Origin of the sequence: Polycyclovorans algicola TG408 (assembly GCF_000711245.1) — a bacterium.
In the GTDB taxonomy this organism is placed as follows: Bacteria; Pseudomonadota; Gammaproteobacteria; order Nevskiales; family Nevskiaceae; genus Polycyclovorans; species Polycyclovorans algicola.
In genome coordinates this window covers 1-454018 of the sequence record NZ_JOMH01000001.1, presented here as the reverse complement: position 1 = coordinate 454018, position 454018 = coordinate 1, and the positions used below count along the sequence as shown (strand labels likewise).

428 protein-coding genes, 5 tRNA genes, 6 pseudogenes and 1 other annotated feature (1 of these 440 cut by a window edge) are annotated in these 454018 nt (G+C 64.5%); of the genes and pseudogenes, 282 read left to right on the top strand and 157 right to left on the bottom strand.

Annotated features, from left to right (window positions below):
• The 10 genes from U741_RS0102195 to U741_RS0102150 form a co-directional block, all read left to right on the top strand.
• Window positions 1–1892, top strand: partial view of a DEAD/DEAH box helicase gene (locus U741_RS0102195; RefSeq protein ID WP_029888860.1) — the 3' portion only. Its footprint begins 799 nt before the window's first position; the window shows 1892 of its 2691 coding nt (coding positions 800–2691); the start codon falls outside the window, past its left edge; it ends in the stop codon at window positions 1890–1892.
• A 302-nt stretch (window positions 1893–2194) separates the two neighbouring features.
• Window positions 2195–3604, top strand: coding sequence for a glutamate--ammonia ligase (gene glnA, locus U741_RS0102190; RefSeq protein ID WP_029888859.1), 1410 nt, complete (start codon window positions 2195–2197; stop codon window positions 3602–3604).
• Between the two features lie 284 nt (window positions 3605–3888).
• On the top strand, window positions 3889–4983 hold the full coding sequence (gene glnL / locus U741_RS0102185; RefSeq protein WP_029888858.1) for a nitrogen regulation protein NR(II): 1095 nt from the start codon (window positions 3889–3891) through the stop codon (window positions 4981–4983).
• Between the two features lie 224 nt (window positions 4984–5207).
• The gene (gene ntrC, locus U741_RS0102180) at window positions 5208–6683 is read left to right on the top strand and encodes a nitrogen regulation protein NR(I) (RefSeq protein ID WP_029888857.1); all 1476 of its coding nucleotides are present in this window, start codon (window positions 5208–5210) and stop codon (window positions 6681–6683) included.
• A 297-nt stretch (window positions 6684–6980) separates the two neighbouring features.
• Window positions 6981–7313 (top strand): ArsR/SmtB family transcription factor, encoded by a 333-nt coding sequence (locus U741_RS0102175; protein ID WP_152551463.1) that lies wholly within the window; start codon window positions 6981–6983, stop codon window positions 7311–7313.
• Window positions 7298–7783, top strand: a complete 486-nt coding sequence (locus tag U741_RS0102170; protein ID WP_029888855.1) for an arsenate reductase ArsC — start codon at window positions 7298–7300, stop codon at window positions 7781–7783. The genes U741_RS0102175 and U741_RS0102170 overlap by 16 nt, the downstream gene beginning before the upstream one ends.
• Window positions 7784–8030: 247 nt before the next feature.
• Window positions 8031–9227, top strand: a complete 1197-nt coding sequence (locus U741_RS0102165) for an MFS transporter (protein ID WP_052378407.1) — start codon at window positions 8031–8033, stop codon at window positions 9225–9227.
• Entirely contained in the window at window positions 9208–9948 is a 741-nt protein-coding gene (gene arsH / locus U741_RS0102160) for an arsenical resistance protein ArsH (protein ID WP_029888853.1), read from the top strand. Before U741_RS0102165 ends, arsH begins: the two co-directional genes overlap by 20 nt.
• Window positions 9945–10970 (top strand): ACR3 family arsenite efflux transporter, encoded by a 1026-nt coding sequence (gene arsB / locus U741_RS0102155; protein ID WP_029888852.1) that lies wholly within the window; start codon window positions 9945–9947, stop codon window positions 10968–10970. Before arsH ends, arsB begins: the two co-directional genes overlap by 4 nt.
• 18 nt (window positions 10971–10988) lie before the next feature.
• The gene (locus U741_RS0102150; RefSeq protein WP_029888851.1) at window positions 10989–11591 is read left to right on the top strand and encodes a methyltransferase domain-containing protein; all 603 of its coding nucleotides are present in this window, start codon (window positions 10989–10991) and stop codon (window positions 11589–11591) included.
• Between the two features lie 29 nt (window positions 11592–11620).
• Here the strand turns inward: U741_RS0102150 and U741_RS18800 are convergent.
• Both U741_RS18800 and U741_RS0102135 read right to left on the bottom strand, forming a co-directional pair.
• A protein-coding gene (locus U741_RS18800) for an IS5 family transposase (RefSeq protein ID WP_152551462.1) occupies window positions 11621–12384 on the bottom strand; the annotation gives its coding sequence in 2 pieces (ribosomal slippage) (window positions 11621–12012 and window positions 12012–12384; 765 coding nt in all).
• A gap of 89 nt (window positions 12385–12473) precedes the next feature.
• The gene (locus U741_RS0102135) at window positions 12474–13508 is read right to left on the bottom strand and encodes an IS630 family transposase (RefSeq protein ID WP_029888535.1); all 1035 of its coding nucleotides are present in this window, start codon (window positions 13506–13508) and stop codon (window positions 12474–12476) included.
• 138 nt (window positions 13509–13646) lie between these two features.
• Between U741_RS0102135 and U741_RS0102130 the strand changes: the two genes are divergently transcribed.
• Complete coding sequence (locus U741_RS0102130; RefSeq protein WP_152551678.1) at window positions 13647–14528, top strand: dienelactone hydrolase family protein; 882 nt, start codon at window positions 13647–13649, stop codon at window positions 14526–14528.
• Window positions 14529–14601: 73 nt separating this feature from the next.
• On the opposite strand, the gene U741_RS0102125 is transcribed toward U741_RS0102130, so the two are convergent.
• Complete coding sequence (locus U741_RS0102125) at window positions 14602–15423, bottom strand: MBL fold metallo-hydrolase (protein ID WP_029888847.1); 822 nt, start codon at window positions 15421–15423, stop codon at window positions 14602–14604.
• Between the two features lie 97 nt (window positions 15424–15520).
• Window positions 15521–16339 (bottom strand): helix-turn-helix domain-containing protein, encoded by an 819-nt coding sequence (locus tag U741_RS0102120; RefSeq protein WP_029888846.1) that lies wholly within the window; start codon window positions 16337–16339, stop codon window positions 15521–15523.
• Between the two features lie 123 nt (window positions 16340–16462).
• Here U741_RS0102120 and U741_RS0102115 point away from each other — a divergent pair, with 123 nt between their 5' ends.
• Together U741_RS0102115 and U741_RS0102110 are read left to right on the top strand one after the other, a co-directional pair.
• Window positions 16463–16780, top strand: a complete 318-nt coding sequence (locus tag U741_RS0102115; RefSeq protein WP_029888845.1) for a DUF2834 domain-containing protein — start codon at window positions 16463–16465, stop codon at window positions 16778–16780.
• A 4-nt stretch (window positions 16781–16784) separates the two neighbouring features.
• Window positions 16785–17042, top strand: coding sequence for a hypothetical protein (locus U741_RS0102110; protein WP_029888844.1), 258 nt, complete (start codon window positions 16785–16787; stop codon window positions 17040–17042).
• 59 nt (window positions 17043–17101) lie between these two features.
• On the opposite strand, the gene U741_RS0102105 is transcribed toward U741_RS0102110, so the two are convergent.
• Both U741_RS0102105 and pyk read right to left on the bottom strand, forming a co-directional pair.
• Window positions 17102–17830 carry a glycerophosphodiester phosphodiesterase gene (locus tag U741_RS0102105; protein WP_052378405.1) on the bottom strand — a complete coding sequence of 243 codons (729 nt, stop codon included), beginning with the start codon at window positions 17828–17830 and terminating at the stop codon, window positions 17102–17104.
• A gap of 1 nt (window position 17831) precedes the next feature.
• Window positions 17832–19265, bottom strand: a complete 1434-nt coding sequence (gene pyk, locus U741_RS0102100; RefSeq protein WP_029888842.1) for a pyruvate kinase — start codon at window positions 19263–19265, stop codon at window positions 17832–17834.
• A 113-nt stretch (window positions 19266–19378) separates the two neighbouring features.
• Here pyk and purT point away from each other — a divergent pair, with 113 nt between their 5' ends.
• Entirely contained in the window at window positions 19379–20575 is a 1197-nt protein-coding gene (purT, locus tag U741_RS0102095) for a formate-dependent phosphoribosylglycinamide formyltransferase (RefSeq protein WP_029888841.1), read from the top strand.
• A gap of 90 nt (window positions 20576–20665) precedes the next feature.
• Here purT and U741_RS19470 read toward each other — a convergent pair whose 3' ends face one another.
• Together U741_RS19470 and coq7 are read right to left on the bottom strand one after the other, a co-directional pair.
• The gene (locus U741_RS19470) at window positions 20666–21067 is read right to left on the bottom strand and encodes an anti-virulence regulator CigR family protein (protein ID WP_029888840.1); all 402 of its coding nucleotides are present in this window, start codon (window positions 21065–21067) and stop codon (window positions 20666–20668) included.
• Window positions 21068–21749: 682 nt separating this feature from the next.
• Window positions 21750–22388, bottom strand: coding sequence for a 2-polyprenyl-3-methyl-6-methoxy-1,4-benzoquinone monooxygenase (gene coq7 / locus U741_RS0102085; protein ID WP_029888839.1), 639 nt, complete (start codon window positions 22386–22388; stop codon window positions 21750–21752).
• A gap of 22 nt (window positions 22389–22410) precedes the next feature.
• Here coq7 and holA point away from each other — a divergent pair, with 22 nt between their 5' ends.
• Genes holA through tldD form a run of 10 tightly spaced genes read left to right on the top strand, consistent with a single transcriptional unit; the run spans window position 22411 to window position 34225 of the window.
• A complete protein-coding gene (gene holA, locus U741_RS0102080; RefSeq protein WP_029888838.1) occupies window positions 22411–23445 on the top strand; it encodes a DNA polymerase III subunit delta in 1035 nt (344 codons plus the stop codon).
• Window positions 23442–24737: a glutamate-5-semialdehyde dehydrogenase gene (locus U741_RS0102075; RefSeq protein WP_029888837.1), complete on the top strand. Its 1296-nt coding sequence runs from the start codon at window positions 23442–23444 to the stop codon at window positions 24735–24737. The genes holA and U741_RS0102075 overlap by 4 nt, the downstream gene beginning before the upstream one ends.
• Window positions 24738–24771: 34 nt before the next feature.
• A complete protein-coding gene (gene nadD / locus U741_RS0102070; protein WP_029888836.1) occupies window positions 24772–25380 on the top strand; it encodes a nicotinate (nicotinamide) nucleotide adenylyltransferase in 609 nt (202 codons plus the stop codon).
• Window positions 25358–25765 (top strand): ribosome silencing factor, encoded by a 408-nt coding sequence (rsfS, locus tag U741_RS0102065; protein WP_084154604.1) that lies wholly within the window; start codon window positions 25358–25360, stop codon window positions 25763–25765. Before nadD ends, rsfS begins: the two co-directional genes overlap by 23 nt.
• A 13-nt stretch (window positions 25766–25778) precedes the next feature.
• Entirely contained in the window at window positions 25779–26249 is a 471-nt protein-coding gene (gene rlmH / locus U741_RS0102060; protein ID WP_029888834.1) for a 23S rRNA (pseudouridine(1915)-N(3))-methyltransferase RlmH, read from the top strand.
• Between the two features lie 54 nt (window positions 26250–26303).
• Window positions 26304–26885: a Maf family protein gene (locus tag U741_RS0102055; RefSeq protein ID WP_029888833.1), complete on the top strand. Its 582-nt coding sequence runs from the start codon at window positions 26304–26306 to the stop codon at window positions 26883–26885.
• Complete coding sequence (gene rng, locus U741_RS0102050) at window positions 26882–28348, top strand: ribonuclease G (protein WP_029888832.1); 1467 nt, start codon at window positions 26882–26884, stop codon at window positions 28346–28348. The genes U741_RS0102055 and rng overlap by 4 nt, the downstream gene beginning before the upstream one ends.
• A 12-nt stretch (window positions 28349–28360) precedes the next feature.
• A complete protein-coding gene (locus tag U741_RS0102045) occupies window positions 28361–31939 on the top strand; it encodes a YhdP family phospholipid transporter (protein ID WP_029888831.1) in 3579 nt (1192 codons plus the stop codon).
• On the top strand, window positions 31936–32751 hold the full coding sequence (locus U741_RS0102040) for a carbon-nitrogen hydrolase family protein (RefSeq protein WP_029888830.1): 816 nt from the start codon (window positions 31936–31938) through the stop codon (window positions 32749–32751). Before U741_RS0102045 ends, U741_RS0102040 begins: the two co-directional genes overlap by 4 nt.
• Window positions 32752–32776: 25 nt before the next feature.
• On the top strand, window positions 32777–34225 hold the full coding sequence (gene tldD / locus U741_RS0102035) for a metalloprotease TldD (protein ID WP_029888829.1): 1449 nt from the start codon (window positions 32777–32779) through the stop codon (window positions 34223–34225).
• 6 nt (window positions 34226–34231) lie between these two features.
• On the opposite strand, the gene U741_RS0102030 is transcribed toward tldD, so the two are convergent.
• Together U741_RS0102030 and tesB are read right to left on the bottom strand one after the other, a co-directional pair.
• On the bottom strand, window positions 34232–35242 hold the full coding sequence (locus U741_RS0102030) for an alpha/beta fold hydrolase (protein ID WP_052378403.1): 1011 nt from the start codon (window positions 35240–35242) through the stop codon (window positions 34232–34234).
• A complete protein-coding gene (gene tesB / locus U741_RS0102025; protein ID WP_029888827.1) occupies window positions 35242–36135 on the bottom strand; it encodes an acyl-CoA thioesterase II in 894 nt (297 codons plus the stop codon). Before tesB ends, U741_RS0102030 begins: the two co-directional genes overlap by 1 nt.
• 64 nt (window positions 36136–36199) lie before the next feature.
• On the opposite strand from tesB, the gene U741_RS19125 reads away from it, so the two are divergent.
• Together U741_RS19125 and U741_RS0102015 are read left to right on the top strand one after the other, a co-directional pair.
• Window positions 36200–36466, top strand: a complete 267-nt coding sequence (locus U741_RS19125; RefSeq protein ID WP_029888826.1) for a hypothetical protein — start codon at window positions 36200–36202, stop codon at window positions 36464–36466.
• Entirely contained in the window at window positions 36463–37827 is a 1365-nt protein-coding gene (locus U741_RS0102015) for an NAD-dependent succinate-semialdehyde dehydrogenase (protein WP_029888825.1), read from the top strand. The genes U741_RS19125 and U741_RS0102015 overlap by 4 nt, the downstream gene beginning before the upstream one ends.
• Window positions 37828–37850: 23 nt before the next feature.
• Here U741_RS0102015 and U741_RS0102010 read toward each other — a convergent pair whose 3' ends face one another.
• Window positions 37851–38786: a methyltransferase domain-containing protein gene (locus U741_RS0102010; protein WP_029888824.1), complete on the bottom strand. Its 936-nt coding sequence runs from the start codon at window positions 38784–38786 to the stop codon at window positions 37851–37853.
• Window positions 38787–38823: 37 nt separating this feature from the next.
• On the opposite strand from U741_RS0102010, the gene U741_RS0102005 reads away from it, so the two are divergent.
• The 53 genes from U741_RS0102005 to U741_RS0101745 all read left to right on the top strand — a co-directional run bounded on the left by U741_RS0102005 (window position 38824) and on the right by U741_RS0101745 (window position 79440).
• Window positions 38824–39501, top strand: a complete 678-nt coding sequence (locus U741_RS0102005; protein ID WP_052378953.1) for an MOSC domain-containing protein — start codon at window positions 38824–38826, stop codon at window positions 39499–39501.
• Entirely contained in the window at window positions 39498–41948 is a 2451-nt protein-coding gene (gene hrpB / locus U741_RS0102000; RefSeq protein ID WP_235199873.1) for an ATP-dependent helicase HrpB, read from the top strand. The genes U741_RS0102005 and hrpB overlap by 4 nt, the downstream gene beginning before the upstream one ends.
• Window positions 41949–42029: 81 nt before the next feature.
• Window positions 42030–42115, top strand: a tRNA-Tyr gene (locus U741_RS0101995).
• Window positions 42116–42288: 173 nt separating this feature from the next.
• A tRNA-Gly gene (locus tag U741_RS0101990) sits at window positions 42289–42362 on the top strand.
• 23 nt (window positions 42363–42385) lie between these two features.
• Window positions 42386–42461 (top strand) — tRNA-Thr (locus U741_RS0101985).
• A gap of 360 nt (window positions 42462–42821) precedes the next feature.
• Entirely contained in the window at window positions 42822–44018 is a 1197-nt protein-coding gene (tuf, locus tag U741_RS0101980) for an elongation factor Tu (protein WP_029888810.1), read from the top strand.
• A gap of 92 nt (window positions 44019–44110) precedes the next feature.
• A tRNA-Trp gene (locus U741_RS0101975) sits at window positions 44111–44186 on the top strand.
• A 36-nt stretch (window positions 44187–44222) separates the two neighbouring features.
• Window positions 44223–44609, top strand: a complete 387-nt coding sequence (secE, locus tag U741_RS0101970) for a preprotein translocase subunit SecE (protein ID WP_029888821.1) — start codon at window positions 44223–44225, stop codon at window positions 44607–44609.
• 3 nt (window positions 44610–44612) lie between these two features.
• Complete coding sequence (gene nusG / locus U741_RS0101965; RefSeq protein ID WP_029888820.1) at window positions 44613–45146, top strand: transcription termination/antitermination protein NusG; 534 nt, start codon at window positions 44613–44615, stop codon at window positions 45144–45146.
• Window positions 45147–45354: 208 nt separating this feature from the next.
• On the top strand, window positions 45355–45783 hold the full coding sequence (gene rplK / locus U741_RS0101960; RefSeq protein WP_029888819.1) for a 50S ribosomal protein L11: 429 nt from the start codon (window positions 45355–45357) through the stop codon (window positions 45781–45783).
• 3 nt (window positions 45784–45786) lie between these two features.
• Window positions 45787–46482, top strand: a complete 696-nt coding sequence (gene rplA / locus U741_RS0101955) for a 50S ribosomal protein L1 (protein WP_029888818.1) — start codon at window positions 45787–45789, stop codon at window positions 46480–46482.
• A 226-nt stretch (window positions 46483–46708) separates the two neighbouring features.
• Window positions 46709–47230 carry a 50S ribosomal protein L10 gene (rplJ, locus tag U741_RS0101950; protein WP_029888817.1) on the top strand — a complete coding sequence of 174 codons (522 nt, stop codon included), beginning with the start codon at window positions 46709–46711 and terminating at the stop codon, window positions 47228–47230.
• Between the two features lie 60 nt (window positions 47231–47290).
• Entirely contained in the window at window positions 47291–47665 is a 375-nt protein-coding gene (gene rplL / locus U741_RS0101945; protein WP_029888816.1) for a 50S ribosomal protein L7/L12, read from the top strand.
• Window positions 47666–47830: 165 nt separating this feature from the next.
• Window positions 47831–51979, top strand: coding sequence for a DNA-directed RNA polymerase subunit beta (gene rpoB, locus U741_RS0101940; RefSeq protein WP_029888815.1), 4149 nt, complete (start codon window positions 47831–47833; stop codon window positions 51977–51979).
• Between the two features lie 52 nt (window positions 51980–52031).
• A complete protein-coding gene (gene rpoC / locus U741_RS0101935) occupies window positions 52032–56291 on the top strand; it encodes a DNA-directed RNA polymerase subunit beta' (protein WP_029888814.1) in 4260 nt (1419 codons plus the stop codon).
• Window positions 56292–56407: 116 nt separating this feature from the next.
• Window positions 56408–56812 carry a 30S ribosomal protein S12 gene (gene rpsL, locus U741_RS0101930; protein ID WP_029888813.1) on the top strand — a complete coding sequence of 135 codons (405 nt, stop codon included), beginning with the start codon at window positions 56408–56410 and terminating at the stop codon, window positions 56810–56812.
• A 60-nt stretch (window positions 56813–56872) separates the two neighbouring features.
• On the top strand, window positions 56873–57346 hold the full coding sequence (gene rpsG / locus U741_RS0101925) for a 30S ribosomal protein S7 (RefSeq protein WP_029888812.1): 474 nt from the start codon (window positions 56873–56875) through the stop codon (window positions 57344–57346).
• A gap of 86 nt (window positions 57347–57432) precedes the next feature.
• Window positions 57433–59529 carry an elongation factor G gene (gene fusA / locus U741_RS0101920; protein WP_029888811.1) on the top strand — a complete coding sequence of 699 codons (2097 nt, stop codon included), beginning with the start codon at window positions 57433–57435 and terminating at the stop codon, window positions 59527–59529.
• Between the two features lie 45 nt (window positions 59530–59574).
• Entirely contained in the window at window positions 59575–60771 is a 1197-nt protein-coding gene (gene tuf / locus U741_RS0101915) for an elongation factor Tu (protein ID WP_029888810.1), read from the top strand.
• An 87-nt stretch (window positions 60772–60858) separates the two neighbouring features.
• Window positions 60859–61176, top strand: a complete 318-nt coding sequence (rpsJ, locus tag U741_RS0101910) for a 30S ribosomal protein S10 (protein ID WP_029888809.1) — start codon at window positions 60859–60861, stop codon at window positions 61174–61176.
• Window positions 61177–61190: 14 nt separating this feature from the next.
• Window positions 61191–61829 carry a 50S ribosomal protein L3 gene (gene rplC, locus U741_RS0101905; protein ID WP_029888808.1) on the top strand — a complete coding sequence of 213 codons (639 nt, stop codon included), beginning with the start codon at window positions 61191–61193 and terminating at the stop codon, window positions 61827–61829.
• A 22-nt stretch (window positions 61830–61851) separates the two neighbouring features.
• A complete protein-coding gene (gene rplD, locus U741_RS0101900) occupies window positions 61852–62454 on the top strand; it encodes a 50S ribosomal protein L4 (protein ID WP_029888807.1) in 603 nt (200 codons plus the stop codon).
• Window positions 62451–62750, top strand: a complete 300-nt coding sequence (gene rplW / locus U741_RS0101895) for a 50S ribosomal protein L23 (RefSeq protein WP_029888806.1) — start codon at window positions 62451–62453, stop codon at window positions 62748–62750. The genes rplD and rplW overlap by 4 nt, the downstream gene beginning before the upstream one ends.
• 10 nt (window positions 62751–62760) lie before the next feature.
• Window positions 62761–63591, top strand: a complete 831-nt coding sequence (rplB, locus tag U741_RS0101890; RefSeq protein ID WP_029888805.1) for a 50S ribosomal protein L2 — start codon at window positions 62761–62763, stop codon at window positions 63589–63591.
• 9 nt (window positions 63592–63600) lie between these two features.
• Complete coding sequence (gene rpsS, locus U741_RS0101885; RefSeq protein WP_029888804.1) at window positions 63601–63873, top strand: 30S ribosomal protein S19; 273 nt, start codon at window positions 63601–63603, stop codon at window positions 63871–63873.
• 12 nt (window positions 63874–63885) lie between these two features.
• Window positions 63886–64218 (top strand): 50S ribosomal protein L22, encoded by a 333-nt coding sequence (rplV, locus tag U741_RS0101880; protein ID WP_029888803.1) that lies wholly within the window; start codon window positions 63886–63888, stop codon window positions 64216–64218.
• 3 nt (window positions 64219–64221) lie between these two features.
• Window positions 64222–64908 carry a 30S ribosomal protein S3 gene (gene rpsC, locus U741_RS0101875; RefSeq protein ID WP_029888802.1) on the top strand — a complete coding sequence of 229 codons (687 nt, stop codon included), beginning with the start codon at window positions 64222–64224 and terminating at the stop codon, window positions 64906–64908.
• An 18-nt stretch (window positions 64909–64926) separates the two neighbouring features.
• Window positions 64927–65340, top strand: coding sequence for a 50S ribosomal protein L16 (gene rplP, locus U741_RS0101870; RefSeq protein ID WP_029888801.1), 414 nt, complete (start codon window positions 64927–64929; stop codon window positions 65338–65340).
• Window positions 65341–65547, top strand: a complete 207-nt coding sequence (gene rpmC, locus U741_RS0101865) for a 50S ribosomal protein L29 (protein WP_029888800.1) — start codon at window positions 65341–65343, stop codon at window positions 65545–65547.
• The gene (gene rpsQ / locus U741_RS0101860; protein ID WP_029888799.1) at window positions 65544–65819 is read left to right on the top strand and encodes a 30S ribosomal protein S17; all 276 of its coding nucleotides are present in this window, start codon (window positions 65544–65546) and stop codon (window positions 65817–65819) included. Before rpmC ends, rpsQ begins: the two co-directional genes overlap by 4 nt.
• The gene (rplN, locus tag U741_RS0101855) at window positions 65816–66181 is read left to right on the top strand and encodes a 50S ribosomal protein L14 (RefSeq protein WP_029888798.1); all 366 of its coding nucleotides are present in this window, start codon (window positions 65816–65818) and stop codon (window positions 66179–66181) included. Before rpsQ ends, rplN begins: the two co-directional genes overlap by 4 nt.
• Window positions 66182–66191: 10 nt before the next feature.
• Window positions 66192–66518, top strand: a complete 327-nt coding sequence (rplX, locus tag U741_RS0101850) for a 50S ribosomal protein L24 (protein ID WP_029888797.1) — start codon at window positions 66192–66194, stop codon at window positions 66516–66518.
• A 9-nt stretch (window positions 66519–66527) separates the two neighbouring features.
• Window positions 66528–67064: a 50S ribosomal protein L5 gene (gene rplE, locus U741_RS0101845; protein ID WP_029888796.1), complete on the top strand. Its 537-nt coding sequence runs from the start codon at window positions 66528–66530 to the stop codon at window positions 67062–67064.
• Between the two features lie 12 nt (window positions 67065–67076).
• Window positions 67077–67382, top strand: a complete 306-nt coding sequence (rpsN, locus tag U741_RS0101840) for a 30S ribosomal protein S14 (RefSeq protein ID WP_029888795.1) — start codon at window positions 67077–67079, stop codon at window positions 67380–67382.
• 17 nt (window positions 67383–67399) lie between these two features.
• Entirely contained in the window at window positions 67400–67798 is a 399-nt protein-coding gene (gene rpsH, locus U741_RS0101835) for a 30S ribosomal protein S8 (RefSeq protein ID WP_029888794.1), read from the top strand.
• Between the two features lie 31 nt (window positions 67799–67829).
• A complete protein-coding gene (gene rplF / locus U741_RS0101830; protein ID WP_029888793.1) occupies window positions 67830–68360 on the top strand; it encodes a 50S ribosomal protein L6 in 531 nt (176 codons plus the stop codon).
• A 50-nt stretch (window positions 68361–68410) separates the two neighbouring features.
• The gene (gene rplR, locus U741_RS0101825; RefSeq protein WP_029888792.1) at window positions 68411–68761 is read left to right on the top strand and encodes a 50S ribosomal protein L18; all 351 of its coding nucleotides are present in this window, start codon (window positions 68411–68413) and stop codon (window positions 68759–68761) included.
• Between the two features lie 3 nt (window positions 68762–68764).
• Window positions 68765–69277, top strand: coding sequence for a 30S ribosomal protein S5 (gene rpsE / locus U741_RS0101820; protein WP_029888791.1), 513 nt, complete (start codon window positions 68765–68767; stop codon window positions 69275–69277).
• 9 nt (window positions 69278–69286) lie between these two features.
• Window positions 69287–69475: a 50S ribosomal protein L30 gene (rpmD, locus tag U741_RS0101815; protein WP_029888790.1), complete on the top strand. Its 189-nt coding sequence runs from the start codon at window positions 69287–69289 to the stop codon at window positions 69473–69475.
• Between the two features lie 2 nt (window positions 69476–69477).
• Window positions 69478–69912, top strand: coding sequence for a 50S ribosomal protein L15 (gene rplO, locus U741_RS0101810; RefSeq protein WP_029888789.1), 435 nt, complete (start codon window positions 69478–69480; stop codon window positions 69910–69912).
• Between the two features lie 27 nt (window positions 69913–69939).
• Window positions 69940–71280, top strand: a complete 1341-nt coding sequence (gene secY / locus U741_RS0101805) for a preprotein translocase subunit SecY (protein ID WP_029888788.1) — start codon at window positions 69940–69942, stop codon at window positions 71278–71280.
• A 62-nt stretch (window positions 71281–71342) separates the two neighbouring features.
• Complete coding sequence (gene rpmJ / locus U741_RS0101800) at window positions 71343–71456, top strand: 50S ribosomal protein L36 (RefSeq protein ID WP_029888787.1); 114 nt, start codon at window positions 71343–71345, stop codon at window positions 71454–71456.
• A gap of 94 nt (window positions 71457–71550) precedes the next feature.
• Window positions 71551–71907, top strand: coding sequence for a 30S ribosomal protein S13 (gene rpsM, locus U741_RS0101795; RefSeq protein ID WP_029888786.1), 357 nt, complete (start codon window positions 71551–71553; stop codon window positions 71905–71907).
• A gap of 29 nt (window positions 71908–71936) precedes the next feature.
• Window positions 71937–72332 (top strand): 30S ribosomal protein S11, encoded by a 396-nt coding sequence (rpsK, locus tag U741_RS0101790; protein WP_029888785.1) that lies wholly within the window; start codon window positions 71937–71939, stop codon window positions 72330–72332.
• Between the two features lie 18 nt (window positions 72333–72350).
• Window positions 72351–72971 carry a 30S ribosomal protein S4 gene (rpsD, locus tag U741_RS0101785; protein WP_029888784.1) on the top strand — a complete coding sequence of 207 codons (621 nt, stop codon included), beginning with the start codon at window positions 72351–72353 and terminating at the stop codon, window positions 72969–72971.
• Between the two features lie 29 nt (window positions 72972–73000).
• On the top strand, window positions 73001–73981 hold the full coding sequence (locus tag U741_RS0101780; protein ID WP_029888783.1) for a DNA-directed RNA polymerase subunit alpha: 981 nt from the start codon (window positions 73001–73003) through the stop codon (window positions 73979–73981).
• Window positions 73982–74012: 31 nt separating this feature from the next.
• Window positions 74013–74411 carry a 50S ribosomal protein L17 gene (rplQ, locus tag U741_RS0101775; RefSeq protein WP_029888782.1) on the top strand — a complete coding sequence of 133 codons (399 nt, stop codon included), beginning with the start codon at window positions 74013–74015 and terminating at the stop codon, window positions 74409–74411.
• A 175-nt stretch (window positions 74412–74586) separates the two neighbouring features.
• The gene (locus U741_RS0101770; protein WP_235200641.1) at window positions 74587–75318 is read left to right on the top strand and encodes a DUF3450 domain-containing protein; all 732 of its coding nucleotides are present in this window, start codon (window positions 74587–74589) and stop codon (window positions 75316–75318) included.
• The gene (locus tag U741_RS0101765) at window positions 75318–76697 is read left to right on the top strand and encodes a MotA/TolQ/ExbB proton channel family protein (RefSeq protein WP_029888780.1); all 1380 of its coding nucleotides are present in this window, start codon (window positions 75318–75320) and stop codon (window positions 76695–76697) included. Before U741_RS0101770 ends, U741_RS0101765 begins: the two co-directional genes overlap by 1 nt.
• The gene (locus U741_RS0101760) at window positions 76690–77214 is read left to right on the top strand and encodes a MotA/TolQ/ExbB proton channel family protein (protein WP_200872656.1); all 525 of its coding nucleotides are present in this window, start codon (window positions 76690–76692) and stop codon (window positions 77212–77214) included. The genes U741_RS0101765 and U741_RS0101760 overlap by 8 nt, the downstream gene beginning before the upstream one ends.
• Window positions 77214–77624, top strand: a complete 411-nt coding sequence (locus tag U741_RS0101755; protein WP_029888778.1) for an ExbD/TolR family protein — start codon at window positions 77214–77216, stop codon at window positions 77622–77624. Before U741_RS0101760 ends, U741_RS0101755 begins: the two co-directional genes overlap by 1 nt.
• Window positions 77621–78274, top strand: a complete 654-nt coding sequence (locus tag U741_RS0101750) for an energy transducer TonB (RefSeq protein WP_029888777.1) — start codon at window positions 77621–77623, stop codon at window positions 78272–78274. Before U741_RS0101755 ends, U741_RS0101750 begins: the two co-directional genes overlap by 4 nt.
• Complete coding sequence (locus U741_RS0101745; RefSeq protein WP_029888776.1) at window positions 78271–79440, top strand: tetratricopeptide repeat protein; 1170 nt, start codon at window positions 78271–78273, stop codon at window positions 79438–79440. The genes U741_RS0101750 and U741_RS0101745 overlap by 4 nt, the downstream gene beginning before the upstream one ends.
• Window positions 79441–79447: 7 nt before the next feature.
• On the opposite strand, the gene U741_RS0101740 is transcribed toward U741_RS0101745, so the two are convergent.
• Window positions 79448–80155 carry a TetR family transcriptional regulator gene (locus tag U741_RS0101740; protein ID WP_084154601.1) on the bottom strand — a complete coding sequence of 236 codons (708 nt, stop codon included), beginning with the start codon at window positions 80153–80155 and terminating at the stop codon, window positions 79448–79450.
• A gap of 126 nt (window positions 80156–80281) precedes the next feature.
• Here U741_RS0101740 and U741_RS0101735 point away from each other — a divergent pair, with 126 nt between their 5' ends.
• From U741_RS0101735 to U741_RS0101715, 5 genes are all read left to right on the top strand, one after another.
• Window positions 80282–81187 carry a metal-dependent hydrolase gene (locus U741_RS0101735; RefSeq protein WP_200872655.1) on the top strand — a complete coding sequence of 302 codons (906 nt, stop codon included), beginning with the start codon at window positions 80282–80284 and terminating at the stop codon, window positions 81185–81187.
• 139 nt (window positions 81188–81326) lie between these two features.
• Complete coding sequence (locus U741_RS0101730) at window positions 81327–82910, top strand: peptide ABC transporter substrate-binding protein (protein ID WP_235199871.1); 1584 nt, start codon at window positions 81327–81329, stop codon at window positions 82908–82910.
• Window positions 82910–83830: an oligopeptide ABC transporter permease OppB gene (oppB, locus tag U741_RS0101725; RefSeq protein ID WP_029888772.1), complete on the top strand. Its 921-nt coding sequence runs from the start codon at window positions 82910–82912 to the stop codon at window positions 83828–83830. The genes U741_RS0101730 and oppB overlap by 1 nt, the downstream gene beginning before the upstream one ends.
• Window positions 83827–84708: an ABC transporter permease subunit gene (locus U741_RS0101720; protein WP_029888771.1), complete on the top strand. Its 882-nt coding sequence runs from the start codon at window positions 83827–83829 to the stop codon at window positions 84706–84708. Before oppB ends, U741_RS0101720 begins: the two co-directional genes overlap by 4 nt.
• Complete coding sequence (locus tag U741_RS0101715) at window positions 84708–85670, top strand: ABC transporter ATP-binding protein (RefSeq protein ID WP_029888770.1); 963 nt, start codon at window positions 84708–84710, stop codon at window positions 85668–85670. Before U741_RS0101720 ends, U741_RS0101715 begins: the two co-directional genes overlap by 1 nt.
• 7 nt (window positions 85671–85677) lie before the next feature.
• Here the strand turns inward: U741_RS0101715 and U741_RS0101710 are convergent, their stop codons facing one another.
• Complete coding sequence (locus U741_RS0101710; RefSeq protein WP_029888769.1) at window positions 85678–86097, bottom strand: HIT domain-containing protein; 420 nt, start codon at window positions 86095–86097, stop codon at window positions 85678–85680.
• Between the two features lie 116 nt (window positions 86098–86213).
• Here U741_RS0101710 and U741_RS0101705 point away from each other — a divergent pair, with 116 nt between their 5' ends.
• The 8 genes and pseudogenes from U741_RS0101705 to mnhG all read left to right on the top strand — a co-directional run.
• Window positions 86214–86888, top strand: a complete 675-nt coding sequence (locus tag U741_RS0101705) for a Rossmann-fold NAD(P)-binding domain-containing protein (RefSeq protein WP_052378398.1) — start codon at window positions 86214–86216, stop codon at window positions 86886–86888.
• Window positions 86889–86937: 49 nt separating this feature from the next.
• Window positions 86938–89220, top strand: a complete 2283-nt coding sequence (mbhE, locus tag U741_RS0101700; RefSeq protein WP_029888767.1) for a hydrogen gas-evolving membrane-bound hydrogenase subunit E — start codon at window positions 86938–86940, stop codon at window positions 89218–89220.
• On the top strand, window positions 89217–89657 hold the full coding sequence (locus U741_RS0101695; protein WP_029888766.1) for a Na+/H+ antiporter subunit B: 441 nt from the start codon (window positions 89217–89219) through the stop codon (window positions 89655–89657). The genes mbhE and U741_RS0101695 overlap by 4 nt, the downstream gene beginning before the upstream one ends.
• A gap of 17 nt (window positions 89658–89674) precedes the next feature.
• A complete protein-coding gene (locus U741_RS0101690) occupies window positions 89675–90010 on the top strand; it encodes a Na+/H+ antiporter subunit C (RefSeq protein ID WP_029888765.1) in 336 nt (111 codons plus the stop codon).
• On the top strand, window positions 90007–91500 hold the full coding sequence (locus tag U741_RS0101685; protein WP_029888764.1) for a Na+/H+ antiporter subunit D: 1494 nt from the start codon (window positions 90007–90009) through the stop codon (window positions 91498–91500). The genes U741_RS0101690 and U741_RS0101685 overlap by 4 nt, the downstream gene beginning before the upstream one ends.
• Window positions 91497–91979 (top strand): Na+/H+ antiporter subunit E, encoded by a 483-nt coding sequence (locus U741_RS0101680; RefSeq protein WP_029888763.1) that lies wholly within the window; start codon window positions 91497–91499, stop codon window positions 91977–91979. Before U741_RS0101685 ends, U741_RS0101680 begins: the two co-directional genes overlap by 4 nt.
• Window positions 91976–92278, top strand: a complete 303-nt coding sequence (locus U741_RS0101675; protein WP_052378397.1) for an MrpF/PhaF family protein — start codon at window positions 91976–91978, stop codon at window positions 92276–92278. The genes U741_RS0101680 and U741_RS0101675 overlap by 4 nt, the downstream gene beginning before the upstream one ends.
• Window positions 92275–92541 (top strand): annotated as a pseudogene (gene mnhG / locus U741_RS19920) (monovalent cation/H(+) antiporter subunit G); the annotation flags it as partial. The gene U741_RS0101675 and the pseudogene mnhG, both read left to right, overlap by 4 nt.
• Here the strand turns inward: mnhG and U741_RS0101665 are convergent.
• From U741_RS0101665 to U741_RS0101655, 3 genes are all read right to left on the bottom strand, one after another.
• Window positions 92483–93490: a M14 family zinc carboxypeptidase gene (locus U741_RS0101665; protein WP_235199851.1), complete on the bottom strand. Its 1008-nt coding sequence runs from the start codon at window positions 93488–93490 to the stop codon at window positions 92483–92485. The pseudogene mnhG and the gene U741_RS0101665 overlap by 59 nt on opposite strands.
• A 21-nt stretch (window positions 93491–93511) precedes the next feature.
• Window positions 93512–94153 (bottom strand): thiol:disulfide interchange protein DsbA/DsbL, encoded by a 642-nt coding sequence (locus U741_RS0101660; protein ID WP_029888760.1) that lies wholly within the window; start codon window positions 94151–94153, stop codon window positions 93512–93514.
• A gap of 92 nt (window positions 94154–94245) precedes the next feature.
• Window positions 94246–94875 carry a c-type cytochrome gene (locus U741_RS0101655; RefSeq protein ID WP_029888759.1) on the bottom strand — a complete coding sequence of 210 codons (630 nt, stop codon included), beginning with the start codon at window positions 94873–94875 and terminating at the stop codon, window positions 94246–94248.
• Window positions 94876–94966: 91 nt separating this feature from the next.
• On the opposite strand from U741_RS0101655, the gene yihA reads away from it, so the two are divergent.
• Complete coding sequence (gene yihA / locus U741_RS0101650; RefSeq protein ID WP_029888758.1) at window positions 94967–95614, top strand: ribosome biogenesis GTP-binding protein YihA/YsxC; 648 nt, start codon at window positions 94967–94969, stop codon at window positions 95612–95614.
• A gap of 522 nt (window positions 95615–96136) precedes the next feature.
• Here yihA and polA read toward each other — a convergent pair.
• From polA to lptM, 3 genes are read right to left on the bottom strand one after another with little or no spacing between them, the layout of a single operon-like run.
• A complete protein-coding gene (gene polA / locus U741_RS0101640; RefSeq protein WP_029888757.1) occupies window positions 96137–98926 on the bottom strand; it encodes a DNA polymerase I in 2790 nt (929 codons plus the stop codon).
• Complete coding sequence (gene lysA, locus U741_RS0101635) at window positions 98923–100170, bottom strand: diaminopimelate decarboxylase (protein ID WP_029888756.1); 1248 nt, start codon at window positions 100168–100170, stop codon at window positions 98923–98925. The genes polA and lysA overlap by 4 nt, the downstream gene beginning before the upstream one ends.
• Complete coding sequence (gene lptM / locus U741_RS0101630) at window positions 100170–100382, bottom strand: LPS translocon maturation chaperone LptM (protein WP_029888755.1); 213 nt, start codon at window positions 100380–100382, stop codon at window positions 100170–100172. Before lptM ends, lysA begins: the two co-directional genes overlap by 1 nt.
• A 51-nt stretch (window positions 100383–100433) precedes the next feature.
• On the opposite strand from lptM, the gene U741_RS0101625 reads away from it, so the two are divergent.
• The gene (locus U741_RS0101625; RefSeq protein ID WP_029888754.1) at window positions 100434–101114 is read left to right on the top strand and encodes an alpha/beta hydrolase; all 681 of its coding nucleotides are present in this window, start codon (window positions 100434–100436) and stop codon (window positions 101112–101114) included.
• Window positions 101115–101174: 60 nt separating this feature from the next.
• On the top strand, window positions 101175–101384 hold the full coding sequence (locus tag U741_RS0101620; RefSeq protein WP_029888753.1) for a hypothetical protein: 210 nt from the start codon (window positions 101175–101177) through the stop codon (window positions 101382–101384).
• 47 nt (window positions 101385–101431) lie between these two features.
• Here the strand turns inward: U741_RS0101620 and U741_RS0101615 are convergent, their stop codons facing one another.
• The 3 genes from U741_RS0101615 to ttcA are packed head-to-tail and all read right to left on the bottom strand — an operon-like array spanning window position 101432 to window position 107408.
• Window positions 101432–104797, bottom strand: coding sequence for a translocation/assembly module TamB domain-containing protein (locus tag U741_RS0101615; protein WP_029888752.1), 3366 nt, complete (start codon window positions 104795–104797; stop codon window positions 101432–101434).
• Window positions 104794–106539 (bottom strand): autotransporter assembly complex protein TamA, encoded by a 1746-nt coding sequence (locus U741_RS0101610; RefSeq protein ID WP_029888751.1) that lies wholly within the window; start codon window positions 106537–106539, stop codon window positions 104794–104796. The genes U741_RS0101615 and U741_RS0101610 overlap by 4 nt, the downstream gene beginning before the upstream one ends.
• Complete coding sequence (gene ttcA, locus U741_RS0101605; protein WP_043110163.1) at window positions 106539–107408, bottom strand: tRNA 2-thiocytidine(32) synthetase TtcA; 870 nt, start codon at window positions 107406–107408, stop codon at window positions 106539–106541. Before ttcA ends, U741_RS0101610 begins: the two co-directional genes overlap by 1 nt.
• Before the next feature lie 143 nt (window positions 107409–107551).
• Between ttcA and U741_RS0101600 the strand changes: the two genes are divergently transcribed.
• A complete protein-coding gene (locus tag U741_RS0101600) occupies window positions 107552–107887 on the top strand; it encodes an arsenosugar biosynthesis-associated peroxidase-like protein (RefSeq protein ID WP_029888749.1) in 336 nt (111 codons plus the stop codon).
• Between the two features lie 73 nt (window positions 107888–107960).
• Complete coding sequence (locus U741_RS0101595; protein WP_029888748.1) at window positions 107961–108527, top strand: lipid-binding SYLF domain-containing protein; 567 nt, start codon at window positions 107961–107963, stop codon at window positions 108525–108527.
• Window positions 108528–108597: 70 nt separating this feature from the next.
• Here the strand turns inward: U741_RS0101595 and U741_RS0101590 are convergent, their stop codons facing one another.
• The gene (locus U741_RS0101590) at window positions 108598–109851 is read right to left on the bottom strand and encodes a benzoate/H(+) symporter BenE family transporter (RefSeq protein ID WP_029888747.1); all 1254 of its coding nucleotides are present in this window, start codon (window positions 109849–109851) and stop codon (window positions 108598–108600) included.
• Between the two features lie 333 nt (window positions 109852–110184).
• Between U741_RS0101590 and U741_RS0101585 the strand changes: the two genes are divergently transcribed.
• Both U741_RS0101585 and U741_RS0101580 read left to right on the top strand, forming a co-directional pair.
• Window positions 110185–110787: a DUF938 domain-containing protein gene (locus tag U741_RS0101585; protein WP_029888746.1), complete on the top strand. Its 603-nt coding sequence runs from the start codon at window positions 110185–110187 to the stop codon at window positions 110785–110787.
• The gene (locus U741_RS0101580) at window positions 110787–111176 is read left to right on the top strand and encodes a YchJ family protein (protein WP_029888745.1); all 390 of its coding nucleotides are present in this window, start codon (window positions 110787–110789) and stop codon (window positions 111174–111176) included. Before U741_RS0101585 ends, U741_RS0101580 begins: the two co-directional genes overlap by 1 nt.
• Window positions 111177–111295: 119 nt before the next feature.
• Here the strand turns inward: U741_RS0101580 and U741_RS0101575 are convergent, their stop codons facing one another.
• From U741_RS0101575 to dusB, 9 genes are all read right to left on the bottom strand, one after another.
• Entirely contained in the window at window positions 111296–112108 is an 813-nt protein-coding gene (locus tag U741_RS0101575) for an outer membrane lipoprotein-sorting protein (protein WP_084154599.1), read from the bottom strand.
• Window positions 112105–112311: a hypothetical protein gene (locus tag U741_RS0101570; RefSeq protein WP_029888743.1), complete on the bottom strand. Its 207-nt coding sequence runs from the start codon at window positions 112309–112311 to the stop codon at window positions 112105–112107. The genes U741_RS0101575 and U741_RS0101570 overlap by 4 nt, the downstream gene beginning before the upstream one ends.
• 19 nt (window positions 112312–112330) lie before the next feature.
• The gene (locus tag U741_RS0101565) at window positions 112331–113656 is read right to left on the bottom strand and encodes a DUF445 domain-containing protein (RefSeq protein ID WP_235199849.1); all 1326 of its coding nucleotides are present in this window, start codon (window positions 113654–113656) and stop codon (window positions 112331–112333) included.
• An 11-nt stretch (window positions 113657–113667) separates the two neighbouring features.
• Window positions 113668–114522 carry an Abi-alpha family protein gene (locus tag U741_RS18150; protein ID WP_052378396.1) on the bottom strand — a complete coding sequence of 285 codons (855 nt, stop codon included), beginning with the start codon at window positions 114520–114522 and terminating at the stop codon, window positions 113668–113670.
• Window positions 114523–114687: 165 nt separating this feature from the next.
• Window positions 114688–115587 (bottom strand): hypothetical protein, encoded by a 900-nt coding sequence (locus tag U741_RS0101555; RefSeq protein ID WP_152551460.1) that lies wholly within the window; start codon window positions 115585–115587, stop codon window positions 114688–114690.
• Window positions 115584–116330: a hypothetical protein gene (locus tag U741_RS0101550; RefSeq protein WP_029888739.1), complete on the bottom strand. Its 747-nt coding sequence runs from the start codon at window positions 116328–116330 to the stop codon at window positions 115584–115586. The genes U741_RS0101555 and U741_RS0101550 overlap by 4 nt, the downstream gene beginning before the upstream one ends.
• Entirely contained in the window at window positions 116327–117124 is a 798-nt protein-coding gene (locus U741_RS0101545; RefSeq protein WP_152551459.1) for a hypothetical protein, read from the bottom strand. The genes U741_RS0101550 and U741_RS0101545 overlap by 4 nt, the downstream gene beginning before the upstream one ends.
• Entirely contained in the window at window positions 117099–119372 is a 2274-nt protein-coding gene (locus U741_RS0101540; protein ID WP_161776096.1) for a DUF1302 domain-containing protein, read from the bottom strand. Before U741_RS0101540 ends, U741_RS0101545 begins: the two co-directional genes overlap by 26 nt.
• A gap of 213 nt (window positions 119373–119585) precedes the next feature.
• Window positions 119586–120578, bottom strand: a complete 993-nt coding sequence (gene dusB / locus U741_RS0101535; RefSeq protein ID WP_043110162.1) for a tRNA dihydrouridine synthase DusB — start codon at window positions 120576–120578, stop codon at window positions 119586–119588.
• Window positions 120579–120648: 70 nt separating this feature from the next.
• Here dusB and U741_RS0101530 point away from each other — a divergent pair, with 70 nt between their 5' ends.
• Complete coding sequence (locus U741_RS0101530) at window positions 120649–121227, top strand: glutathione peroxidase (protein ID WP_152551458.1); 579 nt, start codon at window positions 120649–120651, stop codon at window positions 121225–121227.
• 9 nt (window positions 121228–121236) lie between these two features.
• Here the strand turns inward: U741_RS0101530 and U741_RS0101525 are convergent, their stop codons facing one another.
• Both U741_RS0101525 and U741_RS0101520 read right to left on the bottom strand, forming a co-directional pair.
• Window positions 121237–121617 (bottom strand): DUF423 domain-containing protein, encoded by a 381-nt coding sequence (locus U741_RS0101525; protein ID WP_029888734.1) that lies wholly within the window; start codon window positions 121615–121617, stop codon window positions 121237–121239.
• On the bottom strand, window positions 121614–122069 hold the full coding sequence (locus U741_RS0101520) for a DUF1499 domain-containing protein (RefSeq protein WP_084154597.1): 456 nt from the start codon (window positions 122067–122069) through the stop codon (window positions 121614–121616). Before U741_RS0101520 ends, U741_RS0101525 begins: the two co-directional genes overlap by 4 nt.
• Window positions 122070–122214: 145 nt before the next feature.
• Here U741_RS0101520 and U741_RS0101515 point away from each other — a divergent pair, with 145 nt between their 5' ends.
• The gene (locus U741_RS0101515; protein ID WP_043110161.1) at window positions 122215–124290 is read left to right on the top strand and encodes a protein-disulfide reductase DsbD family protein; all 2076 of its coding nucleotides are present in this window, start codon (window positions 122215–122217) and stop codon (window positions 124288–124290) included.
• A 10-nt stretch (window positions 124291–124300) separates the two neighbouring features.
• Window positions 124301–124909 carry a redoxin domain-containing protein gene (locus U741_RS0101510; protein ID WP_029888731.1) on the top strand — a complete coding sequence of 203 codons (609 nt, stop codon included), beginning with the start codon at window positions 124301–124303 and terminating at the stop codon, window positions 124907–124909.
• A gap of 57 nt (window positions 124910–124966) precedes the next feature.
• On the opposite strand, the gene U741_RS0101505 is transcribed toward U741_RS0101510, so the two are convergent.
• The gene (locus U741_RS0101505; RefSeq protein ID WP_029888730.1) at window positions 124967–126115 is read right to left on the bottom strand and encodes an epoxide hydrolase family protein; all 1149 of its coding nucleotides are present in this window, start codon (window positions 126113–126115) and stop codon (window positions 124967–124969) included.
• Window positions 126116–126227: 112 nt separating this feature from the next.
• Here U741_RS0101505 and U741_RS0101500 point away from each other — a divergent pair, with 112 nt between their 5' ends.
• Window positions 126228–128564 (top strand): efflux RND transporter permease subunit, encoded by a 2337-nt coding sequence (locus tag U741_RS0101500; protein WP_052378393.1) that lies wholly within the window; start codon window positions 126228–126230, stop codon window positions 128562–128564.
• Between the two features lie 23 nt (window positions 128565–128587).
• Here U741_RS0101500 and U741_RS0101495 read toward each other — a convergent pair whose 3' ends face one another.
• Both U741_RS0101495 and U741_RS18145 read right to left on the bottom strand, forming a co-directional pair.
• Window positions 128588–128860, bottom strand: coding sequence for a response regulator transcription factor (locus U741_RS0101495; protein WP_029888728.1), 273 nt, complete (start codon window positions 128858–128860; stop codon window positions 128588–128590).
• An 87-nt stretch (window positions 128861–128947) separates the two neighbouring features.
• A complete protein-coding gene (locus U741_RS18145) occupies window positions 128948–129856 on the bottom strand; it encodes a LysR family transcriptional regulator (RefSeq protein WP_084154595.1) in 909 nt (302 codons plus the stop codon).
• A 292-nt stretch (window positions 129857–130148) separates the two neighbouring features.
• Between U741_RS18145 and U741_RS17535 the strand changes: the two genes are divergently transcribed.
• Window positions 130149–131462 (top strand): hypothetical protein, encoded by a 1314-nt coding sequence (locus U741_RS17535; protein WP_043110160.1) that lies wholly within the window; start codon window positions 130149–130151, stop codon window positions 131460–131462.
• Between the two features lie 8 nt (window positions 131463–131470).
• On the opposite strand, the gene U741_RS0101480 is transcribed toward U741_RS17535, so the two are convergent.
• The 7 genes from U741_RS0101480 to U741_RS0101450 form a co-directional block, all read right to left on the bottom strand.
• The gene (locus U741_RS0101480; RefSeq protein WP_084154594.1) at window positions 131471–134194 is read right to left on the bottom strand and encodes a S8 family serine peptidase; all 2724 of its coding nucleotides are present in this window, start codon (window positions 134192–134194) and stop codon (window positions 131471–131473) included.
• 94 nt (window positions 134195–134288) lie between these two features.
• Window positions 134289–136085, bottom strand: a complete 1797-nt coding sequence (locus U741_RS0101475; protein WP_161776094.1) for an ATP-binding protein — start codon at window positions 136083–136085, stop codon at window positions 134289–134291.
• Window positions 136086–136122: 37 nt separating this feature from the next.
• Window positions 136123–136713, bottom strand: a complete 591-nt coding sequence (locus U741_RS0101470; protein ID WP_161776092.1) for a response regulator transcription factor — start codon at window positions 136711–136713, stop codon at window positions 136123–136125.
• Between the two features lie 216 nt (window positions 136714–136929).
• Entirely contained in the window at window positions 136930–137490 is a 561-nt protein-coding gene (locus U741_RS18140) for an outer membrane beta-barrel protein (protein ID WP_052378391.1), read from the bottom strand.
• A 62-nt stretch (window positions 137491–137552) separates the two neighbouring features.
• Window positions 137553–138521: a hypothetical protein gene (locus U741_RS0101460; protein WP_029888721.1), complete on the bottom strand. Its 969-nt coding sequence runs from the start codon at window positions 138519–138521 to the stop codon at window positions 137553–137555.
• Window positions 138522–139025: 504 nt separating this feature from the next.
• Window positions 139026–140171: an MFS transporter gene (locus U741_RS0101455; protein WP_084154593.1), complete on the bottom strand. Its 1146-nt coding sequence runs from the start codon at window positions 140169–140171 to the stop codon at window positions 139026–139028.
• Between the two features lie 44 nt (window positions 140172–140215).
• Window positions 140216–141508: an adenylate/guanylate cyclase domain-containing protein gene (locus tag U741_RS0101450; RefSeq protein WP_052378390.1), complete on the bottom strand. Its 1293-nt coding sequence runs from the start codon at window positions 141506–141508 to the stop codon at window positions 140216–140218.
• Window positions 141509–141792: 284 nt separating this feature from the next.
• Between U741_RS0101450 and U741_RS0101445 the strand changes: the two genes are divergently transcribed.
• The 6 genes from U741_RS0101445 to U741_RS0101420 all read left to right on the top strand — a co-directional run bounded on the left by U741_RS0101445 (window position 141793) and on the right by U741_RS0101420 (window position 151273).
• Window positions 141793–142380 carry a type IV toxin-antitoxin system AbiEi family antitoxin domain-containing protein gene (locus U741_RS0101445; protein WP_235199847.1) on the top strand — a complete coding sequence of 196 codons (588 nt, stop codon included), beginning with the start codon at window positions 141793–141795 and terminating at the stop codon, window positions 142378–142380.
• A 19-nt stretch (window positions 142381–142399) separates the two neighbouring features.
• Window positions 142400–143347, top strand: coding sequence for a phospholipase A (locus tag U741_RS0101440; protein ID WP_052378389.1), 948 nt, complete (start codon window positions 142400–142402; stop codon window positions 143345–143347).
• 103 nt (window positions 143348–143450) lie between these two features.
• Window positions 143451–146258, top strand: coding sequence for a TonB-dependent receptor (locus U741_RS0101435; protein ID WP_029888716.1), 2808 nt, complete (start codon window positions 143451–143453; stop codon window positions 146256–146258).
• Window positions 146259–146282: 24 nt separating this feature from the next.
• Entirely contained in the window at window positions 146283–147401 is a 1119-nt protein-coding gene (locus U741_RS0101430; RefSeq protein ID WP_052378388.1) for an NHL repeat-containing protein, read from the top strand.
• Window positions 147402–147414: 13 nt separating this feature from the next.
• Entirely contained in the window at window positions 147415–148797 is a 1383-nt protein-coding gene (locus U741_RS0101425) for an alkaline phosphatase PhoX (protein WP_029888714.1), read from the top strand.
• 112 nt (window positions 148798–148909) lie between these two features.
• On the top strand, window positions 148910–151273 hold the full coding sequence (locus U741_RS0101420; protein ID WP_029888713.1) for a Tex family protein: 2364 nt from the start codon (window positions 148910–148912) through the stop codon (window positions 151271–151273).
• Between the two features lie 96 nt (window positions 151274–151369).
• Here U741_RS0101420 and pmbA read toward each other — a convergent pair whose 3' ends face one another.
• The 3 genes from pmbA to U741_RS0101405 are packed head-to-tail and all read right to left on the bottom strand — an operon-like array spanning window position 151370 to window position 154644.
• Window positions 151370–152704, bottom strand: coding sequence for a metalloprotease PmbA (pmbA, locus tag U741_RS0101415; RefSeq protein WP_029888712.1), 1335 nt, complete (start codon window positions 152702–152704; stop codon window positions 151370–151372).
• Window positions 152705–154075, bottom strand: a complete 1371-nt coding sequence (gene mpl / locus U741_RS0101410) for a UDP-N-acetylmuramate:L-alanyl-gamma-D-glutamyl-meso-diaminopimelate ligase (RefSeq protein WP_043110159.1) — start codon at window positions 154073–154075, stop codon at window positions 152705–152707.
• Entirely contained in the window at window positions 154075–154644 is a 570-nt protein-coding gene (locus U741_RS0101405) for a hypothetical protein (RefSeq protein WP_029888710.1), read from the bottom strand. The genes mpl and U741_RS0101405 overlap by 1 nt, the downstream gene beginning before the upstream one ends.
• 44 nt (window positions 154645–154688) lie before the next feature.
• Here U741_RS0101405 and rnd point away from each other — a divergent pair, with 44 nt between their 5' ends.
• Window positions 154689–155777, top strand: coding sequence for a ribonuclease D (gene rnd, locus U741_RS0101400; RefSeq protein ID WP_052378386.1), 1089 nt, complete (start codon window positions 154689–154691; stop codon window positions 155775–155777).
• Window positions 155778–155885: 108 nt separating this feature from the next.
• Here rnd and U741_RS0101395 read toward each other — a convergent pair whose 3' ends face one another.
• Window positions 155886–156452 (bottom strand): adenylate kinase, encoded by a 567-nt coding sequence (locus U741_RS0101395; protein ID WP_029888708.1) that lies wholly within the window; start codon window positions 156450–156452, stop codon window positions 155886–155888.
• Between the two features lie 228 nt (window positions 156453–156680).
• Here U741_RS0101395 and ppa point away from each other — a divergent pair, with 228 nt between their 5' ends.
• Window positions 156681–157211, top strand: coding sequence for an inorganic diphosphatase (gene ppa / locus U741_RS0101390; protein ID WP_029888707.1), 531 nt, complete (start codon window positions 156681–156683; stop codon window positions 157209–157211).
• A 78-nt stretch (window positions 157212–157289) separates the two neighbouring features.
• On the opposite strand, the gene U741_RS0101385 is transcribed toward ppa, so the two are convergent.
• Window positions 157290–158627 (bottom strand): DUF445 family protein, encoded by a 1338-nt coding sequence (locus U741_RS0101385; protein WP_052378385.1) that lies wholly within the window; start codon window positions 158625–158627, stop codon window positions 157290–157292.
• A 97-nt stretch (window positions 158628–158724) separates the two neighbouring features.
• Between U741_RS0101385 and U741_RS0101380 the strand changes: the two genes are divergently transcribed.
• Both U741_RS0101380 and U741_RS0101375 read left to right on the top strand, forming a co-directional pair.
• Complete coding sequence (locus tag U741_RS0101380; RefSeq protein ID WP_052378384.1) at window positions 158725–159078, top strand: DUF4870 family protein; 354 nt, start codon at window positions 158725–158727, stop codon at window positions 159076–159078.
• On the top strand, window positions 159078–159581 hold the full coding sequence (locus tag U741_RS0101375) for a hypothetical protein (RefSeq protein WP_029888704.1): 504 nt from the start codon (window positions 159078–159080) through the stop codon (window positions 159579–159581). The genes U741_RS0101380 and U741_RS0101375 overlap by 1 nt, the downstream gene beginning before the upstream one ends.
• A gap of 48 nt (window positions 159582–159629) precedes the next feature.
• On the opposite strand, the pseudogene U741_RS17530 reads toward U741_RS0101375, so the two are convergent.
• The 4 genes and pseudogenes from U741_RS17530 to U741_RS0101350 all read right to left on the bottom strand — a co-directional run bounded on the left by U741_RS17530 (window position 159630) and on the right by U741_RS0101350 (window position 163398).
• Window positions 159630–160489 (bottom strand): annotated as a pseudogene (locus U741_RS17530) (ROK family protein).
• Window positions 160490–160678: 189 nt separating this feature from the next.
• Window positions 160679–161536 carry an SAM-dependent methyltransferase gene (locus U741_RS0101365; protein WP_052378383.1) on the bottom strand — a complete coding sequence of 286 codons (858 nt, stop codon included), beginning with the start codon at window positions 161534–161536 and terminating at the stop codon, window positions 160679–160681.
• The gene (locus tag U741_RS0101360) at window positions 161533–162366 is read right to left on the bottom strand and encodes a glycine/sarcosine N-methyltransferase (RefSeq protein ID WP_029888702.1); all 834 of its coding nucleotides are present in this window, start codon (window positions 162364–162366) and stop codon (window positions 161533–161535) included. The genes U741_RS0101365 and U741_RS0101360 overlap by 4 nt, the downstream gene beginning before the upstream one ends.
• A gap of 276 nt (window positions 162367–162642) precedes the next feature.
• Window positions 162643–163398 (bottom strand): class II aldolase/adducin family protein, encoded by a 756-nt coding sequence (locus U741_RS0101350; protein WP_029888701.1) that lies wholly within the window; start codon window positions 163396–163398, stop codon window positions 162643–162645.
• Between the two features lie 107 nt (window positions 163399–163505).
• On the opposite strand from U741_RS0101350, the gene U741_RS0101345 reads away from it, so the two are divergent.
• Window positions 163506–164735, top strand: a complete 1230-nt coding sequence (locus tag U741_RS0101345) for an esterase/lipase family protein (protein ID WP_052378382.1) — start codon at window positions 163506–163508, stop codon at window positions 164733–164735.
• Window positions 164736–164942: 207 nt separating this feature from the next.
• Here the strand turns inward: U741_RS0101345 and U741_RS0101340 are convergent, their stop codons facing one another.
• The 4 genes from U741_RS0101340 to U741_RS0101325 form a co-directional block, all read right to left on the bottom strand.
• The gene (locus U741_RS0101340) at window positions 164943–166082 is read right to left on the bottom strand and encodes a hypothetical protein (RefSeq protein WP_029888699.1); all 1140 of its coding nucleotides are present in this window, start codon (window positions 166080–166082) and stop codon (window positions 164943–164945) included.
• Window positions 166083–166160: 78 nt separating this feature from the next.
• Window positions 166161–166595 carry a DUF3429 domain-containing protein gene (locus U741_RS0101335; RefSeq protein ID WP_052378381.1) on the bottom strand — a complete coding sequence of 145 codons (435 nt, stop codon included), beginning with the start codon at window positions 166593–166595 and terminating at the stop codon, window positions 166161–166163.
• A 25-nt stretch (window positions 166596–166620) separates the two neighbouring features.
• On the bottom strand, window positions 166621–167460 hold the full coding sequence (locus U741_RS0101330) for a mechanosensitive ion channel family protein (protein WP_029888697.1): 840 nt from the start codon (window positions 167458–167460) through the stop codon (window positions 166621–166623).
• A 6-nt stretch (window positions 167461–167466) separates the two neighbouring features.
• Window positions 167467–168555 carry a hypothetical protein gene (locus U741_RS0101325; protein WP_029888696.1) on the bottom strand — a complete coding sequence of 363 codons (1089 nt, stop codon included), beginning with the start codon at window positions 168553–168555 and terminating at the stop codon, window positions 167467–167469.
• 66 nt (window positions 168556–168621) lie between these two features.
• On the opposite strand from U741_RS0101325, the gene U741_RS0101320 reads away from it, so the two are divergent.
• From U741_RS0101320 to U741_RS0101305, 4 genes are all read left to right on the top strand, one after another.
• Window positions 168622–170466, top strand: coding sequence for an ATP-binding cassette domain-containing protein (locus U741_RS0101320; RefSeq protein WP_029888695.1), 1845 nt, complete (start codon window positions 168622–168624; stop codon window positions 170464–170466).
• 13 nt (window positions 170467–170479) lie between these two features.
• Window positions 170480–171685: a multidrug effflux MFS transporter gene (locus U741_RS0101315; protein ID WP_029888694.1), complete on the top strand. Its 1206-nt coding sequence runs from the start codon at window positions 170480–170482 to the stop codon at window positions 171683–171685.
• A gap of 67 nt (window positions 171686–171752) precedes the next feature.
• A complete protein-coding gene (locus tag U741_RS0101310; protein WP_029888693.1) occupies window positions 171753–172637 on the top strand; it encodes a fatty acid desaturase family protein in 885 nt (294 codons plus the stop codon).
• Window positions 172638–172939: 302 nt separating this feature from the next.
• Window positions 172940–173287 (top strand): hypothetical protein, encoded by a 348-nt coding sequence (locus U741_RS0101305; RefSeq protein ID WP_152551457.1) that lies wholly within the window; start codon window positions 172940–172942, stop codon window positions 173285–173287.
• A gap of 69 nt (window positions 173288–173356) precedes the next feature.
• Here the strand turns inward: U741_RS0101305 and U741_RS0101300 are convergent, their stop codons facing one another.
• The gene (locus tag U741_RS0101300) at window positions 173357–175009 is read right to left on the bottom strand and encodes an AMP-binding protein (RefSeq protein WP_029888691.1); all 1653 of its coding nucleotides are present in this window, start codon (window positions 175007–175009) and stop codon (window positions 173357–173359) included.
• Window positions 175010–175166: 157 nt separating this feature from the next.
• Here U741_RS0101300 and U741_RS0101295 point away from each other — a divergent pair, with 157 nt between their 5' ends.
• The 3 genes from U741_RS0101295 to U741_RS0101285 all read left to right on the top strand — a co-directional run bounded on the left by U741_RS0101295 (window position 175167) and on the right by U741_RS0101285 (window position 178318).
• The gene (locus tag U741_RS0101295; protein WP_152551456.1) at window positions 175167–176408 is read left to right on the top strand and encodes an OmpP1/FadL family transporter; all 1242 of its coding nucleotides are present in this window, start codon (window positions 175167–175169) and stop codon (window positions 176406–176408) included.
• A 99-nt stretch (window positions 176409–176507) separates the two neighbouring features.
• Complete coding sequence (locus U741_RS0101290) at window positions 176508–177323, top strand: enoyl-CoA hydratase-related protein (RefSeq protein WP_043110158.1); 816 nt, start codon at window positions 176508–176510, stop codon at window positions 177321–177323.
• Window positions 177324–177349: 26 nt separating this feature from the next.
• Window positions 177350–178318: an NAD(P)H-dependent flavin oxidoreductase gene (locus U741_RS0101285; protein WP_029888688.1), complete on the top strand. Its 969-nt coding sequence runs from the start codon at window positions 177350–177352 to the stop codon at window positions 178316–178318.
• 94 nt (window positions 178319–178412) lie between these two features.
• Here U741_RS0101285 and U741_RS18135 read toward each other — a convergent pair whose 3' ends face one another.
• The 3 genes from U741_RS18135 to U741_RS0101270 form a co-directional block, all read right to left on the bottom strand.
• Window positions 178413–178871, bottom strand: coding sequence for a DUF4864 domain-containing protein (locus tag U741_RS18135; protein ID WP_161776090.1), 459 nt, complete (start codon window positions 178869–178871; stop codon window positions 178413–178415).
• A gap of 66 nt (window positions 178872–178937) precedes the next feature.
• Window positions 178938–179393: a flavodoxin family protein gene (locus tag U741_RS0101275; protein WP_029888686.1), complete on the bottom strand. Its 456-nt coding sequence runs from the start codon at window positions 179391–179393 to the stop codon at window positions 178938–178940.
• 12 nt (window positions 179394–179405) lie between these two features.
• Window positions 179406–180200: an acyl-CoA thioesterase gene (locus U741_RS0101270; RefSeq protein ID WP_029888685.1), complete on the bottom strand. Its 795-nt coding sequence runs from the start codon at window positions 180198–180200 to the stop codon at window positions 179406–179408.
• Between the two features lie 184 nt (window positions 180201–180384).
• Between U741_RS0101270 and minC the strand changes: the two genes are divergently transcribed.
• The 7 genes from minC (at window position 180385) to U741_RS0101230 (ending at window position 185643) form a co-directional block, all read left to right on the top strand.
• Window positions 180385–181113: a septum site-determining protein MinC gene (minC, locus tag U741_RS0101265; protein WP_029888684.1), complete on the top strand. Its 729-nt coding sequence runs from the start codon at window positions 180385–180387 to the stop codon at window positions 181111–181113.
• Window positions 181114–181138: 25 nt separating this feature from the next.
• Window positions 181139–181951: a septum site-determining protein MinD gene (minD, locus tag U741_RS0101260; RefSeq protein ID WP_029888683.1), complete on the top strand. Its 813-nt coding sequence runs from the start codon at window positions 181139–181141 to the stop codon at window positions 181949–181951.
• Between the two features lie 3 nt (window positions 181952–181954).
• Window positions 181955–182224, top strand: coding sequence for a cell division topological specificity factor MinE (gene minE / locus U741_RS0101255; protein ID WP_029888682.1), 270 nt, complete (start codon window positions 181955–181957; stop codon window positions 182222–182224).
• Between the two features lie 74 nt (window positions 182225–182298).
• Window positions 182299–182931: an ABC transporter ATP-binding protein gene (locus U741_RS0101250; protein WP_029888681.1), complete on the top strand. Its 633-nt coding sequence runs from the start codon at window positions 182299–182301 to the stop codon at window positions 182929–182931.
• Window positions 182928–184190 (top strand): FtsX-like permease family protein, encoded by a 1263-nt coding sequence (locus U741_RS0101245; protein ID WP_029888680.1) that lies wholly within the window; start codon window positions 182928–182930, stop codon window positions 184188–184190. The genes U741_RS0101250 and U741_RS0101245 overlap by 4 nt, the downstream gene beginning before the upstream one ends.
• On the top strand, window positions 184187–185104 hold the full coding sequence (locus tag U741_RS0101240) for a DUF3299 domain-containing protein (protein WP_029888679.1): 918 nt from the start codon (window positions 184187–184189) through the stop codon (window positions 185102–185104). Before U741_RS0101245 ends, U741_RS0101240 begins: the two co-directional genes overlap by 4 nt.
• Before the next feature lie 80 nt (window positions 185105–185184).
• Window positions 185185–185643 (top strand): DUF4168 domain-containing protein, encoded by a 459-nt coding sequence (locus U741_RS0101230; RefSeq protein ID WP_152551453.1) that lies wholly within the window; start codon window positions 185185–185187, stop codon window positions 185641–185643.
• Window positions 185644–185688: 45 nt separating this feature from the next.
• Here the strand turns inward: U741_RS0101230 and U741_RS0101225 are convergent, their stop codons facing one another.
• Window positions 185689–187008 (bottom strand): YihY/virulence factor BrkB family protein, encoded by a 1320-nt coding sequence (locus U741_RS0101225; RefSeq protein ID WP_029888677.1) that lies wholly within the window; start codon window positions 187006–187008, stop codon window positions 185689–185691.
• Between the two features lie 50 nt (window positions 187009–187058).
• Between U741_RS0101225 and recQ the strand changes: the two genes are divergently transcribed.
• Both recQ and U741_RS0101215 read left to right on the top strand, forming a co-directional pair.
• On the top strand, window positions 187059–188903 hold the full coding sequence (gene recQ / locus U741_RS0101220; protein WP_029888676.1) for a DNA helicase RecQ: 1845 nt from the start codon (window positions 187059–187061) through the stop codon (window positions 188901–188903).
• A gap of 192 nt (window positions 188904–189095) precedes the next feature.
• Entirely contained in the window at window positions 189096–189614 is a 519-nt protein-coding gene (locus U741_RS0101215; protein ID WP_084154590.1) for a hypothetical protein, read from the top strand.
• 91 nt (window positions 189615–189705) lie between these two features.
• On the opposite strand, the gene U741_RS17520 is transcribed toward U741_RS0101215, so the two are convergent.
• Both U741_RS17520 and U741_RS0101205 read right to left on the bottom strand, forming a co-directional pair.
• The gene (locus U741_RS17520; RefSeq protein WP_043110156.1) at window positions 189706–190053 is read right to left on the bottom strand and encodes a DUF6489 family protein; all 348 of its coding nucleotides are present in this window, start codon (window positions 190051–190053) and stop codon (window positions 189706–189708) included.
• A 47-nt stretch (window positions 190054–190100) separates the two neighbouring features.
• A complete protein-coding gene (locus U741_RS0101205; protein ID WP_029888674.1) occupies window positions 190101–190991 on the bottom strand; it encodes a phosphoribosylaminoimidazolesuccinocarboxamide synthase in 891 nt (296 codons plus the stop codon).
• 111 nt (window positions 190992–191102) lie between these two features.
• On the opposite strand from U741_RS0101205, the gene rpe reads away from it, so the two are divergent.
• The 11 genes from rpe (at window position 191103) to U741_RS0101150 (ending at window position 198914) form a co-directional block, all read left to right on the top strand.
• Window positions 191103–191786 carry a ribulose-phosphate 3-epimerase gene (gene rpe, locus U741_RS0101200; protein ID WP_029888673.1) on the top strand — a complete coding sequence of 228 codons (684 nt, stop codon included), beginning with the start codon at window positions 191103–191105 and terminating at the stop codon, window positions 191784–191786.
• Between the two features lie 10 nt (window positions 191787–191796).
• Complete coding sequence (gene trpE, locus U741_RS0101195) at window positions 191797–193197, top strand: anthranilate synthase component I (protein WP_200872654.1); 1401 nt, start codon at window positions 191797–191799, stop codon at window positions 193195–193197.
• Window positions 193198–193250: 53 nt separating this feature from the next.
• The gene (locus U741_RS0101190; protein WP_029888671.1) at window positions 193251–193577 is read left to right on the top strand and encodes a type II toxin-antitoxin system TacA family antitoxin; all 327 of its coding nucleotides are present in this window, start codon (window positions 193251–193253) and stop codon (window positions 193575–193577) included.
• A complete protein-coding gene (locus U741_RS0101185) occupies window positions 193546–194019 on the top strand; it encodes a GNAT family N-acetyltransferase (protein WP_029888670.1) in 474 nt (157 codons plus the stop codon). Before U741_RS0101190 ends, U741_RS0101185 begins: the two co-directional genes overlap by 32 nt.
• A 121-nt stretch (window positions 194020–194140) precedes the next feature.
• The gene (locus U741_RS0101180) at window positions 194141–195109 is read left to right on the top strand and encodes a cyclase family protein (protein WP_029888669.1); all 969 of its coding nucleotides are present in this window, start codon (window positions 194141–194143) and stop codon (window positions 195107–195109) included.
• Between the two features lie 37 nt (window positions 195110–195146).
• The gene (locus U741_RS0101175) at window positions 195147–196313 is read left to right on the top strand and encodes a hydroxymethylglutaryl-CoA reductase (protein WP_029888668.1); all 1167 of its coding nucleotides are present in this window, start codon (window positions 195147–195149) and stop codon (window positions 196311–196313) included.
• Between the two features lie 55 nt (window positions 196314–196368).
• Complete coding sequence (locus U741_RS0101170) at window positions 196369–196599, top strand: RH3 domain-containing protein (RefSeq protein WP_029888667.1); 231 nt, start codon at window positions 196369–196371, stop codon at window positions 196597–196599.
• The gene (locus U741_RS0101165) at window positions 196586–196843 is read left to right on the top strand and encodes a type II toxin-antitoxin system RelE family toxin (RefSeq protein WP_029888666.1); all 258 of its coding nucleotides are present in this window, start codon (window positions 196586–196588) and stop codon (window positions 196841–196843) included. The genes U741_RS0101170 and U741_RS0101165 overlap by 14 nt, the downstream gene beginning before the upstream one ends.
• Window positions 196840–197562, top strand: coding sequence for a MerR family transcriptional regulator (locus tag U741_RS18130; RefSeq protein WP_029888665.1), 723 nt, complete (start codon window positions 196840–196842; stop codon window positions 197560–197562). The genes U741_RS0101165 and U741_RS18130 overlap by 4 nt, the downstream gene beginning before the upstream one ends.
• Window positions 197563–197637: 75 nt before the next feature.
• Window positions 197638–198051 (top strand): GFA family protein, encoded by a 414-nt coding sequence (locus tag U741_RS0101155; protein ID WP_029888664.1) that lies wholly within the window; start codon window positions 197638–197640, stop codon window positions 198049–198051.
• 53 nt (window positions 198052–198104) lie between these two features.
• Complete coding sequence (locus tag U741_RS0101150) at window positions 198105–198914, top strand: polysaccharide lyase (RefSeq protein ID WP_052378379.1); 810 nt, start codon at window positions 198105–198107, stop codon at window positions 198912–198914.
• A gap of 151 nt (window positions 198915–199065) precedes the next feature.
• Here U741_RS0101150 and U741_RS19830 read toward each other — a convergent pair whose 3' ends face one another.
• Window positions 199066–199461 (bottom strand): YMGG-like glycine zipper-containing protein, encoded by a 396-nt coding sequence (locus U741_RS19830; RefSeq protein WP_268844372.1) that lies wholly within the window; start codon window positions 199459–199461, stop codon window positions 199066–199068.
• 118 nt (window positions 199462–199579) lie between these two features.
• Window positions 199580–200710: a BaiN/RdsA family NAD(P)/FAD-dependent oxidoreductase gene (locus tag U741_RS0101140; RefSeq protein WP_052378378.1), complete on the bottom strand. Its 1131-nt coding sequence runs from the start codon at window positions 200708–200710 to the stop codon at window positions 199580–199582.
• Window positions 200711–200951: 241 nt separating this feature from the next.
• Between U741_RS0101140 and U741_RS18125 the strand changes: the two genes are divergently transcribed.
• The 4 genes from U741_RS18125 to djlA are packed head-to-tail and all read left to right on the top strand — an operon-like array spanning window position 200952 to window position 205024.
• Complete coding sequence (locus U741_RS18125; RefSeq protein ID WP_152551450.1) at window positions 200952–201476, top strand: TadE/TadG family type IV pilus assembly protein; 525 nt, start codon at window positions 200952–200954, stop codon at window positions 201474–201476.
• Window positions 201473–202003: a TadE family protein gene (locus U741_RS0101130; RefSeq protein WP_084154588.1), complete on the top strand. Its 531-nt coding sequence runs from the start codon at window positions 201473–201475 to the stop codon at window positions 202001–202003. The genes U741_RS18125 and U741_RS0101130 overlap by 4 nt, the downstream gene beginning before the upstream one ends.
• Window positions 202000–204228 (top strand): pilus assembly protein TadG-related protein, encoded by a 2229-nt coding sequence (locus U741_RS0101125; RefSeq protein WP_029888658.1) that lies wholly within the window; start codon window positions 202000–202002, stop codon window positions 204226–204228. The genes U741_RS0101130 and U741_RS0101125 overlap by 4 nt, the downstream gene beginning before the upstream one ends.
• Before the next feature lie 43 nt (window positions 204229–204271).
• A complete protein-coding gene (gene djlA, locus U741_RS0101120; RefSeq protein ID WP_029888657.1) occupies window positions 204272–205024 on the top strand; it encodes a co-chaperone DjlA in 753 nt (250 codons plus the stop codon).
• A 767-nt stretch (window positions 205025–205791) separates the two neighbouring features.
• Here the strand turns inward: djlA and mtnC are convergent.
• The 3 genes from mtnC to U741_RS0101105 are packed head-to-tail and all read right to left on the bottom strand — an operon-like array spanning window position 205792 to window position 207663.
• On the bottom strand, window positions 205792–206478 hold the full coding sequence (gene mtnC / locus U741_RS0101115) for an acireductone synthase (protein ID WP_029888656.1): 687 nt from the start codon (window positions 206476–206478) through the stop codon (window positions 205792–205794).
• Window positions 206479–207033: a 1,2-dihydroxy-3-keto-5-methylthiopentene dioxygenase gene (locus U741_RS0101110; RefSeq protein ID WP_029888655.1), complete on the bottom strand. Its 555-nt coding sequence runs from the start codon at window positions 207031–207033 to the stop codon at window positions 206479–206481.
• Window positions 207034–207036: 3 nt separating this feature from the next.
• Window positions 207037–207663, bottom strand: coding sequence for a methylthioribulose 1-phosphate dehydratase (locus U741_RS0101105; protein WP_084154587.1), 627 nt, complete (start codon window positions 207661–207663; stop codon window positions 207037–207039).
• A 137-nt stretch (window positions 207664–207800) separates the two neighbouring features.
• Between U741_RS0101105 and U741_RS0101100 the strand changes: the two genes are divergently transcribed.
• The 3 genes from U741_RS0101100 to U741_RS0101090 are packed head-to-tail and all read left to right on the top strand — an operon-like array spanning window position 207801 to window position 210071.
• On the top strand, window positions 207801–208517 hold the full coding sequence (locus U741_RS0101100) for a dienelactone hydrolase family protein (RefSeq protein ID WP_029888653.1): 717 nt from the start codon (window positions 207801–207803) through the stop codon (window positions 208515–208517).
• A gap of 28 nt (window positions 208518–208545) precedes the next feature.
• Window positions 208546–209460, top strand: coding sequence for a haloalkane dehalogenase (locus U741_RS0101095; protein WP_029888652.1), 915 nt, complete (start codon window positions 208546–208548; stop codon window positions 209458–209460).
• On the top strand, window positions 209445–210071 hold the full coding sequence (locus U741_RS0101090; RefSeq protein ID WP_029888651.1) for a TIGR04282 family arsenosugar biosynthesis glycosyltransferase: 627 nt from the start codon (window positions 209445–209447) through the stop codon (window positions 210069–210071). Before U741_RS0101095 ends, U741_RS0101090 begins: the two co-directional genes overlap by 16 nt.
• A 159-nt stretch (window positions 210072–210230) precedes the next feature.
• On the opposite strand, the gene U741_RS0101085 is transcribed toward U741_RS0101090, so the two are convergent.
• Genes U741_RS0101085 through U741_RS0101075 form a run of 3 tightly spaced genes read right to left on the bottom strand, consistent with a single transcriptional unit; the run spans window position 210231 to window position 212529 of the window.
• Window positions 210231–210866 (bottom strand): 1-acyl-sn-glycerol-3-phosphate acyltransferase, encoded by a 636-nt coding sequence (locus U741_RS0101085; protein ID WP_029888650.1) that lies wholly within the window; start codon window positions 210864–210866, stop codon window positions 210231–210233.
• Window positions 210866–211540 carry an N-acetylmuramate alpha-1-phosphate uridylyltransferase MurU gene (gene murU, locus U741_RS0101080; RefSeq protein WP_029888649.1) on the bottom strand — a complete coding sequence of 225 codons (675 nt, stop codon included), beginning with the start codon at window positions 211538–211540 and terminating at the stop codon, window positions 210866–210868. The genes U741_RS0101085 and murU overlap by 1 nt, the downstream gene beginning before the upstream one ends.
• Window positions 211537–212529, bottom strand: a complete 993-nt coding sequence (locus U741_RS0101075; protein ID WP_029888648.1) for an aminoglycoside phosphotransferase family protein — start codon at window positions 212527–212529, stop codon at window positions 211537–211539. The genes murU and U741_RS0101075 overlap by 4 nt, the downstream gene beginning before the upstream one ends.
• A 173-nt stretch (window positions 212530–212702) precedes the next feature.
• On the opposite strand from U741_RS0101075, the gene U741_RS17505 reads away from it, so the two are divergent.
• The 4 genes from U741_RS17505 (at window position 212703) to rsmA (ending at window position 218078) form a co-directional block, all read left to right on the top strand.
• Window positions 212703–214832: an LPS-assembly protein LptD gene (locus U741_RS17505; RefSeq protein WP_161776088.1), complete on the top strand. Its 2130-nt coding sequence runs from the start codon at window positions 212703–212705 to the stop codon at window positions 214830–214832.
• 122 nt (window positions 214833–214954) lie between these two features.
• Entirely contained in the window at window positions 214955–216292 is a 1338-nt protein-coding gene (locus tag U741_RS0101065; RefSeq protein ID WP_052378375.1) for a peptidylprolyl isomerase, read from the top strand.
• The gene (gene pdxA, locus U741_RS0101060) at window positions 216289–217302 is read left to right on the top strand and encodes a 4-hydroxythreonine-4-phosphate dehydrogenase PdxA (protein ID WP_029888645.1); all 1014 of its coding nucleotides are present in this window, start codon (window positions 216289–216291) and stop codon (window positions 217300–217302) included. The genes U741_RS0101065 and pdxA overlap by 4 nt, the downstream gene beginning before the upstream one ends.
• Window positions 217299–218078 carry a 16S rRNA (adenine(1518)-N(6)/adenine(1519)-N(6))-dimethyltransferase RsmA gene (rsmA, locus tag U741_RS0101055; protein WP_029888644.1) on the top strand — a complete coding sequence of 260 codons (780 nt, stop codon included), beginning with the start codon at window positions 217299–217301 and terminating at the stop codon, window positions 218076–218078. Before pdxA ends, rsmA begins: the two co-directional genes overlap by 4 nt.
• 58 nt (window positions 218079–218136) lie before the next feature.
• Here the strand turns inward: rsmA and U741_RS0101050 are convergent, their stop codons facing one another.
• The 13 genes from U741_RS0101050 to U741_RS0100990 form a co-directional block, all read right to left on the bottom strand.
• Complete coding sequence (locus U741_RS0101050) at window positions 218137–219882, bottom strand: PAS domain-containing protein (protein ID WP_029888643.1); 1746 nt, start codon at window positions 219880–219882, stop codon at window positions 218137–218139.
• An 11-nt stretch (window positions 219883–219893) separates the two neighbouring features.
• Window positions 219894–221780 (bottom strand): Tad domain-containing protein, encoded by a 1887-nt coding sequence (locus tag U741_RS0101045; protein WP_152551449.1) that lies wholly within the window; start codon window positions 221778–221780, stop codon window positions 219894–219896.
• A complete protein-coding gene (locus tag U741_RS0101040) occupies window positions 221764–222051 on the bottom strand; it encodes a DUF3613 domain-containing protein (RefSeq protein ID WP_084154586.1) in 288 nt (95 codons plus the stop codon). The genes U741_RS0101045 and U741_RS0101040 overlap by 17 nt, the downstream gene beginning before the upstream one ends.
• On the bottom strand, window positions 222048–222836 hold the full coding sequence (locus U741_RS18120; RefSeq protein ID WP_052378374.1) for a tetratricopeptide repeat protein: 789 nt from the start codon (window positions 222834–222836) through the stop codon (window positions 222048–222050). The genes U741_RS0101040 and U741_RS18120 overlap by 4 nt, the downstream gene beginning before the upstream one ends.
• Window positions 222823–223767 carry a type II secretion system F family protein gene (locus U741_RS0101030; RefSeq protein ID WP_029888639.1) on the bottom strand — a complete coding sequence of 315 codons (945 nt, stop codon included), beginning with the start codon at window positions 223765–223767 and terminating at the stop codon, window positions 222823–222825. The genes U741_RS18120 and U741_RS0101030 overlap by 14 nt, the downstream gene beginning before the upstream one ends.
• Window positions 223764–224705 (bottom strand): type II secretion system F family protein, encoded by a 942-nt coding sequence (locus U741_RS0101025; RefSeq protein ID WP_029888638.1) that lies wholly within the window; start codon window positions 224703–224705, stop codon window positions 223764–223766. Before U741_RS0101025 ends, U741_RS0101030 begins: the two co-directional genes overlap by 4 nt.
• Window positions 224702–225925 (bottom strand): TadA family conjugal transfer-associated ATPase, encoded by a 1224-nt coding sequence (locus U741_RS0101020; protein ID WP_029888637.1) that lies wholly within the window; start codon window positions 225923–225925, stop codon window positions 224702–224704. The genes U741_RS0101025 and U741_RS0101020 overlap by 4 nt, the downstream gene beginning before the upstream one ends.
• Window positions 225925–227139, bottom strand: a complete 1215-nt coding sequence (locus U741_RS0101015; RefSeq protein ID WP_029888636.1) for a CpaE/TadZ family protein — start codon at window positions 227137–227139, stop codon at window positions 225925–225927. Before U741_RS0101015 ends, U741_RS0101020 begins: the two co-directional genes overlap by 1 nt.
• A gap of 224 nt (window positions 227140–227363) precedes the next feature.
• Window positions 227364–228815, bottom strand: a complete 1452-nt coding sequence (locus U741_RS0101010) for a type II and III secretion system protein family protein (RefSeq protein ID WP_084154585.1) — start codon at window positions 228813–228815, stop codon at window positions 227364–227366.
• The gene (cpaB, locus tag U741_RS0101005; protein ID WP_029888634.1) at window positions 228812–229744 is read right to left on the bottom strand and encodes a Flp pilus assembly protein CpaB; all 933 of its coding nucleotides are present in this window, start codon (window positions 229742–229744) and stop codon (window positions 228812–228814) included. The genes U741_RS0101010 and cpaB overlap by 4 nt, the downstream gene beginning before the upstream one ends.
• Before the next feature lie 35 nt (window positions 229745–229779).
• A complete protein-coding gene (locus U741_RS0101000; protein WP_161776079.1) occupies window positions 229780–230244 on the bottom strand; it encodes a TadE/TadG family type IV pilus assembly protein in 465 nt (154 codons plus the stop codon).
• Window positions 230241–230672, bottom strand: coding sequence for a prepilin peptidase (locus U741_RS18115; protein WP_052378373.1), 432 nt, complete (start codon window positions 230670–230672; stop codon window positions 230241–230243). The genes U741_RS0101000 and U741_RS18115 overlap by 4 nt, the downstream gene beginning before the upstream one ends.
• A 206-nt stretch (window positions 230673–230878) precedes the next feature.
• Window positions 230879–231064, bottom strand: coding sequence for a Flp family type IVb pilin (locus tag U741_RS0100990; protein WP_029888631.1), 186 nt, complete (start codon window positions 231062–231064; stop codon window positions 230879–230881).
• Window positions 231065–231356: 292 nt separating this feature from the next.
• Here U741_RS0100990 and U741_RS0100985 point away from each other — a divergent pair, with 292 nt between their 5' ends.
• Complete coding sequence (locus tag U741_RS0100985; protein ID WP_029888630.1) at window positions 231357–232112, top strand: inositol monophosphatase family protein; 756 nt, start codon at window positions 231357–231359, stop codon at window positions 232110–232112.
• Between the two features lie 6 nt (window positions 232113–232118).
• On the opposite strand, the gene U741_RS0100980 is transcribed toward U741_RS0100985, so the two are convergent.
• Window positions 232119–232958 carry a symmetrical bis(5'-nucleosyl)-tetraphosphatase gene (locus U741_RS0100980; RefSeq protein ID WP_029888629.1) on the bottom strand — a complete coding sequence of 280 codons (840 nt, stop codon included), beginning with the start codon at window positions 232956–232958 and terminating at the stop codon, window positions 232119–232121.
• Window positions 232959–233195: 237 nt separating this feature from the next.
• Here U741_RS0100980 and U741_RS0100975 point away from each other — a divergent pair, with 237 nt between their 5' ends.
• The 17 genes from U741_RS0100975 to trpC all read left to right on the top strand — a co-directional run bounded on the left by U741_RS0100975 (window position 233196) and on the right by trpC (window position 251282).
• Window positions 233196–235580 (top strand): efflux RND transporter permease subunit, encoded by a 2385-nt coding sequence (locus U741_RS0100975; RefSeq protein WP_235199843.1) that lies wholly within the window; start codon window positions 233196–233198, stop codon window positions 235578–235580.
• A gap of 94 nt (window positions 235581–235674) precedes the next feature.
• Complete coding sequence (locus U741_RS0100970) at window positions 235675–237018, top strand: hypothetical protein (RefSeq protein WP_152551448.1); 1344 nt, start codon at window positions 235675–235677, stop codon at window positions 237016–237018.
• Window positions 237019–237029: 11 nt separating this feature from the next.
• On the top strand, window positions 237030–237779 hold the full coding sequence (locus U741_RS0100965) for a hypothetical protein (protein ID WP_152551447.1): 750 nt from the start codon (window positions 237030–237032) through the stop codon (window positions 237777–237779).
• Window positions 237779–238978: a hypothetical protein gene (locus tag U741_RS0100960; RefSeq protein WP_029888625.1), complete on the top strand. Its 1200-nt coding sequence runs from the start codon at window positions 237779–237781 to the stop codon at window positions 238976–238978. Before U741_RS0100965 ends, U741_RS0100960 begins: the two co-directional genes overlap by 1 nt.
• Before the next feature lie 8 nt (window positions 238979–238986).
• Window positions 238987–240558 (top strand): coiled-coil domain-containing protein, encoded by a 1572-nt coding sequence (locus U741_RS17490; RefSeq protein WP_152551446.1) that lies wholly within the window; start codon window positions 238987–238989, stop codon window positions 240556–240558.
• A complete protein-coding gene (locus U741_RS0100950; protein ID WP_029888623.1) occupies window positions 240555–242603 on the top strand; it encodes an SUMF1/EgtB/PvdO family nonheme iron enzyme in 2049 nt (682 codons plus the stop codon). Before U741_RS17490 ends, U741_RS0100950 begins: the two co-directional genes overlap by 4 nt.
• Window positions 242593–242790: a hypothetical protein gene (locus U741_RS0100945; RefSeq protein ID WP_029888622.1), complete on the top strand. Its 198-nt coding sequence runs from the start codon at window positions 242593–242595 to the stop codon at window positions 242788–242790. Before U741_RS0100950 ends, U741_RS0100945 begins: the two co-directional genes overlap by 11 nt.
• A 22-nt stretch (window positions 242791–242812) precedes the next feature.
• A complete protein-coding gene (locus U741_RS0100940; protein WP_029888621.1) occupies window positions 242813–243622 on the top strand; it encodes a MotA/TolQ/ExbB proton channel family protein in 810 nt (269 codons plus the stop codon).
• Window position 243623: 1 nt separating this feature from the next.
• Window positions 243624–244919: a hypothetical protein gene (locus U741_RS0100935; RefSeq protein ID WP_029888620.1), complete on the top strand. Its 1296-nt coding sequence runs from the start codon at window positions 243624–243626 to the stop codon at window positions 244917–244919.
• Window positions 244916–246001, top strand: a complete 1086-nt coding sequence (locus tag U741_RS0100930; protein ID WP_029888619.1) for a vWA domain-containing protein — start codon at window positions 244916–244918, stop codon at window positions 245999–246001. The genes U741_RS0100935 and U741_RS0100930 overlap by 4 nt, the downstream gene beginning before the upstream one ends.
• Window positions 245998–246993 (top strand): vWA domain-containing protein, encoded by a 996-nt coding sequence (locus U741_RS0100925; RefSeq protein ID WP_043110151.1) that lies wholly within the window; start codon window positions 245998–246000, stop codon window positions 246991–246993. Before U741_RS0100930 ends, U741_RS0100925 begins: the two co-directional genes overlap by 4 nt.
• Window positions 246994–247040: 47 nt before the next feature.
• Window positions 247041–247625 carry a hypothetical protein gene (locus U741_RS0100920; protein ID WP_152551445.1) on the top strand — a complete coding sequence of 195 codons (585 nt, stop codon included), beginning with the start codon at window positions 247041–247043 and terminating at the stop codon, window positions 247623–247625.
• Window positions 247626–247627: 2 nt separating this feature from the next.
• On the top strand, window positions 247628–248293 hold the full coding sequence (locus U741_RS0100915) for a hypothetical protein (protein WP_029888616.1): 666 nt from the start codon (window positions 247628–247630) through the stop codon (window positions 248291–248293).
• Between the two features lie 71 nt (window positions 248294–248364).
• Window positions 248365–248748 (top strand): VOC family protein, encoded by a 384-nt coding sequence (locus U741_RS0100910; protein ID WP_029888615.1) that lies wholly within the window; start codon window positions 248365–248367, stop codon window positions 248746–248748.
• A 107-nt stretch (window positions 248749–248855) separates the two neighbouring features.
• A complete protein-coding gene (locus U741_RS0100905) occupies window positions 248856–249440 on the top strand; it encodes an aminodeoxychorismate/anthranilate synthase component II (RefSeq protein ID WP_029888614.1) in 585 nt (194 codons plus the stop codon).
• Complete coding sequence (gene trpD / locus U741_RS0100900) at window positions 249437–250474, top strand: anthranilate phosphoribosyltransferase (protein WP_029888613.1); 1038 nt, start codon at window positions 249437–249439, stop codon at window positions 250472–250474. Before U741_RS0100905 ends, trpD begins: the two co-directional genes overlap by 4 nt.
• A gap of 7 nt (window positions 250475–250481) precedes the next feature.
• Window positions 250482–251282 (top strand): indole-3-glycerol phosphate synthase TrpC, encoded by an 801-nt coding sequence (gene trpC / locus U741_RS0100895; protein WP_029888612.1) that lies wholly within the window; start codon window positions 250482–250484, stop codon window positions 251280–251282.
• Here trpC and U741_RS0100890 read toward each other — a convergent pair whose 3' ends face one another.
• Window positions 251283–251912, bottom strand: coding sequence for a cyclic nucleotide-binding domain-containing protein (locus U741_RS0100890; RefSeq protein WP_052378371.1), 630 nt, complete (start codon window positions 251910–251912; stop codon window positions 251283–251285).
• A gap of 170 nt (window positions 251913–252082) precedes the next feature.
• On the opposite strand from U741_RS0100890, the gene U741_RS0100885 reads away from it, so the two are divergent.
• From U741_RS0100885 to U741_RS0100865, 5 genes are all read left to right on the top strand, one after another.
• Window positions 252083–252502 (top strand): OsmC family protein, encoded by a 420-nt coding sequence (locus U741_RS0100885; protein WP_029888610.1) that lies wholly within the window; start codon window positions 252083–252085, stop codon window positions 252500–252502.
• A 115-nt stretch (window positions 252503–252617) separates the two neighbouring features.
• Window positions 252618–253421 carry an adenosylmethionine decarboxylase gene (gene speD, locus U741_RS0100880; protein ID WP_029888609.1) on the top strand — a complete coding sequence of 268 codons (804 nt, stop codon included), beginning with the start codon at window positions 252618–252620 and terminating at the stop codon, window positions 253419–253421.
• 42 nt (window positions 253422–253463) lie between these two features.
• Window positions 253464–254843: a DUF2868 domain-containing protein gene (locus U741_RS0100875; protein ID WP_029888608.1), complete on the top strand. Its 1380-nt coding sequence runs from the start codon at window positions 253464–253466 to the stop codon at window positions 254841–254843.
• Window positions 254844–255219: 376 nt separating this feature from the next.
• Window positions 255220–256605 (top strand): GTPase/DUF3482 domain-containing protein, encoded by a 1386-nt coding sequence (locus tag U741_RS0100870; protein WP_052378370.1) that lies wholly within the window; start codon window positions 255220–255222, stop codon window positions 256603–256605.
• Window positions 256606–256698: 93 nt separating this feature from the next.
• On the top strand, window positions 256699–257085 hold the full coding sequence (locus U741_RS0100865; protein ID WP_161776078.1) for a BON domain-containing protein: 387 nt from the start codon (window positions 256699–256701) through the stop codon (window positions 257083–257085).
• A gap of 97 nt (window positions 257086–257182) precedes the next feature.
• Here the strand turns inward: U741_RS0100865 and U741_RS0100860 are convergent, their stop codons facing one another.
• The gene (locus U741_RS0100860) at window positions 257183–260515 is read right to left on the bottom strand and encodes a transglutaminase family protein (protein WP_029888605.1); all 3333 of its coding nucleotides are present in this window, start codon (window positions 260513–260515) and stop codon (window positions 257183–257185) included.
• A 156-nt stretch (window positions 260516–260671) separates the two neighbouring features.
• On the opposite strand from U741_RS0100860, the gene U741_RS0100855 reads away from it, so the two are divergent.
• From U741_RS0100855 to U741_RS0100835, 5 genes are all read left to right on the top strand, one after another.
• Window positions 260672–261391: an MliC family protein gene (locus U741_RS0100855; protein WP_029888604.1), complete on the top strand. Its 720-nt coding sequence runs from the start codon at window positions 260672–260674 to the stop codon at window positions 261389–261391.
• Complete coding sequence (locus U741_RS0100850; RefSeq protein WP_029888603.1) at window positions 261388–262284, top strand: alpha/beta fold hydrolase; 897 nt, start codon at window positions 261388–261390, stop codon at window positions 262282–262284. Before U741_RS0100855 ends, U741_RS0100850 begins: the two co-directional genes overlap by 4 nt.
• A 5-nt stretch (window positions 262285–262289) precedes the next feature.
• Window positions 262290–263768, top strand: coding sequence for a glycerol-3-phosphate dehydrogenase/oxidase (locus U741_RS0100845; RefSeq protein ID WP_084154582.1), 1479 nt, complete (start codon window positions 262290–262292; stop codon window positions 263766–263768).
• 261 nt (window positions 263769–264029) lie between these two features.
• Window positions 264030–266240 carry an alpha/beta fold hydrolase gene (locus tag U741_RS0100840; RefSeq protein ID WP_235199841.1) on the top strand — a complete coding sequence of 737 codons (2211 nt, stop codon included), beginning with the start codon at window positions 264030–264032 and terminating at the stop codon, window positions 266238–266240.
• Window positions 266241–266287: 47 nt separating this feature from the next.
• Entirely contained in the window at window positions 266288–268099 is a 1812-nt protein-coding gene (locus tag U741_RS0100835) for a DUF1302 domain-containing protein (protein WP_029888600.1), read from the top strand.
• 135 nt (window positions 268100–268234) lie between these two features.
• Here the strand turns inward: U741_RS0100835 and U741_RS0100830 are convergent.
• Window positions 268235–268311: transfer RNA gene (locus U741_RS0100830), tRNA-Ile, on the bottom strand.
• A 130-nt stretch (window positions 268312–268441) separates the two neighbouring features.
• Here U741_RS0100830 and U741_RS0100825 point away from each other — a divergent pair.
• Window positions 268442–269287 (top strand): SDR family NAD(P)-dependent oxidoreductase, encoded by an 846-nt coding sequence (locus U741_RS0100825; protein WP_029888599.1) that lies wholly within the window; start codon window positions 268442–268444, stop codon window positions 269285–269287.
• 14 nt (window positions 269288–269301) lie between these two features.
• On the opposite strand, the gene U741_RS0100820 is transcribed toward U741_RS0100825, so the two are convergent.
• From U741_RS0100820 to U741_RS0100810, 3 genes are all read right to left on the bottom strand, one after another.
• Entirely contained in the window at window positions 269302–270189 is an 888-nt protein-coding gene (locus U741_RS0100820; protein WP_052378367.1) for a MerR family transcriptional regulator, read from the bottom strand.
• A gap of 130 nt (window positions 270190–270319) precedes the next feature.
• Complete coding sequence (locus U741_RS0100815; protein WP_052378366.1) at window positions 270320–271054, bottom strand: M48 family metallopeptidase; 735 nt, start codon at window positions 271052–271054, stop codon at window positions 270320–270322.
• Between the two features lie 145 nt (window positions 271055–271199).
• Window positions 271200–272003, bottom strand: coding sequence for a ParB/RepB/Spo0J family partition protein (locus tag U741_RS0100810; RefSeq protein ID WP_052378365.1), 804 nt, complete (start codon window positions 272001–272003; stop codon window positions 271200–271202).
• A gap of 66 nt (window positions 272004–272069) precedes the next feature.
• Between U741_RS0100810 and folE the strand changes: the two genes are divergently transcribed.
• The 5 genes from folE to U741_RS0100785 all read left to right on the top strand — a co-directional run bounded on the left by folE (window position 272070) and on the right by U741_RS0100785 (window position 276059).
• A complete protein-coding gene (gene folE / locus U741_RS0100805) occupies window positions 272070–272618 on the top strand; it encodes a GTP cyclohydrolase I FolE (protein WP_029888595.1) in 549 nt (182 codons plus the stop codon).
• A 76-nt stretch (window positions 272619–272694) separates the two neighbouring features.
• Entirely contained in the window at window positions 272695–273678 is a 984-nt protein-coding gene (locus tag U741_RS0100800; protein ID WP_029888594.1) for an acyl-ACP desaturase, read from the top strand.
• 5 nt (window positions 273679–273683) lie between these two features.
• A complete protein-coding gene (locus tag U741_RS0100795) occupies window positions 273684–274517 on the top strand; it encodes an SDR family oxidoreductase (protein WP_029888593.1) in 834 nt (277 codons plus the stop codon).
• Window positions 274507–275229: a hypothetical protein gene (locus U741_RS0100790; protein ID WP_029888592.1), complete on the top strand. Its 723-nt coding sequence runs from the start codon at window positions 274507–274509 to the stop codon at window positions 275227–275229. The genes U741_RS0100795 and U741_RS0100790 overlap by 11 nt, the downstream gene beginning before the upstream one ends.
• A gap of 2 nt (window positions 275230–275231) precedes the next feature.
• Window positions 275232–276059: a DUF6279 family lipoprotein gene (locus U741_RS0100785; RefSeq protein WP_029888591.1), complete on the top strand. Its 828-nt coding sequence runs from the start codon at window positions 275232–275234 to the stop codon at window positions 276057–276059.
• Window positions 276060–276069: 10 nt separating this feature from the next.
• Here the strand turns inward: U741_RS0100785 and U741_RS0100780 are convergent, their stop codons facing one another.
• Both U741_RS0100780 and U741_RS0100775 read right to left on the bottom strand, forming a co-directional pair.
• Window positions 276070–276999 (bottom strand): peptidoglycan-binding domain-containing protein, encoded by a 930-nt coding sequence (locus tag U741_RS0100780; RefSeq protein ID WP_029888590.1) that lies wholly within the window; start codon window positions 276997–276999, stop codon window positions 276070–276072.
• Window positions 277000–277007: 8 nt separating this feature from the next.
• Window positions 277008–278003: a peptidoglycan-binding domain-containing protein gene (locus U741_RS0100775; protein ID WP_084154579.1), complete on the bottom strand. Its 996-nt coding sequence runs from the start codon at window positions 278001–278003 to the stop codon at window positions 277008–277010.
• A gap of 111 nt (window positions 278004–278114) precedes the next feature.
• On the opposite strand from U741_RS0100775, the gene U741_RS0100770 reads away from it, so the two are divergent.
• Entirely contained in the window at window positions 278115–279437 is a 1323-nt protein-coding gene (locus U741_RS0100770) for an MATE family efflux transporter (protein WP_029888588.1), read from the top strand.
• A gap of 68 nt (window positions 279438–279505) precedes the next feature.
• Entirely contained in the window at window positions 279506–280015 is a 510-nt protein-coding gene (locus tag U741_RS0100765) for a glycine zipper 2TM domain-containing protein (protein WP_052378364.1), read from the top strand.
• A 47-nt stretch (window positions 280016–280062) separates the two neighbouring features.
• Here the strand turns inward: U741_RS0100765 and U741_RS0100760 are convergent, their stop codons facing one another.
• Window positions 280063–281334, bottom strand: coding sequence for an MFS transporter (locus U741_RS0100760; protein ID WP_029888586.1), 1272 nt, complete (start codon window positions 281332–281334; stop codon window positions 280063–280065).
• The gene (locus tag U741_RS0100755; protein ID WP_029888585.1) at window positions 281331–282920 is read right to left on the bottom strand and encodes a peptide chain release factor 3; all 1590 of its coding nucleotides are present in this window, start codon (window positions 282918–282920) and stop codon (window positions 281331–281333) included. The genes U741_RS0100760 and U741_RS0100755 overlap by 4 nt, the downstream gene beginning before the upstream one ends.
• Window positions 282921–283046: 126 nt before the next feature.
• Here U741_RS0100755 and U741_RS0100750 point away from each other — a divergent pair, with 126 nt between their 5' ends.
• Together U741_RS0100750 and U741_RS19825 are read left to right on the top strand one after the other, a co-directional pair.
• A complete protein-coding gene (locus tag U741_RS0100750; RefSeq protein ID WP_029888584.1) occupies window positions 283047–283298 on the top strand; it encodes a type II toxin-antitoxin system Phd/YefM family antitoxin in 252 nt (83 codons plus the stop codon).
• A complete protein-coding gene (locus tag U741_RS19825) occupies window positions 283295–283417 on the top strand; it encodes a PIN domain-containing protein (RefSeq protein ID WP_161776075.1) in 123 nt (40 codons plus the stop codon). Before U741_RS0100750 ends, U741_RS19825 begins: the two co-directional genes overlap by 4 nt.
• A 95-nt stretch (window positions 283418–283512) precedes the next feature.
• Here the strand turns inward: U741_RS19825 and U741_RS17480 are convergent, their stop codons facing one another.
• The 5 genes from U741_RS17480 to U741_RS0100720 form a co-directional block, all read right to left on the bottom strand.
• A complete protein-coding gene (locus U741_RS17480; protein WP_043110150.1) occupies window positions 283513–284136 on the bottom strand; it encodes a hypothetical protein in 624 nt (207 codons plus the stop codon).
• Window positions 284137–284141: 5 nt separating this feature from the next.
• Window positions 284142–284375, bottom strand: a complete 234-nt coding sequence (locus U741_RS0100735) for a DUF2188 domain-containing protein (protein ID WP_029888582.1) — start codon at window positions 284373–284375, stop codon at window positions 284142–284144.
• Between the two features lie 123 nt (window positions 284376–284498).
• On the bottom strand, window positions 284499–284831 hold the full coding sequence (locus U741_RS0100730) for a DMT family transporter (protein ID WP_029888581.1): 333 nt from the start codon (window positions 284829–284831) through the stop codon (window positions 284499–284501).
• Window positions 284832–284865: 34 nt separating this feature from the next.
• Window positions 284866–285630 carry an ABC transporter permease gene (locus tag U741_RS0100725; protein ID WP_029888580.1) on the bottom strand — a complete coding sequence of 255 codons (765 nt, stop codon included), beginning with the start codon at window positions 285628–285630 and terminating at the stop codon, window positions 284866–284868.
• Window positions 285631–285698: 68 nt separating this feature from the next.
• A complete protein-coding gene (locus U741_RS0100720) occupies window positions 285699–286631 on the bottom strand; it encodes an ABC transporter ATP-binding protein (RefSeq protein WP_436239740.1) in 933 nt (310 codons plus the stop codon).
• A 96-nt stretch (window positions 286632–286727) separates the two neighbouring features.
• Between U741_RS0100720 and dinB the strand changes: the two genes are divergently transcribed.
• Together dinB and U741_RS0100710 are read left to right on the top strand one after the other, a co-directional pair.
• Window positions 286728–287813, top strand: coding sequence for a DNA polymerase IV (gene dinB / locus U741_RS0100715; protein ID WP_029888578.1), 1086 nt, complete (start codon window positions 286728–286730; stop codon window positions 287811–287813).
• Between the two features lie 103 nt (window positions 287814–287916).
• Complete coding sequence (locus U741_RS0100710; RefSeq protein WP_052378362.1) at window positions 287917–289263, top strand: adenylate/guanylate cyclase domain-containing protein; 1347 nt, start codon at window positions 287917–287919, stop codon at window positions 289261–289263.
• Window positions 289264–289302: 39 nt separating this feature from the next.
• Here U741_RS0100710 and U741_RS0100705 read toward each other — a convergent pair whose 3' ends face one another.
• The 10 genes and pseudogenes from U741_RS0100705 to U741_RS0100665 form a co-directional block, all read right to left on the bottom strand.
• Window positions 289303–289665, bottom strand: a complete 363-nt coding sequence (locus U741_RS0100705) for a DUF1428 domain-containing protein (protein WP_029888576.1) — start codon at window positions 289663–289665, stop codon at window positions 289303–289305.
• Window positions 289666–289689: 24 nt separating this feature from the next.
• On the bottom strand, window positions 289690–290049 hold the full coding sequence (locus U741_RS0100700) for a YciI family protein (RefSeq protein ID WP_029888575.1): 360 nt from the start codon (window positions 290047–290049) through the stop codon (window positions 289690–289692).
• Between the two features lie 10 nt (window positions 290050–290059).
• On the bottom strand, window positions 290060–290533 hold the full coding sequence (locus U741_RS0100695; protein ID WP_029888574.1) for a VOC family protein: 474 nt from the start codon (window positions 290531–290533) through the stop codon (window positions 290060–290062).
• A complete protein-coding gene (locus U741_RS19915; RefSeq protein ID WP_043110343.1) occupies window positions 290530–290970 on the bottom strand; it encodes a VOC family protein in 441 nt (146 codons plus the stop codon). The genes U741_RS0100695 and U741_RS19915 overlap by 4 nt, the downstream gene beginning before the upstream one ends.
• Window positions 290971–291111: 141 nt before the next feature.
• Window positions 291112–291396 (bottom strand): annotated as a pseudogene (locus tag U741_RS19910) (YciI family protein); the annotation flags it as partial.
• A gap of 117 nt (window positions 291397–291513) precedes the next feature.
• A complete protein-coding gene (locus tag U741_RS0100685) occupies window positions 291514–292749 on the bottom strand; it encodes an RNA polymerase sigma factor (RefSeq protein WP_029888572.1) in 1236 nt (411 codons plus the stop codon).
• Between the two features lie 18 nt (window positions 292750–292767).
• Window positions 292768–293118 carry a TraR/DksA family transcriptional regulator gene (locus U741_RS0100680; protein ID WP_029888571.1) on the bottom strand — a complete coding sequence of 117 codons (351 nt, stop codon included), beginning with the start codon at window positions 293116–293118 and terminating at the stop codon, window positions 292768–292770.
• Window positions 293119–293146: 28 nt separating this feature from the next.
• Window positions 293147–294670 carry a SulP family inorganic anion transporter gene (locus tag U741_RS0100675; RefSeq protein WP_029888570.1) on the bottom strand — a complete coding sequence of 508 codons (1524 nt, stop codon included), beginning with the start codon at window positions 294668–294670 and terminating at the stop codon, window positions 293147–293149.
• A 392-nt stretch (window positions 294671–295062) separates the two neighbouring features.
• Window positions 295063–295557, bottom strand: a complete 495-nt coding sequence (locus U741_RS0100670; RefSeq protein WP_152551442.1) for a hypothetical protein — start codon at window positions 295555–295557, stop codon at window positions 295063–295065.
• A gap of 149 nt (window positions 295558–295706) precedes the next feature.
• Window positions 295707–297053 (bottom strand): MFS transporter, encoded by a 1347-nt coding sequence (locus U741_RS0100665; RefSeq protein WP_043110149.1) that lies wholly within the window; start codon window positions 297051–297053, stop codon window positions 295707–295709.
• Window positions 297054–297317: 264 nt separating this feature from the next.
• On the opposite strand from U741_RS0100665, the gene U741_RS0100660 reads away from it, so the two are divergent.
• On the top strand, window positions 297318–298808 hold the full coding sequence (locus U741_RS0100660; protein ID WP_029888567.1) for a flavin-containing monooxygenase: 1491 nt from the start codon (window positions 297318–297320) through the stop codon (window positions 298806–298808).
• Between the two features lie 7 nt (window positions 298809–298815).
• Here the strand turns inward: U741_RS0100660 and U741_RS0100655 are convergent, their stop codons facing one another.
• From U741_RS0100655 to argH, 3 genes are read right to left on the bottom strand one after another with little or no spacing between them, the layout of a single operon-like run.
• Window positions 298816–300600, bottom strand: a complete 1785-nt coding sequence (locus tag U741_RS0100655; RefSeq protein ID WP_029888566.1) for a DUF255 domain-containing protein — start codon at window positions 300598–300600, stop codon at window positions 298816–298818.
• Between the two features lie 45 nt (window positions 300601–300645).
• Complete coding sequence (locus tag U741_RS0100650; protein ID WP_029888565.1) at window positions 300646–302076, bottom strand: hypothetical protein; 1431 nt, start codon at window positions 302074–302076, stop codon at window positions 300646–300648.
• Window positions 302076–303452, bottom strand: a complete 1377-nt coding sequence (gene argH, locus U741_RS0100645) for an argininosuccinate lyase (protein ID WP_029888564.1) — start codon at window positions 303450–303452, stop codon at window positions 302076–302078. Before argH ends, U741_RS0100650 begins: the two co-directional genes overlap by 1 nt.
• Before the next feature lie 108 nt (window positions 303453–303560).
• Between argH and U741_RS0100640 the strand changes: the two genes are divergently transcribed.
• Genes U741_RS0100640 through hemC form a run of 3 tightly spaced genes read left to right on the top strand, consistent with a single transcriptional unit; the run spans window position 303561 to window position 306389 of the window.
• A complete protein-coding gene (locus tag U741_RS0100640; RefSeq protein WP_029888563.1) occupies window positions 303561–304655 on the top strand; it encodes a sensor histidine kinase in 1095 nt (364 codons plus the stop codon).
• A gap of 31 nt (window positions 304656–304686) precedes the next feature.
• Window positions 304687–305430, top strand: a complete 744-nt coding sequence (locus U741_RS0100635) for a LytR/AlgR family response regulator transcription factor (protein WP_029888562.1) — start codon at window positions 304687–304689, stop codon at window positions 305428–305430.
• Window positions 305431–305465: 35 nt separating this feature from the next.
• Complete coding sequence (gene hemC / locus U741_RS0100630) at window positions 305466–306389, top strand: hydroxymethylbilane synthase (RefSeq protein ID WP_029888561.1); 924 nt, start codon at window positions 305466–305468, stop codon at window positions 306387–306389.
• Window positions 306390–306491: 102 nt separating this feature from the next.
• Here the strand turns inward: hemC and mnmG are convergent, their stop codons facing one another.
• Window positions 306492–308342: a tRNA uridine-5-carboxymethylaminomethyl(34) synthesis enzyme MnmG gene (gene mnmG, locus U741_RS0100625; RefSeq protein WP_029888560.1), complete on the bottom strand. Its 1851-nt coding sequence runs from the start codon at window positions 308340–308342 to the stop codon at window positions 306492–306494.
• Between the two features lie 26 nt (window positions 308343–308368).
• On the bottom strand, window positions 308369–308674 hold the full coding sequence (locus U741_RS0100620) for an Mpo1-like protein (protein WP_029888559.1): 306 nt from the start codon (window positions 308672–308674) through the stop codon (window positions 308369–308371).
• 471 nt (window positions 308675–309145) lie between these two features.
• On the opposite strand from U741_RS0100620, the gene U741_RS0100615 reads away from it, so the two are divergent.
• The 12 genes from U741_RS0100615 to U741_RS0100560 all read left to right on the top strand — a co-directional run bounded on the left by U741_RS0100615 (window position 309146) and on the right by U741_RS0100560 (window position 320743).
• Window positions 309146–310495, top strand: coding sequence for a Na(+)-translocating NADH-quinone reductase subunit A (locus U741_RS0100615; RefSeq protein WP_029888558.1), 1350 nt, complete (start codon window positions 309146–309148; stop codon window positions 310493–310495).
• 100 nt (window positions 310496–310595) lie between these two features.
• On the top strand, window positions 310596–311816 hold the full coding sequence (locus tag U741_RS0100610; protein ID WP_029888557.1) for an NADH:ubiquinone reductase (Na(+)-transporting) subunit B: 1221 nt from the start codon (window positions 310596–310598) through the stop codon (window positions 311814–311816).
• A gap of 30 nt (window positions 311817–311846) precedes the next feature.
• Window positions 311847–312626, top strand: a complete 780-nt coding sequence (locus tag U741_RS0100605) for a Na(+)-translocating NADH-quinone reductase subunit C (protein ID WP_029888556.1) — start codon at window positions 311847–311849, stop codon at window positions 312624–312626.
• Window positions 312619–313278 carry an NADH:ubiquinone reductase (Na(+)-transporting) subunit D gene (locus U741_RS0100600; RefSeq protein WP_029888555.1) on the top strand — a complete coding sequence of 220 codons (660 nt, stop codon included), beginning with the start codon at window positions 312619–312621 and terminating at the stop codon, window positions 313276–313278. Before U741_RS0100605 ends, U741_RS0100600 begins: the two co-directional genes overlap by 8 nt.
• Before the next feature lie 15 nt (window positions 313279–313293).
• Window positions 313294–313899 (top strand): NADH:ubiquinone reductase (Na(+)-transporting) subunit E, encoded by a 606-nt coding sequence (gene nqrE, locus U741_RS0100595; protein WP_029888554.1) that lies wholly within the window; start codon window positions 313294–313296, stop codon window positions 313897–313899.
• Window positions 313900–313932: 33 nt separating this feature from the next.
• Window positions 313933–315156: an NADH:ubiquinone reductase (Na(+)-transporting) subunit F gene (gene nqrF, locus U741_RS0100590; RefSeq protein ID WP_029888553.1), complete on the top strand. Its 1224-nt coding sequence runs from the start codon at window positions 313933–313935 to the stop codon at window positions 315154–315156.
• Window positions 315157–315598: 442 nt separating this feature from the next.
• On the top strand, window positions 315599–315793 hold the full coding sequence (gene nqrM / locus U741_RS0100585) for a (Na+)-NQR maturation NqrM (RefSeq protein ID WP_029888552.1): 195 nt from the start codon (window positions 315599–315601) through the stop codon (window positions 315791–315793).
• Between the two features lie 46 nt (window positions 315794–315839).
• On the top strand, window positions 315840–316265 hold the full coding sequence (locus U741_RS0100580; protein ID WP_029888551.1) for a CBS domain-containing protein: 426 nt from the start codon (window positions 315840–315842) through the stop codon (window positions 316263–316265).
• A 67-nt stretch (window positions 316266–316332) separates the two neighbouring features.
• On the top strand, window positions 316333–318144 hold the full coding sequence (locus tag U741_RS0100575) for an ABCB family ABC transporter ATP-binding protein/permease (RefSeq protein WP_052378360.1): 1812 nt from the start codon (window positions 316333–316335) through the stop codon (window positions 318142–318144).
• A gap of 68 nt (window positions 318145–318212) precedes the next feature.
• Entirely contained in the window at window positions 318213–319154 is a 942-nt protein-coding gene (locus U741_RS0100570) for an NAD-dependent epimerase/dehydratase family protein (protein WP_029888549.1), read from the top strand.
• Between the two features lie 55 nt (window positions 319155–319209).
• Entirely contained in the window at window positions 319210–319695 is a 486-nt protein-coding gene (locus U741_RS0100565) for a Dps family protein (RefSeq protein ID WP_029888548.1), read from the top strand.
• Between the two features lie 118 nt (window positions 319696–319813).
• A complete protein-coding gene (locus U741_RS0100560; RefSeq protein ID WP_235199839.1) occupies window positions 319814–320743 on the top strand; it encodes an ABC transporter ATP-binding protein in 930 nt (309 codons plus the stop codon).
• On the opposite strand, the gene U741_RS0100555 is transcribed toward U741_RS0100560, so the two are convergent.
• Both U741_RS0100555 and pdxH read right to left on the bottom strand, forming a co-directional pair.
• Window positions 320740–321528: a M48 family metallopeptidase gene (locus U741_RS0100555; protein ID WP_029888546.1), complete on the bottom strand. Its 789-nt coding sequence runs from the start codon at window positions 321526–321528 to the stop codon at window positions 320740–320742. The genes U741_RS0100560 and U741_RS0100555 overlap by 4 nt on opposite strands.
• 209 nt (window positions 321529–321737) lie before the next feature.
• Window positions 321738–322358: a pyridoxamine 5'-phosphate oxidase gene (pdxH, locus tag U741_RS0100550; protein WP_235199838.1), complete on the bottom strand. Its 621-nt coding sequence runs from the start codon at window positions 322356–322358 to the stop codon at window positions 321738–321740.
• 46 nt (window positions 322359–322404) lie between these two features.
• Here pdxH and U741_RS0100545 point away from each other — a divergent pair, with 46 nt between their 5' ends.
• Window positions 322405–323406 carry a YhdH/YhfP family quinone oxidoreductase gene (locus U741_RS0100545; RefSeq protein ID WP_029888544.1) on the top strand — a complete coding sequence of 334 codons (1002 nt, stop codon included), beginning with the start codon at window positions 322405–322407 and terminating at the stop codon, window positions 323404–323406.
• Window positions 323407–323472: 66 nt separating this feature from the next.
• Here U741_RS0100545 and U741_RS0100540 read toward each other — a convergent pair whose 3' ends face one another.
• Window positions 323473–324921, bottom strand: a complete 1449-nt coding sequence (locus U741_RS0100540) for an aldehyde dehydrogenase family protein (RefSeq protein ID WP_029888543.1) — start codon at window positions 324919–324921, stop codon at window positions 323473–323475.
• Window positions 324922–325036: 115 nt separating this feature from the next.
• Between U741_RS0100540 and U741_RS0100535 the strand changes: the two genes are divergently transcribed.
• A complete protein-coding gene (locus U741_RS0100535) occupies window positions 325037–326473 on the top strand; it encodes a WS/DGAT/MGAT family O-acyltransferase (protein ID WP_029888542.1) in 1437 nt (478 codons plus the stop codon).
• A 19-nt stretch (window positions 326474–326492) separates the two neighbouring features.
• On the opposite strand, the gene U741_RS0100530 is transcribed toward U741_RS0100535, so the two are convergent.
• Window positions 326493–327542 carry a ParM/StbA family protein gene (locus U741_RS0100530; protein ID WP_052378358.1) on the bottom strand — a complete coding sequence of 350 codons (1050 nt, stop codon included), beginning with the start codon at window positions 327540–327542 and terminating at the stop codon, window positions 326493–326495.
• Between the two features lie 100 nt (window positions 327543–327642).
• On the opposite strand from U741_RS0100530, the gene dapF reads away from it, so the two are divergent.
• Genes dapF through murA form a run of 5 tightly spaced genes read left to right on the top strand, consistent with a single transcriptional unit; the run spans window position 327643 to window position 331868 of the window.
• Window positions 327643–328470: a diaminopimelate epimerase gene (gene dapF / locus U741_RS0100525; RefSeq protein ID WP_029888540.1), complete on the top strand. Its 828-nt coding sequence runs from the start codon at window positions 327643–327645 to the stop codon at window positions 328468–328470.
• Complete coding sequence (locus U741_RS0100520; protein WP_043110148.1) at window positions 328467–329177, top strand: DUF484 family protein; 711 nt, start codon at window positions 328467–328469, stop codon at window positions 329175–329177. Before dapF ends, U741_RS0100520 begins: the two co-directional genes overlap by 4 nt.
• 1 nt (window position 329178) lies before the next feature.
• Entirely contained in the window at window positions 329179–330108 is a 930-nt protein-coding gene (locus tag U741_RS0100515) for a tyrosine-type recombinase/integrase (protein ID WP_029888538.1), read from the top strand.
• Window positions 330095–330595, top strand: coding sequence for a PIN domain-containing protein (locus U741_RS18110; protein ID WP_152551441.1), 501 nt, complete (start codon window positions 330095–330097; stop codon window positions 330593–330595). The genes U741_RS0100515 and U741_RS18110 overlap by 14 nt, the downstream gene beginning before the upstream one ends.
• Before the next feature lie 7 nt (window positions 330596–330602).
• Complete coding sequence (gene murA, locus U741_RS0100505; RefSeq protein ID WP_029888536.1) at window positions 330603–331868, top strand: UDP-N-acetylglucosamine 1-carboxyvinyltransferase; 1266 nt, start codon at window positions 330603–330605, stop codon at window positions 331866–331868.
• Window positions 331869–331902: 34 nt separating this feature from the next.
• Here the strand turns inward: murA and U741_RS0100500 are convergent, their stop codons facing one another.
• On the bottom strand, window positions 331903–332937 hold the full coding sequence (locus U741_RS0100500) for an IS630 family transposase (RefSeq protein ID WP_029888535.1): 1035 nt from the start codon (window positions 332935–332937) through the stop codon (window positions 331903–331905).
• 438 nt (window positions 332938–333375) lie between these two features.
• On the opposite strand from U741_RS0100500, the gene U741_RS0100495 reads away from it, so the two are divergent.
• Complete coding sequence (locus tag U741_RS0100495; protein ID WP_029888534.1) at window positions 333376–333798, top strand: globin family protein; 423 nt, start codon at window positions 333376–333378, stop codon at window positions 333796–333798.
• A 30-nt stretch (window positions 333799–333828) separates the two neighbouring features.
• On the opposite strand, the gene U741_RS0100490 is transcribed toward U741_RS0100495, so the two are convergent.
• Window positions 333829–334962 (bottom strand): glycoside hydrolase family 5 protein, encoded by a 1134-nt coding sequence (locus U741_RS0100490; RefSeq protein WP_161776073.1) that lies wholly within the window; start codon window positions 334960–334962, stop codon window positions 333829–333831.
• Window positions 334963–335046: 84 nt separating this feature from the next.
• Between U741_RS0100490 and U741_RS0100485 the strand changes: the two genes are divergently transcribed.
• The 34 genes from U741_RS0100485 (at window position 335047) to glmS (ending at window position 371173) form a co-directional block, all read left to right on the top strand.
• Entirely contained in the window at window positions 335047–335817 is a 771-nt protein-coding gene (locus tag U741_RS0100485; RefSeq protein ID WP_029888532.1) for an NYN domain-containing protein, read from the top strand.
• A 35-nt stretch (window positions 335818–335852) separates the two neighbouring features.
• Window positions 335853–336266, top strand: a complete 414-nt coding sequence (locus U741_RS0100480) for a GFA family protein (protein ID WP_029888531.1) — start codon at window positions 335853–335855, stop codon at window positions 336264–336266.
• A 98-nt stretch (window positions 336267–336364) separates the two neighbouring features.
• Window positions 336365–336994, top strand: a complete 630-nt coding sequence (hisG, locus tag U741_RS0100475) for an ATP phosphoribosyltransferase (protein WP_029888530.1) — start codon at window positions 336365–336367, stop codon at window positions 336992–336994.
• A complete protein-coding gene (gene hisD, locus U741_RS0100470; RefSeq protein WP_029888529.1) occupies window positions 336991–338292 on the top strand; it encodes a histidinol dehydrogenase in 1302 nt (433 codons plus the stop codon). Before hisG ends, hisD begins: the two co-directional genes overlap by 4 nt.
• 45 nt (window positions 338293–338337) lie before the next feature.
• Window positions 338338–339711, top strand: a complete 1374-nt coding sequence (locus tag U741_RS0100465; RefSeq protein WP_052378356.1) for a hypothetical protein — start codon at window positions 338338–338340, stop codon at window positions 339709–339711.
• Window positions 339711–340523 (top strand): 23S rRNA (adenine(2030)-N(6))-methyltransferase RlmJ, encoded by an 813-nt coding sequence (locus U741_RS0100460; protein WP_043110147.1) that lies wholly within the window; start codon window positions 339711–339713, stop codon window positions 340521–340523. The genes U741_RS0100465 and U741_RS0100460 overlap by 1 nt, the downstream gene beginning before the upstream one ends.
• Window positions 340520–341053 (top strand): NUDIX hydrolase, encoded by a 534-nt coding sequence (locus U741_RS0100455; protein WP_029888526.1) that lies wholly within the window; start codon window positions 340520–340522, stop codon window positions 341051–341053. Before U741_RS0100460 ends, U741_RS0100455 begins: the two co-directional genes overlap by 4 nt.
• A gap of 274 nt (window positions 341054–341327) precedes the next feature.
• Window positions 341328–343217 carry a phosphomethylpyrimidine synthase ThiC gene (thiC, locus tag U741_RS0100450; protein ID WP_029888525.1) on the top strand — a complete coding sequence of 630 codons (1890 nt, stop codon included), beginning with the start codon at window positions 341328–341330 and terminating at the stop codon, window positions 343215–343217.
• A gap of 31 nt (window positions 343218–343248) precedes the next feature.
• A complete protein-coding gene (locus U741_RS0100445) occupies window positions 343249–343608 on the top strand; it encodes a hypothetical protein (protein WP_029888524.1) in 360 nt (119 codons plus the stop codon).
• 56 nt (window positions 343609–343664) lie between these two features.
• Entirely contained in the window at window positions 343665–343916 is a 252-nt protein-coding gene (locus tag U741_RS0100440) for a type II toxin-antitoxin system Phd/YefM family antitoxin (protein ID WP_029888523.1), read from the top strand.
• The gene (locus U741_RS0100435; RefSeq protein ID WP_029888522.1) at window positions 343916–344320 is read left to right on the top strand and encodes a type II toxin-antitoxin system VapC family toxin; all 405 of its coding nucleotides are present in this window, start codon (window positions 343916–343918) and stop codon (window positions 344318–344320) included. Before U741_RS0100440 ends, U741_RS0100435 begins: the two co-directional genes overlap by 1 nt.
• Before the next feature lie 16 nt (window positions 344321–344336).
• Complete coding sequence (locus U741_RS0100430) at window positions 344337–345836, top strand: TIGR02677 family protein (protein WP_029888521.1); 1500 nt, start codon at window positions 344337–344339, stop codon at window positions 345834–345836.
• Window positions 345836–347086, top strand: a complete 1251-nt coding sequence (locus U741_RS0100425; RefSeq protein ID WP_029888520.1) for a TIGR02678 family protein — start codon at window positions 345836–345838, stop codon at window positions 347084–347086. The genes U741_RS0100430 and U741_RS0100425 overlap by 1 nt, the downstream gene beginning before the upstream one ends.
• A complete protein-coding gene (locus U741_RS0100420; RefSeq protein ID WP_029888519.1) occupies window positions 347083–351210 on the top strand; it encodes a TIGR02680 family protein in 4128 nt (1375 codons plus the stop codon). Before U741_RS0100425 ends, U741_RS0100420 begins: the two co-directional genes overlap by 4 nt.
• The gene (locus U741_RS0100415) at window positions 351207–352439 is read left to right on the top strand and encodes a TIGR02679 family protein (RefSeq protein WP_029888518.1); all 1233 of its coding nucleotides are present in this window, start codon (window positions 351207–351209) and stop codon (window positions 352437–352439) included. The genes U741_RS0100420 and U741_RS0100415 overlap by 4 nt, the downstream gene beginning before the upstream one ends.
• The gene (locus tag U741_RS0100410) at window positions 352436–353659 is read left to right on the top strand and encodes an Nramp family divalent metal transporter (RefSeq protein ID WP_200872650.1); all 1224 of its coding nucleotides are present in this window, start codon (window positions 352436–352438) and stop codon (window positions 353657–353659) included. Before U741_RS0100415 ends, U741_RS0100410 begins: the two co-directional genes overlap by 4 nt.
• Before the next feature lie 68 nt (window positions 353660–353727).
• Entirely contained in the window at window positions 353728–355461 is a 1734-nt protein-coding gene (locus tag U741_RS0100405) for a potassium/proton antiporter (protein WP_029888516.1), read from the top strand.
• Between the two features lie 15 nt (window positions 355462–355476).
• A complete protein-coding gene (gene arsC / locus U741_RS0100400; protein ID WP_029888515.1) occupies window positions 355477–355821 on the top strand; it encodes an arsenate reductase (glutaredoxin) in 345 nt (114 codons plus the stop codon).
• Window positions 355822–355846: 25 nt separating this feature from the next.
• Entirely contained in the window at window positions 355847–357367 is a 1521-nt protein-coding gene (locus tag U741_RS0100395) for a helicase HerA-like domain-containing protein (RefSeq protein ID WP_029888514.1), read from the top strand.
• A complete protein-coding gene (rsmG, locus tag U741_RS0100390; protein ID WP_029888513.1) occupies window positions 357364–358020 on the top strand; it encodes a 16S rRNA (guanine(527)-N(7))-methyltransferase RsmG in 657 nt (218 codons plus the stop codon). Before U741_RS0100395 ends, rsmG begins: the two co-directional genes overlap by 4 nt.
• A complete protein-coding gene (locus U741_RS0100385) occupies window positions 358017–358814 on the top strand; it encodes a ParA family protein (protein ID WP_029888512.1) in 798 nt (265 codons plus the stop codon). Before rsmG ends, U741_RS0100385 begins: the two co-directional genes overlap by 4 nt.
• The gene (locus tag U741_RS0100380; protein WP_029888511.1) at window positions 358811–359665 is read left to right on the top strand and encodes a ParB/RepB/Spo0J family partition protein; all 855 of its coding nucleotides are present in this window, start codon (window positions 358811–358813) and stop codon (window positions 359663–359665) included. The genes U741_RS0100385 and U741_RS0100380 overlap by 4 nt, the downstream gene beginning before the upstream one ends.
• Before the next feature lie 154 nt (window positions 359666–359819).
• On the top strand, window positions 359820–360164 hold the full coding sequence (locus U741_RS0100375; RefSeq protein WP_029888510.1) for an ATP synthase subunit I: 345 nt from the start codon (window positions 359820–359822) through the stop codon (window positions 360162–360164).
• A gap of 16 nt (window positions 360165–360180) precedes the next feature.
• A complete protein-coding gene (atpB, locus tag U741_RS0100370) occupies window positions 360181–361005 on the top strand; it encodes a F0F1 ATP synthase subunit A (protein WP_029888509.1) in 825 nt (274 codons plus the stop codon).
• A 61-nt stretch (window positions 361006–361066) separates the two neighbouring features.
• Entirely contained in the window at window positions 361067–361333 is a 267-nt protein-coding gene (atpE, locus tag U741_RS0100365; RefSeq protein ID WP_029888508.1) for a F0F1 ATP synthase subunit C, read from the top strand.
• A gap of 53 nt (window positions 361334–361386) precedes the next feature.
• Window positions 361387–361860, top strand: coding sequence for a F0F1 ATP synthase subunit B (locus U741_RS0100360; RefSeq protein ID WP_029888507.1), 474 nt, complete (start codon window positions 361387–361389; stop codon window positions 361858–361860).
• A 12-nt stretch (window positions 361861–361872) separates the two neighbouring features.
• Window positions 361873–362409: a F0F1 ATP synthase subunit delta gene (locus tag U741_RS0100355; RefSeq protein WP_029888506.1), complete on the top strand. Its 537-nt coding sequence runs from the start codon at window positions 361873–361875 to the stop codon at window positions 362407–362409.
• A 72-nt stretch (window positions 362410–362481) separates the two neighbouring features.
• Window positions 362482–364023 (top strand): F0F1 ATP synthase subunit alpha, encoded by a 1542-nt coding sequence (gene atpA, locus U741_RS0100350; RefSeq protein ID WP_029888505.1) that lies wholly within the window; start codon window positions 362482–362484, stop codon window positions 364021–364023.
• A gap of 47 nt (window positions 364024–364070) precedes the next feature.
• Entirely contained in the window at window positions 364071–364931 is an 861-nt protein-coding gene (atpG, locus tag U741_RS0100345; protein WP_029888504.1) for a F0F1 ATP synthase subunit gamma, read from the top strand.
• 96 nt (window positions 364932–365027) lie between these two features.
• Window positions 365028–366428, top strand: a complete 1401-nt coding sequence (gene atpD / locus U741_RS0100340; RefSeq protein WP_029888503.1) for a F0F1 ATP synthase subunit beta — start codon at window positions 365028–365030, stop codon at window positions 366426–366428.
• A gap of 55 nt (window positions 366429–366483) precedes the next feature.
• Complete coding sequence (locus U741_RS0100335) at window positions 366484–366900, top strand: F0F1 ATP synthase subunit epsilon (protein WP_029888502.1); 417 nt, start codon at window positions 366484–366486, stop codon at window positions 366898–366900.
• 93 nt (window positions 366901–366993) lie between these two features.
• Window positions 366994–368394 carry a bifunctional UDP-N-acetylglucosamine diphosphorylase/glucosamine-1-phosphate N-acetyltransferase GlmU gene (glmU, locus tag U741_RS0100330; protein ID WP_029888501.1) on the top strand — a complete coding sequence of 467 codons (1401 nt, stop codon included), beginning with the start codon at window positions 366994–366996 and terminating at the stop codon, window positions 368392–368394.
• Window positions 368391–369302, top strand: coding sequence for a mechanosensitive ion channel family protein (locus tag U741_RS0100325; protein WP_152551440.1), 912 nt, complete (start codon window positions 368391–368393; stop codon window positions 369300–369302). Before glmU ends, U741_RS0100325 begins: the two co-directional genes overlap by 4 nt.
• A gap of 38 nt (window positions 369303–369340) precedes the next feature.
• Window positions 369341–371173, top strand: coding sequence for a glutamine--fructose-6-phosphate transaminase (isomerizing) (glmS, locus tag U741_RS0100320; RefSeq protein ID WP_029888499.1), 1833 nt, complete (start codon window positions 369341–369343; stop codon window positions 371171–371173).
• A 31-nt stretch (window positions 371174–371204) separates the two neighbouring features.
• Here glmS and U741_RS17470 read toward each other — a convergent pair.
• The 8 genes and pseudogenes from U741_RS17470 to U741_RS19115 all read right to left on the bottom strand — a co-directional run bounded on the left by U741_RS17470 (window position 371205) and on the right by U741_RS19115 (window position 377496).
• Window positions 371205–372502 (bottom strand): annotated as a pseudogene (locus U741_RS17470) (IS5 family transposase).
• A gap of 269 nt (window positions 372503–372771) precedes the next feature.
• Entirely contained in the window at window positions 372772–373434 is a 663-nt protein-coding gene (locus U741_RS18105) for a glutathione S-transferase family protein (protein WP_084154572.1), read from the bottom strand.
• Between the two features lie 117 nt (window positions 373435–373551).
• Window positions 373552–374259, bottom strand: coding sequence for a hypothetical protein (locus tag U741_RS19120; protein WP_152551439.1), 708 nt, complete (start codon window positions 374257–374259; stop codon window positions 373552–373554).
• A 215-nt stretch (window positions 374260–374474) separates the two neighbouring features.
• Entirely contained in the window at window positions 374475–374807 is a 333-nt protein-coding gene (locus U741_RS17465) for a hypothetical protein (protein WP_043110146.1), read from the bottom strand.
• A gap of 111 nt (window positions 374808–374918) precedes the next feature.
• Window positions 374919–375437 carry a hypothetical protein gene (locus tag U741_RS0100300; protein WP_029888497.1) on the bottom strand — a complete coding sequence of 173 codons (519 nt, stop codon included), beginning with the start codon at window positions 375435–375437 and terminating at the stop codon, window positions 374919–374921.
• 147 nt (window positions 375438–375584) lie between these two features.
• Window positions 375585–375887 carry a putative quinol monooxygenase gene (locus U741_RS0100295; protein ID WP_029888496.1) on the bottom strand — a complete coding sequence of 101 codons (303 nt, stop codon included), beginning with the start codon at window positions 375885–375887 and terminating at the stop codon, window positions 375585–375587.
• Window positions 375888–376136: 249 nt separating this feature from the next.
• Window positions 376137–376469 (bottom strand): hypothetical protein, encoded by a 333-nt coding sequence (locus tag U741_RS17460; RefSeq protein WP_043110146.1) that lies wholly within the window; start codon window positions 376467–376469, stop codon window positions 376137–376139.
• A 124-nt stretch (window positions 376470–376593) separates the two neighbouring features.
• The gene (locus tag U741_RS19115; RefSeq protein WP_152551438.1) at window positions 376594–377496 is read right to left on the bottom strand and encodes a hypothetical protein; all 903 of its coding nucleotides are present in this window, start codon (window positions 377494–377496) and stop codon (window positions 376594–376596) included.
• Between the two features lie 123 nt (window positions 377497–377619).
• On the opposite strand from U741_RS19115, the gene U741_RS0100280 reads away from it, so the two are divergent.
• Window positions 377620–378600 carry an integron integrase gene (locus U741_RS0100280; RefSeq protein WP_029888494.1) on the top strand — a complete coding sequence of 327 codons (981 nt, stop codon included), beginning with the start codon at window positions 377620–377622 and terminating at the stop codon, window positions 378598–378600.
• Window positions 378601–378714: 114 nt separating this feature from the next.
• Here the strand turns inward: U741_RS0100280 and U741_RS0100275 are convergent, their stop codons facing one another.
• Both U741_RS0100275 and U741_RS0100270 read right to left on the bottom strand, forming a co-directional pair.
• Window positions 378715–380067 (bottom strand): hypothetical protein, encoded by a 1353-nt coding sequence (locus U741_RS0100275; protein WP_043110145.1) that lies wholly within the window; start codon window positions 380065–380067, stop codon window positions 378715–378717.
• 133 nt (window positions 380068–380200) lie between these two features.
• Complete coding sequence (locus tag U741_RS0100270; RefSeq protein ID WP_029888492.1) at window positions 380201–381037, bottom strand: Crp/Fnr family transcriptional regulator; 837 nt, start codon at window positions 381035–381037, stop codon at window positions 380201–380203.
• 278 nt (window positions 381038–381315) lie between these two features.
• Between U741_RS0100270 and U741_RS0100265 the strand changes: the two genes are divergently transcribed.
• Window positions 381316–381714, top strand: a complete 399-nt coding sequence (locus U741_RS0100265) for a hypothetical protein (RefSeq protein WP_152551437.1) — start codon at window positions 381316–381318, stop codon at window positions 381712–381714.
• Here U741_RS0100265 and U741_RS0100260 read toward each other — a convergent pair.
• Window positions 381678–382903 (bottom strand): IS3 family transposase gene (locus U741_RS0100260; RefSeq protein WP_152551436.1). Its coding sequence is split into 2 segments (ribosomal slippage): window positions 381678–382618 and window positions 382618–382903, totalling 1227 coding nucleotides; the frame shifts between segments, so codons are not numbered across the junction. The two genes, U741_RS0100265 and U741_RS0100260, sit on opposite strands and share 37 nt — an antisense overlap.
• Window positions 382509–382625, bottom strand: a sequence feature (AL1L pseudoknot). Its footprint overlaps the gene before it by 117 nt.
• A gap of 37 nt (window positions 382904–382940) precedes the next feature.
• Between U741_RS0100260 and U741_RS0100245 the strand changes: the two genes are divergently transcribed.
• The 3 genes from U741_RS0100245 (at window position 382941) to U741_RS0100235 (ending at window position 388524) form a co-directional block, all read left to right on the top strand.
• A complete protein-coding gene (locus tag U741_RS0100245; RefSeq protein ID WP_052378353.1) occupies window positions 382941–385151 on the top strand; it encodes a TonB-dependent receptor in 2211 nt (736 codons plus the stop codon).
• Between the two features lie 10 nt (window positions 385152–385161).
• Window positions 385162–386841 (top strand): carboxylesterase/lipase family protein, encoded by a 1680-nt coding sequence (locus U741_RS0100240; protein WP_052378352.1) that lies wholly within the window; start codon window positions 385162–385164, stop codon window positions 386839–386841.
• 72 nt (window positions 386842–386913) lie between these two features.
• Window positions 386914–388524, top strand: a complete 1611-nt coding sequence (locus tag U741_RS0100235) for a zinc-binding metallopeptidase family protein (protein WP_200872649.1) — start codon at window positions 386914–386916, stop codon at window positions 388522–388524.
• A gap of 20 nt (window positions 388525–388544) precedes the next feature.
• Here U741_RS0100235 and U741_RS0100230 read toward each other — a convergent pair whose 3' ends face one another.
• Entirely contained in the window at window positions 388545–389453 is a 909-nt protein-coding gene (locus tag U741_RS0100230; RefSeq protein ID WP_052378351.1) for a LysR family transcriptional regulator, read from the bottom strand.
• Window positions 389454–389542: 89 nt separating this feature from the next.
• On the opposite strand from U741_RS0100230, the gene U741_RS0100225 reads away from it, so the two are divergent.
• Window positions 389543–390214, top strand: coding sequence for an HD domain-containing protein (locus U741_RS0100225; RefSeq protein WP_052378350.1), 672 nt, complete (start codon window positions 389543–389545; stop codon window positions 390212–390214).
• A 1-nt stretch (window position 390215) separates the two neighbouring features.
• Here the strand turns inward: U741_RS0100225 and U741_RS0100220 are convergent, their stop codons facing one another.
• Window positions 390216–391133: a SphA family protein gene (locus U741_RS0100220; RefSeq protein WP_029888483.1), complete on the bottom strand. Its 918-nt coding sequence runs from the start codon at window positions 391131–391133 to the stop codon at window positions 390216–390218.
• A gap of 641 nt (window positions 391134–391774) precedes the next feature.
• Between U741_RS0100220 and U741_RS17455 the strand changes: the two genes are divergently transcribed.
• From U741_RS17455 to U741_RS0100190, 9 genes are all read left to right on the top strand, one after another.
• Entirely contained in the window at window positions 391775–392854 is a 1080-nt protein-coding gene (locus U741_RS17455; RefSeq protein WP_161776071.1) for an OmpA family protein, read from the top strand.
• A gap of 66 nt (window positions 392855–392920) precedes the next feature.
• Window positions 392921–393856, top strand: a complete 936-nt coding sequence (locus tag U741_RS0100210) for a hypothetical protein (RefSeq protein ID WP_152551435.1) — start codon at window positions 392921–392923, stop codon at window positions 393854–393856.
• A gap of 147 nt (window positions 393857–394003) precedes the next feature.
• Window positions 394004–395710 (top strand): vWA domain-containing protein, encoded by a 1707-nt coding sequence (locus U741_RS0100205; RefSeq protein ID WP_052378348.1) that lies wholly within the window; start codon window positions 394004–394006, stop codon window positions 395708–395710.
• Between the two features lie 7 nt (window positions 395711–395717).
• Complete coding sequence (locus U741_RS17450; protein ID WP_200872648.1) at window positions 395718–396167, top strand: sigma-70 family RNA polymerase sigma factor; 450 nt, start codon at window positions 395718–395720, stop codon at window positions 396165–396167.
• A complete protein-coding gene (locus U741_RS20060) occupies window positions 396149–396220 on the top strand; it encodes a hypothetical protein (protein WP_436240232.1) in 72 nt (23 codons plus the stop codon). Before U741_RS17450 ends, U741_RS20060 begins: the two co-directional genes overlap by 19 nt.
• Window positions 396213–397205: a hypothetical protein gene (locus U741_RS18100; RefSeq protein ID WP_052378347.1), complete on the top strand. Its 993-nt coding sequence runs from the start codon at window positions 396213–396215 to the stop codon at window positions 397203–397205. Before U741_RS20060 ends, U741_RS18100 begins: the two co-directional genes overlap by 8 nt.
• A gap of 290 nt (window positions 397206–397495) precedes the next feature.
• On the top strand, window positions 397496–398527 hold the full coding sequence (locus U741_RS19110; RefSeq protein ID WP_152551434.1) for a retron St85 family effector protein: 1032 nt from the start codon (window positions 397496–397498) through the stop codon (window positions 398525–398527).
• Window positions 398524–399453, top strand: a complete 930-nt coding sequence (locus tag U741_RS18785; RefSeq protein ID WP_084154570.1) for a retron St85 family RNA-directed DNA polymerase — start codon at window positions 398524–398526, stop codon at window positions 399451–399453. Before U741_RS19110 ends, U741_RS18785 begins: the two co-directional genes overlap by 4 nt.
• A 212-nt stretch (window positions 399454–399665) precedes the next feature.
• On the top strand, window positions 399666–401294 hold the full coding sequence (locus tag U741_RS0100190; protein ID WP_043110144.1) for an ABC-F family ATP-binding cassette domain-containing protein: 1629 nt from the start codon (window positions 399666–399668) through the stop codon (window positions 401292–401294).
• Window positions 401295–401326: 32 nt separating this feature from the next.
• Here U741_RS0100190 and U741_RS0100185 read toward each other — a convergent pair whose 3' ends face one another.
• The gene (locus U741_RS0100185; protein ID WP_029888477.1) at window positions 401327–402289 is read right to left on the bottom strand and encodes an IS110 family RNA-guided transposase; all 963 of its coding nucleotides are present in this window, start codon (window positions 402287–402289) and stop codon (window positions 401327–401329) included.
• Between the two features lie 612 nt (window positions 402290–402901).
• Here U741_RS0100185 and rsgA point away from each other — a divergent pair.
• Window positions 402902–403873 carry a ribosome small subunit-dependent GTPase A gene (rsgA, locus tag U741_RS0100180; protein WP_052378346.1) on the top strand — a complete coding sequence of 324 codons (972 nt, stop codon included), beginning with the start codon at window positions 402902–402904 and terminating at the stop codon, window positions 403871–403873.
• Window positions 403874–403901: 28 nt separating this feature from the next.
• Here the strand turns inward: rsgA and U741_RS0100175 are convergent, their stop codons facing one another.
• Window positions 403902–404312 carry a nuclear transport factor 2 family protein gene (locus U741_RS0100175; RefSeq protein ID WP_029888475.1) on the bottom strand — a complete coding sequence of 137 codons (411 nt, stop codon included), beginning with the start codon at window positions 404310–404312 and terminating at the stop codon, window positions 403902–403904.
• 194 nt (window positions 404313–404506) lie between these two features.
• Here U741_RS0100175 and U741_RS0100170 point away from each other — a divergent pair, with 194 nt between their 5' ends.
• On the top strand, window positions 404507–406480 hold the full coding sequence (locus U741_RS0100170; RefSeq protein ID WP_029888474.1) for an FAD-dependent oxidoreductase: 1974 nt from the start codon (window positions 404507–404509) through the stop codon (window positions 406478–406480).
• A 182-nt stretch (window positions 406481–406662) separates the two neighbouring features.
• Here the strand turns inward: U741_RS0100170 and U741_RS0100165 are convergent, their stop codons facing one another.
• Both U741_RS0100165 and U741_RS0100160 read right to left on the bottom strand, forming a co-directional pair.
• Window positions 406663–408432: an FAD-dependent monooxygenase gene (locus U741_RS0100165; protein ID WP_029888473.1), complete on the bottom strand. Its 1770-nt coding sequence runs from the start codon at window positions 408430–408432 to the stop codon at window positions 406663–406665.
• Window positions 408429–409304, bottom strand: a complete 876-nt coding sequence (locus tag U741_RS0100160; RefSeq protein WP_029888472.1) for a fumarylacetoacetate hydrolase family protein — start codon at window positions 409302–409304, stop codon at window positions 408429–408431. The genes U741_RS0100165 and U741_RS0100160 overlap by 4 nt, the downstream gene beginning before the upstream one ends.
• A 290-nt stretch (window positions 409305–409594) precedes the next feature.
• On the opposite strand from U741_RS0100160, the gene U741_RS0100155 reads away from it, so the two are divergent.
• On the top strand, window positions 409595–410632 hold the full coding sequence (locus U741_RS0100155) for an alpha/beta fold hydrolase (RefSeq protein WP_029888471.1): 1038 nt from the start codon (window positions 409595–409597) through the stop codon (window positions 410630–410632).
• 46 nt (window positions 410633–410678) lie between these two features.
• On the opposite strand, the gene U741_RS0100150 is transcribed toward U741_RS0100155, so the two are convergent.
• The 15 genes from U741_RS0100150 to U741_RS0100080 form a co-directional block, all read right to left on the bottom strand.
• Complete coding sequence (locus tag U741_RS0100150; protein WP_200872647.1) at window positions 410679–411686, bottom strand: zinc-dependent alcohol dehydrogenase family protein; 1008 nt, start codon at window positions 411684–411686, stop codon at window positions 410679–410681.
• 47 nt (window positions 411687–411733) lie between these two features.
• Window positions 411734–412441 carry a transglutaminase-like domain-containing protein gene (locus U741_RS0100145; protein WP_029888469.1) on the bottom strand — a complete coding sequence of 236 codons (708 nt, stop codon included), beginning with the start codon at window positions 412439–412441 and terminating at the stop codon, window positions 411734–411736.
• Between the two features lie 14 nt (window positions 412442–412455).
• The gene (locus tag U741_RS0100140; RefSeq protein ID WP_084154569.1) at window positions 412456–413121 is read right to left on the bottom strand and encodes a GDSL-type esterase/lipase family protein; all 666 of its coding nucleotides are present in this window, start codon (window positions 413119–413121) and stop codon (window positions 412456–412458) included.
• The gene (locus U741_RS0100135; protein WP_029888467.1) at window positions 413078–413989 is read right to left on the bottom strand and encodes a sulfotransferase; all 912 of its coding nucleotides are present in this window, start codon (window positions 413987–413989) and stop codon (window positions 413078–413080) included. Before U741_RS0100135 ends, U741_RS0100140 begins: the two co-directional genes overlap by 44 nt.
• Window positions 413986–415455, bottom strand: coding sequence for a hypothetical protein (locus U741_RS0100130; protein ID WP_029888466.1), 1470 nt, complete (start codon window positions 415453–415455; stop codon window positions 413986–413988). Before U741_RS0100130 ends, U741_RS0100135 begins: the two co-directional genes overlap by 4 nt.
• Window positions 415456–415600: 145 nt before the next feature.
• Window positions 415601–417892, bottom strand: coding sequence for an RND family efflux transporter (locus U741_RS0100125; RefSeq protein ID WP_029888465.1), 2292 nt, complete (start codon window positions 417890–417892; stop codon window positions 415601–415603).
• 16 nt (window positions 417893–417908) lie between these two features.
• The gene (locus U741_RS0100120; protein ID WP_029888464.1) at window positions 417909–419297 is read right to left on the bottom strand and encodes a TolC family protein; all 1389 of its coding nucleotides are present in this window, start codon (window positions 419295–419297) and stop codon (window positions 417909–417911) included.
• A 71-nt stretch (window positions 419298–419368) separates the two neighbouring features.
• Window positions 419369–420247: a CE1 family esterase gene (locus U741_RS0100115; RefSeq protein ID WP_052378344.1), complete on the bottom strand. Its 879-nt coding sequence runs from the start codon at window positions 420245–420247 to the stop codon at window positions 419369–419371.
• Window positions 420248–421111 (bottom strand): alpha/beta fold hydrolase, encoded by an 864-nt coding sequence (locus U741_RS18095; RefSeq protein ID WP_052378343.1) that lies wholly within the window; start codon window positions 421109–421111, stop codon window positions 420248–420250. It abuts the gene before it with no gap.
• 4 nt (window positions 421112–421115) lie between these two features.
• Window positions 421116–421400, bottom strand: coding sequence for an acyl carrier protein (locus tag U741_RS0100105; RefSeq protein ID WP_029888461.1), 285 nt, complete (start codon window positions 421398–421400; stop codon window positions 421116–421118).
• 23 nt (window positions 421401–421423) lie between these two features.
• A complete protein-coding gene (locus tag U741_RS0100100) occupies window positions 421424–422194 on the bottom strand; it encodes a CatB-related O-acetyltransferase (protein WP_029888460.1) in 771 nt (256 codons plus the stop codon).
• A gap of 11 nt (window positions 422195–422205) precedes the next feature.
• Window positions 422206–423804 (bottom strand): alkaline phosphatase family protein, encoded by a 1599-nt coding sequence (locus U741_RS0100095; protein WP_029888459.1) that lies wholly within the window; start codon window positions 423802–423804, stop codon window positions 422206–422208.
• Between the two features lie 28 nt (window positions 423805–423832).
• On the bottom strand, window positions 423833–428620 hold the full coding sequence (locus U741_RS0100090; RefSeq protein ID WP_043110143.1) for a type I polyketide synthase: 4788 nt from the start codon (window positions 428618–428620) through the stop codon (window positions 423833–423835).
• Window positions 428613–437264 carry a type I polyketide synthase gene (locus U741_RS18090; protein WP_029888457.1) on the bottom strand — a complete coding sequence of 2884 codons (8652 nt, stop codon included), beginning with the start codon at window positions 437262–437264 and terminating at the stop codon, window positions 428613–428615. Before U741_RS18090 ends, U741_RS0100090 begins: the two co-directional genes overlap by 8 nt.
• 17 nt (window positions 437265–437281) lie before the next feature.
• A complete protein-coding gene (locus U741_RS0100080) occupies window positions 437282–438097 on the bottom strand; it encodes a sulfatase-like hydrolase/transferase (protein WP_029888456.1) in 816 nt (271 codons plus the stop codon).
• Between the two features lie 548 nt (window positions 438098–438645).
• Between U741_RS0100080 and ahpC the strand changes: the two genes are divergently transcribed.
• Together ahpC and ahpF are read left to right on the top strand one after the other, a co-directional pair.
• On the top strand, window positions 438646–439209 hold the full coding sequence (gene ahpC / locus U741_RS0100075) for an alkyl hydroperoxide reductase subunit C (protein ID WP_029888455.1): 564 nt from the start codon (window positions 438646–438648) through the stop codon (window positions 439207–439209).
• 73 nt (window positions 439210–439282) lie between these two features.
• Window positions 439283–440866 carry an alkyl hydroperoxide reductase subunit F gene (ahpF, locus tag U741_RS0100070; protein WP_029888454.1) on the top strand — a complete coding sequence of 528 codons (1584 nt, stop codon included), beginning with the start codon at window positions 439283–439285 and terminating at the stop codon, window positions 440864–440866.
• A 13-nt stretch (window positions 440867–440879) separates the two neighbouring features.
• On the opposite strand, the gene U741_RS17440 is transcribed toward ahpF, so the two are convergent.
• Window positions 440880–442985, bottom strand: coding sequence for a putative bifunctional diguanylate cyclase/phosphodiesterase (locus U741_RS17440; protein WP_052378342.1), 2106 nt, complete (start codon window positions 442983–442985; stop codon window positions 440880–440882).
• Window positions 442986–443319: 334 nt separating this feature from the next.
• Here U741_RS17440 and U741_RS0100060 point away from each other — a divergent pair, with 334 nt between their 5' ends.
• From U741_RS0100060 to U741_RS0100035, 6 genes are read left to right on the top strand one after another with little or no spacing between them, the layout of a single operon-like run.
• A complete protein-coding gene (locus tag U741_RS0100060) occupies window positions 443320–445647 on the top strand; it encodes an NADP-dependent malic enzyme (protein ID WP_052378341.1) in 2328 nt (775 codons plus the stop codon).
• Window positions 445648–445692: 45 nt separating this feature from the next.
• Window positions 445693–445932 carry a type II toxin-antitoxin system Phd/YefM family antitoxin gene (locus tag U741_RS0100055; RefSeq protein ID WP_029888451.1) on the top strand — a complete coding sequence of 80 codons (240 nt, stop codon included), beginning with the start codon at window positions 445693–445695 and terminating at the stop codon, window positions 445930–445932.
• Complete coding sequence (locus U741_RS0100050; RefSeq protein WP_200872646.1) at window positions 445929–446327, top strand: type II toxin-antitoxin system VapC family toxin; 399 nt, start codon at window positions 445929–445931, stop codon at window positions 446325–446327. Before U741_RS0100055 ends, U741_RS0100050 begins: the two co-directional genes overlap by 4 nt.
• A gap of 10 nt (window positions 446328–446337) precedes the next feature.
• Window positions 446338–447240, top strand: a complete 903-nt coding sequence (locus U741_RS0100045) for an AEC family transporter (RefSeq protein ID WP_043110327.1) — start codon at window positions 446338–446340, stop codon at window positions 447238–447240.
• Entirely contained in the window at window positions 447237–449030 is a 1794-nt protein-coding gene (locus U741_RS0100040; protein ID WP_052378340.1) for an SLC13 family permease, read from the top strand. Before U741_RS0100045 ends, U741_RS0100040 begins: the two co-directional genes overlap by 4 nt.
• A gap of 8 nt (window positions 449031–449038) precedes the next feature.
• Window positions 449039–449851, top strand: coding sequence for a sulfite exporter TauE/SafE family protein (locus U741_RS0100035; RefSeq protein ID WP_029888447.1), 813 nt, complete (start codon window positions 449039–449041; stop codon window positions 449849–449851).
• 15 nt (window positions 449852–449866) lie between these two features.
• Here U741_RS0100035 and U741_RS0100030 read toward each other — a convergent pair whose 3' ends face one another.
• Complete coding sequence (locus tag U741_RS0100030; protein WP_052378339.1) at window positions 449867–450592, bottom strand: ComFC family protein; 726 nt, start codon at window positions 450590–450592, stop codon at window positions 449867–449869.
• Window positions 450593–450658: 66 nt separating this feature from the next.
• On the opposite strand from U741_RS0100030, the gene bioB reads away from it, so the two are divergent.
• The 5 genes and pseudogenes from bioB (at window position 450659) to U741_RS19465 (ending at window position 453546) form a co-directional block, all read left to right on the top strand.
• The gene (gene bioB / locus U741_RS0100025; RefSeq protein WP_029888445.1) at window positions 450659–451678 is read left to right on the top strand and encodes a biotin synthase BioB; all 1020 of its coding nucleotides are present in this window, start codon (window positions 450659–450661) and stop codon (window positions 451676–451678) included.
• Window positions 451671–452849 carry an 8-amino-7-oxononanoate synthase gene (bioF, locus tag U741_RS0100020; RefSeq protein ID WP_235199837.1) on the top strand — a complete coding sequence of 393 codons (1179 nt, stop codon included), beginning with the start codon at window positions 451671–451673 and terminating at the stop codon, window positions 452847–452849. The genes bioB and bioF overlap by 8 nt, the downstream gene beginning before the upstream one ends.
• Window positions 452846–453043: pseudogene (gene bioD, locus U741_RS19905) on the top strand (ATP-dependent dethiobiotin synthetase BioD); the annotation flags it as partial. The gene bioF and the pseudogene bioD (U741_RS19905), both read left to right, overlap by 4 nt.
• Window positions 452994–453290, top strand: a pseudogene (bioD, locus tag U741_RS19900) (ATP-dependent dethiobiotin synthetase BioD); the annotation flags it as partial. The pseudogenes bioD (U741_RS19905) and bioD (U741_RS19900), both read left to right, overlap by 50 nt.
• 97 nt (window positions 453291–453387) lie before the next feature.
• A complete protein-coding gene (locus U741_RS19465) occupies window positions 453388–453546 on the top strand; it encodes a hypothetical protein (protein WP_200872645.1) in 159 nt (52 codons plus the stop codon).
• Here the strand turns inward: U741_RS19465 and U741_RS17435 are convergent.
• Window positions 453543–454018: lipocalin family protein (locus U741_RS17435; protein WP_161776068.1), on the bottom strand; the 476-nt coding region annotated here is incomplete at its 5' end. The two genes, U741_RS19465 and U741_RS17435, sit on opposite strands and share 4 nt — an antisense overlap.

Sequence of the window (454018 nt, the reverse complement as noted above, 5' to 3'; positions counted from 1 at the left end):
CACGCAAGAATTTCAATCCGGCCGGCATGTCCACGGAGGAAATCGAACTTCTGAAGCTGAAAGACGGCGTGCGGTTGCATGAAAGCGTGAAGGTGGAGATGGAGACCTACGCGCGTGAAAGCGGCAATGTCATCGTCAAACCCTTTCTACTGGTGATCGCCCGTGACACGACCCATGCAGGATCACTGCTACAGCTGATTCAGTCCAAGGATTTCTTCGCAGGCCGTTACGAGGACAAGGTCATCCAGGTTGACTCGAGCAAGACCGGTGCTGACGAAGAGGAGATGATCCAACGCTTGTTGAAGGTGGAGCGCACCGACGAGCCGACTGAGATCGTGATCCACGTCAACATGCTGAAGGAAGGCTGGGACGTCACCAACCTCTACACCATCGTGCCGCTTCGGGCGGCCAACGCCCGCATCCTGATCGAGCAGTCCATCGGACGTGGCCTGCGCCTGCCCTATGGGAGGCGCACCGGCGTGACGGCGGTGGACCGGCTGAACATCGTGGCCCACGACAAGTTTCAGGAGATCATCGACGAGGCGCGGCGCGCGGACTCGCCCATCAGCATCAAGACGGTGGAGTTGGACCCGGATCGCCTGAAGCAGAAAACCGCCACGGTCGTTTCGCAATCGCAGTTGGCCACACGGCTGGGCTTCCAGCCCACGCAGATGACAGCGACCACGACCGTCGCTGGGCAGTCAGAAGCGCCTGCGTTTGCCAAAGCCGAGGAGCGCGAGATCTCGCAGCTTGCCTACAAGGCAATCCAGGCCCTTGGCAGTCAGCCATCGCTGGCCCCCACGGTCGAGCATCTGCGAAGGCCGGAGATACAGGCGGCCATCGTCAAGGCGGTTGAGGAGCAATACCGAACCCCGCAGTTAGAGCTGGAGGGCGTCACAGAAAAGCCGGACATCGCCGCGATCGTCGCGAGGACGGTGGGCTTGGTCGCCGACCAGACTATCGATATTCCCCGCATCCTCGTCGTGCCCAAGGGCGAGGTGAAATCAGGGTTTAAGCCCTTCACGCTCAAGCTGGACTCGATGAAGTATCCGGCCGTCTCAGTCGAGCTCTGGGTACAACATCTGCGCACGCAACAGCTGGAAGTCATCGCGCTCGGCGTGGGAGGCTTCGAAGAAGCACGCCTCGAAGACTACGTGGTCAGCGGCCTGGTCGACTTCAATGACGTGTCCTATGACGACCATGCGGACCTGCTTTACGACTTGGCGCGTCAAACCGTCGAGCACTTCAAGACTTACCTGTCCGAGGACGATGCTCGCAAGGTTTTGCATTGCTACCAGCGCGACATCGCCCGATTCGTCCACTCGCAGATGCAGGACAACCACTGGATGGACCCGTCGGTGGAATACGAAGTGAAGATCAGCAAGGGCTTCACCGAGCTCAAGTCCAGCGCCTATACCTATGCGGCTCACGAGCCACCTGCGGACTACCGAGTGGCACCCGCCGACAAGAGCAATATGGCGAGGTACGTGTTCGGCGGTTTCCAGCGATGCCTATATCCAGTGCAGAAGTTCGACTCGGACGCCGAGCGGAAGCTGGCCGTGATTCTTGATCGGGACGCACTGAAGTGGTTCCGTCCGGCGAAGGGCCAGTTCCAGATCTTCTACAAGAACGGCGCGGACCATCAGGAGTACCAGCCAGATTTTGTCGCGGAGACCGGCGACTGCATTTACATGCTGGAGCCCAAAGCCAAGAACGAACTGAGCGACACGGATGTGTTGGCCAAGAAGGAAGCTGCGGTGCGTTGGTGCGCCAACGCCTCACAGCACGCGGCGACCTACCAGGGGAAGCCTTGGCGCTACTCTTTGATCCCGCACAACGCCATTGCTGAAAACATGACCTTACAGGAGCTTGCTCGGAGTTATTGCGACTGATATCAGAGGTTTAGCCTCGAAATTTAGGAACGCGGTTCCGGATTTGCGAGGTCGAATCCGGAATTATGGCAGCCTCGATGGCCGCACCAATGCCGCGTGTCGCGCCCCCCTGATACGGCCGTGCCGCACGCTTATGGTGGTATGCCTGCGCCCCCAGGCTTTCGGCTACGATGCGCACGCACGCATTGCGGAATCGACGGCTGGGCGTGGTTTTTCAGCCTGGTTCTGGCATGGTTCGTGCTTCATTTTGGCGCACGGCCATCAGGCCAGAACGGTCATTCATCCCCCAATAGGAGAACCCCATGTCGGGTCAGGACGTAATCAGCACCATTAAAGAGAAAGGCATCAAGTACGTTGACTTTCGCTTCTGCGACACCAAGGGCAAAGAGCAGCATGTCACCGTGCCGGCGCACACGATTGATGACAGCGTGTTTACTGAAGGCAAGATGTTTGACGGGTCGTCGATTTCTGGCTGGAAGGGCATCAACGAGTCCGACATGATCCTGATGCCGGACACCGCCACCGCGTTCATTGACCCGTTCTTTGAAGACCCGACCCTGGTGCTGACCTGCGACGTGCTCGAGCCGTCCACCGGCCAGGGTTACGACCGCGACCCGCGCTCGCTGGCCAAGCGCGCCGAGGCGTACTTGAAGAGCACGGGTATTGCCGACACCGCTTACTTTGGTCCCGAGAACGAATTCTTCGTGTTCGACAGCGTTCGCTGGGGCACCGAGATGAAGGGCTGCTTCGTCGAGATCGACTCCGAAGAAGCCGCATGGAACAGCAGCAAGGTCTACGAGGCCGGCAACATGGGTCACCGCCCGACGGTCAAGGGAGGCTACTTCCCGGTGCCGCCGGTTGACCAACTGCACGACATTCGCGCCGCCATGTGCGACACGCTGGACGCCATCGGCGTGCCGGTTGAAGTGCATCACCACGAAGTCGCCAACGCGGGTCAGTGCGAAATCGGCGTCAAGTTCAACACCCTGACCTTGAAGGCCGACGAAGTTCTGAAGCTCAAGTATGTGGTCCAGAACGTTGCCCATCAGTTCGGCAAGACGGCGACCTTCATGCCCAAGCCGATCGTCGGCGACAACGGGTCCGGCATGCACGTCCACCAGTCACTCTCCAAGGACGGCAAAAACCTGTTCTCGGGTGACCAGTACGGCGGCCTGTCTGAAACCGCACTGTTCTACATCGGCGGCATCATCAAGCACGCGCAAGCCATCAACGCGTTCACCAACCCCGGCACCAACAGCTACAAGCGTCTGGTGCCCGGCTTTGAAGCGCCCGTGCTGCTGGCCTATTCGGCCCGTAACCGCTCGGCGTCGATTCGCATCCCGTTCATTGCCAACCCCAAGGGTCGCCGCATTGAAGTGCGCTTCCCCGACAGCCTGGCGAACCCCTACCTGGCCTTCACCGCGATGATGATGGCCGGTCTGGACGGCATTCAGAACAAGATTCACCCGGGTGGCCCGTCCGACAAGGACCTCTACCACCTGCCGCCGGAAGAGGACAAGAAGATCCCGCGTGTCTGCCACAGCCTCGACATGGCGTTGGAAGCACTCGACAAGGATCGTGACTTCCTCAAGGCCGGCGGCGTGTTCACCGACGACCTGATCGACGCCTACATCGACCTGAAGATGGGTGAAGTCACGCGCTTCCGCATGACCACGCACCCGCTCGAGTTCGACATGTACTACTCGATGTAACCCGGACGGCCCCGTTCGTGGTGAAAAACCCCGCGCGAGCGGGGTTTTTTGTGGGCGCATGCCGGCACAAATGCACCATAACGGTGCGAAAACACCAAGTCGCACCACAGTAGTGCGTTGTTTCGCAAAGGTCCTCTTGAATGACTGCGTGTCGTCCGAGGCGTAAACACATCTTTTACTGTTGCACCACGATGGTGCGTGTGAACCTGCGATCTGCCAAGCTGCTCACACAATCCGCCTGAGACGCCGACGATTTCTGGCGCGTCTTTTGCTTGAGCCGAATCATGTCGCTACTACCCCGCACCCGCCCGAAGCCGGAGGCCGTTCTGGACGGCCTGACGACGGCGGTTGTCGTGCTCGACGAGCGCCTGCAGGTCGTGGCCATCAACACCGCCAGCGAGGGCCTGCTGGGCATTTCGCGGTCGATGGTGTTTGGCAAGCCGCTGTGCGAAAGCATTCCGCATTTCGCGCCGCTCAAAGCGCGGCTGGCCGACGCCAACGACCGTGCCCTGGGCTTCATCGAGCGAGAACTCAGCCTGCGCCGCGCCGCTGAGCCGCCGGTCACGGTCGACTGCACCGTGACGCCGTTCAACCAGGGGCGCCAATCGTCAGGGTTGCTGATTGAGCTTCAGGCGCTGGACCGTCACCTGCGCATCTCGCGCGAGGAATGGCAGATGGCGCACCAGGAAGCCAGCCGCGAGCTGATTCGCGGCATGGCGCATGAAATCAAGAACCCCCTGGGCGGCATTCGCGGGGCTGCGCAACTGCTCGAAGTCGAGCTGCCTTCGCCCGAACACCGCGAGTACACGCAGGTCATCATTCGCGAGGCCGACCGGCTGCAGAACCTGGTCAACCGGCTGTTGGGCCCCAACCGTCTGCCGCAGAACAGTTGGCTCAATATTCACGAAGTCGTCGAGCATGTGCGCCAACTCGTCGGCGCCGAGTTGCCGACCGAGATCGAACTGCTGCGCGATTACGACCCGTCGATCCCCGACATGTACGGTGATCGCGAGCAGTTGATCCAGGTGCTGCTCAACATCGTCCGCAACGGCATGCAGGCCCTGCATGCCAGCGAGCACGGCGGGGTGATCACCCTGCGCACCCGTACCCAGCGGCAGGTGACCATTGGCGCAGTGCGTCACCGGCTGGTGATTCGCATCGATGTCGAAGACGACGGCCCCGGCGTGCCGGCCGAAATGATCGACCGCATTTTTTACCCCATGGTCACCTCAAGGCCGGAGGGATCAGGCCTGGGCCTGCCCATCGCCCATTACCTGGTGCGCCGTCACGAAGGGATGATCGAGTGCCGCTCGCAGCCCGGTGAAACCGTTTTTTCAATTTACCTGCCACTGGATGCTCAAGAGCCTGTCCATGGATAAGTCACGTCCGCGCCGGAGGACGTTTTCTCGCAGCACAAGGAAGGAGGAGCGTTATGTACTGCACGTGCATGAGTGACGAGGGACGCAGTGATGCGAGAAAACGGCCCCGCCCCTTTGGGTTGCTCCCTCGTCATTTGGAGCGACCAAATTCCCTCGGTCGCGTCTTGCCCGGCGAAAAATGGAACTGCCACGCGGGCGCGCCTCATCCACGGGCGGGCTCATAGATGAATGTCTGGGTGGTCGACGACGACGAATCAATCCGCTGGGTGCTGGAGCGCGCGTTGCGGCGCGATGGCCTCACGGTGCAGAGCTTTCCCGGTGCCGCCGAACTGCTCGACGCGCTGGACGAGCAACCGCCACCCGACGTACTGCTGTCCGACATTCGCATGCCGGGCGTTGACGGCTTGACCCTGATGCAGCGAGTGCACGCCCGCGAACCGCAGTTGCCGATCATCATCATGACCGCGCACTCCGACCTTGATGCCGCCGTGGCGGCTTACAAGGGTGGGGCTTTTGAATACCTGCCGAAACCCTTCGACATCGACGCGGTGGCGCCACTGATTCGCCGTGCCGCGCAGACCCGGCAGGCCGTCGACCCCGCCGTCAACGCACCGGATGCCGCGGGCGCGGCGATCATCGGCGAAGCCCCGGCCATGCAGGAGGTCTTCCGGGTTATTGGGCGCCTGTCGCACAGCCACATCACGGTGTTGATCACTGGCGAATCCGGTTCGGGAAAAGAGCTGGTGGCGCGCGCCCTGCACAACACCAGTCCGCGCGCGCAGCGGCCGTTCATTGCCATCAACACCGCGGCCATTCCCAAAGACCTGCTGGAGTCGGAATTTTTTGGCCACGAACGCGGCTCGTTCACGGGCGCCGCGACCCAGCGAAAAGGGCGCTTCGAGCAGGCCGACGGCGGCACCCTGTTCCTCGATGAAATTGGCGACATGCCGTCGGACCTTCAAACCCGGCTGTTGCGCGTGCTCTCCACCGGCGAGTTTTACCGCGTCGGCGGCATCGTGCCGATCAAGGTCGACGTGCGGGTCATCGCCGCCACCCACCAGAACCTCGAAACGCTGGTCGACGAAGGGCGCTTCCGCGAAGACTTGTATCACCGTCTCAACGTCATCCGTATCCGCATTCCGACCCTCGACGAGCGGCGCGAAGACATTCCGCTGCTGATGCGCCACTTTCTCAAGCGTGCCGCCGATGAGCTCAGCACCGACATCAAACGCTTGCAGCCCGATGTCATGACGCGCCTCACCGAGTACCACTGGCCAGGCAACGTGCGGCAACTGGAAAACGTCTGCCGCTGGTTGACGGTGATGGCGCCGGGTTCCGACGTGCACCTCAGCGATCTGCCGGTCGAGATCACCGCCGCTGCTGCGCCCAGTGTCGCCGCGCCGCCACCCTTGCCCGCGTCAGTGCCGCGCACCGGCACCGTCGACACGGCGCCCGCCGCGCCGCCGCTGGCCGTGCTTCCTGATGCGGATCATTGGGACACGCTGCTGCGGCAATGGGCCGAAGGTCAGCTTTCCTCGGGGCGCGATGAATTGATTGTCGAGGCCACCGACCGTCTCGAACGGGCCCTGATCGACGTCGCCCTGCAGGCCACGCGCGGCCAACGCCAGGAAGCGGCCAAGCGGTTGGGGTGGGGGCGCAACACCCTCACTCGCAAAATCAAGGAACTCAACATCGAGTGACCGCGCGGCCTGATCGGGGCACACCACGCGCGCCCCCGGCGCCCACTCGCTGATCCTCCGCATCCCACGCTTCGCGCGGGGCCCTGCTCGGTCTCGGGTCGGCCGCCGCAACACCCTCACTCGCAAAATCAAGGAACTCAACATCGAGTGACCGCGCGGCCTGATCAGGGTGCACTGCGCGCCCCTCCGGCGCCCACTCGCTGATCCTCCGCATCCCGCGCTGCTCGGCCGCCGACACTTGCCCATGTCGTGACATTGCCCTTGTATTGCGATGATAAATAATTCGATAATTGTCGAATGATAGAATCATCAAGCGCCGTCCAACAGCTTTCCGCCTTGGCGCAGGCCGCTCGGCTGGCGATTTTTCGCCGCCTGGTGGTGGCCGGGCCGGCCGGTTTGTGCCCCTCCGAATTGCAGGCCGAACTGGCGTTGACGCCGTCGGTGCTGTCGTTTCACCTCAAGGAACTCAAGACCGCCGGGCTGCTCACGGTGCGCCCGGATGGCCGTCATCTGTACTACGCCGCCGACTTTGCCGCCATGACCGGATTGATTGCCTACCTCACGGAGAACTGCTGCGCTGACAGCACCGCCGACGCCTGCTGCGAGACCGCCCCATGCGCCACGTCCTGATTCTGTGCACCGGCAATTCCGCCCGTTCCATTCTTGGCGAGGCGGTCATCAACCAGTTGGGCGCCGGGCGGCTGCAGGGGTACTCCGCAGGCTCGCAGCCCAGGGGTCAGCCGCATCCGCTGGCGCTGGAAACGCTGCGTGCGGCGGGGTGGCCGGTGGCAGGCTACCGCAGCAAATCCTGGGATGAATTTGTCGGACCGGACGCGCCGCCGCTTGATCTGGTGATCACCGTCTGCGACAGCGCCGCTGCCGAAGCCTGTCCGTACTTTCCGGGTCGTGCGGTAAAGGCACATTGGAGCCTGCCCGATCCCCCTGCCGCGGGCGACGAAGCCGCGCAGCGGGCGCGGTTTGCGGCGGTTTTCGAGGCGTTGCAGACGCGCGTGTCCGCGCTTTTGAAGCTGCCGGATGCTGCCTGGGATGCGCCCGATTTTGCCGCGCGGGTGCAGGCGATTCACGACGGGCTCGTTTAGTGGTGCGCGTTTGCCCGAATGGGTCTGATTTCAACGGGAGCTGGGTTACGCCCCTCGCCCGCTTGCGGGAGAGGGGCGAACGTATACGTTCGACGGGGAGAGGGCCGCGCGCAGCGCGGAAACCCGACCTTGTACCGGCTCGCGCCGGCCCTCTCCCGCCCCTTCGGGGCACCCTCTCCCACGTGTGGGAGAGGGATAAGCAAGCATCCCGTCGCCATGGGTTGCCGGGGCGGACGGTGCGCCCCGCATGACCCGGGCCATCACCGGCAAGCGGCTCACCATTGCCCTCGGCAGCGCGCAACTGCTGGCCTGGGGTTCCAGCTATTACCTGCTGGCGACTCTGGGCCGGCCCATGGCGCGGGGCTTTGGCATCGACCCGGCGTGGATCTACGGCAGCTTCTCCGTGGCCTTGTTGTTGGCGGCGGTGCTGGGGCCGTTGGTCGGTCGTTACATCGACCGCAACGGCGGCCGCCGGGTGTTGATTGGCTCCAACCTGTTCTTTGCCACGGCGCTGCTGTTCATGGCGGTCGCACCGACGCCGTGGCTGCTGATGCTGGGCTGGGTGTTGCTCGGCGCGGCCATGCCGTTCGGGCTGTATGACGCGGCGATGGCCACGATGGTGCGGTTGCGGGGCTTGCGCTCGCGCTCGGGCATTGTCGGTATCACGCTCATTGCCGGCTTCGCCAGTTCGGTGAGCTGGCCGGTGACAGCGTTTATCGAAAGCCACTTCAGTTGGCGCGTGGCCTGCGCCTTCTGGGCGGCACTGCACCTCACCGTCGGACTGGGCATTCACACCCGCTTTGTGCCGCGCTTCATCGCCGAGCCGCCGGTGCCACCGGACCCCGACGCGCCGCCGGTCATCGCGCCGCCCGGCACACCGCCTTCGGTGTTCGTGTTGCTGGTGGTGGCCTTCACGTCCAGCGGCTTCGTGTTTGCGGCGATGGCGACGCACATGCCGCAGATGCTCATCGAATCCGGTGTGCCTCCCGCGGCCGCCGTGGGCGCGGCCGCGCTGGTGGGTATTTCTGCCGTGGTGGGGCGACTCGCCGAAGCCGGGCTGCTGCGGCGCTTCCATCCGCTGGTATCAGGCTACGTGGCTTCTGGCCTGCACCCCTTGGGCGCCGGATTGCTGCTGATTCTGGGCGCCCCCTTCGCTGCGTTTTTCGCAGCCCTGCACGGCGCCGGCATCGGCCTGATGACCATCGTCAAGGGCACCCTGCCGCTGCAGTTGTTTGGCCCGCACGGCTTTGGCCGCCGTGCCGGATTGCTGGAGGCCCCGTCGCGCGTGGTGCAGGCCGCCACGCCGTTGTTGTTCGGGTTGGCGCTGGAGCGCCTGCACGGCGGTGCGCTGTGGATCACGTTTGCCGCCGGACTCCTCACCTTTGCCGCGCTGCTCGGCGCCGGTTATCTGTCGAAAAAATCCCATGCTCAGAACCCTGCCTGATCCTCACCATCTGCCCGCATTTGACGCGGCCTATGCCCACGCCGGCTTCGCGACCCACCTCGGTATCGACCCAGGCGATCCGCCGCGCATCCTCATGCTCTACGGTTCGCTGCGGGAGCGCTCGTTCTCGCGGCTATTGACCGAAGAGGCCGCCCGCCTGCTGATGCAATTCGGCTGCGAGGTGAAGATCTTCGACCCCAGCGGCCTGCCGCAACCCGACAGCCCCGAGGCCGTTGGGCATCCCGAAGTGGAAGAACTGCGCGCCCTGTCGCTGTGGTCCGAAGGCCAGGTCTGGTGCAGCCCGGAGCGCCATGGCGCGGTGACGGCGGTGCTCAAGAACCAGATCGACCACATTCCTCTGGCCATCGGCGCGGTGCGTCCCACCCAGGGGCGAACGCTGGCGGTGATGCAGGTCAGCGGCGGTTCGCAGAGCTTCAACGCGGTCAACACCCTGCGCCTGCTGGGCCGCTGGATGCGGATGATCACCATCCCCAACCAGTCGTCGGTGGCGATGGCCTACCGGGAGTTCGACGACGCCGGTCGCATGAAGCCCTCGGCCTATTACAAGCGCGTGGTCGATGTGATGGAAGAGCTGGTCAAGTTCACCCTGCTCACGCGGCACCACAGTGCGTATCTCACCGACCGCTACAGCGAGCGCTGCGAGACGGGGCACAAAGCCGAGGCGGCGCGACTGGCGCAGGACAGCGGCGCCATCGCATGAGCATCTTCGAGCGCTACCTGACCATCTGGGTCGCGGTGTGCATGCTCGTCGGGATTGCCCTGGGTGAGTTCTTTCCGGCGGCGTTCGCCACCCTCGGCGCTTGGGAAGTTGCGCAGGTCAATCTGCCGGTGGGCGTGCTGATCTGGCTGATGATCATCCCCATGCTGATGAAGGTGGACTTCTCGGCGCTGTCTGGCGCGCGCCGCCAATGGCGCGGTTTTTCCATCACCCTGCTGGTCAACTGGGCCTTCAAGCCCTTCCTCATGGCCGGGCTGGCGTGGCTGTTCGTGACCGTGATCTTTGCCGACTTGCTGCGGGCCGAACAGCACGGCAGCTACGTGGCCGGGCTGATTCTTCTGGCCGCCGCGCCGTGCACGGCGATGGTGTTCGTGTGGAGCCGCCTGGTAAAGGGCGACGCTAATTTCACGCTGACGCAGATCGCCCTCAACGACGCGATCATGGTGGTGCTGTTCGCGCCGCTGGTGGCGCTGCTGCTGGGCGTGACCGACGTGCCGGTGCCCTGGGAAACCCTGCTGCTGTCAGTGGTGGTGTACATCATCGTGCCGCTGGCCATCGCCCAGACCCTGCGCATGACGGCGCTGCGCAAGGGGCCGGCCGCCTTTGACCGCCTGCTGGCCAAACTGGGGCCGATGAGCATTGTTGCGCTGCTCGCCATGCTGGTGCTGCTGTTCGCCTTTCAGGGTGAGCAGATTCTTGCCCAGCCGCTGATCATCGCGCTGCTGGCGGTGCCGATTCTGATTCAGGGCGTGCTGACGGCGGCGGTGGGATATCTGGCGAACCGCGCGGCGGGTGAGGTGCACGACGTCGCCGGCCCCAGCTGCCTGATCGGCGCCAGCAATTTCTTCGAACTCGCCGTGGCCGTGGCCATCGCCCTGTTCGGCATCAACAGCGGCGCCGCGCTCGCCACCGTGGTTGGCGTGCTGGTGGAAGTGCCGGTGATGTTGGCGCTGGTGGCCATCGTCAATCGCAGCAAGGGGTGGTACGAGCGCCGCCCCGGATAATCCGCGCATGACCCCCACATGACGATGTACTCACCGCTGCACGAAGAACGCCTCGACACGGTGATGGCGGTGTTGCGGGCCGAGGGCGTGCGCAGCGTCGCCGACTTGGGCTGCGGCTCCGGCAACCTCATCGCCCGGCTGCTGGCCGAGCCGAGGCTTGAGCGCATCGTCGGCATGGATGCCTCCGGCATGGCCTTGCAGGTGGTGCGCAGTGAGGTTTTGAACGGGCGTATCGACCCGCGCTGCACGCTGATTCACGGCTCTTACACCGAGCCCGATGCCGGCGTGCGGGGTGTCGAAGCGGTGACGATGATCGAGACGATTGAACATCTTGACCCGCAGCGGCTGGGCCGCGTCGAGCAGACCGTGTTTGCGGGTTATGCGCCGCGCCTGGTGCTGCTGAGCACGCCGAATGCCGACTACAACCCGCGCTACGGACTGGCGCCCGGCAAATGGCGCGATGCCGATCACAAGTTCGAATGGGGACGCGCGCGGTTTCGCGACTGGGCACGGGGCATTGCCGGGCGCAACGGCTACGCGGTGCGCTTTCTCGGGATTGGCGAAGGCGATGCCGACCTGGGTGCGCCGACACAGATGGCGGTGTTCAGCCGCCCGGACTAAAGTTTCGGTCGTCTCCCTAGGCAGTGTCGTCACGAGATTGTGAGCCAAAGGACCATGCACCGAATCTGGGCAGCGGCGAGGAAAGAGGACAGGTTCTTGGCGTAACGCGTGGCGATGCCACGCCATTGCTTGAGATGCAAGAACGCATTCTCGACCAAGTGCCGCTGACGATACAGGTGCTTGTCGAATTCGCGTAGCACCTTGCGGTTCTTGCGCGGGGGGATTTCCGCCCGCATTCCTTGTGCTTGAGCCTGCTCAATGATTGTGTTGCTGTCATAACCCTTGTCAGCGATCAGGTGCTCGGCACTGAAGCCTTGGATCAGGGTTGAAGCTTCCACACAATCCGCTCGGGTAGCTTCTGTAGCAAGGATTCGGACCGGCATACCATGCGCATCCACGGCCAGATGTATCTTGGTGTTGAGCCCCCTTTTGTACGACCGATGCCTTGATTGCCCCCGCGAGCACCGGCCGCATGAGGGTGAACCTTGCAATGGCTGGCATCAATCATCAACCACTCGAAGTCAGGCTCGTCGATCAAGCGGTCGAGCAAGGCTTCCCACACGCCGCTATCGCGCCAGCGACAGAAGCGTCGATGCGTGTTTTTCCAATCGCCGTAGGCCGGAGGCAAGTCGCGCCAAGGAGCCCCCGTCCGCACAATCCACAGGACCGCATTGATGAACTGGCGATTGTTCTTGGCGACGCCGCCCCACTGCCCGGCTTGACCAGGCAGATGGGGTTCAAGCAACGCCCAGTCTCGATCCGAAAGATCGTGGCGACGAAAGGACTCCTTCATAAGATCGCTCGTTGTGGCCTTGAGGGGCGCTTATCATATCTCGTGACGACACAGCTTAGGGCCTGTTACTAACCTTCTCAAAAGAAATGTCACCCTGCCGCATATTTGCACTCGGGCTGTCGGAAGAATGATTTCACGAGTTCGGGTAGCCGCTGGATTCGTCGGAGCGCACCGATGGCAAGGCGCTTCATTTCATCTTTGCTCTGCACCAACTGGCGCGAGACCTGCCGTTTCACATGGGCCCAGACCTGTTCGTCGGGGTTCAATTGCGGCGAGTAGGGCGGCAAGAAGAAGAGCTTGAGCTGTCCATTCAGGCTGTCGACGTAGTTTTTGATCAGCTTTGCCTTGTGGATGGGGTGACCGTCGACCACCACGAAAACCGGCTGCTCGGCCCCGATCATCAACCGCTTCAGAAATTCCCGAAACACCTGCGAAGTCACTGAGCCCTCATGGACCATAAATCGGAAATCTCCGCGTGGACTCACCGCCGAGATCATGTTCAACGAGAAGCGTCGTCCGGTGACTTGCACCACCGGGGTCTGCCCACGCGGCGCCCAGGTGCTGCCGGTGTGGTAGTCCGACCGAATGCCGGACTCGTCGGCAAAGTAGATCGTCGCGCCCGCTGCACGCGCCTCGGCCCGGATGGCGGGGTAGGTTTCCTGTTCCCATTGATGCACCAACGCCGCATCCTGCTGCCAAGCCTGATACAACGGCTTCTGTGCACTGAAGCCCAGCAGCTTCATGATTCGGCTGACAGAGGCCAGCGACAGCTTCTTGCCAAACTCACGGCGAATCAGTTCGGCAATCAGCGACAGCGTCCAAAGGCCAAACTGAAAGCGGTACTGCAACGGCGAGTGATCCCGTACCGTCTGTGCGAGCCAGCGCATCTCGTCAGCACTGACCTTTGGTGGTCTGCCGGGGATGGGCTTGGCCAGCAGCGCGTTCTGCCCGCCATTGACAAAGTCAGCCAACCACCTGTGAACACTGCGAACGTTCACACCAAAAGCCGCAGCAACACTTGCCGCAGGCTGGCCTTCACGCATGGCCTTGATCGCCTGCTGTCGCATTACCTGCAATGAATGATGATCGATAGAACGACCATCCGATGAGCGCTTGCATTTCATGGCCGTATTGTCTCATATTATGACAATACTTTCTAAAAGGTTAGTAACAATTGGCGCAGCGATACGGCAATTGTTAACAGGCCCTAAGATTCGGGCATCTTATGGGCCCGATCAAAGGAGCATTCCCCCATGCGTGAGATGGACTACGGCCTGAAGCCGATCAATTTCAAGGACCCGCAGCCGGCCCAGCCGGGCTTTTCTCGGCGCGGCTTTATGGTCACCTCGCTGGCCAGCGGCTTTGCGTTGGCCTCGGGCGCGCTGCACGCCAAGGCCATCACCACCAGCGATGAAGGGCTGGTGGCGGGCGAGATCAAGATTCCGGTGAACGATGGCCATATTCCCGGCTATCGCGCCATGCCTGAAGGCGGCAAAGACCTTCCCGTACTGCTGGTGATTCAGGAAATCTTCGGTGTGCACGAGCACATCAAGGACCTGTGCCGACGCTTTGCCAAGCAGGGTTATTTCGCGATTGCGCCGGAGATGTTCGCGCGCCAGGGCGATGTCTCGAAGATGAGCGACATCAACCAGATTCTGTCCGACGTGGTGTCCAAGGTGCCGGACGCACAAGTCATGTCCGACATCGACGCCACCGTGACCTTTGCCAAGGCCAGCCGCAGCGTCAACACCGAGCGGCTGGGCATCGTCGGCTTCTGCTGGGGCGGCCGCACCGTGTGGCTGTACGCCGCCCACAACCCGGCGCTGAAAGCGGGCGTGGCCTATTACGGCCTGCTCGACGGCATGGCCCCGAGCGACATCAAGCCGCATGACCCCATCGATATTGCGGGCGACATCAAGGCGCCGGTGCTGGGCCTGTACTCGAGTATTGATGCCTACATTCCCATGGATCAAGTCGAAGAAATGCGCGGCGGCCTGGCGGCGAGCAAAACTGACTCCGAGATCGTCGTGTTTCCGGGCGCCGATCACGGCTTCAACGCCGATTACCGCCCGACTTATGACCGCGTGGCGGCGGAGTATGCCAACACCCTCGCACTGGATTGGCTGAAGGCGCGCGGGGTGTAATCCGCCGCGCGTGGGCCGGGAAAGGCGCTCATTCGGGCGCCTTTTTTGTTGCTGAGGGCGTGCCGTTGCCGGCTCACGCCGCGTGCGCCTGAAACTCGGCCAGATCGTGGGCGCAGAACACGTCCACCTCATCGCCGTGCTGTTCGACGAGTGACCGCAGCCGCGCCTGGTTGCGCAATCGCAGCAAAGCGTCACGCTGCACCAGCTTTTCGAACAGGCCGATCAGCGGCGGCATGGCGCTGCCGTCCAGCGTGGCCCGGTTGAAGTAGGCGTCTCCGGCGTGCAGCGTCCAGCGGCCATCAACCTTTACCGCCACCCCGCAATGACCCAGCGTGTGGCCGTGCAAGGGAATGAGCGCGATCTCGGCCGAAAGGCCGGGGATGATGCGCACGGCCTCGAAGCGAAACCACGCATCACCCTCCGCACGGTGCGTGACCCACTGCGGGCCATGTGCGATGTGGTGTTTGCACAGACGAATGCGATCCATGAACCCGCCGTGCTGCGCCATCGCCAGTTCCCGTTCCCAAACGTGCACCTGTGCGTGCGGAAAATCGGGCAGGCCGCCGGTGTGGTCGAGGTCGAGGTGGGTGGTCACCAGGTGCTTCACATCGCGCGGGTCGAACCCCAGGGCCCGCACTTGCGCCAGCGCCGTTTCGGCTGGGTCGCACTTGGGCTGGCCTAACAGCGTGAAGGCACGACCCAGGCGCTGGCTGGCCCGGGCCACATCGGCGGTACCCAAGCCGGTGTCGACCAGCACCAGTGCCTCGGGCGTCTCGATGAGCAGGCAATGGCAGGGCATCAGCGCGGCGGCCGTCCAGCCGCCGTTGCCATTGATGCCGCGCTGGCAGGCCGGGCACAACGAGCCGCAGTTGAGATGGTGCAGCCGAACAGTCATGGGTCGTCTCGCGCGGATGCCGGATGAGCAGAGACTTGCAGCATAGGCGGCGCGGGGTCTGCGACGGTGTGGCGCGGTGGCCGGTACGCCGCGTCGCTCAGGTGGCGGACAGTTGTTCCAGCAGCACCCGGCTGGCGTCGTCGGCGGGAAAGAACAGTTCCACCCGCAGTTCGTCGGTGGTCACGTCCAGCGGCGTGCCGAAGGTGGCGAGCATGGTGAACAGCCGCAAATCCTGCCCGAGCAGGCGAAGGTGAGTGGGCACCACGGGCGGCGTGACGGCGGCCAGATCAATCTGCCGATAGGCGCGCGGCAGGCCGGGATACGCCAGCACGGTGTCGAGCACCGGCTGAATCTCCGGGTGCTCAAGCGCTTCGCGCGCGGTGCGGGCCAGGATGGCGGGGGCCAGTACATCGAGGTTGACGATGTAGGGCCGGAGCCCTTCCGGGTGCAGGGTGAGCTTCAGGATGTTGCGCGGGCCATCACCGCAGACCGCCTGCCAGCGGGCTTCCGGATCACCCAGCACGCCCAGCAGTCGCTGCATGGGGGTGTTTTGGGTGATCAGGTTCCAGGCGCGGTCCACGACGATGGCGGGGTACGGCGACTGGTGATGCAGCAGCAGGTCCAGCGCGGCGCGAACCGGCGCCATGTCGTTGGCGTCGAGGGTGCGCTGCGGATAGAGGCCGACGAATCCCGCTGAGTGCAGCAGGCGGTTGCGCTCACGCATTGACAGATCCAGCGTGGTGGACAGTTGCACCACCATCTCGCGGCTGGGCCGCGCCTTGCCGGATTCCAGAAAACTCAGGTGGCGCTGCGACACCTCGGCCTGCAGCGACAACTCGAGCTGTGACAGCCGCCGGGTACGACGTACGTCGCGCAGCAACGCGCCGAATGAGGCGTGATCCGAAGCAATGTCCATGGCGCAAGTCTGCCACGCGCATCGGCCCCGGCCGATGACCTTAGAGGTAATTGAGACGCCTTCATTACAGGCCCAATCTGCGGGTCGTCGGCGCCTTGCCGGCGGCCTTTTGAGGAGCTTGTGATGACGATGCAAAGTTGGCTGTTGGCGGTCGTGATGGCCGCATTCGGCGCCCTGACCGGGCTGGCGCTGGTCGAGCATGGGTATTGGGGCATTTTCGAGTTTCACTTTCCGGCAAGTGCCGGCTGGCAGGTGCTCACCGATCTGGTGATTGTCTGCACGCTGGCGATGCTGTGGATGATTCACGACGCAAAAGCCAACGGCCGCACAGTGTGGCCTTACTTGCTGCTCACTCTCACTGGCGGCGCCTTCGGCCCGCTGCTGTATCTGTTTGTCGGCAGTCTGCGGCGCGCCCCCGCTGCGCAGTTGCAGCGGGGTTGAGGCCATGGCGGCGCTGAGTGTTTTGTTGATGATCGAGATCGGCGTTACCACCCTGTTCATGCAGGCGCTGGCGTCGCGACAGCGCCTGCGAGCAGCGACTTTGCTGATCGGCTTTGTTGTTGTGGCCGTGACGCTGTGGGCCGGCTGGCGTTCGGGCGTGCCGGCCAATGTGTCGCAGGGGGTGCCCAACGAGATGGTGGCCATGACCGCGCTGTTGGCGGTGACGCTGATGCTGGCGCCGCTGCTGGGCGGTCGCCGCTAGAAGCGGTCGACAGCTGAAGCGCCGTATCAGGTCGCGGGGGCGGGTATGCGCAGACGTCGCTACTGCATCGGTGCGGTGGCCACCGGGCGCAAAAAACGCTCGGGGTGGTCGGTGAAGATGCCGCTGACGCCCATGGTCGTCAGCCGCTGCGCGGCGTCCAGGGTGTTGACGGTGTAGGCCCATGCGGGCCGGCCGTCACGCGCAGCGGCGGCCACAAAGTCGGCATCGACAAACTCGTCCGCGAGGTGCACCTGCGCCGCGCCCAAGGTCGCCAGCTCGGCGGCGCCGGCCAGCGGCACGCCGCAGTAAAGCGCGGCAATCGGCACGTTCGGCTGCGCGCGCGCAAAGCGCTGCAACTCCGGCAGGTGAAACGACGAGACGATGAACTGCTCGGCGTCCCAACCCTGCGCCAGCCGCGCGGCGATCACCACCGCCACCGCCTCGGCGCAACCGCCCCAGGTCTTGAGTTCGATATTCACCCGCCCGCGACGGTCGATCAGGTCCAGCGTTTCATCCAGTGTCGGGACGCGTTCGCCTTGCCCGGCATCGAGGCGGCGCAACGTGTCGAACGATTGCGTGGCCGCCAGCCCGCGTCCGTTGGTGGTGCGTTCCAGGGTCAGGTCGTGCAACAGAAACAGCGCGCCATCGGGGTGCCGCTGCACGTCGAACTCGACACCATCGACGCCTAGCCGCAAGGCGGTCTCGATTCCCGCCAGCGTGTTCTCGGGTGCCAGCCCGCGTGCGCCCCGATGGCCGATGATGGTCAGCGGCGGTAGCGGCGCGCTCACCTCATTCGCCCAGTTCGCCAACGGTGACAATCTTCATGGTGTTGGTGCCGCCGGGGCCGTTGAAGTCGCCTTTGGTGACCAGCGCACGCTGGCCTTCGCGCAGCACGCCGCGGCTGACCAACACCTCGATGGCCTCACGCACCGGCTTGCCGGTGTCGAGGTTTGTCGGCGAAAACTCTACCGGCTCGATGCCGCGGCACACGGTCATGCGGGCGCGGGTGCTGGCGTTGCGGGTCAGCGCGTAAATCGGCGGCTGGCCGTGGCTGCGGCTCATTTGCAAAGCCGTCATGCCCGACTCGGTGAGCGCCACGATGGCATCAGCGTGCATCAGGCGCGCGGTGTACACGGTGGCCATGGCAATGGCCTCATCGGTGCGGCGGAAGTGCTGGCTGATACGGCCTAGAGAGCGCTCCGGCACATGCTGACGCTCGGCCGCGGCGCAGATTTTGACCATGTGCTCGACGGCGCGTACCGGATATTTGCCGGCGGCGGTTTCAGCCGAAAGCATCACCGCATCGGTGCCGTCCATGACCGCGTTAGCCACGTCCAACACCTCGGCGCGGGTGGGAATCGGGCTGGTGATCATCGACTCCATCATCTGCGTGGCGGTGATCACTGCGCGGTTGAGCTCGCGCGACAGGCTGATGATGCGTTTCTGCACGCCCGGCAGCTCGGCTTCGCCAATCTCCACGCCCAGGTCGCCGCGCGCCACCATGGCCACGTCGGAGGCTTCAATAATGGCGGCGAGGTTGTCCAGCGCTTCGGCGCGCTCAATCTTGGCGACGATCCACGCGTCGCCCCCGGCGGCCTTGAGCAGGCCGCGCGCCATGTGGATGTCTTCAGCGGTGCGCGGAAACGACACGGCCAAAAAGTCGGCAGACCACTGCGCCGCCAGACGAATGTTGGCGTGGTCCTCATCGGTCAGCGCAGGCGCCGACAGGCCGCCGCCGAGTTTGTTGATGCCCTTGCGGTTGGACAGCGTGCCGCCCTGGGTCACGGTGCAATCGACACGCGTGCCGGCCACCGCGTCGACGCGCAGTGCAATGGCGCCGTCGTTGAGCAACAGCGTGTCGCCGGGCTTCACGTCGCGCGGCAGCGCCGGGTAGGCGCAACCCACCTCACGCTCGTTGCCGGCATTGGCGGCCAGCGCGGTGTCGAGGGCGAAGGGCTGACCGTCTTGCAGGTCGACTGGGCCATTGGCAAAGCCTTCGACGCGAATCTTTGGCCCCTGCAGGTCGCAGAGAATGCCGACATCACGCCCGACCCGCAGGGCAATCTCGCGGGCATTGCGAATGCGCTCGGCGTGCTCGTCAGCCTTGCCGTGCGAGAAGTTGATTCGGAAGACGTCAACCCCTGCGCGAATCAGTCGTTCGACGACGCCTTGTGCGTCGGTGGCGGGCCCCATGGTGGCGACAATCTTGGTTTTTCGGTTCATGCGCTTCTTGCCCTGTGAGGCTCGTAGTGTAGGGCTTCGGCCATGACCGATTTGAGGTTTTGCCGACCGGATTCGCTACGATTCGGCCCCTTTGCTGCCACCAAGGCTGACCCATGATCACGCTCGGAACCCCGCTGACCGCCACCGCCACCCGCGTGCTGTTTCTCGGCAGCGGCGAGTTGGGCAAGGAAGTGGTGATTGAACTGCAGCGACTCGGCGTCGAAGTGATTGCCTGCGACCGCTACCCCAACGCCCCGGCCATGCAGGTGGCACACCGCAGCCATGTGTTTTCGATGCTTGATGGCGCGCGCTTGCGGGCCGTTGTCGAGGCCGAAAAGCCCGACCTGATCGTCCCCGAAATCGAGGCCATTCACACCCAGACCCTGCTGGCACTGGAGGCCGAGGGCTTCCACGTGATTCCCACTGCACGCGCGGCGCGACTGACGATGGACCGCGAAGGCATTCGCCGCCTGGCCGCCGAAGAATTGGGTGTGCCGACCTCGCCGTATCGCTTTGCCGACAACCTTGCTGACTTTGAACAGGCGGTGGCGGCGATCGGCATGCCCTGCGTGGTCAAACCGGTGATGTCGAGCTCCGGCAAGGGCCAGAGCACGATCAAAACCGAGGCGGATGTTCGCAAGGCCTGGGACTACGCCCAGAGCGGCGGCCGCACGGGCGCCGGTCGCGTGATTGTCGAAGGCTTTGTCGACTTCGACTACGAAATCACCCTGCTCACCGTGCGCCACGCCGGGCCGGACGGGCTGACCGTGACGAGTTTCTGCGCGCCCATCGGTCACCTGCAGATCGATGGCGACTACCGTGAATCGTGGCAGCCGCAGGCGATGAGCGACGCAGCCTTGACCAGCTCGCAGCGCATCGCCGAAGCGGTCACCGCCGCACTGGGCGGGCGCGGCCTGTTCGGTGTGGAGCTGTTCGTCAAGGGCGACGAGGTGATCTTCAGCGAAGTCTCGCCGCGCCCGCACGACACCGGGCTGGTCACGCTCATCTCGCAGGACCTGACCGAGTTCGCCCTGCATGCCCGCGCCATTCTCGGCCTGCCCATTCCCAACATCCGCGACCGAGGCCCGGCCGCCAGTGTCGCGCTGTTGATGGAGGGCGAAGTGGTCGGCCCGCGCTTCAGCGTGGCCCCGGAAGCCCTTGCCGAACTCGACACCGCCCTGCGCCTGTTCGGTAAACCCGAACTGCACGGCAAACGTCGCATGGGTGTTGCGCTGGCGCTGGCCGGCACGGTGGAGGCTGCGCGCGAGAAAGCGCGGCGGGTGGCGGCCGGGGTGCAGTTGTCGGTTTAAGCCGCCGTCATTTGTTGCTGCGAATCAGACCGTAGCATCGAGGGCAGACGCCTCACCGAGGCGGCTGATCTCGGCCCGTTTCGCGTCGATCTATTCCAGCACCCCGAGGAGCACGTCGACCACGACCTGCGTGGCGACCTCGACCAGAACCACGTCGGCACCGGCCACGCGCCAGTCGTAACCCTCATAGCGCGGCATCCGCGCCAGCAGCGGTTGTGGCGCCATTTTCTTGGCAATGCCCGGCGGCAGTGGTTTGCCACGTGCCAGGTTTTTACGGATGCCCGGCGGCAGGGCTTTCTGGCCGGTCAGCCGGTCTTCAATGGCCCATTCGCGCACTTGGCGAGTCGACGGCAAACGGAACTGCGGGGTTTCGGCACGCTGGGTGGCGGCTGGTCCGCGCCCCTCAGGTGGACCCTTCTGCGCCATGACGGTGCCGGACACGCCGCCCAGTACCAGGGCCGCAGCGATACAGAAGTTGGGGATGCGGTTCATGAGCGTGATCTCTAAAAAAGGGGGCAGACGATGCAGACTGTTCCCTCGCAGATGTCCAGGGGGTGAACGGTGTGCCGCCGAATCAAGATCCGGCGTCTTGATGACGGCTTACAGAACGCCGCAATCGATCATGGGGCAGTGCTGCTGCCATGGGAGGTCAGCAAGCTGCTCCAGCGGCGTTGCACGACGCGTCATCAATGGGCGCCCCTTTTGGACCGCGCTGGAACCGGATGGACCGATAAGCCACCGGGTGCGGCTGGACCATTGATGCGGCACCTGAACAGTTTCATTTTGCGGCCGCCGCGATCAATTTGGAGAACCCTTGCAATAAACCCCCATGCCGCATCAATAGTAAAAACAACGTTGATTTGTTACTGAATCGGCACGCGCAGGCTTCCCGAAACAATTTCGCTTCAATGTTCGGCGCAGGCAACCCGATCGCACTGTTTGCGTGCCGATTCAATAGGGCACTGGATGAAGTGGCCGGTGCACCCTGAGGGCCGGTGTGATGGCCCCCCAGCGGCTGATCCGTCATGAGATGACGGTGGCCCCGCCGCTGGGGAATCTCCGGTCATGCGGCATTGGCGTGCTCCGGCGCGCCTTCGGCCCCTGATGGGGCGGCCTGCTTGGCGCGCACGGCTGCGGCAAAGTCGGCGTATTTGGCCGTCAGTGGAAGGCCGCGTCAGTAGTGGTAGGCCAGTGCTTTCATCACCCCGGCGACGCGGTGCATGAGGCGTTTCACCGGTCGCGGCAGTTCGGTGCCACCGGCGGCCATGGCTTCGGCACCGTGGCGGGCTTCGTCGTCGCGCATCGCGGTGACCACGGCGCGGCTGCGCTGATCGGCGGCGGGCAGTTGTGTGAGGTGCTGGTCGAGGTGTGCCGCCACCTGATGCTCGGTTTCAGCAACAAAGCCAAGGCTCCAGCGGTCGCCCGCCAGGCCCGCCGCTGCGCCCATGGCAAACGAGCCGGCAAACCACAGCGGGCTGAGCCGGCTGGGCTGACTGCCGAGCTCGGCCAGGCGCTGCTCGCACCAGACCATGTGGTCACGTTCTTCGGCTGCCGCTTCGCGCAGGTGGCCGGCGACCTCAGGGGTGCGCGCCGTCAGCGCCTGGCCGTGGTAGAGCCCTTGCGCGGCGATCTCGCCGGCGTGGTTGACGCGCATCAGCCCCGCCGCGTGGCGTCGCGCGGGCGGTGGCAAGGCGTCTTCGGCCTGCATGCTGGCGGGGTAGCTGCGGCTTGCGGCAGCGCGAGACGTGCCACTGAGCGCCCGCGCCAGAGGCTGCAGAAACAGGTCGGTGGCGGTGGGGGATCGGAAGGCCATGTACTGATTATAGAATCGCCGCATGCCGCTGACACCTGACGCCCTCGCCGCCGCCCTGAAACGCCCTTTGCCGTCGCTGGTCGTGGTGGCCGGCGAAGAGGCCCTGCTGGTCATGGAAGCGGCCGACGCGGTGCGCGCCGCGGCCAAGGCGCAGGGTTTTGATGAACGCGAAATTTTCGAGGTCGACAAGGGTGGCGGCTGGAGCGACGCGCTGGGCGCAGCCAACAGCCTGTCGCTGTTCGTGCAGCGGCGGGTGATCGAGGTGCGCGTCAACGGCGCGCTGGGTGTTGAAGGCGCCAAGGCAGTCACTGACTGGCTGGTCAATCCGCCACCCGATTGCCTTCTGTTGGTGCTGCTCGGCGCGCTGGATGCGCGGGCGCGAAAGGCCAGTTGGTTCACCACCGTTGAGCGCGAGGCGCTGCTGGTGTACGCGTGGCCGGTGCGTCCCGACGGGTTTCACGACTGGGTGATGAAGCGTGCCCGTACCACCGGCGTGACCCTGACCGCCGACGCCTGCGAGGTGTTGGTCGAGCGCACCGAGGGCAATTTGCTGGCCTGCGCGCAGGATTTGCAGAAGCTTCGCCTGTTGGTGCCTGACGGCACGCCCATCGACGCCGCGACCTTGACCGGAGCGGTCGCCGACAACGCCCGCTTTGGCGTGTTTGACCTTGCTGACCGGCTGCTGGCCGGCGATGCCGAGGGCAGCGTGCGCAGCCTGCAGCGCCTGCGCGAAGAAGGCACGGCCGTGCAGGAGGTGCTGGGCGGCCTGTTGTGGGTGCTGCGCCAATGGGCCAAGGCGGCGCAGGCCTACGGCCGCACCCGCGACGCGGCTGCCGCGTGCGATCAGGCCGGGGTGCGGCGCGGCCAGCAGGCGGCTTATAGCGCGGCGATCACCCGCTCCGGGCCGGTGCAGCCAATGGGCTGGCTGCGCTGGGCGCTGCGCATCGATGCCGGGTCCAAGTCCACCGGGGGCGAACCGACCGCCTGGGCAGACTTGTTAACATTGGCGCTTGCGGCCAGTGGGGCCGCGCCACTGCGAAACCAACGCCGCACATGAGTGCCACCGCCCGTACCGATCGCCACGCCGTTTCTGATGACGCCTTAAAACGCCAGTTCACCGCATTGGGCAAGGCTGCCCGCGTGGCCAGCCGCGACATCGCGCGTGCCGAAACCGGCCAGAAGAACGCCGCGCTGTTTGCGCTGGCCGAGAACATCAAAGACGCGCGGGGCGACATCCTCGATGCCAACCGCGCCGACATGGACGCTGGCCGCAATGGCGGACTCGACGCCGCACTGCTGGACCGTCTGGCGCTGAACCCCGAGCGCGTCAGCGCCATGGCCGAAGGTGTGCGGCAAATCGCCGCGCTGCCCGATCCGGTGGGCGCCATCACCGACCTCAACATGCGGCCGTCGGGCATTCAGGTGGGACGCATGCGGGTTCCGCTGGGCGTGGTCGGCATCATTTACGAGTCGCGTCCCAACGTGACGGCCGACGCTGCGAGTCTGTGTCTGAAGTCGGGCAACGCGGCCATTCTGCGCGGTGGCTCAGAAGCGCTGCGCTCGAACCAGGCCATTGCCCGCTGCATTGACCGCGCGCTGGTCGATGCCGGACTGCCGCGCGCCACCGTGCAGGTGCTGGATGTGACCGACCGGCGCATGGTCGGGCTCATGGTCGGGCATCCGCAGTTCATCGACGTGATCGTGCCGCGCGGCGGCAAGGGGCTGGTCGCGGCCGTCAGTGACGGCGCCAAGGTGCCGGTGATCAAACATCTCGACGGTATCTGCCATTTGTATGTCGATGACCAGGCCGATCTTGAAAAGGCCATCGCCGTGGCGATCAACGCCAAGACCCAGCGTTACGGCACCTGCAACACGCTGGAAACCTTGCTGGTGCATGCCGCGATTGCCGACACGCTGCTCCCCGATCTGGCCGCGCGCTATCGCGAGGCGGGTGTGGAACTGCGTGGCTGCGAACGCACGCGCAAGGTGCTGCCTGAAATCAACGCGGCCACCGAGGCTGACTGGCAGACCGAATATCTGGCGCCGATTCTGTCGATCCGGCTGGTCGACGACCTTGATGCGGCGATGGATCACATTGCGACGTACAGCTCGGCGCACACCGAAAGCATCATCACCGAGAACCTGACGCGCGCCCGGCGCTTTCTGCGCGAGGTGGATTCCAGCTCGGTGATGGTCAACGCCTCGACCCGCTTTGCCGATGGCTATGAATACGGACTGGGCGCCGAAATCGGCATCAGCACCGACAAATTTCACGCCCGTGGCCCGGTGGGCCTTGAAGGCCTGACCTCGCAGAAATGGGTGGTGCTGGGAGACGGCCACGTCCGTTGAAGCCACCCGGCCGTCGTCGCGCCGCAGCAAGGCGATCGGCATTTTTGGCGGGGCGTTCTCACCGTTCCATAACGGGCACCTGCGTCTGGCGATCGAAGCGTTGGAGCGCCTGAAGCTTGATCAGGTGCGGCTGGTGCCGACCGCGCATCCGATGCACCGCGCCGAAGCGGCCATTCCGGCGCAGAAGCGCCTTGACTGGATTCGGCTGGCCATCGAGGGCGAGCGGCGCCTGGTGGCCGATGATTGCGAGGTGCGCCGCGAAGGGCCGTCCTACACGGTCGAAACGCTTAGCGAGTTGGCCGACAAGTTCCCCACCTCGCGGCGCGTGTTGTTGATTGGCGCCGACGCTTTCAGTCATTTCCATACCTGGCACCGCTGGCCGGTGATTCTCGATCTTGCCGACCTGGTGGTCGTCAAACGTCCGCGCAGTCGCCTCGTCGCGCCACCCGAAATTGCCGGTGCGCTCGACGGCCGTTACCAGACCCTCGACATTCCGCTGCTCGATATTTCGTCGACCCTGCTGCGTCACAAACTGCGCGCCGGGCTGTCGCTCCGCGGGCTGATGCCGCAGCCCATCCTCGACCGGCTGACCGCCGCCGACATTGCCGTACTGACCCATCATGAAAACACCAGCACTCACTAAACTCGTTGTCACCGCTCTCGAAGACCTTAAAGGTCAGGACATTCGCGTGCTCGACGTCAAGTCGCTCACGCCCATGACCGACACTATGGTGCTGTGCACCGGCACCTCGTCCCGACATGTGTCGGCGCTGGCGCACAACGTGCTCGACGAGGCCAAACTCAAAGGCGTTCGCCACCTGGGGCTCGAAGGCATGGACCAGGGCGAGTGGGCGCTGGTCGACCTCAACGGCGTGCTGGTGCACGTCATGCAGGCGCAGACGCGGGCCTTCTACCAACTCGAAAAGCTCTGGTCCATCGAAGACGGCGAAGCGCCGGTCGATGCGCCCGAGGCCCCCGAAAGCCTGCGTCGCGCCAGCACTCGCCGCACGCCCAAAGCCAGCGGCTAACGCCGGGCCGGGCGTGCGAATCCACCTGATCGCGGTTGGTCAGCGCATGCCCGACTGGGTGCAAACCGCCTTTGCCGACTACGCCAAACGCCTGCCTAACGAAGCGCGGTTGGTGCTGGTCGAGCAGCCGGTCGCGCATCGCGGCAAGAACGCCGACATTGATCGCCTGAAGGCGGCCGAGGGCGAGAAGATTCTCAAGGCCGTGCCCAAGGATGCCGAGATCATTGCGCTGGATGAACGCGGCAACCTGCACGACACCCTGGCCTGGTCCGATGCGCTGCTGCGCTGGCAGGGCAGCGGCCACGACGTGGCGATGATCATCGGCGGACCGGATGGTCTTGCGCCGGCCGTGCTCACCGCCGCGCATCAGCGCTGGTCACTCTCACCGCTGACCTTGCCGCATCCGCTGGTGCGGGTGGTCGTGGCCGAGCAGCTTTATCGCGCGTGGTCGGCGTCGGTGGGGCATCCCTACCACCGCGCCTGAGCACGGCGACCTTGTTTCCCGGCGCCTGGCGGCGGGACTGCTACATTTCAAATCATGAATGCCGCTTTCTACCTCGCCTCGCAATCCCCGCGCCGCCACGAATTGCTGACCCTGGCGAGCCTGCGATTCGAGCCCTTGTCGGTGTCGGTCGATGAAACGCCGCGCCCCCGCGAGGCCGGCTTGGACTACGTGCGCCGCGTGGTTGACGAAAAGCTGGACGCTGCCCTGAAGATCGCCCCTGATGAAATGCCGGTGCTGGTGGCCGACACCGAGGTGATCTTCAACGGCAGGGCGCTGGGTAAGCCGCGTGATGCCGCGCACGCCGAGAGGATACTGGAGCAGTTGTCGGGCGAAACGCACAGCGTCGTGACCCGGGTCGCGGTCGGCCTTGGCACGCGGCGGGACCATGTCGAGACGACCACCGACATCACCTTTGCACCGCTCACCTATGCGCAGATTCAGCGCTACTGCGCCAGCGGTGAGCCGCTGGGCAAGGCCGGCGCCTATGCGATTCAGGGTGCTGCGGCAGGCTTCGTGCTCAGGCTGTCGGGCAGTTTGACCGGGGTGATCGGTCTACCGGTGGCCGAGACCTTGGAACTGCTGTCACGTTTTGACGTAAAGCCGGTCGGCCCATGAGTTTCGAGATTCTGGTCAACAGCGGCGCGCAGGAAACCCGCGTCGCATTGGTTGAAAACGGTGCCGCCCAAGAAGTGCACGTGCAACGCGCCTCGCGCCATGGCCTGACCGGCAACATCTACATGGGCCGCGTGCAGCGCGTGCTGCCGGGCATGCAGGCGGCGTTCATCGAGATTGGTCTGGCACGTACCGCGTTTCTGCACATTGCCGACATGGTGCATCCGCAGCGCGACGAGGGCGAGCTGCCGCCGTTGCCGTCGATCACCCAGAAGCTTCACGAAGGGCAGTCGGTGCTGGTGCAGGTGCTCAAGGACCCGCTGGGCACCAAGGGCGCGCGCCTGACCACCTTGCTGTCGGTGCCGTCACGCTATCTGGTGCTGTTGCCGCATGAGCCCACCGTGGGCGTTTCGGCGCGGATTGAAGATGACGCCAGCCGCCTGCGCATGAAGGAGATGCTCGAATCATTGCGCGACGAACACGCCCCGGACTGCGGCCTGATCGCCCGGACCGCTGCCGAAACCGTGACACCCGCTGCGCTGGCGACCGACCTGCAGTTTCTGTCGCGGTTGTGGCGAGCCATCAGCCATCAGGCCAAGACCGCCGCGCCGGGCACGCTGGTGCACGGTGATCTGCCGTTGTCGATGCGCATCCTCCGTGATCTTCTGGGCACCGATGTCGAGCGTGTGCGCATCGACAGCGCCGAGGAATGCCGTCGCGTGAAGCAGTTCGCCCAGGTCTTCGTGCCCGATGCCGCCGACCGCATTGAGTGGTACCAGGGCGCGGCGCCCATCTTCGACCTTTACGGCGTCGAGGACGACATCAACCGCGCCCTGTCGCGCAAAGTGGAGCTGAAATCGGGCGGGCACCTGATCATCGACCAGACCGAGGCGATGACCACGGTGGACGTCAATACCGGCGGCTTCATCGGCACCCGCAACCTTGAGGAAACCATCCTTAAGACCAACCTCGATGCCAGCCAGGCCATCGCCCGGCAACTGCGGCTGCGCAACTTGGGCGGCATCATCATTGTCGACTTCATCGACATGCAAGCCGAAGACCATCGCGCGCAGGTGCTGCGCAGTCTGGAGCGCGCGCTGCAGCAGGACTCGGCGCGGACCCAGGTGTATCCGTTCTCACCGTTGGGCCTGATCGAGATGACCCGCAAACGCTCGCGCGAGAGCCTTGGGCACATTCTTTGCGAACCTTGTGAAGCCTGTAATGGCCGCGGCGAGGTCAAGTCGGTCGAAACCGTTTGTCATGAAGTGGTGCGTGAAGTGCAGCGCGCGGCGCGACAGTTCGAGGCCGACGCGTTTCTGGTGCTGGCGGCGCCCGAGATCGTGCAGCGCCTGCAAGACGAACCGGCGTTGGGCCTGCCCGACCTCGAAGCCCAGTTACGGCGACCGATTCGCGTCCATCCCGATTCCGACTATCAACGTGAAGCCTTCGATGTCATTCCGCAGTAGGCCGCGGCAGACGTGAGCGGCTGGCGCATCGCTGCCCGCTGGACATCGCTGACCTGGGGGTTGGCGATGGTCGCCGTCTTGGGCCTCGCGGCGGTCCTGGTCATGACCCGCGTCGCCGACGAGCTTCGAGGTCCGGTCGAAAACGCGGTGGAACAGGCGCTGGGCGTGCCCGTGAGCCTCGCCGACGTCGGGCTGGGCTGGGTTGGCCTGCAGCCGGTCGGCACCTTGCGCGGGCTGAAGATCCAGCCTGAGGCCGAGGGCGGCGAGTGGTTCAGTGCCGAAGCCCTGCACCTGCACCTGCGCTGGGGCGACCTGCTGCGGCGCCAATGGACCCCCTACCGTGTCACGGCCGTGGCAGCCAGGCTGCGGGATTCGCCGCAACTGCGTGACTGGATTTCAACCCGCGCCAAGGGCGGTAACGGCCAACCGCCGGCCGCCATACAGCTTGCGTTTCGCGACCTTGAGATTGACGGAGGGGATCGGCTGCCCGGCGCCATCCTGCTGCCGTCGGGTTGGCTCGACTGGTCGCCGGCCGAGGGCGCGCTCGAAGGCCAGACCAAGGCGCTGCTGAGTTGGGGCTCGTTCGACGCCACGCAACGTGAAGCGGCCGCGGAGCTGGACCTCAGCGGCCAATGGCGTGGTGGGCGCGGCAGCGTCGAGATCTTCGGCTTGGACACCGCGATCACCGACGCCCCCGCCCTGACCCTGACGATCGGCCGGGACGGCCCGCACTGGCAAGGCACCTTGGGTCCGGCCGATGATCAGGCTTGGGTGGTTTGGGGCGCCGATGATGAGAGTCTGTACGCCCGGGGTGAGCGGCTGCCCATCGACCTGCTGTTTCCGCTGATGCAGCGCCACGTTGATGCCATTGATAGCGATTGGTCGGCCACCGGCCAGCTTCGGGATCTGCGCGGCGACTGGCGGTGGGTGCCTGCCAGCCCGGGCGCGCCGCGTCTGAGCCTGCTGGCGCGACTGGAAGGCGTGACCCTGCGCAACGGCGAGACCGGCATCGAAGCCCTGCATGGCGACCTGGCACTGGATGAACTGGGCGGTTACTTCCTGCCCGGCGCGCCGAGCCCCGCCATTCGTCTGACCGGTTGGCAACAGCCCATGCGACTGGATCGCCTCAACGGCGAGTGGTTGTGGTCGCGACGGCCCGGTGGCGAATGGCAAGTCGCGGCGCCGGAGTTGGCGGTGGAAGCCGAAGGTGCACAGGCGATCGGACGGGTTCGCCTGGTCGCGGGCGGGGCGCTGGCCTCCCCAATGATGGACATCGATCTGCAGGTCAACGCCGAATCGCTGGCAGCCGCGCACCCTTATTGGCCGGGCAAATGGCCAGAGACGCTGCGCAATTGGCTCAGACGCGCAATCACCGGCGGCGAACTGGTGGATGCGCGCCTGCAGGTCGAGGGTGCAATGGCCGACTTTCCCTACGGCCGTCGGCCCACCGGGCGATGGCAGCTCGACCTGCCGGTACGCGGCGCCGGACTGGCGTTTTCACCTGACTGGCCGGCGCTGACCGACGCCGACGCCGACCTGCAGTTCAGCGGCAACAGCCTGCGGATCGCGTCCGCCGAGGCGACCTTCGGTCCGCTGGCCCAGGTGACGGGCAGCGCCGAAATCAAGGTCATGAACAACGATGCGCGGCTGGACATCACTGGCCAGACGCGCGACCAGGTGTCTGCGCTGCTGGACCTGATGAACCAGAGCCCGTTGCAGGATCGGTTTGCGCGGCTTGCCGAGGCCGTCGATGTCAGTGGCCCGGCCGTCGTCGACTTGAACCTTGAAATTCCCTTGGCACGCGTCAAGGAAACCCGCACCACGGGGCGCGTGGCGCTGGAAGCGGTGACGCTACAGGTGGCCGGGGTCGATACCCCGGTGACCGACGTCAGCGGCGTGCTCGATTTCAGCGGTCGCAGCCTGTCGGGTGATGCCTTCAGCGGGCGCTGGCATGGGGCCGAGATCAAGGGTGTGGTGGAGGGCGACGACGAAGGGCTGATCATCGACTTGCTGGGCAAGGCCCTGCCGGTGTCGGCACTCGAGCAATGGTTGCCGGCGCCGGTGTCCGAGCGTTTGGCTGGCGTCTTCGACGGATCCGCGCAGTTGGCGCTGCCGGCCGGCGGGGTGGCGGTTTTTTCGGCGCAAAGCACCCTTGAAGGGGTGGATGTGACCTTGCCGGCACCCCTGGAAAAAGCTGAATCAGAAGCCCGCCGCTTTGAAATCGAGTTGCCTCTGCCGGTCTCGGCCGCCGCACCGGCACGTTTCACCTGGGGCGGACGGTTTCTGGCCGGCGAGATCACTGATGAGCGCGTTGAGCTGCGATTGGGTGACCCGGCCGATGCACAGGTCAACTCGCTCGGCGAGGGCGCCGGTGTCTGGGTCGCCGCCGACCTGCCGAAAATCGAGGCGGCGCCGTGGCTGCGATGGTTGACGCGCTTCTCCGGGCAGGCGCCGCCGGTTGTCGAAAACGCGGAAGCGCTGGCCCGGCGCGCCGTGCGATTCGCCGGCGCCGAAGTTCAGGTGGCGGGCCTCACCGCCGGTGTCTGGTCGGTGGCCGAGCAGCGGGCCTCGATTCGCCGCGACGGCGAGGGTTGGCAGGGCATGCTCAGTGGTGCGGCGCAGGGCAGGGTGCAGGCCAGCGACCGTGGCGGACTGTTGCAACTGTCGTCGATGGCGCTGCGCCTGGACCTGCCCGACGACCCCGACTGGCAAGCGGCCGCCGAGCCGTTGCCGCCACTGCCCGAGCACGATCGCGGGGACTACGAGGGCGGTAGCTGGGCGGGGCAGATTGATGCCCTGACGCTCAATGATCTCAACCTGGGCACCGCCGCACTCACCGCCGAGTTGCCGGTGCGTGGGCAAATGCGGCTGGACATGGCGCTGAGCGGTGACGGTGCACTCAGTGGCGCCGGCGATTTCAGGGCCGATGGCAGCTTGCGCAGCAGTCGCGGCCGGTTCGAGAGCCGGATGCCGGAGCCGATGATGGCTGCGCTGGGCCTCGAGGCGCCGATGGAGGCCGACGAAGCCGGCGTGGCATGGGACCTTGCGTGGCCGGCAACGGGTACGCGGCTGGCGATTCCCACCGCCGAGGGCGATTTGCAGGTCTGGGCGCGGGAGGGCCAGTTGCGTGCCGTGGACCCCGGTGCCGGACGGTTGTTGGGACTGTTCAGCTTTTACCAGTTGCCCCGGCGCTTGCTGTTCGACTTTCGCGATGTGACCGATGCCGGACTGCACTTCAACGACCTTGATGCTGACCTGCGCTTGGAATACGGCCGTGTGGTCACCGATGACCTGACCTTGCGCGGCTCGTCGGTCCGGATGTCGGTCAAGGGTGAAACGCATTTGCTTACCCGACAACTCGACCAGCGCGTCACCGTTTATCCTGACTATTCCAGCGGTGTGAGTATCGGGGCGGCACTGTTGGGCGGTCCGGCGGTCGGTTTGTTGGCGCTGATGGCGCAGACGCTGCTGGACAAGCCGCTGGACGCGGTCGGCCAGTTTGGCTATCGCATCCGCGGCACCTGGGATGACCCTGAAATCGAAAAGCTGGAGCCCGCCAGCACGGCGCTGGCGCCCCCAAAGAATCCATGAAAATTGCAGCAGTACAGTTCACCTCAGGCGATGACGTCGCGCAAAACCTGCTCGCCGCGCAACGGCTGATTGCCGCGGCTGCCGACGACGGTGCGCGGGTCATTGTGCTGCCCGAAAACCTGGCACTGATGAGTGCTGACGAGCGCGACAAGCTGGCCATTGCCGAAACCGCGGACCGCCAGCCGTTGCAGTCGTGGCTCAAGCACCAGGCCGCGCTGCACGGCGTGTATCTGATCGGCGGCACCGTGCCGCTGGCCGGCGACGATGCCAACCGCATTCGCGCGGCCTGTCTGGTGGTGGGATCCGACGGCAGCCTGATGGCGCGCTACGACAAAATTCACCTGTTCGACGTTGAAGTGACGCGCGACGGCCACCGCGAGGCGTACCGCGAGTCGCGCAGCATTGAGCCGGGCCCGCTGGCGCCGGTGATTGTCGACATCGACGGCTGGCGGTTCGGCCTGTCGGTTTGCTACGACCTTCGCTTCCCCGAGCTGTACCGCGCGCTGGTGACGGCCGGTGCCGAGGTGCTGTGCGTGCCTTCGGCGTTCACCGCCCAGACCGGTGCGGCGCATTGGGCGACCTTGCTCAAGGCCCGTGCCATTGAAAACACCTGCTATGTCGTCGCGCCTAACCAGTGCGGCACCCACCCCGGCGACCGTCAAACCTGGGGGCATTCGAGCATCGTCAGCCCCTGGGGTGACACGCTGGCCGAATTGGGTGATGCGCCCGGCTATGCCATCGCCTCGCTGGAGCGTGACAAGCTGAAGCAGTTGCGCGGTGCCTTTCCCTGTTTGGAGCACCGTCGCCTGTAGCCCCCATTTGATGACCCGAGTTGCCATGTCCGATGCCCTGAGTTTTGCCCGTCCCCTGTTTCTGGGCCCTGCCGCGCTTGATGAGGCGGCGCTGCTGCGCGTGATGGGCAAGGTGCTCGGGCCGGGCGTGACCGGCGGTGACCTGTACTTTCAGCAGCGCGTCACGCGCAGCTGGGCGCTGGAAGACGGTGTGGTCAAATCGGGCAGCCACGACCGCGAACGCGGGGTGGGCATCCGCGCTATCAGCGGTGACCGCCAGGGCTTGGCGTATGCCGATGACATCGAACTCAAAGCCATGCTCGAGGCGGCCACCGCGGCCCGCGCCATCGTCGCTGACGGCGCCAGCGCCGCCGTACCGGTGCAGGTGCGGCCACAATCGACCCGCGCGCTGTACCCCGGCGATGATCCGCTGTCGGGCATCACCGCCGAGCAGCAACTGGACTTGTTGCGCCGTGCCGATGCCGCCGCGCGCGCCGCCGACCCGCGCGTTTACCAGGTGATGGTGCGCTTGGCTGCGCAGCACGACACCATCATGGTGCTTGATGCGCAGGGCCAGCTCAGCGCCGACGTGCGACCGTTGCTGCGGCTGGACGTGACGGTGATGATTGAACAAGGCACGCGCCGCGAGCAGGCGCATTCCGGCGGCGGCGGTCGCGATCATTTTTCCGGCCTGTTGGGTTCCGGGGAGCTGCCCGAGCAGATTGCCCGTGAGGCGGTGCGCCAGGCCGCCGTGCTGCTTGACGCGGTGCCGGCGCCGGCCGGCAGTCTGCCGGTGGTGCTCGGTCCCGGCTGGCCCGGCATTCTGTTGCACGAGGCGGTCGGCCATGGGCTGGAAGGCGACTTCAACCGCAAGGGCAGCTCGGTGTTCTCGGGTCGGGTCGGGCAAACCGTGGGCACGCCGCACTGCACGATTGTCGACGACGGCACGCTGCCGGGGCGCCGCGGCTCGCTGTCGATTGACGACGAGGGTACGCCGACGAACTGCACCGTGCTGATCGAAAACGGCGTGCTCACCGGCTACATGCAGGACCGCCTCAACGCCGGCCTGATGGGCGTGGCGCCGACCGGCAACGGTCGCCGCGAGTCTTACGCGCATCTGCCGATGCCGCGCATGACCAACACCTACATGCGCGCCGGGCCGCACGATCCGGGCGAGATCATCGCCTCGGTGAACAAGGGCCTTTACGCCGTCAGCTTTGGCGGCGGCCAGGTCGATATCACCTCGGGCAACTTCGTGTTCTCGGCCTCCGAGGCGTACCTGATCGAAAACGGCAAGGTCACCCGGCCGGTGAAGGGCGCCACCCTGATCGGCAACGGCCCCGACACCCTGCCGCGCATGAGCCTGATCGGTAACGATCTGGCGCTGGACGGCGGCGTCGGCATCTGCGGCAAGGACGGTCAGAGCGTGCCGGTGGGCGTCGGTCAACCGACGGTGCGCGTCGATGCCCTCACCGTGGGCGGCACGCAGGTTTGAGCAGGCTCAGGGCGCGCCGGCAGGGGCGGTGACCGAGGGGTCGGGCGCCGTTGGCGTGATCTCTTGCGCGGCCAGATTCGCCAGTTCATCGCGAAACGCGACGTAATCGGCGGCGCTGCCCTTGGGCGCTTCAACCATCGGCAAGTGGCCGATGTTGGACATGATTCTGAGCTGGCTGTTGGGCAGAAGCTTGCTGTAGACCACGCCGCCGGACACGTCGAGCACCCGGTCCTGATTGCCCCAGACAATCAGTGCCGGCACCGGATTGTCCTCGATCTGCGGCTCCATCCAGAAGGCTTCTTCGATCAATTCGTCGTAAATGCGCGTGTGCAGGGCGTGATGCTCGGCGGCGCGCTCGGCGAGATGGCGTTTGATCGGGCCGGGAATGAAGGGCGGCTCATGGAACACGAGATCAATCACCTGTCCGAAGGTCTCCGGACTGGATGAGGTGAGCAGGTTGCGGCCGGTCTCGCGGTGCACGCGGCGCACGTAGCTCTCGTTGGCCGAGAAGAGGCCGCCGGGTGCCAGCAGCCAGAGGCTGTCGACGCGCTCCGGGTAGAGCACGGCGAAGGCCGAGACGATCCAGCCGCCCATGCTGGAGCCCCCAAAGTGGGCGCTGCGAAGCTTCAGCGCATCCATGACCTGACCCAGCCGCTCGGTCTGCTGGCGGATGCCATAGTCGCCGTCGTCAGGCTTGCTGGACAGACCGAAGCCGGGCAGGTCGATGGCAATGACGCGGTAATGCGGCACCAGATATTTGGCGACGCGGGTGTAGTGATCCTTGTCGGCGCCGAAGCCATGCACCAGAACCAGCGGCGGACCCTCACCGCCCTGCAGCGTGGCGATCTCAAAGCCGGGAATCTGCAAGGTGACCGGCTTGAGCCCGGCGGCGCGGCGCTCGGCATTGGCCAGCAGATTGACGATCTGTTGCGGCGCAACCTGGGTCCAGACCACCAGGGTGACCAGCGCCGCGACGCTGAGGCCAATGGCGCCGAGTAACAAGCGTTTGAACCACATCAGGCGTGTTCCTTGCGGGCGTCGGGTCGGTGGCGCATCAGGCCTTCCTGGGCGACGCTGGCGACGAGGGTCCCGTCGCGGGTATAGATCAGGCCGCGCGTCATGCCGCGCGAGCCCTGGGCCGAGGGGCTGTCCATGCTGTAAAGCAGCCAGTCGTCGACGCGCGCGTCACGGTGAAACCACAGCGCGTGATCGAGGCTGGCGACCACCATGTCCGGTGAATACCACGAGCGACCGTGAGGCTTGAGTGCGGTGGCGATCAGGTTGAAGTCGCTGGCGTAGGCCAGCAGGCAGCGGTGCAACCAAGGTTCGTCCGGGAGCCGGGCGACGGCGCGGAACCAGATCTGGTTGCACGGCGGCGCGGCTTCCCGGTCGGCCAGAAACGGGTTGGCGGCAGACACCGGCCGAAACTCGATGGCCAGGGTCTGGGTCAGCATGTCGCGCATCCGCTGCGGCAGGTCCGGCACGGCCTTGAACCATTGCTCGCGCAACTCGTTGATCGGCGTCAGCGACTCGGGCGGCGGCACGTCGGGCATCGGCAGGTGGTGCTCAAAGCCGTCTTCGTCGATGTGGAACGACGCCATCATCGACAGGATGGGGCGGCCGTGCTGGATGGCCTGCACCCGTCGCGCCGAGAAGCTGCTGCCGTCACGCAGTCGGTCGACTTCGTAGACGATGGGCGCTTCCATGTCGCCAGGCAACAGAAAGTAGGCGTGCAGCGAGTGCGGGCGACGGCCTTCAACGGTGCGTGATGCAGCGACCATGGCCTGACCGATCACCTGGCCGCCGAAGACCGAATGGCCGCCCAGATCGCGAGAGGTGCCGCGAAACAGGTTGACTTCCAGGGACTCGAGATCAAGCTGATCGACCAGATCCTTCAGCTTTGGGGTCATGCAACGCTCCGCCAATCGGCAAACCGCAATTGTGAGGCATTCCACCCTGTCAGAACCAGCCGAGATGCCGTGTCGCGCCGGCTGTGCGGCCTGCTGTATCGCGCCGTCCATCAGTTCGCCGTTGCCCGGGCTGCCGTGGGGCAAGCCCGCAGGTATGCCGTGCCCGCACCTCACCCCGACCCTCGCCTGCGGCCTCTGGGGCGACCCGCGACGACCGGCGGTCTGTGCATCGCTGAAGCCCGAGCCCGTCATGTGCGGCAACTCGCGCGAGCAGGCGCTGGACTATTTGGCGACACTGGAGCGCGCCACCCAAACCGGACAACCGTCGTGAGCCTGCAGACCCGAAACCCCGCCACTGGCGATGTGCTGGACACCTACGCCGAACTTTCGCCCGCCGGCGTCAGCGCTGCCCTGGATCAGGCAGTGACCGCGCAGCGCCGCTGGCGGAGTCTGGGCTTTGCCAGGCGTGCGGCCGGCCTGAGCGCCGTTGCTGAAGCCTTGGAAGCCCGCGCCGACGACCTCGCCCGACTGATGGCGCTGGAGATGGGCAAACCGCTGGCGCAGGGCGTGGCCGAGTGCAAAAAATCGGCGGGTGCCTGTCGCTATTACGCCGAGAACGCCGAGGCGCTTTTGGCCGACGAGGCCGTCACCGTCGACAGCGGCAGCGCGGCCGTGACGCACGCGCCCTTGGGGGTGATTCTGGGAATCATGCCGTGGAATTTTCCGCTGTGGCAGGTGCTGCGCTTTGTTGCGCCAACCTTGATGGCGGGCAATACGGTGCTGATCAAGCATGCCCCCAACGTCACCGGCACGGCGCTGGCGCTGGCGCGGTTGTTTGATGACGCGGGTCTGGGCGAAGGGGTTTACACCGCGTTGGTGATTGATCTTGAGCCAACGGCACAAGTGATTGCTGACCCGCGCGTGGCGGCGGTGTCGCTCACCGGCAGCGTGCGCGCGGGCCGCGCGGTGGCCGCGCAGGCCGGTCAGGCGGTGAAGAAGTGTGTGTTGGAGCTTGGGGGCTCTGACGCCTACGTGGTGCTCGATGATGCCGACATCGACCTCGCTGCCACGGCCTGCGTGAACTTCCGGCTGGTCAACGCCGGGCAGAGCTGCATTGCCGCCAAGCGCTGGATCGTCACCCACGCCGCGCGCCCTGCGTTCGAGGCGGCGGTGCGCGTCCGGCTTGCCGAGCAGGTCGTCGGCGACCCCTTCGACAGCGCCACCACGGTGGGGCCGATGGCGCGCGATGATCTGCGGGAACAACTGCACGATCAGGTGCAGGCCAGCATCGCGGCCGGCGCGCGCTGCACGCTGGGCGGCGTGCTGCCTGCGGGCACGGGCAGCTATTACCCGGTGACCCTGCTCACCGACCCGCCGCCGGGCAGTGCCGCGTACGCCGACGAGCTGTTTGGCCCGGTGGCGACGCTGATCGAAGCAGCCGACGCCGAGGCGGCACTGCAAATTGCCAACGACACGGTTTATGGCTTGGGCGGTGCGGTGTTTTCACGCGACCTTGAGACCGCCGAGGCTTTTGCCCGGCAGATGCACTGCGGTGCCGTCGGCATCAATCGCGCGGTGGTGTCGGATCCGCGTTTGCCGTTCGGTGGCATTGGCCACAGCGGTTATGGCCGCGAGTTGTCGCGTCACGGGCTGATGGAGTTCGTCAACGTCAGGGCCATCATGCGGGCCTGACGCGCTGCGAAGGCTTGCTCGCGTCAGGCCAGCAGACGTCCGCGAAAGCTGTCCAGGCTCTGCTCGCCGAGGCGCTTTCCGGCGCGTCGGTGGGTGATGCGCCACTGCAGTCGCAGGCCGACCTCGGGCCGGGTGTCGCTGGTCAGCGTCACCTGTAGCTCGTCGCCGGCCTCGATGGTCACGGCGTCCAACAGCGGCAAGTAGACCTGGTCCCAGTGCGTGGCGGTCGCGTCCGGGGCCGTGCTGATGTCGATGCCCGGCGCCAGGGTGCACACCCACCACAAGGCCAGTCCATGGACGGTTTGTGCGGCGGGCGTAAAACGCACCTGCTGTTGGCGACGGCTGTTGACGATGGGCGCCTTGGGCGAAAAGTCGAGGTCGTCCCAAAGCACGCCGGGTGCGGCGAGTTGCGTGGGCAGGATGCGCCGCACGTAAAGGTTGTTGAGGCTGATCTGGCGCGCCGCGTCGAGGTCGAGCCCGAAGCCAACGCTGCCCCACAGGTCAATGTCCTGCTGCAGCGTGGGGTCGCCGGTCGGCGCGACGAACTGCTGCAACCGGCACGGCAGGATGACGCCGCCGGGTTTGAGGTAGCGACGCGCGTCCATCAGGGTTTCCAGCAGGCCTTCTTCAAGCGCGTAGTTGCCCAGCGTTTCGGAGATGACCAGATCAACCTTCGGCGGGTTGGCAATCTCGCCGGAATGGGCATTGCTGAACTGCAGGCCGGTGATGCCGTTGGCACGCGCCAGTGTCTGGGCCAGCGCCAGCGCCTCGCTGTACTCGATGAGGTGGCAATGTTTGGCCCCGAGCTGCCGGGCGAGAAACGACAGAAAGCCGGTCCCGGCGCCCAGGTCGGCCACGGTGGTTTTTCCGGGGGTGATGCACTGTTCAAGCGCCGCATGAAAGGCCTGGTTGCGGCCGGCGTCGCCCAACAGCTTGCGGTGCAGTTCAATCTCGCTCATGGCCGCAATTGTCCGCGATTCAGGGGAAAATGCCGACATGTCGAACCTGAAACTTGCCCCCGTGACGCCGCTGGTCTTTGCTGGCCGCGTGCAAGCCATGCCGGGCGATGGCCGGCCCACGGCGATCTTCAAGCAGCCGCTGCGCGGTGAAATCGAGATCACGCCGCTCGGCATCGTCGGCGATCATCAGGCCGATCTGAAGAACCACGGCGGCCCTGAAAAAGCCGTGCACTTTTATCCCGCAGATCGCTACGCGCTGTTGGCAGCGAACTTCGACGCGGTGGCCGACGCGATGCAGCCCGGCGCCATGGGCGAGAACCTGAGTGCGGCGGGCGTCGACGAGCATGACGTGTGCATTGGCGATGTCTTTGCCTTCGGCGCTGCGCGGCTGCAAGTCTGCCAACCGCGCACACCGTGCTGGAAGATTGATGCGCGGCACGGGGTCGACGGCATGGCCGCGTTCATCGAGCAACGCGGGATTGCCGGTTGGTATTACCGGGTGTTGGTGCCCGGCCGCGCGCAGGTTGGGGCGGCCCTGACCCTGGACAGCCGTGAGACGGACGCGATCAGCGTTGCCGACTTTTCCGCCCTGCGCGGCATCACCCGCCCCGATCTGGCGTTGTTGCAACGGCTGGTCGACCTGCCGGCGCTGGCCTCAGACTGGCGCCGCCGACTGCACAAACGGCTGGTCTGGCTGCGCGAGCACGGCGGGTGAGGCTGCCCGATTTGCCCGTCGGCGAGGTGTTGCCCGCCTTGGCCGACACGCTCGCGACGTCGATGTCGGCGGTGCTGTGCGCGCCGCCGGGTTCGGGAAAGACCACGCTGGTGCCGCTGGCGCTGCTCGATGCGCCGTGGCTGGCGGGCCAGTCGATCATCGTGCTCGAACCGCGCCGTGTCGCAGCGCGCGCCGCCGCCGCGCGTATGGCGCAGTTGTGCGGTGAGGCGGTGGGTCAGACCGTTGGGTATCAGGTGCGTTTTGACCGAAAGATCGGTCCGCGCACCCGGGTTGAAGTGCTCACCGAAGGCCTGCTCACCCGCCGCCTGCAGGCCGACCCTGAGCTGCCGGGCGTCGGGCTGGTGATCTTCGACGAGTTCCACGAGCGCAGCCTGGAGGCCGATCTGGCCTTGGCGCTGACCGCCGACGCACGCGCCAATCTGCGCACCGATCTGCGGGTGTTGGTGATGTCGGCGACGCTCAATGCCGAACGGGTTTCCGCGCTGTTGGGCGACGCGCCGGTGGTGCGTAGCGACGGGCGCATGTATCCGGTGTCGGTTGTTTACCGGCCCACGACCGCGCCGCTGGCGGAAGCCGTTGCCGCCGCCGCGCTGAGTGCGCTGGCAGATGACGCGGGCGACATCCTCGCGTTTCTGCCGGGTGCCCGAGAGATTCGGGATGCGCAGAATCTCATTGAGACGCGCGCCGGTGGCGCGGTGCGCGTTTATCCGCTGTATGGCGCGCTGGACGCCGCCGCCCAGGATGCCGCGCTGCAGCCGGACCCGAACGGCGCGCGCAAGGTGATCCTGGCCACCAACATTGCCCAGACCAGCCTCACGGTGGAGGGCGTCACCTCTGTCATCGACGGCGGCTGGGTACGCGCCGCCGAGTACGACCTGGCGTCTGGCGCCGACCGTCTGGTGACCCGCCGCATCTCGCGCGCGGCCGCCGAGCAGCGCGCCGGCCGGGCCGGTAGGTTGGGTCCGGGCCGGGTGATTCGTCTGTGGTCGCAGGATCAGCAGGGCGCGCTCGCCGGGTTTGACGCGCCCGAAATCCAGCAGGTTGATCTGAGTCGCTTCGCGCTCGAACTCGCCGTTTGGGGGCTGCGCCCCGAGGATGCTGCGCTGCTCGATGCGCCGCCGGCACCCGCCTGGGCGGTGGCGCAGGGGCTGCTGCACGGCATTGCGGCGCTGGATGAAACCGGGCGCGCCACGACGCTGGGACAGGCACTGCTCAAAGTGCCTGCCGCGCCGCGCCAGGCCGCCCTGCTGCACCGTGCGCAGCAGCAGGGTCTGGGTGAGGTTGCGGTGTGGTTGGTCGCCGTGCTGGATGAGGGCGAGGCCGGTCACGATCTTGGCGAGGCGGTGACGCGCTTCATGCAGGGTCGCGCGCCTGCCCCGGCGCAGCGACGGGTGCGTGAGACGGTTCGGCAACTGGCGCAGCGACTGAAGCTGACGCCCGCCACGCACGCTGAAGAGCGCGACCTGGCGAGGCTGATCGCGTTTGCCTACCCGGAGCGCATCGCCCAGCGGCGCGGAGAGGCGGTTGGCGTCTTTCGCTGTGCCGACGGACGCGAACTGCGGGTGCACGGCGCTTCGCCGCTGGCGCAGGCCTCGTGGCTGGCCGTCGCACACTGGGATCCGGGCCCGCCGCGCAAGCTGCGCAGCGGCTTGGTCATTGACGAGGCGACGCTGCGTGCCGACTTCGCCGATCAATTGGTGACGGACGACGCGGTCAGTTGGGATCCGCGAGCCGAAGCGGTGCGCACGTCCGAGCAGACGCGCTTGGGCGCACTGGTGCTGGACGAGCGGCCCGGCCGGCCGGCCGCGAACCGTATTGCTGACGGCGTGCTCGCCGGCATCAGCCAGTTGGGGTTGGAGGTGCTGCCGTGGACGCCGGCGTTGAGACAGTGGCAGGCGCGGGTGCTGTGTTTGCGTGCGTGGCAGCCCGAAGCCGGGTGGCCGGATGTGAGTGATGAGGTGCTCTCGGCGTCGCTCGCCGATTGGCTGCGGCCGTTTCTCGATGGCGTGAGTCGCCGCACGCAGTTTGATCGAATCGCCCTGGACGATGCCTTGGCGGCGCTGCTCGACTATCCCGCCCAGCAGGCCTTGCAACGGCTGGCGCCGACCCACCTGACCGTCCCGAGTGGCCATTCACACCGGCTGCATTACGCGGTTGGTGCGCCGCCGGTGCTGGAGGTGAAGCTGCAGGAAATGTTTGGCGCGCAGCGGTCGCTGACGGTCTGTGATGGCCGCATCCCTGTTTTGCTGCACCTGCTGTCCCCGGCGCGACGGCCGGTGGCGGTCACGCAGGACATTGAGGGCTTCTGGAAGGCCGGGTATCTCGACGTGCGCAAAGACCTGCGCGGACGGTATCCCCGACACCCCTGGCCGGAGGACCCGGCCGGCGCCTTGCCGACCGCCCGAGCCAAACCCAGAGGCACCTGAGTGAAAAACGTGTTGACTCCACCGGAGTCACCGTGAACAATAGTGGGCTTCGTCGAACGCATCGCGTCTGACGGGGCGGATGGAGGGATACTCAAGCGGCCAACGAGGGCAGACTGTAAATCTGCTGGCTAACGCCTACGTAGGTTCGAATCCTACTCCCTCCACCACACAGGATTCTGCGGTAACCGGTTGGGTGCGGCGGGAGTAGTTCAATGGGTGAGGGCGCCCGAGTATGCAAACGTCCAGTGGACGTTTGCAGGGCAACCGAACGACCGGCAGGACGCCGGGCGGACCCAGGTGAGCAGGATGCCCATCGAGCGATTGACGCGTGCAGTGAGTGGCGGGAGTAGTTCAATGGTAGAACTTCAGCCTTCCAAGCTGATAGCGCGGGTTCGATTCCCGTCTCCCGCTCCAGCTGGTTGAAGACAGTTTTATTTGCCCACATAGCTCTAGTGGTAGAGCGCACCCTTGGTAAGGGTGAGGTCATCAGTTCGAATCTGATTGTGGGCACCAAATTCGCAGCAAGTGGCAACGGTTGGCTCAATCAGGGTCGAACTGATGACCTCAAAAACAAGAGGTCCATCGCTTTTGATGTTTGGCCGTAGGCCAAACATTGGTTCGAATCTGATTGTGGGCACCAAATTCGTAGCAAGTGGCAATGGTTGGCTCAATCAGGGTCGAACTGATGACCTCAAAGACAAGAGGTCCATCGCTTTTGATGTTTGGCTGCGGGCCAAACATGGGTTCGAATCTGATGGAGGTCAGCCGATGAGCGGCAAATGGTGGTTCAGCGGTCCAAGCAGAGCGAGCCTTGCTCGCTTTTCGTGTTTTTCAGTCCCGCGTGCGCGGGCATACCTCTAAAGAAGAGTAAAGATGGCAAAGGAAAAGTTTGAGCGTACGAAGCCGCACGTGAACGTGGGGACGATTGGTCACGTTGACCATGGCAAGACCACGACGACGGCGGCACTGACCAAGATTAGCGCTGACAAGTTTGGCAACACCAAGTACGTCGCGTACGACGAAGTGGCCAAGGCCTCTGAATCACAGGGACGTCGCGACTCCACCAAGATCCTCACCATTGCCACCTCACACGTGGAATACGAAACCGACGCACGGCACTACGCCCACGTCGACTGCCCGGGCCACGCCGACTACGTCAAGAACATGATCACCGGCGCTGCGCAGATGGACGGCGCCATCCTGGTCGTGTCCGCCACTGACGGCCCCATGCCGCAGACCCGCGAGCACGTGCTGCTGGCCAAGCAGGTCAACGTCCCCAAGATCGTCGTCTGGCTCAACAAGTGCGACCTCATCGACGACCCCGAGCTGCTCGAACTCGTCGAAATGGAAGTGCGCGAACTGCTCGGCAAATACGGCTTTGACGCCGACAACACCCCCGTCATCCAGGGCTCGGCCACCAAAGCCATCTCCGGCGACCCCGAATGGATTGCCAAGCTCGAGAGCCTGTACAGCGCCCTCGACACCTGGATCCCCGAACCCGAGCGTGAAGTCGACAAACCCTTCCTGCTGCCCGTGGAAGACGTCTTCTCCATCTCCGGCCGCGGCACCGTGGCCACCGGTCGTATTGAACGCGGCCTGGTCAAGGTTGGCGAAGAAGTCGAAATTGTCGGCATTCGCGACACCGCCAAGACCATCGTCACCGGCGTCGAAATGTTCCGCAAGCTGCTCGACCAGGGCCAGGCAGGCGACAACGTTGGCCTGCTGCTGCGCGGCACCAAGAAAGAAGACATTGAACGCGGCCAGGTGCTCTGCAAGCCCGGCAGCATCAAGCCACACGACCAGTTCGAAGGCGAGGTGTACATCCTCACCAAGGAAGAAGGCGGTCGTCACACGCCGTTCTTCAAGGGCTACCGTCCGCAGTTCTACTTCCGCACCACCGACGTCACCGGTGCCTGCGAAATTGAACAGGAAATGGTCATGCCCGGCGACAACATCCAGATGAAGGTTGAGCTGATCAACCCCATCGCCATGGAAGAAGGCGTACGTTTCGCCATCCGCGAAGGCGGTCGCACCGTCGGCGCCGGCGTGGTGACGAAAATCGTCAAGTGATTGCTGATTGACTTAAGGGGCGCGGAGCCATAAACTCCGCGCCCCTTTTGCATTTGCAAGGCGGCGCGCTGTGGTTTCAGGCGCGGGATATTAGGGCAGTAGCTCAACTGGTAGAGCGGCGGTCTCCAAAACCGCAGGTTGGGGGTTCGACACCCTCCTGCCCTGCCAACCTGACCCGGTTGGCCATCGAAAAATTTAGGCGATATGGACTCCCACAACAGCGATCAAACAGCCGGTTCCGCACGCGACACGGCGATCATCATTGCGGCAGTCGCCCTGCTGATTGGCGGGCTCGCAGCTTTCTACACGGTCGCGGCAACCCAGCCGGCGGTGGTCAAGGCGATCCTGATTCTCGGTTCGGTAGGCGCGGCACTGGGCCTGCTTTATCTCACCGCCATGGGCCGTTCGTTGTGGGGCTACGTGACCGGGGCGCGCGTTGAACTTCGCAAGGTCATCTGGCCGACGCGTCAGGAGGCCGTGCAAGCCACGCTGATGATCGCGGTCGTGGTGCTGATCATGTCCCTGCTGCTGTGGGGTCTTGATTCACTTTTGTTCTGGGCCGTCGGTCTGCTGACCGGCCGCGGAGGTTAACGCATGACCATGCGCTGGTATGTGGTGCAGGCGTATTCGCAGTACGAAAACAGCGTGATGAAGGCGCTGCGTGAGCGCATTGCGCGCAACGGCCTAGAGGCCTTGTTTGGCGACATCCTGGTGCCGACCGAAGAGGTCGTTGAAATCAAGGACGGCGTCAAGCGCATGACCGAGCGGAAGTTTTTCCCCGGTTACGTGCTGGTGCAGATGGACATGAACGAGGAAAGCTGGCACCTCGTCAAATCCACGCCCAAGGTGCTGGGCTTTATCGGCGGCACGCCGGACAAGCCGCAGGCGATCTCTGACCGTGAGGCCGAGAAAATCCTCAACCGGGTCACCGAATCGGTCGAAAAGCCGCGTCCGAAGACGTTGTTCGATCCGGGCGAGTCAGTACGCGTCAAGGAAGGCCCGTTTGCCGACTTCAGCGGCGTGGTCGAAGAAGTCAATTACGAGAAGTCGCGCCTGCGGGTGGCGGTGCTCATCTTCGGGCGGTCAACGCCCGTCGAGCTGGAATTCTCGCAGGTCGAGAAAGGGTGAGCTGATGCGAGTGAGCGAATGTCCACTGGACATTCGCTGCATCAGCGAACGCCCGGGCACGGATGCCCGGGCCGGGCTTTCTCATTGAGATGAAGTCGCGCCACGGATGGCCGCAGAACGTTTTTAGAGGTAGCCCAGTTGCTCCACAAGGCGACTGGATTAATACACCGGGGAGCCGCGAGGCGCTTGCACCCACCAAGGAGTTGTCATGGCAAAGAAAGTATCGGCCTACATCAAGCTGCAGATTCCTGCAGGCAAGGCCAACCCGGCGCCGCCGGTCGGTCCGGCGCTCGGTCAGAACGGCGTGAACATTATGGAATTCTGCAAGCAGTTCAATGCGGCCACGCAGAAGCTGGAGCCGGGCCTGCCGACGCCGGTGGTCATCACGGTCTATTCCGACCGTTCCTTCACCTTCATCACCAAGACGCCGCCGGCGTCAACGCTGATCAAGAAGGCTGCGGGCCTGACCTCGGGCAGCTCCAACCCGAACACCAAGAAGGTCGGCACCATCACGCAGGCGCAGGTTGAAGAAATCGCCAAGCAGAAAATGCCGGACCTCAACGCGGGCTCGCTGGAAACGGCGTGCCTGATGATCGCGGGCTCCGCCCGTTCCATGGGTGTCGAGGTCGAGGGCTAAGTCATGGCAAAAATCAGCAAACGTCAGAAGGCACTCGTTGGCAAGGTTGACGCCGCCAAGGTCTATTCCCTGGATGAAGCGGTGACCCTGCTCAAGGACGTTGCCACGGCCAAGTTCACCGAATCGGTGGACATGTCGGTCAACCTCGGCATTGATGCCCGCAAGTCCGACCAGAACGTTCGTGGCTCCACCGTGCTGCCGCACGGTAACGGTAAAACCGTACGCGTCGCCGTGTTCACCCAGGGCGCTAAGGCCGAAGAAGCCAAGGCGGCCGGTGCCGACGAAGTGGGCATGGAAGACCTCGCCCAGAAAATGAAGGACGGCGACCTGAACTTCGGTGTCGTCATTGCATCGCCGGACGCCATGCGCGTGGTTGGCAGCTTGGGCCAGGTGCTCGGTCCGCGCGGCCTGATGCCCAACCCCAAGACCGGCACCGTCACCCCCGACGTGGTCACGGCGGTCAAGAATGCCAAGTCGGGTCAGGCGCGTTTCCGCACCGACAAGGCCGGCATCGTCCATTGCGCCATCGGCTCGGCCGGTTTCGACAAGGACAAGATCGTCGAAAACCTCGCGGCTGTCGTGCGTGACTTGCGCAAGGCCAAGCCGGCAACGTCAAAGGGCGTTTACATCAAGAAAGTGACCCTGTCGACGACCATGGGTCCCGGCATCCGCGTCGACGTGTCGTCGCTGCCGGAATGATTCAAGGGCGCGGGCCTCTAAAGGGTCCGCGCCAACTTAACTTTGTAGTGCGGCGGCAAGCCGCACCGTCAAAGACCGCCAGTGGAGTGGTGGCGCACTCCTTAAAGATCGCCTGATCGCTTGCGTAGATGGAATGTCAGTGGCCCTCAAAAGCCCTGGCATTTGTTCGGGACCCCAGGTTTGCGGAATGGAACCCGAGGTCCCTTTGCTCCAGGAGATGATTGGAATGGCACTCAGACTGCATGACAAGAAAGCCCTGGTTGCGGAAGTCAATGAAATTGCCCAGAAGGCCCTGTCCGCGGTTGCAGCGGAATATCGGGGACTGACGGCGGTCAAGTTTGATGCGCTGCGTGCCAAGGCACGGGAACAGAACATCTACCTGCACGTGGTCAAGAACTCTCTGGCCCAGCGCGCGGTTGCCGGCACCGAATTCGAGTGCCTGACGCCCAAGCTGGTGGGGCCGCTGGTGCTGGGATTCTCGCTAGAGGATCCGGGTGCCGTGGGCCGCGTGATCAAAGACTTCGCGAAAGACAACGACAAGCTCGTGGTCAAGGCGATTGCGGTTGGCGGCACCCTTTACGGTGCTGAAGACCTCGACCGTTTGGCCACGTTGCCGACCAAGGAACAGGCGATTGCCCAGCTGCTCGGGATGCTCAATGCACCCATCAGCACCTTCGTTCGCACGCTTGCCGAACCTGCTGCCAAGGTCACCCGCGCAGTCAAGGCCGTGGCCGACTCACGCGGCTAGGTTTTCTCGCATCCGCATACCGCGTATTTCGCACTACACCTGTAATTTGGAGTTTTAAACATGGCAACGAAAGAAGAGATTCTCGACGCAATCGGCAACATGTCCGTGCTGGACGTGGTTGACCTCGTCAAGATGATGGAAGAGAAGTTTGGCGTGTCGGCTGCTGCCCCCGTGGCTGCTGCTGCTGGCCCGGCCGCTGCAGCTGCAGTGGTTGAAGAGCAGACCGAGTTCAACGTGATTCTGGCCGGCATTGACCCCGCCAAGAAGGTTTCGGTGATCAAGGTCGTTCGTGAAATCACCGGTCTGGGCCTCAAAGAAGCCAAGGACCTGGTTGAAGGCGCGCCGCAGACCGTCAAAGAAGGCGCCGACAAGGCCACTTCTGACGATCTGAAGAAGAAGATTGAAGAAGCCGGCGGCAAGGTCGAGCTGAAGTAAGCGCGATTTTGAGCCTATTTGACGGCTTTTAGTGTGACGCAGGCTGGGGGCCTCAAGCCCCCGGCCTGTTGCTGTTGCGCGAACCCAAACCTTTGAGCGATCTCAAAGGTTTGGGTTTGAGACGTGATCTGCGCCGTTAGGCGCGACTGATTTAAGAGGGTTCCGATGGCCTACTCGTTGACCGAGAAAAAGCGCATCCGCAAGGATTTCAGCAAGCTGACCGAGACGCTGGAAATTCCTTTCCTGCTCGCCACGCAGATTGATTCGTATCGGAAGTTTCTGCAAGCCGATACCCCGCCGTCCAAGCGCAAGGACAGCGGTCTGCAGGCATCCTTCAAGTCGGTTTTCCCGATGGTGTCGTACAACAACGCTGCGGCGTTGGAGTTCGTCAAATACCGTCTCGACGAGCCGGTCTTCGAAGAAAAGGAATGTCGCGTTCGCGGCATGACCTATGCGGCGCCGCTGAAGGTGACGGTGCGCTTGGTGATCTTTGATCGTGAATCGAAAGAAAAGCGCATCAAGGATGTACGCGAGCAGGAGGTTTATCTGGGCGAGATGCCGCTGATGACCGACCACGGCACGTTCATCACCAACGGCACCGAGCGTGTCATCGTCAGCCAGTTACACCGCTCGCCCGGTGTCTTTTTTGACCACGACAAGGGCAAAACGCACAGCTCCGGCAAGCTGCTGTATTCGGCGCGCATCATTCCGTACCGCGGCTCTTGGCTCGATTTCGAGTTCGACCCCAAGGACAACGTCTTCGCCCGTATCGACCGTCGCCGCAAGCTGCCGGTCACCATCGTGCTGCGCGCGCTGGGCTACAACAACGAAGAAATGCTGGCGATGTTCCACGAAGAGAGCGTCTTCAAGCTGCAGAACGACGGCGCCACCTTCGACTTCGTGCCCGAGCGCCTGAAGGGCGAAAAGGCACAGTTCGACATCACCCATGACGGCAAGATTCTGGTCGATCAGGGCAAGCTGATCACCGCACGCCACATCAAGCTCATCGAGCAAGCCGGCCTCAAGGTGCTCGATGTGCCGGACGCCTATCTGGTTGGCCGTATCGTCGCCCGTAATCTTGTTGACGCCGAGACCGGCGAGATCATTGCCGCCGCCAACGTCGAGCTCGACGAGGAGCTGCTGGCCAAGCTGCGCGCTGCGAGCATCACCGAACTGCCGGTGCTTTACGTCAATGACGTGGACAAAGGGCCGTACATCAGCACCACGCTGAACATCGACCCAACCCGCACCAAGCTGGAAGCGCTGGTCGAGATCTACCGCATGATGCGTCCCGGCGAACCGCCGACCAAAGACGCTGCCGAAACGCTGTTCAACACCATGTTTGCCAGCCCCGACAAGTACGACCTGTCGGCGGTGGGCCGCATGAAGTTCAACCGCCGCCTGCGCCGTGAAGATGTCGAAGGCCCGGCAGTGGTTTACGACGGCAAGCTGTTCAGCAGCTTCAACGACGAGTTCAGCAAGAAACTGGTCGCCACCTATGGCCCGGATCACTCCGACATCGTCGAAGTCATTCGCGAAATTATCGCCATCCGCAATGGCGAGCAGCAGACCGACGACATCGATCACCTCGGCAACCGCCGCATCCGTGCCGTCGGTGAGATGACCGAAAACGTCTTCCGCACCGGTCTGGTGCGCGTCGAGCGCGCGGTGCGTGAACGCCTGGCGTTGGCCGAGGCCGACAACCTGTTCCCGCAGGACCTGATCAACGCCAAGCCGGTGGCCGCCGCGATCAAGGAGTTCTTCGGCTCCAGCCAGCTGTCGCAGTTCATGGACCAGAACAACCCGCTCTCCGAGATCACCCACAAGCGTCGCGTTTCGGCACTTGGGCCGGGCGGTTTGACGCGTGAGCGCGCGGGCTTCGAAGTCCGTGACGTGCACCCCACGCACTATGGTCGTGTCTGCCCCATTGAAACGCCTGAAGGCCCGAACATCGGTCTGATCAACTCGCTGGCCTGCTACGCCCGCACCAACGATTACGGTTTCCTCGAAACCGCGTATCGCAAGGTCAACGACGGCAAGGTCACCGAAGAGGTCGAGTACCTGTCGGCGATTGAAGAAGGCCGTTACGTCATCGCCCAGGCCAACTCGGTGCTGGATGACAAAAAGCAGTTCGTTGCCGACCTCGTCGCCGTGCGTTTCCAGAACGAGTTCACGATGATGTCGCCCGACAAGGTCCAGTACATGGACGTGTCACCGCGCCAGATCGTGTCGGTGGCTGCGGCGCTGATCCCGTTCCTGGAACACGATGACGCCAACCGCGCCCTCATGGGCTCGAACATGCAGCGTCAGGCGGTGCCGACCTTGAAGACCGAAAAGCCGTTGATCGGCACCGGCATGGAACGCCGCGTTGCGGTCGACTCCGGCAACGCCCTCACTGCCAAGCGCGGCGGCGTGGTCGACAAGGTTGATGCCTCACGTATCGTCATCCGTGTTCACGACGAAGAAACCGTGGCGGGTGAAGCGGGCGTGGACATCTATGGTCTCGTCAAATACACCCGCTCGAACCAGAACACCTGCATCAACCAGAAACCGGTCGTCAAGCCCGGTGACGTGGTGGCGCGCGGTGACGTGGTGGCAGATGGTCCGTCAACCGATCTCGGTGAACTGGCGCTGGGGCAGAACATGCTCATCGCCTTCATGCCCTGGAACGGCTACAACTTTGAAGACTCGATTCTCATTTCCGAGCGGGTCGTTGAAGAAGACCGCCTGACCACGATTCACATCGAGGAAATGACCTGTGTGGCCCGCGAAACCAAGCTGGGCACCGAGGAAATCACCGCCGACATTCCCAACGTCAACGAGAGCGCGCTGCGCAAGCTCGACGAGTCGGGCATCGTCTACATCGGCGCCGAAGTGAAAGCCGGTGACATCCTCTGCGGCAAGGTCACGCCCAAGGGCGAGACCCAGCTCACGCCGGAAGAAAAGCTGTTGCGCGCCATCTTCGGTGAGAAGGCCAGCGACGTGAAGGACACGTCCCTGCGCGTACCCGCCGGGATGGACGGTACGGTGATCGACGTGCGCGTCTTCACCCGCGACGGCGTGGCCAAGGATGCCCGTGCGCTGTCCATCGAAGAGGCCGAGCTGGCCGAGGTCCGCAAGGACTTGAACGACCAGCAACGCATCTTTGAAGACGACATCTATGATCGTCTGGCCAAGCTGCTCGACGGTCAGGTCGCCGATGGCGGCCCCAACAAGCTGAAGAAGGGCGCGACGGTCGATGCCGACTATCTCACCAGCGTCGAGCGTGACAAGTGGTTTGAAATTCGCCTGCGTGACGAGTCGGCCCAGGGCCAGCTTGAAGCCGCTGCCAAGCAGCTCAAGGACCAGCGCTCGTTCTTCGACAAGCGCTACGACGACAAGAAACGCAAGATCACCGCCGGTGACGAGCTGTCGCCGGGTGTGTTGAAAATGGTCAAGGTGTATCTGGCCGTGCGTCGCCGCATTCAGCCGGGTGACAAGATGGCCGGCCGTCACGGCAACAAGGGCGTGATCTCGCAGATCGTGCCGGTCGAAGACATGCCGCACATGGCCGATGGTACCCCCGTCGATATCGTGCTCAACCCGCTGGGCGTGCCGTCGCGCATGAACATCGGTCAGCTGTTGGAAGTGCACCTGGGCTTCGCCGCCAAGGGGCTGGGCCGCAAGATCGACGGCATGCTGCAGTCGCAGCGTGCCGTGGCCGAGATTCGCAGCTTCCTCGAGAAGGTCTACAACTCGGGTCGTGGTCTGCGCGAGGTCAAGCTCGACAGCTTCAGCGATGCCGAGGTGTTGACCTTGGCCGGCAACCTGGTCGACGGGGTGCCGATGGCCACGCCGGTGTTCGACGGCGCCGACGAAGCCGAGATTCGCGAGCTGCTGGAATTGGCCGATCTGCCCGTCAGCGGCCAGGTCGACCTCGTCGACGGCCGAACTGGCGAGAACTTCTCGCGGCAGGTCACGGTCGGCTACATGTACATGCTCAAGCTCAACCACCTGGTCGACGACAAGATGCACGCGCGCTCGACCGGTCCGTACTCGCTGGTCACGCAGCAGCCGCTGGGTGGCAAGGCGCAGTTCGGTGGTCAGCGCTTCGGCGAAATGGAAGTCTGGGCGCTGGAAGCCTACGGTGCGGCCTACACCCTGCAGGAAATGCTGACGGTGAAGTCCGACGACACCACCGGCCGCACCCGCATGTACAAATCGATTGTCGACGGTGACCACCGCATGCACGCCGGGATGCCCGAGTCGTTCAACGTGTTGGTCAAGGAAATCCGTTCCATCGGCCTCAACATCGAACTGGAGCAGAACTCGTGACGTGAGGTTTTAACGCCTCACGCCCCACGTCTTACTTCTCACGAGAATTGTCATGAAAGAACTGTTCAACCTGCTACGCGGTCCGGCCGACGAAGTCGAAGATTTCGACGCGATCAAGATCGGCCTGTCATCGCCCGAGACCATCCGTTCCTGGTCGTTCGGCGAGGTCAAGAAGCCGGAAACCATCAACTACCGCACCTTCAAGCCGGAGCGTGACGGGCTGTTCTGCGCCAAGATTTTCGGGCCCATCAAGGACTACGAATGTCTGTGCGGCAAGTACAAGCGCCTCAAGCATCGCGGTGTGGTTTGCGAAAAATGCGGCGTTGAAGTCACCGTTGCCAAGGTGCGCCGTGAGCGCATGGGCCACATTGACCTCGCCTGCCCGGTCGCCCACATCTGGTTCCTGAAGTCGCTGCCCAGCCGTATTGGCTTGCTGCTCGACATGCCGCTGCGTGCCATTGAGCGGGTGCTGTATTTCGAAGCCCACGTGGTGGTCGATCCCGGCATGACGCCGCTGGAGCGCGGTCAGTTGATGACCGAAGAGGACTACCTCAACGCCGTTGAGCAGTACGGCGATGAGTTCGACGCCCGCATGGGCGCCGAAGCCGTGCTCGACCTGCTGAAAGGTATCGACCTGGCCGCCGAAACCGTGCGCATGCGCGAAGACCTCGCCGCCACCGGCTCGGAAACCAAGATCAAAAAGATCGGCAAGCGCCTCAAGCTGATCGAATACTTCCAGAACTCCACCAACCGTCCGGAATGGATGGTGATGACGGTGCTGCCAGTGTTGCCGCCGGACCTGCGTCCGCTGGTGCCGCTGGACGGTGGCCGGTTCGCGACTTCCGATCTCAACGATCTGTACCGCCGCGTCATCAACCGCAACAACCGCCTGAAGCGTCTGTTGGAACTGACCGCGCCGGACATCATCGTCCGCAACGAAAAGCGCATGCTGCAAGAGTCGGTGGACGCGCTGATCGACAACGGTCGCCGTGGCCGTGCCATCACCGGCACCAACAAGCGTCCGCTCAAGTCGCTGTCCGACATGATCAAGGGCAAGCAAGGCCGCTTCCGCCAGAACCTGCTCGGCAAGCGCGTCGACTATTCCGGCCGTTCGGTCATCGTGGTGGGCCCAACGCTCAAGCTGCATCAGTGCGGCCTGCCCAAGAAGATGGCGCTGGAGCTGTTCAAGCCGTTCGTGTTCTCGCTGCTGCAGCGCAAGGGGCTCGCCACCACCATCAAGATGGCCAAGAAGATGGTCGAGCGCGAAGAGGCCGAGGTCTGGGATTGCCTGGAAGAGTGCATCAAGGAGCATCCGGTGATGCTCAACCGTGCGCCGACCCTGCACCGCCTCGGCATTCAGGCCTTTGAACCGCTGCTGATCGAAGGCAAGGCCATCAACTTGCATCCGCTCGTCTGCACGGCGTTCAACGCCGACTTCGACGGTGACCAGATGGCCGTGCACGTGCCGCTGAGCCTCGAAGCCCAGCTTGAAGCGCGCGTGCTGATGATGGCGTCGAACAACATCCTGTCGCCGGCCTCCGGCGATCCGATCATCGTGCCGTCGCAGGACGTCGTGCTCGGGCTGTACTGGATGAGCCGCGAGCGCATCAACGCCCAGGGCGAAGGCCTGATCTTCTCCGACGTCGGTGAAGCGCGTCGCGCCTACGACAACAACGAAGCCCACTTGCATGCGCGCATCAAGGTGCGTCTGCGTGACTTCGAAGACAACGGCGACGAAGTCTTCCGCCTCACCGAGACCACCATCGGCCGGGCCCTGCTGTCTGAAATTCTGCCCGACGGCATTCCGTTCTCGGTCATCAACAAGACGCTGACCAAGAAAGAAGTCTCGAAGGTCATCAACTACGTCTACCGCAAGGCCGGCACCAAGGACACCGTGGTGTTCGCCGACCAGCTGATGTACACCGGCTTCCGCATGTCGACCAAGGCGGGCATCAGCTTCTGCCTCGACGACATCATCATCCCGGACGAAAAGAAAGCACTGCTCGAAGCCGCCGAAGGCAAGGTCAAGGAAATCGACGACGAGTACAGCGCCGGTTTGACCACCCAGGGTGAGCGTTACAACCGCGTGGTCGACATCTGGTCGCGCGCCAACGACGACATCTCGAAGGCGATGATGACCCGTATCGGCACCGAGCCGGTGGTGAACAAGGAGGGCAAGGAGGTTCGCCAGCCGTCGTTCAACAGCGTGTTCATGATGGCCGACTCGGGTGCCCGCGGTAGCGCGGCACAGATTCGTCAGCTCGCCGGTATGCGCGGCCTGATGGCCAAGCCCGACGGCTCGATCATTGAAACGCCGATCACCGCGAACTTCCGCGAAGGTCTCGACGTGTTGCAGTACTTCATCTCCACCCACGGGGCCCGTAAAGGTCTGGCCGACACCGCGCTGAAAACCGCCAACTCGGGTTACCTGACGCGTCGTCTGGTCGATGTGGCGCAGGACGTGGTGGTCACCGCCGATGATTGCGGCACCGACCAGGGCCTGCTGATGATGCCCATCGTCGAAGGCGGCGATGTGCTCGAACCGCTGCGCGACCGCGTGCTGGGGCGTGTGGTGCTGCGCGACATCTGCAAGCCCGGCACCGATGAAGTGATCATCGAATCCGGTGTGCTGCTCGACGAGCAGGCGGTGGAAAATCTCGAAGCCAACAGCGTCGACGAAGTGTGGGTACGCTCCCCCATCACCTGCGAACTGCCGTTCGGCATCTGCGCCAAGTGCTACGGCCGCGATCTGGCCCGTGGTCACCGCGTCAACATCGGTGAAGCGGCCGGCGTCATCGCCGCGCAGTCCATCGGTGAGCCGGGCACGCAGCTGACCATGCGTACCTTCCACGTGGGGGGCGCGGCGTCTCGTGCCGCCTCTGCCGAGGGCGTTGACGCCCGCGCGGCCGGTACGGTGCGTGTGCACAACCTCAAGACCGTGACCAACAAGGACAACTTGCTGGTGGCCGTGTCGCGCTCCGGTGAGGTGGGTGTCATCGACGCCAACGGCCGCGAGCGTGAGCGCTACAAGATTCCTTATGGCGCCACCATTCTGGTGCGTGACGGCGACGAAGCCGCGGCAGGCCAGAAGCTGGCCAAGTGGGACCCGCACACCCATCCCATCGTGTCGGAAATCGCCGGTTTCGTGAAGTTTGAAGATTTCAATGAAGGCGTCACCGTGACCCGCGAATCGGACGTCCTCACCGGCGTGACCACACTGGTCATCACCGATCCCAAAGGCCGCGGTTCGGCCGCCAAGGACCTGCGCCCGATGATCCGTCTGGTGGACGTGGAGGGTGATCAGCTCAGCTTCCCCGGCACCGACATCCCGGCGGCGTACGCGCTGCCGCCCAAGGCGGTCATCATCGTTGAAGACGGTGATGAAGTGACCATGGGGTCGTTCATTGCCCGTATTCCGCAGGAAGCCTCGAAGTCACGCGACATCACCGGCGGTTTGCCGCGCGTCGCCGACTTGTTCGAAGCCCGCAAGCCCAAGGAGCCGGCGGTGCTGGCCGAGGCCACCGGGACCATCAAGTTCGGCACCGCCACCAAGGGCAAGCAGCGCGTCAAGATTGTCCAGGCCGATGGTGAAGAAACCGAAATTCTGGTGCCGAAGTGGATCGACATCCGCGTCTTCGAAGGGGAATCCGTCGAACGCGGTGAACAGATCTCCGATGGCGAACCCAGCCCGCACGACATCCTGCGTTTGAAGGGCGTGACCGATCTGGCCAACTATCTGGTCAAGGAAATCCAGGACGTCTACCGCCTGCAGGGCGTGCGCATCAATGACAAGCACATCGAGACGATCATTCGCCAGATGCTGCGCAAGGTCGAGATCGGCGAGCCGGGTGACACCCGCTTCCTCCAGGGCGAGCAGGTCGAGGTGTTCCAGGTCTTGGCCGAGAACAAGAAGGTGCAGGCCACCGGGGGTCGCGCAGCGCGCTACCAGCGGCAGCTCTTGGGCATCACCAAGGCCAGCCTGTCCACCGAGTCGTTCATTTCGGCGGCGTCGTTCCAGGAGACCACCCGCGTGCTCACCGAGGCCTCGGTGCGCGGTTCGCGCGACGAGCTGCGTGGCCTCAAGGAAAACGTTATCGTCGGGCGCCTGATTCCGGCGGGCACCGGTTTGGCTTATCACGAGCAGCGGCGCCGTGCCCGTGGCGGCAGCCTGCTGGCCGATCTGCAGTCGCGTGCGCTGTCCAGCACCGGCAGCTTTGACCCGGCGGCCGGTGATCGTTTGGTGCGCCCGGTTGAGGCCTCTACCGCCGACGAAGAAGGGGGCAGCGATGCCCCCGAGAGCGACGAAGGTTGAGGCGCCAAGCGGTTTGACTCCCATACGGCGCGCCAGTATGATGCGCGCCCTTTTTCCCGACGGACCCAGCATGCCGGGTCCGTCTTCTCTTTAGACAAGCCGGGAAGTATTAGAACGTGCCAACCATCAACCAACTCGTGCGTCACGGCCGTGTCCGCACCGTCGAAAAAAGCAAGGTGCCAGCGCTTGGCGGCTCGCCGCAAAAGCGCGGCGTTTGCACCCGCGTGTACACCACGACGCCGAAAAAGCCGAACTCCGCGTTGCGCAAAGTGTGCAAAGTGCGCCTGACCAACGGCTTCGAAGTGATTTCCTACATCGGCGGCGAAGGCCACAACCTGCAGGAGCACTCGGTGGTCATGATTCGTGGCGGTCGCGTAAAAGACCTTCCCGGTGTGCGCTATCACACCGTGCGCGGTGCGCTCGACTGCGCCGGTATCGACAAGCGTCGCCAAGGCCGGTCCAAGTACGGCGCCAAGCGGCCCAAGCCGGGCGCGCAGCCCGCAGCCGGCAAGAAGAAGTAACGCGATTGCGTCATCCCCGCCGCGAAGGCGGGAGCTCAAAGTCACAGGAAAACCCAAGTCATGTCACGTCGTCGCACACCCGAAAAACGCGTCATTCTTCCCGACCCCAAGTTCAAGAGCGAACTGCTGACCAAGTTCATGAACATGATCATGGAAGATGGCAAGAAGGCCGTCGCCGAAAAGATCGTCTACGGCGCGCTGGACACCATCGCCGACAAGCGTAAAACCGACGAGCCGCTGGAAGTGCTCAAGGCCGCGTTTGAAAACGTTGCGCCCGCGGTCGAAGTCAAATCGCGTCGTGTTGGTGGTGCCACCTACCAGGTGCCGATCGAAGTCCGCGCGTCACGCAAGTCAACCTTGGCGATGCGCTGGATCATCGACGCCTCGCGCGCCCGTGGTGAGCAGGGCATGACCAGCCGTCTGGCGGCCGAATTGCTGGACGCCTCCGAGCAGCGCGGCGCCGCAGTCAAGAAGCGCGAAGACACGCACCGCATGGCCGAAGCCAACAAGGCGTTCTCGCACTTCCGCTGGTAAGCCGGCACCCGCTCCGCACCTGCGGGTGCGGGACGGGGTGTGCCCGAAACGCATTTTCCATCTGATTCAAGCCTAGAGGATTTACCGTGGCCCGCATTACGCCCATCGAGCGTTATCGCAACATCGGCATTTCAGCGCACATCGACGCTGGAAAGACCACGACGACCGAGCGCGTGCTGTTCTACACCGGCATCAGCCACAAGATTGGCGAAGTGCACGATGGCGCGGCCACCATGGACTGGATGGAGCAGGAGCAGGAACGCGGCATCACCATCACCTCGGCGGCGACCACCTGCTTCTGGCAGGGCATGGCCAAGCAGTTCGAGCAGCACCGCATCAATATCATCGACACGCCGGGGCACGTCGACTTCACCATCGAAGTCGAGCGTTCCATGCGCGTTCTTGACGGTGCATGCATGGTCTATTGCGCCGTGGGCGGTGTGCAGCCGCAGTCCGAAACGGTGTGGCGCCAGGCCACCAAGTACAAGGTGCCGCGCCTCGCGTTCGTCAACAAGATGGACCGCAGCGGTGCCAACTTCGTCAAGGTCTATGAGCAGATGAAGGCGCGCCTCAAGGCGAACCCGGTGCCCATCCAGATCCCGATCGGTGCCGAAGAAGGTTTCAAGGGCGTCATTGACCTCGTCAAGATGAAGGCCATCTTCTGGAACGAAGAAGACAAGGGCGTCACCTTCAACTACGAAGAAATCCCCGACAACCTGGTCGATGAAGCCAACAAATGGCATGAGCACATGGTTGAGGCCGCCGCAGACGCGAGCGAAGAGCTGATGGAGAAGTATCTCGGCGGCGAGACGCTGACCGAGGAAGAAATCAAGCTGGCGATTCGCAAGCGCACGGTCAGCCTCGAGATCGTGCCGATGCTGTGTGGCAGCGCCTTCAAGAACAAGGGCGTGCAGGCCATGCTGGACGCCGTGATCGAATATCTGCCGGCGCCGACCGAAGTGCCGGCCATCAAGGGCGAAGACGCCGACACCGGCGCGCCGATCGAACGTCACGCTGACGACAACGAGCCCTTCTCGGCGCTCGGCTTCAAGATCATGACCGATCCCTTCGTCGGCCAGTTGACCTTCATCCGGGTTTACTCCGGCGTGCTCAAAACCGGCGACAGCGTGTTCAACTCGCGCACCGGCAAGAACGAGCGCATCGGGCGTCTGCTGCAGATGCACGCCAACAACCGCGAAGAAATTAAGGAAGTGCGCGCCGGCGATATCGCCTGCTGCGTGGGCTTGAAAGACGTCTACACCGGCACCACGCTGGCGTCGACCGACAAGCCGGTCATCCTTGAGCGCATGGAATTCCCCGAGCCGGTGATCAGCCAGGCGGTCGAGCCGAAAACCAAGGTCGACCAGGAGCGTATGGGCATTGCCCTGAACAAGCTCGCCCAGGAAGACCCCTCGTTCCGCGTCTTCACCGACGAAGAGTCCGGCCAGACCATCATCGCCGGCATGGGCGAGCTGCACCTCGAAATTCTCGTCGACCGCATGAAGCGCGAGTTCAAGGTCGAAGCCAACATCGGTGCGCCGCAGGTGGCCTATCGTGAAACCATCCGAGCCTCGGTCGAGCAAGAAGGCAAGTTCGTCCGCCAGTCCGGTGGCCGCGGTCAGTACGGCCATTGCTGGCTGCGTATCGAGCCGCAGGAAACCGGCAAGGGCTTTGAGTTCGTCAATGCCATCGTCGGCGGCGTGATTCCCAAGGAATACGTCCCGGCCGTCGGCAAGGGTGTCGAAGAGGCGCTCAAGACGGGTGTGCTGGCCGGCTACCCGATGGTCGACATCAAGGTGACCTGCTTCGACGGCTCGTACCACGACGTCGACTCCAACGAAATGGCGTTTAAGATCGCTGGCTCCATGGGCTTCAAGGAAGGCGCGGCCAAGGCCAAGCCGGTGATCCTCGAGCCGATCATGGCGGTCGAAGTCGAGACGCCGGAAGATTACATGGGCGACGTCATGGGCGACCTCAACCGGCGCCGCGGCATCATCCTGGGCATGGACGACAACATGGGCGTCAAGGTGCTCAAGGCCGAAGTGCCGCTGTCGGAAATGTTCGGTTACTCGACCTCGCTGCGCTCAATGAGCCAGGGTCGCGCGACCTACAGCATGGAATTCAAGAAGTACGAAGAGGCCCCGGCGAACATTGCCGCCGGTCTGGCCAAGAAAGGCTCGTAAGGGCCGTCCGGGCACTCTCTCCATCTCTTTAATAGGAAAGAAACAATGGCAAAGGAAAAGTTTGAGCGTACGAAGCCGCACGTGAACGTGGGGACGATTGGTCACGTTGACCATGGCAAGACCACGACGACGGCGGCACTGACCAAGATTAGCGCTGACAAGTTTGGCAACACCAAGTACGTCGCGTACGACGAAGTGGCCAAGGCCTCTGAATCACAGGGACGTCGCGACTCCACCAAGATCCTCACCATTGCCACCTCACACGTGGAATACGAAACCGACGCACGGCACTACGCCCACGTCGACTGCCCGGGCCACGCCGACTACGTCAAGAACATGATCACCGGCGCTGCGCAGATGGACGGCGCCATCCTGGTCGTGTCCGCCACTGACGGCCCCATGCCGCAGACCCGCGAGCACGTGCTGCTGGCCAAGCAGGTCAACGTCCCCAAGATCGTCGTCTGGCTCAACAAGTGCGACCTCATCGACGACCCCGAGCTGCTCGAACTCGTCGAAATGGAAGTGCGCGAACTGCTCGGCAAATACGGCTTTGACGCCGACAACACCCCCGTCATCCAGGGCTCGGCCACCAAAGCCATCTCCGGCGACCCCGAATGGATTGCCAAGCTCGAGAGCCTGTACAGCGCCCTCGACACCTGGATCCCCGAACCCGAGCGTGAAGTCGACAAACCCTTCCTGCTGCCCGTGGAAGACGTCTTCTCCATCTCCGGCCGCGGCACCGTGGCCACCGGTCGTATTGAACGCGGCCTGGTCAAGGTTGGCGAAGAAGTCGAAATTGTCGGCATTCGCGACACCGCCAAGACCATCGTCACCGGCGTCGAAATGTTCCGCAAGCTGCTCGACCAGGGCCAGGCAGGCGACAACGTTGGCCTGCTGCTGCGCGGCACCAAGAAAGAAGACATTGAACGCGGCCAGGTGCTCTGCAAGCCCGGCAGCATCAAGCCACACGACCAGTTCGAAGGCGAGGTGTACATCCTCACCAAGGAAGAAGGCGGTCGTCACACGCCGTTCTTCAAGGGCTATCGTCCGCAGTTCTACTTCCGCACCACCGACGTCACCGGTGCCTGCGAAATTGAACAGGAAATGGTCATGCCCGGCGACAACATCCAGATGAAGGTTGAGCTGATCAACCCCATCGCCATGGAAGAAGGCGTACGTTTCGCCATCCGCGAGGGCGGCCGCACCGTCGGCGCCGGCGTGGTGACGAAGATCGTAAAATAAGTCGTCTGCAGCACTTCCCTTTTGGACGGGGCGCGGCTACACTTCGCGCCCCGTTTTTATTCTGCTCTTTAAGACCTGAGAACTCGCATGGCCGCGACCAGCCAATCCATTCGTATCCGGCTCAAGGCGTTTGATCACCGCTTGATTGACAAATCAGCGAAAGAGATCGTCGAGACCGCCAAGCGTACCGGTGCCGTAGTACATGGCCCGATTCCGCTGCCGACCCGCAAGGAACGTTTCACGGTACTGACCTCGCCGCACGTCGACAAAGACGCGCGCGACCAGTACGAGATTCGGACCCACAAGCGCCTCATGCAAATCGTCGACCCGACGGAGAAGACCGTGGACGCCCTGTCCAAGCTCGATCTGCCGGCGGGTGTCGAAGTGCAGATCAAAGTCAACTGATCGGATTTATGACAATGGCGATTTCCATTATTGGTCGTAAGGTTGGCATGACCCGCGTCTTCACCGACGCCGGTGAAGCCATCCCGGTCACAGTCATCGAGTGCGAGCCCAATCGCGTCACCCAGGTGAAAACACCTGAGACCGACGGCTACAGCGCAATTCAGGTCACGGTGGGCACGCAGAAGGTGAGTCGTCTCACCCAAGCGGCTGCCGGGCATTTCAAGAAAGCAGGTGTCGAACCCGGTCGGGGTCTCTGGGAGATCCGCGTCGGTGACGACACGATTGCGGATTACGCCTTTGGCGCCGAGGTCCGGGTCGATGCATTTGCCGACATCAAGTCGGTGGACGTGACCGGCACCAGCATCGGCAAGGGCTTTGCGGGCGGCATGAAGCGTTGGGGTTTCAAGGGCGGTCGTGCAACGCACGGCAACTCCTTGTCACACCGCGCTCCGGGTTCGATTGGTCAGCGCCAGTCACCGGGCAAAGTATTCAAAAACAAAAAGATGGCCGGACAGATGGGGAACAAGCAGATCACTGCCTTGAACCTCTCACTCGTCCGGGTCGACTCAGAACGGAACCTGCTGCTCGTCAAGGGCGCGGTGCCGGGCGCCGATAACGGGAACGTCATCGTGCGCCCCACGGTGAAAGCTTAATTCACTGGGGAAAAACGGCGAAATGGACATTGAAATGAATAACGCAGCCAGCCTGAACCTCGCGGACAGCGTGTTTGGGGCTGAATACAACGAAGCGCTGGTGCACCAGGTGGTCGTCGCCTATATGAATGGCGGCCGCGCGGGGACCAAGGCGCAAAAATCCAAGGCCATGGTTTCCGGCGGCGGTAAGAAGCCCTGGAAGCAGAAGGGTACCGGCCGCGCGCGTGCAGGCTCCATCCGCTCGCCCTTGTGGCGTGGTGGTGGCAAGACGTTCGCCGCCGTGCCGCGCGACTTCTCGCAGAAGGTCAACCGCAAGATGTATCGCGGCGCGATGCGCTCGATCTTTTCCGAGCTGCTGCGCCGCGGCGACCTGACGATCGCCGAGCAGTTCTCGGTGAGCGAGCCCAAGACCAAGGCATTCCTCTCGGCAATCGAAGGCTTCGGCGTGAGTGACGTGCTGATCGTCACCAGCGAAGTGAGCCGCGAGCTTTTTCTCTCGTCCCGCAACGTCCCGCACGTTGCGCTGAGCGATGTCGAAAGCCTCAACCCGGTTGCCCTGCTGCGCCACAAGAAAGTGGTCGTCACCGCAGACGCGGCCAAGAAAATTGAAGGGTGGTTGGCGTGAATATCGAACGTATCCATCAAGTGATTCTTGCGCCGGTGATTTCGGAGAAGGCGAACCGCATCGCCGAAAAGAACAACCAGGCGGCATTCAAAGTGCTGCCGGGCGCCAGCAAGGAAGAGATCAAAAAGGCTGTCGAAACCTTGTTCGAAGTCAGCGTCGTCGCTGTTCGCACCTTGAATGTCAAGGGCAAGACCAAGCGTTTTGGTCAGCGCATGGGTCGTCGCTCCGACTGGAAGAAGGCGTACGTGACGCTGGCCGAAGGTCAGCAGATCGACTTCGTCGGTCAGGCCAGCTAAGGACAAGAACATGCCAGTCATTCAAATGAAGCCGACGTCACCGGGCCAGCGCCATGTGGTGCGGGTTGTGACCGAGGGCCTGCACAAGGGTGCGCCGTACGGCCCGTTGGTCGAAGGCAAGCACGCCACCGGCGGTCGTAACAACAATGGCCACATGACCACGCGCCACAAGGGCGGCGGTCACAAGCAGCGGTATCGCATTGTCGATTTCAAGCGTGACAAGGACGGAATTCCCGCCAAGGTCGAACGCATTGAATACGATCCCAACCGCTCATCGCACATCGCGCTGTTGCTGTATGCAGATGGCGAGCGTCGCTACATCATCGCGCCGCGCGGTGTGAAGGCCGACGACATGTTGCAGAACGGCTTTGACGCGCCGATCAAGACGGGCAACTGCCTGCCGATCAAGAACATCCCGGTCGGCTCCACCATTCACTGCATCGAGATGCGGCCGGGCAAGGGTGCGCAAATCGCTCGCTCTGCTGGTGCCGCCGTGCAACTGGTCGCTCGCGAGGGTGCGTACGCCACGGTGCGTCTACGCTCCGGCGAAATGCGCAAGATTCTGGGCGAGTGCCGCGCCACGCTCGGTGAAGTCGGCAACTCCGATCACAACCTGCGTCAGTACGGCAAGGCCGGCGCCAAGCGTTGGAAAGGCGTCCGCCCGACCACCCGCGGTGTGGTGATGAACCCGGTCGACCACCCGCACGGTGGTGGCGAAGGCAAGTCCGGTCAGGGCAACCCGCACCCGGTCACGCCCTGGGGTCAGCAGACCAAGGGTCTCAAGACGCGCAACAACAAGCGCACGCAGGCTTTCATCCTGCGCAGCCGCAAGAAGAAGTAAGGACTGCTCATGCCACGTTCCATCAAGAAGGGGCCGTTCGTCGATCATCACCTCGCCAAGAAAGTCGAGGAGTTGGCCAACGCACGCGTCAAGAAGCCGATCAAGACCTGGTCGCGTCGTTCGATGATCACGCCCGACATGGTCGGGCTGACCATGCAGGTGCACAACGGTCGTCAGCATGTTCCGGTGTTCGTCACCGACAACATGATCAGCCACAAATTGGGCGAGTTTGCGCCGACCCGGACGTTCAAGGGTCACGCGGACAAGTCAACCAAGAAATAAGGGCGGCCCATCATGCAAACCCACGCCGTTCTGAAGTTTGTCCGTCTGTCGCCGCAAAAAGGGCGATTGGTGGCCGATCTGGTTCGGGGCAAAAAAGTCGATGAAGCCATCAACACGCTGAAGTTTTCCAATCAGCGTGCGGCCGGTTTGATCCGCAAAGTCCTCGAGTCTGCAATCGCCAACGCCGAAAACAATCTCGGCGCCGATGTCGACGAGTTGAAGGTCAGCGAGATTTTCGTTGATCAGGGCCCCGTGCTGCGCCGCATCATGCCGCGCGCCAAGGGCCGTGCCGACCGCATCAGCAAGCCGACCAGCCATATCACCATCCGTGTGAGCGACGAGTAAGCCATGGGCCATAAAGTCAATCCAACCGGTTTCCGTCTGGGCATTTCCACACAGTGGACGTCCAACTGGTATGCCGAAAAAGCCGCCTACGGCGAAAACCTGACGCGTGACATGGAAGTCCGCGAGTACCTGCGCAAGCGTCTGGCGCAGGCCAACGTCAGCCGTATCCAGATCGAGCGTCCGTCGAAGTCAGCCCGGGTGATCATTCACACCGCGCGGCCCGGCATCGTCATCGGCAAGAAGGGCGAAGACATCGAGAAGCTGAAGCAGGAAGTCGCCAAGCGCTTCGAGCTGAAGGCGGATTCGGTGCACATCAGTGTCGAGGAAATCCGCAAGCCGGAAACCGACGCCAAGTTGGTCGCCGACAGCATTGCCCAGCAGCTCGAACGCCGCATCATGTTCCGACGCGCGATGAAGCGCTCGGTTCAGAACGCCATGCGCCAGGGGGCGGGCGGAATCAAGATCCAGGTGTCCGGTCGCCTTAATGGCGCCGAAATTGCCCGTACCGAGTGGTATCGCGAAGGCCGTGTGCCGCTGCACACCCTGCGTGCCTTTGTCGATTACGGCACGTCGGAAGCACAGACCACCTACGGCATCATCGGCATCAAGGTGTGGGTCTTCAATGGCGAGGTTTTCGAAGAAAGCCGTGGCGCCAAGAAGGACGAATCCGCCGAGGCCGTTTCGGCCTGAAATTAGGAGCGCACACTCATGATGCAACCGAAGCGGACGAAATTCCGCAAGCAGATGAAGGGCACCAACCGGGGCATGACCTTTAACGGCAACAAGGTCAGCTTTGGCGAGTACGGCTTGAAGTCGACCGAGCACGGCCGTATTACGGCGCGTCAGATCGAAGCCGCCCGTCGCGTCATCACCCGTTATGTGAAGCGTGGCGGCAAGTTGTGGATTCGTATCTTCCCCGACGTGCCGGTCACCAAGAAGCCGCTCGAAGTTCGCATGGGCTCGGGCAAAGGCAACGTCGAGTATTGGGTCGCCAAGGTCCAGCCCGGCAAGATGCTCTATGAAATTGAAGGCGTCACCGAAGCCGAGGCGCAGGAAGCGTTCCGTCTTGCTGCGGCCAAGTTGTCGGTGAAAACCAGCTTTGCCAACCGGACGGTGCTGTAAATGAAAAGCGCTGAATACCTTAAAACGCTGAGCGGCAAATCGGGCGACGAACTCCAGCAAGAGCTGGTCGCACTCCGCAAAGAACAGTTCAACCTTCGGATGCAACGCGCAACCGGTCAGATGAACCAGCACCATTTGATGGGGCAGGTTCGGAAAAACATCGCCCGCGTGAAATCCGTTCAATCGGCCCAGAGGGCTGTCAAATGAGCGAGACGCAAACGGCAAAAGGCGGCCGTCGCCTGGTCGGTACCGTGACCAGCGCCAAGCCCAACAAGACGATCACGGTGTTGATCGAGCGCAGCGAGAAGCATCCGCTGTACGGCAAGTACATCCGCCGCTCGACCAAGCTGCATGCGCATGATGAAACCAACGAGTGCAGCGTCGGCGACCTGGTCGCCATCGTTGAATCACGGCCGATTTCGCGTACCAAGCATTTCAAGCTGGTTGAAGTCCTGCAAAAGGGCGGGGTGGTCGCATGATTCAACAGGAAAGCTTTCTGCTGGCGGCTGACAACAGCGGCGCCAAGCTGGTCCAGGTGATCCAGGTCAAGGGCAGCAGCCGCCGGCGTTATGCCGGTGTCGGCGACCTGGTCAAGGTCACCGTCAAGGACGCTATCCCGCGCGGCAAGGTGAAGAAGGGCGAAGTGCACGACGCGGTTGTCGTCCGCACCCGTCACGCCATTCGCCGTCCCGACGGTTCGGCCATCCGCTTCGACAACAACGCAGCGGTGCTGCTGTCGAGCAAGGGTGAGCCCCTGGGCACCCGTATCTTTGGGCCCGTGACGCGCGAACTGCGCGAGCGGTTCATGAAGATCGTGTCGCTCGCCCCTGAAGTGATGTGAGGTCGCGTCCATGAAAAAGATCAAATCGGGCGACGAAGTCGTCGTCATCTGCGGTAAGGACAAAGGTCGTCGCGGCCGCGTTGAGCAAGTGCTCGCCAACGGCAAGCTGGTGGTTGACGGCATCAACGTGGTGAAGAAAAGCCAGCGTCCGAACCCCCAGGCCGGTGTCGCCGGTGGCGTGGTGGAAAAGACCATGCCGATCCAGGCTTCCAACGTGATGTTGTGGAACGCGCAGGCGGAAAAGGGTGATCGCGTGGCCATTCGCTTTGAAGGCGAAGGCGACTCGGCCCGCAAGGTGCGCATCTTCAAGTCGACGCAAACTCCCGTCGACGCTTAAGGATCAACGATGTCTAATTTTCAGACTTATTACCAGAACGAGGTCGTGCCGAAATTGCGCAAGGACCTCGGTCTGGGTGCGATGGAAGTGCCGCGCATCACCAAGATCACCCTGAACATGGGTGTCGGCGAAGCCACGGCCGACAAAAAGATCATGGAACACGCAGTGTCCGACATGATTGCGATCGCCGGCCAGAAGCCGGTGATCACCAAGTCGCGCATCGCCGTGGCCGGCTTCAAGATTCGTGAGAACTATCCGGTGGGCGTGATGGTGACGCTGCGCCGCGAGCGCATGTACGAATTCTTCGAACGTCTGGTCAACGTCGCGCTGCCGCGTATCCGCGACTTCCGCGGCATCAAGGCCAGCGGCTTCGACGGCCGCGGCAATTTCAACTTCGGTGTGACCGAGCAGATCATTTTTGCGGAAATCGACTACGACAAGGTCGACGCCACCCGCGGCATGAACATCTCGCTGACCACCTCTGCCAAGAACGATGAGCAAGGGCGTGCCCTGCTTGACGCCTTTGGCTTCCCGTTCCGCAAGTAAGGGCGAAAGACGATGGCAAAGACCAACATGATCGAGCGCGAGAAAAAGCGCGCCAAGCTCGTTGCGAAGTTCGCGGTGAAGCGACAGAAGCTGCGCGAAGTGATCGCCGATCCAAATGCGTCCTACGAGGACAAGCAGTCCGCCGTGGTGCAGATGCAGAAGCAGCCGCGTGACGCCAGCTACACCCGCCAGGTGCGGCGCTGCAAGCTCACCGGCCGTACCCGTGGCGTGTATCGCAAGTTCGGTCTGGGGCGTCACAAGCTTCGCGAGGCCGCCATGCGCGGTGAAGTCCCGGGCCTCAAGAAGGCGAGCTGGTAACAAAGGCGAATGATTCAATGAGCATGCATGACCCCATCGCAGATTTCCTGACCCGCCTCCGCAATGGCCAGATGGCCAAGCAGAAGCAAGTGCTGTCGCCTTCCTCCAAGGTCAAGGAAGCCATCGCCCGTGTGTTGAAGGACGAGGGTTACATCGCCGAGTTTTCAGTGGCCGATGCCCCCGGAAACAAGCGCGTGATGACCGTTCGCCTGAAATATTTCCAGGGCAAGCCGGTGATCGAGCGCATTCAGCGCATCAGCCGTCCGGCGCTGCGCGTTTACAAGAACAAGGACGAATTGCCCAAGGTGTTGGGTGGACTCGGCGTGGCCATCATCTCGACCTCCACGGGCGTGATGAGTGACCGCCAGGCCCGCGCCACCGGCCAGGGCGGCGAAGTCCTCTGCGTGGTGGCGTAAGCCACGCTGCGATAGAACCCAGGAAACGATTATGTCTCGTGTCGCAAAAAATCCGATCTCACTGCCCAAGGGCGTGGATCTGCAGGTCACCGCGTCCAATGTGTCGGTCAAGGGCGCTAAGGGCAGCCTGAACTTCACGTTGCCGAAAGGTGTGCTGCTCGAGCAGGACGGCCAGACGTTCACCGTTGCCGTCGACTCGATCACCCGTAACGCCGCGCTGTCCGGCACGGTGCGTGCCATCGTCGCCAACATGGTCAAGGGCGTGTCCGAAGGTTACGAGCGCCGCTTGCAGCTGGTGGGCGTCGGTTACCGCGCCTCGACCCAGGGCAAGGTTGTCAACCTGGCGGTGGGCCTGTCGCATCCGGTCAATTACCCGATTCCCGAGGGCATCTCGGTGGAAACGCCGAGCCAGACCGAAATCGTGATTCGCGGCGCCGACAAGCAGGTGGTCGGCCAGGTGGCTGCCCATCTGCGCAGCTACCGTCCGCCGGAGCCCTACAAGGGCAAGGGTGTTCGCTATTTGGGCGAGAAGGTCGTCATGAAAGAAGCCAAGAAGAAGTAACCGCCGATCAACGCCGACGTCACCGCATTCATTACAAGTTCGAGAGTGGCATGAAAGACAAGAAAACAGCCCGCATTCGTCGCGCACGCCGCACCCGCGCACGCATTCGCAGCCTGGGCGTTCCCCGTTTGTGCGTGCACCGCACGCCGCGGCACATCTATGCGCAACTGATTGCGCCGGACGCTGCCACCGTGCTGGCCTCGGCCTCGACGCTGGAGTCCAGCCTAGCGTTGCCCGCCACCGGAAATGTCGACGCGGCCAAGCGCATCGGTGCGTTGATTGCCGAGCGGGCCAAGGCGGCGGGTATCAGCACTGTTGCATTCGATCGGTCCGGGTTTCAATACCACGGACGTATCCAGGCGCTGGCGGATGCCGCGCGCGAAGCCGGATTGGAGTTCTAAGTTATGGCATCTCCCCAGTATCAGTACGACGACCAGGGCAGCGATCTCAAAGAGAAGCTGATCACCGTCAACCGCGTGTCGAAAACCGTCAAGGGCGGCAAGCAGTTCGCCTTCACGGCGCTGACCGTGGTCGGTGACGGCGAAGGCCGCGTCGGCTTCGGCTACGGCAAGGCCAAAGAAGTGCCGGCCGCCATCGCCAAGGCGATGGACCAGGCCAAGAAATCAATGGTGACGGTGGCCCTGCGTGGCGGCACGGTGCAACACGAGATGTGGGGCGAGCACGGCGCCAGCCGCGTGTTCCTGCGGCCGGCTTCTGAGGGTACGGGCGTCATCGCCGGCGGCGCCATGCGCGCGGTATTCGAGGTGGCCGGTGTGCACAACATTCTCGCCAAGTCACTGGGCTCGCGTAACTCGATCAACGTGGTTCGCGCCACCATCGACGCGCTGAAGAAGATGAATCTCCCGTCGGAGATTGCTGCCAAGCGCGGCAAGACCGTCGAAGAGATTCTGGGCTAAGGAACGGACATGAGCAGCCACAAACAAGTCAAACTCACGCTGTTGCGCAGCCTGGCCAAGCGCCTGCCTAATCATGTTGCCTGTGCGCACGGTCTGGGTCTTCGTCGTCCGAACAACACCAAAACCCTGACGGCCACCCCCGAAGTGATGGGGATGGTTCACAAGATCAGCTACCTGCTGAAAGTGGAAGAAATCTGATGATGAAGCTCAACGAGATGAGCCCCGCCGAGGGCGCCAAGACCGCGCGTACCCGCGTCGGTCGTGGCATCGGTTCGGGTCTGGGCAAAACCGCAGGTCGCGGCCACAAGGGTCAGCATGCGCGCAAGGGCGGCTACCACAAGGTGGGCTTTGAAGGCGGCCAGATGCCGATCCAGCGTCGTCTGCCCAAGCGAGGCTTCACCTCGCAGCAGTCGCTGACGCGTGTCGAACTGACGCTGAGCAAGCTCGAGAAGATGAAAGCCACAGAGATTGATCTGGCGACCCTCATTGCAGAAGGCGTGGTGCGCCGTGACACGCTGACAGTCAAGGTCATCAAGTCGGGCTCGATCAGCCGCGCGGTCACCATTCGCGGCATCGGCATCACTGCCGGTGCCCGCGAAGCGGTCACTGCGGCTGGCGGCTCGATTGCCGAATAACATCACGACTCAACGCGCACCATAACTATGGCGAAGAAAGCACCCGGCAGCTCCATGGTCCCGGACCTCAGCAAGATTTCTGAGGTGCGTGGTCGTGTGCTGTTCCTGCTGGGCGCCATCCTGGTGTATCGCATCGGCAGCTTCATTCCGGTGCCGGGCATCGACCCGGGCCAGATGGCGGCGCTGTTCGACCAGCAGCGCGGCACCATCCTGGACATGTTCAACATGTTCTCGGGCGGTGCGCTTGAGCGTCTGTCGGTGTTCGCGCTGGGCGTCATGCCGTACATCAGTGCGGCGATCATCGTGCAGCTGCTGTCGGCCACGTTGCCGTCGCTCAAAGAGCTCAAGAAAGAAGGTGAGTCCGGTCGTCGCCAGATCACCAAGTACACCCGCTACGGCACGCTGGTGCTTGCCACCTTTCAATCGGTGGGCGCCTCTTACGCGCTGCAGGGCAGTGGCGTGGCTTTTTCACCAGGACTGGGTTTCCTGTTCGTTGCCTCGATCAGTCTGATCGCCGGGACCATGTTCCTGATGTGGCTGGGTGAGCAAATCACCGAGCGCGGCATTGGCAACGGCATCTCGATCCTGATCTTCGCCGGGATCGTCGCCGGCTTCCCGGCCGCCATTGGCGGCACGGCGCAGTTGGTCAGCGAAGGCTCGGTGAGCGGCTTCGTGGTGTTGGTGGTGTTTGTGCTGCTGATCGCGATCACCTTCGGCGTGGTCATGTTTGAGCGCGCCCAACGCCGCATCCCCGTGCATCACGCACGGCGTCAGCAGGGGCGTAAGGTGTTTGCCGCGCAGACCCAGCACTTGCCGCTGAAGATCAACATGGCGGGCGTGATTCCGCCGATTTTCGCCAGCTCGATCATTCTGTTCCCGGCGTCGATCGTCCAGTTTGCCGGGGGCGACAACCCCGGTGGCGTGTTGCAACAGGTGGTCAATGCGCTGTCACCCGGCAGCCCGTTGTACACCTTGCTGTTTGCGTCGCTGATCATCTTCTTCTGCTTCTTCTACACCGCGTTGGTGTTTGACAGCCGCGACACGGCCGACAACCTGAAGAAGAGCGGTGCCTTCATCCCCGGTGTGCGCCCTGGCGTCCACACGGCGCGCTTCATCGACACGGTGCTGACGCGTTTGACGGTGGTGGGTGCGGCGTACATCACGGCCGTCTGCCTGTTCCCGGAAATTCTGCGGTCGTTCTATCCGGGCATTCCGTTTTATCTGGGCGGCACCTCGCTGCTCATTATTGTGGTGGTGGTGATGGACTTCATGGCGCAGCTGCAGGCGCACCTGATGTCACATCAGTACGACGGTCTTCTGAAGAAGGCCAATCTGAAGCCCGGCTCGACACCGACACCGCTGCGCTGATCAGCGTTTGCGGGGTCCGGTGCGCCGGTTCTTAACCAGTTTCTCCTTGTGTGGGGTTGATCATGAAGGTTCGTGCGTCGGTCAAAAAAATCTGCCGTAACTGCAAAGTGATCCGGCGTAACGGTGTGGTGCGGGTGATCTGCACCGATTTGCGTCACAAGCAGCGCCAGGGCTGATCACCCGGCAACATTTGCATTAAGGCGGACGACTCTTTAGAGTTCTCGCCCTTTTTTGTTTCTTTATAGCGCTTTAGTCTCAGGAGTTACGCGCATGGCACGTATCGCGGGGGTTAACATCCCGGATAAAAAACACACTGTGATCGCATTGCGTGCGATCTACGGTATCGGCGCAACGCGCGCCAAACTGGTCTGCGCCGACGCGAATATCGCCGAAAGCGTGCAGATCCGTCAGCTCACCGAAGAAGAGGTTGAGCGCCTGCGCGCCTCGGTCGGCAAATTCGTCGTTGAAGGCGACCTGCGCCGCGAGGTGTCGATGAGCATCAAGCGTCTCATGGACCTTGGCTGCTATCGCGGTCTGCGTCATCGCCGTGGTCTGCCGGTGCGCGGTCAGCGCACCCGGACCAATGCACGGACCCGCAAGGGCCCCCGTCGTGCGATCAAGAAGTAACCGCGACTCTTTGAGATAAAGGCATATTCATGGCAGCTAATCCCGCCGGTGCGCAGAAGCGCAAAAAGGTTCGCAAGAACATCACCGACGCCGTGGCACACATCCACGCGTCCTTCAACAACACCATCGTGCTGATCACGGATCGGCAGGGCAACGCGATTTCGTGGAGCACCGCCGGTGCCTGCGGCTTCAAGGGCTCGCGCAAGAGCACGCCGTTTGCTGCGGGTGTTGCGGCCGAGAAAGCGGCCACCGCCGCCGCAGAGCACGGCGTCAAGAACATTGAAGTACGCGTCAAGGGCCCCGGCCCGGGTCGTGAATCAGCGGTGCGTTCGCTCAACGCCGTGGGTTTCAAGGTGACCAACATCACCGACGTGACCCCCATCCCGCACAACGGTTGCCGGCCGCCCAAGCGCCGTCGCGTCTAAGAAAAGGCAGAGAAGACTATGGCTCGTTACATCGGCCCGAAATGCAAGTTGTCCCGCCGTGTCGGCACGGACCTGTTCCTCAAGAGCCGCGCCCGTCCCCTGGATGGCAAGTGCAAGCTCGACACCCCGCCGGGGCAGCATGGCGCGCGTCGCATCCGCCTGTCGGACTACGCGCTGCAGCTCCGCGAGAAGCAGAAGCTGAAGCAGATGTACGGCGTGCTCGAGCGCCAGTTCCTCAACTATTACAAGAAGGCGTCCAGCCGCAAAGGCGCCACCGGCGTGATCCTGCTGCAGTTGCTCGAAACGCGTCTCGACAACGTGGTGTACCGCATGGGCTTTGGCCGCACCCGCGCCGAGGCTCGCCAGTTGGTCAGCCACAAGGCCATTGCCGTCAATGGCAAGCAGGTCAACATTGCCTCTTACACCGTGCAGGCGGGTGACACCGTCGAGGTCGCCCAGAAAGCCAACAAGCAGGGCCGTATTGCCGAGTCGCTGGCCATTGCCGCGCAGATCGGCTTCCCGGAATGGGTGGATGTCAGCGAGAAAGACCTGAAAGGGACTTTCAAGGCCGTGCCGCTGCGTGACCAGATCCTGCCCGACATCAACGAGAGTCTGGTTGTCGAGTTGTACTCGAAGTAAGCCAGTCGCTCTTTCACAAGGTTCGCCCCATGCAAAATGTTGTTGCCGATTTGTTGAAGCCCCGCCTCGTCGAAGTCGAGAGCCTTTCTCCGGTCCGCGCCCGCGTGACCCTGGAGCCGATGGAACGCGGCTTTGGCCACACGCTGGGCAACGCACTGCGTCGCATCCTGCTGTCTTCGGTGCCCGGCGCTGCCGTCACCGAAGTGCAGATCGACGGTGTCGTGCATGAGTACGGCGCCATCGAAGGCGTTCAGGAAGATGTCCTCGACATCCTCCTCAACATGAAGAACATCGCGGTGCGCATGCACGGTCGCGACGAAGTCACGCTTCGCCTCGAAAAGTCGGGTCACGGCGAAATCACCGCCGGTGATATCCAAGCCGACCACGATGTTGAGATCGTCAATCCCGATCTGCATCTGGCGACGCTGACCGGCGGCAAGATCAACGCAACACTCAAAGTGATGCGCGGCCGCGGTTATGTGCCGTCCACCGCCATCGCCCGTGAAGAAGAAGGCCGCGGCGTCGGCGTGCTGCGCCTCGACGCGTCTTACAGCCCGGTGCGCCGGGTCAGCTACAGCGTCGAGCGCGCGCGCGTAGCGCAGCGCACCGACCTCGACAAGCTGGTGCTCGATGTCGACACCAACGGCAGCGTCGATCCGGGTGAGGCGGTGCGTCTGGCCGCACGCATCCTGCGCGAACAATTGTCGGTGTTCGTCGACCTTGAAGCAGAAGTGGCGACCCAGGCGGTTGCGCAGGGCGGTAACGACCTGCCGGCCATCCTGTTCCGTCCGATTGACGATCTTGAGCTGACGGTGCGTTCCGCCAACTGCCTCAAGGCTGAAAATCTGTATTACATCGGTGATCTGGTGCAGCGGACCGAGATTGAACTGATGAAGACGCCCAACCTCGGCAAGAAATCGCTCAACGAAATCAAGGACGCCCTGCGCGCCCATGAACTGTCGTTGGGGATGCAACTTGAAAACTGGTCATCGCCCAAAGCGACCGCTTGATCGTTTCGTGAATCGTTAAGGAAATCACCCCATGCGTCACAATATGTCCGGCCGCGCGTTTGGTCGCAGCCCCAGCCACCGCAAGGCGACGATGCAGTCCATCGCGGTTGCGTTGTTCAAGCACGAAATGATCAAGACCACGGTACCCAAGGCCAAGGAACTGCGGCGTTTCGCCGAGCCCTTGATCGCCCGTGCCAAGGTCGACAGCGTGCACAACCGTCGCCTGGTGTTCGCGCGCTTGCGCGACCGTGACGCGGTGCAGAAACTGTTTCTCGATCTCGGTCCCCGTTGTGCCGCTCGTCCGGGTGGTTACACCCGCGTCATGCGTTGTGGCTTCCGTGCCGGTGACAATGCGCCGATGGCCTACATCGAGTTGGTCGATCGCCGCACCGACGCGGCGGATGCACCTGAAGTCGGCGACGCGGCTTGACCCTAGCGTCTGAAGAAAAGCACCTTTCGGGGTGCTTTTTTTTGTCCGCAGGCCTTCAAAAATAACGGTGGATCGGCCACTAAATCCTGTGGCTCTTCGGTAAACTCGCCAAATGCAGATGAGAATTAGTGTCATTGGTAAAGTTGCCGCGCGCTTGGGTGCTTTCTTGTTGGCCGTGCTGAGCGTTGCCGCGCACGCGCAAAACAACCGCGCGACGCTGGAGCGCGCCGTCGATGAGCAGGTGTCGGCCCAGCGCGAGTTGGCCGAGGGCCAGGCGCAGATCGACGCCCTCGACGACGAGACCCGCGAGGCGATGGCGCAATACCGTGCCCTGCTGCAGGAGGCGGCCGCGGTCGAGCGCTATAACGAACAAATGGCCCGCCAGGTTGAGGCGCAGCGCGACGCCCTGGCGTCGCTCGACCGGCAGTTGACCCAGATTGACGGGACCGCGCGCGAAGTCATGCCGTTGATGCAGCGCATGGTCGACACCCTGCCGCAGGTGGTGGCCGCCGACCTGCCGTTTTTGCCCGACGAGCGTGACCAGCGCGTCGCCGAACTCGGCGCGATGCTGGATCGCGCGGATGTCACGGTCGCCGAGAAGTTTCGCCGCATTCTTGAGGCCTACCAGGTCGAAGCCGAATACGGCCGTACGCTCGAGGCCTATCAGGGCGCGCTACCTGGCGACGACCCGCGACAGGTGGATTTCCTCCGCGTGGGGCGCGTCGCCTTGATGTACCTGAGCCTCGACGGCAGCGAAGCCGGCTACTGGTCAGCCGCCGATGGCTCGTTTGTGCCGGCGCCCGACTATCGCAACGCCGTGCGCCAGGGGCTGCGCATCGCCCGGCGCCAGGTGGCACCCGACTGGGTGCAGGTGCCGGTCGCGGTCTCTGAAGGTGGTGGGCAGTGATGCGCCGCGCTTGCGCGATGGCGCTGCTGGGCATCGCGGCATTCACGGCGGTCGCGCCGGCTTTCCCGCAGCCGCCGCAGGATCTCGACGCGCTGCTGCAAAAGACCCGCGACGCACGCGCCAGTGACGCCCGTGGGCTGGACGAACGCGTGCAACGCTTCCGCGACGAACGAGACATCCGTGCGACCGAGATGCGCGAAGCGCAGCAGCGGCGCGATGCCGCCGTGGCCCGCAGTGAGTCGCTGCTCGCCGAGTTCGACGAGAACGAAGTTGCATTGACCGAAGGCCAGACCCAGCTCGATGCCCGCAGCGGCAACCTCGGTGAAGTGTTCGGGGTGGTGCGGCAAGTGTCGGGGGATTTCGCATCGCAGTCGCAGAACTCAATCATCACGCTCGAACACCCGGCGCGGCAGGCACGGCTCGATCAGTTGGCAACCGCCAACGCGCTACCTTCTGCCGAGGCGCTGGAGCAACTCTGGCTGGACCTGCTGCAGGAGATCGTCGAGACCGGCAAGGTGTCGCGCTTCAGCGCTCCGGTGGTCGATGCCCGTGGCGCCGTCACCGACGCCGAGGTGGTCAGGGTCGGGCCGTTCACCGCCACGGCGGGCGCCCGTTTCCTGGTGCGTGAATCCGCCGCCGAAGCCTTTACCGCATTGTCGGCGCAACCGCCGCGCGGCTTGCGTCAACGTGCCGCCACGCTCGCCGCAGCGCCGTCCGGTGAGGTGCAGCGCGTTGACGTTGACCCTTCGCGCGGCGCGCTGCTCGGGGTGCTGGTGCAGACGCCCGGCATCGCCGAGCGCATCCAATCGGGCGGGTGGGTGGGCGCGGTGATCATCGCGTTGGGGCTGGCGGGGGTACTGTTAGCCCTCGAGCGATTCATCGTGCTCGCCCGGGTGGGCGGGCGCATTCGCCGCCAGCGGAAGGACATCGCCGCGCCCACCGGCGACAATCCGCTGGGTCGCGTTTTGCAGGTCTACACGCGACAGCCCGAGCTTGAGCCGGAAACGCTCGAGCTCAAGCTCGACGACGCCGTGCTGCGCGAGATTCCTGCGCTCGAAGTGCGTCTGGTGTGGCTGAAGATTCTCGCGGCCGTCGCGCCGCTGCTGGGGTTGCTGGGCACCGTGACCGGGATGATTCTCACCTTTCAGCAGATCACCCTATTTGGCACCGGAGACCCGAAGCTGATGGCCGGCGGCATCTCGCAGGCCCTGGTGACCACTGTTCTGGGCCTGATCGTCGCGATTCCCATGGTGCTGCTCCACGCCATGCTCAACGCCCGCAGCAAGGGGCTGATTCAGGTGTTGGAAGAAGAATCGGCCGGACTGATTGCCGAACAGTCCGAGCGTCGCCCGCAAGGTCAGGCGCGCGTCGGTGTTTGAGGGCGAGAACCCGCTGCAGGCGGTAATGACCTTCCTCGACGCGGGCGGCCCGGTGGTCTATGCGCTGCTTGTGCTGGCCGTGGTGCTGTGGACATTGATCCTCGAACGCCTGATGTACTACCGCTGGCAGATGCCGACCGACGTCAAGCGCTGCATGGCCGACTGGCAGGCGCGGCCCGATCATCACAGTTGGCACGCCCACAAAATCAAGCAGCGACGGGTCTCCGAAGCCCAGCGTCATTGGCGTGCGCGGCTGTCATTGATCAAGGCGCTGGTGGCGCTGTGCCCGATGATGGGCTTGCTGGGGACGGTGACCGGCATGATTCACGTCTTCCATGTGATGGCGGTGCTCGGCACCGGCAACGCACGGGCCATGGCCGCCGGCATCAGTACCGCCACCCTGCCGACCATGGCGGGCATGGTGATCGCTATCTCGGGGTTGTACTTCGTGTCGCGGCTGGAACAGCGCGTGCAACGCGCCCGGCACCATCTGCACGATCAGATGGTGACCCACTGATGTCGAAAAAGCGCCTGCGCACCGAAGAAGACGCCGCCATCGATCTGACCCCGATGCTCGATGTGGTGTTCATCATGCTGATCTTTTTCATCGTCACCACCTCGTTCGTCAAAGAGGCGGGGGTCGACGTCAACCGCCCGAGTGCCGACACCGCGACCCGGCAGGAACAAGGGTCCATCATGATCGCGTTGCGCGCCAACGGCGAGGTCTGGATGGACCGCCGCCAGGTCGACCTGCGTGCCGTTCGCGCCTACATCGAGCGGCAGCGTGTCGAGAGCCCCGAGGCGTCGGTGGTGATTTTGGCTGACACCGGCGCCGAGACCGGTCTGTTGGTAGAGGTCATGGACCAAGTGCGCCTCGGCGGCATCGCGCAGATTTCGATTGCCGCGACGGAAGGCGGCGGCGGATGAACCCCGTCGTGCGCGGTGGCGCCGCCCTGCTGGGCGCGCTGCTGATCAGCTTTGGCCTGTTCTGGGTCATGTACCGGCTGGTGCTTGGCGGCGAGGCACAACGCGGCGAGGCGAACACGTCGCCGGTGATCGACTTCGTGCGGGTGCAGCGCAATGACGAACTCGAAACCCGTCAGCGCGTGCGTCCCGAACGGCCGCCGCCGCCCGAGCGGCCACCGACGGCGCCGCAGGTCAACGTCAATGCGCAAACCCCGCCGGCGCCTGCCGCGCTCGCCTTGCCCGGGCTGCAGACCTTGGCGGTCACGCCGAATCTTGAGGGCGGCCCCTTCATCGGTGAGTTCACGCCCGATGCCGGCGGTGGCGGTGGTGGCGGCGATGCCGAGCTGGTGCCGTTGGTGCGCGTGCCGCCGCAATATCCCCGTGCCGCTGCGCGCGCCGGTGTCATAGGCGTGGTCACCGTGCAGGTCACGGTCGGACCGGACGGCCGCGTGCAGGATGCGCAGATCATCAAGGCCGAACCGCGCGGCTATTTCGAGCAGGCGGCGCTGCGCTCGGCACGGCAGAGCCAGTTTCGGCCGCGCACGGTGGGCGGTGAACCGGTGACCCAGACCGGCACCTACGACATCGTTTTCACCTTGGAGTCGCGGTGAGCCGTTGGGTGCTGCTGGTGCTGGCGCTGGCGCTGGTTGGGGCGGCAGCCGCCAACACCCTCAGTGAGGCCGGCTACCGGCAACTGGAGCGTGCCCAGACATTGCTCGCCGATGGGGATGCCGTGGGCGCCAATGCCTTGCTCGAAGCCCGCTTTGGTCGCGCCGACCATGACGGCGAACGGGCGCTCATTCGCCAGGTACAGGGCTTCGCGCTGGCCGCCGTGCCGGACAACCGCGCCGCCATCGACCGCCTGCAACAGGCGCTGGACTATGACGCGCTGCCCGAGCTCGCCGCCTTGCAGTCGCGACTCGCACTCGGGCAGTTGCTCTACGTCGAAGACCGCATGACCGACGCCATTCGCGTGCTCACCACGTATGTCGACGAGGCTGGCGACGCCGCAGTGGTTGAGGCACAGGTGATGTTGGCCTCCGCGCACGTCACCGCCAAACAGTACCGCCAGGCGCGCGCACCACTGCGCGCGGCAATGGCGCGTCGCGTGTCACCCCCGCTAGCATGGCTGGAGCTGCAACTGGCCATCGACTATGGCTTGGAAGCCTGGTCTGACGCTGCCGAAACCCTGCTGACACTGGTCGCCCGCGCGCCGCAAGCGCCGCAATACTGGCAGCAGCTTTCGGGGGTTTATTACGAACTCGGGCGCCAGCCGCAGGCGCTGGCAATTCTGGCGCTGGCGCACCGCCAGGGGCTGCTGGAGACGCCGCGGGCGCTGCGCAATCTGGCCCAGTTGTTCCGCGCACTTGGCGTGCCTTACAAGGCCGGCGAACTGCTGGAGGCCGCGCTGGCGGAGGGCGAGCTCGACGCCGATGCGGCGCTGCTTGACCGCCTTGCCGATGCGTGGATCGAGGCCCGCGAATACGATCGCGCCGTGGCCGCCCTGACCCGACGTCTGGCGGTGGAAGAGACCGCCGCCGCGCGGCTGCGGCTTGCGCAGGTGCAGGTGCAGCGATTCGACTGGGCGGCGGTGCAGGCTGCGCTGGGGACCAACCTGGAGCGCCTCGACGGTGATGCCGCCCTGCTGCTGGGCATGGCGGCGTTTGAACAGGACGACACCGCGCTGGCCGAGCGGGCGTTCATCAAGGCGCGGGCCTCGGCAGGTCAGCGCCGCGCGGCCGAACAGTGGTTGCGCTATCTCGCCGAGGCCCGGTAACGCCCCCTCAGATCTCCGGAAAGCGCAGTTGCTCGTCGCGCAGCAAGGCCGGCAATTTCGCAGCGATCGCGCCCCAGAACAGCAGCAGGATGAAGCGCTCGGCCTGGCGCAGGATCTGCGGCTGACGGGCTTCGTCTTCGAGATAATCCATCGAGAAAAACACCATCTGGCGAACGATGACCTGCGCCAGCTCCAGCATCTCGTCTTCGCTGACACCGGGGAAGCGCAGCACGCCCATCAGGTCTTCGGTCATGTCGAGGGCGATGCCATCGAGCAGTTCGCGCATCGCATTGCGGATGGCCGGGCTGCTGCCGTGCATCTCGCGAACCCCTACGGTGAACGCTGCGCGGTGATGGGTGACAAATTCAAGAACCAGCGCCACCGACTCGCGGGCGATGGTCTGCGCCTCGTGAATGCCCTCGACCGGACGACTGAAGTCGACCACCCGCAGGCCATCACCGGCCGCCTGCATGCGGCGTTCACGCAGGCCGCGACGCAGGTTGACACCCAGCTCGGCGAGCATGGCGACGCCCAGTTCGTCGAAATCACGAAAGTGGCGGTAGAAGGTGTTGGGGTTGAGTCCGGCATGCCGCGCCACCTCGCGCAGACCCAGTGAAGCTAGGCTGCGCGTGGTGGCGGCGAGTTCCAACGCGGCGTCCATCAACCGCTGACGGCCGCCCAAGACGCCGGGTACATCATCTTTATTCTTCGCCATAACAGGGCCTTATGTTATTTACACTGATCGATGGCACAATTGCAGTTGACGCAGAAGTGAACGCTCGTCTACTCTGCATGTAGACGATTGTATACCTGCATGGGCCCAAGCCCCAAGGAGACCTTCATGAACACCAAAACCGCCAAAACGACTTCGGTCAAGCGCAACGCCACGTCCCAAGGCGTGATGCCGGTGCGCCGCGACGTCAAGTTCACCCTGCCGCAGGATCGCGTGCACGACTGGGCCGACGGCAACGTGCAGTTCACTCATCTGATGAACACCATGTCACTGGTGATTCCGGTCGGCGAGCGCTTCTTCATTGACGCCGTGCGCCACTATCGCGACGCAATCCAGGACCCCGAGCTCAAGCGCGCCGCCACGGCCTTTATCGGCCAGGAGGCCATGCATGGCCGTGAGCATGACGAGTACAACGCGCGCGTCTTCGAGCGCCTGCCCGAGGCGGCCACCTTCGAGCGCAGCATCAAGGGCCTGCTCGACTGGTTCAAGGACCGCACGCCGCCGTCGACACGGCTGTCGGCGACCATCGCGTTGGAGCACCTCACCGCCATCATGGCCGACGGACTGCTCAACGAGCCGCACCTGCGCGAGAAGTCTGAGCCGGGCTACGCCGCACTGTGGGAATGGCACGCGCTGGAAGAAACCGAGCACAAGGGTGTTGCCTATGACGTTTGGGAAGCGACGCAAGGCAAGGGCGTCCGCGCCTACGCCGAGCGTAGTGCCGGGCTGCTGCTGGCCACCACGATTTTCTGGGGCCGGGTGACTCCCGCCCATCTGCGCTTCGTGCGCAGCGAAGGGAAGATGGGTGACGTCAAGGGCTGGCGTGAGTTTTACCGGGTCGCTTTTGGCGAAATCGGCTTCCTGCGCAAGATGGCGCGGCCGTGGCTCGCTTACTTCCGCCCCGACTTTCACCCCTGGGATCACGACAACCGCCATTTTCTGGCGGGCATTGAAGACTGGGTGCAGCGCTTCGAGCGCGAAAGCCGCGCGCCGCAGCTGGCCGAAGCGGCTTAACACAACTCACCACCGCCAAAGCCCGGCCACCGCGCCGGGCTTTTTCGTGAAGGACGCCCCCTTGGGCGGCCGCCCGCACCCGCCGCGCCCCAGCCTCGGCTATCGTTGAGTCTTCATGACTTGAACGGGACTGCCGCTGGTGAAGCTCGGCCACCTCACGCTGTTGCTGACGCTGGGCCTGTGTCTGCCCGGCTGGGTGTCGGCCGAGCAGGTGCTACGCCGTGGCAACGGGCCGGACGTGGAATCGCTGGACCCGCACCGCGTCGAGGGCGTGGCCGCCGCCGATGTCATGCGTGACCTGTACGAAGGCTTGGTGTCGACCGGCCTCGACGCCGAGCCGATCCCCGGCGTCGCCGAACGCTGGGAGATCAGTGACGATGCGATGCACTACCGGTTTCATCTGCGCCGCGACGCGCGCTGGAGCAACGGCGACCCGGTGACCGCCGAAGACTTCGTCGTCGGTCTGCGGCGCAGCGTTGACCCCGCCACCGGCTCCAACTACTCGAAGATTCTCTCGCCGATCCGCAACGCCGATGCCATCATCGACGGCGATGAGCCGCCCGAATCGCTGGGCGTGACGGCGGTTGACGACCACACGCTGGACATCGAGTTGACCGGACCGACGCCGTACCTGCTGGGACAGCTGTCGCACACCTCGGCCTACCCGGTGCACCGGCCCAGTCTCGAACAATGGGGCGCCGATTTTGCCCGTGAAGGGCGATTGGTGAGCAACGGCGCCTACCAATTGCAACGTTGGGCGTTGCAGTCGCATATCGAACTGGTACGCAACCCGCATTACTGGGACAACGACCACACGCAAATCGACCGGGTGGTGTTCGTCACCATCGAAGACATCAATGCCGAGTATCAGCGCTACCGCGCCGGTGACATCGACTGGACCACCGGCGTGCCGATTGCCCTGCTGCCGCAGATCAAGCAGCGCCTGCCCGATGACCTGCGCATGCACCCGTACATGGGCGTGTATTACTACGGCGTCAACCTGACGCGACCGCCGTTCAAGGACAACCCCAAGCTTCGGCTGGCGCTGAATCTGGCGATTGATCGCGAACTGATTGCCGAGCGCATTCTTGGTGACATCGAACAGGCGGCCGATGGCTGGATGCCGCCGGGGGTGCAAAACCACCGTTACGCCAAGTTCGAATGGGCGAAATGGCCGCGTGAACGGCGCCTGGAAAAAGCCCGCGAGCTCTATGCCGAGGCCGGTTATTCGGCCGCCACGCCGGCGCGCGTCGAGATTCTGTACAACACCAGTGACGACCATAAGAAGCTCGCCACCGTGGTCAGCGCCATGTGGAAGCAGTGGCTGGGTGTCGAAACGGTGCTGCGCAATCAGGAGTGGAAGGTTTACCTGCAGTCGCGGCGCCAGCAGACCGACACCGAAGTGTTTCGCGCCGGCTGGATCGGCGACTACAACGACCCGAACACCTTCATGGAAATTCTGCAGTCGCAGCACGGCATGAACGATGTTGGCTACGACAGCGCGGTTTATGACCGGCTGCTGGCCGAGGCCAGCAAAGAGCCTGATCTGAATGAACGTGCCTGGCTGATGCAGGCCGCCGAGGCACAGTTGCTTGAAGATCTGCCGATCATTCCGCTGTATTTCTACAACTCCAAGCGTCTGGTGCGACCGACCCTGAAAGGCTGGCGCGGCAACGTCATGGACCAGCACCGAACCCAGACGATGTATTTCGAGACGCCCTGATGTTGCGCTTCGCGCTCTCACGACTGCTGTCGGCGATTCCCACCCTGCTGGTGCTGGTGGTGCTGGCGTTTTTCATGATGCGCGCGGCGCCCGGCGGGCCTTTCGATGCCGAGCGCACCCTGCCGCCCGAAGTGCAGGCCCAGCTTGAAGCGCAGTACCGGCTTGACCTGCCCATGCACGAACAGCTGTGGCGCTACCTCGCCGATGCGGTGCGCGGCGACTTGGGTCCATCGTTCCAGTACAGCCAGTTCACCGTCAACGAGCTGATTGCGCAGAGCTTCCCGGTGTCGTTACAGCTGGGTCTCAGTGCCATGGTGCTGGCGCTGCTGGTCGGTGTGGCGGCCGGCACCTGGGCGGCGCTGCGGCAGAACAGGCTGGTCGATCATGCGGTGATGACCCTGTCGATGACCGGCATCTCGGTGCCCAACTTCGTCATCGCACCGCTGATGGTGCTGCTGTTTGCACTGGTGCTCGGCTGGTTGCCGGCCGGGGGCTGGAATGACGGGGCGTGGCGCAATCAGGTGATGCCGGTGGTGGCGCTGGCGCTGCCGCAGATTGCCTACATCGCCCGGCTGACGCGCGGCTCGATGATCGAGGTGCTGCACCAGAACTTCATCCGCACCGCCCGCGCCAAAGGCCTGCCGGGTCGCACGGTGGTGCTTCGCCACGCGCTGAAACCGGCGCTGATGCCGGTGCTGTCGTATCTGGGCCCGGCGGCGGCCGGGATCATCACCGGTTCGGTGGTCATCGAACAGATTTTTGGCTTGCCGGGGCTGGGTCGATATTTCGTCCAGGGCGCGCTGAATCGCGATTACACGCTGGTGATGGGCGTGGTGCTTTTCTACGGCGTCCTGATCATCGCCTTTAATTTTCTGGTCGACATGCTCTACGGCGCGCTTGACCCCCGGGTGCGCACATGACGCGGCAGGACATGTTGCAGGCCGCCGCCGGGCGTTCACTCTGGGAAGACGCCGGTTACCGGCTGCTGCGCAACCGCGCGGCCATGCTCGCCATCGTCGTGCTGACTGTGATCGCCGGACTGGTGATCGTGGGCCCGTGGCTGAGCCCGTTCGCTTACGACACTATCGACTTCGACGGCGCGTGGTCGGCGCCGCCGAGCTGGGCGTGGCCAAGCCCGTTCGGCACCGACAGCATTGGCCGTGACCTGTTTGCGCGCACCCTGCACGGCGGCCGCATCTCGCTGATGGTGGGCATCGTCGCCACCTTGGTGTCACTGCTGATCGGCGTCACCTGGGGCGCCATTGCCGGCTATGCCGGCGGCAAGGTCGACGCGGTGATGATGCGCATTGTCGACATCCTCTACGCGCTGCCGTTCATGTTTCTGGTGATCTTGCTAATGGTGCTGTTCGGCCGCCATCTGGTGCTGATCTTCGTCGCCATCGGCGCCATCAACTGGCTCGACATGGCGCGTATCGTCCGCGGTCAGGCGATGGCGCTCAAGCGTCGCGAATTTGTCGAGGCGGCAGTGGTGGCCGGCACCCGCCCTGCGGCCATTGTGCGCCGCCACATCGTGCCCAACCTGCTCGGTGTGGTGGTGGTTTACGTCACGCTGACCATCCCGCAGGTGATTCTGGTCGAGTCGTTCCTCAGCTTTCTGGGTCTCGGCGTGCAGGAGCCCGCAACCAGTTGGGGCGCATTGGTCAATGACGGCGCACGCGAGATGGAATCCAGTCCCTGGGCGCTGATCTTCCCCGCCGGTTTTCTGGCGGCGACGCTGTTCTGCTTCAACTTCATCGGCGACGGGCTGCGCGACGCGCTGGACCCGAAGGACCGTTGATGACCCTGCTCAGCGTCGAAAATCTCAGCGTGCGCTTCGCCACCCGCGACGGCGACGTGCAGGCAGTCAACGACCTGAGCTTTGACCTCGCGACCGGCGAGACGCTGGGCATTGTCGGCGAGTCCGGCTCGGGCAAGTCGCAGACGGCCATGGCCATCATGGGCCTGCTGGCCGACAACGCGACCACCACCGGGCGCATCGTCTTCGACGGGCACGATCTGCAGACGCTGCGTGAGCGGGACCGGCGCAAGGTGCGCGGCGGGCGTATCGGCATGATTTTTCAGGACCCGATGACCTCGCTCAACCCGTACTTGCGCATTGGCGTGCAGATGGCCGAGGTGCTGGAAACCCATCGCGGCTTGCGTCGCAGCGCAGCCCTCGCCGAAAGCCGGCGCATGCTCGATGCGGTGCAGTTGTCCGACGCGCCACAAAAGCTGCGCGCCTATCCGCACGAACTCTCCGGAGGTCAGCGCCAACGGGTGATGGTGGCCAGCGCGCTACTGACCCAGCCGGCGCTGCTGCTGGCCGATGAACCCACCACGGCGCTGGACGTCACCGTGCAGGCCAACCTGCTCGCGCTGCTCGCCGACCTGCGCCGCGACATGGGCGTCGCCATCGTGCTGATCACCCACGACCTCGGCGTGGTGTCGCAAGTGTGTGACCGCACCCTGGTGCTCTATGGGGGTCAGTGCATGGAACTCGGCGTCACCGCCTCGGTGATCGACCAGCCGATCCACCCCTACACCCGCGGTCTGTTGGCGGCGCGACCGCAATGGGAAGGGGACCGCACCGTGCCGCTGGTTGCTTTGCCGGGCCAGCCGCCGAATCTCGCAGACCTGCCCGCTGGCTGTCCGTTTGCGGCGCGCTGTCCGGAGGTCGAAGCGCACTGTTCGCAGCGACCCGCGTTGCTGCGAGAAGTCGCTGACCGGGTCGTGGCGTGTCACTTGCGAGGGCACACCTGACCGGGGTTCAGGCGCGCAGTACCTGCAGGTCATGGCGCAAGGCGTCGATGCGCTGTCGCGCCGCCTCCGGCGCATAGGGCAGCGACGGGTGCCGGCCCCAGACCGGCGCCGGCCAGGCAGCGTCGCTGGCAAAGCGCACCACGTGGTGTACGTGCAACTGCGGCACGACATTGCCCAAGGCCGCGACGTTGAGCTTTTCGCCCTGTGCGTGCGCCATCAAGATGCGTGACACCGTGGCCGACTCGAACCAGAAGCGGGCGAGGTCGGAGTCGTTCAGCTCGAATAGCTCGCGAAGGTTTGCGCGGCGCGGGACCAGTATCAGCCATGGGTAACGCGCATCGTTCATCAGGCGAATGCTGCACAGCGCGGCCTCCAGCAGCGGCAGGGTGTCGGCGGCGAGTCGTGGGTCAATCGAGAACGTGGGCATGCCGGATCCGGTGGCGACGGTGCCGCAACAAGGGTGATGCGGTCTGCAAATGGTAGACGCTCAAGGCCGCGTTGCGGGCCGCAACAATTCGAGGCGCGCAGGTACACTCGAGCCATATGGTCAACCCTGAACCCACCGATTTGCCACTTCGGATCGCCTTTGCGGGCGCCACCGGGGCCGTCGGTCAGGCGTTGGCGCAGCACCTGCACGCGGCGGCCGATCAGGTCAGGGTCTGGGCCTGGCAGCGGCGCGACGTGACGCCGGCACAAGGCAACTGGCATGCCCTGCCGTTTGCCGACGGCGTGTTGCAGGCGCCGGTCGACGCGTTCGTCAGCGCGTTGGGCACGACACTCAAGCAGGCGGGCTCGAAGGCGGCGTTTCGCGCGGTGGATGTCGAGGCGGTGCTCGCCCGCGCGACCGAGGCACGCGCGCAAGGTGCCCGCAAAGCGGTGGTGGTCAGTTCGGTGGGTGCAGCAGCCTCGGCGTCATCGTTCTACCTGCGCTGCAAGGCCGAGATGGAGGCCGGTATTCTTGCCCTTGGATTTGAGCAGGTGCATGTGATGCGACCCTCGCTGCTGCTGGCCTCTCGCCCGTCATCGCGTCCCGCTGAGGCGGTGGGGCAGGCCTTGGCGCCCTTCATGGCGCCACTGCTGCGCGGCCGTCTCGCGCGCTATCGGGCGGTCAGTGCGAGTGCGGTCGCCAAGCGGATGCTGGCGTGCCTGTGGCAGCCGACACCGGGCCATTTCGCCCACCATTTTGACGGTCGCGGTTGGCAGGTCTCGACGCTGTGAGGGCGTTTGGTCCACAGGCGCTGCAATGGCGCTTACGTCGAGGTGCCGCATGCTGCTGATGCTGGCGGTGATCGTGCTCGGCGCGGTGCTCGCGCCATGGATCAGCGGTCTGGCGCAAGGGCGCGGCGTGTTCACCTTGGTGGCCGTGCCGGGGGTCGCCCTTGCCATGCTGATCAACATCGCGCTTGGCGGCGATGCGACGGGTCTCGAGGTGCATGACTGGATTCCCGGTCTCGGCATTGCGGCGGCGTTCCGCCTGGACGGGCTGTCGCTGCTCATGGCGGGACTGGTGCTGGGCATCGGGGTGTTGATCGTCGCGTACGCCGCGCGCTATCTCGAAGGAGACCCGCGCCAGCCGCGTTTTATGGCCACCCTGCTGCTGTTCATGACGGCGATGCTGGGTCTGGTGCTGGCCGACGACGTGATTCTGCTGTTCATCTTTTGGGAACTGACCAGCCTCACCAGCTACCTGCTGATCGGCTTCGATCACACGCAGGAAAAAGCCCGCAAGGCCGCACTGCAGGGCTTGGTGGTGACCGTGGCCGGCGGTTTGTGTCTGCTGGTTGGGCTGATCATTTTTGGTGGCATCGCCGGCACCTATCGCCTGTCGGAGTGGCCAGGGCTCAGCGAGACGCTGATCAGTCATCCGTGGTCCGGTTGGGCGCTGCTGATGGTGGTGCTGGGCTGCGTGACCAAGTCGGCACAGTTTCCGTTCCACTTCTGGTTGCCCAACGCCATGGCGGCGCCAACGCCGGTGTCGGCCTATCTGCACTCGGCGACCATGGTCAAGGCCGGGGTGTTTCTGCTGGCGCGGCTGCATCCGACCTTGGGCGCGCATCCGGGCTGGGCGTGGTTGGTGCCGCTGGGAGCCTTCACGGCGGTGTTCGCCGCGTTGATGGCCTTTCGCTCCGACGAACTTAAAAAGGTGCTGGCCTACACCACGGTGATGGCACTGGGCACGCTGACCCTGCTGATCGGCATGGGCGAGGCGCAGGCGGCGGTGACCTTCCTGTTGGCGCACGCGCTTTACAAGGGCGCGCTGTTCATGCTGGCCGGCATCATCACCCACGAAACCGGCGCCAAAGCCCTGTCAGCCGTGGCCGGCATGCGGCGCCTGCTGCCGTGGACCTGGGGCTCGGCGTTGCTGGCGGCAGCCTCGGCGGCCGGGCTGATGCCGTGGTTCGGCTTCATTGCCAAAGAACTGTTGCTGGCGTCCGCCCTCGACCATAGCGCCTGGGTGACGGGCGCCGCGATTGTCGCGGCCGGCGTGGTCGGCGGCATGCTGATCACCTTTGCGCTTCGTCCGTTCATGGGCCCATCACGTGCCCCCAAGGACTCGGGAAAGATCCACGAGGCCGGCGCATGGCTGCTGGCGGGGCCGGTGGTGTTGGCCAGTCTGGGGTTGACGTTCGGGCTGGTGCCGGGGCTGGCAGACGGCGTTCTGCTGGACGCAGCGCGCGCCGTCGGTGCCAGCGACCCGACGCCACTGGCGCTTTGGCACGGCGTGAATCAGGCATTTCTGGCCTCGCTTAGCTCGCTGGCCATCGCGGCGGTGGTGTGGTGGCTGTGGCCCAGAACCCGCCGCCTCGCCGCGGGCGCCGAGGCGCTGGACCGCGTCGGGCCGGAGCAGGGCTACGACGCCCTGCTGACGTGGGTGCAGCGATTGGCGACCGAGATCACCGCGCGGTTGCAGTCCGGGTTGCTTCGCCGCTACGTGGCGGTGACCCTGCTGAGCACCATTGTGCTGCTGATGTCGACCCTGTTCTTGCGCAGTCAGGCCGAGCTGGCCTGGCCGATGGCGACGATAACGTTGTCGGTACCCATTGCATTGGCGGTGGGCATTCTGGTGATGGCGATCATTGCGATTCGCGTCACGGATGCGTTGAGCGAGGCGCTGATTCTGGGCGCAGTGGGTTTCGGGATTGCGCTGCTGTACATGTGGTTTTCGGCGCCTGACCTGGCCATCACCCAGGTGATGATCGAGACGCTGACCACCATCCTCTTGGTGTTGATCCTGTTCCGCCTGCCGCGCATGCGACAGCTGTCGAAGCCGCCGCAGCGCTATGCCGATCTGGTGCTGGCGACGGTGGGTGGCGGCGTGCTGTCGCTGGTTCTGTGGCAGGTGATGGTGTCGCCGACGCCACCGGCGATCTCCGAGTGGTTGATTGCCGAGTCGGTGCCCGGCGGCCACGGGCGCAACATCGTCAACGTGATTCTGGTTGACTTCCGCGCGCTCGACACCCTGGGTGAAATCTTCGTTCTGGCGCTGGCCGCCGTCGGCGTTTACGCGCTGCTCAAGTCCAAACCCGAGCCGGGGGGAGACCCATCATGAGTCGCGAGCCGGGCTCAACCTCGATCATCCTCAAGGCGGCGTCGCAACTGTTGCTGCCGCTGCTGCTGCTGCTGTCGATCTTCTTGCTGCTGCGCGGTCACCACGAGCCCGGCGGCGGCTTCATCGGGGGGCTGGTGGCCGCCTCGGCGATTGCGCTTCACCTGTTTGCCACCGACATGCGGTCGGCGCGCAACGTGCTGCGGATCGACCCGCGTAGCCTGATGGGTGCGGGGCTGCTGGTGGCATTGTTTTCCGGGTTCATCGGGCCGCTGACGGGCGGGCCGTTGTTCATCGGTCGCTGGGTCGACATCACCGTGCCGGTGTTTGGTGAACTGCACCTGGGCACGCCGCTGCTGTTTGATCTGGGTGTTTATCTGGTGGTCGTCGGCGCGGTGTTGACCTTCGTGCTGACCCTGGCCGAAGCCGAGGAGGAGTGATGTCTGCCGACCCGTGGATGGTGCTGTTGATCGGTGGGCTTTACAGCTGCGCGTTTTACATGATGTTGCGGCGCTCGCTGACCAAGACGCTGTTCGGCCTGGTGCTGCTGTCGAACGCGGCCAACCTGCTGATTTTTGTCGCCGCTGACCTGAATGTTGGGCGGCCGGCACTGGTGCCGGAAGGCGCCAAGGTGCCCGACGGACTGGTCGCCGATCCGCTGGCGCAGGCATTCATCCTCACCGCCATTGTCATCGGTTTTGGTGTGCTGGCGTTTGCGGTGGTGCTGATTCGTCGTGCGCACGAAGTGCTGGGCGTCGATGATTTCGACGAGCTCAAGGACGCCGAGCAATGAGTCTGCTGGTGGCGCTGCCGTTCCTGATTCCGATGACCGCGGGTGCGGTCTCGTTGATGGCGTGGTCCTCGCGCAGCGCCCAGCGCTGGATTGCGTTGGTCGGCACCGGGGGACAGTTGCTCGCGGCGATTTATTTGCTGATGGCGGTCTGGAGCGACGGCATCCAGGTGCTACCCGTCGGCGGCTGGCCCGCGCCCTACGGCATCACGCTGGCCGCCGACCTGCTCTCGGCACTGATGGTGTTGATGACCGGCATCACCGGCTTTGCGACGGCGCTGTATTCGCTGCCGACCATCGCGGTGCGCATGGAGCGCAGCGGCTATTACCCGCTGATGCACCTGCTGCTGGCCGGGGTGTCGGGGGTGTTTCTGACCACCGACCTGTTCAATCTGTACGTCTGGTTCGAGATCTTGCTGCTGGCCAGTTTTGCCTTGCTGGCGATGGGGCAGGAACGCGCGCAGATGGCCGGCGCGCTGAAGTACGTGGTGCTCAACCTGTTCTCATCGGCGATGTTTCTGACCGCGCTGGGCCTGCTTTACGGGCTGGCCGGCACGCTGAACATGGCTGATCTAGCGGTCAAGCTGCCAGCCTTGAGCAAGGATGCGCCGGTGACCCTGGTGGCCATGCTGTTCATGATCGCGTTCTCGATCAAGGCGGCGGCGTTCCCACTGTTTTTCTGGCTGCCGGCGAGTTACCACACCGCACCGGTGGCGGTTTCGGCGCTGTTCGCGGGCTTGCTGACCAAGGTCGGGGTGTATTCGCTGTACCGCACTTTCACGCTGGTCTTTACCCAGGACGTGGCCTGGACCCACGGCTGGCTGGCGCTGACCGCAGGGCTAACCATGGTCATTGGCGCGCTCGGCGCCATGGCGCAGCAGGACATCCGTCGTACCTTCGCATTCCTGCACGTGAGTCAGATCGGCTACATGTTGATGGGGCTGGCCCTGTTCACGCCGTTGGCGCTGGCGGCGGGGGTGTTTTATTTCGCGCATCACATCGTGATGAAGTCGAATCTGTTCTTCCTGTCCGGCGCCATTTACCGCTTGAGCGGCAGTTATCGGCGCGAGCATCTGGGCGGGCTGTGGGCGGCGCGTCCCGCCCTGTCCCTGCTGTTTCTGGTCCCGGCGCTGTCCCTGAGCGGTATTCCGCCACTGTCGGGCTTCTGGGGCAAATTGCTGGTGCTCAAGGCCGGTGCGGGCGCAGAGGCCTGGTGGTTGGTGGCCGCAGTGTTGATCAGCAGTGTGCTGACCCTGCTGGTGGTCATGCGTATCTGGGGCGACGTGTTCTGGAAAGCCGCCCCCGAAGATCGCCCGCTGAGCACCGCCCGCCTGCCCGTCATGCTTTGGATCGTGATGCTGGGTCTGGCGGCCGGCACCCTGTGGATTGGCCTGACAGTCGAACCCTTGTGGGCACTGGCTGAGCGGGCCAGTGCGCAGCTGATGGACCCCAGCGCTTACATCGAGGCGGTGTTGTCACCGGAGCAGCCATGACCCCTTATGTCTACAACCTGAGCCTGATGTTGGTCTGGGTGCTGATCACCGGGGATGTGAGCCTGCCCAACCTGACGCTCGGTTTCGTCATGGGCTTCGGCGTTCTGGCCTTCGCGCTGGCCTCGGATGCGTTTGATCCGCGCTTTCGCGCGTATGCCCGCCGGGTACCGCTGGCGTTCGTGTTTCTGCTGCGATTTCTCAAGGACATGCTGATGTCCAATCTCAGGGTCGCTTACGACGTGGTGACGCCCACCCACCTGATGCGCCCCGCGATTATTCGCATGCCACTGGAGGCCAACACGCCGGGTGAGATCACCTTTTTGGCCAACCTGATCTCGTTGACGCCCGGGACCCTGTCGCTGGACGTTGACGAGGACGGGAGCGCGTTGTTCGTGCACGTGATGTACCTCGATGATGAAGCCGAAACCCTGGCGCAACTGAAAACACTGGAAACCCGGTTGCTGGAGTTGATGCGATGACACCGCTGGTCGCCACCACCATCTTTACCTGTCTGGGACTGGCCCTGGCATTGGCCTGTGTCCGTCTGGTGCGGGGGCCGACCGTGGCTGATCGGGTGGTGGCGCTGGAGGTGATCGCCAGCATCCTGATCGGCGTTCTGGCCAGCTATGCGGTGTTTTTCAAGGTGCCGCAGGCGCTGGACGTGGCGCTGGTGCTGGCGCTGACCGGCTTTCTGGCTGCCATTGGCGTCTCACGCTACCTGGTGCGACGTGCCACCTTGGGCCAAGGCCAGCAAGACCGCTCGGAGACGCGCCCATGATTGTCGTCGGTCACATCATCATGATTCTGGGTTCGGTGTTCATGCTGCTCGCCGCCGTAGGCTCGGTGCGCATGCCGGACCTGATGACCCGCATGCACGCCACCACCAAGGCCGGGGCGTTTGGCGCCGGGCTGATGCTGATCGGCGTGACTTTGGAGTTTTCCGAGTTGGATATTCAGGTGCGCGCCATCGCCATCCTGTTTTTCATTCTGTTGACCACACCGGTTGCAGCGCACGCAGTGGGTCATGCCGGCTATCTGACGGGCGCAAAGCTGTGGGAAGGAACGCTGAAAGACGACCTTCAGGGTCAGCTTCGGCCTCAGGGCCGGTCGGAAGACGCAACGGCGGATGCCATGCCGAATACGCCCGCTTCGGAAGATTCTCGGTCAGCCAGGTGAGCATGTCGGTCCAGATGCGCCGGGCGTGTGAGGGGCTTGGCATCAGGCCCGCATGCGGCAACTCCAGGGTGATCACCGGCAGCCCCAGGTCGACCCCCGCGTAATTGCCCAGCGAGCCTGGGAAGGTGCCGAGTTGCCGCAGCTGCAGCGGCCCGAAGCGGCGCGGCGGGGTCTGCGGCCCATCGAAGTCGAGCAGGCCATAAGGGGCGTGAACGCTGACGATCGCGTGTGGCCGGAACGCCTCGATGTGTGCGGCCACCCATCGCGCCTCGGGTTCCGACAGCGCGGCTGGGCCTGGAAAACGGCGTGGATCGGCACCGGTGCGGCGCTGCCAGTAATCCTGGGCCCGCGCCGCCCAGTCTGCAGACGGAAAATTGCGGTTCAGGTCGATGCCCCGGCGGTTCATGCGTCGCGCAGGGCGCTCGAGCAGGCCGTCGGGGTTGGAGGCCGGCATCACCCGCCAATGAAACGGCTGCAGGCGCTCGGTCTGCAGCCGTTTCATCCACAAAAAGCTGAGACTCACCGTGGTCAACTCGTCGCCGTGCATGCCGCCGATCATCAGGATGCGCGGCGCGTCCTTGCGCTCGGGTCGCGGCAGAAAGTCTTGGTAGAGCAGCGGGAACCCGCTTTGCGATCCGGCATCGTTGATCAGGTTCAGCGCCTTGCAATCGCCCTCGTCGACGCTGCGCAGACGTTGGGCGAACGCGCTGCAGGCCTGTGCCACAGTGCCCAGCGCAACCGGCACTGACGCTGCGGCCGGCACCGTCATCGACAGAATCGCCAGCAAAAAAAACCCGGCCAGTCGCCGGGTCATGATGCGTGCCGTCACCGAGGCTTACCGCTCGCGCTCGGCACGCACCTTGTCGATCAAATGGTCGGTGATGGCCAGCATCTCATCGAATCCACCGGCCATCGACGGGTTGGTGTAGTACTTGCCGCCGACCACCACGGTGGGGGTGCTACTCACGCCGAAATCGCGTGACAGCTTCTCGGCGCGCCGCACCCGGGCGTCTACGGCAAAGCCATTGAAGGTGTTTTGCACCACGTCAGGCATCAGCGAGGTGTGGGCTTCAAATAAGCCGACAATCTGCGCGTCGGTGGACAATTGCAGTCGCTGTACGTGCATGGCCTGAAACAGCTTTTCGTGCATGACGTCCATCACCTTCAGGGTCTCGGCGGTGTAAAAGGCCTTGCTGTGCAGCACGCCGACCGGGCGACCCAGGCTGTTGGGCACGGCTTCGAATTGCACGTCGGCCGGCAGCGACTTCTTCCACGGCGTCAGGTTGGACTCAAAGTTGTAGCAGTGATTGCAGCCGTACCAGAAGAACTCCTGCACGCTGATCTTGGCCGGGTCGGCAGGGGCTTGGACGTCGCGGACTTCGCGGTAATCCTTGCCGGCCGAAAAGTTTGCGGGGGACTCGGCCGAGCAGGCAAACGTCAGGGCGCTGAGGCCCAGGGCGATGACACGTAGCAGCATGCTGATCTCCTGATGAAAGCGCGCCGGGGCTCGGTGGGTCACGAAGCGCCGGCGCGTCGGGATGCGAGGCTGTGGGATAGCCGCCAGCGCCTTTACCGAATCTGAAGCCCGTTCAGATACGAGGCGAGTGCGTCAATTTCTTCGTCGGTGAGTTTGGCCGCGATGGCCGCCATGATCTTGCCGTTGGCGCTGTCGATGCCGTCGCCGCTGCGGTAGGCGCGCAGTCGCTGGGCACTGTAGGTGGCGTGCTGACCGGCGAGCTTGGGGTAGCCCGTGGCCGGGTTGCCGACGCCGTTGGGCGCGTGGCAGCCGGCGCAGCCCATGATGCCGCGTTCCAGATCGCCCGCGCGGTACAGCGGCTCGGCGACGGCCACGGCCTCTTCACTGGCGACACCGGGCTTGTAGGTTTGCTCGGCAAAATAGGCTGCCAGGTCGCGCATGTCCTGATCGGACAGGCCGGCGGCCTGCGATGACATCAGGGGGTTGTTGCGCACGCCCTCTTTGAAAGCCTTGAGCTGTTCGTAGGTGTATTGCGCGTTTTGCTGGGCCAGACTCGGCCATTCGGGATTGCCGCTGACGCCCGCCGGGCCGTGACATGCGGCGCAGGTGCCCGCCAGTTTCTCGCCGTTGGCAGCATCGCCACGGGTGAACAGGTCGCCCGACGTTTCTGCAACAGCGAGCAGCGGGGCGCACAGTACAAGGGCAAGGACCAAACGCTTCATTTTGTTGGGGCTCCGGAAAGATCGATGCGCCGAGCAGGCACCGACCGGGTATAAGGTTCAGAAGAATCCGCAATTCTACACTCAAGGCCTCATGTCACAGAACCCATTTGCGCGCGCCACCTTCATGTTGTCCTGCGCCCGCATCGAGCAGCTCCTCGATGACCCGCTCCCGGAGATCGCCTTTGCCGGGCGCTCCAATGCAGGCAAGTCGTCGGCGCTGAACACCCTGTGCGGCCTGCGTGCCCTTGCGCGGGTGTCGAAAACACCTGGCCGCACGCAGCTCATCAACCTGTTTGAAGTGCCCGGCGGCCGCTTCGTTGACTTGCCGGGCTACGGCTACGCGCAAGTGCCCGGCCAGGTGCGGCGCGACTGGGGCAAACTCATCGAGCAGTACATGCAGGTGCGGCAAACCCTGGCGGGGGTGGTGCTGATCATGGACATTCGCCATCCGCTGACCGATTTCGACACGCAGATGCTCGACTGGGCAAAGGCGCGTCACATGCCGATTCACGCGCTGCTGACCAAGGCCGACAAGCTCGGCTATGGCGCCTCCAAGAACACCCTGTTGACGGTGCAGAAGGCCTTGGCCGAACGCGAGCAGCCGGCCTGCTCGGTGGCCTTGTTCTCGGCCACTGCCCGCACCGGGCTTGAGCCGGCACGCGAGCACCTGATGATGTGGTTGGGCATTGATGCTGCCGGACACCCATTGGCCGCTGACGAGGCACCCGAGGCGGGCTGACGCGCAGGCAAGGCCCCAAAAAAATACCCGACGGCTCGGGGGAACCGTCGGGTAACCAGATTCCGGCGCTGGGGAGTGCCGGAATTGTCCGCCCAGGGAGGGGGGGGCGGGAGAGGCAGAGGGAGGGCTGCCTCTCGCTAGATCAGACGGCCCGGCCGGGGGGAAGTTCGGCGGCCGCCCAATTAAATTTGTGATTGATTGCGCATGCCGGCAAATCGCGCTCAAAAAAACACCCGACGGCTCGGGGAAACCGTCGGGTGACCAAATTCCGGCGTTGGGGGGAGCCGGAATAACCGCCCAGGGAGTGAAGGCGGGAGAGGCAACAAGGGAGGGTTGCCTCTCGCTAAGTCAGACGACGGTTCAAGGGGAAAGTTCAGGGCGGTTCGCGGACAATTTCAAGCACCGACCTTCGCCGCGTTCACCGCCCGATCCACGCTCAACAAAATCAGTGACTTGGCACGCGCGGTGTTCGCACCGGGCACATCTGTCGGCCGTCTCATTCAAACTAAATATCGAATTCGATCAGCTACTTGCGCTGCCATCGCCGCCGTGTGCGGCATCCCAATGCGCACCGATGCCGAAGTCGGCGACCAGCGGCACATTCAAGGGGGTCAAACGGCACATGCGCGTGGCAATGGCCGGGGCATGTTGGCGCAGCGCCGCCTCCGGGCCTTCGAACACCAGTTCGTCGTGGACCTGCATCGTCATGTGAATGTCGGGCGCGGTTTCGGCCAGCCAGGTTTCAAGGTCAATCATCGCCATCTTGATCAGGTCGGCGGCGGTGCCTTGCAGCGGCGCATTGATGGCGATGCGCTCGGCGCCCTGGCGCAAGGCAGCGTTGCGAGCCTTGATGTTGGGCAGCATCAGTCGTCGCCCGAACCAGGTTTCGACAAAGCCCTGCTCGTGCGCTTTGGCGCGGGTGCCGTCCATGTAGGCCTTGACGCCGGGGTAGCGGTCGAAGAATCGCTCGATGATGCTCGCTGCCTCACCGCGCGCCACGCCGATGTTGCGCGCCAGTCCGAACGCCGAAATGCCGTAGATCAGGCCGAAGTTGATCGCCTTGGCGGCGCGGCGCTGCTCGTCGCTGACGGTGTCGGTCGCCACACCGAACACCTCGGCGGCGGTGGCGCGGTGAATGTCCTGACCGCTGACGAAGGCCTCGATGAGCTTTTCATCTTCCGAGAAATGCGCCATCAGCCGCAGTTCGATTTGTGAATAGTCGATGGCCAGCAGCGCCTTGCCGTCGGCGGCGATGAACGCCTTGCGGATTTCGCGTCCGGCCTCGGTCCGGATGGGAATGTTCTGAAGGTTGGGGTCGGACGACGACAGCCGCCCGGTGGCGGCGACAGCCTGGTGATAGCTGGTGTGCACCCGGCCGGTGGTCGGGTTGACCATCTGCGGCAGGGTTTCGGTGTAAGTCGAGCGCAGTTTCGACAGGCTGCGCCAGTCGAGAATCAGCCGCGGCAACGGGTGCTCTGCGCTCAGCTCTTCCAGCACGTCTTCGGCGGTGGACGGCTCGCCCTTGGGCGTGCGCGCCTTCACCGGAAGCTTGAGCGTATCGAACAGCAGCGCGCCAATCTGCTTGGGCGAGCCGAGGTTGAACGGTCCGCCGGCCGCTTCGAAGGCCTCGGCCTCGAGTCGGCCCATGCCGTCGTGCAACGTGGCGCTGAGGGTCTTGAGCTTGTCGGGGTCGATGCGCACGCCGCGGGCTTCGATCGCCGCCAGAATCGGCATCAGTGGCCGTTCCAGCGTGTCGTACACCTTGAGCAACTGCGGGTCGGCACTGAGGCGCGGGTGCAGCACGCCGTGCAGGCGCAGGGTGATGTCCGCATCTTCGGCGGCGTAGGGCGCGGCCTGCTCCAGCGCGACCTGGTCGAAGGTGAGCTGCGTCTTGCCCTTGCCGGCCACATCGCTGAACGAGGTGGTGGTGAAATCGAGGTGGGTCTTGGCCAGCGAGTCCATGTCGTGACGGTGGCTGCCGGCGTCGAGCACGTAGCTTTGCAGCATGGTGTCGTGCAGCACGCCGCGCAGGCGGATGCCGTGCCGCGCCAGCACGTTCAGGTCGTACTTGAGGTTTTGCCCCAGCTTGGCGCGGGTCGGGTCTTCGAGCAGCGGTTTGAGCCGGGCAACGACGCGATCCATGGCCAATTGGTCTGGCGCATCGAGGTAGCGGTGCGCCAGTGGAATGTAAGCGCCCTTGCCGGGCTCGGTGGCCAGCGCGATACCGACCAGCCGCGCTTGATGGGCATCCAGCGCATCGGTCTCAGTGTCGATGCAGATCAGTGACGCGCCCTCAAGCCGGGCAATCCACTCGTCGAGCTGCGCCTCGCGGAGCACGCAATCGGTTTCGGTATCGACCTGCGCAGGGGCCGGCACGTCGTCGGTCGTCGCGGCGGGCGCGGTGATGACGGTGGCTGCATCGGGCGCGGGCGGCTTGGGCGCATCCGCGTCGCGCTGCGGCAGTTCGCGCGCGCCCTTGAAGCCCAGCCGGTCAAGCAAGGCATTGACGCGGTCCTGATCGGCGGCGCCAGGCACCAGCGCGTCCAAGGTCACCGGAAGCGCCACGTCGCAGACCAGCGTCACCAGCTTTTTCGACAGCGGCAGGTGGCCCATCGCCTCGCGCAGGCGTTCGCCGATCTTGCCCTTGATGTTGTCGGCATCGGCCAGCAAGGCGTCGAGGGTTTGGTACTCGGCCAGCCATTTGGCCGCGGTCTTGGGGCCGACGCCGGGCACGCCGGGAATGTTGTCGCTGGTGTCGCCGATCAGGGTCAGGTAGTCAATGATCTGCTCGGGCCGCACGCCAAACTTCTCGACCACACCGCCGGCGTCCATGCGCCGGTTTTTCATGGTGTCGAGCAGGTGCACGTCGGCGCCGACCAGCTGGGCAAGATCTTTGTCGGAGCTGACGATCAGCACGTCCAGCCCTGCGGCACGCGCCTGTGCGGTGAGCGTGCCAATGACGTCATCGGCTTCGACGCCGTCGACGGTGACCACCGGCATCGCCATGGCGCCCAGCAGTTCGCGAATGCGCGGGAACTGGCTTTTCAGGTCTTCTGGCGTCTCGCCACGATTGGCCTTGTACTCGGGGTGCCACGCGTTGCGAAAGGTGTCGCCCGGCGGGTCGAAGACCACGCAGATACGCTCCGGCGCATAGTCTTTGTTGAGCCGCCGCAGCATGTTGAAGAAGCCGAACACCGCGCCGGTGGGTTCCCCTTCGGCGCTGGTCAGCGGCGGCAGCGCGTGAAAGGCGCGAAACAGCCACGACGAGCCATCGATGAGAATCAGCGGGGCGCCGCGTTCGGTCGTGCTCATGGCAGCAGGCGCTCGCCGCGAATCAGGTCGTCGAAGGTTTCGCGTGCACGCACCACATGAAACTGTTTGCCGTCGACCATCACCTCGGCCGCCCGGCCACGCGAGTTGTAGTTGGAGGCCATGGTGAAGCCGTAAGCACCTGCCGAGCGCACCGCCAGCAGGTCGCCCTCGGCCAGCGCCAGCGGCCGCTCGCGGCCCAACCAGTCGCCGGTTTCGCACACAGGGCCAACGATGTCGTAGGTTTGCAGCGGCGCCTCGCTGGCAGCATCGACACGAACGATGTCCATCCACGCGTTGTACAGCGCCGGCCGCAGCAGGTCGTTCATGGCGGCGTCGACCACGGCGAAATGTTTGACCTCGTTGGCTTTCAGTGCTTCGACCCGAGTCAGCAGCACGCCGGCGTTGGCGGCAATGGCACGGCCCGGCTCGGTGTGCAGCGCCAGCCCGCGGCCGACCAGTTTGCGGGTGACCGCCGCCGCCCACGTCGCCGGTGTGGGCGGCGCTTCATCGCGATAGCGCACGCCGAGCCCGCCGCCGACATCGATGTGTCGCATGACAATGCCCCGCGCGGTGAGACGGTCGACCAGGGTCAGCACGCGGTCCAAGGCATCCAGAAACGGCTGCAGTGTCAGCAGTTGCGAGCCGATGTGGCTGGCGATGCCGTCGACGCGCAGCCCTGGCAGCGCCTGAGCCTCGGCGTACAGGGCTTCGGCGATGTCGAAGTCGACGCCGAACTTGTTCTGCTTCAGGCCCGTGGAGATGTAGGGATGGGTGTTGGCATCGACATCCGGATTGACCCGCAGCGCCAACGGCGCCACCTTGCCCATTGCCAGCGCCACGCGGTTGAGGCGCGTCATCTCCGAGGCCGACTCGACGTTGAAGCAGCCGACGCCCGCATCTAGCGCGAGGCGCATTTCGGCTTCGGTCTTGCCGACGCCCGAGAACACGGTTTTGGCCGCGTCGCCGCCGGCCGCCAGTACGCGTTGCAGTTCGCCACCCGAGACGATGTCGAAGCCGCTGCCCAGCCGCGCCAGCACACCCAGCACGGCAAGGTTGGAATTGGCCTTCACCGCAAAATGAATCTGATGCGGGTGGCCGGCCAGCGCCTCGTCAAAGGCGCGGTAGGCGGCGGTCAGCGCTGCACGCGAATAGACATAGCAGGGCGTTCCGACCGCCTTGGCAATGGCTGGACAGGGCACGGATTCGGCGTGCAGTACGCCGTCGCGAGGGGTGAAAGCATCCATCAGGGCAACGCCTCGGGGCGCGGAGTGGGTTCGGGGGTTGGCGCGGTCGTGGGCTCGGGCGCGGCGGTTGGGCTGGGGCGGGTCTGAACCGGTGGCTGCTGCGACGCGGGCGCCTCGCCGGGCAGGTACAGATCGCCGCTCTGGCCGCAGGCCGCCAGCGCCAGGCTGCCGAGCAGCACCGTCAGCGCCGTGCGGAAAGGTCGTGTGATCATGTGCCCAGTTTACGCGCAACCCGCGCCCGATCCCGCCAAGCCAGCCTGCCCATGACCCCTGTCGAATCCGATCTTGAAGTGCGCCTTGAACCCCTTCAGCCTGCCGATGCCTGCGTGATCTGGCTGCACGGACTGGGCGCCGACGGCCACGATTTCGTGCCCATCGTTCCCGAGTTGGGCCTGCACGCCGGGCACAGCGTCCGCTTCGTGTTTCCGCACGCCGAGGTGCGGCCAGTAACACTCAACGGCGGCATGTCGATGCGCGCGTGGTACGACATTGCCACGCTCGATCGCAACGGCGCCGTTGATGACGCCGGCATCGCGGCCTCGCGTCAGCGTCTGGCGCGGCGTATTGCGCGCGAGATCGAAAGCGGGGTCCCGGCTGCACGTATCGTCGTCGCCGGCTTCTCGCAGGGCGGTGCCATCGCTTACCACACCGCGCTGCGCCACACGCCGCGACTCGCCGGCCTGCTGACGTTGTCGACCTATCTGCCCGGCGCCAACGCGGTGCTCACCGCCGACGATCTGACGGCGCGCGACTTGCCCATCATGGTCATGCACGGCCAGCACGACCCGGTGCTGCCCATGCCACTGGGGCAAATGGCCGCCGAGCAAATCACCACGCTGGGCTTTGCCCCGCAGTGGCGCGCCTACCCAATGGCGCATCAGGTCTGCCTTGAACAAATCACCGAGATCGGGCGCTGGTTGGGCGAGGTGCTGGGCCGACCGTGACTTGATGCGTGATGTGCGGTGCGAGACGATGCTCGGTGAGCTCGCACTTCAGACAGATTCATGCGTATCACCCTGCAACTGGAAGACGATGTCCATGCCCATGCCAAGCAACTTGCGGTGGCGGAAGGGCGGACGCTGGGCGCGGTCGTATCGGAGCTGATGCGCGAGGGTATCAAGCGCAGTCAGCCCAACCTTAAGGCTCGAAAGGGCTTCCCATCGGTTGATGTGTCGCCGGGCGGCAAAACCACTTCGTCAAAAGACGTTTATTGAGTCGAAGAGGACGAAGATGAGCGCACTGTCAATCCGGCCGCTTCTGTTCACCGCTCCAGCGTGTAGAGCAGGTCAGCCCCGGTGGCGACGCCGGTCTCGGTCTGTAGCTGGAAGCCGCGGCCAATGTCGTAGAGCAGGCGGAACACGTGGCCAGGCTGGAACAAGCCGACGCCGTAGCTGATGTACAGCTCGGGGGTCAGATAGCGGCCCACGGTCAGGCGTGCTTCGTCGGGGTCATCGCCGGGGCTGGTGCCGATGGAAATATCGTCGACCAACCCGCCCTTGAGGCGCTGCGCCAGAAAGTCGCTACCCGAAAGGCCCAATGCCAGCGCTGCACCCGACAGGGCTGCCTGGTCGTCGCCGGTGCCGGTTGACAGGCCGCGTCCCAGCACCAGCCAGCTCAACTGCTCTTCCTGGCGCATGGACGGGTTGGAGAACAGCGCGAATTCCGGCTTGTCGAGCCGTCCACGAACCGTGACGCCGACCTCGATGTCGGGCCGCGGTTCGCGAATGGCGCGCAGGTCGAGTCCGGGGTCGGTGATCGGTCCGCCTGAGAAGATCACCCGTCCGGTGGTCACTTCAAGGTCCTGTCCGTAGGCTTTGTAGCGACCGTCAACCAGGCGAATCTCGCCGCGTCCGGTGACCGGTTGCCCGGGCTGCTGACGGGCATTGAGCTGGCCGGCGAAGCGCGTTTTCAGGCCAAAGCCGCTGAAGCTCACGGCATCGCCGAGCGCCACGGTGACATTGACGATGACGTCCATCAACGGCTCTGAGGCCGGCTGGTCGCCGTCGCGAACAATGATCTGGTCTGCCGTGGGGCCGATGCCCGTATCGCCGCCGCCACGCGGGGTGATCTCGGCGCGCGGCACGTCGATCCGGCCGCTGACCTCCAGACGGTTGTCGGCGAGGCCGATCTTCAGGTCGGGATTGATCCACACCCGGGCGTCGGGCAGGTCGGCAACCTGGGCGTCGCGCCCTGTGATGTTCAGCGCCAGTTGCGGGGTGCCCTCGGGCCAGCCGATATCGCCGTCAATGGTGATGTCGCCGTCGCCCGCGCGGGTCCGCACCGCCACCCGCGCCTGGGTGCCGCCGTCGGGAAAGATCTCCGCGACCGTGTCACGCAGGGTGATGCCCGCCTGCGGCACGCTGACCCTCGGGACGCTCAGCGCAACCCGGCCGCCCACTTCAGGCGCGCCGAGGACGCCGGCAAGATCAAGATCGATGGCCAGTTCGCCTTCGAGCTCTTCAATTTCGCCGGTAAGGCGGTTGATCCAGTCCAGGTCGGTGAGCTTGGCGTTGACCGTGCCGGACAGCGCGCGGCTGAGCGGGTCATCGCCGGGTGCCGCTGACAACGCGGCACTCAGACCGCCATCTGCCGTGGGCAGGTCGGCGTCCAAGCGCAGGCCTTCGGCATTCTCGAGGGCACGGATGTGTCCCGGCAGCAGGGTCAACGCGGCGCGATTACGAATCTCGAAGGCGCCCTGCCGGGTCTCGAGATCGACGTCAACCTCGGGCGCACCGCCGGTCGGCAGCTGCAGATCGACGCGCCCGGCAGCGCTGCCGCTGAGGCTCATGCCGTCGGGCATGAACGGTGTCAGCAGGGCGTAGTCCAGCGCGTCGAGGAGCAGGTTGGCGAGGACCCGCTCGGGCGTGACATCGGCATCGATACAGACCTTGATCTGGTCCCTTGCCTCGTCGGCGCCCAACAGGCAGGCGCCCTGGAGTCGGGTCGCGTCAGCCGACAGGGTCAGCGGGGCAGGGTTTTCCAGTGCCACTACCGGTGCTCTGGGCACCGCCAGCCGCAGTTGCTCTAGCGTGCCCTGCCAGCGCTGCCGGTCTAGGTCGGCCGCCCCCGCGAGTGCCACTGCGGCATCACCCATGGGGGCATCGACGTCGAGCTGCAGGCGGTGGTCGGCCAAGCTACCGCGCGCGGTGAGCTGTGCGCGGTCAACCTCGGCAACGCCACTGATACCCGTGGTTTCCAGACGCAAATCGATATTGCCGCTGGGGTCGAAGCGCCCGCCAAGCTGCAGCTCGGCTATATTGATTTGGTCAGTCCAGCCCAGCAGGCGACCCTCGCCGTTGGCGGTCACCGACGGCAGGGTGGGTTCGCCGTCCACCTTGGCATCCAGCGAAATGCGGCCGCGCAGTTCGGGCAGCAGGGTCGACAGGTCGCTGCTCTCGAGTCGCGTGGTCAGGGCCAGGGTGGGCCAGGCACGCCCCTCCGCAGTGAGCACGGTTTTGCCCTGGCTCAATCGTGCGCTTTCGAGGGTCAACTGCTCACGGGTCTGGTCCCAGCCGCCCGCGGCGGTCAATGCAAAGGGCTGGTTGAGGAGCTCGCTGTCACGAATGTCGGCCTTGAAGCGCAGTGGATTGTCGGCGTCCAGGCCGCCCTGCGCCGCAATCGTCCCCGAGATGCGGCCGGGGGCCTGGGGTGCGATGACACCCGGATTGATGTTGTCCATGCGCGCGGTGACGTCGACGTCCAGCGCCGGCGTCCAGCGCACCCGACCGCTGGCCTGGGCGCGACCTTCCAGCGCCTTCACGTCGAGCGTGCTGAGGCGAATTTCTTCGAGGCCCCCTTCGCCCTCAAGGACAATACCGCCGGCGTAGTCAGGCGAATTGGCCCGGGCGTTGAGCGTGACCTTGTAGGCCTCGGGCCGGCCGTCGATCTGCAGGCGACCCTCCGGACTCTCGAACAGCGCCGGAGCGTCGGCATTGACCGGCCAGCGTGCGTCGACCCAGCCGAGATCTGCGGCGAAAGCGCCGTCCCAGTCGTAGCGACCCTGCAGTGTCGCGGCCAGCGGCGCGGTCACGATGAGTCGGTCAATCGTCACGCCGGTATCGCTGAGGTCAGCACTTGCCTTGACCGACAACGGAAATTGATCGACCCAGTCCAGTGCCAGTTGGTGGATCTGAACCTGGGTGCCGATCCAATCCGCGTGGACCGCGATGTCGCGAATCTGTATCGGCGCGCCTTCGACCGGTGTCACGGTCAAGGTGCCCACCGCCAGCTTGCTGACGACAATGTTCATCGGCAGCCGCGACGGCGGTGTGCCCGGCGCTTCGGTCTCCTCGGGGGGTGTGTCGACTTCGAGCAGACGCAGGTCGATGGACGTGGCTGTCAGCTCGTCAAATTGCGCGCGAAGGCGAAGCAGTGACAGCGGCGACCAGTTGAGCAGCACATCGCTGAGATCAACTTCAGCGGCTGGCGTGCGGATCGCCAGCCGGTCAACCGTCAGTCGTCCCAACAAGTGACCCCCGGTGACCTCGCCCGCGTCCAGCAGACCCCCGCTGTGCTTCGAGGCCTGGTCGAGGACGAGTTGCGAGCCCGCAGTCGAGCTCAGCACCCACAGCAGCGCCAGCAGCAGCAGCGCCGGCACGCCCCAAAACAGTCGAACGAGGTAAATCACAAGCCCACCCGGATGCCGAGGTGCAACCGCACGCCGGTTTCCGGTCGGCGTAGCGGGTGTGCAAGGTCGAGATTGACGTAGCCGATGGGCGCGCGATATCGCAGGCCGGCCCCGACACCCTGACTCAGCGCCGGGCCCGGCTTGTTGTCGACACCGCCCGCATCGAGGAACGCGGCAACGCCGAGGTTGCCCCACACGGTCTGCTCGATTTCGGCACTGAGCGTGGTCATGTACTCGCCGCCAATGTTCTCGCCGCTTTCGTCACGCGGGCCAATGGAGCGGTAAGCGTAGCCGCGAACACTCTGGTCGCCACCGGCAAAGAAGCGCTGCGAGGCCGGCAGTTCGGCCAGTTCGTTGTTGAGTGTGGCGCCGTACTCGCCGCGCAGCAGCAGCCGCGCGGTGTCCCACAGCGGCAGCACGAACCGCCCCTGCACCAGCGACTGCAAAAAGGTGGTGGTCGACAGCACATCTTCGGATGCACCGTGCACGTCAATGAACGCGTACCACCCGTTGCGCGGATGGATGGGGTCGTCGAGCTCGCTGCGGGTGAATGAGACGCCGGGCATCAGCAGATCGGTGTCGGTGAACTGGTTGCCGAGTCGCGATTCTTCGATCTCGTAGGTGATGTAGGTGCGACGGCTCCAGTCACCCGGTTCGCGGGTCAGCGCGGCGCCGATCTCGTAGCGCTCGGTTTCGCCCTCGTCGAACTCCTCGTCGATATAGCCGGTGTGAAACGACAGAAACTCGCCATTCTTGCTGCCCAAGGGAATCCGGTACTCCACCCCGGCGCGGTTTTGCACTTCCGACAGGCGGATGTCGCTGCGCAGCTTGTGACCACGACGGTTCAGACGGCGGAACTCGGCGCCCAAGGACAGTCGCGCGCCGGTGTCGGTGCCGTAGCCGATGCCGGCCGAGTAAAGCTGATCCTTGATCGGCGTGGTGCGAATCGTCATCGGCACGTGGGTGTTGGACTGGTTGTCGCGGTCCGGAACGACATCGACCTGGGCGAAGTAGCCAAGGTCGCTGAGCGCGAGCTGGGTATTGAGCACGTCGCGCGGCGAGAAATAATTGTCTTCGGTGATGGTCAAATATCGGCGAATCACGTCTTCATCGATGTTGTCCGCTTCCACGCTGATCTCGCCGAAGCGCCAGCGGGTGCCAGTGTCGAAGCGCCACTCGATGTCGGCGGCCTGCTCGTCGGGGTACACCCACAGGTCGCTGACCAGGAAGCGGCTGTCGAGAAATCCGTACTCGAAGGCTGCCAGCGAAAAACTATTCTTGTCGGCGTTGTAGCGCTGGTGGCGCAGCGGCTCCTCGGGCTGCATGCGCAGGCGTGAGCGCACGTCTTTCAGCGGCTGGAAGTCCTTGCCGTCACCCTCGATGCGGATGCTGATGTCGCGCACCACGGTGCGCGGCCCGAGCGTGACGATGGTGTAGGTCGCACGGCGCTCGCCCAGGTCAAAGTCACTGGTGATTTCGGTGTCGTAGTAACCGAACGGGTTGAGGGCGCCGCGGATGTCGTCCTCGGCACGGCGATTGAGCGCGCGCAGGCGGCGATCGGACAGGGGCGCCTCATCGGTCTGGGCGCGTACGGCGGTGCGGATGGCGAGTTGTGCCTGGATGTTGCGTAACAGAGAGCCCTTGCCCAGGCCTTCAATCGTCACCGCGAAGGGCTGCGCGTCTGCCCAGGCGGCGAGGGGGTAGGCAAACAGCGCCACCAGCAGAGCGGCCCGAAAATGCATCAGTCGGGGTCGGCCCCTGCCATCAGCCAGTCTTGCGCGCCAGCAGCATCCCCGCCCAGGGTCGCGAAGTCGAACAGGTTGCGGTCGGCAAGCTGGCTGGGGGCAATATTGGTCAGGGCGGCAAACACCTGCTCGATACGGTTGCCGTGCTCGGCCTCCCAGCCGTCCATCATCCGCCGCACCTGCTTGCGCTGGAGTTGCTCCTGCGAGCCGCAAAGGTTGCACGGAATGATGGGGAAGCCCTTGTGGTCGGCGTAGGTCTGGAGGTCGCGCTCGCGCACATACGACAGCGGCCGGATCACACAGTTCTTGCCATTGTCCGATTGCAGCTTGGGTGGCATGGCCGCCAGGCGCCCGCCGTGAAACATATTGAGCAAGAACGTCGCAACGATGTCGTCCTTGTGATGGCCGAGGGCGATCTTGGTGAAGCCCTCGGCCTCCGCGAAGGTATAGAGCGCGCCGCGTCGCAGCCGCGAACACAGCGAGCACATGGTCTTGCCCTCGGGGATCACCCGCTTCACCACCGAGTAGGTGTCTTGCTCGAGGATGCGATACGGCACGCCCAAGCCTTTGAGGTAGCGCGGCAGCACGTCTTCAGGAAAGTCGGGCTGCTTCTGGTCCAGATTGACCGCCACCAACTCGAAGCGCACCGGCGCCTTGGCCTGCAGTTGCAGCAACATGTCGAGCATGGTGTAGCTGTCCTTGCCGCCCGACAGGCAGACCATCACCTTGTCGCCCTCGGTGATCATGTTGTAGTCAGTGATCGCCTGACCCACTTGCCGGCGGATGCGCTTGGCGAGCTTGTTGGCATCGAGTTGGTCGCGCCGCGTGGCCAGCAGATGTTCAACAGGAATGGCGACAGCCGACATGACCACGGGCCTTCAGAGATGCGTTGGAGTTCGTATTGTACGGACGGTGGCGCAAAAGCCGACCTGACAACGGTCCTGCCCGTGTTTAACGCTTCGGCGTAGGCTTTGGATGCCCACTTCGACGGCGACCCCAAGGAGCATGCATGCCCAGCTATTTCAACTCCGAAGACCTTGCCAAGTTTGGCCAGATCGGCGCACAGGCCAAGCCCCTGGCTGACGCCTTCTTCGACTACTACGGCAAGGTCACAGCCACTGACGGCGCCCTGACCAAGCGTGAAAAATCCCTGATTGCGCTGGCCATCGCCCACAGCGAAAAGTGCGGGTATTGCATCGACGCGTACACCACCGCCTGCCTTGAGGCCGGCTCGAATCCCGAGCAGATGCGCGAGGCGGTGCACGTCGCAGCCGCGATGAAGGCCGGCATCACCCTGGTGCACAGCGTGCAGATGAGCAACCGGCTTGATGAGTTGATGATGTGATCGGTTCAGCCGACAGTCGCCAGCCTGAGCGCCTGATGCGGGCTCGCAGTTCATTTTTGAAGGGGTGATCGTGATGACCATTTTTCGCAACGGGGCGCTGACCCTGGGCTTTCTCGCCGTTGTCAGCCTGTGTCTTGGGCTGTTCAGCGTCACCTCGCAGGCGGCGTCCACTGCGGCCGAACTTGACCGCGACGCCGCGCAAGCCTTGGAGCGGCTGATCGAGAACAACCCGGCGGCGGCCGGCGTGGCTGAAAAAGCACAAGCCGTGCTGATCTTTCCCAGCATCATCAAGGCCGGCCTGATCTTCGGTGGTGCTTACGGCGAAGGCGTACTTCAAAAGGACGGTGCCGTCGTTGACTACTACAACTCGGTGTCTGGTTCCTGGGGCCTGCAGGCAGGCGCGCAGACGTACAGCTACGTGGTGTTTCTGATGAACGACGAAGCCCTGAGCCAGCTTGAGCGCACCAAGGGCTGGGAGCTGGGCGTTGGCCCGTCATTGGTGGTGGTCAACGAAGGCGTCGCCAAAAATCTGTCGACCTCGACGCTGACTGAAGACGCCTACGCCTTCGCCTTCGGACAACAGGGCGCTATGGCCAGTCTGAGCATCGAAGGCACCAAGGTAAGCCGCATCGAACGCTGATCGGTCGACCTTCGGTTGGCGTCATGAAGCCCCGGCACGGGCCGTTCGTGCCGGGGCTTTTTGCTGTGTGTCAATCGCGCGAGGGCGCCTTCTGTGGGTCATCCTCGATGACACTTTCGCCGGTCTTGAAGTCCTGCGGCTCGACAATCAGCGAGATGATGGCGCCGAACACCAGCGACCAGAATGCCGCGCCGATACCGAGAATCTGGATGCCCGAGGCGGCAATCAGGAAGGCGAAAATTGCCCCCATCTGAAAGCGCCCGCTGAACGCTGTGCTCATCAGTGAATACAGCACCCGTGCCAGCGCCAGACCGGCAATGATGGCAATGAAGTAGGCCGGCGTGACCTGAAACACCGTCACCAAGCTGCCGTAGATGATGCCGCCCACCAGCCAGATCAGCCCGGCAATGGACGCGGCAATCCAGCGGCCCGAATGCTTGCCCGCTTCCGGTGACGAGCACATCGCCAACATCAGCGCCGAGATGCACGCCGTGTGCAGGTGGAAGAACGCCGAGATAATGCTGCCCACGCCATTGACCGCCGTGATGCTGTTGGCCGGAATGCTCAGGTACTGCTGGCTGCGCAGAATACCCACCGCAGCAGGCGTTTCCATGCCCACCAGAATCACCGCCAGCGGTATGCCGTAGGCGAGAATGGCACTCAGCGTGAATTCCGGCATCACGAAGCGCGGGTAGTCCACCACGAAGCGCACCGAGCTGAAGTCCACACCGGTGATCAGCAAGTAGACGACCCCAACGGCGAGGGTCACGATGACGGCTGGTATTTTCGGGATGAACCGGGTCGCCAGCAGGAAGCTGCCAATCATGATCACCGCCGGGACGAACGCGCTGCCCAGCGGCCGCACCATGTTCAAGCCGAAGCTCAGCAGAATGCCGGCCACCATGGCCATCACCACCGGCATGGGCATGATGCGCATCACCATGCCCATCGCGCCCGAGAGGCCGATGATCAAGGCGATGATGCCCGCCACCAGTGTCGCCCCCAAGGTCGGCCCCAGGCCTTGTGAAGCAATGGTCGCCACGAACAGCAGCGCGCCCGGCACCGAGATCGCCATGGGCAGCGGCATGCGGTAGTAGATGGGCAGCAGAATGCCCATGAGTCCGGCAATGACGTAGACGCTGGTCACCCACTTCATGATCAGGTCGGAACCCAGCCCAGCGGCGGTGCCGACGCTGATCAGAATGACGCCAGCGCTGAGCCCGAAGATACCGGCCACCACGCCAGACCCAATGTTGCGCGAGCTGACCTGCGCCTTGAAATCACCCACAGCACCCGAAAAGCCCACTCCTTTTTCCAGTTTCACGCGCGTACCCCGTCGTTATTGTGGTTAGTGCAGCGCTTCCAACAATTCATTCGTTCTGGCAGCGCGCTTGAGTACATTTCTTCATTGCTCATCGTCGCTATAGGGGCCGCTATCTATCCTGTTCGCGCGTCGATCTGCACTCAATCGCACTCACCATCTCCAATACTCTGTTGGAAGCGCTGCACTGGATCGTACGAGTTTGCGGTGCTGATGGGCAGTGTGTGCCGCGTCGTCACGTTATTCTGAGCGCCATGCTGATCGATGCCATCAATCACCGCCCCACCGCGCGTATGGAGCCCTCCCGTGGACGCCTGGCGCTCTGACCCCACGCCCATGACCAAACCGTTCGCGCCGTCTGCCGAGCGCAACACCGCGCCCATTCTCGCCGTACTGCGCGACGCGTTGGCCGAGTTGCACAGCGTGCTCGAAGTGGGCAGCGGCACCGGGCAACACGCCGTCGCGTTTGCCCGCGCACTACCGCACTTGCACTGGACCACGGCCGACCAGCGGGCGCATCACCCCGGTATCCGCATGTGGCTGGACGACGCGGCCCTGCCCAACACCGCCGGGCCGCTGCCGCTAGAAATTGGTGTGGATGCATTTCCGGCCGGTCCGTTCGACGCGGTCTACACCGCCAACACCCTGCATTACATGCCGTGGCCGGCGGTTGAGGCACTCATGGCGGCCATGCGCGGCCTGCTCAGACCTGCGGGTCTGTTGGTGGTTTACGGCCCGTTCCGCGAGGGGGGTCAATTCGTCAGTCCGAATGACGAAGACTTTGATGCGAGCCTGCGTGTTGGCGCGGCCTACCGAGGCCTGCGTGATGTGGAGGCCGTGGAGGCGTTGGCGGCGGCCGCAGGCTTGCAGCGAGTCGCCACCCATAAAATGCCGGCCGATAACCGCTGCCTGATCTGGCGGCGCAAGGAAACCCTTTGATGAAAGATGACGACCTTTGCCCCTGCGGGGGCGGCCCTTGGTTGCAATGCTGTGGCCGCTGGTCCACCGACGTCCCGCCTGACGGCCCCGAGGCGCTGATGCGCGCGCGCTACGTCGCTTACACGCGCGGTGACGCGGCGGTGCTGCTCGGCACCTGGCATCCCGCCAGCCGGCCGCCCAAGGTCGATTTTGATGCCGACACGACCTGGCTGGGGCTTAAGATCAGCGAGGTCAAGCATTACGGCGAAGACCAGGCCACGGTGCAGTTCACCGCGCGCTGGCGGGTGGGCGGCGGCAAGGCCGAGCGGATGACCGAAACCAGCCGCTTCGTTCGCGTGCACGGACTGTGGTGGTATCTGGACGGCAAGATTGAGGGCGCGGAAGGCTAAAGCCCATAGTGGCGGTCTGCCGGTTCACGCGCCATGGTGCGCTGACCCGAGTGCGCCCCGAATGGACCGCTCGCGATGGGTGGATGCGCGCCCCAGCGCGCCGCCCTTGCCAAGGGACCCTAGTCGAGGCCGAGCTGCCGGGCTGTGACGTTGTGAAAATCCTCTGATTCGAAGGTGTCGGCGTCGAAGTCGGGCGCAATCACGGCGCGCTGCAAGCGTACCTGTGCCGTCACGCCGTCAGACTGCTCAACGTCGATGCGCTGCGGCAACCAGTGGCGGCCGAACTGCCGCAGGCTGGCGCGCTCGACCGTGGCGCTGCGCGTTTCACGATCATCGCGGTCACGCCACTTGGCTTCGAGCAGCACGCAGCGCTCCACGTCGATCAGGCCGCGCATCCGCTCGAACCCTGCCGATGCGCCGCTGCCAACGCGGCGCGTCGCATTCACCGGCCGCACCTGGCGTCCGCCTTCCTCGCGCGGCGCGGCAAGCTGAATGGTGGCGCCCTCGGACCAGCGCAACATGCCGTCGAGGTCGCGGATGCCGACAATTTCGTCCAAGGTCGCCGATGCGCCGCCCTGGCTGTTGACCCGGCTGACGCGCTTCAACGCCGGCAGGTAGCTCCACCGCGACCACCCGTCATCCTGCTGGCGAAACAGGTGAACCACCCCGGCGAGGCTGTCGGGCGCCAGCATGCGTACCCAGTGATCAGCCTGTGGCGTGCGGCCGCGCTCGCGGGTGGCATACACCAGGCGCCGCAACTCCTGACTTCCGTCGGCCTGACGGACGCGCACGTCGACACGCGCCGCCCACGCGGGCGGCACGTTGTCGCGCAGACACTCGGTGAGGGTCTCGACGCCGCTCGCCTGCGCGGCGACCGACGGCCCTAGCAGGCTCAGAGCCAAAGCCAGCATCAGCTGCGGCAGACGTCTCATTTCTCGGGGGCGCGCGCCGCGGGGGGCGGCGTCTTGTCGGGCGTCTCGCCGCGCGTGCCGAAACGCTCGGCCAGCCGCGCATCGACAGCCGCTTCGATGTGCGCCCGCACCCGCGCATGCACCCTGCGCCGCGCCTGCCAGACGCCGATCACGCCGCCCACCAGCGCGGACAGCAGCAGCAAGAGCACCATGATCGGGTCCATGCGCGTCAGCCTACGCGGCTCAGGCCCAGGGCCATTGCGACAACAGTTGTGCGACCGGCGTCAGCGCGTCGAGCGCGCCTTGCACTTCGGGTGTCGTCGGCTCGGGCGCCTTGCCCAGCACCGAAAACACCAGCAACTGGCCGACACCGACGAGGAAACCCAGCACCGCACCCACGGTGATCAAGATCCACTCGTCCTCCTTGAAGGCCGGGCGCAACATGCCCTCGAACTCGGGGGCCGGCAGCACCTCCAGCCGACCGGCCAGCGTGTCGGCGATGGACATGGCTTCTTTGGCGTAATGGTCGATCTTGCGGGTCGCCTCGGGCAGGTGGCGCACGATGCGATGCGCCGCCGTGGTCTTCATGTCCATGTACCGGCGGGTGCCGATGGTCCATGCCACGAAGGGTCGCGCCAGGCCCGACTGATCGTCGATCACCTTTTTGACGTGCTTCGAAATCATGTTGAAGACACGGTCGGCATAAGGGCCTTTGAGCACCGATTCGATGATGTTTGAAGGCGTCATGATCTCGTCGGCAATCAGCCTCGCGTAGTCGCGTGACACTTCTTTCTGGCGCTTGAAGAACAGCCCGTGGATGGTGGTGCCGAGAAAGCGCATCGGCGTCTGTGGCCTGAAAATCATTTGCAGCGCGATCACGTTGGTGGCGTAGCCCACCAGCAACCCGAACAGGGGCAGCTGCCACTGCGCCTTGAAAAAGGTCCAGCCGATCATCTGGAAAATGCCAAAGACGAACCCGAAATAAAACCCCGATCGCTCGATGAAAATGAACTCCTGCTTGCCGGTTTCCAGGAAGATCTTGTTGATCAGCGACTTGTCGCGCATCAACGTGGTCACCACCATGTCCTTCAGGTCGAAGATGGTGTCGACATGGGTCTTGAAGTCGTCCATTACCGCTGCGACGACATCAGGCGCGTCGTTCTTGACCCGCTTGGCAATCAGCGCACGCGCCGACAGCGGCAGGGTCTCCCAGAGGGTCGGCTCGTACTCGGTCATCAGCTCTTCGAGCAGCTGATCGACCAACTGCACGATCGGTCCTTCAATTTCTGCCGCAACACGTTGCGGGTCGAGCCGGGAGAAAATTTCGCGCTCCGACACCAGCCTCGGCACGATGGTGTCGCAGGCGATGCTCGCCATCTTGCCGGCCTTGCGCGGCACGATGCCCTGCCAGCCGAGATACGGCGGCTTGATGCCGAAAAACTCCAGTGGGTGAAACATCATCTTCAGCGCGATGACGTTGGTCACGTAGCCCACCACGCCGCTGGTGATGGGCATCGACAGGTACAACCACATGTTCAGTTGAAAATCGGTCCACGCTGCTGCAAGCATTGTTCTTCCCCTTATCGAATCGCGCTGAGTGGCGACGCACTGAAACCGGCGGGCTCTTCGGCCGCCTGTTGTCCTTCGGTACAGGTCGCCCACAAGCGCCGACCCATTTCTGACATGACCAGGGTGCGCCGGATGATGCGCACCGACATGCGGGTATGGCGCCGCGCGTGGGCCACGGCATCGCGAAACTCGCGCTCGCCTTCCATGATCTGGTAGCGCGACTCCAGCGCCGGATCTTCGGGCCCTTCTTCGACCAGATTGAGCGCCATCAGGTGCGACACGTACAACCGCACGCAGTGCTGCAACTTGAGCTGCGCGGGGCGCCCGGCACTGCAGAAGTTCTCGGCCACCAGCCGGCCCGGCGTGCCGATGGGCGAGCCCACGCCGATGTGCACCAGTGCCTGTGGCTCGCCGCTGGACAGCAGCGCCAGGATGCGCGCCTCGTCGGGCACCAGTTCGCTGAGCATCACCGAATACAGATCTTCTTCGGCCTGTTCACGCGTCTGGTCGACCGAGCGCTGCAACAGCTCGTCAAGAATGCGCTTGGGCGATTGCAGCAGCGGAATCACGAAGGTGCGTGACACCTCGCTGCCGTCCGACGACACGTAGCTGGCCTGCCCTTCTTCGTCGCGGCCGGCATCTTCCATGCGCTGCTTGAGGGTGCGCAGCAGGCCCTGCTCAGCCTTGCGGAACTGTTCGGCCGCCTTGCCGCCAACGCCTGTGGCGCGGGCGTTGGCGGCGACCCGCTCGGCCACCTTGCCAAGAAACCCGGCGAACTCGCCAACACGGGCCGGCAAGGTCTCGGTCGACACGGCCGTGCGGCCGGTGGCGGATCGAGACTTGCGCCCGCTGGGTTGGTCTGTCATTGCCGTCCGCCTCCACTCAAGAATCGAATTATTTGCCTGCTTGCGATGCCGCTCACGGACGCATCACCACGGCGCACTTGCGAGTACGACCGCAATCTACACTGCCATATCAACACCGCTTCATTCCATGGCCGCGCAACCGCATCGGCCGGCGCACGCAGCCTTTCATTGACCGCCCTCCTGTGGTGGCTGAAGGTCCAGCGGGCCGTAAGGATTGTCGACCCGCACCGGGCCGTCGCGCGCGGCATCGTCGGCGACACCGAAGCCGAGCATCACGCTGGGCCGCAGTGGCACCTGCAGGTCGGTGATGATCATCCGCACCTGTTTTTGGTCCAGCCTTACGTCGAGCGGGATGGCCGCCGTCACCGGCGTGCGGATCGTCTGGTTGATGGGCAGCCGGGTGCGCAGCACGGTATCGACCGGCGCCAGCAGGTCTTGATCGATGTCGGCCGACAGGTGCCCGGTGTAGGTCAGGTCGATGACATCGTCCACCGGAATCTTCAGGTTCACCGGCAACGGAAACTTCAGCGGCAGCGACGTTTCGATGGTGAGGTTGCGCAGCGATTTGAGGTTCTTGTAGTTGATGCCGGTACGGATCGTGACGTCGGCGGAGGTATCGACCGGAATCACGCCCTCGTAGAGCACCTCGAACTGCACCGGCACCTTGGCGTCCATCACGACATCGAAGTCATAGCGGCCGCGCAGCGGCACCGTCAGGGTCTGCTTGAACGGCACTGAGGCGTCGATTTCGCCGTCCATGGCGACATCGAGCATGTTGCTGACCCGGGCTGTCGCCTTGAATTGGGGGGGCAGGGTGATGCCCGCCTCCTGATTCTGGATGGGGATGTTGATCACCACGTGCAACCAAACCCACCACGCCAGCCACACGCCCGCGACCAACATGCCCAGCAGCACGCCGGCCGACAGCAACCAGCCGAAGCAGCCCATGCGCCGGTCGTTGCCGGGCTTGTTGAGCGTCACGTCGTTGTCGCGCACCACTGGCGTCTCGGGCGAGGGCTGATCTTGCCGGGTCAACGGCGAGCGGCGGAATCCGCGCCGACTCACGGCGCGTCCTCCGCGTTGCGGTTTTCATCGAGCCCCAGTTGCAGTGAGCGCAGCGGCAAGGTCAAGTCGCCCTCGACAATCACGGCCTTGCTGGGCGTGCTCGGCATGCGAATACGGGCGGACAAATCGTTGAGCACCGGCACGCTGAAGTTGGCATCAATGGGCACCTCAGCATCAATCACGGTGCGCAGTGGCACGGTCAGGTCTTGGCGTATTCGGGCGGTCACGGGCGTGGTGAACTTGAGGCGCACCGTCTGATCGACCGGCACCGAAATATCAACCGGGACCATCGTGTCGATGGGCACCTTGCCGCGCAGTGGAATCTTCAGCGTGGTGCCCAATTCCGGCAAAAAGGCTTCGACGGTGGTATTGAGGTCCACGACCTGCTGCAGGGGAATGGTGTCGTTGAGCCGCACATTCATTTTCAGCGGAATGTCGCCGTCAAAGTGCACGATGATATTCAGCGTGTCATCCAGCGGAATGGTCACCGGCTGATCGACCGGCACCTGGGTCTTGATCGTCTCTTCAAGCTTCAGGTCGAGGTTGCCATTGACCCGCGCGGTGCCGGTCAGGTCTTGCGGAATCACCACCATCGCCGGCTGATCGCGCAGCATCAGGCGCAGGTCGACGCGGCTGATGACCCACCACGCGATCAGCGCGCCGGCCACACCCGCGAGCAGCAGCACCCCAAGCACCGCCCACAGGCTGACGCCGCGCTGGCGTACCCTTCGCGCGCCGCTCACGGGTTTGGCTCCGGCGTGGGTGTCGCATCGGGTGCGTCGTCATCGGCCCAGCCGAACCCGACCTTGCCGACCGGGATCAGCAGATCGGCATAGTTCAGTTTCACCTCAAGCAGCGGCGACTTGTCGACCTCGGCGGTCACCAGCAGGTCGTTCAGCACCGGCACGCTCATCTGCGTGCTCAGCGGCACGTCGGCGACGATTTCGGTTTTCAGCGGCACTTCAAGGTTTTGCCGCATGCGCGCCTTGATCGGTGCGGTGAAGCGTAGTCGCACGTTCTGGTCGATGGGCACCAGGATGGTCACCGGCACTTCGGCGCGCACCGGAAAGCTTCCACGCAAAGGCAGATCAAAGGTTTCGCCCAGCAGGTCGGCCTGCACGATGGTGTCGATGTCGACATCCTGCTCGAGGTAAATCGTGTCCTCGACCGGCACGTCGACACGGATCGGCACCACCGCGTCGAAGACGGCATCGAGTTCCAGCGCCTGCTCGACCGGCACGCTCAGCAGCGTGTCGACCGGCACCCGGGTGCTGACCGTCTCGTCGAGCCGGATGTCGAGCTGGTTGAGCACGCTGGCCTCGATCTCCAGCGGCTGGTCGACATAGGCCATCAAGGTTTCGTTGGTCACCAGCAACTGCGCTTGCAGATGGCGGATGACGAAATGAAAGACCAGCGCTGCGCCGACGGCGGCCCCGACCAACACCACCAACGCCCAGAACAGCAGCCCGCCGCGCTGCCTGCGCGCGCTGCTGAGACGGCGGCCTGGCCGCCTAGAACTGGTAAGCAATTGCGACATTGACGAAATCCCGGTCGCGGAGGCGGTTGCCATCACCGCCGCCAAAGAAAATGAACTGGTCGACCGAGAAGCTCCAGGTGTTGCGGAAATTGAAGTTGAGCCCGGCGAGCGCGATCTTGCGCCCCTGCTGGTAATTGCCCCCCAGTCCCGGGGTGATGCCGCTCACGTCGTGGAACAGAATCACCTGCGGCCGCAGCCGCAGTCCGTCGAGCCAAAGGTTGTCGTAGCTCCAGATCGCCGCCACCTTGTAGCCCCAGGCAAAACGCGTCGGAAAGCCGTTTCCAGCGTTCTGGAAGGGGTTGAGCTTGAGCGCGTCGCGGGTCTCTTCAATGCCGGGCGAAAAGTGGGTGTTGGTGGTGGCCAGGCTGTCGAGCTGCAACTGGTCAAGGCGCGGCAGGCCGGGCACGTACGTCGCCCCCGCTTCAAAAATCAACGCCATCTGGTCGGCGCCCACATAGCGACGCTCGGTGCCGAAGATGAAAGTGCCGCCGACACTCGCCTGCCAGTAGTCAAACTCTTCGTAGCCCCGAATGTACGAACCCGGCTCGACCTCGCCCGGCGTGCCGCCGCGATAGGCGGTCAGGTAGTCGGGCAACGCATTGCGGCGGTCGGTGAAGGTGGCCCCGGCAAACTGGTCCAGTGGCAGGCCGAAGGCCGGTGCCAGCAGGCTGAGGATGGGGTCAAGTGCCGACGCCTCTTCGGGGAACAGCGCCAGTTCGTCACGCGGAAACACCGGTTGCAGCGCGGTGAAAAACACGTCTTCAAGGTCGACCTGGAACGGGTGATCGGGCCGGAAGGCCAACTCGCCGGTCCAGCTCAGGCCCAGCGCCGCGGTGTTGAAGCCCAGACCGAACACCTGGATGTCTTCGGGGTATTCGAGGAACACCCGCGCCGTCGATATCGGCAAGGCATCAAAGCCCTCACCGACCAGGCTGGGGTCATCGCCCGCCAGGCTTTGCAACAGTGAAATCAGGTCGGTCGGGTTGGCGACCGAGCGACCGCAGGCATTCAAGAAATTGATCAGTCCCAGCGGGAAAATCCCGGCGGCCGCGTCCTGGCCGGTGGCGCTGGACTCACTCGCCGCACAGGTGGCGTCGGCAGCCAAAAAGCTCGCCGTCGGCAGGCGCGCATGGTAGTTGGCGAAAAAGGCGCTGAACTCGGTGCCGCCCAGCACGTTATCGGTGAAGTAGGTCAGCTTGACGCCGTACTGGCCGCTGCTGCGTGGCTCGGCATTGCCCAGCCGCGGGATGGACGCTGCCGAATCGCTGATCAGCCCGACCACTGGCGTCAGTTCGCGCTGCAGTTGCTGGGGGTCTTCCGGCGTCTTGCCGAAGGGCAGCGGAAACGAATCATCGGTGAGCGCGCCGCGGTTCTCCGGGTCGGTGCCCAGATCGACGATGAACGAGCCCAGCGAACCGCGCGAGGGCAAGGTGTAAGGGCGCCATTCGAGCTGGTAGAACGCCTCCACCGACAGGCCATCGGTCAGCGCCGTTGACGCGGTGATCATCGCCACCGGATCGACGGCCTCGTCGAGGTCCATCGTCGGGCGAAAGAAGTTGTTGAAGTTCACCGGGGTGACGAAGTTCAGCGTGCCCGAAATGGCAAACAACGCCTCGCCCCAGTTGAGGTGCTGGCGCCCAATGCGCACGTCGATCTCGCCTTCGTTGAACGACGGCACCCTGAAATACACATTGGCCTCGCGTAGGTCGAACTGCCGCCCGTTGTCACGCTGCGCCGTGCGCGGCACGCGCAACGTGGTGGCAATGCCCGGCGCCGGGCCTTCTTCGACAATCAGGTTGGGCTGGGCCAGATCAACCCGGTCCAGAATGCGATCGTAGAACACCTGCCAACCCAGATTGACGCCCCAGCGTCCGTCGTCGCTTTTCAGATTGAGGTGCGAGCGCCAGCGGCTGACCGCACTGGTGATGTCGCCCTGGTCGTGGGTGAGGTTGGCTTCATCGCCGATCTGCCACGACGCGCCCGGCGCGGCCATCCAGCGTTCGTGCGGTTCAAGGTTGTTGCGGTTGAGCGAGATGCACGCGTCCGGCGCGCACAAGTCCGGATCGAGGTTGGACTTGCCGATGAAGTTGTCATTGCGCTCCGACACGCGCCACTGCGCGCCCAGCGCCAGCTTGTTGTCCCAGTCGAGCACCAGGCCCGGCGCCCAGTCGAGATCAAACGTGAGCGCCGCAGCCGACTGCGCCGCCAGCATGGCTGACGCCGCCACCGCGTATTTCAAAGTGGTCAATCGCACTGCGCTCCCCCACATGTAGACCGGCCTGCCTCGCTTGCAGACCCGGTTAACGTTTGCCGACAGCCGCAAGGCTGCCCACGGCGTTTCGCGAAGACGATGCCCGTTATGGCAACTGGGGGGCATTCCGGTGTCAGCGCAGAACCGCAGGAACTATGACATCAATCTCTGTCACGGTGTCAAGGAACTCCGACATCGCGCCGCAGCGCGTCAGGCGGCCATCCTGGTGGGTGCCAGCGTGCAGGCCTGTTTGAAGAAGTCCTCCACCGTGGCGCGCTGCTGTGCGGCGTCATCCAGCGTCCGCACCGCCTGCCAGAACGTCTCACCACGCGGCAGGCTGCGGCAGGTCCAGCCGATGTGCTTGCGCGCCACGCGCACGCCGCGTGGCTCGCCATAAAAGGCATAGAGCGCGTCGAGATGGCCCAGAAAAGCCGCGGCCAGCGTGGACACATCCGGCGGCGGCACCTGCACGCCGGTGGCCAGAAAATGATTGATCTCGGCAAAGATCCATGGGCGACCCTGCGCCGCGCGGCCGAGCATCACCGCGTCGCAGCCGGTGGCGCGCAGCACCTGGTCGCAGCGCTGCGGCGTGTCGAGGTCGCCATTGGCGATCACCGGAATGTCGACCTGCGATTTGATCAGTGCCACGGTCTCGTGTTCGGCGGCGCCGTTGTATTGCTGGTCGCGGGTGCGGCCGTGAATGGCGAGTGCCTGAATGCCCGACGCCTCGGCCATCAGCGCCAGGGCCAAAGCGTTCTTCTGCTGCGGGCAATAGCCGGTGCGCATCTTCAAGGTCACCGGCACCGGCACGGCCGCGACGACGGCCTCGCAGATGGCGCGCACCAGGGCCGGATCCCGCATCAGCGCCGAGCCCGCGTCCACCCGGCAGACTTTCTTCGCCGGGCAGCCGAGGTTGATGTCGATGATCTGCGCGCCGTGATCGACATTGAAGCGCGCCGCCTCGGCGAGCATGTCGGGGCAGTAGCCGGCAATCTGCACGCTGATGGGGCCGGCCTCGCCTTCGTGGTCGCGGCGCAGGCGCGACTTCTCGGTCTGCCACAGCGTCGGGTCGGCGCTGGTCATCTCCGAGGTCGCCAAGGCGGCGCCGAAATGCCGCGCCAACTGGCGAAACGGACGGTCGGTGACCCCCGCCATCGGCGCGAGCATCACCTGACCATTCAGCGTGTAGGGACCGATCTGCATGCGCCATTTTCAACGACGATTGGCCAAAAGCCCAACTCGCAGGCAGTCTGACCCTCTAACGCCATGGAGCATGGACATAAAATCCCTCAATCGTCTCGTCTGGCTGGGCATCCTGATGGCACTGGGCTTGACCTCGAATGCGTCACGGGCCGCCGAACAGGCCGACTGTGCCGACACGCCGCTGGCCAGCGACCTGCAACCCCTGCTCACCGACGAACCGGTGTCGCTGTGCCGCCATCTGGGTGATGTGGTGCTGGTGGTCAACACCGCCAGCCAGTGCGGCTTCACCTCACAGTACGACGGGCTGGAAACCCTGCATCAGCGCTTCCGCAAACGCGGCTTCACCGTCATTGGCGTGCCCAGCGACCAGTTTGGCGGGCAGGAGTATGCCGACGACGCCGACATTGCCAAGTTCTGCAAGGTGAACTTTGGTGTCAGCTTTCCGATGTACACGCGCAGTCAGGTCACCGGCGACGGGGCGATTCCGCTTTACCGGGCGTTGCGGGACGAGACCGGGCAGGCGCCGCAGTGGAACTTCCACAAGTACCTGATTGGCCGCGACGGCAAAGTGCTTGGCGAATGGCCGTCACGCATCAGCCCCGACGACAACCGATTGGTCAGCGCCATTGATGAGGCGCTGGGCGGTTAGTGCAGCGCCTCACAGTGCCGGCTGGCGAAACGCGGCCACCACAATCAAGACCCAGCCGATGATCAGCAGCACACCGCCCAGCGGCGTCACCGCGCCCAGCCAGCGCAGGTCGGCCAGCACCAAGACGTAAAGGCTGCCCGAGAACACCAGCACCCCGGCCGCGATGCAGGCCGCTGCCGCGCTGACCAGGGGCGCCTGCGGCGCGATGCGCAGCCACAGCGCCAGCCCCAGCAACACCACCGCGTGCAGCAGGTGATATTCGGTGGCGGTGTGCCACACGGCCAGGCGCTCGGGCGTCACCCGTGCGCGCAACCCGTGGGCGCCAAATGCCCCCAGCGCGACGCCCACGGCGCCGTAAGCCCCTGCCAGTGCCAGCCATAAAGGCGTCATGGATTCATCCTCGCGTTGAAGCCGTCCCGCAACCGCTCGACGCGCTTGCGGTTGACGTTGAAGTCGTAATACCCAATTCGGCTGGATGAACGCACGTCGATGCGTTGTTCGGGCAAGAACACGAACTCCACATCGTCGACATATCCCATGATCGACGAGGTTACTTCGGCGTGGATGTAGCCGGCGTCATGGGTGATCACCTCGGCGCGCGGCAGCGCTTGCAACTCGGCCAGCAGCGCCTGCTCGGCGGCAGCCTGGCTGCCGGCGTAGCGCAGCGGTTCCACATGACGATTCGGATCGGTGGCTTGACTCGACACACAGTGCGGCCCGTCCACGCAATCGGCCATGGCGCCGCCCTCGGGTCTTAATTGCGCTTGCCCCAGCGCGCACCCGGCCAAGCCGACACAGGCCAGGGTGATGACGCGTCCACGCCAAGGGGAAATGTTGTTCATCCGCGGGGTTCTCGGGGTTTCGCCAAACTCGGCCCTCTACAATACGGCGCCCTCCGGGGAACCGCGAGCCACGTCACGGCGTCATAGTGCGCATGGCGGCAGGTCAGCCCTCTTTGTCTTCGGAACTTCAAGCGTGAATGATCGGATGGGATGGGTCGCCCTCGGCCTGCTGATGGCGAGCGCGGTGGGCGCACAACAGGCTGTCGATGCGCCGCACGTGCGCGCCGAGCTGTTGCTCGAGGATCGCGGGCTCGCCTCCGACGGCAGGCAATGGGCGGGCGTGCTGCTGAGCCCGGAAAAAGGTTGGCACGTGTATTGGCAGAACCCGGGTGATTCCGGGCTGGCAACGCGCATCGAGTGGACGTTGCCCGGCGCCATCAGCGCCGGTGAGATTCGCTGGCCCTATCCGCACGCCGAAGCACTGGGCCCGCTCACCAATTACGGCTACAGCGATCCGACCCTGCATCTGGTGCCGCTGACCACCCGAGGCCTGGCCGGTGACACGGCAAACCTGAGTGCCAAGGTCAACTGGCTGGTCTGCTCGGATGTCTGCATTCCCGGCAGTGCAACGCTGAGCCTTGATGCGCCGGTGTCCGCTGATGTCGAGCGCGATGCCGACAGCGCCGAGGTGTTCAGCGAGGCCCGCGCGCAGTTGCCGCAGGACTGGCCGGGTGAGGCGCCGTTGCATGCCGTGAGCGGCAACAGCTTCAGCCTCGCCATCCCCGGTCCGTGGACGGCGGCGGACCGCGTCGAATATTTCCCGATTCCCAACGATCTCGTCGACCATGCGCAGCCGCAGCGCATCGTGATCGACGACGGCGTGCTACGCCTCAGCCAAAGTCTCAGCGCGTTTCACGGCGGCGTTGGCGACACGGTCGATGGCGTCGTCGTGGTGCGGACTGACGATGCGCCGACGCAGGCCTTCAGTCTGCGCAGCACGGCGGGCGAGGTGGCGCCGGTTTCGGCCAGCACGACCCCGGCCAACGAAGCCGCGCCGGAGGTGAAATCGCCCAATGCACCCGGACTGGCGTGGGTGCTGCTGCTGGCCTTCGCCGGCGGCTTGATTCTCAACCTGATGCCATGCGTCTTCCCGGTGCTGTCGCTCAAGGCGATGGCGGTGATCCGCAGCCGCGACCAGTCGGCGCGTCACCGGCAGGTGCACGCGCTGGCGTACACGGCGGGCGTAATTGTCAGTTGTGTCGGCATCGCCGCCCTGTTGCTCGGCCTGCGCGCCGGTGGTGCGGCGATCGGTTGGGGCTTTCAGTTGCAGTCGCCCGTGGTGGTGGGCGCGCTGGCCTACGTGATGTTCACGCTGGGCCTGTCGCTGTCAGGCCTGTTTGCGCTGGGCGGCCGCTGGACCGGTATGGGGCAAAACCTGACCCAGGCCAATGGCGCAACCGGGTCATTCTTTACCGGCGTGTTGGCGGTGGTGGTCGCCAGCCCCTGCACCGCGCCGTTCATGGGCACGGCGCTGGGCTTTGCGCTGGTGCAGGATCCGCTGACGGCAGCCGCCGTGTTCGCCGCGCTGGGGTTGGGGCTGGCCAGCCCATTCCTGTTGATCGGCTTTGTGCCGGCCGCCGCACGCCTGTTGCCGAAGCCGGGCGCGTGGATGGAATCCTTCAAGCAGTTCATGGCCTTTCCGCTGTATCTCACCGCCGTGTGGCTGGTGTGGGTGGCCGGTCAGCAAGCCGGCCCCGGCGTGATGGCGCTGCTGCTGGGCGGCATCGTGCTCATCGCCATGGCGGTATGGGCACTGTCGCGCCCCGGCAAGGCGTGGCGGGGGGTGACCGTGGTGGCCGCCGTGCTGGCACTGGCGGTGCTGGTGCAACCGGCACTGCGCGCGCCGCCCCCGCAAGCCGCCACGGCTGCGCAAGGTGAGTCGGTCTACAGCGACGCGCGCTTCGACGCGCTGCGCGCGGAGGGCAAGACCGTGTTCGTCAACTTCACCGCCGACTGGTGCATCACCTGCAAGGTCAACGAGCGCACCACGCTGAGCCGCGACCACGTGCAGCAGGCGTTCCGCGATCATGACGTGACCTATCTGAAAGGTGACTGGACGCGCAGTGATCCGGCCATCACCCGCGTGCTTGAGCGCTACCAGCGTTCAGGCGTGCCGCTTTATCTCGTTTCCGTAAAGGGCAGCACCCCGCAGGTGTTGCCGCAAACCTTGACGCCCGACATCGTGATCAGCGCGGTGTCGGCTCCGCCCGCAGCACCCTGAGGATTCGACCGTGAAATTGACTGCCTTACTGATGACCTCCGCCCTGACCATCGGCAGCAGTGCTGCCTGGGCGGCCCCGACCATCGGCCAGCCCGCCCCCGATGCAACGCTGCGCGACACCACCGGGACCGTGCACCAGATCAGCGACTTTCAGGGCAAGACCGTGGTGTTGGAATGGACCAACCACGACTGTCCGTTCGTCAAGAAGCATTACGAGAGCGACAACATGCAGAGCCTGCAGCGCAAGGCGGCCGAGAACGAGGTGGTGTGGCTGACGGTCATCTCGTCTGCTCCCGGCAAGCAGGGTCACGTAACGCCTGAAAAGGCAGACGAACTCACCGAAAGCCGCAACGCCGCACCTTCGGCGGTCACGCTCGACGAGGACGGCAGCGCCGGCAAAATGTATGACGCCCGGACCACCCCGCACATGTACGTCATCAACCCCGAGGGCGCGCTGGTTTACGCCGGCGGCATCGACAGCATTCCCAGCGCTGACCCCGCCGACATTGCCAAGGCGGTGCCGCACCTTGACCTGGCCATGGTCGCGACTGCCGCCGGAAAAGAAGTGCCGGTGGCCAGCAGCCGGCCTTACGGTTGCTCAATCAAATACGCGGACTGAACGGTTCGCTGAAACAAAAAAGGCGCCGTGATGGCGCCCTTTTTGTTTCAGCCGTGATCAATCCGGAACGCAGCGCGCCCAGTTCCGCACCTCGTTGACGAACAGGGCGGGTTGTTCCAAAGCGGCAAAGTGCCCGCCCTTGTCGACTTCGCCCCAGTAGACGATCTGCGACATGCAGCGCTCGGCAAAACTGCGCGGTGCGCGGTACAACTCTTTCGGGAAAATGCTGCAGCCCACTGGCAGCGCCAAGGGCACGGCGAAAAATCCGGCCTTGTAGCTTTCCCAGTAAAGGCGCCCCGATGAAGCGGCGCTGTTGGTCAGCCAGTACAGGGTGATGATGTCGAGCATCTGGTCGTAACTCAGGGCACTTAGCGGGTCACCGTCGTTGTCGGTCCAGCGGTGAAATTTCTCGAAGATCCACATCGCCTGACCCACCGGCGAGTCGGCCAGTCCGTAGCCCAGGGTCTGCGGCTTGGTGGACTGCTGGTGCGAGTAGCCCGAGTCCCATTCAACGTATTCCTGCATCGAGGTCAGCATGCCCACTTCGGCGGGCGACAGGTCGGTGCCGGGGTCTTGCGGCATCACCAACGGAAAGTTGACGTGGATGCTGCGCAGGCCTGCGGGCTGCATGGCGCCCAGTGCGGTGGTCACCGCTGCGCCCCAGTCACCGCCTTGCGCCACGTATTGCGTGTAGCCCAGGCGGGCCATCAGCTCGGTCCAGGCCTGCGCGATTTTCTGCACCGACCAGCCGTGCTCCGTGGGTTTGCCGGAAAAGCCGAAGCCCGGCAGTGCCGGAATCACCAGATGAAAGGCGTCCTCGGCCGTGCCGCCGTGTGCGGTGGGGTCGGTCATCGGCTCGATGACACTCATAAACTCCAACACCGCACCCGGCCAGCCATGCGTGAGCAACATCGGCTGCGCGTTCTCGTGCTTGGAACGCACGTGCAGAAAGTGGATGGACACGCCGTCAATCTCGGTCGTCCACTGCTCGTAACGGTTGAGCGCGGCTTCGCAGCGACGCCAGTCATATTGTTCAGACCAGTACTTCACCAACGCCTGGGCCGAGGCCAGCGGCACACCCTGACTCCAGTCCTTCACGGTCTCGCGCTCGGGCCAGCGGGTGCGCGCCAAGCGTTGTTTCAAATCATCAAGCTCGGCTTGCGGCACTTCGACACGAAAAGGGTTGATTAGCGCGTTGGTCGACATACGGTTCAGGGCCTGGGCAATTGGAAAGGGACACTGAGGATAACGCCCATAGCCGCAGACTCCCTACACTGCTGCCTCCCGCTTTCCTGTCCCCATGCACCCCGCACGACCGATGCCGCGTCTCGAGCAGATTGCCGACACTTGGAGCCGCTGGCTGATCAAAGCCCCGTGGTGGTGGACGGCGCTGGCCATCGGGCTGGCGCTGGGCGCCATGAGCGGCCTGCCGGGATTGCGTTTCACCACCGACTACCAGGTCTATTTCAGCGACGACAACCCGGCGCTGCAGGCACAGCAAGCACTGGAGCGCCACTTCGGCAGCCGCCATACCGTGGTGCTGGCGGTGTCGGCCGACAGCGGCTCGCTGTTCGAAAATCCGCGCCTCGATGCCCTGCGCGCACTCACCGATGACATGGCGCTGATGCCGTTCGCCACCGGTGCCAGCAGCCTCACCAACTTTCACACCCCGCGTGCCGATGGCGATGACCTGACGGCCGAAGCGCTGGTGCCGGACGGCCCGTTCAGCGCCGAAGAACTTACGCTGCTGCAACGCGAAGCCCTGGCCGAACCGCGCGTGCTGCACGGCCTGCTCGGCGAATCGGGCGAGGTGACTGCCGTGGTCGGCTACTTCGAGTTGCCGGGGCAGGATGGCGACGCCGAAACCGCCGAAGTCAACGCGGCCATCCGCGCCTTGGCCCGCCAGTTCGAGGCCGACAACGCCGGGCTGTCGACGTATCAAATCGGCTCGCTGCCGTTCAACCAGGCGATGGCCGACGCCGCCAATTTCGATCTGCGCAACCGCTACCCGCTGGCATTGGTGTTGATGATTCTGCTGCTGTGGTGGTCACTGCGCGGCTTCAGCCCCATGTTCATCACATTGGGCGTGATCGGCCTGTCGACGCTCACCGCGCTGGGCGTGGCGGGGCATCTGGGCTTGCAGCTGACCACCGCATCCATGGCCGCGCCGCTGATCATTCTCACCTTGTCGGTGTCGGACTGCGTGCACGTGCTGAGCAGCTATTTCAAGATTCGACATGAGTCAGACGCGAGTCCTGCCGAAGCGCTGACCCGCGCGCTGCGCATCAATCTGTTGGGCCTGGGGCTGACCACGCTGACCACCGTGGTCGGCTTCGTCTCGTTCAACCTCAACGACTCGCCGCCGTTTCGCGACCTGGGCAACCTCGTCGCCATCGGTGTCACGGCGGCACTGTTTTATTCGCTCACCCTGCTGCCGGCATGGCTGTTGATCACCCGCCCGGCCGGGCGACCGCTGCGCACCTTGCAGTTGGCGCGCATTGCCGATTTCGTGATTCGCCGACAGCGGCCGATACGGCGCGTCGGCATGGTCATCGTGCTGCTGCTGACGGCGGCGATTCCGCTCAATCGCTTCGGCGACGACTACGTAAAGTTCTTCAGCCCGGTGCTCGATTTTCGTCAAGACACCGAGTTCGTCGGCCAGCACCTGATGGGCGTGCAATTCCTCGAATACGCCGTGCCCAGTGGCGCCGACGGCGGCATCAGCGAGCCGGCGTATCTCGAACGACTGCAGGCCTTCGCCGACTGGCTGCGTGACCAGCCGGGCGTGCGCAAGGTGTCGACCGTCAACGAGCTGCTGATGCGGCTCAACCAGGTGATGCACGCCGACGATCCGCAAAAGTACCGGCTGCCCACGCAGCGCGACATGGCCGCGCAATATCTGTTGCTGTTCGAGCTGGCCTTGCCGTCGGGGTCTGATCTTTCGCACCTGGTCAACTTCAACAAGTCGGTGTCGCGGGTCACGCTGGGCCTCAACGAGATGACCAACGAAGACGTGCGCCAGCTGGACAACCGTGCGCAGGCGTGGATGGCCGCGAACTGGCCCGCCGAAATGCAGACCACCGGCACCGGCGTGCCGGTGATGTTTGCGCGCATCGCCCAGCGCAATTTTCAGGCGATGCTGTGGGGCAACCTGATCACATTCTCGCTGGTGGCGCTGATCTTCATCCTTGCCTTCCGCCATTGGCGGATCGGCGCCATCAGCTTGGTGCCCAATTTCGCGCCCATGCTCATGGGCTTTGGCCTGTGGGGCCTGTTGGTCGGCGAAGTGGGCATGAGCCTGGCGGTGGTGGTCAGCCTCACCCTGGGCATCGTGGTGGACGACTCCATCCACTTTCTGGCGCGCTTCATGCAGGGCCGTCGTGATCGCGGCCTGTCGCCTGAGGGCGCGGTGCGTCACGCCTTTGGCGATGTCGGCTCGGCCCTGTGGATCACCACCGCGACGCTGGCTGCCGGCTTTGCCTGTCTGTCGGCGTCGAGCTTTCTGCTCAGCGCCCACTTGGGCATGCTCACGGTGATGATTATCGTGCTGGCGTTGATTGCCGATTTCCTGTTGCTACCGGCGTTGTTGCTGTGGTTTGACCGTGAGGGAAAACCGTCGTTGCCCGTGCCTGCGTCGGGCCCGCCGCAGCCCTGAGGGCGAGCGGCGTGATGTGTTTCTCAACCATTGACAGACGTCGGAAATTGCTCCGCCACCAGGCCATGGTGCACCGCCATCACGGCGGCCATTGACCGGTTGCGCACGCCCAGCTTTCGATAGATCACTTTGACGTAACCATCCACCGTGTACGCGCTGATGAACAGCGCTCTGGCGATGTGCTTGTTGCTGTTGCCCTTGGCGAGCTCTCGGAGCACATCCTGCTCGCGGCGGGTGAGTGGCAGGGATTCAGCGCGCGACGGGTACAGGCTTTGAGTGGCTTGATGTGGCGACATTTTGGCGACCGTCTTGGCTGTTGCGGATGCCCGACATGTTCCCCACCGAACGCGGGGCTGACAAATGAAAAGTTGGCCTGTCTCGGATTAGATTTTCTTATTTGTCCATTCGTCCGCAATGACCCCGACGACCCAGTCGTGGAATGTTTTGATGACCTCGTCTCCGGCATCTTCGTTGCGGTAAGTCAGAAAACACTCGCCGTGCCGGGTGACCTTTTTGGGCACGGGCAACACCAGGTCGTCGTCGCGGTGCATGAACTGATATGCCGTTGGCAGATAGCCCATGGCCACGCCGACATCGTTCTTCACGGCTTCGATACTGGCCTGCACGGTGCTGACCACCAGCTCATCCGACACGTCCGACCGCGCGTCCCATTCCGCTCGCCAACGCGGCCATTGATAGGTGTCTCCGGAGATCTTGATGAGTCGGCACCCGGTGAAGTCGGCCTTTCGCAGGCCGGGGTGCTGTTCAAGGTAGCGGCGGCTGCAGATGGGCGTCAGGGCAATCCGCACCAGCGGGTGGTAGGTCAGCCCCGGTTCGTTGCCGCACTCGTGGCGGATGGCGACCATGACCTCGGATGTGTCGAAATCAATGCGGGCAACGTCGGAGTCGATCTGAATGTTCAGTTCAGGAAATCGGGCCTGAAAGTGGTGAATGTTGGGAAACAACAGCAGGCTGGCGATATTGGGCAGGGTGTTGACCAAGAACCGCCGCTTCTTCTTTTCTTTGCGCACGGCCAGGGTCGCGCTGTCGATCAGGTCCAGCCCGCGTTTGACGTGCAGGTAGTAGCGTTTGCCCTCGGCGGTCAGCGTTATTTTTCGATTTTCCCGCCTGAACAGCGTCACCCCAAGGCTGTCTTCAAGGGCCTTGATTTGGTGGCTGACGGCCGGCGGCGACACGAACAATTCCTCGGCGGCGCCCTTGAAGCTCATGCGACGGGCTGCGGTTTCGAAGACCCTGATCAGATTCAGAGAGGGGAGGCGCGGGTGAGTCATCAGTCGGGAAGTCCCAAGCAGTAAAGGAGCCACTGGGCATGACAGCCGCTCGTGTTTCGGGCGGCTCAGGTGTCATAAGTTCGAGCGCTCCCGGCGGACCGGCCTCACACCTCGACGCGCGAGCTGCGAAAAGCGACCCCGTGACTATGGCGCCTGAAATGGCGGAGGTACAGCGCTTCTCGCATCATCTACCGCGGGTTGTAATCAATCAGGGCGTCATCATGGGCGTGGCCGACGAGGTGGCGAAAAAGGGATGAGGTGCTCAACGTGGCAATTTGCAGGCAGGGGCCGATTGGCCTGGTTTGCGCTGCTGTCGATCTGCGTCGCCGAGGCCTCCGCAGCCGCTCTGGGCGGCGCGCTGGAGCTGCAGGGGCGCGCGTTCTTCAAGCAGGACGAAGATCGAAACTCCGCCTCGATCGCCCTGAAGCCCAGCCTTTTTCACAGTTGGAACGACCGCCAGACGCGAATTGAAGCCGAGCTGTTCTACCGGCTCGACAACCTCGATGACCGCCGCAGCCACGGCGATGTGCGCTCGCTTTATGTCCAGCATCTGGGCCGCGATTGGGAAGCGCTCGCCGGCTTTGCGCAGGTGCGCTGGGGCGTGACCGAGTCGCGCAAGCTGGTCGACGTCATCAACCAGTCCGACTTCGTTGAAGACATTGCCGGCGACACCAAGCTCGGCCAGCCAATGTTGGCGCTGACGTGGCTGCCGGAGGTTGGCGCCGTCGACCTGTTCGTGATGCCTTACCAACGGGCGCGGACCTTTCCCGGACCCGACGGCCAGCCGCGCGTCGGCTTCGACTTTGCGCCTGAAGAAGCGCGCTACGAAGCCTCAGAACGACAGCGGCGCGTCGATGTTGCCGGCCGGCTGCGCATGCGTTTCGGCGCACTGGATTTGAACCTGAGCGTGTTTGACGGCACTGCGCGTGATCCCGACATTCTCCCGTGCCTGCGGCGCGGCAGCGGCTTTGCCGGGACCGCCGAGGGGCCCAACTGCGAGGTGGTCGCCGACGCCACCGTGCCGGAGGCGCCCTTGGCCAATCAGGTGCTCGACGTGTTGCAAGCGCTGGGACTGGTGGACGACGACGTCGAGCTGTTCGACCGGGTGCTGGCCAACATCGTGCTGGTGCCCCAGTACACGCGGCTGCGGCAGTTCGGTGTCGAGGCGCAATACATCGTCGGCGGCATGGCGCTAAAGCTCGAGGCCGTGGCGCGCGAGCGTGGTGGGGTCGCCAGCCAGGCCGCAGTGGCGGGGTTCGAATACGCCTTGCCGCGCTTCTTCAGCACCGGCTGGGACGTCACCGCGCTGGCTGAATACCTGTTCGACGAGCGCCGCACCTTGATCAACAGCCGCAGCGACAATGACCTGTTCGTCGCCGCCCGCATCAGCCTCAACGACATTCCCGGCACCGTGTTCGAAGCCGGCTTTTTCATGGACCGAAGCGGTAACGATCACCTGATACAGCTTCAGGCCAGCCGCCGCTTTGGCCAGAACTGGCGCGGCGCCCTCACCGCGCGGCATTTCGAGCGGGTGCCCGCCGACCGCTTCGTCAACTTTCTCGAAGAGGAGAGCATGGTGCGGCTGACGGCCGAGCGATTCTTTTGAGCACGCGCTCAGTCAGCCGACACCGAGGCGTTGAAGCCAAGCCGGAACAGCAGGTCCCGCTGCGAGCGGTCGCGCACGTTGATCACCCCCGGCGAGTCCGGCAGCGGGAACACCGCGCAGGCCTCTCCGGCGTCGCACAGGCGGCCGTCTCCATCATTGTCGGTGCCGGCGAGCAGGCCGTACTCGCCCGGCGCCAGATCGTCAAACGCGAAGTCGTAAAAGCCTTCCGGGTTTGGCGAAACCAGGATCTCCCTCACGGTTTGCTGCGTGCTGTCGAGCAGGCGCATCCGCAGTTGGCCGAGGTCAGCCGGACTGGTCTCGTCTTCGACTTCGGTCGGCGTGGTGCCTATAACCGAGACCAGCGTCTCCACCACATCGTCGCCCGCCTGGACCGTGATCGCGAAGACTTCGCCCAGTTCGGGATCGCCCCCGCCCGTAACAAAGTCGGACTCCGACAGCGAAACCGAACCGCGGGTGATCCCATCGCCATCTGTGTCCATCAGCGAGATCGTGGCCCATGGCACGTCGCTGGAAACGCTGACCTCGCCCAGTGTTCCGGTGCCGCCGTTGACAACCGTGAATCCGATCGTCGCGTCGGTTATCTCACCATCCTCGGATGTTTGCCTGAATCCCGGTGCAAACAGCAACGTCGGCCGCGGTCCCCGTTCGAAATCGTTCCCATCAATGCTCTGAGGATAGGGGAAGACCACCGCAAGGTTCGGCGTCTGCAGCGCCGGGCCCGGCACACCACCGTCGGCCAGGCGCTGGGCTTCCATCACCGCCAGGTGGGCGTCGATCAGGCCGTGGCCGTATTCCCAGTCCTTGCCCGGCGCACCGAGATCGCGGGTGATCGCGCCGCTGGCCAGCACCTGGTCGAGCATCTCCGGCGTCAGCCCGGGATGAACCGCCTTCATCAGCGCCACCACCCCCGCGACGTGCGGCGCGGCCATGGAGGTGCCCACTTTGCCTTGATACACCGCCGACAGCGATCCGTCATCACGCGCCTGGGAATCGGTGCTGATGACCTGATCCTCGGGCGTGCCGAGGGTGCCGCCGCCGGGCGCACTGACGTCCACCGCGCTGTTGAAGGTCGAATAGGCCGAACGCGTCGACGCCGGGTCGACCGCGCCCACCGAGATCACGCCGTCGTAGGAAGCGGGGAAAAAAGCGTAGCGATCACCATTGTTGCCGGCGGCGGCGATCACGATCAGGCCGGCCTCACGCACCCGGTGCAGGATGTCGATCTCGAAGAACGAGGGCGACAGCGTGCGGCCCTGACGATCCGGTTGCAGGTCGGCGCCGATGCTGGTCAGGTCAGAGGCCAAGCCCAGGCTGAGGTTGGCGATGTCGGCGGCGCGGGCCGGCAGCGCGCCACTGCTGTTGGGTAGCCCGGCGGCGTAGAGCAGCCCGTTGAAGACATCGAAAAGGGTGGCGACGTCGAAGCCGGGACCAATGACGCGGATCGGCATGATGCGGGTGTTCCAGCCCACGCCGGCAACGCCGACGCCGTTATTGGTGGCCGCGCTGATGGTGCCGGCCACGTGGGTGCCGTGCGAGGGCGCGAAGGGGTCGCTGGCGTCGCCGTCCGGCCCGTCATCGTCGCCGGCAAGGACCGGGTTCTGGATGAAGTCGTAGCCGTCCGGATCATTGGGGTCGAGGTTGGGCGCCAGGTCTGGATGCTCGGTCAGAATGCCACTGTCGAGCACCGCCACGAGCACGTCTTCGGAGCCCTGGGTGAGGTCCCAGGCCTGCGGCAGGTTGATCAGGTTGTAGTGCCAGGCCTGCTGCGCGAACAGCGGATCGTCGGGCACCCGCAGCGGGCGCATGATGCGGTTGAGCTGCGCGTATTCCACGTCCGGGTTGCGCTGCAGGGTCTTGAGGTCGTAGAGGGTGGCCAGCGCCAGGGCTTTGTCGCTGTTGCTGGCGCCGGTGAGCGCGGCGTGGCTGGCCGACTTGGGCCGCACCGAGACGTCGAGCAGCTGCGGCCCGCCCGGGACGCTGGCCAGGCTGTTGGCGCCCAGCGACCTGGCCTGGGCCTTTGCCGCGATGCCGTCGGCCGGAGCGTCTTTCATCTGCACGATGAGCTGGCCAGGAACAAAGGCGAGGTCCTGGCCCGCCGCAAGCGGGGTGGGTTCGACGAAACCGACTGTGTCGGGCCCAGTGGTCAGTACGTAATTGGAGCTGCCGGAAAAGGCGAAGACCTGCACGCGGTACTGCTGGGGGCCTTGGGCATCCTCGGGCGCAATCACCGTCTCGAACTTGCCGAGCGCGACCGAGACGCTCGCGAAGTCACCGATTTCGGCATCTTCTTCGTAGAGGAACAGATCCAGGTCGTTGTCCTGCCCGTCGCCGGCGATGAACAGGTTCACCACCTGGCCCGGCTCCAGAGTTACCAGATAGTTGTCGAACAGATCGGCTTGCGGATCGTCCAAGTCCTCGGTGAATCGAACGAAGCCGCTGACCGTGGCCCGCGATCCCTCGATCACTTGCGGTACGGCGTCGTTCGATATTTGTTCCCGGTCGGTGTCGGCGGTGTCGGAATCCACCACCGCGATGTCCGGCACCAGCATCCGCCCGCTGATGCTCAAGCCCTGCGGGACGGGCGTGGGTTCGGGCTCCGGCTCCGCGTTGTTGCGGTTGCCGCTGCCGCTGCCGCCGCAGGCGGCGAGCAGCAGGCTGGCGGTAAGGCCGAATGTCACTGCACGACAGCCGCCGCGCCCGTATCTCTGCATGACCCCATCTCCCAGATGACGTCTCCACAGGTTAAGAAGTGCCTAGCCCCCCCACAACCGTACTGTGGTCCGGGTCAGCCACCGCTCGACATGCTTATCTTCTAGATTGGTTCGCGCTGGCGGCAATGAAGGCACGCAGGCGGATCATCTTTACCGGCTTGTGCAACACGGTGAAGCTGCGCGCCTGCGCTTCCAGCGTCCAGGGGCCGATGTCTTCGCCAGTCAACAGCGCGACCGGTAGTTCGCGGTGCAGCAGGCCCCGCAACTGGTCCGCGAGCTCGACCCCGGTGGTGACCTCGTCGAGGCGCTGGTCGAGCAACAGGCAGTCCCAACGGTTGCCTTGCTCTCGTGCCAGTGCATAGGCCTCGTGGCTGGAACCACAGACATCGGCCTCAACCTGCCAGTCGGCGAACAGTCGGGTCAGCGCGTCGCGAACCAGCGGGTCGTCATCCACCAGCAGCAGACTGATCGGGCTGGAGAAGCGGCCGCTCGCCGCTGGTTGCGGCTTCACACTCGCCTGCTTCGGTTCGGGCACCTGCGGCACGAGCACCGAGAAGCAGCTACCACGCCCCGGCCGTGAGTCCACTGAAACTCGGTAGTCGAGTGCGCGCGCCAGTCGGCTGACGATCACCAGCCCTAAACCGAACCCGCGATCGGCGTGCCGACCCGGGTTGGCGGCCTGGAAAAACTCTTCAAAAATGCGGTCCCGCAGCGCAGGGTCGATGCCGATCCCGGTATCGAGCACCTGCACTGACACCTTGCCGAGTGCACGCCGACGCACGCCGATGCGAACCTTGCCCTGTGGCGTGAAGCGGATGGCATTGGACACGAGATTGCTGAGCAGTCGTTCCAGCGCAAGACGATCGCCGCTGACCCACACCGACGTGGGCACCACGCGCAGCGACAGCCCTTTTTGTTCGGCCAATGGTCCGAACTGATGCAAGACGGTATCGAAGATCCCCTGCAGGGGCTGGGGCGTCCTGCCGACCTGCTCCTCGGTGCTGTCCTCGGCACGGGATACCGTGAGCAGCGCACCAAAAAGGTCGTCGAGGGTTGCCACACAGGTTCCGATACGCTCAACGATCTCATCGCGTTCGGCTTCTGTCTCGACAGAGTTGAGAAGTGAGGTGTAGACGTTGAGTGCATGCACCGGCTGGCGGAGGTCGTGGCTGGCGCTGGCAAAAAAGCGCGACTTGTATTCGCTGTCCCGTTCAACCTGGCGGCGAGCCGCCTGCGCAACCTCGGTCTGGACCTGAAGGCGCCGGAGCAGATCGTCGTTCTGGAAGGTCAGGCGCACTGCCGTGTGAATGCTGCGCGATTGCTCGTGGCCCATCACAATGACGTAGAACAGATCAAAGATCAGACCCACCACGACCACATTAACCGTGAAGCTGCGGTCGTGGAGGAGCAGGTCGCCGATGAAAATACCCATTGCCGGCAGCAGATAAGCCAGCATGCTGGGCGGGTGGTAGGCCGACGTGCCGAGGCTGCCCGCCGCCAGCCCAAGTTGCACCAGCACCACAAACAGAAACATGGGCTCGCCACCGATTCGGTAAAGCACCACGCTGGACACGCCGATGGCGACCCCGCTCACCGCATAGATCGCGGTACTCGCCCAGGCCACCTGTTGCAGGCTGAGGCCGATATCCCTCTGTCGATACACCCACTGACTGAGCCCCAGCATCAGGCCCTGGTAGCCGAACATTGCCAGCAGATAGCCCACCACCACCGACCGGGGCAGGTAGAACCAGCCCGGCACGGCGCACAGCATCGATACCGAGCAGACGCCAAGCGCCGGCAACGGGCTTTTGGCGTACTGCTCCTGCAGGCAGGCGATCCGAACCTTCTGTTCCAGCGAGCGTGATGCGACAGGGGGGTCGGTTATGTTCATCGCCGCCATCCGCCTCCGCCGCAAGAAGGGAAGGTGATCACGTGGATTCGATCAGTCCCTGTTTCTGCGCCTGCCGGATGGCCTGTATCCGGTTGACGACGCCGAGCCGCTCGAAAACGATCGACCAGTGATCCTTGACCGTTCTCTCGGAGATGCCCAGCACCCGCGCAATTTCCTTGTTTGACTGGCCATCGGCCGCCAGCCGGATGATGGTGAGCCGATGCTCGCTGATGCCGTTGCGCGTGGCGCACAGCGGAACCGCATCAAAAACCGTTTCGCCACTGAACAGGCGCCCCAGTACCTCTGCCATCGAGGCCATGTCCCGCTCCTTCGAAAGACAGGCGACGGCGCCGATGCGCTGCGCTTTCTGGGCCAGCAGAGGGGTCACGTCGGAGCACAACACACCCAGAGCGACCGACGGGTGCCGCGCGGCGATGCGGCTCAGTACGCTAATTCCATCATCGTCCGGCAGCCGGTAATCGGAGAGCACAAGATCGACATCACAGCCTTGCAACACGGCAAGTGCCTGGGCGCCATTGACCACGGTCACCAGCTTCAGGTTGGGCATCCAGTGGCGCAGCGCGAACGCCAACCCGTCGCAATAGATGGGATGGTCATCGATGAACAACAGGCTGTAGCTGCTGGTGGTGGGCTGTGTCATCCCCTACCTGCCGCGGTGGTCCGGACACCCGTGTAGGCACATCGTGACCGACCCGATCACGATGTGCACCCCGTGCTGCGCGCCCGACCTTTCGCCTCTGCCGAGGGTCTGCGGTGCCGGTCCGCCGGGGACACGCATCGGTGTGTACCCCGGACAGGCCATCACCGACGACCCGGCGTGGTGTCAGAAGTGGAACAACAGATTGACCGACGCCGTATCGATGTCGGTGTCATCGAGCGTGAACCGTTCGTAGTCGAGGCGCAGCCCCAACGAGCGGCTCAGCGCCAGCCGTGCGCCGAGACCAAAGGTGAAGTCGGTGCCGTCGTCATCGGCCGCCGACTGCCCATTGATGCTGATCTCGCGGTCCCACAGCAGGGCGCCGGCTTTGCCAAACAGGCTGAAATTGGAACTGATCGGCAGATGGATCAGTGCGCTGGCCGTGAAGCCGGTGACGTCGGCCTCGACGGCGCCCTCCTCGAAATCGCCGAACTGGATGTACTGGCCTTCGAGCGCGAACAATGACCCCAGCGTTACACCCGCGATGCCCTTGTAGCTGACCCGCTCGTCCTCAAGGTCTTCGACTTGATTCTGACTGGTGGGAAAATCTTCGCCTTCGAAACGGTTGTAGCCGATACCGCCGCCGATGTAGAGGCCGCTCTGCGGTGCCTGGGCGAGACTGATCGGCGGCGTCACCATCACACCAACGGCAATGGCTACCGCCAAACCTGCGATTGAAATCTTCATCTTCTGCTCCTCTTGGGTGGACTCACTGAAAACGGGGTGTCAACCGGTCGCCAACCAACGCGCTACTCAGTCTGAGGCGGCGGCAGAATGCATCCCTGATGCAACACATGGGCGCGACGTGCGTCCGGCATTGCCGACGACTGCGCCATGAACTGCGGCACGCGGCTGCGGAAGTTGACCGGCACCTGGTCACCCGACTGCGGGGTGATGAACGCGCTGAGCAACAGGTTGCGGGCGCATCCGGCCGCGACGTTGGCCCCGAAGTAGTCGTCTTGCCCGGGGTCTACAACCGTCGGCAGCCATGGCTCGGTTCCCGCGTACATCAGGTCAAAATTGAGGTCACCGGTGTGGCCGGGGCGTTCCTCAGCATGGTTGGGGCCGCAGGGGTCGGCGAAGCCGAGCGCGTGCACCACCTCGTGGATCGCCGCCCACTCCCAGTAGCCTGCAGTCTCGTCGGCGCGTCGCAGAGGATTCTGCTCACACGCCTCCGCAGTGCCCGAAAGCCCGTTCAGGTAGAGAACCGTCACCGGATCGCCGGTCGTCAGCGGCGGCGCACCACCGCAGGCCGCCGGGTTGGTGCCGTCGTAGTACACGAGGTAGAGCTTGCGCCCGTCATTGAATCCCGCGTTGAGCACTTCGGACTGAATGGCCTCGCGGGCGAACAGGCCAAACTCGGCGTAGTCGGCGTCGGGCCGCGGCAAGGCCAGAAAACTGATGTCAACGGCACCCGCCAGGGTCTCGTCCAGACGCAAGGCGATCCCCTCACCTGCGTCGGCAAAAAAGGCCTGTGCCGAGGCCAGCGAGCCCGACAGCGTGCCGTCGACGTCGAGCCGGCGATCCGGGCGATCCGACGGCACTGCATAGATGACGTGCACCTGGTAAAGACCTGGCTCGCGGTCAGGGCGGTCCGCCAGTGACCGACTGTCCGACGGCGCCGAGCCCGGGTTGCCCCCACCACCACCGCAAGCCGCGAGCACGCCGCCCAATACCAGCAGTGCGTTCAGGCGGAACCACCGAATCGTGGTCAACATGCGCTGGCGCCTTGTCCGTGAAGGCGCGAAACCCGACGGTCGTGGTGCAGGAGAAACACCAGAGGGCCGCCGGGTGAACGGCTCGACAGGACCGAAGTGAACCAGCTGACAGCGCTCCAGAAAGACGCAGAACATGTCGGCGGGGAAGTACCGGCGTTCACTACGACGAGCCATTGCCGACGATGAGTACGCTGCTGCCCCATGAGCCTGAACCCCCTTGCGCGAACGCCTCACCAGTCGGGCTGGTGTCCCGAGAGTTAGGCTAGGAGCCAAGCCTTGCCCCGACAACCGTACCGAAGGACGGTTCAGGCTCAAGCGCCGACAAACAGTGCGGGGGCAGCCAACGTGGTGCCAAACCGTTTCCCAGTATTTGCCGCACCCATGTAGGGCGCCCAACGGCCTGTCCGACACCGCGCCTCCGAAAACGGCCCAACGTGCCGCGAGTCGTACCTGCGGCCATGAGGCATTTCTCTCCCGGCCCAATGCCCGCCGGGAGACCACACCTTAGGCCCGGTTCCGCAACCCCCACGCCAGCCCGGCCAGCAACGTCAACAGCACCGCAGCCGCCAGAAACGGCCCGGCGGTGCCGTGCGCATCGACGAAAGGCTGGGCGACCAGCGGCGACACGAATTGCCCAATGAAGACGGCTGCGGTGAGGCCGCCCATCATCCTCCCGCGCATCTCGGGTGGGGTGAAGCTCGACAGCCAGGTCGACAGGTTGGGCACGGTCAGTCCCAAGCCGAACCCGGAAAGCGCCAGTCCGGCCAACACCATCGGGATGTGTTGGGCGAGGCCGATCAGGACATAACCGCTGGCCATCAGCACGTACACCAGCGTGACGATGTGAAGTGGTTGCAGGTGTCGCCGTAACCGCGCAAACGACAGCCCCGCAATCGTTCCGGCCACGTTGCTCAACGCGATGGTGAAACCGGTGACGGTGCCGTTGGCGCCCGATATTTCCACCAGTCGGTAGGGCAACTGCACGGGAATGACGTAGAACATCATCATGCCGGTAAGACCGGCGCCGTAGATCAGCCCCACCTTGACGCGCGGCAGACGCTGGGTGACCGCCATCGACAGGGGTTGCCTGACCAAGGGTTCGGGCAGGCGCGCGGCCCACCACAGCAGCATGACGGGCACGGTGTACACCAGAAACGTGGCGCGCCAGTGCACGTCGGCCGCCAGCCCGCCGCCAATCAGAAATACGACGCCGCCGAAGCTCATGAATGCGCCTTGGCGCCCGAACACCTGCTCGCGAGTCACCCCGTCAAAGTAGTCGGCAATCAAGGTGGTGACGCTGGTCATGATGCCCGCCACCGCGACGCCCAGCAGCGCGCGGCTGACGAGTATTGCGTCCAGCCGATCCAGCAATCCACCAACGCTGCCGGCCAGCACGTAAAGCAGGATCGACGCGGCCAGCAAGCGCACCCGACCGACGCGGTCCACCAGCCAACCGGCGATGGGCGCTGCCAGCACGATGAACAGGGCCGGCACGGTCAGCAGTTGCCGGGTGAGCACGTCGGCATGCGGCGTGTCGTGAAACGCCGCCTGAAGGGTGGGCAAGGCCGGCGCCAGGGCGGCACCGGCCATCACGGTGAGGGTACTGGCCAGCAGCAGCGGCCATTGGCGGGCGTCGTTGGGGGATCTCATGCAGCGGCGAGCCTATCGCCTCGTGCCGCTGTGCGTGTGACAACTCAGGCGCTTGGCGCCGCTTCGACTCCGCGTTGCTCGGCAAACAGGGCGAAATGCGGCACCGGCTCAGTGATGCCTTTGACCCGCACCGGTGCGCGCACCGACAGTCCGGTCTCGCCCACATAGGCCACGGTGCGCTGGTCGACGAGAATCTCGCCATCGGCCGCGCCGGCGCAGAGCCGCGCGGCAAGGTTTACGGTCGAGCCCACGGCGGTGTATTCCAAGCGGCTGGCGGCGCCAATCACGCCGACGGTCACCACGCCGGTGCCAACGCCGATGCCGATGCCCAGCGGATGGCCGGGAACATTCCACTGGTGAATCAGCCGTCGTGTCTCCTGGCGAATCTGTCGCGCCATTTCGACGGCGCAACGCGCGTGGTGCTCGATGGGTAGCGGCGCACCGACCAGAATCAGCACGCCGTCGCCGGCATAGTCCTTGATGGTGCCGCCAAACATGCCCACCACGCGGCCGACGGCGTCGTAGTACTCACGCAGCACGCGCAGCACCTGGTGGGAGTCGACCGCGCCGGCATAGGCGGTAAACCCGCGCAGGTCGCAGGCAATGACGCTGATCTCCAACTGGTTTTCCTGCATGGCGCGGTCCAGCCCGCGCTCGGCGACCAGCCGCGCCACCTGTGGTGACAAAAAGCGACTCATGAATTGCCCGCGTTGCCCCTGCAGGACGTGATAACGCACCGCCCCGACCAGAAAGCAGACCTCGCCGAGGACCACGCTCATGGCGGCGTAGTCGGTGGGCAACACAAAGCCGGCGACCAGAAACGGCACGGCGATGCTCATCGCGATCAGCCGCACGCCTTCGGCGCGGTCGGGCCGGCGGCGCAGCAGCAGCACCACGCCAATCAAACCGAAAAAGGTGGCGGCCAGGATCGGCGCCGCAAACAGCCAGAAGCCCGGCTGTTGGACAAAGGCCCAGCCGTGCTGATCATAGGCCTGCAAGAACGCCTCGACGCGCAGCTCGGGCGCGGCAAACGACAGCAGCACGTAAACCAGTGCCGATGCCTGCCCACAGCGCAGGGCGCGATCACCGAAGCGGATATTCACCCCGGCTCCGGCCGGCAGGGTGCGCCGCAAGCGCAGCAGCCACTCCAGAACCGCGGCGATGGTCAGGCCCTCGAAGATCGCCATGGGCGCCGACCATGGCAACAGCAGGTCGGTGAATCGCGGATCGAACAGCATCACCTGCAGGGCGATGGAAATACCCAACGAACCCAGTGCCACCGCCAGCGCGATGCTGGTGGGCGAGCGGCGGTCGGCCGACCAGAAGGCGAGCGCCATCCCCACGGCAAAAACGGCAGAAAGATAATGTTGAACCACGCCGGTTCGCCCGATCCCAGTCAGACGTCAAGGATAGCCTAGTGTCATGACGACGCTTCACATCTAACGTTTGACGGTCAATGATTTATTGCCGTCAACAATAATCTTATCAATCACAGTTGGTTATAAGAATTATTTAATCTATGACATGAGTGATGAGTTATTGTATTTTGTGCTGAGTTCTCCAAAACCAACACTCCCGGCGCATGTCATTGCCGATGCATTCGAGTCACTCCGAGCGGGTCATGGCGCTGGCCAATCGCCAGGGTGTGCTGCGCCCCGTCGACCTCGCGCCGCTGGGCATCCAGGCCGAGGTGCTGCGCCGCCTGTTGGCGCGCGGCCTGATCAAGAAAATTGGTCGCGGACGGTACGTTCCCGCCGGCGTCCGCATGGACCCACCGCTGGTATGGGCCAGCGTCGCCCGTGCCGTGCCCAATGGCGTGATCTGTCTGCGCAGCGCGCTGGCAATTCACAAGGTCATGCCCATGCCGCTGCAGCCGGTGGACCTGGCCATCGAGCGCCGCGCCGCCAAGCCGCGACTCGCCGAGCCCAGTCTGTGGATCGCACGGATGGGCGATGAGGCGTTCACCGAAGGGGTTGACGTACTGGTCATGCACGGCGTGGCTGTGCCGGTGTACAGCCTCGAAAAAACCCTGGCCGACCTGTTCAAGTTCCGCAACAAGATTGGCCCGCACATTGCCGTCGACGCCTTGCGCGCCGCATTGCAGCGGAATCAGGTGCACCTCGACAGGCTGCAGCATTACGCGCGCATCTGCCGCGTCGAGCGGGTCATGCGACCTTATCTGGATGCGCTGGTCACGCCCCTTTCCTGAACAACTGCCGAGCCCTTCCATGCGCCCGCCCTCCACCTCACGATCCGTCCCGTTTTTCGCCCTGCTGTGCCTGGCCTTGGCAACTGGCGCGCACGCCGAAACGGCTGAAAACGGAAGTTTCGGACCGGCCGGACCTCAGCCCTTCGAGGCCAGTCCCCTCGCGCCGACTCCGTCTGGCGCGCCGCCGCCGCAGGAGGAGGACGGGCTGGCCGATGACGGCTTCCAGATCGGCAAACGTGACCCCAACGCCTATTCCATCATTTCGGTCTCGCGCGGCCTGTCGACCCATCGGCCGATGTACATGTTGCCGGTCGCCTACGGACGTGGCGTGGAAGGACTGGACACCGAAATGGTGTTTCAGATCAGCGCTAAACAGCGCCTGTTCGTCACCAATTTCTTCTTCGGCTACACGCAGAAATCGTTCTGGCAAATTTACGATCAGGACCGCTCGCGACCCTTCCGCGAAACCAACTACAACCCCGAAGTGTTCTACCGCTGGACGCCCGACCCCGAGGTCTGGCACCACTGGGGAGTCGATGTGGGGCTGGAGCACGAATCCAACGGCCAGAGCCTGCCCGAGTCACGCAGCTGGAATCGGGTCTACGTCACCCCGTTTCAGGCCAAGGGCCGCAACCTGCGTTACATCAAGATCTGGTATCGGCTGCCGGAAGATCGCAAGGACGACGCGATGGACCCCAAGGGCGATGACAACCCCGACATTCACCGTTTCATGGGCTACGCCGAAGCGCATGTGCAACGCCAACTCGGCGGCGGCAGCCTCGGCCACCTGATGGTGCGGGGCAACCCGTCGACCGGCAAAGGTGCGGTGATGCTCAACTACACCTGGCCGTCGGCCGACGGTTACATGTTCTACATGCTCAGCCTGTTCCACGGCTACGGCGAAAGCCTCATCGACTATGACCGGTCGATCACCCGCATCGGCGTCGGGTTTGCGTTTACGCGGTAATCGCGAGTGTTGACGGTTGTCATCGGTCTTTCACGAACGGCCGATAGCGTGCCCTGAAATTTAGCCGCGCGGGCCATGCGCCGCGCCATTTCAGGGGAAGCCGATGAAACCGCTCGCACGCCAAGGTGGTGGCGTTCTGTTGTTGATGCTGTGCGCCATGCCGCTGGGCGCGCAGGCACCCGCCGCAACGCAGGAGTTGCGCGGCCGCGTTCTGGACCAGTCCGGCGAGATCGGATTCGAAGGCGCCACCGTTCGCATCGAGCCTTCCGGCAACCGCGCGGTGACCTCGCGTGACGGCCGCTACCGCATCAAGAATGTTGCGCCGGGCGACTATCAGGTCATCGTCGAATACCTGGGCGCTCCCGTTGAGCAAGCCCCCATCACCGTGGTGGCGGGTGAGGCGCCGCGCCTCGACATCCTGATCGGTGACGACGTGCAGCCCATCGACAACATTCTGGTCATCGGTCAGGTCGCCGGTCAGGCCGGGGCACTCAACCAGCAGCGCGCCGCCGACACGCTGCGCAACATCGTCTCGGCCGACGCTATCGGCCAGTTGCCCGACCAGAACGTGGCCGAAGCCCTGCAGCGCGTGCCGGGCCTGTCGATTGCCCGCGACCAGGGTGAGGGCCGGTTCGTCATCATTCGCGGCATCGACCCGGCACTGTCGAGCACCACGGTCAACGGCCTGCGCGTGCCCGGCCCCGAGGGCGATTCGCGTCAGGTCAACCTCGACGTCATTTCATCCGATCTTCTTGAGAGTCTCGAAATCGTCAAGGCCACGACCCCGGACATGGATGGCGACTCGGTGGGCGGCAACGTTGAACTCAGAAGCGCCACCGCCTTTGATCGCGGCAACAGCCTGAGCCTGCGCAGCGAAGGCAGCTACAACGACCTCGCCGAAAAATGGAGCCCCAAGCTCGCGGTCGCTGGCACCCGCCTGTTTGACCTTGGCGATGGCGTCGAAAACTTCGGCGTCGCCGCGGCATTGAGCTGGTTTGACCGCGACTTCGGCTCCGACGGCGTCGAGACACCCGGCTTCGTGGGCCTTGAAGGGCCCGGCGGCGAATTCGCTGGTCTCGAAGAGGCCGAGCAACGCGACTACACCATCACCCGCGAGCGGCTCAGTGCCACGCTCAACTTCGACTATCTGCTCAACGACCAGACCGACCTCTACTGGCGCACGCTTTACAGCGATTTCAGTGATGACGAGGTGCAGCTGTCCAACGTCTACAGCTTCAACGGCGACGCGATCAACGGCCTGACCGATGACAGCGGCGCGTTTGCCGACAGCGAGATCGAAAAGCTCAACGAGGCCCGTAAAGAGACCCAGACCATTCTCAGCACCGCCCTCGGTGCCGAAAGCCGGCTCGGCGCCCACACCCTCGACTACGTGCTCGGTTATGCCCAAGCTGAAGAAGACAACCCCAACGGACTCGGCGCAACCTTCGTCGGTGAGGGTCTGGATGTTGGCTACGACCTCGCCAACCGCAAACAACCGCGCCTGTTCAGTGACGACCCCGCATTTGCCGACGGGTCGACCTTCGTGCTGGACGAGATCGCCCTGGAAAGCAGCTTCACCCGCGAGCGTGAAACCTCACTGGCACTCAACCTCAAGCGCGACACCACCTTCGCCGGCCTGCCGGGCTTCTGGAAGGTGGGCGCCAAAACCCGCCTGCGCAACAAGACCGGCAATGCCGACGCCGAAATCTTCGACGGCTTCGGCGCCGATGTCAGCCTTGCCGACTTCCCCAACCAGAACGTGGACTACCCACTGGGGGTTTTCGGCCCGATGTTGTCGCGCGAAGCGTTGCGCAGCTTCTTCGACGCCAACCGCGCCAACTTCGAGTTAAACGCCGACGACAGCGCCATCGACTCGCTGATCGAGGACTACCGGCTCGACGAAGACATCGTCGCCGGTTACGTCATGGCCAGGATCGACGTTGGCGCCGCGCGATGGGTCGGCGGCATCCGCGTCGAGCGCACCGATTACAGCGCCCGCGGCACGCAGCTGACCATCGACCCTGAAGGCGGTAGCGGCGACCCGGAGTTTCAGCCGCTCAACGCCGACAAGCGCTACACCGACGTGCTGCCGAGCCTGAACCTGCGGTACGCCTTTACCGAACGCACGCTGTTGCGCGCTTCAGCGTCTCGCAATATCGCGCGTCCCGGCTTTGAGCAGTCGGCACCGCGCACGGCCATCGAAATTGAAGAGGATGGCGGCGCCTTCGAACGCGTCGCCGAGTTTGGCAACCCCGATCTCGACCCGTTGACGTCCGACAATCTTGACCTGTCGTTCGAGTTTTATCCCGGCGGCGTCGCGATCATCTCGGCCGGGGTGTTCTACAAGCGCATCAACGACTTCTTCGTGGTGTCGGACGTGGCCGGCCAGCCGGGTCCGTACGCCAATTTCGACGAGGCCATCACCACCGTCAACGGCGACAGCGCCGACCTGTACGGGGCGGAGTTGAACTACTCGCAGAAACTCTCGCAGTTGCCCGCCCCGTTCGACGGTTTTCTGGTGCTGGCCAACCTGACGCTGGTGGACAGCGAGGCGACCTTGCCCTTCCGCACCGGCAAGACGCCGTTGCCGCGCCAGTCCGACACCTTGGGCAACGTGTCGCTGGGCTGGGAAAAATACGGCGTCAGCCTGCGCGTGGCCGCAACCTACCGCAGCGAATACCTCGATGAAATCGGCGAACTGGATGCCCCCGAAACCGACCGCTACGCAGACGCACATTTGCAGTTCGACATCACCGGCAGCTACCGGATCACCGATGCCTACCAGGTGTACTTCAACGCCGTGAACATCAATGACGAACCCTTCTACGCCTACTTTCAGGACCGTCGCTTCACTTCACAGTACGAAGAGTACGGTCCGACCTACGAAGTGGGCCTGAAGGCCAGTTTCTGAATCATGAGAACGACGACCACGACAATGAAGCATCGCACGCTCCGCACCGCGCTGATAACGGCGCTGGTCATCCCCTTGGGCGCCTGCGCCAGCCTCACCGAAAACGTTGAAGACCTTTTTGAAGCGCCGCCCCCGGAAGTGGCTGGCCTGGTCACGCTGGCCGAGCGCTACACCACCGAGCGCGACCCGCAGGACAACGTCGACTCCGCCGCAACATGGCACGGCCCGGCCGGCCAGCACTGGCTGATTGCCACCGCCAAGGAAACCGACCGCCTGCTGGTGTACGACGCCGTCAATGGCAAGCCGCTGCAGAAAGTCGGCGCCAGCGGCACCGCGCTGGGGCAGTTCGAGCGTCCCAACGGCGTGTTCGTGATTGATGACCTGGCGTTGATCGTCGAGCGTGACAACCGCCGCGTGCAGGTGATGCGCCTGCCCGATTTTGCGCCGCTGATGCATTTTGGCAGCGACGGCGAAGACGCCCTGCAGAAGCCGTACGGTCTGTGGGTGCAAAAGCTCGCCAGCAACGACTATCGCGTCTGGGTCACCGACAACTACGAAACCGCCGATGAGCAGATCCCGGCGGATGCCCAGCTCGACAAGCGGGTCCAGCAGTTCCTGCTACGTGAAACCGCAGAAGGCTTCACCGCGCAGCGCGAACGTCGCTTTGGCGACACCGCTGGCCGTGGCAGGCTGAAAGTTGTCGAATCGATCTGGGGCGATCCGCAGCAGGGCCTGCTGATGGTGGCGGACGAAGAAGAGCAGGTCGAACGCAACATCAAGGTGTATCGGATGGACGGCCAGTTCAGCGGCCAGCGCATGGGCGGCGGCGTGTTCCACTACCAGCCCGAGGGCATCGCGCTTTACACCTGCGCCGATGGCAGCGGCTGGTGGTTTGCCGCTGACCAGGGCAAGAAAGCCAATTACTTTCACGTCTTCGAGCGCCGCAGCCTCGAGTACTACGGCAGCTTTTCGGGCGAGATCACCCTGAACACCGACGGCGTGTGGATGACGCAAACCCCATCGCCCGGCTTCCCCGGCGGCGCCTTTTTTGCGGTGCACGATGATGGCAATGTGGCGGCCTTCGATCTGACCGAAATTCTCACCTCAATGAACCTCAGCACCTGCGCGGCACCCGCGCCCTGAACCGAGCGGCCCAATGGACTCCAAACGTCGAACCCTGATGCTTGCCAGCGGTGGTGCCGTTGCCAGCGCCTTTCTCGGCTTGGAGCGCCTGTGGGCGGCCAACGCGACGGGCGGATTGGCGGCCATGGACTTCGGCGCCCTGCGGACCGATCCCGGCGGCATTCTTGATCTGCCTGCCGGGTTCTCTTACCGCGTGATTGCGCGTGCTGGCGACGAGATGTCCGACGGCCTGCTGGTGCCCGGCATGGCGGATGGCATGGCCGCCTTTGCCGATCCGTCTGGCCACGTCCGGCTGGTCTGCAATCACGAGTTGGACCCGGGTCGAACCGGGCAATCCGGCGGGCCTTTCGGCAAGTCGCATCACCGCTTCGAAGCGATTCACCGCGAGCGCGCTTACGACGCCGGCGGCGCCGAGCCGGCCTGCGGCGGTACCACAACGCTGCTTTACAACCCGCGCAGCGGCGTCACCGAGCGGCAATGGCTCAGCCTCACCGGCACCGAGCGCAATTGCGCCGGCGGGCCAACACCTTGGGGTTCGTGGCTGAGCTGCGAAGAGTCCACCGCCGTCGTCGACGACCGGCACGCAAAAGACCATGGCTACGTGTTCGAAGTGCCGTCCAGTGTCGACGAGTTGGTTGCGGCGGTGCCGCTCAAGGCGATGGGGCGCTTCAACCACGAGGCCGCCGCCGTCGCACCGCGCAGCGGTGTCGTGTACCTGAGCGAAGACCGCCCCGACGGCCTGCTCTATCGCTTTGTGCCGGCGCAGCGGGGTCAACTCGCGGCCGGGGGGCGCTTGCAGGCGCTGGCTCTGCAAGACCGACACGGCGCCGACACCCGCAACTGGTCGTCGAGTCCGCACCCGTTCCCGGCCGGGGTGACGCACGCCGCGTACTGGATTGACCTTGACGACGTCACGTCACCCGACGACAGCCTGCGCCAGCGCGGGCACGCAGACGGCGCGGCGCTGTTCGCCCGCGGTGAGGGTCTTTGGTGGGGCAACGATGCGCTTTATTTCGCCTGCACCTCGGGCGGCGCGCGGCAGGCGGGGCAGGTGTTCCGCTACCGACCCAGTCCGCATGAAGGCACATCGCGCGAACGGCAGGCGCCTGGACATATCGAGCTATTCGTCGAGTCCAATGACCCGCACGCCCTCGCCAACTGCGACAACCTCACCGTCGCGCCCTGGGGTGACCTGCTGCTCTGCGAAGACACCGACGGTCACTGCGGTCTGGTCGGTGTGCGCCCGGACGGCAGCCTCTATCGGTTTGCCGACAATCCCTATAACGGCTCGGAACTGGCCGGTGCCTGTTTCGCGCCCGACGGACAAACGCTGTTCGTCAATCAGCAGGCCACCGGCCTGACGCTGGCCATCAGCGGGCCGTTTCCAGGGCACTGACACGCGATGCTGAGTGTCGTGTGGCAGTGCCTGAGCGACGACTGACGAAGATCCGCCAGCATTGCGACAATCGCGCCCCCGCGGCGCCAAGCCGCACCCCACCATGGACGCCATGCAGGCTCAATCCCCCGCGCTCGCGCGCAAGATTTCGCAGATCATCGCCGCCGAGATCGGTGCCGCCCCGCAACAGGCCGTGGCGGCCATTGCACTGCTGGATGAGGGCGCGACCGTGCCGTTCATCGCCCGCTACCGCAAGGAAGTCACCGGCGGGCTGGACGACACCCAACTGCGCAATCTGGAGACGCGTCTGAGCTACCTGCGCGAGCTGGAAGACCGCCGCGCGAGCATCCTCTCCAGCATCGACGAGCAGGGCAAGCTCAGTGACGAACTGCGCGCCGATATCGAAGGCGCCGACAGCAAAGCGCGGCTGGAAGACCTTTATCTGCCCTATAAAACCAAGCGTCGCACCCGCGCGCAGATCGCGCGCGAAGCCGGGTTGGAGCCGCTGGCCGACGGCCTGCTGGATGACCCGACGCGCGCACCCGACGCCTTCGCCGCAGGTTTCGTCGATGCCGAAAAAGGCGTGGCCGATGCCAAGGCCGCCCTGGACGGCGCGCGCGCCATCCTGGTGGAGCGCTGGGGCGAAAACGCCGCCCTGATCGGCGAGCTGCGTGAATGGCTGAACGACGTGGGCGTGATTCGTGCCCGCGTGGCCGAGGGCAAGGAAGCGGCGGGCGAAAAATTTCGCGACTACTTCGACCATGCCGAACCGCTGGCAAAAATTCCTTCGCACCGACTGCTGGCGCTTTTCCGGGGACGTCGCGAAGCGTTCCTGTTTCTCGAGCTGGACCCTGGCCGCGACGCAGAAGCCGGGCACCTGCGGGCCGAGACGCGGGTGGCGGCGTATGCCGGTGTGGCCGACCAGGGCCGGGCGGCCGATGCCTGGCTGAAAATGACCGTGCGCCTCACCTGGAAGGCCAAGCTGCACCTGCACTTGATGCTTGACCTGTTCAATCAGGCTCGCGAAAAAGCGGAGGCCGAGGCCATTGCCGTGTTCGGCGACAACCTGAAGGATCTGATGCTGGCCGCACCGGCCGGGCCCAAGGCGGTGCTGGGCCTGGACCCCGGCCTGCGCACCGGCGTGAAAGTGGCGGTGGTCGACGCCACCGGCAAGCGGGTCGCCACCGACACGATTTACCCGCACGAGCCGCGCCGCCAATGGGACGCTTCGCTGGCCTCACTGCAACGACTCTGTACCGAACATGGCGTGCAACTCATCGCCATTGGCAACGGCACCGCCTCGCGTGAAACCGACAAGCTGGCCGGTGATCTGCTGAAGCGCCTGCCCGAGCTGCGGATGCAGAAAATCGTCGTGAGCGAGGCGGGCGCCTCGGTGTATTCGGCCTCTGAACTCGCGGCGAAAGAATTCCCCGATCTCGACGTGTCGCTGCGCGGTGCCGTGTCCATCGCCCGCCGCCTGCAAGACCCGCTGGCCGAGCTGGTCAAGATCGAACCCAAGGCCATCGGCGTGGGCCAGTACCAGCACGACGTCGACCAATATCAACTGGCCCGCGCGCTGGACGCCCGGGTGGAAGACTGTGTGAATGCGGTGGGGGTCGACGTGAACACCGCGTCCAGCGCGCTGCTGGCGCGGGTGTCGGGGTTGTCGGCCAGCGTGGCCAACAACATCATCCTGCATCGCGATACCCACGGCCCGTTCACGCGCCGCAAGCAATTGCTCAAAGTGCCGCGCCTGGGCGACAAGGCCTTCGAGCAGTGCGCGGGCTTTCTACGCATCGCCAACGGTGACGAACCGCTGGACGCCTCCGCCGTGCACCCCGAGGCCTACCCGGTGGTCGAACGCATCGTGCAGCGCAGCGGCCGGAGCGTGAAAGAGATCATCGGTGACGAACCCTTTCTGCGCGCGCTGCGGCCTGAAACCTTCACCGACGAACAGTTCGGCCTGCCGACCGTGCGGGACATCCTCAAGGAACTGGAGAAGCCGGGCCGCGACCCGCGCCCGGCGTTCAAGGCGGCGAAATTTGCCGACGGCGTGGAACATCTCAAGGACCTGCGCGAGGGCATGATTCTCGAAGGTGTGGTCAGCAACGTTGCCGCTTTCGGTGCCTTTGTCGACATCGGCGTACACCAGGATGGCCTGATCCACATCTCGGCCCTGTCCGACAAGTTCGTTAAGGACCCACGCGAGGTGGTCAAGGCCGGCGACATCGTTCGGGTCAAGGTGCTGGAGGTCGATGTGGACCGCAAACGTATCGCCCTTACGCGCCGCCTCGACGACGCCCCGGCCCCGCGAGAGCCACGCGCCGAAGGCCGGCGCGACACAGATCCGCGTGATCCGCGCAACGGTCCCCGTGGCAGCCGGCCCGGGGGTGGTCCGGCAAAGCCCAAGCCCGCCGCCGCGCCGGTGAACAGTGCCTTGGCGGACGCACTGGCCAAGGCACGCGGGGGCCATTGAGGCGCCGCACTATCGCGGCATTTTCTGGCTTGATCGGCTTGGCGATTCAAGCGTCTGCTTTATGCGTATCCGGCAGGCGGCCCAATTCGGGCCGAATCAATCCCCGTTCCCCTGCGCCGCAATCATCATCTCGCCGACCAGCACCGATCCGGTTTGCAGGCTGGCGTAGGGCCGGATGTCATCGCCAAAGCCGATGAAATTTTTGTAGATGTCGCGCAGGTTGCCGGCAATGGTCAACTCGTCCACGGCGTGAACGATCTCGCCGCCTTCGACCCAGAAGCCCGCTGCGCCGCGTGAGTAGTCGCCGGTGACGCCGTTGACGCCGCTGCCCATGAGTTCGGTCACCAGCAGGCCACGGCCCATGCGTTTCAGCAGGCTGTCAAAGGATTCACGCGGCGCGTCCAGCAGCAGGTTGAAAATGCCGCCCGCGTTGCCGGTGGTGGTCAAGCCGAGCCGCCGTGCGGAGTAGCTGCCCAGCACCCAACCTTTCAGCACGCCGTTGTCGATGAGGGTGCGATCTTGGGTCGCGACGCCTTCGCCATCGAAGGCGCTGCTGGCGGCTGCGCAGGGCAGTCGCGGCCGCTGATGGACCGACACGCCCATCGGGAAGATGGGTTGATCCATCGCGTCGAGCAAAAAGCTGGCGCGGCGGTAGAGCGCGCCGCCAGAGATGGCCCCGATGAACGAGCCAATCAGCCCGCGCGCCAGCTCCGGCACGAACAGCACCGGCGCAGCCTGGGTCTTGATCGGCCTGGCGCCCAGTCGTCGCACGGCACGTCGCCCGGCCTCGCGGCCGACCGACTCAGGGCTTTCAAGCAGGTCGGCGCGGCGGTGGTGCGTGTACCAGTCGTCACGCTGCATGTCGTCACCGTCCACCGCGACAACCGCGCAGTTGAAGCCGTGCGAGGTGCCGGTGCGGGCGCCCAGAAAGCCGTGGCTGTTGGCGTACAGCGAGTGGCTGCGGTGCGTTGAAAACCCGGCGCCTTCGCTTTGGCGGATGCGCGTGTCGACCGCCAGCGCTGCAGACTCGGCTTCCTGTGCCAGCTTGACCGCCTCGGCGGGCGCGATGGCCCACGGGTGGTCAAGGTCCAACTCCGGAAACTCCGTGGCCATGAGCGCTGCATCGGCAAGGCCGTGGCAGGGGTCTTCGCCGGTGGCCCGGGCAATGTCGACGGCGGCCGTCACGGCGTCGCGCAGACCGGCGTCGGTCAGATCGCCGGTGCTGGCCACGCCTTTGCGCAAGCCCACATAAACGGTCAGCGACAGATCGCGGTCTTGCTGAAACTCCAGACTTTCGACCGCCTGCTGGCGCACGTTGAGGGAATAGCCGCGCGATGAGCTGATCATCAGTTCGGCGCTGTCGGCGCCCATCTTGCGGGCGGTTTCGAGGACCTGCGTTGCGAGGCGCGGCAGGTTGGCTTCATCGGTCATTTAAGGCAGTGTCCCGGCGGCATGGGCCGCCAATAATTGTTTCGGCAGGGTTTGCGGCAGGCCGCCAAAGTCGCCGTTGCTCATCAGCACGATGCGGTCGCCGGTTGTGGCATCCGCCACAAGGCGCAGGGCCAGTTCGTCTGCGGTGGCACAGATCACCAGCGGCGGCAGTACGGCGGCCAGCGCCTCGGCGGCGTTCCATTGCAGATCGGGGCGCGCCAAGACGTAGACCGCATCGGCGCCCGACAAGACCCCCGGCAGCGCCGCTGCATGCTCGCCGCGGCGCATGGTGTTGGAGCGCGGTTCCAGTACCGCCAGGATGCGGCCCGGCGCGTGCTCGCGCAGCGCCGCCAGGGTGACTTCGATGGCCGTCGGGTGATGCGCGAAGTCATCGTAGACGCGAATGCCGGCCACCTCGCCGACCACTTCCAGTCGCCGGCGCACACCGCGAAACGCCGCCATCGCCGGGGCCAGCGCGGCGTCGGGCACGCCGATGGCCGATGCCGCCGCCATGGCCGCCAGGGCGTTGGCGCGGTTGTGCGCCCCGGGCAGTGGCAGGTCGATGGTCGGCACAACCGTCCGGCCACCCACCTGCAACGCAAAGCCGCCGGGCCGCGGCGTGGTCTGCCAGCCGGCATCGCTGTTGAACGGGATCACCGGGGTCCAGCAGCCTTGCGCCAGCACCCGCGCCAGGGCCGGGGCCTCGGCGTTGACGATCAGCCGTCCACTGCCCGGCACGGTACGCACCAGATGATGAAACTGACGCTCGATGGCCGCCAGGTCGGCAAAAATGTCGGCGTGGTCAAACTCCAGGTTGTTCAAGACCGCCACCTTGGGCCTGTAGTGAACGAACTTGCTGCGCTTGTCGAAGAAGGCGGTGTCGTACTCGTCAGCCTCGATCACAAACGGCGCGCCGGCCGCGCCCAGCCGCGCCGAGACGCCGAAGTTGGCCGGCAGGCCGCCAACCAGAAAACCCGGCTGCAGGCCGGCGTGTTCCAGCAGCCACGCCAGCATCGCGGTGGTGGTGGTCTTGCCGTGGGTGCCGGCCACCGCCAGCACGGTGCGCCCGGCGAGCACGTGGCGCGCCAGCCACTCCGGACCGCTGCAGTAGGGCAGCCCGCTGTCGAGCACGTGTTCGATGGCCGGGTTGCCGCGGGTGATGACGTTGCCCACCACCACCACGTCGGGCGCCGGCTGCAGGTGTGCCGGGTCGTAGCCCTGCATGACCTCAATGCCGAGCGCTTCAAGCTGGGTCGACATCGGCGGCCAGGCGTTGGCGTCCGAACCGGTGACGCGGTGCCCGGCCTCGCGTGCCAGCGCCGCGATGCCGGCCATGAACGTGCCGCAGATACCAAGAATGTGCAGGTGCATCAAGCGCCGCCGATGCCCAGGCTGCCCAGCAGCAAACCGAAGCCCAAGACCGTGGCCAGCACCATGCCGGAGCTGAGCAGGCTATAGAGCAGGCCCATGGCAAAGCCGCGGTCGGTGGCGTGGCGGTACACATTGGCGGTGATGAGAAAATTCCACGCATTCAGCACGTTCATCACCAGCACCGGTATCGCCGGGATGTCGGGCGGGGTGGCCGCCTCCGGATCGGCCGCCATCTCGCTCAAAATCGGGGCAATCTGCGAGAACGGCAGAATCATCAGCAGGGTCATGAAGGCACTGCTGCACAGCAAGGCGTGCGCGGTCTGGGTGAACCGGGCATCGAGCTGGCGCCAGCGCAGAATCAGCCGGGTGGCGAGAAAAATCCCCAGCACCGTGCCCAGCGCCATCGACAGCGCGATGATCGGGTTCAGCGCGAGGCTGTAGACCATGAACACCGGCGTGCCGCCGACGGCCCCGAGGGTAACGTGACGACCCGGCATGAACGGAAACGCTTCCGGCCCGGCGCGGAACAGCACCAGGTCGAGGGTCCGGCGAAGGACATTGACCGACATCAATCCATCCGTAAGAAAGAAGAACCCCCGTATTCTATTGCGCTATGAAACCCCTATGGATTGACACGCCCGCGCAGCTCGCCGAAGCCTGCGCGCAATGGCAGACCCGCGAGTGGATCTCGGTGGACACCGAATTCGTTCGCATCAACACTTATCACGCGCACCTGTGCCTGGTGCAGATTGGCGACGGCGAGCTCAACGCCTGCATCGACCCGCTGGCCATCGAAGACTTGGCGCCCATGTGGGCGCTGATGGCCAACCCCGACATCCTCAAGGTCTTCCATGCCTCCGGCCAAGACTTCGAACTGGTGGTCGAGCACACGGGCCGCACGCCCGCGCCGGTGTTCGACACGCAAATTGCCGCCACGCTCATCGGCCTGGGCGATCAACTCGGCTATGCCGGGCTGGTCGAAAAACGGCTGGGCTTGCCGGTGGACAAAAGTCTGTCGCGCACCGACTGGGCGCGTCGCCCGCTCACGCAACCGGAAATTGATTATGCCGCCGACGACGTGCGCCACCTCAGTGCGCTGTTCCCGGCATTGCGCGAAGACGTCATCGCGCGCGGGCGGCTCGCCTGGCTGGAGGAAGATTGCCTGCGCCTCACCGAGCCAACGCGCTATCAGGTGCTGCCGGAGAATGCCTGGTCGCGCCTCAAGGGCCTGAACCGTCTGACCCCGGACGCACAGGGGCGTGCGGCGGCGCTCGCCGCCTGGCGCGAATTCGAAGCGGCGGACCGCAACCGGCCCCGCAAATGGATTCTCGACGACACGGCGCTGTACCGCATGGCCGAACGCAATCCCGTCAGCCTGGAGGCGCTGGCCGCCCTGGCGGTCTTGCCCGACAAAACCCTGAGCCGTCACGGCAAGGCGCTACTCGAGGTCCTGAGCGACGCCAATGAGGAGCCGGTGAGGGAATGGGTCGCCCCCGAGTTTGCCGGCGAGATTAAGGCCCGCTTCAAGACCCTGCAGACGGCCGTGCGCGAAGTCGCCGAGGCGCTGGACCTGCCGCCCGGTTTTCTCGCGCCGCGTGCCGAGCTTGAAAAGTTGACCCTGCACGGCACCGCGGCCAACGTTCAGGCGCTCAAGGGCTGGCGCGGTGAGCAGCTGGCCGAGCGGTTGGGGCCGCTGTTGTAGGGCGGCCCGAAATCGACGCCAAAGGATTTGCGTCCAGCGAATGACGCGCTGAGTCCGCAAAAAAGCCGCGCCAGGACAAACCGGGCGCGGCCGTCAAAACACAGTTCGTCAGTGGCTGACCACGGCCACCAGACGTTGGAACACTTCCTCGAGGCTGCCGATGCCGTCCACCGTGTGGGCCACGCCTTGCGCCCGGTAGTAGGCGATGAGCGGCAAGGTCTCGGCGTTGTAGATGTCGATACGGTTGCGAATGACATCCTCCTTGTCATCGGCGCGCCCTTCGATGGTGGCGCGCTCAAGCAGGCGGCTGACAATCTCTTCGTCGTTCACGTGCAGGTGCAGGGCATGGGTGATGCCGCCCGACCCCATCCGCTTGAGCATCGCATCCAAGGTTTCTGCCTGCGCGGTGTTGCGCGGAAAGCCGTCCAGAATGAAGCCCTTGCGTGCGTCGGGCTGCTGCAGCCGCTCGTCGACGATGCCAATGACGATGTCATCGGCCACCAACTCGCCAGCGTCCATCGCGGCTTTGGCCTGCTTGCCCAGCACCGTGCGCTCGGCCACCGCAGCCCGCAGCGCGTCGCCGGTTGAAATTTTCGGGATCCCGAACTGGGTGACCAGCTTTTCGCCCTGCGTCCCCTTCCCTGAGCCGGGCGCACCCAGCAGCACGATTCTCATGCGTGTTAACCCTTAAATTGTTGCCATCTGGATCGTATCGGCGCGCTATGCACGCCAATCTCGACGCGATTCTACCGTTCCGGCGCGGAACTCGGGCGCCGCATCACGGTGACCGGCCTGACGAGCCCGTTCACCGTCTCGTAAACTAGACGGATTGTTGCACGGCTGCTCCAGCATGCCCTGACTTGCACGCCGCCCGTTTTTTCCACACCGCCAAGAGGGAGCCTCATGGGTTTTGAGAATCTGAGCGCGGGCGCGAAAGCGCCTGACGAATTTATTGTTGTCATCGAGATTCCGGCCTACGGCCCGCCGGTGAAGTACGAAGTGGACAAGGACACCGGCCTGTTGACGGTCGACCGCTTCATGAACGTGGCAATGAGCTACCCGGCCAACTACGGTTACATCCCGAAAACCCTCGCCGGTGACGGTGATCCGGTGGATGTGCTGGTGCTGACCCCGCACCCGATCGTCGCCGGCAGCGTCATCAAGTGCCGCGCTGTGGCGGTGCTCGACACCGAAGACGAAGGCGGTACCGACGCCAAGCTTCTGGCAGTGCCGGTCGACAAGGTCAGCAACGGCGCCTACGACCATTTGCGCGACCTGGCCGACGTGCCCGAACGTCTGAAGAAAGAAATCGTGCACTTCTACGAGCGCTACAAAGACCTCGAAAAAGGCAAGTGGGTGAAGGTTGCCGACTGGCGTGACGCCGCGGCCGCCCGCGAAGAAATCGTCAAGGGCATTGCCGCTGCCGCCAAATAAGGCGCGTCACTGCCAGACCGATCTCAATGCCCGCCAGCGTCAGCTGCGCGGGCATTTTTTGTGGCCGCCGCAAACACTTCAGGCGTCGCGGTATCGACGCTGGTTGAGCCGGTAGGCCACCCAAACCGCTGCGGCCGCACCGCCCAGCGGAACGGCGAAAAACAGGTGGACCTGGACCAGCCCGACGATCAGGCCGAGCACGCCGCCCAACACCTGGATGATGGTCAGATTGCCGCCGGTGTTGTTGAGCACCATCGCTTCCAGCTCGTCGCTGTCGAGCTTCATGACCTGTTGCTCGACCAGTCCGGTGACGTTGAGCTGCTGCACGGCGCGCTCGATGGCGGCCCGCAGGTAGGTTTTGCCGGTGTCGGAATGCAGCACCGACAGCGCCCGGTCCTTGAGCCACTGGATGAAGCGGATCAGCAGATTTTCGACCTGCGACCAGTTGGCTTCATTGCTCAGATAATCGCCAAACTGCTCACTGATGGCGGGCAGCAGGTGCCGCCGCGACACGCTGCTGATTTTGCCAATCCAGATTTCCAACTCGTGCTGCAGGGTCGCCTGCTTGGACTCCGAGGCGAGGTCGGCCTGCACCGACTGCATGATGGCGTCGAGCATCACCAGCACTTCGTTGGCGATACGCTCGTCTTGCACAAAGCGCGTCAACAATTGCTCGATGGCCGCTTGGTCAATCGACAAGAGCGACTTCAACCCCAGGCCCACCCGCCCGACGCCGCGCTTCTGCTGCAGGTAGCCCTCAATGGCGCGGTCCAGCCAGTCGGCCATCATCGGCATCTGCTGACTGAGCACCCGGCGGATGAAGTGCATCACCAGTTCACGGTTTTCGGCGTCCTGCAGAAAATCGTTGAGTGCGGCGCGAACCCGCTGCCAGTACGCCTCGATGGACTGCGGGTTGCGCGCCACGCCCTTGGCGCCTTCCTCTCCCAGATCGAAGATGGCCGTCAGCAGCTCGGGTCCGCGCTCGTTAAGCAGGGTGACAATAACGGTGGTGATTTCGCGCCGCACCTCCGGCTTTTGCAGGTTGGCGTCGATCCACTCGGCCAATGCGGCCGTGCTGCGCTCGATGAGCTGCCGCTCGGCGATGTAGGCCAGCACGATGTCGGGTGAGAGCAACTGCGCCTGCACGCTTTCGCCCAGGCTGCGGGCAATGTGGGCCTGATTCTTCGGCACCAGTCCACGCCAGCCCAGCACCTGTCCCTTCTTGGGCTGAAACAGCATTTTGATCGCCAGGAAATTGGTGAAATACCCCACGCAACCGGCAATGGTGATGACGAATCCCGAGCGGAACCAAGGGTTGGCGCCGCCGGCCCAGTAGTCGAGCACGCCCAGGGCCACCGCCGTGAGCAACAGCGTGCGACGAAAGCGCTGGTCCCACACCTCCATGTCAAACGTCATGCATGTTCCTCATTTCTGGGCAAAAACCTCAGCCCGCAATTCTTTTCCTGCGCCCGACTTGCTAGGCTCGGGCGCAATACCCGCCGCCCGAACCACTATGAACGACATCATTGAAGCCGGCGCCGACATCGGCTCCGAGCCCGAGCGCAACACGCTCCTGATCGCCTACGTCCTGCACGCGCTGGGGCCCTTCACGTTCCTGACCGCGATTGCCGGCGTGATTCTCAACCACATCAAGGTTAACGATACCGCCAGTGCGTTCATCAAGAGCCACCACCGCTGGCTGTTGCGCACCTTCTGGTTCGGCCTGCTGTGGAGCATTCTCGCCGGGGTGCTCATGGTGATTGGCGTCGGCTTCATCATTTATGCCGTGGTGGTGGTCTGGTACATCTATCGCATCGTGCGCGGCATTCTCAGCTTTACCGAGCGCAAGCCGCTGCCGATGGGCTGATGGAAACCTCACAAGGCGTCACGGGCGGCAGCGTCGGCGTGGTGTTGGGCTATGCCGCAGCGGCCGCAATGGTGCTGCTGATCTTCGTCCAGATGGGTCTGTTCGCGGTGCTGCTGGCGCCGGTGATGTGCGTGCTGCACTGGGTCATCGCCAGCGGCCGCGTGCCCGTCATTGCCAGTCATCACCGCTTCCTCGCGCGGACCTGGCTCTACGCCCTTCTCGCCCAGGTGGCCGTGCTGGGCGTCATCGGGGTGGCGTTTGCCGAGGTGTGGAGCCTGGGCACGATCATTTTCGATGCCATCGCTGCGGCCGAGCCGGGCGAAGAGGTCGCCATGGCGGCAAACTCCCTCAGCGCCTATCTGGACTACACCGCCGGTCGGCCGTTGCTCATGCTGGTGGGGGCGTTCGTCATCCACGCCATCGCCACTACCGTGATCGGCGCGTGGCTGAGCATCCGGCTGGTACGCCGATGGTTGCGCTGGAGTGACGGTCAGCCCGCCTGAGGTCGGCTTGCCGAGGGTGGCGGACCCGGTGCGCCAGGCTCCGACCGGTCAGGGTGGCCACAGCCACGCGGCACCGCGCACGCCGGAGCTGTCGCCGTGCATTGCCGGAACCAGACGCGTGCGGACTTCGTCTGAAAACACCCACTGGTCCCACAGTGCGGGCACGTACTGATAAAGCCGCTCGATGCGCGACAGCCCGCCGCCGACGACGATCACCTCCGGGTCGAGCAGGTTGATCACGCTCTGGCCAGCGCCCGCGCCAACCGGTCTTCCAGCCGCCCCAGGGTGGCGTTGCAGGGCACGTCCCCGGCGGCAGCGCGTTCGACAATCTGTTCGCCGGTCAGTGTGTCGCCCGTCACTTGATGATGGTCGCGCGCCAGCCCAGTCCCGGAGCAGTAGGCCTCGATGGAGCCGTGCAGGCCGTCCCAATGCTGCGGACCCGGCATCTCATCCCACTCTGGCCGCGGCCAGGGCAGGGGGTTGTGGCCCCACTCCCCGGCGATGGCATTGAGGCCAGACCAAGGCTGGCCATTCAGTGCGATGCCGCCGCCGCAGCCGGTGCCGAGAATGATGGCGAACACCACGGACTGACCCGCCGCCGCGCCGTCGCGGGCTTCGGAGACGGCCAGGCAATTGGCGTCGTTGGCCATGCGGATTTCTCGGCCCAGCCGGGCTTCAAGGTCCTGCTTGAGCGGTTGCCCGTTCAGGCATTGCGAGTTGGCGTTCTTGATGCGTCCGCTGACCTGCGAGAGGGCGCCGGGGTGGCCGACCCCCACCGGCAGACCGGTCTGTCCGGCGGCGGCTTCCATCTGTGCCACGAGCCCGGCGATCATGGCGATTTGGCCGTCGTAAGACGAGAACGGCGTTCGGTCGCGTGCCCGCGCCAGGATGTGCGATTGACTGTCCATCAGCACCGCTTCGGCCTTGGTGCCGCCAAGGTCAATGCCGATTCGCAAACTTACCGCCGACACGGGCTAAAGGTCCGTCGTGCGCGCGGCAGGGTATAGACACAGCGATTATTCGAACAACGCCGGCAACGCTTCATCGACGCGAGCATACCCAAAGATCGGCAGGCCCCACGACGGCCAGACCCACTCTCAACGCTTGCGGAACAGGAAAATGCCCCATGCCAGATGCCCGTTCTCGCCGCCGGTGACCCAGTGGCCGAGGCCGGTCTTCATGCGCGTCACGTAGTCGTCGCTGACTTTGCCTTTGAGTTGCGGCGCAAGCCGGGTCAGCTCTTCACGCACCCGGCCGTAGTGGCGGGTGAGTTGGTGGCTGTGGTCTTCGAAACCGACGTCTTCCATGCCCAGCTCGGTGGCGGTGCGGATGTAAAAACCGGGCGTGCCCAGACTTTGAAGGTGGATGCGCGCCAGGATGGGATCAAGCACGCCCTCGGGGCAGTCATCGGCCGCCATGGGATCGGTCATCACGAATTCGCCGCCGGGCTTGAGCACGCGGTGCACCTCGGCCAGCACTTGCGCGCGGCGACCGCTGTGCAGGATGGCGTCCTGCGACCACACCACGTCGAAGTGGTTGTCGGGGTAGTCAAGCGTCTCGAAGCTGGCATCGACCACGTCGATCAGGTGGTCGAGCCCCTGCTCGGCGTTCATCGCGCGGTCGCGCTGGTTCTCGACTTCGCTGAGGTTGAGCGCCACGCAATGGCAGCCGACTGTCTTGGCGAGGTAGCGCATCGAACCGCCGTAACCGGCGCCGATGTCGAGCACCCGCGCGTTTGCGTTAAGCCGGGTCAGACGCTCAACCATGCGCTCCACGGTGCGGCGACTGGCCGGGGCGATGGCTTCGTGGTCATCGCGGTAAAGCCCGACGTGGATGTCTTCGCCGCCCCAGACGTGGAAGTAAAAATGATCGGCGTCACTGCTGTTGTAGTAGTCACGCGCCACGTCAACGGCGGCATCGACGCCCTGGGGGGCTGCGGAATCGGGCGCGCTCATGCGTGGTCCTCGACGGTCTCGCCTTCTTCGTCGGTCTCGTAGTGCTTGTGCGCAACGTGAATATAGAAGTCGGGCTGTGACTCAGGATGGGTTTCCTGAAAGTCGCCGTAGGTTTCGATTTTCTGGAAGCCGACCTCACGCATCAGCTTGCGGGTGTAGTCCTTGCGCAGCGGAAACATGTTGAGGTGGTATTTCGAGCCGTCGGGAAAGCTGTAACGGAAACGCGCCAGCCCTTCGTCCATGTGCTCGGGCTCGGCGCTGACCCGGTCGCCGCAGTAGTAATACTTGTGCTTGGATGAAAAACCGTCGTCCAGAATGCTGTCGTAATTGCGCTGGTCCAGGATCAGGATGCCGTCATGGCGCAGCGCGGCATAGAACTCGGCCAGCGCCTTGCGCCGGTCGCGCTCGGAAAACAGGTGGGTGAACGAATTGCCGAGGCAGATGACGGCGTCGTATTTGCCGTTGATGTCGCGGTTGAGCCAGCGCCAGTCGGCTTGTGCGGTGCGCAGAATCAGGCCGTAGCGACGACCGTTGGTGAAGGCCATCGACAGCATCTCGGGGCTGCCATCGGCACTGATGACCTGGAACCCCTCCTGGGCCAGGCGAACCGAGTGAAAACCGGTGCCGGTGGCGACGTCGAGCACTTCACTCTTGCCGTACTGCTTGAGCAGGTCGATGAAAAAACGGCCCTCGGATTCTGCACGGCTCTCCCAGTCAATCAGCTCGTCCCATTTCTCGACGAACGACTGGACGTACTCGTCCTGGTAGTGCTCCGAATCGCGGACCGCGATCGGGTCCTTTCCGAAACTTTGTTGATGTTCAGCTTTCATGTTGTCTCCCCTTTTGTGGATGGATGACAACGAAACGCAGCGGGTCGTGATGGGTCACGAAAAACAAGCACGCTTCGCCATCTGATGCGGACGACCGGCGGACGGACGTGCACCAAAGTGGTGGATTTAGGCTTTTCAGCGCGGCCTACCTTAACGCCATCGGCCGCAAAACCCAACGGCTGTGGTCCGGCGCGCCGGCGCGTTTTGCGACACTGTCCGAGGCTGTCGGCAGAGCGCGATGCCCTCAAAAGCCAAGGCCAGCGGCGTTAAAACCGCTTACTGGCGCCACCCAGCATCCAGTCGATCAAGTTTGCGCAGCAAGCCCGGCCACGCCAGCCTGCCGCCCGCGCCGAGCGTGACTTGGCGCGCCTGCTCGATGCCGTTGGCGACGATGGGGTCGGGAATCTGGCGCAGCGGGCCGCCGCCGCTTTGGGCACGAATTTGCACCGTGCACGCGGCTTCCAGCAGGTACATGAACAGGAAGGCGTTGGGGATGTCGGCCGCCACCGTCAGCAGGCCGTGGTTGCGCAGCATCAGATAATTGGCGCTGCCCAGGTCGCGCACCAGGCGCGGACGCTCGTCATCGAGCAGGGCCACGCCTTCGTAGTCGTGATACGCCAGCGAGCCGAGCACGAAAATCGACTGCTGCGACAGCGGCAGCAGCCCGCCTTCCTGCGCCGACACCGCCACGCCATTGAGCGAATGGGTGTGCATCACGCAGTGCGCGTCATCCCGCGCAGCGTGGATGGCACTGTGAATCAGAAACCCTGCCGGGTTGGTGGGGTAGGGGCTGTCCATCACCTTCTGGCCGTGGATGTCGACCTTGACCAGGCTGGACGGCGTGATCTCGTCAAACAGCAGGCCGTAGGGGTTGATCAGAAAGTGCTGCTCGGGCCCCGGCACCTTGGCCGTGAGGTGGGTGAACACCAGATCTGACCAGCCGAAATGCGCCACCAGTCGGTAGGCGGCGGCCAGATCGATGCGGGTCTGCCACTCCTCGGCGCTGACCTGAGACTGCAGCGATGGCGTCATGACGACTCTCCTCAACTCGATGGGCCTGGAGGTTAGTGCACGCTCCGTTTGACTGCAGCACGGCGATGGGCGCTAAAATGTGCACAACTGTTCACTAAGTGCTTGTCATGATACCTCTGGCCACCACCGAAACCCAGCGCACGCTCGATGGCACCGCCCAGGTCGCGGTCACCGGCCTGACGCAAATCACCGACGCGGTACAGGGCGTTCATCGCGCCATTGCGGCCATCCCCTTCGCCATCCTCAAGCCCTTGCCGGGCGTCGGCACCACGGCGTTTACTCACGACACGATTGCCGATGGCGTCTATGACGCGGTGCGCACGGTGATGCGCGGCGTCGGTGAAGGCGCGCGATTGGTCATCAAGTCAATTCCGCCGGAATACCTGCCCGACCGCGAAGCGCCCGCGCCGTGGAGCGGCCAGGCCATCAGCGCCCTCAACGGCGCCTTTGGTGACCGGCTGGCTGAACACGGCAATGCCTTGACCCTGGGCATGGCCTTCGCCCACAAGGGTCGCGCGCTGCCGCTGGATGAAATGGCGTGGGCTGCAGCCCACCCGCAGGCCACCGGCAAGGTGGCGGTTTTCATTCACGGGCTGTGCTGCAACGAATCGGTGTGGGACCTGCACCGCCCCGATCACGATGGCCACAACTACGCCGAGCGGCTGGCCTGTGAAGGCGGCTTCACGCCACTGTTCCTGCGCTACAACTCCGGTCTGGGCATGGCCGACAACGGTGCGGCGCTGGCGCAACTGCTTGATGGCCTGATGGAGGTCTATCCGCGCCGGATTCAGCAACTGGTGCTCATCGGCCACAGCATGGGCGGGCTGGTGGCACGCAGTGCCCTCGCGCAGGCCACAGACGATGATGCCGCCTGGCTCAAACCCGTGACCCACCTGTTCTGCCTCGGTGCGCCGCACTTGGGCGCACCGCTTGAGAGCTGGGCGTGGAATGCCGGCCGACTGCTCGACCGACTGCCGTTCACCGCGCCCTTCGGCGGCTGGCTGAAGGCGCGCAGCATCGGCATCAAACAATTGCGTCACGGCCACGTGCGCTTCACCGATGGCGTGGATGAAGACCTCGACGCGGTCTTCGGCAGTGCGGCCGGCCCCTGCCCGCGACCGGCGCATGTGCGCTACGGCTTTATCGGCAGCAGCCTCGGCCCTGATCCTGAGGCGCCGCTGGCGCGCCTCCTCGGCGACGGGTTGGTGCGCCTCGACAGCGCCCGCGCGGCCGCGATGGGGGATGCCGACTGGGCCAGCTTCACCGGCCTCCATCACATCCGGCTCAGCAACGACCGCCGCGTTTACGAACAGTTGAGGGTCTGGTTGCGCGCATGAAAAAGCCCGGCCGAGGCCGGGCATTTGAAGTCGAACCTGCTTTAGTGCAGCGCTTCTGACAAAGCGTTAGGAGATGGCGAGTGCGATTGAGTGCAGATCGAGGCGCATCGATACGCGATAGCGGGCACTATCGCGACGATGAGCAACGAAGAGATGTGCTCAAGCGCGCCGCCAGAACGAATGAATTGTTAGAAGCGCTGTAATACGTTACTTGCTGCCTTCTCGCTTGGCGGCCAACACCGCCATGTCAACAAACGAGGTCGTCGCGGCGCCAGCCACGCGGCCGTAGGTGTCCGGATTGACGGTGATGGTGTAGCGCGTCACCTCGGTGCTGGAGCTGCCACCCACACCTCCCAGCATCGCCAGCGTCGACAGCGCCTTGGTAAAGCCTGCCGCCACCTTGTCGCCGGTGGTGGTCGAGTCCACCAGGCTGTCGTAGAACGGCTCGTCGTGGCTCAGTCCGAGACGGCTCGTGACCTTGGCCATGTCGTGCATCGGCCCACACTCGTTCTTGCCGAAGCGCTCCCAACACTTGAGCTCGGCGCGCGGCACGATGCGCATCTGCCCGCTGATCGACAAACGTGCATCGCCTGACACCGACGCGCGATTGGTGTTGGCAATCTGCGTCGCCTCGGCGTTGCCGCTGGACTCGACGCTGGCAAAGTCGACCATGACGTCCAACTGCACGGCATCGACATTCAGCGCCTGCATCAGCCGCGTTTCATGGTTCCACGACGACGTGCCGCCGGCCGACTTGAACGCTTGCGCCAGGCCGCCGGCGGTACCCAGATAAGCGGCGCCGTTCACGGTTTCACCGCTGCGGGTGAACACGCGGTATTCCTGCTTGGTTCCGCCACTGCCGACGCTGTGCTTCAGCGGCGCCTCGCGGCCCGACGTGGCAAGCGCCACCTGTTCGGGATGGCTGCGGAATTCGGCATGCGGCTTCACGGCATAACCGGCACGCGCCAGACTCTTTTCAGCATTGGCGCAAATGCCGTCGGTCAAAGCCTGCATGTCGACCTCACTGAGACCTTCGAGGGTGTAGATCTGGCTGATCTTGGCTTCCGAGCGGATGGTGTTGCCCACTTCACCAAACATGCCGCTGCCGGTCGAGGCTGAGGCGCTGGTTCGAGTGGCGAACAACACGTTGCAGCCGGTGATCGCGAGCGTATTCACCGCCTTCATCCGTTTGCGCGTGGCCTTGTCGGCATACACAAAGGTATCGAGCTGCGACTCCAGCGACGCGGCCGAGTCGAATTTCGGGGGCGCTTCGGGCGCCGATGCACAGGCGGCGACCAGCAGCACCACGGCGCCAGCAGCGGTAAGACGGGACGTGACAACGGCCATTGATCGGCTCCGAGTAAAAGAGACGCGATCATCTGTTTTGACTGGGAGGGTCACCACCCCGTGAATCGGGGGTAAGGCTTAGCCCGACAGGCTGAAGCGCCAAGCGATGGCGATCAGCACGCCCACGGTCAGCGTGCTGCGTAGCCTGAAGTACCCGCCCAGGGTGTCGAGCACGCGCTCGCGCCAGAAGTCGGCGGCCAACAGCAGCAAAAACACCATGGCCAGCAGGGCCAGTGCCGGGCCAAACGACAACAGGGTGGCCAGCCATGCCATCAACATCAGCACGATCGAAATCGCCAGACCCAGCTGCCCTGCCGACCCCTGCGATGCGGGCAACGCAAAGCCCCAGAACGTGCCGGCCATGAAACTGGCAATCATGGCCACGTACCCCATCCACGCCATGTCCAGCCATTGCGGCGCGCTGCCGGGCGAAAACGTCAACCAACCCGGGCCGATCAAGAACGGCAGCAGACCGGCGTAGCCCAGCGCGAGAACAAATGGCGGCAGATTCATCGATGTTTCTCCGATTGGGGTTGCGTCAAACCGGCGCGGGAACCGGCTCACCCGTCTGAATGCCTGCCGCCCGCAGATCGCGGTGCGCGCGCAGCAGCACGTCGGTGGCCATCAGTCGCTCGCAGCGCACGTCGTTGACGTAGGCCTTGAGCGTAAAACGGGTGGTTTGCCGGTGGTACTCGCCGATGTCATCGGCGACCACCACGATCGGCCGGGCCAGTGTCACATAGGGCGAGCAGGCCAGCGCTTGTTCGCAGATGGCGCGCACCTGCAGGCTGTCGACCGGCCCAAAGAGGGTCAGCGGCACGGGCACCAGCTCTTGCAGGCTGGCCGAGTTGGAGTTGACCGAGGCATCGGTGAACACCTTGGAATTGAGAAGGGTCACCGTGCTGTCGTTGAAGGTGCGCAACTGCACCGACAGTAGGCCGGTGCTCATCACTTCGCCGTAGTGGCCGCTGAGTTCCACCATGTCGCCGACCGCGAAGGGTCGCTGAAACAGCATGACAATGCCGGCGACGATGCTTTTCAGCACGTCCTGCAGCGCCAGACCGACGGCCAGTGCGGCCGAGGCGCCAATGGCGATCATCACCTTCTGCGGCGGGTCGAGCATCACGAAGATGGCCACCGACAGCGCGAAAAACCACATCACGACGCGCATCACCGGCACGCTGACCAGCAGCGCCAGTCGCAGGCGCGGGTACTCGTCGGCGAGCCACCTCACGGTGCGCGCATACGCCCAGATCAGGGCCGGCGTGAGCAGCAGAATCAGCACCACGCCGAGGAGATCGCTCCACGCCAACGAAGACCACCAGTCAAGAAACTTCAGCTGCTGCTCGTCCAGACCGCTGCCTTTTTTGTCGTCCACGGTGGGCTACTCCAGGGTTTGCAGGGCGGACAGGCGACGCGCCACCCAGGCGGCGCGCATCGGCGGCACGCGGTAGCCCGCGTCGTCGGCCTCAAGCAACTGCCAGCCCTGCAGCACGGCAAGATCGGCGGCGATCTGCTCGGCAGGGCAAACAAAAATCTCGGCCAGTTCGTCAAGATTCAGGTGGCCGTGCACCAGCACTTCCATCAGCAGGTAGCGCTGCGGATAGCTCAGCCCGGTCAGGGTGCCGGCGCGGGGCACGTCAGCGGCGCGAAGCACGATGGCACCGTTTTCGTCGAGCCCGGCGTGCTCACGGGCCATGGTGACGAGCCGCGCGGGATGACCGCCGCACACGCCGCGCGCAGCCTGCACCCATTCGCAGAGTGGCTTGAGGGCGTCGGCCTCAACCGTCGCCGCGTTGCGGCCGTCGCTCTGGGTCGAGACGGTCAGTCGCCTTCCGGAGGTTTGGTGCAATGCCCAGAGACGCTGGGCGAGGGACATCGACGACGCTTCTTTGACGGCATTGACTGCGTCGAAAGCCGCATCGGCGCCGCGCCACTGCGTCAACCTTTGCCAGGCGTGCTGTCGACAACCGATCCAGACGGCTGCGCCGTTGGTGCCGCGGAGGGTCAACAGGTGTTCCAGAAACCGGGTGATGGCCGCCGCTGTGCCGGGGACGCGTACAAACGCGCGGTGCAGATCGGAGATCAGCCACAGATGACGCCGGCCTTGAGCCGCCGGGTCGGTGAGTTCGGCCATCGCCATTTCGACATCCAGGGGGTCGCGCCAGCGGCCAGCAGGCGCAAGCCGCGTCACGGTCCAGCCCCGCACCTGGGCGGCGGTCTCGATCCGCCGAACCGAATCGTCGAGAAACGTATCGTCAAGCGCTGTGCCCGCCTGGGCAAAGTGCTGCTGGGTTTCGAGCGCGCGGATGGCGCAGGCCAGCACCGGATCGTCGGCATCGAACCCGTCGTCGGCTTTCAACTCATCCGCATCCAGATAGGGCGCCGGCAGCGGACGCAGACTGGGCGCATCCGACGCGATGGCGGACGATTCACGCTGCCATTGCGCCCGTATGGTTGACCAAACGCCCACCCGCACCCCCAGAGTTTTTTGCAGTGTAGCCAGAGCCTGCACCCGGCGGCATTTACACTGGCGGCCATGCTCACCGTGACCGACCTCACCCTGCGCCGCGGCCCTCGCGCGCTGTTCACCGAACTGACCTTCAGTGTCTTTGCCGGCCAACGCATCGGCGTGATCGGCGCCAATGGCGTGGGCAAGTCCAGCCTGTTCGCCGCCATTCAGAACGAATTGGCGCCGGATGCCGGTGACATTTCGGTACAGCGCGGGCTGACGCTGACCGCCGTGGCGCAAGAGGTGCCAGCACTGCCAGAAAGTGCGTTGCAATCGGCGCTTGATGGCGACATCGAACTGCGCGCCACTGAGCGCGCGCTGGCCGTCGCCGAGGCCGCAAACGACGCCGTCAACATTGCCCGCTGTCATGACATCCTGGCGGCCATCGACGGCTATGCCGCCGAGGCACGCTGCGCTCAGATGCTGCGCGGGCTGGGCTTCACGCCAGAGATGCAGGCGCGACCCGTGGCCAGCTTTTCCGGCGGTTGGCGCATGCGCCTGAACCTGGCGCGGGCGCTGATGCGCCGCGCCGACCTGTTGCTGCTGGACGAACCCACCAACCACCTCGATCTGGACGCCGCGTTATGGCTCCAGGACCTGCTGGCCAGCTTTCAGGGCGCGCTGCTGCTGATCTCGCACGACCGCGCGTTTCTCGATGCCGTGACCACCCACAGCCTGCATCTGACGGTGCAGGGCGGGATGCTCTACAGCGGCGGTGTGACCCAGTTCGAACGCACCCGCAGCGAGCGGCTGACCCAGCAGGCGGCGGTGCACGCCAACCAGCAGGCGCGCGCCGCCGAGTTGCAGCGCTTTGTCGACCGCTTTCGCGCCCAGGCCACCAAGGCACGGCAGGCGCAGTCAAGGCTCAAGGCGCTGGCGCGGATGGAAATGATCGCGCCGGTGCTGGCTGAAAGCCCGTTCAGCTTCCGCTTTCGCGCGCCCGAGAAACTGCCGCACCCGCTGCTGAGCGTGATGCGCGGCCAGGTCGGTTACGGCGAAACGGTGCTGCTCAAGCAGCTCAAACTGGTGCTGAACCCCGGTGACCGCATCGCTCTGCTCGGCGCCAACGGTGCGGGCAAGTCCACGCTCATCAAAAGCCTCGCCGGCACGCATCCGTTTGTCGAAGGCCAGGTCACCCGCGCGCCCGATCTGGCGGTCGGCTACTACGCCCAGCACCAGATGGAGCAGCTCGACCCACAGGCCAGCCCGCTGCTGCACCTGCAACGGCTAGACCCGGCGGCCACTGAGCAACAACTGCGCGACTATCTCGGCCAGTTCGCGTTTCACGGCGACCGGCAGTTGGAGGCCATCGAACCGTTCTCGGGCGGCGAAAAAGCGCGGCTGGCACTGTCGCTGGTCATCTACCGCCGCCCGGCGTTGCTGTTGCTGGACGAGCCCACCAACCACCTTGATTTGCAGATGCGTGAGGCCTTGGCGCTTGCCTTGCAGGACTTTCCGGGCGCGGTGGTGCTGATTTCGCACGACCGGCATCTGGTGGAGAGCACCTGCGATGCGCTGTGGCGGGTGGCCGACGGCCGCTGCGAACCTTACGACGGCGACCTGGACGATTACGCCCGCTGGCTGCGCGCCGAGCGCGATGGCGGTGGAGGCAGCGCCAAGGCGGCGCCCACCCGGGCTGCGGTCGACACGCGCGCGCTGCGCGAACAGGTGAAAAAACTCGACCGGCAGATGGAGCGTCTCAGCGCCCAACTGGCGACCCTGGACGCGCGCCTCGCCGACCCCGATCTTTACGCCGCCGGCCGCCGCGCCGAAGCCGACAAGCTCAGTCGCGAACAGCAGCAACTCAAGGCGCAACTGGCCGACGTTGAAGCCGCCTGGCTGGAGGCGTCAGAGGCGCTGGAAGTCGCATGAGCGCTGCGCGCTGATGGACGCCCCCGAGCGCCGCCGCATTCTGCTGCTGGGCGCCATCATTGCGCTGGCGCCGCTGTCGATTGACCTTTATCTGCCGGCGCTGCCCACCATAGAGGATGCACTCGGCGGCGATGCCGCGCAGGCCCAGCTGACGCTGTCGGCCTACTTCCTCGGACTGGCCCTGGGACAACTGATTTACGGGCCGGTGAGCGACCGCATCGGCCGCCGCAAACCACTGTTCTTTGGCTTGGCGCTGTATGCAATCTCGGCGCTGGGCTGCGCGTTTGCCACCAGCATGGATGCGCTCATTGCCCTGCGCCTGCTGCAGGCCTTGGGCGGCTGCACCGGCATGGTGGTGGTGCGCGCCATGGTGCGCGACCTGTACACGCCACAGGAGATGGCCAAGGTGTTGTCGCGGCTGGTGCTGGTGATGGGTATCGCGCCCATCCTGGCGCCGCTGATTGGCAGTTGGATCTTCGTTGCCTTCGGCTGGCAGGCGGTCTTCGGTGTGCTGGTGGCCTACGGACTGGGATGTCTGTTTCTGGCCGCGCGGGTGCTGCCCGAAACACTGAAAACGCCCAGCGAGGCGCTGCAGTTCGGCCGCGTGCTGAAGGGCTATGGCCGCATGCTCAGCCATCGTCGCTTCATGGGTTATGCGCTGTCCGGCGGCATCGCCCAGGCCAGCATGTTTGCCTACATTGCGGTGTCGTCCTTCGTGTTCATTGACGTGTATCAATTCACGCCAACGCAATACGGTTTGCTGTTTGGCATCAATGCCTTCGGCCTGATCATGGGCTCGCAGCTCAACAACTGGATGCTGCAGCGCTACCGCAGCGAGCAGGTGCTGAAAACCGCGCTGCTCAGCTATGCGCTGTTTGGTCTGACCTTGGCGGCGCTGGCGACTTTCGAGATTGGCGGACTGCCCGGCCTGCTGGTGCCGTTGTGGTGTTGCATTGCCAGTTTGGGCTTCACCTTTCCTAACTCGACGGCGGCGGCGATGGCGCCGTTCGGCGACCGCGCCGGCATGGCCTCGGCGCTGCTCGGCACGCTGCAGTACGGGTTGGCCGCCATCGCCAGCGCGGTGGTGTCGCAGTTTCACGACGGCTCGGCGCTGCCCATGGCCTACGCCATCGCCGTTTGCGGGGTGCTGTCGGTGACGACTCTGCGGGTGATGACCGGCAAGCTGGTGAGTGACACGCCGATGCGGCGCGGCAGCTAGGAAAGCTGCGCGCGCGCCATACCGGCGCGCGCTTGTCGGAATAAAACGTTCGGTACATTATTTGCGCATGAGCACTATCCCGAACCCTGTCGCGGCCGCCCCGCGCCCGAAGCTGCCGAAGACGCCGCTCTACCAGACGCCGCCCGTGGCCTGGCCGACGATTGCCCTGTTCGTAATCACGTTGGCAGTGTCGCTGGGCACCATCGCGCTGGCGGTGCGGGACAATGTGCACCCGGCGTTGGCGGTGGTCATTCTGAGCATCGCCGCGTTCGTCCACTTCACCGTGCTGCACGACGGCGTGCACCGCTCGGTGACGCGCGCCTATCCACGCCTCAACGACCTGATCGCCGGTATTTCGGGGGCCTTCCTCGGCCCGGTGGGCATCTGCAAAGCCTTTCGCCATGTGCATTTCGCCCATCATCGCCGCACCAACGAACTTGATCATGATCCCGATCTATGGAGTGGCCACGGCCGCTGGTGGATGCTGCCGCTGCAGTGGATCACCGTCGATCTGGCCTACGCGGTCCGGATTTTTCGGGACTGGCGCAATATCTCGCTGGCGACATGGGTTGAGATGGTTGGGTTCTTCCTGCTGCTGGCCGGTGGCTACACCGCCGCCTGGCTGACCGGCTGGGGTTGGGAGGCAACCTTGTACTGGTTGATTCCGTCCCGCATCGCGCTGCCCTGGCTGGCCTTTGCATTCAACTACCTGCCACACCACCCTCACGAGGTGGTGCAGGCGCACAACCCGTATGCGGCGACCAATGTGCGCAGGGGCGGTGAGCCGTTCATGCGCTGGGCGTTTCTGCACCAGAACATGCACGTGGTGCATCACCTGTTTCCCAGCGTGCCGTTTTATCGCTACGCCACCATCTGGGCGCAGAACCGGGACGAATGGAAGGCCCTGGGCACCCACGAGGTGCCGTGGGTCGGTCGCGCCTCACGGGCCTGATGGCCCTGATCAAGCCTGCCGGCGCGGCCTGTCGTCAGAAAAATGGGCACCACTTTTCATGAAATGCGCTGTCGGGCGGGTGTCGCGCTGCTCTGATGGTTCTTGCTGCGAAGTGTCGGACGCGTGCAACCCGTCTTTATGCCGGCGCCTCTCACGCGCCGTCGGGTCACGCTGCGGTCTGTTACGCAGCATTGAGTGCGTGAATTCATCCCGTAGACGTGAAGCACTACACTGGGTTTCGGGTCGGGGTGATTGCGGTTTGTTCACGCCGAAAGTTCACCACAAAAACCGAGGAGACAAACATGAGTCCGTGGATGGTGATGTTCTGGTGGTTTCTGGCCGTGGCGGCAGGCGGCAGTTTGATGGTGGGCATGATCGCCACCAAGCGGCCCATCCCGCGCGCCATCAGCATGGGGCACGGCCTGTTTGCGCTGGTGGCGGTCGGCGCACTGTTCACCGTGAACCTGTGGGGTGAAGCGCAGACGCCCGAGCTGGCGTGGTGGGCGTTTGGCGTGCTCACGGCGGGTCTGATCGGCGGCCTGCTGTTTTTCCGCGTGCTGTTCAAAGACAAGGCGCCGCTGTGGCTGGCGCTGGGTCACGGCAGCGTCGGGGTGGTGGGTCTGGTGTTGCTTTACAACGCCGCAGCCTGAGCGTCGAACCGTCATGCCGCCGGTGACGGGCGGCATGACGGGCGCTAGTGCAGCGCTTTTAACAAGGCTTTAGGAGGTTTGTGCGGCGGCAGCCTTCTGCAGGTTGAGCTTCTCGACCGCCTGGGCGCGCATTTCAACCTTGCGCACCTTGCCGGTGACGGTCATCGGGTACTCGCTGACGATCTCCAGATAGCGTGGCACCTTGTAGTGGGCCAGCCGGTCTTTGCAAAAGGCTTTCAGGGCCTCCAGGGTCAGCGGTGGCCGGTCAGGCTTCATGATGATGCTGGCCAAGACCTCTTCGCCAAACTTGTCGTCGGGCACGCCGATGATCTGCACGTCCTGGATGTCGGGGTGACTGTAGAGGAACTCCTCAACCTCGCGCGGATAGATGTTCTCGCCGCCGCGAATGATCATGTCCTTGATGCGACCGACCACGTTGACGTACCCCTTCTCGTCCATCACCGCGATGTCGCCGGTGCGCATCCAACCGTCATCGGTGATCGCCTCGCGGGTGCGTTTTTCGTCGCCCCAGTAGCCGAGCATCACTGAATAGCCGCGGGTCTGGAATTCGCCCGGCACGTTGTAATCGCAGACCGCGCCAGTCTCGGGATCAGCGATACGAATCTCAACATGCGGGTGCACCCGGCCGACGCTGCCGACGCGTTTGTCGATGGGGTCGTCCACCCAGGTCTGGGTGGCAATGGGTGAGGTCTCGGTCATGCCATAGACGATGGTGATGTCCGGCATATTGAAGTCGGTGACCAGCCGCTTCATCACCTCCACCGGGCACGGCGAGCCGCCGATGGTGCCGGTGCGCAGCGACGATTTGTCGGTCTTCTCGAAGTCGGGGTGCGCCATCATCGCGATGTGCATGGTCGGCACGCACATGGTGCCGGTGCAGCGCTCGGCGGCAATCACCCGCAGGGTTTCGCCGGGGTCGAAGGCGGCGGCGGGCACCACCAGCGTGGCGCCGAATACCGTGCACAGAAGGTTGCCGCAAACCATGCCGGCGCAGTGATAGAACGGCACCGGCACGCAGAAGCGGTCGTCCTGCCGGATGTGCATGGTCAGGCCGTCAAAGTAGGCGTTGTTGAGAATGTTCCGGTGCGACAGCGTCGCGCCCTTGGGGGCGCCGGTGGTACCGGAGGTGTATTGAATGTTGATGGCGTCATCGGGCTTGAGCGTTGCCATGCGCGCCGCCACTGCAGATTGCGGCACCGCTTCGCCATCGGTGAGCAGCTGCGCCCAGTCACCGGGCTGGTCGGCATCATCAATGAAGATGACCTCGGTCAGCGCCGGGCACTGGTCGCGCACGCTGCCCAGCATCTGGACGTAGTCGCTGGTCTTGAAACGCTTTGCCGCCACCAGCCCTTTGCAGCCCGAATGCTTGAGGGCAAAGGCCAATTCGCCAGACCGGTACGCTGGGTTGATGTTGACCTGAATCACGCCGACCTTGGCGGTTGCGTACTGCATGAGGATCCACTCGACCAGATTGGGGGCCCAGACGCCGATACGCTCGCCGACTTCGAAGCCGCGTGCCAACAGTCCCCGCGCCACACGGTCGACGGCATCGTTGAATTGGCGATAAGTCCAGCGGATTTGCTGGTGCGGCATGACCAGTGCCTCTTGGTCGGGCAGCCGTGCCACGGTGGCCTCGAAATTCTCGCCGATGGTTTGTTCAAGCTGCGGAGTGTCGGTGCGGCCTTTGGCGTACGCGGGCATCAAGATTCCCTCTTGTTTTTTCGTCTTGTCTTGATAGCAGCCGGCCAAGGCGGCGTCGACCAGCCCGTATGGGCAGGTCGCCAGCCAAAAGCCGTATGCTCGCCGCCTTACAAACTGCGTAGCGTTGCTACGTGAGATAGGTCTCGGGAGAAAAACGATGCGGTCTGCGGCAATGGGTTTGGCGGCACTGGCGTTGTCAGCGCCGCTTGCGGTGCAGGGCGCGTACGGCATCTTCACGCACGGGCAGGGTATTGAATCGCAGGGCATGGGTGGCATTGCGTTTACGTCGATCAGTGAGACCTACGTGGCGTTTTCCAATCCGGCGCTGCTACAGCGCGTCGGTGACCGCTTGGACATCGGTCTTGATTACATCTGGGTGTCGGGAACGGCAGGTCTCGATAACAATGCGGCCGGACCGGACGACCGTTTCAAGGCCAACCGGGTTCGCCACTACCCGATTCCACAAATCGGCTATTCGAAGCGACTTTCACCCGCCATAACGGTGGGAATGAGCGCCTTCAGTGCGGGTTTGGGGACCGACTTCACCCGAAGTCCCTACGAGCGCTTCGGCGCGGAGCGCCGCGGCAGCCTCGGCCTGGTGCAAAGCGGCATCGCCTTTGCGGGCGCTTACGAGCCTGTGGCGGGGCAGTTGATCGGCTTCAGCATCAACCCGGCTTATCAGGTGTTGGAGCTCAAGGGTCTGCAGGTCTTCGGCGCGGCATCGGAAAACCCGGATCGCTTCTCCGACACGGGTCACGGCGAAGCGTATGGCGTGAGCTTTACCTGGGCCTGGCACGGCGAGCTCACCCCGTGGCTGAACGCCGCACTCTCTTACCGGACCCGCACGTTCACCGAACGTATCAAGCGCTATTCGGGGCTTTTACCCGATCAGGGGCGACTCCAAACCCCTGCAGTGTGGGGCGGCGGCCTGTCGTTCACACCCCATGCTGATTGGACGGTAGCGGTGGAGGCGCAGCGCGTTGAGTACGCCTCCGAAGTGGGCTACGGCAACAGCATTGCCCGACTGGAAGCAGGGGCGCAGTTTGGTGCTGATGATGGCCCCGGGTTCGGGTGGCGCGACCAGAATATTTACAAGGTGGGCGTCGCTTGGCAGGCCACGCCGGCGCTGCGCCTCATGGCTGGCGGGAGTCATGCCACGCGGCTGATCCCGGGAGACGAGATGTTCCTCAACATGTTGGCGCCCGGGACCTTGCGAATGCACTACACGGCCGGCGTGCGATACGCCTTCGAGCGCTGGCAGGTCACCGGATACAGCGCCTACTCCCCCACCCAATTTCAGCTCGGTGTCGATTCCGTGCCGGATGCGTTCGGTGGCGGCGATGCGTCGGCTCGCACCAAGATGCACATGTTTGGCATCAGCTTTGGGCGTCAGTTTTAGGCGGGTCGACGCCCAACCCAAAGTGGGTGGTGGCAGCTTGGCTATGATGCGAAAAACCATTCACTCAAACAGGCGCGGCTAGCGCTGGAGGACGTGCGCATGACCTCGCCCGATTGGCAGTTCTTTCAAGTTCGTTTTGACGGCCCGGTGGCGTGGATCATGCTCGCCCAGCCGAAGCAGGCCAATGCCCTTGCCGCGTCGTTCTGGGATGAGCTGCCGCAGGTTGTCGCGTGGCTCAATCAGCAGGACGCCCTGCGCGTCGCGGTTCTCGCGGCCGAGGGCAAGCATTTTTGCGGCGGTATCACGCTGGACATGCTCGAAGGCATCCTGGCGATGATGAATGACGCCGAGCAGCTTGAGGATGGACGCGAGCGGGTCCGCGACGAAATCTTCCGCCTGCAGGCCAGCATTTCGTCGCTGGAGTTGTTGCGCGTGCCGGTGATTGCCGCCGTCCACGGCGCCTGCATCGGCGGCGGCGTCGACCTGATCGCCGCCTGCGACATGCGCTACGCCGCCGCCGACGCGAAGTTCTGCATCAAGGAAGTCGATGTGGGCATCATCGCTGACGTGGGCACCACGCAGCGCCTACGGCATGTGATTGGCCTGGCGGCACTCACCGAGCTGTCATTCACCGCCGAAACCTTCGATGCCGCCAAGGCCGCGCGGCTGGGACTGGTCGGCGCAGTGCTGCCCGATCGTGAGGCGCTTCATGCCCATGTGAGCGCGCTGGCCAACACCATTGCCGCCAAGCCGGCGCGTGCCGTGCGCGGCGTCAAGCAGAGTCTGCTGTACGCCCGCGATCACAGCGTCGCCGAGGGGCTGGTCCAGGCGGCCGAGTGGAATGCCACCGTGGGCTTCTCACCCAACATGGACGCGGTGCTGGCACCGCTGCGCGCCCGTACCCGCAAAAACTGATTTCTTCCACTTTCGTCGAGGTATTCATGTCCCGTCCCGCCTTGCCTGACGCGCTGCGTCGTGTGCGCTTGCCCGTCATTGGCTCGCCGCTGTTCATCATCAGTTGGCCGAAGCTGGTCATTGCCCAATGCCAGGCCGGCATCATCGGCGCCATGCCAGCGCTCAACGCCCGACCGGCCGCGCAGCTCGACGAATGGCTGGCCGAAATCACCGAAACCCTTGCGGCCTACGACAGGGCGAACCCCGAGGCGCCGTCAGCACCCTTTGCCATCAACCAGATCGTGCACAAGTCGAATAACCGTCTCGACCACGACATGGATTTGTGCGTGAAGTACAAGGTGCCGGTCATCATCACCTCACTCGGTGCGCGCACCGACGTCAATGACGCGGCGCACGGTTACGGCGGCGTGGTGCTGCACGACATCATCAACAACAAGTTCGCCCACAAGGCCATCGAGAAGGGTGCTGACGGCTTGGTTGCCGTGGCCACCGGCGCTGGCGGCCACGCCGGCACCAAGAGCCCCTTCGCGCTGGTGCAGGAAATCCGCGAATGGTTCGACGGCCCGCTGGCGCTCAGCGGCGCGATTGCCCACGGCCGTGCCGTGCTGGCCGCGCAGGCCATGGGTGCCGACTTTGCGTACATCGGTTCGGCGTTCATCGCCACCACCGAGGCGCGCGCGGTGGACGGCTACAAGCAGATGATTGTCGATTCGAACTCCGATGACATCGTTTACTCCAGCCTGTTCACCGGGGTGCACGGCAACTATCTGGCGCCGTCGATCCGCGCCGCCGGCATGGACCCGGAGCAGTTGCCAGAAGGCGACCCCAGCAAAATGGATTTCGGTACTGCAGATGGTTCTGGTAGCAGCGCCAAGGCGTGGAAAGACATCTGGGGCTGCGGGCAGGGTATCGGCGCGGTCAAGACCGTGGCGCACACGTCTGACTTGGTGGCGCGCCTCAAGGCGGAATACGACACGGCGAAAGCGGCGCTTTAGGGCGCTGTCGTTTCGGGGGCTGCTGCGAGTCAAAGATTCAGGCGCGTCTCGCAGCCGCCACCGGTTTTGTCGCAGGCTTGGCGGCCCGCTGCGGCTACCGCCCGGGCCCGGCCAGCGATTCGGGTGGCACCACGCCGTCGGTCAACCAACAGCCCTCACAGCCTTCGAGTTCGTAGCGGCGCAGCATCCACACGAAGCGGTGCGTCTGGCCGTCGCGGTCGACCACCACCACCGGCTGCATGGCCTCGTCGTTGTTCTGGAACAGCGGGGCCAGTTCGGCGGACTGGTGCGACACCAGCATGCCGAAGCTGCGCTTCAGCAGTTCCACGAAGCGGCCTGACGGGCCGGTGGCGGCTTGGTTGCCCGGCGAGGCGAAGCGGTAGACCGCCACCAGATCGGCGTCGGTGCCGGCCTTGAGCGCGTCGAGTTGGGCTTGCACAACCTGCTCTGGCGGCAGGTCGGGGTCGGGCTGCGGATGCTCGGCGGCGAACGACGGGCCGCAGAGCAACAACAGCAATGGCAGCACGGTCAGACGCGGCAGTCGAAAGATCAAGGCTCGGCACTCCATTCGGTGGTTGGTGTTACGCGCCGACGCCAAACTCGGTTGCGGCGGGTGTGGTCAGAATGCGCCGACGCTGAGCCCGGCCGCCAGGGTCTCGCCCAGGGTTCTTGCCTGTGCCAGTTGCTGTTCATCGGGGTCGCCGCGCGCAATCAGGGGTTCGGCAAAGGCCTTCCATTGGTAGCCGCTTGCGATACGTTCGATGGCCGATACCGCGCCGCGGCCGTCGTTGCCGCAGCTCACCATCACACCGTAAGGCAGGGCGATGGTCTTGCCTTCGGCCGGGTAGTAGGTGCGGTCGAGAAAGTCTTTGACCAGTCCCGACATGTAGCCAAAGTTTTCCGGTGTGGCCAGAATCAGCCCGTCGCAGGCCAGCAGGTCGTCGGTCCCGGCGTCGCTGGCGACGCGCACGCTCAGCGCCACATCGTCGTCGGCGGTCACGCCCTCGGCGCAGGCATCGACCAGCTGGCGCGTTCGGCCGGTCTGGGTGCTGTAAACGATCAGGACCCGGTACATGCGCCGATTCGCTCAGGCGAACACGGTCACGGTCTGGCGCGCGTGTGCCGCGGCGCGACCGGCCGGATTGAACAGGGTGGCGGTCTGGCTGATGTAGCCGTCGGCCGCATCGGTGGCCTCGGCGTCGACGCGCCACAGCGCGGTCGGTGCGAAGGCGACGTCGCAGTCGAGGAGATCGAGCGACCATGTCAGCGAGCTGGCCATGGCCGGACGTTTCATCGTTGACAGCGCTGGCGTCGGAATCAGATCGGCCAGCGCGATCAGGTGGCAGATGGTCAGCGGATTGGGGTCGCGGTGCGCCATCCACACGCGGGTGACCGGCTTGGCGGCGCCGGAATAGGGCAGACAACCCGGCGCCCAGCGTGTGCTGAAATGTTGAAGAAAGCTTGGCATCAGCTCAGGCACAAACGGCGCTTCGAGGGCGTCCTCGTCAGTGGCCGGCGGCATGGCGGTGGCAAACCGCAACCCGGAAGCCCGTGGCCGGCCGAAGACGGCGAGCACCACACAGGCAGTGTTGCCGGTGGCGTCCAGCAGGCGGGCTTCACCGTGAATCGCCGAGCGCCCCTCGCGCAGTTTGCTGGCCTCGACACGTATCGGCGTGTCGGGCGCCAGCGGCGCGATGAAGGTCACCTGCACGGTGCGTAGCGTGGCGTCGTCAGGCATCAGTTGCGACAGCCGGTGAACGGCGATGGCGGTCTGCGCGCCGCCAAACAGCGTGCGCCCCTGTGCCCAGTCGCTGCCAACCGTCAACGCCCGCGACGCTGCGCCATCCGCCGCAGAGCGGGCAAGTAAGTCGGTGAAGTTCATGGCGGGGTTCTGGGGACACGTTTCAGTGGCAGGGTGGGGCAAGATCGGCCGGTTTGGTGGCCGGTATGACCGAGGATGCAGCGTAACAAAGCCCAGACCGCCGACACGGTTGCCGGCCACAGCCCTCGGCCCGGTGACAGCGACCCATTCCGCGCGATAATCGGTGTTTACCTTTTCGGAACAGATGCCAGTGCCTGCTTTGGAGATGAAGGGCCGGATGCTGTCGGTCACCCGCATCAACGCCACGACGGACGATCTGTCGGCCATTGAAGCCCAGCTTGCAACCATGGCGCAGCAAATGCCGGCCATGGTGCAGGGCATGACGGCGGTGCTGGAAACCTCGGTGCCGCTGTCCCTGGCGGCCTATGTGTCTGCGGTGCGCGGCAGCGGCATGAAAGTGGTCGGCGTCTCCGGCGCGCTGCTGGAGGCCGATGCCGCCGGTCTGGGCTTACCGGTGCTGCCGGCCGACACCGGTGCCAAGACCCCGCGCAGTGGCGCCGCCGAGACGGACGTCACTGCGCCGCCGCCGACCCCGACCGCCCCGGTTGCCCCGGTTGCCCCGGCGCCGGCCGTGGCCGTGCGGGCGGCCTCGCGGCTGGTGGCCGAACCCATTCGCGGCGGGCAGCAGCTTTATGCACGCGGCACCGACCTCACCATCACGCATCAGGTTGGCGCTGGTGCTGAAGTGGTCGCCGACGGCAGCATTCATATCTATGGTCGGCTGGCGGGCCGCGCCATTGCCGGGGCCGACGGCGACACCTCGGCGCGCATTTTTTGCCGTCGCTTCGAGCCCGAGCTGGTCGCCATTGCCGGTGTTTACGCCGTGGCCGAACAATTGCACGGTCAATGGCTGGGCAAACCCGCGCAGGTGTTTCTGCAAGACGGCACACTAAAGGTCGAGCGGTTGGATTGAGCTTTCTAATCTTCAGGGAGTGGCTGTGACAAAAATTGTTGTCGTGACGTCGGGTAAAGGCGGCGTGGGCAAAACCACGACCAGCGCATCGTTTGCCACGGGACTTGCCCAGCGCGGCAAGAAGGTGGCGGTGATCGACTTTGACGTGGGCCTGCGCAACCTTGACCTGATCATGGGCTGCGAGCGCCGCGTGGTGTTCGACTTCGTCAACGTGATTCAGGGTGAGGCGTCGCTGCGCCAGGCGCTGATCAAGGACAAAACCTTTCCCAATCTGCACATCCTGGCGGCCAGCCAGACGCGCGACAAGGAAGCGCTGACGCCCGAGGGCGTCGAGAAAGTGCTCAACGATCTGCGCTCGGAAGGCTTTGATTACGTGGTTTGCGACTCACCGGCTGGCATTGAGCGTGGTGCGCACCTGGCGATGTATTTCGCCGACGAGGCGCTGGTGGTCACCAACCCGGAGGTCTCGTCGGTTCGCGACTCCGACCGGGTGCTGGGTCTGCTGGCCAGCAAGACCCGCAGGGTTGAGCGCAACGAGGGCCGCATCAAGGAACATCTGGTGCTGACCCGCTACAACCCGGCGCGGGTGTTGAAGGGCGAGATGCTCAGCCTCGAAGACGTCACCGAGATTCTCGCGATCCCGGTGCTGGGCGTGATCCCCGAATCGACCGCCGTGCTCAACTCATCCAATGCTGGTACGCCGGTCATCACCCTGGCCGACGCCGACGCCGGGCAGGCCTATGACGATCTGGTGGGGCGGTTCTTGGGCGAAGAGCGGCCGCTGCGGTTCACCACGGTCGAGAAGAAGGGTCTCTTCAGCAAGTGGCTGGGGGGCTGAGCCATGGCCCTCGACTGGCTGAAATTTTTTCGCAGCGAACCCAAGAACACCGCCAACCTTGCCAAGGAGCGGCTCAAGGTGGTGGTCGCCCACCAGCGTGAGGGCCGTGGTCGCGGGCCAGAATATTTGCCGAAGCTGCGCGAGGAAATCCTCAACGTGGTGCGCAAGTACGTCGACGTGCCCGAGACCGCCGTCAACATCCAGGTGCAGAACGAAGACGGGCTGGAGGTGCTCGAAATGAACATCGCCCTGCCGGAGCAGCGGCGAAGCTGACGGCGGTGCGGCATCGCCGAATGCCGGCGTGTAGTGTTACCTTGTAACGAAATCTCACGACGCTCGCGCCGCGCATGCTGACGCTCGAATCCCTGACGCTGGCCCACCCCGGGCGCCCCCCGTTGCACTACGCCGACCGCCAATTGGCGACCGGGGCGCAGGCGGTGGTGACCGGCCCTTCCGGCAGCGGCAAGTCGTCACTGCTGCACCTGATTGCCGGCTTGCAGCGGCCTTCGGGCGGGCAGGTCACGATCGACGGCCAGCCCATCAGTGACTGGCCAGAGGCGCGCCGCGATGCTTTTCGCGGCCGACGCATCGGCATCGTGTTTCAACGGTTGCACCTGCTCGGCGCGCTCAGCCTTGCCGATAACCTGCTGCTTGCCCAACGCTGTGCCGGGCTGCCGGTGGATCGTCCGCGGGTGCGCTCGCTGCTGGACCAGTTGGGGCTGGCGGCGCTTGCCGAGGCGCGGCCGCATGCGCTGTCGGGCGGCCAGCAACAACGCGCGGCCATCGCCCGGGCGTTGGTCAACCGCCCCACACTGGTGTTGGCCGACGAGCCCACCGCCAACCTCGACGACGACAACGCCGCGGGGGTCATGGACCTGCTGCTCGCCGAGACCGCCCGCGAGGGTGCGGCGCTGCTGGTCGCCACCCACGATGCCCGCGCCCGGCTTCGGCTTGACGAACACTGGGTGCTGGCCGCATGACCACGCCGGGGCTGATCTGGGCCGCCATTCGCCACCGGCCGCTGCCGCACCTGCTGCACCTCGCGCTGATGGCGTTTGCCACCGGCCTGATCGTGTTGATGATGTTGGTCAGTCATCAATTGCAACAGCGCGCCGCGCGCGATGCGGCGGCGGTCGACATGGTCATTGGGGCGCCTGGCTCGCCGCTGCAACTTGCACTGTCGGCGATTTATCACGTCGACAACCCGACCGGAAACATCCCCCATGACGCAGCGGCGCGCTGGGCCGCACACCGGCTGGTGGCGATGGCCGTGCCCATTGCCCTGGGTGACAGTGCGATGGGCTTCCGCATCGTCGGCACCACCGCTGATTTTTTTGCGCTTTATGACGCGCAACTGGCGGATGGCCAATGGCCGGTGCGGACCATGGACGCGGTCATCGGTGCCGACGTGGCTGCGACCGGCCTGGCCACCGGTAGCCGCCTGATGGGCACCCATGGGCTGGCCGACAGCGGCGATGTCCACGACCAGCAGCCCTATCGGGTGGTCGGGCAACTGGCCGCCACCGGCACGGTGCTGGACCGATTGATCATCACCTCGCTGGAGAGCGTCTGGCAGCTTCACGGGGAGCACGCCCAAGACGCCGTGCCCGCCGATGAAGCCGATCATCACGACGAGCACGAGCACGAGCACGAGCACGAGCGCGACGAGGCGCGCGAGGCAGGCATCGCTGTCGCGCAGGTTGATCGAGACATCACCGCCATTCTCCTTCGCTACCGCTCGCCCTTGGGTGCCGCCACGCTGCCGCGCGAGGTGGCGCAAGTGCCGGGGCTGATGGCCGTCACGCCCGCGCAGGAGCTGCTGCGACTCAGGGTGCTGGCCAAAAGCGCGATTGCTGCGGCCCAAGCCTTCGCCGCCGCACTGGTGGTGCTGGCCGCGCTGAGCATGTTGGCGGCGCTCAACAGCGCGCTGGAGTCGCGCCAGTACGATTTGGCGGTGATGCGCGCACTGGGCGCCACCCGCTGGCGCGTCGTCCGTTTGCTGTGGGCCGAGGCACTGTTACTGGCGCTGGCCGGCGCGCTTTTGGGGGCGGCGCTGGCGCGCGGTCTGGGCGAGGCGCTGGGCCGTCACCTGCCCGGACAACCGATGACCGGCCTAGCCTGGGTGCCGGGTGAAGTCTGGGTGTTTGCCTTGGCGATTCTGGTGGCGACCGCCGCCGTGGTGCTGCCGGCGCTGCGGGCCTACCGCGTCGATGTGGCCGGTGTATTGTCGCGCGCATGAACAAATTTTGGCGCGTCACGACGTGGGTCGCAGGGCTCTCTTTTGCGCTTGCCGGTTGCCAGCGCGACGCTGACGCAGCGCCCGAAACGCGGCCCGCCGCAACGTCGGTCCCGGCCGAGGCGGCCCAACACAAGGCAAGCACATTGCAGATCAGCGACGCTGCCAGCGCGGGACAACTGCCCGTGCTCGAAATCCAGTCCGAGGGCGGCGAGCTGCGCGATGGCGTGCTCACCGTCGATGCCTACGAAGGTGACCGACTGTGGATGGGCGTCATCCTCGGCACAGAGGCGGGCACGCCGCTGGCGGATGAAACCGTCACTTTTTCGCCCCTCGGCAACGAGCTTTCGCCGCCGCCGCAGGTCATCGCCGCACAGCCCGAGACTGATGCCGATGGCTACATGGAATTTCAGATCATCGTTGGGGATGCCGGCACCTTTCCGGTGACCGTCAGCGCTGCGGGCGTTCGGCGCGAATTCCGCATCAACGTGATTCCCAACGATTTCGACCAGTGGTTGCAAGGGGTTTCGCGCGAGGGGCTGCTGCCGTGGAACGCGATGATGAAAACCCGGGTGACCCTGGATGACGATGACCAGATGGTCGCCGAGTTTCCCGACGACATTTCTCGGCTCGACGGCACCGTGGTTCGGCTGGCCGGGTTTATGTTGCCGCTGGAGATGACCGCCGAACAGGGGCATTTTTTGCTTTCAGCCAGCCCACCGGCGTGCTTCTTCCATGTGCCGGGCGGACCGGCAACAGTGGTCGAAGTGTTTGCCGACCAGCATCCGGTCACTGCCAGCTTCGATCCGCTGGTCATCGAGGGCCGTCTTGAACTGGTCAAGCGCAGTGAACGGGGCATCCTCTTTGCGCTGCGCGAAGCGCGCAACCGTGAAAAAAGTCCGGTTGAGCAAAATTAAATTGAACCTTCGTTGCTCAGCGTGTCGGAAGTGACGGAGTTTGCGAACTCCAGTCATTCGATTAAAGGAGTAACCGACTTATGCGTTTCCCGATCCAGAACCTTCTTACCCCGGGCGCAGTCGCTTTGGGGATGGTCTTTTCCAGTGGCGCCGCGCTTGCCGCCGCCGATGCTGAAATGACCGTGGCCCAAGCGGCGCCGCAGCAGCAGCAACAGCAGCCGCAGCAGCAGCAGCCGCAGCAACAGCAGCCGCCGCAGCAGCAGCAGCAAGCGCCGGCGACGCCGGTGTCCGATGACGAGATCGATCAGTTCATCTCTGCCGCCAACGAGATCCAGGTGTTGCACGAAGATGCTCAGAAGAAGCTTTCTGAGGCCGGCGACGAGACTCAGGCGGCTGCTATGCGTGAAGAGACCGAGCGCAGCATGCACTCGGCGATCGAAGAATCGGGCCTGACCATCCAGCGTTATCAGGAAATTTTCGTGGCCTACCAGAGTGATCCCGAGGTCAACGAAAAAGTTGCTGAGAAGATGGCTGAGTAACCCAATTGACTTGTGGACCGAAAAAACCCGCTACGGCGGGTTTTTTCATGTCTGCGGGGCGTCTTCGCGCAACACGAACTGGCGCAGGGTTTCGTGGCCGCGTGAGGCATCCAGCGGCGCCTCCACCTCGTCCAGTAGGTGCAGCACCTGACCGGCGACCGGGTCGCGGCCCTTTGCCAGGGGCTCGGTCCCCGAGCGCACCAGCCGCCACAGGCGGATCATCGAGATCTGCTCCGGGTCAATCGCCGGCAACCAGGTGTCACCCTTGGCGCCGGTTTCGGCGAGCAGCCCATGGTGGCGCAACACCGCCAGTTGCCGGTGCACATGCTCGGGCATCGCGCCAATGTCGTCGATGAGCGACTGCGTGGCCGGCGCCGGCTGACCTTTCACGAAGGCGCGGGTCACCAGCATCATGATCGTCAGTGCCACGTACTCAGCCCCGCGACTGGCGAGTTGCGGTGCGATGCGGGTGAGGCGAATGTGGCTGGGGTTCTGCAGATAAAACGCCAACTGGCAGCCGATGAGCAGGATCAACCAACCGACATACAGCCAGATCAGCAGAAACAGGAAGATGGCGAAGCCCGAATACACCGCGTTGTAGGTGCTGGTCCCGGCCACGAAACTTGCGAACGCCAGGCTTGCTGTCTGCCACAGCACTCCCGCCGTTATGCCGCCGGCGATGGCCGGCAGTGCGCGGACCCGCGTGTTGGGGATGAACATGTAAACGAAGGTGAACGCGCCAATCACCAGCACGTAGGGCAGGGCCTGTGTCAGTGACGACACCAGATAACCGAACGGCTGAATCGTGGAGACGCGCAGCACGATGTCACTGGACAGCAGCGAGGCGGTCACCCCCAGCGCCGAAAACACCAGCACCGGGCCGACGGTGATCACCGCCAGATATTCGCCGACGCGCTGCGAGAACGGCCGAGGCTGCTCCACTCGCCAGATGAAATTGAAGCTGTTTTCGATCTTCTGGATCATCGAAATGGCGGTGTAGAACAACAGCGCCACGCCCACCGATCCCAGCACGCCGACCTGAATGTTTTCGACAAAACCGATCACGCTTTCGGTGATATCTGCCGCGCGCGCACCCAGTGGCGCCAGGGCTTCGGCCAGCAACGGCTCCAACTGGTTGTGCACGCCCAGCGCCTTGAGGATGGAAAACGCCAGCGCCAGCATGGGCACCAGTGACAGCAGGGTGGTGTAGACCAGGCTCATCGCCCGCATCGTCAACTGGCCCTCCAGCAAGTCGCGTCCCAGGACCCACAGCAGGCGGCCACTGCGGGCCGCAAGCGGCGGCAGGTTCTGGCCGCTCGGCGGGTCAAAGAGTCGTGTTCTGACGCGGTCCAGAGGGTGGGGCATCGGGCGGGCCGTCATAATGGAGGTCTGACCTAGCCTAACGAACCTACTTGATGACTGCGGTCCCCGCTGTTGGCGCCGATGCACTTCACAAGGCGTTGAAAATCCATTTTGGCTTCAGCGCATTTCGTCCGGGGCAGCTCGAAATCATCAGTGACGCCATGGCCGGACGCGACGTGCTGGCGGTCATGCCCACTGGCGGCGGCAAGTCGCTGTGCTTTCAGTTGCCGGCCTTGCTGCAACCCGGGTTGACCCTGGTGGTGTCGCCGCTGATTGCGCTGATGCAGGACCAGGTGCGACTGTTGCGCGCCAACGGCATCGACGCCGGCCTGCTCAATTCGGCGCAAACCGCGGCCGAGGCCGCCGAGTGCTTTCGGGCCATTGAAGCGCAGCGTTTGAAGCTGCTGTATGTGGCGCCCGAACGGCTGTTGATGGCCGGTTTTCTGGCGCGCCTCAGCGAGATGGCGGCCATCAGCCAGGTGGTGATTGACGAGGCCCATTGCGTGTCCGACTGGGGCCACGACTTCCGTCCCGAGTACCGCCGTCTGGCCAGCGTTCGCGAGCAGTTGCCCGAGGTGCCCATCCTTGGCTTTACCGCCACCGCCACGCCCACGGTGCGCGATGACATCGTCAACCAGTTGCAGTTGCGAGACCCGGCCCGACACGTCGCCAGCTTCGACCGTCCCAATCTTTACTGGTCGGTCGAGGCCAAGGACCGCGGCAGCTACGAGCGCTTGCTGGTGCGTGCCAAGAAGGGTGGCAGCGGCATCGTTTACTGCCTGTCGCGCAAGCGCGTCGACGACATCGCCGCGCGCCTGCAGGCCGATGGCATCAGTGCCCTGCCTTACCACGCTGGGCTCAATGGTGAGCGGCGCAGTCTTAATCAAAGCGAATTCATTCGCGATGCGGCGCAGGTCATGGTGGCCACCGTCGCCTTCGGCATGGGCATCAACAAGCCTGACGTGCGCTGGGTGGTGCACTTCGACCTGCCGCGCTCTCTGGAGGCTTACTACCAGGAAGGCGGCCGCGCCGGACGCGACGGCGAGCCCGGTGATTGCGTTCTCTTTTTTAGTGCCGGGGATTTGCGCACTGCCGAGCAACTGATTCGCACCCGCGTCGATGCCGAAACCGGCGAGCCATTGGAAGCCTTGCAGGCCACTGCCCGCGCGCAGTTGCAGACCGTTGTCCACTACGCCGAAAGCCCGGACTGTCGCCGCGTGCTGCAACTGGCCTACTTTGGTGAAACCTTCAGTGCGCCGTGCGGTAACTGCGACAACTGTCTGAATCCGCCGGCGCTGGACGACGTCACCCTGGCGGCGCGGCAACTGCTGTCCACGGTGGCGCGACTCGCACAGCGCGGCCAGGCTTTCGGGGCCGGGCATGTGATCGATATTTTGCGCGGTGAGACCACCGACAAGGTGATCGCCCAGGGCCATGAGCAACTCAGCGTGTTCGGTATTGGCAGTGCGCTGGCGCCGCCGCGTTGGCGCGCATTGATCCGTCGTCTGTTGGCCGACGGGGCGCTGGCACAGAGCGCCGGTGTCTATCCGGTGCTGCAGATCACCGCCGATGCCAAGCCGCTGCTCAAGGGCGAGCGGGCCGTCACGCTGCCGCAAGTTGCGCGCAGCAGCCAGACCGCGCGCAGCGGACGACGTGCCGCCGCCGGTCCGGTGGACGATCCGTTGTTTCAGGCGCTACGGCAATTACGGTTGCGCCTGGCGCGCGAAAACGACGTGCCACCCTACGTGGTGTTCACCGACGTGACACTGCACGCGCTGGCCGAAAGGCGGCCGCTGACGCTTCAGGCATTTGCGGACATTCCAGGCGTCGGCGAGCGAAAGCTTGAGCAATGGGGCGCGATTTTCGTCGATGCGATTCGTGATTTTCACGATTCGTAAGGCCTGGTTGACAACGGCAGCGCCGTTCAGGACACGTGAAAAAATGCTGCACTTTGCACACCTTCTCGATTCGGCTTGACATTGCTGCACTGCATCATTATCGTGCCCTGACTGATTGTTGCAGTGCACCATGACGACGGTCTTTAGATCCCTCGACATGGCGTCCCCCCGTTTCTATTTTGGAGTTGTCCCATGAATGTTGAATCCATCGTCAATGACGTCAAAGGCCGTGTTGAACCCATCGTGGCGCGCGGGCAGGACGTCGTGTTTTCCGGTTTTGAAGTGCTGAAGTCGGCCAACGGCATCGTCGTTGACGGTTTCAACGGCGTTTACAAGGCCAATTACGAAGCGGGCAAGTCGCTGTTTGGCGCCGCCCAGACCAGCTTCCAGAAGGTCAAGACCGACGGCATCAAGGCCGTGGCGTCCAACCCGGTTGCCTACTTGCCCGAAGGCAAGGACACCGTCGTCAGCGCCTTCAACACCAGCGTTGACGTGTTCGTGAAGACCGGTGATGACCTGGTCAAGACCATGAAGCAGGGCGTTGAAACCCTGTCGGCGAAGATCAAGGGTGAGCCGGTGATCGTTGCCAAGGCCAAGAAGACCGCCACCAGCGCCCGCAAGAGCGCCAAGAGCACCGCCAGCAAGGTCGAGAAGAAGGTCAGCAAGACCGCTTCCAAGGCCGGAAAGGCCGCTGACGATCTGATTGGCTGAGTCAATTTGTCGGCTGATCGCCCCGGTTATGTCGGCCGGTGAAACACAAAAAAGGCGCCGTTATCCGGCGCCTTTTTTTGTGCCTGCAGTCTCAGGATTTCTTCTTGACCGTGCGGGGTTTGCGCGCCGTGCCGCCGCTTGATGTCGGTTTGCGCGACTTTGGCTTGGCGGCTTCGGCTTTGGGCGTGGCTTCGTTGCCTTCGGCGGGACGCACCCGGTTCATGAACGTACTGAAGCCCTTGCCCGGCGCCTTGCGCAGATTGTCGAAGTTGGCTTTGACAAAGCCGCTGGCGTCGAAGTCGCCCGACGCGCTGCTGGCGGCGCCCATCTTGTCGCGCAGAAAATCGATCAGGTCATCCTGCAGGCCGCCGACATCGGGCAGGCCGAGGAAGCGCCGCAACTCTTCGGGTGTCAAAGACACTTCAACCTTGATTTCCATCTTCGTCTCCGCACTGGACTGGTTCTGCGGGCGGTTATAGCACGCGTCTAATTCGCGGTTAGACGTGCCTCGGCTTCGCGGTAGCGTGCCCCGGTCCGGGCGATGACCTCGTCCGGCAACTGCGGGCCCGGCGGGGTTTTGTCCCAGTCCAGGGTTTCGAGATGATCACGGACGATCTGCTTGTCGAAGCTGGGGGGCGAGCGACCCGGCGCATAACTTTCGGCGTCCCAGAAGCGGCTGGAGTCGGGCGTCAGCGCCTCGTCTATCAGGTGCAGCGTGCCTTGCGCGTCAACACCAAACTCGAATTTGGTGTCGGCAATGATCAGGCCGCGCGGCAGGGCATAAGCGGCGGCCTCGCGATAAAGCCGCAGGGTGATGTCGCGCAATTCGGCAGCGCGCTGGGCACCCAGGCGCGCGGTCACGGCGGCGAAGTCGATGTTCTCGTCGTGATCGCCCACGGCCGCCTTGTTTGCCGGGGTGAAAATGGGTTCGGGCAGGCGGTCGGCCAGTTGCAGCCCGGCAGGCAAACGTACGCCGCAGACAGCGCCGCTGGCCTGGTAGTCCTTCCAGCCGGAGCCAATCAGGTAACCGCGCGCCACGCACTCGACCGGCAGTGCTTGCAGTTTCTTCACGATCACCGCGCGGCCCTTCACCTGGGCCACTTCATCGGCCGTCAGCCAGTCTTCGAGCCGCATGTCGGGGGCGAGCTGGTTGGAGATGACCGATGCGAAGCGGTCCATCCAGAACTGCGTGAGCCGGGTCAGCACGCCGCCCTTACCGGGAATCGGTTGCGGCAGCACCACGTCGAACGCCGACAGCCGGTCTGATGTGACGATGAGCAGGTGCTCGCCGCCCACGGCGAAAATGTCGCGCACCTTGCCGCGGTGCACATGCGGCAGCGAGGTCAACTGGGCTTCAAACAGGGCGGTTTCGGTCATGGACGGTGCGGCGCGGCGGGCGATTCACGGTGGGGCGCGCAGTGTGCGCACGGCCGATCAGGGCGTCAAAGCCCTTACACTAGCCAGCCTTCATTCCAGCGTTGTTCTGCCATGCCGCGTCAAGCCCCCGTCATTGCCCCCAGCATCCTGTCTGCCGACCTTGCCCGCCTGGGTGACGACGTTGCCGCCGTCCTCAAAGCGGGTGCCGACTGGGTGCATTTTGACGTCATGGACAACCATTACGTCCCCAACCTGACCTTCGGCCCCGACATCTGCAAGGCGCTGCGCAACTACGGCATCACCGCGCCGATTGACGTGCACTTGATGATTGAGCCGGTCGACGCGCTGGCGCAGGGATTTGCCAAGGCGGGCGCGACGCTGATCAGCTTTCACCCCGAAGCCACGCGGCATGTTGACCGTAGCCTGCAGGCGATTCGTGATGCCGGTTGCCAGACCGGACTGGTGTTCAACCCCGCCACGCCGCTTTCGGTGCTGCGCTACGTGATCGACAAAGTCGATCTGGTACTGCTGATGAGCGTCAACCCCGGTTTTGGCGGACAGTCGTTCATTCCCGCGACGCTGGACAAGTTGCACGAAGCGCGCGCGCTGATCGACGCATCCGGCCGGGCCATTCGCCTGGAGATTGACGGCGGCGTGAAGGTCGACAACATCGCCGAGATTGCCGCCGCCGGGGCCGATACCTTCGTCGCAGGCTCGGCCATCTTCAGCAAGCCGGACTACGCCAGCACCATCAGCGCCATGCGGGCGGCCATCGATGGCGCCGTCCGCAACTGAGTCCCAGGGGATGCGACCGCCGTTTTCGCGGGAGTTGCCGGGTGATCTCGAAACCCCGGTCAGCGCCTACATCAAGCTCGGCAACCGGCCTTTCAGCTACCTGCTCGAATCGATGCAGGGTGGCGAGCGTTGGGGGCGCTATTCGTTCATCGGCCTGCCGTGTCGCAGCCTGATACGGGTGTTCGGCGATCGGGTGATCTGCACGGAAGACGAGGTGATCACCGCCGACCTGATTGTCGACGACCCCATTGCCTGGTTAAAGAATCACACCGGCGGCGTGGTCACCACCCGTAAGACCGCCGGGCCGCGCTTTGCGGGCGGCTGGGTGGGCTATTTCGGTTATGACTGCGTGCGCTACTTCGAGCCGCGCCTGCGCCCGAGTTGCCCGCCCGACACCTTGGGCACGCCCGACATTCTGCTGATGCGCTCCGACGAGCTGGTCATGTTCGACAGCCTGCGCGGCACGCTCACCCTGCTCGTCCACGCCATCGACGAGGCGTCGGCAACGGGGAGGCTCGACGCCATCGAGGCGCAGTTGGCGCAACCGGTGCCAACCCTGCCGACCTTGCGTGTTGACCCGCCGCAGTTCACCTCGGGCTTCGGCGCGGATGCCTTCCGCGCAGCGGTCGCGAAAATCCAGGACTACATCGCCGCAGGTGACTGCATGCAGGTGGTGCCGTCGCAGCGCATGAGCGCGCCATTTTCCGCCGAGCCGCTGGCGCTGTACCGCGCCATTCGCCGGCTCAATCCCAGCCCGTATCTGTTCTGTCTGCACTTGAGTGATCACCACGTGATCGGCTCCAGCCCGGAGATTCTGGTGCGCGTCGAAGACGGCGAAGCCACCGTGCGGCCGCTGGCGGGCACCCGTCCGCGCGGCGCCACGCCCGAGGCCGATGCAGCGCTGGCCGCCGAATTGCTCGCTGACCCTAAAGAGCTCGCCGAGCATCTGATGCTGATCGATCTGGGCCGCAATGACGTGGGCCGTGTGGCGGAAACCGGCGCGGTGCGGCTCACCGAGAAAATGGTCATCGAGCGTTACAGCCACGTCATGCATATCGTCAGCAACGTGGTGGGCACGCTGAAGGCCGGCACCCACGCGCTGGACGTGCTGGCGGCCTCTTTCCCGGCCGGCACGCTATCGGGCGCGCCCAAGGTGCGGGCAATGGAAATCATCGACGAGGTCGAGCCGGTCAAGCGCGGCATCTACGGCGGCGCGGTGGGCTATCTGGGCTTCGACGGCGACATGGACGTGGCCATTGCCATCCGCACGGCGTTGATCAAGGACGGTCAGGTGCACATCCAGGCCGGTGCCGGCATCGTCGCCGACTCCGACCCCGAGTCCGAATGGCAGGAAACCCTGGCCAAGGCGCGCGCGATGATTCGGGCAGTGGAGCTCGCGCACGGCGCCTGACGCCATTTTGGCAACAGTGGTACGCTGCTTTCCGGAATTGTTGAGATGCCGCCATGGGGATCGAAGCCACAAAACAGGAACGCATTGCCGCACGCGTGCCGCCCGAAGTCTACGAAACCTTGAACCGCGCAGCCGGGCTGACGGGCGCAACGGTGAACCAGTTCCTGGTGCAGTCGGCGCTGAAGGAAGCGCAGGCGGTGATCGAGCGCGAGCAAACAATCCGGCTGTCGCGGCGTGATTGCGAGCGTCTGCTTGCCTTGCTCGACACACCGCCGAAGCCCAATGCCAAGCTCAAGGCCGCCATGAAGCGCTATCAGCAGACCAAGCGCACCGATGCTCAGGGACCGAATGCTGATCGTTCCTTTAGCTGGCAGCCATGACCGGCAAGGGTTCGACTGCGGTCGCCCTGAACTGAACGACTGGCTGCAGCGTGTTGCCCGGCAGCACCAAGGCAAGGGCCTGTCCAAGACGTTCGTCGCTGTCCTTGACCATCAGGTGGCGCTGATCTGCGCCTACTACGCACTGACGCTCACCGAGGTCGATACGCAGTCGCTAAGCGAGTCGCGACGCAAAAAGCTGCCCCGATTCATCCCTGGGGTGCGGCTCGGTCGTCTGGCAGTGGACCGGCGTTACCAGGGCAAGCGGCTCGGCGAACTGCTGTTGATGGATGCCCTCGAGCGGGTCCGGCAGATTCACGAGCACGCAGGTGTGGTCGGGCTGTTTGTCGACGCCATTGACGCGCAGGCCGCGCGGTTTTACGCGCGCTATGGGTTCGAGGCATTTGTCGACGAGCCTTTGAAGCTTTTTCTGCCCGTGAAATGACGCCGTCGTGCGTTCCCGACGCGAGCCGGCCCTCTTCTGAAATCAAAGCGTTGTAGGCTCAAGGCCACGAGCGCCGGACCTGCAAATATCGGCGCCGGACCCAACGTGCAAGGAGACTGCAATGGCCGATGACCCGAAGCCCACCATTTCCATGGCCGAGCTGCTCAAGGACAGCCCGATGAACTGGGGCAAGTGGGGCGATGACGACGAGGTGGGCGCGCTCAATTACCTCGACCCCGCCCAGGTGCTGCGCGGCGTCGCGGCGGTGAAAAGCGGCAAGACCTTTACCCTGCAGATTCCGGTCAATCACCCTGGCGGCGATCCGGTGTGGCCAGGCCGCAAGGAGGCGCAGAAGTTCAACGTGATGGACCGCGGCCACTTCGCCTGCAACAAGGGGCCGCACTTTCCCGGCGCGCTGGAATATTCCGATGACGTGGTGCTGATGTACTTGCAAGGCTCGACCCAGTACGACGCGCTGGGCCATGTCTGGTACGGCGACCAGCTGTGGAACGGTTATGACGCCGCGACCACGGCGGGCTCCATGACCAAGGCCGACGTGTTTCCCATTGCCCAGCGCGGCGTGGTCGGGCGCGGCGTGCTGATCGACATGGCGCGCCATCGCGGCAAGGACGTGCTCGACAAGGGCGAAACCTTTACCCATGAAGACCTGCTGGCCGCCGCCGAAGCGCAGGGCACACGCATCGAAAAGCGCGACATCCTCATCATCCGCACCGGCTGGATCGGCTCGTTCTACCGCCGCGAGAAGGAGGAGTTTTACAAGGATTTTCTGGAGCCCGGCCTCACCTACAGCCCCGAGCTGGTGAACTGGTTCAACGACATGGAGATTCCGAATCTCGTCACCGACACCATCGCCAACGAAGTGACCTTTGACCCGGTGCACGGCGTCGCGCTGCCGCTGCACTGCGCGCTGATGCGCAACCTCGGCATCACCCTGACCGAGATTGCCGAACTTGATCCGCTGGCCGACGACTGCGCGGCTGATCGGCAATACACCTTTCTCTACACCGCCGCGCCGCTGAAGGTGGTGGGGGGCAGTGGCGCGCCGGTGAATCCGGTGGTGATCAAGTAGCCGATCCCGCAACAATTTTTGGCCCGAGGCCCAAGCTATGACGCGCATCCCCCGCGATAAAGACAATGATTATTCGGCTGAAGCGGCTGCCAGCCGGCGCGCGTTTCTCACCGAGCAGACCGGCGCTGCACTGACCCACACGGCGCGCTTCAGCGTCGATCCAGACGCGCTGCGCGGCAACATCGAAAACTTCATTGGCGTGTGCCAGATTCCGCTGGGCATCGCCGGGCCGGTTAAGGTCAACGGTGAGCACGCGAGCGGTGAGTTTTACGTGCCCATGACCACTACCGAAGGCACGCTGGTGGCCAGCTACAACCGAGGGATGCGGGTCACGCGCGAGGCGGGCGGCATCACCGTGAGTGTGGTGGATGACCACATGCAGCGCGCGCCGGTGTTCATCTTTGCCAATGCCCGCGAGGCGCGGCAGTTCGGGCTGTGGCTCACCGACAACCTTGACGGTGTTCGCAAGGCTGCCGAAGCGACGACCCGGGTCGGCAAGCTGGACTTCATTCAGCAGTTCGCCGCCGCGCGCTTTCTGTATCTGCGCTTCAACTATGCAACCGGCGATGCCGCCGGCCAGAACATGTGTGGCCGCGCCACGCGCGAGGCCTGTTTGTGGATCGCCGCGAACTACCCCGGCGCGCTGGAGCGGTGGGTGCTGTCGGGCAACATGGACACCGACAAGAAGCACAGCCAGCTCAATACCCTGCACAGTCGCGGCAAGCGGGTGATTGCCGAATGCGTGATCCCCGACGCGCTGCTGCGCGAGCGCCTGCATGTCAGTGCCGAGGCGTTCTTCCGCCAGCGCGGCATTTCCAACATCGGCGCGATGATGGCCGGCTCCAGCAACAACGGCAGCCACGCCGCCAACGGCATCGCTGCGGTGTTCATCGCCACCGGGCAGGACGAGGCCAATGTCGCCGAATCGCAAAGCGCCATCGTCCACAGCGAACTCACCGAGCAGGGCGATCTGTACTACAGCATCACCCTGCCCAGCCTCATCGTCGCCAGCTACGGCGGCGGCACCGGGCTGCCAACCCAGCGTGAGTGCCTGGAGATCATGGGCTGTCACGGTCAGGGCAAGGCGCGCAAGCTGGCCGAGATCATCGGCGCCACGGTGCTCTGCGGCGAACTGAGCCTGGGCGCGGCGGTGATCGCCGACGAGTGGGTGAGTTCGCATGAACAGTACGGGCGCAATCGTTGATCGACGCTATGACGTCACAACGCTACAGTATTGAGTCAATCGTTGGAGCCCCACCATGACCACCGCCACCCGCGCCACCATCTATTTCGAGCCTGAACTGCACCGGGCATTGCGGCTCAAGGCGGCGCTCACCCACCGCTCGGCGTCCGAGATTGTCAACGAAGCCTTGAAGCAGGCGCTCAGCGAGGACCACGAAGACCTCGCCGCCTTTGAGGTGCGGGAGGCCGAGCCGACACTGAGCTACGAGGCCCTGCTGAAAGACCTCAAGGCCAATGGCGCGATATAGCCTTGTCTTCAAGCAATCGGTGGCCAAGGACTTGCGGGTCATTCCCGCCGCCGATGTGCGCCGCATTCTTGACGGCATCAATGCCTTGGCAGACGACCCGCGCCCACCGGGTAGCGAAAAGCTTTCGGGGCAATCCCGCTACCGCCTGCGCCAGGGTGTGTATCGCATTCTCTACAGCATCGAAGCCGAGGTACTGGTCGTGACCGTGGTGAAGGTGGCGCATCGGCGCGAGGCGTATCGATGACCGAGATGACCGCGCCGCGCTACCGCATGGCCCAGCTGGAGGCGCTCACCGGCGTCGGCCGCGAGGCCATTCGCTTCTACATTCGTGAGGGCCTGCTGCCGGAGCCTGAGCGCACTTCGAAAACTGCCGCCTGGTATTCGGATGAGCATGTCCGGCTGCTGCACACCATTCGACGGCTTAAAGAAGATGAGATGCTGCCGCTGAGCGCCATTCGCGCCGTGCTGCACGATGTGGAAAGCCGTCCTTTCACCGAACGGCAGCGGCAGTTACTGGCCCGCATGCGGCAGCGCTTTGTGTTGGACCGACGTCCGCTGGGGGTGTCGCGCGTGCGATTAAAGCTGGCTGACCTGCTGGGTCTGAGCGAAGACGACCTGCGCCAGGCCGAAGCGGTGGGGTTTATCCGGGCCGATGCGGAGGTGTTGGCCGAAGACGAGGAGCGCCTATTGATGTTGTGGGCCGAAATGCGCGATGCGGGGTTGACGGCCGAGCGCGGCATCGGCCCCCAGGACCTCGGTTTCATCACCGTCGCCGCCGAGCAGCTGTTCGCGGGTGAGCTGAACATTTTTGCCGAGCGCATGCACGACCTCAGCGATGCCGAAACCGACGCCCTGCTCAAGGTGATCATTCCCAACATCAATCGAATGGTCAGCATTCTGCACCTGCGACGGGTGCGCACTTTCGTCGCGCCCTTCAGCGAGTCCGGGCCGTCGCTGGAATGACGCCCAATTTTCGCCACGCCCGAATGTCGGGCGCTGGCGTTACCCTCAAACCACAACCAGTACGAGGAGAGCGTGATGTCAAAGATTTCTGGCGGGTGCCTGTGTGGCGCCGTTCGCTACAGCGCTGACGTTGAGCCGGTGATGAGCGGCGTGTGCCACTGCCGAAACTGTCAGCGACAAAGTGGTTCAGCGTTTTCAATTCTGGTTGGCATCCCCAAGGGCGCACTTCGCTTTGAAGGCGATGAGTTGACGGTGTACCTGGATCAGGGTGAGAGCGGCCAGCCGGTGCTGCGCAAGTTCTGTGGTCGCTGCGGATCGCCCATTTTGTCTGACGTGGCGTCCAGCCCGGATCTGGACTGGATCAAGGCCGGTACGCTCGACGACCCGTCAGGATTCAAGCCCGATGTGCACCTGTGGTGCGACAGCCGGCAGCCTTGGGTTGAAGTGCCGGCCGACGCGGTCCAGTTGCCGCGCAATCCACCCGCCTGAACATCTCGTCGAAGGTTGCACCTCGCCAGCCGGCTTGGTCGCTTGCCCTGATCTTGGCGCTGACCTTGACGCTGGCGGCCTGCTCGTCCGGTCATCCCGGCACCCACGGGCCCGCCGTAGCGCCGGCGCCGGTGATGCGGGTCGACTTCAACCAGTCCCCGCTTGGGCCGTATTCGGCTGCCGAGCTGGCGGCGGACTGGGGCGCGCCGCTGTGGGCGGCACTGCACGATCGGGTCGTCATTGAGACGCCACGGGGCGCCAGCGGGCGGGTGATGAGGGTGGCTTATCCGCAAGGCGCTGTCGGACCCGCGCAGGGCGGCGCCCAGTTTGTCGTGCCGCTGCCGCCGTCGGACGAGTTGTGGCTGCGTTACCGGGTGAAGTTTGCCGAGGGGTTCGACTTTCGTCGTGGCGGCAAGCTGCCAGGCCTCAACAGCGGGCGCGGGCACTACTCGGGCGGCCATTTACCGGTCAATGGTGATGGCTGGAGCGCGCGCTTGGTCTGGACCGAAGGCGGCCAGCTCAACCTTTACGTGTACTCGGTCGACATTGAAGGGCCGTGGGGCGAGGTGCGGTCACTGGGCCCGACAGCGGTGGCACGGCCGGGGCAGTGGCACACCGTCATTCAGCAGGTTCGCCTCAATCGCCCGGGTCAGTCCGACGGTTTGCTGGCGGTCTGGGTTGACGGACAACTGGGTTACTCACAGGACAATCGGCGCTGGCGCTCCGGCGAGCAGGGGCGGATTGATTCGCTGTTCTTTTCGACCTTCCACGGGGGGCAGGGTGCTGACTGGGCGCCGCGTCATGACAGCCATGCCGAGTTCGATGATTTCTCGGTGAGCCGCGCACGGCTGCCGGACGATTGATGCGGCCCCCGTAGCGTTTCATTTTGTGGCCGACGCGATCAATGTGAAGCGCTCCTGCAATGCGCACCCTGTGCGGCAGCAACAGCGTGTCTGCCTCGACAGTAAAAAACCCCGCCTGGGTCAACCCAGGCGGGGTTTTTCAAGTTGGGCTTCAGCAGCGGCCCTTCTTGCCTTGCCCAGGCGGACAGAAGCCGCCGCTGTAGCGGTGGTTGTCGTAACGGTGATTGCCGTGATGACGGTAATCGCCCCGGCGGCCATCGTGGCGGCGATAGTCGCGGTCGTAATCGGCGTAGCGATAACGGTCATTGCGACTGTAGCGGTCATTGCGGTCATCGCGATCATTGTCACGATTGGCAATGACCGCACCGGCGGCGCCACCGACGCCGGCCCCAATGATGGCCCCGGTCGACCCGCCGACCTGGTTGCCGATGACGGCGCCGAGCACGCCGCCCAGGCCGCCGCCAATGGCCGCTTCAGTGTCACTGGCGGTGGCCGTGCCGGTGCCCAAACCCATCAACAGCGCTGCGGTAAAGAGCATCTTTTTCATGACCATCACTCCTGTGTGAGAGGACGCCAAGATGTGGCGTTGTGCGTGACCAATGGCTGAACCGATCCACAAGCTTGGAGACCTTTGTCACAGCCGCGTCCAGCGCAGGCTTAAGGGCTCAACAGGACCGGCCTGCCGCCACTCCAGACGACCACGCCCACTGAAAGTTGTAGCCCCCCAGATGGCCGGTCACGTCAACGACCTCGCCAATGAAATAAAGGTTTGGCACGCGCCGCGAAGCCATGGTCTGTGACGACAGTTCGGCCGTATCGACGCCGCCCAGCGTGACCTCGGCGGTGCGATAGCCCTCGGTGCCGCTGGCGTTGATCGGATAGCGGTTGAGCACCTGCCCAACGCCGCGCAACTGTTTTTCGGTGAGTGTCTGCAAGGTGTCGGTCCAGCCCTGCTGCTGGCAGAGCGTCTGCGCCAACCGCTTGGGCAGGACGTCGGCCAGCCAGCCGGGCAGTCGCGTGGCCGGCCCGTCCACTTTGGCGGCCAACAGCATCGCGGCCGCATCGCGGCCCGGCATCAGGTCCAGCCACAGGCGTTCGCCAGGCTGCCAGTACGACGAAATCTGCAGGATGGCCGGGCCGCTCAGGCCGCGGTGGGTGAACAGCGCCGCCGAGTCAAAGCGCTGCCCGTCCACTTCGGCGGCGGCGGGCAGAGCGACGCCGGCCAGGCCGTCGATGTCATCCAGCGGGCGGCCACTGAGGGTCAGTGGCACGAGGCCCGCGCGGGTGGGCAGCACCCGGTGGCCGAACTGCTCGGCCAGGGCGTAGCCGAATCCGGTGGCCCCCATTTTCGGGATCGACAGACCGCCGCAGGCGACCACCAGCGCTGGTGCACGGTGGGCCTCGATACCGCATCGGACTTCGAAGCCGAGGGCGTCGTGGCGCACTTCGTCAATCTTGGCGTCGGTCAGAATCTCGACGCCGGCCTCATGACAGTCGTCGAGCAACATCTGCACGATCTGCTTTGACGACACATCGCAGAACAGCTGGCCGTCGCCCTTTTCGTGGTAAGCGATGCCGTGTCGTTCGACGCGGGCGATGAAGTCCCACGACGTAAAGCGCGCCAGCGCCGACTTGGCAAAGTGCGGGTTGGCCGACAGAAAATGCGCGGGGCGCACGTCATAGTTGGTGAAGTTGCAGCGGCCGCCGCCCGACATGAGGATTTTCTTGCCGACCCGGTTGGCGTGCTCGATCACCCTCACGCGTCGTCCCCGGCGACCGGCCTCGATGGCGCACATGAGACCCGCCGCACCGCCGCCAATGATCACGACATCGGGGTTCACGGCTGCCGCGCCCCGCTTTTCGGGCCAGCGTGGTGTTTCGGGTTGTCCATGGTGATGGTCGGCAAGGGTGCGGCGCGGAGTTTACGGCAGCCTGCGCGTCGCCTTTCGTCCCGACATGAAAGCCATTCGTCGTGCCAGAGCGCCTGCGGCACCCGGTTGGGCGCATTGTCCTTGTCACCTTGTTGAGGACGCGGGAATGTCTGCATGCGTGAGCCCACCGACCGTTTCATCACCGCAGCGTCAGCGCGGCGCAACGGCGCTGGAGTTCGGGCTGATCTTTCCGGCATTGTTCGTCCTCTTTTACGGCACGCTCACCTTCGCGCTGATCTTCACCGCACGCATGGGCCTGCAGCACGCCGCTGAAGAGGGTGCTCGCACGGCGGTGACCTTCCGCGTGGCGGCCGATGGAGACCCCTTGGACATTACCCAACTGCAGCTTCGCGAGAATGCTGCACGAGCCGCCGCTCTGGCTCAGGTGGGATGGATCAGCCGCTGGGCGCAGGTCACGGTCGAGACCCGGGTCTGCGCAGCTGACAGCGACTGCACGGTGGAAACCACCGATTGCGGCCGCGATCTCGCCAGCGCCTGCAAGATCTTTGTCACCGTGAGCTATCCCTATGGCAGCCGGCCCATCCTGCCATCGGCATTCGGGTTGCCCATTCCGGCAATGCTGAGCGGCGAAGCCAGCCTCATACTCGACGGTAGGATGCTCGGCTCATGAAGCTCACGAACAGGAAAGCCCAGCACGGCGCAGCGGCGATGGAATTCGCACTTTGCCTCCCCGTTTTTATGATTCTGGCGTGGGGTTTACTGAGTTTTGGGGCCCTCTTTTATACCCAGTTGGCGGTCTCTCGTGCGGCACACGACGGCGCCAATGCGATTGCCATGTTGCCGGCCGACACGGTGTTCGCAGAAGTGGAGGGCGAGAGCGAAACCGAAGGCGAGTCGACCCCTGAAAGTCCGCTGGAGGTCATTCGCGACTTGGTTCAGGCATCCCTGGCAGCAACGCCAATCGTGCCCGGCATTGTCAGTCTTCAGGGCCGTCGCGAATGGTTGAGCGGCCGCGAAGACTTGCGCATCACCGTCAATGACACCAGTGAGGACTGTGGCAGCCCTTGCGTCACGCTGCGAGTCGAATATCCCTATGGCAACGGAGTGCGGCTGCTGCCCACCATAAGCCTGCCGGGTCTGGGGGTGTTGTCATTTATTCCCGATCAATTGACCGCGCAAGCCGTGGTGGCTCGATGAAACAACTGCGTAACCGGCAACCCAGCCTCTCGGGCCGAACCCGCCAGGGCGGCGCTGTCTTGCTGTTCGCGGCACTGGGGATCAGTGCACTCATCGTCACCGCGTCGTTGATTGATTTGGGGCTGCTCTACCAATACCGTCGCGAATATCAAAAAACGGCCGATCTGGCTGCCTTGGCCGGTGCGGCTCAACTGGGGCTTGGCTGCGCCGAGGCCGAAGCGGCGGCGCGCCAGAATGCCGAGCAAAATCTCGGCGGCCTTCGGCATGACGCGCCGATCGTGGCGGCCGGTCAATGGCGGCGCAACGTCTCGCCCGGCTTCGTGATGGGCTGTGATCAGGACGCCAACGCCATCCGGGTGAGGATCGAGGGGCATCCGCCCGCCCTGCTCGCGCCACTGGTCACCGATGAAGATCAGCGCAGGCTCAGCGCCCAAAGCGTCGCAAGCAACAGTGATCCGGTGGCAACATTTTCAGTCGGAAGTCGGCTGGCAGCCCTCGGGGGGCCTTCGATTATCGGCGGCGTTCTGAAGGGCGTGGGGATTGATCTCTCTGCTGTGAATCTGTTGGATTACAACGGGCTTGCGGGGGTCATGATCACGCCGTCCGGCTTGCTGGCCGCTTTGGGGATTCCGGTTTCAGCCAACCTCAACGTCGCAGATTTCAATGCACTGCTCGCGGTCGAAGAGGTTTCACTGGGAGAACTGCTCGACGCTGCCGTGACGGTTGCGGGCCAAGACGAGCTGCTCGGCCTCAATGCCCAGCTATTGCAGGCGCTTCGGGCGCCGCTCGAAGTGTCGAGCATCGACGATATCGTGGTGCAGATCGGTTCTGATGACGCGGTTCGCGGTCTCTTTGCGGCAGTCACGTTGCCAGCGGATGCGGCCTTGAATGTCGAGCTGGACGCATTGGGGCTGGTCAGCGCGGCAATTCAAGTGGCGACCTCGGGACGTGGCGTCGATGTGGCGCTGGGCAGCTTGGGTGGCCTGGGCGCGCTGGGCGCTGACCTCGACGTCAAGGTGGGCGTGATTGAGCCGCCCTCAATCGGCATCGGCGGTGTCGGCGCCACGGCTTACTCGGCCCAGACGCGCGTGTTCGCGCACATCAAGCTGGACACCGATCAGATTCCGCTTGTCGGAAATCTTCTGGGCAGGCTTGCGGGCCCGGGCACGGGCACGAGCATCGATATCGATCTGCCGATCGTGATTGACCTTGCAGCGGCCAAGGGTACGGTTGAAGACCTTTGCACACGGCCGCTCAAAGAGCAGAACACCCCCCCGCAGTGTCCCGCTGGCGAGGACTGCAGCGAGATTGCGGTCGACGCGCAGATCGCCAAAATCTGCGTTGGCAGCATCGATCCCGAAACGATTTTCTCGACCAGAGAAAGTTGCGACGTCGGGCTCACCAGCCAGCAGTTGCTGAGGGTCAATCTTCTGGGAACCAACCTGGCTTCTCTGAGCACGAGCCTCGATGTGCCCGTGCTCGCGACCAACGGCAGCGTTGTGTTGGCTGCCGATCAGATGGATATCTTGAACGGCAACCTCGATCTGGGGACCACGATTAGCAACTTGACCGAGGCATTGCTGGCGGGGCTGCTCGGACAATCGCTGAACGCCAATCCCGTCTTGAGTGGCTCGCTGCGATCGCAGATTGCGAACGGCATCTGGCAGGAGGTGGGTGGTGATTTGTGTTTTGACGGAATGCCTGGCAGGGAATGTCGGCGTGACCGCATAGGCCCGGCTTTCGATGAGATCGAGAGCGCAGCCGGAGGCTTGAGAGGCTTCTTGGGCGACGCGTTGCTGAATCCTGTTTTGGGGTTGCTGGGATCGGCGCTGACTTTGAACCTGGGCGGCATCCTGCAAAGCGTTGGTGACCTGCTGGGTGGAGTCGGTGGCCTTTTGAGCGGTCTTCTCGGCGGGGTTCTTGACTTCCTGACGGGTAATCAATGTACGGGGGGCGGTTTGCTGGGTTTGGCGACGGGGAGCAACAGCGGATGCATCGACGAAATTGGCGGGGCATTGAGCGCGAATCCATCCGGCGGATCAACGTCGAACGCCCTTGCGGTGCTCCTCGGCAGTTTGGTTGAACTCCTCAAGCCGATTCTCGATGCCGTGGGCACAAATCTGTTGATGCCCCTGCTGCAGGACGTGCTGGGCTTACAGGTCGGTCAGACGGACATCACCATGATGGGCTTGGAGTGCCGCGCGGGGGCTGTGCTTGTGGAGTGACCCGATCCCGCTGCGAATCGCGCTGATTGCGTAACATTCACCGATGATGATCGGACTCTGGGTGGGTGGCTTGATCGGGCTGATGCTGCGCGGCATTCCCGGTGCGGTGATGGGCGCGGCGCTGGGATATTTCCTGGCGAAACCGATCTTGGGCGCGCTCGGCAAAACCAAAATCCTGCAGGTGCGTCGGGCGTTTCTCGACAGTACCTTCTCGGTGATGGGTGCGGTTTGCAAAGCCGACGGCGTGGTCTCGGAAGGCGAGATTCGGGTGGTCGAGCGTTTGTTTGGCCAGTTGCGGCTGAGCGCCGAGGGCCGCGAAGACGCGCGCCGCGCATTCAATCGCGGCAAGTCGGCGGGCTTCGACCTCGATGCCGAGGTGGCGCGCTTTGCCGCGACCTGCCGCGGTCAGGCCCCGCTGCTCAACATGTTTCTGCAGATGCAGCTTGCAGCGGTCGCCGCCGATGGCGTGGTGCACGAAAAGGAGCATGCGCTGCTGGTGCGCATTGCGCGCGGATTGGGCCTCTCAGAGGCTGACGTACGGCGCATGGAGGCGGCGCTGCGCGGTGGTGGGCGCGGTCCGTCCAAAGACGATCTGGCGGCGGCCTACGCCACCCTTGGCGTGCCGGCAGATGCCAGCGACAGTGACCTGCGGCAGGCCTACCGGCGACTGATGAGCGAGAACCACCCCGACAAGCTGGCCGCCAAGGGCTTGCCCGAGAGCATGCGTCCGATGGCCGAGGAAAAAACTCGCAACATCACCTCGGCCTACGACCGGATCAAGGCAGCGCGGGCCTGACTTGAGCCCAGGTTTGCCGGACCTTGCGGCTTTCCGGGTTTCAGCTCGGCATGTCGTCTGAGTGGGCGCGTCGATCGCCGGTTTCATGCCCCCCACCGCCCACTTGATGACTCAGTGGCCGGGACTGCCCCCGGCGGGGCACTCACTTTTCTACTGCTAGAAAAGTAAGCAAAAGAGCCACCCCATGTTTCGGCTTTGGGCTTTCAGCCCAAAGGCCCCTGCGCTTCTCGCGTCAGGCGGGCTTGCGCAAACTCGCTATCGCTCAGACAAGCGCAAGCCTTTTCGCCTGCCGCTGCGATGCTCGGCCGAAACAAAGGGGGAGGAACGTCACAAGCGAAAAGCCGGCGACGGCTTTTGCTGTTAAACCCCCGTCTGACCGGGCCGAGCATCGCAGCAGGGGCGGGATCAGACTCGCGGTTGTCTGAGCGAAGCGAGTTCCGCGAGGCCCCGCCTCTGCGAGAAGCGCAGGGCACCCCGCGTTAGCGGGGCCCGGCAGTGGGGCACCTTCTTTTGGTTCCCTTTTCTTGGTGTCAAGAAAAGGAACTGCACCGCCGGGGGCAATCCCGGCCACTGAGTCATCAAGTTGGCGGTGGGGCTCATGAAACCCAGCCGGCCAACAGGCCCATCAAAGCCAGCGGCGCGGTCGATGAAGCCCAACCAGAACCTTCAAAATGGGTCTGTCCATCGGGCGACTGGCGACGGGTTGCAACCAACTGCAAGGGTTCAATGCCCGCAAAGCGCGTCGCAAAACCACTGATCGCGAACCCTTAAACCTTGATGTCGGCCAGGCTGCCTACCTGCCGGTGCCCAACGGCGGGCACTGTCTTGTCGTCCCTCACGATCTGCCAGGTCTGCAACCCGGCCTCGCGCGCCGCATCGAGTTCGGCGCCAACATCTGAGAGAAACAGCATGGTTTCCGCCGCGCAGCCCGCCGCCTCGACGATGCGCTGGTAGCTGGCCGCCTCACGCTTGGCGCCGACGCGTGTATCAAAGTAGTCGGTGAACAGGGGCGTCAGATCGCCATAGGCGGTGTGGCCGAAAATCAGTTTCTGCGCCGTCACCGAGCCCGACGAGTAGACGTACAGCGCCAGCCCGTCCGCATGCCACTGGCGCAGCGCGACCGGCGTGTCTTCATAGACGTGGCCCTGCAGCTCGCCGGCAGCGTAACCCTCCGCCCAGATCATGCCCTGCAGGGCCTTCAGCGGTGTCGCCTTGCGGTCTTCGTCGATCCAGCGTTCCAGTATGTCGGCGGCATCGGCCAGCGACAGGTCGCCACCGACGATCTGCTCGACGGCATCGAGCTGGATGTGCACTTCATCGAGGTGCGCATTGGCCCTCAGCCAGTCTCGAATGCGCTGCCGGGCGTACGGGAACAGGGTTTCATGAACGAAATCGATGGACGACGTCGTGCCCTCGATGTCGGTCAGAATCGCGGAAATCGGTTGCGCCGTCATTCAGGCCGCCGCGCCCGCATAGGCGGGAAATTTCGACGCGATGGTATCGCCGGTGAAGTGCCCCACCCAGCCTTCAGCCTTGGTGAAAAAGCGGATCGCCTTGAACAGCGGTTTGGGCCCCATGTCGAACCAGTGCGTGGTGTGGGCGGGCAGCTCGATCAGGTCGCCGGCGGTACATTCGGTCATGAACACCTTGCCGTTCTTGCGGATGTAGAACACCCCGGCACCGTCGACGAAGAAACGGATCTCGAAGTCGTGATGCACGTGCTCGGCAAGAAATTTCTGCCGCGCTTCGGCAGCCTGCGGGTGGTCGGGGTACATGCCCATGACGTCCACAGATTCGAAGCCGTACTTGGCATTCAGCGCGGCCACCGAATGCTCATAGGCCTTGAGAACCGCGTCACTACTGGCGTCGGGCGAGAGCTTTTCGGTTGCGGCCCAACGCTGCATGGGCACGCCAATGGCGGCCAGCTCGGCCTGAATGGTCTCAAAGTTGTCGGTGTGCAGCAGCGGGTTTTGCGGGTCGGTATCGGCAAAAACGGTCAGTTGGGTCATCGGTCAAGCTCCATCGGTCGCCAGCTCTGTCAGTAGGCAGTCCAGCATGAATTCCAGCGCTTCCACGGCATAGCGTGCCTGCGCAACGTTTCGGCCCCAGGCATACAGGCCATGGCCGGCAATCAGGTAGGCGGGGAAGGGTGTCGCCCGCATCCGGGCGTCCACCTTCGCCGCCAGGCGCGCGATGTCCTGGTCATTCTCGAACACCGGCAGCACAACGGTCTCGCCCGGATCAGGTTGACCGGGCAACACCTTCATCAGTTCGAAACCGCTGAGGCTGACCCGCTCGAAGCGCCGCGACAACACCGTGTTGGCGCGCGAATGGGTGTGCAACACACAGCCCGCGTCAGCCAGATGCCCATACACCTGCACGTGCAGCCCGGTCTCGTAAGAAGTCTTGCGGCCGGCGTCCATTGCTTTGCCGTCAAGGTCGGTGACCAGAAACTGCGCCGGCGTCAACTCGCCCTTGTGACCGCCTGAGGCGGTGATCAACAACCGATCAGGGCCAACGCGCGCCGAAAAATTGCCGCCACTGGCTGGCACCCAGCCGCGTTGGTGAAACAAATGTCCTGCGGCAATCATCGCCTCAGTGGCGACGGCAGGGTCGGAATACGGCATGGTGTCGTTCATTGCGGCGAACTGTAAGCCACGCCCGAATGCGGAACAATGACAACCGATCCGATGTTCTATGGGGGCGTTGCATTCACCGTAGGGGTGGCGTGCCCCGATCCCCAACAATTCAATGCCGACACCAAGGAGGCAACCCGATGACCATCACCACCCGCACCGTGGACTACACCCACGATGGCAAAACCTTTCAGGCCTGCGTTGCCGCGGACAGCACGCTGCAGGGCCCGCGCCCGGTGGTCCTGGTCGGCCACCAGTGGGGCGGCCGCGATGAATTTGCCGACAACCACGCCAAACGCCTTGCCGCCGCTGGCTACCTCGGCGTCGCATGGGACCTTTATGGCAAGGGCGTGCGCGGTAACAGCATCGAGGAAAACAGCGCGCTGATGACGCCGCTCATGGAAAACCGCAGCGAGCTGCTGGCACGCATCAATGCCGCCGTCGCGGTGGCCAAGGCCCAGCCTGAGGCTGACGCGGATCGCATGGCCGCCATCGGTTACTGCTTTGGCGGCCTGTGCGTGCTCGACCTGGCGCGCAGTGGCGCTGATCTGCGCGGCGTGGTCAGCTTTCACGGCCTGCTCAAACCCAACGGCCTTGCGCCGCAGAAGATCAAGGCCAAGGCGTTGGTGTTGCACGGCGCTGACGACCCGATGGCGCCGATTGAAGATGTGGTCGCCTTTCGCGAGGAATTCACCGCCGCCGGCGGCGACTGGCAGCTGCACCTCTACGGGCACACCAAGCATGCCTTCTCGGTGCCGGGCGCCGACATCGCGGATCTGGGCATCCAGCACAACGCGGACGCCGAGCGCCGCTCTGCGGTCAGCGAGCGGGACTTCCTGATCGAGTTGTTTGGCTAGGCCCCACATTCATTACCCGGGAGTTGCCATGAATGAGTTCGCCGAATGGCCGCTGCGCGACGATGCCCTGCGTACGCCAGATGACCGCTTTACCGCGCTGCCCGAGTTTGACTACACGCCGCGCTTTGTCGCGGTGGATGGACTGCGCATGGCCTACGTCGAAGCCGGCCCGGCCGATGGGCCGGTGGTGCTGATGCTGCACGGTGAGCCCACCTGGAGCTATCTGTACCGAAAGATGATCCCGGTGTTCGCGGCGGCCGGCTTTCGCGCCATTGCCCCGGACCTGATCGGTTTCGGCCGCTCCGACAAGCTCAGGGCCATCGAGGATTATTCCTACCTCAAGCACGTGACCTGGGTGCGCGGGCTGCTGGATGCATTGTCACTCAAGGACATCTGCCTGATCGGCCAAGACTGGGGCTCACTCATCGGTCTGCGGCTGGTCGGCGAGCAACCCGAGCGCTTTGCCCGGGTGAGCATCGGCAACGGCGCGCTGCCCACCGCCGAGCAACCGCTACCGCTGGCGTTCGGCCTGTGGCGCGCGTTTGCGATCCATTCGCCATGGTTCCCGATTGGTCGCATTGTGCAAACCGCAAGCCTCACCCGGCTTAGCCCGGCGGAGGTGGCCGCTTACGACGCGCCGTTCCCGAGCAGTGCTTACAAGGCCGGCACCCGCGCGTTTCCGCGGCTGGTCCCCGACAAGGAAACCGACCCGGCAATCGCGGCCAACCGCGCAGCATGGAAGGCGCTGGCCGACTACACGCGCCCCTTTCTGACCTACTTCGGGCGCAACGACCCGATTCTGGGCAAGGCTGATCGTGTGCTCCATGCGCAGATTCCCGGCTGTACTGGGCAACCGCACCAGCGGGTGCGCGCCCATCACTTCCTGCAGGAAGACGTGGGCGCAGCCTGGGCCGAGGCCGTGGTCGCGTGGCATCAAACCTGAGCGGTCGTCCCAGGGTGGGGGTGTTCGCCAAGGCCCCGGTCGCGGGGTTTGCCAAAACCCGGCTGATCCCCGCACTTGGTGCCGAGGGTGCGGCCGCGCTGCAGGCCACGCTCACGCGCCGCGCCCTGCGCACGGCGGCTGCCAGCGGGGCGGAGGTCTGGCTCTGGTCGGCCGGTGATGTCGACCATCCGTTCTGGGCCGAACTGTCCGCCGAAGGTGCACCGCGTCGGGTGGCCCAGCAGGGTGACGACTTGGGCGCGCGCATGGCACACGCACTGATCACCATGCACGCGGGTGAGCATCCGGCGCTCATCATCGGCAGCGACTGCCCGGCGCTGACCGCCGCACACTTGGCCGCCGCAATCACCGCGCTGGACGACCACGATCAGGTGTTCATCCCGGCCGAAGACGGCGGTTACGTGCTGGTCGGCAGTCGCCGTCCGGATGCTGCGCTGTTCAGCGCCATCGACTGGGGCACGGACCAGGTGATGGCACAGACCCGCGTGCGGCTGCAGGCGCGGGGGGCGCATCATTGTGAACTGCCCGCCCTGTGGGACGTGGACGAGCCCGCCGACTGGCGCCGCGCCCACGCCGAGGGGCTGATCAGCTGATGCGCGATGGGCCTAGGCTTATTGTCGGCATGAATGCCGACCTGCGGGCGCGATGGTTGTAGGTCGGGTTTGAACCCGACGGCGCGCATCGTCAAGGCAGCTCTTAGGGGGGGCTTGGCCCACTGCCGAACCTTGGCCATTGGTGGGTCTTGACCCACCCTACGGCTCGGCGCGTCGCGCCATGGCGGCCGCCAGCGGCGCGGACAAACGCGCGGGGTGGCGGGCTAGGGCGTGTTCGGCCATTTCGTCCAGCCACGCGTCCAGGTCGGCCGGGGCATCGGGGCCGGCCTCGCGAGCGGGCAGCAGGGTCACGCGTTTGGCGCGGTAATCAATCACGGCGATGACCACCGGCACACCCGCGCCGCGCGCGATGTGGTGAAAGCCGAGCTTCCACTGCGCAGCCGCTTGGCGCGTGCCTTCGGGCGCCAGCAGCAGCCACAGTTGTTCGGCGTCGCGCAGCGCGGCAATGCTCTGTTCGATCACGCCGCCACTGACGCCGCGACGGATCGGCAGCGCGCCCAGGCGGCGTAGCAGCCAGCCCAGTGGGCCGATGAAGGCGCTGTCTTTGATGAAGGTGTGCGCCCGCAGGTCCATGGCGGTGAGCAGCAGCAGGCTGATCACACCGTCAAGGTTGGACGTGTGCGGCGCGCCAATCATCACGGCCTTGGGCACGTCGGGAAACGACCCGACCACTCGCCAGCCCATTAACTGCAGCAAGCCTCGGGCAATACCGCGCCAGACGCCACTGCGCCGTCTCGGGATCCGTGGCCCCAACGGCGGGAAGCGCGGTGCCATCAACTACCGCCAATCCGCTTTTCGAGCTGCGACAGGCGCTCGGGCGTGCCCACGTCGGACCACAATCCGCTGAACAGCTCGGCGGTGACCTGATGATCTTCGGCGGCCTTGCGCAGCCGCTTGGCGAGCTTGAAAGAACCTTTCGGCGCGCCTTCGAACAACGCTGGGTGCAGCACCGACACGCCGCTGAAGGTGTAGTTCGGCCCGGCGTCGAACACTCGCCCGGCCACCAGGCCGAAGTCACCCTTGAGGTTGTGCGGTGGATTGGGCACCAGCACCAGGTGTGCGAGGTCTTGCCCCGGCAAATGCATGCGCGCGAGGCGCTTGAGGTCGAGTCCGTCGATGTACACGTCGCCGTTGACCACCAGAAACTCGTCCTCACCGAGCAAGGGCAGCGCGTTGGCGATGCCGCCGCCGGTTTCCAGCGCCGGCCAGCCTTCGTGCGAATAGGCAATTTTCAGATTGAAGCGCTTGCCGTCACCCAGCACCTGCTCCAGTTGCGCGCCCAGCCAACCGGTGTTGATCACCACCTCGCGAATGCCGGCGCGCTGCAGTTGCCGCAACAGGTGGGCGATGAGCGGCTTGCCGCCGACCTCAAGCAGGGGTTTGGGCGTAACGTCGGTCAGCGGCCGCAAACGACTGCCGCGCCCGGCGGCAAGAATCATCGCCTTCATCGGTGCAACCCCAGGTGATCCATCAGCTTGCCCAGTGGCGCCATCTGCGGGTCGGCGGCGACGCGGTCCCGCAGGTAGCCGATAAACCGGGGCGCGTCTTCAAGATAGGCCGGCTTGCCGTCGCGGTAGCGAATGCGGGCGAAGATGCCCAGCACTTTCAGATGCCGCTGGGTGCCCATGCGCTCGGCCTGCAGGCAGAAGTCGGCGAGCGAACCCGGGACCGGCAACCCGGCGTCACGCGCCTGCTGCCAGTACGTGGCCAAGCCGGCATCAACCAGCGTCTGCGGCCAACTCAAAAAGGCGTCCTTGAACAGTGAGATGACGTCGTAGCTGATGGGCCCGCGCACCGCGTCCTGAAAATCGAGCACGCCGGGATTGGGCGCGCTGACCATCAGGTTGCGCGGCATGAAGTCGCGGTGCACGAATACCGTCGGCTGCGCCAGCGCGTTGGCCAAGAGCCGCTCGCAGACCGTGCCCCATAGCGCGGTCTCCGTTGCGGTGAAGGCGCGGCCCAGATGACGGCCGACAAACCAGTCGGGGAACAGGGCCAGTTCGCGTTCAAGCAAGGCCGTGTCATAGGTCGGCAGACCCGACGTATCGACCCGCAACTGCGCCTGGACCAGCGCCGCGCTGGCCTGGGCAAACCAGGCCAGCGCGGCGTCTGGCGTACGCGGCATGCCGTGCAGCCAGGTCTGGGTGCCCAGGTCGTCGAGCAGCAAAAACCCACGCGTCAGGTCTTGCGCGCGCACCGCAGGAACGTGCAAGCCGGCTGCGGCCAGTCGCGCGGCCACGTCAACAAACGGGCGACAGTCTTCCTGCGCAGGCGGCGCGTCCATCACGATGGCGCTACCCTCATCCCAGGTCAGGCGAAAGTAGCGGCGAAAGCTGGCATCGGCAGAAGCGGGCGCCCAACGGGCATCGGTCACACCCATGATCGCGCTGGCCCATTGACGGGCGGCCTCGGCCCTTTGATCTTGTTCGTGCGTCATTCGACCGTCAGCATAGCGCCACCCGAATCTCTCGAAGTGGTGCGTCATGGGCGACACTGCGCCCCTACACTGAGCCCGACGCGCCACCCAACCTTCCACCGTTGATGCCCTCTCGCCTTCATCTTCCGGCCCTCCGCTTTGCCGCGCTCGGCCTGTTTGCCACGAGCACCCTGTTGGCCTCTTCGCTGGCGCGGGCTGCCGGTGAGTGCCCGGCGTTCGCCGTGGTCGACGATGCACCCGAGCTTCGCTTTAGCGAGGATCTGACCATTACCGGCGACGTGCTGGACCTGATCGACGGGCGTGACTCCGAGGTCACGGGCGATGTCGAGTTGCGTGAACAGGACAATGTGTTGGTCGCGCAGCGCTTGACGCTCAATGCCGAAAGAGACGGTGTTTCGCTGCCGGACGGCGCCGTGTTCCGCAACCCCGAATTGATGGTCACCAGCCGGTCGGCGAAATTCAACCTCACGGATGAGTCGGGTACCTTCTTTGGCACCGACTTCGCGTTGACACAGCAAAATACGCGCGGCGGCGCCGAGGTGTTGGCCCTCGACAGTGGCGGGCGCATTCAGATGGATGGCGGGCGCTACACCTCCTGTCCGCCGCAGGCTGAGGCCTGGCGGCTCGACGCGCGTGAGATCAAGCTCGATGCCAACGAAGGTCTGGGCACCGCGCGCGGCGCCGTCATCCGCATCGCCGATGTGCCCATCTTGTACCTGCCTTACTTCCAGTTCCCCATTGATGACCGGCGCCGCACCGGGCTGCTGTTCCCTACCTTTGGCCAATCCGACAACACTGGCTTCGATCTGAGTTGGCCGGTGTATCTCAATTTGGGTCCGAACTATGACGCGACTGTGACACCGCGCCTGATGTCGGCACGCGGTCTGCAACTGGTCGGCGACGGCCGCTACCTGTTCCGCAACAGCCGCGGCAATCTGCGATACGAAACCCTGCCCAACGACACCGGCAGTGGTGCCGACGGCCGCTCGCGCAGCTACATCGACGGCCGCCACGAGGGCCTCATCAACGAACGGCTGGCGGTCGATGCGCGCTTTGCCGAGGTCAGCGATCAGCGTTATTTCGAAGACCTGGGCGGCGGCCTCGACCTTGCCGCGCTGACCCATCTCGACCGTAGCCTGCGAATCAATTACCAGGCACCCGGCAGCTACAACCTGACCGGCCTGATCCAGGATTACCAGACCATCGCGCTGAACCTGGCGCCGGAAGATGATCCGTTTCGCCGTCTGCCGCAGGTGCGCTTTGCCGCCCTCACACCCAATGACTGGCGCGGCGTGCGCGCCGGACTCGACAGCGAATACGTTTACTTTTCGCGCAGCAATTCCATCGAAGGTCAACGCATCGACGCGCGCCCCTACCTGCGCTATGAAACCGACCACCTCAGCCGATACACCATCGCCGAGGTCGACTGGCGGTACACCGTTTACGAGCTCACCGACAATCTTGCCGGCGCCTCACCCCGACCGTCACGCAGCCTGCCGACGGTGGGCGCCGAAACGGGTCTGCGCTTCGATCGCATCAACGCCTCTGGCGCGGTGCAGACGCTGGAACCTCGGCTGTTCTATCTGTACGCGCCTTTCGAAGACCAGACCGATCTCCCGTTGTTCGACAGCGGCGAGCCTGACTTTGACTTCACCCAACTGTTTGCGCGCAACCGTTACACGGGCGCCGACCGGGTTTCGGACGCCCACCACGTTGCGATGGCGGCCACGACGCGATTGCTCGACCCGGCGAGCGGCACAGTGCGCTGGAGTGCGTCGGTCGGGCAGATTTATCGGTTGCGCGCCCCGCGTGTCGCCCTGCCGGACGAGCCCGAACTGCCGGACAACGGGCCAACGGACTTCATCGCCAGTACCGAATACCAACTCAATACACGGCTCTCGGCCCAGGCGGCAACGCAATGGTCACCTGACGAAGAGACCTTTGAGCGCACCCAGCTGGGGCTGCGCTTTCGTGAGGGTCTGCGCGAGGCGCGCATCGCCTACCGCTACCGTGCAGACTTGCTGGAGCAGGCCGATCTCGCATTCCAGTGGCCCATCGCGGGTGGCTTTACCGCCAGCCACCTGTGGCGCTACTCGTTGCGCGAGCATCAGAGCATCGATCTGTTGGCGGGCTTGGGCTACGAGGACTGCTGCTGGGCGATCCGTGCCGCCTACCGGCGTTTTCTCACCGGCACCGAAGGGCGCTACGACAGCGGTATCTACTTTCAATTCGAACTCAAAGGCCTGACCCGCCTCGGTGGCGGCTTCAATCCCTTCCAGCCCCGGGCTGACGTCCCGCCCTGATCGACCTGCAGCCTCAGATGTTGCACGGTCCATGGATCGTTCGCCGCCGGGCACGGTCTGAGCGACGTGTTATCTTTTTCGGCTTGATTTTTCCGCCTTACCTGACCAGATCAACTTCGCTAATGAACTGTACCCTCCGGCGCCTGCTCCCCCTCTCCGTGCTCAGCGCGACACTCGCCGCTGTCAGCATCATGCCGGCTGGTGCCCAGCCGCTTGACCGCATCGCTGTCGTCGTCAACGACGGCGTCATTCTCGAATCGGAGATCGCCATCGCCACCCAGCAGGCGACCGAGCAGATCCGCACACGCGACGTCACCCCGCCGCCACCTGACGCCCTTCGTCGCCAGGTGCTCGACCGCCTGATCATGGTCCGTGTGCAGACCCAGCGTGCCGAAATGGCCGGCATCCGCATCGACGACCGCGAACTCAACGAGGTGCTCACCAATCTGGCGCAGGAAAATGACATGTCGCTGTCGCAGTTCGCCGACGCGCTGCGCTCGCAGGGCACCGACTACCTGACAGTGCGCGAGCAGATTCGCGACGAGTTGGCCATCAACCGCATCCGCGGCCGTGAAGTGGAGGGCCGCATCAACGTCTCGGAAAATGACATCGACATCCACCTTGCCCAGCAGGAGGGTCGAGCCGACGACGCCGAGTACCGACTGCAGCACATTCTCATCGGCCTGCGAGATGGCATCTCGCCCGATGAGCGCAATGAAGAGCTGGCGCGCATCGAGTCCATCCGCGAACGCATCGTCGACGGCGGCGAGTCGTTTGAAGCGGTGGCCATCGCAGAGTCGGACGGTCAGCAGGCGCTCGACGGCGGTGACCTGGGGATGCGCCCCGCCGAAGCCTTGCCAGCGGCTTTTGAAGAGGCCGCAGCCTCGCTGGAAGTGGGCGAGGTCAGCGACGTGATTGACGCGGGCGGCGGCTTTCATCTGGTCAAGCTGATTGAGCGCAAAGGCGGCGACCAGCGGCAAAACGTCGACGAGACGCGCGCCCGGCACATCCTGATTCAGCCCAATGCCATTCGCAGTGACGAGGAATCACGCACGCTGGCGCGTGAACTGCACCAACGCATTCTTGATGGTGAGTCGCTCGCCGAGCTGGCGGCCGAATACTCCGATGACCCCGGTAGCAAGAACAACGAGGGTGACCTCGGGTTCAATCCGCCGGGCGCGTTGGTGCCGCAATTCCAGGAGCGCATGGATGCCCTTGAGCCTGGCGAAATCAGCGAACCTTTCAGCACCCAGTTTGGTTGGCACATCGTTGAAGTGGTCGACCGCCGAACCCGTGACGTCACGGAGTTGGCAAAACGCGCCCGCGCCCGCAACGCCATCCAGAACCGCCGCGCCGCCGAGGAATACGACAGCTGGGCACGTCGCCTGCGCGCCGAGGCCTATGTCGAATATCGCATCGAGGGTGACAAGCCACCCGAAGACGACGAGGACGCCACCTGAGTCCGGCAGCCGGCGTGTGGCCCCGGCTGGTCATCACGCCGGGAGAGCCGGCGGGCATTGGCCCCGATTTGCTGATGCAATGGGTCGCAGACGGCCCGGCGCTGAACGCGGCCGTCATTGCGGTTGCCGACCCGGACATGCTTGCGGCGCGCGCCCGGCAACTCGGGCTCAGTGTTGATCTGGTCATCGACGAAACGCTGACGTTTGCACCGATCGCTGACGGCGCGTTGCGGGTCTTGCCGGTGCCACTGGCCCGGCCTGCCCAGCCCGGCATCCTTGACCCGGCCAACAGCGCTGCGGTGCTGACCGCGCTCGATACCGCGCTGCGCGCCTGCCTTGATGGCCGCGCCGATGCACTGGTCACCGGCCCGATGCAGAAGAGCGTCATCAACGATGCGGGCATCGCCTTTAGCGGCCACACCGAATACCTCGCCGAGCGCAGCGGCGGTGACCTGCCGGTGATGCTGCTGGTTGCCGGGCCACTGCGCGTGGCGCTGGTCACCACACACCTGCCGCTACGCGCCGTGGCCGATGCCATCACCGCTGAGCGCATTGTCGCCACCGCGCGGGTGCTCCATCACGATCTGATGCGTCATTTCGGCATTGCCGCGCCGCGTATTCTGGTGTGCGGCCTCAATCCGCACGCGGGCGAAGCGGGCCACCTCGGCCATGAAGAAACAGCCGTTATCACGCCGGCTCTGCAACAACTGCGCGCCGAGGGCATCAATGTCATGGGTCCGCTGCCGGCCGACACCCTGTTCACGCCGCAATACCTGGACCACGCCGACGCCGTGCTGGCGATGTACCACGATCAGGGGCTGCCGACCCTCAAGTACGCCGGCTTCGGCGAGGCCGTGAACATCACGCTGGGTTTGCCGCTGCTGCGCACCTCGGTTGACCATGGCACGGCACTTGATTTGGCGGGCAGTGGCCGCGCCCACGGCGGCAGTTTCAATGCCGCGTTGCGGCTGGCGGCGGACCTCGCCGTTCGGCGGCCTCGGCAGCGATGAGCGCGCATCAGGCGAGAAAGCGCTTCGGGCAGAATTTTCTGCACGACCGCGGGGTGATCGACCGCATTGTTCGCGCCATTCGTCCACGCGAGGGGGAGCGCATCATCGAGATCGGCCCTGGCCTGGGCGCGCTCACCGTTCCGTTGTTGGCGGCGCTCGGCCGCCTCGAAGTGATTGAACTGGACCGCGACATCGTTCCCAAGCTCACGGCAAGTTGCGCCGGACAGGGTGAGCTGACCATCACCCAGGCGGACGCGCTCAAGGTGGATTACACCGCGATGGCGCAAGGGCAAATGCTGCGCGTGGTCGGCAATCTGCCTTACAACATTTCCTCGCCGCTGCTGTTTCATCTGCTCGATCACGCCGACGCCATCCACGACATGCACTTCATGCTGCAAAAGGAAGTGGTCGACCGCATGTGCGCGTCCGCCGGTGACGCCGACTATGGCCGCCTGAGCGTGACCCTTGCCGCCCGTGCCAACGCCGAGCGGCTGTTCGTGGTTGGGCCTGGGGCGTTTCAGCCGGCGCCCAAGGTCGATTCGGCCATCGTCCGCCTGACGCCGCGCGCGCCTGACTTCACGATCAATGATCGAGCCGACTTCGAAAAACTGGTCACCGCCGCCTTCAGCCAGCGCCGCAAGCAGCTGCGCAATACGCTCAAGCAACTGATGAGCGTCGAGCAGATCGCCGCTTGCGACATCGACCCCAGCATTCGCGCCGAGCAATTGACGCCGGCCGACTTTGCCCGCCTTGCCAACACCCTGAGCGCCGACTGAGGTCGCCCTGGGGTCCGTCAACACGATTGGACTCGCTGCGGCCGAGTCGGCTCTGGCCCTAGGCGTCCGCGGTTTCCTGGCGCATCGCGGTGGCCAGAAACACCGGCCGAATGGCGTCGTCCAGATACTGCAGCGCCACCCGGACCGGAATCCACTCACCGTCGGCATTGCGGTGCCGCGTCGCGTAATGCACGACCTCAACCTGGCCGTCGCGCAGTGCCCTCAGCCACGACTGAAACGCTGCGCGGTCGAGCTCGGGAGCGATGCTTGGCAGCGACAATTGCGACCACCGCGCTGGCGGATAACCCAGCGCGGCCTTGGCCGCCGCACTGACCTCGATGAACGACAGGGTGTGGGCGTCCAGCACGAACGCCTGGTCGGCGCCCAGTTCAAACCAGCGACGCTCACGCTGCGCCATCACGTGCAGCTGTCCGGCCTCGCGCAGGTCGCGAACCGTCACCACCCAGCCGCGGTGATCGTCACGCAGGCGATGGGCACGCAAGGTCACGGGAAACGAGTGCGCATCGTTTCGCCAGGCCCGCACCGCGGGCGCATCAGCCTGGTCGGGCTCGAACGCGGCAAGCGTCAACTCGGGCATTTGCACAAACGGCACCGGGAACAGTTTGGCCAGTGTCAGCCCGCGCCATTGGTCGTCGGCATACCCGAACAGGGCGCTGGCGCAGCCGTGCGCGGCATGCACCGCACCGTTGCGATTGACGATCAGAATCGCTTCATCGAGCTGGGTCAGCGCCTCGCGCATCATCCGCGTCTCGGCTTCCAGCGCCGCCAGGGTGCCAAGACGGTGACTGGCATCGCTGAGGAGCATGGCGCCGCCGTCCCGGCCGCCACGGGGGTCGGCCATTACCTTGATATCGACCTGCTGCCGGGTGCCTGTGCGGTTCAGAAGCATCAGGGGGTTTTGCAGCACCTCGGGGGTGGGCTCGGCAAGCAAGGCTTGAGGCGTGACCGGCAACGGCTGGTCGTCGGCGCCGCGCAGGTGCAGCACGGTGGCCAAGGGGCGCGTTTGCGCGTCGCGCTCGCGCCAGCCGCTCCAACGTTCGGCCGGCGTGTTCATCGCCAGCACGCGACCCTCGGCGTCGAAGCGGATGACCGCCACGTCCAGCGCCCCCAGCAGAGCCAGTCCGGCACGGAGTTCAGCGTCGGGCGACGGCTCGGCGGCTGTCAGCGATGGTGCTGCCCGGCGGCCGCGCAGGCGGTCGCGCAGCAGATCCGGATCGGGTGCCGCGGCAGGGCGCAGTCGCCGCCACGCGGCCCAGATCAACAGGCCGCCGGCCACCAATAGCAAGCTGAGCCCGACACGGCGTAACGCCACCAGCGCGGCTGCGTCAACCTCGGCCTGTAGTTGCTTGAAACGGGTGAATTCAACTTGGCCCAGCGGCCGGGCCGCGTCATCTTCGACCACGGCCAACCCGCTGTCACCGGTCAGCCGATAAAGCTGTGTGCGCACCTGCACCCGGCGCAGGGTCGGCACCAGGGGCAGTCGCAACGATTCGAACACCCCGCCACTGGCGAGCACCTGCCCGGTGGCATCACGCACCGCCAGAAAACTCAGCGCCAGCCGTGCATCGGTCTGCAGGTCACGCACCTGCTGACGCACCGCCGGGGCATCGTCAGCGCGAAGCAGTGGACGGAACAACGCCGCAAGTTGGGCCTCGGTGGATGCCACGTCGAGCCGGGATTGCCAGTGCCAGCCGCAGGCCAGCGCAGCACCGCCGATCATCGCCAGTGCCAACGCCAGCAACAGCAGTCCGGTCGAAGACGGTCGCGGCGAGAAGTCGGCCACCCGACAATCGCTCAGCGCTGGAACAGCACGGGCTGCGCGTCCGTGACGTCAAACACGCGATAGTCGGCGTAGGCGATCTGGATGCCCAACTCTTCAAGCAGTTGCGTTGATAAGTCATCGATGACCGATGTCAGCGACAGATTCTGTGTCTCGTTATTGACAGTCACGGAAACCACATTGCTCGTCACGCCATCTACAAGTGCAGAAACCTCGGCGAGGAGAGTGCCTGCACCAAGCAGGCCGTTGACGAGGTTAGTAGCCTCATCCAACCCAAGCGGAAGCGGCTCGCCACTGATGCGAACTTCCAAGCTGTCTATAGTGATCTCCGGACCGGCCAGCGCTTCGTTGATGGCAGTCACAAGATCGGGTGCTGGACCAGACGGGTAACGTTGCAGCGGCTCCCCCGTTAGCGGGTCGTGCTGGCTATCCAACGTGAAATCCAAAGTGCCATTGCCGCCGTTACTGATCTCAATCGGTGCGACCGCTGAAACTGCGGCGACGACTTCGACATCCAGTGGCGAGGAGCCCCCGCCGAGCAAACCACCCAGCAAACCACCCAACAAGCTGTCGAGTGGGCCAACAAGGGCCTCAAGGCTTGAGCGGGTGGATTCGAGACCAAGTGACACCTGCAGATCAAGGTTGATCTCACCACCGGCCAGCCCGGTTTCGACATCAAGACGGACTTCAGGGTGCGGGCTCCCGGCACGGGGGCACTGGATATCCCGAACCCGGGCCTCGCCTGTCGCGGCGTTGAGCATCACCGACACGTTGCCGGTGACCGCGCCGCCGAGGGTGTCGATGGCAATGCTCGGTAACCCGACCGCGACTTGTCCGGAACTCGCGATGCCTTCATCGCTGCCGCTGCCATCGGGGACGCCCTGCGCGCCGGGCGTGCCGGGGTCGAGCACCTGAATGCTGCCACCGCTGCAGTCCAGCCCCAGGATTGAAAGCGCTGCAGGACAGTCGATGTTGATCGGCGCGCCGACGGCCAATTGCCGCACTGCCTGGCTGGTCAGCTGGCCGACGCTAATGATCAGGTCGCCTGCCGCGCCGACAATATCCGGGGTCAGTCCCAGCAGTTCATTGAGTCCCGAGACGCCGCCGCCCAGGTCGGCCGTGGCCAATTCGACCAGATCTGCGACCGCATTGAGCAGATCGGTGGCCGGGACCACATCAACCAGCAACTCGCCGAGCTCGCCCTGTTCCAGCGCTTCGGTCAGATCGCCCACAGAGACGCCGACACCCAGCAGGTTTCGGTAGTTAAGCACGCTGACGCTGGGGCTACCGCCCAGTACCCCCGCCAGCACCGGGTCAAGCAGCGATTGACTCAGGTCGACGCCGAGTAGGCCGCTACCGACCCCGAAGCTGGCCACCGGCCGACTGCGTGCCGAGGCCACGGCGACCATTTCGCGGTCGTCGTCGCTGCTAAACCCTGGGATCAGGCGCGGCGGAGTCGGTCGCAGCAACACCACCTGCACCGAGTCGTGCGCGGTGATGGCGCCTAGCGGCACGCCCTCGTCGTCGAACAGCGGGTCGAACTGCCGCACGCCGGCGTCGTCGACCCGCATGATCCCGAGTCGCACCTGACCGCCGCCGTCAATCCATGACGGGTCGCCGCCATTGCGAATCAGCGAGGCGCGCGCCTCATCGATCGCGGTTGCGAGCGGGCTGGGCCCGCGCGCGGCGGCACCGAAGCAGCCGCCGGCGAGCCGCGAGGCATCGAGCGCCGCCACGTTGGCAATGCGCTGCAGACTCCGCTGGGCGGCGTAGAGACGGGCAAGGTCAACCGTGAGGCCCACCGCGATCAGGCCAAGAATGGCCGTGACCGCGCCCATCACTGCAGCAGCACCACGCTGGCGCTGGCGCCCGGACTTCACCGGATTACTGGCTCTGGCCACCGCTGCCAAAGCCCTCGCGTTCGAAGGTCTCGGGAATGGGCTGGCTGAAGCTTTCAAGGTGCCGCTCGTAAACCCGCGTCGCCACTTCGCCGCTCATGGGTCGTGGGTCGGTCGGGGCGGCCACGCCGCTTTTTTGCAGATCCATCCAGGCGCGCGTTTCGCTGCCCGGGGGCGGCTGTGCGTTGGCCGGCAGTCGTCCCGGCGGTTGTGCCTGGGCCGCAACGCTGAAGCCGGCCGCCATCACAGCGCCAAAAATTATTGATCGGTTCATTGCAAGGTCCTCGGGGTACGGGTGGAGGCCGACTGGAACTGCCGGGCACGCTGTTGCAAACGGGCAAAGCCTGCGTCGTCGACGCCGCTGTTCTCGGCCATCTCCAGCGCGCGACGGGCATCGCCACTGGCCAGCAGCAGCAGAATCAGATTGTTGCGAATACGGGGTTCATTGGGTGCCAGTTCGGCGGCGGTGGCGAGCTGGGTCAAGGCCGCGTCAAAGTTGCCGGAACTGAGATAGGCGTAACCCAGGTCATTGCGAAATTCTGACGCGGTTGGTTTGCTGACCACGGCGGCCTGCAGATGGCCAAGGGCCTTCGCGGCCTGGCCGCGCTTGGCGGCAATCAGGCCGAGGCCATGCTGTGCCTCGGCGGCGTAGCCCGTGCGCGCGAGCGAGACGAACAGTTGCTCGGCCGCTTCAAGCTCGCCCAGGCGGCGGCGGGCATCGCCCTCCAGCCAGCGCAGCATTGCGCTGTCGCCGATCGACATCCGCTGCGCCTCGATGTGGGCGATGGCGGCGTAATACTGCTGCTGGTCAATCATGTTGCCGATCAGCTCAAGGTGTAGTTCGCTGTCGGTTGCTGAGGCGTTGTTGTCGGCCTGTGGCACCTGGGTGCGACGTTGCAAATCGCTGGCGGGATCGTCGGTCATGCGGATGGGACCGGCACGACCGATGGGCGCGTCATCAATCCGCTGCTCAACACGGCCGGTCGGCCCGACGCAGCCACTGACCAGCACGGCCAGCAACACGGCCGGCAGCCACAACGGGCGGTCAGCCCGCAACATCGCCAAGCGCCTTGATGATGGACATGAAAGCGGGACCGGCAACGAAGATCAGCAGCGCCGGGAAGAAGAACAGCACCATGACCACGGTCATGCGGCCGGACAACAGGTTGACCTTTTCGCGCAGTGTCAGGCTGCGCCGCTCTTCAAGCACCGACAGCGCCTCAAGAAGAGGCTCGCGCACTTCACCACCGAAGCGATCCACCTGTCGAAGTACGGCAAGGACGGTGGACAGCTCTTCGACATCCATGAGCTTGCCCAGCGCTTTCAGGGATTCGTCAGTGTCGGCACCGGCATCGATGCTGCGCAGCAGAATCTCGAACTCGGTACCGAGCTCAGGCAGCACGCCGCCGCCTTCCTTGACGATGGAGGCAATCGCCTGGCGCGTCGACAAGCCGGCTTCGAACAGCAGAATCAGCAGGTGCACGAACAGGGGCACCTCGGATCTGACGCGGGCGCGACGCTTTTCGGCGGCACCGCGGAGTACCCAGCGTGGAATCAAGACCGAGAAGGCAAAGGCGGCAAATCCGCCGCCGAGCAGGAACAACATTTTTTGCGGGTGCTCGGCGCCGAAGAGCCAGTAAGCGATGACGAGCATGATGCCCACCAGCGGCACGGCGCCCTGAAAGCTGTACCAAGCCACCTTGGCCTGCGCGCTGCGCCAGCCCGCCTGCAGCATCAGCGTTGCACTCACGTTTTCAGGGTCGACCCAGCCTTCGATCGCCTTGCCACTTTTGGCGACCCGGTCGATCAGCCCCTGGGGTGCGGCGGCGGCGTTGTCACCGAGGTCGGTTGCCGTCATCCGTGGTGCCACGCGGGCACTGAGGTGCGCGCGTTGCCGCGAGCCCTGGACCACCATCCAAAGCACAAGACCGAGCGCGCCGATCACCAGCACGGTGAGCGTGGCCAGCCCGCCGAAGATCAGGGCGCTCATGTGGGGTCGTCCGTGCTGCGCATCATCTTCACCAGCACGACGATGCCGGCCAATTGCATGCCCAGCGAGATCAACATCATCAGCCGGCCGCCGCTGTCTTCGAGAATGGTCGTGTAGTACGCCGGGTTTTGCAGGTAAACGTAAAGCGAAATACCGATGGGCAGCACCGACAGTACGACCGCCGAGAACCGGGTTTCGGCGGTCAGTGCGCGCAGCTCGCGCGAGGCCATTTCGCGGGCACGGATGGCGGTGACGAGGCTGCGCAGAATGTTGCGCAGCGAGCCGCCGTATTTACGGTTGATGGCGGCGGCCATGGCCATCACCTTCAAGTCACGCAGTTGGTGAATTTCGGCGGCTTCCATCAGCACGCTGTCGGTCGGGGCGCCAAGCCGCACCTGGCGACCGACGCTGGCCATCAAGGGTTGCAGCGGCTCGGGCGCTTCCCGTGCCGCGACCGCCAACGACTCTTCGAGGGTATTGCCGGCCGACAGAACGCGCATGGTGGCCTCCAGATAGCCGGGCAGTTGTTCGAGCATCAGCGCGCGCCGCGCCGAGGCCTTGCGGCTCATCCACGCCCAGCCCAGCACGATGGCCAGCCCGCCGATGCCCAGTGCGCCCAGCCAGCCAGTGAGCAGAAACAACACAGGTCCGATCACCAGCACGGCAGGCAGCCAGATACGGAACACTTTTTCGGGTGCCACCTCGGAGCCGGTACGCCATAACAGCGTGCACAGCCAGCGCGTGACGGGGTCGCGGATGGCGTCCTTGCGTGGCCGGTAGCGCTCGATCTGGGCGTCGTCATCGTCGAATTCGCCTTCGGCCCGCAGACGCAGGCGCTCACCGCGCTTTTTCTCTTGCGCTGACGCGCGCAGAAACAGCGTCAAGGCCACGCCGGCAAGCACCAGCATCGCCACCAGCAACAGCAGCGTCAGGTTCATGACAGGCCTCGCTGGTCGATGTGGCCAGCGGCGTCATGGTCGTAGCGGAACACGCTGCGCAGGTTCAGACCGCTGCTGCTGGTGTCCAACACTTCGGCAATCTGCGTCACCCGGCGCTCGCCGCCCGGCAGTCGGGCCACTTGCACCATCAGCTGAATGGCACTGGCCACCTGCGCGCGCAGCGTCACTTCACTGCCGGAGAAGCCCGCGAAGTTGGCCAGCAGTTCAAGGCGGTTGAGCGCGTCCTGCAACGAGTTGGCGTGCAAGGTGGTCATCGAGCCGTCGTGGCCGGTGTTCATCGCCTGCAGCATGTCGAGCACTTCGTCGCCGCGCACTTCACCCACAATGATGCGGTCCGGGCGCATGCGCAGTGCGTTGCGCACCAGGTCGCGGGCGTTCACGGCGCGCTCGCCTTCCAGGTTGGGCGGGCGGGTCTCAAGGCGGACGACGTGGCGGTGTTCAAGCCGCAGCTCGGCCGCGTCCTCGATGGTAATGACCCGCTCGGTTTGCGGAATCCACTGCGACAGCAGGTTCAAAAATGTGGTCTTGCCCGAGCCGGTGCCGCCCACCACGATCAGGTTGGTGCGCTGCTGCACCCGTTCGCGCAGGTAGGTCAGCATGTCGGGCGTGGCGCTGCCGTAGCGCACCAGATCGGCTTCGGTGAGCGCCTGCTTGCGGAATTTTCGAATTGACAGACAGGGCCCGTCGAGCGCAATCGGCGGGATGATGGCGTTGACGCGCGAGCCATCCGGCAGGCGCGCGTCGACCATGGGGGTGGACTCGTCCACCCGCCGCCCAAGCGGCGCAAGAATGCGCTGAATGACACGAATCACGTGCAGGTCATCGGCAAAGCGTACCGGCGCACTTTCGAGCACGCCGTTTCGTTCGACGAACACCGTGTTGGGGCCGTTGACGACGATGTCGTTGACGGTGTCGTCATTGACCAGCGCCTGGATCGGGCCGAAGCCGGTGAGCTCGTCCTGGGCATCGCGCACCAGCACTTCGGACTCGCGCTGGTTGACCGGCAGTCGCTGATCGACCACAAAGCGACGCATCTGCTCCGACACGAAGCGCTCGGTCTTGGTGGCATCCCAGTCGTCGATATCGAGGTTGCGTTCCTCGATCTGCTGAATCAGGTGCCGGTGAAAATTGCGCTTGATCTGCTGATAGGCCTCCGACAGGCGGAAGCGTTCGATCGGCGTGTCGGCGGCGGTCCCCATTAGCTGATCCACCGCTTGAGCAGCCCGGACTGGGTCTTGGGCGCGGCCATGGTGTCGGTCTGGTCGCGCAGGCTGCGCGCAAGTTCGCGAATGTCGTTGACGAACGGGTCGCGTGGAAACAGCTTAAACATCGGATCGCCGGTGTTCATCGATTGGATGCGCGCCGCCGGTTCACCGGTGAGCGTGCCCAGCAGGGGAATCTCCAACAGCTCGGCAAGGTGTTCCGGCTCAAGGCCCAGGCGCTTTTGGTAGGCATCGACCAGCAGGCCGATGCGCGGCAGGCTGACGCCGTCCATGCGCAGGGCGCGCAGCAAATGCTTGCTTTGCCGGGAGCGCAGAATCGATTGATCTGCCAGCCACACCAGCCGGTCAGCCAGCGGCAGCACGCTGGACAGCACCGGCACGCCGGCATGGCCGTCGATGCCCATCACGATCTCGGTGAACAGTCCGCGCAGCACACCAATCAAGCGGCCCAGGGTCTCTGCATCAAGCTGTGGCGCACCCAACAGGTTTTCCGGCAGCGACAGCACGTAGACCCCCGAGCTGTGCCTGACGAAGGCCGTGTCGATCAGCGTCTGGTCACAGCGGTAAACGTCACCGAGCGCATCGAGCACGGTGTAGGCGGCCGTGAGGTTGAGAAAGATGGAACCCGCCCCGGCGGGCGAGGCGCAATCCAGCAGCAACACGCGACGGCTAGGGTCGCTTTGGCGCCGTTCAAAACCGTCCGCCAGCGCCAAGGCCAGGTGCGCGGTGGTGAAGCCGATGCCGTCCAGCGGATGGCTGGAGGCCACCGTCCAGACCTTGCCCTGCTGTTTGGCCGGTTTGGCCGTGGTCGGGTTGGCCTGGGAGCGGCGCATCAGCCGCGCGGCGGACTGCGCCAGGCTGGCGTCGTCGCGGTGCATGACCCAAAAATCACGGGCGCCGGCGCGCATCGCCTGCAACACCACGTCGGGGTGCGGCTCACGGCCGATGGCGGCCACGGCAACATCGGGCAGGTGGTCGAGTAACTGTTCGAGCATGGCGCAACGACGCTCGACCTCTGCCACGTCCATTTCGAACAGCACCAGATCGGCCTTGGCCATGCGGTCGAGCTGGTCGACAAAATCGGCTGGGCTCACCACCCGCAGTGGTGTGAACTCCACGCCGTCAATCGCGTGGGCCAGCCAATTGACGAAGGCCGGGTCTGAGGCGATGACGTAAGCGGTGGGTTTCATCGGATCAATCTTTTTTTCGTGAACCGCATTTTGCTCCCCTCTCCCGCAGGCGGGAGAGGGGCTGGGGGAGAGGGGGCACCCGAAGGGGGCCGGAGCGCCTAGCAAAGCACCCCGCGCTTTCGGCGCGCCCTCTCCCGACCCCGGATAAAACCGGGGCCACCCTCTCCCGCAAGCGGGCGAGGGGAAAAAGACAACCCGCACCTTTCCCAAGAACAGTCATCACATCAATCACTGAAGCCGGTCGAGAAGTCGCCGGTTTCGAAGAACAGCGTCTCGGCGGCGCTGGGGTTGCGACGGCGCTCGCGTTCACCCGGCAGGGGGGGCAGTTTGGCCTGTCGTGCCATCGGCCGCACCAGGTGCGGCGTGACCACCATGATCAGCTCGCGCGCTTCACGGCTGACACGTGAGCTGCGAAAAAATGCGCCCAAGATGGGGATGTCGCCGAGAAACGGCACCTTGTCGATGCCATCTTCGGTGCTCGAGCTGATTAAGCCGCTGATCACGAAGCTCTCTCCATCGCCCAGTTCAATGGTGGTGTCGGTGCGCCGCACGCGCAGACCGGGGGTGGCGACGCCGCCCACTTGCACGGCGTTGGTAAAGTCCAGGTCACTGACCTCGGGTGCGATCTTCAGCGAAATGCGTTGCCGCGACAGCACGGTGGGCGTCAGCGACAGGCGCACGCCAAACTCACGATATTGAATGCTGATGCCGCCCGCCGTGGCGCCGCCCTGGCTGACCGGCACCGGGAACTCGCCACCGACCAGGTAGCTTGCCGTCTGGCCGCTGGTGGCCAGCAATGACGGCTCGGCCAGTACCTGTGCCAGTCCCTTGCGCTCCAGCAGGCTGAGCACACCAGAGGTGTTGTTGCGCACGTCACCGACCGCGATCTGGAAGGCTTCGCCCACCGGCAGGTTATCGACACCGCCCAGCGCAGTGCCGGCTGCTGCACCCGGGGGGGTGATGGCAAACGATGACAGGTCAGAGATGCGCGCAAAGTTGATGCCGAAGGCTTGCGCGCTGCTGCGGCTCACGTCGGCAATCTTCACCTCGGTCAGCACCTGGGTTTCCAGTTCGACATCGCTGCTGTCGGCGATCGCGGCTTCGGCCCCGGCCTGCGCCTGCTGGTGGGCGCGACGGTGGGCCATCAGGTTGGGCAGGCGACCGCTGAGACCCTGGCCAAAGTCGACTCGAGCGTTGGCCATATCGGGGTCGGGCCGGGCGTTGGGGTCGATGTCGCGCGGCGGCACCACACGCACCCGGTAGAGGGTGGGCTGGCCTTGAGGGCTGCGCCACATCATCAGGCTGGTGGTGCCCAAGGTCTTGCCCGCGATGAGCATTTCCTGGCGGTTGACCAGGTTGACGTCGGCAATCGCCGGATCGCCGACCGCGACGCGGGCCACGGCGCCCAACTCACGGAAAAAGCGGTGTGTGCCGCGTTCAACCACCAGCACGCCGGTGATGGCCTGATCTTCCAGCGAGGCTGGAATACGCTCGGCCTGACTCCAGGCGGGGGTGGCAAGGGCTGCACCGAGTAGAACGGCCAGAAGCCAAAGCCCCCGCAGACTCCCCAGCAAAGTCCCCCGCGCCTGCGGCGCGCCCTCTCCCGACCCTGCGGGCCACCCTCTCCCGCCTGCGGGAGAGGGGAAAAACTGGGCATTTCTCTTGAAAAAGTTCATGGGCGCACCCGGGTCACGTCGTTGGCACGAATAATTTCAACACTGGGGCGTGGCGGCGGTGTGTTGCGCGCCTGCGCCGGTGGCGGTTTGATGCGGCCCAGCTCTTCCAGCGAAATCACCTGGTCGGGGACCTTGGCATCGGCCTCGGCCTGGGTGGCGGCGTCGGTCATTTGCAGGCCGGTTTCGGTGGTGTCGTCGGCAAGCGGACGTTGACCCCGCAGGGCCAGACGTAACTCGCCAACACTCATGCCCAGCATCACGCGGGTCACGTCGACCTCGGGCACCGCCAGCACCGCCGTGCGGATTCGCCGCCGGGTGTCGGGCTGGGCGCTGTCTTCCTCGATGCCCTCGGGCCGGTCGATGATGCGGTCTTCGTAGGCCAGTACCCGCGCCTTCGGGAGCAGGATGCGCGCCTGCGTCTGCTCGACGCCACCGCCACCGCGCAGATAAACCAACAGGTCGACGTTGTCACCGGGGCGGATGAAGTCGCCCACGGCGACGATGTCGTTGACTTCCATCGACATCGCCACATGGTCGTCGGGGATCACCCGCGCAAGCTGGTTGGCACGACCGAAATAGCGTGCCGTGACCGGCGCTCCGGCATCAATGTCGACCAGCGGCGTGCGGCCGATGACCTTGTCCAAATCGGTGAAGTACTGTGCCGGTGTGACCGCGACCGGCAGCAGTGACACCGACTCACGGTCGATGGGCTGGTTGGCCGCCAGCGGTTTGATCGCCACCACGGCCAGTGTGGTCGGCGCCTGGGCGGCATCGGTCTCTTGTCGCTCCTGGCGCTGTGCCTCGGCCTCGGCACGGGCGGCAGCGGCATCGGCAGTGGTGGCGCGATAACTCAGCGCGACCGCAATCCCCAACAGCACGGCCAGTACGGCCAATACCGCTGCGGCAATCTTCAAGCTGTTCTGGTTCATGTCTTCTTCAAACTCCCTGACGCCCGGGGGCCATGTTAAATGCGCGCCACGGCCTCGGCGCTGAGTGATTGCGGCAACGGTGGAATTGTCCCTACCAACGGTAGGGTGAGGCGCGGAAACAATGCTGGATCTTGTATGGGCATGGTCAGACGCACCCGAATGCAGTCGCTGACGGCTGGCTCGGGCGTGCAACTCTGGTCAAAGGTGACGATCTGCCCTTCGTTGGAAAATACCCGGTCGCGTTGCGACTGCGGCAGCCACTGCAGGGCGGCACGTGCGCGATTCAAGGCTTCGGTTTGGCGCGCCGCATTGGTTTCGGCCGGGGCCACTCGAAGGGCCGAGGCGACCGACTCCTGCACGGCGTAATTGAGTGCACTGTTAAGCACGAACACGTAGCTGTAAACCACGATGCCGTACATCAGCAAAAACAAAATCGGGAAGATGAAGGCGAACTCCACGGCAACCGCGCCCCGCTGCTGCCGCTGTTGATTCACCCTCACGCGATGCCTCCTTGGTCCCGTATTACCGCCACCACAAACCCCAACACAATCCACGGCGCCACCGGCAACCGTAAACCCCTCCAACCCGCTCGGACCCACACCAAGCTGAGCAAGCCAAACGCCGCCAGCGCAACCAAGGTGGCGACCAAGCTGATGTGAATGCCGACCATCAACCCGAGAATCGCGGCAAATTTTGCATCACCGGCACCTGCATGGCCCAGCGCGTAACCCAGCAACCAGGGTGACATGGCAACCGCCATGCCACCCAGGGCACTGAGCCAGGGAGCGCCCAGCAGACTGACGTGCGTCACCAGCAGTGCCAGCAAGGCCACCACTAATGCGGGAAGTAACAGGACGTTGGGGATGCGACGGGTTCTGTGGTCAATCACTGCAACCAACAGCGCCCAGATGAGTACCCCCAACGTCATGTTGCTCCTTGCGACTCGTGGTCATTTTGGCGGGGGAAGCAACAGGGGCCGGTTAATTTGACCCTGGCCCCTTTTCTTTTCTCCTCTGGCGGGGGAAGCAACAGGGGCCGGTTAATTTGACCCTGGCCCCTTTTCTCCTTTTCTCTTGGCCCCTTTTCTCTTCCTTTTCTCTTTGTGGCCCCTTTTCTCTTTGGCCCCTTTTCCTTTTACTCCGGAGCGATTCCTTCATTAGTGAGCTGTTCGCTGGCTGAACTAAACACGCCCTCAATCTGCCCACCAAGCACCCCAAGAATAATGATTGCCGCAACAGCAATCAGTCCGAGAATCAACCCATACTCAACGGCGCTGGCACCTTCTTCATCTCTCAAGAACGCCTTGATCTGTTCCAACATGACTAGCTCCTTCGATAAATGGCGCCAACGTCTGCTGGGCCTACAGTGATCATCAGCGGCCACCTTGGTGAAGTCAAAGCCGTTCATAGGCGCCAGACGACCGCTCACAGGCACATCGACATTTTCCTACACGCCGCTGACCCCACTTTGGGCAAATGAGGTCGGTCTGGCCAGCAAAAAAACCTCCAGAATGGTCTTCCAAAGGCTACGTCCGTCAGCTGGCCCGCGTGGGCCGGAGAGCGGCCCGGACGCATCTGCGATAATTGTAGACCCGCCGCTCGTCCAACTCGCCATGTCTTACGCTCCACATCTTCACGCCGCCCGCTCTGCCGCCGAGGCGGCCTCTGCGCTCATTCGCAAAGCCTATCGCGGTCAGTTTGACGTGCAGCTCAAGGCTGATGCCTCGCCGGTCACAGAGGTCGACATCGCCGCCGAAAAGGTCATTCGCCAGACGCTCTCTGCAGCTTTTCCCGACCACGCGTTCTACGGTGAAGAGCTCGGTCGTGGTGACACCGATGCCGAATATCTTTGGCTCATCGACCCCATTGATGGCACCAAAGCCTTCGTGCGTGGCTACCCGATGTTTTCAGTGCAAATCGCGCTGATGCACCGTGGCGAACTGGTGCTCGGCGTGTCCTGTGCGCCGTGCTGGAACGGCACCGGCGAAACCGCCTGGGCTGAGAAAGGGCAGGGTGCCTGGCTGGACGGCGAGCGTATTCACGTCAGCGAGATCGACACCCTGGCCAAGGCCACGTTGTCGACCGGCAACATCGCCACCCTGGCCGCCTCAGCCGACTGGGCCAAGCTGGGTGCACTGATTCCCAGGCTGCACCGCATTCGCGGCTACGGCGATTTTCTTCACTACCACCTGCTGGCCAGTGGCCGAGTCGATGCGGTTATCGAGAGTGACCTCAACATTCTCGACATTGCCGCGCTCACCGTCATTGTTCGCGAGGCAGGCGGCACCCTGACCGAGTTGGGCGGGGGCGCCATCGGCCTCGACACCACCAGCGTGCTGGCGACCAATGGCCGTTTGGGCGTTTGGTAGATTCCTTTACGCGGTGGGCGCTTCTGGCGAGTCGGGTCTGCAAGGCTGCTGAATCACCGCGCCACTGATCAGCTCCATCGCCGTCAGCGCGCCGCCCCAGACGCAGCCGGTGTCCAGCCCCCAGACCTGATGCGCAGGCCAGTGCACCTGACGCAGCAGCGACCAGTGCCCAAAGACGATGGGCTGACCCGCGCTGCGCCGGCCCGGCGCAGCGAACCAGGGCAATTGGCCGGCAGGGGCTTCGTTTGGCGCGCCTTTGTGATCGAAGCAGAGCCTGCCGTCGCCATCGACCATGCGCTGCCGGGTGAAGGCGTTGATGATGTAACGCCAGCGGTCGAGCCCGGTTAGGTCGTCCGACCATTGGTCGGGCTGGTTGCCGTAAAGCGCGTCGAGCAGCGTGGCCGCGTCATCGCTGCGCAGCACGGACTCCACTTCAGCGGCATGGCGCAGTGCGTCGTCGACGTTCCAGGCGGCCGCGACGCCGGCGTGTACACACAGCGTGCCGGTGACCGGCTCGCGGTAGGCCAACCGTTGCTGCCGCAGCCAGTGCAGCAGCGTGTCGCAGTCGGGGGCACTCAGAATCTCGTTCAGCGTGTCTTTACGGTTGAAGCGACCGCTACGCGCGGCGGCCAGCAGGTGCAGGTCATGGTTGCCCAGCAGCACCGTTGCCGCGCTGTCGAGGCCGCGCACGGCGCGCAGCGTGCCCAGCGAGTCATGGCCACGATTGACCAGGTCACCGAGCAGAATCAGATGGTCGTTCGCGGCGTCGAATTGCAGGTGTTCAAGCAGTTGTTCGAAAGGCCTGCGTTCGCCCTGAAGGTCACCGACGGCAAAGATTCGTTTCATAGTGGTTTCCGCATTTGCAGCGTCGGCGCTGGGTAGTCGACTGTGGCAAGACCGCCTCATTATCGCCCTGGTCGACCGCCAAACCGGGGGATCGGCGGTCTGCAATGGGCAGGGGAGGCTTGCCTACATTACGCACAACGCCTGATTCGGCGCTGTGTGTCAGCATCATTGGTGGCGATGTCTCGTGGGTCGTCGGGGTCCTGCTTCGGGGCTTAAAGTTCATCTAAAACGAATGTCATGAATAAAATCGGAATGCGCTTCGCGCTGTGGTTGCTGGACCATCGGAAAGCCTCGCTGACCGCGTTTGCGCTGATCACCTTGGCCTTTGCGGCAGGCATTCCACGGGTCAACATCGGCACGGTGTTTTCCGACCTGTTGCCGTCCAATGATCCGTTTGTTCAGGTGTTCAAGGACCATCCGAATTTCGGCAGCCCGCTGACCATGGCGGTGATGATCAAGCGCACCGACGGTGACATTTACAACCCCGAAACGCTGGCGAAGGTGTGGAAGTTCACCCGCGACATCGACCTTGCGCCGGCCGTCGATCACGCTCAGGTGTTGTCGATCAGTACCGAGAAAGCACGCTTCTCGGAGGCCACGGCCAACGGCGTCGACATGCGGCCGCTGATGGACGATCACCCGCCGCGCACCGAGGCCGAGATGGCCGAGTTCCGGCGCCGGGTAAACACCTCGGCCAACACCCGCACCTTTCTGATTTCGGAAGACGGCAAGGCGACCCTGATCATGGCCACCTTCATCGAGCAGCGCCTCGATTACGGCGAGTCGTTCGAGTACGTGCAGGCGTTGGTCGAAGCGGCGCGCGACGACGATCACGAGGTCTATCTGGCCGGCCAGCCGGTGCTCACCGGCTGGGTTTATCGCTACCAGGGCGAGATGTTCATGGTCTTTGGCCTGACCTTGCTGATGTTGTTGCTGGCGTTGATCGCCTACCTGCGCAACGGCGTGGGCGTGCTCACGCCGGTCATCACCAGCACCGTTGCAGCCGTGTGGGCGATTGGCCTGGTGGGCTGGCTGGGTATCACCATTGAGCCGCTGTTGATGGTCGTGCCCTTGCTGCTCATCGCCCGCTCGTTCTCGCACAGCGTGCAATTCAGTGAGCGCTATTTCGAGGTGTATGCCGAATTGGGCGACCGCCCGGCGGCGGCGCGGCGCACTTTGCAGTTGATGGCGCGGCCGTCGATTCTCAGCATTGTCACCGACGTATTGGGCATCGTCGTGGTGATTGCCGCGCCGATTCCGGCGATGGTCGATCACGCCATCTTCTGCGGCATGTGGGCGGTGTGGCTGATCCCCGCCGGGGTGCTGCTGGTGCCGCTGCTGCTGGCGTCGTTGCCGGTGCCTGGCAATGTCGACGACCTGGTCAATCGCAGCGGCCACACGCCCTTGCATCGCGCTTTGGCGTTTGTGCTCAACGGCTTTGCCAAATGTTCGGCGCCGGGCGCGATGCGCGTGACGGCCGTGGTGCTGGCAGTGTGGGCGGCGGTGGCGTTCTACTTTGCCGGGCAAATCAAGATTGGCAACCCGGTGCAAGGCACGCAGTTGCTCTGGCCTGACTCGGAGTTCAACCAGGCGGTGCGGGCCATCAACGATCACTTTCCCGGCACCAACACGCTGGAGATCGTCCTCGAAGCGCGCGATGTGGAAGACCCCGACTGGAACGCGCAAAAGGTCGAGACGGTGATGACCATGCTCGAACTGCAGCGGCTGATGCTTGAGAGCGACTTCCCGCCCGTGGCGACGCTGTCGTTCGCCAACTATCTGCAGGAGGTCAGCCGGCTGTTCAGCGGCGGGCATCCCGGCTGGGGGCCGCTGGACCCGCGCGCTGGGGCCGTCAGCGCGGCGACGATGGGCGCGCTGATGGGCACCTCGGCGGCGTCGTACAGCAATATCGTCTCGGAAGACCTGCAGCACGCCACCGTGTCGTTCTGGTACCCCGACAACACGCAGGCCACCGTCGATGCCGCTCTGAAGGCGGCGCGCGAAGCGGTCGAAACCGTGGGCGTCGAGCACGACGCTTTCCGTGTGCGGCTGGGCACCGGCACCATCGCCCTGCAGCAGTCGATGAATGAGGTCATCGAGCGCTATCACCCACTGGTGGTCGGCGCCCTCAACATCTTCATTCTGCTGCTGTTCTCATTCGCCTATCGCTCGGTGGTGGCGGGACTGATACTGCTGGTGCCGGTGAACTTGGCGCACTACACCATGGTGGCCTTGATGCACGGGCTAGGCGTCGGCCTCGACATTCATTCGACCATCATTGCTGCCATCGGACTCGGCGTCGGCATCGACTACGGCATCTACCTGCTGTCACGCATGTGTGAAGAGGTGGGCAAGCGTCCGGACGACTGGGCCGCTGCCATCCACGAGTCGATACACACCACCGGCAAGGCCATTGCCTTCACCGCCAGCATCATGACCATCGGCATTCTCCCGGTTTATCTGCTGTCGGGGCTGCGTTTCGTCGCCGACATGGGCCTGCTGATTCTTTGCATCATGTTGATCAACATGATCGCTGCGCTGGTCGTACTGCCGACGCTGATCGCCCTGGTGCGACCGCGCTTCGTCGCCGCATACGCCACCCGCCGCGCCGACCCCGAATGAGCGATGCTGCTGGGTGACTGCAACCACCGCCCGGTGCATCGGTCTGAGGGGTGGCTGCGTAAAGGCTGCCGTGGGTGCACCAGAGGAGGACGGCGTGTCACGGGCAAGGTTTCTCGAATCGGCTAGGCGGTGTCGGCACGGCATCGCCTTCATGCTGCTCGCGGTGGGGCTGCTGTCACCGGCTGCGGCGCTAGACGATGATGCGACGCTTAGCGTGCCCGTGGTCACCGACTTGCCCCCGCTGGAGTGGCCGGCGTGTCTGGTCCGCCCGGATGTGCACCCGCAGATTTTGGCGATTGAGGCGGCGGTAACGCGCGGCGATCTCGATGAAGCGCAGCGCCTGGTCACCGCCCATGCCAAGGGTTTGCGTGACGCCCCGGCCGAAGCCCGCCTTGACGCCCAACTGGCCGCCGCCATCGTGCTCGACCGCGCCGGTGACCCGCAGGCTCGGCGACGCTTTGCCTCGGTGGCCGAGTACGCAGCTGCAGTCGGCGGGCTGTATTCCCCGCACCTGCTGCCCGCGCGGGCTGGGGAAGGCTTTGCCGCGTTACGGCGTGGCGAGGCGCTTTCGGCCGAAGAATCTTTGACCAGCGCCCTGCACCTGCACCGCATGCGCCACGGGCTGCACGACCCCGGACAGATGGTCTACCTGCAGGCCCTGTCCGCGCTGGCCGACGGGGCCGCCGCCGAAGAGCAGGTGACGTTGTTGATGCGTCGCCAGCTGGCGCTGCTGCAGCGGCAGATGCTGGCCGACGACGCCGCCCCAGGCTTGCTCGAATCGTTGCCAGAGTTGATGACGACGCTGCGCAACAGCACCGCCTTCGCGGCGCTGGCCCGCCCCATCACAGAATTACGCTTCGCGCTGCAACAGAAGCTGGATGCGGACGATCCGGCGCTCGTGCCGCTGCTGATTGCCGACTCACACGCCAATGCGCTGGTCGCCATCGCCGGCGAAAGTCGCTGGGACGCCCGGGCACTGCGCGAGGCCTACAAGCTCATCACCTCCCTGGATGTCGACATGTCGGCCGACGCGCGTGCCCATGCACTGGTCGACGCTGGCAACGTCTGGTGGTTGGTCGGCAACACCCAGGCGGCGTTGGCGATGTTCGATGTGGCCGAACAGCTTGATGTGCACACGGCCACCGCCCGGGTGCGGCGGCCCGAGGCGTTGGCGTGGCCGACCGGCACGCCGCGCGCCATGGTTGATGAGTCTGCGGGCGGCTGGTTGCGGCTCGGCATCCGCATCAACCTGCGGGGTGACGTGATGCGCATCACCGAGGCGCAGGTGTCTCCCGAGCGCCATCCGGTGGGCGTGGCCCGCGCACGTGCCTGGCAGTCGGCGGCGCGTCGTGCGACATGGCGGCCTGCCGTGGTCGACGGCCGTGCCGCGACGCGCGAGGATACGGTCATCTTTGACCGCTTCGTTCCCACCCAATAATGAGGCTGCAGATGCACACCCATCACGACCCGGCGACGTTGGCATCCACCCTGACACGGCGCGGGTGGGCTGTGCTGACCACCGCGATGTTGATGCTCATGAGCGCCTGCGTCGTGACTCCGCCAAGCCCGCCCCAGCCGCCACAGCCCACGCCCCCGCCAGCCGGGCAGCCACCGCCGCCTGCGGGCGAAGACAAGTCTGCCGAGCCCGACACACAGCCCCCTCCCCCGGCTGGCGAATCGAGCGAACCGCCACCGCCCACGGGTTCGGTTAAGGAATCGGAAAGTCAGGCCGGCGCAACGTCGCCGTCATCGCCGACCACCGGGCAGACCGCGCAAGAACAGATGGACGCCATAGACCAGGCCTTCGGTGAATCGCTCGGCGTCTTCGACGAACGCCTGGCGCGGGAGCAGATGGCACAGCAGGAACAGCGTGAAGCGGCTGCCGCCGACCGGGCCGCGCGTGAAGCGGCCGGCGGCGGGGGCGATGAAGAGGACGGCGATGGCGGACGCGGCGCACCGCCGCCGCCGCCGCCCTCCGGCGGCGGCTTCGGCGACGACAGCGACCCGGTCGACGGCGATCCTCGCGGCGGCCCGGCCAGCCCCGGCAATCGGGCCGGCCCGACGCCGCCCGATGTTGGCGACGGTCGCGACGACGACATCGTGGCCCGGCAACTGCGTGAAGCGGCTGAACGCGAGACCGATCCCGAACTGCGTGAGCGGCTCTGGGATGAATATCGCGAGTACAAACGGAGTCTGTAATGCCTCGATCCCACCTTTTCACGCGCGCTGCACCCCTGCTCCAGGCCTTGCTGATGGCCAGCGTGGCCAGCGGCTGCGTGTCGCAGCAGGTCAAGAAGGTCGGCAGCACCCAGGCCCAGTACGCGCAGGCCGAGGTGCCGTCCGAGGCATTGCTGCAAATGGCGATTCTCACCTTCGACCCGGGTATTCCCGACACCATCAAGGAGCAGGAAGAGGCCAACGTCATCCCCGAAGTACGCGAGGCCGAGGCCAAGTATCTGCCGCACGTGCTGCGCGATACGGTGCAGAACACGGGCTTCTGGGGTGCGGTGCGCGTGGTGCCGGCGCCGGTCAACACGGCCGACGTGACCGTGCGTGGCACCATTCTCGGCTCCGATGGTGAGCTGCTGAAGTTGGCCGTCACCGCCGAAGACGCCACCGGCCGGGTCTGGCTCGAAAAGACTTACGAAGAAACCGCGGCTGAGTACGCCTACACCGAAAAGCTGCCGGCGGGTACCGATCCGTTTCAGGACATCTACAACCGCATCGCCAACGACTTGCTCGCCGAGCGCAGCAAGATGAGTACGGCCGAGCTGGTCGCCGTGCGCCGCGCCGCCGACATGCGCTTCGCCGCGCAGCTGGCGCCCGACCGATTTTCGGAATATGTCGAAACGGATCGGCGCGGCCGGGTCACCGTCAACCGCCTGCCGCCGTCCAACGATCCGGTGCTGGCGCGCGTCGAGAAGATTCGCGAACGTGAGGAACTGCTGGTCGACACGCTAGACGCCCACTACGGTAACTACCGGCAGAACATCGGCCGCCCCTACCAGGAGTGGCGCGAGGCGACCTACCGTGAGGCGATGATTCTGCGCGAGCTGAAGGGCGCCGAATGGACGCGCAAAATTCTCGGCGCCGCAGCGGTACTCGGCGGGATTGCAGCGGTGGCGACGGCCGACAACCAGGCCCAGTCGACCATCGGCCAGGCGGCGGTCATCGGCGGCATCTTCGCGGTGCAGTCGGGCATCGGCAAAGGGCAGGAGCGCAAGCTGCACGAGGAGTCGTTGCGCGAGCTCAATGCCTCGCTGGCCTCGGAAGTCGAGCCGCAAACCGTTGAACTCGACGGCAAAACCATCATGCTCACCGGCTCGGCCGAAGAGCAGTACCGTCAGTGGCAGGCGTTGCTGGCACAGATGGTCGCCGCCGAACGCGGCGAGCTGTAGTCCGCGCAGTGGCGTTACCGCCCGAGGACGACGAACCGGGTTTCACCCCGATACGGCCGGTGGCGGTGCAGCCGGTGGGTGCGCCGGCGCCCGCATCGTCGTCATCGGCGGCGCCGACCCCACAGACCTCGCAAGAAGCCCCGGGTGTTTCAGCGCGCACCGTGCTGATCGCGGCGCTGGTGCTGGCGGTCGGCGGTCTCGGATTGATGGCGGGGCTGCAGTGGCTGAACCGCCCGCCGGTCGAATCGACGGCGGCCGCGGACACCGCCGACGGTGCGCCCGCCGCAAGCTCGGAAAATGAGTCTTCGACCCCGCCGGTGTCGGCAACGCCGGCGCCGTGGGACAACCCGGTGGCCCTGCAGGCGCGTGCCCGGGCGCAGGATCTCGCTGAATCGGTCGCCGAGCGGATGGCCGCGCTTCAGGCGCAGGCGGTTGATCGCTGGGCGGCCGACGCATTTGCCGCCGCGCAGGCGCAGCGCGAAGGTGCCGAAGCGCAAATGCGCGAACGAAACTTCATCGTCGCCGCCGAGCAGTACACCGCCACCGACGACGCCTTTGCCGCCCTGCAGGAGCGCGTGCCCGAGGTTCTGCGCCAAGCCCTGAACGCCGCCGACACCGCGCTGCAGGCGGGGGATGCCGAGGCGGCAGGGGAAGCGGTGGCTTTGGCGAGCGCCATCGATGCCGAGGCTGAATCGGTCAAGGCCGTGGCGGCGCGGCTGGTGACCTTGCCAGAGGTCATGACGCTGATTCGTGCCGCCGATGCGGCCGAGCAGGGCGGTGACCTTGCGACGGCCGAACGCGCTTTTCGCGACGCGCTGGCCAAAGACAACGAGATGCAGCGTGCCCGAGAGGGCTTGGCAAGGGTCAGCGGCGTGCAGGCCAAGGCGAGATTTCAGCAGGTGATGGGCGAGGCATTGGGGGCACTCGATGCGGGACGCTTTGATGCTGCGGCCGCCGCTTTGGCGCGTGCCGAAGCCATTCGGCCCGGTGATGCCGCAGTGCGCGCTGCGCAGACACGTCTGGCGGCCGCGCGCCGCGAGCAGCGTATTGTCGGGCTGATGCAGCAGGCGGGCGATGCGGCTGCGTCAGAGCGCTGGGCCGACGCCGTCAAGCACTACCAGGCGGTGCTGAGCGAAGACGCCAATCGCGCCGAGGCGCAGGACGGCTTGCGGGCCGCGCAGCCGCGCGCGGCGCTGGACGCCCAGCTCAGCGGTCTCATCAACCCGCCCTCGCGGCTTTACGCGCCTGCCGTGCAGGCCGATGCCGAGCGGGCACTGGCCACCGCACGGGCCATCAGCCCGGCCGGGCCCCAGCTGCGGCGCCAGATCAGTGAACTGCAAACCCACCTGCAGGCGGCGCGCACGCCGGTCACCGTGCGGTTGACCTCGGACCAGACCACCGAGGTGACCATCTACCGGGTCGGTGACCAGGGCCGGTTCGCCGACAAACAGTTGCAGTTGCTGCCGGGGCGCTACATTGCGGTGGGTGTGCGGCCCGGGTATCGCGACGCGCGGGTCGAGTTTGAAGTGTCCCCCGGTCAACCCGTGACCGTTGCCATCAGAGCCGAGGAAGCGCTGTGAGTCCGCCGGAAACCGTCATCCAGCCACAGGCCTATCAGCCGCCTCAGCCCGGCGCCCGTCCGCCACGCGGGCCGATCTCGCGGCTGACCTGGGTTTACACCGCCATCGGTGTGGCGCTGCTGTTGTTCACACTCGCGATGCTGTTCCTGTTCACTGCCCGCGCGGTGACGGTGACGGTTGAGCCGCTACCGGAAGAAGTCGAGGTGTCCGGCGGTCTGGTGATCCGTTGGGGCGAGCGGTATCTGATGCGCCCCGGCGACTACCGCGTGCAGGCCCAAAAGGCGCGCTACCACGATCTTGATGAGACCTTCACGGTTGGCACTGACGCCAGCCAGACCCACGCCTTCGAGATGAAACTGTTGCCCGGTCGGTTGGTGGTGCGCAGCACACCCGAGGCGGCCGACGTGGCCCTCGACGGCGAGCCGGTCGCGACCTTGCCGGTCGCGTTCATCGAGGTCGAAAAGGGCACTTACGAACTCAAAGTGACCGCCGCGCGGCACGAAGACCACACGCAGAAGATCGAGGTCACCGGCGGCGGTGACGAGCTGTTGGTCGAGGTGGCGCTAACGCCAGCGTGGGCGCCGGTGAGCCTCAGCAGCATGCCGGAGGGGGCAACCATCGAGGTCGACGGCAAGGCCGAGGGCACCACGCCGGCCACGGTCGAGATGGGTGCGGGTGAGCGGCAGGTGATGGTCAGCGCACCGGGGTTCAAACCGTGGTCGGGCACGCTGGTGGTGGCGTCCGACGTGCCGCAGACCGTGCCGCCCATCACCCTGGCGCCGGCGGATGGCGAGGTGCAGGTGACCAGCGCGCCCGCCGGTGCGGCGGTCAGCGTCGGTGGTACGTTCCGGGGCAACACGCCGCTCACGCTCACGCTCGCACCCGACCGCGCCCACGAGTTACGCGCCAGTCTCGACGGCCACAGCAGCGCCCGGCAAAGCGTCACCGTGAAACCCGATGGCCGTGAGTCGGTGCGCTTCGCGCTGACGCCCATTCTGGGTGACGTGCGCTTCGACATTCGCCCGGCCGACGCCGAGGTCTTGATTGACGGCAAGCCCACCGACGTCAGCGCCGGCCGTCTGCGTCTGCCGGCACGCGCCCACAAGTTGCAGGTGCGCAAGGCCGGGTACGTGACCCAGGACAGCCAGTTCAGACCGCGCGCCGATGGCGAGCAGCGGGTCAGCATCAAGTTGCTGACCGAGGCCGAAGCGCGGTTGGCGGCAATCCCCGCAACCGTGTCGGCCGCCAACGGCCATACGCTGAAACGGGTCCCGCCGGGCGAGTTCTTACTTGGCACGCCGCGCAATGACCAGGGGCGGCAGGCCAACGAAGGCCAGCGTCCGGTGAAGCTCACGCGTTATTACTACCTGTCGGCCACTGAGGTGACCAACGCCCAGTTCCGCAAGTACCTGAGCAGCCATGTGTCGGGCATCACCGGGCGCGAAACGCTGGACAACGAACAGCAGCCGGCGGTGCGCGTGAGTTGGGTGCAGGCGGCGCGCTATTGCAACTGGCTCAGCAAACAGCAGGGCCTGGAACCGGCGTACACCAACGACGGCGAGCTGATCACCCCGGTCGGCACCGGCTACCGTTTGCCCAGTGAGGCTGAATGGGAATGGGCGGCGCGCCACGCCGGCCTGTCGACGCCACTGCGCTATCCATGGGGCGGGGCGATGCCGCCGCCGGCGGGAAGCGGCAATTTTGCCGACGAGTCGGCCAAGGCGCTGGTCAACGACTGGATGGCCGGCTTCAATGACGGCTATGCCGCCAGCGCACCGGTCGGTCATTATGCCGTCAGCCGCCTGGGCCTGTTCGACATGGGCGGCAATGTCAGCGAATGGACACATGACCGCTACGACGGCGCGCTGGTGGTCAGCCAGCAAACGCAGGTCGACCCGTTTGGCGCCGACCAGGGCGGTGACCGGGTGATTCGCGGGTCCAGCTACAAGCACGGCCGCATCACCGAACTGCGGCTCGCCTGGCGCGACTTCGGCCGTGCCGAGCGTGATGATCTGGGCTTCAGGGTGGCGCGCTATGCCGAATAACAAGTGTGTTCTGGTGGGATTGATGGCCGGGTTGACGCTGGCGGCCGCTTCACTGGCCATCGCCCAGGCCCCCGACCCGACACCGCCGCCGACGCCCGCGCCCAGTGCGCCGCCGCCCGATCGCGAATACCGTTCCAGCGAAGAAGTCTCGGCCGACACCGAAGTCGATTTTCCCGCTGATCTGTGAGTTGCCTTTCAGGAGTTTCGTGATGTCACCCAGTTTGCCCCGGCAGTTCCCGGTCGAATTCGTCTACCAACTGTTTGCGCTGCTGGTGGCCATCGTGCTGGTGCACGCGGTCTATGTCGGGCTGATTCGTCCGCAGGCAGCGGCGGCGCTGGCGCTTCAGGCACAGACGCTTGCGGCCGACCCGGGGGCGATCACCGAGCGTTCGACCTGGATCGTGCTCAAGGATGCCGAGCAGGAAATCTGCTTCATCCTCATGTTCTGGGGCATGGCGATCATCGGCTACAAGGCGCGGCGGGTGATGGACGAGCGGCGCGCGTTTGCCACCGAGTTGATGCAAGTGCCCGAAGGCCAGAGCCTGCTGCCCGAAGATGCCCGCCAGTACGCACGCGCGCTTGAAGCGCTGCCGACGGCCGAGCGCGAACGTCTGCTGCCCGAGGCGCTGCTGACGGCGCTGCAGCGCTTCCGCTCGACCCGCAACATCCAGGATGTTGCCGTGGCGGTTGATCAGGTTTGCGAGTCGCGCACCGACCGGCTGGATTCCGAACTGTCGATGATCCGCTACATCGCCTGGGCGATTCCGTCGATCGGCTTCATCGGCACGGTGCGCGGCATCGGCGATGCGCTGGGCATGGCGCATCAGGCGGTCAAGGGCGACATCACCGGCGTCACCGCGGCGCTGGGTGTGGCCTTCAACTCGACGCTGATCGCGCTGATTCTCAGCATCATCCTCATGTTCTTCCTCCACCAGTTGCAGTTGATGCAGGAGCGTCTGGTGATCGAAACACGGCGCTACTGCGACCGCCGGCTGATTCAGCACCTGCAGGCCAACTGACATGCGTGTGCTCGAAGTCAACGACGCCGGCCTGCGGCTCAGCGACGGTGAGCGGGTCATCGCCAACGAGCCGGGGTTTGCCAGCGTCAGTGCCGAACAGGTCATGGTGGGTGAAGTCGCGCGGCGGCAGGCGCGGCTTTCGCCGCGGCTCAGTCACTCGCGCTTCTGGTACCAACTCGACCAGGCGCCACTCGACCGGCCACTGGGCAGCGTGCGCAACACTGCAGACCTGGCGTACTGGCAGCTGCGGCAGGTCCGTGATGCGGCCGATGGCGAGCCGCTGCTGCTGGCGGTGCCGTCCAGCTTCGAGGCTGATCAGCTCGGCCTGTTGCTGGGCCTGTGCCGCGCCGCCGAACTGGGCGCCGTGGGGCTGGTCGATGGCGCCGTTGCGGCGGTGGCCACGCGTGCGGTGCAGGGCGTGGTGTTGCATGTCGACGTGCAACTGCATCGGGTGTGGATGACGCGGCTGGACGTGGGCAAGGCCGTCGTACGCGGTGCGGGCCACGACCTTGCCAAACCCGGCATGGTGACGGTTTGGGATGCGGCCGCCACCGTCATTGCCGAAGCCTTCGTCAAACAGACGCGGATCGATCCGCTGCACAGCGCCGCCAGTGAGCAGACGCTTTATGACGCGCTGCCCGATTGGTTGGCCCAGGTTTCGGTCAAGCCGGTGACGTCGCTGAGCATGACCGTGGGCGGGCGCAGCCATCGCATCAGCCTGGCGCGTGACACGGTGGTGGCCGCACTGCACCCGCTGCTGACGCGCGTCACCCAGGCGCTGCGTGCCGACGTGGCGGCTGCGCCGGGCGCACAGGTGATGCTCAGTGACCGGGCGGCGGCCATTCCCGGATTGGTCGAGGCGCTGACCACTGCGCTGGGCGCGGCACCGCAGGTGCTCGATGCGCTGGCCACGGCGAAAGGCGCCTTGCAACATCGTGAACGCATCGAGACGACCGATGAAGCGCTGCCGTGGGTGACCCGATTGCCCGTCGAGCCGGTGTCCGCGCCGGACATCAAGGCTGCCCCCGCGCCGGCACCTTCGGCGACGCCGGACCCCACGTCGCAACCCACGCACTTACTCATCGGCAACGAGGCCACGGATTTGCAGTCTGTGCGCCTCGCCGAGGAATGGACCTTGCGCATCGAGCAACGTGACGACGGGTCGATCTGGCTGTTGGCCGATCCCATGGTGCAGCTCAACGGCACACCCCTGGTGACCGACCAGTCGCTGAAACCGGGTGATTGGCTGCAGGTACGCGATCACGTGTTTCGCACCATTCGGGTCATCGATTCGTGAAACGGCGCAAACGCGTCATCAGTGAGCAGGGGTTGTCGTTTCTCGACGCCATTTCCTGTGGCTTTGGCGCGGTGATTCTGCTGTTCATCATCGTTGACCACGCGGTGATACAGGTGAATCAACCCGGCAACGAAAGCCAGATGACCCGCGTCGAGGCGCTCGAAGACCAAGTGCTCGATGAAAAGCAGGACCTGCTGATGCAGCAAGCCGCGCTCGACGACGTGCTGGAGGCCACGCGGCTCGCCCAGGCCGAGGCCGAACGGCTGCGCCGGCAGATCAAGCAGCAGCGCGAAAGCCAGCCCAACCTTGAAGGCGAGCAGGATGCCAGCCGCACCCGGCTGCAGCAGATGCAGGCCGAGTTGCTGGCGTTGGAGAGCGAGGTCGAAGCCATGCGTGCCCAGGCCAACGACCCGGCGGGCGATGCGATTCGCGAGGTACAGGGTGACGGCCGCCAGCAATACCTCAGCGGCTTGTCGGTGGATGGCCAGCGCATCCTGATTCTGGTCGACGCCTCGGCGAGCATGCTCAGTTACACCATTGTTGATGCCATCCGCCGTCGCAATCAGCCGGAAGCCAGTCGCCAGCAGGCGCCCAAATGGCGCCGCACCCTGGCCGCTGCCGACTGGATGAGCTCGCAGATTCCGGCCACCAGTCAGTTCCAGATTCTGGCCTTCAACACGCAGGTGAGCGCGCCGCACGGCACTGCCAACCGCTGGCTGGCGGCGCGCGGCGGCGATGACATCAATGCCGCCATTCGCGGCCTGCGCAAGACCGTGCCCGGCGGCGGCACCAGCCTGCACGCCGCGTTCAACGCCGCGCGCGCCCTGCAACCGGCACCGGACGCGATCTACCTGATCACCGACGGACTGCCGACCCAGGGTGCGCAGGTGCAGCGCGGCGCGGTGTCGGGCACGCAGCGGCTGCGCAATTTCAACGAGGCCGTGGCACGACTGCCGCGCAGTGCGCCGGTGCACACGCTGTTGCTGCCGATGGAGGGCGACCCGCGGGCCGCCGGCGCTTACTGGAACCTGGGCCGCGCCACCGGCGGCTCGATGCTCACGCCCTCGCGGGACTGGCCGTGAAGCGTCGCAACCGCAATATCGAGCAATCCAGCCTGTCGTTTCTGGATGCGATTTCCTGCGGCTTCGGCGCCATCATCATTCTGGTGGTGATCACCAAATCGGCGCCGCCATCTATTGAAGAGCCAACGCCGGTGGTCAACGCGGCGCAGGCCCAGCAACTGTCGTTGCTGGCCCAGCAAACCGCCGGCGAGCGCGAGGCGGTCGAGGCTGAACTTGCCGCGGCGGAGGCAACCAAGGCTGCTGCCGCGGAGGAACTCGCAAGCCTGCGCGTGAGCGCCGACTCCGAAGCGCAGAAGGTCGTCGAAACCGAGCGCGACACCGTGGTGACGACGACCTTGGAGCGGCAGTTGGCGGCTGCGCGGCAGACCTTGACCGAAGAAATGCGCCGCCTGCAGGGCAGCACGCGCGCACGACCCGATGCCCCGGTCGCCGGTATTCCCGTGGACAGCGAGTACGTCATCTTCGTGATCGACACTTCGGGCAGCATGCAGCAACTGGCTTGGCGCTCGGTGCAGCAGAAAATGAACGAGGCACTCGATGCCTATCCGCAGATCAAGGGGTTTCAGGTGATGAGCGACATGGGTGAGTACATGTTCAGCTCGTACCGGGGTGACTGGATTCCCGACACCCCGGCACGGCGGCGCACGGTGTTGCAGCGGCTCGTCAACTGGGCGCCGTTTTCAAACTCCAGTCCGGTTGAGGGCATCACGGCCGCAATCCGCACCTACGCGCGCACTGATCGCAAGATCAGCATTTACGTTTTTGGTGACGATTTCACCGGCCGCTCGATCAACGACGTGGTGTTGACCGTGCGACGTATCAACCCCAAGGACCGGAGCGGGCGCGCCTCGGTGCGCATCCACGGCATTGGTTTTCCGGTATTGATGAACAATCGGGGCGCGGCCGATGGCGCGCTGCGGTTTGCGAACTTGATGCGCGTGCTGGCCGAAGAAAGCGGCGGCGCATTTATCGGCCTGGAGGAAACGCGTTGACGACACGGCGGCACGCAGCGGCTCGCACGGGGGGCAGACACCCGGTAATGCCGGCTGTCGCTGCGCTCTTGATGCTCGGCGGCTGCGCCAGTCAGTACACGGCGGTGCCGCCGTCGGCCTTCCCGCCGCCGCTGATGGAAGCGCTGCAGATGACCGTGAACCTTGAAATGGATGAGGCATTTCGCAACTACACCCACACCGAAACCATGACCGATCTGCGCGCCGCCACCTGGACGATGCCCATCGGGCCGGCCTCGGTGGACTGGATGACAAGCCTGGTGGGTTCGCGCTTCACGTCGATTGACGGCGGCAACAAGGCTGCGCTGCAGATCACCCCAGAAATCGAGCGCGTTGAGTTTTCGTTGCCGACGCAGACCGGCACGGACTTTTATGAGGCGTGGATCCAGTATCGGGTCCGCATCACCAATGTCGGCGGAAAAACGGTGGCCGACCTACCACTGGCGGCCTACGGCAAATCGCGCGAGGGCCTGATGGTCGGGGCCGAAACCGGCATGGCCGATGCGCTCAATCAAGCCATGCGTGACGCGACCGCGGCTCTGGCGATCGAGCTCAAGGACAACAGCAAAGTGTTTGGCTGGACGCGCTCCGGCGCCGCGGCGGGGGATTCCTGATCATGCGGGCTTCGCGCTACCTGTTGCTTGTCGTGCTGGGCGTCGGTGGTCTGAGCAGCGCCTGTGTCAGCTCCAAGGTCGAGCAGTTTCGCAGTGCACCGCGCGGCGTGACGCCGCTGGTGACCGGCGATACGGTGGTGGTGCTCAACCGGCGCCAGCACGGCGACCGCGAGACCGAAGAGAGCTTCAACAATTGCTTGGAAAACAAGCTGACCTCGCGGCAGTTGCCGGTCACGCCGCAGGCGCAGTTCGTCGATGCGCTGTTCCCGTGGTTGGAGCCACGTGCCGCACCCCTGTCGGCGCGGGCGCTGCCGCAATTGCTCGACCAACCCGGCGTTGTCGACCGCATCCGTGCGGCACGGGTGCGCTACATGATCTGGATCGATGGCGAGAGTGAAACCGTCGACAGCGCCGGCTCGCTGTCGTGTGCGGCAGCCCCCGGATTCGCCGGATGCCTGGGCTTCGGCATGTGGGACAAGGAGTCCGACTACGAAGCCGAGGTCTGGGATCTGGATGCGCGCCATGTCGTCGGCAAGGTCAGTGCGCGCGCCACCGGCACGACGTATATGCCGGCGCTGATCATCCCGATTCCGCTGGTCGCACGGACCGAAGCGGCGGCCTGCGATGGCATTGCGGAGCAACTGGCAGACCTCATCCGACCCGGTTGAGCGGCTTGCCGCCGTCACCGAGCAATTTCGGCGATGATGCGGCCCCCTGAAAAAAGACCCGGAGAGATGTCATGAGCTTGCTCACGCACGTGGTTGTCGGCACCAACGATCTGCCCAAGGCGCGCGCGTTTTATGACGGCGTGCTGGCCACCCTGGGCGCCAAGCGCCTGATGAACATGGAAGACCGCGCCTCGATCTGGGGCCTTGATGCGCCGCAGCTCATGGTCACCAAGCCGGTCAACGGACAGGCGGCCTGCCACGCCAACGGCGGCACGGTGGGTCTCGCCGCCAGCAGCCGCGAAGTTGTGCGCGCGTTTCATGCCAAAGCGCTGGAACTTGGCGCCACCTGCGAAGGCGCGCCGGGCCCGCGCCCCTTCACTCCCACCGCTTACGGCGCCTACGTGCGTGACCCGGACGGTAACAAGCTCTGCGCGTACTGCTTCGCGGCAGAATAAGGACGACAGCCTGTTGCCTCGCAGCGCATGCGAGGCAACAGGCCTTCGACCGCGAACTCGGCGACAATGTTGGCCCTTTCAAGGTCCCTACTTCTGAGTCGCCACCCATGCTGTTGATGATCGACAACTACGACAGCTTTACCTACAACCTCGTCCAATACTTCGGCGAGTTGGGGGCCGAGGTGGTGGTGCACCGCAACGACCAGATCACGGTCGATGAGGTGGCGGCGCTGAAGCCCCGTCACATCGTGCTGTCGCCGGGACCGTGCACGCCGGACGAAGCAGGTATTTGTCTGGCGTTGATCGACCGGCTCAAGGGGCAATTTCCAATTCTCGGTGTGTGCCTCGGGCACCAGGCCATCGGCCAGGCGTTCGGCGGCAAAGTGGTGCGCGCGCGGCAGGTGATGCACGGCAAGACCAGCGCGGTGGTGCACAACGACCAGGGCGTGTTTCGAGGCTTGCCCAGCCCTTACACGGCCACGCGCTATCACTCGCTGATCGTCGACCGCGTGGGTCTACCGGATTGTTTCGAGACCACGGCGTGGACCGTGACCGACAACGGCGAGGTTGATGAACTCATGGGTCTGCGCCACAAGACCCTGCCGATCGAGGGCGTGCAGTTTCACCCCGAGTCCATCCTCACCGAGCACGGCCATGCTCTGCTGAAGAACTTCATGGAGGCTTACCCATGAGCATCACGCCCCAGGCGGCGCTGCAACGCGTCATCGAACACCGCGAGATTTTTGCCGATGAAATGACCGCGCTGATGCGCGCCATCATGCAGGGCGAGGTCAGCCCGGTGATGATGGCCGCGTTGATGATCGGCCTGCGGGTGAAGAAGGAAACCGTGGGCGAGATTGCCGCCGCAGCCGCGGTGATGCGCGAGTTCTCACGCAAAGTCGAGGTGACGTCTGAGGGCGGGCCGCTGCTCGATATCGTCGGTACCGGCGGCGACGGCTCGCACAGCTTCAACATTTCCACCTGTTCGATGTTCGTGGTCGCGGCTTGTGGCGCGCGCGTGGCCAAGCATGGCAACCGCGGCGTGTCGTCGAAGTCGGGCAGTGCCGATGTGCTGGAAGCCCTTGGTGTGGCCATCGACCTGCCGCCAGAGGCCGTGAGCGACGTGCTGGCCGAAACCGGCATTGGCTTCATGTTTGCGCCGAATCATCATCCGGCGATGAAGGCGGTGGCCCCGGTGCGCCGCGAGATGGGCGTGAAAACCCTGTTCAATATTCTCGGGCCGCTGACCAATCCGGCCGGCGCGCCGAACATTCTCATGGGCGTGTTTCACGAAGACCTCGTGGGCATCCAGGTGCGGGTGCTGCAACGCCTGGGCGCCGAACGCGCGCTGGTGGTGTTTGGCCGCGACGGGCTGGATGAACTGACCCTGGGCGGCGTGACCCGCGTCGGCGAGCTGCGCGACGGCGTGGTCAGCGAATACGACGTGCACCCCGAAGACTTCGGCTTGCCGATGGCCGGCACCCGGCAGTTGGCCGTGGCCGATGCTAGAGAGTCCTGCGCGCGGATTCGTGATGTGCTCGCCGACCGACCTGGCCCGCACCGCGACATCGTGCGCTTCAATGCCGGGGCGTCGCTTTATGCCGCCGGGCTGGCGGCCGACATTGCCGCTGGCATTGCGCTGGCCAGTGAAGCCCTGGCGTCCGGCGCCGCAAAGGCCAAGTGCGATGCGCTGATTACCGCGACCCGCGCGCGGGCCAAGGGGTGATCGGCCAATGACCGATATTCTGGAACGCATCATTGAGGTCAAGCGTGACGAGATTGCCGCGCTGCGCCGCCGCACCAACGCCCGTGATCTGATCGAGCTCGGCAACGCGGCCACCGCCGTGCGCGGCTTCATCGCGCTGTTGGAGAACGGGGCTTCGCAAGGCCCGGCAGTGATCGCCGAAATCAAGAAGGCCAGCCCCAGCAAGGGCGTGATTCGCTCGGATTTCGACCCCGCCACAATTTCGAAGCAGTACGCGACTGGCGGCGCCGCCTGTCTGTCGGTGCTCACCGACCAGCGATTCTTCCAGGGCCACAACGACTTTCTGGTGGCGGCACGGGCGGCGTGCACACTGCCGGTGATTCGCAAGGATTTTCTGGTCGACACCCTGCAAGTGCTCGAAGCGCGCGCCATTGGCGCCGACTGCGTGCTGCTGATTGCCGCCTGCCTGTCCGCCGCACAGCTGAATGAATTGCATGCCTGCGCGCGTGAATCATTACTCGACGTGCTGGTGGAAGTGCACAACGCCGAAGAATTGGCCTTGGTGCATCAAGCCAACCTGAAAGACGGCTGGGTGCTGGGGGTCAACAACCGCAACCTGCGCACCTTTGAAACGCGCCTTGAGACCACGCTCGAACTGTTGCCTGACGTGCCGCCGGGCATCGCCGTGGTCACCGAGTCCGGCATTGCCGAGCGCGCTGACGTGCAACGCATGATGGATGCCGACGTGCGACGTTTTCTGATTGGCGAATCGCTGATGCGTCAGCCCGATCCCGGAAAAGCGCTGGCGGGACTGATCGGGGCTGAGTGATCAGGCTGCGGAGGCACTCTGCGCATTGGCGCTGTGGTCAGCAAGAATCAGCGTGCGGCCTTCGGTGCGCAGCACGCCGTCGGCTTCAAGTTGCTTGACGACGCGGCCGGCCATCTCGCGTGAGCAACCGACGTGGCGCGCCAGTTCCTGGCGGCTGATGTTGACCGAGACCTCGCCCCGCGCGGTGAGGGTGGCGTCGGGGCTGCTGCCGAGGCTTTCGAGGGTGCGGGCGACGCGTGAACTGACATTCAGCAGCGCAAGGTCGGCGATGCGTTGTCCGCAGTCGTGGACCTTTGCGGCCAGGTGTCGGGAAATCTCGAACAGGGTCTCGGGGTGTTCGTTGCAGAACGCCCGGAATTGCTCGGCCCCCATTTCGGCCAGTAGCGTGACGCGGCGGGTGCGGATCACCGTGTTGGACAGGTGATGATCGGGAAACAGGCTGGCTTCGCCGCAGAAGTCGCCGGGGTTTAGGTAGCCGAGCACCACTTCGCGCCCGTCGGCGGCTTCCAGGGCCACGCTCAGCGAGCCCTCGAGCACCCACATGACCTGCGTCGGGGCCTCGCCTGATCGAAGGAGCGTGCGCTTGGCCGGTACGCTGCGCTTACGTGCTTGCTGAAGGAAAGCCTGCATTGCGGGGGAGTTGAAGAGTGTCACGCGAAAGTCCTTGTAGTGCGGCCTAGCGAGGGCTGTGAGGACGGAGGGTGCCGCCCGCTTCCTGAATCAACGCTGGCCGATGCCAGCAGCAAAGTCGCCGATCTCGGACAATGACCGCCGGTACTGAACAGTGGACAAGGACAACGATGGACGCCAAGGTCACGTGGATTGAGGACGCAGCATTTCGGGTGGAGTCGGGTAGCGGCCATTCGCTGGTCGTCGATGGCCCCGAGCACATCGGCGGTCGTAACCTGGGCCCGCGGCCGATGGAATTGATGCTGATGTCGGTCGGGGCCTGCTCGTCGGTGGACGTGGTCTACATTCTCAAGCGCGCGCGGCAGCCGGTGGTTGGTTGCCAGGTCGAGGTCAAAGGCACGCGTGCCGACACCGAGCCCGCAGTGTTCACCGACATCCATCTGAACTTCATTGTCAGCGGCGAAGGACTCAGTGAGGTGCAGGTGAAACGTGCGGTCGGACTTTCGGCCGAGAAGTACTGCTCGGCCTCGATCATGTTGGGGCGCGCCGGCGTCAAAATGACGCATTCTTATGAGATCAGGGCGTCCTGAAGACCGCGCGTCATCAGGTTGACGTAAAAACCTATAATCCTGCACGTTTGAAGTGCGTTCGGACCTGCCGGGCGTGCACCATTTCACCTATTGGACGCCTGCATTGCCCAAGAAGCTGACCCCCAAGCCCACCAGCAATTCACGCCTGAAACTGCTGGGCTTCAACAACCTCACCAAGTCGTTGAGCTTCAACATCTACGACATCTGCTATGCGCGCAGCCGTGAGGAGCAGCAGGCTTACATCGAGTACATCGACGAGCAATACAACGCCGAGCGACTCACCAGCATCCTGACCGAAGTGGCCGACATCATCGGTGCGCACGTGCTCAACGTCGCCCACGAGGACTACGAACCGCAGGGCGCGTCAGTGACCATGCTGATCTCCGAAGGTCACCTCGACGGACTGCCGACGCCGGGCAAGAAGAAAGACAAGGAGTCGGTGGTCGCGCACCTTGATAAAAGCCATATCACCGTTCATACCTACCCCGAGATTCACCCGGACGCCGGTATCTCGACCTTCCGCGCCGACATCGATGTGTCGACCTGCGGCAAGATTTCGCCACTGAAGGCGCTGAACTTCCTCATCAAGAGCTTTGAGTCCGACATCGTGGTGATGGACTACCGGGTGCGCGGCTTCACCCGTAACGTGCGCGGCATGAAGCACTTCATCGATCACAACATCGACTCCATCCAGAATTTCATCGCGGCTGACATCAAGCGGCGCTATCAGATGGTCGATGTCAACGTGTATCAGGAGTACATCTTTCATACCAAGATGTGCCTCAAGGAACTCGATCTCGACACCTACCTGTTTGGCGAAGGCGCCGCCGACATGGGCGCCCGCGAAGCGAAGAAAATCCGCTCGCGCGTCGACCATGAGATTCAGGAAATCTTCTACGGCCGCAATATTCAGCGCTAGGGTCGCAGCGGCCTAAGCCGGTTTGCGCTAAAAGTGCCGGACATGACCGGCACCCATTCCACCCCCACGCCGCGTTTGGCAGACCGCCTGCTGACCGAAGTCGTGCGCGTGCGTGAAGAAGCGGCCGGCCATCCCGCCGACGTGCCGCAGGCCGACGCTGCGGGGCGACAGGCGGGCGGTGCCCTGACTCGGCGAATCCTGGCGCGGGCCGCTGCCCTGCCGGATGCCGCAGCCCTGCAGCGCGCGATCCGGCAGGTCATGAGTCGCGGCATCGCCGTGATGTTGCTGCTGGTGCTGTTGGCCGGTGTCGCCGGCGCCTTTGCCGCTGCCACTGCCTTGGACACCGGTCCGCCGGCCAGTCTGCCGCTGGTGCTGATACTGCTGGTCGGCAGCAATCTGCTGATGTTGATGCTTTGGCTGATGCTGCTTGTGGTGTCGCCGCGTGTCTCGCCGGGCTTGGGGCGCGGGGTCATGGCGCTGTGGTCGAGGCTCTCGGGCGGTGCCATTGATCGCGCCGATGACACCCACCGCGCCGCACTGGGCATCCTGGGCGGGGGCGCCAGCGGTCGTTGGCTGGCTGCAAGTCTCAGCCACGCGGCGTGGCTGAGCTTCGCGCTCACCGGCTGGCTTTCGCTACTGCTTTTGCTCAGCGTGCGTGCCTACGCCTTGTCATGGGACACCACCTTGCTGGCGTCGGCCACTGTCGCCGAGTGGGTGCGCGCCCTGTCGTTTGCCCCGGCGGCGCTGGGGGTGCCGGTTGACGCCCTGTTTGTCGACGAGGGTGGCAGGACGGTTGCCGGCCAGGCCGGCGCGCAATGGCTACTCGCCGCCGTGCTGATCTACGGGGTCGCACCGCGTCTGCTGGCGCTGCTGATCTGCGGCGGACTGTGGTGGCGGGCGCAGGCCCGCTTTGGCCGTGATCTCCAGCACAGCGGCTTCGCGCGCCTGCGCAGCCGGCTGATGCCCGACCACCAACCCTTGGGTGTGGTCGACCCGGCGACGGCGCTGCCGCAGCAGACCCCCGCAGTCCGGTCGGCCGCCCGGCTGCCCACCGGCGCCGTTCTCGGGCTTTGGCTGGATGACGCCGGAGATCACCCGCCACCGTCCATTCCCGGCATTCAGTGGCAGTGGCTGGGCGCGACGGATACCGCCGCTGCGCGTCAATCGGCCGTGGCGGCGGTGACCGAGCAACCCCGGCGACCGGTGGTGGTGCTGGCGCGCGCCACCATGTCGCCTGACCGGGGTGCCGAACGCTTCATCGCCGCATTGGCTGAGGCGGCGCACGCGCCGGTGTATCTGCTTTTGGTCGGCGTCGACCGCCTCACCGCGCGCGGCGCCGATCACTGTGCACAACGACTTGAAGACTGGCAGGCGTTGGCCCAGCGTGCTGGCATCCACAATCAACCTCTGCGATGGCCCTAGCAGCCTGTCAGACTTGAAGTCGGGTCCGCGTGGCAGTCCCATTTTTCGCCTGACAAGGCGCGACTGAGGAGATTTGGTTGTTCCAAATAACGAAGGAGCAACGCCGCAAGGCGGAAAATGGGGCGCCACCTGGAGGGCCGGCGCCGACACGGCGTCTGCGCAGCAGCGGGTGCGGGAGGCACCGGATCGGCCAGCTCCCGCACCCACTTCGCTGCGCGAAGGCACCGTGTCGCTGGCCGGGGCCGCTTTTGCGCATCACCGCGTCCATCGCTCCTTCTGTACGTCAAGTACAGCGCGTCGCTCCTTCCTTGTGCTGCGCAAAAGCGACCTCCGGCGCGGACGCGCATTCAAGTCTGACAGGCTGCTAGGCCAACCCATGACCGACGCCGCGCTGCAGATCGCCGTGGTCGGCCACACCAACACCGGCAAAACCTCGCTGCTGCGCACCCTGACGCGCGAGACCGGCTTTGGCGTGGTGTCGGCGCGTTCGGCCAGCACCCGCGACGTCGCCGGCGTGGCGTTGCTGTGCGACGGCGCGCCGATGCTGTCGCTGTTCGACACCCCCGGGCTTGAAGACGCCAGCGGTGTTGCCGAAGCCTTGGCCGCACTGCCCGATGCGACCGATCCGGTGGCAGGGATCGAACGCTTTCTCGCCGGCGACCATGGCCAGGGCCGTTGGGAGCAGGAGGCCAAAGTCTTGCGGCAGATGCTGCGCAGCGACGCGGCGCTGTACGTCATCGACGCACGCGAGCCGGTGCAGGCCAAGCATCGCGACGAGCTGCGTCTGCTCAACGCCTGCGGCCGGCCGTTGATGCCGGTGTTGAATTTCGTCGCCAGCGATGAGGCCGACGTCGAGCGCTGGCGCAGCCAGTTGGCGCGAATGGGCCTGCATGTTCAAAGCAGCTTCGACACGGTGGTTTACGACGCGGTCGCCGAGCAGGCGCTGTTCGACAAGCTCGCCACGCTGCTGGAGCCACACCGCGCCGGGCTGCAGCGGCTGACGCAATCGCGCACCGCCGAGCGCGAGGCGCTAACGCTCGCTGCCTGCCGCGCCGTGGCCGTGATGCTGGTCGAGGTGGCGGGCTTGCGCCATGAGGTGCCGCTCGATGCCGATCCTGCGACGGCCACCGAAGGCTTGCGGCATCAGGTCAGGGCGTCCGAGCAGCGCTGTGTCGATGCGGTCCTGGCCCTGTTCCAGTTCGACCTGCAGGCCTACCACCCGCCCGAGCTGCCGCTCACCGAAGGTCGCTGGACGCTGGACCCGCTGGATCCTGAAGCCCTGCGTGCGTTCGGCATTCGCACCGGATCGGCTGCCGCGACCGGTGGCGCGGCGGGGTTTGCCGTGGATGCCGCGCTGGGCGGCATGAGTCTGGGCGCGGCCACCGCGCTCGGTGCAGGGCTGGGTGCGGCCTGGAGCGGCGCGCAAACCTTCGGTCGCCCGTGGTTGGATCGACTGCGTGGCCATCAGGTGCTGGTGGCCGATCCGTCGACGTTGGCCCTGCTGGCGGCACGGCAAGTTGCCCTGTTGCGCGCGCTGTTGCGTCGCGGGCATGCGGCCGAAGGGCCCGTGTCCACCCGCAATGCGCAAGGGTGGCCGGGCATCGCGCTGCGCGATGCCGTGCTTCGGGCCCGTCACAGTGGCAGCGTCGCAGAAGCCAGCGGAACGCGGGCACCGAATGAAGCGGATGTAAGTGCCGTAACGGCAAGGCTCATCACCGTGTTGGGTGACACAGCGCGAGAATCTTCAGCGCACAGTGATTAATTTGTTGCGCTCGATGATTGAATCAGCATCTTCTCAATTGATTGGCATTCTCAATTAACCGTCAATTCATCGCGACTTGTCAGGATGTCGTTCATGGCCTATCGCCATAGCCCAGCCGACAGGTTAATCAACTGTCAGCGAAGTTCAATAAAGGAGTTTCTAATGAATTTGAAAAATGTGATGTTTGCGGCAGTAATTGGTTTGATGGCCACGCCGATGTTCGCGACGGCCAACGACCATGATTCAGCGGTCGAGAAGACCGGCGATTACGTCTCTGACGCTGCGCTGACCACGAAGGTGAAGTCAGTGCTGGCGCTCGAATCGGAACTCAGCGCGATCGACATCAGCGTTGAATCAACCGATAACGTCGTCACCCTGACCGGTGATGTTGAGAATGACGCCCAAGTTGAATTGGCCGAGAAAGTTGTCAGCGATGTCGATGGTGTGAAATCCGTGCATAACGAGTTGTCGGCACCGTAATCGCCAATCGTATGATTCATTGATTTGAATAAAATCCCCGGAGCGATAATGCTCCGGGGGTTTTTTATGGCCATCCTGTTATCGGGTATTCCACGTTTCAATGCATCTGCGCGGCACTGACCCAGCGCAGATCGAGCGTGCAGGGCGATGCGCCCAGCGGCGGTACCGGCGTGGGGCGGAATGGCCCAGGGGTATGACCCATAGGCACAAATCGCGACAGGCGACGCGCTTCGGCCTCAAAGCTGTTGACCGGGTAGGTGTCGTAGCTACGGCTTGCGGGATGCGCAACGTGATAGGTGCAGCCGGCCACCGCCTGCCCGCAATGACGGTCGTAAAGGTCAAACACCAGCGGCGTGTGTACGCCGATGGCGGGGTGCAGACAGCTTGCCGGCGACCAAGCGCGATAGCGCACGCCGGACACCGATTCACCGTCGACCCCGGTGCGTCGCAGCGGCAGCGGCACGCCATTGCACAGCACCTGATAACGATCGAGGTCAATGTGCCGCAGCGTGATTTCCAGGCGCTCCAGCGACGAGTCGACGTAGCGCGCGGTGCCGCCGGCGCCCGGTTCTTCGCCTAGGGTCGGCCACGGTTCCAGTGCGTGGCGCACGGTCATTTCGGCCGTGCCCATGCGCAGGGTGCCGTGCAGCGGAAAGCGGAACTCGTACTGTGGGCGAAACCATTCATGTTCGAACGGATACCCGGCGCCGCGCAGGTCGCTGACGATCTCGCCCAGGTCATTCCACAGGTCGTGCCCGAGCATGAAGCGGTCATGCAGCGCAGTGCCCCAGTATTTGAGTGGCCGGGTGAACGGCGTGCGCCAGAACCACGCCACCAGTGCGCGAATCATCAGTTGCGTGACCAGGCTCATGTGCGGGTGTGGTGGCATTTCAAAGCCGCGGAACTCAACCAGGCCCAGGCGCCCGGTCACCGACTCGGGCGCGTACAGCTTGTCGATGCAGATTTCGGCGCGGTGGGTGTTGCCGGTCAGGTCGGTGAGCAGGTGGCGCAGCGCGCGGTCGACCCGCCACGGCGGCGGGCATTGATCCGGGCCAGGCAGTTGCGCCAGGGCCAACTCGAGTTCGGCCAGCGCGCTGTCGCGGGCTTCGTCGACGCGCGGATGCTGCGAGGTCGGGCCAATGAACAGGCCCGAGAACATGTAACTCAGCGACGGATGGTGCTGAAAATAGCGCAGCAGGCTGGCCAGCACGTCGGGCCGCCGCAGAAACGGCGAGTCTGCCGGGGTCGCGCCGCCGACGACGATGTGGTTGCCACCGCCGGTGCCGACCGCGCGACCGTCGATGAGAAATTTCTGCGTCACCAGGCGTGACAGCCGGGCATCTTCATAGAGCCCGAGAATGTTGTCGCGCAGGCTGGTCCAACTGGCCTCAGGCTGGATGTTGGCCTCGATCACGCCGGGATCGGGGGTCAGTTTCAATGAATCCAGACGCGGGTCGGTGGGCGGCGGATAGCCTTCGATGCGTACCGGCAAGGCCGACTCGGCGGCCGCGTCCTCGATGGCGGCCAGCATGTCCAGCCAGTCTTCAAGGCGCTCGACCGGCGGCATGAACACAAACAGGTAATCGCCCCTCGGCTCGATGACCAGGGCGGTGCGCACATGGTTGGCCTCGCCGAGGCCGTTTTTGACATGCGCGCCCAGCGCCGCCTCGGACGTGCGGCTTTGCGGCATGGCCCGAGGCACTGTCGCATCGCCCGCCTGGGCGCGCAGGAACGGCTGGCGGCGTGGGTCGGTTGCAGGCAAGGTCGTGGGTACTGCGCCGGGGTCGACCGCGATGAACGGCTCACGCTCTTCCGGCGGTTGCCACGGCAGGCTGTCCAGTGGCAGCCGCAGTCCGACGGGCGAGTCGCCCGGAATCAGCATCAGCGCCTTGCCGCGCAGCTTCCAGCGTTCGCTCACCCAGCGCGCGGCGGCCTGCCAACGCTGGACGGGCAGCACCATGCCGGTGGGCTGGTTGAGGCCGGACTCGAAGGCGCGCAGCACGTCCTTGCGGCCCTCGGCATCGGCCAGACGAGGGTCGGTGGGGTCGAGGTTGTGCGGCAGGCGTCGCTCGCGCAGCAGGGCCTCCACCGGGTCCTCATAGGCGTGCATCGCATGTTCGGCGTTCACACCCAATCGCGCGGCGATGGCATGGGTCAAACGCTGGGCACCGTCGAGGTTGGCCATACCCGGCAGATCTTTCGGTGGCAGACGCCACAGCGGTTGCCCGTCACGTCGCCAATAGACGGTCCACGCCCAGCGCGGTAGAGGCTCCCCTGGATACCACTTGCCCTGGCCATAGGTGAGCAGGCCTTGCGGCGCCAGGCGCTGCGCCAGCCGGCGCGCGAGGTTGTAGGCGAGGCGCTCTTTGGTGGGGCCCACGGCGGCGGTGTTCCACTCATCGCCCTGCGGGTCGTCGAGTGAAATGAAGGTGGGCTCGCCGCCCATGGTAAGGCGCACGTCCTGCGCCACCAGATCGGCATCGACCTGCAGACCAACCGTATCGATGGCGGCCCACTGTTCGTCACTGAACGGCTTGGTGACGCGCGGCGTTTCAGCGATACGCTGAACGGCCATCTCGTGATCAAAGGTCACCTTGCAGGGCTCAACCAACCCGGTGATGGGCGCGGCTGATGCGGGCGATGGCGTGGCGGACAGCGGGATGTGCCCCTCGCCCGCGAACAGACCCGAGGTGGGATCCAGTCCCAGCCAGCCGGCGCCGGGCACGTAGACCTCAACCCAGGCGTGCAGGTCGGTGAAATCCAGGTCGGTGCCGCTGGGGCCGTCCAGTGATTTCTGGTCGGCGACCAACTGGATGAGGTAGCCCGACACGAATCGTGCCGCAAAGCCGAGGTGGCGTAGCACCTGCACCATCAGCCACGACGAATCGCGACACGAACCGCTGCCCAGGGTGAGCGTTTCAGCCGGCGTCTGAACACCGGGCTCCATGCGAATGAGGTAGCGCACGGCGCCCTGAATCTGCTGGTTGATCGCGACCAGCCGGTTGATCGTGCCCGGCTCGCTCAGGTCCAGCGACTTGATGAAGCGCCGCAGGGTGCTGTTGGGCTGTTGCGGCTTCAGGTAGGGGCTCAGCTCGGCCTTGAGCTGCGGATCGTATTGCCACGGCAGTACCTCGGCCTCGGGCGCAACGAAAAAGTCGAAGGGATTGATCACCGCCATGTCGGCGGTTAGGTCGACGGTGACCTTGAAGTGCTTGACCGGCTCGGGGAACACTACCCGGGCCTGCCAGTTTCCGAACGGGTCTTGCTGCCAGTTGACGAAATGCGGGTCCGGCGACACCCGCAGGCTGTAGCCGAGCACCGGCGTGCGTCCATGCGGTGCGGGGCGCAGGCGGATCAATTGCGGTGACAGCGTCACGCGCTTGTCGTAGTCGTAACGCGTTTTATGCAGCAGCTTGACGTGCAGGGTCATGGGGGCATCCGTTGATGCAATTCGCTGGCAAGTTCAGTGCCAGCGAGATTTGAAGAGTGCGAGGCGGATGCCCGGGAGCGGACGCCCGCAAGCCGTCATACTGACACGGGGATGTGACCTGCTGGCCGCGTCCGTCCATCATTTTCAGGGGGGTTGATGCAAAGCGGCTTTATCGCGCGCGGTCTTTGGCTGGCCATGGTGCTGGGGCTGTCGGCGTGCCGCGACGTGCCGGGGCCAGCGGCCGATGCCACGGCGCCGGTTGTGGCCAACCCGGTCGGCAATCCTGCATCGCCGCCAGCGCTCGGCTCGCCGAGTGCTTGGCAATGTGGTGATCTGCGCATCGAAACTCGCCTTGAAACCGGGGGACAAGGCCGGCTGCAATTGGCGCTACCCGGCGGCGACCGCTGGCTTGAACCCTCGCCGTCCGCGTCGGGTGCTCGCTATCGCGGCGCGCTAGTGGGCGAGGCGCCCCTCACCGAGTTCTGGAGCAAGGGCGAAGAGGCCCGACTGTCCATCGACGGTGACACGCTGCAGTGCCGCCCCAGCGACACCCGGCCACCGTGGGCCGAGGCGCAGGCTGATGGGGCGCAATTGCGCGCCGTCGGCCAGGAGCCGGGGTGGGTCCTGACCGTCGAAAACGGAGCCGATGGCAAGCGTCTTCGGTTGCAACGAATGGGGCAAAACGAAGAAATCTGGCACGCGCGGCGCCGCAGTGACGGCCTCAGTTACGAGACGCTGGACCGCGAGGTCATGGCCCGGGTCGCGCCCGGCCCTTGCGTCGACACGATGAGCGGCGACCGCTTTCCGGTGGTCGTGACCGTGCAGCTTGATGATCTAACCCTACGCGGCTGCGGCCGCCACTATGCACAAGAATGATGATTCGTCCGCCTGACAGCCAGTCCCGGTTTTTCGAGCTCCGTGGCCTCCGCCACCACGTCCGCTGCTGGGGTGATCCTGCCCGGCCCTGGCTGCTGCTGGGCACCGGATGGCTCGACTGCTCGGCGAGCTTTGGTCCGCTGGTCGCCGGCCTGCTTGAAGACCATTACGTCGTGTCGCCGGACTGGCGTGGCACCGGCCTCAGCGGTTGGCCCGCGGACGGCTACTGGTTTCCCAATTACCTGGCTGATGTCGACGCGCTGTTGACCGCCCTAGGTGCGCCTGAGCACCTGCATTTTGTTGGCCACAGCATGGGCGCGCAGGTGTTGAGCCTGTACGCCGGTGCGCAGCCCGAGAAGGCGCGCAGCCTCGTGCTGCTGGATGGGCTGCTGCTGCCGGATTCGCCGGCCAGCAAGGCCCCGAAGCAGTATCGGCGCTGGCTGCAACAGGTGGCCAAGCCGCGCCCGCCGAAGCGTTACGCCAACTTTGAAACGCTGGCGCAGCGGGTCAAGGCGCAGCATCCGCAGCTCGACGACGCCTGGGCGCTTTTCGTCGCCCACAGTTGGGGCGCAGCCGATGACGATGGGCAGATTCGTCTGCTGGCCGACCCCAAGCACCTGCACAACATGCCGACGCTGCACCGTCTCGCCGAGAGCGAGGCCGTGTGGGCTGAAGTCACCGCGCCGGTGCTGTTCATTGAGGCCGGCCGCTCGGTGTTTCACAGTGCGGGCGAGCAATCCGAGCGCCCGCGCCGTTATGCGGCGTTCTCCAAGGCGGCCAAGTGCGAGGTGCAGACCCTGCCCGAAGCCGGCCACATGCTCCACTGGGATGCGCCCGAGGCCACTGCTGGCCTCATTCGTGCTTTCCTCAAATCCATCGCTGACCGGCCCTGACCCCTGTGATTCGTTCTGCATTTCCTTTCGTCCGTGACGTGGCCGGCCTGCGGGCAACATCATTCGATCTGCTGGTCATTGGCGGCGGCATTTATGGCGCATGGGCGGCGCTGGACGCGGCGCAGCGCGGCCTCAGCGTCGCGCTCATCGAGCAGACCGACTGGGGCGCCGGCACGTCGCAGTCGTCCAGCAAACTCATCCACGGTGGCCTTCGCTACCTGGAGCATTACAAGTTCGGACTGGTGCAGCACTCGCTGCGCGAGCGGCGCGTGCTGAGCCGCATTGCCCCGCATCTGGTGCGACCGCTGGACTTCATGCTGCCGGTGTTCAAGGCCAGCCGCGCGCAGCCGTTCATGCTGTCCTGCGGCCTGACGCTCTATGACCTGATGGCCGGCCTGTCGCCGCCGGTGCGCCGGCACCGCTATTACCGGCCCAAGCGGGTGCGGCAAGACTTTCCGTTTCTGCAAGGCGACGGGTTGGTGGGCGCCTTCCGCTACGGCGACTGCCAGGAAGACGATGCGCGCATGACCCTGGTGGTGGCCGCCGCTGCGCACGGCCACGGGGCGGTCTGCGCCAACGGCGTCCGCGCGCTGTCGATCGATGCGGGTGAGTCGCCCGAGGTGCGCGCCGAGGCCGACGGCGAAACCTTCACCATCAAGACACGCGCGGTGCTCAATGCCGCCGGACCCTGGGCGCTACGCCTGATGGGCGACAGCGCTCCCGAGGTCGAGCTGATCAAGGGCACGCACATCGTCATGCCTGAGATTCCCGGCGTGACCCAGGCTTTCCTGCTCACCGCTGAAGACAGCCGCGTGTTTTTCGTCATTCCCTGGTACAGGCGGACCTTGGTCGGCACCACCGAGCAGACCATCAGCCGGGTTGAAGACGCCACGCCAACCGAAGAAGAAATTCACTACCTGTTGCGTGCCGTGGCCACCGCCATGCCCGGTCTGGGCTGGTCGCGAGGGGACGTCATCAGTGCATTTGCCGGTACACGGACGTTGCAGAAGGCCGATGCTGCGTCGTTGTCGGCGGTCAGTCGCGAGTTCGCGGTGATCGAGCCGCAGCCCAATGTTTGGGTGAGCGTGGGCGGCAAGTACACCACGGCCCGCTGCGACGCTGTGGGCATTGTTGACGACATTGCCCAGCGGCTGGGCCATGACCGGGCGAGCCAAACCGATGTCACACCGCTGCCGGGAACGCCGACTTTGCCATTCGCGGTGTGGCTGGGCTCGGCCCGCGCGGAGCTGTTGGTGGCCGGCGTCGATGCCCACGCCGCACACACCTGCGCCCTGCGCCATGGCACCGGCGTCGAGGCCTTGCTGACGCTGATTGAAGGCGACCGTGGCCTCGCGCAACGGGTTCACCCCGACGCGCCGTTCATTCGTGCCGAGGTGGCACTCGCGCAGTCACATGAAATGGCGCGCAGCGAGGCAGACGTCCTGCGCCGACGTATGCCGCTTCGACTGATTGTCGGCAGGTAAATCTGGCCCAATTTGTCTAAAAAAACAGCAGCTGTCGCGACGAAAAGCGCCCGGTGCGACGAACGGTCATCCCGACGCGCATCGCCGGGGCGTGACCGGCTTGTCGTGGCGCTCGGACGCGCTAGTATCTGGCTGCGTCTGGCAGAAGTACCGTTTCCCGGCGACCCCGGGTTCGGACGGTTCTTCGGCCTGACTGCAGGAAGATGAGAAAACAACTACGGGGTCCGGCAACGACCGGCTCCGCCGATGAGGAGATCCAAGATGCGATACGCGCCCTTGTGGGCCCTGCTGCTGGCAGCGGGTCTGTCTGCCTGCGACACCACTGAACCTGAAGAAGACGGCGGGCTTGCGTCGAGCAACTTCATTTCGCTGTTTGAACCGGCCCCCGCCTCGGCGAGCGCCCAGGCGACCATCCCGTTCCCGTTCGATGGGCTGTTTTCGGGTTTTACCGACCCGACGCTCAACATCCCGAATCCGGCGGGTGCGCCGTTCGTCAACGATGCCAACCTCACCGACGGCTTCTCGACCACCGCCAACCTGTTCACTGATTTTCTGGGGTTCATTGACCTCGACACCGCGCTGCAAGGCGGCTTATTGATCATCGACACCAGCACCGGCACACCGCTGGCGCCGGGCGTGGATTACACGCTGTCTGATTACCCCGCCACTTCTCCGGTTGCCGGCCTGCCGGATCCATTGCCAGTCAATGCCGTGCGCTCACGCGTCATCATTCACCCTCTCAAACCGTTGAAGCCATCGACCCGCTATCTGATTGCGGTCACTGATGGTGTGCGTGACCTCGACGGCAATGCGGCCGTTGCATCCTCGCAGTTCCGTGTGGTGCGTCGTGACACCCCGGTCGCTGAACAGACCGACGCCTTCATCAACGGGCTCAATGCCACCCAAAAAGCGACACTTGAGGCTCTTCGCAGCCAGCTGATTCGCCCGGCAGTCGAGGGTCTGATTGCGGCCACTGCAAGCACGCTCGGACTGACCGAAGAGAACATCGTCCTCGCGTGGACTGTGACCACCCAGTCGGCTGGCAAAACGTTGAATCTGATGGCAGACGAAGCGACCGCGCAAACCATCGCCAGCTTCCCGACCGGACTGACTGTCGACCAAGCCCTGCAGAATCCGGCCGTGCCCCCGGTGGCCGATGTGCGCGTCGGCAGTCTGCAGTTGCCCTACTACCTTGCCAGCGGCGCCAGCCCGCAGGACCCCGCGCCGTTGGGCAGTCCCTGGCAGGCCGACCCGACTCGGCCGGACGTCGCCGCCAGCTTTTTGGGCCAGGTGCCGTGCGGCGCCTTCGTGCAGCCGCCGCAGGGCAGCAATTTCACTCCCAGCGAATCGACCACCACCTGCTTCCCGATGCCGATCGAGCGCAGCGTCGAGAACGTGCCGATGCTGGTTACCGTGCCCAACGCCAACAGTGGCATGACGCAACCGGCCGAAGGCTGGCCGGTGGTGATTTTCCAGCACGGCATCACCGGCAACCGCTCACAGATGCTGGCGCTCGCGCCGGCGATGGCGGCTGCGGGGCTCGTCACCGTGGCCATTGACTTGCCCTTGCACGGCTTGCCTGCGGGCCATCCGCTGGCGGTGCAGGGGACGACCGAGCGCACCTTCCTGCTCGATCTGGTGGATAACGCGACCACCGCCCCGGGACCCGATGGCAGCACCGACCCCAGCGGGACGCATTTCATCAACATCCCCAGCCTCATCACCAGCCGCGACAACCTTCGGCAAGCCGCGATTGACCTGGTGCACCTGTCCCGCTCGGTGTCAGCACTGGACTTCGATGGCGACCCTGCGACCCCTGACATCAACCCGGACCGCATTCACCTGGTCGGTCATTCGCTGGGCGGTATTGTCGGGACCACAGCCTTGGGGGTCGACGACAGCTTCGGCGCTTCGACCATCGCCATGAGCGGTAGCGGTATCGGCAAGTTGCTCGACGGCTCCAAGAGCTTTGGTCCGCGTATTGCGGCCGGCCTTGCCGCGAACGGTGTCATGGAGGGCACCGACACCTACGAAACGTTCCTGCGCTTTGCGCAACATCTTGTCGACGACGGCGACCCGGCCAATTACGCGGCTGCGGCGTCTGCTGATCGAGCCATTCACTTCGTTGAGGTCCTTGATGACCTGGTCGTGCCCAACGCGGTGCCACGTACCCCGGACGCGACTGACACGCTGGACCGGGTCACGCTTGAAGGCCGTATCTCCGGCTCGACCCCGCTGATGCGCCTGCTGGGGCTCGACATTCTTGATGCCATCACGCCGCCGCTGGCCGAAGCCGATGTGCTGCTCGATCCCGAGGGCCTGAAGGTGGGCGTGCGGTTCACCGAAGGGGATCACGGCTCCATCCTGAGTCCCGCCGCCTCGGCCGCCACCACCCAGGAAATCCAGCGCCAGATCGCCAACTTCCTCGGCAGTCAGGGCACGTGTCTGCCAGTGGGAGGGAACTGCCAATGAGCCTCCATCCCAATGCACAGCACGCCCCCACTCTCGAGGATCGGATCATGAAATCAGTGATTGCTTGTGCGGCAGCAGCGACGTTTGCGGCCGCGTCACCCGCCGCAATGGCGACCAGTTTCGAGTGGGGCGAGGTCCGCGGTTCGATCGACAACCGCATCTCGGCGGGCGTCGCAGTCCGCACACAAGGCCCGCAGTCGAATCTGTTGGCCATTGCCAACGGCGGGACCGCGTTTTCGACCAACTCCGATGACGCCAACAAAGAGTTCGACAGCGCGGGTGACCTGGTCTCGGCACCGGTCAAATTACTCACCAACCTGACGATGGACTACGGCGCCTTCACGCTGTTTGCCCGCGGCGGCTTTGGCGCCGATCTGGTGAACCTGCAGGGCGAAAATTTCCGCAGGTCCGACTACGGGCCCGGCCGCGAGGCCAGCCTCGCCGAACTGGACCGTAAAGAGGCTGACGTGCGCGGTTCAGTTGGCCGGTACGCCGAGTTGCTCGACCTGCACCTCAGCTCCGGGTTCGACGTGTTCGGCCGGCCGTTGGCGTGGCGTCTCGGCCGGCAGGTCATCAACTGGGGTGAATCCACCTTTATCCAGAACGGCCTTAACGCCATTCTGGCCGCCAACGCCAACCGCGCCGGCGTGCCGGGTGCCGACCTGGAGGAAGTGTTCATTCCGGCCAACAAGGTGTGGGTGTCGATGGACCTGACGCAAAGCATCCGGGTCGAGGGCTTCTACCAACTGGAATGGGAAAAAACCGTGCCGTTCGCGTCGGGCACCTTTTTCTCGACCAATGATTTTGTCGGCGAAGGCGGCACCCGCGCCAACATCGGTTTTGGCCGGGTGACCGAGAATTCACCGGCACTGACAGGCTGTGATGCCCCGCCGGCAGCAGGCGCCAACTGCGTGCCGTTTGGCAGTTCGATTCCGCGTTCAGCCGATCGCGAGCCTTCGGACAGCGGCCAGTACGGCGGCGCCATGCACTACTACACCGACGCCTTGGGTGGCACCTCCTTGGGCGTGTACGCCACCAACTATCACAGCCGTCTGCCGCTGATTTCGGCCATTTCGCGCACGGATGGCACCGCCGGCACCCAGTCTTCGGCTTACATTATCGAGTACCCCGAAGACATCCAGATGTACGGTGCCTCGTTCTCATTGCCCGGCCCGTTCGGCAGCGCGGTGCAGGGCGAATACAGCATGAAGGTGGACCAGCCGCTGCAGCTTGACGACGTTGAGTTGCTGCTCTCCGGTCTGGGTGCCCCGAACCAGATCACGCCGGGCGGTAATGTGCCGTTCCCGACCTCGTTGGGCAATCAGTACATTCGCGGCTGGCGGCGTCACGACGTGAGCAATTTCAACGCCTCTGCGCTGAAACAGTTTCCACCCGGCTTGATGCCGGGCGCCGACAGTGTGCTGTTGGTTACCGAGGTCGGCGCCACCATCGCCCACGGCCTGCCCGAAAATGCCGAGCTGCGTTACGAGGCACCGGGCACGCCGCTGCCGGGCAATGCCACCGTCGCTGCCAGTCAGGGGCTGCCGGCAGAGCAGGGCCAGTTCGCATCGACCAGTTCGTGGGGCTACCGCATCGCGTTGCAGGCCAATTACAGCAACGTATTCGGGCGCTTCGCCATGCGTCCGTCGCTGCGCTTCGACCACGACGTCAACGGCATCACCCCATCGCCGTTGGGCAACTATGTTGAAGGCCGTAAGCAAGTCCAGGCCGCTGTGGCGTTTGAATACCTCGGTCAATGGCAGCTCGATCTCGGCTACACCGTGTTCACCGGTGGCGGCCAGCAGAACCAGTTGCGCGACCGTGACTTTGCTCAGGCCGCGATTCGTTACGCCTTCTGAGTTGACCGTGCTTCACATCAAGGCCGCCCATTTCAGGCGGCCTTTTTTTGTGGTGCTGGTTAGCGAGCCATTGTGGCCCGAGCCGTTGCGTGTCAAACCATGTGTCTCAACACAACACTCTGGCGCGATGAAGTTTGGTGGGCCCTGTCGGACTTGAACCGACAACCAAAGGATTATGAGTCCTCTGCTCTAACCAATTGAGCTAAAGGCCCAGCACGGGCGAGATGGTACACAGTCGCCGCGCTTCGGTGAGCGCTGGCGCGACGGCCAATGCTCCGCCGGGTGCAGGCCCTACAGTGCTGTGCTTCGGAGCTTTCGGGCCGGTGATCACGGGGAATGTGGATGAAGACTTTCAAGGGCAAGGTGGCGGCGATTACCGGTGCCAGCTCGGGCATCGGGCGGGCGCTGGCGCTGCAGTTGGCCGATGCGGGTTGCGCGTTGGCGCTGTCCGACATCAATGACGCCGGGCTGCAGGAAACGGCCGAGCAGGCGCGCGCCAAGGGCGTGGCCGTGACCGCGCAGCAACTTGATGTGTCTGACCGGGACGCCGTGTACGGCTGGGCCGAGAAGACGGCGGACGTGCACGAGCAGATCAATCTGATCTTCAACAATGCGGGCGTGGCGCTGGGCGCGCCGGTTGACGGCATGTCCGAGGCCGATCTGAAGTGGATCATGGACATCAATTTCTGGGGCGTGGTGTACGGCACCCAAGCGTTTTTGCCGCACCTGAATGCCTCGGGTGACGGGCACATCATCAATATTTCGAGCATTTTCGGCATTGCGGGCATTCCCTCGCAGTCGGCTTACAACGCCTCGAAGTTTGCGGTGCGCGGCTTTACCGAAGCGCTGCGTCAGGAGCTGGAAATTGCCGGTGCGCCGGTGTCGGCGACGACCGTGCACCCTGGCGGCATCAAAACCAACATCGTCCGCTCGGCGCGCTTCTCGTCGAATATGGAGCCGGTGATGGGCTTCGATGAAAAGGCCGGCAAGAAGAATTTCGAGAAGCTGTTCATCACCACGCCGGACACGGCGGCCAAGGTCATTCTCGGTGCGGTGCGGTCCAATCGGCGGCGGGTCCTGATCGGGCCTGACGCCAAAGTCGTCGACCTGATGGTGCGGTTGATGCCCGAGGGCTATCAGCGTCTGGTGAGTTTTGGCATGAAGTGGCAGGGCCGTAAAACCGGCTGAACCGGGATTGCCGCCTACTTCTTCCGGGTTTTGGGCGTTCTTTTTTTCGGCTTGGGCGTTTCGGCCGTGGCCGGGGTGTCGACCTTGCGCCGGGCCAGCTCATCGAGCACGTGTGCCAGCCGGTTGCCCAGATGCCGTGTCGCCGAGATTTCCATGGCGCGTGACACTTCGGCCTGCACCGCCATCTCGACCAGGGGCCGCAGGCGCCAGATCAGTTCGCCGAGCTGCGGCGCTTCTTCGCGCGGCGGCAGTGGGGTGCCGAAACGGTCGAAGACGTGACGTTCGACGAGGTGAACCATTTCTTCGGCGGCGTGCTCGACGTTGGCACGGAGCTGTTTGACCACATCGAGCATTTCGTCCAGCGGAATGCCGGCCTTCACCAGTTCGGCGCCAGCCTGAATCATCCTTGGGCTGGGCGCCACAAAGCCCATGCCGTGTGGCTTGAGCACGCCCAGCTCATGGGCCTTGACCAGCCAGCGCGGATCAAACTGACCGCCGAAGAGGCGTGCCAATTCCACAAAGCTGTATTGCTTGGGGGTCTCGTTGGTCCAGGGGCTGGACACTGCCGCTTCCAGGCCCAGCAGGGCGCTGATGTCCTGCCCCGACTCCCAGGCCGACAGCAGTTCGCCAATGCTTGCCAGGGTGAAGCCGCGCGTCAGCATCTGGTTGATGATGCGCAGTCGCGACAGGTGCTCGGCGCCGTAAATGCCGGTGCGGCCGCGGCGCTCGGGCGGCGGTATGAGGCCGCGATCTTGATAAGCGCGGATGTTGCGGGCCGTGCTGTGAGAGGCCTTGGCCAACTCCTCGATGGTCAGTTCGACACGCGGCGGCGTGCCGGACTCGCTGGCGGCGCCGGCTTCGGTCTTGCGGCCGCTGGAACGGCTCAGTTTGCCCAGTTTCATGGTGTCGGATCAGTCAGTGGCGACGCCCTTCGTCGCGATGGGCAGCAAGGGGGTACCGCCGTGGCACGGGGAACTTGAAGGCAGTTCGGAGTCTGCTCTGCGCCGAGTATGCCCTGCGCGATGTCGCGGATCATGGCAGCGGCAGCAGTCGCATCAGCGCCGGCCCCTCGCGCCGCAGCCATGCGCGATGAGTGGCGTAGTCGGGGCAGAAGCTCGCCACCAGCGCCCAGAAGCGCGGGCTGTGATTGCGGTGGCGCAGGTGGCAGAGCTCGTGAATAACGACGTAGCGCATCACCTCGGGCGGCGCACACACCAGTCGCCAGCAGAGCTGGACCACGCCGTGTGCTGAGCAGCTGCCCCATTGCGCGCGCGTGTCGCTGATGCGCAGCCCGATGGGCTGTAGCCCGGTTTCAGCGCTCAGCGCCGCCAGCATGCGAGCCGCCGAGCGGCCGGCCTCGGCGGCCAGCGTGGTCCGTGCGAGCCTCGTCAGCCCGGCCTGATCAAGCGGCTGGCCGGGATGGCTCAGGCAGATCCATTGACCGTATTCAAGCCGCATGGCCGGGCGTTTGAATCGATGGGCGGTATGCCGCACCGGCAACAACTGGCCGTGCAGCGGCAGGGGCGCATGGCCGTCCCAGGGTAGGGTCGCGCTCAGCGGCGCCTGCGGTCGTGCCTGCAGCCGTTGTCGCTGGCGCTCGATCCAGTCTCGATGCTGTGCAAGGAAGGCCTCAGCCTGGTGCATTGAGCAGCGTCGCGGCAGCACCAGGCGCACGGTTTCGGGGCCGCGCACTTCGATACGCAGCCGCCGCGCCCGGCTGCTGATGCGGGTTTCCAATTGGTAGCCGGCCGCTTCGGTCAGTGCCATCGAGGTTGATGACGGCTCGATGACGGTCTGGTTACAAAATCAGCAGTCCGTGCCCCGACCCCATCCAGTGGTGGGGTCATGACCGTTGGTCGGCGGTTATCCACAGGCTTTTCCCGAGGGCGCGGGGATAACTCGCCGTCGCGCCTCAGCGGTCATTCGACAGCCCCAGTTTGGCCAACACCCCGTCCAGCGCGTCCAGCGAATGAAAGCCGATGGTCAAAGTGCCGCGGCCCTGTGCGTCGGCCGCCAGCGACACGTTAGCGCCCACGGCATCGGCGATTTCGCGCTCGAGGCGCAGCCAGTCGGCCGACTTGGCGCCTCGCTCGGGGGCGGTTTGCAAGACGTGGCCCTCACCCTTTTGTAATTGCCGTTCAAGCGCGCGCACCGACCAGTCGGCTTGCTGTGCGCGCGCCAGCCACGTCGGCTGCTCCCCCAGCGGCAGTCCGCCCAGAACCTTGGCGTGGCCCATCGAGATCAGCCCGGCGTCGACCGCGTCCTGCACCTGCGCGTGCAGGTTCAGCAGCCGCAAGAAATGGGTGACGTAGGCCCGTGATTTGCCGATGCGCTGACCGAGCGCACCGTGGGTGAGGTGGTGCAGCTCGGCCAGTCTTTTCAGGCCCAGTGCGGTGTCGATGGGTGAGAGCGACTCGCGCTGCAAATTTTCGATCAGCCCGACGACGAAGGCCTCTTCGTCGCTGAGGTCGTCGCGCACCAGCGCCGGAAGCGTGGCCAGACCGGCGCGTTGCGCGGCGCGCCAGCGGCGTTCACCGGCCAGCAGCTCATAGCGGTCACCGAGGCTGCGCACCACGACCGGCTGAATCACCCCGGACTCGCGAATGCTGCGCGCCAGTTCATCCAGCGCTTCGTCGTTGAAACGGCGGCGCGCCTGATGCGCCCCAGGGCGGATCAGCTCGATGGCAATCGCGCGCGGAACGAAAGGCGACCGCACTGTGGCGGTCGGTGAGGGCAAGTGTGAAACAATAGCCACGACCGGCTTTTACACCTGACGAATCCAATGGAAGACCAGTTTAGAGCGATCCTCAGCGCAGTAGGTGAGGACCCGCAACGTGAAGGCCTGCTCAACACGCCCCATCGGGCGGCCAAGGCGATGACCTTTCTCACGCGAGGGTATTCACAATCGATTGACGAAATCGTCAACGGTGCCATCTTCGAGACCGATAACCAGGAGATGGTGATTGTTCGTGACATCGAGTTTTATTCGATGTGTGAACACCACATCCTGCCGTTCTTTGGCCGCGCCCACGTCGCTTATATCCCCGCGGGCAAGGTCATTGGCCTGTCGAAAATCCCGCGCATCGTCGACATGTTCAGCCGGCGGCTGCAGATTCAGGAACAATTGACCCAACAGATTGGGGAATGTGTTCAGGGCGTGACCCAGGCGCGCGGCGTGGCGGTGGTGATCGAGGCCAAACACCTGTGCGCGATGATGCGCGGCATCGAGAAGCAGCACAGCCAGATGATCACCTCGATGATGCTGGGGGCGTTTCGCGAAGACCCTCGCACCCGTGCTGAATTTTTAGGGCTGATTCGCAACCAAATGTGAACGGCCTGCGCATCGCTCAGTGACTGCGCTGCGTAATAAATAATGTTTACGATGCTTCGTACGGAGAACTTCAACCATGACAGGAGCTGCCCCGGGCCTCAGTTTTGGCACTGCCGAGCAACTGGCAGTGTTGGTCGACATGGAGGACGCGGTGCGTGCCGAGATTGCGCTGCACCTCGAACGCCGCAAGCTGTGGTTTCCCAATGATCTGTTGCCGGCCGACGCGACGCTGGATGCCGCCGCCGATGCCGAAATCAAATCCATGCGCGAAGCCGCGCGCGGTATTCCCGACGTGGCCCGTGTCGGCCTGGCCCTCAACCTGCTGACCGAAGAAGGCCTGCCGCATTTCCATCGACTTATCGCCGTCCATTTCGGTGCCGAAAGTCCTTGGCGTGACTGGAATTACATGTGGACCGCCGAGGAAGACCGCCACGGCTGCGCGCTGCGTGACTACGTACGCGATGCCCGGCTGTTTGACATGCGCGCGCTCGAAGCGGCGCAGTACCGATACATCGAAGCCGGCTTTGACCCCGAGTGGGACCGCGACCCCTATCGCTTGCTCGCTTACACCTCGCTGCAGGAAAAGGCGACCCAGGTCAGCCATGCCAACACCGGCCGGCTGTGCGTTGGCATCGAGCCGGTGGCGCAGCGCGTGCTGGCCCACCTCGCGCGCGATGAATCGCGCCATTACGAGTTCTACCGCGCCAGCTTCGGCGAGATTCTGAAGCGCGATCCAAACCGCGGTTTGGCCTCCCTGCTCAGTGTCACCCTCAACTTCGTGATGCCCGGCCATGCCATGCCCGGCTTCGATGAAATGAGCGAAGTGGTCGAGCGCGCTGGCATCTTCGGCGGCCGTGATTACAGCCGCATCGTCGAAGAGCTGCTGGCGTTCTGGGAGATCGGCAAGATGGAAGGCTTGTCCGCCGAAGGTCGCGCCGCACAGGACAAGCTGATGGCGGTACCGGCCCGGCTTGCGAAAGTGGCCGACTACGCCGAGCGCAAGCGCAAGCCGCGCGACTATCGTTTCGACTTTCTCGCCGACCGCGAGATTCGGCTCTGAGTGCAGTGTCCGCTGCCGCCGCCCAACGCGTCGTCATCACCGGCGCCGGCAGCGGTCTGGGCCGGGCCATTGCCCTGGCATTCGCCGCGCAGTCTGCCCGGATCGCCGTCACCGACCGAGACCTAGACGGTGCCGCCGACACCCTGAAGGCGGTTGAAGCGGCCGGCGGCAGCGGCTTCGTGCAGTCGCTGGACGTGACCCGCGAAGCCGATTTCGCCGTCCTGGCCGAACGCCTCGCCCTGGACTGGGGTGGGCTCGACGTGTTGGTCAACAACGCTGGTGTTGCCACCGCCGGCACCGTCGCCGAGTCCGATCTGGCGCAGTGGCAGTGGGTGCTCGACATCAACCTACTCGGCTGCGTGCGCGGTGTGCGGGCGCTGGCGCCGCTGATGACCGCGCAGCAAAGCGGTCACATCGTCAATGTCGCCTCGTTTGCCGGTATCGCCAACCCCCCGGCCCTGGCCAGTTATAACGCGGCCAAGGCGGCGGTCATCTCACTGTCTGAGACCCTGCGCTTCGAAATGGCCCCGCACGGCGTCGGCGTAACGGTGGCCTGCCCCTCATTCTTCAAAACCCGGTTGCTGGAAACCTCGCGGCGGCACGCTGGCGACGACGCACCTGCGGTGCCGATGGAAGGCATCGTCGGCCGCCTGATGGCCAAGGCCAGCGTTACCGCTGACGATGTGGCCCGCGACATTGTCGAGGCAGTGGGGCACAACACCTTCATGGTCATCAGCCACAGTGACGCGCGTCGCCTTTATCACCTGAAGCGCCTCAGTCCGAGTCTCTATTTCAAAATGGCGCGCAAAGCCACCGCCGGGTTCCTGCGTGGCCGATAAGCGCTCGACCTTGCGCGAACGCGTCCGGCAACTGTGGCGCGGGGTCAGCGGTGATGGCGCAGCCGATCCGTTTGACCAGCAGCGCGTCACCCTGGAAATTCCCGGCCCAGACGGCACGCCGCTGTTCAAGCTCGAGCTGCATTCCGAAGTCACCCCCGAGGCCGATGGCGAGCACCTGCACCTGCGGACCCGCATGCAGACCAACTTCGCCAGTGTGCTGCGGCCGATGCTGGCCGCTGCCGAGGCAGGGCGTCCGGCGTTGACGCATCGCCCCGGTATGGAGGGCGGGCGCGGATTGCGCCTGGCCCATCGGGTCTCGGCAGGCGTGCAGACCGTGGCGCAGCGCGCCCTTCAGGTGCCGCTGCTGCGTAACGTTGCCGAGTCGGCGATGGCGCACGACGTCAACACCTACATTGATCTGGAAGCCACCACTTCGTCGCTGATCGATGGCAGTCGGGCGCTCGCGCATCACGCCGCCCAGCCGGCGCTGCGGCGGCTGGGCATCGTCGCCGACGAGTCGCCCGACGCGCCGCCGTTGCAAACCTGGGCGGGTGAAGTGGGTGATGGCTTCGCGCAGGTCTCATTGTTGCGGCTCGACGAGCGGCACTTCAGTGCGGCGCTCAAGCAGGCGCTGGGCGGACGTCCCTTGAAGATTGCCGCGACCCTGGTCAACACCGTCGAGCGCCCCCCGCAGCCGCGCAAGCGGCGCTGAGCATGGCCAGGCGCTCGACGCTTGTGGTGTGTGCCGCGCTGCTGCTTTCCGCATGCAGCTTGCCGAATCTGGTCTACAACCGCGCCGACTTTTTTGTGGTCCGCGAAGTCGGCAAATACCTGACCCTCACCGATGCCCAGAAGGACGCGCTGGGTGAAGCGGTCACCGACTGGCAGGTTTGGCATCGTGCGCACGCGCTGCCGCAGTGGCAGACCGACACCCAGGCGCTGGCCACAGACCTGCAGGCGCCACTGGAGGCTGCCGAGATCAGCGCTTGGGGGCAGCGCGTCGAACGACACCTGCGGGTTGCGTTGGACGAAATGATGGTGCGACTGGTGCCGCTGATCGCCACCCTCAGCGATGCACAGATTGCCGAGTTCTGGGCGAGCTTCGATGAGCAGCGCGCCGAGCGCCGCGATGACGCGCCGAGTGATGTCGATGCCCTGGCCCAGCAGGGCATCAAGTCGATGAGACGCTGGGTCGGTCGCCCGAACGACGAACAAGTGACCATGATCGTCGACTGGGCCGACGCGCAGGCCGGGCGTTGGCAGCCCTCCGAGATCGAGCGCGCCGCGCGCGAAGACGCACGCCGGCGTGCCGAGATTGATGCCTTGCTGGCCGCGCGTACGGCGCCGGATGCACTGGATCGCTGGCGCGCTTCTCTCGCCGAAGACGACCCGCCCGATCGTCGAGCGCCAGAAGCTAACGCCGCACGCGTGTCGTTACTGGCGGCGCTGTCGGCATCGCTGAACGCGCGTCAGCGTGACCATCTGGTCGCCGAGCTTGAGGGCTACGCCGACCTGTTCGGGAAGATGGCGGCCGGCGGCTGATTCGGCGCTGCTACTCGACGCCCAACGCCGCCAGTGCTTCCAGTGTCACGCCCTCGGTGGCCAGGCCCTCAGCCGATTGGAAGGCGTCGATGCCGGCCAGCGTTTGCGCGCCGAACTGGCCGTCGAGCGGGCCGCGGTAGTGGCCGCGCGCTTTGAGTGCCTGCTGCACCGCGCGCACCCGGGTGGGCGTGGCATTGGTGTCGCAGAGGACGGCGCGCAGGTCCAGCCGTGAGGGTTCGACCATCACCCGCCGAATCTCGGTGCCCATCACGGCCGGAATGGTTTCGGTCACGAACCGGTCGGGCGTGATCTCTTCGCGAATGCGTTCGACCTTGACCTGCGCCGGCACCTCGGTGACGTCGACCACTGCGGGGGTTTTGACCACCCGGCGGCGCTTGGTGTGGGTGCGCTCGGCAATCTCGACGGTCTCGGTGGTGGCCGGCGTGAGCGGCTGCCGCTGCGCGACCTGTCTGAAGGCGGTTGGCGTTTCGACCCAGCACAGCGCGCCGTCGGCGGTGATGTCGCGCTGCCATTGTGCGGTGTCCCCGGTGCGAATCGGCTCCTCGCGCAACACGGTGCGGTAGGTACCGGGCACGCGGCGGGTTTCGGTGCGGGCGGGTTCGGTGACAGTTTCTTCAACCCACTCGACCACGGCGGGTGTGATCACGCGGCGCTGCGTGTAGGCGGGCACGCGTACCTCGCGCTCGACCCAGCGGCTTTCGCCAGCGATGCGGCGCTCTACCGTCTTCTCGGGCTGCAATTCAATGCTGACTTCGCGGCGCGCGTATTGCGGCGCGGTTTTGACCATCGCCCAGCATTCGCCAACCTTGGCGTCGGGTGGGGCAGCCGGCGGCAGGTCGGCCCCCTCGTCAGCGCTGGCCGCGGTCGCCAGTGTCGTGACCGCTACGGTCAGCACGGCGATGGACAGACGCAGCGACATCGTCAGGCTCAGGTCCGGTCACTGCTGCGCGCGTTCACGCCCAGCCGGTCGAGGGTGTCAAACGTGATGCCGCCAGTGGGCAGACCGTTGGCGCGCTGATAGCGGTCGACGGCCTCGTAGGTCATGCGGCCGAGTTTGCCGTCGACCTTGCCGGGGCTGAATCCGGCCCGCTGCAGGGCGCGCTGCAGTTCCAACACGAGATTCTGGTTGGCGTTGGTGTTGCATAACACGGGGTGCCAGTCGACGCGGCTGGCGCTGACTTCAATCTCGCGCGTGACCGAGTCATAGCGCGCCGGCACCGGCACGCGTCGTTCGCTGGCGGGTCTCACCAGTTTGCGTACGCGAACGGCCTCTGTTTGCGCGGGCACGGTTTCAATCCGCGTTTCAGCGGGGCGCAGTAGTTCTTGGCGGCGCACGCTGCGGTACTCGGCCGCAATCGGAACACGCCGCGTGGTGGCGGGCTCGACCAACACCTGGCGTTGCACTTCGCGGTAGACCGCCGGCTCTTCGACCAGGCACAGCACTTCGCCCGACACACTGTCGATACGCTCGATGGCGCCGCGGCCCGGCTTCCAGACCCGGGTCGCGGGCTTGACCATCTCGCTGACGGATTCGGTGCGGAAACGGGCGGGCACTTCCTCGATGCGCTCGCTTGCGGGACTGACCATCACCCGCTCCTCGACGGTGCGGTACTCGGCGGGGCGTGCCTCAACCACACGTTCGCTGGCGGGCCGGATTACCACAGTCTGCTCGGTCCATTCGTACTCGGCGGGCGTGACTTCTACGCGTTCGCTGGCCTCTACAACCCGCACTTGTTCAGTGCGCTTTTCAAACACTGGCGGCTGGGCGATACGGGCAAAGCAGTCGCCTGGCTGCGCGGTTTGCGGCATCGACTGCGCGACGGCAGCGACCGGCAGCAGCATCGCCAACAGCCCGAGGAGGCCAACGCGCCGTGGAAGCGAGTGGGTTGCGGAGGAGGTGAGGCGGGTCGGGCGCGTCATCATCAAGTCTCGGGCAAGATAAGCGTCGATTATGCCCACCCAGCCCCCCGCCGCCCATGACGCAAATGGTCCACTAAGGGGCGCCGAAACCGCCCCTGGAAGGCGGTCGTGCGCATGACGCCGGAGCGGCGGCGCGACATTCTGCAGATCAGCGTGCCCATCGTGGCCGGCATGACGTCGCAGAATCTGCTCAACCTGGTCGACGCATGGATGGTGGGCGCGCTGGGCGCAACGGCGCTGGCGGCGGTCGGTCTCGCGAGCTTCGTCAATTTCATGGCGGTGTCATTTCTCACCGGATTCTCGCCAGCGGTTCAGGCGCTGGCGGCACGCCGGGTGGGTGAGGGCCGCATGCACGAGGTCGCGGTGCCACTCAATGGTGGACTGCGGCTATCGCTGTTGATTGGCGTGCCGTTGACCGTGCTCGGCTGGTGGGGCGCTGAAGCGCTGATGGCGATGTTGACGCCCGACCCGGCGGTGGTTGAGGAGGGCACCGGCTACCTGCAATGGCGGCTGCTGGCGGTGGCGGCGGTCGGCATGAACTTCTGCTATCGCGGCTACTGGAGCGCAATCAAGCGCACACAGGTGTACATGGTCACCTTGTTCGTGATGAACGCACTGAATGTGCCGATCAGCTACGGGCTGATTCACGGGCTCTGGGGATTGCCGCAGATGGGCACTGCCGGCGCCGGGTTGGGCACGTCGATCTCGGTGTTCATCGGTACGTTGTTCTATCTGCTCTATGCCTTCCGCCACGCGCGCCCGCACGGTTATCTTCGGGCGGCGCCGTCGACCGACGAGAACCGCGCCCTGTTGCGCTTGGGGCTGCCCAGCGCGGTGCAGCAGTTGATGTTCTCGGGTGGCTTCACGGTGCTGTTCTGGATGATTGCCCGTATTGGCACCGATGAACTGGCGGTGTCGCACATCCTCATCACGCTGATGCTGACCCTGATTCTGCCCAGCGTCGGCTTTGGTATTGCCGCCGCGACGCTGGCCAGCCAGGCCCTGGGGCGCGGCGACGTGCAGGACGCTGCGCGAGCCGCGTGGGACACCTGGCGCGTCGCGCTGTGGATCTATCTGGCCGCTGGTCTGCCGATGGTGCTGGCGCCCGAATGGTTGCTCGGCTGGTTCCTGAACGACCCGGCTGTCGTGGCGCTGGGCGTGGTGCCACTGCAGTTGCTGGGCCTGATGATGGCCGTCGACGGCCTCGGCATCATTCTCATGCAGGCGCTGCTGGGCGCGGGCGCAAGCCGCTATGTCATGTTCGTGGCCACGGGTCTTCAGTGGGGATTGTTCCTGCCATTGGTTTGGTGGGTGGGGCCGGTGTCGGGTTTCGGGCTGACCATGGTGTGGCTGGCCATGGGGGCGTATCGTCTGTTGCAGGCGGGGTTCTTTGCAGTTGCCTGGCGCCGCCGCCGTTGGGCGCAAATTCGACTTTGAGGTCGGTTCAGAGTTGGCTCATTTTCGCGGACTACGCTGCGATCATCTTTTCTGGGGAGGTTTCGATCATGTTGAAAAATTGGATTGCGCTGATGCCGGTGGCCGGTCTTGCTTTGGCGATGAGCGCCTGCGCCCCTGCACTTGAAGACAGCGCTTCGGCAGACGCTGAAGATGAGAGCGCCGCCTCTGAAGAAGCTGCGCCCGTCGCCGCCGCCAAGCCGGCGCCCGCGCCGGAGCCGGTGTGCAACAACTGCGGCACGGTCAGCAACATCGAAACTGTGACCGAGAAGGGCGAGGGCAGCGGTATCGGCGCGGTGGCCGGCGCGATTGCCGGGGGTGTCATCGGGCATCAGTTCGGCAGCGGCAGCGGCAACAAGGCGGCGACCGCAGCGGGTGCCATTGGCGGCGGTATGGCGGGGCACGAGATCGAGAAGCGTCGCAACTCGGCGACCTATTTCCGCGTCACCGTGCGGATGGATGCGGGCGGCTCGCAGGTCGTCACGCTGAATTCCACTTCGGGCATCTCGGTTGGCACCCCGGTGCGGGTCGTCGGGAACAACCTCGAACTGCGGACCTGATCGGGTTCGTTGCATCGTCCCGAAAGCCCTCGCAATGCGAGGGCTTTTTACGTTGTGGACGCTGCCGTCACCCGCAGGCGTAGCAGCGTTCGGGTGCGGCGCCCGATCACGCCGGTCAGCCCCAGCGTCATTGCCGCGCCGAAGATGACCGAGGGCACCGCGCCCATCAGTTTTGCCGCAAGCCCGGATTCGAAAGCGCCGATTTCATTCGAGGTGCTGATGAACACACTGTTGACCGCCTGCACCCGTCCGCGCAGGGCGTCCGGTGTGTAGATCTGCAGCAAGGTCTGGCGAATCACCACGCTGATCGAATCGAATGCACCGGTTGCAAACAGCGCGGCCACCGACAGCCAATAGTGGCTTGAGAGTGCAAACACCAGGGTCGCCGCGCCAAACCCGGCGCAGGCCAGCAGCAGGTTGCGCCAGGCGTGCACGGTGGGCGTGAAGCGCGTGCAGATCAGGATGGTGAGGATGGCGCCCACCGCCGGTGCCGCGCGCAGCACGCCGAGGGCTTCGGGACCGATGCGCAGAATCTCCTCGGCAAACATCGGCAGAATCGCAATCACCCCGCCAAACAGCACCACCAGAAGGTCCAGTGCCAGCGAGTACAGGATCACCGGCGTACGACGCACGAAGGCCAGCCCTTCGGCAATGTTCTGGATCACCGACTGCCCGTGCACCCGCACGCTCAGCGGCGGGCGCGGTTTCAGCCACACGCTCAGGCCGATGGCGGTGGCCAACAGTCCGGCGCAGCCCCACAGGGTCACGCTGAGCCCGAATGCCGCATACGACAGCCCGCCTAACAGCGGTCCCAGCACCATGCCGGACTGCATCGCCGTACTCGACCACGCCGCCGCATTGGGATAAATCGTGCGCGGCACCACAAAGGCGCGAAGGGCGGTGGCCGACGGCGCGAACAGCCCGCGTGCCAGCCCCATCAGCATCAGGCTCGCGTACACCGCCAGCAGCCACGGCCAAGGGCCCAAGCGTGCGCGTACCGCGTCCTGCATGACGAAGATCAACAGCATCGATGCGGCGATCATCAGGCCCAGCGCAATTCGCATCAGCGTGCGCTTGTCGCGGTGATCGGCCAGATAGCCGCCAAACAACGCCAGGCCGATGAACGGCAGCGCCTCGGCCAGCCCGACCAGGCCGAGCACCAGCGGATCGCGGGTGATCTGGTACAGCGCCCAGCCGATGGCCACCGCCTGCGCCTGCACCGCAATCATCACCAGCAGCGCCAGTCCCGACAAGGCACGAAACTCACCGATGCGCAGGGCAGCGAGCGCGTCGGGGCGCGGGGCGGAAGCAGTGTTCAAACGCCGAAATTCTGCTCTTTGGTGTCGGTGAAGTGCACGTCGGGGAAGCGCTCACGCGCCATGCCCAGGTTCACCGATGACGACGCCAGATACACCAGCGCGCCGTGGTGATCGATGGCCAGGCGCTGCTCGTTCTTGTCCTTGAAGTCCGTCCACTTCTTGGCGTCGCTGCACGCCACCCAGCGGGCGCTGTGCACCTGCACCGGCTCGAAGATGCACTCGACGTTGTATTCGTCCTTGAGGCGGTACTGCACCACTTCAAACTGCAACACGCCGACCGCGCCGAGCACGATGTCGTTGTTGGTCAGCGGCCGGTAGACCTGGGTGGCGCCTTCTTCGCAGAGCTGGTCGAGGCCCTTGTTGAGCGCTTTGGCCTTGAGCGGGTCCTTGAGAATCACCCGGCGGAACAGGTCGGGCGCGAAGTTGGGGATGCCGGTGAAGCGGATCTGCTCGCCTTCGGAGAACGAGTCGCCAATCGAGATGGTGCCGTGGTTGTGCAGGCCGATGATGTCGCCGGGGTAGGCGATCTGCACGTTCTCGCGGTCCGAGGCCATGAAGGTGAGCGCCTGCGAGATGCGCGCCGGGCCTTTCAGGCGTACCGAGTGCAGGGTCATGCCCTCGCGGTAGGTGCCCGAGCAGACGCGCAGAAACGCCACGCGGTCGCGGTGCTTGGGGTCCATGTTGGCCTGGATCTTGAACACGAAGCCCGAGAACGCGGCTTCGTCGGCGGCGACATGGCGCGGTTCGGCTTCGCGGCCCTGCGGCGGTGGCGCCCAGTCGGTGAAGCCGTTCAAGAGTTCACGCACGCCGAAGTTGTTGATGCCCGAACCGAAGAACACCGGCGTCAGTTCGCCGCGGCGGTAGGCGTCCAAGTCAAAGCCGTCACCGGCCATCTGCACCAGTTCGATTTCTTCCAGCATCTGCTGGTAGGGACGCCCAAAACGCTGGTCCAAGCCCGGCGTGTGCAGGCCTTCAATGGTCTCGATCTCGGATACCCGGTGCTTGTCGCCGGTGTACAGATAGAAGCGATCTTCCAGCAAGTGATACACGCCCTTGAACTCACGTCCCATGCCGATCGGCCAGGTGACCGGGGTGCAGCGGATGCCCAGCACCTTCTCCACCTCGTCCAGCAGTTCCAGCGGCGGGCGGCCCTCGCGGTCCAGCTTGTTGACGAAGGTGATGATCGGCGTCGTCCGTAGGCGGCAGACCTCCATCAGTTTGATGGTGCGCGCCTCGACACCCTTGGCGGCGTCGATGACCATCAGCGCCGAGTCCACCGCGGTGAGCGTGCGGTAGGTGTCTTCCGAGAAGTCTTCGTGGCCCGGCGTGTCCAGCAGGTTCACGATTTTGCCGTTGTACGGAAACTGCATCACCGAGGTGGTGATCGAGATGCCGCGCTGCTGTTCCAGCGCCATCCAGTCGGACGTGGCGTGGCGGTCGGCCTTGCGGCCTTTCACCGACCCGGCCAGGCGGATCGCGCCGCCAAACAGCAGCAGCTTTTCGGTCAGCGTGGTCTTGCCCGCGTCGGGGTGGGAGATGATGGCGAACGTGCGCCGCAGCGCCGCCGCCCGTGCGACTTCAGACATGGGAACCGCCGGTTAAACGAGGTGCGCATTCTAGCGGGTTGGGTGTCGTGCCTCCGGTCCGGTACTCGCTCGCGGGGCTTTTACCAAGTGGCTTACGATCCAGTTTATTAATGCCAGGAGCGAACCATGCGCGAGATCGATGCGTTTGAAGCCAAGAACACCTTCGGCACCTTGTTGGATTGGGTGGAAGCGGGCGAAGAGGTGGTCATCACCCGGCGCGGCAAGGCGGTGGCGCGGTTGGTCATGCACCAGCCGGGATCAGAACCCGACCGCAGTGATGTGGCGGCGGCCCGCATCCGCGCACGCGCGGCTGGCCTTGATGGCAAGGCCCTCAACTGGCCGGAATGGAAAGCGCTGCGCGACGAGGGCCGCGCGTGAGTCTGGTGCTCGACAGCTCGGTGACCCTAGCGTGGCTGATGCCGGATGAGTCGGACGCCAATGCCCAAAAAGCGCTTGATCGCGTCGTCGCGAGCCGAGCCTTGGTGCCGTCGTTGTAGTACCTGGAGGTCGCCAGCAGCCTGAAAATGGCCGTCAAATGGAAGTACGACGCTGCTTATCTGGAGTTAGGCGTCACAGCCGCCGAGCTGCGAATTCACGCCGCTGCAGCTTTCGAGGCGACCCACGCCGTCATTCTCTCAATCAGTTCTCCGACCGGCAGTAGCTCGATGTCTTGCGGCGAGAAGCCCAATTGCGTTAGTGCATCGAAGTTGTCAGCCATGAAGTCGGTGAACGCACTTGAAATTCGTGCCGGTCCGGCTGCTTGTGCAAGACAGACGTTCTTCAACCAGTTGCGTACAACGCCGATAACCTTGTACGGCTCATCCTCATGACACTCGATGTCCGCTCCAGCAAGATCAGAGATCGAAGCCTTATACCGGTGGGGCTTGGCTTCGAGAACGAGAGCCCGCTTGTCTCGTTGCTTCGGTTTTCCGAACGTTCGGCATCCAAAGTCGACGCCAAGTTCGAAGGGCATGTTTAACCGGTACAGCTCTCCCGCAACCGCTGCTTCACTCCGGGAAAGATCGTGGATCGAGTACTTTGAGTCCCGGATTAACTCAACGATCTTGTTCAGCCGAAGTTCCCCCGAGTCAATCGCCTCAAGCGCGATCCTCGGTGTGAGGCGAAGATAGATCACTGTGAAGAGAAGAGGTCGCAGCAGCGGCAGATACTCGGCGTCGAACGGGCAGTTGACGAAGACGTTCTTCTCGAACGCCATGTCAGCTACTTGTTGTCTCGCGGAGGCATCGGATCGTTGCCATAGCTATTCTTATTCTTGATCGTCCCGTCGCGGCCGTGGACATAAAGCTCGGATCTCGTCTTCTTCGCAGCGTCGCGACCGTAAGTAATGGCCTGCTGCTGAGTGTCGAAGACCTTGCTCGCCCTAGTTGCGCCGGAGTTCTTCACGGACCACCCCCCGGAAGGGTTTGGGACCACATGCTTGCTTACCTTTCTCATGACGCCTGCTCCACATGAAGCTGAGCCGCTGGGTGTTAGTGGCGCTCAGAAACACATGCTAACGCGAAGCGCTACCTCGGTGACGCCTAACCCCTCGCTCAAGCCGAGTTGCCGTGCTTCAAATCAATGCGCCACCGACTTCGAGAACACGTTCATCACCACCACGCCGGCCACAATCAGCGCCATGCCGATCAGCGCGGCGGCGTCGAGTTGCTGGCCAAACAGCAGCCAGCCCACGGCGGCAATCAACACCACGCCCAGCCCGGCCCAGATGGCGTAGGCGATGCCCACCGGAATGGCGCGCAGCGCAATGCTGAGGCAGTAAAACGCGATGCTGTAGCCCACCACCACCAGCACCGACGGCCACAGGCGGGTGAAGCCCTCGCTGGCCTTCAGGCCCGAGGTGGCGATGACTTCGGCCACGATGGCAACCGACAGGAACAGCCAGGGTTTCATTGGGGAGCTCTCGGGTTGAATTAGCCGCGGGCGGTCAGTGGCGGATCTTGTAACCGGTCTTGAAGATCCAGACGATGGTGGTGATGCAGATCAGCAGAAACACGCCAATCATCGCGAGGCTGACGCCAACATTCACGTCCGACACGCCGAAGAAGCTCCAGCGGAAGCCGCTGATCAGATACACCACCGGGTTCAGCAGGGCGATCTTCTGCCAGATGTCGGGCAGCATGCTGATCGAGTAAAAACTGCCGCCCAGAAACGCCAGCGGCGTGACGATCATCAGCGGAATGATCTGTAGTTTTTCGAAGTTGTCGGCCCAGATGCCGATGATGAAGCCGAACAGGCTGAAGGTGACGGCGGTGAGCACCAGAAAGCTCAGCATCCAGATGGGATGAGCGATCTCGTAAGCGACGAACAGCCGCGCGGTGGCGAGAATCACCAGCCCCAGCAGCACCGACTTGGTGGCCGCCGCCCCGGCGTAGCCAATGACGATTTCACTGGCCGACACCGGCGCCGACAGCACCTCGTAGATGGTGCCCGACCACTTGGGCATGTAGATGCCAAACGAGGCGTTCGAGAGGCTCTCACTCATCATCGTCAGCATGATCAGGCCGGGAATGATGAAGGCCCCGTAGGGCACGCCGTCGATCTCGCCCATGCGGCTGCCGATGGCCGCGCCAAACACCACGAAGTACAGCGAGGTCGAGAGCACCGGCGAGGCGAGGCTTTGCATCAGGGTGCGCAGCCAGCGCGACATTTCGAAGTGGTAAATCGCGCGGATGGCATAAAAATTACACACGCCTATCCTGGCGTCTGCCCCTTCGGGGCCAGCCTTGCGGCGGTTAAAATTTGTTCCCGACAAATTTGTCATGCCTGATTCCTCAGCAGATTGACGAAAATATCTTCCAGCGAGCTTTCGGACGATTGCAGCCCCTTGAAGTCGATGCCCAGCTCGCCGAGGCGGCGCAGCAGCGCGGCGATGCCGGTCTGGTCGGTCTGGCTGTCGTAGGTAAATACCAGTGTGTTGCCGTCGTCGGCCAGTTCCAGCGCGTAGCCGGCCAGCGCCTCGGGCAGCTCGGTCAGCGGCTGTTGCAGGTGCAGCGTGAGCTGCTTCTTGCCGAGCTTGTGCATCAGCACGGCCTTGTCCTCCACCAGGATCAACTTGCCGCCGTGGATCACGCCGATGCGGTCGGCCATCTCTTCGGCTTCTTCGATGTAATGCGTGGTGAGGATGATGGTCACGCCGTCGTCGCGCAGGCGCCGCACCATGGCCCACATGTCGCGCCGCAGCTCAACGTCCACGCCCGCCGTGGGCTCGTCCAGAAATAGCAAGGTGGGCTCGTGCGACAGCGCCTTGGCGATCATCACCCGTCGCTTCATGCCGCCCGACAGCGCCATGATTTTTTCGCCGCGCTTGTCCCACAGCGACAGCTCGCGCAGCACCTTTTCAATGTGCGCATCGTTGCGCGGCTTGCCGAACAGCCCGCGCGAAAAGCGCACCGTGGCCCACACCGTTTCAAAGGCATCGGTGTGCAGTTCCTGCGGCACCAGGCCGATGGTGGCGCGCGCCGCGCGGAAGTCGCGCGCCACGTCGTGACCATTGACCAACACCTGCCCGCCGCTGCCATTGACGATGCCGCAGATGATGCTGATCAGCGTCGTCTTGCCCGCCCCGTTGGGGCCGAGCAGCGCAAAAATCTCGCCGCGCCGGATGTCGAGGCTGACGTCACTGAGTGCTTTGAAGCCGGTGGCGTAGGTCTTGTCCAGATGCTGGACCGATAACACGGTAGACACGATCACTCCGCAGGCGACAGGGCGCGTAGCGTGCCACAGGCGCCCGGAGCGTAGAGCGACCCGCCAGACTGTTTTCGCGACCAATCGGGTAGCGTTGCGCGCATGCGCAAAATCATCCACGTCGACATGGACGCCTTCTATGCCTCGGTCGAGCAGCGCGACGACCCGGCGCTGCGCGGCCGTCCGGTGGTGGTGGCGTGGAAGGGTGCGCGGTCAGTGGTGTGTGCAGCGTCATACGAGGCGCGCACTTTTGGCATCCGCTCGGCCATGCCCGCCGTGCGCGCCGAGCGGCTCTGCCCCGAGGCGGTGTTTGTGCCGCCGGACTTCACCCGCTACCGCGCGGTGTCGCAGCAGGTGCGTGAAATCTTCGCCCGGCACACGCCGCTGATTGAGCCGCTGTCGCTGGACGAAGCCTATCTGGACGTCACCGATCATCTGGCGGCGCTGGGCAGTGCCACGGCCGTGGCCGAATGCATCCGTGCGCAGATTCGTGACGAACTGAATCTGACCGCCTCTGCCGGCGTGGCGCCCAACAAGTTTCTCGCCAAGATTGCGTCGGACGTCAACAAGCCCGACGGCCTGTGCGTGGTCAAACCGCGTGATGTCGATTGCTTTTTGCTGCCCCTGCCGGTGGCGCGGCTGCCCGGCGTTGGCAAGGTGACCGGAGACAAGCTGGCGGCGCTGGGCGTCACCAGCGTCGCCGAACTGCGCGGGCTGGAACGCGCGGCGCTGGAAGCCCGTTTTGGCCGCTGGGGCGGTCGTCTGCACGATCTGGCGCTGGGCATTGATGATCATCCGGTGCGCAACGACCGGCAGCGGCGCTCGATCTCGGCCGAGGACACGTTTGCCGACGACCTGCCCGCCGATGCGCTGGCGCCGCACATCCGCCGTATGGCCGACAAGACCTGGGCGGCGGCCGCCAAGCGCGACTTGCGCGGCCGCACGGTGGTGCTGAAGCTGAAGACCGCCGACTTCCGCATCATCAGCCGGCATGTCACCCCGCCGCAGCCACCCATCAGCTTCGAACAATTCACGGCGCTGGCGATTGGCCTGCTGAGCCGCGTCGAGCACCCGCCCGGCCAGCGTTACCGGCTGGTCGGTGTGGGGCTGGACGGCGTCGAATCGGGCGATAGCGGCGTGGCCAGCTCTCAAGCCGACTTGTTCCTGGCTGGAGGCGACCGGTCTTGAGGCCGGAGCCTCCTTCTGGGTCGACCTGATCGGGTTTGAGCGCTGTATTGATTTTGCAGCCGCCGCGTGGTCCATTCGTCGGGACCTCTCTGCCCTTGCCCACATGAAGACACCTGAAACCCGTTACGCCGTCATTCGGGGAGACCGTGTCGCATACCACGTCTTTGGCGAGGGCGAGCGCGACGTGGTGTGCACCTTCGGGCTGTGGAGCAATCTCAACTCGCCGTGGACCGAGCCCAACGCGTCGCGGTTCTTGCGCAATCTGGCCGGCTTTGCCCGCGTCATCCGCTTTGACCGCCGGGGCTCGGGCCTGTCCGATCCTCGTCCAGCCGATGGCCTCAGCGTCATGGCGCATTGGATCGAAGACCTGATCAGCGTGCTTGACGCGGCCGACAGCCCGCGCGCCATGGTTCTGGGCTCGATTGATTCCGGCCCCCTGGTCCTCAATGCCTATGACCAGCACCGAGATCGTATCGATGGGCTGATTCTGGGCATCACCAGCGCCAGCATGCGGGCTGCGCCGGGCTATCCGGGGTTCAGTCCGGACGAGATGAGTGCCCTGCAGCAGACGATCCGCGAGCATTGGGGCACCGAAACGTTTTCTGCGATTTACACGCCCAGCCGGGCCGGCGATCCCGAGGCGATGCGCGGTCAGGCACGCGCCCAACAGGCCATGGCCTCGCCGCGGGCGGTGGCTGAAAATTTGGAGTCGGTCGCGGCCATTGATGCCCGCGCCATTCTTCCGGGCGTACAAGTGCCGACCTTGGTGATTGGTCGCCGCGACTGCACCATGTTTCCCGCCGCGCAGTCCCGCTACATGGCCGAGCACATCCCCGGCGCGCAATGGCTGGACCTGCCGGGGCAAGATGCCAACCTTGCCGGCGAAGGCGTCACCGAGACGCTGTCGGCCATTGAGTCGTTCATCACCGGCCAGCGCCGACGGGTCAGACGCGCCGGTCAGCTCGCCAGCATTCTGTTCACCGACATCGTTGACGCCACCCGGCTTGCCACCCAACTGGGCAATCGCGACTGGCGCGAGCGTCTGGACGAGCATGACCGTCTGGTGCGCGAGCAGGCAACGCATCACGGCGGCGTGGTGGTGGACTCGGCGGGCGACGGCAGCTTTCTGCGCTTTTCGCATCCCGCCGATGCCATCGACTGCGCCGAGTCGTTGCATGAGGCGCTCGGGCGCTTGGCCTTGCCGATTCGTGCCGGGGTTCATGTGGGCGATGTGGAGCTACGCGACGATGGCCGCATTGGTGGGCTGACGGTGCACATCGGCGCCCGCGTTGCGGCCTTCGCCGGCGCAGGAGAGACCTGGGTCTCGCGCACGGTTCGAGACGTCTTGCTGGGCGCCGATTACGCCTTCCAGGAGCGCGGCATCCACAGCCTCAAGGGCGTGCCCAGCAAGTGGCCGCTATATCGGCTCTCGAACCAAAGGTCCGCTTGACGGACCATCGCCCCGTGGGTGTCGCGCGCTGTCAACGATTCAGGGCATTGACTCAACCATGCCCTTGAACCCGCCCCAGAACATGCGCTTGCCGTCGAAGGGCATGTCGCCCGCCGCACACTGCATGCGCGGATCGGCCATCACCTTGGCGTTGACGCGGTCTCGGTCCTTGCGCGACTTGTAGACGATGTAGGCGAACACCACCACTTCGTCGGCCTTGAGCTTGACGCTTTGGGGGAACGACGTGAGCTTGCCGGGTTTCACGTCCTCGGCGACCGTTTCGATGTACTCCAGCGCGCCGTGCTCGCGCCACACCGTGGCGGCCAACTTGGCCATTTTCTTGTACGCCGCCAGATTGGCGGTGGGAACCGGCAAGACAAAACCATCGTAGTAACGGGCCATGGGGGCCTCCTTTGGGTCAGGGGCTCACGCGAGCTGCGCGCCTTGATTGGGCTGCTCGCGAATATCGCGAATCGGGCGCACCTCGATGCAGCCGACCGCTGCCGGCGGAATCTTCGCCGCCAGTTGGATCGCCTCGTTCAGGTCGCGCGCTTCGATCAGATAAAAGCCGGCCAAGGCTTCCTTGGTTTCGGCGAAGGGGCCGTCAGACACGCTGATGCGGCCCTGGCGCACCCGCACCGTGGTGGCGGTGGCCACCGGTTGCAGCGCTTCCGACGCGGTGCAATGGCCGCTGTCGCGCAGTGCACGGTCTACCCCCAGGCATTCGTGATCATCCATCGCAGCGAGCTGACCTTCCTCGCCATAGACGAGGCAGAGATACTTCATGCGCTGTGGCTCAATTGGCATACGCCCTCTCCAGTGTTGCGATATCAATCTTGATCATCTGCATCAAGGCCTGCATGACGCGGTTGACGCGCTGCGGATCAGCGTCACTCATCCAGGCGGCCATCTGCCGGGGCACGATCTGCCACGACAGGCCGTAGCGGTCCTTGAGCCAGCCGCACTGCTGTTCGCTGCCGCCGTCGCCCAGGGCAGTCCAGTAGTGGTCGATCTCGCCTTGGTCGTCGCACTCCACGACAAACGACACCGCTTCGCTGAAGGTGAAATGCGGGCCACCATTGAGTGCTGTGAACGGACGCCCGCGCAGCGTGAAGTTGACAGTGAGGGCCGTCCCTGCGGGCAATGGGGCGCCCTCGCCATAACGTGAAATGGCGTCGATGGCGGCGTCCTTGAACACGTCGCAGTAGTAACGGGCGGCCGGCTCGGCCTGGTCGTCAAACCACAGGCAGGGGGTGATGGCTGCGCTCATGACGACATCTCCGGCATCGCTGCGAGGGCTGCTGCGCAGTCTTCCGGACTGACGTCACGCAGGTGGGTGGCAATCGACCAGCGATGTCCGAACGGGTCTTCAAGCTGCCCGTAACGGTCGCCCCAGAACATGTCGCTGAGCGGCATGATGACGGTGGCGCCTGCCGCAATGGCGCGGGCAAAGGTGGCATCGGCGTCGGCCACGTAGAGGTGAATGCACACAGGCGAACCTGTGAGCCGCTCGGGGCGGTGCGAGGCACACCCGGAGAAGGGATCGGCCAGCATCACCGTGCTGTTGCCAATGCGGATTTGCGCGTGCATCAGGCGGCCATCGGGGCCCGGCAGGCGGGCTTCCTCAATCGCGTCGAACGCGGCCTTGTAAAAAGCGATGGCATCGGACGCGCCTTCACACTCCAGATGCGGGGTGATGGAGTGCATGCCGGCGGGCACCGACTGAATGTCCTTCTGGCGCCGGTCCAGCGCATGGTGCGCGTCGAGGCCCGGGCCGGGGGCGAAGTCTTCCAGTTCGAACAGGCGGCGGACCTCGATGTGGGTGTCGCTGTCGTCCAGGGTCGGGTTGGGGAAGCGCTGCGTCCATTCCCGCGCCTGTTCCGGCGAGTCCACGTTGATGAGGGTGTAGCCGGCAATCAGTTCCTTGCTTTCGGCGAAAGGCCCGTCAATCACACTGCGCTTGGCGCCGTTGTACTGCACCCGCCAGCCATGGCGGCTGGCCTGCAGGCCATTGCCCTCGACCAGCAGGCCGGCGGCTTGCAGGGCCTCGTGGTACTGCGCCATTTCACTCAGCTTGGCCTCGGTGGGCATGGCGTCGGCCTCTGACTGCGCGGTGGCTTTCACCAGAATCATGTAACGCATCAGCACACTCCTTTTGCGTGGATGGACCGGCCGTTTCGGCGGCCTTCTTGGAGTCGTCGAACGGGCCGTAGGCGTTTCGACATCGGTGATGAGATTTATTTTGAGTTGTTATCCAGCGGCCAATGCCGCTAGCCGCTGCTGGATGAAATTCTGCTCGGCAGCCTGCTGCGTCAGAGCCAGCGTGCGTTCGTAGGCGACGCGTGCTTCGTCGTTGCGGCCCAGTTGACGCAGCAAGTCGGCGCGCACGGCGTGTGCGAGCCGGTAGCTGTCCAGGGCGCCGCCGCTGAGCAGGGCGTCGACCGCGCTCAGCCCTGCGGCGGGACCGTCGCGCATGGCCAGCGCCACGGCGTGGTTGAGCGCCACCACCGGGGTGGGCTCGACCTGTAGCAACACGGCATAGAGGCCGGTGATTTCCTGCCAGTCGGTGGCATCGCTGCTGGGGGATTGCGCATGCACGGCGGCAATGGCCGCCTGCAGGCAGTAGCTGCCGGGCAGGGCGCCGCGCGAGGAGGCCCGCAGTGCGCGCTCGACCAGCGCGGCGCCTTCGGCAATCTGCGCGGTGTTCCACAGGGTTCGGTCCTGCTCAGACAGCAGAATAAGCGCGCCCTCCGGCGAGCTGCGGGCGGCGCTGCGGGCGTCGTGCAACAGCATCAGCGCCAGCAGGCCCAAGGCTTCAGGCTGCGGCAACAACTGCACCAGCAGCCGCCCCAGGCGAATGGCTTCGGCAGCCAGGTCGGCACGCATGAGGTCGTCACCGCTGCTGGCGCTGTAGCCCTCGTTGTAGACCAGATAAATCACCCGCAGCACGGCATCGAGGCGCTCGATCAGGGTGTCGGGGCCGGGTACTTCGTAAGGAATACGGGCATCGCGAATCTTCGCTTTGGCGCGCACGATGCGCTGCGCGAGGGTCGGCGCCGGGGTGAGAAACGCGCTGGCAATCGCCTCGGTGGTCAGCCCGCAGACCTCGCGCAGGGTCAATGCCACCTGCACCTCGGCCGAGAGCGCGGGATGACAGCAGGTGAAGATCAGCCGCAGCCTGTCGTCCTCCACCGACTCGGGGTCCTCCAGCGTCGGGTCTTCCGACCCTGCGTCGTGGCGGTCGAGGTCCAGCGGCTCGAAGCGCGCGCGGCGTCGCAGCGCATCGATGACCGTGAAGCGCCCCGCCGAGACCAGCCACGCGCGGGGATTGTCCGGCAGCCCCTGCTTCGGCCACTGTTCCAGTGCGGCCCGAAACGCCTCTTGCAGGGCTTCTTCGGCGAGGTCGAAGTCGCCCAGCAGTCGGATCAAGGTGGCCAGTACCGCGCGGGACTCCTGCGTGTAGACCGCTGAGATGGCCGGTTGCATCGTGGGTACGCGCGGCCGTCAGCCGCCCTTGGCCCCATCGGCACAGTCGACGCAGTGCGTGAACGTGGGATCAATCTCCAATCGCTTCGGGTTGATCGCCTCGCCACAGCCCTCGCACCAGCCAAAGTCGCCCGCTTCAATGCGCCGCAGTGCGGCAGCAATGGCCACCCCCCGCAGTTGTCGGGTGCGCGCGGCGGCCTGGGCCATCGCCTGGCCCTGCATCGCATCAATGCGCGACAGCCGGCCGACGGTGGTCTGGTCCAGTTCGACCACCTTGCGGCTGTCGGCTGACGACTGGTGCAACGCCACCAGCGCGTCACGTTCGGCGATGAGAGCGGTTCTGAAGGCTGCGAGCGGGGCGCTGTCCATGCCCGCAGTCTTCCAGAACCGTAGCGGCTTATGCCAGCTTGTCGTCGGCAATTCGGTAGTGCGGGTCTTCGCGGTAATCGACGACGATCATGGCGCGTGCCTTGTCGAGCAGTTCCAGGCAGTCGTGGCTGAGGTGGCGCAGCTTGAGTTGCTTGTCGAGTCGGTGATAGCGCTCGGCCAGGCTGTTGACCGCTTCCACCGCTGAGTGATCGAACAACCGTGCGTTGCGAAAGTCGATTTCAACGTCATCGGCATCAAGGCGCGGGTTGAACTGTTCAAGAAAATTCTGCGCAGAGGCGAAGAACAAGGTGCCTTCGACATCGTAGATCTTACGGCCGTCGGGCGTGGTGCGGGCGGTCACGGTGACCTTCTTGGCGTGGTTCCAGGCAAAGGCCAGCGCCGAGACGATGACGCCCACAATCACGGCGATGGCGAGGTCGGCAATGACCGTGACGAAGGCCACCAGCAGCCCGACAAAAATGTCGATGGCGGGCACCTTGCCGAACAGCCGGAAGCTGGCCCACTCGAAGGTTTTCTCGGCCACCACGAACATCACGCCAATCAGCGCCGCCAACGGAATCTGCTCAATCAGCGACGAGCCGAACAGGATGAAGGACAGCAAGAACAGCGCGGTGCTGATGCCGGACAGCCGATGCAGCGCGCCGTTGTTCACGTTGATCATGCTCTGGCCGATCATCGCGCAGCCGCCCATGCCGCCGAAGAAGCCGGTCACCACATTGGCCGCGCCCTGCGCCGCGCATTCCTTGTTGGGGCGACCGCGGCTGTCGGTCATGTCATCGATCAGGTTCAGTGTCAGCAGTGATTCGATCAGGCCGATGGCGGCGAGGATCAGCGAGTAGGGCGCGATGATCCACAGGGTTTCAAGATTCCACGGCACATTCGGCAAATGGAAGCTGGGCAGGCCGCCGGCGATGGAGCCCAGATCGCCCACGGTGCGGGTGTCGATGTCCAGCCCCAGGGTGAGCAGCGACACGGCGACGATCGCCACCAAGGTCGCCGGCACCGCTTTGGTGAGCTTCGGCAGCAAGTAGATGATGGCCACGGTCAGCGCGATGAGCCCCAGCATCATGTAAAGCGCCATGCCCTGCAGCCAGGTGCTGCTGCCGTCATCGGCAGTGATTTTGAAGTGGCTGAACTGGGCAATGAAGATGACGATGGCCAGTCCGTTGACGAAGCCCAGCATGACCGGGTGCGGCACCATGCGAATGAACTTGCCGAGTTTTGCGGCGGCGAACACCAGTTGCAGGGCGCCCATCAGCACCACGGCTGCAAACAGATACTCGGCGCCGTGCTGCACCACCAGCGACACCATCACCACCGCTAGCGCGCCTGTGGCGCCCGAGATCATGCCGGGACGGCCACCAAAGGCCGACGTAATCAGCGCCACGATGAAGGCGGCATACAGGCCGGTCAGCGGCGACACCTGTGCGACCAACGCGAAGGCGATGGCCTCCGGCACCATGGCCAGGGCAACCGTCAGGCCGCTGAGAAGGTTGGTTTTGATGAGTTGGGGGGTCAGCGAATTGAACAAAACGAAAGTCCTGATGAATGGGGCGCAAAAAGACGCAGGCGCCCCGGCGCGAGGGCGCAGAGATGAAAGAGTTTGGGAATGCAGGCCGGGCTCGCTGCGCGCCAAAGGGGGCGCGGCGCCCGAGTCATCCGCTAGGGCGGACTGACACCGAGGGACGAAAAGGGGGTCGATTGCTGCATCGCAACATTATGGCGTGCGATGCGGGTGGTGTCCATGTTCCGGGACGCATCAAGCGCGGGTCCCCGCTGTTTTTTGGGGGCCCCAAGCGGCTGCACCCCAGTATTCCAGAACATCCGCCGCCACAACGACGAAAGGCGCCCGGGTCGCCCCGGGCGCCTTGATGAGCGCATTTACGACGCCGCCGAAAGCAGGCGGCACCGATAAGCCGCGCGCTACTCCAGACCGGGCAGCGTGGCCGAGCCGGTCATCGCGCTCAGCCCTTCGACGCTGCCGAACACGCCGCCGTCCATGAAGGCGACCTGTGCGAACGCCTCAATGAGATCGGCCACCGGCGTGGTCAGTGGCAGGCCGGGTTCGGCCAGCGGAATCAGCACCTCGTCCGCCGCAACGTACAGCGGCAGCAGCGTGTCGTAGCCCATGACGAAGAGGCTTTCCACCGTGGTGCCCAGCTCAGCTGCCGGCGTGTCGCGGGTCAACTCGACGGCGAGGCCGCTGAAGCCGTTGCGATTGGCCAGAAAGCCGTCGGTGGTGTTGCCGGCCAAAAACGGTCTTGCCGCATTGGCCAGTCCACCCGGAAAGCTGGGGCTGCCGACCACGAAGGTACTGATGGCCGGCTGAATGTTGCCGAGCCCCAGATTGGGCGCCGTTTGTCCCCACGCACTCCCCATCGAAAGCGCCAATACCAGGGCGGAAATTGATCGAATCATTGTCGAATCCTCTTTGTTGTGGGCCGCTTTTGCGACCTTGGTGAACGTGACTGATACGTCGCACGGCGCTCGTCAGACGCTTGGTGCGTGTCCGGTTGCGAGTGGTCACCGTTGCCGAAGGTTCCCTGCCGAGTTGATTCTGACAGTGACTACCCTGACGTTGCGCCCCGCGTCTCGCGCCAGGTCGATGCCACCGTTTGCCCGCGTGCTTCGTCCAGCCGCCACACCGCCACCAACCCTGCAACAAACAACAGCAGACAAAAGACGATGGCGTTGGCCAGACCCAGCACCGCTTGAATCAGTCCGAGCCCCACCAGACCGAACACGGCCGCGAGCTTGGAGGCCAGCCCCCAGAAGCCGAACATTTCGGATGCCTTGCTGCGTGGCGACAGAATGCCCACCAGCGCGCGCCCGGCAGACTGTGACGAGCCCAGGCTCAGTCCCGACAGGACGCCGGCAAACAGGAACACGTACTGAGCTTCCCACGCCACGCCCAGCGTTTGCTGCGCGAGCCGTGTCAGGGACGGCGTCTGCCAGATGGCCAGAATGGCCAGCATCCACAGCACCAGCGTGCACATATAGGTGCGCTTGGCGCCGAAGTGGCTCTGGATAAAACCGAAGCCAATGGCGCCGACGGTGGCGGTGATCTGCACGGTGACGAACATCAGCACCCGGACGTTTTCATCCCAGCCGATCACCTGCGCGCCGTAGATGAAGGCGAAACTGATGATGATGCTGATGCCAGCCATGGTGAAAAAGATCGACACCATCAGCGTTGACAGGTCGCGAAACTGCCCCATGTCGCGCAGCGTGCTGCGGACCCGCGCGAAACCCATGCGCACCAGTGACTCGCCCGGCGGCAGGCGTTGTGCACGCCCGCGTTCCTTAGCGAACAGAAAGGTTGGAATCGCCGCGATCAGGAAAAACCCGGCCGCGAAGGGCCCCACCCAGCGGATGGTCTCGAAGTTGTCCTGCGACACCTCGCCGAGAAACGCCAGCGCGAATGCGGTGGCGACCAGGCCGCCGACGTAGCCCACGCCCCAGCCGAAGCCCGAAATCCAGCCGAGCGACTTGCTGGGCCCCAGGCCGGGCAAAAAGCTGGCGATAAAGCTCTCGCCAATGGCGTAGGCGAAGTTGGAGGCAATGATCAGCACCATCGCCAGCCACCAGAAGCCGGGCGTGGCGAAGTACAGCATCGCCGTGGTGATGACCGTCGCCACATAACTGATGAACAGGAAGCGCTTGCGCGACCGCTGAAAGTCCATCACCGCACCCGCCACAGGGGCGGCGACCACCACCATCAGGTAGCTCGCCGCGAGCGCCAGCGACCACAACAGATTGCCCAGCCGGTAGTCCGGCGCGTCGCCGACGATGACCCGTGTGAACAGGTCACCGAAGATCACCGTGATGATCAGCAGCGTGTACGCCTGATTGGCGAAGTCGAACATCGCCCAGCCAACGATCTCTTTGGCGGGCGCCAGCTTGCGGGTGGCCATGCGGGATTCCTGAGGTGCGCCGCGCATTGTGGCGCGGGCGCACCCGGGCCGTGTGACGGGCAAATTGGCCGGTTGCGCAGCCTGCATCAACGACGCATGCCTGCGCGGCGATGCTGGCATGCTGGCAACCCGGTGCAGGTCATGGTGCCGCCGCCGTGCAGGTGTGGCGCTGCAGCCCATGACGATGACAGTGTTCGATGTCAAGGTTCGCCGCCCGTCCGAAGGCCCCATCTCGGCCGGTTCGCAGTCACGTGGAGAGAGTTGATGAGCAAACAAGCCCTGGATGTGTTGATCATTGGCGCCGGCATTTCCGGCATCGGCGCAGCGTGTCACCTGACCCGTGAATGCCCCGACAAGCGCTATGCGATTCTTGAGCGGCGCGACGAGATTGGTGGCACCTGGTCTCTGTTCAACTACCCGGGCATCCGCTCCGACTCCGACATGTACAGCTTCGGCTTCTCGTTCCGCCCGTGGACCGAGCCGAAAATATTGGCCGACGGCCCGTCGATTCGTCAGTACGTGAACGACACCGCGCAGGAATACGGCGTGTTTGAGCACATCCAGTTTGGCCGCAAGGTGCTCAAGGCATCGTGGTCATCCGAGGACGCGCTGTGGACGGTGGAGGCCACCAACGCCAAGGGCAATGCCGAGACTTACACCGCGCGTTTCATGATCGGCTGCACGGGTTACTACAACTACGACAAGGGCTACAAGCCCGAATTTCCCGGCGAGAAGGACTTTGGCGGGCGGGTCATCCACCCGCAGTTCTGGCCGAAAGACCTCGACTACAAAGGCAAGCGCGTGGTGATCATCGGCAGTGGCGCCACCGCCATCACCCTGGTGCCGTCAATGGCGTCGGATGCCGCACACGTAACCATGCTGCAGCGTTCGCCGACCTACATTTTGTCGTTGCCCTCGATCGACAAGGTCGCGGCCAAGCTGCAGAAATGGCTGCCGGCCAAACTCGCCTACAAACTCAACCGCACCCGCAACATTTTGCTGGCGCGCGGACTGTACGAGTTCGCCCGTCGCCGCCCTGCAGGCATGAAGCGTTTCTTGCTCGGACGGGTGAAAAAGCAGATTGGCGAGCAATCCGACATGCGCCATTTCACCCCCAGCTACAACCCCTGGGACGAACGCCTGTGCATCGTGCCCAGCGGCGACCTGTTCAAGGCCATCCGCGCCGGCAAGGCCAGCGTTGAAACCGACCATATCGACACGTTTACCAAGGACGGCATCCGCCTGAAAACCGGGCAGGAACTGAAGGCCGACATCATCGTCACCGCCACCGGCTTGAACGTGCAGATGCTGGGTGGCATGGCCGCCCAGGTCGACGGCAAACCGCTGGTGCCGCGCGAGCACATGATCTACAAGGGTGTGCTCATGCAGGACGTGCCCAACGCCGCGATGATCGTTGGCTACACCAATATTTCGTGGACGCTGAAGGTCGACATTGCCTGCGAATACATCTGTCGCCTGCTCAAGCACATGGACGCCAAGGGCTACACCAGTGCCGTGCCGCGCGACCTTGAAGGCTGCATGGACGAGAACAACACCATTCTGGGCGCGCTGTCGTCAGGCTATGTGATGCGCGCCGCGGGCGAGTTGCCGCGCCAAGGCACGCAAAGCCCCTGGCACGTGTCGCAGAACTATCTGCGTGACGTGCCCGAGTTGCGCTACGGCAAGATCGAAGACGGCGTGCTGCGATTTGATGATGTGGGCAGCGAAGGCGAGGCCGTACGCCGCGCCGCCTGAAGGCCGGTCAGGGCGCCTCGCTCGCCTGGGCGTCCAGTAGCCCGGCGATACGCTGCCGGTAGGCGGCCACGTCAAAACTCGGTGCCGAGCAGCGTGAGGCGGTGCAGAAGTAGCCGGCCGCTTGATCAAACTCGGGAAACTCGACATCGGCGTGGGGTAGCGGGCCTTCGCTGCGGTCCCACCACTCGATACGACGGCGCGGGCCGGGCGCGCACAGGGCCTCGGCGTGCAGTGCCGTTGCCGCCGGATCGTCCTTGCGTCCCACCACGACCAGATGCAGCGGCGCCTCACCGATTGCGTGGCTGGCGAGCAAGGGGCTGGACTCCTCGAAACGGCGGCTGCGCACCGCAGCGCTCGCCAGATGGCGCATGGCTGTCTCTGCGTGTGCGCGATGCCGGGCGTCGCCGGTGTAGTGATGCAGCAGGTCGAAGAACAGCGCGGCGTCGAGGTTTTCGGCGATGGTCGCGACCGGGGCGACCGGCGTGCCGTCATCCACTGCCGTGAGAAACCCCGTGTCGTTGTCAGCCGCGAAGGTGGTGGCCAGCCAGTTGGAGGTGGTCACCGCGTCGGTCAGCCATTGGCGGTCTCCGGTCGCGGCGTGCAGCGCCAGCATCGCAGCGGCCATGTGCAGGCTGTCGCCCAGGTAGGGTCCGGCGATGTCGTCATCGCCGTGATTGAAGCCACCGTCGTCGCGACGCCGATGTGCCAGGGTCCAGCGCGCGGCGGTGTCGGCGGCGGCCAGCGCCTGAGCATCGCCGCTGACGCCGGCCCATACCGCCAGCGCCTCGGCCGCTTGCCCGTTGGCGTCGGCGTAGCGGTTGCGGTCGATGCGCGGCATGCCGATCTTACGGCGCGCGGCATCACCCAGGGCGAAGTAGTCGCCTGCCTTCTCGCCCTGCACCACGTCGGCGTCTTGGCTGACATAGAACGCACCCTCCGGGCTGCGCAGAAAATCCATCAGGTAGCGCTGAATGTCGCGTGCGGCGGCGGCATATTCCGGGAGTTGCCACTGCGCATAGGCGAGGGCGTAGAGCCGCAGATAACGCGCCTGTGAGCGCATGATTTTTTCGAAATGCAGCCGATCCCAGCGGCCGCCCGTCGAGTACTGGTAAATGCCGCCCCACACCGGGTCGATGAGCCCGATGGCGGCATCCAGGGTCTGCCGCGCACGCTGGGCCGCTGCCGCGTCACCGGCCAGCGCGCGCGTCATGTCGTACTCGACGTGGGCGCGGTCAAGAAACTTCTGTGGCAGGCGCAGCCCCCCGCGTCGGGCGTCGTGATCGCCGATATGGGTCGCCAGCAGCCGTTCAAACTCGGCCTCGTTGAGCGCATCGCCGACGCGTTTGCTGACGCGTGCTGGCCGCTGCTCAGGCGACGGGTCATCGACGATGGCGGTCAGCAGCCGAACGAAATCATCTGGCGCAATGTAGCCCGCGCGCTTGACCAGTTCGGCACCGTCAGCATCCAGAAAAATTAGGGCCGGCCAGCCGTAATCGCGGAAGCGGTTGGCCAGCGCCGGCTGCGCGTCGTGGTCGGCGCGCACCACCACGAAGCGCTCGGCCAGCAGCTTGACGACGGCATCACGGGCAAAGGTATCGGCCTGCATCACGTGGCACCAGTGGCACCAAACCGCTTCGAGGTAAAGGAACACCGGCTTGTCGTCGCGCCCCGCCTCGGCGAAGGCGGCCGGCGACCAGGGTTGCCAGGCGATGCCGGGCGATGCCGACACGGGTCCGGCGAGCAAGCCTACGAAGGTCAAGACCAGCAGGGCGAGACGTTGGGTGAGGTGCATGGCCGACTTACGACGAACAACGGTGTCGGGATGCGCGCAGAACCTTCAGGGCGTCGCCAGACAAGGCTGACCGTCGCGCATCTCGAAATAACGGCGGGCCAGTGCCGGGTAGCGTGGGTCGTCGTGGGGGCGAGCGTTGACGTCAAACCACGGCGCCGCCGCCTGGCGGTAGCGGGCGTGATAATCCAGGCCGTACAGCGTCGCACTGATCAGGGCAATGGCCGCCAGTCCGGCGAGCACACGCGTCGTGCCAAGCGGCTTGGCGGTGACCAGACTCGTGGCCGCCAGACTGACGGCCATCAGCCAGGGGCCGGTCGCGCCCAGCGAACGCAGCGCATGAGGCGTGCTTTCCCAGGTCAATGCTGCAGGCAGGATGCCGGCCAGCGTCAAGGCCAACAGCAACCCAAAGGCACGGCCTGGCCAGCGTCCCAGCAACAGGGCGGCGGCCAGCACCGCGATCTCGGCCGCGCCAATCAGGCCGCCGTAGCCGGAGCCGTGACGCAGGTTGGTGTCGCCATGGGCGAACAGGTAGCCGGGGCTGAGATGGGCACCCAGTTGCTGGATTGCGATCAGCGGCAAGTCGACCAGCGCGTGGCCGTTGTCGGACAACCATCGCGGATTCCAGATCGCCAGCATGCTGCCGCGTCCGCGAAAGCCGGCGTCGGCATACAGGCTCAGCAGTGGAATCGCCAGCAGCGCCGCGGGGATGGCTGCCCACAGCCAGCCGCGCCATTGGCGGAAGCCGCGGTCGAACAGCGCCAGTAGCGTCCATGACACCGCCACCTGGATGCGCACGGGCGGGTAGGTGTAGGCGGCGGCAATCGACAGCACCCCAAACAGCATCCAGCCGATGCGGCGCGGCGCGCCCGGATCGCCGCCGTGGCGACTGGCCCAAAAGTACGCGGCCAGCGCCGCAGCCCACAGCGCGGCGGCCATGATCGGGTCCCAGAACACGCGGGACAGGTGAAACAGCCACGGCGAGCTGACGGCGACCAGCAAAGCGATGGGGAGGGCGATGACGCGACCGCTGATCACCGCAGCGGCGCCAGCGACGCCCAGGACCACCCCCAGTCCGGCGGCCGCCGCGAGGGCGCGGAAGCTGGCGACGCTGTCACCAAAAAGTGCCGTCCAGGCGGCGCCCAGGTAAAGGGTGGGGGGTGACGCCTGGCCGCCGCCCAGGACCTCGGCGAACAGTGGCCAGGGTTTTCCCTGAGCGTCGCCGCCCGTGCTGCGCAGGCACATCACCTGCGCGGCGATAGCGGCTTCGTCGACGTAGAAGCCCGGCGGGCTGTGATCCAGTCCGATGAAGCGGCTGGCGATCAGCCCGGCGAGCAGCAGGGCCAGCGCGGCAAGCCCGACGTGTCGCCAACCCCCGGGCTGCGCCTGCGCCGGTGGCAGGTCACCGTCGCTGGGCGTCTTCGGCGGCTCGCCGTCGACGGCAAGCGGGTCATTCGCCGGTGACGGCCAGTCGGACATCAGCCGGTCTGTTGTCGCGCCCGGGCGATGGCGGCGCGCACCTGCGCCGGCGCCGTGCCGCCAATGTGGTCACGTGCCGCCACCGAGCCGTCGAGGGTGATGACCTCGAACACATCGGCAGCGATGGTCGGTGAGAAGCCCTGCAGGGTTTCAAGGCTGAGTTCCGACAGGTCACAACCCTGCTTCGCCGCGTGGGCGACGGCAGAGCCGACGACGTGGTGGGCGTCGCGAAAGGCCATGCCCTTCTTGACGAGGTAGTCGGCAAGGTCGGTGGCGGTCGAGAAGCCCCTAAAGGCGGCCTCGCGCATGCGCGGCCGGTTGGCCTTGACGTGGGGCATCATTTCACCGAACACCTGCAGGCAGATCGTCACCGTGTCGATGGCATCGAACAGCGGCTCCTTGTCTTCCTGATTGTCGCGGTTGTAGGCCAGCGGCTGGCCTTTCATAAGCACCAGCAGCGCGGTGAGGTCACCGATGACGCGTGCGGTCTTGCCGCGCACCAGTTCGGGCACGTCGGGGTTTTTCTTCTGCGGCATGATCGAACTGCCGGTGCAGAAACGGTCGGGCAGATCAACGAAGCCGAACATCGGCGTTGCCCACAGAATCAGCTCTTCGCTCCAGCGCGACAGGTGCACCATCAACAGGCTGGCGGCGGCGCAGAATTCGATGGCGAAGTCACGGTCGCTCACGGTGTCCAGCGAATTTTCGGTGACGCCGTCAAAGCCCAGCTCGGCGGCGACCCGCGCGCGGTCAATGGGATAGACCGTGCCGGCCAGCGCGGCAGCGCCCAGCGGCAACAGGTTCATGCGGCGGCGGGCGTCAACGAAGCGGCTGTGATCACGCAGCAGTTGTTCGCGCCACGCCAGCAGGTGATGGCCGAAGGTGACCGGCTGGGCGATCTGCAGGTGGGTGAAGCCGGGCATGACGGTGTCGGCCTCGGTTTCGGCAAGGTCCAGCAGCGCGCCCGCGAGCGTGTCAATCAGCGCCAACACGTCGTCGATGGCGTCGCGCACGTAGAGGCGAATGTCGGTGGCGACCTGGTCGTTACGGCTGCGGCCGGTGTGCAGGCGCTTGCCGGCGTCGCCGATGCGCTCAGTCAGGCGCGCCTCAATGTTCATGTGCACGTCTTCGAGTTCGGTCTTCCACTCGAATTGGCCGGCGTCGATCTCGGCCTCGATGTCGCCCAGCCCCTTGACGATGGCGGCAACGTCGTCGGCCGTCAGCACGCCGACCGCCGCCAGCATGCGGGCATGGGCGATGGAGCCGCGGATGTCGTGACGGTAGAGGCGTGCATCGAAGCTCACCGATTCGGAAAAGCGTTCGACCAGCGTGCTGGTGGACTCGGCGAAGCGACCGCCCCAGAGCTTGGCGCTCATCGTTGAAACCTCTAAGCGTGCGTGAAGGGCGCGATTATAGGCGGCGCTGCCGTGTGTCCCGCGCATTGATCATCACGCACAATGCCGGTCGCACGACCTCGGAGTGTCATGAAACGCGTTCGCCCACAGCGTGGCCCCCTACTGGAGCTGATTCCCGATTTCTGTCGCGGCGGGGCGCTGCTGACCCAGGCCTTCGTGCTGCAGCTGGTGGCCATTGTCCTGACCCTGGCCGGTGACGCACGCGGCGGGGACGCGGTATCGCGGCTGATGATGCTGACCATTTACCTGCAATGGATTGGGGTGATCTCCGGCGCTTCGCTGTGCTGGGCGCGCAGTTGGTTGGCCGTGGCGCGACCGGGGGTGGTGTTTTTTGTTTGTTGGGGCATGTTGGTGGTGGTGGTGCTGTTCATGTCCGACCTGGGTTACCTGGTGGTCGTCGAACTGCGCTGGTCGGAGTTTCTGCCGGCCGAAAGCCGCCTTGAGTTCATCGCCCGCCACAGCGCAATTGCCGGCATCGTGTCGGTGGGTCTGTTGCGCTACTTCTGGGCGCGGCATCAGTGGCAGCAGAACATCAAGGCCGAGGGTGAGGCGCGCTATCAAGCGCTCAACGCACGCATCAAGCCCCACTTTTTGTTCAACTCACTGAACAGCGTCGCCGAGCTGATTCACGCCCGTCCGAATGATGCTGAAGACATGGTCGTGGACCTTTCAGAGCTTTTTCGCGCCAGCCTCGAAAAGCGTGGCCAACTCGGAACGCTGGAAGAAGAGATCGCGCTGTGTCGGTCGTATCTGCGCATCGAGCAGGTGCGGCTTAGCGAGAAGCTGAGCGTCATCTGGGATGTGCCCGACGCGCTACTGAGCTGGTCGCTGCCGATGCTGGTGGTGCAACCCCTGATCGAGAACGCGGTGCACCACGGCGTGTCGCGGATGACCAAGGCCGGGATGATTCGCGTCACCATTCGCAAGATCGGTTCGCGACTGGTGGTGGAGGTCGAAAATCCGATCCCGGATGGCGATGTTGAAGGCCAGCATGCCGGTCAACGCGGCAATCACATCGCCGTCGACAACATTGCCCAGCGTTTGGTGCTGATCTACGGCGATCAGGCGCGGCTGGAAATGGGTAAGGACCCGAGGCTTGACGGCCCGGTGTTTCGCGTACGATTGTCTTTGCCCGAATCGCCGCGCACTGGCGAGTTCACATGACAAGTTCGAAAAGAGATAGGGGATCAAGGCCTTGAGAGTCGTCGTCGTTGATGATGAGCCGCTGGCACGAGACCGCATCAAGCGGTTGCTTTCGGAATTTCCCGGTTATGAGGTCGTGGGCGAAGCTGGCGATGGCGAGAGCGCCTTGGACCTCATTGATGAGGAAGAGCCGGATCTGGTGTTGCTCGACATTCGCATGGGGGGCATTGACGGGGTGCAAGTCGCCCGCAGCCTCCAGGACATGGAACTGCCGCCGGCGGTGATCTTCACCACCGCGTACTCAGAGCACGCCCTGTCGGCCTTTGACGCCAATGCGCAGGCCTATCTGCTGAAGCCCATACGCGCCGAGAAGCTCAAGGAAGCGCTGATGCGCATCCGCCGTCCCAACCGCGCGCAGCGCCCCGGTAACGGGGTGGCTGTCGATGCCAAACCCAAGCGCGAGTTCGTGCTGGCGACGGCGCGCGAGGGGCTGACACGCATTCCGGCCGAAGACATCGTCTGTTTCATCGCCGACCAGAAGTACACCACCGTATGTCATCTGCACGGTGAAGTGCTGATCGAAGAATCACTGAAAACGCTCGAAGAAGATTTCGCCCCCTGGTTCCTGCGCGTACACCGCAAGGCCTTGGTGGCGACGCGCTTCATCTCCGGTCTGGAGCGTGAACGTCAGGGCGAACAGCACCACTGGCTGCGCGTGCGCCACGCTGCGCGGCCGTTGCCGGTGTCACGGCGCCGGCTGGCTGAGGTGCGGCGGTTCATCACCGATCAATCCTGAGTGGTGACGTTCGATTCTGTGCCTGAGACGCGTTCGTGAGCGTGCTCAGGATTGCAACGCGCGAGTCGCCGCTGGCGCTGTGGCAGGCGCATCACGTGCAAGGCTTGCTTGCTTCGGCGCATCCCGATCTACAGGTGGAACTGTTGCCCATGACCACGCTGGGCGACCAGCGGCTCGAAGGCTCTTTGTCAAAAGTCGGCGGCAAAGGCCTGTTTGTCAAAGAGCTGGAACAGGCGCTGCTCGAGGGTCGCGCCGACATTGCCGTGCACTCGATGAAGGACGTGCCGGCCGAGCAGCCCGAGGGCCTCATGCTCGCCACCTTTCTGCCTGGCGAAGACCCGCGTGACGCGTTCGTGTCCTCGCGCTTTGCGCGACTTGACACCCTGCCGATTGGTGCTTGCGTGGGCACGTCCAGCCTGCGGCGGCAGACGCAACTCAAACACCTGCGCCCCGATCTGCGCATCGAGGTGCTGCGCGGCAACGTCGGTACGCGTCTGCGCAAACTCGACGAGGGCGCTTACGACGCCATTCTGCTGGCCTGCGCCGGGCTGATTCGGCTGGGGCTGGCCGAGCGCATTCGTGAGGCGCTGCCGGTCGATGTCTTTGTTCCGGCGGTTGGCCAGGGCATCGTCGGCATTGAATGCCGCAGCGACGACCGGACCACGCGAGACTGGCTTGCGCCGCTGGACAACGCGCCGTCGCGCATTCGTTTGGCCGCCGAGCGAAGCTTCAACCGCGACCTGGGCGGCAACTGCCAGGTGCCCGTGGCCGGACATGCGGTGCTGCGCGATGGTCAGCTCCGCCTCGATGGGCTGGTCGGCACCCCCGATGGCACGCGACAACTGCGCCATGCCATTAGCGGCGCGGCAATGGAGGCGACAACCCTGGGCCATCAACTCGCCAGCCGCCTGTTGGCCGACGGTGCGCGCGACATCCTTAGTGCGTGTGGCGTTCCGTAGAGTGGGTTGAGCTTGCGAACCCCGACCACGACCGGGTTATCGGCATGAATGCCGACCCGCAAGCGCGGTGTTTGTAGGTCGGGTTTCAACCCGACGGCATGCTCAGCCCGCCGCAGCCGTTGCGACCCGGGACCCCTGTTTGAGCAGTTGAATCAGCAACAGGGACACGGCAGCCGGGGTAACGCCCGGAATACGCCCGGCCTGGCCCAGTGTTTCGGGGCGGTGTTCAGCCAGTTTGGCCCTCACTTCGTTCGACAGGCCCGACACGCTGGCATAGTCGAACCCGGCGGGAATGCGGCTCTGCTCGTGACGCGCGGTGCGCGCCACGTCGGCACTCTGGCGATCAATGTAGCCAGCGTACTTGACGTCGATTTCGATCTGCTCGGCGATCTCACTGGCGACGTTTGGCGCGACGCCGTCTTGCACGAGGCTGGCGTAGGTGACGTCCGGGCGACGCAACAGTTCCAGCACGGTGATCTTGTGCTGCCCATCGCGTACCCGATGCGCCAGTAGCGCCTCGCGGGCGGTGTTGATCTCACCAAGCTTGGTGCTGAACGCCGCCCAGCGGGCGTCGTCAACCAGCCCCATCTCGCGGCCCACGGGGGTCAGGCGGCGGTCGGCGTTGTCTTCACGCAACAGCAGTCGATGCTCGGCGCGCGAGGTGAACATGCGGTACGGCTCGGTGGTGCCGCGCGTTGTCAGGTCGTCAACCAGCACGCCGATATAAGCCTCGTGGCGGCCCGGCACCCAGGCCGGTTGGCCTTGCACCATGCGCGCGGCATTGATGCCGGCGAGCAGACCCTGCGCAGCGGCCTCTTCATAGCCGGTAGTGCCGTTGATCTGGCCGGCAAAGAACAGGCCTTCGATGGCGGTGGTTTGCAGCGAGCGTTGCAGGTCGCGTGGGTCGAAATAGTCGTACTCGATGGCATAACCCGGCCGCATGATGCGCGCGGCCTCCAGCCCTTCGATGCTGCGCACAAAGGCCAGCTGGATGTCGTAGGGCAGGCTGGTGGAGATGCCGTTGGGGTAGATCTCCGGCGTGCTCAGACCTTCCGGCTCCAGAAAGATCTGATGGCGGTCCTTGTCGGCAAAGCGGTTGACCTTGTCTTCGACGCTGGGGCAGTAGCGCGGGCCGCTGCCTTCGATGACGCCGGTGAACATCGGCGAGCGGTCGAAGCCGCTGCGGATGATGTCGTGGGTATTGGCGTTGGTGTAGGTGATGTGGCAGGGCACCTGGCGCGGGTGATCGGCAAGGCTGCCCATGAACGAGAACACCGGCCGCGGGCTGTCACCGGGTTGTTCGGTTAACCGGGTCCAGTCGATGCTGCGCCCGTCGATGCGCGGCGGTGTGCCGGTCTTGAGTCGGCCGACGCGGGGCATGAGGGCGCGTAGACGCGTTGCCAGCGGCAGACTGGGGCCGTCACCGGCGCGGCCACCCGCGTGGTGTTCCAGACCGATGTGAATGCGCCCGCCGAGGAAGGTGCCAGTGGTGAGCACCACCGTCGGCGCCTCGAAGCGCAGGCCGACGCGGGTGACGACCCCGCGCACTTTTCCCCCGTCGACGATCAGGTCGTCGACTTCCTGCTGAAACAGGTCGAGGTTGGGTTGCTGCTCCAGCGCGGCGCGGACAAAGGCGCGGTACAGGGCGCGGTCGGCCTGGGCACGGGTGGCCCGCACGGCTGGGCCTTTCGAGGCGTTCAGGGTGCGGAACTGGATGCCGGCGTGGTCGGCGGCGCGGGCCATCAGGCCGCCCAGCGCGTCAATTTCCTTGACCAGATGCCCCTTGCCGATGCCGCCGATGGCGGGGTTGCAGCTCATCTGCCCCAGGGTGTCGATGTTTTGCGTGACCAGCAACGTGCGCAGCCCCATACGCGCCGGCGCCAACGCGGCCTCGGTACCGGCATGGCCGCCGCCGACGACGATCACGTCGTAGCGGTGGGCCTGTTCCAGCATGGCGATGTGCGCGGACATGGCAGGCGTCAGAAAGGAATCTTGCCGGTGAGGATGTCCCACCACATGCGCATGTCGCCCTTGTAGCTCAGCCAAGGGTGTTGAAAGGTGGCGGGCTTGTTCTTCTCGAAGAAAAAATGCCCGACCCAGGCCCAGGCGTAACCCTGCGCGAAGGCCAGCGCCAGCAGCCACCATTGGTAGTTGGCAATGGCAATCGCCGCCAGCACGAACGACAACGACGTGCCGACAAAATGCAGACGACGGCTGGTGCGATTCTGGTGCTCTTTGAGGTAGTCGACGTAGAAGTCGTCGAAGTTGGCGTAGTGGTTTTGCATGGCAAATCCAGGGGGCTTGGCAGGGTGAGCAGTATAACGGCAGGCCCCGGACGGTCAGCGGCGTGATGGGCGCCGCGCTGGTAATTAATAAATAACATTAAAAAACTTTGATTGACACATGAAATCATTGAAAATACTGTTGTCAGATATCTTTGCCAACGACGGTCTTCCAATGCCTCTTCGCCCGACTCCAGCGCCCGCCACCACTGCCCCTTCACCGGCGCGTGGTGCCACTGCGCCCAACACCGACCTGCAGCAGATTTTTGCCCGTCTGGCACGCGCCGGGCGCTAGCGGTCGCTGTTCTCGCGGCGCCTGTTGGTATCGACGGGCGGGCAGTTGAGAACCGGCAAGTCGGACGGCTCTAAGTGCTGAAAACCGGGGCACGACAATTGGCCGGCGGGTGGGGCTTCCAGTACACTCCCGCCGTTTTCCAAACCGCCAGAGTTCTCCAGCACGTGAAAGCGACGCGAATTTCAATCAAGAAGGGTTTGACGCTCCCAATCACGGGGCAACCCGATCAAGAGCGCATTGATCACGGCGCTGTCATCACCAAAGTTGCTGTCGTTGGCCCCGACTGTGTCGGCGTCAAGCCGACGATGATGGTCGAAGAAGGCGATGTGGTGAAATTGGGCCAGGCTTTGTTTGAAGACAAGCGCTCGCCGGGTGTTTTGTTCACCGCGCCGGGTGCCGGCAAAGTTGTCGCGATTAACCGTGGCGCTCGTCGGGTGTTGCAGTCGGTGGTGATCGAGCTTGACGGCGATGCCGCCGAAAGTTTCGAGTCGTTCGACGCGGCCACGCTGGGCACATTGGCGGCCGAAAAGGTGCGTGAGCAGTTGATCCGCTCCGGCCTGTGGACGCGGCTGCGCGCCCGGCCCTACAGCAAAGTACCTCGGGTGGATGCCAAGGCCGATGCGCTGTTCATAACTGCCATCGACACCAATCCGTTGGCGCCTGACCCGCAGCGGGTCATTGCCGAAGCGGTGGACGATTTCAAAAATGGCATCACCGTCCTCGCGCGGCTGACTGAAGGCCCGACCTACGTCTGCAAGGCGCCCGACGCGAAGATTCCGCTGCCGGAACTGGACAGCCTGACGGTTGCCGAATTCGCCGGGCCGCACCCGGCCGGCAATCCGGGTACGCACATTCACTTTCTGCACCCGGTGTCGCTGACACGGTCTGCCTGGTACATCGGTTACCAAGACGTCATCGCCGTCGGTCGGCTCGTCACCCATGGCGTTCTGTCGACCGAGCGGATCATTTCGCTGGCCGGTCCGCTGGCAAAAACACCGCGACTGGTTCGCACCCGTGTCGGCGCCAGCATCGAAGAATTGCTGACCGGTGAGGTGAATTCCTGCGCCGACGCGCGGGCGCTGTCGGGTTCGGTGTTCAACGGCCGCACGGCGCGTGCCTGGAGTGCCTACCTGTCGCCGTACCATTCACAGATCACGGTGATGCCCGAAGGCCGCACGCGCGAAATGTTCGGTTGGGTCCGCCCCGGCGTTGATCGTTATTCGAAGATGAATGTGTTGTTCAGCGCCCTGCAGCGCGCCAAGCGCAGTTTCGGCTTCACCACGCACGTCAACGGATCGCCGCGCGCAATGGTGCCGATTGGCAACTACGAGTCCGTGATGCCGCTGGACATTTTGCCGACCCAGTTGCTGAGATACTTATTGGTCCGCGACACCGACATGGCGCAGCGGCTCGGCGCCCTGGACCTTGACGAAGAGGACCTGGCGTTGTGCTCGTTCGTCTGCGTCGGGAAGTATGAGTTTGGTCCCGTGCTTCGTGAAAATCTGGAACAGATCGAAGCCGAGGGCTGATTCGGGCCCCGGCCCAAATGTTTGACAGTGAAGATGAGTGCGATGACACGCCGCCAACCGGTGCGTGACACCCCATCGCCCCGTGAGATCGAGGGATGACATGGCTGGAATCAGAGACTTTTTAGACCGCGCACACCCGCTCTTTGCCAAGGGCGGCAAGTTCGAGAAGTTTTACGCCGTCTACGAGATGGTCGACACCTTCTTCTACTCGCCGTCGGACACCACCCGCGGCGCACCGCACGTGCGTGACGGCATCGACCTGAAACGGGTGATGATCTACGTCTGGATGGCGACCTTCCCGGCCGTCATCGTCGGCTGCTGGAACGTCGGCTACCAGGCCAACACCGCCATGGCCTCGATGGGACTTGAGCAGGCCGATAATTGGCGCCACGTGTTTTTGCATTACTTTGGCTACAACGCCGACAGCTTCATCGCCAACCTCGCGCACGGCTTGTTGTATTGGGTGCCGATCTACATGACCACGTTCATCGTCGGCGGCATGTGGGAAGTGCTGTTTGCTTCGGTGCGCAATCACGAAGTGAATGAAGGGTTCTTCGTCACCTCGATTCTGTTCTCGCTGATTCTGCCGCCGAGCATCCCACTCTGGCAGGTGGCGCTGGGCGTCAGCTTCGGCGTGGTGATCGGCAAGGAAATTTTCGGCGGGACCGGCAAGAATTTCCTCAACCCGGCCTTGGTCGGACGAGCGTTTCTCTACTTCGCCTACCCCGCGCAGATGTCCGGCGACGCGATTTGGACGGCGGTTGATGGCTGGTCGTCAGCCACGACCCTGGGTATCGCCAAGCTCGAGGGCATGGCCGGCGTGCAGGAAGCTGGCATCACCTGGATGCAGACCTTCGTCGGCGTCACCCAGGGCAGTATCGGTGAGGTGTCCGCTCTGGCGATCTTCATCGGCGGCGCCTTCCTGATGATCACCGGCATTGCCAGTTACCGCATCGTGTTCGGCGTCTTGTTTGGCATGGTCGCGATGGCGACGCTGTTCAACGTCGTGGGTTCTGACATCAACCCGATGTACGGCGTGCCTTGGTACTGGCACCTGTCGATCGGCGGGTTCGCCTTCGGCATGATGTTCATGGCCACGGATCCGGTGTCGGCGACCATGACCGACGCTGGGCGCTGGATCTACGGCGGCCTGATCGGCGCCCTGACGGTGCTGATTCGCGTGGTGAACCCTGCGTATCCCGAGACCATCATGCTGGCGATCCTGTTCTGCAACATCCTGGCGCCGCTGATCGATTACAGCGTGATTCGCGCCAATATTTCCCGCCGCGAACGTCGCCTTGCCGCGCCGTCCGCAGCTTGACCCCTACCGAGTTTCGGAGTTCCTCGTCACATGGCGCTAAGTAAAGACAGCAAGGCCTACACGCTGATGATCGCGACGGTTATCTGCCTGGTCGGCTCGGTTCTGGTGTCGACGGCTGCGGTGGTGCTCAAACCGCAGCAGGCCGCCAACCAGCAGCGCGACCGGCAGGTCAACATTCTTCGTGTGGCCGGTCTGTACGAGCCTGGCATCGACGTGGCGGCGGTGTTCGAGGAGCGTGTTGAATCCAAGGTCATCGACTTCACCACCGGCGAAGTGGCTGACGAGATGGACCCTGCCAGCTTCGATGCCAACGTGGTGGCGCGTGACCCGGCCAACCGCATCACGCTCAAGGGTGCAGAAGATATTGCCGGCGTCGGCAGCCATGCCAAATACGGCTTGGTGTACCTGGTTCGCGACGACGAAGACAACCTCAGCCGTATTGTGCTGCCGATCCGTGGCTATGGGCTGTGGTCGACCATGTATGCTTTTTTGGCCCTTGAAGCCGATGCCGACACGGTTGCCGATATCGCGTTTTACCAGCATGCCGAAACCCCCGGGCTCGGCGGCGAGGTGGAGAACCCTGACTGGGCGGCGCAATGGGAAGGCAAGGAAATTTATGGTGACGACGGCGATATTGCCTTCCGTCTGGTGCGCGGCGGTGCCGCGTCCGACGACGAGTACGGCGTCGACGCGCTGTCCGGCGCCACCCTGACGTCCAATGGCGTCACGAACGCGGTCCGCTACTGGCTGTCGAAATCGGCCTATCGCGGTTACCTTGAAAAAGTGAGCAAAGGAAACTCTGATGTCTGAGTCCAGCAAACTGGTCGTTGAGCCGATCGCCAACGACAATCCCATCATTCTTCAAGTGTTGGGCATCTGTTCCGCACTGGCGGTGACCACGCAGATGATGCCGGCGCTGGTGATGTCGATCAGCCTGACGGCCGTCATCGTGTTTACCAGTTTCTTCGTCAGCCTGATCCGCAACGTCATCCCGTCGAACATCCGCATCATTGCGCAGGTGACGGTGGCGGCAGTGGGCGTGATTCTGGTGGACCAGGTGCTCAAGGCCTACGCCTACGACATGAGCAAGCAGCTGTCGGTGTTCATCGGCCTGATTCTGACCAACTGCATCGTGCTGGGCCGGGCCGAGGCGTTTGCAATGAGCAACTCACCGGGCAAGGCGGCACTCGACGGCCTCGGTAACGGACTGGGTTATAGCGTCGTTCTGCTGATCGTCGCGTTTTTCCGTGAGCTGTTCGGCTCGGGCAAGCTGTTTGGCGTTGAGATCATGCCGCTGGTCACCGAAGGGGGCTGGTACCAGTCCAACGGCCTGATGCTGTTGCCGCCCAGTGCCTTTTTCCTCATCGGCCTGATCATTTGGGTGGTGCGGACCTGGAAGCCCGCGCAGGTCGAAAAGCCGTCCTTCCAGATTCATCAGGTGCACCGCACCGAAGTGCTTTAACCCGGAGCCGTACGTATGGAACTCGTCAATCTGGCGATCAAATCGATTTTCGTCGAAAACCTTGCGCTCTCGTTCTTTCTCGGGATGTGCACGTTTCTGGCCATCTCGAAGAAGATCGAGACGGCGTTTGGCCTGGGCGTTGCCGTGGTCGCGGTGCAGACCATCACCGTGCCGGTCAACAACCTGATTTTCAATTACCTGCTGCGCGATGGCGCGCTGGCGTGGGCCGGGCTGCCGGACGTCGACCTGTCGTTTCTCGGCCTGATCAGCTACATCGGCGTGATCGCGGCGCTGGTGCAGATTCTCGAAATGGCGCTCGACAAATACGTGCCCGCGCTCTACAACGCGCTTGGCATCTTTTTGCCGCTGATCACCGTGAACTGCGCGATTCTGGGCGGCTCGCTGTTCATGGTCGAGCGTGATTACACCCTGGCCGAAGCCACGACGTATGGGTTCTCCAGCGGTGTGGGCTGGTTGCTGGCGATCGTGCTGTTTGCCGGTGTCCGCGAAAAGCTCAAGTACTCGGACGTGCCTGACGGTCTGCAGGGGCTCGGTGTCGCCTTCATCAGCGCCGGCCTGCTGGCTTTTGGGTTCATGGCGTTTTCGGGCATCCAGCTCTAAGCGTGTCTCGCCTGGTCTAACGAAAGGAAAGCTATGTTTTTGGAAATCGGTCTTGGCGTTGCCTTTTTCACCGGCATCATCCTGTCATTGGTGCTGGTCATTCTGTTCGCGCGCAGCAAATTGGTCCCGCAGGGCAATGTCACCCTGCTGGTGAACAACGAGCGCTCCCTGACCGTGCCGACCGGCGGCAAGCTGCTGGCAACGCTGGCCGAGAACGGTCTGTTCATCCCGTCGGCCTGCGGTGGTGGTGGTTCCTGCGCCCAATGCCGGCTGAAGGTGCATGAAGGCGGTGGCAACATCCTCCCCACCGAGCTGTCGCACATCACCAAGCGCGAAGCCAAGGACGGCGAACGTCTGTCCTGTCAGGTGGCCGTCAAGCAGGACATGAAGATCGAAGTGCCCGAGCATGTCTTCGGCGTCAAGAAGTGGGAGTGCAAGGTGCGCTCCAATGAAAACGTTGCCACCTTCATCAAGGAATTGGTGCTCGAGCTGCCCGAAGGTGAAAACGTCGATTTCCGCGCGGGGGGCTACATTCAGATCGAGTGCCCGCCGCACGAGATCGATTACAAGCAGTTCGAGGTTGAAGAGCGCTTCCGCGATGACTGGGATCACTTCAACATCTGGCAGTACAAATCCAAAGTCACCGAGAAGATCGAACGCGCCTACTCGATGGCCAGCTATCCGGAAGAGAAGGGCATCATCATGCTCAACGTCCGTATCGCCAGCCCGCCGCCGCGCCAGCCCGACGTGCCGGCCGGCAAGATGTCGAGCTATATCTTCAACCTCAAGCCCGGTGACAAGGTCACGATCTCGGGGCCGTTCGGCGAGTTCTTCGCCCGCGAGACCGAAAAAGAGATGGTCTTCATCGGCGGCGGTGCCGGGATGGCACCGATGCGCAGCCACATCTTCGATCAGCTTCGTCGCCTGAAGTCCAAGCGCAAGATGAGCTTCTGGTACGGCGCGCGCTCACTGCGCGAAATGTTCTATGTCGAAGACTTCGACATGCTCGCCAAGGAGAACGACAATTTCACGTGGCACGTGGCGCTCTCCGAGCCCAAGCCCGAAGACAATTGGACGGGACACACCGGCTTCATTCACAACGTGATTTACGAAAACTATCTCAAAAATCACAAGGCACCTGAAGACTGCGAGTACTACATGTGCGGGCCGCCCATGATGAATGCCGCATGCATCAAGATGCTGTTGGATCTGGGCGTGGAGCGCAAAGACATCATGCTCGACGACTTTGGGGGGTGAGCCTCATTTTTAGCAAAGCGAAAAATGAGGCGAACGCACGGCCGTGGATGGCCAGGCTGGGCTTCGCTCGCCGTGATGCCGTTGCGCCAGGGATGGCAGCCACACGCCCTGCTCATCGCGCCGCGAAAAATGAGGCGAACGCCCATTCAGGGAGCGTTTGGCCCCGGCGAGTCGTGACTCAAAGTCACGAGGAGTTAGCCGAACGCGGGCCGGGCTTTGCTTGCCGTGATGCCGTTGCGCCAGGGATGGCAGCCACACGCCCTGCTCATCGCGCCGCGAAAAATGAGGCGAACGCACGGACAGTGAGCACGGCTAGCAAAGCCTCCGGTGAATGCTTTGCCGTGCGAACGGCCGGGCTGGACTTTGCGGGGCGTGACACCGCAGCTTCGGGGATGGCTTTAGTCGGCGTCGTTACGGAGTTGCGGGTATGTTCGTAACGCTGCTGACAACGCTGGCCGTTACCTTCTCGGTCTTCCTGCTGGCGGTCGGCTGCATGGCGGTCGGCTGGCTGGTGCAGGGTAAAGTGATTAAAGGCAGTTGCGGTGGTCTGGGCGGCGACAGTTGTGGCATCTGCAAGAAGCCTTGCGATGCCCGCGTCAAGAAATTGGCTGAACTGGAAAAGGCGACCGAGCTGTGAGTCGCTTGGCGCACGTGAAAATGATCCGATTACGGGGGAGGATTGCATGAGCCGCTCATTGCGCGACATCACGGTCAAAGAATTCATGTCGGCGTCGCTGGTCAGCTTCAGCCCCGACACCGACATTTTTGCGGCCATCAAGCTACTGGTGGGTCGCGGGGTGTCAGGTGCGCCTGTGCTGGACCAGTTTGGCAACATCATTGGCATGCTCTCCGAGCGCGATTGCATGAAGGTGGCGCTCAACGCGGCCTATCACGACGAGTTTGGCGGCCGCGTGTCCGACTTCATGACCCGCAACCCGGTGTCGGTCGACGCGGCCGCCAGCATTCTCGAGGTCGCCGAAATCTTTTTCACCAACCCCTTCAAGCGTCTACCGGTCATTCATCAGCAGCGACTGGTCGGTCAGGTGTCACGCTCGGACGTGCTCAAAGCCATAGACCGCTTCGTGCAGGTCGACTTGAACGACGCTTGATCGCGCCGGCCGTCGCTGACGCAGGGTTGTTGCGTGGGCGTACGCCCCGCCGGGTGAGCTGATCCGGATGCGCGGCTTTGCACGTCGCCCTGAGGACGATCTTCCCGACAGCCCGCCTGACTGGCGCATCATTCGGCGCCTGATGCCGTTCCTTTGGGCGCACTGGCAGCGAATCGCCATCGCGTTGTCCTGCCTGGTGCTGGCCAAGTTGGCGACGGTGACACTGCCGATGCTGATGAAGCGGCTGGTCGACGGATTCTCGGGCGAGACGGCGACCTTGGTGCTGCCTATCAGTTTGCTCTTGGCCTACGGCGTAATGCGCTGGGCCAGCGGCTTGTTTGCCGAGTTGCGGGACATCGCTTTTGGCCATGTCGGCGAGCGCGTCGTCAGACAGGTTTCGGGCGCGGTGCTACGGCACTTGCACGCTCTGGAAATGGCCTTTCACCTGGATCGCCGCACCGGCGCCCTGTCGCGTGACATCGAGCGCGGACAAGGCGGCATCAGCTTTTTGCTGCGGTTCCTGCTGTTCAACATTCTGCCGACCGTGCTCGAGATCGGCATGGTCGCGATTATTCTCGGCACCGTTTATGGGCCGGCCTATGCGGTGCTGACGGGCGGATCAGTCGCCATCTATCTGGCGTTCTCCGTCACCGTGACCCAGTGGCGAACCCAGTTTTTGCGCGATGCCAACCGGCTGGATGCCGACGCCAACACGCGGGCGGTCGACAGCTTGCTCAACTACGAAACGGTCAAATACGCCAACACCGAGGCGCGTGAGGCCAAGGCCTACGACGCCGCACTGGGCGTCTGGGAGCGCGCCCAACTCAAGAGCCGACTGAGCCTGGCCGGCCTCAACATCGGTCAGGGCCTGATCATCGCGCTGGCGATGACATCGATGATGTGGATGGCCGCCGACGGTATTACCCGCGGTGATCTGACGGTCGGTGATTTTGTCGCGATTAACGCCTACATGATGCAGTTGTTCATTCCGCTCAACCTGCTGGGATTTGTCTATCGTGAGATTCGCCGCGCGCTGACCGACATGGGCCGCATGTTCGGCCTGCTCGACCGCGCGCCCGCTTGGCCCGATCGCGCCGACGCGCAGGTGCTGCCGCCCGGGCCGCTGACCGTGCGCTTCGAGCAGGTGGACTTTGCATACAGCCCAGACCGGCCGTTGCTCAGCCAGCTCAGCTTCGAGCTACAACCGGGCCGGACGCTTGCGGTGGTCGGCGCCACGGGCAGTGGCAAATCTTCATTGGCGAGGCTGCTGTACCGGTTCTACCCGCCGACGGGCGGGCAGATAACCGTCAATGGGCAAGCCATTGATCATTGGTCCACTGACTCGCTGCGCCGGCAGATCGCGGTGGTCCCTCAGGAGCCGGTGCTGTTCAACGGGCCACTCGGCGAAAACATTGCCTATGGCGAAGCCGAGCCCGACCCAGCGCGCGTGCAGGAGGTGTTGGCGGCCACCCAGCTTGCAGACTGGATCGCGCGTCTGCCGCAGGGTCTGGAGACCCCTGTGGGTGAGCGCGGCCTCAAACTCAGCGGCGGCGAGAAGCAGCGCGTGGCGCTGGCCCGGGCACTGCTCAAGCCGGCCTCGGTGCTGGTGCTTGATGAGGCGACCTCGGCGTTGGACGCGCTCACCGAACAGCGTGTGCTGCGCGCCCTGTCCGAGCGTCTGCCACGACGGGCCTGCGTGGTCATCGCCCATCGGCTGGCCTCGATACGGCACGCTGACGAGATCATCGTGCTGGACCACGGTCGGGTGATTGAACGCGGCGATCACGCTGCGCTGCTGGCCCAGAACGGACACTACGCCCACCTTTGGCAAGCCCAGACCGCCCACCGCCTGCACGGCGCTGCGCTTCCGGACCGATGAACGGTCAATAATGGCGACGCGCCCGCCTGGGTGCGACTACTGTCGCAGGGGTTTGACGACCATCGACCATGAAATCCAACACTAGAACGATTTTGGTCACCGGTGCCGCAGGCGCCCTCGCGCGCCGCGTGGTCAGTCTGCTGGGTGCCAATCACCACGTCATTGCCGTCGATTTTCGGCGTCAGGTCGATTGCCCGGAAGCGACCGCATCTTATTCGCTGGACGTCCATGCACGCGGGTTCGAAGAGATCTTTCGCCGACACGACATCGACACCGTGATCCACATTGGTCGAGTGTTTGGTCACGAACAGAGTCGTCAGAATCGGTACAACGCCAACGTGCTGGGCAGCAAGCGATTGTTCGAGTTGTCGCGCAAACACGGCGTGCGGCAAGTCATGGTCCACTCGACCTACTTCGTTTACGGCGCGGCGCGGTTCAACCCGGCGCTGATGGACGAGGACACCCCGCTGAAAGCCAGCGAAGTCAGCCATGATCTGGTCGACGCGGTGGAGCTGGAGAACCTCACCCAGATCTACCTGCGGAAGTATCCCGAGCTCAACATCACACTGCTGCGGCCCTGCAATATTTTGGGGCCGGGGGTTCGCAACAGCCTGTCGCTGCTGCTGTCGCGACGCCTGGCGCCGGTCCTGATCGGCTACGCGCCGTTGATGCAGTTTCTGCATGTTGATGACATGGCCGAAGCCCTGGTCCGCGCGTGTGAGGTCAACCGGCCGGGCGTCTACAACGTCGCCCCGGCCGAATGGATGACCTACCCCGACGCGGTTGTTCAGTCTGGGTGTCGACGACTGCCGTTAGTGTTGCCGGGTCGCTTGCCGCAGTTGATGGGTCAGGTCTTGAACCGGCGCGCTTTCCTCCCACCTTATCTGGTGAATTATTTGAAATACCCGGTCGTCATCGATGGCACGTTGTTTCGAGACACGTTCGATTGGCGACCGAAGCGCACCGCAACCGAGATTTTTCAGACCTACCGCGATGCCAAGCGCGCCTGAACTTTCGCAACCCATGGCTTGCTGATACAAGCCCCACTAGCTCAAGGAGTGAATCATGGCCAAACCCAAAACCCCGAAAATTGACACCGGTATTCCCCGCGGCAGCCGCGAGGCGACGGCCGATGGTCTCAGCCGCCTGCTCGCCGACGAGTACACGCTTTACCTGAAAACCCACAATTTTCACTGGAACGTGACCGGGCCGATGTTCAACACCCTGCACACCATGTTTGAAACGCACTATCAGGAGTCGGCGTTGGCGGTGGATGAAATCGCCGAGCGCATTCGCGCGCTGGGGTTCCCTGCGCCGGGCACCTACAAGCAGTACGTCGCGCTGTCGACCATCGAAGAGGAGTCCGGCGTTCCCGAAGCCCTTGAAATGGTCAAGCTGCTGGTCAAGGGACACGAGGCCTGCGCCAAGACCGCGCGCACCGTGTTCCCGCTGGCTGAAGGCGGCCAAGATGAAGTGACCGCCGACCTGTTGACCCAGCGCCTGCAGGTTCACGAGAAGACCGCGTGGATGCTCCGCAGTCTGCTGCAGTAGGTCGATGAGCACGCCCGTTTCATCTGCGCCGCGTCCGGTGATCCGGGCGCGGCGCTTGTCTGTGCACTATCAGCGGCCTGCAGGTCACTGGTGGGGCAGGGCGTCGGAGGTTCGGGCGGTGGATCAGATCGATCTGAACCTCAACGCCGGCGAGACACTGGGCATCGTCGGCGAGTCGGGCTGCGGCAAGTCGACATTGGCGCGGTCACTGGTCGGCCTGGTGCCCGTGACCAAGGGCTCGGTCGAGATCAACGGACAAGACATCACCCGCTTCAATGCCGCCCAATGGCGGGCGTTGCGGCGGCAAGTGCAGTTCGTGTTCCAGGACCCCCTGGCCAGCCTCGACCCGCGGATGACCATCGGGCAGGCCATCGCCGAGCCGATGATGTCGCTGAGTCCCGAGTGGGGCGCCGCCGAGCGGCAGCGGCGGGTGGCCGAGTTGCTGGAGCGGGTGGGGCTGTCATCATCACTGCAGAACCGCTACCCGCACGAGTTTTCGGGCGGCCAGTGTCAGCGCGTCGGTATCGCCCGCGCGCTGGCGGTCGAGCCGTCCATCCTGATTTGTGACGAGCCGGTCTCCGCACTGGACGTGTCGGTACAGGCACAGATCGTCAATTTGTTGCGTGATCTTCAGCGCGAACGTGGCCTGTCGATGTTGTTCATCGCCCACGACCTGGCGGTGGTGCGGCATCTGTCAGACCGCATCATGGTGATGTATCTGGGCCGGATGATGGAACAGGCCAACACGGATGCGCTGTTCGAGTCGCCCAAGCACCCGTACACGCGGGCGTTGCTGGCCTCAATCCCGCGACCAGGCCGTCCGCTGCCATCAGACGATGAACGCCTCGTCGGTGAATTGCCGTCCGCGGCGATGCGCCACCCGGGTTGTGTCTTCGCCTCGCGTTGCCCGATTTCCGAGGGGATGTGTGCCATGCAACTGCCGCCGGTTTACCGCGACACAAACGGCTCGGCGGCCTGCCACTTCATCGGCGGCAATGCAGCGATGAGTTCGACCGTGCTCAGCCGCTCATTGCAGACGCCGGCTTAGCGCCGACAGTTGGGCTGGCGCCCGGCACTGCGGGCGCGTTCGTAGATCGGCATCGAGTTGGCAAGCTCGGCGTTCAAGTCGCGGATGCGGGTGTCGTGTGACGGATGGGTGCTGGTGAACTCGGCCGGTGACCGGCCGCCGGCCTCGGCGGCCATGTTCTGCCAGAGCTGCACCGCCGCGCTGGGGTTGAACCCCGCTTCGGCCATGTAGCGCATGCCGAGGATGTCGGACTCCGACTCGTCACCGCGTGAGTTGGGCAACACCAGCAGCATGTTGGCGCCCGCGCCGATCAGGTCACCGCCCATGCCGGTTGCTGCAGAGAAAATCGCCACGCCAAACTGCGTTGCCATCTGGTTTGAAACCCGCGCGCCCGAATGCCCGGCAATGACGTGGGCAATTTCGTGACCGATGACTGCGGCGAGTTGGTCCTGGTTCTTGGCGACCTTGAGCAAGCCGGTGTAGACGCCGATCTTGCCGCCCGGCAAGGCGAAGGCGTTGACTTGATCGGACTCGAAGGTTTGCACTTCCCAGTCGATCTGGCCGGGGATGAACGGCAGGATATTGTTGGTGACGCACTCAACGTAACGGCGGGTTGAGGCCGATTGGGTCGCGGGAAGCTCCTGCTTCATCTCGGTGAAGGCGGCCGATCCCATCTGGTTGAGATGCGCCTCACTGATCAGCCGAAGCTGTGAGCGTCCGGTGGGGGATGTCGCGCACGCCACCACGGCTACGGCGGTTGCTGCCAACGCCGCACCGGTCAACCAACGTTTACGCTTGATTTGCATCTGTCGCCCCGAGTCGAAAAGTCGCTGCGGCACTCTATGCCGAAATCATGAATGCGGCATGATCTGGGGGCCTTGGGGCCTTGGAATCACCAGATTTCCTCAGTCGCGCCTGAAGACCGGCCCACGGTGCGCGAAGCGTGGGTGCGGGGACGGTCGCCCTGGCGAAAAAACAGGCGGCAACGCAGCGATACGGCAATTGTTAACAGGCCCTAGGGTTCTAGCCGCTCAAGCCGCCAACCTGCCCCATCGCGGCAGTAGCGAAGTCGGTCATGAAAACGCCCACCACGACCCTGCCAAAACTCGACACTGCGCGGTGTGAGCCCGTAGCCGCCCCAGTGCTCGGGCAGTGGAACGGGCCCATCGCCGAAGCGCGCCTCGGTCTCGGCCAGTCGGGCTTCGAGCTCGGCCCGGTCACTGACCACCGATGACTGCCGTGACGTGTGTGCGGCCAGTTGCGAGCCGCGATAACGCGTCGCGAAGTAGGTCGCCGACAATTCGCGCGAGACCTTGGTCACCCCACCTTCGATGCGCACCTGGCGCTCCAGCCGGTCCCACCAGAAGGTCGCGGCGGCCGCCGGGTTGACAGCGAGTTCTTGCGCCTTGCGGCCGCGATAGTCGGTGTAGAACGTGAACTGGCCGTCATGAATGCCCTTGAACAGGACGATTCGCAGGCTCGGCACCGCATCCTTGTCGGCGGTGGCCAGCGCCATCGCGCCGGGCTCAATCATGCCCGCAGCGCGCGCGTCCTCAAGCCAACACAGAAACTGGGCGAACGGGTCGGCGGCCACGTCCTCGGCGTTCAACGGCGGATTCTTCGTGTATTGCGACACGGCGGCCTCTGGCAAACTCGGGGGCTCCATTGTGACGGATTCAACCATGACCTCATTCAAGGCGATACGCGTGCATCAGGTGGAGCGCGCCACGAACTCCCAACTCGAAACGATCACGTTGGACGATCTGTCGGCCGGCGAGGTGGTCGTTCGCGTTGCGTGGTCGGGGCTCAACTACAAGGATGCGTTGGCGGTGTCCGGCAAGGGCCGGATCATGAAGGGCTTCCCCAAAGTGGCGGGCATCGATCTCAGTGGCATCGTCGAATCCAGCGACGACCCTGCGTGGCGCAAGGGCGACCGCGTTCTGGTCACCGGCTGCAACATCGGTGAGTTACTGGATGGCGGCCTGGCCGAGAGGGCCCGCGTGCCGGCCTCGGCGGTCGTGCGCTTGCCCGAGGGCATGGACCTGCGCGAAGCCATGGCCATTGGCACCGCCGGCTTCACGGCCGCGCTGGCACTCAAGCGCATGCTCGAAAATCACCAGCACCCTGATATGGGACCGATTGTTGTCAATGGCCCCACGGGCGGCGTCGGCGGCATCGCGCTGGATTTGTTCAGCCGCGCCGGCTTTGAAGTGCACGCGCTTACCGGCAAGGCCGCGGCACAGTCCGACTACTTGAAGAAACTCGGCGCCCACGCCGTCATCGACCGACTGACGCTGGACGTCGGCAGCCGGCCGCTGGAGTCCGCCACCTGGGGTGGCGCCGTCGATAATCTGGGCGGTGAGTCGCTGGGCTACCTGACGCGCACCGTGCGTCCCTGGGGCAACATCGCCTCCATCGGCCTGGCGCAGGCTCACACGCTCGAAACGACGGTGATGCCGTTCATCCTGCGCGGCGTGTCACTGCTCGGCATTCACTCGGTCGAGTGCCCGCGGGCCTGGCGGGAATGGATCTGGCAACAGTTGGCCGGGCCGTGGAAGCTGCGGCATCTCGACACACTTGTGAGCCGCGAGATCCTGCTCGATCAGGTCAAGGCCACCTGTGACGAGCAGGTTGCGGGTTCACTTGTCGGGCGCACGGTGGTCAAGCTGTCGGGCGATCTCTGACCTGCGGCGCTTAAAACAAAAATGCCGGGTTTGAAACCCGGCATTTTCATGTCGATCAAGCAGGGTTCAAACGGCAGTTTTCATCATCAGCTTGACGATTCTTTCCGACGTTTTGGTGTACGGCGGGAACAGCAGCTTGGCGAGCATGAAGCGGGTGCGCACCATCGCCCGCTCGTGCGAGAACGCCTTGAAGCCCCAGAAGCCGTGTGCGGCGCCGATGCCCGAGTTGTTGACGCCACCGAACGGCAGGTTGCCATGCAAAAAATGCACGACTGCATGGTTGATGCACGTCCCGCCGGCGCTGGTCTGCTTGCTCAGCTTTTCGATGTTCGCCTCGTTCTTGCTCCAGATGTAGAGCGCCAACGGCTTCGGCGCATCGTTGATCTTGCGGATCACGTCGTCCAGGTCGCGGTAGCCGATGACCGGCAGCAATGGCCCGAAGATTTCTTCGGTCATGATCTCGGCGTCGGGCGGCAGGTTGTCGAGCAGGGTGGGCGCGACGAAGCAGTCATCAGCATCGGTCGTGCCCCCACACAGCGTGGTGGCGCCCTTGGCCACTGCGTCGTCGAGCAGGGCCTTGATGCGCCCGGTGTGGCGGCTGTTGACGATACGCGCGAGGAAAGGGCTGGCTTGGCGCGCGGCGTCGTCGTCGCCATAGACGGTTTTCAGCACCTTCAGGCAGGCGGCGATGAAGGCCGGCTTCACCGACTCGTGCACGTACAGGTGATCGGGCGCGATGCAGGTCTGGCCGTTGTTGGTGAACTTGCCCCAGAGAATGGTCTTGGCGGCCGACTCAAGATCGGCGCTTTCGTCGATCACCGTGGGTGACTTGCCGCCCAGCTCCAGGGTCACGCTGGTCAGGTGTTTGGCGGCGGCGGCCATCACCACTTTGCCGATGGCCGGCGAGCCGGTGAAAAAGATGTGGTCAAACGGCAGGCTGAGCAGCTCGGTCGAGACCTCGACCTCGCCTTCGATCACCGTGACTTCGTCTTCTGAAAACACCTCACGAACGATGCGCGACATCAGCGCGGCGGCGTGCGGCGTCATCTCGGACGGCTTGATGATGGCGGTGTTGCCGGCCGCAATCGCCGAGGCCAGCGGGCCAAAGCTCAAGTTCACCGGGTAGTTCCACGGCGAAATGATCAGGCAGCGCCCCTTGGGCTCGTGCTGCACCCACGCCTTGGTGCCGACCATCATCCGCGTGGGCATCACGTGGCTGGGCTTCATCCATTTCTTGAGGTGCCGCACGGCGTCGTTGATTTCGGCGATGACGGGCAGAATTTCGGTGGCGTCGACTTCCAGCGCGGGCTTCTTGAAGTCGGCGTAACCGGCTTCGCGAATCGCCTCTTGATTGGCAAACATCGCCTCTTTAAGGCGCTTGAGCTTGGCGATGCGCTCGGCAGCGGTCGAGGTGCGCAGCCGCAGGGCCGTGTCGCGGTGGGCTTCAAAGACTTCGCGAATGCGGGTCAGCGGCGGGTTGCCGGTGCCGGGCAAATGGTTGGCGGCAAGGTTCATGACCTCTCCTCGGGTTGATTGAACAGTCGGTCAAGTTATAGAAGCCCGAACGTTGCCACAAGCCGCCGCCGCTACACTTGCCCCAGCGCGCCAAAAAAAGAATGGGGAGTCGTGAATGGGAATGCTCAAGCCGCTGGATGCCGCATGGTTGTACGTCGACACCAAGGAAACGCCGATGCACGTCGGTTGTCTGGCGATTTTTTCGCTGCCCCATGACGCCGGGCCCGACTTCATCCCCAGTCTGTTCAGCCACCTTCGCGAGACGCCGCGCTTTGCGTCGCCGTTCAACCTCAAGCTGGTCAGTCCGAAGCTCAAGAGCGTGCTGCCGATGTGGAAGACCGCCGACGAGATCGATCTGGACTATCACCTGCGCCACTCGGCGCTGCCCAAGCCGGGCGGCGAGCGCGAACTGGGGGTGCTGGTCTCGCGTCTGCACTCGCACTCCATGGATTTCAACCGTCCGCTGTGGGAGGCGCACGTCATCGAGGGTTTGGAGAACGGCCGCTTCGCGCTGTACATGAAGATGCACCACTCCATGGTCGACGGCGTGGGCGGCATGCGCATGCTGCAGAAGATGATGGTGCCCGACCCCAAGGCCTCAGCCATGCCGCCACCCTGGGCGATTGGTCGGGGGCAGCGCACGCCGGGTGCGCTCAAACCCCCCGGCCTGGGCGAGACCCTGCTTGCTCAGCTTCAGGCCGCGCCGCAGGTTGGCAAAGCGTTGGGGCATTTGCTGGTCGAGCATTTTCGGCACAGCGCGCCCGATGAGGCACTGCCTTTCCAGGGGCCGAGCTCCATTCTCAACCAGCGCGTCTCGGGTCAACGACGCTTTGCCACCCAGTACTACGCGTTGGCAAGGATCAAGGCGGTGGCCAAGGCGGCATCGGTATCGGTCAATGATGTCTTTCTGGCGCTGTGCAGCGGCGCCCTGCGGCGCTATCTGGCGGAGGTTCAGGCGTTGCCCGAGGGCGCGTTGACGGCAGGGATTCCAGTGTCGATTCGACCCGAGGGGGATGACGAAACCAGCAACGCCATCAGCTTCATCATCGCCAGCCTGAACACCCACCTGAGCGCGCCGCTCGATCGGCTGCAAGCCATTCGCCGGTCCACCGAAGTCGCCAAGGCACTGTTGCGCAAGCTGCCCGCGGCGGGGCTGACCAGCTACACCGCGCTGTTCATGGCGCCGTTCATGATGCAACTGGTGGCGGGCCTGGGCGGCGTCGCGCGGCCGATGTTCAACATCACCGTCTCCAATGTGCCGGGGCCGACCCGGCCGCTCTACTTCAATGGCGCGCGCATGGAGCAGATGTACCCGGTGTCACTGCTCAGCCACGGCCAGGGTTTGAACATCACCTGTGTCAGCTACGCCGGGCAGTTCAACATCGGCCTCACCGGCTGCCGTGACTCGCTGCCTCATATGCAGCGGCTGGCCGTTTACATGGGCGAGGCGCTGGAAGAACTCGAGCAGGTGCTGGGCATGACGCCGGCGGAACCTGCGAAGAAGCCGCGCCGTCGCGCCGCCACCCAAAAGGCGCCGCGCGTGAAGGGTTGAAACCCGGCCTGCAACCGATTCATGCCGTGGGCGGCGTGGCGGGTGCCGTTGCCGTCGCCGCACTGCCCCACAGGTGCGTGCCGTACTTCCAGTAGCCGTTGACGTTGGCCAGGCGCGGGTCTTCGTCTTCAGGCATCGCCAGCACCTCGCCGTCAATCAGCGGCTTGAGGCGTGGATACAAGGCCTTGCCGCCGCCGCCGGTGATGACGATGGCCTCCAGATCCCAGTCGTCCGACCACAGCCGGTTCACCTCGGTCGCAATGCGTTCGGCCAGTTGATCGAAGGCCTGGTTAATGACCGGCTTGAGGTCGTACAAGGTGCCCTTGACGCGCAGGCTGCCGCGGCTGAACGCCTCGTGCAGGCGGAACAATTCGATGCTGATGCCGGACTGGTCCTGCAAGAACGCGGCCACCTGGGCATAGGCGCTGGACATGCCCGAATCGGTCGACAGACTGCCGCGCTCCGAGTACCGGGTCTTGTCACTGATGGTGAAGTCGGCCGTACGAAAGCCGATGTCGATGATGCCGATCTTCTCGGTCACATAGCGTTGTGACGAAGGTTTTCCCAAGTTGTTGAGCATCAACCCGAACAGACTGCCGAAGGGCTGCGGAATCACCCGCACCTGCTCGATGTAAACCTGCTGTTCCACCGGCCGGCCGTCGGCACCAAAAGCCACCAGCGCATGGCGACCCTTGAGTAGCGCCGATACGGCCTCGCGATAGCGCTTGAAGAAGCTGATGGGCAGCCCGGTGACCAGTCGAATCGGCTCACCGTCCGGTGCGTAGGGCGCAATCGCCGCCAGTGCCAGCTGTTTGGCGTGCTTGGCGAGAAATTGCGCCGGGTCCAGCGTGAAGCGCCGACCGCGTGACTGTGTCTCGGCCCACTCGCCAACAAAAAACGTCTCGTCACCCAGACGGAAATGGCGGGGCGGCAGGGTGCTGTTGCCCACCAGTGACTCACCGAACTGCGCTGGATTGGCCTCCCCCAGAATCGATTTGAACAACTGGTGGCCGCGACCGTCGGTCGCCTTGGTGTAGCCAAACCCCATATCGGTGGCAATAACTTTCACGTGCAATCCCTGAATTGACCGTTGGTGTGGGCATGAAAATAGCACCAAAGCACCCGCCTTCGGCCGTACGGGCCGGGTCGCGAATCAATAGAATCAAGTCATGACTCTGGCCTTCACCAAAATGCACGGCGCCGGCAATGACTTCGTGGTCATCGATGCCACCCGCGAGGCGTTCCAACCCACGCCCGCGACGCTGGCGCGGCTCACCGATCGCCGCTACGGCGTCGGCTGCGACCAGGTGCTGGTGGTCGAGTCGCCCTCGACCGATGACGTCGATTTCGACTACCGCATCTTCAATGCCGACGGCTCAGAGGTCGGGCAGTGCGGCAACGGCGCGCGCTGCCTTGCGCGTTTCGTTCGTGAGCAAGGGCTGTCGCAAGCCGATCACCTGCGGGTGCGCACCGCATCGCGGGTGCTCGAATTGCGCCACGGTGCCGACGGGCTCATTCAGGTCAATCTGGGGGCGCCCGTCTTCGTGCCTGAGCAGATCCCCATGGCACTTGCGCAGGCCGAGGTGTATCACCTGCCGGTCCCCGGGCATGGCGAGGTGGCGTTTCGCGCGCTGTCGATGGGCAATCCGCATGCGGTCATCACCGTGCTCGATGTCGCGACGGCGCCGGTGGCCACGTTGGGGCCAGCCTTGCAGGTCTCGCCGGTGTTTCCGGCGTCAGTCAACGTCGGTTTCATGACGGTGCTGGCGCGCGACGCCATTGCCCTGCGTGTTTACGAGCGCGGCGCCGGCGAAACCCTGGCGTGCGGCAGCGGTGCCTGTGCGGCTGTGGTGGCAGGGATTCGCGCCGGGCAGCTCGATGCCCACGTGCAGGTGCGGGTCTCGGGCGGGCAGCTTGCCGTGCGTTGGGCCGGCGGCGATGCTCCGGTATGGTTGGAAGGGGAAACAGACACCGTGTATCGAGGGGAATTGTTGTGAACCAGACCGCAGTTGACGCACGCGAGGCGCCAGGCGTGCCCGAACTGGCCGAACAGGCGGTGCTCGATTACCTGATGGCCCACCCCGACCTGTTCGCCAGGCACCCGGACATACTGGAAAAGCTGGAGCTGGCCCACAGTACCGGCTCGGCTGTGTCACTGATGGAGCGGCAGGTCGACGTGTTGCGCGCCCGCGCGCAGAAGCTGGAGTCACATCTTGAGCGGCTGGTCGATGCTGCGCGCGACAACGAAGGCCGCGCCGAGAATGTCCTGCGCCTGGCGCGCACCCTGATTCGCGCGCCGTCGCTGGCTGCGGTCGCCGCCGGCCTGCGGCAGGTATTGCGCGCCGAGTTCGGCATCGACGAAGTGTTCATCGGCCTCAACAACGCCTATTACAAGCGCAACGACATCGATGGACTGGTGCCGATGGAACCCGAGGGCCGCATCGCCAAGGCTTACGAAAATTTCACCCGCACGCGGCTGATCGAGTGCGGACCCATCACTGAGCCGCGCGCGCGCCTGTTGTTTCCCAAGGCCGTCGAGGTGCCCCAGTCGGCTGCCATCGTGCCGCTGGAAAAGGACAAGTACCTCGGCATGCTGGCCTTTGGCGCACTCAACCCCGAGCGGTTCCAGCCGCGCCAGGGCAAGTTGTTTCTCGAAATGATTGCCGAACTGGTTGCGGCGGCCATCCGCGCCCGTCTCGGTTGAGATGACGTTGCCGGACGACGGCAGCGCGCCAGACTGGGCGGGCTTCATCGCCGCCTACCTTGACGAGCTGCGCGATGTGCGGCGCGCCTCCCCGAACACCCTGGACGCGACCACGCGCGACCTGCAGCGGCTGCAAGCCGTGCTTGTCGCTGCCGGTCATTGCCGCAGTGGCGACATCCGCCGCTGGATCGCCGGCCTGCACCAGGACGGCCACCAGACGGCGAGCCTGCAGCGGTACCTGTCGTCGGCACGCGGGTTTTTCAGATTCGCCGTCGGTCGCGGCTGGCTGACGTCGAATCCGACCACCGGCGTGCGCGCGCCGCGACATCGCCGCAAGTTGCCGATGGGCGTCGCCGCCGATGCGCTGGGGCAGGCCCTCGACCAGCGGGCTGGCAGCATCGTCGAGCGTCGTGACCGGGCCTTGCTCGAAGCCCTCTACAGCAGTGGCATGCGCCTCGCCGAGGCCCATGGACTCAATGTGCCGCAGGTGGCGCATGGGCAGACCGAGCTGCGCATCATCGGCAAGGGCGAGAAAGAGCGCATCGTCTGGTTGGGCAGCAAGGCCCGCTCGGCCATTGACGACTGGCTGTCCGTGCGTCCGCAGTGGCTGCGCCGCGAGGACGAGCCGGCCCTGTGGCTCAACCCGCGTGGCGGCCGGCTTTCGCGCAGCGGCATTGGCTTGGCGGTCAAGGCGTTTGCACAGCGCACCGGCCTTGAGGGCCGCGTGCATCCGCACCGCCTTCGACACGCCTTCGCCACCCACATGCTTGAAGAGTCGGGTGACCTGCGGGCGGTGCAGGAACTGCTGGGCCATGCGCAACTGGCGACCACGCAGATCTACACCCACGTTGATTTCAAGCGGCTCGCCAGCGTTTATGACGGCGCCCATCCCAGGGCACGCAAACGGCCCGGCACTGATGACGTCGGCTGAGGTGGGTCGTCCGATCGGCCACTGCACGCTTGCCTCGAAAGTCCGGCGACCGTGGCAAAGCGCGCCAGTGATCGGGATCGATACCCACGTGCTCGCGCTTTACTTCGTGGCCGAGGCGGCGCCCGACCTCACCACCCAAAAGCAACGTGAGGCCGCTCGCCGACTCATCGAATCAGGTCGGCGCTTGTGCGTGGCCAAATCGCTGCTGCTGGCGCTGGAATGGCTGCTGCGTGGGCGCTATGGTTTCGCGCCCGCCGACATCATCAGGGTCTTCGGGTATCTGCTGAGCCGGCCGCAGGTCGAGATCGTGGCCCAGGATCAGGTCGTGACCGCGTTCAAGGGCTTTCGAGACGGGCACGATTTTGCCGACGCCCTTCACCACGCCAGCGATCGTGACGGCACGCGCATGGCCAGTTTTGATGACCGCCGCCCCGCGCGGCGTACCAAGCGGATGGGGCTGATCCCGTCCACTACCGTTCCCAACTGAGTCTTTCATGGACAAATTTGTCATTCAGGGCAACGGCCCGCTCAGCGGCGAAATTGCCGCTGGCGGCGCCAAGAACGCCGCGCTGCCCATCCTCTGCGCCAGCCTGCTCAGCGATGCGCCGCTGACGTTGACCAACGTCCCCAACCTGCGCGACGTCGGCACCACCGGCCAGTTGCTCGAGCAGATGGGCGTGCGCGTCGAACATCCCGACGCCCATACCCGCGTGCTCGATGCCAGCGGCATCACCACCTGCGTCGCGCCTTATGAACTGGTGCGCACCATGCGTGCCAGCATTCTGGTGTTGGGCCCGTTGGTGGCGGCGCGTGGCGAAGCGCACGTCTCCTTGCCCGGGGGTTGCGCCATTGGCGCGCGACCGGTGGACCTGCACCTGATGGGCCTCAAAGCCATGGGCGCAGAAATTACCCTTGAGGGCGGCTTCGTCCACGCCAAAGCCCAGAAGCTGAAAGGCGCGCGCATCGTCTTCGACACCGTCACCGTCACCGGCACCGAAAACCTGATGATGGCCGCCGTGCTTGCTGACGGCGACACCATGCTGGAGAACGCCGCGCGTGAGCCCGAAGTGGTCGATCTGGCACGCTGCCTGCGCGCCATGGGCGCCAAGATTGTCGGCGACGGCACCACCACCATCCACATCCAGGGTGTCAAAAAGCTGCACGCCGCCGAGCACCGCGTGCTGCCGGACCGTATCGAGACCGGCACCTACCTGGCGGCTGCCGCCACCACGCGCGGCAAGGTGCGCATCACCCATACCGATCCCGGCCTGCTTGACGCGGTGCTGGTCAAACTGCAACAGGCTGGCGCCATCATCCGTACCGGGCTGGATTTTATTGAGCTCGATATGCACGGCGCCCGGCCCAAGGCCGTCAACCTGCACACCATGCCGCACCCCGGTTTTCCCACCGACATGCAAGCGCAGATCATGGCCATGAACTGCCTCGCCGAAGGCGTGGGCACGATTCGCGAAACCATCTTCGAAAACCGCTTCATGCACGCCAACGAACTGCTGCGGCTGGGCGCCGACATTCGGGTCGAGGGCAACACCGCCATCATCACCGGCAAAGCGCGTCTCACCGCCGCGCCGATCATGGCCACCGACCTGCGCGCCTCAGCCTCACTGGTCATCGCCGCGCTCGCTGCCGATGGCGAAACCATCATCGACCGCATTTATCACATGGACCGCGGCTACGAGCACATTGAGCAAAAGCTGGCGGCGCTGGGCGCGCAGATTCGGCGGGTAGACAAACTGCTCTAGTGCAGCGCATCTACTAACCTTCTCAAAAGAAATGTCACCCTGCCGCATATTTGCACTCGGGCTGTCGGAAGAATGATTTCACGAGTTCGGGTAGCCGCTGGATTCGTCGGAGCGCACCGATGGCAAGGCGCTTCATTTCATCTTTGCTCTGCACCAACTGGCGCGAGACCTGCCGTTTCACATGGGCCCAGACCTGTTCGTCGGGGTTCAATTGCGGCGAGTAGGGCGGCAAGAAGAAGAGCTTGAGCTGTCCATTCAGGCTGTCGACGTAGTTTTTGATCAGCTTTGCCTTGTGGATGGGGTGACCGTCGACCACCACGAAAACCGGCTGCTCGGCCCCGATCATCAACCGCTTCAGAAATTCCCGAAACACCTGCGAAGTCACTGAGCCCTCATGGACCATAAATCGGAAATCTCCGCGTGGACTCACCGCCGAGATCATGTTCAACGAGAAGCGTCGTCCGGTGACTTGCACCACCGGGGTCTGCCCACGCGGCGCCCAGGTGCTGCCGGTGTGGTAGTCCGACCGAATGCCGGACTCGTCGGCAAAGTAGATCGTCGCGCCCGCTGCACGCGCCTCGGCCCGGATGGCGGGGTAGGTTTCCTGTTCCCATTGATGCACCAACGCCGCATCCTGCTGCCAAGCCTGATACAACGGCTTCTGTGCACTGAAGCCCAGCAGCTTCATGATTCGGCTGACAGAGGCCAGCGACAGCTTCTTGCCAAACTCACGGCGAATCAGTTCGGCAATCAGCGACAGCGTCCAAAGGCCAAACTGAAAGCGGTACTGCAACGGCGAGTGATCCCGTACCGTCTGTGCGAGCCAGCGCATCTCGTCAGCACTGACCTTTGGTGGTCTGCCGGGGATGGGCTTGGCCAGCAGCGCGTTCTGCCCGCCATTGACAAAGTCAGCCAACCACCTGTGAACACTGCGAACGTTCACACCAAAAGCCGCAGCAACACTTGCCGCAGGCTGGCCTTCACGCATGGCCTTGATCGCCTGCTGTCGCATTACCTGCAATGAATGATGATCGATAGAACGACCATCCGATGAGCGCTTGCATTTCATGGCCGTATTGTCTCATATTATGACAATACTTTCTAAAAGGTTAGTAACAAAGCGTTAGGAGGTGGCGAGTGCGATTGAGTGCAGATCGAGGCGCGAAGAGGAGTGATAGCGGGCACTATCGCGACGATGAGCAACGAAGAGATGTGCTCAATCGCGCCGCCAGAACTAACGAATTGTTGGAAGCGCTGCACCAGAGCTGGCGCAGGTCACCGCGGTTGTGTTGGGCGCCGCCTTCGCGGGCGCGCGGCGCGCCGCAAGTGTCGCCAAATCCGATTGTCCCGAAGCCCGACGAAACGGACGGGTGTATGCGCGTGCCCGTACCCGGCACGCGCCCGACGACTCCATTGGTCGGTTGCCCATCGCCGCTGGTGTGATGGCCCCTTGGCACGGGCCGACTTGCGCTCAATGATGCCGTTCACCCATCAACCAAAGCCCGCCATGACCCCGCGACAGATCGAGCTCGTCAAGACCACTTTCGCCAAGGTTGCGCCGGTGGCCGACACCGCCGCCGAAGGGTTCTACGGTCGACTTTTTGAGCAGCAGCCTGCGTACAGGGCGCTGTTCAAGGGCGACATGTCTCGGCAGGGCGCGATGTTGATGCAGACCCTCGCGCTGGCCGTGAAACACCTGCATGAACCGACCCCACTGGTCGCCCCGCTGCAGGCCATGGGTCGGCGGCACACCGGCTATGGCGTGCAGGACGCCGACTATGCCGAGGTGGGTGCCGCGCTGCTCTGGACCTTGGAAAAGGCGCTGGGCGACGAGTGGACTGAGGAGGTCAGCAGCGCATGGGCCGGGGCGTATCAGTTGTTGTCCGGCGTCATGATCGAGGCGGCGCAAAGCCACCGGCAGGCGGCCTGATGGCGTGCAATTGATGACGCCGACGGACGATCAGTCCGCATCGGCCATCAGGCCCATGGCCTTCGCCATGTCGTGATCGACACGCCGCGCGCGCGGCGACCCTTCGGTCAGGCCGAAGGGTCCGGCGTAGTCCCATAGCGACCAGCCGATACTGCGCGCATGCATCAATTCGGTGACATCGTTTAGCCATGCGTGCCGATGCGCCGCCTCGGCATTCGGGCGGTAGGCGCCAAACTCGCCGCACCACACAGTGACCTTGTGCCGCGTCGCCCATTGCGCGGCGCGATCCAGTTGGGTCGCCAGGCGCGCGCGGTTCCAGCGCGCCTCGCCGTAATGGGTCAGGTGCGGTTTCACGTCGTCGGCAACCTGCGCCAGTCGCGGCGCCACGGCGGCCGGTGATGACGGATAAGGAAAGCCTGAAAAGCTGATCCACATGGGCCAGCCCCAGTACGCACCCTGGTGGGTGAAGTTTTTCGGCTCATAAAAGTGAAAGGTATAGATAAGGTTGTCCGCCTCCAGCGGCGTGAAGGCCACCAGGTCATCGACGTCGGCATAGCCACCCGGCGACACGATGACGGTGTGCCGTGGCGCGACATCGCGCAGCGTGGCGACAATGTCGGTCATCAGTTGGTGCACGGCGACGGGGTCGTTGTGCTCAGGTTCGTTGAGCGCTTCAAAGGCCAGTTTCGACGGCGGCCATTGCGCCAGCGGCGTGGCCAGTTGTGCCCAGGTGCGCAACAGGTCCTCGCGCGCTGCCGGGTCGGCGATCAGGGCGCGCTTGTAGTCGGCCTCAGGTTGCACGGCCAGCACCACGGCAAGGCCTGCGTCACGTACGGCCTCCAGCCCACGCATCAGCTCGTCCGCCGCGCCAGCACTCGTGCTGAACCACACCGGATCAACGCCGATACGCACGTGGTCGAGGCCCAGTTGTCGGATCAACGTCAGGTCAGCGGCGCCGATGATGGCCTGGTCACTCGGCGCCGCAAAAGCGGTGCGATGGGTGAACCAATGGCTGAGATTGACGCCGCGCGCCAGTGCCTGCATGAGCGTCGGGTCTGGCGCTGCGACGCCCTTGATTTGCGAACACGCCGACAGCGCCAGCAGCAGACCTGCGAGGCCGATCATGCGGAGGCGGGCGAAAAAATCGAAGCGGGGTCGGGGCATGGGCATGGCTGGAGTTTGAACCAAGCCGGCGATGATTCGAGCGCGGCGTCGCGCAACGGATGATGAATCCGCTACGTTAGCGCCATGGAAAGTGCCCGACTTGCCGTGCTGATTGACGCCGACAACGCCAGTGCCGATCTGGTGGAGCCGCTGCTGGCCGAGGTCGCCAAGTACGGCGTGGCCAGCGTCAAGCGCATCTACGGGGACTGGACCCAGCCTCAGCTCGGCGCCTGGAAGCAGAAGCTGGTCGCCCATGCCATTCAGCCGATGCAGCAATTCGGCTACACCACAGGCAAGAATGCCACCGACAGCGCGCTGATCATTGACGCCATGGACCTGCTCTACACGGCCAACTTCGATGGCTTCTGTCTGGTGTCGTCCGGCAGCGATTTCACCCGGCTGGCAACGCGGCTGCGCGAGTCGGGGATGAAGGTGTACGGCTTTGGCGAGCGCAAGACGCCGCGCTCGCTCATCGCCGCCTGCGACAAGTTCATTTATGTGGACATCCTGCGGACCGCACCGGCAGATGTTGCACCTGCCGCGAAGAAGGAATCCGGCAAGGGCGGCAATCCTGCACCGCAAAAGGCAGCCGCTGCACCCAAACCGTCGCCGCCCGACCGGCAATTGCAGACCCTGTTCGACTCGGCGCTGGACGCGTCTGCCGACGACGACGGTTGGGCGCACCTGGGGGCCATCGGCCAGCACATCAACAAGCAGCAGCCCGACTTTGACGCACGCAACTACGGTCACAAGCGTCTCAGCGATCTGGTGAAGGCCACCGCCGGCTATGAGCTGCAGACCCGTAAAAATGAGGACGGCAAGTCCGGCTCGCACTACATGCGGAAGCGAGTTTGAGTTTATTGATCAGTGTCCCTCTGAGAGAGTCAACGATGACCCAAACCACCACACTCGAAGGCGGTTGCCAGTGCGGCCCCGTGCGATATCAGGTGCGCGGCGACCCGGTGGTCGCGGCCGTCTGTCATTGCAGCATGTGCCGCCGCGCCAATGCCGCACCGTCGGTGGCGTGGGCGATGTACCCCGAAGGCCAGGTGCACTTCAGCAAGGGGCCGCTGAAAACCTACGCGTCATCAGCCGAGGGTAGGCGTGGCTTCTGCGCCGACTGTGGCACGCAGATTTCCTTCACCGCCCCTTTTTTGCCGGGCCTGATCGACATCACCATCGGCAGTCTCGACGACCCTGAAGCCATGCCCCCGGTTCTGCACAGTTGGCATGCCAGGCATGTGTCCTGGGCCGAATACGCAGATACCTTGCCGCGCCACGCTGAATTGCCGCCGCTCGCGTGAATGCTGGCCCCTGTGATTGGGCGCGCGACCCATCTGAACAGGTTGATCAGCGGGCCTGAGCAGCGTGGCGAACAGCCTGCCCCGCTACAATGCGCGCCATGATCACGCTTGCACTTTCCAAGGGCCGCATCCTCGAAGACACCCTGCCCATGCTCAAGGCCATGGGCGTGGAGCCCGCGGGCGACATCGGCCGGTTGCTGCGGGTGCCCACCACTGAGCCCGACCTGCAACTGGTCATCATTCGTCCGGCCGATGTGCCCACCTATGTCGCCTACGGCGCGGCCGATATCGGCGTGACCGGCAAGGATGTGCTGATGGAGCACGGCGGCGAAGGCTTGTACGAGCCGCTGGACCTGAAGATTGCCGGCTGCCGTCTGTCGGTGGCGCAGGTCAGGGACGCCCCGGCGCTGCCACCGCACCACCGCCTGCGCGTGGCCACCAAGTACCCGGCCATCACCCAGGCGCACTTTGCCCAGCGCGACATGCAGGTGGAGATGATCAAGCTCTACGGCTCCATGGAACTGGCGCCGCTGGTGGGTCTGGCCGACGTGATCGTTGATCTCGTTGACACCGGCAACACGCTCAAGGCCAATGGCCTGATCGAGACCGAGATCATCACCCACATCACCGCGCGCATGGTCGTCAACAAGGCGGCGATGAAAACCAAGCACGCCGCCATCAAGCACTGGCTCGCGCGCTTTGCCGAGGCGGTGGAGGCGCGGGCATGACGCCGTTGCAGCCCCAGCGCCTCGACAGCCGCGACGCCGCGTTCAACCTGCAACTCGACGCGCTGCTCGACCGCGCACCCGAAATCAGCGCCGAGATCACCACGGTGGTCGACGACATCATCGCCGCTGTGCGCCGCGACGGCGACGCGGCGCTGATCGGGTTTACCAATCAGTTCGACCGCCGCAGCGTGCAGCAGGCGGGCGAACTGGCGCTGGACGCTGCCGCGCTGGAAGCCGCCTGGAACAGCCTGCCGGCTGATTTGCGGGACGCCCTGAGCGCCGCCGCCCAGCGCATCACCGCCTATGCCGAACACCAGAAAATCACCGCGTTTGAATTCACCGATGCCCACGGCAACCGGCTGGGTCAGCGCATAACCCCCATGGGCCGCGTGGGCCTGTACGTGCCCGGCGGCAAGGCGGCGTACCCGTCGTCGGTATTGATGAACGCCATTCCCGCCAAGGTGGCTGGCGTCGGCGAGGTGGTGATGGTGGTGCCCGCGCCGGACGGTGAACTCAACCCCGTGGTGTTGGGTGCGGCGCACTTGGCCGGCATTGATCGCGTCATCACCATCGGCGGCGCGCAGGCCATCGCCGCGCTGGCCTATGGCACGCAGACCATCCCCGCCGTCGACAAGATCGTCGGCCCCGGCAACGCCTACGTGGCCGCCGCCAAGCGCCGCGTGTTTGGGCGGGTGGGCATCGACTCCATCGCCGGGCCGTCGGAGATTGTGATCATCAGCGACGGCAATACCGACCCGCGCTGGCTGGCCATGGACCTGTTCAGCCAGGCCGAGCACGACGAGCTGGCGCAGTCGATTCTCATCAGCCCCGATGCGGCCTGTCTCGACGCCGTGGAAGCCGCGATGAACGCGCGCCTGTCCGAGCTGGACCGGCACGCCATCGTGCGCGCCTCGGTGGGGCATCGCGGCGCGCTGATTCTCGCCAAAGACTGGGACGATGCCGCCGCCATCAGCAACCACATTGCCCCCGAACACCTTGAACTGGCGGTGGACGCGCCGCGTGCGCTGATGGACAAGATCCGCCACGCCGGGGCGATTTTCCTTGGCCGCCACACGCCCGAGGCGTTTGGTGACTACTGCGCTGGGCCGAATCACGTGCTGCCCACGTCGCGCGCCGCGCGGTTCTCGAACCCGTTGGGTGTTTACGAGTTCCAGAAGCGCACCAGCCTCATCGAATGCACGCCCGAAGGCGCCAAAGTGCTGGCGCCCATCGCCGGGCGCATTGCCGACGCCGAAGGGCTTGGCGCGCATGCCGCCAGCGCCCGCGACCGCAGCTGACGCACACGGGTCGGCCGCGCCACGCGCGACCGACCGGAGACCATCATGGGCAAAAAGAAAGACCAGCAGCGCCTCGCCGTTCTTGCGTCGCAGCGTGCGCTGCGTGATGACCGGCGCGCACTGATCATCCTCGTGGCCGGGGTTGATGGCTGCGGGCGGCATGCGGTGATCAACGCGCTGACGCACGGCCTGGACCCGCGCGGGGTGCGCGTCAACGCATGGCCACCCGAAGCCGCGCCGGGGCGGCATCGCCCGCCGCTGTGGCGCTACTGGAACGCGCTGCCCGACCGTGGCCAGGTGGGGCTGTTTCTGGACGGTTGGTATGCCGCCACCATCGACGATGCCCTGCGCGGCGACGCGCCCACGCTTGAGCATCTGTCGGCGCTGGAAGCGCAACTCACGGCCGACGGCGCAGTGCTGCTCAAACTGTGGATCGACCTGCCGGTGCCGACGGCGCGCAAGCGCATCCGCAGCCGCATCAAGGCCGAAGCACGTGAACCCACCCCCGGCGAGCAGGCGGTGCTGGCCGCGCAGGCTTCGGCCGATGACGCGCTTGCCGCGCTGCGTGATGCCAGCGGTGGTTGGGTGCACCTCAACGGCGCCAAACCGGGCAAGGCCGCCGATCAGGCGCTGGACGCGCTGGTCGACGCCGTCACGGTTGCGCAGGACTGGGCGCCGCCCAAAGCCGCCATGCCGCGCAAGCTTGGCAGCGCCTCACCGCTCACCGCGCTGGACCCCGATGCGCGGCTGAAGAAGAAGGATTACGAGGCCGAATTGCCCAAGCTGCAGGCCGAAATCGCCCGCCGCATCTGGGCTGCACACGTGCGGCGCCAGCCCGTGGTGTGGTTGTTCGAGGGGTGGGATGCCGCCGGCAAGGGCGGGGTGATTCGTCGCCTGACCGAGCGTCTTGATGCGCGGCTGTTTCAGGTCGAGCCCATTGCCGCGCCGAGTGACGCGGCGCGCGCCCATCCCTGGCTGTGGCGGTTCTGGCAACGCCTGCCGCGTGACGGCCAGCTCACGGTGTTCGACCGGTCGTGGTGTGGCCGCGTGCTGGTCGAGCGTGTCGAAGGCTTTGCCACTGACGCTGAATGGCGACGTGCCTACGCCGAAATCAACGACTTTGAGTCACAACTGGTCGCCCACGGCACCGTGCTGGTCAAGTTCTGGCTGGAGATCACGCCCGAGGCGCAACTGAAACGCTTCGAGGCGCGTGCCGAAACGCCGCACAAGCAACACAAACTCACCGATGAGGACTGGCGCAACCGCGAGCGCTGGGACGCCCATCAGGCCGCCATCGACGACATGCTGCGCCACACGCACACCGTCAGCGCGCCGTGGACGTTGCTCGCCGCCAACTGCAAGCGGCACGCCCGCGTGGCCGCCCTGCAAGCCGTGATCGACGCGTTGCCGCCCGTCTGATGCACTACCAACACCGCTATCACGCCGGCAATTTCGCCGATGTCTTCAAGCACGTGCTGCTCATCGGCCTGCTGGAATCGCTCAACGCCAAGCCCGCGCCGTGGGCGTATCTCGACACCCACGCCGGTGCCGGGCGCTATCGCTGGGATGACGAGGCGCTGGCCAAAACCGGCGAGGCTGAGAACGGCGCCCGGCGTCTGATGGCCGCCGAGAATCTGATCGGGTGGGTGGGCCACTACGCCGCATTGCTGCGTGACGACGACTTCATGCTGCCGGGCTCGCCCGCCATCGCCGCAGCCCTGCGCCGCGATGGCGACCGGCTGCTGCTCTGCGAAAACGCGCCGGCCGTGTTCGACGACCTCAAGGCCGAACTGCGCGGGCCGCGCATCGCCGTGCATCAGCGCGACGGCTACGGCGCCTGGGCACTGCTGCCGCCGCCCGAGAAGCGCGGCGTGGTGCTGGTTGATCCGGCCTTCGAAGCCCGCGACGAACTGGAGCAGATGCTCACCTTCGCCCAGCACGCCATCGGCCGCTTCGCCCACGGCATTTACGCCTTCTGGTACCCGGTGAAAGGCCAGTACGCCGTGGACCGCTTTGCGCGGCGGCTGGCGCAGCAGACCGGGCGCGAGGTGCTGGACGCCCGGCTCACCGTCAGCGCGCCGCAGGACGGGCGCATGTGCGGCTGCGGGCTGGCCATCGTCAATGCGCCCTTCGCCTTTGCCAACCAACTGCCGCAGGAACTGCCCGCGCTGGTCGCCCTGCTGGCACAGGGCCACGGCGCCGCGCACCGCATCGAGACCCACACGCCATGACCGCTGCCGTTGACGTGCTGCATCAGGGCCGGTTTCTGCGCTTGGTCAAAAACGGCCGCTGGGAGTTCGTGGAGCGCCTCACGCCGGGGGGCGCGGCGGTCATCATCGCCGTCACCGACGCCCGCGAACTGGTGCTGGTCGAGCAGTTTCGCGTGCCGGTCAACGCGCCCACCATCGAACTGCCGGCCGGCATCATCGGCGACGACGCCGGGTTTGCCGACGAATCCATCATCGCCTCGGCGCAGCGCGAGCTGCTGGAGGAAACCGGCTTTGCCTGCCGCGACGCCAAAGTGGTGCTGTCGGGCCCCACCGCCGCAGGGCTGACCGCCGAAATGACTCATCTGGTGCTGGCCACTGGCTTGACGCGGCAGCACGCAGGCGGCGGGGTGGACGACGAAAACATCACCGTGCATATCGTGCCGCTGGACACGCTGGGATCCTGGCTGGCCGCTGCCCGTGTCCGTGGCTGTCTGATCGAGCCCAAGGTCTACGCCGCGCCGTTTTTCATTGCGTCGGCGGCAGCTTGGTAGGTCGGGTTTCAACCCGACGCGGTCGCCAATCACCCATGGTTGTCGGCATGAATGCCGACCTACGGACATTCTCACGATCCGCTACGTTTCGGCACCCGGTGCGCCGACTGCCGGGTTTGCTATCGTGACGGCCTAGCCGGGGGTGCCCGCGATCCAATCGGATCGGGGCTGAGATCACACCCTTGGAACCTGGCCAATTTAATTGATCGGCGAGGGAAGGCTGACAGGGGCGCATTGCGCCCTGCGCCAACTCTCGTGGTCACTGAGGAGTCTCATGAGCGCCGTCATCGATCCCATACACAGTCGTGCCGTGCAGTTGTCGGACGAGGTGTGCCAAGCCTTTCCCGCCAGCCGCAAGATTTATGTGGATGGCCCCAACGGCCTGCGCGTGCCGATGCGCGAGATCAGCCTCAGCGCCACGCGCAGTGAAGCCGGTCTGACGCCCAACGCGCCGGTCACGGTGTACGACACCTCCGGTCCGTACACCGATCCCGACGTACAGATCGACCTGCTCAAGGGCCTGCCCGCCCTGCGCGCCGAGTGGATAGCAGCGCGCGGCGATACCGAGCAACTGCGCGGGCCCAGTTCGATCTTCGGCCGCATCCGCGCCGCCGACGAGAAAACCGAGTCGCTGCGCTTCGACCATATTCGTGCGCCACGCAAGGCCAAAGCGGGCGCCAACGTGTCGCAGATGCACTACGCCCGCCAGGGCATCATCACACCGGAGATGGAGTTCATCGCCATCCGTGAGAACGCGCGCCTGCAGGAGTTGCGTGACAGCTACCAGCAGGCCGGGTATCTGCGGCGCATGCACAAAGGTCAGTCTTTCGGTGCCAATCTGCCGGAAGTGGTGACGGCCGAGTTCGTGCGCGGCGAGGTCGCCAGCGGCCGCGCCATCATTCCCGCCAACATCAACCATCCGGAGCTGGAGCCGATGATCATCGGCCGCAACTTCCGCGTGAAGATCAACGCCAACATCGGCAACTCGGCGGTGAGCAGTTCGATTGCCGAAGAAGTCGAGAAAATGGTGTGGTCCACGCGCTGGGGCGGCGACACGGTGATGGACCTGTCCACCGGCAAACACATTCACGAAACCCGCGAGTGGATTTTGCGTAACTCGCCCGTGCCCATCGGCACCGTGCCCATCTATCAGGCACTGGAGAAGGTCAACGGCAAGGCTGAAGACCTGACCTGGGAGCTGTTCCGCGACACCCTGATCGAGCAGGCCGAGCAGGGCGTGGACTACTTCACCATCCACGCCGGCGTGCTGCTGCGCTACATCCCGTGGACCGCCGACCGCCTCACCGGCATCGTTTCGCGCGGCGGCAGCATCATGGCGAAGTGGTGTCTGGCGCACCACAAGGAGTCGTTTCTGTACGAACACTTCGAAGACATCTGCGACATCATGAAGGCCTACGACGTGTCTTTCAGCCTCGGCGATGGCCTGCGTCCTGGTTGCATTGCCGACGCCAACGACGACGCGCAGATGGGCGAGTTGAAGACCTTGGGCGAACTCACGCAGATCGCCTGGAAGCACGACGTGCAGGTCATGATCGAAGGCCCCGGCCACGTGCCGATGCAGCTCATCAAAGAGAACATGGACGAGCAGTTGAAGCACTGCTTCGAGGCGCCGTTCTACACCCTGGGGCCGCTGACCACCGACATCGCGCCCGGCTACGACCACATCACCAGCGGCATCGGCGCCGCCACCATTGGCTGGTACGGCACCGCCATGCTCTGCTACGTGACGCCCAAGGAACACCTGGGCCTGCCCGACAAGCACGACGTGCGCGAGGGCATCATCACCTACAAGCTGGCCGCCCACGCCGCCGATCTGGCCAAGGGCTTGCCGGGCGCGCAGGTGCGCGACAACGCGCTGTCCAAGGCGCGCTTCGAGTTTCGCTGGGAAGACCAGTTCAACCTCGGCCTCGACCCGGAAAAGGCCCGCGACTTCCACGACCAGACCCTGCCGCAGGAAGGCGCCAAGGTGGCGCACTTCTGCTCCATGTGCGGCCCGCACTTCTGCAGCATGAAAATCACCCAGGACGTGCGCGACTACGCCGCCAAGATCGGCGCCGACGAGCAGGCCGCGCTGGCGCAAGGCATGGCCGACAAGGCCGCCGAGTTCAAACAGACCGGCGCCGAGCTTTATCGGCCGTCATGATTCCCCTTCCAACTCTTGAGCAACTTTGATCATGAACCCAGAACTGCCCGATATCCGTCTCGATGTCACCCAAATGCACCGCGAAGAATCCTTTACCGACCGCCGTACCGGCGTTTTGCGGCGACTGGTGCCGGTGACCCTTGATGGCACCGACGATCCGTCGCGCCCGACGATTTACGAGGGGCAGGCGTCTTTGATGACCCAGGGCGGTGCCTTGCCGCTGCACTTTGGCATTGAGGCCGACAGCCTTGAGGCAGCTGTCGAGGCCTTCCCCGCCGCCGCGCAGAAGGCGCTGCAAGAGATGGTTCAGGAGATGGAGCGTATGCGCCGCGAGCAGGCCAGCTCCATTGTGGTGCCCGGGCAGGGCGGGGGCGGGCGCATCCAGCTCTGACAACTCATTCGGCAGGGCGCTAAACTGGTCGTCTATCCGACCTGTTGGAGCGCGTCATGGAAATCGGCGCCTATGAAGCCAAGACCCACTTTTCCAGCCTGATCGAGCGGGCCTCGCGGGGCGAGCGCATCACCATCACCCGGCGAGGCAAGCCGGTGGCGGAGTTGGGACCGAGCGGTCGCGTTGACCCCAAGGCCGCCCAGGAGGCTTGGGATACGCTCATGGCGAATCGGGAGCGTCTGCGCGCCGAAGGCAAGGTGACGACCACCACAGAAATTCTGGATTGGATCAAGGAAGGGCGTCGCTAGTGGCGGTTGCCGTGGTCGATTGCAGCGCCTTTATCGCCTGCACACTGCCAGACGAACGACCGCCACCGGCTCTGCCTCAGGCGCTCGCCAGGGTTGATTTCGTGGTGCCCGCGCTGTGGCCGACCGAGGTTGCGAATGCCCTGTGGGTGGCGCTGCGCAAAGGGCGCGCGGACGACATCACGCTGGAGGTTGCGCGTCGATCGTTGCGGTCGCGCACGATCGAGATCGAGCCCTCGTCCATCGACCGCAGCCTGGGTGACACGCTGGCCTTGGCGCAGCGCCACCAGCTCACCGTCTACGACGCCAGTTATCTGGAGCTGGCCCTGCGCCGCCGGATTCCGCTGGCAACGCTGGATGAGGCCCTCGCGGCCGCTGCCGCAAAGGTCGGCGTGGCCCGCTTGTGAAGCGGCACGGCGATTGATGAAATTGCGCGACGCCGACCTGTTTCGTCACGTCTCGGCTGACAACGCAGCGCTGTACCGCGCCGTGCTCGACGGTTTTTCTGCCGCTAAACGGGCCTTTCGGCTACATCTGCGGCCGGACGATTTACTGCGTGAGGCGCGCTGGCCGGGCGCGCCACCGTCTGCCGAGGCGCTGGCACAGGCGCTGGATCAACTGGTCGCCTGGGGCAATCTGCGTGCCCAGGCCGACACCGCAAGAGTCGCCACGCTGGAGGACTTTTACCGGCGCCGATTGTTGTATCGGCTCACCCCCGGCGGCGAGGCGGTGGAAGCCGGTCTGGCGGCTTATGTGACGGCACTGGCGCGCCGGGGCGAGCTGCAAACCGTGGCGCTCGACGACATCCTGGCGCGGCTGACCACGCTGCGGCTGCTTGCCGATCAGGCCGCACCCGACGCGCCCAAGGTGCACGAGGCGCTGCGCGATCTGGTGCACGTGTTCGAAGGTCTGGCGCGGCATGCCGAAGTGTTCATGGCCGACCTGTCACGCACCCTGGAACTGCAACGCGCCGAGCTGGACGCCGTTATGGGCTTCAAGACCCGGCTCATCGATTATCTGGAGCGCTTCATCCGCGAGCTGGTTGAGCGTGCCGGGCGCATTGCCGCCGCGCTGGATGCCCTGCAACCGTCGATTGACGGTCTGCTGGACCTGGCAGCGGCGCGCGAGGCCGGTGACGCTGCGCCGGGCGATGACGCCGATCGCCAAGCCTCGCGGGCGCTCAAACGCACCGCCTGGGTTGAGCGCTGGCAGGGCATTCGCCTCTGGTTTCTATCGGACGGACGCCTGCCCGCCCAGGCGGAGCTGCTGCGCGCAGCGGCGCGCTCTGCGATTCCGCGGCTGCTCTCGGCAGTGTCGGCGCTCAACGAGCGGCGCGCCGGGCGCAGTGACCGCAGTGCCGACTTTCGGCGGCTGGCGGTCTGGTTTGCGCAGACCCCCCATGCCGGCGACGCGCATCGCCTGTGGCGTGCCGCCTTTGGCCTGTCGCCGGCGCGGCATCTGGCGCTGGCCGTTGTCGATGATGTCCCGGCTAGCACACCGTGGGGCGCCGCGCCGCCGCTGACCATTCAGCCGCGGCTGCGTGAGCAGGCCCGGCTGCCGACGCGCGGCGGCCCGACGTTGATCCGCGACCGCAGCCAGGCACGGGCCTTGTTGGCAGCCCAGATGGCCGAACAGAACGCGCAACTGACGCGGGCACGCGAGCGGCTCACGGCGGCGGGCTACACGCGGCTGTCGCAGCTTGGGGTGCTGGATGCGGCGGCGTTCCGCCTGTTTCTCAACCTGCTGGGAGAAGCCCTGTCGGCGCAGCAACAGCCTGATCAGCCGGTGGAACGCAGCAGCGCCGACGGCCTGCTGCGGGTACGCCTCACGCCGCTGGTCGATGGCACGCAGGCGGTCATCGAAACCGAGCTGGGGCGGTTTGCGGGCCGTGATCACCTCATCGAAGTGATGGCGGTCTCCTGATGGCAGGCGCCTCTCGCGACCGGGTCACCGATGTCCTGGCCCGTCAGCAGGCCGCCGAACAGGAGCAGGCCCTGCGGGCGCTGTTGATGCGTCCGCTGCTGCCCGCCAGTGACCCCGATTACGTTCATGTTCGGCGCCACGTCGGTGCGCTGCGTGAATGGCTGGCGCGCGAAACCGGCTGGACGCTGTTGGTCGAGCGCGAATGTGCGCGGCTCTACAAGCGCCCCGGATCGCTGGATGACGCCACCCGTGGCGCCGCCGGGTTTGACGGCGCTCTGGCGCGCGAACGTTACGTGCTGTTGTGTCTGGTCTGCGCGGTGCTGGAGCGCGCCGAGCCGCAGATCACCTTGCAGATTTTGGGCGAACGGCTGATCGAAGCGGCGGCCGACGATGAACTCGTCGCCCTGGGCTTTTCCTTCACCTTGGAGGCGGTACGCGAGCGGCGTGATCTGGTGCACGTGTGCCGGTATCTGATGCAACTCGGCGTGCTCGGTCTGGTGGCGGGTGACGAGGGGCGCTTTGTCGAGCGCGGCCGCGATGCCGATGTCCTCTATGACGTGCATCGCCGCGTGTTGGCCGCGTTGCCGGGCGGCAGTCGCGGCGCCAGTTGGCTGGCGACGACCCAGCCGCAGCTTGACTTTGAAGGGCGGCTGAGCGCCCTGGTTGAAGACTTTGCGCCCGACAGCGAACAAGGTCGGCGCGACGCCGCACGCCACCGGGTTGCGCGTTGCCTGCTGGATGATCCGGTGGTCTATCACGATGAACTGAGCCCCACCGAGCGCGATTACCTCGCCAGCCAGCGTGGCCCCATGGCCGCCCGGCTGGCCGACGCCCTCGGTCTGGTGGCCGAACTGCGCGCCGAGGGGCTGGCACTCGTTGATCCCGATTCAGAGTTGACCGACGAACGCATGCCCGCCGTCGGCACCGATGCCCACGTCACCCTGCTGCTGGCCGAGTATCTCGCTGCGGCCGATCGCGCATCGCCTGGCCGCGTGCACATGTTGGTGGAGCTGGCCGCCTTCGTGCGCGACGCCGCCGATCAGTACGGGCGCTACTGGAGCAAGACCGCGCGCGAGCCGGGGGCCGAAAGCCCGTTGGCCGAGCAGGCCGTCAATCGCCTGGTGGCGCTCAAGCTATTGCGACGACAGGGGGCGGGTTTCATTGCCCGGCCCGCGCTGCTGCGCTATGCCTTCGACGCCCCGCAGCAGCGCGGTGACGCCGAACATCCGCGACAGGCGGCGTTGCTGTGAGCGAACTCAGACGGCCAACCCTGCCCGAGCCGCAATTGCCGCGCTGGCAGCCGCTGCGCTGCGGGCTGGTGGAGTTGTTCTACTACGACGCCGAAGAATTCTGGTTCCGCGACGGCCATCTGCTGCTGCGCGGCAACAACGGCACCGGCAAATCCAAGGTGTTGTCGCTGACCCTGCCGTTTCTGTTCGACGCCAGCTTGCGTTCCGAGCGCATCGAACCCGATGGTGACCGCAGCAAGCGCATGGAATGGAACCTGCTCATGGGCGGTGGCGCCGGCGAGCGCCGTACCGGTTACACCTGGGTGGAGTTTGGCCGCCGCGACGAGCACGGCGCCGCGCACTACCTGACCCTGGGCTGCGGCCTGCGCGCGGTGGCCGGCAAGGCGGTGGAACCCTGGTATTTCCTGACCCACCAGCGCATCGGGGACACCCTGTGGCTGACCACGCCCGAGCGCACGGCGCTGTCGCGTGACCGTCTCGAAGCGGCCATCGGCGGCAGTGGCCAGGTTTTTGACAGCGCCCAACATTACCGGCGCGCGGTCGATGAACGACTGTTTCATCTCGGCGAGGCGCGCTACGCCGCCTTGATCGACACGTTGATCCAGTTGCGTCAACCGCAGTTGTCCAAGCAGCCCGACGAAAAGCGGCTGTCAAACGCGCTCAGCGAAGCGTTGCCGCCGCTGGATCGCGGCCTGCTGGAAGACGTTGCCGAATCGTTCAACCGGCTCGAAGACCTGAAGCGTGAACTCGACGAACTTGAGGCCATGCACAAGGCCGTCGCCGGTTTCGAGAAGCGCTATCGCCACTATGCCCAGGTTGCGGCACGCCGCCGCGCAGCGGACATGCGGCGCGCCCAGACGCGCTTCGACGACGCCAGCCGCGAAGTCAACGAAGTCGCCGCCGAACGGCAGGCGGCCGAGGCCGAGGTGCATCGGCTTGCCGCGCTCGATCAGCAACTCAAGCAGCAGATCATTGAAGACGAAGCGCGCGTGCAGGCGCTGGCAGAAGACCCCGCCCACCGCGACGCCAAACGGCTGGACGAGGCCAAAGACGAGGCCGAGAGGGCCCGCCAGGGGCAGGCCGATGCCGACCGCCGCGTCGATGACAGCCGGGCGCGGCAGGCGCGCGAGGCGGCGCAGACCGGCGAGAGTCAGCGCCAGGCTGCGGCATCGCGTAAACGACTGGTCGCCGAACTGGATGCGACCGCGCAACTGGCCGAGGTCACCGGGTTGGCCAGCGCTCACGCGCGGGCCCTGGGTGATGTTGCCCTGCCCGAGGGCGCCGTCGCGGTGGCGGCCGAGCTGCCCGAGCAACTACGACGTACCACCGACGATGCGGCGCAGGCGCGGCTGCGGCAGATCGCGCTGCTGCGCAAGCGGCTGGCAGAACGCGCGCGGGTCCAGCGCGAGCAGGAGCGCGCCGCCGATGACCGCAGCGCCAAGGCCGACACCTTTGATGATGCAACCGCAACCGTCGAAACCCGCCAGCGCGAACAGCGCCAGGCCGGCAGCGCCCTGCTGGACGCGTGGCAGTCCCACCTCGCCGGGTTGCGCACGCTGTCGCTGGGTGATGCCGAGGCCGCGCGTGACGCACTTGAAGACTGGATCGACAGCGGCGAAGGCAGCAACCCGCTGCGGGCGGCGCTGGAGCAAGCCGCGCGCACGCGCGAGCAGGCACTGGCGCAAACCGAAGCCGACCTGCGCCAGCAACAGCGCACCGTGGCCGACGAACAGACACGGCTGCGCGGCGAACACGAGGCCCTAGCGCGCGGCGATGATCGCGTGCCGCCACCGCCGCCGACGCGGGCGCCCGACAGTCGTCTTGATCGCCCCGGCGCGCCGTTGTGGCAGTTGGTCGATTTCACCGAGGACACGCCGGCCGATCAGCGCGCCGGTCTGGAGGCCGCGTTGCAAGCCAGCGGTCTGCTCGATGCCTGGGTCACGCCCGCCGGTGAGGTGCTCAACCCTGCGACCCACGACCTGATGCTGGTGGCGCGCGCGCCGGTGGCTGGGGACAGCGTGCGGCGCTATCTGCGGACCAGCATTCCGGCGCAGGGCGCAGCCGCTGCGGTGTCGGCGCAGACCGTCACCGATCTGCTCGACAGCATCCATGCCGGCGATGACGACGCCGCACAGGCTGAGGCCTGGGTGTCGCCGCTCGGCCGATTCCGTGTCGGTCCGGTACAGGGTGCGTGGTTGAAGCCGCAGGCCGAGTTCATCGGTCACGCCGCACGCGAAGCGGCGCGCCAGCAGCGGCTTGCCGAGATCGCGCAGCGGCAGGCCGAACTGACCGCGCTGGCTGCCGAACTGACGGCAGAGCAGGATGAGGCGGCGCGTACGCGCGCGTCCATAGGCTATGAGCGGGACACCGCGCCCGGCGACGCGGCGCTGCTGCGCGCCCAGGCCGCGTTTGCCGAGGCCGAGCGGCAGCGGCGGGTGGCGCAGGCGCGTCTGGCCGAGGCCGAGGCGCGGCTGGCTGCCGCCACCACGGCGGTGCAGCGCGCCTGCGACGCGCTGGACCTCGACGCCGCTGATCTTGGATTGCCGACCGACGCGGCTGCGCTCGACACGCTGGCACAGCAGGTGCACGACTATCGCCAAGGCGCAGCGCTGCTGGCCGCAACCCTGCGCGAACATCGTCGTGATGGCCTGGACCTCACTGCGCAGTCGCAGCGCCAGCAGCACGCCGAAGAAGCACTGCGGCGCGCCGAGGCCGAGTGCCAGCAGCAGACCCGCACCGCCCAGCAGGCCCGGACCCGCTATGAAACCCTGCGTGACACGGTGGGTGAGCGTGTCGAAGCCCTGCAAGCCAAGTTGGGCGCGGCCCGCAACGCGCTGGATCAGCATCGCAACCAGCGCGATGACACCGTCAAAGTGCAGATCGAAGCAGGTGGCCGTTTGTCGGCCGCAACAGAAAAGGAAAGCGGCGCCCGACTTCGACTCGAAGAGCGCAGCGAAGACCGCCGCCTTGCCATCGGTGTGCTGCAAGCCTTCAGCGCCGCCGGTCTGTTGCGGCAGGCGTTGCCGGAGGTTGAATTGCCACCGCTGGACAGTGTCTGGGGCGTGGACGCCGCACGCAGTCTGGCGCGCCGCGTCGAGCAGGCGCTGACCGAGGTGGCGGCAGACGACGGCGACTGGCAGCAGGTGCAGAAGAACATCGGACACCACCTCACCGAGCTGCAGGGCGCGATGTCGGCGCAGGGTCATGAGGCGGTGATGGAATTCACCGACGACTGCATGCAGGTGCACATCGTCTATCGCCAGCGCCCGGAGCGCCCCGACCGCCTGCGCGCGCAGCTCGATGCCGAGCGCGAAGAGCGCCGCCGGCAACTCTCGGCCAACGAACGCGAGATTCTTGAAAACCACTTGCAGCAGGAAATCGCCTCCGAACTACAGCGGCTGATTCAGGACACCGAGCACCGCCTTGGCGACATCAACAAAGAGTTGGAGCGTCGCCCCACCTCCACCGGCGTGCGCTTTCGTCTGGCGTGGCTGGCCGCCGACAACGACGAGGCCCCGACCGGCCTCGCCGAAGCGCGCCAGCGTTTGCTGCGCACCCGCAGCGAGGCCTGGTCGGCCGAGGACCGGCAGGTGGTGGGCGCGTTTCTGGGGCGTCGCATCGAGGCCGAACGGGCGCGTGACGACCAAGCCGTGCAACTCGACGTGCTCACTCAGGCGCTGGACTACCGGCGCTGGCATCGCTTCGCCGTGCAGCGCAAGCGCTCGCGTGATGACGTGGACTGGCGGCCACTGAGCGGCCCGGCGTCCAGTGGCGAAAAGGCGCTGGGGCTGACCGTGCCGTTGTTCGCCGCTGCCAGCAGTTTTTATCAAAGCGCCCATGAGTGGGCGCCCAGGCTGGTGTTGCTCGACGAGGCCTTCGCCGGTATCGACGACGATGCGCGCCGTCACTGCATGGCGCTGATTCGTGAGTTCGACCTTGATTTCGTGATGACCAGCGAGCGTGAATGGGCCTGCTATGCCGAGCTGCCCGGCGTGGCCATCAGCCAACTGGTGCGCCGCGAGGGGGCCGATGCCGTGTTCGTGTCGCGCTGGCACTGGGACGGCCGCGAGCGGCGTCCGGAGAGTGACCCGGCACGGCGCTTCCCCGAGGTAACGCCGCCGTGACCCACGACCTTGCGCGCTTGCAGCGCCTGCTGGGCGGCGCAGGGCTCGCAGGCTTGCGGCAGCGATTGCGCGCGAGGCTTGGCCGCGCCGCGCCCGCCGAGGCCTTCACCCTAACCGGCTTGACCTCGACCGAGCGCCGCGCGCTGGAAGGCTTGCTGGGGCGGGCCAGCACGCAGGCCGCGTCGTTGCGGCTCAGCCACGCTGAACTCGACGCGGCGCTGGCGCGTGCCGGTCTGGCCGCCGATCTGCACGCCGCGCTGGTGGCGCTGGACGGGCCAATACACACCCACGCCGATCGGCAGCGGCGCACGCAGGCGTGGCAAGACGTTTTTGCAAGCGTCACCGACGCGCGCCTGCGATCGGTGCTCGACACTGCGGCGGGGCAGGGCTTGGTCAAGCGACTCGCCGGCACGCCAGAAGCAGCCGGTGACCTGTTGGCCAGCGCAGCCCAGGTTTTGACGCGGCTGCCGGCCCACGGCATTCCGCTGGCTGAGTTGGCCGCCGCCAGCGTTGGCGATGCCCACGCCCTCGATCCCGGCGGCAGGCTTGCCGCCCTGGTGCTGCGCGCCGCCGAGGCAAGCGGCCATGACGGCATGAAGTCACCGTCGGGTGACGAAAAGGATGAGCGGCTGCGCAGCCGCTGGGCGCGCCAGGGTGTGGCGGTCAACGAACTGGCGGCGCCGGTGTTGTGCCTGAACCTGGACGCGGCGCCCGACACCGTCTGTGGCCAGTGGCTGACGGCGGCCCGGCAGGCAGGCGAACCGCTGCACCTGAGCCTGCGCAGCCTGCTGCGCGCGCCGCCGCAGTGGCGAGTCAAGGGTCAGCCCGTGTTCGTCTGCGAAAATCCGGCCATCGTGGCGATTGCCGCGCAACGCTTGGGCGCGGTCTCGGCGCCGCTGGTCTGTACCGACGGCATGCCCGCCGCCGCGCAGCGCACCCTGCTGGCGCAACTCGCCGCCAGCGGCGCGCAGTTGCGCTATCACGGCGATTTCGACTGGCCCGGCCTGCGCATCGGTAATTTTGTGATGCGCAGCTTCGGTGCCGAACCGTGGCGGTTTGCGGCGCAGGACTACGCGGCAACGTCTGGCCGGGCGCTGGATGATCACGTTGCTGCGGCATCGTGGGATGCGCACCTCGCGCCGAAGATGCAGGCCGTCGGGTTTGCGCTCGATGAGGAAGCGGTGGTTGAGGGGCTGATCAACGATTTGGCGAGCCGTGGAAACACATGAAGCCCTCATCTGCCCTGCTGTTGTTCGGCCCCGGCATGTTGCTTGCGGCCACCGGGGTGGGCGCGGGCGATCTGGCCACGGCGGCGTTTGCCGGCGGGCATCTGGGCACTGCCGTTTTGTGGGCGGTGGTGCTGGGCGCGCTGCTCAAGTTTGGTTTGAACGAGGGCCTTGCACGCTGGCAGCTGGCCACCGGGACGACCTTTCTGGAAGGGGTTGCGGCGCGCCTCGGCAAGGGCTGGCTTTGGCTGTTTTTGCCCTATCTGCTGCTGTGGAGCTACTTCGTCGGCGCTGCCCTGATCAGCGCCTGCGGGGTGGCGGCGCAGGCGCTGCTGCCGCTGGGTGCGGATGCGCTGGGCCGTCGAATCTGGGGCATCGCCCATGCCGTGGTCGGCATTGGCCTGGTTTGGGTGGGCGGCTTCCGACTGTTCAAGGCGGTGATGCAGGTCAGCATCGCGCTGATGTTTGTGGTGGTGCTGGTGACGGCCGTGCGGTTGTGGCCGGGGGCACCCGAGGTCGCGGCTGGCCTGTGGCCGCAGATTCCCGATCAGCCCGGGGCATTGGGCTGGACGCTGGCGCTGATGGGCGGTGTCGGCGGCACGCTCACGGTGCTGTGTTACGGCTACTGGATGCGCGCTGCCGGACGCGAGACGCCGCAAGCCTTGCGCAGCACGCGCATCGATCTGGGTGTGGCCTATGCCCTGACGGCGCTGTTCGGCATGGCGATGGTGGTGATTGGCAGCCGCGTGCCCGTCAGTGGCGGCGGCGCAACGCTGATTGTTGATCTCGGCAACGCCTTGAAAGACGCGCTGGGCCCCGGTGCGCGGGCCTCTTTTCTGGTCGGCGCCTGGGCGGCGCTGTTCTCCAGCCTGCTGGGCGTGTGGCAGGCGGTGCCGTATCTGTTTGCCGATGTCTGCCGGGTGCTGGGCTTGAGTGAGGTCGCCGTAGCCGACCTGGAACGCAGCCGACCCTATCGTGGCTATCTGCTGGCGTTGGGGTTGGTGCCGATGCTTGGGTTGGCATTCCAGTTCGAGCAGATGCAAAAGCTCTACGCGCTGATCGGTGCGCTGTTCATTCCGGTGTTGGCGTTGGCGCTGTTGGTGATGAACGCGCGGCGCGCGTGGGTCGGCGCACAGGCCAATGGCGTGATCACCACGACGTTGCTGATCGGTACGCTGGTCCTCTTTCTCGGGCTGATGCTGATGGGTATTTCCGCCGGCTGAGCGGTTCATCACCCAGGACCCACGCAGACCTTGGCTACACTGGCGGCTGACCCCCAAGGCGGCGCACCGTGTTTCTGATTGACAAGATCATTCTGCTCGCGGCCGTGCTGATTCTGGTTGGGATCATCTCCAGCAAGTTGTCGGCCCGCATGGGCCTGCCGGTGTTGGTGCTGTTTCTCGTCATTGGCATGCTCGCCGGTGACAGCGGTATTGGCGGCATCATTTTCAATAACGCCGACGCCGCGCACGCCCTGGGCACTTTGGCGCTGGCGATCATTCTTTACGACGGCGGCCTGCAGACGCCGATCACGTCGGTCAAGGCGGTCTGGAAGCCAGCGGCGGTGCTTGCCACCTGGGGGGTGCTGGTTACGGCAGTGATTGCCGGTATGGCGGCGATGTGGATCCTCGATCTGTCGCCACTGGAAGGTCTGCTGGTCGGCGCCATTGTCGGCTCCACCGATGCGGCGGCGGTGTTTTCGCTGCTGCGAAATGCAGGAATTCACATCCAGCCGCGGCTCAAGTCGACGCTGGAGATCGAGAGCGCTTCGAACGACCCGATGGCAATTTTCCTGACCGTTGGCCTGCTCGAAGTGCTGATGAACGATCTGCCGTTCGGTCTCGGTCTGCTCCAGCTTTTTGTCATGCAGATGGGCGTTGGTGCGGCCGTGGGTCTGGGTGTGGGTTGGCTTTCGGTGCGTCTCATCAACCGCATTCAGCTGGTGGCCTCAGGCCTTTACCCGGTGCTGGTCGCGGCCTGTGGATTGCTGGCGTTTGGTATTGCCGCGAATCTCGGCGGCAGCGGCTTTCTGGCGATCTTCATTGCCGGTGTCTTCGTCGGCAACAGCCGTTTCGTCTTTCAGCGCAGCACCTTTTTGTTCCATGACGGCCTGGCGTGGCTGGGGCAGATCACCATGTTTCTGGTGTTGGGCCTGTTGGTGCACCCGCCGGCCCTGCTCGACATCTGGCTTGAAGGGCTGATCATTGCGGCGGTGCTGATCTTCATCGCCCGTCCGCTGGCGGTGGTGCCCACCTTGCTGCCGTTCGGCTTCAATGCCCGCGAGATCACCCTGGTGTCGTGGGTGGGTCTGCGCGGCTCGGTGCCGATTATTCTGGCGATCTTTCCGCTGATCTTCGGCATGTCCGGCGCGCCGCTGATCTTCAATGTGGTGTTCTTCGTGGTGCTGATTTCGGCGACCGTGCAGGGTTCGACCTTGCCCATCGTCGCCCGAAAACTGGGCCTGGCTGAACCGGCGCCGCTGACGCCGCCCGCCACGCTGGAGATCACCGCGCTGGGCGACGTCGATGCCGACATCGTGCAGTACACGCTGGGCGAAACCTCGCGCGCGGCTGGGCGACGGTTGTCGCAGATGGCATTGCCGGTGGGCGCGGTGGTGGCGATGATCACCCGCGAAACTAGGGTCATTCCGCCGCGCGGTTCGACCGCGCTTGAGGCAGGCGATCATCTGTTCGTGGTGTTGCGACCCGAGACGCGCCTGCTGGTCGACCGGGTCTTCATGTCGTCCTCTGACGAGGTCTCGGTGATGCGGCTGCCGCCCGCCGAGTTGCGCGTCAAAGGCACCACGCGGGTCGAAGACTTGCGCGTTTGCTATGGCATCGAACTGGGGGCGGACGACACGCTCACGCTCGATCAACTGCTGCGCCAACACTTGGCAGACGCGGTCTCTGTTGACGCCCGCTGGGTGCAACACGGCACGGCGCTGCGGGTCTGCGAGATGGTCGACCAGCGCATCGCCACCGTCGGGCTGATGCCGGCCCACGACGCTGCCTTGCCACGAGCCTAGTGCCAGAATGCCGCCATGAAGCTCTATCACAACCCCCGTTGCTCGAAGTCGCGCCAGGCGCTGGCCTTGCTGGAAGAACGCGGCCTGGCCCCCGAAGTGATTCGTTACCTTGAGACGCCGCCCGATGCGTCTACCCTCGACAACATCTGCAAGGCCCTGAAAATGGCGCCTTCGGCACTGGTGCGATTTAAGGACGACGCGGCCCGCCAGCTCGGGCTTGCGGCCGACGATGTGCGGTCTCGTGACGAATGGCTGGCGCTGCTGGCCGCCCACCCTGCGCTGATCGAGCGGCCCATTCTGGTGGTGGGCAAGCGTGCGGTAATTGGCCGACCACCGGATGCCGTCCTGTCCCTGCTGTAAGCACCGAACTATTTGCGAGCCGCACATGACGTCTCTATTGATTGGCAAAGGCGACACCGCCCAGACCCTGCTGGCCCGCTACGCCAACCGCCACGGCTTGGTCGCGGGCGCGACCGGCACCGGCAAGACCGTCACCTTGCAGGTGCTCGCTGAAGGGTTCTCGGCGCTTGGCGTGCCGGTGTTTTGCGCCGACGTGAAGGGTGATCTGTCCGGCCTGGCGGCCGCCGGTGCCGACAATCCAAAGCTCGCCGAGCGCGCTGCCAAGGTCGGCGTGACCGGTTATGCACCCGCCGCCCAACCGGTGGTGTTTTGGGACATCTTCGGCAAGAGCGGGCACCCAAGTCGCACCACGGTGTCCGAGATGGGGCCGTTGTTGCTGGCGCGCCTGTTGTCGCTGAGCGACGCGCAGGCCGGTGCGCTGGCAGTGGCGTTCCAGTTTGCCGATGACAACGGCCTGGCGCTGCTGGACATGAAGGATTTGACCTCGCTGCTCCGCCATGTGGCCGAGAACGCCAAAGCCATCGGCGCGCAGTACGGGTTGGTCAGCACGGCCTCGGTGTCGGCCATTCAGCGCGCGCTGCTGCAATTGACGCAGGAGGGCGGCGAGGCACTGTTCGGCGAGCCGGCGCTGGAGTTGGCCGACCTGATGCGCACCGACCTTTCGGGGCGCGGCATCATCAACGTGCTGGCGGCCGACGTGCTGTTTCAGCGGCCGCGCCTGTACGCGACCTTCCTGTTGTTCCTGCTCTCGGAGCTGTTTGAATCCCTGCCGGAAGTCGGTGACCTCGACAAGCCGCGGCTGGTTTTCTTCTTCGATGAAGCGCACTTGCTGTTCAAGGACGCACCCAGGGCCTTGGTTGACAAGGTCGAACAGGTCGTGCGGCTGATTCGCTCCAAAGGGGTGGCCGTGTACTTCGTCACTCAGAACCCGCTGGACCTGCCCGAAACCGTGCTCGGCCAGTTGGGCAATCGCGTGCAGCATGGCTTGCGGGCGTTCACCCCGCGCGACCAGAAGGCGGTCCGCGCGGCCGCCCAGACCTTCCGCGAAAACCCGGGCCTGGACGTGGAAGCGGCCATCACCGAAATGGGTGTCGGCGAGGCACTGGTCTCAACCTTGCAGGACAAGGGCATTCCCAGCCCGGTGGAACGCACCATGGTGGCGCCGCCGCGCAGCCGCATGGGGCCGCTGACCGCCGAAGAGCGTCAGGCGGTCATCCAGCGCAGCCCGGTGTCCGGTCGCTATGAAGCCCTGGTGGATCGCGAGTCGGCCTACGAAATTCTGGCGCGGCGCGCTGCCGAGGCCGAAGCCAGGGCCGCCGAAGACGAGGCCGCTGCGGGGCGTGCCCAGACATGGTCGGCCCAGACCCCGGACGGGGCCGGTGGCGGCATGGTCAAGCCGGCCGCCCGACGTCAGACCCGTGCGGCGCCGCAGTCGATGACCGAAAAGGCCATGCAGTCGGCGGTGCGCAGCGCCGGCAGTGCCGTGGGCCGCGAGGTCGGGCGGCAATTGCTGCGCGGCCTGCTCGGCTCGTTGTTGAAACGATGAGCGGCGAACGCGACCGCTGCCATGCGTTGATGATCGCCGGTCTGGCGCGCCTGTCGCTGGGCTTGCCGGACGAGGCCCTGCTGCAACTGCGGCAGTATCTCGACGAGCTGGAAAAGTGGAATGCGGCTTACAACCTGACGGCGGTGCGCGACCGCGACGGCATGGTGAGCCGGCACCTGCTCGATGCGCTGGCCATCGTGCCGCCGCTGCATCCGGCGCTGTCGGCGCCCGGCGCCCGGCTGCTGGATGTCGGCAGCGGCGCGGGTCTGCCGGGTCTGGTGCTGGCCGTGCTCTATCCGGCGCTGGACGTCACCGTGCTCGACAGCAACGGCAAGAAGGCGCGCTTTCTGCGCCACGCGGTGCGGACCCTGAAGCTGGGCAACGTGACCGTCGCCGAGGCCCGCGTTGATGCCTGGCAGCCATCGGCGCCGTACACCCTGATCACCAGCCGCGCCTTCGCCGCACTGGCCGATTTCTTCGCCAGCACCGCAGCCTTGCTGGCCCCTGGTGGTCAATGGGCGGCGATGAAGGGCAAACTAGCCGACCGCGAGCTGGCCGACGTGCCCGCGAGCATCCACATCAGGGAGTCCATGCGCGTGCAGGTGCCCGGTCTCGACGAGGCGCGTCATCTGATACTCGCCGTCCCAACATGAGCTACGTCATCGCGGTTGCCAACCAGAAGGGCGGGGTGGGGAAAACCACCACGTCAATCAATCTTGCCGCCTCACTGGCCGCCACCAAGCGCCGCGTGTTGCTGGTCGACCTGGACGCGCAGGGCAACGCCACCATGGGTGTCGGCGTCGACAAGAACGCGCTGGAACGCACCGCGCGCGACGTGTTGCTGGAGCACGCCAACATTCGCGACGTCATCGTGCCGGTGCCGCGTTCGCTGATGTCGCTGCTGCCGGGCAATGCCGACATGACCGAGGCGGAGATCAAGCTGCGCGACGTACCGGCCGGCGACTTCGCACTCAAGTCCGCGCTGGCCGATGTGGCCGACGACTACGACTACGTGCTGCTCGACTGCCCGCCGGCGCTGTCCAAGCTCACCGTCAACGCGCTGGTCGCCGCCGATGGCGTGCTGATCCCCATGCAGTGCGAGTATTACGCGCTGGAAGGGTTGAGTGCGCTGATGGACACGGTCGGCAAAATCAAGCGCGTCATCAATCCCAATCTTGAAATCGAAGGCCTGTTGCGCACCATGTTTGACCCGCGCAACAACCTGTCGAACGACGTCTCGGCGCAACTTGAAAGCCACTTCGGCGACAAGGTCTACCGCACCATCGTGCCGCGCAACGTGCGTCTGGCCGAAGCGCCGAGTCATGGCTTGCCGGTGATGCTGTACGACGCGCAGTCCACCGGCGCGCGCGCCTACCTGGCGCTGGCGGGCGAAGTTTTGCGGCGCCACGATCCCCGTGCGGCGCGTCATCGGAAGGATGCAGCATGAGTCAGAAAAAGCGCGGTCTTGGGCGCGGATTGGGATCATTGTTGTCCGACGTCTCGGCGCTGGGCGTGGCCGCGGAAGGCGATAGCGGCTTGGCCGACCTGCCGGTCGCGCAGTTGCAGCCGGGTGCGCACCAGCCGCGCAAGCATTTTGATGAGGCGGGTCTGGCCGAGCTGGCCGACTCGATTCGCGCGCGCGGTATCGTTCAGCCGTTGATTGTTCGCCCGGTGTCCGGCGGCCGTTTCGAGATCGTGGCCGGTGAACGGCGCTTCCGTGCCGCGCAGCTGGTCGGCCTCAAGGTCGTGCCTGCCATCGTCCGCGAGATGGACGAGCGCGAGGCCATGGCGGTTGCGCTGGTCGAAAACATTCAACGCGCCGACCTGAACCCGCTGGAAGAATCGACCGCGCTGCGCAAGCTTATCGACGAATGTGGGCTCACCCACGAGCAATGCGCGCAGGCGGTGGGCCGCTCGCGCACCCAGGTCAGCAACCTGCTGCGCCTGGCCGAGCTGGACCCGGTGGTGCAGAACGCCGTGCGCGAGGGGCGTCTGAGCCTCGGTCACGCCAAGGTGTTGCTGGGCGCGCCGCCCGAGCGGCAGGCCGAGCTGGCGCATCACGCCATCCACCGTGAACTCACCGTGCGCCAGACCGAAGTGCTGTTGCGTGAGTCGGCGCGGCCCAAGCCCGCGCCGCGCGCGCCGGCGCGTGCCGAGCCCGAGCTGGAGCAACGCCTGAGCAGTGCCTTTGGCTTGCCGGTGCGTATTCAGCCCGGCCTGAAAGGGCAGGGCAAATTGCTGATCAGCTATCAGGATTCAGCCGAGTTGCGACGCCTGCTTGGCCTGTTTGAGAGTTGAGGCGGGCTTTCACACGGCCGACATCAATTGCGCCTGCGGAAACGCCCCTCACAGGGGGCTTTGCGCCCCTGAACCGAAAATTAGCGTTGCGAATCAGTGATCGTGCCGCTACAATTCGCCGCGCTTGCTGCAGTGCACACAAACGGAGAAGCCCATGAAAGTGGTCCTTCGACTGGCCGCACTGCAAGCCGCGAGCGCAATCATCCTTGGTTTGGGATGGTGGTTCGCTATAGACAACATGCATGGTTTGGCCGCCCTGGTGGGTGGCGCCATCGCCGCAACATTGACGCTCTACGCAGGGGTGCAGACATTTTCTCGTCCCGCGACTGATCCTCACACGATCGCGCGTCAATTCGTGCGGGCGCAGCAAAAAAAATGGTTGTTGGCCGTCGTGCTTTTCGCACTGGCCTTGAAAGGACTGGCGGCATATGCATTGCCACTGATCCTCGCATTCGCGATTGGGGTCAGCTTTTACAAGCTGGCACTACTTTGGAACTGACGGGCGAGTTCACGTTATGGCGGGAGACAACACGGCTGCAGGGTATGTCACGCACCACCTTGAGCACCTCAAGGCCGGCAGCGAGCAGGGTTTCATTCGTTTTGAGACCTGGCACCTCGACACGCTGTTTTTCTCAACGGTGCTCGGCTTGTTGATGCTCACGGTGTTCCGTATCGTCGCCGTTCGCGCCACCAGCGGCGTCCCCGGCAAGCTGCAGTCATTCGTCGAAGTGCTGGTCGGCTTTGTCGATGATTCAGTGAAGGGCAGCTTCCACGGCAACCGGGGCTTTGTTGCGCCCATGGCGCTCACCATTTTCGTCTGGGTGTTCCTGTGGAACGTCATGGACTTGATCCCGGTTGACCTGTTCCCGATTCTGGGTCAGCTCGTCGGTCTTGAGTACATGCGTGTCGTGCCCTCGGCCGACATGAGCGCCACTTTCGCGCTGTCGATCTCGGTGTTCTTCCTGATTCTGATCTACAGCATCAAGGGCAAGGGCGTGGGCGGCTTCGCCAAGGAGTACTTGACCCACCCGTTTGGCAAGAATCCATTGCTGATTCCCGCCAACCTGATCATCAATACCGTTGAACTGCTCGCCAAGCCGCTGTCGCTGGCGCTGCGACTGTTCGGCAACCTTTATGCCGGTGAACTGATCTTCATCCTGATCGCGTTGCTGGGCATGGCATGGACCGGCTTCAACTTCATGAGTCTGGGCCTGTTCTTCGGACAACTCGTGGCAGGGTTTGGCTGGGCGGTGTTCCACATTCTGGTGGTGACCCTGCAGGCATTTATCTTCATGACGTTGACCATCGTGTACCTCGGCATGGCACACGAGCATCACTAAGCAAGTCAGTACGCAGTTTCTTCACCCCCTCACTTCTTTTTAGTACACACGGAGCACTTCGATGGAACTCATTGCCCAGATTCAGGCCAACACGGCTATCACGGTTGGTCTCATCTTCGGTCTGGCAGCGCTTGGTACGGCCATCGGCTTCGGCCTGTTGGGCGGCAAGCTGCTCGAAGGCGTTGCCCGCCAGCCGGAACTGGCCAACAACCTGCAGACCAAGATGTTCATCGTCGCCGGTCTGCTCGACGCCGTCGCGATTATCGGTGTGGCCATGGGCCTGCTGATGATGTTCGCAAACCCGTTCCTCGCCGCCGTTCAGGGCTAAGAGGGGTTCGCCCCACGTCGCGCAAGGCATTCCTGGTTTAAGCGGAGTTTTCGATGGGTATCAGCATTCCGTCCGTCCTCGGACAAATGATCGTCTTCCTACTGTTCGTGATGTTCACGATGAAGTACGTCTGGCCGCCGATCATGAAGGCGATGGAAGAGCGCGAAGCCAAGATCCGCGACGGCCTGGCCGCCGCCGAGAAGGGCAAAGCGGCACTCGCCGAGGCGTCATCGAAGTCGGATGAAGAGCTCAAGGCGGCCCGCGTCCAGGCCCAGGAAATCATTGCCGCGGCCAACAAGCAGGCCACGCAACTGGTCGAAAAGGCCAAGGGCGATGCGACCACCGAGCAGCAGCGGATCATTGCCAGCGGTCACGCCGAGGTGGAGCAGATGGCCGCCCAGGCACGCGATGCACTGCGTAAGCAGGTGGCAGACCTCGCGGTTTCGGGTGCCGAGCAGATCCTCAAGCGCGAAGTCGATGCCAAGGCGCATGCCGAGATTCTCGATCGCCTTGCCGCGCGCATTTAAGGATCGGCCCTGATGAGCTCATTGAGTCAAATCGCCCGACCCTACGCCAAAGCGGTGTTCCAGTTGGCGCGCGAACAATCGACGTTGCCCGCCTGGTCCGATGGCCTCGGTCAGCTAGCCGAGGTGGTTGCCGATGATTCGGTTGCCGCGCTACTGGGGCACCCCCGCGTCGAGCCGGCAACCCTGGTCGATGCGCTGGTGCCGGCACTCGGTGACGGGCTGGGCGAGCAGGGCCGCAACTTTTTGGCCGTGCTGGCCGAACAGGGGCGCCTGTCCGCATTGCCCGACATCAAGCTTCAGTTCGACGCGCTCCGCGCCGAAGCCGAGCGCACGGTGTCGGTGAGCATCACCACGGCAGAGTCGGTTGATGCGCAGCGGCAGGGGTCGTTTGCCGAGGTGATTGCCAAGCGGCTCGGTCGCGAGGTCAAGATTGATTGGGCCACCGATGTGAGCCTGATTGGCGGCGCGGTCATCCGCGCCGAAGATCTGGTGATTGACGGGTCGATTCGCGGCGAGCTTCAGCGGTTGCAGAAACAGATTGGGCAGTGAGCGGGTCATCGCGCCTTTAAGTCAGGTCGGTCTTGGTGACCGGTCAACGACGTCAACGATATAGAGACGAACATGCAGCTGAATCCTTCAGAAATCAGCGACCTCATCAAGAGCCGCATTCAGAATTTTGAATCGGCCTCCGAGGCGCGCAACACCGGCACCGTGGTGTCCTTGCAGGACGGTATCGTCCGCATTCACGGTCTCTCAGATGCCCTGCAGGGTGAAATGCTCGAGTTTCCGGGCAACACTTTCGGCCTCGCCCTCAACCTCGAGCGCGACTCGGTCGGCGCAGTGGTGCTGGGTGATTACAAGCACCTGAAGGAAGGCGACACGGTCAAAACCACCGGCCGCATCCTCGAAGTGCCGGTCGGTCCCGAGTTGCTCGGCCGCGTGGTCAATGCACTGGGTCAGCCCATCGACGGCAAAGGCGCGATTGACGCCACCGAAGTGAGCCCCATCGAAAAAGTTGCCCCGGGCGTGATCTGGCGTAAGTCAGTCGATCAGCCGGTGCAGACCGGGTACAAGGCGATTGACGCCATGGTGCCCGTCGGTCGTGGCCAGCGTGAGCTGATCATCGGTGACCGTCAGACCGGCAAGACCGCGATGGCGATCGACACCATCATCAACCAGAAGCACTCGGGCGTTAAGTGCATCTACGTGGCCATCGGCCAGAAGAACAGCTCGATTGCCGGCGTGGTGCGCAAGCTCGAAGAAAACGGCGCCATGGCCTACACCACGGTGGTCGCCGCCAGCGCCTCGGAATCCCCCGCGCTGCAGTTCATTGCCCCGTACTCGGGCTGTTCGATGGGCGAATATTTCCGTGACAACGGCGAAGACGCACTGATCATCTATGACGATCTGTCCAAGCAGGCCGTGGCCTACCGTCAGGTGTCGTTGCTGCTGAAGCGTCCGCCGGGCCGCGAAGCCTATCCCGGCGACGTGTTCTATCTCCACAGCCGTCTGTTGGAACGCGCCGCGCGCGTCAACGCCGAGTACGTCGAGAAGCATACCAACGGCAAGGTGAAGGGCAAGACCGGTTCATTGACCGCGCTGCCCATCATCGAGACCCAGGCCGGTGACGTGTCGGCCTTCGTGCCGACCAACGTGATCTCGATCACCGACGGTCAGATTTTCCTTGAGACCGACCTGTTCAACGCCGGTATTCGCCCCGCCATGAACGCCGGCATCTCGGTGTCACGCGTCGGTGGTTCTGCGCAGACCAAGATCGTCAAGAAGCTCGGCGGCGGCGTGCGTCTGGCGCTGGCGCAGTATCGTGAACTTGCGGCCTTCGCCCAGTTCGCCTCGGATCTCGATGAAGCCACCCGCAAGCAGCTGGAGCGCGGCCAACGCGTCACCGAGCTGATGAAGCAGAAGCAGTACGCCCCGCTGTCTGTGGCGCTGATGGGTGCTTCGCTTTACGCCGTGGAAAAAGGGTACCTGGACAAGGTGCCGGTCGAACAGATTCAGCCCTGGGAAGCCGGCCTGCATCAGTTTCTCACCAGCAGCCATCAGGCCTTGGTCGACAAGATCAATGTCAAGGGCGACTGGAACGACGAGATCGAAGCCGGCTTGAAAGCGGCGATGGAAGCCTACGCCAAGCAGTCATCCATCTAAATGATGATGGTGACTCGCTTCCTTCCCCCTAATCCCCGGAGCTAACAGTGGCAGGCGCAAAAGAAATCCGCGGCAAGATCAGCAGCGTGAAGAACACGCAGAAGATCACGCGCGCGATGGAAAAAGTCGCCATGTCGAAAATGCGCAGGGCGCAGGATCGCATGGCACAGGCGCGTCCCTACGCGGCGCAGATTCGCAAGACGCTGGGCCACCTCGCGGCGGCAAGCCGTGACGAGCCCAATGTGTTCTTGACGCCGCGGCCGGTGAAACGCGTGGCCTATCTGGTGGTGAGCACCGACCGGGGTCTGTGCGGCGGTCTCAACATCAACCTGTTCCGCTCGGTGATGCGGTCGGTGTCTGAAGCGCGCTCCGACGGCGCCGAAGTGCAGTTCGCGATCATCGGCGGCAAGGCGGTGTCGTTCTTCCGTCGCGTTGGCGGCAAGGTGCTCGCGCAGACCACGCAGCTTGGCGACAAGCCGCAGCTCGACGATTTGACCGGCGTGATCAAGGTGCTGGTCGACGCCTATCGCGATGGCGAAGTCGACCGTATCGAGCTGATCTCGACCCAGTTCGTCAACACCATGACGCAGAAGCCCCATTCGCAGGTGTTGCTGCCGGTGCAGCCGGTGACCGACGACCTGCCGGATCATTGGGACTATCTCTATGAGCCCAGCGCGGCGGCGTTGATTGACAGCGTCATCACCCGTTACATCGAGTCGCAGATTTATGGCGCCGTGATTGAAAACGTGGCCTGTGAAATGGCGGCCCGCATGGTGGCCATGAAGTCGGCCACCGAGAACGCCGGCGACATCATTTCCGGGTTGCAGCTTGCCTACAACAAGGCGCGCCAAGCCAACATCACCAAGGAACTCGCCGAGATTGTCGGCGGTGCCGCGGCCATCAATTAGCAGCCGTATTTGACACAGGTGTAGGTCGGGCTTCAGCCCGACGTGAACGTCGGCCTGAAGGCCGACCTACGGGACAGGAACAAAGGATTACCAAACATGAGTACCGGCAAAATCGTTCAAATCATCGGCGCAGTGGTTGACGTTGAATTCCCGCGCGATGCGGTGCCGAACATCTATGACGCGTTGACGGTCGACGGCACCGAGCTGACCCTCGAAGTTCAGCAGCAGCTGGGTGACGGCGTGATCCGCGCCATTGCCATGGGCTCCTCCGACGGCCTCAAGCGTGGTCTGGTCTGCCAGAACACCGGCGCCGGCATCTCCGTGCCGGTGGGCGCCGCGACCCTGGGTCGCATCATGAACGTGCTAGGCGAGCCGCAGGACGAGCGTGGCCCGGTGGCCAGCGAAACCCGCTGGACCATTCACCGCGACGCGCCGTCTTATGAAGACCAGTCCGGCTCGACCGATTTGCTGGAAACCGGCATCAAGGTCATCGACCTACTCTGCCCGTTCGCCAAGGGCGGCAAGGTCGGTCTGTTCGGCGGTGCCGGCGTCGGCAAGACCGTGAACATGCTTGAGCTGATCAACAACATCGCCAAGGAGCACTCGGGTCTGTCGGTGTTCGCTGGCGTCGGTGAACGTACCCGCGAAGGCAACGACTTCTATCACGAGATGGCCGAATCCGGCGTTATCGATCTCGAGAACCTGCCCGAATCGAAAGTGGCGATGGTCTACGGCCAGATGAACGAGCCGCCGGGCAACCGTCTGCGCGTGGCGCTGTCGGGCCTGACCATGGCCGAGTACTTCCGCGACGAAGGCCGCGACGTGCTGTTCTTCGTCGACAACATTTATCGCTACACCCTGGCCGGCACCGAAGTGTCCGCACTGCTCGGCCGTATGCCGTCAGCCGTGGGTTACCAGCCAACCTTGGCTGAAGAAATGGGCGTGTTGCAGGAGCGCATCACCTCGACCAAGACCGGCTCGATCACCTCCATCCAGGCCGTGTACGTGCCGGCCGATGACTTGACCGACCCGTCACCGGCGACCACCTTCGCCCACTTGGACGCCACCGTCGTGTTGTCGCGTGACATCGCCTCATTGGGAATTTACCCGGCCGTGGATCCGCTGGACTCGACCAGCCGCCAGCTCGACCCCAACGTCATTGGCGACGAGCACTACCAGTGCGCCCGCGACGTGCAGGGCGTGCTGCAGCGCTACAAGGAACTGAAAGACATCATCGCCATCCTCGGGATGGACGAACTGTCCGAAGACGACAAGAAGGCCGTGGCCCGCGCCCGCAAGATTCAGCGCTTCCTGTCGCAGCCGTTCTTCGTCGCCGAAGTGTTCACCGGCTCGCCCGGCAAGTATGTGTCGCTCAAGGAAACCATTCGTGGCTTCCAGGGCATCGTCAACGGCGATTACGACCACATGCCGGAACAGGCGTTCTACATGGTCGGCACCATCGACGAAGCCATCGAGAAAGCGCAGAAAATGAAGTGAGGCCGCGACCCGACCTTCGCGTCGGGTACACCATCCCCTTCATTGCGAGAACGCCATGTCTGAACTGAAAGTCGAAATCGTCAGCGCCCAGGGACACATCCATTCGGGTGTGGCCAAGGCAGTGTTCCTGCCGGGTGAAATGGGTGAGTTGGGCATTTTGCCTGGCCACACGCCGTTGCTGACCCGGCTCAAGCCCGGCGCTGTCCGTGTGCAGACGCCGCAGGGTGAAGAGCTGCCGTTCTTCGTCGGCGGTGGTATCGCCGAAATTCTGCCCACCGGCATCAACTTGCTGGCCGACAGCGCACTGCGCGGTAAAGATGCCGATGCATCAGCCGCACGGGCTGCCAAAGAGGCTGCCGAAGCTGCGTTGGCCAATGCCAGTACCGAGATGGACATGGCCAAGGCGCAGTTGGAACTGGTTGAAGCCGCGGCCCGCCTGCAGTTCGTCGAGCAATTGCGCAAGACCAAGTAAAGGGCTTGCCCTGACACCTCTGCGCAACAGAAAAGGCCCGCATCAAGGGCCTTTTTTGTGTTGGCGATTCCCCCATCCCGGTACACTTTTGCCATGAATCAACGCTCCTCCGTTGCGCCGCTCGACGTGGTGGTCCTGGCCGCTGGCAAGGGCACGCGTATGCGCTCGGCGCGGCCTAAGGTGCTGCAGCCTTTGGGTGGCGAGCCCTTGCTGGCGCATGTGTTGCGCGCCGTGGCGGGGTTGTCGCCGCAGCAGGTCCATCTGGTCGTCGGTCATGGGCAGGCCGACGTCCGCGCCTGGGCCGAGACCCGAGCGGATGTCGCCGCGTCCCTCACATGGGTCGAGCAGACCGAGCAACTCGGCACCGGCCACGCCGTGCGGTTGTCGGCGCCGGGCTGGACGCCGGGCTCGGTCATCGTCATTGCTTACGGCGATGTGCCCTTGATCAGTAGCGCCACGCTGGCCGACGCCGCGCGGGCCGCGCAGGCGCAGGTGGTGATCATCACCGCCAGGGTGGCCGACCCGCAGGGTTACGGCCGCATCGTTCGTGACGCGGCTGGGCAGGTCAGCGCTATTGTCGAGCACGCCGACGCCACGTCCGCGCAGCAGGCGATCAATGAGATCAACACCGGTGTCATCGCGGCGCCCGCCGAGTGGTTGGCGCCGTGGTTGGCCGCGCTAACCAAACAGAACCCGAAAGGTGAGTACTACCTCACCGACGTGATCGCCATGGCCGTCGCCGCAGGCCGTCCGGTGACGGGACTGTGCGCCGCCGATGCTGCCGAGCTTGAAGGCGTCAATGACCGTGCCCAACTGGCCCGTGCCGAGCGTCGACTGCAACAACAGCGTGCCGACACCCTGATGCAGACCGGGGTCACCCTGGCCGACCCGGCGCGTATTGACGTGCGCGGGTCGCTGGTCTGCGGGCGCGACGTGCACATCGACGTCGGCTGCGTCTTTGAAGGGCAGGTCGAGCTCGGCGATGACGTCACCATTGGGCCTTACTGCCACTTGCGCGACGTGCAACTCGGCGACGGCGCGGTGATTGAATCGCACTCCGTGCTGGAGGGGGTGGTAGCCGAGGCCAAGGTGCATGTCGGGCCGTTCGCCCGACTGCGACCGGGCACCCGCTTGGCCACCGCCGCCAAGGTTGGCAACTTTGTTGAAACCAAGAAGGCGATCGTGGGACCGGGCAGCAAGATCAACCACCTGAGCTACGTCGGCGATGCCGAGCTGGGCGCCGACGTCAACGTCGGGGCCGGCACCATCACCTGCAACTACGACGGTGCCAACAAGCACCTGACCCGCATCGGTGACCGCGCGTTCATCGGTTCCAACTCGGCCTTGGTGGCGCCGGTCGAGATCGGCAGCGATGCAACCATTGGCGCGGGCTCGGTGATCGCCAAGCCGGCCCCTGCCGGTCAGTTGACCGTGTCGCGCAGCAAGCAGATGAGCCTGCCCGGCTGGCAGCGACCCACCAAGCACAAGCCGTGAGCGAGTCTTCGTCAAGTGGTTGGATGGGGCGCTTCGAGCGGTTCACGCAGCTTTCGGGCGAGCCCTTGTTCACCTTCGGCAGCAACGATGTGACGCTGATTCGCGCCGTCATATTCCTGTTCCTGATCGTGTTTATTGCTTGGGGTGCCAAGCGTCTTGAAGTGCTGCTGCAACGTGCGGCCGACCGACGCCCGGGCGTGAACCGATCGTCCTTTTTCGCTGTGTCGCGGTTGTTGCGTTACGGACTGTGGATCGTGGGCGCCCTGATGGCGCTGCATGTCGTGGGCATCGACCTGTCGGCCATTGCCCTGCTCACCGGCGCCATTGGCATCGGCATCGGTCTGGGCATGCAGGGCCTGTTCAACAACATCGTTTCCGGCTTTTTCCTGCTGGGCGAGAAGGCCCTGCGAATTGGTGACATTGTTTCGCTGGATTCCGGCATCTCCGGCACGGTGCGCAACATCGGTCTGCGCCACACCCTGGTCACCAACAATGACGGCGGCAGCGTCATGGTGCCCAACGCCGAACTGGTGTTGAAGCCGGTCACGCACTGGACGCTTGATCACGCCAGCCGGCGCCTGCACATCAACTTCAAGGTTGGCCGCGGCATTGCCCGCGAGCGGATCGGGGCCTTGGTGCTGGAGGCCATCAAGGCCGTTCCTGAAACGCTGACTGGGCCGCGCTTTGCGCCCGAAGTCTGGCTCACCGAAATGGACCACTACGGGTTCGGCTTTGACCTGGTGGTGTGGGTCAATCGCGATGGCATCGAACGTGCGGGGCACATGCGTGCGCAGTACCTGGCCGCGATTGCCGACGTACTGGTCGAGAACGACATTCCGCCTGCGCTGCCCGAGCAGGTCCTGCATGTGAGCAGCGCCGCCGACGTCGTCCGCATGCCGATGCCCTGAGGCATCACCCGCTGCAGTTGTTCAATTGAGGAAGCGTTATGTGTGGAATTGTTGCCGCCATTGCCCAACGTGAAGTGCTGCCGATTCTGGTCGAGGGCCTGAAGCGGCTGGAATACCGCGGCTATGACTCGGCCGGTGTGGCGGTGCTGGGCGATGGCGGCATGTCGCGGGTGCGGGCGGTCGGCAAGGTCGCCGCGCTGGAGCTATCGCTTGTGGATGGCGGTGCCAAGGGCCGGCTGGGCATTGCCCACACCCGCTGGGCCACGCACGGCGTGCCCGCCGAGCACAACGCCCACCCACACCAGTCGCGCAGCGTCGCCGTGGTGCACAACGGCATCATCGAAAACCACGCTGAACTGCGTGCCGCGCTGACCGCCCAGGGTTTCGTCTTCACCAGCGAGACCGACACCGAGGTCATCGTCCATCTGTTGCAGGCGCAGCGCGACGCTGGGGCCGACTTACACACCGCGCTGACCCAGGTCATTGCGCAACTGGTCGGCGCCTTTGCCGTTGCCGTGGTCGACGAAACCGAGCCTGGCGCGCTGTGGCTGGCGCGCAAGGGCAGCCCGCTGGTGATTGGCGTGGGCATTGGCGAGCACTTTGCCGCCAGTGACGCGCTGGCCCTGCTGCCGGTCACCAACCGCATGGTGTACCTCGACGAGGGCGACATCGCGGTGCTGCGCACCGGTGGCTACCAAATCTGGAATGCCGCCGGGCAGCCGGTCACGCGTGACGAAAAGCGCTCGACACTCTCGCCCGATGCCGTAGACAAGGGCACCTATCGCCACTTCATGGCCAAGGAAATTCACGAACAGCCGCAAGCGCTGATCCAGACCCTGCAAGGCCGCGTCGCCGATGGCCGGGTTCTCGAAGCCTGTCTGGGCCCCAATGCCGATGCGCTGTTGTCGAAGATTGCCGCGGTGCACATCGCCGCCTGCGGCACTTCGGCGCACGCCGGGCAGGTGGCGCGCTACGCCTTCGAGCAGATTGCCCGCATCCCCTGCCAGGTCGAGCTGGCCAGTGAATTTCGCTACCGCGATCCGCTGGTGGCGCCCAACACCCTGTTCATCACCATCTCGCAAAGTGGCGAAACCGCCGACACGCTGGAGGCGCTGCGCCACGCCCGCAAGACCGGACAACTGGCGGCGTCACTGGTCATTTGCAACGCACCCGAGTCGTCGCTGGTGCGCGAGTCCGACATTGCCCTGATGACCCACGCCGGCCCCGAGCGCAGCGTCGCCTCGACCAAGGCCTTCACCACCCAGCTTATGGCGCTGTCGCTGATCGTGCTGCTGATTGCCCGCCGTCGCGGCAGCATCGACGCCGCCAAAGAGGCCGAACTGATCGCCGCGCTGCAAGCGGTGCCCGGGCAGGTTGAAGCGGTGCTGTCGCGCGAGCACAGCCTGCTGGCCCACGCTGAGCGGCTCATGCTCAAGCCCAACGCCCTGTTCCTGGGCCGCGGCCCGATGTGGCCGGTGGCGATGGAAGGTGCGCTCAAGCTCAAGGAAATCAGCTATATCCACGCCGAGGCCTATGCGGCGGGCGAGCTCAAGCACGGCCCGCTGGCGCTGGTGGATGACCACATGCCGGTGATTGCCGTGGCGCCGCGTAGCGACCTGCTCGACAAGGTCAAGTCCAACCTGCAGGAAGTGCGCGCCCGGGGCGGCGAGCTGCTGGTGTTCGCCGATGCCGACGCCCACTTCGCAGACGAACCCGGCGTGCACATCGTGCCCATGCCCCACGGCCACCCGTTTACCGACCCCATCGTCTACACCGTGCCGCTGCAACTGCTGGCTTACCACGTGGCCGTGCTCAAAGGCACCGACGTCGACCAGCCCCGCAACCTCGCCAAAAGCGTGACGGTGGAATAACGCGTCGTCCCTGAAGAATTCATTCTGCCCGTCACCTGACGGCGCTGGTGATCGGGAATTGAGCTTGATGTCGGTCTTGAACTGCTGACATCGATTTCAGTACCCGCAGGATTCGGGCCCAAGAAAGGGCGATCCATCGCATCAACCATCTGATGTTGTAGCCGGCGGCGGCCAATACGGCATTGAGGGCATCGCCGAGTTGTCCCTTCAAGTGACAGCGCCGCATGCGGTGTTCGTCCTTCAGGTGGCCAATGGTCGGTTCGACCGCCTGTCGTCGCTTGAGCAGCTTGATCTGCGGGGGTTTGAGGGTCTTGCGCTTGCCTCGGTGAACAATGGTGATGTTGTCAGGCTGTCTGCCGCGATAGCCGAGATCGACGATGGCGGTTTTAGGCGTCACGCCGGTGAGGATGGCGGTCTGTTCAAGATGCTCTTCGAGCGTATCGCCGTCATAGGGGTTGCCCGGAAAGCTGCGGGCCCCGACGACCAGGCCCTTCTTTGCGGTGATGGCAATGCCGACCTTGACGCCGAATTCGTAGGGTTGGCGGGCGCAAGCCCAAAGCCAATGCACTCCACTTCCGGGGCATGCAGGGCGTAGAGCTTGTTCTTGTCTTTGGGCTTTTGGGTACGCAACCGCTCGGCGCGCTCCAGCACGGTGGCAAGCCGCTGCAGTTGATCTGCATGGGCCTTGCGATGCAGCTCCCGAATCAGGCGCCCCAGCAGGGTACGCTGGCTCTTGAGCGTCCGGCGCAGGCGCTTGAACTGCTTGGCGTGGGCATAGCGGCCTGCTTTGAATCTGAGCGCCGGGCCGATACGGGCGTAGCTCTGTCGCAGGGTGATGCCTTCAGCCTTGGCGGCCTTCACCAGCTTGTGCCGGGCAATCTCCAGCAAGCGGCTGTCGGTGGGGTAAGCGACGTTCTTCTCCTGCACCGTGGAGTCGATGATGATCTGTTCCAGATCGGCACTACGCACCGCCTTCAAACCCTTGGCAGCCTCGATGGTCTGGGCCAGCAGTTCTTCGACGCCGGCTTCTCCCAACCGCTGACGGAAACGCGTCAGTGAACTGGGGTCACAGGGGAAGCGGGTCTGGAAAAACACCTCTCCGCAGAAGAACTGCCAATAGGGGTTCTCCAACCAGCGGGCACAGACCTGCTCATCAGAATGGTTGTAGGCGTGCTTCAAATACAGCAAGCCGATGATCATCCGCAACGGCAGAGCGGGACGCCCTGCGCCAGCGGGCGCGGGGGGCAGCACACTTGAGAGTTCGCGCTCCAAGGTCTCCCAGGGCATAAGCGCAGCCAACTGGATCAGGGGGTGGCGCATCTCGATCATCTGGTCCAGGCGTGATCGAAAAAGATCCTCAGAGCGGGCTTCAGGTCCATCGACCGGTGAACTGCGATGACGCGTGTCCAACACCTCAGAATTTGCCAGTTTCTGAATGCAATTATCGCAAATATCGGCGATTCACGAAGCTACAAAACAGACATTTCTCGAATACAGTCAGATGGTTGGGGATTTTTCAGGGGCGACTAACGCCCCTCAAGGCGGCCCCAGCGCCATTGCGCTTGAGGCGAAATGATCCCCTGGTCGTCGTGATCCGCTCAGCCTGCTTTCGCCAAGACGCGCTGTTCGTCATTCAGCCTGTCGTCGGCGAAGGCCGCGAACCAGGGTTGCTTGGCGACGCTGGGCCGTGACTTGCACCGGTCGTACCAGGCGTGAAGCTTGGGGAAGTCAGCCTCCGGCAGCCCCAGGCCATCGATGATCGCGCCAAAAAATGGCAGCACGACAATGTCGGCAATCGAAAACATATCGCCGACGAAATACGGGCCATCGCCGACGTAGCCTTCCCAGATGCGGCACTCCGCCAGCAATTTGTCGATTCGTTCGCCGAGGTCTGCGAGCCTTTTGCCGCCGAACTTGACCGAGCCGAATACGTTGGTCGGATCGAGCTTCTGATTGAACTCGCCAATCAACCGGAAGCACGTGGCCATGGCGACAGGATCGCTTGGAATCAGCGAGGGCGTGGAATACCGATGTTCCAGGTAGTGAACAATCGCAACGCTCTCGTAAACGCGTGCGGCCCCATCCACAAGCACCGGCACCTGGCCGCGTGGATTGATGGCTTTAAAGGCGGGCTGCTTGTGTTCGCCCTTGAAAAGGTCAACGGTCACGTAGTCATAGTCCAGCCCCTTTTCATCAAGGCAGAGCTGCGCGCGCATGGCGTTGTTCGAATAGGGGTGTCCGTAAAGCTTTAATCGATCCATCGGTCGTTCCTCAAGCAATTGTTGTGGCGGGTTCGGACGCGTCGTAAACCGCCCGTTATTTGCAGAGGTTCCCTAACGCCTGTGTTAGGCCTCAGCTTTCCAACAGTGAGGACCAATCTACAACTCGATACGAGGAACATCTGATTCCAGTGTGGATACTTTCCTACCAGAGAGACTAGGTTTTGATTTGGGAGCCTCTGCATCAGAGGTGCCTTCCTTCCCAGTCTTGGATTCGGTCGGCAGCGTTCCTATGCTTTGCAATGCTGCCGGTATGTCTAGCGGCTTGAATACACTTGCAGATGTGGCAGATAGTTCTTTCTGCTGCTCGTATAGATATGGAATTTCTTTGTCAATTAGCGGGCCAACGGCGTTAATGGCTTTAAGCTGTATTTCTAGCAATTGCTCATTCGTAATGGCTTCGTTCATATACATTTGGCATACAAAATAGGATGTCGCCAAAAATAATTGCAAGCCCTGAGTTCTCTTGTTCAAAACAGAATTCTGACGACTTGAAGCGAGGACGGCGCTAAGAGCCGCGCTAAGCTCACCTGGTTTTTCCAATTTGGCAGCAAGCGATGCCAGCTTTGAAACATCAAGACCTACCTCAGTTGGGGCTTCAGCGCAGAAACGTTTGGTCTGATGGTTTGCAATGATAACCCTCCGCTCAGGAGTTACTGACAACGTGCTGACTGCGCCCTCATCATCAATAAAGCTCCTATTTAGCTTATCTTCGATGACGGGATAATCTGATGGCGCGATAAACGCGGCGCAACCTGACAAAAGCGCGGTAAATACAGCATAACAGCAGATTTTTACGTATCTCATTTGATGCCCCCTGTTGTAACCCTAACGCCCCAGCTCAGCCGCGTGCCGCGAGCGCAGCGAGTGGCGCGTCGGCTGGAGCTGATGGTTGGACGACAACGCCGCCCGATGAACTACTTTTTGAACTGCGCAATGGAGAACAGACCTGGCGTCTGTACGAAAGCGGCCATGTAGAGGGATTTCCGGCCGGCACCGTTGTATTGAACAGAGCATTGCCTCTACTCGCCGCGACCAGATGTGCGGTCAGGGAAGAAACTGAACAATGCCTCCTGAGGGCCGACGAGAAGGCCGATGCCGATAGGTGATGGCTTAGCGCATGGAATAGCGCCGAACGATTTGGCGAGTAGTGCCGCTGCCGGGGAAAAGTACACGGTATGCAGCTTTGTGCTTCTGCCGTCGGGTGTTTCACCCCAACGCGACGACGAGAACACAGCCATGTCTTGCGGCTGTCCCGCTGCAATGTACACAGGCATAAATGCTTCTTGGATCTTTCCGGTGGGGCCGAATGCCTCCACGCCGTCACCCATCTCCAAGGAGAACCATGTGCTCATAGCAAAATCTCCCTTGTCGTCCAACGCCCCGCATCAGCCGCGGATTTGCCTGAGCGAAGCGAGGGCGAATACGTCGGCTGGATGCGATGGTTGGGCGACACCCCGCAGCCCTTACAGGTAAGACTGCTCATGACTCATAAGGATGTCCGCGCATTCAAAGCCGGTCACAAAGGCCTCAAACCTTACGAGTTGCACTTTTGCGTGAACAGTGTTTCCAGCGATGGTGAAGATAATGTCTCCGTCAGCGTTACATCCATCTGAGAAGAACTCTCTCCAAACAGGCAGCCTCTTGCCTTCACGCTCTTGCTTTGCGAACGGCATACGGATCTGGGCTAGATGCTTTTTCTCTTGCACGATCCTCTGAAGAGCATCCGGAGCGAAGCATTGTTTTGCTTGGGCCATGGTGCGCACCATTTCATACGCGCCGAGAATCCATAGCCAAAACAGGCCTTGCGCCTTCGCAAGGGCATTTCCGTCCCACGGTCCGTCCGTTCTCACGGCAGAGCTTGTAAGGGTTCGGATATCTGTGGCGATCTCGCGCAAGAACTGGATCTGGAGGCACGTCGACAACGAGAACGCGAGAAGCGGGGTGCGCTCGAAAGCCTGCTCGCTTGACGAATGATCGGTCACGTAAATTAGTCTACCGGTGATTACTGAACTTCAGGTGTGGCCCAACGCCCAAGCTCACCCGACCGCACGCCGCCGAGCCGAACTTGATGTGAAGAGATGAAGCAACGTGCGGCGTGTGGGTCGGGTGCAGCGCCTTGTTGGGCTTGCTTAGCCGGGTAGCTTTGCCGCAAGGACGTCAACTTTCTCGATGGATGGCGGCTCGGAGAACAACTCACCGGCCTTTGCCATTAACGCCGCTGCAACCTTGCCTGAGAGATGCGCTTGCCGGCCCGCTTCATTCGGGAAGGCGTCAAAGATTCCGAAGGTGCTTGGCCCAAGGCGAATGCCAAACCAAGCGGTGGTGGCAGGCTCCTCCATGACGAGGGGAAGACCGCCCATAAGGAAGCTCTCAACTTCTTTCTCTTTCCCGGGTTTCGCTTCAAGGCGAACGAACAACGCTACTTTGACCATGACATGCCTCCTGTTGTTACAACGACATCACGATACGCCACGTTTTCTTGTAAGCCCAACGCCCCAGCTCAGCCGCGTGCCGCGAGCGCAGCGAGTGGCGCGTCGGCTGGAGCTGATGGTTGGACGACAACGCCGCCCGATGAACTACTTTTTGAACTGCGCAATGGAGAACAGACCTGGCGTCTGTACGAAAGCGGCCATGTAGAGGGATTTCCGGCCGGCACCGTTGTATTGAACAGAGCATTGCCTCTACTCGCCGCGACCAGATGTGCGGTCAGGGAAGAAACTGAACAATGCCTCCTGAGGGCCGACGAGAAGGCCGATGCCGATAGGTGATGGCTTAGCGCATGGAATAGCGCCGAACGATTTGGCGAGTAGTGCCGCTGCCGGGGAAAAGTACACGGTATGCAGCTTTGTGCTTCTGCCGTCGGGTGTTTCACCCCAACGCGACGACGAGAACACAGCCATGTCTTGCGGCTGTCCCGCTGCAATGTACACAGGCATAAATGCTTCTTGGATCTTTCCGGTGGGGCCGAATGCCTCCACGCCGTCACCCATCTCCAAGGAGAACCATGTGCTCATAGCAAAATCTCCCTTGTCGTCCAACGCCTGAGCTCAGGTGCGTTTGAGGCGACGCCCGTTTTTGCGGCAGCAAAAATGGGTGGCGGGTCAAACGTCACCTGCAGCGATTTGTTGGGCCACATCTCTACCGATACTCCAACCAAGCCGGCAGCGACGATAGATCGATCTTGGTTTTTCCCGCTGGACAGTTCTCCGCATTCGCAACCAGCTTTCGACCTGATTCGCCCGGAACATCGATCACAAGGTCAAAATGGGCAACGGTTGGAAACGTTCTCCTCGCCTTGGTCATCACATCTGTCAGATCGAGATAGTGCGACCCGTCTTCCTCCAAGAGTTCAAGCTCTATTTCAACGGGTGCACTACTCCCGCCAACACCGAAAGTGGCGCATCCAGAGTGATTGACGAGCTGATCCAGCTGATACTTGAGGTGATCCTCCGAACGCTGGTCGATGCCACCCACAATGACGCCTCGGGCAGCCAAACTTGCGACTTTTGCGAATGCCACTTGTTCATCTCGGGAGAGTGCTCGAAGTTGCTGGCCATTCCGATCAACCCCCTGGAGGGAACCAGTGACGTCATCAACTGCTGCCGTCCTGTGTATTAGGCAATGGCGGTGTTCAACCGTTGCCCCATAGACCCGACACATGGCGTCCCAGACAGCCGGAACGCACCCAAGTAGAGTACAGTCACCTGCACCATTCAGCGCGTGTTGTTGTTTCTCAGCGATTGTCCAATCTCGGCGATTCGGTGTGAGTCCCGCCTTGTTTAGTGCGAATTCAAGCAATAGATCCAGCAACTTCCACGCCGAGCCAAATAGCAATGGCGCTACCTGATCCTTCAGTCGGCTTTCGGCAGCACCGCTCATACTAGCGGTGGCAGAAATGCTAATCCGAGTTCCAGCGATGGTGCTGCCGCCTCGCAAATCAAGGGATGCACCCTGATGTTTTTCGATCGCCGGATGGAGTTTCTCCAGAACATACAACTCGAACACGGTAGCGTCCTCAAAGTCGGCCTGAGAGTTGATCATGGGGCCCAACGCCAATTAGTTGGTCTTGACTGTAGGCATGCATTCCATCCAAGTCAATGTGTTGCCATGAAACGCCCTTGGTGACAGAGTTGGGTAAAGTTAGTACGGACAAGATGAACTCGGATGGATCAACACGCTGCTTCGTCCAAACCACGGCTGCTGGATGGCGTGCGTGATGCGGTGCGGGTGCGGGGGTACAGCCTGCGCACCGAGCAGTCGTATGTGGATTGGGTGCGCCGTTACATTCTTTTTCATGGCAAACGGCATCCGGCCGAGATGGGCGCGGTCGAGGTGACGGCGTTCTTAACCCATTTGGCGGTTGACCGGTCAGTCAGCCCGTCCACCCAGAATCAGGCGCGTGCTGCGCTGCTGTTTCTTTACCGCCAGGTGTTGGAGGTTGAGTTGCCGTGGCTGGACGAGGTGGTGGCGGCTAAAGATCGCAAGCGGTTGCCGGTGGTGCTCACGCAGCGCGAGGTGGGCAGTTTGCTGCAACACCTTTCGGGTTTGCAGGGGCTGATTGCGGCCTTGCTTTACGGTACTGGCATGCGGGTGCTGGAGGCGTTGCGGCTGCGGATCAAGGATGTGGATTTTGCGCGGCGTGAGATTACGGTTCGCCAGGGCAAGGGCGGCAAGGATCGGGTGACGGTATTACCCGAGAATTTGATGCTGCCGTTGCAGAAACAGGTTCAGCGCGCCCGGGTGCTGCATGATGATGATCGGGCTGCCGATGTGCCCGGTGTTTATTTGCCGGATGCGTTGGCGGTTAAATATCCAAATGCAGGTAAACAGTGGGGCTGGTTTTGGGTGTTTCCGTCGCCCAAGCTGGCTACAGATTCACGGTCGGGTATTACCCGTCGGCATCACGTGCTCGCCGATTCGCTACAAAAGGCGATGCGGGTTGCGGCTCTGCGGGCGGATATTGCGAAGCCTTGCTCGCCGCATATTCTTCGCCATTCCTTTGCCACGCATTTGCTGATGGCGGGCTATGACATCCGTACAGTGCAGGAGCTGTTAGGGCACGAGGACGTGAGCACGACAATGATTTACACCCATGTGCTTAATCGTGGCGGCAAGGGTGTGCAAAGTCCGCTGGATGCGCTTTAAGGGTACGGTTACAGGGCTCTTTGGCCAGCGTGCGAGCGGCCGCTTCTGGCACAAGGCGGCCCACGAAGCTCATCCCCACCACCCTCGCACCAAGTTCGCACGTTGCGACCCACGCTAATCCGGCGCCCGCTCCGGCTCGGCTTCTGACTGCCATCCGACCAACAGAATTGTCGCGGCCACGGCAATGGCCAGCCCGACCAGCGGGGTGAACATGGCCAGTGCCACGCCGATGAGGAGCACGGTGCCGCGACCCGTCGGGTCTTTGGGAATGGCCATGGCGATGTAGGCGCAGGCAAATCCGGTCAGCAGCAGGGTGAGGCTGAGGGCGATACCCAGCAGCGGCTTGAGCATGGTCAGCAGCGGCAGCAGAAAGTAGATGAAGGGCAGGCCCATCAGGTAGTACGACGACAGTCCGTCGGCCAGCCTCGGCATGGCTTTGGCGCCTTGCTTCCAGCGTTCGGCGATGACCACTTGCACGCCGGTCCAGAGCATCCCCTGGGTGGGGAAGAACGGTGCGGTGATGCCCATCACGGCGTTGCGGATCGCCAGCGACAGGTGCGTGCGTGACGGGTCGGCAGGCATGGGGTCATCGGGTCGTTGCCGCTGGGCATCTTTCAGCACTTCTTGTCCGGTCACCAGATCGCCAAACATGATCACGTACGTCAGCAGTGCAATCGGCAGCGCCTTGAGCATCATCTCGAGGCTGGGCCAGCCGATGACGAAGGGCGACACCTTGGCCACGGTGCTGGCCACTGGCGGGATCAACACGCCCCACTGGATGTCGTACTGCACCTCTCCCACCAGTGGGCCGATGATCGCCGCCGCCAGGAAGCCGGGCAGCAGCCCCAGCGCGGCAATCTTGGCGAGCCAGCCGTGCTTGGCCTTGAGCCTTGCCACCGGCAGTGAGAACAGCAGCACCAGGCACATGCCGCAGGCCACGGCAATCGAGATAGGTGTGACCAGCAGGAAGCGCTCGGCGTCATCGATGAACACGCGCTTCAGTGCAGCAATACCGGCGCCGAGGATGATCCCGGCCTTGAGCACCGGCGGCAGCCAGCGCACCAGCTTGGCCCCGGTGCCGGTGATGCCCAGTACGAACACCAACGAGGCAAAGCTCAGCGTCAGCGCGGTCATGGCCTGAAAGCGCAGGTCAGGCTCTTCATAGCTGCCCAGCACGAAGGCCAGCACCAGCGGCAAGGCCGGGGTGATCCAGCCGGGCGCGTAGGGTTCGCCGAAGACGATCACCGCCGACGTGATGAGCACGGTATGGATAAACGAGCAGGTCACCGCTTCTTCAAAGCTCAGACCAAAGAAGCCGGTCATGATCGGCACCAGCGCCAGGCCAGTGGCGGCGGCGACGAAGAAGCCCTGCAGAAATTCTGGCCACAGCAACCGGGTGTGCAGAAATGGCACGCGGAAGGTGAACGGCCCCCAACGCCAGCCGGGCGCGGGCTTGATATCGCTCATCGAGGTCTCTCTCCAGATAGAAAAGCCGACGCTGCTTTGGCGTCCGCATGGTTTCGTCGCACCGCGAGTGTGATCCTACTGCGTGATGTCGCTCGCCGATGTCACAGAGGTGACTCGCCCAGGCGTTGTGACATCAGCGCTTTGACGCCGACGTTTTTCCTTCCCAGCCGCCTTGCCAACTGGCGATGTAGGCGTCGACATCGAAGCCGCTCTTGCGCGCCTCGGCGTCCAGCTTTTCGACGTCGAGAATGCGGATGCCGTTGTTGCACGATTCAATCCAGCCGCGTCTGGTCCATGTTTTGAGAATGCCGTTGACCCGCTGCCGTGTGCCGCCGACCCTCGCGCCGATTTCGCTTTGGCTGCCGAAGGGTTCCAGCAAGATGGCGCCGTTGGCCTCCGGTTTTCCCCGCAGGCGCAGCATGCGAAGCACGTAGACCGCCAAGCGGACATTGAGATTGTGCAGGCTGAGCAACTCGACCCGGCCGCGCAGAAACGACGCCCAGCGACTGCCGAATTCGCGATACAGCCCGAGGTAGTAGATGGGCCACTGGCGCCCAAACTCTGCGATCACCGGCTGCGGCAGGGTGATGACCGTCGCGCCTTCCTGGCAGATGCAATTTCCGGCGTAGATGGGTGACGCGCCTGGCAGATAGTGCGGAAACCAACCGCCCGGAACGACCTCTTCCATGGTGATCTCATCGCCTTTGGACGTTGAGATAAAGATGCGAAAGCTGCCGCTGCCCACCCCAAAGATGTGGGTGACGGGCTGACCTTCCACGTAAACGATCTGCCCTTTCTCGTAGCGTCGTATGCCCGCCCGCGCCACCAGCCACGCGTGGGCCTCGGCCGGCACGTCATCGAACCACGGCCACCCCTGCACCAGCTCCAGCGCGAGCGCCGATGTCGGCGGTAGCGGCTTTTCCTCTTGCTGTCGCTTGAGCGGCTGCGACGCCGTGCTTGGTTCTCGCATGAGCCATCACTCCTTCAGGAGGCGCTGATCAAGTGCCCCGCCTGCACCGGACGTCATTTGAGGTCGGGCCAGGCGCGAGTGGATAGCGTACCCGACGTTCGCAAACCCCCGAGCAGCGAAGCGCCCGCGTCGCTTACTTCCAGCACTGGCGCCCCGCCCAGCGTGCGATTGATCGCGTCTTGCGAGTGGCCAGCGACGTGTAACGGTTGTGACAGCGTGGCGACAAACGCTGCCGTAGCCTGCCCTCATTAGAAAAAAACGTATGAGGAGATCCATCAATGCCAACGAAGAAGTGGGGCCTTGCGCCCCGCGTCATGGCGCCGACCCTGGCGCTTTACTTCTTGACGGCCTTCTTCGGTCACGTGGTGTGGGCCGAAGAAGCGTCATGGTCGCTGGACGAGCTTGAAGCCTTGATCGACTCGTCCGATGCCGATGCCGATGCCGATGCCGATGCCGAGTCGGCGCCGGCTGCGGACGCTGCCCAGGCACCTGCGTCGCCGGTCGCGCCGACCATCCCGGTCGAGGCCGCTGAAGATCGCCCCGAACCTGACCCGCCGCCACCGGCGCGCGCCAGTCGCCAGATTGAAGAAATTGTCGTAACTGAACCGCCCCAAGTATCCCGGAGGCCATTTAGTCTGAGTCACGCAGCTTTGACGTACTCAGGGTGTTGTGCATAGTAGTTAGCTTCTGCTTCGGCTGGCGGGATGTGCCCGATGGGCTCCAGCAGTCTTCGGTTGTTGAACCAGTCCACCCAGTTCAAGGTGGCCCATTCGACGTCCTCGCGTTTGCGCCATGACGACTGCCGGTGGATGACTTCGGCTTTGAACAAGCCGTTGATGGTCTCGGCCAGGGCGTTGTCATAGCTGTCGCCGACGCTGCCCACCGAGGGCTCCAGTCCCGCGTCGACCAGGCGCTCGGTGTATCGAATCGAGACGTACTGGACGCCCCTATCGCTGTGATGAACCAGCCGACCCGATCCAAAGGGCTTTCGGTCGTGCAAGGCTTGTTCCAAGGCATCGAGCACGAAATCGGTGCGTGCCGATGATGAGGCTCGCCAGCCGACGATGCGTCGGGCGTAAACATCAATGACAAAGGCAACATAGACAAAGCCCTGCCAGGTGGACACATACGTGAAGTCGGACACCCAAAGCTGGTTTGGCCGATCTGCCTTGAACTGCCGTTGTACGTGATCCAGTGGGCATGAAAGGTTCTTGTCACTGAAAGTGGTGCGCACCCCCTTGCCGCGAATCACGCCGCGCAGCCCCAGCCGCTTCATCAGCCGTGCCACGGTGCATCGCGCAACTCCTACCTGCTCGCGTCGCAATTGGCGATAGACCTTGCGTACTCCGTAGACCCGGAAGTTGTCGTTCCAGATTTGCTGAATCAACGGGGTGAGTTGATCGTCTCGTTTAGCTCGAAGAGATCGTTGTCCTGGATCCCGCTGCTGGGCAGCGTGTGCGTAGTAGGTCGATGGGGCAATCGGCAGCACTTTGCAGATCGGCTCGACCCCATGGACATCACGATGTGCGTCGATGAACGCCTTCATCGTTTGAATGGGCGGTCGAGCTCCGCCTGAGCAAAATACGCAGATGCCTTGCGCAGAATCTCGTTGGCCTGACGCAGTTCGCGAACCTCGCGCTCCAGCGCCTTCAGGTGCGCCTTCTCGTCGGTGGTCAGGCCCTCCCGCTGCCCAACATCACGCTCGTGCTGCCGGACCCACACCCGCAGGGTCTCGGCCTTGCACCCCATCTTTCCAGCAATCGATTCCATCGCCGCCCACTGCGAGCTGTAGTCAGATTGATGCTCCAGCACCAGCCGCACCGCTCGCTCCTTCAGCTCCGGGGAATACCGTATTCCTTTGTTCATCGCTCCATCCTCTCAAGGTTTAGAGCCTCCGGGAAAGATGGGGCGGTTCATAACGGCCACCAAGCGCGAAGAAAACCTGCGTGATATCCCGGCGTCCATCTCCGCGTTTCAGGGCGACACGCTTGAGAGGCAGGGCAAATTCAACCTCGAAGATTATCTTCAGGAAACGCCCGGCGTGGTGATCAACTCCCAGGGTCCGGGGACGGGCATCAGGATCACCATTCGCGGCATCGCGACCGAAACCAACCCGACATCGTCAAGGCCGTCACCGGTCGGTATTTTCATTGGCGACACGGCCTTCACCGATCCCTACATTGCGGGCCTTATTCCCGACTTGAATGCTTTCGATCTGGAGAGCGTCCAGGTCCTGAAAGGGCCGCAGGGCACCTTGTTTGGTGGGGCGGCGCTGTCGGGAGCCATCCGCTACGTCTTGAAGGACCCGGTGCTTGACGAGTGGCAAGGCGCCGCGTTCACGCAGTATGTCGACGTGACCGAAGGGGACTCGGCGTTCACCAGCGGGGTCGCGCTCAATCTGCCCTGGGCGGGGCGTGACGTTGCACTGCGAGTGGGCTACGTCAAACGCAACTATCCGGGTGTGATCGACGATTCGCGCGCCGGCGAAAAAGATGTCAATGACGGTGGCGGCGAGCAGAAGCGCGCCATCTTGCTGTGGACGCCGACTGACGCACTGTCGCTGAAGCTGACCCATCTTGATCAGGACTTCTCCGGCGACAACCAGAAGTTTGCCGTGGTCAATGCCGATGGCCCGCGCGAGATGGACCTGGTGGTGATTCCAGAGCCGGCACGCAACAGCTTCAGTCTCGACAGTTTCGAGGCCCGTTATGACTTTGATTCGATGCGCCTCGTGTCGCTGACCTCCTACACCGACAAGCAGCGGTTCTCGCTGAGCGACTACACCCCACTGCTCATTGGCCGGCCGCCCGAGGGCTATCCGGCAGACGCGGCCATCGTCTCGTTTTCAAACGTGAACTCTGACGCCTTGTCGCAGGAGTTGCGCCTGCAATCGACCGACAATGGCGACTTCAAGTGGTTGGTCGGCGCCTACTTCTACGATTACAGCCTGGACTTTGAGCTGTTCATTGGCCCGGCCCTCACGCAGTCTTCGTTGGGTGCGGGGACCCCGATCGGCGAACTGACTGACCTTCTCGAAAACGGCACCTCGATTGGCCAGTTAGCCGAGCTGCTCGGCCTCGGCACGCTGGATCTGGCCAATCAAACGTCCTTGCTTTACGCCACCAATCGCGCCAAATCGCAGGAAAGGGCGGTCTATTTTGATTTGACGCAAACCCTGGGCAACCTGGAGCTGTCTGTCGGTGCGCGCTTCTACCAGACCTTTGTCGACGGCGGCTTCATCGGCACCGGCGCGCTGGCGCGGGCCACGAACAATGGCCTGGAAGTTGATCAGCGCAATCGCATCGAAGAGCAAGGCATCAGCCCGAGGTTTTCGATCACCTACCGCTTCACCGACGATGTGATGGTCTACACGGCGGCCAGTCGCGGGTTCCGTTTTGGCGGCCTGCAGAGCGTCCCGTCGTCGCCGGTCAATGGGGTCCCCGAGACCTACAAGTCCGACTCACTGTGGAACTACGAGGTGGGCACACGGACCAGTTGGCTGGATAACACGCTGCAACTCGATCTCACGGCGTTCTTCATCGAATACACCGATCCGCAGATCACCCAGAAGACGCAGGGCACGAGTCTCAACTTCGTCACCAACGTCGGCGCTGCGGAAAGCTATGGCATCGAGGCGGCATTCCTCTGGTTGCCGCCGATCTCCGGGCTCACCGTGTCGCTGAGCGGTGGACTGACCGAGGCACGCACCACCGAGGCGTTCACCAGTTCCAGCAACACGGTGATCGAGCCGGGCACCCAATTGCCGGGCGCTGCCAAGTCGCAATACAGCGTCGGCCTGCAGCAATTTCTGCCGCTGGGGCGCCTGCTGCTGGACGCCACGATGAACTACACCTACGTCGGCAAAAGCTTCAGCACGCTGGAACGGGACTTGGCGGTCAACGACTACGGGGTGCTCAGCGCCGGGCTGGGCCTGAGCAGCGACACACTGCCGCTCAGCCCGCGGTTGAGCCTGAACGTCGCCAACATTCTCAACGAGACCGCTTTGGTCGACGGCGCCGCCGATTCAAGCCCGATCATCCCGCTCAGCACCTTCTCGCTTTTCGCACTGAACCCGCCGCGAACCGTTTCGTTACGACTCAACCTGAGTTTCTAGGACCTATCGAATGAGATCACTTCAACAGTTCACACTCTGCCTGCTGCTGAGTCTGTTCGCCCTGCCGGGGCAGGGGCAGCCGGCCGTTACCTCGGAGGTGCCTGATCCGGTCACGACCACTTATGGGCCGGTCCAGGGCGTGGCAGCACGCGAGCCGAATGTGACCATGTGGCTGGGCATTCCTTATGCCGCCGCCCCGGTCGGCGAGCAACGCTGGCGGGCCCCGCAAGCGCCCGCGCCTTGGACTGAGCCACTGCTCGCCTCGACATTTGGCAGCCCCTGCATGCAGATCGGCTCGCTTTACGGCCCGCCGCCCGAGGGCAAGCCCTGGGGCATGGCGATCCTCGAAACCTTTGGCAAACCCATCGGCGCGGAAGACTGTTTGACGCTCAATATTTGGCGCCCGGATGACGCGACTGGCGATCTGCCCGTGCTGGTGTTTGTGCACGGTGGGTCGGGGGTCATCGGGCATTCCAGCGAGTCGATCTACGAAGGCTCGCGCCTGGCCGCCAGGGCCAAGGCCATCGTCGTCACCATCAACTATCGGCTCAACATCTTCGGCGCGTTTTCGCATCCGGCTCTGGCGGGTGACGACGCGGTATCCAACTCGGGCAATTTTGCGACGCTCGACACCCTTCAGGCGCTGCGCTTCATCCAGGACAACGCGCAACGCTTCGGCGGTGACCCGGGCAATGTCACCCTGATGGGCCAGTCTGCCGGCGGGTTCATGGTCTACCGGGTGATGGGCTCAAAAGTCGCCGACGGCCTGTTCCAGAAAGCCCTCGTGCTCAGCGCCGGCATCAGCAAGTCCAACACCCTTGAGGAGGGCGCGGTCTTTGTCGAGGCACTGACCGCGCACCTGATGGTCAGCGATGGCCTCGCTCCGGACCCTAAAGCGGCCGCCACATTGATCGCCGAGAAGGACCCGCAATGGCTGCGTGAGTATTTGCACGAAAAGTCGGCAGCCGAGCTGATCGATACCTGGCGCGCCAACCGCGAAGCGCTGCCCGCCCTGCCGGGCAACTTCGGCGATGGCGTGGTCATGCCGGTGGACTTGCCGGCCGCTTACGAGGCGGGCGAATTCATACAGGTGCCGACCCTGATCGGCACCACCCGCGACGAGGCCAAGCTGCTGATCGGACACGTGCTGAAGGTGGACCTGCCGCAGCGCTTCACGATGATGGTGCAGCCGCAGCCTGAGGGCGCAGAGCCCTTGCAGGTGCACGATCTCATCCAGCCCTGGTTCCTGTCGTCGTGGACCAACGTGCCTTACAACGCCTACATGTGGGTCATGAACAAGTTGTTGTTCCGGCTGGCGGATGTGGACGGCAGCATTGCCAAGGTGGCGGCGCACGTGCCGCAGGTTTACGCCTATCGCTTCGACTGGGATCGCGCACCCGAGCCCTGGCACACGGTCTATGGCGCCGGCCATTCCATGGACTTGCCCTTCATCTTCGGCAACTTCGAGAACAACATCTTCTCGAAGTCGTTCATCGAGCAAAACCAGGCCGGCCGAGAGGCGCTGTCAGCGCTGATGATGGAGACCTTTGGCGCATTCCTTCACAACGGTGATCCCAATGTGCCCGGCCTGCCGTCGCCATGGATGCCCTTCGACGTTGGTGAGGGCAGCGACAGCAAGTTCATCTTCGATGCCACTGACGACGAGGTCTGCGCGCCTGGCGGTTGCTAGCGCGGCTCGGTACGAGAGAGAACCTTGAGAGACCCATAAAGGGTCAGCAAAACGGCGATGTGGGGAGACACCATGCGTGAAGACAGCGACCATCGCGGCATCACCCGGCGCGAGGTGATGCTGGGCATCGGGGGGCTCGGGGCGCTGGCCTTGCCGGCTGGTCCGCTCTGGGGCGCGCCCCCTGCGGCGGCCGCCAATAAGGTGCCGCTGCCATCCCCCGACACCATTCGGCACGATTATCAGCGCATGGTCGATTTCGGCCCTCGCTTGCCGGGGCATCCGAATCACCTCCGCTTTGTCGACATGCTGGCGCGCGAATTTGAAGCGCTGGGCCTCACCTTGGGTCCTTGCCAGCATTACCCCTACACGCGTTGGGATCCGCTCGCCTATGGCCTGGAGGTTGAGGATGGCGGCGCGTTCAAGCCCGTCCCCAAGGTGGCCTATTACGTGCGCTCGGCGTCCACGCCTGCGGAGGGCATCACCGCATCGCTGGTCTACGGCGGCACCCTGGTCAAAAGCGGCCCGACGCACCTCGGCGAAGTGCCCAAGGGCAGCATCGTGGTGTTCGATGCCGTGTTGCCGCCCACGACCCTTCGCAAGCTCGCCAACCCGCATCATCTTCATGTGCCCGAAGCGCAGCGGGATGACTATCTCGACCGCCCCTACAAGCGCCTGTGGATGACGCCGCCCTTCGCGATCGAGGCGGCGCTGGCCCGGGGTGCGGCGGCGGTGATCATCATCATGGACGTGTCATCCGACATGATTCAGGACAATTTCTCGCCGCATTCCAACCCCTACCAACCACCGCTCCCGGCGCTCTTTGTCGGGCAGGACACCGGCGAGGCGATTCGTCGCCTCGCCAAACGTGGCGCCCGCGCGCGACTCACCTTGCACGCGCAATGGAATGCGTCGAACGTGCCGTCGCTCACTGCCATCCTGCCCGGCAGCAGCGATGAAGTGATGATCATCAACACGCACACCGACGGCCAGAACTTCATCGAAGAAAACGGCTGCATGACCCTCGTACAACTCGCCCGACACTTCGCCAGCCTGTCGGGCGACGAGCGTCTGCGCCGAACGCTGGTGTTTGTCGGCTGGCCGGGCCACATGACCGGTGTGCTACCGGAGTGTGAGGGCTGGTGCCGAGATCACCCTGATCTGATGAAGCGCGCTGCCGCCGCGTTCACGATTGAGCACCTCGGCGCACCGGAGTGGGAGGACATTCCCGGCAAGGGCTATGGCCCCACCGGCCGCAATGAATACATGAACTTCGCCACCACCGGCGGCGTGCTGACCGATTACGTGAAGGAAGGCTTTGCGAAGTTCGACCTTCGCGAACACGGTATTCAGCACGGGCCGGGCATCACCACCGGGTCGATCTTTCATGAAAGCGGTGTGCCGCATGTGGGCGTGATTGGCGGTCCCAATTATCTGCTGGGCGTCGTTGCCGACGGCCACATGGACAAGCTCGATGCCGATCTTGCCGCCCGGCAAACCGCCATGCTCGCCGAGCTCATCAAGCGCGCGGATCGCGTGCCGGCCGCGCAGCTGCGCGCGGGCGACAAGACCTTGGGGCTGGACGAGAACGCATCGAAGCACAAGCTCGATGCAGAACTCGCGGTGCTGCGAACCAAGCCGCCGGACGACAGCATTCTCGGACCGTGCCTGGCATCAGACGGGTGACACGCCACGAAGCGCTTCGCTCAGAACTTGCCTGACAGCCGCGCGTGATCGGCGTCAATTTGTCCGACCAGCCAATCGGCGACTTCCTTAAAGCGCCGGATGTTCGCGGCGTCGCGGTGCCGCAGCAGCCAGAGTTCGCGCTGTAGCGCCGGACCATCGCTGAGCCGGACGAGCTTTTTTGACGAGACCGCCACACAGGGCAACAGGGCCAGACCCAGGCCAGCCTCGCAGGCCTTGATCAGGCTCGACATGGCGCTGCACCGGAAAGGACTTTTCGCACTGGGGACGTGGCGACGTAGCCACTGCATCTCTGCGGCGTCTGACAAGTCGTCGTTGAACGTCAGCCACGGCAGGTCGCCCCATTGCGCGCGCGGCGTTCGGCTGAAGGCACGCGCCCCGTAAACCGCCATGCCGATGGTGCCGACGCGGCGCATCAGGATGGCCGCGTCCTGCTGCGGACGGGCGACGCGCAACGCCAGGTCAGCTTCGCTGCGCATGAACGACAGCGCGTGGTTGTCGGCAATGGCGGTGACCTGCAACTGCGGGAAGGCTTTTTGCAGCGTCGGGAGTCGCGGAATCAGCCAATCGTTGAGCAGGGCATCGACCGAGGTGATGCGGATGGCACCACTGATCGCGTCGGACTCGGTTTGGGTCACCGACACCAAGGAATGAATGTTGTCCTCAATGCCCGCCGCCGCGGCGAGGAAGGCGCGCCCGGCATCGGTCGGTCGGTAACCCGAAGGGCCACGAATGAACAGCCGCGCCTGCAGGCTTGCCTCGGCAGCCGCCACGCGGCGACTGATGGTCGAGGTATCGACGCCCATGCGAACGCTGGTCTTGCGCATCGAGCCCTCGCGGGCCAGCGTCAGCAGAATGGGGATGTCGTTCCAGTTGAGTGGCGTGATGGGCTTGGCCAGAAGGTGTTGCATCTGTGCAATATCAAATTGCAGATTAGCAGCTAGTGCAAGGCTGGCGGCCAGCGTAGGGTTTGGTGCACATCAACTGCTGGAGCCGCCGCATGAACACCGAACCCCGCTCATCGACCGAAGCCGCCACGCCCCGATCCTGCTGCGCCGCGCATGCACACGGCACTATCCCCGATGGCGCGAACTGCAGCGATCAGCCCCTGGATCGTGGCGATGGCATCGTCTACCGCTATCCGTTGATCGACGAACTGCTTGAGGCGCGGCGGACGGTCTTTGGCGGCAAGGATGCGGTGTTCAACGGCTATCGCGGTCACGTCTACCGCATGCTCAATTTTGCCCGGCAGTGGACGCCACCCAGCCCTGAGCGTGACGACAAGATCGCCATCGCTGCGGTGTTTCATGACATTGCCGCGTGGCCCAACGACAACCTCGACTACCTGCGGCCGTCAGCCGATCAGGCCGCGGCGTACCTCGACGAGATTGGGCAAGGCCAGTGGAAACCCGAGATGCGGCTGATGATTGAGTCGCACCACAAAATCACCGCCTACAAAGCCGAGCATCGCGACTGGGTGGAGCCGATTCGCCGCGCCGACTGGTGCGACGTGTCGTTTGCGATGTTCCGCTTTGGCCTGCCGAAAGGCTTCGTGCATCAGGTGCGCGAAGCTTTTCCGATCAGCGCGTTCTACCCGAACGAGGTGCTGCGGGTGACCTTCAAGTGGATGCTGCGCAATCCGCTGAACCCGGTGCCGATCCTGCGCTGGTAGATCAGCCTCCCAGCGGGAAGGCGAACAGCAGCCAGAACAGATCGCCGCGCGGTGCGTTGCGGACTTCGTATTCCTTGTGCCACTGCAGAATGACCGCAGTGGTCGGGGTAAACCAGAAGCTGGCCTTGGGGCCGATGGCGAATTTGCGCAGGCGCTGGCCCGACACGGTGACACCGGACTGGCGGTCGTCCTCGATCTGCACCGTGTAGTTGCCGCTGAAGCCGATGTCCCAGCGCATGTCGTCAAACGGACGATACGCCACACCGTAAGTGAGGCCGGTCTGTTGCCCGTCGCGATACTGGGTGTCGCGGTTGCGGCCTTTGAATTCGTGACCGAACGTGAAGGAGATGTCCCAACGCGGGGTCGGCAACCAGCTCAAGGCCGTGTTGATGGCGCCGCCGTAGCGGTTGAGCATGACGTTGACGGCTGCGTTCGGGTCGTAGTTGCCCCACGGCAGGTAGGCAATTAGGCCGGCCATCACGTGAATATCGCCGAACGAGCGGCTCAGGTAGGCCTCGGGGCCGAACAGGGTCACGCCATTGTCGAACGCATCGCCTGCGGGTGTTCTCAGGCCCGAGCTGATGGCCTGTGAAAAGCCACCAACCGAGACTTTGAATCCCTGCCAGGGTTGCTCAAAGGTGTAGAGCACGCGCGGGGCCAACGCGAAGGCTTGGGCGCTGACGCCCGGCACCCGGTCACCTTGCCCATCGCGGAGCGTGGCAGCGTCATAGAACAGTGAGTAGCCGTAGAACTGGGTCTTGCCAGGCGCCGGCATGATCCCGGAATAAGCGACCTGAGCCCCATGGGCGTAGTAGGTCTGTCCGGTCTCGGCGGCGATGGCCGGTGTGGTGGCAACGCCCAAGGCGAGGGCGATGAGCAGGCGGCGCGCGCGTGGTGAGAAAGGCTGGGCAAGCGGCATGTAAGTGCTCCGATGAGGCAAGTCATTGCGAAGAGCGTGGCGTTTGGCTTGCGCGCACCCGACTCGACGCAGGGTCGCGTTGGCGGTGTGGCGGTGGTTCCTTGCGGCACGGGGGCTCGACGTCAAACAAAGGTGTTTGCGGCGGTTCGGCTTTTTCGTTGTCAGGGACATTTCCGGAGTATCCGGCGTCCCGTGAATGAATCTGGCGGGTTACAACGCCGTGATTTTCGTTGACCCTCGCCAAGTATGCAAGCGCACAATGTCTGAACGACAGAATTTAGCGCGATGCACCGTTTTCGGGCCTCCGGCGCCAGCGCGCTTCACCGTGGCGCCCTGACCGTCCGCCGTTCACGTGTTGTCCGACGGTGTGCGCGCATCTGGCACACGGGCGTATCTGCGGCCGCCCCGGCGTGTTTACCCTCCATGCACGACCGAAACCAAGGGTGCATCTTAAATGTGCATTCGATGTCGCAATACGCGCAATCAGCGTAAGCGATGCCCTACACAGAACATCCACATTATCTGACTGGGGCTCGAACATGGTGCGCCGCACAATGGCCTGCACGACCGATTAATTTTTGCGTACAAATGTTTTAAAAAAATCGGCACGCTTTAAGCCACTTAATTGAGGGATGGATTTCATGAAGATATTTCGTTTAGCCAGCACGTCGAAGGCGCTGTTGGCGTTGGGGCTGGTTGCTCCGCTGCCGATGCTCGCTCACGCGGACGACACACAGCGTTACTTCGGTGTTCAAGGCACCTACAGCATGGCCGACGACGATCGCGGCTTTCGCCTCAACGAGCTGGGGCTCGACGCCGACACTGACGAAGCCGTCGGCTTCAGCGTGCTCTACGGCTGGCAGTTTCCGAGTAACTGGGGTGTCGAGGCACAATTGTTCTCAGAGACGATTGAGACCGACGTTCCCGGCGTCACCGATTTTTATCGTCACGGCGTGACCGCTGACCTGACCTATTCTTTCGGCGACCGCAGCAGCTTCACGCCCTTCGCGCTGATTGGTGTGGGCGGCAATTACAATGACGTGTCTCCCAACGACGACGAGTTTGACCTGCTGGCGAATGCGGGTCTGGGTTTTGTAACCGGTCCGGTCTTCAAGTACGGCGACATTCGACTGCGCGCCGAGGCGCGTTACATGTTTGACACTTTCGAGTCCGAATACGGTGACATCCGTTTTGGTCTGGGCATCGAAATTCCGCTGATGAAAACGCCCGAGCCGCTGCCCGAGCCTGAGCCCGTCGAGCCCACGGTGGTCGAAGTGCCATCAGGCCTGCGTGATGACGATGGCGACGGAGTCATCAACGACCGCGATCAGTGCCCCGAAACGCCCGAAGGTGAGCGTGTCGACGGCGTTGGCTGCCCGTTGGGCAATTTGATTCCGCTTAATGGTGTGACCTTTGAGTTCGACAAGACGCGCCTGCGTCCGGATGCCGAAACCATCCTCGACCTCGCGGCCCTGGTGCTCAACAAGTACCCGGACATGGAAGTCGAAGTGGCAGGTCACACTGACAGTCAGGGCGCTGAGGGATACAACCAGACGCTTTCGGAAGGCCGCGCCAACGCGGTGCGTGATTACTTCATGTCCAAGGGCGTGAAGAACACCATCACCGCCCGTGGTTACGGAGAAGCCGAACCGGTTGCCGACAACGACAGCGAAGAAGGTCGCGAGCGCAACCGCCGTGTCGAGCTCCGCATCCTCAACTGATCGGCCTACCCCGAGTGCGCCCGGCTTTGTTTGCCGGGCGCCCATTGAACTGAATTGAGTGATCCCATGAAATTGAAATCTATGTTGTTACCCGCCATCGCGGCGGTTTTTCTGCTCGGCTGCGAAGCCAACGGTGTTGATGCCGACGGCTTCCCCGGCGGCGGCGGTGGTGGCAACGTGCCCCCCGGCAGCGTGGCCGACACCACCAACTGCGCGACGCCGGTGTCCGGCCTCTGTGTGCTGGGTGGCGACTCTCATCCAGGCGGTCTGGTCGATGTGCTGCTGGCACCCGACGGCCCTCTGGGTCCGATTGCCGGCGCCATCGATACCGATGCGTTGGTCGAAGCCCTAACCTTCACGCTTGAGAACGATGACGGCGATCTGGCTGGCATCGTGGAAGGACTGGTCGCCGACGGCCAGCTTGAGGAAGGGTTGACGCTGCTGTTGCTGGGCGAAAACGGCGACGGCATGGGCGCTTTGGCCGAAACACTGACCAACCTGCTGCTGCCCAACGATGAAGGTCAGGGCCTGATGGGTCTGGTGAGTGAAGACGGCGGCGTCGGTCTGGTGCAGGCACTGCTGATCGACGGCAGCGACGCCAGTTGCCAGGCCCCGCTGGGTACCCTGTGCCTGATCAGTGGTGACGGCAACCAAACCGGCCTGGTCGACCTGCTGTTGACTTCCGGCGGCGTGGCGGGTGCTGCCAGCCCGACCCTCACCGACGAAGCCACCGACCAGTTGGTCGCCACGCTGGGTGACCTGCTCGAAAGCAACGGCGCGTTGGCCGATCTGGTCGAAGGCTTGTTCCAGCAAGGCCAGTTGGCCGAAGGGCTGGAAGTGTTGTTGATGGGCTCACCCGACGACGGTATTCCCAGCGGCCTGATTGCCGCGCTCGATGGCATCACCGGCGACCTCGGCACCGTTCTCGGTGAGGTGGGCGACTTCCTCGGCGACGTGCTGCTGCCGGGCGGTGGTCTTGGGGGTTTGATTCCGACCACGTAACGCCGAGTGACCGCGGGCTTTGGTCCGCTGCACTGATTCGAAAAAACCGCGAGCTTGCCTCGCGGTTTTTTTTGGCTGTCGTTTAACCCCATTCCGCAATCCGCCGCGTTGTAGTCAGCGTGGTCTTACTCTCTATGGAGCGGAACGATGAGCAAACAACAGTGGATGGTGGCGGGCGCGGCCTTTGCCTTGGTCACGGCCTGTGCGCAGACGTCGAAGCAGGATGAAGCCGTGGGCGGGCGGGCTGAGTCCGAGATGGCGGTGCCGATGGTGCGTCCCTCAGCGCCCGCAGCCGCCGCCGACATGGCGATGGTGCGCTCGCAAAAGCGGATGGCCGAAAGTTTCCATGGCGGCGTCATGCCCGGTTATTACGCCCCGCCGCCGGAGCAGCATCGCGAAAACTACGCGCACCTCAAGGACAACGGCATCCTGCGCGCCGCCGAGCAGCCGGTGTCCACCTTCAGCATTGATGTCGACACCGGCGCCTACGCTAATGTGCGGCGCTTTCTGCGGCAGGGGCAGTTGCCGGTGCAGGACGCGGTGCGGGTCGAGGAGATGATCAATTACTTCGACTATGGCTACGCGCCGCCGAAAGACCGCGCACAACCCTTCAGCGTGCACACCGAAATCGCGCCCACGCCATGGAATGCCAAGACGCACCTGCTGCGCATCGGCCTGCAGGGCTGGCAAGCCAGCGGACCGCTGCCGCCGTCCAATCTGGTGTTTCTGGTGGATGTGTCGGGCTCCATGCACAGCCCCGACAAGCTGCAACTGGCGGTGTCCTCGCTCAAGATGCTGGTGCAGCAACTGGGGCCGAATGACCGCATCAGCCTGGTCACCTACGCCGGGCAGTCTGGCGTGGTGCTGGAGCCCACCCCGGCCAGCGAGCGGGTGAAGATTATTTCGGCGCTGGACCGTCTGCAGGTCGGCGGCAGCACCGCCGGTGCGTCCGGTATTGAACTGGCCTACGCCATGGCCCGGCAGGGGAACATCGAAGGTGGCATCAATCGCGTACTGCTGGTCACCGACGGCGACTTCAATGTGGGCGTGACCAACTTTGAACAGCTCATGGACATGGTCGAACGCGAACGCAAAGACGGCGTGGCGCTCTCCACCCTGGGCTTCGGCACCGGCAACTACAACGACCATTTGATGGAGCAACTTGCCAACTGCGGCAACGGCAACTACCACTACATCGACGGCCTGGAAGAAGCGCGCCGGGCGTTGGTGGCGAGTCGCGCATCAACTTTGCTCACCATCGCCAGCGACGTGAAGATCCAGGTTGAGTTCAACCCCGCCGTGGTCGCCGAGTACCGCCTCATCGGCTACGAAAACCGGGCGCTGGAACGTGAAGACTTCAGCAACGACCAGGTTGATGCCGGTGACATCGGCGCCGGGCACAACGTCACGGCGCTCTACGAAGTTGCCTTGGTCGGCAGCGGTGGCGAACGCATTGCGCCCCTGCGCTACGGCAGCAACAAGCCCGCCGGCACGGCGCAGGAGCTGGCCCATCTGCGGCTGCTCTACAAGCAGCCGGGCGAAACCGCCAGTCGCCTCATCGAGCAGCCCATCGGTCGCGATGCGGTGAAAACCAGCCTGTCCCAGGCCAGCGAATCCTTCCGCTTTGCCGCAGCGGTGGCCGCCTTCGGCCAGAACCTGCGCGGTGGGCGCTACACCGAGGGCTTCGACAACGGCGCGCTGCTGGCGTTGGCACGTGCCGCGCGAGGTGATGATGCCGACGGCTGGCGCTCGGAATTTCTGCAGTTGGTGCAGCTTGCAGATAGTCTTTCGCAACCGGTACGCACCGGCGCCATGGAGTCTCAGGAGTGCGTTTCTGAACGGGGATGCGGATAGCGACTTGATGCTGGCCTGGGCGGGCGGCGATGCGGGGGCGTTCGAGCGCCTGTATCGCCGCCACAAGGACAGCCTCTATCGCTACTTTCTGCGCCATGTTCGCCCGCCGGATCTGGCGGGCGAAGCCTTTCAGGACGTGTGGCAAAAGGTGATCCAGTCCCGCGACCGATACCGCGCCGACGCACCCTTCGCCGCATGGCTGTACACCCTGGCGCATCATCGGCTCATGGACCATTACCGCAGCCAGCGGCCCAATGACGAAATGCCCGACGACCTGCCCGCGCCCGAGCAAGGTCACCCCGAACGGCTGACCGAGCAGGCGCAGCAGTCCTATCGTTTGTTGGCCGCGCTGCAAACCCTGCCGCCGGAGCAACGCGAAATCATCGTCCTGCGCGAGGAGCAGGACTTCACGCTTGAGCAGATGCCACCATCCAGGGCGTGGGCCGCGAAACGGTGAAAAGCCGCCTGCGCTACGCACTCGCCAAACTGCGGGAGGTGCTGCATGACTGACCAACCCGAACACCCCGACGACCGCGACCTGGCGCAATACCTGGCAGGCAAACACCCGCTGAGCGCCCGCTATCGCGCTGCCAAGGTTGCCGACGCCCCGCCGCCCGAGCTGGATGCCGCCATTCTGGCCGCCGCGCGTAGCGCCACCCCGCGCCGCCGTCGCAGCGTCCGCCGCTGGGCCGTGCCAGTGGGCTTGGCTGCCAGCCTGATGATTGCCGTGCCGCTGGTCTGGCAGGTGTGGCAGACCGATGAGTCACACAACGCCGACTTTGCCCACCGTGCCTCGGCGCCCGTCGCGGTGATGGAAGAGCGGGCTGAAAGGTCGCCCGAGCCAGAAACCCGTGACGCCGACGTAAAGGCCGAAAAGCAGGCCATGGTGCGTGCGGAATCCCAAGCCGCGCTGTCGCAACGACAAGCACCGCCGCGTGCCTTGGCCACCGCGCCGCCGTTACCTGCGCCGCCCTCGGTAACGTTCTCCTCACCGCCCAACATGGCGGAGGATCAGGTCGCTGCGCAGGCCGATGCAGAGCGTGAAGACCCACCCACCCATTCCTTCAACGGCTTTGGCCCGGCGCTGTTTGGTGACGATGAAGAGTCGGTGCGCATTGCCTGGGGCAGGCCGCTCACCGTGCAGGGCAACGAGCCCGAGGCCTGTCGCCAACTCTTGGCAGAACCCCAGTCCGCCTTCGGCATCTCCTTCATGTTGGTGAATGGCCGGTTCGCCCGCTACGACGTCACCGGCCCGCAGTTCGAAGCGCCCGGCGGCATTCGCGTGGGCGACACCCGCGCCACCGTGGAGCAACGCCACGAAGGCAACCTCACCGTCACGCCGCACAAGTACGTCGAGGGCGCCGACGTGATCACCGTCGAATCCCCCGCGGGCGGCACCGCGCGGCTGATTTTTGAGATGACGCCGGAGGGCATCGTTGAGCGTTGGCGGTTGGGCGTGCCGCCGGGGGTGGATTTTGTGGAGGGGTGTAGTTAGCGAGCTGCCCAAGTTGCCTTACAACGTAGTGTGTCGGCCAAGCGGAAAGTGCAACATGGTTCCCCCACCGTTGGCTCAGCCCTGCGGAAATTGGTAATGAGTTGTGTGTCGCCGAAAGCCTAGCACTGCCATGAGCAGGCAAGCGGCTAGTGAATGGCTGTCGGATGTTGCTTCTTTCGGTCTGCTGGCCTACGATAATTATCTCTTTACGCGCTTTTCTACGCATTGGGCTGGGAGCGTAGGAGAATTGTCGGGCGTTTCGCCAGACTTACATCGATTGACTGGGATTATTGCCGCAAACTACCGTCGGGATTCCCTGCGGTCTCGGTGCCTCGGTCCTCGGAAATCCCGCCGGTAGTTTGCGGCACAGATCAGGTAAAGAGAACTTGACAGGTGAACCGAGAGAGGCGCTTCTCGCTAAGGCCATACTCGATGAATGCAATGTAAAGCCTTATCAAGGCTTTATTTTTTTGTGCGGAGGAGAGGCAGACGCCAATAGTGGACATCCCGCATCTGTTCGAGACGCTCTATACAGGCAGCTAGTCAAGGATCGGGCGCTCGAGCCTCGCATCAGGCTTGCAGAACACTACAAGGACTGGGCGCATGATTCAGTCTATTCCGATCTCCTGATATTTGAGCAGCACCTCGCCGAACTTTCCTCGGTAATTGTTTTGATACTTGAAAGCCCAGGTTCATTGGCAGAACTAGGGCTTTTTGTTGCCGTCGAAAATTTTAGAGAAAAATTGCTCGTTGTCATCGCCGACGAGCATTATAAATCGGATTCATTTATTCGACTTGGTCCAGTTGATTATCTGGAAAAGACACATAATAATCCGGCCTCTTGTTATTCTTGGCATGGAAGCAGAGGGGAGTTTAGTGCGCAGCTAGCAACCTCTTTGCAAGCGGAACTTGCCGATGAAGTGCGGGGGCGCTTACATACTCCAGGGGGTGAGAAATCTTTTCAGAAGGAAGAATGGCTGCACAAGGCGCTGCTTGTTGCTGAATTAGTCAGCATAATGTCCGCAATAACAGAGGGTGAAATAAAATCAATACTCAACACATTTGACCTTCATATGACTAGCGATGAAGTGAGGCAGATTCTTTACATTCTCAAGAACACAGGCCTTATTGATCTAGAGGCCCGCGGGAAGCAAAGATTCTATGTTTGCGCAGATGATCGAAGTTACTTGACGCTCCGAGCAAATTCGATGATTCTCGATGCTGCAAGATTTCGCGCTGATGCATTGGAATTCTATAGAAAATTTGACAAAAAGAGATTTCTCGCGATCACCAATGCGCTTTCCAGAAGGAGGTCGAGATGAGAAATTCACGCATCTTTCAAGAAATGGCCGAAGCTTTAGGGATGCTGCCCGGGCACCTAGAGAAAATTGTTAGGACCGCGCCGCTTAGATATAAGAAATTCTCGATACCGAAGCGCGATGGCACTCCAAGATTGGTAGCGCAACCTGCTAGAGAGGTTAAATTAATTCAGCGGTGGCTAATTAGTAACTTAAGAGATCACCTCCCAGTCCACCCGTCTGCCACAGCTTATGAAAAAGGGTCGTCGATTGTGATTAATGCATCGGCGCACCAAGAAAGTAATTATTTTATTAAAATGGACTTTCAGAACTTTTTCCCCTCTATAAAGGGAAAAGATATCGACCTTCATCTACAGTCACTTAGTCGTATAAACCTCAGCCAAGAGGATAGAGATGTAGTGGTTCGCTCTTGCACATGGGCTCCCCATCGGATTCCGCCGCTTGAGCTCTGTATCGGGGCGCCCTCATCACCTGTGTTGTCAAACTCTATCCTTTTCGAATTTGATTGCGCAGTCGAATCATATCTAATCGAGGAGAAGTTGCCGGTTCGGTATACACGATATGCAGACGATCTAACATTTTCGTCCTTGAGCGGCGGCTGGCTTCATGATGTTCGTAATCAAGTGAAGATGATTGTTCGAGGTCTAGAATATCCTAAACTTCGCATAAAGGAAGAAAAAACCGTACTTGGCTCAAGAGCCGGGCGACGGGTAGTCACAGGATTGGTTCTTACCCCTGACAAAAAATTATCCGTGGGAAGAGAGCGAAAGAGGACAGCAAGAGCTATGTATCACCGATTTTGGAAGGGCGAACTGGACGAATCTGAAGTAATGCAACTGGAGGGTCTACTCGCTTTTGTGGAATCTGTGGAGCCTGGATTTAAATCGCGCCTTCAAGATTATTATCGAAAGAAGAATCCAGCTGCTTGAGGGCCGTAGGGCGGAATGAAATTGCGCCGAATGATAGTGAAGCGGCGCTCCACCGATAGAAACTCAAACCGTCACTCCGTAATGCCCCCTGTGGAGCAGACCTTTCAAAAGCTGAGTGCCTGACGACCGGCTGGCGGAGCTTGACCGCACTCGCCGATTTGACTCATTCGCACTGCCGCGTACGCGCCTCAACCGCGTACACTCCGCGCCCCATGCTCGCCCTTCAGAACATCACGATTCGCCGTCATACCCGCACCCTCATTGAGGGCGCGACCTGCACCGTGTACGCGGGCCAGCGGGTGGGGGTGATTGGCAAGAACGGCGTGGGCAAGTCCACGCTGTTTTCCGCCATCCGCGGCGAGCTGCTGCCCGACCTGGGGCGCATTGATCTGTCGAAGAACGTGGTGTTGGCCAACGTGTCGCAAGACACCCCGGCGCTGGAGCAGCCGGCGCTGGATTACGCGCTGGACGGTGACCTTGAACTGCGTGAAGTCGAGGCCCGCCTGCGGGATCTGGAACAACGCATCGAGCACCACGCCACCGAAGCCGACATCAATGCGTTGGTGGATGCCCATGATCGCCTGACCACCATCGACGGCTACGGCGCCCGCGCGCGTGCTGCGCAGTTGCTGCATGGCCTGGGCTTCGTCCCGGATCAGCAGGAAAACCCGGTGGCGAGTTTTTCCGGCGGCTGGCGCATGCGCTTGAACCTGGCGCGCGCGCTGCTGCGGCGCTCTGACCTGTTGTTGCTTGACGAGCCGACCAACCACCTCGACATGGACGCCGCGCTGTGGCTTCAGGAAACCCTGGCCACGCACAACGGTACCTTGTTGCTGATTTCGCACGACCGCGAGTTTCTCGACGCGGTGTGCACGCACACGCTGCACCTCGAGCGCGAGCGCGCCACGCTTTACGCGGGCAATTACTCGCAGTTCGAGCGGCAGCGTGCCGAACGGCTGGCGCAGCAGTCGCAGATGCACACCAAGCAGCAGGAAAAGGTCGCGCACCTGCAGTCGTTCATCCAGCGCTTCAAGACGCACGCCAGCAAGGCGCGCCAGGCGCAGAGCCGCATCAAGGCGCTGGAGCGGATGGAAATGGTCGCGCCGGTGCTGGCCGAAAACGAGTTCGAGTTTCGCTTTCGCCGGCCCGAGAAAATTCCCAGCCCGGTGATTCACATCAGCAACGGCCAGGTCGGCTACGGCGACAAGGTGTTGTTGCGCAATCTGCGTTTGTCATTGGAGCCGGGCGAGCGCGTGGCGCTGCTGGGCGCCAATGGCGCGGGTAAATCAACCCTGATGAAAAGCCTCGCCGGCACCCAGGAGTTTCTGGGCGGCGACATCATTCGCTCGCCCGATCTGCGCGTGGGCTATTACGCGCAGCACCAGCTTGAACAGCTCGACCCCACGGCCAGCGCGTTCCTGCATTTGCGGCGGCTGGACCCCAAGGCCAGCGAGCAAAACCTGCGCGATTATCTGGGGCGTTTCTCGTTTCACGGCGACCAGCAGATGGGGCCGATTGAGCCGTTCTCCGGCGGCGAGAAGGCGCGGCTGGCGCTGGCATTGGTGGCCTACATGCGGCCCAACTTGTTGCTGCTGGACGAGCCCACCAACCACCTCGATCTTGAAATGCGGCAGGCGCTGGAAATGGCCATCAACGACTACGCTGGCGCGGTGTTGCTGGTGAGCCACGACCGCCACTTGGTGCAGAACGTCTGTGACACGCTGTGGCGCGTGGCCGATGGCACCTGCGAAATTTTCGACGGTGATCTGGACGACTACGCCACCTGGTTGCGCGAGACCCGCCGCAAGGCGCAGCGCAACTTCAAGAACAAGGCGGCCTGAGCCGGTGACCTCGACGTAGCAACCATGTTTCGTCAAGCTCTTTTCTCGACGAGTTTAGGGTTCCATGCGGAGGTGTCGCGGAGCATGGCGTTGAGGATGGTGAGGAGTTTTCGTGCGACGGCGACGAGGGCGACTTTGTGCGGTTTACCGGCGGCTTTGAGACGCTCGAAGAAGGCTTTGAGCGGGACATTGAAGCGACTGGCCGACAGCGCCGCCATGTACAGCGTGTTGCGCACCTTGACGCGCCCGCCCCAGATCGCGCGCTTGCCGCGGAACGTGCCGGAGTCGCGGTTGAGCGGCGCCACCCCCACGAGTTTGGCGATGCCGTGACGATCCAGCTTCCCCAGTTCTGGCAGATCGATCAGCAGCCGTCGTAGGGTCTGTGGCCCGACGCCGGTGACGACTTCGAGCAAGGCCACTTTCTCGGCCCAGGCGGGCGAGCCGCGCAGGGTGTCGTCGAGGTCTTGGTCGAGGGTTTTGATCGCTTGGTCCAGAAAGGCCAGATGCCCGTCGATGGAGCGTTTCATCGCCGTGCTGGCGCGATGCCGACGATTCTTTTCGGCGGCGCTCATTTCAACCAACTGACTGCGCCGGGCGAGCTTATCGGCGAGTTCCAGGGCCGCTGCATCGGGCAAGTTGCGCGGCTGGGGCTGGAGGCGCAGACCGAACAGCGCCAGCACCTGGGCGTCGATCTGATCGGTCTTGGCCAGTTGCCCCGACGCGCGGGCGAAGTCTCGAACCTGACGCGGATTGATAACGGCTGCGGCGATCCCGGCGGCGACCAGGGCGCTCGCTACCTGGCGTTGCAGACCGCCGGTGGCTTCGATCACCACGATGTCCACGCCGACCTTTCGCAGATCGGCGACCAGCGACTGGATGCCGTCTGGCGTGTTGGCAACCTCGCCGCGACTCCGCTCTGGCAGTCGATGCCAATCCAGACGCTCGGCACAGACGTCGATTCCCAAGGCACTGCGATACACGCTGATACTTTCCATGACCCCTCCTTGAAAAAGTGCGGACTCCGAACCACGGTCCGAGCAACCATTCGGGTTTTAGAAAGAAAACCAGCCAGAGGCTCCAAAAGCTACGAAACGGTCTGCAAGACCCAGGGTGGGACGGGCTCTCCGGCTGTTACTACGACCGCTGAAAAACAATACACAAGGCTGGGTAGAGCGCAGCGAAACCCACCAGACAAACGCGGCCACACCCACAAACGGCCCAGCCAAAAAGCCTGACCTCCGCCCGGCAGGTTCATGACCCCAAGCGGTGGATTTCGCGTTGCTCTATCCACCCTACGCCGCACGCGCGTGGTGCAGTGCTTCACTTTCAAGAACAAGGCATCGACTTCGGTCGTAGGGTGTGTAGAGCGCAGCGAAACCCACCAGACAAACGCGGCCACACCCACAAACGGTCCAGCCAAAAAGCCTGACCTCCGCCCGGCAGGTTCATGACCTCAAGCGGTGGATTTCGCGTTGCTCTATCCCCCCTACGCCCCACGCTCCAGCCGCGGACCGTGCACGCCCAACCGGACGGTGACGGCGTGCTGCGGCGTCTGTGGGTCGGTTAGTCTGAGCGCCTGCATCCCTCAAAGCCCCACGCCATGCCGCATGACCCCCGCTGACTTTGCCGCCCTGACCCGTCTGGGCTGGAACGACACGCTGGCCGCATCCATGGTCGATGCATCGTCCAATACCGTGCCGGTACGGGTCATTGAGCAGCACCGCAGCGAGTACCGTGTCAGTGGCGCGTTTGGTGAGCACGCCGCCCGCACCCAGCCCGCGTTGCTGAAGCAGATGAATGCCGAGGGTGACGGCATTGCCGTCGGTGACTGGGCCATGTTCACGGCGGAAGGGCACTGGCTGGTGCAGTGTCTTCCGCGTTTCAGCCTGCTGGAACGCAGCCGTGAAGACGGGCGCCGTCAGCGGCTGGTGGCCAATGTCGACACCGCCTTGTTGGTGATGGGCCTCGACGGCGACTACAAGCCCGAGCGCCTCGCGCGCTACCAGCAGATGACCGAGGCCAGCGGCGTGCGGGTGGTCATCGCCCTGACCAAGGCCGACCGTGTGGCGGATGCCGCGTCGCAACGCGCCACCATTCAGCAGCAAGCCGGGCTGGACACGCCGGTGCTGCTCATGGACCCGCGCAAACCTGCGACGCGCGAATTGCTGACCGCCTACCTGCAGCCCGGTCATACGCTGGCGCTGCTGGGCTCGTCGGGTGTGGGCAAGTCCAGCCTGATGAACACCCTGCTGGGCGCCGAAGTGCAACGCACCGCCGAGACGCAGACCACCGATGACCTGGGGCGCCACACCACCACCGCACGGTTTCTGCGGCAACTGCCCGGCGGCGCCTGCCTGATCGACACCCCCGGCATGCGCGAACTCAAACTGGTCGAAGAACAGGTTGCTGACGACTTCGCCGACATTCGCGCCCTCACCGAGACCTGCCGCTTCAGCGACTGCCAGCATCGCAACGAACCGGGTTGCGCGGTGATCAGCGCCGTCACGCCCGAGCGCATGGCGGCGTATCGCGACCACCTCACGCCCAAACCCGCGAAGTTTCGGCGCGGCAAGGGCTGAGCGGCGGGCTCGGCTGCGTCTTGCCGCCTCAGGCCGGGACCAGCTTGTTGCCCAGCAGGCTGACTTCAACGGCCACGGTGTCGGCAAACTCGATCGCGTCAACGATCTCGTCGTTTTCGATGCCCAGCACCATGGCGTAGTGCGGCTGTGCGTAGGGCAGGCCGCTGGGGCCCACGCCTTCGCCCGAGGCCAGACACACGGCGCGGTCGTGTTCAACAATGATTTCGTGGCAGGTCAGTTCCGGGGGCTTCTGAAAGCTCAGCAAGGCCGGGACCAGGGTCGCCTTCACCGTGTCGCGCCCGATCATGGGTGCCGACACGGCGGTGGTGCCAATGATGCGGTACTGCGCCTGCGCCGACAGCATGTCGAACGCCTCTGAAAATTTCTGCGTGCACAGCAAGTCCATGTAGCGCTGGGCGACGGCTCGGGTTGGGTTCATGGCGGGCTCCTCTCGATGATTTTTTGGTTTGTGGTTGGGCTTGCAACGCGCAGCATTGCAATTTCTGACCATATGGTAAAAAAATGGGTAACGCAATAACGCCGCACCGGGCCGTCACCGTCCGGCGGCAACATCGCCATCGTCAATGAGCGTCCCTAGAAGACGCCACCCCATTGCCCGAGGAGAAACAACGCATGTTTGAGCAGGCCTTTTCGCCGATTCGCATTGGCGGCATCACCGTTCCCAACCGCATCTTCCGGCCGGCACACACCGCCAACAACACGCCGGGCGGACGGGTGGGCGAGCGCTTCATCGCCGCGCATGAAGAGGCAGCCCGCGGCGGCGTGGGGCTGAGCATCACCGGTGGCGCCGCCATTCATTGGTCGTCGATGCTGCACCCCAACGGGCTGGCGGTTTGGGATGACGCGTCGGTGCCGGGCTTGCAACAGTTCGCCGAGCGCATGGCCCCGTACCCCATGAAAGCCATCGTGCAGCTCTGGCACGGCGGGCATAACGGGTTCACGGCCAACGGCTCGCCGCCGTGGTCGGCGTCCACCACGCCGGGGGTGATGGTGGGTGTGCAGGCCATCGCCATGAGCACCGCGCAGATCAACGAGATCGTGGCCGCCTATCGCGACGCGGCCGTTCGGGTGGCCCATGCCGGGCTTGATGGCTGCGAGGTGCACGCCGGGCACGGCTATCTGCTGCGACAGTTTCTGGCCACCGCCATCAATCATCGCGAGGATGACTACGGCGGCACGCTGGCCAACCGCGCGCGCTTTCTGCTGGAGGTGCTGCGCGCCATTCGTGCGGCCGTGCCCAAGGGTTTTGTGGTCGGCGTGCGGATGGGCCCCGAAACACGGCCCGGCCTGGTCGAGCTCGACGAGATGATGCAGGTGGTGGCGATGATCGAGGCCGACGGCCTGGTCGATTACCTCAACCTCACCGTGGGCGAGTACAGCGCGCCCGAGATGATGGCGGCGCCGATGCACGAGCCGTCCGGATACCAACTGCCCTACAACGGTGACGTGAAGTCGCAGGTGACGCTGCCGGTGCTGGTCACCGGCCGTTTCCGCACGGTGGAAGAAGTGGATCAGGCGGTGCGGCTCGGCCAGGCCGATCTGGTGGGCATGGTGCGGGCCCACCTCGCCGATCCCCACATCGTGCGCAAGACGCGCGAGAACCGGGTGGACGAGATTCGTCCGTGCATCGCCTGCAACCAACGCTGCATCGGCGGGCTGTTTCTGCCGCCGGGCGAACCGTTCTGCGCGGTCAACCCGCGTGCCAACCTGGAATCCACCGTGCCCGAGCCGACCCAGGCCGACACGCCGCGCACGGTCATGGTGATTGGCGGCGGCGTCGCGGGGATGGAAGCCGCCCGCGTGGCGGCGTTGCGGGGCCATCGCGTCACGCTGTTCGAGGCACGCCCCCAGTTGGGCGGCACGGTGCGCTTTGCGGCCCGTCATGCGCCGAAGATGGCGTCGTTTGGCGACATCACCTTCTGGCAGGAGGCCGAACTGCGCCGCCTAGGTGTTGAGGTGCAGACCGGCCAGTACGTGGACGCCGACGACGTGCGGCGTGCGGCGCCCGATGCGGTGGTCATCGCCACCGGCGCGCGTGCACGCCTGGATGGCGGCCAGCGACATCGCCCCGGGCTGCACATCGAAGGGCTGGCGCAGCGCACGGTGCTGTCGTCCGAAGACGTGCTGTCACTGCCCCGCGAGCAACTGGGCGACAGTGCGGTGGTGCTCGACGATGTCGGGCATTACGAGGGCATTGCCGTTGCGGAATACCTCATCCAGCGCGGGCTGCACGTCAGCTACGTGACCCGTCACGCGGCGTTCGCACCGTTGATGGATGCCTGCTTCCGGGCCGGGCCGGCCTATGCCCGCCTGCACCGCACCGGGCGCTTCACGGCCTATACGCGTGCCACCCTGGCGCGCGTGGAGGCCCGCAGCGCCACCCTGTTCGACCCCGCCCAGGACGCGGCGCCGCAGACCGTGCCGGCCGATACGCTGGTGCTGGTCGGCTTCAACCAACCCAACAGCGAACTGCGCGATGCCCTGGGCGATGACGTCGCCGCCGTGCACTCAATTGGCGATGCCCTCAGCCCGCGCTTCATCGAGGCGGCGATTGCCGAGGGCTACCACACCGGCCTGGCGCTGTGACGCGCGACGCCCGCCCGTTGTGAGTCCTCACGGACCGTGACCGATCCGCACGGGCGCTCCGGATGCGAGACGTCCATCGCATTGAGGCGTTGAAAGGGGTGCTGCGGATCTTCCCGTGATGGTCGGCAGCAACCGCCGCGAGTCCGTCAACTGCAGGCGAGACCATCAAGCTTGCGGCGCGCTCAGCCCTTGCCGAGCATGCGCGCCATCGCCGCGCACAGCAGGTCCGTGGCATTGTCGACGTGGCCTTTGCAGCGCCAACCCACATGGGTGTCAGGCCGGACAACAATGGCGCCGTCGGCGTCGATCTCGCGCAGCCGCGCCCAGTCGCCGTCGTCGTCGCGGTACGCCGCTTCATCGCCAATCATGTGCACGACGAGGTTGACGCCGAAGCGTTCGCCGGCCAGGCGCGCCGCCACTTCCCATGCGTGACCCTGGGTGCCGATGAAGACGGTGAATTGGCCCCGGCCGCAGAGGTCGTGCGTCGAAATTTTTCGTCCGTCCCGGCGCGTCAGCCAGGCGTGCGGCAGGCGGTGGCCGGGGCGTGTGGTGGGCGTGTAGTGATCCCCCATCGGCGCATGCTGCGGCGGCTGACTGCCATCGGGCATGACGGCGCCGGTCTCGTAGGCAAAGCCAAGTTCGATGTCATGCGCCTGAAACTCGATGCGCTGGGTGTTGAGCACTTCGTGCATGCGTCTGCGGGCGAAGTCGCCCTGCCAGCCGTCGGCCAGCAGTGTCATGAATGCCGCCATATTCGCCTCGGGCGGCGCGCCCGGTACGATGCCGAAGCCGGGCTCGATGACGAAGTGATTCATGAAGGTGAACAGCGCCCACTGGGTGTTGCGTTCCGCCACCGGGCGGCGCTCGGCTTCGTAGGTTTTCAGCAGATCGAGGTGGGCCGCGCCCTTGACCACGGCGGCGATTTTCCACGCCAGGTTGTGGGCGTCCTGGATGCCCGAGTTCAGCCCCAGCCCGGTGGTCGGCGGATGGCGGTGTGCGGCGTCGCCAATCACCCATACGCGGTCTTTGCCGTAGTGGTTGGCGAGCACGCATTCGACGATCCAGTGACTGACCTTGTGCACGGCGATGTCGACGTCGGGCGTCTTCAGCAGCGCCTTGATCTTGGGCGCGATGTCGGCCTCGTTGAAGTCGGGATCGCCCGGCTGAAAGGCGAAGTGAAACACCCATTCCTCCGAACGACGGTCGAAGTGCGTCGGCCCCATGGCGACCATCGCACCGCTGCTCCACGCCCCGCTGGCGGGATTGCTGAACCAGCGGATCAGTGGCGTGTCGTCGTCGATGTACTGGGAAAAATCGGCCGACAGATGGGTGGCGACCATGTCGACCAGATTGGTCGGGCCGTGCAGTTCGATGCCCAGCGGCGGGCCGACAGTGCGGTGGCGGTCAGCGCCGATCAGCACCTGCGAGCGCACTTCGAACTCTTCGCCGCTGTCGAGGTTCTTCACCCGCGAGGTGACGCCATCGGCATCCTGCACATAGTCCAGCAGTTCGTGGCTGAAGCGCAGGTCGGCCAGATCGCTGGCCTCGGCCTGGGTCCGCAGCACCGGTTCCAGGCGGATCAGTGGCAGGTTGCCGGAGCGCACCGGGCTGTCGGCGTCGTAGGTTTTCGCCAGCGTGCCGCCGCCGAAGGCATCCATTTTGTAGAGCGTTTTGCCGTCGACCGGGCCGTCGCCGCCCAGCGAGGTCATCCACGCCACGCAGCCCATGTTCTCGAACGGCGTACCCCTGGCGGTCACCGTGTCGGCGAGGCCGTGCTCGCGAAAAATCTCCATGGTGCGCTGGTTCAGATAATGCGCTTTGGGCAGATGCGAGGTGGTGGCGTGGCGCTCCACCAGCATTGATTCGACGCCATGCGCCGAGAGGAAAATCGACAGGCTCAGCCCGGCGCCACCGCCGCCGCAGATCAGGACCGGGGTGTGAATCGTGTTCATGCGCGGGGCTCGGGGGTGGTTTCGGGGACGATGCGATTTTCGATGTGGCCGATCTCGTCAATCTCGACCCGCACCACGTCGCCGGCCTTCAGGTAAAGGCGCGGCTTGCGCACCGCGCCGACGCCGGCGGGCGTGCCGGTCAGAATCAGGTCGCCAGGCTCCAGGGTCATGGCCTGGCTCAGGTAGACCACCATGGCGAACACGTCGAACACCATCCCGGCGGTGTTGGAGTTCTGCCGTTCTTCGCCATTGACGAAGCAGCGGATGCCCAGCGTCTGCGGGTCGACGATTTCGTCGGCGGTGACGATCCACGGTCCGAAGGGGCAGTGCGTGTCGAAGCTTTTGCCGACCACGAACTGGCTGCTGTGGAACTGGAAGTCGCGGACGCTCACGTCGTTGGCGACACAGTAACCGGCAATCGCCGCGCGCGCCTGTTCGCGGTCGGCATGGCGGGTGCGGCGGCCAATCACGAAGGCCAGCTCGGCCTCGTAGTCGAGCTTGTCGGAGACCTTCGGCAGGTCCACGGCATCGAACGGTCCATTGGCGGCGGTGGACATTTTTGCGAACCAGGTTTGCGCCTCGGGCGACGCCAGACCGGCCTCGGCGATGTGGTCGCGGTAGTTCAGGCCCAGCGCCATGATCTTGCCCGGCCGGGTGATGGGCGCCGCCAGCGCGATGTCGGGCAAGCGATGATCGGCCGGGCACTTGAGCAGCGCCTCCAGGTCGGCTTTCAGCGCGTCGACCTGGGGCAACAGGTCAATCATCTCGCGCGGGGCGTGTGGCAGGTGCGCGGTGATGTCGTACACCCGGTCGCCGTTGATCAGCGCGGGATGAAGGCTGCCGTCCGGGTCGCGGCGCTGGGCCAGTCGCATGGGGTCTCCTTGTAAGATTGATGCACCGTGATCGATGCAGTGTTGTGGGGTGTGCTTGTGCAAAGTGACCATGGGGTCAACATCGCCGACACCCGCTTGCGACAACCGTACCGCAACTCTCAGGACGAAGAAGCCGATGATGGGTCCGCCCGTCATGCGCCCCTCACCGAGGTGGTCCACGCCCGAAATTTCCACATGTATCGACACACCGCCGCGGGCTGGCGGTTCAAACTAAGGGCGTGCGCCAGCCTGATCCGCGCCCCCGATTTTCTGACAAGAGGACACCCCGTATGAGTGAACGTCATTCCCGGCTGCTGCAGGTCAACGGCGGCCGTATCCACGCCGTCATCCAGGGCGAAGGCCCGATGGTGTTGCTGCTGCACGGCTTTCCCGAGTCCTGGTACTCGTGGCGGCATCAGCTTGGGGCCTTGGCCGACGCGGGCTATCGCGCCGTGGCCATCGACCAGCGCGGCTATGGCCAGTCGTCAAAGTATTGGGCCCAGGACGCTTATCGCATCGACCGTCTGGTCGAGGATGCAGTAGGGGTGGTCGCTGCCCTGGGTGAAACGCAGGCCGTGGTGGTGGGCCACGACTGGGGTGCGCCGGTGGCGTGGACCAGTGCATGGATGCGCCCGGACGTGTTTCGCGGCGTGGTGGGGGTCAGCGTGCCGTTTTCCGGGCGCGGTCTGGTCGCACTGCCGGGCAGCCCGTTTGGCGAGCGCAGCCCGGACGAACTTCACGCCGAACTGGCCGGGCCGGGCCGCGATTTCTACCAGACCTATTTTGGCGAGAAGACGCGGGTCATCACCGAGATTGAGAGCGATGTCCGCGCCTGGCTTCGCGGCGTGGTCTACACCCTGTCGGGCGATGCGCCGCCCCCGGTGTTGCAGATGATTGCGGCGCAGCACTCGGCCGCGGCGATTCGCGATGGCGGCCTGTGCATTCCACACGACGGCCGCATGATTGATGGCCTGATGCAACCCGAAACCTTGCCGGCGTGGTTCGACGAGGCCGACCTGGACTTCTTCACCCACGAGTTTGAGCGCTCGGGCTTTGCCGGCCCGCTGAACTACTACGCCAACCTTCAGGACAGTTGGGAATTCCTCGAAGGGCAGCAGCACAAGCCGCTGTCGGTGCCGGCGATGTTCATCGGTGGCGAGTTCGACATCGCCACCGCATGGGGTCGCGAAGCCATCGAAAAGGCGGGTTCGGTGATGCCCGACTACCGCGGTAACCTGATCGTGAAGGGCTCAGGTCACTGGATTCAGCAGGAAAAGCCTGACGAAACCAACGCCGCGTTGATCGATTTTCTGCGGCAGTTGGCCTGAACCAAGCGAGGGTCGTTGCCGGGTTGGCAACGACCCTCGATGCCGCTCAGGAGACCTGCAGGCAAATCTTGCCGAGGTGCGCGCCCGAGAGTTGGTAGCGGAAGGCATCGCCCAGTTCCTGCAGCGGGAAACTGCGATCGATCACCGGGCGCATGCCGTTGACTTCGCAGGCACGCACCAGGTCCAGTTGGTCGCGCCGGCTGCCCACGGTGAGGCCAATCAAACGGCCCTGCTTGCGCATCAACAGGGCGGTGGGCACCACACCTTCCCAGCCGGTGAGCACCCCGATCAGGGCGATGTGGCCGCCGTTGCGAATGGCGTGGATCGACTGCGGCAAGGTGCCGGGGCCACCAATTTCGACCACGTGATCAACCCCGCCGCCGGAGAGCTTGGCCGCCGCTTCGCCCCAGTTCGGGGTTTTCTTGTAATTGATTAAATGATCAGCGCCCAGCGCGCCCAGGCGTTCCAGCTTCTCGTCGGACGACGAGGTGGCAATCACTTTGGCACCGGCCATTTTGGCCAACTGCAGGGCGAACACCGACACCCCGCCGCTGCCCTGAACCAGCACCGTTTCACCGGCCTTGAGCTGGCCGTTGGTCATCAACGCGCGCCAGGCGGTGACCCCCGCACAGGTCAAGGTGGCGGCTTCTTCGTAGCTGTAGCTGTTGGGGTAGCGGGTCAGCGCTTGTGCCGGAACAGTGGCGAATTCGGTGGCGTAGCCGTCCATGCCGTCGCCGGGTACGGTGGTGAAGTCCTTTGACTCGCAGATGCCATCGGGCCAGTCGGTGAAGAAGGTGCTGAGCACCTTGTCACCGGGTTTGAATTCGGTCACCCCTTCGCCGACGGCGATGACATCACCGGCACCGTCCGACATGGGGATGCGGCCGTCGGCCGTTTTGATGAGGCCCGCCACCACGGCATAGTCATGAAAGTTGAGCGAACTGGCGCGCACCTTGAACAGTACTTCGCCGGGGCCGGGCTGGCGGGGTTCGACGGTGTCGGGCGTGAGGCTGTCGAGGCTGGCGGGCAGGCGAACGCGGATCGTGTTGGTCAAAAGTGGATCTCCTTATTGTTGACTGGGACAGCAACGTACCACCCGCATCAGCTCTGTGAGGGGCCGCGCTTGACGACCAGATCCTGATCAAAGTCGGCGTTGTCGAGCCGGCTCATGTTCGGGTAGTAGACCGCAAAGGCCTGCAGCAGCTCGTCCAGCGGCAGGTCGGCGCGTTCGCCGCGAAAGGTGACGTACTCCATGTGCCGCGCGCCGGACAGGTCGAAGGGGTGGTAGATCGAGTCGGCGCGACCGTCGAATTCCAGCGGTTTCAGGCTCATTTTTTCGCACAGCGACAGGTTGAAGGCCGGTGTGGCCTTGACCCACTGGCCGTCCAGAAAGAGTGCGGTGTAGCCGTGGTAGTGAAACAGGTCGGTGCCCATCGCCTCGCGCAGCCGCTCGGTGGACAGGTGATTGCGCACGTCGGCGAAGCCCAGTGCCGCCGGAATGCCGGCCACGCGACACACGGCGGCGAGCAACACCGCCTTGTTCACGCACCAGCCGCGTCCGGTTTGCAGGACCGTGCTGGCCCGCATGCCGGAGGGGCTCAGGTCGATGGTGTAAGGGTCGTAGCGGATGTCGTCACGCACGGCGTAATAAAGCCGCACGGCCTTGTCGATGGCACTGTCGGCATCACCCATCGCCTGCGCGGCGTAGGCCACGACGTCGGGGTGATCGCTGTCGATGAACGCGGTGGCGCGCAGGCAGTCGTCGGGGTTGGGGGGCGGTGATTGATCTGTTTGATTTGTTTGATTCATGTGATTCAAGAATACTACTCCCGGCCCAGCCACTGGGCGACGCGCTGGGCAATGACCTTGTGACCTTCGGCGTTGGGGTGAATGGGGTCAGCGCGCAGGCTGCGCTTGCCGTAGACGTAGGGCAGCACCGTGCGGTCCAGGTAGGTGCCGGTGATGTCGGTCAGCGCCGCGATGTACAGCGGATGCACGCTCGAACGCTGCGGCTGGGCCAGCCCGAGCACCAGAAAGCGGGCACCGCGTGCGGTGATGATGTCGGCCATCTCGCGCAGGTTGGCTTCGGTCTGTGACAGCGGTTGGCGCCGCAGAAAGTCGTTGCCGCCGACCGTTGCAATCACCAGCGCGGGCTCAAACTCGTCCAGCAGTGCGTCCAAGGTGTCGAGCACCTCGTCAGAGGTGGCGCCGTTGCGCGCCCGGTTGAAGACGCGCAGCCCGGTTTTGCGGGCCACGATGGACGGCCAGGCCTGGTCGGCGGGCAGGCGGTGTCCGGTGGTGATCGAGTCGCCGATGGCCAGCACCACGGCCTCCTGCTGCAACACGATTTGCCCTTCAGGCGCACCCGGCCCGCGGCTGCAGGCCGACAGCAGCACGACGAGCGGAATGATCAGGTGCAGCGGCTTGAGCATGGCGGTATCGCGGTCAGGTGTAGCCGTATTGTCGCGCCAGGGCGATGACTTCTGCATCGAGCGGTCGTGACTGCCCCGGCTGTTCGACCTGCCAGAGCACTTCGGCGTCGAGTTGTGCGGGCAGGGTGATGGGCAATGCCGTGTCTAACACCGGTGCCAAAGCGTCCATTTCGAGTCCGCCGGGTGCTTCGGGCGGCCCCCAGTCGGCGAAGGGGCTGCGGCTGATGGCCTGCATGGCGGCCAGCGCCTCGTCGTCGTCATCGAGCCTCAGCGCGAGGCACAGGGCGCGAAGTGCGGCGACTGGGTCGTCTTCAAGATCTTCCATGCGGAAGGCTGTGCACTGGGCCTCGGGCACCCAGCGCTGCAGATTGCGGTTGCAGCGCAGCCACGGAATCTGCGGCTCGATCAAGGCCGCAGCGGGCGACACGTGGTGGTCACGAAAATCGGGCGGCACATAAAGCTGGCCTTGCAGCCAGGGCGCCCAGACCGCGCCGTGGGTGAGCGGGTGGCGCAGGCACTGCACCACCCGCAGATCGGGGTCCAGTTGTTGCCAGCGCAGCAACTCGTCGGGCCGCAGTGCGGCTTCACCGTCGGGGATGACCAGTGCGCGCGGCGCCACACCGTTTTTCAGTTCGGTCAGCAGCTCGGTGGTGGTGGCGTCGGTGGCTTCCTCCAGCCAGGCCTTCGCCTTTGCGATTCCGGCGCGATGCTGACCACCGCCGTGGTGTTCGGCGACGAAACGCAGCAGGCCATCCAGCAGCGGCACCTGGCTCAGATCGGCCAGCGTCAACAATTCGCCGACGGTGTCGGCAAGGCCCAATTTCAGCTCTGGCGCGGCGGCACATTGTGGGTGTGAGCCCAGCACCTGCGCCAACAGCGAGCTGCCACTGAACGGCGCCCCGGCGAGCAGGATGACGCCACTCACGTCCAGCCGCCTTCACGACCCAGCCACACCTCACAACCGCCGCGCGGATTGTCGATGTAGCGCCAGTCGCCGCCGTCTTGTTGTTGCACCACCGTGGGGCCGAACGGGTTGGCGGTGGCCACCACCAAGCCCTGTGGAATCGACGCCATGTTGCGAATGCCCCAGTTGAAGCGATTGCCGAAGCCGCCCACCGTGACCGGCTCCCAGCGTTCGCCGTCGGCACTGCTCCACAGCTCGGCGCCGCCTCGGCGGGTGGCCAGTTCGTCCCGGCCCCAGCGGTCCATCAGCGCCAGCGCGTCGGGTGGCCAGATGTTGAGCTGCAGCCAGGGAATGTTCTGGCCCCAACTGAAGGTGCCGGCGTAGAGGCGGCCTTCGTGGCAGGTCATGCGCCACACGTAGCCATTGAAAAAAGTATCGAACCCGGCGCCATAACCCGACAGTGGATAGCGCAACCCGTCGGCGGTGCGGCGGCCATCGCCGACGATCAGTTCCCAGGAGTCATCCGGCCAGACGCGCAGCAACTCCGCCGCCGCCGGGCCGATTTTCATGGCGCGGTGATAGCCGCCACTCAGCACGCCGGTGCCCACATACAGCGCGCCGTTGAACACGCACATCGACACGCCCACCTCGTTGAACACGCCGCGCCCGGCGCCGTGCTGCAGTACCCGCGTCCAGTGATAGGGCAGGTCGCCGCCGGCGGTTTTCCACAGCTCGAAGCCGTTCACTGGATTCACCGTGCCGGCATACAGATGGTCGTTGAACTCTTCCATCTCGAAAATGGTGACGTTGTCTGGGTTGCCGAAGCCTTCTTCGTTGGCGGGCCGCCACGGCGAGCGCTGAACATCGTCGGTGGCGTAGATGGTCGAGTCGGAGCCGACGCTGTCGGAGATCAGGCGTGCGCCCTTCGACGAACTGGTGGGCGTGGTGTGCACACGCCCCTGAAAGCGCTGCAGGGTGCGGAACGAACGCACCATCGGCGAAAACGGCGGGCGCGTCGTCGGCTCGAACGTCACGCCGTCCGTGCTGCGCAGAATATCCGGCGGCTCGGCGATCTGCGGCGCCCAGGTCGAAACATAGAGGCAGGGTTTGTCATCTGACGCGCCCTGAAACACGCCGATGCCGCGATAGCCGATGTAGCGCGGCACCATGCGGCTGCCATTGGTGGCCATGACCATGGGCGCCTGATAGACGCGCGTCCATTGATCGGCCAGCGGGTCAAAGCACCAGATCTCCGCCTGGCGTGGTACGTCGTGAATGATGTCCGGGCTTTTCACCGGCCACGGGCGGATGTTGGGCCGGGCCAGGTTCCAGCGGTGCGCCTGAATGATGCCGCGCGTGGTGCCGACGTAAACCTTGCCCTCGAACACCGCCATGCTGTGCGCGTAGTGGTTGACGCTGTCGCCAAAACCATTGGGCGCGGTTAGGCGGAAATCCTGCTCCGAAAGACCAGCGGCCAGCGGTGTCATCAGAGGGTGTTTAAAAAACGTAGCGAGCGCAGTGAGTTCGCGCCCGGCGGACCGCAGAAAGCGGAGTGTATGAATCGATACATGAGCATTTCGAGGACCGTACGGGCGCGAAATCGCAAGCGCAGTAGTTTTTTAGACACCCTCATCAGGGGAGCCAGGACCAGACTTCCACCATGAAGAAGCGCCACAGCGCCCGGGTGAAAACGTAAATGGCGGGGTAACGCGGGCCTTCCACCTTGGCCGAGCCGGTCATGCCCGACTTGAGACGGCCTTCGGGGTCATCAATCGACAATTGCACCCGCACCACTTGTCCGTAGGTCGCGCTGTCGGCGGCGGGGGCGATGGCGATCACTTCACCGTCGAAGCTGGTGCCCGGAAACGCCCAGGCGCGCGCCCGTGCGGCGGCACCTTCGCGGACCTCACCGATGGACGATTCCGGGACCTCGACCTCGGCCAGGCGGTTGCCCACCTGCTCGATCTTCGCCAGCACCGCGCCGCGTTCCAGAAAGCTGCCGACCGCGAACTGCAGCGAGTCCGACAGCACCCGGCCGCTGATCGGTGCACGCAAGGTGGTCTGTTCCAGTTGCTCCCGGTGGAAGACCAGCAGCGCTTCTTCGCGGGCCATTTCGGCACGGGTGGCATCGAGCATCTCGGCGCGTGCCGGGCTTTCGATCAGCGCCAGCGCACGGCGGGCTTCTTCCAGCAGTTGCTCATCCACCTCGGCGGTGCCGCGCGCCTTTTCGTACTCATCGACGCTGATACCGCCTTCCTTGAAGGCTTTGATCAGCCGCGATTCGGTGGCGCGCGAGAAGCGGGAACGACGCTCCAGGGTGGCGACACGTCCTTCGGCGACCTGAATTTCTTCGCTCTTTGCGCCTTTCTCCAGTAGTGCCAGATCAGCGTTGAGCTGCGCCATCGACGCCTCGCTGGCGGCCACCTTGGCGCGGCTTTCGGCGTCTGAAATACGCGCCAGCGCCTGGCCCTTTTCAACTGTCTCGCCTTCGCTGACCAGCACTTCGCGAACATCGCCCGCCACCAGCGCACGCACATCGGCCCTGGCACTGGGCAACACCTCGAAATCACCGCTGGGCTCGTAGCGGTAGGGGAACAGGCACAGCAGCAACAGCACCACGAAAATAATGATTTGCTTGCGTGTGGGGCGCCATTCGCGCAGTTCCTTCCACCAGCCATTCCAGCCGAGTCCGCTACGCGGCATCGGCGGCCGCCCGAGTTGCTTGTACATCATGACCCCCAGTCCCAGAACCACTAAAAGAAACCCGATGCCGCCCAATATCGTTAGCAGGAAGGGCAGCGTGAAATGCGCCAGCAGCAACAGCGCTGCCAGAAAAAACAGGTTGGTTGCGACGAACATCACCCGCAACGCGGTGAACGACAGCGAACGTTGCTGGTGATGCCAGGGCCGGCGCTGGCGCAGCAAGGCGTAGATCGATTGCAGACGCAGGTCGGTGACGCCCAGCCACTGCGATAAAAACGCGTAGCCGTCATAGCGCGCCAGTGGATTGGCACGCAGCACCAGCGAGCCGACCACGATCATCATTGGCAGGGCCAGCGCCTGCGTCAGAGCGGCGTTCTGTCGGCCGGCGATGACCCAGGCGGTGAGCATGAAGGTCAGCAGCGCAAAGCTGCCGACCACGGGCGCGGCCACCAGCCGCAGGCGCTGGGCGCGCGGCAACTGCTCGGCGCGCCCAGCCGTGTCAACCCGTAGATGGGGAAACGGCCACAGCTTGGGTGGCAGACCGACACTGACCTGCGCCCGCGTCAGGCGACGTGCCATGGCCGCGAGGCTGCTCTGCGAGATGAGGTGGATGGCGATAATCGTCAGCGGAACCGACAGCCCGTAATCGGCACTGATCAGGTGGGCGACGAGCCCATCGCTGAAGTCGGCGCGGCGTTGCCACAGGGCGAACAGCATGACGGCAAACCAGGCCAGCAACAGCGCGGCGCGGACGCGCCCATACAGCGGCCAGGTGAAGCAGCGCCCGAGCGCCACAAACGGTCCGCCAGGCAACTGCCCGCCCGCCCGGCGCCCGGCACCCACGTAATAGCGCTGCACGCCGCCCACCAGCGCGGGATGCACCAGCGAACCCGGCACCGACGAGGGCAGGTTCACGCTCGCCGCCGTGCCCAGGCCCGCGGGCTTGCGCCATGAGCCCGGCGGTGGCGGCACCGGCTCCACCCGGCCGGCGATAAGGGCATTGACGGCGGCGAGGCGCATCGTCAGCCGCTGTGCGTCCTCGGCTGACACCTCGCGCTGCCAGTGCTCAGCCAATGCTTGGCGGCGTGCCTGCGGATCGCGGTTGCCGTCGAAGACGCTCGCCGCAGCGGCTCGGTCAAGGCCCAGGCTGCCGGGGTCGAAGCTCGACTCTGCCGACCAGCAGAGGTAGGCCGTGGCGGGCTTGGGCAGGCGTAGCGTCATGCCATCGGCCTGCGGATCAGAACGGAATGGCGACAGGACGGACCAGCAGCCGGTTGAGCTGCTTCACGTCTTCCGGGCCGACCGAGCCGGCAATCTCCTTGAGTTCCAGCGCCTCCACCAACTGCCGGTAGCGGCGGCGTTGCAGTTCCACTTCGGCAAAGAAGCGGCGCTCGGTGGCGCTGAGCAGGTCGGCGTTGGTGCGCGTGCCCGCGTCGAAGCCGATCTTGAATTCCGATTCGGCCGCACGCGAGGCATCAACCGCCTGTTGCAAGGCGATGAGCTGGCTGCGGCCCACCACCACCTGCCGATAGCGGGTGGCGGCCAGCAGCCGCGCCTCGGTGCGCAGGCGCGACAGCTCGGCTTCGGCCTGAATGACGCGGGCCTCGTTGGCCGATATTGCGGCGCTGACGCTGCCCCCGGCGAAAATGGGAATGCGCGCCCGGGCACCGATGCGCATGTCGCGTTGCTCGCGTTCGCCCTCGACGCCGCCCGAGGCGTCCAGCTCGGTGGCCGAGCCAAAAAGATCGATGGTGGGCCATCGCCCGCGTTGCACGCGCAGCAGTTCATTGCGTGCCAGCGCCACTTCCAACTCTTGTTGCAGAACCGGATAGGCGTTGACGCCGGCGCGTTCCACCCAGTGGGCCTCGTCCAGCGGTTGCGGCAGGATGAAGGTGAAGTCTTCGGTCAGGCCCTTGAGGCTGCGCGCGCTCCACTGCGAGGTGGCGCGCAGGCGCGCTACGGCAGAGGCCAGGTCGGACTCGGCAATGCTTTCCTGCACGGCGGCCAACGACGCTGACGACTCGGCCTGGCTCTGGTCGGCCCGGGTCAGCAGACCGGCGCTCAGGCGACTGCCAACCTGGCTTTTCTGGCGCCCCACGGCATTCACACGGGCCTCGGAGGCAGCCTTCACCTCGACCGCCTCCAGCACCCGCAGGTATTGCGACATCAGCTCCGATGCCACGGTCGAGCGCGCGCGCTGCTCGGCCAGATTGGCCTGAATCTGCTTCAGCCGGGCCTGGTCCAGCGTCGCCCACAAGGCCGGTTTGATGATGGCCTGCTCGAAGCCGATGCCGTAGACGTACTGGTCAAAGTCGTCTTCACGGTCAATGTTGGTGACGCCGAAGAAGTCGCCCTGGACGCGTTCATCGATGTAGGCCGCTTCCCCGAAGACGCCGACCTGCGGCAGCAGTTGGCCCTTGGCGGCGGCACGCGCCTGTTCGGCCGCAGTACTCAGGGCCACGGCGCCGGTGAGCGCCGGGCTGATCCGCAGGGTCTGGTTGTAAAGGTCGATCAGGTCCGGAACCTGCGAGGTGGGCAGGTCGCTGCGTTCCACGCGACCGTCGTCCTGTGCCCAGGCCGAGGGAACCGCGAGCACCAAGGTCAATAGCAGGCAGGGCAGGCGCATGAGCGGGAAAATTTCTTTGAGAGAGCGGTGATCACGAAACCCCGCCCGAAACCATCCGGGCGGGGGCGAGATCAATTGGCGAGTTGAGCTTTGAAGAACAGCGCAATGCCTTCAGAGGCGTTGAAGCGTTCGGTGTTGGGCCCGAGCAGACGCGGCGCGTAGGCTTTGCCGCCCGGCCATTGATGGCCCACCTTGTCGACGCCGCACCACTCCACCTTGGATTTGCAGCCGACACGCTTCTGGCATTTCAACCCGGTTTCTTCGCGGACCACGGTGGCCTCGGCCTTGCAGCCGTTACGGCCGGCGAACTGGTCGACCACGTTGGCCATGCTCAGCCGCAGGGTGCCGTCGAACACGCCGCCGTCCCAGGGGATGCGCTTGTCTTCACGCCCTTGGATGAACAGCGCGGCGACCGGCTTGGGCTGCGCGCATTTCTCGAACATCGGCCCGCCGGAAACCGGGGCAATGGCGGCAAAGGTGCCGGGCGCTTCACAGACGATGCGGTGCAGCAGCATGGCGCCGTTGGAAAAGCCGGTGCCGAAAACCTGGTTGGCCGAGAGCTTGAGGCGGGCGCGCTCGGCGGTCACCAGGGCGGCGATGAAGCCCACGTCATCAACTTTGCGTTCGGCGGTTTTGCCGCAGCAGGTGCCGGCGTTCCAGGCGCGACCCACGCCATCGGGATAGGCCACCGCGAAGCCGTGGCGGGTGGCGGCGGCGTTGAAGCCGCTTTGTCCGGCCATGATGGCGCCGGTGCCGAGGCCGCCGTGCAGGGCCACGACCAGGCCTTTGAGGTTGTCGCGATGCTGCGGCGGCACGAACACTTCGTAGCTGCGGGTCTGGCCGCCGTGTTCGAGGGTTAGTTGGGTGACATTGGCGTCATCGGCCTTTGCGGGCGGCGCTTGGCAGGCGGCCAGCAGCGCGGCAGCAATCAATGGCAAGATTTTTTTCATTTACAGGGCCTTCATCGGGTAAACATCGGTTGCCCAGTTCATCAGGCTTTGGCTGACATGACCAGCGTGGGTCATCGGAAAGAAATGTCCGGCATCCTCGATCAGTTCGTAGCGGCTCTGCGGCCACAGGCGCTGCAGGGCTTCTCCGGTGGTCAGGCAGCGGCTGTGATCGGCGTACATCAGCAGCGTGGGCAAGCTGATCTGCTGCAGTTGCGCCAGGGTCGCGCCCGGCAGGTTGAAGCCGTTGCGGGCGTCGGTTTCGTCCAGCAGCGCCAGCCATTGTTTGGCGCCCTTGAGCGCGCCGCGACCTTCGGCAAAGGGAATGACCGGGTCCCCCGCCCGCGACAGCCGGCCCTCGACGCGGTGCCGTGCGGCCATTTCGAGAAAGCGGACGCCGGCCTGGGTTTCCTGCGACCAGTCGACACGGGTGTCGGCGGCAATTTCGGTTTCGAACGGCGTGAATTGCGCGACGTCGCTCATGCGCATGGTGGGCTGTATGCGCAGGCTGCGCACGTCCAGCAGCGCCAGCCCGTTGACCCGCTGCGGCGCCAGCACCGCAGCTTCGATGCAGGCGGCACCGCCGTAGCTGTGTCCCACCAGGCTGGCTTCGGTGATCTCCAGCGTGTCCATCAACTCCAGCAGCAGACGGCCCAGCGACAAGCTGTCGTAGCCGCTGGCGGGACGGTCGCTGTAGCCGTGGCCGGGCAGATCGAACAGAGTGACGGTGTAGTGCTCGCGCAGTTGCATCGCGTGGGCGAACCAGAAGGCGCGACTCGCCGCCAGGCCGTGGACCAGCACCAGGTCGGGGCCGCTGCCCATCTGCTGCCAGGCGATCCTTGTGCCGTTGAGGTCTGCGTAGGCCACCGGCTCAGGCGTTGACGAAGCGCTGCAGAAAGGTGGCGATCTGGCGAATCGACAGGTCGTCGACATAACGACCGTCCTGCATCAGCAGCTTGTCGAACGGCACCTTGCGCAGGCCAAAGGTTTCTTCCAGCGCAACGGTGAGCTGGATGATGTCGATGGACTCGAAGCCAAGATCGGCCAACAGTTTGGTGTCGCCGCTCATCGCACCCTCGGTGTCGTGGTCCCAGTCCTGGGTGAAATCTTCCAGCAGGGTGATCAGCGGTTGGATCAGGGCATCAGCCGTGGTCATGAGCGGGTTCCATGTCAAAGGTTCTAAAAAAGGGATTGCGCACGGCGTTCGATGGTCAGTGCGGCGCCGCTTCGCGTCAGCGCCCAGGTCTCGGGGTTGAGATCTTGCAGCCGGCCGTCGGCCTTCTGTTGTTCGAGAAAATCCAGGGTCGCCTCGACCTGCGACCAGTCGACCTGTGCCTTCCACGGCGCCAGATCGTACTGCCACCACGCCAGGGCCAGCAGGCGTTCGACGATGGCCTCGCTGAAACGCAGGCGCAGCACCCGCGCCGGGCTGCCGATGGCGATGGCGTAAGCCGGGATGTCGCGCGTGACCACGCTGCGCGCGCCGACACAGGCGCCTATGCCGACCCGCACGCCGCGCTTCACGAAGCTGCCGGCGCCGATGTAGGCCTCGTGCTCAATCCAGGTGTCGTTGACCACGCCGTCGACGTACGACGGGCCGGATTGCGCCTCGGGCGCCAGCCGCGCGAACTCGGGCACCTGATACATGCTCGGCAGGTGTTCGGGGCGGCCGAAGGCGAACGGGTGTGAACTGAACCAGTCCATCGGGTGCTCGGGCGGGCCGATGATCGACGACTCGCCGATCTGCGTGTAACGCCCAAGGTGCACCCGGTACAGGCTGGTGAGTCCGCCGGCATTGAAGAAGGTGAAGGCACCCACGGTGCAGTCCTTCAGCTTGTGCGCGAAGGTCCAGGCCGGACGCTCGTAGACCAGCGTGCCCGCAATGCCCGCGCCCTCGGCCGCAATCAGGCCGTGATCAAACAGGTCCTGGCGGCAGGTGATGGCGGGCATGGGCTGATGCGTCACTCCATGTAGCCGAGCATTTGCAGCTGCTCGATCATTTGCTTGCGTTCTTCGGCGTCCATTTCCTCGGTGGGTGCGCGCGAGGCCACCGGCCGGGTCTTGGCGCCTTGGCGCACCGGGTGAGCGGCCAGCCACTCGGCGTCGAAGAAGGGCTCAGACACCTTGCCTTCGATGTCGGACGGAATGCTCAGGCCGAGGCTGTGGAGCAGGGTCGGGCAGACATCGACAATCTGCTGCAGCGGCACCTCGCCCACCGGCGCGATGCCGTGGCCGTAGGCCAGGAAAATACCGTCCGGATGGTGCGTGCCCACCGGAATGTCGCGCTTGATCAGCGCCGGCTTGAGGTCACGAATCGAGACGAAGCCGTGGTCGTGCAGCACCAGGGTGAGGTCGCAGGCTTCTTTCATGTGCGGGCCGGGGAACCACTCTTCGCGCTTGAGCACATCGGCGACGAACGGCTCGCCTGACTCCGGGTGCTTCAGGGTTTTCAGGTCGGCGATGAGCTTGTCGCGGAAGGTCTCGTAATCTTTGGCGTCGATCCCCGGATCACCGGGCTTTTCGGCCACACGAATGTGAATGCCGTTGGATGAAGGCGTGCGGCAATAGGCGGTGGTCTTCGACCAGTCGAGGTTGGCAAAGTCGCTGGCCTCGCGGCGCAGCGCTTGCTCCGAGCCGTCGTTCTTGGCCCAGGTGAGGTAGCCCAGATCGGCCAAAAAGCTGTTGATGCGCAGCACGTCGGTGCTGGCGGTGAAGCCGTGATCGGAAGCGAAGAACACCTGCGCGTCCGGCCCGGCCAGGGTCACCAGTCGCTCGATGTAGCGGTCGAGGTTGGAGAAGTACTCGCGGCAGACTTCGCGCATCGCCTTGTCGTGCCCTTCGCGGTTTTCGGTGAGCAGTTCCGGGTCCAGCCACGGCCAGGCCTGGTGCTGAATTTTGTCGACGCCGTCGAACATCACCGCCATCAGGTCGGGCTTGTCGTTTTGCAGCACGTACTCGGCCACCTTGAACCACTGTTCCTCGCGCGGCAGGTGGTAGCGCACCCAGTTGGCCGTGTCTTCGGGCGACAGGGCTTCCAGCGCCTGCTTTTCGTTGTCGAAGTCCCAGGCCAGCTCTTTGGGCTTGAAGTCGGGCAGGTTCTGCTTGAGGCGCTCGAACAGTTCGCGCGGATGCGTGTTGCGACGCAGGTGCTTGGCGGGAATGAAGCCGGGAATGATGGCGCCGTTCACGTCCGGCGGCGGCGCCGTCAGCGGAAAGTTGAGCGCGGCCACGGTCTTCTTCTTGCGGCTGGCGATCGACCAGATCATTTCGGTGTCGACATCGCGCGCGTCGTAGAGCGTCCAGAACACTTCGCCGCCCTTGTCTTCGGCACGGATGAAGTCGAACACCCCGTGGGCGCCGGGATTCTTGCCGGTCATGATCGAGCACCAGGCGGGCGGCGTCAGCGGATTGGGCGTGGAGCGCAGCTTGGCGCGCACGCCGTTTTCCAGCACCTTTTTCATGAACGGCATGGTGATGCCTTCGCCGGGCAGATCGCGGACCATCTCGTTGAGAACGGTGAAGGTGCAGCCATCAAGGCCGATGAACAGTGTTGAAGTCATGAAGAGTCCCGGTGTGTTTCGTCGTTAATCAGATGTTGGCGGCCAAAGGGGTCGACTGTGCCCGGCGGCACAGGGCGACCACCTCGGTCGGCCCCGGATAGCGCAGTTCAATCTCGTAGCGAACGGCGTCGTGTAGCACGGCGGCGGTGGCGGGTGTGTCACCGTCGCCCAGATGGCCAACCACCCAGTCGCGTGGTTTGCCTGCAAAACCCAGGCCACCGGACTTGGCAGCCGCTTCCTTGGCGCACCACAGCGCCACGGTGGCGCGGGTCAGCGCCTCGCCCTTGAAGCGGGTGAGCAGGGTTTGCTCGCGCTCGGTCAATCCACCTGCAGCCAGCAGCGCCGGGTCGATGTGGTCGAGACGTTGGTAGTCCAGCCCGCAGGGCGCGCCCGCTTCACCCACCATGGCAACGGCGCCGCGCTGGCTGTGGCTGATCGAGATCGGCGGCAGACGCAGCGCGGGGTGTCCTGGCGCACGGGCCTGCGGACGCGCATCGGCACTGAGTTCGATGTCGGCGCAGGCCAGGGTCAGCCGGTGCTGGTGAAACGCCCATTCGCGCAGCGCGTCCTTGGCGGCGATGCGGCCCAGCAGCCATTCCTCGCGGCGCGGTCCGCGGTCCGACAGGCCGTAAAACTGGTTGCGCTCGGCGTCGGTCAGCACCAGGTGGGCCAGCATCCGCTTCCAGATGCCGCCGCCTTCGTCGAGAAAGGCGTTGTCGAAGGCATTGACCCGCCGCAGTTCGGTGGCGGCGTCCACCGACTCGCGCAGCCAGGGCTCCGACAGAAATGCCGCCGACGGCTGCAGGCGGAAGTCGTAAAGCCGCTGCGGCACGTTGAAGACCCGGTCTTTCCAGCCTTCGATACGCATCAGCAGCGAGCCTGCGGCATCGACCAGGTCGAAGTCGCAGCGCAGCCGCTGGTCGCCATCCAATGCAATGTTCATGCGGCACAACACCCGCGTACCGGCCGGCGGTGGCGCGCTGAACACGCGGCACTGGTCCACCTGGAACGGAAAGCAGTTGAACCCCCAGCCGAATTTCTCCGACAACCAATAGCCGGCCAATTGCCCGGCGGCATCGAGCAGGGCGGCGTCGAACTGGAAGCACGGCGCCGGCGTACCGGCGAAATAGTCGCCGGTGGCCAGCACCTCAAGATCGGCCTCGATGGCGCTGTCGGACCAGCGGCGCAGGTGCTTCACGCCCTGCAGGCGTGGGCCGTGGAACATGCCGTTGCGATACAGCCGCGCATCGGGGTTGCGGTTCGCCGGGCGGCCATCGCCGTCGCTCCAGCCCAGGGCAGGCGGCGCGGCGTCGTAGTGCGCGGCGAAGTGCAGCAGCGCCTCGAACACCATCAGCCCGCCACCGGGTGCTTTGGCGTCGACCCAGTAAAGACGGCCGCGCACGATGGGCGCGCCGGCGGGGCTGTCCTGGCGTTCCAGCACCAGGCGCAGGGCCAGATCGCCACGGTCCAGCGACAGCCAGCGGCTGCCGCGCGACTGGTCGATGGCGACGAGCTTCAACTCCGCGCGGCCCAACAGTCGGTGCGCGCCTTCGGCCAGCATTTCCATGCTGAAGGTGAACGGCACGACGGCAATGGGTTTCAAGCGGTCGTTGTGCAGACTCGGTGCGCTGCCGAGGGTGTGATCGGCCAGAAATGCGTCGTGCGACACGGTCAGTGTGTGGTGCAGCACCAGCTTGTCGGCGCTGTGCTCATCGACCGTCGTGCCCAGCAGCGGATAGCTCGCTGGTGGCGGTGTCGCCGTGGTCTGCGTCGCCGCAGCGACCGCGTTGCCGGACACCAGCCCCAGCACCCGGGCCTGGGAGTCGAGGAACGACTGCATGAGCGCGAAATGGGTTTGCAGGGCCGCGCTGCGTGGGTCGGTGGGGGCTGTGGTCTGCGAGGGCTTTTCAACGGCTGCGGCAGTCGCTGCGCTGGGGTTTGCGGGAATGGGCAGCGGTGGCACCGCCAGATGTTCCGGCCATTGCAGGCGCGGCATCATCAGGTTCAGGCGCGGCGCGACGGCGTCGCTGGGCGCCGGCACCGCCGGCACATCGCGATGCGCGAACAGGCCGCCAGGCTGCATCGGCACACCGGCGGCAAACAACTGGCCCAAGGCCTGCTGCAACTGGCCGAGGCCGGATTTACGGCGGCTGTTGCTGGCCACCACCAACGCGTCGGCCTTGCCGCGCAAGGTGTCACCGACAAATGACGTCAGGTTGCCGCTGGGGCCGACTTCGATGAACACGCGCACGCCATCCTCATAGAGACGCTGCACGGTTTCGACGAAGCGCACCGGGTGGTCCCACTGGTCCGCGACCAGCCCGCGAATGGCGTCGGCCTCGGCCGGAAACGGCGCCGCGCTGCAGGCGCTGTACAGGGTGGCGTCGCCGGGGCCGAAATCCACCTGGCTGAAATAGTCGCGATACGCCTCGGCGATGGGCTTGAACAAGGCGGTGTGATAGGCGCGACCAAACGGCAGTTCGGCGCAGATGGCGCTGTCGTCGACCAGTCGGGCGCGCAGCGCGTCCAAGGCCGGCTTTTGGCCAAACACCACCACCTGGTTGGGGCAGTTGTCCATGGCGATGACGTAGTCGGCGCCCGCGCCGGCAAACAGACGCGCGCGTGCATCGGGGCGCAGGCCGCCGATGGTCAGCAGCACGCCTTCGGCAATGGCGCCGTCGGCTTCGAGTTTCTGGAACAACTGGTTGAGGTCGCGCACCGTGTCGGCGAGCTCACTGCGGTCGCTGTAGCGGCGCACGCGGGCGGCGGTGAGCGCGGTGTTTTCGCCGGTGGAATGGCCGAGCATGGCGTCGGCGCGCAGGCCGACGGCGGTCAGCACATCGAACAGCGCCAGGCTGGCGGCGAACACCGATTCAGAGGCGATGTCCATCTCGAACAAGCGGGCATCGAGTTCGGCGCGCTGTGCGTCGTCCAGGGTCGTTGGCGGCGGAAACAGCACCGGCATGCGGCTCAGGCGCTGGCCGGGGATGGTCGTGCCTTCAAGAAAATCGAACCACTCGCGCGCCTGTGGAAACTGCACGCAGACATCGGCCAGCATGTTCGGGTACTGCGCGCCCTCACCGGGGAACAGCATGCACACCTTGCCGGGCGCGGCGCCAAAGCCATAGAACAGACCGCCGCGCGTCTTGAACGGCGCCGGGGCGTCACCGGCCAGTTTGGCCAGCGCCTGTTCGAGCTTCTTGGCCAGATCGTCGATGTCGCTGGCGACAATGGCCAGCCGGTGCTCGCCGTGTGCTTCGGCTGCGGTGGCGGCCGCGACGGCGGCCAGGGCCGGAATGGGTTTCAGCGCCAGGCGCGCCTGTAGGTTCTCAATGCGGGCACGCAGCGACGGCAGATCCACGGCGGCGATCATCACCAGCTCGCCGCTGCTGGGCGCGTGCAGCACCGGCACGCGAACCGCGCGACCTTTGGGCCGATGTTCTTCCAGCACCACATGGGCGTTGATGCCGCCGAAGCCGAAGGCGTTGACGCCCGCGCGGCGAGGCTGGCGTGGGTCATGCACCCAGGGCCGCGCCTCGTTGTTGATGTAGAACGGCGTGTTTTCCAGCGCCAGCGCCGGGTGCGGCGTGTCGCAGAGCATCGGCGGCAGCACCTTGTGGTGCAGGGCCAGGCTGGTCTTGATCAGGCTGGCGGCACCGGAGGCCGGAATGGCGTGGCTGATCTGGCTTTTCACCGAACCCAGCGCCACACCCGGCAGGCCGCGACGTGGACCGAACACCTGGGTCAGCGACTGGATCTCGGTGCGATCCCCCAGCGGAATGCCGGTGGCGTGCGCTTCGATCAGGCCGATGCTGTCGGGGTGGATGCCGCTGCCGTCGTAGGCGCGGCGCAGGGCCACGACCTGGCCTTCCATGCGCGGGGCGAACAAGCCCTTGGCCTTGCCGTCACTGCCGACGCCGATGCCCTTGATGACCGCATAGATGCGGTCGCCGTCGCGCTCGGCATCATCAAGACGCTTGAGCACGACGATGCCGCAGCCCTCGCCCAGCAGGGTGCCGGTGCCGGCCGCGTCGAAGGGGCGAATGCGCTCGCGTGACAGCGCGTTGATCTGCGAAAAAATCATGTAGCTGTGCGGCGGCGTCTGCGCGTGCACGCCGCCCGAAAGCATCAGGTCGCAGCGGCCGAGTTGCAGCTCGCGGCAGGCCTGTTCCAGTGCCACCAAGGATGAGGCGCAGGCGGCATCGACAATGCAGTTGGGCCCCATCAAATCGAGCCGGTTGGCAATGATGCCGGTGGTGACGTTGGGGATCAGCCCCGGCAACATTTCCGGGTTGAACGGCGGCAATTGGGCGCGCAGCCCTTCGCGCAGTGCCTCCAGTTCGGTGTCGCTGAAGTCGGGACGGACCTTGGCGACGATGTCGACCATCTGGTCGATCTCGTTGCCGTGGGCGATCAGGTTGGCGGCGCCGCGGTTGGTGTTGTTGCCGCGCCCCAGAATGATGCCGGCACGCTCGTGGTTGAACGGCTTGTCGAGATAGCCGCTGTCTTTGAGCGCATCGCGCGACTGCTTCAGTGCCAAAAAGTGATCGGGCTCACGGCCATCGACGGTGTTGGGCATGACGCCGAACTCGCGCGGGTCGAACTCGGCCAGCTCGTGCAGCCAACCGCCCTGCGCGGTGTAGACGCGGTTGCCGGCCTTGCCCTGGGCGTCGAGCACGCCGCGCGACCAGGCCTCGGGCGCCTCGGTCACGCAATAGCGCTTGTCGAGAATGTTCTGCCAGTAGGCCCGTACATCACGGGCACCGGCATAGACGCCGGACATGCCGACGATGGCAATGCCCAGAGGTTCAGCCACCGGGTTTGGCCTTCTCCGCCAGCCGGTTCAGGGCGGCGCTCATGTGGCCTTCGCAACGCTCCATCGCCACCAGCACGCGGCCTTGCGCGTCGGTGATCCAGGCGTCGTAGCGCACCGACTGCGCCTGATCGTCGGGCAACATGCGCATCGCCAGCTTCAGCGGGCCGTTGCGGTCGCCCCCGGCGTAGCGGCTGACGCGACCGAAGGCCGACGGCAGGGCGGTCATGTCGTGGTGCACGCGCGACCAGACGATGGCCAGCTGCGGCGGCAGATCGAGCAGGCCCGGATCGAACAGCCAGCTGCCGTCGCGGTCCAGCCAGCGCTGGACGTTGGCGCCCTGCACTGCGGCATCGACGCCTTGCAGTGACACGCCGTCGATACGCTTGATCAGCTGAAAGCGCGGGCCGTGGAACAGATAGTGGGCATAGGCGTCGCCCACATTCACCGGCTGGGCGTCAGTCACGGCCGCCAGATTGATGACCGGCGCTTCGGGCAGACGCTCCACCAGGCATACGGTGGCGCGGTAGCAGGGGCGCTTCTGTGCGGGGTCGACCATTTCGACGGTGATCGACTGGGTGCCGGCATCGGAATGCGACGAGGCGCGGGCGCGCAACTGGATCAGTCGCTCGCCATCGGCTTCCAGCGAAATGCCGTTGAACTGGCGCAGGTCGCGCAGTTCGCTGACCTGCCAGCCCGGCCACGCGGCGGCGGCAAACTGCGCCATCCACTCGGCGGCCCCGGCGGCCGGCAGCACCAGCTTGCCGTCGATGCGGTGGTCGAGCAGGTAGGGGTCACTGTCGGCGGTGAAGGTGTGGTCCAGGGTCATGGCGCCGCCTGGCCCCATGCGCGGCGCGTGGATGATCAGCGGCAGGCGGGTCGGTTCGGCCACCGGCAGGTCGGCTGTGGCAACGCCCCAGATGCCGCGACCGGCCACCAGCTCGACGTCGGCGCGCGGCCCGTACATCAGCTCGTCGATGAAATAGCGACGACCGGCCGCCACCGGGATGGGCTCGATCCCCTGGGTGCGGAACGCGGCCTTGACCGCTTCGCTGGCCATGCCGGCATCCCACGGCCCCCAGTTGATGGCCATCACGCGGGCATCGGGCCAGCGCCGGTGCAACTGCCACGCCAGGCGATTGAGCACCTCATTGGCGGCGGCATAGTCCGACTGGCCGCGGTTGCCGATACGTCCGGCAATCGAGGTGAAGAAGCAGAGCATTTTCAGGCTGGCGGGTTGCAGATGGCGCGACAGCACGCGCGCCGAATCCAGCTTGGTGCCGAGCACGCGGGCGAAGGAGTCCGGCTGCTTGTCGACGATCAGCTTGTCCTCGATCACGCCGGCACCGTGAATCACCGCATCGATGCGGCCGTGACGGGTGTAGAGGTCGGCCAGTACGGCGGTGAGCGCGGCTTCGTCGCGGACGTCGCAGGCGCGGTAGTCCACCGTGCAGCCGGCCGCGCGCAGGCGGGCGAGGTTGCTGCGGATTTCCCGGTCGGCCTGAATGCGGCTGATCTGCCGGTCAATCTCGACCGGCTGGGCGACCTTGCCGGCAGCCTTGGTTTCGGCCAGCAGATGACCGCGCAACTGGCTGACGGTCTGCAACGCGGTCAGCGCGGCCGGTTCGGTGCCGGGTTCCGGGCTGCGGCCCAGCAGCACCATGCACATGCCGGGCCGCGCCATTTCTTCGAGCAGCTCGGCGGTGATGCCGCGCGCGCCACCGGTGGCCAGCACCACCCAGTCGCCGTTTGGGGTCAGGACCGGTGCGTCGCCGGGGCTGAGCGGCTGCTCGGCGACAAGACTGCCGTAGCGGATGGGGCCGACGTAGCCGATTTCGGGTGCGGCGTCGTCGCACAGCAGTTCGTCGCAGAGGGCCGCGACGATCTCGCTGTCGGTCTGGCCGTCAAAATCGACGGCGCGCAGCACCGCCTCGGGATACTCGTGGCGAATGCAGTTCAAAATTCCATTGAGGCCTCCGGCGAGCAGCGAGCCGTCGCTGACACTGCTGCGACCGAAGCTGCCGCCCAGACGTGAGCCGGCCAGCAGCCGTGCACTTTTCAGGTCGGCGCCCAGCGCCTGCGCGAGGTGCAGCATCGACAGCAGGTGTTGCTGATAACCCGTCGCCCAATCGTCGGCCGCATCACCGTTGTCGTGGGGGTTGAGACCGCTGAGGTGCAGAACGGCACGAACCGGCCCGTGAGCGGTGCGCGCGGCGTCAACCGCTGCGGCCAATGCGTCCGAGGTGACCGCGTCGATGGCCACCGGGTGCAGTCCTTCGGCGCGCAGTCGGGCGGCCAGGGCTTCGCCGATGCCCGAGGGCGCGGCGACGATCAGCGCGGTGCCGGTGAGGCGCACGCGGCTGGGCGGCAGCGGTGCCGCCAGGGGCTTCACCACGTAACGCGGAATGGTCTGCGGCTCGGCGTCGATCACCGGCGCGGATTGGCCGCCCGTGGCCGGGGGCGTGGCAACGGGCGTTGCTGCAGCGGGCGTCAGGCCGGTCAGCGCATCCACAATCGCCTGCAGGCTGCGCGCCTGGGTGAAGCGTTCCATCTGCGGCTGCACCTGCGCGCCCAGCGTGGCGGGCAGTGCTTTCTGCAGCGCGCCGATGATCTCGACGCGTTTGATCGAGTCAACGCCGAGGTCGGCCTCAAGGTCAGCGTCCAGCGCCAGCATCTCAGGCGGGTAGCCGGTGCGGTCGGCGACCAGGGTGAGCAGCACCGCTTGCAGATCGATCTGCGGCTCGACGGCTGCAGCGTTTGCCGGCGCCGTAGCCACGGCAGGCGCCAATGCGGTGAGCGCATCGAGAATCGCCTGCAGGCTGCGCGCCTGGGTGAAGCGCTCCATGTGCTCGGCGACTTGGGTGGCGGCCTCGCCGGGCAGGGCTTTTTGCAGGGCGCCGATGATCTCGACGCGCTTGATGGAATCCACGCCCAGGTCAGCTTCAAGATCCGCATCCAGCGCCAGCATGTCTTGCGGGTAGCCGGTGCGGTCGGCGACCAGGTTGAGCAGCATGTCTTTCATCCCCTCTCCCGCGAGCGGGTGCCCCGAAAGGGGGGGGGAGGGCGGCGGCGCAGCCGCCGTGGCGTCACCAGAAGCTGACGTTGCACCTTGCTCCGCACGGCCCTCTCTCCCGCTGGGTGGGAGAGAAGAGAGCAGCGCCTCCAGAATGGCTTGCAGGCTGCGTGCTTGGGTGAAGCGCTCCATGTGCTGGGCGATTTGGGTGGCGGCTTCGCTCGGCAGGGCTTTTTGCAGGGCGCCGATGATTTCGACGCGCTTGATGGAATCCACGCCCAGGTCGGCTTCAAGATCAGCATCCAGCGCCAGCATGTCTTGCGGGTAACCGGTGCGGTCGGCGACCAGGTTGAGCAGCATCGACTGATGGTCGATGCGGCTGGGAATGGGGAGGGGGGAATCGGCAATTGCGGCGACAGCGGGCGGCGCTGCGAGGGGCGCCGTGATGCTGGGCGTGGCAACCGCCGCAGGGGCGACGGGCTGCGCAGCGGGGGTAGCGGTTGGCAGCGCGGGCATCGCGCCGCCCAAGGCTTGGGCAATTACGCGCTCTTGCAGCGCCAGAAACTGCTGCATGGTCTGTTGGTAGGCCAGCATGGCGTCGGCAGTGAGCGCGCTGCCCAGTGCCGGCACGGGCGTTGTCACCGGGCTGGACTCAACCGGCGCCGCAGCGGGCGCGATGGCTTGGTGTGCTGCGGCTTCGGCGCGCGCGGCATCGGCCGTGACGCGGGTCAGTGCGGGCAGGCTGCCGGTGCGGCGGATGCTGTCGCCGGGCGCGCGGGCGCAGCCGCCGCTAACCCGCCACACATGCGCCGGAATGGCGTCGATGGCGGCCGCCTGGGCAAGCTGGGCCATGTCGAGCAGGCGCAGTTCGCGGCCGTCGAACAGGCGCAGGGGTTTGAGCGCGACGCCCTGGGTCCAGAGTTCTGCCAGGCCCGCGAGCAGGCCCTTGATGCCGCCGCCCTGGCCGTCCAGCGCCACGGCGGTGATGTTGTTGCGCTCGCCCAGAATGCTGCGAACCATGTTGGTGCAGATGCTTTTTGGGCCGAGTTCCACAAACACCGTGCAGCCGCTGTCGGCCATGGCGGTGATTTCGCGCACGAACTCCACGCTGGACAGCAGGTGCCCGTCGAGCTGGGTTTGCATCTGTGCCGGGCTGGCCGGATACGGCGCGCCGTCGCTGTTGCTGAATACCGGGAAGCGCGCCGTGTGGAAGGCGGTGCGGTGGATGGCCTCCGACAGCGGCGGCCGCGCGTCGGCCACCAGTTCGGTGTGAAACGCACCAGAAACCGGCAGCAGCGTGCCGCGCAGACCGGCCTCGCCCAGCGCCTTGACGGCGGCTTCGACGGCGGCACGCGGCCCCGAAATCACGCTTTGCTGCGGCGCGTTGTGGTTGGCAATGCGCACGCCTTGAAAGCTGCGGATGACCATGTCGATGGCCTCCCGCGTGCCCTGCACGGCGGCCATGGTGCCGGGCACCGCGCTGGCACTGGCCTGGGCCATTGCCGCACCGCGAATGGCCGACAGCCGCAGGCAGTCGTCACGGCTGATGGCGCCTGCTGCGGCCAAAGCAACATATTCGCCGTAGCTGTGACCGGCGCTGGCGCTGGCCTGCAAGCCCAAGCGCTCGGCCAAGGCCAGATAGCCCAGCGACACGGCGCCAATTGCGGGTTGCGCAACGCGGGTGTCGGTGAGGGCGGCCTGCTGGTCCGCTTCGGCCTCGGCGCTGAACGCGGCGGGCGGCAAAATGTACTGCGACAGGCGACGCGGCAGTTGGCCGTTGAGGCTGCGGTCGGCGTGCTCCAGCGACTGACGAATGTCATCGATGTACAGCGCGGCCTCGCGGCCCATGTTGACGTACTGCGCGCCCTGGCCGGGGAACACAAACGCCAGCTTGGGCGCGTCGGTTGGGGCGTCGGCATTGAAGCGGATGGTCGGCGGCAGCGCCTGGCCGTCACGCAGGTGGGCGCTGACCTTGCCGAGTTCGGCGTTGAGACCGGCGAAGTCACCGGCCACCAGCGCAAGGCGCACCGCCGTGTCGCCGCGACCTTCTGCGGCGCGGGCCAGCGCCAGCGCCAGTTCGGCCAGGGTGAGCTTGCCGGGTGCGGCGAGCAGGGGTTGGACCTGGGCAATCTGCTGCTGCAACTGCGCGCGATCGGCGGCGCGGAACACGATCAGCTCCTGCGGCCAGCGGTCGTGCCCGGCAGTGGAAACTTGTGCGCCGCTGTATTCCTCCAGCACGGCGTGGAAGTTGGTGCCGCCAAAGCCGAAGGCCGACACGCCGGCGCGGCGCGGGTGATCGGGGTGGGCAATCCACGGGCGCGGCTGCTTGAGTAGGTAGGCGGGGGCGTCGGCGGCGGCCAGCGGCGCAATGGGTTTGTCCACGCCAAAGTGCGCGGGTTGCACGCGGTGGTAGAGCGACAGCGCCATTTTGATGAGCCCGGCAACGCCCGCGCTGGCCTTGGTGTGGCCGACCAGGGTTTTGACTGAGCCCAGGGCAACGCTCTGCGGTGCGGCTTGCTCGGCGCGCAGCGCGCGGGTGATGGTTTCGGCCTCGGCCTTGTCGCCAACCGGGGTGCCGGTGCCGTGGGCTTCGAACAATTCCAGCGAGCTTGGCGAGAACCCGGCCTTGGCGTAGGCGCGCTTCAGGGCGCGAATCTGCCCGTCGGGGCGCGGCGCGGTCAGGCCCAAAGCTTTGCCGTCACTGGACCCGGCCACGGCCTTGATGACCGCGTAAATCCGGTCGCCGTCGCGCTCGGCATCGGCAAGGCGCTTCAGGGCCACCACCGCCAAACCTTCGCTGATGGCAATGCCGTCGGCGGCCTGGTCAAAGGTGCGCGGCGCGCCGGTGGGCGACAGCGCCTGGGTTTTGGAGAAGCACAGAAAGCCGAACGGCGACTGCACCGTGTCGATGCCACCGGCCAGCACGAAGTTGCTGCGCCCCGATTCCAGTTCGCTGACGGCAATGGAGATGGCCGCCAGCGACGACGCGCAGGCTGCGTCCACGGTGAAGTTGAGGCCGCCAAAGTCCATCCGGTTGGCGACGCGCCCGGCGGCTACGTTGAGCAGCGTTCCGGCAAAGGATTCTTCGGTCCATTCCGGCAGGCGTTCCCAGACCCGGGGGTCGGGGTTTTCGACAAAGCGCGGCAACTCGGCGCGCACGCCGTATTGCAGGCCCAGATCGCCGAGGCCGCCGCCCGCGCCGAGGATGATGGAGGTGTTTTCGCGATCAAACCCGCCGTCGCCATATCCGGCATCGGCGAGGGTGCGTTGCGCCACCTCAAGGGTGAGCAACTGCATCGGGTCTATGGACTTCATTGAGCGCGGCGGAATGCCGAACTTCATGGGGTCAAACGGCACCTCGTCGAGAAAGCCGCCCCAGCGCGAGTAGATTTTGTCGCGGGTTTTGCGATCGGCGTCGAAATACAGCTCGGGGTCCCAGCGCTCGGGCGGCACCGGGCCGATGGCGCACACCTGATGAAGAATGTTGTGCCAGAACGCGTCCGGGCCGTCGGCCTTGGGCAGCAGGGTGCCGATGCCAACAATGGCGATGTCGGCGGGCTGGGCCTGCGCGCGGCGGGTTTTGCCAGCGTCGGTCCAGTCTTCAAGGTGAATCTGCGCGCCGCGGCACACGTCAAGGTGCAGGTCTTCAATGCTGAGCGCTGTGGCGCGCAGCGTGGCCACCTGGCCAATCATGTACATACCCTGGTCGAGCTGTTCGGCGGCTGCGACGCTAACGATGCTGCCTTCGGTGTTGCGGTTGACGCCTTTCGAGGCGATGCGCAGGCGGCCCAGATTCAGGTCTTCCAGCTCGTCGCGAATTTCTTCGGCGCTGCGGCCGTCGCGGATGAGGCGGCGGCGGGTGTCGAAGAATTCACGGGCAAACTGGGTATCGACACAGCGCGAGGCGTGGCCGGGGCCGGTTTCGAGGTTCACCGTGCGGCGGCAGCGCAGGGCTTCGTCCTGAAAGCCCTGGACGATGGCGCCGCTGTGGACGATTTCTTGCGTGAACAGATAGGCCGTGCCCATGAGCACGCCCACTTTCATGCCGCGCGCGGCCAGCGGCGCGGTCATGGCGGCCACCATGGCGCACGACAGCGCGTCGTGAATGCCACCGGCAAACAGCACGTGTACGTCTTTGGCGTCGGCGGGTTTCACCTCGGCCAGCAGCAGTTCGATCATTTGCTCCCACAGCGGGAAGCTGGCGATGGGCCCCACGTGGCCACCGCATTCGCGGCCTTCAAACACGAAGCGGCGCGCGCCCTGCTCCAGATACAAGCGCAGCAGCGCGGGTGCGGGCGCATGGATATAAGTGGTGATGCCGCGTTTCTCGAACTCGGCAGCCTGGTCGGGGCGGCCGCCGGCAATCAGCGCGAACGGCGGCGGGCACTTCCAGATTTCGGCGCATTGTTCTTCGCGCAGCGCATGCGGCACGAAGCCCAGCAGGCCCACGCCCCAGGGTGCGTCGCCGATGCGGTCGCGGGTTTGCTCCAGCATCTCGCGCACTTGCGGGCCGCGCATCAGCGCCAGCGCCAGCAGCGGCAGGGCGCCGCCGCGTGCCACATCGACCGCAAAGTCGGGGGAGTCTGACACCCGCGTCATGGGCCCCTGCACCACCGGGAAGCGGGTGCCGTGGGACGCGGCCAGCGGGCCGTTTTCGTCAACAAAACTAAGGGTTGCGGCTGATTCGATCTGCTGCTGGCTGGCGCGGCGCAACGCTTGCAGCAGCTTGCCGACCGAGCCATAGCGTTGCCGGTACCCCGCCGCAAGGCCCACCGCCTGGCCGACCGGCAGCAGGGCGTCCGGGCTGCCCGACCAGGCGATGCGTGCGTCCATGCGCTGGCGCCATTCGGCGGTGTCGAGTTGGCCACCTTCGGCGGCGCGATCATCGGCTTCGGCGGCCTTCAGGGCGGGGCCTGAGGGCTTGCCGTAGACCCGCAGCGGCTGCTCGACCCGCTCGCCGAAGAGCTTGCACTCGGCGCCGTTGAGGCGCGCCAAGTCGTTTTGCAGGGGCGCAGGCAGGGGCGATTCCTGTAGCGACAACAGGCAGTCGTCCAGCACCACGCCGCTGGCGCCCGCAACCCGGCAGGCCGCGGCCGCGCGAACGCCAATGCCACCGCGCACCATCACCGGCAAGACTGAGGCGCCGCGCAGTTTTTGCAGCAGGATGAAGCTGGTGTCTTCGCCAACCCATCCGCCCGCTTCGTGACCGAGGGCGATCAGGCCATCAACGCCGTCACCCAGCGCGGTGGCAGCTTCGGCGGTGGTGACTTCGGCCCACAGCAGCAGGCCGCCATGGGCCGCGCGCAGGGCGGCGGCGGCGTGTTGCTGGCGGCCGGGTTCGCCCGCCGCGAGGATGACGGTGAGGCTGCGGTCGTTTGCGAGCTGAAGCAGCTCCAGCGCTTGTGGCAGTTGCCCGGCGTGGATGCGCAGGCCAATGCGGGCTTCGGTGCTGCTGGCCAGCGCCCGAAAATGGGTCGATGACAGCGCCGTATCGGCGGCATGCACCAGGTCCAGCAAGCCGGTGGCGCCGCTGCGCGCCAGTGCCAACGCCAGTTGCGGCGGCAGGCTGCCCGGGTTGAGACCGAAGATCTCGAAAGGGCGTTGCGGGTGGGCAGTGGCGTCAGTGGGCGTCATGGGATGACCTCAGAAAATCAGCGTTTCACACCTTCGAGAAACGGTACTTCCATCACTTTTTCGTGAACGATGGGGCCGTGGCCGAAGTAGCCGTTTTCACCAAAACACTCGCCGTGGTCGGCGGTGATGATGAAGTGGGTGTTGACCGGTGCCTTGGAAATGAGGGCGTCGATCAGAGTGTCGACATGCTCCACCGTCTTCACCTGCTGGGCGTGCAGGTCGCGCATCTGGTCGTCGTCAAAAAACTGGTCAACGGTGGCCTGGCCCAGGTCGTCATCAAGGCGCTTGAACACGCCGTGCACGCCCGAGATGTGCGGCATCGAATCGCCGTCGAGCATGTAGGGGTAGTGGGTTTCGCCCAGGTTCAGGAAGTGGAAGCTGGGCTCGTCTTCATCGAACTCGACCTGCTGAATGATGCCGCCGAAGTCGTTGTGGTTGCTCATCAACTTGTAGTCGTCGAAATGACGGTTGAGATGCGACATCGGGTTGAGCACCGGCAGCGACACGCGCGCCACGGTGCGGTAACCGTTTTCTTGCAGCACATGCGGCAGCGACAGTTGCGGCACGAAATCCTTGAACGACAGCCCGTCGATGCCGAGGCGCGGCACCCACTGGGCGAACTCCTTTTTATAGACCTCGGAGGCAAACACGCCCTGCGGACTGCTGTGCGGCAGCATGCCCATCAGGTAGGTGTAGTGCGACGGAGAGGTCCACGAGGCGTAGCTGAAACGCTTCTCACCGAGGCCGATGCGGTCCATGTTGGGGGTGCGGGCGCGGGCGTAGCTGTCATAGCGGCAGCTGTCCATCACGATGAAGATGACGTTTTTGCTCATGGAGACGCTGACTGGATAGAGGTGGGTGAATCGGCGCAGGCAAAACTGGGGCCAAGCCTGATGAATGAACGTAGGAAAATAACTTGTTCAGGTGTCAGATAACTCTCAAGAAGGCCTTGTAAGTGCCAGTTCCGTAAAGTATTTTTCGAGACTATACCGACGCTATCCTGTTTAGATTTGAAGATGACGTAAAGCGGCACCTGACAGACGGTCGCGTTGCGCGCCTGCGCGGGGGTGTGATGGCAATTGGCTGACAGACCGTCAGGATAAACGGCTACGTCAAGGTGATGGGGTGCGCGCAGTCGCCACCGGGTCGGCATTTTTGCCGATCAACGGTCCAGATGAGCCCCGCAAGCGGCATCTATCTTGCTAGAAAATGGTTACGGATGGTGCGTCGCAGCAATCAGCCATGTCGCAGTGCAGCAATCAATAGATTATGACTATTGATGGAATTGGAATATTTCAATTTAACTATTCACAAGGCCAGTTACGCTACGCGGCCCCAAGCTGTTTCCTCTCAAGCAATTTTGCCCCTCTCAGGAGTTTTCATGTCGCTGATCAACACCCCCGTTCAAGCCTTCAAGACCACTGCGTTCCAGGCCGGTGAATTCATCGAGGTCACCGAAGCCAGTCTCAAAGGCAAGTGGTCGGTTGTGGTGTTCATGCCGGCCGCATTCACCTTCAATTGCCCGACCGAAGTGGAAGACGCAGCCGACCATTACGCCGAGTTCCAGAAGCTGGGCGCCGAGATCTTCGTGGTCACCACCGACACGCACTTCTCGCACAAGGTCTGGCACGCCACCTCGCCGGCGGTTGGTAAGTCGAAGTTCCCCCTGGTGGGTGACCCGACGCACCAGTTGACCCGTGCCTTCGGCGTGCACATCGATGAAGAAGGGCTCGCGCTGCGCGGCACCTTCCTGATCGATCCTGACGGCATCATCAAGACGCAGGAAATTCACGACAACGCCATCGCCCGTGACATGAAGGAAACCCTTCGCAAGCTCAAGGCGGCCAAGTTCGTGCGTGAAAACCCCGGTCAGGTGTGCCCCGCGAAGTGGCAGGAAGGGGAGAAAACCCTGAAGCCGTCGCTGGACCTCGTCGGCAAAATCTGAGGTTTGTCTGAGTTGCACGGACCCGCTGCCAATCGGTGGCGGGTTTTTTTGAGCCCGAATTTAAGGAGTGACCATGTTGGATTCCGATCTCAAAGCGCAGTTACAGAGTTACCTTGAGCGCGCGGTGCGGCCCATCGACATCGTTGCCAATCTCGACGACAGCCAGGGCGCCACCGACCTTCAAGGCTTGCTCGCCGACCTTCAGGCCTGCTCAACGCAGATCCGTGTTCGCGAAACCCGTGATGCGGGCACACGGGCACCAGCCTTCACCCTGAACAGTCCGGGCCAGGACATCGGCGTGACCTTTGGCGGCCTGCCGCTGGGGCACGAATTCACCTCGCTGGTATTGGCCTTGCTGCAGGTGGGCGGCTACCCGCCGAAAATCAGCGACGAACAGGCGGCGCAAATTCGCGGTCTTGATGGCGCGTTCGCGTTTGAAACCTTCTATTCGCTGTCATGCCAGAACTGTCCCGATGTGGTGCAGGCGCTGAACGTGATGGCGGTACTCAACCCGCGCATACGTCACACGGCCATCGACGGTGCCCTGTTCCAGAGCGAGGTGGAGCGTCGCGAAGTCATGGCGGTGCCCAGCGTGTTTCTGAACGGCGAGCCGTTTGGTTCCGGGCGCATGGGCATCGACGAGATTCTCGCCAAACTCATCGCCAAGGCCGACCCCGGCGCCGCGCAGCGCGAAGCCAACAAGATCAGTGCCAAGGCGCCGTTCGACGTGTTGGTGGTGGGTGGTGGACCGGCCGGCGCGTCGGCCGCCATCTACGCGGCGCGCAAGGGCATCCGCACCGGCGTGATTGCCGAGCGGTTCGGCGGGCAGGTCGCCGACACCCTGGGCATCGAAAATTTCATTTCGGTGAAGGAAACCGAAGGCCCGAAGCTGGTCACGGCGCTCGAAGCCCATGTCAGCGATTACGAAGTGGACGTGATGAAGCTGCAGCGCGCCGCCCGTCTGTCGCCGGGCGACGGACTGATTGAAGTCACGCTGGAAAGCGGCGCCACGGTGACGAGCCGCAGCGTGATTCTGGCCACCGGCGCCCGCTGGCGGCAGATGAACGTGCCGGGCGAAGACCAGTACCGCAACAAAGGCGTGGCCTATTGCCCGCACTGCGACGGTCCGCTGTACAAGGGCAAGCGCGTGGCGGTGATCGGCGGCGGCAACTCCGGTGTCGAGGCAGCGATTGACCTTGCCGGCATTGTCCGTCACGTCACCCTGATCGAATACGACGGCCAGTTGCGCGCCGACGCGGTGTTGCAGCGCAAGCTGGCCAGTCTCTCCAACGTGACGGTGATCACCTCGGCGCAAACCACCGAGGTCACCGGCGACGGCCAGCGCGTCAACGGGTTGATTTACAAGGATCGGACGACCGACCAGGACCAGCGCGTCGAACTGGAGGGCGTGTTCGTGCAGATTGGCCTGCTGCCCAACAGCGACTTCCTCAAGGGCACGGTGGCGCTCAGCCCGCGCGGTGAAGTGATCGTCGATGCCAAGGGGCAGACCTCGGTGCCGGGCGTGTTCGCGGCGGGCGATGTCACCACCGCGCCGTACAAGCAGATCATCATCGCCATGGGCGAGGGTTCAAAGGCGGCGCTGAGTGCGTTTGATCACCTGATTCGTCAGGCGGTGCCGACACTCAAGGCCGCCTGATCGGCGCAGCGACTCAGGGCGAGGCGTCAGCCCCGCCCTGACGTTTTGCCAACCAGGTCGCGAGTGCCTCGGCGGTCAGGGCGGGGGTGAACAGGTGGCCCTGAAGGCCATCACAGCCTGCGTCCAGCAAGAACTGTCGCTGTGCCTCGGTTTCGACACCTTCGGCAATCAGTTCGAGTTCGAGGCTGCGACCCAGCGCGATGATGGTGCGCACGATCGCGGCTGAGCGCGCATCGTCTGGCAATTTGCCGACGAACGACATGTCGAGTTTGAGCTGGTCCAGCGGCAGCTGCTGCAGATAGGCGAGCGATGAGTATCCGGTGCCGAAGTCATCCAGTGAAAAGCGGATGCCATGGGCCTTGAGGCGATGCATCCGCTCGATCACCTGGGTGATGTCGGTCAGCAACAGCGATTCAGTGAGCTCCAGTGTGAGCCACCGGGGGTCGACGCCGCTGTCGGCGATGATGGCCAAGGTTTGCTCGACAAAGTCGACATGACGGAATTCCGCAGCGCTGATATTGACGGCGATTTTCAGATGCGCCGTTTGTGGATGGCGCCGCCATTGGATCAGCGATTTGCAGGCCTGCTTCAGCACATGGCGCCCCAGCGGGATGATCAGGCCCGAGGCTTCGGCCAACGGGATAAAGTCGGCCGGCCTGATCAGACCCAGCGAGGGATGGACCCAGCGCAGCAGTGCCTCGGCCGCAACGGCCCGACCGCTGGCCGTTATCTGAGGCTCGAAATGCAGGAACAGGTCGTCGGTGTCGATGGCGCTGCGTAGCGCCGATTCGGTTTTTGCGCGGTTGTTGGCAGCCGATTGCAACACCGGGTCGAAAAAGCGGATTGCATGCCCACCGTCGGCCTTCACCGCTTGCATGGCCAACGCCGATTGCTGCAGCAGAACGTCGGCGCTTTTCGACACCTCGCCGAACATCACGATGCCCACACTGATCGTCAGTCGATGCTCACGTCCGTCGCGAAGCCGATAGGTTTCGGTGAGGCTGGTCATGATGCGGCTGGCCAGGTTGCGGGTCTGCGTGGCGGCCCGCTCGGGATCAGGGTCCAGCCCGCGCATCAACACCACAAAATTGTCGCCGTCGGTGCGCGCGACCAAGTCGACATCCCGGGCGCTGGCGCTGAGCCGCTCGCCCACCAGCATCAACAGTTGGTCGCCGGCAAAGTGTCCCTGGCTGTTGTTGAAGGTCTTGAAGTTGTCGATGTTGACGCTAAGCAGCGCAGCGTTTAATTGCTTGCGGCTGCAGATTGAGCGTTGAAGCCCAATTTTTTCGTGCAGCCGCTGACGGTTGGCCAGCCCGGTCAGGGGGTCAAAGTAGGCCAGCCGCTCAATGTCTTGCTGCGCAAGCTTCTGCCGTGAAATATCTTGCAGGGCACCGATGATGTGCGTCGGCTGATGATGGCTGTCGACTTCGCAGCGGCCGGTTATGCGCACCTCGATCCGGCGATAGGTCAAGGTGCTCATCTGCAGCTCAAGGTCAAATTCACCGCCCTTGATGCGGCACCGCGCAAGCGTTTCAGTGATGACCTGTTGTGACTTGGGTGTGAACAGCGCCATCACGCCAGCGAGGCTCAGTGGTGGTCGATTGTTGGGGAGCCCCAGGATGACGAATATTTCCTTCGACCAGACCAGCCGGTTGTCGCGAAGATCCAGCGACCAGCCGCCAAACTGGGCGAGCTTTCCCGCCATTTCCAGTAGCGTTCCACGGGCCTTGAGTGTGGCGGTGGCTTCGGCGAGTTCGGTGACGTCACGGCCGCAAACAAATGCCAAGCCGCGTTCGGCTGACCAGGTGCCGGTCCATCGAAGATGGTGAATCTTTCCCAGGCCATCGCGGCATCGGTTGGTGAACGTCACCTTGGCGCCCTCGCTTTTCAGGGCGCTGAACCTTTCCATCGTCGCCTGCAGGTCCTCGCTCACCACGATGTCTGCGAAACAGCGACCCACCAGCGCGTCCGGCAGGAGACCGCTTGCGCGCTGCAGCCCGCCGCTGACGTCCAAGAAACGGCCGTCACCGTCGACAATGCAAAGGATTTCATCCCGGTCTTCCAGGCCGAGTAATGTGCGGCGTGCCTGCTCCCGATCGCCTGCCGTAATCTTGACCATTGGACGTTGCGAGGGTGGGGTGGGTGGCTTCACGCGTCAGCGGCCCGGTGCCTTGGAAGGCAACCTTCGGACGGCGCTGCCGTCGGTCCGAACACCGTTTTCCTCCTGGATGTTTTGTGCGATGCGGATTCTCCTTCCAGTTCGCCAATATAAACCGGGACGCCTCGGCCGTTGCTGGCCCACGCGCTTTTTTCTACTGCTTTCAGGCTATGTCGACCCGCGCCTGCCGCCGGGGGGGCAAAATATGGCGCGACCCCACTGATGGCCGCGCGCTGCCTGCGGATGGGTGCGCCGGGTCCATCAGGTTTACCTCCGACACGACCGAGATTTTTGAATGAAGCCCAATCAGGACTTGCGCGACGCCGCGCTCGACTATCACGAGTTTCCCGTTCCGGGAAAAATCGCGATTGCACCCACCAAGCCGATGAGCAACCAGCGCGATTTGTCGTTGGCCTACTCGCCCGGCGTGGCGGCGGCCTGTGAAGAGATTGTCAAAGACCCGGCCAATGCCTTCCGCTTTACCGCGCGCGGCAATCTGGTGGCGGTGATCACCAACGGCACGGCGGTGCTGGGGCTGGGCAACATCGGCCCGCTGGCGGCCAAACCGGTGATGGAAGGCAAGGCGGTCCTGTTCAAGAAATTCGCCGGCATCGACGTCTTCGATCTCGAATTGAACGAGCCCGATCCCGACCGCCTGGTCGAGGTGATTGCCGCGCTGGAGCCGACTTTTGGCGGCATCAACCTTGAGGACATCAAGGCACCGGAGTGCTTTGAGGTCGAGCGCAAGCTGCGCGAGCGGTTGAAGATTCCGGTGTTCCATGACGACCAGCACGGCACCGCCATCATCGTCGGCGCGGCCACGCTCAACGCGCTGGAGATCGTCGGCAAGACCATCGACGAAATCAAGGTGGTGGTCAGCGGTGCCGGCGCGGCGGCGCTGGCCTGCGTGAAGTTGCTGGTCGAACTGGGCCTGCCCAAGGCCAACCTGTGGCTCACCGACCTGGCCGGGGTGGTCTACCAAGGCCGCACCGAACTCATGGACCCGATCAAGGCCGGGTTTGCGCAGGCAACCGACGCACGCGCGTTGGGTGAGGTGATCGAGGGCGCGGACATGTTCCTCGGCCTCTCGGCGGGCGGCGTGCTCAAGCCCGAGATGGTGGCGCGTATGGTCGAGCGGCCCATCATTTTCGCGTTGGCCAATCCCACGCCCGAGATCAATCCCGACGAGGCGCGCGCCGTGCGGCCGCAGGCGATCATCGCCACCGGCCGTACTGACTACCCGAACCAGGTCAACAATGTGTTGTGCTTCCCGTTCCTGTTTCGGGGTGCGCTTGACGTGGGCGCGACCGGCATCTCACGGGGCATGGAAATCGCCTGCGTGCACGCCATTGCCCAACTGGCGCGCGAAGAAGCCGACGACACCGTGGCCAGCGCCTATCGCGGCACGGCGCTGCAGTTTGGCCCCGAATATCTGATTCCCAAACCCTTCGATCCGCGCCTGCTGGTGCGGATCGCGCCGGCCGTGGCGAAGGCGGCAATGGACGAGGGCATCGCCACCCGGCCGCTGGACAGCCTGGGTGCTTACAAGGACCGTCTGCGCCAGTTCGTGCACCACAGCGGCACCTTGATGAAACCGCTGTTTGCCGCTGCCCGCGAGGTACCGGCCGCGCAGAAGCGTCTGGCCTTTGCTGAAGGCGAAGACGCCCGCGTGCTGCGCGCGGTGCAGACCCTGGTGGACGAAAACATTGCCATCCCGACCCTGGTGGGTCGACCGACCGTGATTGCCCGGCGCATCGAATCGGAGCACCTGCGCTTGCGCGAGGGTGAGCACTACACCGTGGTCAATCCCGAGTCCGACCCGCGCTACCGCGAGTACTGGGAGGAATACCGCCGCCTGCAGGCACGCAATGGCATGACGCCGTCGTGGGCGCGACTGGAGATGCGGCGCCGCACCACGCTGATCGCCGCCATGCTGCTGCGCAAAGGCGAAGTGGATGGGCTGCTGTGCGGCACCATCAGCGCGCCGCGTGTGCACCTTGATTTCATTGACCAGGTCATTGGTCGGGCGCCGGGGGCCAAGGTGTACGCGGCGATGAACGCGTTGATCCTGCCGGGGCGCACGGTGTATCTGGTCGACACCCACATCAATCTCGATCCGGACGCCGCAGAGGTCGCCGAAATCACCCTGATGGCCGCCGCCAAGTTGCGCGAGCTGGGCGTGAAGCCGGCGGTGGCGCTGCTGTCGCACTCCAATTTCGGCACCTTCGACGACCCTGGCGCGCGCAAGATGCGCGAGGCCCTGGCGTTGATCCGCGCCGCCGATCCAAGTCTGCAGATCGACGGCGAGATGCATGGCGACGCCGCGTTTGACGTCGATCTGCGCACCGCCGCGCTGCCCGAGACCACGCTGACAGGCAGCGCCAACCTGCTGGTATTGCCCAACCTGTCGGCCGCCAACATTGCTTACAACCTGCTGAAAACCGCTGCCGGCCAGAACGTCGCCATCGGCCCGGTCCTGCTCGGCTGTGCGGCGCCGGTGTGCGTGCTGACCGCCTCGGCCACGGTGCGGCGCATCATCAATATGTCGGCGATTACGGTGCTTGAAGCCCAGAGACGGGTGGCGGCCACCACTGAGCTTGATTCAACCGGGCATCATGCTTAGTCTGGCCTGGTCAGGCTAAGCCCTTCGGGGTTGAAGGAGTCAAAAATGAATCCGGTGAACATTCTCGACGCCAAGACCTCGTTGTCTCGGCTGGTGGCCGCAGTGGAAAGCGGTGAAGAGAAAGAGATCATCATTGCCCGCAACGGTAAGCCGGTGGCGCGGCTGGCCCCGCTGGAAAAGCGACCCAAGGTGCGGTTGGGGCTTTATCAGGGCCGGTACAAGGCGCCAAAGGACTTTGATGCGCTCAACGCGGATGTCGCGAGGTTGTTCGGCATCGACTCGTGAGTGTCCGCTACCTGCTCGACACGCACGTCGCGGTTTGGGCGGCGGTCGGTGATCCGCGTCTCAAGAAAGGCACCCGCAAGCGCCTGCTCGATCCTGCAAACACGTTGTTCCTGAGTGCCGTCAGCCTCCAGGAGATCGCCATCAAGTTCGCGCAACCCAACCGAGGTGACCCGCTGCCGTTCTCGGCCACCGAGGCCCTGCGCATCTTTACCGAAATGGGCTGCGCGTTTGTCGATATTCGCCCCGTACATGCCGCTGGCGTGGAGGACCTGCCCGCCCTGCACGCCGACCCGTTCGACCGTCTGCTTCTGGCCCAGGCGCGCTGTGAGGGACTGACCCTGCTCACCGCCGACACCAAGTTGCTCGCTTACGGCCACGGCGTGATTGCGGCGTGATGGCGAACCGATGATCACGGCGTTCACCCTGCTGTTGGCGTGCCTGGCCTTGGGCGTCGGCGTGGCGCGCTATGCCCGGCCGCCGATTGGTTTGGCGCAGGCCTTGAACTGGTGGGTGATCCAGATTGCATTGCCGGCGCTGGTGCTGAGCACCGTGCCGTCGCTCAAGTTCGACCCGGCGCTGTGGTTTCTGGTGCTGACCCAATGGGGCGTGTTCTTTGGTGCCTGGGCGCTGATCGCCTTCATCGGCGGCCGCGCCGGTTGGTCGCGCGCCACCATCGGCGGGCTGATTCTGGTCACCGGCCTCGGCAACACCTCGTTCATGGGTTATCCGTTGCTCGAAGCCTTGCGCGGCCGCGAGGGCCTGCAACTCGGCGTTGTGGCCGATCAGCTCGGCTGTTTCATCATGTTGGCGGTGGGCGGCGTGTTGGTTGCGTCTCGCTACGGGGGTGCCCAGGTCACGCCGGCGGGGATGGTCAAACGTGTGTTGCTGTTCCCGGCCTTTATTGCCCTGGTGGTGGGCGTGATCGTGGGACAGCTCGGCGGCTGGCCCGAAACGCTGGCGACGATACTCGAGCGCTTCTCCATAACCCTGGTGCCGCTGGCGCTGTTTTCGGTGGGCCTGCGCTTCAAGCTCAAACCGCAGCGTGGACAGTGGGGCCCGGTCGCCATTGCGCTGTCGTGGAAGTTGCTGCTTGCGCCCCTGTTGGCACTCGGGTTGGCGCTGCTGACCGGGGTCGGCGGGCCGGTGATGTCGATTGGTGTGTTGCAGACGGCGATGGCGCCGATGATTTCGGCGGCAATCTTGGCTGACCAACATCAGCTTGATCCGCCGCTGGCCAACACGGTGCTGGGCGTGGGCATTCTGCTGTCGCTGATCACCGTTCCGCTCTGGAGTCTGGTGTTGCCATGAGTTTTCTTGCAGACCTGCCGGCTTACGTACCGGTGTTCATCGTGCTGACGCTGATCCTGGCGCTGTTCGTCTGGGACCGTTTCCCCTACGAGGCCGTGGCCATTGCCGCCCTGGTGGTGCTGGTGCTGCTGGGCAATATCGACGCTGGCGAGGCGTTTGCGGGCCTGGGACACCCTGCGGTCATTACGGTGGCGGCGGTGCTGGTGATTTCACAGGCGCTGGTCAACGCCGGGGTGGTCGACACCATCGCCCGGCCGCTGACGGCGGTGAAGGGCGGCGTCATGGTGCAGGTGATGTTGTTCACCGCCATCGTCGCGCTGCTGTCGGCCTTCATGAACAATGTCGGTGCGCTGGCGCTGTTGATGCCGGTGGCCATCAAGCTTTGCAAGGACCGCGACGTGCCGCCGTCGAAAGTGCTGATGCCCATGGCCTTCGGTTCGCTGCTGGGCGGGCTGATGACGGCCATTGGCACGCCGCCGAATCTCATCGTCGCGCAGTACCGCGCGCGCATTGCCGACCAGCCTTTCGCCCTGTTCGATTACATGCCCGTGGGCGTGGTGATTGCGCTGGCCGGCGTGGCGTTTCTGGGGGTGATTGGCTGGCGGCTGCTGCCGAAACGTGACGGCGAACTGGGCGACGGCATTGACTTCAACGTCGAAGGCTACCGCAGCGAAATCCGTGTGCCGGACGACCACGCCTGGGTCGGCAAGACCCTGCGCGAGGCGGCTGATCTGCTGGGCGACAACATCACCCTCTTGACGATTTTGCGCGACGAGCAACGCATTCCCATCCAGCATCGTCACGTGCCGCTGCGCGCCGGTGACGTGCTCTGGGTCGAGGCTGAGGCTGATGCGTTGAAGACCCTGGTGGAGGCCGAAAAGCTCAGCCTGGGCGGTCGCGGCAAGGACGAAACCGACACACTCGATGCAGTCGATGACGTGCAACTGGTCGAGTGCGTGGTGCTGCCCGACGGTCGCATTAACGGCCAGACTGCCAGCAGCCTGAATCTGCGTTGGCGTTACGGCATCAACCTGCTGGCGGTGTCGCGGCAGGGGCAGTCGATGAAAACGCGCCTGTCACGGGTCAAGATCACGGCCGGTGACGTGCTGATTGTCGAGGGTGAACGCGAATCGCTGGGCGAGGTGCTGTCGGTGCTCGGCTGCTTGCCGCTGGCCGACCGTGACCTGCGCATCGGCAACGACCGCCGCGTCTGGGCCGGGGTGGGCCTGTTCGGCACGGCAATCGCGATGTCGGCGTTCGGCTGGGTGCCGATCCACATCAGCTTTGTCGCCTGCGTGCTGGTGATGGCGGGCGTCAGCATGATCTCGGCGCGTGATGCTTACCGCGCCATCGACTGGCCCATCATTCTCCTGCTCGGCGCGATGATTCCGGTCGGCACCGCGCTGGAAACCAGTGGCGGCGCCGAACTCATCGCCAACACGCTGGGCGGCTGGGCGGGCGATCTGCCGCCGGTGTGGGGGCTGGTCGCCGTGCTGGTCATCACCATGACCCTGTCCGACATCGTCAACAACGCGGCCGCGGCCGTGTTGATGTGTCCCATCGCAGCCGGGGTGGCCAAGACCTTGGAGGTGTCGACCGACCCGTTCCTGATGGCCGTGGCCATCGGCGCGTCGTGCGCCTTCCTGACCCCGGTCGGTCACCAGTCCAACACCCTGGTGATGGGGCCGGGGGGCTACCGATTTCGCGATTACTGGCCGCTGGGCTTGCCGTTGCAGGCACTGGTCGGCGGGGTGGCGATCGTGATGATTCTGTTGATCTGGCCGCTCTGACGCCCCCCATGGAAACCATCCTGATCGCTGCTGCACTGGGGCTGTTCGTTGGCCTGGTGATGGGGCTCACCGGGGCGGGCGGCACGTTGTTGGCGCTACCGCTGCTGATGGCCGTGCTCGGCCTGTCCTTGCCCGAGGCGGTGCCGGTGTCGTTGCTGGCCGTGGCCATCGGCGCCACTGTGGGCGCGTGGCGTGGCTTTCGCGAATCGCTGCTGCGTTACCGCGCGGCATCGCTGATCGCGGCGGTGGGCCTGCTGTTGTCGCCACTGGGGCTGTGGTTGGGCGCCCGCGCCCCGCATGACGTGCTGGCGCTGCTGTTCGCCGGGGTGCTGGTGCTTTCGGGCGGCCGCCAATTGTGGAGGCTGCGCAAGGGCTCGACGGCGCTGCCGGAGTCGATGCAACTGCCGCCGCTGTGTCCGATTCACCCGGACACCGGGCGCTTTCGCTGGACCCCGCGCACCGCCGTGATCATGAGCGGCATTGGCGGCGTTGCCGGGCTGCTGTCGGGGCTGCTGGGGGTGGGCGGCGGTTTCATCGTGCTGCCGGCGCTGATGCGCGTGTCGCGACTGAGCTTCTCGGCCTGTGTGGCGACCACGTTGATGGTGCTGGCCGTGGTCTCCAGCGGCACGCTGGGCATGGCGCTGCTGAGCGGGCGCTCGCTGCTGTGGCCCATCGCGGTGCCGTTTGCGCTGCTGCTGGTGGTCGGGCTGCTGTTGGGCCAGCGGCTGGGCCAGCGCTGGGCCCCGCACCGCGTGCAGGCGGCCTTTGCGCTGCTGGTGCTGGGTGTGGCCGGCATGTTGATTCACGACGCGCTGTCGTGACGTGACGCAGGGTCGTCACGTCCGGCCCTGGCCGGGCCGCGCTGTCGATTGACGGGCAGCCGCACGTCCCTGCGATTTGGGGGTGCGCGCCAGCACCCAAACCTCGATGTGGCGGGCGCCGGCCGCGCGCACCGCCTGGGCCAGTTCATGAACCGTCGCGCCGGTGGTCATGACATCGTCGACTAGGGCGACATGGCGGTCGCGCAGGTCCAGTCGCACGTCGAAGGCGCCGCGCACCGCACGCCGTCGGGCGCGGGCGTCCAGTCCCACCTGGTGCACGCGGGCGCCGCTGTGACCGATGTTGTGTAGTTGCACCGGGACCTTGAGCCGTCGCCCGACGTGACGGGCGATGACCGCCGCCTGGTTGTAGCCGCGCCACCACAGCCGCCAGCGGTGCAGCGGCACCGGCAGGATCAGGTCGGGGAGTGGGGCGGGGTGATCGCGCCGCCGGTCGGCGAGCGCGTCGCAGAGCCAGCGTGCATCGGCGAGTAGCCGGTTGAACTTGAGTTGCTGGATCAATTGATCAATCGGTGGCGCATAGACGAACGGCGCCAAACTCATGTCCATGGGCGGTGGCGCGCCCAGGCAGTCAGCGCAAATATCATCGGTGGCGCCGGGTAGCGCGCAACGCGGGCAGGCGAGGTCATTCCAGGGCAAATCGGCACGGCAGCCCTCGCAAACCGGTCCACCGCGGGCCGGTTCGCCGCAGAAGCGGCAGTGCCAGTTGTCAACCCAGTTCATGGTCTCAAGTTGACAAGTTCGACTGTTTGGGTAGCGTGTGCGTCATCTTTCCCCTCCGGTATTGCCATGACCCTGCGTCACGATTGGACCCGCCAAGAAGTCCAAGCCCTGTTTGACCTGCCGTTCAACGATCTGCTGTTTCAAGCCCACACCCTCCATCGGGCGCATTTCGACGTCAATGCGGTGCAGCGCTCGCAACTGTTGTCAATCAAGACCGGCGCCTGCCCGGAAGACTGCGCGTACTGCCCGCAGTCGATTCGTTACGAGACCGGCCTGAAAAAAGACCCACTGATGGAGGTGCAGGCCGTGGTCGATGCCGCGCGCGAAGCCAAGGCCGAAGGTGCGACGCGCTTTTGCATGGGCGCGGCGTGGCGCTCGCCCAAAGATCGTGATCTCGACAAGGTCGAGGCCATGGTGCGCGACGTGAAGGCGCTTGGCATGGAAACCTGCATGACCCTGGGCATGCTCAAGGCGCATCAGGCACAGCGGCTGGCCGATGCGGGGCTGGACTATTACAACCACAACCTCGACACCAGCCCGGAGTTCTACGGCGAGATCATCACCACCCGCACCTACGACGACCGCCTGGAAACCCTGGGTCACGTGCGCGAGGCCGGGGTGAAAGTCTGCTGCGGCGGCATTGTCGGCATGGGCGAGGGCGAGACTGACCGCGCCGAACTGCTGCGCCAGCTGGCGATCATGAATCCGCACCCCGAGTCGGTGCCCATCAACAATCTGGTGCAGGTCGCCGGCACACCGCTGGCGGGTGGCGATGCGCTGCACCCCATCGAGTTTGTCCGCACCATCGCGGTGGCGCGCATTCTCATGCCGACGTCGTACGTGCGGTTGTCGGCCGGGCGCACCGACATGACCGACGAGATGCAGGCGCTGTGCTTCTTCGCTGGGGCCAACTCGATGTTCTACGGCGAAAAGCTGCTCACCACGACCAACCCGCAAAACGCCCGCGACGAAGCCCTGATGGCGCGACTCGGCATTCGCCCCGAAGGCGGTGCGCCGGGGCAGGTACACACGCCGCCTGTGGCCTGCGTCCAGGCCGAAGCGGCGAGCGCCGACGCCTGTGCCTGATGCCGGTCTGGATGCCCGGCTGGCGCCCAGACTCGCGCAACTACGGGCGCGGGACCGCTATCGCACGCGACGGGTGATTGACGGTGGCCACGGTATTCATGCCGTGGTCGACGGTCGGCGGCTGGTCAATTTCTGCAGCAACGATTACTTGGGTCTGGCCACTCACCCGCAGGTGCGCGCCGCGGCGCAGGCTGCGCTGAGTGACGGCTGCGGCAGCACCGCCTCGCCGCTGCTCGGCGGCCACAACCGCCATCACCGCGCCCTGGAAGACGCATTGGCCGAAGCCACGGGCTACCCGCGCGCGCTGCTGTTCACCTCGGGTTGGGCGGCGAATATGGGCGTGCTGCGCGCGTTGCTGGGCCGCGACGACCTGCTGATTGCCGATGAACTCAACCATGCGTCGCTGATCGACGGCGGCCGCCTCAGCGGCGCGCGCTATCGGCGCGTGGCGCACGGCGATTTGGCCGGCTTTGCCGCCGCGCTGGACGCCGCCGACCGGCAGGTGCAGCGCATGGTCGTCACCGACAGCGTGTTCAGCATGGACGGCGATCTGGCGCCGCTCAGCGAACTGCGCGTGCTCACCCGCCGCGCTGGCGCCGACCTGATGGTCGATGACGCGCACGGCTTTGGTGTGCTCGGTACGCGCGGCGGCGGCATTGTCGAACACTTGGGCGAGGCGGTGCGGCCGGAGGTGTACGTCGCCACCCTGGGCAAGTCGCTGGGCAGCGCCGGGGCCTTTGTCGCGGGCAGCGAGACCTTGATCGAATATCTGATTCAGCGCGCCCGTTCTTGGGTGTTTTCCACCGCGCCGCCGCCGGCGCTGTCGGCCGCCGCGCTGGCCGCCTTGCGCATCGTCCAGGGCGACCCAGAGCGGCGCGCCCATCTGCATGCCTTGATTGCGCGTTTTCGGGCGGGCACCGCCGGCGCCGGGCTGGAGCTGATGCCGTCGACGACGCCCATCCAGCCGCTGCTGATCGGTGCCGACGCCGACGCGTTGGCGGTGAGCGCCAAGTTGATGGACGCGGGTTACTGGGTCGCGGCGATTCGCCCGCCGACCGTGCCCGAAGGCACGTCGCGGCTACGCATCACCCTCAGCGCCGCGCACACCGAGGCCGAGGTGGACGGGCTGGTTGCGGCGTTGGCCGGCGCCTATTCGGCCTGCGCTGCGTGAGTGCGCGCACCCTGTTCGTCACCGGCACCGACACCGGCGCTGGCAAGACCGTGGTCGCCAGCACCGTGCTGCGCCAGTTGGCGGCGGACGGTCGGCGGGCGGTGGGCTTCAAGCCGGTGGCCAGCGGCTGTGAGATGACACCCGATGGGCTGCGCAACGACGACGCGCAGGCCTTTACTGGCGGCCGGTTCGGTGTCCTGCGACTACGCACGACTCAATCCTTACGCCTTCGCACCGGCCATCGCGCCGCATCTGGCGGCCGAGGCGGCCGGTACGCCCGTCGTCATCGGTACGCTCGACCGCGCCCATGCGTGGCTGGTGCAACAGGGCGACTGGGTGATTGTCGAGGGCGCTGGCGGCTGGGCGGTGCCGCTGAACGACGACATCAGTTTTGGCGGCTGGGTGGCGCAGCACAACTGGCCGGTGTTGCTGGTGGTGGGCATGCGACTGGGCTGCATCAACCACGCGATGCTCAGCGTCGAGGCGATCAGCCGTCGCGGCGGCTGGTGGGCTGGGTCGCCAGCGGTCTTGCGAGCGCATGGACGCGTACGACGCCAATCTGGCGTGCCTGAAAAAAATGATCGCCGCGCCGTTCTGGGGCGAAATCCCCCCCGGCGCGGCGGGCAAGGCGTCATTGGACCTGTCGGCCCTACAGCAACTGCAGGGCGAAGCCGGCGACGACGAGGGGCCGCCCTAAGCGATCTGCATCAGGGTGCGGGAAGGTCCTCGGGCTTTTGCGGTACGCGCTGCAGTTGTCCGGTGTCGTAGCCGAAGCCCGCCAAGCCGTTCAAGCAGCTTGCGATAGGTGGCGTCGTCCATTCTCGGGGTGCGGCTGTAGACCCACGCGAGGTCACGGGACGGATGGCCGATCAGCGCCGTTTCGTAATCGTCGTCGACATACAGCAGCAGGAAGTCGGCGGTGAACGGCCAAATGAAACGCACCTTCCAACGGCCCGGCTGCGCGGGATCGGGAATCCACGCGACGCCTTCCTGTCGCTTGATCGGCGCGTCGAAGGTTTCGTCACGTGCGTAGAACAGGTCGTCAAAGCGGCCGTCGTCACGGGCCCGGTATTCCACGAAGGTGCCGACCTTGCCGCGCTCGGCGAAGTAGGGAATGTTGGCCATCACATACCAGCGGCCGAGAAAACGCTCGACGTCGACCTGATCGA

What these genes read in the sequence shown, in the direction of transcription:
- pyk (WP_029888842.1), bottom strand. Translation starts at nt 19,265, where the DNA reads ATGAACCGAAAAACCAAGATTGTCGCCACCATGGGGCCCGCCACCGAC.
- U741_RS0101620 (WP_029888753.1), top strand. Translation starts at nt 101,175, where the DNA reads ATGCGTATCACCCTGCAACTGGAAGACGATGTCCATGCCCATGCCAAG.
- arsH (WP_029888853.1), top strand. Translation starts at nt 9,208, where the DNA reads ATGCTCAGAACCCTGCCTGATCCTCACCATCTGCCCGCATTTGACGCG.
- hisG (WP_029888530.1), top strand. Translation starts at nt 336,365, where the DNA reads ATGATCACGCTTGCACTTTCCAAGGGCCGCATCCTCGAAGACACCCTG.
- U741_RS0100965 (WP_152551447.1), top strand. Translation starts at nt 237,030, where the DNA reads ATGCACACCCATCACGACCCGGCGACGTTGGCATCCACCCTGACACGG.
- U741_RS0101395 (WP_029888708.1), bottom strand. Translation starts at nt 156,452, where the DNA reads ATGAGAATCGTGCTGCTGGGTGCGCCCGGCTCAGGGAAGGGGACGCAG.
- U741_RS0100205 (WP_052378348.1), top strand. Translation starts at nt 394,004, where the DNA reads ATGAGCAAACAACAGTGGATGGTGGCGGGCGCGGCCTTTGCCTTGGTC.
- rsmA (WP_029888644.1), top strand. Translation starts at nt 217,299, where the DNA reads ATGAGCGCGCATCAGGCGAGAAAGCGCTTCGGGCAGAATTTTCTGCAC.
- U741_RS0101750 (WP_029888777.1), top strand. Translation starts at nt 77,621, where the DNA reads ATGAACCCCGTCGTGCGCGGTGGCGCCGCCCTGCTGGGCGCGCTGCTG.
- U741_RS0101175 (WP_029888668.1), top strand. Translation starts at nt 195,147, where the DNA reads ATGACGCGCATCCCCCGCGATAAAGACAATGATTATTCGGCTGAAGCG.
- U741_RS0100545 (WP_029888544.1), top strand. Translation starts at nt 322,405, where the DNA reads ATGACCTCATTCAAGGCGATACGCGTGCATCAGGTGGAGCGCGCCACG.
- U741_RS0101110 (WP_029888655.1), bottom strand. Translation starts at nt 207,033, where the DNA reads ATGACCCAACTGACCGTTTTTGCCGATACCGACCCGCAAAACCCGCTG.
- U741_RS0100600 (WP_029888555.1), top strand. Translation starts at nt 312,619, where the DNA reads ATGTCTGAGTCCAGCAAACTGGTCGTTGAGCCGATCGCCAACGACAAT.
- trpC (WP_029888612.1), top strand. Translation starts at nt 250,482, where the DNA reads ATGACCGATATTCTGGAACGCATCATTGAGGTCAAGCGTGACGAGATT.
- U741_RS0100885 (WP_029888610.1), top strand. Translation starts at nt 252,083, where the DNA reads ATGGACGCCAAGGTCACGTGGATTGAGGACGCAGCATTTCGGGTGGAG.
- U741_RS0100095 (WP_029888459.1), bottom strand. Translation starts at nt 423,804, where the DNA reads ATGACTTCAACACTGTTCATCGGCCTTGATGGCTGCACCTTCACCGTT.
- rpe (WP_029888673.1), top strand. Translation starts at nt 191,103, where the DNA reads ATGCCGCGTCAAGCCCCCGTCATTGCCCCCAGCATCCTGTCTGCCGAC.
- rplX (WP_029888797.1), top strand. Translation starts at nt 66,192, where the DNA reads ATGAAAAAGATCAAATCGGGCGACGAAGTCGTCGTCATCTGCGGTAAG.
- rplN (WP_029888798.1), top strand. Translation starts at nt 65,816, where the DNA reads ATGATTCAACAGGAAAGCTTTCTGCTGGCGGCTGACAACAGCGGCGCC.
- U741_RS19125 (WP_029888826.1), top strand. Translation starts at nt 36,200, where the DNA reads ATGCCGTGTCGCGCCGGCTGTGCGGCCTGCTGTATCGCGCCGTCCATC.
- rpoB (WP_029888815.1), top strand. Translation starts at nt 47,831, where the DNA reads ATGGCCTACTCGTTGACCGAGAAAAAGCGCATCCGCAAGGATTTCAGC.
- rng (WP_029888832.1), top strand. Translation starts at nt 26,882, where the DNA reads ATGAGTTTCGAGATTCTGGTCAACAGCGGCGCGCAGGAAACCCGCGTC.
- U741_RS0100480 (WP_029888531.1), top strand. Translation starts at nt 335,853, where the DNA reads ATGACCCAAACCACCACACTCGAAGGCGGTTGCCAGTGCGGCCCCGTG.
- U741_RS0100785 (WP_029888591.1), top strand. Translation starts at nt 275,232, where the DNA reads ATGGCCAGGCGCTCGACGCTTGTGGTGTGTGCCGCGCTGCTGCTTTCC.
- thiC (WP_029888525.1), top strand. Translation starts at nt 341,328, where the DNA reads ATGAGCGCCGTCATCGATCCCATACACAGTCGTGCCGTGCAGTTGTCG.
- U741_RS0101085 (WP_029888650.1), bottom strand. Translation starts at nt 210,866, where the DNA reads ATGGCACCGCGCTTCCCGCCGTTGGGGCCACGGATCCCGAGACGGCGC.
- U741_RS0101455 (WP_084154593.1), bottom strand. Translation starts at nt 140,171, where the DNA reads ATGAGATCCCCCAACGACGCCCGCCAATGGCCGCTGCTGCTGGCCAGT.
- U741_RS0100960 (WP_029888625.1), top strand. Translation starts at nt 237,779, where the DNA reads ATGCCTCGATCCCACCTTTTCACGCGCGCTGCACCCCTGCTCCAGGCC.
- U741_RS0100055 (WP_029888451.1), top strand. Translation starts at nt 445,693, where the DNA reads ATGAATCCGGTGAACATTCTCGACGCCAAGACCTCGTTGTCTCGGCTG.
- U741_RS18145 (WP_084154595.1), bottom strand. Translation starts at nt 129,856, where the DNA reads ATGACTCACCCGCGCCTCCCCTCTCTGAATCTGATCAGGGTCTTCGAA.
- U741_RS0101095 (WP_029888652.1), top strand. Translation starts at nt 208,546, where the DNA reads ATGAATGAGTTCGCCGAATGGCCGCTGCGCGACGATGCCCTGCGTACG.
- rpmJ (WP_029888787.1), top strand. Translation starts at nt 71,343, where the DNA reads ATGAAGGTTCGTGCGTCGGTCAAAAAAATCTGCCGTAACTGCAAAGTG.
- U741_RS0101595 (WP_029888748.1), top strand. Translation starts at nt 107,961, where the DNA reads ATGACCATTTTTCGCAACGGGGCGCTGACCCTGGGCTTTCTCGCCGTT.
- U741_RS0102170 (WP_029888855.1), top strand. Translation starts at nt 7,298, where the DNA reads ATGCGCCACGTCCTGATTCTGTGCACCGGCAATTCCGCCCGTTCCATT.
- mnmG (WP_029888560.1), bottom strand. Translation starts at nt 308,342, where the DNA reads ATGCTGGAACAGGCCCACCGCTACGACGTGATCGTCGTCGGCGGCGGC.
- U741_RS0101585 (WP_029888746.1), top strand. Translation starts at nt 110,185, where the DNA reads ATGACCAAACCGTTCGCGCCGTCTGCCGAGCGCAACACCGCGCCCATT.
- U741_RS0101340 (WP_029888699.1), bottom strand. Translation starts at nt 166,082, where the DNA reads ATGGCCGTTGTCACGTCCCGTCTTACCGCTGCTGGCGCCGTGGTGCTG.
- nusG (WP_029888820.1), top strand. Translation starts at nt 44,613, where the DNA reads ATGACCATGCGCTGGTATGTGGTGCAGGCGTATTCGCAGTACGAAAAC.
- U741_RS0101335 (WP_052378381.1), bottom strand. Translation starts at nt 166,595, where the DNA reads ATGAATCTGCCGCCATTTGTTCTCGCGCTGGGCTACGCCGGTCTGCTG.
- U741_RS0100185 (WP_029888477.1), bottom strand. Translation starts at nt 402,289, where the DNA reads ATGGAAAGTATCAGCGTGTATCGCAGTGCCTTGGGAATCGACGTCTGT.
- rpsS (WP_029888804.1), top strand. Translation starts at nt 63,601, where the DNA reads ATGCCACGTTCCATCAAGAAGGGGCCGTTCGTCGATCATCACCTCGCC.
- U741_RS0101435 (WP_029888716.1), top strand. Translation starts at nt 143,451, where the DNA reads ATGAAACCGCTCGCACGCCAAGGTGGTGGCGTTCTGTTGTTGATGCTG.
- U741_RS0100360 (WP_029888507.1), top strand. Translation starts at nt 361,387, where the DNA reads ATGGGTATCAGCATTCCGTCCGTCCTCGGACAAATGATCGTCTTCCTA.
- U741_RS0101430 (WP_052378388.1), top strand. Translation starts at nt 146,283, where the DNA reads ATGAAGCATCGCACGCTCCGCACCGCGCTGATAACGGCGCTGGTCATC.
- U741_RS0102040 (WP_029888830.1), top strand. Translation starts at nt 31,936, where the DNA reads ATGAAAATTGCAGCAGTACAGTTCACCTCAGGCGATGACGTCGCGCAA.
- U741_RS18115 (WP_052378373.1), bottom strand. Translation starts at nt 230,672, where the DNA reads ATGACGTTGGGGGTACTCATCTGGGCGCTGTTGGTTGCAGTGATTGAC.
- U741_RS0100840 (WP_235199841.1), top strand. Translation starts at nt 264,030, where the DNA reads ATGCGATACGCGCCCTTGTGGGCCCTGCTGCTGGCAGCGGGTCTGTCT.
- rpsM (WP_029888786.1), top strand. Translation starts at nt 71,551, where the DNA reads ATGGCACGTATCGCGGGGGTTAACATCCCGGATAAAAAACACACTGTG.
- U741_RS0101715 (WP_029888770.1), top strand. Translation starts at nt 84,708, where the DNA reads ATGACCCTGCTCAGCGTCGAAAATCTCAGCGTGCGCTTCGCCACCCGC.
- U741_RS0101300 (WP_029888691.1), bottom strand. Translation starts at nt 175,009, where the DNA reads ATGCCCGCGTACGCCAAAGGCCGCACCGACACTCCGCAGCTTGAACAA.
- U741_RS0101170 (WP_029888667.1), top strand. Translation starts at nt 196,369, where the DNA reads ATGACCACCGCCACCCGCGCCACCATCTATTTCGAGCCTGAACTGCAC.
- U741_RS0100605 (WP_029888556.1), top strand. Translation starts at nt 311,847, where the DNA reads ATGGCGCTAAGTAAAGACAGCAAGGCCTACACGCTGATGATCGCGACG.
- U741_RS0100750 (WP_029888584.1), top strand. Translation starts at nt 283,047, where the DNA reads ATGCGCGAGATCGATGCGTTTGAAGCCAAGAACACCTTCGGCACCTTG.
- U741_RS18150 (WP_052378396.1), bottom strand. Translation starts at nt 114,522, where the DNA reads ATGACAGACCAACCCAGCGGGCGCAAGTCTCGATCCGCCACCGGCCGC.
- U741_RS0102175 (WP_152551463.1), top strand. Translation starts at nt 6,981, where the DNA reads ATGATAGAATCATCAAGCGCCGTCCAACAGCTTTCCGCCTTGGCGCAG.
- U741_RS0101100 (WP_029888653.1), top strand. Translation starts at nt 207,801, where the DNA reads ATGACCATCACCACCCGCACCGTGGACTACACCCACGATGGCAAAACC.
- U741_RS0100730 (WP_029888581.1), bottom strand. Translation starts at nt 284,831, where the DNA reads ATGAAACCCTGGCTGTTCCTGTCGGTTGCCATCGTGGCCGAAGTCATC.
- U741_RS0100220 (WP_029888483.1), bottom strand. Translation starts at nt 391,133, where the DNA reads ATGCCGCTTGCCCAGCCTTTCTCACCACGCGCGCGCCGCCTGCTCATC.
- U741_RS0100125 (WP_029888465.1), bottom strand. Translation starts at nt 417,892, where the DNA reads ATGACGCTACGCCTGCCCAAGCCCGCCACGGCCTACCTCTGCTGGTCG.
- rplK (WP_029888819.1), top strand. Translation starts at nt 45,355, where the DNA reads ATGGCAAAGAAAGTATCGGCCTACATCAAGCTGCAGATTCCTGCAGGC.
- U741_RS0100040 (WP_052378340.1), top strand. Translation starts at nt 447,237, where the DNA reads ATGAGTTTTCTTGCAGACCTGCCGGCTTACGTACCGGTGTTCATCGTG.
- ppa (WP_029888707.1), top strand. Translation starts at nt 156,681, where the DNA reads ATGGGTTTTGAGAATCTGAGCGCGGGCGCGAAAGCGCCTGACGAATTT.
- U741_RS19120 (WP_152551439.1), bottom strand. Translation starts at nt 374,259, where the DNA reads ATGAGATACGTAAAAATCTGCTGTTATGCTGTATTTACCGCGCTTTTG.
- U741_RS0101515 (WP_043110161.1), top strand. Translation starts at nt 122,215, where the DNA reads ATGGGATGGGTCGCCCTCGGCCTGCTGATGGCGAGCGCGGTGGGCGCA.
- U741_RS0102130 (WP_152551678.1), top strand. Translation starts at nt 13,647, where the DNA reads ATGGACTACGGCCTGAAGCCGATCAATTTCAAGGACCCGCAGCCGGCC.
- U741_RS17460 (WP_043110146.1), bottom strand. Translation starts at nt 376,469, where the DNA reads ATGAGCACATGGTTCTCCTTGGAGATGGGTGACGGCGTGGAGGCATTC.
- dapF (WP_029888540.1), top strand. Translation starts at nt 327,643, where the DNA reads ATGACTCTGGCCTTCACCAAAATGCACGGCGCCGGCAATGACTTCGTG.
- tuf (WP_029888810.1), top strand. Translation starts at nt 59,575, where the DNA reads ATGGCAAAGGAAAAGTTTGAGCGTACGAAGCCGCACGTGAACGTGGGG.
- U741_RS0100570 (WP_029888549.1), top strand. Translation starts at nt 318,213, where the DNA reads ATGAAATCCAACACTAGAACGATTTTGGTCACCGGTGCCGCAGGCGCC.
- U741_RS0101705 (WP_052378398.1), top strand. Translation starts at nt 86,214, where the DNA reads ATGGTCAACCCTGAACCCACCGATTTGCCACTTCGGATCGCCTTTGCG.
- U741_RS0101475 (WP_161776094.1), bottom strand. Translation starts at nt 136,085, where the DNA reads ATGAACATAACCGACCCCCCTGTCGCATCACGCTCGCTGGAACAGAAG.
- purT (WP_029888841.1), top strand. Translation starts at nt 19,379, where the DNA reads ATGATCACGCTCGGAACCCCGCTGACCGCCACCGCCACCCGCGTGCTG.
- U741_RS0100820 (WP_052378367.1), bottom strand. Translation starts at nt 270,189, where the DNA reads ATGAAACTGGGCAAACTGAGCCGTTCCAGCGGCCGCAAGACCGAAGCC.
- U741_RS0101520 (WP_084154597.1), bottom strand. Translation starts at nt 122,069, where the DNA reads ATGAACAACATTTCCCCTTGGCGTGGACGCGTCATCACCCTGGCCTGT.
- mtnC (WP_029888656.1), bottom strand. Translation starts at nt 206,478, where the DNA reads ATGACGGCGCAACCGATTTCCGCGATTCTGACCGACATCGAGGGCACG.
- U741_RS0100915 (WP_029888616.1), top strand. Translation starts at nt 247,628, where the DNA reads ATGCGGGCTTCGCGCTACCTGTTGCTTGTCGTGCTGGGCGTCGGTGGT.
- U741_RS0102135 (WP_029888535.1), bottom strand. Translation starts at nt 13,508, where the DNA reads ATGAAATGCAAGCGCTCATCGGATGGTCGTTCTATCGATCATCATTCA.
- U741_RS0100670 (WP_152551442.1), bottom strand. Translation starts at nt 295,557, where the DNA reads ATGATTCGATCAATTTCCGCCCTGGTATTGGCGCTTTCGATGGGGAGT.
- U741_RS0101565 (WP_235199849.1), bottom strand. Translation starts at nt 113,656, where the DNA reads ATGCTTGCAGCAGCGTGGACCGATTTTCAACTGAACATGTGGTTGTAC.
- U741_RS0100710 (WP_052378362.1), top strand. Translation starts at nt 287,917, where the DNA reads ATGAAGACACCTGAAACCCGTTACGCCGTCATTCGGGGAGACCGTGTC.
- U741_RS0100855 (WP_029888604.1), top strand. Translation starts at nt 260,672, where the DNA reads ATGCAAAGCGGCTTTATCGCGCGCGGTCTTTGGCTGGCCATGGTGCTG.
- bioB (WP_029888445.1), top strand. Translation starts at nt 450,659, where the DNA reads ATGACCCTGCGTCACGATTGGACCCGCCAAGAAGTCCAAGCCCTGTTT.
- U741_RS0100175 (WP_029888475.1), bottom strand. Translation starts at nt 404,312, where the DNA reads ATGAACCCAACCCGAGCCGTCGCCCAGCGCTACATGGACTTGCTGTGC.
- rplO (WP_029888789.1), top strand. Translation starts at nt 69,478, where the DNA reads ATGAAGCTCAACGAGATGAGCCCCGCCGAGGGCGCCAAGACCGCGCGT.
- rplB (WP_029888805.1), top strand. Translation starts at nt 62,761, where the DNA reads ATGCCAGTCATTCAAATGAAGCCGACGTCACCGGGCCAGCGCCATGTG.
- U741_RS0101310 (WP_029888693.1), top strand. Translation starts at nt 171,753, where the DNA reads ATGAGCACTATCCCGAACCCTGTCGCGGCCGCCCCGCGCCCGAAGCTG.
- U741_RS0100030 (WP_052378339.1), bottom strand. Translation starts at nt 450,592, where the DNA reads ATGAACTGGGTTGACAACTGGCACTGCCGCTTCTGCGGCGAACCGGCC.
- pmbA (WP_029888712.1), bottom strand. Translation starts at nt 152,704, where the DNA reads ATGACCGATGAAGCCAACCTGCCGCGCCTCGCAACGCAGGTCCTCGAA.
- U741_RS0100035 (WP_029888447.1), top strand. Translation starts at nt 449,039, where the DNA reads ATGGAAACCATCCTGATCGCTGCTGCACTGGGGCTGTTCGTTGGCCTG.
- U741_RS0100355 (WP_029888506.1), top strand. Translation starts at nt 361,873, where the DNA reads ATGAGCTCATTGAGTCAAATCGCCCGACCCTACGCCAAAGCGGTGTTC.
- U741_RS18130 (WP_029888665.1), top strand. Translation starts at nt 196,840, where the DNA reads ATGACCGAGATGACCGCGCCGCGCTACCGCATGGCCCAGCTGGAGGCG.
- U741_RS0102010 (WP_029888824.1), bottom strand. Translation starts at nt 38,786, where the DNA reads ATGAGCGAGATTGAACTGCACCGCAAGCTGTTGGGCGACGCCGGCCGC.
- rplF (WP_029888793.1), top strand. Translation starts at nt 67,830, where the DNA reads ATGTCTCGTGTCGCAAAAAATCCGATCTCACTGCCCAAGGGCGTGGAT.
- U741_RS0100555 (WP_029888546.1), bottom strand. Translation starts at nt 321,528, where the DNA reads ATGCAAATCAAGCGTAAACGTTGGTTGACCGGTGCGGCGTTGGCAGCA.
- U741_RS0100425 (WP_029888520.1), top strand. Translation starts at nt 345,836, where the DNA reads ATGGCAGGCGCCTCTCGCGACCGGGTCACCGATGTCCTGGCCCGTCAG.
- U741_RS17440 (WP_052378342.1), bottom strand. Translation starts at nt 442,985, where the DNA reads ATGGTCAAGATTACGGCAGGCGATCGGGAGCAGGCACGCCGCACATTA.
- U741_RS0100210 (WP_152551435.1), top strand. Translation starts at nt 392,921, where the DNA reads ATGAAATTGAAATCTATGTTGTTACCCGCCATCGCGGCGGTTTTTCTG.
- U741_RS0101185 (WP_029888670.1), top strand. Translation starts at nt 193,546, where the DNA reads ATGCTGATCGTTCCTTTAGCTGGCAGCCATGACCGGCAAGGGTTCGAC.
- U741_RS0101575 (WP_084154599.1), bottom strand. Translation starts at nt 112,108, where the DNA reads ATGAGACGTCTGCCGCAGCTGATGCTGGCTTTGGCTCTGAGCCTGCTA.
- U741_RS19915 (WP_043110343.1), bottom strand. Translation starts at nt 290,970, where the DNA reads ATGCACTCCATCACCCCGCATCTGGAGTGTGAAGGCGCGTCCGATGCC.
- U741_RS17465 (WP_043110146.1), bottom strand. Translation starts at nt 374,807, where the DNA reads ATGAGCACATGGTTCTCCTTGGAGATGGGTGACGGCGTGGAGGCATTC.
- U741_RS0100385 (WP_029888512.1), top strand. Translation starts at nt 358,017, where the DNA reads ATGAGCTACGTCATCGCGGTTGCCAACCAGAAGGGCGGGGTGGGGAAA.
- U741_RS0101495 (WP_029888728.1), bottom strand. Translation starts at nt 128,860, where the DNA reads ATGTCGCCACATCAAGCCACTCAAAGCCTGTACCCGTCGCGCGCTGAA.
- U741_RS0100860 (WP_029888605.1), bottom strand. Translation starts at nt 260,515, where the DNA reads ATGACCCTGCACGTCAAGCTGCTGCATAAAACGCGTTACGACTACGAC.
- U741_RS0100650 (WP_029888565.1), bottom strand. Translation starts at nt 302,076, where the DNA reads ATGTCCGACTGGCCGTCACCGGCGAATGACCCGCTTGCCGTCGACGGC.
- trpE (WP_200872654.1), top strand. Translation starts at nt 191,797, where the DNA reads ATGCGACCGCCGTTTTCGCGGGAGTTGCCGGGTGATCTCGAAACCCCG.
- U741_RS0101155 (WP_029888664.1), top strand. Translation starts at nt 197,638, where the DNA reads ATGTCAAAGATTTCTGGCGGGTGCCTGTGTGGCGCCGTTCGCTACAGC.
- U741_RS0100985 (WP_029888630.1), top strand. Translation starts at nt 231,357, where the DNA reads ATGTCTTACGCTCCACATCTTCACGCCGCCCGCTCTGCCGCCGAGGCG.
- U741_RS0101250 (WP_029888681.1), top strand. Translation starts at nt 182,299, where the DNA reads ATGCTGACGCTCGAATCCCTGACGCTGGCCCACCCCGGGCGCCCCCCG.
- U741_RS0102120 (WP_029888846.1), bottom strand. Translation starts at nt 16,339, where the DNA reads ATGGACATTGCTTCGGATCACGCCTCATTCGGCGCGTTGCTGCGCGAC.
- U741_RS0101665 (WP_235199851.1), bottom strand. Translation starts at nt 93,490, where the DNA reads ATGACCCGGCGACTGGCCGGGTTTTTTTTGCTGGCGATTCTGTCGATG.
- U741_RS0101385 (WP_052378385.1), bottom strand. Translation starts at nt 158,627, where the DNA reads ATGACGTTTGACATGGAGGTGTGGGACCAGCGCTTTCGTCGCACGCTG.
- arsC (WP_029888515.1), top strand. Translation starts at nt 355,477, where the DNA reads ATGAAGCTCTATCACAACCCCCGTTGCTCGAAGTCGCGCCAGGCGCTG.
- U741_RS18785 (WP_084154570.1), top strand. Translation starts at nt 398,524, where the DNA reads ATGAGAAATTCACGCATCTTTCAAGAAATGGCCGAAGCTTTAGGGATG.
- U741_RS0102115 (WP_029888845.1), top strand. Translation starts at nt 16,463, where the DNA reads ATGACGATGCAAAGTTGGCTGTTGGCGGTCGTGATGGCCGCATTCGGC.
- U741_RS0101205 (WP_029888674.1), bottom strand. Translation starts at nt 190,991, where the DNA reads ATGACCGAAACCGCCCTGTTTGAAGCCCAGTTGACCTCGCTGCCGCAT.
- U741_RS0101320 (WP_029888695.1), top strand. Translation starts at nt 168,622, where the DNA reads ATGCTCACCGTGACCGACCTCACCCTGCGCCGCGGCCCTCGCGCGCTG.
- U741_RS0100100 (WP_029888460.1), bottom strand. Translation starts at nt 422,194, where the DNA reads ATGCCCGCCATCACCTGCCGCCAGGACCTGTTTGATCACGGCCTGATT.
- U741_RS0101010 (WP_084154585.1), bottom strand. Translation starts at nt 228,815, where the DNA reads ATGAACTTTTTCAAGAGAAATGCCCAGTTTTTCCCCTCTCCCGCAGGC.
- U741_RS0101380 (WP_052378384.1), top strand. Translation starts at nt 158,725, where the DNA reads ATGAACGACATCATTGAAGCCGGCGCCGACATCGGCTCCGAGCCCGAG.
- secE (WP_029888821.1), top strand. Translation starts at nt 44,223, where the DNA reads ATGGACTCCCACAACAGCGATCAAACAGCCGGTTCCGCACGCGACACG.
- glnA (WP_029888859.1), top strand. Translation starts at nt 2,195, where the DNA reads ATGTCGGGTCAGGACGTAATCAGCACCATTAAAGAGAAAGGCATCAAG.
- U741_RS0100875 (WP_029888608.1), top strand. Translation starts at nt 253,464, where the DNA reads ATGACCGGCACCCATTCCACCCCCACGCCGCGTTTGGCAGACCGCCTG.
- lysA (WP_029888756.1), bottom strand. Translation starts at nt 100,170, where the DNA reads ATGGATGCTTTCACCCCTCGCGACGGCGTACTGCACGCCGAATCCGTG.
- U741_RS0101020 (WP_029888637.1), bottom strand. Translation starts at nt 225,925, where the DNA reads ATGGGGACCGCCGCCGACACGCCGATCGAACGCTTCCGCCTGTCGGAG.
- U741_RS0100045 (WP_043110327.1), top strand. Translation starts at nt 446,338, where the DNA reads ATGATCACGGCGTTCACCCTGCTGTTGGCGTGCCTGGCCTTGGGCGTC.
- U741_RS0100705 (WP_029888576.1), bottom strand. Translation starts at nt 289,665, where the DNA reads ATGGCCCGTTACTACGATGGTTTTGTCTTGCCGGTTCCCACCGCCAAT.
- rplC (WP_029888808.1), top strand. Translation starts at nt 61,191, where the DNA reads ATGGCGATTTCCATTATTGGTCGTAAGGTTGGCATGACCCGCGTCTTC.
- U741_RS0100765 (WP_052378364.1), top strand. Translation starts at nt 279,506, where the DNA reads ATGTTGAAAAATTGGATTGCGCTGATGCCGGTGGCCGGTCTTGCTTTG.
- polA (WP_029888757.1), bottom strand. Translation starts at nt 98,926, where the DNA reads ATGAGCACGACCGAACGCGGCGCCCCGCTGATTCTCATCGATGGCTCG.
- U741_RS0101710 (WP_029888769.1), bottom strand. Translation starts at nt 86,097, where the DNA reads ATGCCCACGTTCTCGATTGACCCACGACTCGCCGCCGACACCCTGCCG.
- U741_RS0100235 (WP_200872649.1), top strand. Translation starts at nt 386,914, where the DNA reads ATGCGTGAAGACAGCGACCATCGCGGCATCACCCGGCGCGAGGTGATG.
- rpsJ (WP_029888809.1), top strand. Translation starts at nt 60,859, where the DNA reads ATGGCCGCGACCAGCCAATCCATTCGTATCCGGCTCAAGGCGTTTGAT.
- U741_RS0100410 (WP_200872650.1), top strand. Translation starts at nt 352,436, where the DNA reads ATGAAGCCCTCATCTGCCCTGCTGTTGTTCGGCCCCGGCATGTTGCTT.
- U741_RS0100565 (WP_029888548.1), top strand. Translation starts at nt 319,210, where the DNA reads ATGGCCAAACCCAAAACCCCGAAAATTGACACCGGTATTCCCCGCGGC.
- U741_RS0100245 (WP_052378353.1), top strand. Translation starts at nt 382,941, where the DNA reads ATGGGGCGGTTCATAACGGCCACCAAGCGCGAAGAAAACCTGCGTGAT.
- U741_RS0101610 (WP_029888751.1), bottom strand. Translation starts at nt 106,539, where the DNA reads ATGCATTTTCGGGCCGCTCTGCTGGTGGCGCTGTTTGCCTACCCCCTC.
- U741_RS0101315 (WP_029888694.1), top strand. Translation starts at nt 170,480, where the DNA reads ATGGACGCCCCCGAGCGCCGCCGCATTCTGCTGCTGGGCGCCATCATT.
- U741_RS0100170 (WP_029888474.1), top strand. Translation starts at nt 404,507, where the DNA reads ATGTTTGAGCAGGCCTTTTCGCCGATTCGCATTGGCGGCATCACCGTT.
- U741_RS0100430 (WP_029888521.1), top strand. Translation starts at nt 344,337, where the DNA reads ATGAAATTGCGCGACGCCGACCTGTTTCGTCACGTCTCGGCTGACAAC.
- rpsH (WP_029888794.1), top strand. Translation starts at nt 67,400, where the DNA reads ATGAGCATGCATGACCCCATCGCAGATTTCCTGACCCGCCTCCGCAAT.
- U741_RS18120 (WP_052378374.1), bottom strand. Translation starts at nt 222,836, where the DNA reads ATGTTGCGGGCTGACCGCCCGTTGTGGCTGCCGGCCGTGTTGCTGGCC.
- U741_RS0100905 (WP_029888614.1), top strand. Translation starts at nt 248,856, where the DNA reads ATGCTGTTGATGATCGACAACTACGACAGCTTTACCTACAACCTCGTC.
- mbhE (WP_029888767.1), top strand. Translation starts at nt 86,938, where the DNA reads ATGCTGCTGATGCTGGCGGTGATCGTGCTCGGCGCGGTGCTCGCGCCA.
- U741_RS17450 (WP_200872648.1), top strand. Translation starts at nt 395,718, where the DNA reads ATGCTGGCCTGGGCGGGCGGCGATGCGGGGGCGTTCGAGCGCCTGTAT.
- rsfS (WP_084154604.1), top strand. Translation starts at nt 25,358, where the DNA reads ATGAAAACACCAGCACTCACTAAACTCGTTGTCACCGCTCTCGAAGAC.
- U741_RS0101365 (WP_052378383.1), bottom strand. Translation starts at nt 161,536, where the DNA reads ATGAGCGCGCCCGATTCCGCAGCCCCCCAGGGCGTCGATGCCGCCGTT.
- U741_RS0101580 (WP_029888745.1), top strand. Translation starts at nt 110,787, where the DNA reads ATGAAAGATGACGACCTTTGCCCCTGCGGGGGCGGCCCTTGGTTGCAA.
- yihA (WP_029888758.1), top strand. Translation starts at nt 94,967, where the DNA reads ATGTCACAGAACCCATTTGCGCGCGCCACCTTCATGTTGTCCTGCGCC.
- rplE (WP_029888796.1), top strand. Translation starts at nt 66,528, where the DNA reads ATGTCTAATTTTCAGACTTATTACCAGAACGAGGTCGTGCCGAAATTG.
- U741_RS0101105 (WP_084154587.1), bottom strand. Translation starts at nt 207,663, where the DNA reads ATGAACGACACCATGCCGTATTCCGACCCTGCCGTCGCCACTGAGGCG.
- nqrE (WP_029888554.1), top strand. Translation starts at nt 313,294, where the DNA reads ATGGAACTCGTCAATCTGGCGATCAAATCGATTTTCGTCGAAAACCTT.
- U741_RS0101690 (WP_029888765.1), top strand. Translation starts at nt 89,675, where the DNA reads ATGGTGCTGTTGATCGGTGGGCTTTACAGCTGCGCGTTTTACATGATG.
- U741_RS0100165 (WP_029888473.1), bottom strand. Translation starts at nt 408,432, where the DNA reads ATGAACACGATTCACACCCCGGTCCTGATCTGCGGCGGCGGTGGCGCC.
- glmS (WP_029888499.1), top strand. Translation starts at nt 369,341, where the DNA reads ATGTGTGGAATTGTTGCCGCCATTGCCCAACGTGAAGTGCTGCCGATT.
- U741_RS0101360 (WP_029888702.1), bottom strand. Translation starts at nt 162,366, where the DNA reads ATGAAAGCTGAACATCAACAAAGTTTCGGAAAGGACCCGATCGCGGTC.
- U741_RS0100770 (WP_029888588.1), top strand. Translation starts at nt 278,115, where the DNA reads ATGACGCCGGAGCGGCGGCGCGACATTCTGCAGATCAGCGTGCCCATC.
- U741_RS0100835 (WP_029888600.1), top strand. Translation starts at nt 266,288, where the DNA reads ATGAAATCAGTGATTGCTTGTGCGGCAGCAGCGACGTTTGCGGCCGCG.
- U741_RS0101680 (WP_029888763.1), top strand. Translation starts at nt 91,497, where the DNA reads ATGACCCCTTATGTCTACAACCTGAGCCTGATGTTGGTCTGGGTGCTG.
- U741_RS0100495 (WP_029888534.1), top strand. Translation starts at nt 333,376, where the DNA reads ATGACCCCGCGACAGATCGAGCTCGTCAAGACCACTTTCGCCAAGGTT.
- arsB (WP_029888852.1), top strand. Translation starts at nt 9,945, where the DNA reads ATGAGCATCTTCGAGCGCTACCTGACCATCTGGGTCGCGGTGTGCATG.
- U741_RS0100115 (WP_052378344.1), bottom strand. Translation starts at nt 420,247, where the DNA reads ATGAAAAAAATCTTGCCATTGATTGCTGCCGCGCTGCTGGCCGCCTGC.
- atpD (WP_029888503.1), top strand. Translation starts at nt 365,028, where the DNA reads ATGAGTACCGGCAAAATCGTTCAAATCATCGGCGCAGTGGTTGACGTT.
- rpsC (WP_029888802.1), top strand. Translation starts at nt 64,222, where the DNA reads ATGGGCCATAAAGTCAATCCAACCGGTTTCCGTCTGGGCATTTCCACA.
- oppB (WP_029888772.1), top strand. Translation starts at nt 82,910, where the DNA reads ATGTTGCGCTTCGCGCTCTCACGACTGCTGTCGGCGATTCCCACCCTG.
- U741_RS0100825 (WP_029888599.1), top strand. Translation starts at nt 268,442, where the DNA reads ATGAAGACTTTCAAGGGCAAGGTGGCGGCGATTACCGGTGCCAGCTCG.
- U741_RS0101405 (WP_029888710.1), bottom strand. Translation starts at nt 154,644, where the DNA reads ATGTCGGTCAATGTCCTTCGCCGGACCCTCGACCTGGTGCTGTTCCGC.
- minC (WP_029888684.1), top strand. Translation starts at nt 180,385, where the DNA reads ATGCCAGTGCCTGCTTTGGAGATGAAGGGCCGGATGCTGTCGGTCACC.
- tesB (WP_029888827.1), bottom strand. Translation starts at nt 36,135, where the DNA reads ATGACCCCAAAGCTGAAGGATCTGGTCGATCAGCTTGATCTCGAGTCC.
- U741_RS0101230 (WP_152551453.1), top strand. Translation starts at nt 185,185, where the DNA reads ATGCGTTTCCCGATCCAGAACCTTCTTACCCCGGGCGCAGTCGCTTTG.
- U741_RS0102030 (WP_052378403.1), bottom strand. Translation starts at nt 35,242, where the DNA reads ATGTGGTTCAAACGCTTGTTACTCGGCGCCATTGGCCTCAGCGTCGCG.
- U741_RS0101545 (WP_152551459.1), bottom strand. Translation starts at nt 117,124, where the DNA reads ATGTCGCAATTGCTTACCAGTTCTAGGCGGCCAGGCCGCCGTCTCAGC.
- U741_RS0100465 (WP_052378356.1), top strand. Translation starts at nt 338,338, where the DNA reads ATGGGCAAAAAGAAAGACCAGCAGCGCCTCGCCGTTCTTGCGTCGCAG.
- U741_RS0100060 (WP_052378341.1), top strand. Translation starts at nt 443,320, where the DNA reads ATGAAGCCCAATCAGGACTTGCGCGACGCCGCGCTCGACTATCACGAG.
- U741_RS0101165 (WP_029888666.1), top strand. Translation starts at nt 196,586, where the DNA reads ATGGCGCGATATAGCCTTGTCTTCAAGCAATCGGTGGCCAAGGACTTG.
- U741_RS0100265 (WP_152551437.1), top strand. Translation starts at nt 381,316, where the DNA reads ATGCCAACGAAGAAGTGGGGCCTTGCGCCCCGCGTCATGGCGCCGACC.
- U741_RS0100270 (WP_029888492.1), bottom strand. Translation starts at nt 381,037, where the DNA reads ATGCGAGAACCAAGCACGGCGTCGCAGCCGCTCAAGCGACAGCAAGAG.
- U741_RS0100735 (WP_029888582.1), bottom strand. Translation starts at nt 284,375, where the DNA reads ATGAGAAAGGTAAGCAAGCATGTGGTCCCAAACCCTTCCGGGGGGTGG.
- U741_RS0100940 (WP_029888621.1), top strand. Translation starts at nt 242,813, where the DNA reads ATGTCACCCAGTTTGCCCCGGCAGTTCCCGGTCGAATTCGTCTACCAA.
- murA (WP_029888536.1), top strand. Translation starts at nt 330,603, where the DNA reads ATGGACAAATTTGTCATTCAGGGCAACGGCCCGCTCAGCGGCGAAATT.
- U741_RS0102110 (WP_029888844.1), top strand. Translation starts at nt 16,785, where the DNA reads ATGGCGGCGCTGAGTGTTTTGTTGATGATCGAGATCGGCGTTACCACC.
- U741_RS0101570 (WP_029888743.1), bottom strand. Translation starts at nt 112,311, where the DNA reads ATGGACCCGATCATGGTGCTCTTGCTGCTGCTGTCCGCGCTGGTGGGC.
- U741_RS0101600 (WP_029888749.1), top strand. Translation starts at nt 107,552, where the DNA reads ATGCCCAGCTATTTCAACTCCGAAGACCTTGCCAAGTTTGGCCAGATC.
- U741_RS0101215 (WP_084154590.1), top strand. Translation starts at nt 189,096, where the DNA reads ATGAATGTTGAATCCATCGTCAATGACGTCAAAGGCCGTGTTGAACCC.
- rplV (WP_029888803.1), top strand. Translation starts at nt 63,886, where the DNA reads ATGCAAACCCACGCCGTTCTGAAGTTTGTCCGTCTGTCGCCGCAAAAA.
- U741_RS0100515 (WP_029888538.1), top strand. Translation starts at nt 329,179, where the DNA reads ATGACGTTGCCGGACGACGGCAGCGCGCCAGACTGGGCGGGCTTCATC.
- U741_RS0101720 (WP_029888771.1), top strand. Translation starts at nt 83,827, where the DNA reads ATGACGCGGCAGGACATGTTGCAGGCCGCCGCCGGGCGTTCACTCTGG.
- U741_RS17480 (WP_043110150.1), bottom strand. Translation starts at nt 284,136, where the DNA reads ATGGCGTTCGAGAAGAACGTCTTCGTCAACTGCCCGTTCGACGCCGAG.
- U741_RS0100105 (WP_029888461.1), bottom strand. Translation starts at nt 421,400, where the DNA reads ATGACCACGGCTGATGCCCTGATCCAACCGCTGATCACCCTGCTGGAA.
- U741_RS0100500 (WP_029888535.1), bottom strand. Translation starts at nt 332,937, where the DNA reads ATGAAATGCAAGCGCTCATCGGATGGTCGTTCTATCGATCATCATTCA.
- U741_RS0100935 (WP_029888620.1), top strand. Translation starts at nt 243,624, where the DNA reads ATGCGTGTGCTCGAAGTCAACGACGCCGGCCTGCGGCTCAGCGACGGT.
- U741_RS0100155 (WP_029888471.1), top strand. Translation starts at nt 409,595, where the DNA reads ATGAGTGAACGTCATTCCCGGCTGCTGCAGGTCAACGGCGGCCGTATC.
- U741_RS0101295 (WP_152551456.1), top strand. Translation starts at nt 175,167, where the DNA reads ATGCGGTCTGCGGCAATGGGTTTGGCGGCACTGGCGTTGTCAGCGCCG.
- U741_RS0100490 (WP_161776073.1), bottom strand. Translation starts at nt 334,962, where the DNA reads ATGCCCCGACCCCGCTTCGATTTTTTCGCCCGCCTCCGCATGATCGGC.
- U741_RS0101460 (WP_029888721.1), bottom strand. Translation starts at nt 138,521, where the DNA reads ATGTTGACCACGATTCGGTGGTTCCGCCTGAACGCACTGCTGGTATTG.
- U741_RS17520 (WP_043110156.1), bottom strand. Translation starts at nt 190,053, where the DNA reads ATGGAAATCAAGGTTGAAGTGTCTTTGACACCCGAAGAGTTGCGGCGC.
- U741_RS0101530 (WP_152551458.1), top strand. Translation starts at nt 120,649, where the DNA reads ATGGACATAAAATCCCTCAATCGTCTCGTCTGGCTGGGCATCCTGATG.
- rpsG (WP_029888812.1), top strand. Translation starts at nt 56,873, where the DNA reads ATGTCACGTCGTCGCACACCCGAAAAACGCGTCATTCTTCCCGACCCC.
- U741_RS0100680 (WP_029888571.1), bottom strand. Translation starts at nt 293,118, where the DNA reads ATGGACAGCGCCCCGCTCGCAGCCTTCAGAACCGCTCTCATCGCCGAA.
- U741_RS0101190 (WP_029888671.1), top strand. Translation starts at nt 193,251, where the DNA reads ATGGGGATCGAAGCCACAAAACAGGAACGCATTGCCGCACGCGTGCCG.
- U741_RS0100975 (WP_235199843.1), top strand. Translation starts at nt 233,196, where the DNA reads ATGAATAAAATCGGAATGCGCTTCGCGCTGTGGTTGCTGGACCATCGG.
- U741_RS0101375 (WP_029888704.1), top strand. Translation starts at nt 159,078, where the DNA reads ATGGAAACCTCACAAGGCGTCACGGGCGGCAGCGTCGGCGTGGTGTTG.
- U741_RS0102075 (WP_029888837.1), top strand. Translation starts at nt 23,442, where the DNA reads ATGAGTGCCACCGCCCGTACCGATCGCCACGCCGTTTCTGATGACGCC.
- U741_RS0100275 (WP_043110145.1), bottom strand. Translation starts at nt 380,067, where the DNA reads ATGAGCGATATCAAGCCCGCGCCCGGCTGGCGTTGGGGGCCGTTCACC.
- U741_RS0100685 (WP_029888572.1), bottom strand. Translation starts at nt 292,749, where the DNA reads ATGCAACCGGCCATCTCAGCGGTCTACACGCAGGAGTCCCGCGCGGTA.
- rpsK (WP_029888785.1), top strand. Translation starts at nt 71,937, where the DNA reads ATGGCAGCTAATCCCGCCGGTGCGCAGAAGCGCAAAAAGGTTCGCAAG.
- U741_RS0101425 (WP_029888714.1), top strand. Translation starts at nt 147,415, where the DNA reads ATGGACTCCAAACGTCGAACCCTGATGCTTGCCAGCGGTGGTGCCGTT.
- U741_RS0101030 (WP_029888639.1), bottom strand. Translation starts at nt 223,767, where the DNA reads ATGAGCGCCCTGATCTTCGGCGGGCTGGCCACGCTCACCGTGCTGGTG.
- U741_RS0101225 (WP_029888677.1), bottom strand. Translation starts at nt 187,008, where the DNA reads ATGCCCCACCCTCTGGACCGCGTCAGAACACGACTCTTTGACCCGCCG.
- rpmD (WP_029888790.1), top strand. Translation starts at nt 69,287, where the DNA reads ATGAGCAGCCACAAACAAGTCAAACTCACGCTGTTGCGCAGCCTGGCC.
- U741_RS0100380 (WP_029888511.1), top strand. Translation starts at nt 358,811, where the DNA reads ATGAGTCAGAAAAAGCGCGGTCTTGGGCGCGGATTGGGATCATTGTTG.
- U741_RS0100775 (WP_084154579.1), bottom strand. Translation starts at nt 278,003, where the DNA reads ATGATGACGCGCCCGACCCGCCTCACCTCCTCCGCAACCCACTCGCTT.
- U741_RS0100395 (WP_029888514.1), top strand. Translation starts at nt 355,847, where the DNA reads ATGACGTCTCTATTGATTGGCAAAGGCGACACCGCCCAGACCCTGCTG.
- U741_RS0100485 (WP_029888532.1), top strand. Translation starts at nt 335,047, where the DNA reads ATGGAAAGTGCCCGACTTGCCGTGCTGATTGACGCCGACAACGCCAGT.
- U741_RS0101130 (WP_084154588.1), top strand. Translation starts at nt 201,473, where the DNA reads ATGAAGCTCACGAACAGGAAAGCCCAGCACGGCGCAGCGGCGATGGAA.
- minE (WP_029888682.1), top strand. Translation starts at nt 181,955, where the DNA reads ATGGCCCTCGACTGGCTGAAATTTTTTCGCAGCGAACCCAAGAACACC.
- glmU (WP_029888501.1), top strand. Translation starts at nt 366,994, where the DNA reads ATGAATCAACGCTCCTCCGTTGCGCCGCTCGACGTGGTGGTCCTGGCC.
- U741_RS0101240 (WP_029888679.1), top strand. Translation starts at nt 184,187, where the DNA reads ATGAACAAATTTTGGCGCGTCACGACGTGGGTCGCAGGGCTCTCTTTT.
- U741_RS0100540 (WP_029888543.1), bottom strand. Translation starts at nt 324,921, where the DNA reads ATGAACCTTGCCGCCAACCATTTGCCCGGCACCGGCAACCCGCCGCTG.
- U741_RS0100890 (WP_052378371.1), bottom strand. Translation starts at nt 251,912, where the DNA reads ATGCAGGCTTTCCTTCAGCAAGCACGTAAGCGCAGCGTACCGGCCAAG.
- rsmG (WP_029888513.1), top strand. Translation starts at nt 357,364, where the DNA reads ATGAGCGGCGAACGCGACCGCTGCCATGCGTTGATGATCGCCGGTCTG.
- U741_RS0101065 (WP_052378375.1), top strand. Translation starts at nt 214,955, where the DNA reads ATGAACTGTACCCTCCGGCGCCTGCTCCCCCTCTCCGTGCTCAGCGCG.
- nqrF (WP_029888553.1), top strand. Translation starts at nt 313,933, where the DNA reads ATGTTTTTGGAAATCGGTCTTGGCGTTGCCTTTTTCACCGGCATCATC.
- U741_RS0100130 (WP_029888466.1), bottom strand. Translation starts at nt 415,455, where the DNA reads ATGACACCGCTGGCCGCTGGTCTTTCGGAGCAGGATTTCCGCCTAACC.
- rplQ (WP_029888782.1), top strand. Translation starts at nt 74,013, where the DNA reads ATGCGTCACAATATGTCCGGCCGCGCGTTTGGTCGCAGCCCCAGCCAC.
- U741_RS0101015 (WP_029888636.1), bottom strand. Translation starts at nt 227,139, where the DNA reads ATGAAACCCACCGCTTACGTCATCGCCTCAGACCCGGCCTTCGTCAAT.
- U741_RS18110 (WP_152551441.1), top strand. Translation starts at nt 330,095, where the DNA reads ATGACGTCGGCTGAGGTGGGTCGTCCGATCGGCCACTGCACGCTTGCC.
- U741_RS0100140 (WP_084154569.1), bottom strand. Translation starts at nt 413,121, where the DNA reads ATGCAGAAGTCATCGCCCTGGCGCGACAATACGGCTACACCTGACCGC.
- U741_RS0101420 (WP_029888713.1), top strand. Translation starts at nt 148,910, where the DNA reads ATGCAGGCTCAATCCCCCGCGCTCGCGCGCAAGATTTCGCAGATCATC.
- U741_RS19470 (WP_029888840.1), bottom strand. Translation starts at nt 21,067, where the DNA reads ATGAACCGCATCCCCAACTTCTGTATCGCTGCGGCCCTGGTACTGGGC.
- U741_RS18100 (WP_052378347.1), top strand. Translation starts at nt 396,213, where the DNA reads ATGACTGACCAACCCGAACACCCCGACGACCGCGACCTGGCGCAATAC.
- rpsQ (WP_029888799.1), top strand. Translation starts at nt 65,544, where the DNA reads ATGAGCGAGACGCAAACGGCAAAAGGCGGCCGTCGCCTGGTCGGTACC.
- djlA (WP_029888657.1), top strand. Translation starts at nt 204,272, where the DNA reads ATGATGATCGGACTCTGGGTGGGTGGCTTGATCGGGCTGATGCTGCGC.
- U741_RS0100120 (WP_029888464.1), bottom strand. Translation starts at nt 419,297, where the DNA reads ATGCGCCTGCCCTGCCTGCTATTGACCTTGGTGCTCGCGGTTCCCTCG.
- U741_RS0101765 (WP_029888780.1), top strand. Translation starts at nt 75,318, where the DNA reads ATGCGCCGCGCTTGCGCGATGGCGCTGCTGGGCATCGCGGCATTCACG.
- U741_RS0100865 (WP_161776078.1), top strand. Translation starts at nt 256,699, where the DNA reads ATGGCCTATCGCCATAGCCCAGCCGACAGGTTAATCAACTGTCAGCGA.
- U741_RS0101180 (WP_029888669.1), top strand. Translation starts at nt 194,141, where the DNA reads ATGGCCGATGACCCGAAGCCCACCATTTCCATGGCCGAGCTGCTCAAG.
- U741_RS0100695 (WP_029888574.1), bottom strand. Translation starts at nt 290,533, where the DNA reads ATGAGCGCAGCCATCACCCCCTGCCTGTGGTTTGACGACCAGGCCGAG.
- ahpF (WP_029888454.1), top strand. Translation starts at nt 439,283, where the DNA reads ATGTTGGATTCCGATCTCAAAGCGCAGTTACAGAGTTACCTTGAGCGC.
- U741_RS0101305 (WP_152551457.1), top strand. Translation starts at nt 172,940, where the DNA reads ATGAGTCCGTGGATGGTGATGTTCTGGTGGTTTCTGGCCGTGGCGGCA.
- cpaB (WP_029888634.1), bottom strand. Translation starts at nt 229,744, where the DNA reads ATGAACCAGAACAGCTTGAAGATTGCCGCAGCGGTATTGGCCGTACTG.
- U741_RS18140 (WP_052378391.1), bottom strand. Translation starts at nt 137,490, where the DNA reads ATGAAGATTTCAATCGCAGGTTTGGCGGTAGCCATTGCCGTTGGTGTG.
- U741_RS0100655 (WP_029888566.1), bottom strand. Translation starts at nt 300,600, where the DNA reads ATGCACCTCACCCAACGTCTCGCCCTGCTGGTCTTGACCTTCGTAGGC.
- rplL (WP_029888816.1), top strand. Translation starts at nt 47,291, where the DNA reads ATGGCAACGAAAGAAGAGATTCTCGACGCAATCGGCAACATGTCCGTG.
- ttcA (WP_043110163.1), bottom strand. Translation starts at nt 107,408, where the DNA reads ATGTCGGCTGTCGCCATTCCTGTTGAACATCTGCTGGCCACGCGGCGC.
- U741_RS0100280 (WP_029888494.1), top strand. Translation starts at nt 377,620, where the DNA reads ATGGATCAACACGCTGCTTCGTCCAAACCACGGCTGCTGGATGGCGTG.
- U741_RS0100535 (WP_029888542.1), top strand. Translation starts at nt 325,037, where the DNA reads ATGGGAATGCTCAAGCCGCTGGATGCCGCATGGTTGTACGTCGACACC.
- U741_RS0101480 (WP_084154594.1), bottom strand. Translation starts at nt 134,194, where the DNA reads ATGCAGAGATACGGGCGCGGCGGCTGTCGTGCAGTGACATTCGGCCTT.
- U741_RS0101695 (WP_029888766.1), top strand. Translation starts at nt 89,217, where the DNA reads ATGAGTCGCGAGCCGGGCTCAACCTCGATCATCCTCAAGGCGGCGTCG.
- rpsD (WP_029888784.1), top strand. Translation starts at nt 72,351, where the DNA reads ATGGCTCGTTACATCGGCCCGAAATGCAAGTTGTCCCGCCGTGTCGGC.
- U741_RS0101660 (WP_029888760.1), bottom strand. Translation starts at nt 94,153, where the DNA reads ATGCTGCTACGTGTCATCGCCCTGGGCCTCAGCGCCCTGACGTTTGCC.
- U741_RS19830 (WP_268844372.1), bottom strand. Translation starts at nt 199,461, where the DNA reads ATGAAAAAGATGCTCTTTACCGCAGCGCTGTTGATGGGTTTGGGCACC.
- U741_RS0101500 (WP_052378393.1), top strand. Translation starts at nt 126,228, where the DNA reads ATGCCGCGTCTCGAGCAGATTGCCGACACTTGGAGCCGCTGGCTGATC.
- U741_RS0101780 (WP_029888783.1), top strand. Translation starts at nt 73,001, where the DNA reads ATGCAAAATGTTGTTGCCGATTTGTTGAAGCCCCGCCTCGTCGAAGTC.
- argH (WP_029888564.1), bottom strand. Translation starts at nt 303,452, where the DNA reads ATGAGCGCCAAGCTCTGGGGCGGTCGCTTCGCCGAGTCCACCAGCACG.
- U741_RS0100660 (WP_029888567.1), top strand. Translation starts at nt 297,318, where the DNA reads ATGAGCAAACAAGCCCTGGATGTGTTGATCATTGGCGCCGGCATTTCC.
- rsgA (WP_052378346.1), top strand. Translation starts at nt 402,902, where the DNA reads ATGACCCCCGCTGACTTTGCCGCCCTGACCCGTCTGGGCTGGAACGAC.
- U741_RS0100440 (WP_029888523.1), top strand. Translation starts at nt 343,665, where the DNA reads ATGGAAATCGGCGCCTATGAAGCCAAGACCCACTTTTCCAGCCTGATC.
- ahpC (WP_029888455.1), top strand. Translation starts at nt 438,646, where the DNA reads ATGTCGCTGATCAACACCCCCGTTCAAGCCTTCAAGACCACTGCGTTC.
- U741_RS0101245 (WP_029888680.1), top strand. Translation starts at nt 182,928, where the DNA reads ATGACCACGCCGGGGCTGATCTGGGCCGCCATTCGCCACCGGCCGCTG.
- coq7 (WP_029888839.1), bottom strand. Translation starts at nt 22,388, where the DNA reads ATGGCCTTCCGATCCCCCACCGCCACCGACCTGTTTCTGCAGCCTCTG.
- U741_RS0100445 (WP_029888524.1), top strand. Translation starts at nt 343,249, where the DNA reads ATGAACCCAGAACTGCCCGATATCCGTCTCGATGTCACCCAAATGCAC.
- U741_RS0101075 (WP_029888648.1), bottom strand. Translation starts at nt 212,529, where the DNA reads ATGACGCACGAACAAGATCAAAGGGCCGAGGCCGCCCGTCAATGGGCC.
- U741_RS0101350 (WP_029888701.1), bottom strand. Translation starts at nt 163,398, where the DNA reads ATGACGCCATCGCTGCAGTCTCAGGTCAGCGCCGAGGAGTGGCAGACC.
- U741_RS0100190 (WP_043110144.1), top strand. Translation starts at nt 399,666, where the DNA reads ATGCTCGCCCTTCAGAACATCACGATTCGCCGTCATACCCGCACCCTC.
- murU (WP_029888649.1), bottom strand. Translation starts at nt 211,540, where the DNA reads ATGAAGGCGATGATTCTTGCCGCCGGGCGCGGCAGTCGTTTGCGGCCG.
- U741_RS0101450 (WP_052378390.1), bottom strand. Translation starts at nt 141,508, where the DNA reads ATGGCGCTCGCCTTCTGGTCGGCCGACCGCCGCTCGCCCACCAGCATC.
- rplR (WP_029888792.1), top strand. Translation starts at nt 68,411, where the DNA reads ATGAAAGACAAGAAAACAGCCCGCATTCGTCGCGCACGCCGCACCCGC.
- lptM (WP_029888755.1), bottom strand. Translation starts at nt 100,382, where the DNA reads ATGATCACACGACCTTTCCGCACGGCGCTGACGGTGCTGCTCGGCAGC.
- U741_RS0102005 (WP_052378953.1), top strand. Translation starts at nt 38,824, where the DNA reads ATGTCGAACCTGAAACTTGCCCCCGTGACGCCGCTGGTCTTTGCTGGC.
- U741_RS19115 (WP_152551438.1), bottom strand. Translation starts at nt 377,496, where the DNA reads ATGATCAACTCTCAGGCCGACTTTGAGGACGCTACCGTGTTCGAGTTG.
- U741_RS0100225 (WP_052378350.1), top strand. Translation starts at nt 389,543, where the DNA reads ATGAACACCGAACCCCGCTCATCGACCGAAGCCGCCACGCCCCGATCC.
- rplP (WP_029888801.1), top strand. Translation starts at nt 64,927, where the DNA reads ATGATGCAACCGAAGCGGACGAAATTCCGCAAGCAGATGAAGGGCACC.
- U741_RS0101040 (WP_084154586.1), bottom strand. Translation starts at nt 222,051, where the DNA reads ATGAACCGATCAATAATTTTTGGCGCTGTGATGGCGGCCGGCTTCAGC.
- U741_RS0100455 (WP_029888526.1), top strand. Translation starts at nt 340,520, where the DNA reads ATGACCGCTGCCGTTGACGTGCTGCATCAGGGCCGGTTTCTGCGCTTG.
- U741_RS0101505 (WP_029888730.1), bottom strand. Translation starts at nt 126,115, where the DNA reads ATGTCGACCAACGCGCTAATCAACCCTTTTCGTGTCGAAGTGCCGCAA.
- hisD (WP_029888529.1), top strand. Translation starts at nt 336,991, where the DNA reads ATGACGCCGTTGCAGCCCCAGCGCCTCGACAGCCGCGACGCCGCGTTC.
- holA (WP_029888838.1), top strand. Translation starts at nt 22,411, where the DNA reads ATGCCGCTGACACCTGACGCCCTCGCCGCCGCCCTGAAACGCCCTTTG.
- U741_RS0102165 (WP_052378407.1), top strand. Translation starts at nt 8,031, where the DNA reads ATGACCCGGGCCATCACCGGCAAGCGGCTCACCATTGCCCTCGGCAGC.
- rplA (WP_029888818.1), top strand. Translation starts at nt 45,787, where the DNA reads ATGGCAAAAATCAGCAAACGTCAGAAGGCACTCGTTGGCAAGGTTGAC.
- U741_RS0100700 (WP_029888575.1), bottom strand. Translation starts at nt 290,049, where the DNA reads ATGAAGTATCTCTGCCTCGTCTATGGCGAGGAAGGTCAGCTCGCTGCG.
- U741_RS0100800 (WP_029888594.1), top strand. Translation starts at nt 272,695, where the DNA reads ATGACAGGAGCTGCCCCGGGCCTCAGTTTTGGCACTGCCGAGCAACTG.
- U741_RS0101675 (WP_052378397.1), top strand. Translation starts at nt 91,976, where the DNA reads ATGACACCGCTGGTCGCCACCACCATCTTTACCTGTCTGGGACTGGCC.
- rpoC (WP_029888814.1), top strand. Translation starts at nt 52,032, where the DNA reads ATGAAAGAACTGTTCAACCTGCTACGCGGTCCGGCCGACGAAGTCGAA.
- recQ (WP_029888676.1), top strand. Translation starts at nt 187,059, where the DNA reads ATGACTGCGGTCCCCGCTGTTGGCGCCGATGCACTTCACAAGGCGTTG.
- U741_RS0100910 (WP_029888615.1), top strand. Translation starts at nt 248,365, where the DNA reads ATGAGCTTGCTCACGCACGTGGTTGTCGGCACCAACGATCTGCCCAAG.
- glnL (WP_029888858.1), top strand. Translation starts at nt 3,889, where the DNA reads ATGTCGCTACTACCCCGCACCCGCCCGAAGCCGGAGGCCGTTCTGGAC.
- U741_RS0100335 (WP_029888502.1), top strand. Translation starts at nt 366,484, where the DNA reads ATGTCTGAACTGAAAGTCGAAATCGTCAGCGCCCAGGGACACATCCAT.
- rpsE (WP_029888791.1), top strand. Translation starts at nt 68,765, where the DNA reads ATGGCATCTCCCCAGTATCAGTACGACGACCAGGGCAGCGATCTCAAA.
- U741_RS18125 (WP_152551450.1), top strand. Translation starts at nt 200,952, where the DNA reads ATGTCTGCATGCGTGAGCCCACCGACCGTTTCATCACCGCAGCGTCAG.
- U741_RS0101140 (WP_052378378.1), bottom strand. Translation starts at nt 200,710, where the DNA reads ATGTGCGCCATCGAGGCCGGTCGCCGGGGACGACGCGTGAGGGTGATC.
- rplD (WP_029888807.1), top strand. Translation starts at nt 61,852, where the DNA reads ATGGACATTGAAATGAATAACGCAGCCAGCCTGAACCTCGCGGACAGC.
- U741_RS0100980 (WP_029888629.1), bottom strand. Translation starts at nt 232,958, where the DNA reads ATGAAACGAATCTTTGCCGTCGGTGACCTTCAGGGCGAACGCAGGCCT.
- U741_RS0100945 (WP_029888622.1), top strand. Translation starts at nt 242,593, where the DNA reads ATGCCGAATAACAAGTGTGTTCTGGTGGGATTGATGGCCGGGTTGACG.
- U741_RS0100850 (WP_029888603.1), top strand. Translation starts at nt 261,388, where the DNA reads ATGATGATTCGTCCGCCTGACAGCCAGTCCCGGTTTTTCGAGCTCCGT.
- ntrC (WP_029888857.1), top strand. Translation starts at nt 5,208, where the DNA reads ATGAATGTCTGGGTGGTCGACGACGACGAATCAATCCGCTGGGTGCTG.
- U741_RS0101270 (WP_029888685.1), bottom strand. Translation starts at nt 180,200, where the DNA reads ATGAACTTCACCGACTTACTTGCCCGCTCTGCGGCGGATGGCGCAGCG.
- U741_RS0100575 (WP_052378360.1), top strand. Translation starts at nt 316,333, where the DNA reads ATGCGCGGCTTTGCACGTCGCCCTGAGGACGATCTTCCCGACAGCCCG.
- U741_RS0101290 (WP_043110158.1), top strand. Translation starts at nt 176,508, where the DNA reads ATGACCTCGCCCGATTGGCAGTTCTTTCAAGTTCGTTTTGACGGCCCG.
- U741_RS0101735 (WP_200872655.1), top strand. Translation starts at nt 80,282, where the DNA reads ATGAACACCAAAACCGCCAAAACGACTTCGGTCAAGCGCAACGCCACG.
- U741_RS0100160 (WP_029888472.1), bottom strand. Translation starts at nt 409,304, where the DNA reads ATGCGACTGGCCCAGCGCCGCGACCCGGACGGCAGCCTTCATCCCGCG.
- rpsN (WP_029888795.1), top strand. Translation starts at nt 67,077, where the DNA reads ATGGCAAAGACCAACATGATCGAGCGCGAGAAAAAGCGCGCCAAGCTC.
- U741_RS0100460 (WP_043110147.1), top strand. Translation starts at nt 339,711, where the DNA reads ATGCACTACCAACACCGCTATCACGCCGGCAATTTCGCCGATGTCTTC.
- atpB (WP_029888509.1), top strand. Translation starts at nt 360,181, where the DNA reads ATGGCGGGAGACAACACGGCTGCAGGGTATGTCACGCACCACCTTGAG.
- tldD (WP_029888829.1), top strand. Translation starts at nt 32,777, where the DNA reads ATGTCCGATGCCCTGAGTTTTGCCCGTCCCCTGTTTCTGGGCCCTGCC.
- U741_RS0100230 (WP_052378351.1), bottom strand. Translation starts at nt 389,453, where the DNA reads ATGCAACACCTTCTGGCCAAGCCCATCACGCCACTCAACTGGAACGAC.
- U741_RS0101755 (WP_029888778.1), top strand. Translation starts at nt 77,214, where the DNA reads ATGTCGAAAAAGCGCCTGCGCACCGAAGAAGACGCCGCCATCGATCTG.
- U741_RS0100920 (WP_152551445.1), top strand. Translation starts at nt 247,041, where the DNA reads ATGCCGGCTGTCGCTGCGCTCTTGATGCTCGGCGGCTGCGCCAGTCAG.
- U741_RS0100145 (WP_029888469.1), bottom strand. Translation starts at nt 412,441, where the DNA reads ATGAATCAAACAAATCAAACAGATCAATCACCGCCCCCCAACCCCGAC.
- U741_RS0100240 (WP_052378352.1), top strand. Translation starts at nt 385,162, where the DNA reads ATGAGATCACTTCAACAGTTCACACTCTGCCTGCTGCTGAGTCTGTTC.
- U741_RS0101625 (WP_029888754.1), top strand. Translation starts at nt 100,434, where the DNA reads ATGACCCCTGTCGAATCCGATCTTGAAGTGCGCCTTGAACCCCTTCAG.
- U741_RS0100610 (WP_029888557.1), top strand. Translation starts at nt 310,596, where the DNA reads ATGGCTGGAATCAGAGACTTTTTAGACCGCGCACACCCGCTCTTTGCC.
- dinB (WP_029888578.1), top strand. Translation starts at nt 286,728, where the DNA reads ATGCGCAAAATCATCCACGTCGACATGGACGCCTTCTATGCCTCGGTC.
- U741_RS0100580 (WP_029888551.1), top strand. Translation starts at nt 315,840, where the DNA reads ATGAGCCGCTCATTGCGCGACATCACGGTCAAAGAATTCATGTCGGCG.
- U741_RS0100755 (WP_029888585.1), bottom strand. Translation starts at nt 282,920, where the DNA reads ATGTCTGAAGTCGCACGGGCGGCGGCGCTGCGGCGCACGTTCGCCATC.
- U741_RS0101655 (WP_029888759.1), bottom strand. Translation starts at nt 94,875, where the DNA reads ATGAAGCGTTTGGTCCTTGCCCTTGTACTGTGCGCCCCGCTGCTCGCT.
- U741_RS0101440 (WP_052378389.1), top strand. Translation starts at nt 142,400, where the DNA reads ATGCGCCCGCCCTCCACCTCACGATCCGTCCCGTTTTTCGCCCTGCTG.
- U741_RS0101445 (WP_235199847.1), top strand. Translation starts at nt 141,793, where the DNA reads ATGGCGCTGGCCAATCGCCAGGGTGTGCTGCGCCCCGTCGACCTCGCG.
- U741_RS0100375 (WP_029888510.1), top strand. Translation starts at nt 359,820, where the DNA reads ATGAAAGTGGTCCTTCGACTGGCCGCACTGCAAGCCGCGAGCGCAATC.
- U741_RS0102055 (WP_029888833.1), top strand. Translation starts at nt 26,304, where the DNA reads ATGAATGCCGCTTTCTACCTCGCCTCGCAATCCCCGCGCCGCCACGAA.
- U741_RS0100815 (WP_052378366.1), bottom strand. Translation starts at nt 271,054, where the DNA reads ATGGCACTGACCGAAGCGGCCGGCTACCAATTGGAAACCCGCATCAGC.
- U741_RS0100640 (WP_029888563.1), top strand. Translation starts at nt 303,561, where the DNA reads ATGAAACGCGTTCGCCCACAGCGTGGCCCCCTACTGGAGCTGATTCCC.
- dusB (WP_043110162.1), bottom strand. Translation starts at nt 120,578, where the DNA reads ATGCAGATCGGTCCCTACACGCTGAATGGTCAGGTGATGCTCGCGCCG.
- atpA (WP_029888505.1), top strand. Translation starts at nt 362,482, where the DNA reads ATGCAGCTGAATCCTTCAGAAATCAGCGACCTCATCAAGAGCCGCATT.
- U741_RS0101740 (WP_084154601.1), bottom strand. Translation starts at nt 80,155, where the DNA reads ATGGCGAAGAATAAAGATGATGTACCCGGCGTCTTGGGCGGCCGTCAG.
- U741_RS0101285 (WP_029888688.1), top strand. Translation starts at nt 177,350, where the DNA reads ATGTCCCGTCCCGCCTTGCCTGACGCGCTGCGTCGTGTGCGCTTGCCC.
- U741_RS17455 (WP_161776071.1), top strand. Translation starts at nt 391,775, where the DNA reads ATGAAGATATTTCGTTTAGCCAGCACGTCGAAGGCGCTGTTGGCGTTG.
- rplJ (WP_029888817.1), top strand. Translation starts at nt 46,709, where the DNA reads ATGGCACTCAGACTGCATGACAAGAAAGCCCTGGTTGCGGAAGTCAAT.
- U741_RS0100870 (WP_052378370.1), top strand. Translation starts at nt 255,220, where the DNA reads ATGACCGACGCCGCGCTGCAGATCGCCGTGGTCGGCCACACCAACACC.
- atpE (WP_029888508.1), top strand. Translation starts at nt 361,067, where the DNA reads ATGGAACTCATTGCCCAGATTCAGGCCAACACGGCTATCACGGTTGGT.
- U741_RS0101685 (WP_029888764.1), top strand. Translation starts at nt 90,007, where the DNA reads ATGAGTCTGCTGGTGGCGCTGCCGTTCCTGATTCCGATGACCGCGGGT.
- U741_RS0100665 (WP_043110149.1), bottom strand. Translation starts at nt 297,053, where the DNA reads ATGGCCACCCGCAAGCTGGCGCCCGCCAAAGAGATCGTTGGCTGGGCG.
- trpD (WP_029888613.1), top strand. Translation starts at nt 249,437, where the DNA reads ATGAGCATCACGCCCCAGGCGGCGCTGCAACGCGTCATCGAACACCGC.
- U741_RS0100620 (WP_029888559.1), bottom strand. Translation starts at nt 308,674, where the DNA reads ATGCAAAACCACTACGCCAACTTCGACGACTTCTACGTCGACTACCTC.
- U741_RS0100780 (WP_029888590.1), bottom strand. Translation starts at nt 276,999, where the DNA reads ATGTCGCTGCGTCTGTCCATCGCCGTGCTGACCGTAGCGGTCACGACA.
- secY (WP_029888788.1), top strand. Translation starts at nt 69,940, where the DNA reads ATGGCGAAGAAAGCACCCGGCAGCTCCATGGTCCCGGACCTCAGCAAG.
- U741_RS0101345 (WP_052378382.1), top strand. Translation starts at nt 163,506, where the DNA reads ATGATACCTCTGGCCACCACCGAAACCCAGCGCACGCTCGATGGCACC.
- tuf (WP_029888810.1), top strand. Translation starts at nt 42,822, where the DNA reads ATGGCAAAGGAAAAGTTTGAGCGTACGAAGCCGCACGTGAACGTGGGG.
- U741_RS19465 (WP_200872645.1), top strand. Translation starts at nt 453,388, where the DNA reads ATGGACGCGTACGACGCCAATCTGGCGTGCCTGAAAAAAATGATCGCC.
- U741_RS0100990 (WP_029888631.1), bottom strand. Translation starts at nt 231,064, where the DNA reads ATGTTGGAACAGATCAAGGCGTTCTTGAGAGATGAAGAAGGTGCCAGC.
- U741_RS0101025 (WP_029888638.1), bottom strand. Translation starts at nt 224,705, where the DNA reads ATGAACCTGACGCTGCTGTTGCTGGTGGCGATGCTGGTGCTTGCCGGC.
- U741_RS0102150 (WP_029888851.1), top strand. Translation starts at nt 10,989, where the DNA reads ATGACGATGTACTCACCGCTGCACGAAGAACGCCTCGACACGGTGATG.
- rnd (WP_052378386.1), top strand. Translation starts at nt 154,689, where the DNA reads ATGAAACCCCTATGGATTGACACGCCCGCGCAGCTCGCCGAAGCCTGC.
- U741_RS0100295 (WP_029888496.1), bottom strand. Translation starts at nt 375,887, where the DNA reads ATGGTCAAAGTAGCGTTGTTCGTTCGCCTTGAAGCGAAACCCGGGAAA.
- U741_RS0101525 (WP_029888734.1), bottom strand. Translation starts at nt 121,617, where the DNA reads ATGACGCCTTTATGGCTGGCACTGGCAGGGGCTTACGGCGCCGTGGGC.
- U741_RS18090 (WP_029888457.1), bottom strand. Translation starts at nt 437,264, where the DNA reads ATGACGCCCACTGACGCCACTGCCCACCCGCAACGCCCTTTCGAGATC.
- rpmC (WP_029888800.1), top strand. Translation starts at nt 65,341, where the DNA reads ATGAAAAGCGCTGAATACCTTAAAACGCTGAGCGGCAAATCGGGCGAC.
- U741_RS0101275 (WP_029888686.1), bottom strand. Translation starts at nt 179,393, where the DNA reads ATGTACCGGGTCCTGATCGTTTACAGCACCCAGACCGGCCGAACGCGC.
- mpl (WP_043110159.1), bottom strand. Translation starts at nt 154,075, where the DNA reads ATGCACCTGCACATTCTTGGTATCTGCGGCACGTTCATGGCCGGCATC.
- U741_RS18105 (WP_084154572.1), bottom strand. Translation starts at nt 373,434, where the DNA reads ATGGATCGATTAAAGCTTTACGGACACCCCTATTCGAACAACGCCATG.
- folE (WP_029888595.1), top strand. Translation starts at nt 272,070, where the DNA reads ATGGAAGACCAGTTTAGAGCGATCCTCAGCGCAGTAGGTGAGGACCCG.
- U741_RS0101125 (WP_029888658.1), top strand. Translation starts at nt 202,000, where the DNA reads ATGAAACAACTGCGTAACCGGCAACCCAGCCTCTCGGGCCGAACCCGC.
- U741_RS0100080 (WP_029888456.1), bottom strand. Translation starts at nt 438,097, where the DNA reads ATGAGCAAAAACGTCATCTTCATCGTGATGGACAGCTGCCGCTATGAC.
- U741_RS0102125 (WP_029888847.1), bottom strand. Translation starts at nt 15,423, where the DNA reads ATGACTGTTCGGCTGCACCATCTCAACTGCGGCTCGTTGTGCCCGGCC.